The 461,373-nt window shown below is 61.7% G+C and carries 413 protein-coding genes, 8 tRNA genes, 1 other RNA gene, 4 pseudogenes and 3 riboswitches; of the genes and pseudogenes, 166 read left to right on the plus strand and 260 right to left on the minus strand.

The annotated features are described in order from the left end of the window. From CQ020_RS02420 to CQ020_RS02445, 6 genes and pseudogenes are all read left to right on the plus strand, one after another. A pseudogene (locus CQ020_RS02420) lies at positions 1-453 on the plus strand (pyruvate dehydrogenase (acetyl-transferring), homodimeric type); the annotation flags it as partial. 208 nt (positions 454-661) lie between these two features. Then, positions 662-1,906 (plus strand): CdaR family transcriptional regulator, encoded by a 1,245-nt coding sequence (locus tag CQ020_RS02425; protein WP_024817138.1) that lies wholly within the window; start codon positions 662-664, stop codon positions 1,904-1,906. Between the two features lie 88 nt (positions 1,907-1,994). After that, positions 1,995-2,924, plus strand: a complete 930-nt coding sequence (locus tag CQ020_RS02430; protein WP_181151731.1) for an ACP S-malonyltransferase — start codon at positions 1,995-1,997, stop codon at positions 2,922-2,924. Further along, positions 2,921-3,982 carry a beta-ketoacyl-ACP synthase III gene (locus tag CQ020_RS02435; protein WP_024817140.1) on the plus strand — a complete coding sequence of 354 codons (1,062 nt, stop codon included), beginning with the start codon at positions 2,921-2,923 and terminating at the stop codon, positions 3,980-3,982. The genes CQ020_RS02430 and CQ020_RS02435 overlap by 4 nt, the downstream gene beginning before the upstream one ends. 117 nt (positions 3,983-4,099) lie before the next feature. Next, positions 4,100-4,345 carry an acyl carrier protein gene (locus CQ020_RS02440; RefSeq protein ID WP_011692310.1) on the plus strand — a complete coding sequence of 82 codons (246 nt, stop codon included), beginning with the start codon at positions 4,100-4,102 and terminating at the stop codon, positions 4,343-4,345. Positions 4,346-4,477: 132 nt separating this feature from the next. Next, on the plus strand, positions 4,478-5,713 hold the full coding sequence (locus tag CQ020_RS02445) for a beta-ketoacyl synthase (protein WP_105690421.1): 1,236 nt from the start codon (positions 4,478-4,480) through the stop codon (positions 5,711-5,713). 138 nt (positions 5,714-5,851) lie between these two features. Here CQ020_RS02445 and CQ020_RS02450 read toward each other — a convergent pair whose 3' ends face one another. From CQ020_RS02450 to CQ020_RS02530, 17 genes are all read right to left on the minus strand, one after another. Continuing rightward, on the minus strand, positions 5,852-6,355 hold the full coding sequence (locus CQ020_RS02450; protein WP_018776197.1) for a DUF3145 domain-containing protein: 504 nt from the start codon (positions 6,353-6,355) through the stop codon (positions 5,852-5,854). A 274-nt stretch (positions 6,356-6,629) separates the two neighbouring features. Continuing rightward, the gene (locus CQ020_RS02455; RefSeq protein WP_105690422.1) at positions 6,630-7,565 is read right to left on the minus strand and encodes a tyrosine recombinase XerC; all 936 of its coding nucleotides are present in this window, start codon (positions 7,563-7,565) and stop codon (positions 6,630-6,632) included. Positions 7,566-7,617: 52 nt separating this feature from the next. Further along, entirely contained in the window at positions 7,618-8,850 is a 1,233-nt protein-coding gene (gene dprA / locus CQ020_RS02460; RefSeq protein WP_105690423.1) for a DNA-processing protein DprA, read from the minus strand. Continuing rightward, the gene (locus CQ020_RS02465) at positions 8,847-10,388 is read right to left on the minus strand and encodes a YifB family Mg chelatase-like AAA ATPase (RefSeq protein ID WP_105690424.1); all 1,542 of its coding nucleotides are present in this window, start codon (positions 10,386-10,388) and stop codon (positions 8,847-8,849) included. Before CQ020_RS02465 ends, dprA begins: the two co-directional genes overlap by 4 nt. Beyond that, positions 10,388-10,753 carry a YraN family protein gene (locus CQ020_RS02470; protein WP_105690770.1) on the minus strand — a complete coding sequence of 122 codons (366 nt, stop codon included), beginning with the start codon at positions 10,751-10,753 and terminating at the stop codon, positions 10,388-10,390. Before CQ020_RS02470 ends, CQ020_RS02465 begins: the two co-directional genes overlap by 1 nt. A 113-nt stretch (positions 10,754-10,866) precedes the next feature. After that, positions 10,867-11,211: a DUF2469 domain-containing protein gene (locus CQ020_RS02475; protein WP_018776202.1), complete on the minus strand. Its 345-nt coding sequence runs from the start codon at positions 11,209-11,211 to the stop codon at positions 10,867-10,869. A 67-nt stretch (positions 11,212-11,278) separates the two neighbouring features. Further along, the gene (locus CQ020_RS02480) at positions 11,279-12,061 is read right to left on the minus strand and encodes a ribonuclease HII (protein WP_105690425.1); all 783 of its coding nucleotides are present in this window, start codon (positions 12,059-12,061) and stop codon (positions 11,279-11,281) included. 17 nt (positions 12,062-12,078) lie between these two features. Continuing rightward, positions 12,079-12,948: a signal peptidase I gene (gene lepB / locus CQ020_RS02485; protein ID WP_105690426.1), complete on the minus strand. Its 870-nt coding sequence runs from the start codon at positions 12,946-12,948 to the stop codon at positions 12,079-12,081. Further along, positions 12,949-13,626: a signal peptidase I gene (gene lepB / locus CQ020_RS02490; RefSeq protein ID WP_105690427.1), complete on the minus strand. Its 678-nt coding sequence runs from the start codon at positions 13,624-13,626 to the stop codon at positions 12,949-12,951. An 80-nt stretch (positions 13,627-13,706) separates the two neighbouring features. Next, the gene (gene rplS, locus CQ020_RS02495; protein WP_014922079.1) at positions 13,707-14,060 is read right to left on the minus strand and encodes a 50S ribosomal protein L19; all 354 of its coding nucleotides are present in this window, start codon (positions 14,058-14,060) and stop codon (positions 13,707-13,709) included. A gap of 267 nt (positions 14,061-14,327) precedes the next feature. Next, positions 14,328-15,128, minus strand: a complete 801-nt coding sequence (gene trmD, locus CQ020_RS02500) for a tRNA (guanosine(37)-N1)-methyltransferase TrmD (protein ID WP_105690428.1) — start codon at positions 15,126-15,128, stop codon at positions 14,328-14,330. Further along, a complete protein-coding gene (rimM, locus tag CQ020_RS02505; RefSeq protein WP_105690429.1) occupies positions 15,129-15,683 on the minus strand; it encodes a ribosome maturation factor RimM in 555 nt (184 codons plus the stop codon). Between the two features lie 128 nt (positions 15,684-15,811). Then, complete coding sequence (locus CQ020_RS02510) at positions 15,812-16,054, minus strand: RNA-binding protein (RefSeq protein WP_011775119.1); 243 nt, start codon at positions 16,052-16,054, stop codon at positions 15,812-15,814. A gap of 1 nt (position 16,055) precedes the next feature. Then, entirely contained in the window at positions 16,056-16,478 is a 423-nt protein-coding gene (gene rpsP / locus CQ020_RS02515) for a 30S ribosomal protein S16 (RefSeq protein ID WP_024817151.1), read from the minus strand. Positions 16,479-16,712: 234 nt separating this feature from the next. Further along, a complete protein-coding gene (locus CQ020_RS02520; protein ID WP_258141688.1) occupies positions 16,713-17,150 on the minus strand; it encodes a hypothetical protein in 438 nt (145 codons plus the stop codon). Between the two features lie 122 nt (positions 17,151-17,272). Then, positions 17,273-18,145, minus strand: a complete 873-nt coding sequence (locus tag CQ020_RS02525; RefSeq protein ID WP_105690430.1) for a VOC family protein — start codon at positions 18,143-18,145, stop codon at positions 17,273-17,275. Between the two features lie 78 nt (positions 18,146-18,223). Next, on the minus strand, positions 18,224-19,306 hold the full coding sequence (locus tag CQ020_RS02530; RefSeq protein ID WP_105690772.1) for an amidohydrolase family protein: 1,083 nt from the start codon (positions 19,304-19,306) through the stop codon (positions 18,224-18,226). A gap of 83 nt (positions 19,307-19,389) precedes the next feature. Continuing rightward, positions 19,390-19,497: riboswitch (TPP riboswitch) on the plus strand. Between CQ020_RS02530 and thiC the strand changes: the two genes are divergently transcribed. Beyond that, positions 19,493-21,331 carry a phosphomethylpyrimidine synthase ThiC gene (gene thiC, locus CQ020_RS02535; RefSeq protein ID WP_105690431.1) on the plus strand — a complete coding sequence of 613 codons (1,839 nt, stop codon included), beginning with the start codon at positions 19,493-19,495 and terminating at the stop codon, positions 21,329-21,331. Its footprint overlaps the riboswitch before it by 5 nt. On the opposite strand, the gene CQ020_RS02540 is transcribed toward thiC, so the two are convergent. Together CQ020_RS02540 and ffh are read right to left on the minus strand one after the other, a co-directional pair. Continuing rightward, entirely contained in the window at positions 21,314-22,036 is a 723-nt protein-coding gene (locus tag CQ020_RS02540) for an alpha/beta fold hydrolase (protein WP_105690432.1), read from the minus strand. The two genes, thiC and CQ020_RS02540, sit on opposite strands and share 18 nt — an antisense overlap. 115 nt (positions 22,037-22,151) lie before the next feature. Then, positions 22,152-23,732: a signal recognition particle protein gene (gene ffh, locus CQ020_RS02545; protein ID WP_105690773.1), complete on the minus strand. Its 1,581-nt coding sequence runs from the start codon at positions 23,730-23,732 to the stop codon at positions 22,152-22,154. A gap of 30 nt (positions 23,733-23,762) precedes the next feature. Between ffh and CQ020_RS02550 the strand changes: the two genes are divergently transcribed. Then, positions 23,763-25,301: a glucose-6-phosphate dehydrogenase gene (locus tag CQ020_RS02550; protein WP_105690433.1), complete on the plus strand. Its 1,539-nt coding sequence runs from the start codon at positions 23,763-23,765 to the stop codon at positions 25,299-25,301. Between the two features lie 89 nt (positions 25,302-25,390). Here CQ020_RS02550 and CQ020_RS02555 read toward each other — a convergent pair whose 3' ends face one another. Both CQ020_RS02555 and CQ020_RS02560 read right to left on the minus strand, forming a co-directional pair. Then, positions 25,391-25,729: a P-II family nitrogen regulator gene (locus tag CQ020_RS02555; protein ID WP_011775128.1), complete on the minus strand. Its 339-nt coding sequence runs from the start codon at positions 25,727-25,729 to the stop codon at positions 25,391-25,393. After that, positions 25,726-27,057: an ammonium transporter gene (locus CQ020_RS02560; RefSeq protein ID WP_105690434.1), complete on the minus strand. Its 1,332-nt coding sequence runs from the start codon at positions 27,055-27,057 to the stop codon at positions 25,726-25,728. The genes CQ020_RS02555 and CQ020_RS02560 overlap by 4 nt, the downstream gene beginning before the upstream one ends. Before the next feature lie 276 nt (positions 27,058-27,333). Here CQ020_RS02560 and CQ020_RS02565 point away from each other — a divergent pair, with 276 nt between their 5' ends. Then, a complete protein-coding gene (locus tag CQ020_RS02565) occupies positions 27,334-28,554 on the plus strand; it encodes an MFS transporter (protein WP_105690435.1) in 1,221 nt (406 codons plus the stop codon). Positions 28,555-28,632: 78 nt separating this feature from the next. Here CQ020_RS02565 and ftsY read toward each other — a convergent pair whose 3' ends face one another. Continuing rightward, positions 28,633-29,838, minus strand: a complete 1,206-nt coding sequence (ftsY, locus tag CQ020_RS02570) for a signal recognition particle-docking protein FtsY (protein WP_105690436.1) — start codon at positions 29,836-29,838, stop codon at positions 28,633-28,635. Positions 29,839-29,858: 20 nt separating this feature from the next. Continuing rightward, the gene (gene smc, locus CQ020_RS02575; protein WP_181151749.1) at positions 29,859-33,437 is read right to left on the minus strand and encodes a chromosome segregation protein SMC; all 3,579 of its coding nucleotides are present in this window, start codon (positions 33,435-33,437) and stop codon (positions 29,859-29,861) included. Between the two features lie 349 nt (positions 33,438-33,786). Here smc and CQ020_RS02580 point away from each other — a divergent pair, with 349 nt between their 5' ends. Further along, the gene (locus CQ020_RS02580) at positions 33,787-38,691 is read left to right on the plus strand and encodes a DUF4082 domain-containing protein (protein WP_105690437.1); all 4,905 of its coding nucleotides are present in this window, start codon (positions 33,787-33,789) and stop codon (positions 38,689-38,691) included. A gap of 33 nt (positions 38,692-38,724) precedes the next feature. On the opposite strand, the gene CQ020_RS02585 is transcribed toward CQ020_RS02580, so the two are convergent. The 8 genes from CQ020_RS02585 to coaD all read right to left on the minus strand — a co-directional run bounded on the left by CQ020_RS02585 (position 38,725) and on the right by coaD (position 45,138). Continuing rightward, positions 38,725-39,753 (minus strand): PD40 domain-containing protein, encoded by a 1,029-nt coding sequence (locus CQ020_RS02585; protein WP_105690438.1) that lies wholly within the window; start codon positions 39,751-39,753, stop codon positions 38,725-38,727. Next, on the minus strand, positions 39,750-40,991 hold the full coding sequence (locus CQ020_RS02590) for an MFS transporter (protein ID WP_105690775.1): 1,242 nt from the start codon (positions 40,989-40,991) through the stop codon (positions 39,750-39,752). Before CQ020_RS02590 ends, CQ020_RS02585 begins: the two co-directional genes overlap by 4 nt. Before the next feature lie 80 nt (positions 40,992-41,071). Continuing rightward, positions 41,072-41,815, minus strand: a complete 744-nt coding sequence (locus tag CQ020_RS02595) for a hypothetical protein (protein WP_105690439.1) — start codon at positions 41,813-41,815, stop codon at positions 41,072-41,074. 180 nt (positions 41,816-41,995) lie between these two features. Next, complete coding sequence (gene mutM, locus CQ020_RS02600; protein ID WP_105690440.1) at positions 41,996-42,967, minus strand: bifunctional DNA-formamidopyrimidine glycosylase/DNA-(apurinic or apyrimidinic site) lyase; 972 nt, start codon at positions 42,965-42,967, stop codon at positions 41,996-41,998. 5 nt (positions 42,968-42,972) lie between these two features. Further along, positions 42,973-43,683, minus strand: a complete 711-nt coding sequence (rnc, locus tag CQ020_RS02605) for a ribonuclease III (protein ID WP_105690441.1) — start codon at positions 43,681-43,683, stop codon at positions 42,973-42,975. A gap of 23 nt (positions 43,684-43,706) precedes the next feature. Beyond that, positions 43,707-43,910, minus strand: coding sequence for a 50S ribosomal protein L32 (rpmF, locus tag CQ020_RS02610; protein ID WP_011775139.1), 204 nt, complete (start codon positions 43,908-43,910; stop codon positions 43,707-43,709). 33 nt (positions 43,911-43,943) lie between these two features. Further along, on the minus strand, positions 43,944-44,471 hold the full coding sequence (locus CQ020_RS02615; protein ID WP_017199628.1) for a DUF177 domain-containing protein: 528 nt from the start codon (positions 44,469-44,471) through the stop codon (positions 43,944-43,946). 166 nt (positions 44,472-44,637) lie between these two features. Next, entirely contained in the window at positions 44,638-45,138 is a 501-nt protein-coding gene (gene coaD / locus CQ020_RS02620) for a pantetheine-phosphate adenylyltransferase (RefSeq protein ID WP_062068952.1), read from the minus strand. A 35-nt stretch (positions 45,139-45,173) separates the two neighbouring features. On the opposite strand from coaD, the gene CQ020_RS02625 reads away from it, so the two are divergent. Next, a complete protein-coding gene (locus CQ020_RS02625; RefSeq protein WP_105690442.1) occupies positions 45,174-46,439 on the plus strand; it encodes an aminotransferase class I/II-fold pyridoxal phosphate-dependent enzyme in 1,266 nt (421 codons plus the stop codon). Positions 46,440-46,570: 131 nt separating this feature from the next. Beyond that, positions 46,571-47,230 carry a spermidine synthase gene (locus tag CQ020_RS02630; protein WP_105690443.1) on the plus strand — a complete coding sequence of 220 codons (660 nt, stop codon included), beginning with the start codon at positions 46,571-46,573 and terminating at the stop codon, positions 47,228-47,230. Between the two features lie 15 nt (positions 47,231-47,245). On the opposite strand, the gene rsmD is transcribed toward CQ020_RS02630, so the two are convergent. Genes rsmD through CQ020_RS02650 form a run of 4 tightly spaced genes read right to left on the minus strand, consistent with a single transcriptional unit; the run spans position 47,246 to position 52,203 of the window. Next, positions 47,246-47,812 (minus strand): 16S rRNA (guanine(966)-N(2))-methyltransferase RsmD, encoded by a 567-nt coding sequence (rsmD, locus tag CQ020_RS02635; RefSeq protein ID WP_105690444.1) that lies wholly within the window; start codon positions 47,810-47,812, stop codon positions 47,246-47,248. 33 nt (positions 47,813-47,845) lie between these two features. Continuing rightward, positions 47,846-50,101 carry an ATP-dependent DNA helicase RecG gene (locus CQ020_RS02640; protein WP_105690445.1) on the minus strand — a complete coding sequence of 752 codons (2,256 nt, stop codon included), beginning with the start codon at positions 50,099-50,101 and terminating at the stop codon, positions 47,846-47,848. Further along, positions 50,091-51,167, minus strand: a complete 1,077-nt coding sequence (locus tag CQ020_RS02645) for a DAK2 domain-containing protein (RefSeq protein WP_105690446.1) — start codon at positions 51,165-51,167, stop codon at positions 50,091-50,093. Before CQ020_RS02645 ends, CQ020_RS02640 begins: the two co-directional genes overlap by 11 nt. Before the next feature lie 22 nt (positions 51,168-51,189). After that, positions 51,190-52,203, minus strand: a complete 1,014-nt coding sequence (locus tag CQ020_RS02650; protein ID WP_258141689.1) for a thiamine-phosphate kinase — start codon at positions 52,201-52,203, stop codon at positions 51,190-51,192. Between the two features lie 227 nt (positions 52,204-52,430). Between CQ020_RS02650 and CQ020_RS02655 the strand changes: the two genes are divergently transcribed. Further along, entirely contained in the window at positions 52,431-52,940 is a 510-nt protein-coding gene (locus CQ020_RS02655; protein ID WP_105690448.1) for a DUF3515 family protein, read from the plus strand. A 14-nt stretch (positions 52,941-52,954) separates the two neighbouring features. On the opposite strand, the gene CQ020_RS02660 is transcribed toward CQ020_RS02655, so the two are convergent. From CQ020_RS02660 to leuC, 6 genes are all read right to left on the minus strand, one after another. Continuing rightward, complete coding sequence (locus tag CQ020_RS02660; RefSeq protein ID WP_105690449.1) at positions 52,955-54,091, minus strand: D-alanine--D-alanine ligase family protein; 1,137 nt, start codon at positions 54,089-54,091, stop codon at positions 52,955-52,957. Continuing rightward, positions 54,091-55,143: an NAD(P)H-dependent glycerol-3-phosphate dehydrogenase gene (locus CQ020_RS02665; protein WP_105690450.1), complete on the minus strand. Its 1,053-nt coding sequence runs from the start codon at positions 55,141-55,143 to the stop codon at positions 54,091-54,093. Before CQ020_RS02665 ends, CQ020_RS02660 begins: the two co-directional genes overlap by 1 nt. Next, positions 55,140-55,913, minus strand: a complete 774-nt coding sequence (locus CQ020_RS02670) for a 1-acyl-sn-glycerol-3-phosphate acyltransferase (protein WP_105690451.1) — start codon at positions 55,911-55,913, stop codon at positions 55,140-55,142. The genes CQ020_RS02665 and CQ020_RS02670 overlap by 4 nt, the downstream gene beginning before the upstream one ends. Before the next feature lie 11 nt (positions 55,914-55,924). Beyond that, positions 55,925-57,250, minus strand: coding sequence for a UDP-N-acetylglucosamine 1-carboxyvinyltransferase (gene murA / locus CQ020_RS02675; protein WP_024817180.1), 1,326 nt, complete (start codon positions 57,248-57,250; stop codon positions 55,925-55,927). 208 nt (positions 57,251-57,458) lie between these two features. Further along, a complete protein-coding gene (leuD, locus tag CQ020_RS02680; RefSeq protein ID WP_062068930.1) occupies positions 57,459-58,067 on the minus strand; it encodes a 3-isopropylmalate dehydratase small subunit in 609 nt (202 codons plus the stop codon). Between the two features lie 9 nt (positions 58,068-58,076). Then, complete coding sequence (gene leuC / locus CQ020_RS02685; protein WP_105690452.1) at positions 58,077-59,528, minus strand: 3-isopropylmalate dehydratase large subunit; 1,452 nt, start codon at positions 59,526-59,528, stop codon at positions 58,077-58,079. Between the two features lie 123 nt (positions 59,529-59,651). Between leuC and CQ020_RS02690 the strand changes: the two genes are divergently transcribed. Together CQ020_RS02690 and CQ020_RS02695 are read left to right on the plus strand one after the other, a co-directional pair. Next, on the plus strand, positions 59,652-60,371 hold the full coding sequence (locus CQ020_RS02690) for an IclR family transcriptional regulator (protein ID WP_024817183.1): 720 nt from the start codon (positions 59,652-59,654) through the stop codon (positions 60,369-60,371). 1 nt (position 60,372) lies between these two features. After that, a complete protein-coding gene (locus CQ020_RS02695) occupies positions 60,373-60,909 on the plus strand; it encodes a DUF1697 domain-containing protein (RefSeq protein ID WP_105690453.1) in 537 nt (178 codons plus the stop codon). A 25-nt stretch (positions 60,910-60,934) separates the two neighbouring features. On the opposite strand, the gene CQ020_RS02700 is transcribed toward CQ020_RS02695, so the two are convergent. The 10 genes from CQ020_RS02700 to CQ020_RS02745 all read right to left on the minus strand — a co-directional run bounded on the left by CQ020_RS02700 (position 60,935) and on the right by CQ020_RS02745 (position 71,366). Then, positions 60,935-62,554: a GTPase gene (locus tag CQ020_RS02700; RefSeq protein WP_105690454.1), complete on the minus strand. Its 1,620-nt coding sequence runs from the start codon at positions 62,552-62,554 to the stop codon at positions 60,935-60,937. Next, positions 62,551-64,332, minus strand: coding sequence for a dynamin family protein (locus tag CQ020_RS02705; RefSeq protein WP_105690455.1), 1,782 nt, complete (start codon positions 64,330-64,332; stop codon positions 62,551-62,553). Before CQ020_RS02705 ends, CQ020_RS02700 begins: the two co-directional genes overlap by 4 nt. A 107-nt stretch (positions 64,333-64,439) precedes the next feature. Next, positions 64,440-64,515, minus strand: a tRNA-Glu gene (locus CQ020_RS02710). A 128-nt stretch (positions 64,516-64,643) separates the two neighbouring features. Beyond that, positions 64,644-64,715: transfer RNA gene (locus CQ020_RS02715), tRNA-Gln, on the minus strand. Between the two features lie 137 nt (positions 64,716-64,852). Further along, positions 64,853-65,581 (minus strand): HAD family hydrolase, encoded by a 729-nt coding sequence (locus tag CQ020_RS02720; RefSeq protein ID WP_105690456.1) that lies wholly within the window; start codon positions 65,579-65,581, stop codon positions 64,853-64,855. A 13-nt stretch (positions 65,582-65,594) separates the two neighbouring features. Further along, positions 65,595-67,115, minus strand: a complete 1,521-nt coding sequence (gene gltX / locus CQ020_RS02725) for a glutamate--tRNA ligase (RefSeq protein ID WP_105690457.1) — start codon at positions 67,113-67,115, stop codon at positions 65,595-65,597. A 123-nt stretch (positions 67,116-67,238) separates the two neighbouring features. After that, positions 67,239-68,015 carry a fumarylacetoacetate hydrolase family protein gene (locus CQ020_RS02730; protein ID WP_105690458.1) on the minus strand — a complete coding sequence of 259 codons (777 nt, stop codon included), beginning with the start codon at positions 68,013-68,015 and terminating at the stop codon, positions 67,239-67,241. 23 nt (positions 68,016-68,038) lie between these two features. Continuing rightward, a complete protein-coding gene (locus tag CQ020_RS02735; RefSeq protein WP_105690459.1) occupies positions 68,039-68,839 on the minus strand; it encodes an MBL fold metallo-hydrolase in 801 nt (266 codons plus the stop codon). A gap of 245 nt (positions 68,840-69,084) precedes the next feature. Next, the gene (locus tag CQ020_RS02740) at positions 69,085-70,197 is read right to left on the minus strand and encodes a branched-chain amino acid aminotransferase (RefSeq protein WP_105690460.1); all 1,113 of its coding nucleotides are present in this window, start codon (positions 70,195-70,197) and stop codon (positions 69,085-69,087) included. A 116-nt stretch (positions 70,198-70,313) separates the two neighbouring features. Further along, positions 70,314-71,366, minus strand: coding sequence for a 3-isopropylmalate dehydrogenase (locus tag CQ020_RS02745; RefSeq protein ID WP_105690461.1), 1,053 nt, complete (start codon positions 71,364-71,366; stop codon positions 70,314-70,316). Between the two features lie 182 nt (positions 71,367-71,548). Between CQ020_RS02745 and CQ020_RS02750 the strand changes: the two genes are divergently transcribed. The 4 genes from CQ020_RS02750 to CQ020_RS02765 all read left to right on the plus strand — a co-directional run bounded on the left by CQ020_RS02750 (position 71,549) and on the right by CQ020_RS02765 (position 76,772). After that, positions 71,549-72,676 (plus strand): sensor histidine kinase, encoded by a 1,128-nt coding sequence (locus CQ020_RS02750; protein ID WP_105690776.1) that lies wholly within the window; start codon positions 71,549-71,551, stop codon positions 72,674-72,676. A gap of 4 nt (positions 72,677-72,680) precedes the next feature. After that, positions 72,681-73,394, plus strand: a complete 714-nt coding sequence (locus CQ020_RS02755; RefSeq protein ID WP_105690462.1) for a response regulator transcription factor — start codon at positions 72,681-72,683, stop codon at positions 73,392-73,394. 111 nt (positions 73,395-73,505) lie between these two features. Further along, positions 73,506-74,300, plus strand: a complete 795-nt coding sequence (locus CQ020_RS02760; RefSeq protein ID WP_024817195.1) for an ABC transporter ATP-binding protein — start codon at positions 73,506-73,508, stop codon at positions 74,298-74,300. A 3-nt stretch (positions 74,301-74,303) separates the two neighbouring features. Then, the gene (locus tag CQ020_RS02765; RefSeq protein WP_105690463.1) at positions 74,304-76,772 is read left to right on the plus strand and encodes an ABC transporter permease; all 2,469 of its coding nucleotides are present in this window, start codon (positions 74,304-74,306) and stop codon (positions 76,770-76,772) included. 116 nt (positions 76,773-76,888) lie between these two features. On the opposite strand, the gene metG is transcribed toward CQ020_RS02765, so the two are convergent. The 9 genes from metG to CQ020_RS02810 all read right to left on the minus strand — a co-directional run bounded on the left by metG (position 76,889) and on the right by CQ020_RS02810 (position 90,622). Then, a complete protein-coding gene (gene metG, locus CQ020_RS02770; protein WP_105690464.1) occupies positions 76,889-78,448 on the minus strand; it encodes a methionine--tRNA ligase in 1,560 nt (519 codons plus the stop codon). 35 nt (positions 78,449-78,483) lie between these two features. Further along, positions 78,484-79,239: an ABC transporter ATP-binding protein gene (locus tag CQ020_RS02775; protein ID WP_105690465.1), complete on the minus strand. Its 756-nt coding sequence runs from the start codon at positions 79,237-79,239 to the stop codon at positions 78,484-78,486. Next, positions 79,236-82,046, minus strand: a complete 2,811-nt coding sequence (locus tag CQ020_RS02780; RefSeq protein ID WP_105690466.1) for an FtsX-like permease family protein — start codon at positions 82,044-82,046, stop codon at positions 79,236-79,238. The genes CQ020_RS02775 and CQ020_RS02780 overlap by 4 nt, the downstream gene beginning before the upstream one ends. Positions 82,047-82,255: 209 nt before the next feature. Beyond that, positions 82,256-83,851, minus strand: coding sequence for a phosphoglycerate dehydrogenase (gene serA, locus CQ020_RS02785; RefSeq protein WP_024817200.1), 1,596 nt, complete (start codon positions 83,849-83,851; stop codon positions 82,256-82,258). A gap of 285 nt (positions 83,852-84,136) precedes the next feature. Then, positions 84,137-85,162 (minus strand): ketol-acid reductoisomerase, encoded by a 1,026-nt coding sequence (ilvC, locus tag CQ020_RS02790; RefSeq protein ID WP_024817201.1) that lies wholly within the window; start codon positions 85,160-85,162, stop codon positions 84,137-84,139. A gap of 67 nt (positions 85,163-85,229) precedes the next feature. Then, positions 85,230-85,742, minus strand: coding sequence for an acetolactate synthase small subunit (gene ilvN / locus CQ020_RS02795; RefSeq protein ID WP_011775174.1), 513 nt, complete (start codon positions 85,740-85,742; stop codon positions 85,230-85,232). Between the two features lie 2 nt (positions 85,743-85,744). Next, complete coding sequence (locus tag CQ020_RS02800) at positions 85,745-87,649, minus strand: acetolactate synthase large subunit (RefSeq protein WP_105690467.1); 1,905 nt, start codon at positions 87,647-87,649, stop codon at positions 85,745-85,747. Between the two features lie 292 nt (positions 87,650-87,941). After that, complete coding sequence (ilvD, locus tag CQ020_RS02805) at positions 87,942-89,663, minus strand: dihydroxy-acid dehydratase (RefSeq protein ID WP_105690468.1); 1,722 nt, start codon at positions 89,661-89,663, stop codon at positions 87,942-87,944. Between the two features lie 38 nt (positions 89,664-89,701). Further along, positions 89,702-90,622 carry a LysR family transcriptional regulator gene (locus CQ020_RS02810; protein ID WP_105690469.1) on the minus strand — a complete coding sequence of 307 codons (921 nt, stop codon included), beginning with the start codon at positions 90,620-90,622 and terminating at the stop codon, positions 89,702-89,704. Between the two features lie 179 nt (positions 90,623-90,801). Here CQ020_RS02810 and CQ020_RS02815 point away from each other — a divergent pair, with 179 nt between their 5' ends. From CQ020_RS02815 to CQ020_RS02830, 4 genes are all read left to right on the plus strand, one after another. Beyond that, the gene (locus CQ020_RS02815; protein ID WP_258141691.1) at positions 90,802-91,833 is read left to right on the plus strand and encodes a hypothetical protein; all 1,032 of its coding nucleotides are present in this window, start codon (positions 90,802-90,804) and stop codon (positions 91,831-91,833) included. 60 nt (positions 91,834-91,893) lie between these two features. Continuing rightward, positions 91,894-93,093, plus strand: coding sequence for a sorbosone dehydrogenase family protein (locus tag CQ020_RS02820; RefSeq protein ID WP_105690471.1), 1,200 nt, complete (start codon positions 91,894-91,896; stop codon positions 93,091-93,093). A 117-nt stretch (positions 93,094-93,210) separates the two neighbouring features. Then, positions 93,211-93,286 (plus strand) — tRNA-Lys (locus tag CQ020_RS02825). 194 nt (positions 93,287-93,480) lie between these two features. Continuing rightward, positions 93,481-93,556 (plus strand) — tRNA-Lys (locus CQ020_RS02830). 92 nt (positions 93,557-93,648) lie between these two features. On the opposite strand, the gene CQ020_RS23975 is transcribed toward CQ020_RS02830, so the two are convergent. Continuing rightward, positions 93,649-94,110, minus strand: a complete 462-nt coding sequence (locus tag CQ020_RS23975; RefSeq protein WP_146116664.1) for a MarR family winged helix-turn-helix transcriptional regulator — start codon at positions 94,108-94,110, stop codon at positions 93,649-93,651. 84 nt (positions 94,111-94,194) lie between these two features. On the opposite strand from CQ020_RS23975, the gene bcp reads away from it, so the two are divergent. The 7 genes from bcp to CQ020_RS02865 all read left to right on the plus strand — a co-directional run bounded on the left by bcp (position 94,195) and on the right by CQ020_RS02865 (position 103,260). Beyond that, the gene (gene bcp / locus CQ020_RS02835) at positions 94,195-94,668 is read left to right on the plus strand and encodes a thioredoxin-dependent thiol peroxidase (RefSeq protein WP_181151734.1); all 474 of its coding nucleotides are present in this window, start codon (positions 94,195-94,197) and stop codon (positions 94,666-94,668) included. 63 nt (positions 94,669-94,731) lie between these two features. Next, positions 94,732-94,813, plus strand: a tRNA-Leu gene (locus CQ020_RS02840). Between the two features lie 168 nt (positions 94,814-94,981). Next, positions 94,982-96,649, plus strand: a complete 1,668-nt coding sequence (locus tag CQ020_RS02845) for an ABC transporter substrate-binding protein (RefSeq protein ID WP_105690473.1) — start codon at positions 94,982-94,984, stop codon at positions 96,647-96,649. Between the two features lie 79 nt (positions 96,650-96,728). Further along, a complete protein-coding gene (locus CQ020_RS02850) occupies positions 96,729-98,234 on the plus strand; it encodes a malate:quinone oxidoreductase (protein WP_105690474.1) in 1,506 nt (501 codons plus the stop codon). 66 nt (positions 98,235-98,300) lie between these two features. Further along, positions 98,301-101,525, plus strand: a complete 3,225-nt coding sequence (locus CQ020_RS02855; RefSeq protein WP_105690475.1) for an efflux RND transporter permease subunit — start codon at positions 98,301-98,303, stop codon at positions 101,523-101,525. 149 nt (positions 101,526-101,674) lie between these two features. Then, positions 101,675-102,799, plus strand: a complete 1,125-nt coding sequence (locus CQ020_RS02860; RefSeq protein WP_105690476.1) for an LLM class flavin-dependent oxidoreductase — start codon at positions 101,675-101,677, stop codon at positions 102,797-102,799. Next, positions 102,799-103,260: a MarR family winged helix-turn-helix transcriptional regulator gene (locus tag CQ020_RS02865; protein ID WP_105568102.1), complete on the plus strand. Its 462-nt coding sequence runs from the start codon at positions 102,799-102,801 to the stop codon at positions 103,258-103,260. The genes CQ020_RS02860 and CQ020_RS02865 overlap by 1 nt, the downstream gene beginning before the upstream one ends. Positions 103,261-103,272: 12 nt before the next feature. On the opposite strand, the gene CQ020_RS02870 is transcribed toward CQ020_RS02865, so the two are convergent. Both CQ020_RS02870 and CQ020_RS02875 read right to left on the minus strand, forming a co-directional pair. Then, positions 103,273-104,079 carry a transglutaminase family protein gene (locus tag CQ020_RS02870; protein ID WP_105568103.1) on the minus strand — a complete coding sequence of 269 codons (807 nt, stop codon included), beginning with the start codon at positions 104,077-104,079 and terminating at the stop codon, positions 103,273-103,275. Positions 104,080-104,149: 70 nt separating this feature from the next. Then, positions 104,150-105,034 (minus strand): hypothetical protein, encoded by an 885-nt coding sequence (locus CQ020_RS02875; RefSeq protein ID WP_105690477.1) that lies wholly within the window; start codon positions 105,032-105,034, stop codon positions 104,150-104,152. A gap of 54 nt (positions 105,035-105,088) precedes the next feature. Between CQ020_RS02875 and CQ020_RS02880 the strand changes: the two genes are divergently transcribed. After that, complete coding sequence (locus tag CQ020_RS02880; protein WP_105690478.1) at positions 105,089-105,757, plus strand: DUF1684 domain-containing protein; 669 nt, start codon at positions 105,089-105,091, stop codon at positions 105,755-105,757. Here CQ020_RS02880 and CQ020_RS02885 read toward each other — a convergent pair. Further along, a complete protein-coding gene (locus CQ020_RS02885) occupies positions 105,754-106,950 on the minus strand; it encodes an SLC13 family permease (protein WP_105690479.1) in 1,197 nt (398 codons plus the stop codon). The genes CQ020_RS02880 and CQ020_RS02885 overlap by 4 nt on opposite strands. Positions 106,951-107,119: 169 nt before the next feature. Here CQ020_RS02885 and CQ020_RS02890 point away from each other — a divergent pair, with 169 nt between their 5' ends. The 3 genes from CQ020_RS02890 (at position 107,120) to CQ020_RS02900 (ending at position 109,242) form a co-directional block, all read left to right on the plus strand. Then, the gene (locus CQ020_RS02890) at positions 107,120-107,749 is read left to right on the plus strand and encodes a DM13 domain-containing protein (RefSeq protein WP_105690480.1); all 630 of its coding nucleotides are present in this window, start codon (positions 107,120-107,122) and stop codon (positions 107,747-107,749) included. 101 nt (positions 107,750-107,850) lie between these two features. Continuing rightward, complete coding sequence (locus CQ020_RS02895) at positions 107,851-108,729, plus strand: fumarylacetoacetate hydrolase family protein (RefSeq protein ID WP_105690481.1); 879 nt, start codon at positions 107,851-107,853, stop codon at positions 108,727-108,729. 18 nt (positions 108,730-108,747) lie between these two features. Next, complete coding sequence (locus tag CQ020_RS02900) at positions 108,748-109,242, plus strand: GtrA family protein (protein WP_105690482.1); 495 nt, start codon at positions 108,748-108,750, stop codon at positions 109,240-109,242. Between the two features lie 7 nt (positions 109,243-109,249). On the opposite strand, the gene CQ020_RS02905 is transcribed toward CQ020_RS02900, so the two are convergent. The 6 genes from CQ020_RS02905 to CQ020_RS02930 all read right to left on the minus strand — a co-directional run bounded on the left by CQ020_RS02905 (position 109,250) and on the right by CQ020_RS02930 (position 115,870). Further along, complete coding sequence (locus CQ020_RS02905) at positions 109,250-110,419, minus strand: cysteine desulfurase family protein (protein WP_105690483.1); 1,170 nt, start codon at positions 110,417-110,419, stop codon at positions 109,250-109,252. 7 nt (positions 110,420-110,426) lie between these two features. Continuing rightward, on the minus strand, positions 110,427-111,299 hold the full coding sequence (nadC, locus tag CQ020_RS02910) for a carboxylating nicotinate-nucleotide diphosphorylase (protein ID WP_105690484.1): 873 nt from the start codon (positions 111,297-111,299) through the stop codon (positions 110,427-110,429). Then, positions 111,292-113,193 carry an L-aspartate oxidase gene (locus tag CQ020_RS02915; protein WP_105690485.1) on the minus strand — a complete coding sequence of 634 codons (1,902 nt, stop codon included), beginning with the start codon at positions 113,191-113,193 and terminating at the stop codon, positions 111,292-111,294. Before CQ020_RS02915 ends, nadC begins: the two co-directional genes overlap by 8 nt. 69 nt (positions 113,194-113,262) lie before the next feature. Next, complete coding sequence (nadA, locus tag CQ020_RS02920; protein ID WP_105690486.1) at positions 113,263-114,570, minus strand: quinolinate synthase NadA; 1,308 nt, start codon at positions 114,568-114,570, stop codon at positions 113,263-113,265. Further along, positions 114,567-115,286, minus strand: a complete 720-nt coding sequence (locus CQ020_RS02925) for an NUDIX domain-containing protein (RefSeq protein WP_043456735.1) — start codon at positions 115,284-115,286, stop codon at positions 114,567-114,569. The genes nadA and CQ020_RS02925 overlap by 4 nt, the downstream gene beginning before the upstream one ends. Positions 115,287-115,396: 110 nt before the next feature. Further along, entirely contained in the window at positions 115,397-115,870 is a 474-nt protein-coding gene (locus tag CQ020_RS02930) for an Lrp/AsnC family transcriptional regulator (protein ID WP_014922130.1), read from the minus strand. Positions 115,871-116,044: 174 nt separating this feature from the next. Between CQ020_RS02930 and CQ020_RS02935 the strand changes: the two genes are divergently transcribed. The 5 genes from CQ020_RS02935 (at position 116,045) to CQ020_RS02955 (ending at position 120,841) form a co-directional block, all read left to right on the plus strand. After that, a complete protein-coding gene (locus CQ020_RS02935; protein WP_105690487.1) occupies positions 116,045-117,430 on the plus strand; it encodes an amino acid permease in 1,386 nt (461 codons plus the stop codon). A gap of 138 nt (positions 117,431-117,568) precedes the next feature. Next, positions 117,569-118,621, plus strand: coding sequence for a thiamine pyrophosphate-dependent enzyme (locus CQ020_RS02940; RefSeq protein WP_374955174.1), 1,053 nt, complete (start codon positions 117,569-117,571; stop codon positions 118,619-118,621). Continuing rightward, on the plus strand, positions 118,614-119,687 hold the full coding sequence (locus CQ020_RS02945; RefSeq protein WP_105690488.1) for an alpha-ketoacid dehydrogenase subunit beta: 1,074 nt from the start codon (positions 118,614-118,616) through the stop codon (positions 119,685-119,687). The genes CQ020_RS02940 and CQ020_RS02945 overlap by 8 nt, the downstream gene beginning before the upstream one ends. Beyond that, on the plus strand, positions 119,680-120,009 hold the full coding sequence (locus CQ020_RS02950) for a biotin/lipoyl-containing protein (protein ID WP_105690489.1): 330 nt from the start codon (positions 119,680-119,682) through the stop codon (positions 120,007-120,009). The genes CQ020_RS02945 and CQ020_RS02950 overlap by 8 nt, the downstream gene beginning before the upstream one ends. 1 nt (position 120,010) lies before the next feature. Next, positions 120,011-120,841: an alpha/beta fold hydrolase gene (locus CQ020_RS02955; RefSeq protein ID WP_105690490.1), complete on the plus strand. Its 831-nt coding sequence runs from the start codon at positions 120,011-120,013 to the stop codon at positions 120,839-120,841. 3 nt (positions 120,842-120,844) lie between these two features. Here CQ020_RS02955 and CQ020_RS02960 read toward each other — a convergent pair whose 3' ends face one another. Then, entirely contained in the window at positions 120,845-121,258 is a 414-nt protein-coding gene (locus tag CQ020_RS02960; RefSeq protein WP_105690491.1) for a MarR family transcriptional regulator, read from the minus strand. 86 nt (positions 121,259-121,344) lie between these two features. Between CQ020_RS02960 and CQ020_RS02965 the strand changes: the two genes are divergently transcribed. Then, entirely contained in the window at positions 121,345-122,013 is a 669-nt protein-coding gene (locus CQ020_RS02965; protein WP_258141711.1) for a phosphoribosyltransferase, read from the plus strand. A 98-nt stretch (positions 122,014-122,111) separates the two neighbouring features. On the opposite strand, the gene CQ020_RS02970 is transcribed toward CQ020_RS02965, so the two are convergent. Next, complete coding sequence (locus CQ020_RS02970; protein ID WP_024817231.1) at positions 122,112-123,446, minus strand: MFS transporter; 1,335 nt, start codon at positions 123,444-123,446, stop codon at positions 122,112-122,114. 129 nt (positions 123,447-123,575) lie between these two features. On the opposite strand from CQ020_RS02970, the gene CQ020_RS02975 reads away from it, so the two are divergent. Together CQ020_RS02975 and CQ020_RS02980 are read left to right on the plus strand one after the other, a co-directional pair. Then, on the plus strand, positions 123,576-124,322 hold the full coding sequence (locus CQ020_RS02975; RefSeq protein WP_105690493.1) for an IclR family transcriptional regulator: 747 nt from the start codon (positions 123,576-123,578) through the stop codon (positions 124,320-124,322). Between the two features lie 124 nt (positions 124,323-124,446). Continuing rightward, positions 124,447-125,247, plus strand: a complete 801-nt coding sequence (locus CQ020_RS02980) for a MoaF C-terminal domain-containing protein (RefSeq protein WP_181151735.1) — start codon at positions 124,447-124,449, stop codon at positions 125,245-125,247. A gap of 88 nt (positions 125,248-125,335) precedes the next feature. On the opposite strand, the gene CQ020_RS02985 is transcribed toward CQ020_RS02980, so the two are convergent. Beyond that, positions 125,336-126,811 (minus strand): APC family permease, encoded by a 1,476-nt coding sequence (locus tag CQ020_RS02985; RefSeq protein WP_105690494.1) that lies wholly within the window; start codon positions 126,809-126,811, stop codon positions 125,336-125,338. Positions 126,812-127,045: 234 nt separating this feature from the next. Here CQ020_RS02985 and CQ020_RS02990 point away from each other — a divergent pair, with 234 nt between their 5' ends. Continuing rightward, the gene (locus CQ020_RS02990; RefSeq protein ID WP_105690495.1) at positions 127,046-128,020 is read left to right on the plus strand and encodes a helix-turn-helix domain-containing protein; all 975 of its coding nucleotides are present in this window, start codon (positions 127,046-127,048) and stop codon (positions 128,018-128,020) included. A gap of 46 nt (positions 128,021-128,066) precedes the next feature. Here CQ020_RS02990 and CQ020_RS02995 read toward each other — a convergent pair whose 3' ends face one another. From CQ020_RS02995 to CQ020_RS03020, 6 genes are read right to left on the minus strand one after another with little or no spacing between them, the layout of a single operon-like run. Continuing rightward, entirely contained in the window at positions 128,067-129,677 is a 1,611-nt protein-coding gene (locus CQ020_RS02995) for a sulfatase (protein WP_105690496.1), read from the minus strand. Beyond that, complete coding sequence (locus tag CQ020_RS03000; protein WP_105690497.1) at positions 129,674-130,528, minus strand: ABC transporter ATP-binding protein; 855 nt, start codon at positions 130,526-130,528, stop codon at positions 129,674-129,676. The genes CQ020_RS02995 and CQ020_RS03000 overlap by 4 nt, the downstream gene beginning before the upstream one ends. Then, on the minus strand, positions 130,525-131,304 hold the full coding sequence (locus CQ020_RS03005) for an ABC transporter permease (protein ID WP_105690498.1): 780 nt from the start codon (positions 131,302-131,304) through the stop codon (positions 130,525-130,527). Before CQ020_RS03005 ends, CQ020_RS03000 begins: the two co-directional genes overlap by 4 nt. Further along, positions 131,304-132,077: an ABC transporter permease gene (locus CQ020_RS03010; RefSeq protein ID WP_105690499.1), complete on the minus strand. Its 774-nt coding sequence runs from the start codon at positions 132,075-132,077 to the stop codon at positions 131,304-131,306. The genes CQ020_RS03005 and CQ020_RS03010 overlap by 1 nt, the downstream gene beginning before the upstream one ends. A 26-nt stretch (positions 132,078-132,103) precedes the next feature. Then, entirely contained in the window at positions 132,104-133,096 is a 993-nt protein-coding gene (locus tag CQ020_RS03015) for an ABC transporter substrate-binding protein (protein WP_105690500.1), read from the minus strand. A gap of 59 nt (positions 133,097-133,155) precedes the next feature. Continuing rightward, entirely contained in the window at positions 133,156-134,853 is a 1,698-nt protein-coding gene (locus CQ020_RS03020; protein WP_105690501.1) for an amidohydrolase, read from the minus strand. 205 nt (positions 134,854-135,058) lie between these two features. Between CQ020_RS03020 and CQ020_RS03025 the strand changes: the two genes are divergently transcribed. Next, a complete protein-coding gene (locus CQ020_RS03025) occupies positions 135,059-135,664 on the plus strand; it encodes a TetR/AcrR family transcriptional regulator (RefSeq protein WP_024817242.1) in 606 nt (201 codons plus the stop codon). Here CQ020_RS03025 and CQ020_RS03030 read toward each other — a convergent pair. The 6 genes from CQ020_RS03030 to CQ020_RS03055 all read right to left on the minus strand — a co-directional run bounded on the left by CQ020_RS03030 (position 135,661) and on the right by CQ020_RS03055 (position 143,304). Further along, a complete protein-coding gene (locus tag CQ020_RS03030) occupies positions 135,661-137,076 on the minus strand; it encodes an MFS transporter (protein ID WP_105690502.1) in 1,416 nt (471 codons plus the stop codon). The genes CQ020_RS03025 and CQ020_RS03030 overlap by 4 nt on opposite strands. An 86-nt stretch (positions 137,077-137,162) precedes the next feature. Next, the gene (locus CQ020_RS03035) at positions 137,163-140,192 is read right to left on the minus strand and encodes an AAA family ATPase (protein WP_105690503.1); all 3,030 of its coding nucleotides are present in this window, start codon (positions 140,190-140,192) and stop codon (positions 137,163-137,165) included. Continuing rightward, complete coding sequence (locus tag CQ020_RS03040) at positions 140,189-141,379, minus strand: exonuclease SbcCD subunit D (protein WP_105690504.1); 1,191 nt, start codon at positions 141,377-141,379, stop codon at positions 140,189-140,191. Before CQ020_RS03040 ends, CQ020_RS03035 begins: the two co-directional genes overlap by 4 nt. A gap of 68 nt (positions 141,380-141,447) precedes the next feature. After that, entirely contained in the window at positions 141,448-142,395 is a 948-nt protein-coding gene (locus tag CQ020_RS03045) for an MIP/aquaporin family protein (protein ID WP_105690505.1), read from the minus strand. Positions 142,396-142,555: 160 nt separating this feature from the next. Further along, complete coding sequence (locus CQ020_RS03050; RefSeq protein ID WP_105690506.1) at positions 142,556-142,900, minus strand: DUF202 domain-containing protein; 345 nt, start codon at positions 142,898-142,900, stop codon at positions 142,556-142,558. Positions 142,901-142,902: 2 nt separating this feature from the next. Then, on the minus strand, positions 142,903-143,304 hold the full coding sequence (locus CQ020_RS03055; RefSeq protein WP_024817248.1) for a YidH family protein: 402 nt from the start codon (positions 143,302-143,304) through the stop codon (positions 142,903-142,905). 36 nt (positions 143,305-143,340) lie between these two features. Between CQ020_RS03055 and CQ020_RS03060 the strand changes: the two genes are divergently transcribed. Continuing rightward, positions 143,341-144,411, plus strand: coding sequence for an ADP-ribosylglycohydrolase family protein (locus tag CQ020_RS03060; protein WP_105690507.1), 1,071 nt, complete (start codon positions 143,341-143,343; stop codon positions 144,409-144,411). Positions 144,412-144,418: 7 nt separating this feature from the next. Here the strand turns inward: CQ020_RS03060 and CQ020_RS03065 are convergent, their stop codons facing one another. The 5 genes from CQ020_RS03065 to CQ020_RS03085 all read right to left on the minus strand — a co-directional run bounded on the left by CQ020_RS03065 (position 144,419) and on the right by CQ020_RS03085 (position 148,231). Further along, positions 144,419-145,006, minus strand: coding sequence for a DUF4395 domain-containing protein (locus tag CQ020_RS03065; protein ID WP_105690508.1), 588 nt, complete (start codon positions 145,004-145,006; stop codon positions 144,419-144,421). Between the two features lie 104 nt (positions 145,007-145,110). Continuing rightward, the gene (locus CQ020_RS03070) at positions 145,111-146,121 is read right to left on the minus strand and encodes an exonuclease domain-containing protein (protein WP_105690509.1); all 1,011 of its coding nucleotides are present in this window, start codon (positions 146,119-146,121) and stop codon (positions 145,111-145,113) included. A 96-nt stretch (positions 146,122-146,217) separates the two neighbouring features. Beyond that, positions 146,218-146,904 carry a hypothetical protein gene (locus tag CQ020_RS03075; protein ID WP_105690510.1) on the minus strand — a complete coding sequence of 229 codons (687 nt, stop codon included), beginning with the start codon at positions 146,902-146,904 and terminating at the stop codon, positions 146,218-146,220. Beyond that, positions 146,901-147,833 carry an ABC transporter ATP-binding protein gene (locus CQ020_RS03080; protein WP_105690511.1) on the minus strand — a complete coding sequence of 311 codons (933 nt, stop codon included), beginning with the start codon at positions 147,831-147,833 and terminating at the stop codon, positions 146,901-146,903. Before CQ020_RS03080 ends, CQ020_RS03075 begins: the two co-directional genes overlap by 4 nt. Next, positions 147,830-148,231, minus strand: coding sequence for a GntR family transcriptional regulator (locus CQ020_RS03085; RefSeq protein ID WP_219844472.1), 402 nt, complete (start codon positions 148,229-148,231; stop codon positions 147,830-147,832). Before CQ020_RS03085 ends, CQ020_RS03080 begins: the two co-directional genes overlap by 4 nt. A gap of 130 nt (positions 148,232-148,361) precedes the next feature. Between CQ020_RS03085 and CQ020_RS03090 the strand changes: the two genes are divergently transcribed. Then, positions 148,362-149,123, plus strand: coding sequence for a DedA family protein (locus CQ020_RS03090; RefSeq protein WP_181151754.1), 762 nt, complete (start codon positions 148,362-148,364; stop codon positions 149,121-149,123). 102 nt (positions 149,124-149,225) lie between these two features. Here the strand turns inward: CQ020_RS03090 and rdgB are convergent, their stop codons facing one another. From rdgB to clpS, 6 genes are all read right to left on the minus strand, one after another. After that, positions 149,226-149,888, minus strand: a complete 663-nt coding sequence (rdgB, locus tag CQ020_RS03095; RefSeq protein ID WP_105690514.1) for an RdgB/HAM1 family non-canonical purine NTP pyrophosphatase — start codon at positions 149,886-149,888, stop codon at positions 149,226-149,228. Then, a complete protein-coding gene (gene rph, locus CQ020_RS03100) occupies positions 149,885-150,643 on the minus strand; it encodes a ribonuclease PH (protein ID WP_011775233.1) in 759 nt (252 codons plus the stop codon). The genes rdgB and rph overlap by 4 nt, the downstream gene beginning before the upstream one ends. Before the next feature lie 46 nt (positions 150,644-150,689). Further along, on the minus strand, positions 150,690-151,487 hold the full coding sequence (locus tag CQ020_RS03105; RefSeq protein WP_024817258.1) for an MBL fold metallo-hydrolase: 798 nt from the start codon (positions 151,485-151,487) through the stop codon (positions 150,690-150,692). Beyond that, positions 151,484-152,515 (minus strand): glutamate racemase, encoded by a 1,032-nt coding sequence (murI, locus tag CQ020_RS03110; protein WP_374955175.1) that lies wholly within the window; start codon positions 152,513-152,515, stop codon positions 151,484-151,486. The genes CQ020_RS03105 and murI overlap by 4 nt, the downstream gene beginning before the upstream one ends. Before the next feature lie 123 nt (positions 152,516-152,638). Then, entirely contained in the window at positions 152,639-153,205 is a 567-nt protein-coding gene (locus CQ020_RS03115; RefSeq protein ID WP_024817260.1) for a DUF2017 domain-containing protein, read from the minus strand. Further along, a complete protein-coding gene (gene clpS, locus CQ020_RS03120; protein WP_024817261.1) occupies positions 153,198-153,560 on the minus strand; it encodes an ATP-dependent Clp protease adapter ClpS in 363 nt (120 codons plus the stop codon). The genes CQ020_RS03115 and clpS overlap by 8 nt, the downstream gene beginning before the upstream one ends. Before the next feature lie 37 nt (positions 153,561-153,597). Here clpS and CQ020_RS03125 point away from each other — a divergent pair, with 37 nt between their 5' ends. Both CQ020_RS03125 and CQ020_RS03130 read left to right on the plus strand, forming a co-directional pair. Next, positions 153,598-154,926, plus strand: a complete 1,329-nt coding sequence (locus CQ020_RS03125; RefSeq protein ID WP_024817262.1) for a nicotinate phosphoribosyltransferase — start codon at positions 153,598-153,600, stop codon at positions 154,924-154,926. Further along, positions 154,926-155,552 (plus strand): isochorismatase family protein, encoded by a 627-nt coding sequence (locus CQ020_RS03130; RefSeq protein ID WP_105690516.1) that lies wholly within the window; start codon positions 154,926-154,928, stop codon positions 155,550-155,552. Before CQ020_RS03125 ends, CQ020_RS03130 begins: the two co-directional genes overlap by 1 nt. Positions 155,553-155,621: 69 nt before the next feature. Here CQ020_RS03130 and CQ020_RS03135 read toward each other — a convergent pair whose 3' ends face one another. The 8 genes from CQ020_RS03135 to CQ020_RS03170 all read right to left on the minus strand — a co-directional run bounded on the left by CQ020_RS03135 (position 155,622) and on the right by CQ020_RS03170 (position 165,199). Continuing rightward, entirely contained in the window at positions 155,622-157,397 is a 1,776-nt protein-coding gene (locus CQ020_RS03135; RefSeq protein WP_105690517.1) for a DEAD/DEAH box helicase, read from the minus strand. Positions 157,398-157,509: 112 nt separating this feature from the next. Beyond that, the gene (locus CQ020_RS03140) at positions 157,510-157,848 is read right to left on the minus strand and encodes a DUF3039 domain-containing protein (RefSeq protein WP_062066438.1); all 339 of its coding nucleotides are present in this window, start codon (positions 157,846-157,848) and stop codon (positions 157,510-157,512) included. A gap of 8 nt (positions 157,849-157,856) precedes the next feature. After that, the gene (nagB, locus tag CQ020_RS03145; RefSeq protein ID WP_105690518.1) at positions 157,857-158,639 is read right to left on the minus strand and encodes a glucosamine-6-phosphate deaminase; all 783 of its coding nucleotides are present in this window, start codon (positions 158,637-158,639) and stop codon (positions 157,857-157,859) included. Positions 158,640-158,724: 85 nt separating this feature from the next. Then, positions 158,725-160,296: a transporter gene (locus tag CQ020_RS03150; RefSeq protein ID WP_105690519.1), complete on the minus strand. Its 1,572-nt coding sequence runs from the start codon at positions 160,294-160,296 to the stop codon at positions 158,725-158,727. Beyond that, positions 160,278-161,192 (minus strand): ABC transporter ATP-binding protein, encoded by a 915-nt coding sequence (locus CQ020_RS03155; RefSeq protein WP_105690520.1) that lies wholly within the window; start codon positions 161,190-161,192, stop codon positions 160,278-160,280. The genes CQ020_RS03150 and CQ020_RS03155 overlap by 19 nt, the downstream gene beginning before the upstream one ends. 40 nt (positions 161,193-161,232) lie before the next feature. Next, complete coding sequence (locus CQ020_RS03160) at positions 161,233-162,333, minus strand: NADH:flavin oxidoreductase/NADH oxidase (RefSeq protein WP_105690521.1); 1,101 nt, start codon at positions 162,331-162,333, stop codon at positions 161,233-161,235. Further along, entirely contained in the window at positions 162,333-163,334 is a 1,002-nt protein-coding gene (locus tag CQ020_RS03165) for a tetratricopeptide repeat protein (RefSeq protein WP_105690522.1), read from the minus strand. Before CQ020_RS03165 ends, CQ020_RS03160 begins: the two co-directional genes overlap by 1 nt. A 38-nt stretch (positions 163,335-163,372) precedes the next feature. Further along, positions 163,373-165,199, minus strand: coding sequence for a hypothetical protein (locus CQ020_RS03170; protein ID WP_105690523.1), 1,827 nt, complete (start codon positions 165,197-165,199; stop codon positions 163,373-163,375). Positions 165,200-165,401: 202 nt separating this feature from the next. On the opposite strand from CQ020_RS03170, the gene CQ020_RS03175 reads away from it, so the two are divergent. Further along, positions 165,402-166,712 carry an AI-2E family transporter gene (locus CQ020_RS03175; RefSeq protein WP_105690524.1) on the plus strand — a complete coding sequence of 437 codons (1,311 nt, stop codon included), beginning with the start codon at positions 165,402-165,404 and terminating at the stop codon, positions 166,710-166,712. Between the two features lie 173 nt (positions 166,713-166,885). On the opposite strand, the gene CQ020_RS03180 is transcribed toward CQ020_RS03175, so the two are convergent. Continuing rightward, on the minus strand, positions 166,886-167,680 hold the full coding sequence (locus CQ020_RS03180) for an alpha/beta hydrolase (RefSeq protein ID WP_105690525.1): 795 nt from the start codon (positions 167,678-167,680) through the stop codon (positions 166,886-166,888). 18 nt (positions 167,681-167,698) lie between these two features. Then, positions 167,699-168,043: a hypothetical protein gene (locus tag CQ020_RS03185; protein WP_062066410.1), complete on the minus strand. Its 345-nt coding sequence runs from the start codon at positions 168,041-168,043 to the stop codon at positions 167,699-167,701. A gap of 57 nt (positions 168,044-168,100) precedes the next feature. Here CQ020_RS03185 and nucS point away from each other — a divergent pair, with 57 nt between their 5' ends. The 3 genes from nucS to CQ020_RS03200 all read left to right on the plus strand — a co-directional run bounded on the left by nucS (position 168,101) and on the right by CQ020_RS03200 (position 170,611). Further along, positions 168,101-168,796, plus strand: a complete 696-nt coding sequence (gene nucS, locus CQ020_RS03190) for an endonuclease NucS (RefSeq protein WP_105690526.1) — start codon at positions 168,101-168,103, stop codon at positions 168,794-168,796. Between the two features lie 46 nt (positions 168,797-168,842). Beyond that, on the plus strand, positions 168,843-170,090 hold the full coding sequence (locus tag CQ020_RS03195) for an N-acetylglucosamine-6-phosphate deacetylase (RefSeq protein WP_105690527.1): 1,248 nt from the start codon (positions 168,843-168,845) through the stop codon (positions 170,088-170,090). 317 nt (positions 170,091-170,407) lie between these two features. Then, positions 170,408-170,611, plus strand: coding sequence for a cold-shock protein (locus tag CQ020_RS03200; protein WP_017199737.1), 204 nt, complete (start codon positions 170,408-170,410; stop codon positions 170,609-170,611). A gap of 177 nt (positions 170,612-170,788) precedes the next feature. Here the strand turns inward: CQ020_RS03200 and CQ020_RS03205 are convergent, their stop codons facing one another. From CQ020_RS03205 to argS, 25 genes are all read right to left on the minus strand, one after another. Continuing rightward, complete coding sequence (locus CQ020_RS03205) at positions 170,789-173,305, minus strand: DUF2156 domain-containing protein (protein WP_105690779.1); 2,517 nt, start codon at positions 173,303-173,305, stop codon at positions 170,789-170,791. After that, positions 173,287-174,585 carry an alpha/beta hydrolase family protein gene (locus tag CQ020_RS03210; RefSeq protein WP_105690528.1) on the minus strand — a complete coding sequence of 433 codons (1,299 nt, stop codon included), beginning with the start codon at positions 174,583-174,585 and terminating at the stop codon, positions 173,287-173,289. Before CQ020_RS03210 ends, CQ020_RS03205 begins: the two co-directional genes overlap by 19 nt. A 5-nt stretch (positions 174,586-174,590) precedes the next feature. Next, on the minus strand, positions 174,591-175,022 hold the full coding sequence (locus tag CQ020_RS03215; RefSeq protein ID WP_024817278.1) for a DUF2550 domain-containing protein: 432 nt from the start codon (positions 175,020-175,022) through the stop codon (positions 174,591-174,593). 10 nt (positions 175,023-175,032) lie between these two features. Beyond that, positions 175,033-175,317, minus strand: a complete 285-nt coding sequence (locus CQ020_RS03220; RefSeq protein WP_024817279.1) for a F0F1 ATP synthase subunit epsilon — start codon at positions 175,315-175,317, stop codon at positions 175,033-175,035. Between the two features lies 1 nt (position 175,318). Next, positions 175,319-176,770, minus strand: a complete 1,452-nt coding sequence (gene atpD, locus CQ020_RS03225; RefSeq protein WP_024817280.1) for a F0F1 ATP synthase subunit beta — start codon at positions 176,768-176,770, stop codon at positions 175,319-175,321. Positions 176,771-176,854: 84 nt separating this feature from the next. Next, positions 176,855-177,745 carry a F0F1 ATP synthase subunit gamma gene (locus CQ020_RS03230; protein ID WP_024817281.1) on the minus strand — a complete coding sequence of 297 codons (891 nt, stop codon included), beginning with the start codon at positions 177,743-177,745 and terminating at the stop codon, positions 176,855-176,857. 76 nt (positions 177,746-177,821) lie between these two features. Continuing rightward, positions 177,822-179,459 carry a F0F1 ATP synthase subunit alpha gene (gene atpA, locus CQ020_RS03235; RefSeq protein WP_011775259.1) on the minus strand — a complete coding sequence of 546 codons (1,638 nt, stop codon included), beginning with the start codon at positions 179,457-179,459 and terminating at the stop codon, positions 177,822-177,824. 85 nt (positions 179,460-179,544) lie between these two features. Next, positions 179,545-180,372, minus strand: a complete 828-nt coding sequence (locus CQ020_RS03240) for a F0F1 ATP synthase subunit delta (RefSeq protein WP_024817282.1) — start codon at positions 180,370-180,372, stop codon at positions 179,545-179,547. After that, positions 180,372-180,929 (minus strand): F0F1 ATP synthase subunit B, encoded by a 558-nt coding sequence (locus tag CQ020_RS03245; RefSeq protein ID WP_024817283.1) that lies wholly within the window; start codon positions 180,927-180,929, stop codon positions 180,372-180,374. The genes CQ020_RS03240 and CQ020_RS03245 overlap by 1 nt, the downstream gene beginning before the upstream one ends. A 51-nt stretch (positions 180,930-180,980) precedes the next feature. Then, positions 180,981-181,199: an ATP synthase F0 subunit C gene (atpE, locus tag CQ020_RS03250; RefSeq protein ID WP_011775261.1), complete on the minus strand. Its 219-nt coding sequence runs from the start codon at positions 181,197-181,199 to the stop codon at positions 180,981-180,983. 80 nt (positions 181,200-181,279) lie between these two features. Then, on the minus strand, positions 181,280-182,080 hold the full coding sequence (atpB, locus tag CQ020_RS03255) for a F0F1 ATP synthase subunit A (protein WP_105690529.1): 801 nt from the start codon (positions 182,078-182,080) through the stop codon (positions 181,280-181,282). 81 nt (positions 182,081-182,161) lie between these two features. Beyond that, positions 182,162-182,497, minus strand: coding sequence for a hypothetical protein (locus tag CQ020_RS03260; protein WP_024817285.1), 336 nt, complete (start codon positions 182,495-182,497; stop codon positions 182,162-182,164). Beyond that, positions 182,484-182,975 carry a hypothetical protein gene (locus tag CQ020_RS03265; RefSeq protein WP_105690530.1) on the minus strand — a complete coding sequence of 164 codons (492 nt, stop codon included), beginning with the start codon at positions 182,973-182,975 and terminating at the stop codon, positions 182,484-182,486. Before CQ020_RS03265 ends, CQ020_RS03260 begins: the two co-directional genes overlap by 14 nt. Before the next feature lie 119 nt (positions 182,976-183,094). After that, the gene (locus CQ020_RS03270; protein ID WP_105690531.1) at positions 183,095-184,207 is read right to left on the minus strand and encodes an MraY family glycosyltransferase; all 1,113 of its coding nucleotides are present in this window, start codon (positions 184,205-184,207) and stop codon (positions 183,095-183,097) included. A 280-nt stretch (positions 184,208-184,487) separates the two neighbouring features. Next, entirely contained in the window at positions 184,488-185,444 is a 957-nt protein-coding gene (locus tag CQ020_RS03275) for a glycosyltransferase (RefSeq protein ID WP_105690532.1), read from the minus strand. Continuing rightward, positions 185,445-186,230 carry a WecB/TagA/CpsF family glycosyltransferase gene (locus tag CQ020_RS03280; protein WP_105690533.1) on the minus strand — a complete coding sequence of 262 codons (786 nt, stop codon included), beginning with the start codon at positions 186,228-186,230 and terminating at the stop codon, positions 185,445-185,447. Next, positions 186,227-187,174, minus strand: a complete 948-nt coding sequence (locus CQ020_RS03285) for an L-threonylcarbamoyladenylate synthase (RefSeq protein WP_105690534.1) — start codon at positions 187,172-187,174, stop codon at positions 186,227-186,229. The genes CQ020_RS03280 and CQ020_RS03285 overlap by 4 nt, the downstream gene beginning before the upstream one ends. 12 nt (positions 187,175-187,186) lie before the next feature. Then, positions 187,187-188,059: a peptide chain release factor N(5)-glutamine methyltransferase gene (gene prmC / locus CQ020_RS03290; protein WP_105690535.1), complete on the minus strand. Its 873-nt coding sequence runs from the start codon at positions 188,057-188,059 to the stop codon at positions 187,187-187,189. Positions 188,060-188,104: 45 nt separating this feature from the next. Continuing rightward, positions 188,105-189,178, minus strand: coding sequence for a peptide chain release factor 1 (gene prfA, locus CQ020_RS03295; RefSeq protein ID WP_024817292.1), 1,074 nt, complete (start codon positions 189,176-189,178; stop codon positions 188,105-188,107). Positions 189,179-189,431: 253 nt separating this feature from the next. Next, complete coding sequence (gene rho / locus CQ020_RS03300) at positions 189,432-191,594, minus strand: transcription termination factor Rho (protein WP_105690536.1); 2,163 nt, start codon at positions 191,592-191,594, stop codon at positions 189,432-189,434. 305 nt (positions 191,595-191,899) lie between these two features. Then, positions 191,900-192,874, minus strand: coding sequence for a homoserine kinase (gene thrB / locus CQ020_RS03305; RefSeq protein WP_105690537.1), 975 nt, complete (start codon positions 192,872-192,874; stop codon positions 191,900-191,902). A 2-nt stretch (positions 192,875-192,876) separates the two neighbouring features. Continuing rightward, a complete protein-coding gene (thrC, locus tag CQ020_RS03310) occupies positions 192,877-193,980 on the minus strand; it encodes a threonine synthase (RefSeq protein ID WP_062066363.1) in 1,104 nt (367 codons plus the stop codon). Beyond that, positions 193,981-195,297, minus strand: coding sequence for a homoserine dehydrogenase (locus CQ020_RS03315; RefSeq protein WP_105690538.1), 1,317 nt, complete (start codon positions 195,295-195,297; stop codon positions 193,981-193,983). Beyond that, the gene (lysA, locus tag CQ020_RS03320) at positions 195,290-196,762 is read right to left on the minus strand and encodes a diaminopimelate decarboxylase (protein WP_105690539.1); all 1,473 of its coding nucleotides are present in this window, start codon (positions 196,760-196,762) and stop codon (positions 195,290-195,292) included. The genes CQ020_RS03315 and lysA overlap by 8 nt, the downstream gene beginning before the upstream one ends. A gap of 4 nt (positions 196,763-196,766) precedes the next feature. Beyond that, entirely contained in the window at positions 196,767-198,431 is a 1,665-nt protein-coding gene (argS, locus tag CQ020_RS03325) for an arginine--tRNA ligase (protein ID WP_105690540.1), read from the minus strand. 249 nt (positions 198,432-198,680) lie between these two features. On the opposite strand from argS, the gene CQ020_RS03330 reads away from it, so the two are divergent. The 6 genes from CQ020_RS03330 to CQ020_RS03355 all read left to right on the plus strand — a co-directional run bounded on the left by CQ020_RS03330 (position 198,681) and on the right by CQ020_RS03355 (position 203,314). Further along, on the plus strand, positions 198,681-199,175 hold the full coding sequence (locus CQ020_RS03330) for a hypothetical protein (RefSeq protein ID WP_105690541.1): 495 nt from the start codon (positions 198,681-198,683) through the stop codon (positions 199,173-199,175). A 5-nt stretch (positions 199,176-199,180) separates the two neighbouring features. Beyond that, positions 199,181-200,053 carry an FAD:protein FMN transferase gene (locus tag CQ020_RS03335; protein WP_105690542.1) on the plus strand — a complete coding sequence of 291 codons (873 nt, stop codon included), beginning with the start codon at positions 199,181-199,183 and terminating at the stop codon, positions 200,051-200,053. Further along, the gene (locus tag CQ020_RS03340; RefSeq protein WP_105690543.1) at positions 200,050-201,552 is read left to right on the plus strand and encodes an FAD-dependent oxidoreductase; all 1,503 of its coding nucleotides are present in this window, start codon (positions 200,050-200,052) and stop codon (positions 201,550-201,552) included. Before CQ020_RS03335 ends, CQ020_RS03340 begins: the two co-directional genes overlap by 4 nt. Before the next feature lie 108 nt (positions 201,553-201,660). Further along, positions 201,661-201,733 (plus strand) — tRNA-Arg (locus CQ020_RS03345). Positions 201,734-201,890: 157 nt separating this feature from the next. After that, positions 201,891-202,931, plus strand: a complete 1,041-nt coding sequence (locus CQ020_RS03350) for a M4 family metallopeptidase (protein ID WP_258141712.1) — start codon at positions 201,891-201,893, stop codon at positions 202,929-202,931. A gap of 80 nt (positions 202,932-203,011) precedes the next feature. Further along, positions 203,012-203,314 (plus strand): protealysin inhibitor emfourin, encoded by a 303-nt coding sequence (locus tag CQ020_RS03355; RefSeq protein WP_105690544.1) that lies wholly within the window; start codon positions 203,012-203,014, stop codon positions 203,312-203,314. Positions 203,315-203,385: 71 nt separating this feature from the next. Here the strand turns inward: CQ020_RS03355 and CQ020_RS03360 are convergent, their stop codons facing one another. Then, positions 203,386-204,354 (minus strand): GlxA family transcriptional regulator, encoded by a 969-nt coding sequence (locus tag CQ020_RS03360; RefSeq protein WP_105690545.1) that lies wholly within the window; start codon positions 204,352-204,354, stop codon positions 203,386-203,388. A gap of 81 nt (positions 204,355-204,435) precedes the next feature. On the opposite strand from CQ020_RS03360, the gene CQ020_RS24095 reads away from it, so the two are divergent. The 3 genes from CQ020_RS24095 (at position 204,436) to hrpA (ending at position 209,717) form a co-directional block, all read left to right on the plus strand. Further along, entirely contained in the window at positions 204,436-204,606 is a 171-nt protein-coding gene (locus CQ020_RS24095; RefSeq protein WP_175538583.1) for a hypothetical protein, read from the plus strand. A 157-nt stretch (positions 204,607-204,763) separates the two neighbouring features. After that, positions 204,764-205,756, plus strand: coding sequence for a YafY family protein (locus CQ020_RS03365; RefSeq protein ID WP_105690546.1), 993 nt, complete (start codon positions 204,764-204,766; stop codon positions 205,754-205,756). 13 nt (positions 205,757-205,769) lie between these two features. Next, on the plus strand, positions 205,770-209,717 hold the full coding sequence (gene hrpA, locus CQ020_RS03370) for an ATP-dependent RNA helicase HrpA (RefSeq protein WP_105690547.1): 3,948 nt from the start codon (positions 205,770-205,772) through the stop codon (positions 209,715-209,717). Positions 209,718-209,781: 64 nt separating this feature from the next. Here the strand turns inward: hrpA and CQ020_RS03375 are convergent, their stop codons facing one another. From CQ020_RS03375 to CQ020_RS03385, 3 genes are read right to left on the minus strand one after another with little or no spacing between them, the layout of a single operon-like run. Then, positions 209,782-210,210, minus strand: coding sequence for an HIT family protein (locus tag CQ020_RS03375; RefSeq protein WP_105690548.1), 429 nt, complete (start codon positions 210,208-210,210; stop codon positions 209,782-209,784). Beyond that, positions 210,207-211,361: an NAD(P)-dependent alcohol dehydrogenase gene (locus CQ020_RS03380; RefSeq protein WP_105690549.1), complete on the minus strand. Its 1,155-nt coding sequence runs from the start codon at positions 211,359-211,361 to the stop codon at positions 210,207-210,209. The genes CQ020_RS03375 and CQ020_RS03380 overlap by 4 nt, the downstream gene beginning before the upstream one ends. Beyond that, positions 211,358-212,275 (minus strand): sulfurtransferase, encoded by a 918-nt coding sequence (locus CQ020_RS03385; RefSeq protein WP_105690550.1) that lies wholly within the window; start codon positions 212,273-212,275, stop codon positions 211,358-211,360. The genes CQ020_RS03380 and CQ020_RS03385 overlap by 4 nt, the downstream gene beginning before the upstream one ends. A 71-nt stretch (positions 212,276-212,346) precedes the next feature. On the opposite strand from CQ020_RS03385, the gene CQ020_RS03390 reads away from it, so the two are divergent. Then, positions 212,347-213,429, plus strand: coding sequence for a PLP-dependent cysteine synthase family protein (locus CQ020_RS03390; RefSeq protein ID WP_105690551.1), 1,083 nt, complete (start codon positions 212,347-212,349; stop codon positions 213,427-213,429). Here CQ020_RS03390 and CQ020_RS03395 read toward each other — a convergent pair. Then, the gene (locus tag CQ020_RS03395) at positions 213,426-214,079 is read right to left on the minus strand and encodes an MBL fold metallo-hydrolase (protein ID WP_105690552.1); all 654 of its coding nucleotides are present in this window, start codon (positions 214,077-214,079) and stop codon (positions 213,426-213,428) included. The genes CQ020_RS03390 and CQ020_RS03395 overlap by 4 nt on opposite strands. 94 nt (positions 214,080-214,173) lie before the next feature. On the opposite strand from CQ020_RS03395, the gene CQ020_RS03400 reads away from it, so the two are divergent. Further along, positions 214,174-214,641 (plus strand): Fur family transcriptional regulator, encoded by a 468-nt coding sequence (locus tag CQ020_RS03400; RefSeq protein WP_105690553.1) that lies wholly within the window; start codon positions 214,174-214,176, stop codon positions 214,639-214,641. On the opposite strand, the gene CQ020_RS03405 is transcribed toward CQ020_RS03400, so the two are convergent. The 5 genes from CQ020_RS03405 to CQ020_RS03425 all read right to left on the minus strand — a co-directional run bounded on the left by CQ020_RS03405 (position 214,638) and on the right by CQ020_RS03425 (position 220,028). Then, positions 214,638-215,528, minus strand: a complete 891-nt coding sequence (locus tag CQ020_RS03405; protein WP_105690554.1) for a metal ABC transporter permease — start codon at positions 215,526-215,528, stop codon at positions 214,638-214,640. The genes CQ020_RS03400 and CQ020_RS03405 overlap by 4 nt on opposite strands. After that, positions 215,529-216,362: a metal ABC transporter ATP-binding protein gene (locus CQ020_RS03410; protein WP_181151736.1), complete on the minus strand. Its 834-nt coding sequence runs from the start codon at positions 216,360-216,362 to the stop codon at positions 215,529-215,531. Positions 216,363-216,498: 136 nt separating this feature from the next. Then, positions 216,499-217,500, minus strand: a complete 1,002-nt coding sequence (locus tag CQ020_RS03415) for a metal ABC transporter solute-binding protein, Zn/Mn family (RefSeq protein ID WP_105690556.1) — start codon at positions 217,498-217,500, stop codon at positions 216,499-216,501. Positions 217,501-217,608: 108 nt separating this feature from the next. After that, positions 217,609-218,679 carry a hemolysin family protein gene (locus tag CQ020_RS03420; protein ID WP_105690557.1) on the minus strand — a complete coding sequence of 357 codons (1,071 nt, stop codon included), beginning with the start codon at positions 218,677-218,679 and terminating at the stop codon, positions 217,609-217,611. Beyond that, positions 218,676-220,028 carry a hemolysin family protein gene (locus tag CQ020_RS03425; protein ID WP_105690558.1) on the minus strand — a complete coding sequence of 451 codons (1,353 nt, stop codon included), beginning with the start codon at positions 220,026-220,028 and terminating at the stop codon, positions 218,676-218,678. Before CQ020_RS03425 ends, CQ020_RS03420 begins: the two co-directional genes overlap by 4 nt. A 486-nt stretch (positions 220,029-220,514) precedes the next feature. Between CQ020_RS03425 and CQ020_RS03430 the strand changes: the two genes are divergently transcribed. The 6 genes and pseudogenes from CQ020_RS03430 to CQ020_RS24700 all read left to right on the plus strand — a co-directional run bounded on the left by CQ020_RS03430 (position 220,515) and on the right by CQ020_RS24700 (position 228,116). Then, the gene (locus tag CQ020_RS03430; RefSeq protein WP_105690559.1) at positions 220,515-224,309 is read left to right on the plus strand and encodes a multifunctional oxoglutarate decarboxylase/oxoglutarate dehydrogenase thiamine pyrophosphate-binding subunit/dihydrolipoyllysine-residue succinyltransferase subunit; all 3,795 of its coding nucleotides are present in this window, start codon (positions 220,515-220,517) and stop codon (positions 224,307-224,309) included. 90 nt (positions 224,310-224,399) lie between these two features. Then, entirely contained in the window at positions 224,400-225,047 is a 648-nt protein-coding gene (locus CQ020_RS03435; protein WP_062066298.1) for a GDSL-type esterase/lipase family protein, read from the plus strand. A gap of 296 nt (positions 225,048-225,343) precedes the next feature. Continuing rightward, positions 225,344-226,365: pseudogene (locus CQ020_RS03440) on the plus strand (serine hydrolase domain-containing protein). A 99-nt stretch (positions 226,366-226,464) separates the two neighbouring features. Then, a complete protein-coding gene (locus CQ020_RS03445) occupies positions 226,465-227,313 on the plus strand; it encodes a DUF4097 family beta strand repeat-containing protein (protein ID WP_105690560.1) in 849 nt (282 codons plus the stop codon). Next, entirely contained in the window at positions 227,313-227,927 is a 615-nt protein-coding gene (locus CQ020_RS03450; protein ID WP_105690561.1) for a PadR family transcriptional regulator, read from the plus strand. Before CQ020_RS03445 ends, CQ020_RS03450 begins: the two co-directional genes overlap by 1 nt. Positions 227,928-228,041: 114 nt before the next feature. Continuing rightward, the gene (locus CQ020_RS24700; RefSeq protein WP_369299106.1) at positions 228,042-228,116 is read left to right on the plus strand and encodes a 50S ribosomal protein bL37; all 75 of its coding nucleotides are present in this window, start codon (positions 228,042-228,044) and stop codon (positions 228,114-228,116) included. Between the two features lie 149 nt (positions 228,117-228,265). Here CQ020_RS24700 and rsrA read toward each other — a convergent pair whose 3' ends face one another. Beyond that, complete coding sequence (gene rsrA / locus CQ020_RS03455; protein ID WP_105690562.1) at positions 228,266-228,526, minus strand: mycothiol system anti-sigma-R factor; 261 nt, start codon at positions 228,524-228,526, stop codon at positions 228,266-228,268. Next, a complete protein-coding gene (locus CQ020_RS03460; protein ID WP_105690563.1) occupies positions 228,523-229,320 on the minus strand; it encodes a sigma-70 family RNA polymerase sigma factor in 798 nt (265 codons plus the stop codon). The genes rsrA and CQ020_RS03460 overlap by 4 nt, the downstream gene beginning before the upstream one ends. A 181-nt stretch (positions 229,321-229,501) precedes the next feature. On the opposite strand from CQ020_RS03460, the gene CQ020_RS03465 reads away from it, so the two are divergent. The 7 genes from CQ020_RS03465 to CQ020_RS03495 all read left to right on the plus strand — a co-directional run bounded on the left by CQ020_RS03465 (position 229,502) and on the right by CQ020_RS03495 (position 236,752). Further along, positions 229,502-230,017: a DoxX family membrane protein gene (locus tag CQ020_RS03465; protein ID WP_105690564.1), complete on the plus strand. Its 516-nt coding sequence runs from the start codon at positions 229,502-229,504 to the stop codon at positions 230,015-230,017. 6 nt (positions 230,018-230,023) lie between these two features. Further along, positions 230,024-231,406, plus strand: coding sequence for a 3-phosphoshikimate 1-carboxyvinyltransferase (aroA, locus tag CQ020_RS03470; RefSeq protein ID WP_105690565.1), 1,383 nt, complete (start codon positions 230,024-230,026; stop codon positions 231,404-231,406). 2 nt (positions 231,407-231,408) lie between these two features. After that, a complete protein-coding gene (locus CQ020_RS03475; RefSeq protein ID WP_024817327.1) occupies positions 231,409-232,524 on the plus strand; it encodes a ribosome small subunit-dependent GTPase A in 1,116 nt (371 codons plus the stop codon). Positions 232,525-232,579: 55 nt separating this feature from the next. Beyond that, positions 232,580-233,392 (plus strand): histidinol-phosphatase, encoded by an 813-nt coding sequence (gene hisN, locus CQ020_RS03480; RefSeq protein WP_105690566.1) that lies wholly within the window; start codon positions 232,580-232,582, stop codon positions 233,390-233,392. A 180-nt stretch (positions 233,393-233,572) separates the two neighbouring features. Next, positions 233,573-233,686: riboswitch (SAM riboswitch) on the plus strand. A 32-nt stretch (positions 233,687-233,718) separates the two neighbouring features. Beyond that, positions 233,719-235,128 (plus strand): aminotransferase class V-fold PLP-dependent enzyme, encoded by a 1,410-nt coding sequence (locus CQ020_RS03485; protein WP_105690567.1) that lies wholly within the window; start codon positions 233,719-233,721, stop codon positions 235,126-235,128. Positions 235,129-235,204: 76 nt separating this feature from the next. Beyond that, positions 235,205-236,029, plus strand: coding sequence for a class I SAM-dependent methyltransferase (locus CQ020_RS03490; RefSeq protein ID WP_258141713.1), 825 nt, complete (start codon positions 235,205-235,207; stop codon positions 236,027-236,029). Positions 236,030-236,038: 9 nt separating this feature from the next. After that, a complete protein-coding gene (locus CQ020_RS03495) occupies positions 236,039-236,752 on the plus strand; it encodes a metal-dependent transcriptional regulator (protein WP_105690569.1) in 714 nt (237 codons plus the stop codon). A gap of 18 nt (positions 236,753-236,770) precedes the next feature. On the opposite strand, the gene CQ020_RS03500 is transcribed toward CQ020_RS03495, so the two are convergent. After that, complete coding sequence (locus CQ020_RS03500; protein WP_105690570.1) at positions 236,771-238,231, minus strand: MFS transporter; 1,461 nt, start codon at positions 238,229-238,231, stop codon at positions 236,771-236,773. A 31-nt stretch (positions 238,232-238,262) separates the two neighbouring features. Between CQ020_RS03500 and CQ020_RS03505 the strand changes: the two genes are divergently transcribed. Beyond that, on the plus strand, positions 238,263-238,631 hold the full coding sequence (locus tag CQ020_RS03505; protein WP_257613859.1) for a hypothetical protein: 369 nt from the start codon (positions 238,263-238,265) through the stop codon (positions 238,629-238,631). Positions 238,632-238,652: 21 nt separating this feature from the next. Here CQ020_RS03505 and CQ020_RS03510 read toward each other — a convergent pair whose 3' ends face one another. The 14 genes and pseudogenes from CQ020_RS03510 to CQ020_RS03575 form a co-directional block, all read right to left on the minus strand. After that, positions 238,653-239,636, minus strand: a complete 984-nt coding sequence (locus tag CQ020_RS03510; protein WP_105690571.1) for a S1C family serine protease — start codon at positions 239,634-239,636, stop codon at positions 238,653-238,655. 163 nt (positions 239,637-239,799) lie between these two features. Next, positions 239,800-240,168, minus strand: a transfer-messenger RNA (tmRNA) gene (gene ssrA, locus CQ020_RS03515). A gap of 98 nt (positions 240,169-240,266) precedes the next feature. Further along, positions 240,267-240,737 (minus strand): SsrA-binding protein SmpB, encoded by a 471-nt coding sequence (smpB, locus tag CQ020_RS03520; RefSeq protein ID WP_017198498.1) that lies wholly within the window; start codon positions 240,735-240,737, stop codon positions 240,267-240,269. A gap of 76 nt (positions 240,738-240,813) precedes the next feature. Further along, positions 240,814-242,229, minus strand: coding sequence for a M23 family metallopeptidase (locus CQ020_RS03525; protein WP_105690572.1), 1,416 nt, complete (start codon positions 242,227-242,229; stop codon positions 240,814-240,816). Between the two features lie 55 nt (positions 242,230-242,284). Next, entirely contained in the window at positions 242,285-243,199 is a 915-nt protein-coding gene (gene ftsX / locus CQ020_RS03530; protein WP_024817336.1) for a permease-like cell division protein FtsX, read from the minus strand. After that, positions 243,196-243,960: a cell division ATP-binding protein FtsE gene (ftsE, locus tag CQ020_RS03535; protein WP_017198501.1), complete on the minus strand. Its 765-nt coding sequence runs from the start codon at positions 243,958-243,960 to the stop codon at positions 243,196-243,198. The genes ftsX and ftsE overlap by 4 nt, the downstream gene beginning before the upstream one ends. 188 nt (positions 243,961-244,148) lie before the next feature. Beyond that, the gene (prfB, locus tag CQ020_RS03540; protein WP_105690781.1) at positions 244,149-245,267 is read right to left on the minus strand and encodes a peptide chain release factor 2; all 1,119 of its coding nucleotides are present in this window, start codon (positions 245,265-245,267) and stop codon (positions 244,149-244,151) included. A gap of 82 nt (positions 245,268-245,349) precedes the next feature. Beyond that, on the minus strand, positions 245,350-245,808 hold the full coding sequence (locus CQ020_RS03545) for a pilus assembly protein TadG-related protein (protein WP_105690573.1): 459 nt from the start codon (positions 245,806-245,808) through the stop codon (positions 245,350-245,352). After that, positions 245,805-246,194, minus strand: a complete 390-nt coding sequence (locus tag CQ020_RS03550) for a hypothetical protein (RefSeq protein ID WP_308727305.1) — start codon at positions 246,192-246,194, stop codon at positions 245,805-245,807. The genes CQ020_RS03545 and CQ020_RS03550 overlap by 4 nt, the downstream gene beginning before the upstream one ends. Positions 246,195-246,321: 127 nt before the next feature. Further along, positions 246,322-246,747 (minus strand): TadE family protein, encoded by a 426-nt coding sequence (locus CQ020_RS03555; RefSeq protein WP_105690575.1) that lies wholly within the window; start codon positions 246,745-246,747, stop codon positions 246,322-246,324. A gap of 7 nt (positions 246,748-246,754) precedes the next feature. Further along, entirely contained in the window at positions 246,755-246,991 is a 237-nt protein-coding gene (locus tag CQ020_RS03560; RefSeq protein WP_105690576.1) for a hypothetical protein, read from the minus strand. An 81-nt stretch (positions 246,992-247,072) separates the two neighbouring features. Further along, positions 247,073-248,014, minus strand: coding sequence for a type II secretion system F family protein (locus CQ020_RS03565; protein WP_105690577.1), 942 nt, complete (start codon positions 248,012-248,014; stop codon positions 247,073-247,075). After that, positions 248,011-248,865: a type II secretion system F family protein gene (locus CQ020_RS03570; protein WP_105690578.1), complete on the minus strand. Its 855-nt coding sequence runs from the start codon at positions 248,863-248,865 to the stop codon at positions 248,011-248,013. Before CQ020_RS03570 ends, CQ020_RS03565 begins: the two co-directional genes overlap by 4 nt. Continuing rightward, a pseudogene (locus tag CQ020_RS03575) lies at positions 248,865-249,215 on the minus strand (CpaF family protein); the annotation flags it as partial. The pseudogene CQ020_RS03575 and the gene CQ020_RS03570, both read right to left, overlap by 1 nt. Before the next feature lie 182 nt (positions 249,216-249,397). Between CQ020_RS03575 and CQ020_RS03580 the strand changes: the two are divergent. Further along, complete coding sequence (locus tag CQ020_RS03580) at positions 249,398-250,210, plus strand: hypothetical protein (RefSeq protein WP_105690579.1); 813 nt, start codon at positions 249,398-249,400, stop codon at positions 250,208-250,210. 68 nt (positions 250,211-250,278) lie between these two features. On the opposite strand, the gene CQ020_RS03585 is transcribed toward CQ020_RS03580, so the two are convergent. Further along, on the minus strand, positions 250,279-251,406 hold the full coding sequence (locus CQ020_RS03585) for a GTP pyrophosphokinase family protein (RefSeq protein ID WP_181151737.1): 1,128 nt from the start codon (positions 251,404-251,406) through the stop codon (positions 250,279-250,281). A gap of 195 nt (positions 251,407-251,601) precedes the next feature. On the opposite strand from CQ020_RS03585, the gene CQ020_RS03590 reads away from it, so the two are divergent. Further along, positions 251,602-252,885 carry a hypothetical protein gene (locus tag CQ020_RS03590; protein WP_146116601.1) on the plus strand — a complete coding sequence of 428 codons (1,284 nt, stop codon included), beginning with the start codon at positions 251,602-251,604 and terminating at the stop codon, positions 252,883-252,885. A gap of 382 nt (positions 252,886-253,267) precedes the next feature. Here CQ020_RS03590 and CQ020_RS03595 read toward each other — a convergent pair whose 3' ends face one another. Further along, the gene (locus tag CQ020_RS03595; protein WP_146116602.1) at positions 253,268-254,593 is read right to left on the minus strand and encodes a HEPN domain-containing protein; all 1,326 of its coding nucleotides are present in this window, start codon (positions 254,591-254,593) and stop codon (positions 253,268-253,270) included. Between the two features lie 644 nt (positions 254,594-255,237). Between CQ020_RS03595 and CQ020_RS03600 the strand changes: the two genes are divergently transcribed. The 6 genes from CQ020_RS03600 (at position 255,238) to CQ020_RS03625 (ending at position 260,421) form a co-directional block, all read left to right on the plus strand. Further along, a complete protein-coding gene (locus tag CQ020_RS03600; RefSeq protein WP_105690583.1) occupies positions 255,238-256,263 on the plus strand; it encodes an acyltransferase in 1,026 nt (341 codons plus the stop codon). After that, entirely contained in the window at positions 256,226-257,065 is an 840-nt protein-coding gene (locus tag CQ020_RS03605; protein WP_105690584.1) for an SGNH hydrolase domain-containing protein, read from the plus strand. Before CQ020_RS03600 ends, CQ020_RS03605 begins: the two co-directional genes overlap by 38 nt. A gap of 79 nt (positions 257,066-257,144) precedes the next feature. Next, the gene (locus CQ020_RS03610; RefSeq protein ID WP_146116603.1) at positions 257,145-257,405 is read left to right on the plus strand and encodes an SGNH hydrolase domain-containing protein; all 261 of its coding nucleotides are present in this window, start codon (positions 257,145-257,147) and stop codon (positions 257,403-257,405) included. Between the two features lie 66 nt (positions 257,406-257,471). Continuing rightward, entirely contained in the window at positions 257,472-258,275 is an 804-nt protein-coding gene (locus CQ020_RS03615; RefSeq protein WP_105690586.1) for a hypothetical protein, read from the plus strand. A 244-nt stretch (positions 258,276-258,519) separates the two neighbouring features. Then, positions 258,520-259,614: a pentapeptide repeat-containing protein gene (locus tag CQ020_RS03620; RefSeq protein WP_146116604.1), complete on the plus strand. Its 1,095-nt coding sequence runs from the start codon at positions 258,520-258,522 to the stop codon at positions 259,612-259,614. Between the two features lie 138 nt (positions 259,615-259,752). Next, positions 259,753-260,421 (plus strand): hypothetical protein, encoded by a 669-nt coding sequence (locus tag CQ020_RS03625; RefSeq protein WP_105690588.1) that lies wholly within the window; start codon positions 259,753-259,755, stop codon positions 260,419-260,421. A gap of 133 nt (positions 260,422-260,554) precedes the next feature. On the opposite strand, the gene CQ020_RS03630 is transcribed toward CQ020_RS03625, so the two are convergent. From CQ020_RS03630 to CQ020_RS03660, 7 genes are all read right to left on the minus strand, one after another. Next, positions 260,555-261,100 carry a hypothetical protein gene (locus tag CQ020_RS03630; protein WP_105690589.1) on the minus strand — a complete coding sequence of 182 codons (546 nt, stop codon included), beginning with the start codon at positions 261,098-261,100 and terminating at the stop codon, positions 260,555-260,557. A 147-nt stretch (positions 261,101-261,247) separates the two neighbouring features. Beyond that, positions 261,248-261,823, minus strand: a complete 576-nt coding sequence (locus CQ020_RS03635; RefSeq protein WP_105690590.1) for a hypothetical protein — start codon at positions 261,821-261,823, stop codon at positions 261,248-261,250. 472 nt (positions 261,824-262,295) lie between these two features. Continuing rightward, a complete protein-coding gene (locus tag CQ020_RS03645; protein WP_105690592.1) occupies positions 262,296-262,622 on the minus strand; it encodes a hypothetical protein in 327 nt (108 codons plus the stop codon). 84 nt (positions 262,623-262,706) lie between these two features. Further along, positions 262,707-263,081, minus strand: coding sequence for a hypothetical protein (locus CQ020_RS03650; protein WP_105690593.1), 375 nt, complete (start codon positions 263,079-263,081; stop codon positions 262,707-262,709). A 234-nt stretch (positions 263,082-263,315) separates the two neighbouring features. After that, complete coding sequence (locus CQ020_RS03655) at positions 263,316-263,600, minus strand: hypothetical protein (protein WP_105690594.1); 285 nt, start codon at positions 263,598-263,600, stop codon at positions 263,316-263,318. 336 nt (positions 263,601-263,936) lie between these two features. Further along, positions 263,937-264,074, minus strand: coding sequence for a hypothetical protein (locus tag CQ020_RS24100; RefSeq protein WP_181151738.1), 138 nt, complete (start codon positions 264,072-264,074; stop codon positions 263,937-263,939). Between the two features lie 24 nt (positions 264,075-264,098). Further along, positions 264,099-264,344: a hypothetical protein gene (locus CQ020_RS03660; protein WP_105690595.1), complete on the minus strand. Its 246-nt coding sequence runs from the start codon at positions 264,342-264,344 to the stop codon at positions 264,099-264,101. Between the two features lie 437 nt (positions 264,345-264,781). On the opposite strand from CQ020_RS03660, the gene CQ020_RS24705 reads away from it, so the two are divergent. From CQ020_RS24705 to CQ020_RS03815, 30 genes are all read left to right on the plus strand, one after another. Continuing rightward, the gene (locus CQ020_RS24705) at positions 264,782-265,138 is read left to right on the plus strand and encodes a helix-turn-helix transcriptional regulator (RefSeq protein WP_105690596.1); all 357 of its coding nucleotides are present in this window, start codon (positions 264,782-264,784) and stop codon (positions 265,136-265,138) included. A gap of 2,597 nt (positions 265,139-267,735) precedes the next feature. Then, positions 267,736-268,119: an HNH endonuclease signature motif containing protein gene (locus tag CQ020_RS24710; protein WP_374955176.1), complete on the plus strand. Its 384-nt coding sequence runs from the start codon at positions 267,736-267,738 to the stop codon at positions 268,117-268,119. A gap of 713 nt (positions 268,120-268,832) precedes the next feature. Further along, complete coding sequence (locus tag CQ020_RS03680) at positions 268,833-269,333, plus strand: nucleoside triphosphate pyrophosphohydrolase family protein (protein WP_105690598.1); 501 nt, start codon at positions 268,833-268,835, stop codon at positions 269,331-269,333. After that, a complete protein-coding gene (locus CQ020_RS03685; RefSeq protein ID WP_105690599.1) occupies positions 269,330-269,512 on the plus strand; it encodes a hypothetical protein in 183 nt (60 codons plus the stop codon). The genes CQ020_RS03680 and CQ020_RS03685 overlap by 4 nt, the downstream gene beginning before the upstream one ends. Then, positions 269,509-269,748: a hypothetical protein gene (locus CQ020_RS03690; protein ID WP_219844473.1), complete on the plus strand. Its 240-nt coding sequence runs from the start codon at positions 269,509-269,511 to the stop codon at positions 269,746-269,748. The genes CQ020_RS03685 and CQ020_RS03690 overlap by 4 nt, the downstream gene beginning before the upstream one ends. After that, complete coding sequence (locus CQ020_RS03695) at positions 269,745-270,179, plus strand: hypothetical protein (RefSeq protein ID WP_105690600.1); 435 nt, start codon at positions 269,745-269,747, stop codon at positions 270,177-270,179. The genes CQ020_RS03690 and CQ020_RS03695 overlap by 4 nt, the downstream gene beginning before the upstream one ends. A gap of 42 nt (positions 270,180-270,221) precedes the next feature. Then, entirely contained in the window at positions 270,222-270,479 is a 258-nt protein-coding gene (locus CQ020_RS03700; protein WP_181151739.1) for a glutaredoxin domain-containing protein, read from the plus strand. Positions 270,480-270,488: 9 nt separating this feature from the next. Continuing rightward, the gene (locus CQ020_RS03705; RefSeq protein WP_105690602.1) at positions 270,489-270,683 is read left to right on the plus strand and encodes a hypothetical protein; all 195 of its coding nucleotides are present in this window, start codon (positions 270,489-270,491) and stop codon (positions 270,681-270,683) included. After that, positions 270,659-271,024: an HNH endonuclease gene (locus CQ020_RS03710; RefSeq protein WP_219844474.1), complete on the plus strand. Its 366-nt coding sequence runs from the start codon at positions 270,659-270,661 to the stop codon at positions 271,022-271,024. Before CQ020_RS03705 ends, CQ020_RS03710 begins: the two co-directional genes overlap by 25 nt. Positions 271,025-271,033: 9 nt before the next feature. Next, the gene (locus tag CQ020_RS03715; protein WP_105690604.1) at positions 271,034-271,474 is read left to right on the plus strand and encodes a hypothetical protein; all 441 of its coding nucleotides are present in this window, start codon (positions 271,034-271,036) and stop codon (positions 271,472-271,474) included. 200 nt (positions 271,475-271,674) lie between these two features. Next, a complete protein-coding gene (locus CQ020_RS03720; RefSeq protein ID WP_146116605.1) occupies positions 271,675-273,186 on the plus strand; it encodes a terminase in 1,512 nt (503 codons plus the stop codon). An 8-nt stretch (positions 273,187-273,194) separates the two neighbouring features. After that, positions 273,195-274,676, plus strand: a complete 1,482-nt coding sequence (locus tag CQ020_RS03725) for a phage portal protein (protein WP_105690606.1) — start codon at positions 273,195-273,197, stop codon at positions 274,674-274,676. 200 nt (positions 274,677-274,876) lie between these two features. Further along, positions 274,877-276,055, plus strand: coding sequence for a hypothetical protein (locus CQ020_RS03730; RefSeq protein WP_105690607.1), 1,179 nt, complete (start codon positions 274,877-274,879; stop codon positions 276,053-276,055). A gap of 14 nt (positions 276,056-276,069) precedes the next feature. After that, on the plus strand, positions 276,070-276,600 hold the full coding sequence (locus tag CQ020_RS03735; protein ID WP_105690608.1) for a hypothetical protein: 531 nt from the start codon (positions 276,070-276,072) through the stop codon (positions 276,598-276,600). Positions 276,601-276,662: 62 nt separating this feature from the next. Next, complete coding sequence (locus CQ020_RS03740; protein ID WP_105690609.1) at positions 276,663-277,829, plus strand: hypothetical protein; 1,167 nt, start codon at positions 276,663-276,665, stop codon at positions 277,827-277,829. A 48-nt stretch (positions 277,830-277,877) separates the two neighbouring features. Beyond that, positions 277,878-278,291, plus strand: a complete 414-nt coding sequence (locus CQ020_RS03745; RefSeq protein ID WP_146116606.1) for a hypothetical protein — start codon at positions 277,878-277,880, stop codon at positions 278,289-278,291. Positions 278,292-278,302: 11 nt separating this feature from the next. Further along, a complete protein-coding gene (locus CQ020_RS03750; protein ID WP_105690611.1) occupies positions 278,303-278,641 on the plus strand; it encodes a hypothetical protein in 339 nt (112 codons plus the stop codon). Continuing rightward, positions 278,634-279,032: a DUF5403 family protein gene (locus CQ020_RS03755; protein ID WP_105690612.1), complete on the plus strand. Its 399-nt coding sequence runs from the start codon at positions 278,634-278,636 to the stop codon at positions 279,030-279,032. Before CQ020_RS03750 ends, CQ020_RS03755 begins: the two co-directional genes overlap by 8 nt. Beyond that, positions 279,029-279,538 (plus strand): hypothetical protein, encoded by a 510-nt coding sequence (locus CQ020_RS03760; RefSeq protein WP_105690613.1) that lies wholly within the window; start codon positions 279,029-279,031, stop codon positions 279,536-279,538. The genes CQ020_RS03755 and CQ020_RS03760 overlap by 4 nt, the downstream gene beginning before the upstream one ends. Positions 279,539-279,581: 43 nt before the next feature. Next, entirely contained in the window at positions 279,582-280,358 is a 777-nt protein-coding gene (locus CQ020_RS03765; RefSeq protein ID WP_105690614.1) for a hypothetical protein, read from the plus strand. Positions 280,359-280,370: 12 nt separating this feature from the next. Next, positions 280,371-280,601, plus strand: coding sequence for a hypothetical protein (locus CQ020_RS03770; RefSeq protein ID WP_105690615.1), 231 nt, complete (start codon positions 280,371-280,373; stop codon positions 280,599-280,601). Between the two features lie 90 nt (positions 280,602-280,691). Then, complete coding sequence (locus CQ020_RS03775; RefSeq protein WP_105690616.1) at positions 280,692-281,033, plus strand: phage tail assembly protein; 342 nt, start codon at positions 280,692-280,694, stop codon at positions 281,031-281,033. Between the two features lie 125 nt (positions 281,034-281,158). Beyond that, positions 281,159-281,500, plus strand: coding sequence for a hypothetical protein (locus tag CQ020_RS03780; RefSeq protein ID WP_105690617.1), 342 nt, complete (start codon positions 281,159-281,161; stop codon positions 281,498-281,500). Beyond that, positions 281,493-285,725 carry a hypothetical protein gene (locus tag CQ020_RS03785; RefSeq protein WP_105690618.1) on the plus strand — a complete coding sequence of 1,411 codons (4,233 nt, stop codon included), beginning with the start codon at positions 281,493-281,495 and terminating at the stop codon, positions 285,723-285,725. Before CQ020_RS03780 ends, CQ020_RS03785 begins: the two co-directional genes overlap by 8 nt. 29 nt (positions 285,726-285,754) lie before the next feature. Next, entirely contained in the window at positions 285,755-286,720 is a 966-nt protein-coding gene (locus CQ020_RS03790) for a hypothetical protein (protein WP_105690619.1), read from the plus strand. Then, complete coding sequence (locus CQ020_RS03795) at positions 286,717-288,162, plus strand: hypothetical protein (protein WP_105690620.1); 1,446 nt, start codon at positions 286,717-286,719, stop codon at positions 288,160-288,162. The genes CQ020_RS03790 and CQ020_RS03795 overlap by 4 nt, the downstream gene beginning before the upstream one ends. 2 nt (positions 288,163-288,164) lie before the next feature. Then, entirely contained in the window at positions 288,165-289,121 is a 957-nt protein-coding gene (locus CQ020_RS03800; RefSeq protein WP_105690621.1) for a hypothetical protein, read from the plus strand. After that, positions 289,118-289,621, plus strand: a complete 504-nt coding sequence (locus tag CQ020_RS03805; RefSeq protein ID WP_146116607.1) for a hypothetical protein — start codon at positions 289,118-289,120, stop codon at positions 289,619-289,621. Before CQ020_RS03800 ends, CQ020_RS03805 begins: the two co-directional genes overlap by 4 nt. A 14-nt stretch (positions 289,622-289,635) precedes the next feature. Further along, complete coding sequence (locus CQ020_RS03810) at positions 289,636-289,845, plus strand: hypothetical protein (RefSeq protein ID WP_105690623.1); 210 nt, start codon at positions 289,636-289,638, stop codon at positions 289,843-289,845. Continuing rightward, the gene (locus tag CQ020_RS03815; RefSeq protein ID WP_105690624.1) at positions 289,845-291,617 is read left to right on the plus strand and encodes a BNR repeat-containing protein; all 1,773 of its coding nucleotides are present in this window, start codon (positions 289,845-289,847) and stop codon (positions 291,615-291,617) included. Before CQ020_RS03810 ends, CQ020_RS03815 begins: the two co-directional genes overlap by 1 nt. Positions 291,618-291,667: 50 nt before the next feature. On the opposite strand, the gene CQ020_RS03820 is transcribed toward CQ020_RS03815, so the two are convergent. From CQ020_RS03820 to CQ020_RS03840, 3 genes are all read right to left on the minus strand, one after another. Then, on the minus strand, positions 291,668-293,803 hold the full coding sequence (locus tag CQ020_RS03820; RefSeq protein ID WP_181151740.1) for an acyltransferase family protein: 2,136 nt from the start codon (positions 293,801-293,803) through the stop codon (positions 291,668-291,670). A 1,484-nt stretch (positions 293,804-295,287) separates the two neighbouring features. After that, positions 295,288-296,520 carry a PIN domain-containing protein gene (locus CQ020_RS03835; protein ID WP_105690628.1) on the minus strand — a complete coding sequence of 411 codons (1,233 nt, stop codon included), beginning with the start codon at positions 296,518-296,520 and terminating at the stop codon, positions 295,288-295,290. Positions 296,521-296,621: 101 nt separating this feature from the next. Beyond that, positions 296,622-296,870 carry a hypothetical protein gene (locus CQ020_RS03840; protein WP_146116609.1) on the minus strand — a complete coding sequence of 83 codons (249 nt, stop codon included), beginning with the start codon at positions 296,868-296,870 and terminating at the stop codon, positions 296,622-296,624. A 246-nt stretch (positions 296,871-297,116) separates the two neighbouring features. Between CQ020_RS03840 and CQ020_RS03845 the strand changes: the two genes are divergently transcribed. The 4 genes from CQ020_RS03845 (at position 297,117) to CQ020_RS03860 (ending at position 300,709) form a co-directional block, all read left to right on the plus strand. Then, positions 297,117-297,440, plus strand: coding sequence for a hypothetical protein (locus CQ020_RS03845; protein ID WP_105690630.1), 324 nt, complete (start codon positions 297,117-297,119; stop codon positions 297,438-297,440). A 33-nt stretch (positions 297,441-297,473) separates the two neighbouring features. Beyond that, entirely contained in the window at positions 297,474-298,310 is an 837-nt protein-coding gene (locus tag CQ020_RS03850) for a M23 family metallopeptidase (RefSeq protein WP_105690631.1), read from the plus strand. Between the two features lie 2 nt (positions 298,311-298,312). Then, entirely contained in the window at positions 298,313-298,585 is a 273-nt protein-coding gene (locus CQ020_RS03855; RefSeq protein ID WP_105690632.1) for a hypothetical protein, read from the plus strand. Positions 298,586-298,912: 327 nt separating this feature from the next. Further along, entirely contained in the window at positions 298,913-300,709 is a 1,797-nt protein-coding gene (locus tag CQ020_RS03860; RefSeq protein ID WP_105690633.1) for an ATP-dependent endonuclease, read from the plus strand. Between the two features lie 106 nt (positions 300,710-300,815). Here the strand turns inward: CQ020_RS03860 and CQ020_RS03865 are convergent, their stop codons facing one another. Then, positions 300,816-302,507: a recombinase family protein gene (locus CQ020_RS03865; protein ID WP_105690634.1), complete on the minus strand. Its 1,692-nt coding sequence runs from the start codon at positions 302,505-302,507 to the stop codon at positions 300,816-300,818. A 24-nt stretch (positions 302,508-302,531) separates the two neighbouring features. Further along, positions 302,532-303,428: pseudogene (locus CQ020_RS03870) on the minus strand (CpaF family protein); the annotation flags it as partial. A gap of 284 nt (positions 303,429-303,712) precedes the next feature. Here CQ020_RS03870 and CQ020_RS03875 point away from each other — a divergent pair. Beyond that, complete coding sequence (locus CQ020_RS03875) at positions 303,713-306,457, plus strand: GH25 family lysozyme (RefSeq protein WP_181151741.1); 2,745 nt, start codon at positions 303,713-303,715, stop codon at positions 306,455-306,457. A gap of 70 nt (positions 306,458-306,527) precedes the next feature. On the opposite strand, the gene CQ020_RS03880 is transcribed toward CQ020_RS03875, so the two are convergent. The 3 genes from CQ020_RS03880 to CQ020_RS03890 form a co-directional block, all read right to left on the minus strand. Then, positions 306,528-307,874: a neutral/alkaline non-lysosomal ceramidase N-terminal domain-containing protein gene (locus CQ020_RS03880; RefSeq protein WP_105690636.1), complete on the minus strand. Its 1,347-nt coding sequence runs from the start codon at positions 307,872-307,874 to the stop codon at positions 306,528-306,530. Between the two features lie 160 nt (positions 307,875-308,034). After that, on the minus strand, positions 308,035-308,442 hold the full coding sequence (locus CQ020_RS03885) for a hypothetical protein (RefSeq protein WP_146116610.1): 408 nt from the start codon (positions 308,440-308,442) through the stop codon (positions 308,035-308,037). Between the two features lie 309 nt (positions 308,443-308,751). Beyond that, on the minus strand, positions 308,752-309,270 hold the full coding sequence (locus CQ020_RS03890; protein ID WP_105690638.1) for a hypothetical protein: 519 nt from the start codon (positions 309,268-309,270) through the stop codon (positions 308,752-308,754). A 484-nt stretch (positions 309,271-309,754) separates the two neighbouring features. Between CQ020_RS03890 and CQ020_RS03895 the strand changes: the two genes are divergently transcribed. Further along, entirely contained in the window at positions 309,755-313,030 is a 3,276-nt protein-coding gene (locus CQ020_RS03895) for a chitobiase/beta-hexosaminidase C-terminal domain-containing protein (RefSeq protein ID WP_105690784.1), read from the plus strand. A 78-nt stretch (positions 313,031-313,108) separates the two neighbouring features. Here the strand turns inward: CQ020_RS03895 and CQ020_RS03900 are convergent, their stop codons facing one another. From CQ020_RS03900 to CQ020_RS03945, 10 genes are all read right to left on the minus strand, one after another. Next, on the minus strand, positions 313,109-314,065 hold the full coding sequence (locus tag CQ020_RS03900; RefSeq protein ID WP_105690639.1) for a glycosyltransferase family 2 protein: 957 nt from the start codon (positions 314,063-314,065) through the stop codon (positions 313,109-313,111). Positions 314,066-314,068: 3 nt separating this feature from the next. Next, positions 314,069-314,554 carry a GtrA family protein gene (locus CQ020_RS03905; protein ID WP_105690640.1) on the minus strand — a complete coding sequence of 162 codons (486 nt, stop codon included), beginning with the start codon at positions 314,552-314,554 and terminating at the stop codon, positions 314,069-314,071. A 2-nt stretch (positions 314,555-314,556) separates the two neighbouring features. After that, positions 314,557-316,659 (minus strand): DUF6541 family protein, encoded by a 2,103-nt coding sequence (locus tag CQ020_RS03910; protein ID WP_105690641.1) that lies wholly within the window; start codon positions 316,657-316,659, stop codon positions 314,557-314,559. Between the two features lie 71 nt (positions 316,660-316,730). After that, complete coding sequence (locus tag CQ020_RS03915; protein ID WP_105690642.1) at positions 316,731-317,462, minus strand: ABC transporter ATP-binding protein; 732 nt, start codon at positions 317,460-317,462, stop codon at positions 316,731-316,733. Then, positions 317,463-318,320, minus strand: coding sequence for an ABC transporter permease (locus CQ020_RS03920; protein ID WP_105690643.1), 858 nt, complete (start codon positions 318,318-318,320; stop codon positions 317,463-317,465). It lies immediately after the preceding gene. A gap of 2 nt (positions 318,321-318,322) precedes the next feature. Then, positions 318,323-320,317 carry a glycosyltransferase gene (locus CQ020_RS03925; protein WP_105690644.1) on the minus strand — a complete coding sequence of 665 codons (1,995 nt, stop codon included), beginning with the start codon at positions 320,315-320,317 and terminating at the stop codon, positions 318,323-318,325. Continuing rightward, entirely contained in the window at positions 320,314-321,498 is a 1,185-nt protein-coding gene (gene glf, locus CQ020_RS03930) for a UDP-galactopyranose mutase (RefSeq protein WP_105690645.1), read from the minus strand. The genes CQ020_RS03925 and glf overlap by 4 nt, the downstream gene beginning before the upstream one ends. Positions 321,499-321,684: 186 nt before the next feature. Continuing rightward, positions 321,685-322,671, minus strand: a complete 987-nt coding sequence (locus tag CQ020_RS03935) for a Gfo/Idh/MocA family protein (protein ID WP_105690646.1) — start codon at positions 322,669-322,671, stop codon at positions 321,685-321,687. After that, complete coding sequence (locus tag CQ020_RS03940; RefSeq protein ID WP_105690647.1) at positions 322,671-323,762, minus strand: DegT/DnrJ/EryC1/StrS aminotransferase family protein; 1,092 nt, start codon at positions 323,760-323,762, stop codon at positions 322,671-322,673. The genes CQ020_RS03935 and CQ020_RS03940 overlap by 1 nt, the downstream gene beginning before the upstream one ends. Continuing rightward, positions 323,759-324,376: an acyltransferase gene (locus tag CQ020_RS03945; protein ID WP_105690648.1), complete on the minus strand. Its 618-nt coding sequence runs from the start codon at positions 324,374-324,376 to the stop codon at positions 323,759-323,761. The genes CQ020_RS03940 and CQ020_RS03945 overlap by 4 nt, the downstream gene beginning before the upstream one ends. A gap of 181 nt (positions 324,377-324,557) precedes the next feature. Here CQ020_RS03945 and CQ020_RS03950 point away from each other — a divergent pair, with 181 nt between their 5' ends. After that, the gene (locus CQ020_RS03950) at positions 324,558-328,691 is read left to right on the plus strand and encodes an FtsK/SpoIIIE domain-containing protein (RefSeq protein ID WP_105690649.1); all 4,134 of its coding nucleotides are present in this window, start codon (positions 324,558-324,560) and stop codon (positions 328,689-328,691) included. 36 nt (positions 328,692-328,727) lie between these two features. Here CQ020_RS03950 and CQ020_RS03955 read toward each other — a convergent pair whose 3' ends face one another. Next, positions 328,728-329,228: a hypothetical protein gene (locus CQ020_RS03955; protein ID WP_105690650.1), complete on the minus strand. Its 501-nt coding sequence runs from the start codon at positions 329,226-329,228 to the stop codon at positions 328,728-328,730. Between the two features lie 238 nt (positions 329,229-329,466). Here CQ020_RS03955 and CQ020_RS03960 point away from each other — a divergent pair, with 238 nt between their 5' ends. Next, on the plus strand, positions 329,467-329,715 hold the full coding sequence (locus CQ020_RS03960; protein WP_003804966.1) for a WhiB family transcriptional regulator: 249 nt from the start codon (positions 329,467-329,469) through the stop codon (positions 329,713-329,715). Positions 329,716-329,826: 111 nt separating this feature from the next. On the opposite strand, the gene CQ020_RS03965 is transcribed toward CQ020_RS03960, so the two are convergent. Genes CQ020_RS03965 through CQ020_RS03980 form a run of 4 tightly spaced genes read right to left on the minus strand, consistent with a single transcriptional unit; the run spans position 329,827 to position 338,186 of the window. Further along, positions 329,827-331,296, minus strand: coding sequence for a sensor histidine kinase (locus CQ020_RS03965; RefSeq protein WP_024817361.1), 1,470 nt, complete (start codon positions 331,294-331,296; stop codon positions 329,827-329,829). A 31-nt stretch (positions 331,297-331,327) separates the two neighbouring features. After that, on the minus strand, positions 331,328-336,184 hold the full coding sequence (locus CQ020_RS03970; protein WP_105690651.1) for an NAD-glutamate dehydrogenase: 4,857 nt from the start codon (positions 336,182-336,184) through the stop codon (positions 331,328-331,330). A 56-nt stretch (positions 336,185-336,240) separates the two neighbouring features. Beyond that, entirely contained in the window at positions 336,241-337,545 is a 1,305-nt protein-coding gene (locus CQ020_RS03975) for a P-loop NTPase (RefSeq protein ID WP_105690652.1), read from the minus strand. Continuing rightward, the gene (locus tag CQ020_RS03980; RefSeq protein ID WP_105690653.1) at positions 337,542-338,186 is read right to left on the minus strand and encodes an SAF domain-containing protein; all 645 of its coding nucleotides are present in this window, start codon (positions 338,184-338,186) and stop codon (positions 337,542-337,544) included. The genes CQ020_RS03975 and CQ020_RS03980 overlap by 4 nt, the downstream gene beginning before the upstream one ends. 155 nt (positions 338,187-338,341) lie before the next feature. On the opposite strand from CQ020_RS03980, the gene CQ020_RS03985 reads away from it, so the two are divergent. Further along, on the plus strand, positions 338,342-338,563 hold the full coding sequence (locus CQ020_RS03985) for a helix-turn-helix domain-containing protein (protein WP_024817365.1): 222 nt from the start codon (positions 338,342-338,344) through the stop codon (positions 338,561-338,563). Here CQ020_RS03985 and CQ020_RS03990 read toward each other — a convergent pair. Further along, on the minus strand, positions 338,560-339,147 hold the full coding sequence (locus CQ020_RS03990; protein WP_105690654.1) for a hypothetical protein: 588 nt from the start codon (positions 339,145-339,147) through the stop codon (positions 338,560-338,562). The two genes, CQ020_RS03985 and CQ020_RS03990, sit on opposite strands and share 4 nt — an antisense overlap. A 149-nt stretch (positions 339,148-339,296) precedes the next feature. Between CQ020_RS03990 and CQ020_RS03995 the strand changes: the two genes are divergently transcribed. After that, complete coding sequence (locus CQ020_RS03995; RefSeq protein WP_105690655.1) at positions 339,297-340,073, plus strand: LysM peptidoglycan-binding domain-containing protein; 777 nt, start codon at positions 339,297-339,299, stop codon at positions 340,071-340,073. 155 nt (positions 340,074-340,228) lie between these two features. Continuing rightward, positions 340,229-340,651 carry an Rv3235 family protein gene (locus tag CQ020_RS04000; RefSeq protein ID WP_258141696.1) on the plus strand — a complete coding sequence of 141 codons (423 nt, stop codon included), beginning with the start codon at positions 340,229-340,231 and terminating at the stop codon, positions 340,649-340,651. 96 nt (positions 340,652-340,747) lie between these two features. On the opposite strand, the gene secA is transcribed toward CQ020_RS04000, so the two are convergent. The 7 genes from secA to mtrA form a co-directional block, all read right to left on the minus strand. After that, the gene (gene secA / locus CQ020_RS04005; protein WP_105690657.1) at positions 340,748-343,489 is read right to left on the minus strand and encodes a preprotein translocase subunit SecA; all 2,742 of its coding nucleotides are present in this window, start codon (positions 343,487-343,489) and stop codon (positions 340,748-340,750) included. A 42-nt stretch (positions 343,490-343,531) separates the two neighbouring features. Further along, the gene (locus CQ020_RS04010; protein WP_105690658.1) at positions 343,532-344,821 is read right to left on the minus strand and encodes a winged helix-turn-helix domain-containing protein; all 1,290 of its coding nucleotides are present in this window, start codon (positions 344,819-344,821) and stop codon (positions 343,532-343,534) included. A 28-nt stretch (positions 344,822-344,849) separates the two neighbouring features. Beyond that, the gene (gene hpf / locus CQ020_RS04015) at positions 344,850-345,578 is read right to left on the minus strand and encodes a ribosome hibernation-promoting factor, HPF/YfiA family (protein WP_105690659.1); all 729 of its coding nucleotides are present in this window, start codon (positions 345,576-345,578) and stop codon (positions 344,850-344,852) included. A 188-nt stretch (positions 345,579-345,766) separates the two neighbouring features. After that, a complete protein-coding gene (locus CQ020_RS04020) occupies positions 345,767-346,726 on the minus strand; it encodes a ComF family protein (protein WP_258141697.1) in 960 nt (319 codons plus the stop codon). Between the two features lie 84 nt (positions 346,727-346,810). Continuing rightward, entirely contained in the window at positions 346,811-348,520 is a 1,710-nt protein-coding gene (locus tag CQ020_RS04025; protein WP_258141715.1) for an LpqB family beta-propeller domain-containing protein, read from the minus strand. Between the two features lie 5 nt (positions 348,521-348,525). Next, entirely contained in the window at positions 348,526-350,514 is a 1,989-nt protein-coding gene (gene mtrB / locus CQ020_RS04030) for an MtrAB system histidine kinase MtrB (protein WP_105690660.1), read from the minus strand. Then, on the minus strand, positions 350,486-351,160 hold the full coding sequence (gene mtrA / locus CQ020_RS04035) for an MtrAB system response regulator MtrA (protein ID WP_105690661.1): 675 nt from the start codon (positions 351,158-351,160) through the stop codon (positions 350,486-350,488). The genes mtrB and mtrA overlap by 29 nt, the downstream gene beginning before the upstream one ends. Before the next feature lie 225 nt (positions 351,161-351,385). Between mtrA and CQ020_RS04040 the strand changes: the two genes are divergently transcribed. The 6 genes from CQ020_RS04040 to CQ020_RS04065 all read left to right on the plus strand — a co-directional run bounded on the left by CQ020_RS04040 (position 351,386) and on the right by CQ020_RS04065 (position 357,790). Then, the gene (locus tag CQ020_RS04040) at positions 351,386-352,681 is read left to right on the plus strand and encodes a glycerophosphoryl diester phosphodiesterase membrane domain-containing protein (RefSeq protein WP_258141698.1); all 1,296 of its coding nucleotides are present in this window, start codon (positions 351,386-351,388) and stop codon (positions 352,679-352,681) included. Then, positions 352,678-353,367, plus strand: a complete 690-nt coding sequence (locus CQ020_RS04045; RefSeq protein WP_105690787.1) for a DUF4129 domain-containing protein — start codon at positions 352,678-352,680, stop codon at positions 353,365-353,367. Before CQ020_RS04040 ends, CQ020_RS04045 begins: the two co-directional genes overlap by 4 nt. Continuing rightward, complete coding sequence (locus tag CQ020_RS04050) at positions 353,364-354,554, plus strand: DUF4350 domain-containing protein (RefSeq protein WP_105690662.1); 1,191 nt, start codon at positions 353,364-353,366, stop codon at positions 354,552-354,554. The genes CQ020_RS04045 and CQ020_RS04050 overlap by 4 nt, the downstream gene beginning before the upstream one ends. After that, positions 354,551-355,684: a MoxR family ATPase gene (locus CQ020_RS04055; protein ID WP_258141699.1), complete on the plus strand. Its 1,134-nt coding sequence runs from the start codon at positions 354,551-354,553 to the stop codon at positions 355,682-355,684. The genes CQ020_RS04050 and CQ020_RS04055 overlap by 4 nt, the downstream gene beginning before the upstream one ends. A gap of 32 nt (positions 355,685-355,716) precedes the next feature. After that, positions 355,717-357,009: a DUF58 domain-containing protein gene (locus tag CQ020_RS04060; protein ID WP_105690663.1), complete on the plus strand. Its 1,293-nt coding sequence runs from the start codon at positions 355,717-355,719 to the stop codon at positions 357,007-357,009. A gap of 67 nt (positions 357,010-357,076) precedes the next feature. Then, a complete protein-coding gene (locus CQ020_RS04065; RefSeq protein ID WP_105690664.1) occupies positions 357,077-357,790 on the plus strand; it encodes a DUF4166 domain-containing protein in 714 nt (237 codons plus the stop codon). A 10-nt stretch (positions 357,791-357,800) separates the two neighbouring features. Here CQ020_RS04065 and CQ020_RS04070 read toward each other — a convergent pair whose 3' ends face one another. Both CQ020_RS04070 and CQ020_RS04075 read right to left on the minus strand, forming a co-directional pair. Further along, on the minus strand, positions 357,801-358,835 hold the full coding sequence (locus CQ020_RS04070) for a hypothetical protein (RefSeq protein WP_105690665.1): 1,035 nt from the start codon (positions 358,833-358,835) through the stop codon (positions 357,801-357,803). 4 nt (positions 358,836-358,839) lie between these two features. Next, complete coding sequence (locus CQ020_RS04075; protein ID WP_105690666.1) at positions 358,840-359,229, minus strand: chorismate mutase; 390 nt, start codon at positions 359,227-359,229, stop codon at positions 358,840-358,842. A 147-nt stretch (positions 359,230-359,376) separates the two neighbouring features. Between CQ020_RS04075 and CQ020_RS04080 the strand changes: the two genes are divergently transcribed. Further along, positions 359,377-360,033: an NADPH-dependent F420 reductase gene (locus CQ020_RS04080; protein ID WP_105690667.1), complete on the plus strand. Its 657-nt coding sequence runs from the start codon at positions 359,377-359,379 to the stop codon at positions 360,031-360,033. A 78-nt stretch (positions 360,034-360,111) separates the two neighbouring features. On the opposite strand, the gene CQ020_RS04085 is transcribed toward CQ020_RS04080, so the two are convergent. The 8 genes from CQ020_RS04085 to CQ020_RS04120 all read right to left on the minus strand — a co-directional run bounded on the left by CQ020_RS04085 (position 360,112) and on the right by CQ020_RS04120 (position 370,163). Then, a complete protein-coding gene (locus CQ020_RS04085; RefSeq protein ID WP_105690668.1) occupies positions 360,112-361,818 on the minus strand; it encodes an ABC transporter ATP-binding protein in 1,707 nt (568 codons plus the stop codon). After that, complete coding sequence (locus CQ020_RS04090; RefSeq protein ID WP_105690669.1) at positions 361,815-362,828, minus strand: ABC transporter permease; 1,014 nt, start codon at positions 362,826-362,828, stop codon at positions 361,815-361,817. The genes CQ020_RS04085 and CQ020_RS04090 overlap by 4 nt, the downstream gene beginning before the upstream one ends. A 2-nt stretch (positions 362,829-362,830) precedes the next feature. Next, positions 362,831-363,922: an ABC transporter permease gene (locus tag CQ020_RS04095; RefSeq protein WP_105690670.1), complete on the minus strand. Its 1,092-nt coding sequence runs from the start codon at positions 363,920-363,922 to the stop codon at positions 362,831-362,833. 129 nt (positions 363,923-364,051) lie between these two features. Next, on the minus strand, positions 364,052-365,680 hold the full coding sequence (locus CQ020_RS04100) for an ABC transporter substrate-binding protein (protein WP_105690789.1): 1,629 nt from the start codon (positions 365,678-365,680) through the stop codon (positions 364,052-364,054). Positions 365,681-365,851: 171 nt separating this feature from the next. After that, positions 365,852-366,973: a tRNA 2-thiouridine(34) synthase MnmA gene (mnmA, locus tag CQ020_RS04105; RefSeq protein WP_258141716.1), complete on the minus strand. Its 1,122-nt coding sequence runs from the start codon at positions 366,971-366,973 to the stop codon at positions 365,852-365,854. A gap of 146 nt (positions 366,974-367,119) precedes the next feature. After that, positions 367,120-368,340, minus strand: a complete 1,221-nt coding sequence (locus CQ020_RS04110; protein WP_105690672.1) for a cysteine desulfurase family protein — start codon at positions 368,338-368,340, stop codon at positions 367,120-367,122. A gap of 105 nt (positions 368,341-368,445) precedes the next feature. Continuing rightward, a complete protein-coding gene (locus tag CQ020_RS04115) occupies positions 368,446-369,117 on the minus strand; it encodes a hypothetical protein (protein ID WP_181151743.1) in 672 nt (223 codons plus the stop codon). A 119-nt stretch (positions 369,118-369,236) separates the two neighbouring features. Then, complete coding sequence (locus CQ020_RS04120) at positions 369,237-370,163, minus strand: diacylglycerol kinase family protein (protein ID WP_258141700.1); 927 nt, start codon at positions 370,161-370,163, stop codon at positions 369,237-369,239. 123 nt (positions 370,164-370,286) lie between these two features. Here CQ020_RS04120 and CQ020_RS04125 point away from each other — a divergent pair, with 123 nt between their 5' ends. The 4 genes from CQ020_RS04125 (at position 370,287) to CQ020_RS04140 (ending at position 373,398) form a co-directional block, all read left to right on the plus strand. After that, complete coding sequence (locus CQ020_RS04125) at positions 370,287-371,231, plus strand: J domain-containing protein (protein ID WP_105690673.1); 945 nt, start codon at positions 370,287-370,289, stop codon at positions 371,229-371,231. 70 nt (positions 371,232-371,301) lie between these two features. Continuing rightward, entirely contained in the window at positions 371,302-371,769 is a 468-nt protein-coding gene (locus CQ020_RS04130; RefSeq protein WP_062066137.1) for a tRNA (cytidine(34)-2'-O)-methyltransferase, read from the plus strand. A 188-nt stretch (positions 371,770-371,957) separates the two neighbouring features. Then, positions 371,958-372,563, plus strand: coding sequence for an ECF RNA polymerase sigma factor SigK (sigK, locus tag CQ020_RS04135; RefSeq protein ID WP_181151757.1), 606 nt, complete (start codon positions 371,958-371,960; stop codon positions 372,561-372,563). Between the two features lies 1 nt (position 372,564). Beyond that, positions 372,565-373,398, plus strand: coding sequence for an anti-sigma factor domain-containing protein (locus CQ020_RS04140; RefSeq protein ID WP_105690675.1), 834 nt, complete (start codon positions 372,565-372,567; stop codon positions 373,396-373,398). A gap of 80 nt (positions 373,399-373,478) precedes the next feature. Here the strand turns inward: CQ020_RS04140 and CQ020_RS04145 are convergent, their stop codons facing one another. From CQ020_RS04145 to CQ020_RS04170, 6 genes are all read right to left on the minus strand, one after another. Next, complete coding sequence (locus CQ020_RS04145) at positions 373,479-374,882, minus strand: gluconate:H+ symporter (RefSeq protein WP_105690676.1); 1,404 nt, start codon at positions 374,880-374,882, stop codon at positions 373,479-373,481. Continuing rightward, positions 374,879-375,424 (minus strand): gluconokinase, encoded by a 546-nt coding sequence (locus CQ020_RS04150; protein WP_105690677.1) that lies wholly within the window; start codon positions 375,422-375,424, stop codon positions 374,879-374,881. The genes CQ020_RS04145 and CQ020_RS04150 overlap by 4 nt, the downstream gene beginning before the upstream one ends. Positions 375,425-375,498: 74 nt before the next feature. Continuing rightward, positions 375,499-376,278: a PIG-L deacetylase family protein gene (locus CQ020_RS04155; protein WP_105690678.1), complete on the minus strand. Its 780-nt coding sequence runs from the start codon at positions 376,276-376,278 to the stop codon at positions 375,499-375,501. A 5-nt stretch (positions 376,279-376,283) separates the two neighbouring features. After that, positions 376,284-377,237, minus strand: a complete 954-nt coding sequence (locus tag CQ020_RS04160; protein ID WP_105690679.1) for an electron transfer flavoprotein subunit alpha/FixB family protein — start codon at positions 377,235-377,237, stop codon at positions 376,284-376,286. 14 nt (positions 377,238-377,251) lie between these two features. Continuing rightward, complete coding sequence (locus CQ020_RS04165) at positions 377,252-378,055, minus strand: electron transfer flavoprotein subunit beta/FixA family protein (RefSeq protein ID WP_105690791.1); 804 nt, start codon at positions 378,053-378,055, stop codon at positions 377,252-377,254. Between the two features lie 260 nt (positions 378,056-378,315). Further along, positions 378,316-379,929: a S1C family serine protease gene (locus tag CQ020_RS04170; protein WP_105690680.1), complete on the minus strand. Its 1,614-nt coding sequence runs from the start codon at positions 379,927-379,929 to the stop codon at positions 378,316-378,318. Between the two features lie 320 nt (positions 379,930-380,249). Here CQ020_RS04170 and CQ020_RS04175 point away from each other — a divergent pair, with 320 nt between their 5' ends. Continuing rightward, positions 380,250-382,133, plus strand: coding sequence for a TPM domain-containing protein (locus tag CQ020_RS04175; protein WP_258141701.1), 1,884 nt, complete (start codon positions 380,250-380,252; stop codon positions 382,131-382,133). Positions 382,134-382,231: 98 nt separating this feature from the next. Beyond that, positions 382,232-383,020 (plus strand): PspA/IM30 family protein, encoded by a 789-nt coding sequence (locus CQ020_RS04180; RefSeq protein WP_024817403.1) that lies wholly within the window; start codon positions 382,232-382,234, stop codon positions 383,018-383,020. A gap of 110 nt (positions 383,021-383,130) precedes the next feature. Here CQ020_RS04180 and CQ020_RS04185 read toward each other — a convergent pair whose 3' ends face one another. The 5 genes from CQ020_RS04185 to CQ020_RS04205 all read right to left on the minus strand — a co-directional run bounded on the left by CQ020_RS04185 (position 383,131) and on the right by CQ020_RS04205 (position 388,854). Continuing rightward, a complete protein-coding gene (locus CQ020_RS04185; protein WP_105690681.1) occupies positions 383,131-383,928 on the minus strand; it encodes a GntR family transcriptional regulator in 798 nt (265 codons plus the stop codon). Positions 383,929-384,048: 120 nt separating this feature from the next. Beyond that, positions 384,049-384,122: transfer RNA gene (locus tag CQ020_RS04190), tRNA-Met, on the minus strand. Between the two features lie 264 nt (positions 384,123-384,386). Continuing rightward, a tRNA-Met gene (locus CQ020_RS04195) sits at positions 384,387-384,460 on the minus strand. A gap of 135 nt (positions 384,461-384,595) precedes the next feature. Next, the gene (locus CQ020_RS04200) at positions 384,596-387,592 is read right to left on the minus strand and encodes a UPF0182 family protein (RefSeq protein WP_105690682.1); all 2,997 of its coding nucleotides are present in this window, start codon (positions 387,590-387,592) and stop codon (positions 384,596-384,598) included. 125 nt (positions 387,593-387,717) lie between these two features. Continuing rightward, complete coding sequence (locus CQ020_RS04205) at positions 387,718-388,854, minus strand: PDZ domain-containing protein (protein ID WP_105690683.1); 1,137 nt, start codon at positions 388,852-388,854, stop codon at positions 387,718-387,720. Positions 388,855-389,064: 210 nt separating this feature from the next. On the opposite strand from CQ020_RS04205, the gene CQ020_RS04210 reads away from it, so the two are divergent. Continuing rightward, positions 389,065-390,522 carry a zinc-dependent metalloprotease gene (locus CQ020_RS04210; RefSeq protein ID WP_105690684.1) on the plus strand — a complete coding sequence of 486 codons (1,458 nt, stop codon included), beginning with the start codon at positions 389,065-389,067 and terminating at the stop codon, positions 390,520-390,522. Between the two features lie 156 nt (positions 390,523-390,678). Here the strand turns inward: CQ020_RS04210 and CQ020_RS04215 are convergent, their stop codons facing one another. From CQ020_RS04215 to nudC, 3 genes are read right to left on the minus strand one after another with little or no spacing between them, the layout of a single operon-like run. After that, positions 390,679-391,344: a M48 family metallopeptidase gene (locus CQ020_RS04215; protein ID WP_105690685.1), complete on the minus strand. Its 666-nt coding sequence runs from the start codon at positions 391,342-391,344 to the stop codon at positions 390,679-390,681. Continuing rightward, a complete protein-coding gene (locus tag CQ020_RS04220; RefSeq protein WP_105690686.1) occupies positions 391,344-393,476 on the minus strand; it encodes an ATP-dependent DNA helicase UvrD2 in 2,133 nt (710 codons plus the stop codon). The genes CQ020_RS04215 and CQ020_RS04220 overlap by 1 nt, the downstream gene beginning before the upstream one ends. Next, positions 393,473-394,462, minus strand: coding sequence for an NAD(+) diphosphatase (nudC, locus tag CQ020_RS04225; protein ID WP_105690687.1), 990 nt, complete (start codon positions 394,460-394,462; stop codon positions 393,473-393,475). Before nudC ends, CQ020_RS04220 begins: the two co-directional genes overlap by 4 nt. Positions 394,463-394,656: 194 nt before the next feature. On the opposite strand from nudC, the gene CQ020_RS04230 reads away from it, so the two are divergent. After that, on the plus strand, positions 394,657-395,802 hold the full coding sequence (locus CQ020_RS04230) for a macrolide 2'-phosphotransferase (protein WP_258141702.1): 1,146 nt from the start codon (positions 394,657-394,659) through the stop codon (positions 395,800-395,802). A 20-nt stretch (positions 395,803-395,822) separates the two neighbouring features. Here the strand turns inward: CQ020_RS04230 and CQ020_RS04235 are convergent, their stop codons facing one another. From CQ020_RS04235 to CQ020_RS04245, 3 genes are read right to left on the minus strand one after another with little or no spacing between them, the layout of a single operon-like run. After that, positions 395,823-399,344, minus strand: a complete 3,522-nt coding sequence (locus CQ020_RS04235; protein WP_105690689.1) for an ATP-dependent DNA helicase — start codon at positions 399,342-399,344, stop codon at positions 395,823-395,825. Then, positions 399,341-402,679 carry an ATP-dependent DNA helicase gene (locus CQ020_RS04240; protein ID WP_105690690.1) on the minus strand — a complete coding sequence of 1,113 codons (3,339 nt, stop codon included), beginning with the start codon at positions 402,677-402,679 and terminating at the stop codon, positions 399,341-399,343. The genes CQ020_RS04235 and CQ020_RS04240 overlap by 4 nt, the downstream gene beginning before the upstream one ends. Then, positions 402,676-403,092, minus strand: a complete 417-nt coding sequence (locus CQ020_RS04245) for an MGMT family protein (protein WP_105690691.1) — start codon at positions 403,090-403,092, stop codon at positions 402,676-402,678. Before CQ020_RS04245 ends, CQ020_RS04240 begins: the two co-directional genes overlap by 4 nt. Before the next feature lie 66 nt (positions 403,093-403,158). Between CQ020_RS04245 and CQ020_RS04250 the strand changes: the two genes are divergently transcribed. The 4 genes from CQ020_RS04250 (at position 403,159) to CQ020_RS04265 (ending at position 406,658) form a co-directional block, all read left to right on the plus strand. Beyond that, on the plus strand, positions 403,159-403,869 hold the full coding sequence (locus CQ020_RS04250) for a 3'-5' exonuclease (RefSeq protein WP_024817415.1): 711 nt from the start codon (positions 403,159-403,161) through the stop codon (positions 403,867-403,869). Between the two features lie 327 nt (positions 403,870-404,196). After that, on the plus strand, positions 404,197-405,147 hold the full coding sequence (locus tag CQ020_RS04255; protein ID WP_105690692.1) for an ABC transporter substrate-binding protein: 951 nt from the start codon (positions 404,197-404,199) through the stop codon (positions 405,145-405,147). A gap of 12 nt (positions 405,148-405,159) precedes the next feature. Continuing rightward, complete coding sequence (locus CQ020_RS04260; protein ID WP_105690693.1) at positions 405,160-405,924, plus strand: amino acid ABC transporter permease; 765 nt, start codon at positions 405,160-405,162, stop codon at positions 405,922-405,924. Next, the gene (locus CQ020_RS04265) at positions 405,921-406,658 is read left to right on the plus strand and encodes an amino acid ABC transporter ATP-binding protein (protein ID WP_024817418.1); all 738 of its coding nucleotides are present in this window, start codon (positions 405,921-405,923) and stop codon (positions 406,656-406,658) included. Before CQ020_RS04260 ends, CQ020_RS04265 begins: the two co-directional genes overlap by 4 nt. Before the next feature lie 94 nt (positions 406,659-406,752). Here the strand turns inward: CQ020_RS04265 and CQ020_RS04270 are convergent, their stop codons facing one another. From CQ020_RS04270 to hemE, 10 genes are all read right to left on the minus strand, one after another. After that, entirely contained in the window at positions 406,753-408,039 is a 1,287-nt protein-coding gene (locus CQ020_RS04270) for a glycoside hydrolase family 3 N-terminal domain-containing protein (RefSeq protein WP_105690694.1), read from the minus strand. 111 nt (positions 408,040-408,150) lie between these two features. Then, a complete protein-coding gene (gene hemL / locus CQ020_RS04275) occupies positions 408,151-409,470 on the minus strand; it encodes a glutamate-1-semialdehyde 2,1-aminomutase (RefSeq protein ID WP_105690695.1) in 1,320 nt (439 codons plus the stop codon). 43 nt (positions 409,471-409,513) lie between these two features. Continuing rightward, on the minus strand, positions 409,514-410,632 hold the full coding sequence (locus CQ020_RS04280) for an LLM class flavin-dependent oxidoreductase (RefSeq protein ID WP_024817422.1): 1,119 nt from the start codon (positions 410,630-410,632) through the stop codon (positions 409,514-409,516). Further along, complete coding sequence (hemB, locus tag CQ020_RS04285; RefSeq protein ID WP_011775403.1) at positions 410,632-411,612, minus strand: porphobilinogen synthase; 981 nt, start codon at positions 411,610-411,612, stop codon at positions 410,632-410,634. Before hemB ends, CQ020_RS04280 begins: the two co-directional genes overlap by 1 nt. Further along, positions 411,609-412,478 (minus strand): uroporphyrinogen-III synthase, encoded by an 870-nt coding sequence (locus tag CQ020_RS04290; RefSeq protein ID WP_258141703.1) that lies wholly within the window; start codon positions 412,476-412,478, stop codon positions 411,609-411,611. Before CQ020_RS04290 ends, hemB begins: the two co-directional genes overlap by 4 nt. Positions 412,479-412,488: 10 nt before the next feature. Then, the gene (gene hemC / locus CQ020_RS04295) at positions 412,489-413,487 is read right to left on the minus strand and encodes a hydroxymethylbilane synthase (RefSeq protein ID WP_105690697.1); all 999 of its coding nucleotides are present in this window, start codon (positions 413,485-413,487) and stop codon (positions 412,489-412,491) included. Further along, entirely contained in the window at positions 413,484-414,707 is a 1,224-nt protein-coding gene (locus CQ020_RS04300) for a ferrochelatase (protein WP_105690698.1), read from the minus strand. The genes hemC and CQ020_RS04300 overlap by 4 nt, the downstream gene beginning before the upstream one ends. Then, positions 414,704-415,405, minus strand: coding sequence for a hydrogen peroxide-dependent heme synthase (gene hemQ, locus CQ020_RS04305; RefSeq protein WP_105690699.1), 702 nt, complete (start codon positions 415,403-415,405; stop codon positions 414,704-414,706). The genes CQ020_RS04300 and hemQ overlap by 4 nt, the downstream gene beginning before the upstream one ends. A 72-nt stretch (positions 415,406-415,477) precedes the next feature. Beyond that, on the minus strand, positions 415,478-416,959 hold the full coding sequence (hemG, locus tag CQ020_RS04310) for a protoporphyrinogen oxidase (protein WP_105690700.1): 1,482 nt from the start codon (positions 416,957-416,959) through the stop codon (positions 415,478-415,480). A gap of 5 nt (positions 416,960-416,964) precedes the next feature. After that, a complete protein-coding gene (hemE, locus tag CQ020_RS04315; protein ID WP_105690701.1) occupies positions 416,965-418,080 on the minus strand; it encodes a uroporphyrinogen decarboxylase in 1,116 nt (371 codons plus the stop codon). 158 nt (positions 418,081-418,238) lie between these two features. Here hemE and CQ020_RS04320 point away from each other — a divergent pair, with 158 nt between their 5' ends. Next, positions 418,239-419,561, plus strand: coding sequence for a glutamyl-tRNA reductase (locus CQ020_RS04320; protein WP_105690702.1), 1,323 nt, complete (start codon positions 418,239-418,241; stop codon positions 419,559-419,561). A gap of 8 nt (positions 419,562-419,569) precedes the next feature. Here CQ020_RS04320 and CQ020_RS04325 read toward each other — a convergent pair whose 3' ends face one another. Both CQ020_RS04325 and moeB read right to left on the minus strand, forming a co-directional pair. Further along, on the minus strand, positions 419,570-420,559 hold the full coding sequence (locus CQ020_RS04325; RefSeq protein WP_105690703.1) for an SDR family NAD(P)-dependent oxidoreductase: 990 nt from the start codon (positions 420,557-420,559) through the stop codon (positions 419,570-419,572). Between the two features lie 38 nt (positions 420,560-420,597). Beyond that, positions 420,598-421,800 (minus strand): molybdopterin-synthase adenylyltransferase MoeB, encoded by a 1,203-nt coding sequence (gene moeB / locus CQ020_RS04330; protein ID WP_105690704.1) that lies wholly within the window; start codon positions 421,798-421,800, stop codon positions 420,598-420,600. An 85-nt stretch (positions 421,801-421,885) separates the two neighbouring features. Here moeB and CQ020_RS04335 point away from each other — a divergent pair, with 85 nt between their 5' ends. From CQ020_RS04335 to CQ020_RS04345, 3 genes are read left to right on the plus strand one after another with little or no spacing between them, the layout of a single operon-like run. Then, a complete protein-coding gene (locus tag CQ020_RS04335; RefSeq protein WP_105690705.1) occupies positions 421,886-422,542 on the plus strand; it encodes a TetR/AcrR family transcriptional regulator in 657 nt (218 codons plus the stop codon). 50 nt (positions 422,543-422,592) lie between these two features. Beyond that, complete coding sequence (locus tag CQ020_RS04340) at positions 422,593-422,817, plus strand: DUF3107 domain-containing protein (protein WP_024817432.1); 225 nt, start codon at positions 422,593-422,595, stop codon at positions 422,815-422,817. A gap of 37 nt (positions 422,818-422,854) precedes the next feature. Further along, entirely contained in the window at positions 422,855-423,157 is a 303-nt protein-coding gene (locus tag CQ020_RS04345; protein WP_105690706.1) for a hypothetical protein, read from the plus strand. A gap of 73 nt (positions 423,158-423,230) precedes the next feature. Here CQ020_RS04345 and CQ020_RS04350 read toward each other — a convergent pair whose 3' ends face one another. The 4 genes from CQ020_RS04350 to thiO all read right to left on the minus strand — a co-directional run bounded on the left by CQ020_RS04350 (position 423,231) and on the right by thiO (position 425,958). Further along, positions 423,231-423,566 (minus strand): 4a-hydroxytetrahydrobiopterin dehydratase, encoded by a 336-nt coding sequence (locus tag CQ020_RS04350; protein WP_105690707.1) that lies wholly within the window; start codon positions 423,564-423,566, stop codon positions 423,231-423,233. Between the two features lie 59 nt (positions 423,567-423,625). Continuing rightward, positions 423,626-424,438 (minus strand): thiazole synthase, encoded by an 813-nt coding sequence (locus tag CQ020_RS04355; RefSeq protein WP_105690708.1) that lies wholly within the window; start codon positions 424,436-424,438, stop codon positions 423,626-423,628. A gap of 3 nt (positions 424,439-424,441) precedes the next feature. After that, positions 424,442-424,678: a sulfur carrier protein ThiS gene (gene thiS / locus CQ020_RS04360; RefSeq protein WP_105690709.1), complete on the minus strand. Its 237-nt coding sequence runs from the start codon at positions 424,676-424,678 to the stop codon at positions 424,442-424,444. Beyond that, positions 424,675-425,958: a glycine oxidase ThiO gene (gene thiO, locus CQ020_RS04365; protein WP_105690710.1), complete on the minus strand. Its 1,284-nt coding sequence runs from the start codon at positions 425,956-425,958 to the stop codon at positions 424,675-424,677. The genes thiS and thiO overlap by 4 nt, the downstream gene beginning before the upstream one ends. Next, positions 425,951-426,069: riboswitch (TPP riboswitch) on the minus strand. Its footprint overlaps the gene before it by 8 nt. A 27-nt stretch (positions 426,070-426,096) precedes the next feature. On the opposite strand from thiO, the gene thiE reads away from it, so the two are divergent. Continuing rightward, a complete protein-coding gene (gene thiE, locus CQ020_RS04370) occupies positions 426,097-426,768 on the plus strand; it encodes a thiamine phosphate synthase (RefSeq protein WP_105690711.1) in 672 nt (223 codons plus the stop codon). A 29-nt stretch (positions 426,769-426,797) separates the two neighbouring features. Here thiE and CQ020_RS04375 read toward each other — a convergent pair whose 3' ends face one another. Then, the gene (locus CQ020_RS04375) at positions 426,798-427,466 is read right to left on the minus strand and encodes a ferritin-like fold-containing protein (protein ID WP_105690712.1); all 669 of its coding nucleotides are present in this window, start codon (positions 427,464-427,466) and stop codon (positions 426,798-426,800) included. 158 nt (positions 427,467-427,624) lie between these two features. Here CQ020_RS04375 and CQ020_RS04380 point away from each other — a divergent pair, with 158 nt between their 5' ends. The 4 genes from CQ020_RS04380 (at position 427,625) to CQ020_RS04395 (ending at position 433,100) form a co-directional block, all read left to right on the plus strand. After that, complete coding sequence (locus CQ020_RS04380; protein ID WP_105690713.1) at positions 427,625-428,572, plus strand: TM2 domain-containing protein; 948 nt, start codon at positions 427,625-427,627, stop codon at positions 428,570-428,572. A 112-nt stretch (positions 428,573-428,684) separates the two neighbouring features. Then, the gene (locus tag CQ020_RS04385; protein WP_105690792.1) at positions 428,685-430,187 is read left to right on the plus strand and encodes an RNB domain-containing ribonuclease; all 1,503 of its coding nucleotides are present in this window, start codon (positions 428,685-428,687) and stop codon (positions 430,185-430,187) included. Positions 430,188-430,464: 277 nt separating this feature from the next. Continuing rightward, the gene (locus tag CQ020_RS04390; protein ID WP_105690714.1) at positions 430,465-432,177 is read left to right on the plus strand and encodes a DEAD/DEAH box helicase; all 1,713 of its coding nucleotides are present in this window, start codon (positions 430,465-430,467) and stop codon (positions 432,175-432,177) included. Between the two features lie 8 nt (positions 432,178-432,185). Next, entirely contained in the window at positions 432,186-433,100 is a 915-nt protein-coding gene (locus tag CQ020_RS04395) for a site-specific DNA-methyltransferase (protein WP_105690715.1), read from the plus strand. Here CQ020_RS04395 and CQ020_RS04400 read toward each other — a convergent pair. Next, positions 433,073-433,681 (minus strand): MarC family protein, encoded by a 609-nt coding sequence (locus CQ020_RS04400; protein ID WP_105690716.1) that lies wholly within the window; start codon positions 433,679-433,681, stop codon positions 433,073-433,075. The two genes, CQ020_RS04395 and CQ020_RS04400, sit on opposite strands and share 28 nt — an antisense overlap. Beyond that, positions 433,681-434,526: a PHP domain-containing protein gene (locus tag CQ020_RS04405; RefSeq protein ID WP_105690717.1), complete on the minus strand. Its 846-nt coding sequence runs from the start codon at positions 434,524-434,526 to the stop codon at positions 433,681-433,683. Before CQ020_RS04405 ends, CQ020_RS04400 begins: the two co-directional genes overlap by 1 nt. A gap of 80 nt (positions 434,527-434,606) precedes the next feature. Between CQ020_RS04405 and CQ020_RS04410 the strand changes: the two genes are divergently transcribed. After that, positions 434,607-436,181 (plus strand): aminopeptidase P family protein, encoded by a 1,575-nt coding sequence (locus tag CQ020_RS04410; protein ID WP_105690793.1) that lies wholly within the window; start codon positions 434,607-434,609, stop codon positions 436,179-436,181. Positions 436,182-436,287: 106 nt separating this feature from the next. Here the strand turns inward: CQ020_RS04410 and CQ020_RS04415 are convergent, their stop codons facing one another. Then, entirely contained in the window at positions 436,288-437,112 is an 825-nt protein-coding gene (locus tag CQ020_RS04415; RefSeq protein WP_181151744.1) for a general stress protein, read from the minus strand. Between the two features lie 76 nt (positions 437,113-437,188). Between CQ020_RS04415 and CQ020_RS04420 the strand changes: the two genes are divergently transcribed. The 3 genes from CQ020_RS04420 to CQ020_RS04430 are packed head-to-tail and all read left to right on the plus strand — an operon-like array spanning position 437,189 to position 440,316. Beyond that, complete coding sequence (locus tag CQ020_RS04420) at positions 437,189-438,472, plus strand: magnesium transporter MgtE N-terminal domain-containing protein (RefSeq protein ID WP_011775428.1); 1,284 nt, start codon at positions 437,189-437,191, stop codon at positions 438,470-438,472. Then, positions 438,453-439,178, plus strand: a complete 726-nt coding sequence (locus tag CQ020_RS04425; protein WP_105690718.1) for a DUF1003 domain-containing protein — start codon at positions 438,453-438,455, stop codon at positions 439,176-439,178. Before CQ020_RS04420 ends, CQ020_RS04425 begins: the two co-directional genes overlap by 20 nt. A 10-nt stretch (positions 439,179-439,188) precedes the next feature. Further along, positions 439,189-440,316, plus strand: coding sequence for an Mrp/NBP35 family ATP-binding protein (locus CQ020_RS04430; RefSeq protein ID WP_105690719.1), 1,128 nt, complete (start codon positions 439,189-439,191; stop codon positions 440,314-440,316). A gap of 95 nt (positions 440,317-440,411) precedes the next feature. Here CQ020_RS04430 and CQ020_RS04435 read toward each other — a convergent pair whose 3' ends face one another. The 3 genes from CQ020_RS04435 to sigE are packed head-to-tail and all read right to left on the minus strand — an operon-like array spanning position 440,412 to position 442,384. Then, complete coding sequence (locus CQ020_RS04435) at positions 440,412-440,792, minus strand: Sec-independent protein translocase TatB (protein WP_105690720.1); 381 nt, start codon at positions 440,790-440,792, stop codon at positions 440,412-440,414. 10 nt (positions 440,793-440,802) lie between these two features. Further along, positions 440,803-441,753 carry a hypothetical protein gene (locus CQ020_RS04440; RefSeq protein WP_258141705.1) on the minus strand — a complete coding sequence of 317 codons (951 nt, stop codon included), beginning with the start codon at positions 441,751-441,753 and terminating at the stop codon, positions 440,803-440,805. A 7-nt stretch (positions 441,754-441,760) separates the two neighbouring features. Further along, positions 441,761-442,384, minus strand: coding sequence for an RNA polymerase sigma factor SigE (sigE, locus tag CQ020_RS04445; protein ID WP_024817449.1), 624 nt, complete (start codon positions 442,382-442,384; stop codon positions 441,761-441,763). 236 nt (positions 442,385-442,620) lie between these two features. Here sigE and CQ020_RS04450 point away from each other — a divergent pair, with 236 nt between their 5' ends. Then, positions 442,621-443,253, plus strand: a complete 633-nt coding sequence (locus CQ020_RS04450) for an O-methyltransferase (RefSeq protein WP_024817450.1) — start codon at positions 442,621-442,623, stop codon at positions 443,251-443,253. Positions 443,254-443,339: 86 nt separating this feature from the next. Here CQ020_RS04450 and CQ020_RS04455 read toward each other — a convergent pair whose 3' ends face one another. The 4 genes from CQ020_RS04455 to CQ020_RS04470 form a co-directional block, all read right to left on the minus strand. Then, entirely contained in the window at positions 443,340-443,507 is a 168-nt protein-coding gene (locus CQ020_RS04455; RefSeq protein WP_009357720.1) for a DUF3117 domain-containing protein, read from the minus strand. Positions 443,508-443,733: 226 nt separating this feature from the next. Then, positions 443,734-444,936: a hypothetical protein gene (locus CQ020_RS04460; RefSeq protein WP_181151760.1), complete on the minus strand. Its 1,203-nt coding sequence runs from the start codon at positions 444,934-444,936 to the stop codon at positions 443,734-443,736. Positions 444,937-445,037: 101 nt separating this feature from the next. Beyond that, positions 445,038-445,379, minus strand: a complete 342-nt coding sequence (locus tag CQ020_RS04465; protein ID WP_105690722.1) for a DivIVA domain-containing protein — start codon at positions 445,377-445,379, stop codon at positions 445,038-445,040. A gap of 18 nt (positions 445,380-445,397) precedes the next feature. Next, on the minus strand, positions 445,398-446,237 hold the full coding sequence (locus tag CQ020_RS04470) for a TIGR00730 family Rossman fold protein (protein WP_181151745.1): 840 nt from the start codon (positions 446,235-446,237) through the stop codon (positions 445,398-445,400). Between the two features lie 163 nt (positions 446,238-446,400). Here CQ020_RS04470 and CQ020_RS04475 point away from each other — a divergent pair, with 163 nt between their 5' ends. The 4 genes from CQ020_RS04475 to CQ020_RS04490 all read left to right on the plus strand — a co-directional run bounded on the left by CQ020_RS04475 (position 446,401) and on the right by CQ020_RS04490 (position 449,723). Further along, positions 446,401-447,156 (plus strand): amino acid ABC transporter ATP-binding protein, encoded by a 756-nt coding sequence (locus CQ020_RS04475; protein WP_011775438.1) that lies wholly within the window; start codon positions 446,401-446,403, stop codon positions 447,154-447,156. 55 nt (positions 447,157-447,211) lie between these two features. Next, a complete protein-coding gene (locus CQ020_RS04480; RefSeq protein WP_105690723.1) occupies positions 447,212-448,090 on the plus strand; it encodes a glutamate ABC transporter substrate-binding protein in 879 nt (292 codons plus the stop codon). Between the two features lie 92 nt (positions 448,091-448,182). Further along, positions 448,183-448,833 carry an amino acid ABC transporter permease gene (locus CQ020_RS04485; RefSeq protein WP_011775440.1) on the plus strand — a complete coding sequence of 217 codons (651 nt, stop codon included), beginning with the start codon at positions 448,183-448,185 and terminating at the stop codon, positions 448,831-448,833. Beyond that, a complete protein-coding gene (locus CQ020_RS04490; RefSeq protein ID WP_105690724.1) occupies positions 448,830-449,723 on the plus strand; it encodes an amino acid ABC transporter permease in 894 nt (297 codons plus the stop codon). The genes CQ020_RS04485 and CQ020_RS04490 overlap by 4 nt, the downstream gene beginning before the upstream one ends. 76 nt (positions 449,724-449,799) lie before the next feature. Here the strand turns inward: CQ020_RS04490 and dapE are convergent, their stop codons facing one another. Continuing rightward, a complete protein-coding gene (gene dapE, locus CQ020_RS04495) occupies positions 449,800-450,924 on the minus strand; it encodes a succinyl-diaminopimelate desuccinylase (RefSeq protein WP_105690725.1) in 1,125 nt (374 codons plus the stop codon). Positions 450,925-451,019: 95 nt separating this feature from the next. Between dapE and dapD the strand changes: the two genes are divergently transcribed. Together dapD and CQ020_RS04505 are read left to right on the plus strand one after the other, a co-directional pair. Further along, positions 451,020-452,045 (plus strand): 2,3,4,5-tetrahydropyridine-2,6-dicarboxylate N-succinyltransferase, encoded by a 1,026-nt coding sequence (dapD, locus tag CQ020_RS04500; protein ID WP_105690726.1) that lies wholly within the window; start codon positions 451,020-451,022, stop codon positions 452,043-452,045. A gap of 13 nt (positions 452,046-452,058) precedes the next feature. Next, positions 452,059-452,901 carry a hypothetical protein gene (locus tag CQ020_RS04505; RefSeq protein ID WP_105690727.1) on the plus strand — a complete coding sequence of 281 codons (843 nt, stop codon included), beginning with the start codon at positions 452,059-452,061 and terminating at the stop codon, positions 452,899-452,901. 3 nt (positions 452,902-452,904) lie between these two features. Here the strand turns inward: CQ020_RS04505 and CQ020_RS04510 are convergent, their stop codons facing one another. Both CQ020_RS04510 and CQ020_RS04515 read right to left on the minus strand, forming a co-directional pair. Next, positions 452,905-453,516, minus strand: coding sequence for a hypothetical protein (locus tag CQ020_RS04510; protein WP_105690728.1), 612 nt, complete (start codon positions 453,514-453,516; stop codon positions 452,905-452,907). Between the two features lie 109 nt (positions 453,517-453,625). After that, positions 453,626-454,252, minus strand: a complete 627-nt coding sequence (locus CQ020_RS04515) for a TetR/AcrR family transcriptional regulator (protein ID WP_105690729.1) — start codon at positions 454,250-454,252, stop codon at positions 453,626-453,628. 80 nt (positions 454,253-454,332) lie between these two features. Between CQ020_RS04515 and galE the strand changes: the two genes are divergently transcribed. Then, entirely contained in the window at positions 454,333-455,373 is a 1,041-nt protein-coding gene (gene galE / locus CQ020_RS04520) for a UDP-glucose 4-epimerase GalE (RefSeq protein WP_105690730.1), read from the plus strand. 105 nt (positions 455,374-455,478) lie between these two features. Here the strand turns inward: galE and CQ020_RS04525 are convergent, their stop codons facing one another. From CQ020_RS04525 to typA, 5 genes are all read right to left on the minus strand, one after another. Then, the gene (locus CQ020_RS04525; RefSeq protein ID WP_105690731.1) at positions 455,479-456,762 is read right to left on the minus strand and encodes a citrate synthase; all 1,284 of its coding nucleotides are present in this window, start codon (positions 456,760-456,762) and stop codon (positions 455,479-455,481) included. A gap of 232 nt (positions 456,763-456,994) precedes the next feature. Beyond that, positions 456,995-458,143, minus strand: coding sequence for a succinyldiaminopimelate transaminase (dapC, locus tag CQ020_RS04530; RefSeq protein ID WP_105690732.1), 1,149 nt, complete (start codon positions 458,141-458,143; stop codon positions 456,995-456,997). Between the two features lie 14 nt (positions 458,144-458,157). Then, positions 458,158-458,484, minus strand: coding sequence for a ferredoxin (gene fdxA / locus CQ020_RS04535; protein ID WP_024817464.1), 327 nt, complete (start codon positions 458,482-458,484; stop codon positions 458,158-458,160). Positions 458,485-458,803: 319 nt separating this feature from the next. Further along, a complete protein-coding gene (locus CQ020_RS04545) occupies positions 458,804-459,235 on the minus strand; it encodes a hypothetical protein (protein WP_105690733.1) in 432 nt (143 codons plus the stop codon). 34 nt (positions 459,236-459,269) lie between these two features. Continuing rightward, positions 459,270-461,186, minus strand: coding sequence for a translational GTPase TypA (typA, locus tag CQ020_RS04550; protein WP_024817466.1), 1,917 nt, complete (start codon positions 461,184-461,186; stop codon positions 459,270-459,272). Between the last annotated feature and the right edge of the window lie 187 nt (positions 461,187-461,373).

The following is a 461,373-nucleotide window of genomic DNA, read 5'->3' on the forward strand; positions in this document are numbered from 1 at the left end:
CGGATCCTGAACGAAGACTGGAACGTCGCCGCCACCGTGTGGTCCGTGACCTCCTGGAACGAACTCCGACGCGACGGACTCGCCGCCGAAGAACACGCCTTCCTCAACCCCGGCCAACCCGGACGCACCCCGTTCATCACCGAACAACTCGCCAACACCACCGGACCGGTCATCGCCGTGTCCGACTACATGAAAGCCGTCCCCGACCAAATCCGCCAATTCATCCCCAACGACTTCGCCTCCCTCGGAGCAGACGGCTTCGGCTTCTCCGACACCCGCCAAGCCGCACGCCGCTACTTCAAAAACGACACCCACTCCATCGTCGCCAAAACCCTCCAACTCCTCGCCGCCAAGGGAGAAGTTGAAGCAGGTGCGCTGGAAAAGGCGATCGAAAAGTACAGGCTCTTGGACGTGAACGCCGGCACCACCGGCGGAGCAGGCGGCGACGCCTAAACAGTTCGCCGGACAGTTTGTGGAATAACTCCAGCAAACAACAGCGACGCAAGCACTAACCGCGACGGCGGCTTTCACCACAAGGTGAGGGCCGCCGTCGGGCTTTAACCGGGTTGGAGCATGCCTGCCTAGGACGTGACCAGCAACAACTTCAGTTGTAGCCTTCTCACAAATGGAGCTTGTCAGGGATGGGCCGTATGCTCGTTCCATGGCAGAGCCGAGCAAAACCACCACCAAGCGCAAGGCAGCGCCCCAGGCATTGTCACCCGAAAAGGCCGAAACCCTGCGGCAACTCCGCGCCAATGTGGGCCAATTGTCCACCAGCACCATGCGGCAACTGGAGAAATCACTGCCGTGGTACGGCCGTCTGAGCTCCGATGAACGCTCCGCCTTGGGCCTGGTGGCCCAAAACGGCATTGCCGCCTTTGTGACGTGGTACGAGCGGCCAAGTTCGCCCTCGTGGATTCTTACCGACGTCTTCGGCAACGCCCCTACCGAACTGACCCGCTCCATCAGCCTGCAAAAGGCCCTTCAACTGATCCGGATCGTAGTGGAAGTGGTCGAGGACCAGGTTCCTGTTATAGCGCCGGAATCAGACCAGCCCTCGCTCCGCGAAGCAGTGCTGCGTTACTCGCGGGAAGTAGCCTTCGCGGCCGCCGATGTGTATGCGCGGGCTGCGGAATCCCGCGGTTCCTGGGATACACGCCTTGAGGCGTTGATCGTTGACGCTATTCTGCGGGGTGAAAACACGGATGCCTTGCGCTCCAGGATCGCAGCGCTCGGTTGGAAAGCACAGGAGCGATTCACTGTGATGGTGGGAAATTCGCCGTCGGAACCCAGCGCCAGTTACGTCAGCGAACTACGCCGAACCGCCGGACGTTTCGCGGAGGATGCCTTGGTAGGCATTCAAGGCGATCGCCTTATTCTGATCCTCGGTGGCGTCAATGACCGCGATACCGCCTACGTCAAGCTCAGTGAGCTCTTCGCCCCCGGCGCCGTGGTTTACGGTCCGGAGGCAAGCTCGTTGCTGGAGGCGAGCAGTTCAGCGCAGGCTGCGTTCGCTGGGCTCACAGCAGCCCGCGCATGGCCTTCCGCACCGCGCCCCGTAGCTGCAGACGACTTACTCCCGGAGCGTGTTGTTTCCGGTGACGACGCGGCCCGCAGATCACTGATCAAGAACATTTACAGGCCCTTGCTGGCTGCCTCGAATGGGCTCGTTGAGACCCTGGGGACGTACTTGGAGCTCGGTCACTCGCTGGAGGCCACGGCGCGTGAATTGTTCGTCCATGCCAACACTGTGCGCTACCGTTTGAAGCGTGTCTGCGACGTGACAGGCTGGGATCCGCTCCTCCCCCGGGAGGCGTTTGTGCTGCAAACGGCGTTGGTGGTGGGCCGTCTTTCAGCCCAACCGAAAGCCGCTCCCGAACGTCACACGTCACGTTCGCAGAACTGAACCGTTGTAGACTTCCTACAAACTGACCCAGTGAGCTTGGTGTACCAAAACACCAGTGGATCACGCGGCAATTTGGAAAGCTGGATACGTGCTTGCAATCGTCTGCCCTGGACAGGGCTCCCAGACCCCCGGATTTTTGGCCCCTTGGCTGGAACTCCCCTCCGTCGAAGGCCAATTGGCCGCACTAAGCGAAATCGCAGGCATTGACCTCAAGGCCCACGGAACCACGTCGAATGAGGAGACCATCAAGGACACTGCCGTGGCGCAGCCCCTGATCGTCGCTGCCGGCCTGGTTGCTGCCAAGTCCTTGTTCGATGTGGAACTCAGCACCCTTCCCGTCATCCTCGCCGGACATTCCGTTGGCGAAATCACGGCTTCAGCCCTCGCCGGTGTCCTCACCGAGCCGGAGGCCATGACCTTCGTTCGGGAGCGCGCCAACAGCATGGCCGCAGCAGCTGCCGTGACGCCCACGGGCATGAGCGCAGTTGTGGGCGGAGACCCCGCCGAGGTCCTGGCAGCCATTGAGGCCGCGGGCGCCACTCCGGCCAACGTCAACGGGGCCGGACAAACGGTAGCCGCGGGAACGTTCGAACAGCTCAAGGCTTTGGCGGACAACCCACCGGCGAAGGCACGCGTCATCCCCCTGAAGGTCGCCGGTGCCTTCCACACTTCACATATGGCACCAGCAGTCAGCGCCCTCGAAGCGCTGAAGCCATCCTTGTCGCCGCAGAACCCGGCTGTTCCGCTGTTGTCCAACTTCGACGGCAAGGAAGTGACCGCAGGTCCTGCAGCAGTGGAAAGCCTGATCGCGCAGGTCTCACGGCCCGTCCGTTGGGATCTGTGCATGGAAACGTTGGTTGAGCGTGGCGTCACCGGCGTCATTGAACTGGCACCTGCCGGCACACTCGCCGGGCTTGCAAAGCGCGGCATGCCGGGCGTCAAGACTGTGGCCGTCAAGACCCCGGATGACCTGTCCGCGGCTCTCGCGCTCTTCGCAGAACTGGAGGGACAGGCATGAGCACCCCCGTATTGAACAAGGCTGTTGTCAACGAGAATGCCCGCATCCTGGGCATCGGTGCGTACCGCCCGGACGTCATCGTCACCAACGACGACGTCTGCCAGTGGATCGACTCCTCGGACGAATGGATCCGCCAGCGCACCGGCATCATCACCCGCCACCGCGCTGCTGCTGACGTCAGCGTCATCGACATGGCAGAAGGCGCTGCCCGCGAAGCGCTCAAGCAAGCCGGAATCGAGGCCTCCCAACTGGGCGCCGTGATCGTGTCCACTGTGACGCACCCGTACGCGACGCCATCAGCTGCTGCTGCACTCACCGACCGTTTGGGCGCGACGCCGGCACCCGCCTTCGACATCTCGGCCGCCTGCGCAGGGTACTGCTACGGAGTGGCCCAGGCTGACGCCCTGGTCCGTTCCGGTGCGGCCCAGTACGTCCTGGTTGTCGGTGCGGAGAAGCTCTCCGACGTCATCGACAACCACGAGCGCACCATCTCCTTCCTGCTCGGCGACGGCGCAGGTGCCGTTGTGGTTGGCCCGTCCGACACTCCCGGCATCGGCCCCTCGGTCTGGGGCTCGGATGGCAGCAAGTGGGACGCGATCGGCATGACCCACTCCCTCGAGGACGTCAAGAAGCTGGGCGAATCCGCGCGGCACTCCGACGAAATCGACGATCCCGCCATTCTTTCGGCAACCCAGGATGTTTGGCCCACCCTGCGCCAGGACGGTCAGACAGTTTTCCGCTGGGCCGTCTGGGAAATGGCCAAGGTAGCCCAGCAGGCTCTGGATGCCGCGGGCATCGAAGCCAGCGACCTCGCTGCCTTCGTTCCCCACCAGGCAAACATGCGAATCATCGACGAGATGGTCAAGAAGCTCAAGCTTCCCGAATCTGTTGTCATCGGCCGCGACATCGCCCAAGCAGGAAACACGTCCGCGGCATCCATCCCGTTGGCAACACACCGCCTGCTTCAGGAGAACCCTGAGCTCAGCGGTGGCCTGGCTCTGCAGATCGGGTTCGGCGCCGGACTGGTCTTCGGCGCCCAGGTAGTGGTTCTGCCGTAGCCGGGCCTCCTCCCGGCTACCAACAGCCAAACTGAATACGACTTACAAACCCAAGCCGCAACCCGCGGTTTGCCCCCTTTCCGGCAGTAGCCGGTCCAACAAGAAAAGGAGCCAACAATGGCTAGCAACGAAGAGATCCTGGCCGGCCTGGCTGAAATCGTCAACGAAGAAACCGGCCTCGCCACCGAAGCCGTGGAGCTGGACAAGTCCTTCACCGAGGACCTGGACATCGACTCCATCTCCATGATGACCATCGTCGTGAACGCTGAAGAGAAGTTCGGCGTACGTATCCCGGACGAAGAGGTCAAGAACCTCAAGACCGTCGGCGACGCCGTCAGCTTCATCGCCAACGCACAGGCCTAGTCCTGACACAAGCTGTGCCGGGCCGGGATTCCTATCCTTGCGCCCGGCACAGCCGCAGTAACACCCATAGATTTTCTTGCCTCCCCCTGTGAACCGCGCATGCGGGACGGCTATCCGACAGAGAGTGATCGCATGGCACGCAAAGTAGTCATAACCGGTCTGGGGGCCACCACTCCCATCGGCGGCGACGTACCCACAATGTGGCAGAACGCGCTGAAAGGGGTCTCCGGCGCCCACACGCTCGGCGACGAGTGGGTGGCCAAGTACGACCTCCCCGTCCACTTTGCTGCCCGGGCCTCGACACCGGCACTTGAGGTCCTGAGCCGCGTAGAGGCCAAGCGCATGGACCCGTCAACCCAGTTCGGCGTTATCGCCGCCCGGGAAGCCTGGGCCGATTCCGGCATTGAAGAAATAGACCACGACCGTCTGGCCGTCGCATTCGCCACAGGAATCGGCGGCGTTTGGACGCTTCTGGACGCCTGGGACACCCTTCGCGACAAGGGCCCGCGGCGCGTGCTGCCCATGACAGTGCCCATGTTGATGCCCAACGGCGTAGCGGCGGCAGTGAGCCTTGACCTCGGCGCACGCGCCGGCGCTCACACACCTGTCTCTGCCTGCGCATCCGGTACCGAGGCAATGCACCTTGGGCTGGACCTGATCCGCTCCGGCAAGGCTGACGTTGTCATGTGTGGAGGCGCCGAAGCGGCCATCCACCCGATGCCGATGGCTGCTTTCTCCTCCATGCAGGCGCTGTCCCGCAGGAACGACGACCCCGAACGCGCCTCCCGGCCTTACGACATCGACCGTGACGGCTTTGTCATGGGCGAAGGCGCCGGTGCTCTGGTCCTCGAGGCCGAGGAACACGCGATTGCACGAGGCGCGCGCATTTACGCTGAACTCGCCGGAACATCCGTGACTGCCGACGCTTACCACATCACAGCACCGGACCCCGAGGGCCTGGGCGCCACCCGTGCCCTTAAGGCAGCAATGTTCGATGGCAGGATCCAGGCGGAGGACGTGGTGCACGTCAATGCGCACGCTACCTCGACGCCTGTTGGCGACAAGCCCGAGTACACAGCCCTGCGGGCCGCTCTGGGGACCCATGTGGACAACGTTGCGGTATCCGCTACGAAGTCGCAGATGGGCCACCTCCTGGGCGCTTCAGGGGCCGTTGAAGCCGTACTGACCGTGCTGGCCGTCTACGAACGCAAGGCGCCGGTCACCATCAACCTCGAGAACCAGGATCCGGAGATTCCCCTCGACGTCGTGACCTCCGTTCGCGATCTTCCCCAGGGAGACATCGTGGCCTTGAGCAACTCGTTCGGCTTCGGCGGCCACAACGCCGTCATCGCAGTCCGTAACGTCTAAGCCGGACTCCTGCCACCAAACATGGAGGCACGGGTGTTCAGACATGAGAAGGGCCCCACCTGCTGGTGGGGCCCTTCTCATTGCTATGGGGAATCGCTTTGAGTCAGCGCTGACGAGCAACACTGCTAGCCGGCAAGACTAACCAACTTGGTGCAACCAGCGCACGGGAGCACCTTCAGCTGCGTGGCGGAAGGGCTCCAGTTCCTCATCCCACGCTTCACCCAAGGCTAATGAAAGCTCATGGTAAACAGCTGAGGGGTCTCCCGCGCCGGACTCGTAGGCGTAGCGGATGCGGTCCTCGGTCACCATGATGTTGCCGTGCACATCAGTGACGGCATGAAAAATGCCCAACTCAGGGGTGTGTGACCAACGAGCACCGTCCACACCCTGGCTTGGTTCCTCGGTCACCTCGTAGCGCAAATGAGCCCAGCCCCTCAGAGCGGACGCCAATTGGGCCCCAGTACCGGGAGCGCCGGTCCACGACAACTCCGCCCGGAACATTCCCGGCGCGGCAGGTTGAGGGGTCCACTCAAGATCGGTTCGCTTATCCACGACCGATCCAATGGCCCACTCAACGTGCGGGCACAGTGCCGTAGGGGCCGAGTGCACGAACAGGACACCGCGGGTTGTTGCAACAGACATTCCATCCTCCATAGCTGTAGGTACGTCTTCCCCAACGACCTCTGCCTGGATGGTGCTGCTGCTGCCGGACGCCGTGGAACTCAAGCGGCCCTGACAGGCTATTTAGTTTTGGGAACACAACTGCGTTTTCTAGATACTTCTTTGTTTCACAGGTACTTACGGACGATACTGACACAGTTCTAACCCTCAACCGTGAATTGAAGGTTTCCCCCGTGGTGCTTTCATTTTGCCGTACCCTGCCCGTTTCCGCCAGTATGGCATGTGCTGGGCACAGTCAGGCCCTTGGATGCGCTTGCTGGTAGCTCTTACGGAGGCGGTCCACGGATACGTGGGTGTATATCTGCGTGGTTGCCAGGCTGCTGTGACCGAGTATTTCCTGTACAGCGCGCAAGTCCGCTCCCCCGTCCAGCAAGTGGGTAGCCGCGCTGTGCCTGAGCGCGTGCGGCCCTGTGGCTGATGTGTCACCCAACGCCTGCAAGAGTTCGCTGACCACAGCCCGGACTTGGCGCGGATCAACCCGGTTGCCGCGCACTCCCAGGAACAAAGCGGGACCGCTCGTGCCAGTCACCAGTACTGGCCTCCCCCGCCTGAGCCAATCATCCACGGCCAGAGCAGCCGGAACACCGAACGGAACAGTGCGCTCCTTGTTGCCCTTACCCAGCACGCGGAGCGTGCGTCGATCCGGGTCAAGGTCATCGATGTCCAGCCCCGCCAGTTCACCGACGCGGACTCCGGTGGCATATAAAAGCTCCACCATTGCCCTGTTGCGCAAGGCCATTGGACCACCGTCCGCTGCCGCATTTTTCAGATCATCCACCATCCGTGAGACCTGCTGTTGCTGAAGGACCCCCGGCAGGGACTTGTCCCGCTTGGGTGCCCGCAAACGGACTGCGGGGTCCGTCGCGATGAGTTCTTCCCGGAGCGCCCACCCCGTGAAGGACCTTGCCGTCGCGGCCCGGCGCGCCAGCGTGGCCCGCGCCATGCCGGACTCGCTCTGCGCTCCAAGCCAGCGCCGCAAGGAGCCCAACTCCAGTTGTCCAAGTTCCTGAACGCCCTCCAATGCGGCAAAGCCGAGGAGACTTTCAACATCGGCAAGGTACGCACGAACAGTGTGCGCAGATCTGGCGCGTTCGCCCTCCAAGTAGCGCCGAAAGCCTTCGACTGCATTTTGAAGAGATGCTGGCAATGTTGGATCGTTCACCCTTCCCACTGTGCCAGTCCTCGTCGCAAACAAGGAGTACCAACATGCTTCCCCTGCAGGACTAGGACGTTTTGGCCCGTTTCCATGCACCCCGTTCTGAACTGGCCAAACCCATCAGCCCCAGCCGGCCAAGACCCGCGCGCACAGCGTCCACGCTCAGTCCGGCCACCACAGTCAGCTTCTCCACCGAGCTGGTGGATCTGAGCGGCAGAGCATCCAGGAGTATGAGATCTTCCAGGGAAAGGCCGTCGTGCACGGCGGCGGCGCCGACCCTGTCCTCACTTGTGCCTTCACCTATGGCGCCGGCGAGCTCGGCTATCTCCCCCACGTCGGTGACACAGACGGCTCCCCCGTCACGGAGGAGACGGTGGCATCCTGCCGAGTTGGCGCTGTGAATGGATCCGGGGACAGCGGCAACAACCCTTCCGATGGTTTCAGCATGATGGGCCGTGTTGAGGGCTCCCGATCTCCATCGAGCCTCCACAACCACGGTTACAGACGCAAAGGCTGCGATGATCCGGTTCCGTTGCAGGAACCTGTACCGGGTGGGAGCGGAACCGGGCGGGACCTCTGACATCACAGCCCCCTGAGTGGACACTGCCCGAAGAAGGTCCTCGTTGCCAGAGGGGTAGAAACGATCCACGCCACCTGCCATGACGGCGATGGTGGGCATACTGGCCACTCCGCCGCTCAAGGCCCCGCGGTGGGCATGGGCGTCGATGCCATAGGCCCCGCCGGAGACCACGGTAAATCCGCGCTGCGCCAGGCCGTAGGCGAAGTCGCCAGTGACGGATGCTCCGTAGCTGGTGCTGTCCCTCGATCCAACCAAGGCAATGGTCTGCCCGACGGACGGCAGAGACTGTTCCCGTCCCCGCCACCACAGGCAAAGGGGCTCCTGGAGTCCCAAGGCTTCCAGTTGTGCGGGCCACAGCTCATCTCCCGGGATGATCAACCGCCCGCCCAGCCTGTTCATCGTCTCCAGGTCCCGGTCCGGCGCGAGATCAGCAATACGGGGCGCCCATCGTCGAAGGCTCGCCGGTAGCCCTGCCCAGGACGAAGGCCCACCTCCGTCCACCAACAGCGCTGAGATCTCCCGCTCCAGGTTTGGCCCTGCGCGCAGCTCACCGGTTGCGATACCCAGAGTATCTATTGCACCTACTGCCCGCACCAGTGCCAGGCCCACAGAGTCCTGGGGCTCCATGAGCCTGGCCAGTGCCGCTCTGGCAATTCGTTCTCTCTCTTGCTTCCCTACAACAGCCATGGCTGTGAATCCCTTCGCGTCGCTATTACTCATGTGGCAGCCGCAGCTTGGCGCAGGCCCAAAGCTTGACCAATGTGATCGATGTCCGGCGCATCGCTATGCCCCAGATCTGCCAAGGTCCATGCCAACCGAAGGACGCGGTCATAGCCGCGTGCAGTGAGGGTGCCACGTTCCAGCGCCGTGTCCAGAATCCGGGTGGTCCCTGGGGCCAGCCGCAGCTCACCCCGCAAGGTGCGCCCCGGCACCTGCGAATTGGTCTCAAGCCCCATCTCCAACAACCGCTCCAGCTGCCTCTCCCTGGCAGCCAGGACCCGTGCAGCGACAGCGCGGGTATCTTCTTCCTTGCCGCCATGGCCAAAGTCAGCCAGAGACACCCGTTCAACCTGCAACTGAATATCAACGCGATCCAACAGCGGCCCCGAAATACGACCAAAATACCTGCGGCGCATCATGGCAGTGCATGTACAGTCCAGGCCCTTCCCGGACGCTTTGCCGCACGGACATGGATTGGCGGCAAGTACGAGCTGAAACCGGGCCGGGTATGCAGCCGTCCCTGCCGAACGATGTATCACCAGCTCTCCGCTCTCCAGAGGCTGCCTGAGGGCATCCAGGACCCGGCGCTCATACTCCGGAGCTTCGTCAAGGAACAAGACGCCACGATGTGCACGCGATGCGGCCCCGGGCCTGGGAAGTCCCGAGCCTCCACCGATGATGGCCGCAGAGGTGGCGCTGTGGTGGGGATTTTCAAAGGGTGGCCTGCGAATGAGCCTCACAGCGCTTGACTGGACAGCGGCCAGCGAGTGGATGGCGGTCACCTCCATGGCCGCTGTGTCGGCCAAGTCCGGGAGCAGGCCCGGCAAACGCTCTGCCAGCATCGTCTTACCTGCCCCCGGCGGCCCTGTCAGCAACATGTGGTGGCCACCGGCAGCGGCTACCTCCAAGGCGCGGCGTGCCTCGCCTTGCCCCGACACGTCAGAGAGGTCCGGCATCAACGGTTCGATATCCGTGTCATCCTCAGGAACATCGACGTCACCAGGGTTGTAGTCGAGGGCGAGGTCTTTGGGGTCCGCGCCAAAGTCATAGGCAAGCCGGGCAAGGGTTTTGTAACCGCGAACCTTCGCTCCCGGGACCAGTGATGCTTCCGCAGCGTTGGCGTCAGCCACCACAACGTCCGGGTATCCCGCTTGAACAGCCGCCATGACTGCAGGGAGGATGCCACGTACCGGCCTCAAGCGTCCATCAAGCCCAAGCTCTGCCATAAACACGGTTCCACCAATTTCGCGGATGTCGCCGGCCGCACGGAGCACGGCCATGGTGATGGCCAGGTCAAATCCAGAGCCCCGCTTGGGAAGGGATGCCGGGATCAGATTGGCCGTGATCTTACGTCTGCTCAGGGGGATTCCGGAGTTTTGGGCGGCCGACCGAATGCGCTCTTTAGCTTCGTTCAAAGCAGCATCGGGTAACCCCAGGATGACGAAGTTTGGAAGCGTTTGGCCGATGTCAGCTTCTACCTCCACGATGTAACCGTTGAGCCCCACCAGGGCAACGCAGTAGCTGCGCCCGACCCCCATCAGCCGACACCGCGCAAGTGCTCCAGTTTTGGCTCACCGACGCCGCTGTCAATGACGGAAACAACATCGATCCGCGTGCGCAGCACCGCAAGATCATGCTCGCGGCACCACGACGACGAGAGCCGATGAAGACGCGCCAGCTTGGCGGCACCCACCGCCTCAAAAGGATGACCGTAGTCCAGGCTCTTCCGGGTCTTGACTTCGGCAATAACCAGGATGTCGCCTTCGACTGCCACGAGGTCGATCTCACCGTCCGGGCACCGCCAATTGCGATCGACGATCCGCATTCCCTGGTTCTCCAGAAAATCGGCCGCCAGTGCTTCACCGTTGCGGCCAAGCAGGTCTTTTGCTCTCATGACCACCACCTCCAAACACCAGTTTTCAGGCTGGCGGGGTGCGGCGGCAGGGGGTCACGGCGCTATGTGGGTAAAGGTGAAGAAGTCAGGGCTGTGGAGGAATACTGGCTCAGAGGGCCGGATTAGTTTCCGAGATCTCCCAGATCGCCAAGGCCGCCATCCTTCGGCAAAGCCAGGTCCTCGCTCCGCGGGAGTTCCTCTACGTTGACGTCCTTGAAGGTGATGACCCGGACATTCTTGACGAAACGTGCAGAACGGTAGACATCCCAGACCCAGGCATCCTGCAGGGTCAGGTCAAAATAGACTTCACCGTCGGCGCTGCGGGCCTGCAGGTCCACGTGGTTGGCCAGATAGAAACGCCGCTCGGTTTCCACTACATAGCTGAACAGACCGACAACATCCCGGTACTCGCGGTAGAGCTGAAGCTCCATATCGGTTTCATAGTTCTCAAGGTCCTCGGCGCTCATAGTTCCATCTTGCACTATCTGACGGGCAGCAAGCGCCACGCCAGTGGCAGCGCGGGTCAAGGACGCGTCAGTCCGGGTCGGGCCCCGTGAGGTTCCAGCTTGTCCGGTGATAAACGCTTGGGCCTTGCGAGCGGATGACATCCCGGTGGGCAGAAGTGGCGTAGCCCTTATTGACGTTCCAGCCATAGGAGGGGATTTCCGAATGCAGGTCCACCATGATCCGGTCCCGGGCAACTTTGGCCAGGACACTGGCAGCGGCCACACTAAGGCAGCTCATATCCGCTTTGATCCTGGTCTGCACAGGCGCCTCGCACCACGGGCCGGGCTCGGGACTGTCGAAGAGCGAGGCCTGAACGTCCGGAGAAAGCCAATTGTGGCTGCCGTCCAGCAGCACCATATCCGGCGTGATGCCGCCTTCAAGGATCTCAAACCAAGCACGGGTTCCGGCCAGCCGCAAAGCGGCGATGATGCCGATTTCATCAATCTCCCGCGATGAGGCATGCCCGACGGCGGAGGCCACAGCCCACTCACGAACCAGGGGTTCCAGTCTGTCCCGGTCCTCGGGCTTGAGCAGCTTGCTGTCCCTGACGTCAGCCAGCAGACCATGCTCTTCCAGGTTCACCACCGCGATGCCCACACTGACCGGGCCTGCCAGGGCTCCCCGCCCAACCTCATCTACTCCGGCAAGTAAACGCACGCCGGAGGACAAGTAGGACCGCTCGATGTCCAAGGTGGGGTATCCCAGCGGGCTCTTGGCCTTAGTGGTTGATTTAGCCTTTGACTTGGCCAGAGCTTTGCCAGGAGCTTTGCCAGGAGTCTTGCCCTTGGAACTGGTAGCCATTGATGCCATTTCTTGTCCCAGGTGCCTTACTTGGCCGGGGTACCTTCAGGGACGTCACGGAAAACGTCCTGATAGTTATCGAGGATGGTCCATCGGTTAATCGGCCAGGCAATGACGGTGGCTTTGCCTTCAACATCCTCGATGTTGATGAAGCCCCCGTTGACTTCCTGGTGCATCCGGGAATCTTCGGAGTGGTTGCGGTTGTCGCCCATCACCCACACCTTTCCTTCCGGAACAACAATATCGAAGGTCTTCGGCTGCGGAATCTCGGCCGGGTTGATGTAGGTTTCGTTCACCGGCACCCCATTGATGGAAAGACGGCCCTCCGCATCACAGCAGGAAACCCTGTCGCCCGGGAGGCCGATGATGCGCTTCACCAGGTGCTGATCATTGTTATCGGGAGCCAAACCAACGAACTCCAAGCCGTCTCCCACCCAGTCCATGGGGCCGGCCGGCTTCGTCGCAACGGGCGGCAACCAAGCCTGGGCATCCCTGAAGACCACAACATCCCCGCGTGCCAGATCGAAGGGACCAGGCACCAGGAGATTGATGAAGATACGGTCATTGACGTCCAAGGTGCTTTCCATGGACTCGGACGGTATGTAGAACGCCCTGAACAGGAAAGTCTTGAGAAGGAAGGACAACACCAGTGCAATCGCCACTACGGTGACGATCTCCTTGACCCACACGAGCACCGGGTTTTTACGCGGTTTCTCAGCTGCGTGGGATCCCCCTTCGGAGCCCCCGGCACGTGACTCGTCTGCCTCCACGCGTGAACCGGGCACGACGTCGTCAACCGGGCCAGCCTCAGCCATGCCCTCGGCCCTGGCCGTTCCATCCGAGAGCCGGGCGCCATCGTGGTACCGCTCGGGGTTCTCTGGAGCTTTGTCCGGCATTTACTGTCCGTTCTTCGGTGGTGTTTCGGCCTGCGCTGAGCGAGGCATTTCTGCAAATCTATCAAGTGGCCAGACGATCCGGACCGGTTGGCCTATAACGCGATCGACGGGCACCATGCCGCCGCCAGGGGCACCCAGGAGTCCACGCGAATCAGCAGAACGCGAACGGTGATCACCCATGAGCCAGAGGCGGCCTTCAGGAACCACGACGTTGAATTTCTGTTTGCTGGTTTCGTCCCCCGGATAAAGATAGGGTTCCTCAAGAACCTGACCATTCACCGTGAGATGACCTGCCGCGTCGCAGCACTGAACGTGGTCACCCCCCACACCAATCACCCGCTTCACGTACGTGGTGTCGCTGCCGGTGAGCCCGAACCACTGGCTTGCAGCCGACACCGCATCAACAAACGGCCCCTGCCCACTGCTCAGGGGGTCGAAGGAACCGCGGCCATCGAAAACAACAATGTCCCCGCGGCGTATCGGTTCGGAGGTGAAGGCCGTCCGCGAGACCAGGATCCTGTCCCCTTCTTCAAGAAGGGGTTCCATGGACTCTGAAGGAATGTAGTAAACATCCAGCCACAAGGACCGGACCAGGCCGCTGATCGCGACGGCAAGCAGCAGTGCGAGCAAAACAAAACGCCAGCCCTGTTTCCGGGGCTGGCGTTCTGATGTGTCCATGACTCGTATCCCTGTTGCGTTGCGGATTGCTCCGGAACAACCGGGCACGAATCCTGGACCCGTTATGTAAGTCGGAGGACTTACTTGGCGAAGTCGCGCTTTTCCTTGATCTTCGCAGCCTTACCGCGCAGTGCGCGCATGTAGTAAAGCTTGGCGCGGCGGACGTCACCCTTGGTGACGACCTCGATCTTGTCGATGATCGGGGAGTGTACCGGGAAGGTACGCTCTACGCCGACACCGAAGGAAACCTTACGCACGGTGAAGGTTTCGCGAACGCCGTCACCCTGGCGGCCCAGGACGAAGCCCTGGAATACCTGGACACGGGAGTTCTTGCCTTCGATGATGTTGACGTGAACCTTGAGGGTGTCGCCCGCGCGGAACTCCGGAACATCGTTACGCAGCGAGGCTGCATCTACGCTATCGAGGATATGCATTAATCCACTCCTGGTGAACGCCACAGGTCATTCACTTTGGGTTACGGCAGACAAGCCCGGGGCACGAAAGGCCTACCGGAAATCTCCGCCGAAGTTTCTTAGTGTCCAGCTCTGCCACTGATTGGCATCGCCGGGTTGTCCGACTGTTGGCTGAACTCCCCCTGTGGCAGGTGTCAGCCCAGCAGACACAAGGGTTAATTCTGCCATAGTCGCCACCATCCGGCCAACTGTCCGGTTCCCCGCAACTTTCGACGGCGGGAAGTGGCCTTAGTTTTCGGTCGCGCCGCCGGGCTTGGCACGTAGGCGACCATCAACGACGTCGTAGCCGAGGTCCGCGAGGGCCTGCCGGTCAGCGCGACTCAAGCGGCCGGCGTCGAACCCTTCCATAAGATCCGGCCTGCGTTCAGCCGTCCGTCGGAATTGCTCGTGGCGCCGCCACTGTGCAATCTTGCCGTGGTTGCCGCTGAGGAGGATCGGAGGGACGTCGTGGTCCCGCCACGCTGAAGGCTTGGTGTAGACGGGATACTCCAGGAGGCCATCGGAGTGGGACTCCTCAATCAGGGATTCCGGGTTGCCCACCACACCTGGAAGGAGTCGCCCGATTGCTTCGACCATGGCCAACACCGCCACCTCACCTCCATTGAGGACGTAGTCGCCGAGGCTGACGGGCCGGACCGTGAAATGATCCTGTGCCCAGTCGATGACGCGCTCGTCAATGCCTTCGTAGCGGCCGCAGGCGAAGACGAGCTGATCTTCTTCGGCCAGCTCATAGGCCAGGGCCTGGTTGAACTTCTCTCCTGCCGGTGACGGAACAATCAGCACCGGCTTGGAGCCTTCTCGGACCGCCGCAACCGATTCCAGGGCTTGCGCCCAGGGTTCGGGTTTCATGACCATTCCGGCGCCGCCACCATACGGGGTGTCATCCACCGTGCGGTGTTTGTCCGTGGTGAAGGTGCGCAGATCGTGGACGTTCAGCTCCAGCAATCCGTCCTGGCGGGCCTTGCCTATGAGTGATAGCTCCAGCGGCGCGAGGTACTCAGGAAAGATACTGACAACATCGATCCTCATTCAGGCATCATCCCCGGCGCCATCCTTGGGCTCCTTGGGGTTCTCGTCGTTGATCTCGAAGAGGCCCGTCGGCGGAGTGAGGAGGATGTAGCCGCCCTCTACGTTGACCTCCGGAACAATTTCGTCCACGAAGGGAATGAGGATTTCCTTGCCGTCCGCATCCTTGACCGTCAACAGATCCTGGACGGGCAAGGTGGTGAGCGCGGCAACTTTGCCCACTACCTGCGAACCAACCCGGGCTTCCAGGCCGACCAGCTCGTGCTCGTACCAGCCCTCGTCGTCGTCTTCGTCGTCGAGTTCCTCGGTTTCGATGAAGAGCTTGGCTCCCCGGATGACCTCGGCCGCGTTGCGGTCGGCAATTTCTTCGAAGCCAAGCAGGAGGATGTCCTTATTCCACCGCGCGCTGCGGATGGTCAAGGGGCCGGCGGAGGCGGGCTCCACGACGAACTCGGTTCCGGCGACGAAACGCTCGGAGGGGGCGTCGGTGAGTACTTGCACCGTAACCTCGCCACGGATGCCATGGGGTTTGCCGATCCGGGCCACCTGGAGCTGCATGGGTTCCTCTGAATTCTTGTAGTGCCCGCGCCGCAGGGCAACGGACAGTCAATGGTGGATAAAGCAATCCGGCCCCTCCACCATATTCGGTGAAGGGGCCGGATCTAAGACAAGTAGTGCTGAGCGCGTTACCGGCGACGGTCGGTGTCGACGACGTCGACCCTGACCTGCTCGCCACCAGCCAAAGCTGCAACCACTGTGCGCAATGCGCGTGCGGTGCGTCCTTGACGGCCGATCACCCGTCCGAGGTCCTCCTGGTGAACACGCACCTCGAGGGATTCCCCGCGGCGGTTGTTCTTGGCACTGACCTTGACATCCTCAGGGCTGTCAACGATCCCACGGACCAAGTGCTCGAGCGCTTCTGCCAGCAACTTACTCAGCCTCGGTGGTCTCTGCTTCAGCCTCGGCCGGAGCCTCGGCAGCTTCGTCCTTCTTGGCCTTCTTGGTGATGGCTTCCGGGATGATGACGGAACCCTTCTCCGGTGCTACGAAGGCTTCCTTCGGAGCTTTGGTCTTCAGGGTGCCTTCCTGGCCCGGGAGGCCCTTGAACTTCTGCCAGTCACCGGTGATCTTGAGGATCGCGGCAACCTGCTCGGTCGGCTGGGCGCCAACGGAAAGCCAGTACTGGGCGCGCTCGGAAGCGACCTCGATGTACGACGGCTCTTCGGTGGGGTGGTACTTGCCGATTTCTTCAATGGCACGGCCATCGCGCTTGGCGCGGGCATCCATGACGACGATGCGGTAGTACGGTGCGCGCATCTTACCGAAGCGCTTAAGGCGAATCTTTACGGCCACTTTTGTGGTCACTCCTGTTTCTGAAACGAGGTTGAACCCGACGTTCTGCACCCGTGGGGCGGGCCATACTTGACGGTTCGAAGGACAAGATACGAGCACGGAGAGAGGGGCCGCACCGATCGAGTACCTGTCTATTGTGCCAGATGCCCGGAATAAATACGACTTCGGCCACGCGGGTGGGCGTGATCTTCCCCACTCCCCCGCTCAATCCTGAGGCTTAGGCCAACCCAGCCATCATTCGGACCAAACGTACAGCCCGGTGCGCTCCGCCTTCTCAACGTCCGTTGCGAGGGCAGCCAGTTGTTGGACATACTGACGCGATTGAGCGGCATCGAAAGGCATATCGTCCTGCGCAGCCCAAGCAGCAGCGACGTCGTCGAGAACGTTGGCGTCGCCTTCGCTCTCATAGGTGAGAAGCTCGGCAAGAGCCCGCACCATGGCTTCAGGGACACCCAGGAGGGCATCACTGGTGACGTCCACCAGGGCAAGCTCATAATCAGCCCCGGCGGCGTGGACGGCTTGCCCGGCGAGATCGCCCAACTGTTCCACTTCGAAGTCGGTAAGGCCGTCAATCCGCACGGCCGGGCCGGTCACATCCGCCCCCTTGGCCAGGGCCGCTGCCCGCTTGAGTGCTTCATCGTGGGTGGCTACAAAGATTTCGGCAAAGCCCATGGAGAGTACTCTCATTCCTTCGTGCTGACGGGGCAGCGGCACGGAATCCGAGGGGCTCCGCGCCGTCTCCTTCCAGCCTAGTGCAGCGCAGCGGGCGTGCGGGCAACCCGCCGGGCACAGCTTTACCGGACCGCAACCCGCAGTTTGTTCCTCCATGGGTCCTCGAAGTGAAGCTCTGCTCCGGTGTGATGATGCTGCACCCCCGCAACCTTGAGGCGATCGCCCAGCGCTGCGACATGGTCATTACCGGGGACTTCGATCAGCACCTCTCCCAGGCCCAGGGTGTCCTTACGGGGTCCGGCTCCGCGACTATTCCAGACGTTCATGGCCATGTGATGGTGATATCCGCCTGCGGACACGAACAGTGCCTGGCCGTGCCACCCCGCAGTCCGCTCGAATCCGAGTGTGTCCACGTAAAACTTTTGCGCAGTCTCCACGTCCCCCACTTGCAGGTGAACATGCCCGATTCCGGCAGCGGCCTCGAGTTGCCCTGTCACGGCAGCTTCACTCAGGTGCTGCTGGAGGAAGCGTTGCGGGGGCAAGGCCACGTTGTCCATGACCACGTTCTTGCCATCCCATTGCCACAGTTCGCGGGGTTTGTCGTAGTAGAGCTCAATGCCGTTGCCCTCGGGGTCGGTGAAATAGAACGCCTCGCTGACGAGGTGGTCGGCGCTGCCCGCAAAAGCGCGGGGTTCATACTGGGCGGCGCTGGCAATGGTGGCTGCCAATGACGGCTGGTCCTCGAACAGGATGGCTGTGTGAAACAGGCCGGCCTCGCCGCGCCCCGGAATCTGCAGCCCCGCCGCCGGAGCAAGGTGAACCACCGGCTTGCCGACACGCCCCAGATACAGCCCGCCATCCTGCTCGGCAACCACCTTCAGGCCCAGGGCGCGCTGGTAGTAGTCGCTCATGACCTTCATGTCGCCAACCTTGAGCATGACGGTGCCCATGGTGAGTTCGGCAGGCAGAAGATCCTGACTGGATGAAATGGTCATGTGAAGCTCCCGGTTCTGAGGTGGCCGCGCATCGGCATCCTTCTACCTCTATAAATTACTTGAAGCTTCAATTTATTCCTAACGGATGACAATTCCCCCAAGGACAATGTGCTTGAGGTCAGTTACCGTCGCAAGGTGGCGCCGCGGATCCTCACTACACAGCACGACGTCGGCGCGGGCACTCTCGCTAATGCCCTCGGCTCCCAGCCACGTCCGGGCGCCCCACGCGGCGGCGTCCAGGACAGCGGCAGGCGGCAGGCCGGCGTCGTGCAGTTCCATCATTTCGTCCGCAATCCTGCCGTGTTTGATGACGCTTCCCGCATCGGTCCCGGCATAGATCGCGACGCCTGCCTCAAATGCTTCCAGCACCCGCTCCCTCCGGCGCTCCCACAGGCGCGTCATGTGGTGGGCGTAGTCGGGGAACTTTGGCCCTGCCTGTGCAGCGATATCCGGGAAAGTCGCGATATTGATCAAGGTGGGCACCATCGGCACGGACTGCTCCAGCAACCGTGGAATGTGCCGCGGCAACAGGCCAGTGGCGTGCTCGATGCAGTCGATGTTGGCATCGAGCATGTCGTCGATGGTGTCCTCGGCAAAGCAATGAGCCGTCACCCGGGCACCTTCGTCATGGGCGGCCGCGATGGCGTCCTTGACGAGCTTTGCCGGAAACGACGCGGCGAGGTCGCCGACGCCGCGATCGATCCAGTCGCCCACCAGTTTCACCCAGCCGTCGCCGTCCCGGGCTTCCTTTCGGACGGTCTCCACCAACTGCTCAGGCTCAATTTCATGGCCCAAACCACGGAGGTAGCGCCGGCTCCGGGCGATATGCCGACCAGAGCGGATCAGCCGGGGCATGTCCGATCTTTGCTGCATCCAGCGGGTGTCGCTGGGTGACCCGCAATCACGGATAAGCAGCGTTCCGGCGTCGCGGTCTGCCTGGGCCTGAGCCAGGGTGGTGACCTCGTCAACCGAGCCGCCGACACCCAGCCCGATGTGGCAATGGGCATCTACGAAACCAGGCAAAACCCAGCCCTCCAACACCACGTCCGGCATGACCGTGGGGCGCTGGAAGGTCAGAACTCCCTCCACAGACCACAGCCCGCGCCGCTCGTCGTCCGCCGAGACGAGCACAGGTCCACTGAATTCGATGATGTTGGCCATGGCAAAAGCGTAGCCGGGGAAGTCCCGCGCAGCCTGTCGCCTGCATGTGACTGGGCGGCCGTTAGGAGCTGTGGTAGCTTCGTCTACGACCACACGGGGGCCCCTGCAGGGGCTGAGATCGGACTGACGCAGTCTGCGACCGTTGAACCTGTCCGGGTAATGCCGGCGAAGGAAGTGAGTATTCCCTTGAGCACCACAGAAACACAGCACAGCCCTGTCGAAAATCAGTCCAACGCTGTCAAAAATCAGTCCGTTACGCAGTCCTTGACGTCCCACTCGTTGGCCTGGTTGGAAGATCCCCACCATGGCATACGGGTCCCCGTTACGGAGATCGCGCTGGAACCCTCCCCCAACGGTCAAGCCAACCCGCCTCTGCAGGTGTATCGGACCGCAGGCCCGGGCAGCGATCCCGTGGTGGGCCTTGAGCCGTTCCGTGCGCCATGGATTGAAGCCCGCGCAGACACTGAGGCGTATTCGGGGCGCGAACGGAACCTGCTCGATGACGGTAAATCGGCAGTCCGGAGAGGAGCAGCTACAGCGGAGTGGAAAGGCGCGCAGCCGGTGCCGCGCCGTGCCGTCACGGGTAGGACCGTCACTCAAATGCACTACGCGAAACGGGGCACTGTGACGCAGGAGATGCAGTTCGTGGCGTTGCGGGAAAACTGTGACGTTGAACTGGTCCGCAGCGAAGTCGCCGCGGGAAGGGCGATCATCCCCAACAACATCAACCACCCCGAATCCGAGCCGATGATCATCGGCAAGGCGTTCCTGGTCAAGATCAATGCCAACATCGGAAACTCGGCAGTCACCAGCTCCATTTCCGAGGAAGTGGACAAACTGCAGTGGGCAGCCCGGTGGGGCGCTGACACAGTGATGGACCTCTCCACGGGAGATGACATCCACACCACCCGCGAATGGATCATCCGCAACTCGCCCGTTCCCATTGGGACAGTCCCCATATATCAGGCGCTGGAAAAGGTGAACGGCGAGGCCAACAAGCTGACCTGGGAAATCTTCCGCGACACCGTGATCGAGCAGTGCGAGCAAGGCGTGGACTACATGACCATCCATGCAGGCGTGCTCCTGCGGTATGTGCCGCTCACAGCCAACAGGGTCACAGGCATTGTTTCCCGAGGCGGCTCCATCATGGCCGGATGGTGCCTGGCACACCACCAGGAGAACTTCCTCTACACGCACTTTGACGAGCTATGTGAAATCTTTGCCCAGTACGATGTCGCGTTCTCCTTGGGAGACGGGCTGCGTCCCGGTTCCATTGCGGACGCCAACGACGCCGCGCAGTTCGCCGAGTTGGATACGCTGGCAGAGCTGACACAGCGGGCGTGGGAGTTTGACGTCCAGGTGATGGTGGAAGGCCCCGGCCACATTCCCTTCCATCTGGTGCGCGAGAACGTTGAGCGCCAGCAGGAACTGTGCAAGGGTGCCCCGTTCTACACCCTGGGTCCGTTGGTGACTGACATCGCCCCCGGCTATGACCACATCACCTCGGCCATCGGGGCCACGGAAATTGCTCGCTACGGTACGGCAATGCTTTGCTATGTGACCCCGAAGGAGCACCTGGGGCTTCCCAACAAGGACGACGTCAAGACTGGCGTCATCACGTACAAGATCGCGGCACATGCGGCAGACCTCGCCAAGGGGCACCCAGGAGCACACGAACGTGATGATGCACTTTCCAAGGCGCGGTTCGAGTTCCGCTGGAGGGACCAGTTCGCTTTGTCCCTGGACCCGGTCACGGCGGAAGCGTTCCATGACGAGACACTGCCTGCAGAACCCGCCAAAACCGCCCATTTCTGCTCCATGTGCGGACCCAAATTCTGTTCGATGCGCATCAGCCAGGACATCCGGGACGAATACGGATCGGCAGAATCCCAGGCTGCAATCGCAGGAATGTATGACGGGATGCGCGAAAAGAGCGAGGAGTTCCTGGCTTCAGGAGGAAAGGTGTACCTGCCGGAGCTTCAGGTCCCCGCGAACCAAGGCAGCAGCTCAGGAGGCCTGAACTGACATAGCCCGGCCCACATCCGCGATGAACGAGCGGATAACCTGATCGCCGTCAATGGAATCCTGGGGCCGGTGTCCGCCCGCTGCTACGCGGCGGAGGGCACCGGTTTCCTGGAGGTAGCCCGCGATTTCCTCGTAGAGGGGTTCCCACCCGCCGGTGAGGACCAGGGTGGGGACCCCTGGAACAATCTGGAGCGGCGCCTCCCATGGCGGCGCCTGGAGCCTGAGCCTGCGGGCGGAACGCCGGGCTTCGGCAGTGTCCAGCCCACCCGTTTCAGCAGAGAAAGCCCGTCGGAAATACTCACGCTGATAATCGGCGTCATTGAGTTGCTTGCGGGCGTCGAACAGCGGTTCCATGAGGGCCCGGTGGGAGCCCGTGGCCGGAAGCTCAGCCGTCAGGGACAGACATGCGGGCTCAACCAGAGTGAGCGAATGCACCAGCTCGGGGCGTTCGATTGCTGCCAGCATGGAGGAGATGGCACCTTGCTCGTGAGCCACGATGTGTCCTCCGCCGGAATCGGCCAAGGCGTTGATCACTATTGCGACGTCTGCCGCGACGTCGGACTCCACGGGGTCGGCAAGGGCATCAAAGCCGTGCCGCCGGAGGAAGAGGGCGTCATAAGCGAGGGCCATGCCATGTTGCTTCGGCCATGCCGCAGCACCGAAACTGCCCAGACCGTGAACGAAGACTACGCGCTGCTTATGCATTGATTCAGCCTATTCCACGGCACCGACATCCCAACAGACTGGCAATTTTGCCGGGCCCGAGCCGCTCTCAGCGTCTTCAGCGCGGCCACTCATGCCAGCCTGTTGGATGCGACGTTTATTTGCCGAGGAACTTGTCAAAGCCCTTGGGAAGATTGAGCGACGACGGATCGAAGTCTGCTGCACCCTGGCCAAAAGCCGCTCCGGTAGGGGCCGCCGAGGCAGCGTTTGCCCGCTTGGCTTCTGCATCACGCAGCTCTTGGGCTGCCTTGGCAGGGTTGCCCGAGCGGGCCTTCTTCTTAGGTGCGTTCTTGCCGCCCTTGCGTCCACCTCCGGGACCTCCGAGGCCGGGCATCCCGGGCATCCCGGGCATACCGCCGCCCTGGGCCAGCTTCTTCATCATCTTCTGGGCTTGGGCGAAGCGCTCCAGCAGGCCATTGACCTCGGAGACATGCACACCGGAACCCTTGGCGATACGGGCACGGCGTGAGCCGTTGATGATCTTCGGAGCAACACGCTCGTGCGGAGTCATGGAGCGGACGATTGCCTCGACGCGGTCGATCTCTTTTTCGTCGAAGTTCTCAAGCTGCTGGCGGATGTTCTGCGCACCCGGCATCATCATGAGCATCTTTTTCATGGAGCCCATGTTGCGGATTTGCTGCATCTGGGCGAGGAAGTCGTCCAGGGTGAAGTCTTCCTGGTCGGCGAACTTCTTCGCCATCCGGGCAGCTTCGTCCTTGTCCCACGACCTCTCGGCCTGTTCGATCAGTGTGAGGACGTCACCCATGTCCAGGATGCGGGAAGCCATGCGGTCCGGGTGGAAGAGCTCGAAATCATCCAGGCCTTCACCCGTGGACGCAAACATCACCGGCTTGCCAGTCACGGACGCGACCGAAAGTGCGGCACCGCCGCGGGCATCGCCGTCGAGCTTGGACAGCACGATACCGGTGAAGTTGACGCCCTCATCGAACGCCATCGCCGTGTTGACAGCGTCCTGGCCGATCATGGAGTCAATGACGAAGAGGACTTCGTTGGGAATGATCGCCTGGCGGATGCGGCGGGCCTGATCCATCATCTCGGCGTCGACGCCAAGACGACCTGCAGTGTCAACAATGACGACGTCGTGCAGCTTCTGGCGCGCTTCCTCGACACCGGCCTTGGCTACGGCGACGGGGTCCCCGGCAGGGTGCTCGAGCTCGGAGGTGGCGCCGGGGTGCGGAGCGAAGACGGGGACGCCTGCGCGCTGTCCCACAACCTGAAGCTGCGTCACTGCGTTGGGGCGCTGAAGATCGCAAGCCACCAGCATGGGGCTGTGACCCTGGGACTTGAGCCACTTGGACAGCTTGCCGGCAAGAGTGGTTTTACCGGCACCTTGGAGGCCGGCAAGCATGATGATGGTGGGGCCGGTCTTGGCCAAACGGATACGACGGGTTTCGCCGCCGAGGATCTCTTTGAGTTCCTCGTTGACGATCTTGACGATCTGCTGGCTCGGGTTCAATGCTCCCGAGACTTCGGCGCCCAAGGCACGTTCACGGATACGGCCTGTGAACTCGCGGACCACGGATACTGCAACGTCCGCATCCAGCAAGGCACGGCGGATCTCACGAACGGTGGCATCGACGTCAGCCTCGGTGAGGCGGCCCTTGCCACGAAGGTTCTTGAAGGTTGCTGTCAACCGGTCAGAGAGTGAATTGAACACGCGCCGTGCACTTCTTTCGATGGTCTGCGAATGGCGGCCAATGCGGCACGCCATAGTCCTGATCATTCTTGCCCCGGCAAAGGTGCCTCAGCCAACAAAGCTGAATCGACTACGGGACTCGACTATCTAGGGTACCAAGTCGCACCTGCAAGATGGCATGCTGGCACAGTGACCAGCAAAACAACTGTAAAAACGTTGCTCATCCTCGGCGCGTCCGGGGACCTGACAGGCAGGCTGCTTCTGCCCGGACTGGCCGGGCTCCTGGCTTCCGGCAAGGCGCCCGGCCTTCGTTTGGTGGGGGCGGGTTCTGACCCGTGGTCCCCTGAACAGTGGCAGGAACGCGTCAATACGGCCTTCGCTGCGGCATCAAGTGCCGCTGACGAATCAGGCCGCGCAGACGTAGCTGCCGTTGCGGCAACCACCGAATACCATCAGGTGGATGTCACCGCTGACGGCCCGTTGGCCGATCTGCTGGCCCGGCTGGAGGGTCCGGTTGCCATCTACTTCGCCTTGCCGCCCCACGTCAGCCAGAAGGCCTGCGAGGTTCTCCACCGGGATCAACTGCCCCCGGGAACTCGCTTGGTGATGGAAAAACCGTTCGGCTCCGGAACGGAATCTGCGCATGAGCTCAACAAGACCCTCGCCGCGCTGGTCCCCGAGGACCACATCCACCGCGTGGACCATTTCCTGGGTAAAGCCACGGTACTGAACATCCTGGGGCTGCGTTTCGCCAACAGGTTCCTGGAGCCGGTATGGAACCGGGACCACATTGAGAAGGTGGAGGTCATCTTTGACGAGGACCTGGCACTTGAGGGCAGGGCCCGTTACTACGACACGGCCGGCGCCCTTCGCGACATGATTCAGAGCCATCTCCTGCACATCATGGCTTTCCTTGCGATCGATGCCCCGGCCACCATCGAGGAACGGGACCTGCGTGACGCCGTGGCTACGGTCCTGCGGGCCAGCAGCATCAAAGCCCCATACACCGGCTCCACTCGCCGCGCCCGATACACCGCGGGAACGCTCGGGGAACGGACGGTGCCGGACTACGCTGCCGAGGAAGGCGTGGACCCTTCCCGCAACACCGAAACCCTGGCCGAGGTCCGGGTGGAGATAGACAACTGGCGGTGGAAGGGCGTCCCGTTCATCCTTCGCTCCGGCAAGGCACTGGGACAGCGGCGCAAGGAAGCCGTGATCACCTTCCGGCCTGTCCCCCACCTGCCCAAGGGATTCTCCGGCGTGGACTCTCCCAACCAGCTGCGGATCGGATTCGGTCCGGATGTACTCCAACTCGACGTCGATGTGAACGGCCCCGGCGACATCTTCACGCTGGACCGCGCAAGTTTGGTGGCCCAGCTCAACGCGGCCGGAATGCTCCCCTACGGTGAAGTGCTGGAGGGCATCCTCAACGGCGATCCCTTGTTGTCCGTTCGCGGTGATACTGCCGAGGACTGCTGGCGGATCATCGAGCCGGTCCTCCGCGCCTGGGAGGCCGGCGACGTCCCCCTGGAAGAGTACGACGCCGGCAGCGCGGGGCCGGCGAGCTGGCCCACCGACGTCGTGGGCTAAAGACTGATGGCGCATCAAAGACAGCGTTAAGACCGAAAGCGGGCCGGGTACCTTGACTGGTACCCGGCCCGCTTCGCTGCGTCAGGGACTTAGATTGCGGCCGCGCCGCGCTCCCCGGTCCTGACCCGGACTGCTTCGTAAACATCCACTGTCCAGACCTTGCCGTCACCGGCGCGGCCCGTATTTGAGCTGGCGATGAGGACATCCAGGATGTCGTCTGCCTGCTCGTCTGTGGCGAGGACCTCGATCCGGATCTTCGGCAGCAGATCCACGTTGTACTCTGCTCCGCGGTACACCTCGGTGTAGCCGCGCTGCCGGCCGTAGCCGCTGGCCGCGCTGACCGTCAGGCCCTGGACCCCGTATGATTCGAGGCCTTCCCGGACTGCTTCAAGCTTTTCGGGACGGACGATCGCTGTGATGAGCTTCATGCCTGGACACTCTCCTTGCCTTCTGCGGGGGTCTTGGCTGCAGCGGGATCGGACTTTCCGGTCATGGCATTGTGCAGCGGCTGGAAGCTGCCACCGTGGCCGTTGACTCCGAACTCGTAGGCCGTCTCAGCGTGGAGGCTGAGGTCGACGCCCACGTTCTCCTGCTCGGTGGAGACCCTGAAGCCCATGGTCTTGTGGATGGCGAAGGCGATGATGGCCGTCATGATGGCCGAGAACGCAATTGCGATACCGGCCGCTGCGAGCTGTGCCCACATCTGGGTCCAGCCGCCGCCGTAGAAGAGACCGCCACCCACGCCGTCAGTGGACTTGGCGATGAAGCCAAGCGCTACGGTGCCGATGATGCCGGAGACGAGGTGAACGCCTACGACGTCCAAGGAGTCATCGAAGCCCCAGCGGAACTTCAGGCCGACCGCCAAGGCAGAGGCAACGCCGGCGACTACACCCAGGCCGAGGGCACCAGTGGGGTCCACGTTTGCGCAGGCCGGGGTAATGGCTACCAGGCCGGCTACAACACCGGATGCTGCGCCGAGCGAGGTCGGGTGGCCGTCACGAATTCGTTCGGTGATGAGCCAGCCGATCATGGCTGCCGCGGGGGCTGCCAGTGTGTTGATCCAGATCAAGCCCGCCTGCTCTGCGGTGGTAGCTGCGCCACCGTTGAAACCGAACCAGCCGAACCAGAGAATTGCAGCGCCCAGCATCACGAAGGGGATGTTGTGGGGACGGTGGTTCGGGTCCTTGCCGAAGCCGCGGCGGTTACCGATGATGAGGACCAGAACCAAGGCCGCAACACCTGCGTTGATGTGAACTACGGTGCCTCCGGCAAAGTCAATGGCCGGGCCGAGGGCCTTGCCGATTGCGCCTTCGGGGCCGAAGAGGCCGCCGCCCCAGACCATGTAAGCCAGCGGGCAGTAAACCAGGGTGACCCAGACCGGAACGAAGAGGCTCCAGGCGCCGAACTTGGCGCGGTCAGCGATGGCGCCGCTGATGAGGGCTACGGTGATGATGGCGAACGTTGCCGCATAGCCAATCTTGATCATCGCGTCCGGGGTGGTTTCAACTCCCATAAGACCGAAGGAAGCGAACGGGTTGCCCACGATCTCCAAGAAGCCTTCGCCGGAGCTCATTGATGCGCCCCACAGCACCCAGACAACTCCGACGATTCCGATGGAGATGAAGCTCATCATCATCATGTTCAGGGCTGCTTTGGCGCGTGTCATGCCGCCGTAGAAAAATGCCAGACCAGGTGTCATGAACAGCACAAGCGCCGCCGCCACCATGACCCATACGTGACCTGCGGTAAGTTCCATGGTGCACGTTCCTCTCTTGCTAGATCTGCGGTTCAACCGCTGTCCTGACGCCGTTTGCGTCCTGCTTAAGAGTTTTGTGCCGCCGTGTTTCACCTGCGCAGGTTTTACATTGCGGGCTCGTTACAACAACCTCCCCAACGTAAATGGTGCATATCCCCGGTGTTACGGATATGTTTCAGGCGTCGGACTTCACCGGAAATACCCGGTTTTGGACCACATGCACCTCGTTAGCCTCAGAAGCATCACCGTTAATCTCACCTGAAGGACCAGCACCGTATGACCGAGTCGCCCAGATCCGTCAAAGCCCCAAGGATCAGGCCGGAGAAGACTCCTCTTCCGCGCGATATCAAGGTGATGTTGGCTGCGGCGTTCCTCATCGCCTTGGGCTTTGGCCTGGTGGCCCCGGTCCTGCCGCAGTTCGCCACCACCTTCGACGTCGGCGCCACTGCTGCCGCCGTCATTGTGAGTATCTTCGCGTTCATGCGGTTGGTCTTCGCACCTGCAGGCGGCGCCTTGATCGGACGGTTCGGCGAGCGGAACGTCTACGTCAGCGGACTGCTGATTGTGGCAATCTCCACTGCCGCATGCGCCTTCGCACAGGATTATTGGCAGTTGCTGATCTTCCGTGGTCTCGGTGGAGCCGGCTCGGTGATGTTTACTGTTGCCGCCATGGGACTGCTCATTCGCCTGGCACCACCGGAACGACGGGGTCGCGTGTCCGGTGCCTATGCCTCGGCCTTCCTGATAGGAAGTGTGCTGGGTCCGGTGGTGGGCGGTCTGCTGGCAGGCTTCGGCCTCCGGGTGCCTTTCCTGGCCTACGCTGGAGCGCTGTTGGTGGCCGCCCTGGTAGTTCGCACCCTGCTCAGCGGGGAAGGCAACGCAGCAGAGGACACCGCACCCGCGCCGGCCATGACGCTCAAGGAAGCCTTGGCGGATTCTGCCTACCGCGCTGCCATCATTTCGAGTTTCGGCAACGGCTGGGTGACGTTCGGCGTCCGGATGGCCACCATCCCGCTGTTCGCCGTCGCCGTCCTGCAGTCAGCGCCTGAGACCGCCGCATGGGCGCTGGCCATCTTTGCCGTGGGCAATGCCCTTGCACTGACGTTCAGCGGGCGGCTCGCTGATGCTTGGGGACGTAAGCCACTGCTGATCCCCGGTTTGCTCATCACGGGCGCGGCCACCGGCGTCATCGGGCTCACCACTGACCTGACGGGATTCCTGATCGCTTCCGCGGTGGCGGGTTTCGGCTCCGGATTGCTGGGCCCGGCGCAGCAGGCCGCCGTCGCCGATGTCATTGGCCGCGGCCGCTCGGGAGGAAAAGTACTGGCTATCTTCCAAATGGCGGCTGATACGGGCGCGATCGTCGGTCCGATCGTGGCCGGGCTGCTCGCTGACCGCCTCGGCTACGGCTGGGCGTTCGGCATCACAGGAGGCGTGCTGCTCCTTACCGCTGTGGCTTGGCTGCCCGCCCGGGAACCCCTTAAACCCAAAAACTGACCGGCAGCAGTGGTTGATCTGAGTTTCAGAACAACAACTGCTGCCAGCCAGCTTTGTGCGATGCGTTTGTGCGGAGTGCTAGTTGAGCAGTGCGTCCACGAAGCTTTCGGCGTCGAACGGTGCGAGGTCGTCCGGGCCTTCGCCCAAGCCAATGAGCTTCACGGGGACACCCAGCGACTTCTGGATGGCCACAACAATGCCGCCCTTGGCAGTTCCGTCCAGCTTTGTCAGCACGATGCCGGTGATGTTCACCACCTCCGCGAAAACGCGGGCCTGGTTGAGGCCGTTCTGTCCGGTGGTGGCGTCCAGGACCAGCAGGACCTCGTCCACTTCGGCCAGCTTCTCAATGACCCGCTTGACCTTGCCGAGCTCATCCATCAGGCCGGTCTTGTTTTGCAGGCGTCCTGCGGTGTCAACCATGACGACGTCGACCTCCTGGTCGATGCCTGCTTTCACGGCTTCGTAGGCCACGGAAGCGGGATCGGCTCCGTCGATGTCGGACTTGACCGTGGGCACACCCACGCGCTGTCCCCACGTGGCCAGCTGCTCGGCAGCAGCAGCTCGGAAAGTATCAGCGGCGCCCAACAGGACGTCCTTATCTTCGGCTACCAGCACACGTGCCAGCTTGCCCACTGTGGTGGTCTTGCCAACGCCGTTCACCCCAACAACAAGCACGACGGCGGGTCGGTCGCCTTTGCGCTCGACGTTCAAGGAACGGTCCATCCCTGGATCAACCAGCTTGATGAGTTCCTCACGGAGCATCGCCTTGACGTCCTCGGGGCTTCGGGTGCCCAACACCTTGACGCGCTCACGCAGGGCGTCGACCAACTGCATGGTGGGTTCAGTGCCAAGGTCGGCCAGCAGGAGTGTCTCTTCCACCTCGTCCCAGACGTTTTCGTCGATCTTGTCGCCCGACAACAGAGCCAGGAGACCCTTGCCCAGGATGTTGTTGGACTTGATCAAGCGGGCGCGAAGGCGGGTGAGCCTGCCTTCCACCGGCGCCGGAGTGTCAATGGCGATTGTTTCGAGCCCGGCGGCGTCATCCGGGACATCAGTGTCCTCCACCGTCCCGTCGAAGGTGGGAGCTGGCGCCTTCACCGCATCCGGGCGGTCCTCCACAAGGGTTCCGCCGCCTGCTGCCGATGACTGGACGGGATCGTTCGCGTCGCGTGTTCCGGGGTACTTGGCGCCGGTCTTCCGGGCTTTCAAGAGTACCGGCACGAGTCCGCCGACCACTACGAGCGCAGCGAGAATGGACAGAATTATGGGTAGGAAATCGTTCACTCCCCTACCTTCTCATAAAGCTATGCCCCGGCACCGAGCCTCTGGCTGATGACGGTTGAGACGCCGTCGCCCCTCATCGTCACTCCGTAAAGCGCGTCCGCCACTTCCATGGTGCGCTTCTGGTGGGTAATCACAATCAACTGGCTGGACTCCCGCAGTTCCTCAAAGATGGTGATGAGCCGTCCCAGGTTGGTATCGTCCAACGCCGCCTCCACTTCGTCCATGACATAGAACGGCGAGGGACGTGCTTTGAAGATGGCCACCAACAGGGCCACTGCAGTGAGTGAGCGTTCACCGCCGGAGAGCAGCGAAAGCCTCTTGATTTTCTTGCCTGCCGGCCGCGCCTCCACTTCAATCCCGGTATTGAGCATGTCGTCAGGGTCAGTAAGGACCAACCTGCCTTCACCGCCGGGAAAGAGCCTGGCAAAGACGTGGTCGAACTGGGCTGACGTGTCAGCAAAGGCTTCCGTGAAAACCTGCTGGACCCGGTTGTCCACCTCTTTGATGATGTCCAACAAGTCTTTGCGGCTGGATTTGAGGTCCTCGAGCTGTGAGCTCAGGAACTGGTGCCGTTCTTCCAGTGCGGCGAACTCTTCCAACGCAAGCGGGTTGACTTTGCCAAGAGCCGCGAGCTCGCGCTCGGCCTTCTTCAGCCTCTTCTCCTGCTCCGCCCGGACGAAAGGAATACCCTCCATGATGGTCTCGCCGTTTTCATCAACGGGCGCCCGTAGTTCAGCCCACTTGTCCGTGACGGTTCCAGGTGGCAGGGGAACCGGTTGATCAGGACCATAATCGGCAATGAGTTGTTCGGCAGAGAGTCCCAGTTCTTCAATGGACCGCGCTTCCAAGGCCTCGATGCGTAGCCGCTGCTGCGTCCGCGCCATCTCATCCCGGTGCACCGAGTCTGTCAGTTCGGCAAGCTCCCGCGCCAAGGCGTCGTTACTGGAGCGGACCTCGGCGAGTTCCTTCTCCAGCTGCTCCCGCTTTTGCTCGGCAAGGTCACGATCGTAACCGGCCAAATCCACGGAGATGTCGATGAACCTGAGCGTCTGCTCCACCGCTGACGCGACCGCCGCCGCACGCTGAGCCTGGGCGCGTCGGCGTTGCGCGCGTCGAGCGGCCTCTTCACGGGCACGGCGTTCGGTCGCTGCTGCCCGCTCAAGCGATGCCGCCCTGTTGCTGATGGCGCCCAGCTGCTCCTCGGAAGTCCGGAGGGCAAGCCGGGCTTCGGTTTCCACAGCCCGGGCAGTCCTGGCTTGGGCAGCGAGTTCGTCCCGCTGATCCGTGGACGGTTCCTCGTCCGGTGCTTCCTGGGCTGCGGCGAGGCGTTCCGCGGCGACTTCCAGGTCGAGCTGCGCTTCTGCGATGTTGGCTTCAGCCTTGGCCATGGACGCAGCGAGCCTTTCACTTTCTCCAACGGCGCTGCGAAGAACGGAGTTCAGATGACCCAGGCGCTCAGCTACAGCTGCAAGGCGGGCATCCGATTCATGAAGGCGCTCCAGCGCGGCGTCTGCGCGGTCCTGGGCCTCGGCACGGCGTGCTTGAGCCCCGGCCAAGGTGAAGCGTCCACGTTCCAGGCGGGCCGTGACCTCCTGGAGCCGGGCAACGGCGTCGTCCACTGCCGCCTGAACTTCAAGCAGCGACGGCGCAGTGGCCGATCCACCGGTGATTGTCAGAGAGGTGAGGACGTCACCTTCACGTGTGACGGCACTGATGTCGGGTTGTTCGGCGATGAGAGCTGCCGCTGTGTCCACATCATCAACGACGGCGATACGGGCCAGGAGCCCCAGCGCGCCCTGGGCAGCTGGATCAGTAATACGGACGACGTCGGCTGCCCAACGGCTACCTGCGGGCAGCGCGGGGTTTGCACGAAGATCTTCGCCTGCGGCGGCACTTCCGGCAAGAATCAGTGCTGCCCGTCCGGCGTCGTCATCCTTCAGTCTGCGGATGGCTGCCAGGGCGCTGTGGGTATCGGCAACCACCAAGGCGTCCGAGGCGCTGCCCAAGGCGGCAGCCACTGCAGCCTCGTATCCCGGCTCGATGGTGACCAAAGCCGCCAAAGGTCCAAGGACACCTTCGGCTGTCAAGAGACTTCCGGACCCGTCCTTGCGGTTGAGCCCAAGTTGAAGGGCATCGCGTCGAGCCGTCAGGGAGTCCCGTTCACGGACAGCTTCCCGTTCAGCGGCCTTCAGCTCCTCAATTTCCTTGATGACTGCATCCAGGACGTCGTTGGCATTCTCGTAATCGGCGTCGAGGCTTTCCTCGCCGTCCTCGACGCCGGCCACTTGTGACTCCAGTGCAGTGAACTCGCTCTGGGCCTTGCGACGCCGGTCATCACCGGACGCCAGAGATTCCCTGAGGCGACCACGTTCGGCCTCGGCAGCTTCAGCCCGGGATCTGGCCGCCGCCACCTGGCCCGCCAATTTGGCCAGCCCCTCCCTCCGATCGGCTGCAGCCCGCAACATGGCCGTGAGGCGCTTGTCCTCCGCAGCTGCGAGCGCCTCGGCCGAGTCCTTCGCGACCGTTGCCTCCAGGAGAGCCGCCTGCTTGGCAAGGATGTCGTGTTCAAGGGTGGCCTGTTCCTCACGTACCCGGGCAGCCTGGCGCTCAAGGTGTTCGGGGTCGCGTCCAGTATCCGGGGAGGCTTCCGCGGAACCCAGAAGCCTCCTGCGTTCGGTGGCCAGGGATCCGAGGGAGCGCAGCCTTTCACGGCTTGCTGAGAGCTGGTACCAATCCTCGCGTGCGGCGTTGAGTCGCGGGGTGGCTTCGGCGGCCTGCTGTTCCAGTGCAGCTTGGCGTCGCCTGCCCGTGCCAAGTCCTGCCTCAACCACTTGGCGGCGCTCTTTGAGGGCGGCTTCGTCGGCAACGTCCTTTTCAAGGGTGGTTGTGAGGTGAACGAGGTCGTCCGCAAGGAGCCGGGCGCGGGCATCCCGGACGTCGAACTGGACTGTTTGGGCGCGGCGGGCTATCTCCGCCTGTTTGCCCAACGGAGTCAGTTGCCGCCGTATCTCAGCCGTGAGGTCTCCGAGCCGCGCGAGGTTGGCCTGCATGGCTTCGAGCTTGCGGACAGTCTTTTCCTTGCGGCGGCGGTGCTTGAGGATTCCCGCTGCTTCTTCGATGAAACCGCGGCGGTCCTCGGGGGTCGCGTGGAGCACGCGGTCCAGTTGGCCTTGTCCCACAATGACGTGCATTTCCCGGCCCAAGCCGGAATCGGAGAGGAGTTCCTGAATGTCCAAGAGCCTGCAGGGTGCGCCGTTAATGGCGTATTCGGACCCGCCCGTCCGGAAGAGGGTCCGGGAGATGGTCACTTCGCTGTACTCGATGGGGAGCGCGTTGTCTGCGTTGTCGATAGTCAAGGCGACATGTGCCCTGCCCAAAGGTGGCCGGCCCGAGGTACCTGCGAAGATGACGTCTTCCATCTTGCCGCCGCGGAGGGTTTTGGCGCCCTGCTCCCCCATAACCCAGGCCAAGGCATCCACGACGTTGGATTTGCCCGATCCGTTGGGGCCGACGACGGCGGTGACGCCGGGCTCAAAGTCGAAGGTCGTGGCCGACGCAAACGACTTGAATCCTCGGACAGTCAAACTTTTCAGGTGCAAGGCGCTTCGGTTCTCCTGGATGGCCCGGGTGTCTGTATCCACTAAATCTACTGCGGTTTGCACGAAATCTGCGGATCTGAAAGCGGAAGCCCTTGCGGGCGGCATGCCACACCCCTACACTCCTGCCAAGGGTTACTTGGCGGATTCGTTCCTGTGGTCCGGCTTCGGCTTGAACTTCTGTTCGGTCATTGCCGGGTCCGGTCCCGTTCTTGGGAACGTTCATCCGCGCCAACCCTGAGTTTCACAACTGAAGATCTTGGTTTGACCCTGGCTGGGGAGCGGCAAGCAGGGGCTGCGCTTAATTGCGTGGCCCTGTCTTAGCAATCGGCGTACCACTCCAGGAGTTCTCATGCCCGGTCCTTCAGCTACCCAACCGCAGCGGGTCTTCAAGGGTTTCCTTGTGCCTTTGGTGCTTGCCATGGTGGCGGCCCTGCTGCCGCTTTCAGCACCGGCAGCAGTTGCGGCAGGGCCGTGCGATCCCGTGGTGAACCTCGTGGCGTGCGAGAACTCCAAGGCTGGAAGTCCGCCTTCCGAATGGGATATCGGTGGCGCCGGTGATGACAGCATTCAGGGCTTCTCCACCGAGATCAGCGTGAACGCGGGGCAGCCCATCCGTTTCAAGGTGGATACGAGCGCACCCAGCTACACCATCGCGATTTATCGCACAGGCTGGTACGGCGGCCTGGGCGCGCGCAAAATCGCTGACGTGACGCCGTCGGTCCTGCGGCAGAACCAGCCCGCCTGCCGTAGTGACCTCACGACTGAACTCTATGACTGCGGCACGTGGGCGGTGTCCGCGACGTGGCAGGTACCGGCTACCGCCGTCTCAGGGGTCTATGTCGCTTTGCTGAAGCGGCCCGATACCGGGGCGAAGAGCCACATCACATTCATTGTCCGCAACGACGGCAACCGTTCTGCCGTGGTGTTCCAAACCGCGGACCAGACCTGGCAGGCCTACAACACCTATGGCGGCTCGGACTTCTATCAGGGGGCAGCCAACGGCAGGTCCTACAAAGTCAGTTACAACCGTCCCATCGCAACCCGTGGCGGGCCGGGAGGCAGGGACTTCTACTTCTCCAACGAGTACCCCATGGTGCGCTTTCTGGAGCAGAACGGATACGACGTCAGCTATATCAGCGGCCTTGATGCGAACAGCAATGGCGCCGAGCTGCTGAACCATAAAGTCTTCCTGTCCGTAGGCCACGACGAATACTGGTCAGGACCGCAGCGGGCCAATGTCACCGCTGCCCGGGACGCCGGCGTGAACCTGCAGTTCCTTTCCGGCAACGAAATGTACTGGCGCACCCGTTTTGAGCCTTCCACGGTTGACGGCGCAGCAAACCGTACCCTGACGTGCTACAAGGAAACCTGGGCGCATGCCAAGATCGACCCCAGCACGCAGTGGACAGGGACCTGGCGGGACCCGCGCTTCGCTTCACAAGCCAATGGGGGCGGACTACCGGAGAACGGACTGACCGGAACCCTCTACATGTCCAACCACTCGGACCTGCCGGTGACTGTGAATGCCGACGAAGGAAAAACCAGGCTATGGCGGAACACTTCCCTGGCCTCCTTGCCAGCTGGTTCATCAGCTGCCCTGGCCCCGCACACCGTGGGCTATGAATCCAATGAAGATCTGGATAACGGCTTCCGGCCAGCTGGCCTGGTCCGGCTCTCCACAACTGTGGGAAATGTTCCGGAATACCTTCAGGACTATGGCAACACGGTGGCCCCGGGAAGCACCACCCACAACGTGACGCTATACCGCGCAGCAAGCGGCGCCCTGGTCTTTTCCGCAGGCAGTGTCCAGTGGACCTGGGGCTTGGACCAGGAGCACGACGGCGATGGCGCACCGGCCGATGCCCGCATGAGGCAGGCTCAGGTCAATCTCCTCGCAGACATGGGTGCCCAGCCTGCCACGCGGGCTGCCGGCCTGGTTGCCGCGGCCCCCAGCACCGATACCACCAAGCCCACCACCACCATCTCTGCGCCGGCCAACGGCGCCACGGTACCTCACGGAAACAGCGTCACCGTGACGGGAACTGCCGCTGATGTTGGCGGCGTGGTGGCCGGCGTGGAGGTTTCAACAGATGGCGGCACCACCTGGCACCCAGCTCAAGGCAAGCAGAACTGGACCTACACGTACATCCAAAAGGGCCTCGCCACGGCAACAATCCAGGCCCGGGCCATTGACGATAGCGCCAATATCGGAGCAGCCACCGTCAGGAACCTCACCCTTAGCGGGCCCTACAGCGTCTTCGGCCAGGCAGTTCCCACTGTCAAGGACTCCGGGGACGGGGGCGCCTACGAGATGGGCCTCCGGTTTACGCCTTCCGTTGATGGATTCATCACGGGCGTCCGGTTCTACAAGAGCTCAGCCAACACCGGGACACACACCGGCTCCTTGTGGAGCTCCACAGGCGAGCGCCTGGCCACCGTCACCTTCACGAATGAGACGGCTTCGGGGTGGCAGTCCGCGCTCTTCACCCAAGCTGTGCCGGTAGCGGCCGGACAAAAGTACACCGTGTCCTACTGGGCACCGAATGGCCACTACTCCACCAAGGACTACCAGTGGGCGAGCTTCGGATCCACCGACGCCCCGCTGAAGGTGGCCGGTGGCTTCGGGGCTGAACCGGCAGGTGTCTACGGAACGTCCCAAGGCTTCCCCACCACGAGTTTCAACGGCGGTAACTACTTCGCCGACGCCCTGTTCAGCACGGTGGACAGCTCGCCGATGACCGTATCAGGCCACACACCGATTCCTTCGTCCTCCAGCGTTTCCGTCAATACCAAGGTGAGCGCAGTCTTCTCCAAGCCCGTCACTGCTGCCAGTGTCCAGCTGGCCCTGCAGTCGCCTTCCGGGCCGGTGGCAGGCACCACGGCGTACGACGCCGCCACGCGGCGGGCGACCTTCACGCCGTCGAACGCCCTTGCCTTCAGTACTCAATTCACCGCCACGTTGTCCGGCACTGATTCGGTGGGAGGGCCGGTCACTGCTGGAGGGACGTGGACGTTTACCACGGCAGCAACCTTGCCAGTCCCGGGTGCCTGCCCCTGCAGCCTCTTTGACGACTCGGTCACGCCCGGTATTGCCGAACTGCGGGAAGGGGTGCCCCTGACGCTCGGCGTAAGGTTCTCCAGCGTCTCTGCCGGTGAAGTGCTGGGCATCCGCTTCTACAAGTCGGCAGGCAACACAGGCACCCACAATGGCGCGCTCTATTCAGCCGCCGGCCAGCAACTGGCAACAGTCGCTTTCACGAATGAAAGCGCCTCCGGCTGGCAAACGGCGATGTTCAGCCAACCTGTTCAAATGGCTGCAAACACGGACTACATCGTGTCTTACAAATCGCTGACAGGCACCTATTCGGCCACGGCCAACGGGTTCGGTTCCGGGATGAGCGTGGGCCCGCTCCGGGCTGCCTCTGATGCCGGCGCCTATACCTATAGCGGTGATTTCGCCTCCGCACGCTCCACCACCAGCTATCTGGTGGACGTAGTGGTCAACGTCCCCAACGCGCCGTTCACTGTCGGCTCACACTCGCCGCTGCCCAACGCGGCCAGTGTCCCCCTGAGCTCTGCGGTCAGCGCAGTGCTTTCAGAGGCAGCGGTCGCCTCCAGCGTCACACTGGGGGTCAAGGTCACCGGCGGAGCTGCGGTGGCAGGATCCACCACCTACGACCAAGCCACCCGCAAGGTCACGTTCACCCCTGCTGCCCCGTTGACCGCAGGGACTTCGTACACGGCAACAGTTACTGCAACCGCTGTGTCAGGGCAGCCGATGTCAAGCGGGGGCACGTGGACTTTCACCACCGTTCCGGCTCCTCGGACGCCCGGAATTTGCCCCTGCACGCTCTTCCAGGACACGGTGACTCCAACGACTCCGGATGCGAATGATGGCGTCCCGTTGTCCCTGGGAGTCCGGTTTGCCAGTGACACCGCCGGGCAAGTCACCGGGGTGCGGTTCTACAAGGCGGCCGGCAACACCGGAACCCACACCGGCTCGCTGTACACAACCACCGGGCAGCTGCTGGCTACAGTTACCTTCGCCAATGAATCCAGCTCAGGCTGGCAGACGGCTACCTTCAGCCAGCCAGTGAGCATCGAGTCAGATACAGAGTACGTGGTTGCCTACAAGTCTCCCACCGGCAAGTACTCCTACAGCGCCGGTGGATTTGGTGCCGGCCTGACGAGTGGTCCGCTGCGTGCGGCCGCGGATTCCGGGGCCTTCGCCTACAACGGTGACTTCCCCAATGCTTCCTCCACGGCCAACTATCTGGTGGATCTGGTGTTCACGGTGACCACACCGCCACTGACCATTTCCGAGCAGGTTCCGGCGCCGGGCGCCACCGGTATACCGGTGGACGTCAAACCGTCCATTACCTTCTCATCGGCTATACGGCCAGGCGCTTCATTCACCCTCACGGCTAACGGCAGCCCTGTTGCCGGGACGGCGGCCCTTTCCACCGATAGCCGGAGCGTGACGTTCACTCCCACGGCGGCGCTGCCTGCCAGCACCGTGATTTCCGCAAGCGTGACAAACGTTGTGTCCCAGCAAGGGCAGGCTTTCCCCACCACGGCCTGGCAATTCACCACTGCGGCGCCGGCGGTGCAACTATCCACGATCTTTGGATCGCTGGTTCCACAGGTTGCCGCGAACGCCGACTTCCTGTCAGTGGAACTGGGTACCGCCTTCACGGTGTCCCAAGCCGGGAATGTGACAGGCATCCGCTTCTACAAGGGTTCGGGCAACACGGGGACCCACGTGGGATCGCTCTGGAACTCGGCCGGCACCCGCCTGGCGCAAGTGACCTTCACCAACGAGACAGCCACAGGGTGGCAAACCGCCACCTTGGCAACACCCGTGGCACTGGTAACCGGCCAAACCTATGTGGTGTCCTACCGGGCACCGAACGGCCGATACTCCTCGACAGCAGGGTTCTTCAACCAGACCTGGAACAGCGGGGTCTTCACCGCCACCGGCCCGAACAACGGACGGTACCGGTATGGCTCGGGAGGCGTGATGCCCACCAGTTCTTGGAACGCCACGAACTACTTTGTTGACGTGGTGTACTCCACCACCGCTCCTGCCCAGCAGCAAGCTGCGCCGACGGCCACAGCCACTCCAACTGCCACACCAACAGGGACGGCCGCACCGAGTCCAACTCCTACGGCCACGCCGACCGCAACGCCAAGTCCGTCACCAAGTCCCACTCAGTCCGGCGGATTGCTTTGCGGGTTGCTGAGGGTCTGCTGACGATTTGCTGTGGCAGGTTGCATGTGACGTCGTTCAGCGGACGACGCTGGGCGACCACGCATGGGCGATGAACAGGCTGGGTTGGGAACCGGGTACGGTTCCCAACTTCCAGATGTTGCTGTCTCCGTCGGTGGATTCGTCAGCCAAACCGTAGAGAAGGTTTTGGTTATCCAGCCATTCGATCTGGTCATCAACGCTGCGCTTCTCTGAAAGCACGGTTTCCTGTCCAGTAGCGAGGTCCAGCACAGCTACGTTCCAATGAGCTGCCAGCGCCCCGCCGTCGTTCTTCTTGTACGCAATCCGTTGACCGTCCGGCGAGATGGACGGACACTCCACATGATCGTGAATGGCGGTCAGGGTCTTTGCGGACAGGCTGCCCCGGACCAGCCAGATGCGTCCTGAGGAAGCGGCCGTGGCGTAGAAAACGTCACTCTGGCCCGGAGCGAACGTCACACCCCAAATGTTCCGGTCCGTGGTAACAAGCCGCTCACCGTTCACCATCAAGGCAAAGTCCTCGAGATTCCCGGAGGTGCCCTCCGGAAGCATGATCTCGGTGGCCGTGGAAAAGCCGGACGTGGCGTACGAGTGGCCCGAGACGAACACCGTGGTGGCAATCATGGAACCGTCGGCGCTGATGCGGGTCCTACTGGGTATCCCGGGAACCGGCCAGGCCCGTTGCTGATCCCAGTTGCGATCCAGGACAGCAGCTTCAAACGCCGTTACCAAGCCCCGGTTTGTTTTCAGGCACACTACTTTCTCCCGCGTCCCGTAGACGCGATCGCATTCCTGCCCACTCACCGCCCGGGGTCCGCCAGGGGACGCCAGCGGGACTGTGGCGGCGTTGCCATAGCCTTGGCCCGACGCTGTGTTCCGGAAGAGAATGAATGAGCCGGCCGGAAGCGGCTGGCTCGCTGTGACGCCCACCGACGACGCCGCATTTCTGCTCTCTTCGAATCGCTGGTAAGCCCCCACTGCGTAAATACCCGCCGCCACCAAGACCAGGGCCGTGACGGCAAGGAGGGCACCCCACCGCAGCTTACTTTCAGCGAGCGCACCGGTCATGCGCCATTACCCGCGTCATCCGGGTCACTCATGTCCACTGCCGGGGCAACCCGGGCGCCTCGAAGGATGAAGGCGACAGCCACAACAGCGCAAGCCAGCAATCCGCCCGCCACCACCATGGCCGTTGGTGCACCAACTGCGTACCACAGCACACCAAAACCAGCCGAAGCAACCATCCTGGTGAGGGCAACGACTGTCTGTGCGGAAGCGATGCCCGTGGCAAGTTTCCCCGGCGGTGTCAGTTGGCTGGCCAACGCCGCCAGGACGCCGTCAGTGGCTGCGTAGAACGCTCCCAAAAGGATCAAGCAGCCGATGGTTGCCCACAGGCCTCCGAACGGCGCCGCTGCGAGGAAGTAGGTTGCCAGCAGTGCAAGGTGCCCACCCACGAACACCGGGATTCTCCCCACCCTGTCCGCGAGCCGGCCCAGCGGAATGGCGAACGCCAGGAACACCACGTTGGTGCCTACGAACAACAGCGGAAACCACTGGACAGCGAAAGAGTCCCGTGCCTGGAGCACCAGGTAGATGAAGCCGTCGCCAATGGTCACCAAGCCCAGAAGTCCGGCGGCAATCAGCAGCTTGCCCAGTCCCGGTTCCTTCAGGTGGCTCCAGGAAAAAGCGAAGAGCCGCCGGCCCTCGCGGTCCTCCACGCCCTGGAGGCCACGTGCCTTAATGTCCGGCACCACCAAGGCGAGGACGGCGACGCCAATGACCGCAAAGGCCAGAGACACCACAAACACCGTACTGAAACCGTTGGGGATCATCAGCAACACGAAGAAGGCAATCAACGGCCCGGCCGCAGCGCCAATGTTGTCCAGCATCCTGTGCACGCCAAAAGAGCGGGCCAGATGTTCAGGCTGCGCAGACACCGAGATGAGGGCGTCCCGCGGAGCGGTGCGGATGCCTTTGCCGATTCTGTCGCCGGTGACTATCGCCGTAATGGCCCAAAACCCGCCGGCAAAGAGGAAACCTATCCTGGCGAGCATTGATAAGCCGTAACCGGCCAAAGCTATCCGTTTGGGGTGGCCGCTGCGGTCGGCAGCCCAGCCGGCAGCGATCCTGACGATCGCGCTGGCCCCTTGGTTGATGCCGTCGATGAAGCCGAACGCAATGGTGGACAGGCCCAGGAAACCGGTCACATATAAGGGCAAAATCGCTGTGACCGACTCAGAGGAAACATCGGTCACCATACTCACAACGCCCAACCACAGAATGACCGGAGACAAACGGAACGGCACTTCGCTCGATAGTGCCGTTCGTGTTCCCTCCGGCTTGTCCCGTTTCCCGCGGTCCGAGAGTGAAATGTACATCGCTGCCCCTAGTCCGCCGCCGCGCGCAGGCTGCCCAAAAGCTGGAATCGTGAGGTACCCGTACCTGTAGTCGATACCGAAACCGTCACAGTATCCGTACCCCGCACGAACCGTTCGGCCATCGCTCCGTCCGCAGCCGGCGCCGCCTCGGACCAGAATCCATGGGCCACCAAGGACTGGCGGAAGGACGCCAGGACCTCCGCTTGTGGCTTGGCAATGATGCCATCTGCGGCGACCTGGAGTACATCACCGGACGTCGAGACTGACGTGGAGCCGATTGTTGTACCTTCGGGCAAAGTCAGGACTCCGGCCGGCCACCCGTCCACCACTTCACCGGAGGCGCTTCCCGGCTGAGGCAAGGAGCCGGTAATCAATGGCGCCGGGGCGGAAGGCGCGGGCAAACCGGTGGGTGTTGCCGTTACCGGCGGCAGGACCTCAAGGGGTTTCGCCGCCGCGGGGCCGCCGTCACCGCTGTTTCCTTCGCTGCTGTTTCCGCTGCCGCTGCCTTCAGTGCCCGACGTCGGGCTGCCGGACGCCGGGCTGCCGCTTGCCGCGCTGCCGGACGGAGCATCTGCGCCTGGAGTGGCTCCGCCCGAAGCGGCGGCGCTCGAGTCCGCCCTCGGACTGGATGTCGATGTGGTTGGGGCAGCAGAGGGCCCTGGCCTCCCAGCCATCTGGTCCAGAATGATGGCGACGGCGGCGATCAGCACGGCGAGGCAAACGCCTGCCAGTACCAGCCGCCGCGCCATCATGGCATGTCCGGAGTGAATGAGTTGCGTCGGTGTTGCCAGGCCGTTTCAGTAAGGACGGCGGGTAGAACTGACGCCACCCGCATTGTGGTGGCGTTGACATATGCGATGGCGGTTCGGAACGCCAAGCTGTTCATGGGGACAGTCTGCCATTGCCATCCCGATTCCGGAACAGTTTTGGACCTACCAACGTCCATTCCGCGGCCGCGGTTGGCACACCGGACAGGTATAGGAAGAACGGTTCATGAATTGTTCACGTTTTATGATGCTCCGCAGGCCTCTTGCCTCGCAGCGTCCGCACGGTTCACCAGCACGTCCATAGGCGTTGAGAGACCGGGCGAAGTATCCGGAATCGCCATTGACGTTGACGTACAGGGAGTCGAAACTTGTCCCCCCGGCGTCAAGGGCGGCGTTCATGACATCCCGCGCAGCCTCAACCAGCCGTTCCGCATCCGCCCTGCGAAGTGTGTCGGTTGCCCTGGCGTAGTGGAGACGGGCGCGCCACAGGGCTTCGTCCGCATAGATGTTGCCGATGCCGGAAATTACCGATTGATCCAGCAGCGCACGCTTCAGGCCTGTCTTGCGGCCTTTGATTTTCCGATAGAACGCGTCGAACGAGAAAAAGGGGTCCAGCGGATCCCTGGCAATGTGGGAGGCTTCCTCGGCGATCTCCGGCAGCGGCGTCTCGCCCAGGCCGCCAGGTCCGCCGTCGACTGTTGGCACCAGGGACGTCACGAACAGGCCGCCGAATATTCTCTGGTCGACGAACCGAAGTTGTTCAGGCATATGGTCAACGGCGCTGAGCCTGATTCTGACTTTGAGGTGCTTTTCATCCGCAACATCCGGGTCCTGCATAAGTAGCTGGCCGCTCATTCCCAGATGCGCCATCAGCGCCACCTTCGGGAGGTCTTCCTGCTTGATTCCGGGTTCAGGATCTGGCGACCCTGGCATGGCGAGGGGCATCCACAGGAACTTCCCCCGGCGCACAACGTCCAGCACGGTGGCGTCTTCAAGGTTACCGATGAAGTCCTCGGTACCAAGGGTGTGCCGGCGGATGGACCGTGGATCCAGGACGTCGACGCCGGTGATGGTACGGCCACGAACCCAACGGGCCAGGCCGCGGCGGACTACCTCTACTTCGGGAAGTTCAGGCATGTGGTCTATGAGGTGGCAGGACCAGTGTTGGTGGCGTCCAGGGCGGTCAGCGCACGCCAGGCATCAGCGGCAGCTTCCTGTTCCGCTTCCTTCTTGGAATGACCCGAGCCGCGGCCGAACGGCGTACCGCCAATATTCAGCACTGCCTCGAACGTCCGGGCGTGATCCGGCCCCGAGCCTTCAACGGCATAGTGGATGGCGCCCAGTTGCCGGCTCGCCGTAAGCTCCTGAATGCTCGTTTTCCAGTCAGTTCCAGCTCCGAGGGCACCGGCATCCTTCAGGAGCGGGCCCACCAAGCGCATGACCAGTTGACGTGCTGTCTCGATGTCGTTCGAGAGATACGTGGCGCCGATCAGCGCCTCCATGGTGTCAGCCAGGATCGAGGCTTTGTTTTTGCCGTCGGTCAGCTTCTCGCCTTGCCCGAGGTAAATGAACTCACCAACGCCGATCTCCCGGCCAATTCCGGCCAGGGCACGCGTACTGACGACGGCGGAACGTCGCTTGGCAAGCTCGCCTTCGGGCAGCGAGGGGTTCTCACGGTAAAGAGAATCGGTGACGGAGAATCCCAGGATGGAGTCGCCCAGGAACTCGAGGCGCTCGTTGGTGGGAATCCCGCCGTTCTCATACGCATATGAGCGATGTGTCAGAGCAAGACGAAGCGTCTCGGTGTCAATCGAGACACCGAGACGCTTCAGAAGCTCTTCAGTTGAAGACATCCTTAGTCAGCCAGTACGGCAGATTAGGCGTCGGCGACCTTGCGGCCCTTGTATTCAAGGAACAGCGCGGTGCCGGCAGAGTCAGTAACGACCTTTGCCTGGTGCGGCAGGCTGTAGGTAACCTGACCGTTTTCGATGGTCTTGACCAAGTTGGGGGCAGTTGCCTTCCACTGGGCACGGCGGGCGCGTGTATTTGCGCGAGACATTTTCCGCTTGGGAACAGCCACGGCTATCTCATTTCTCTCTTAGACGAACACTTACTAATCGGTTTGCCGGTCAGTCTTAGCCAGATCAGCTAGGGCAGCCCAGCGAGGGTCAATGACCTCGTGGTGGTGCCCCGGCTCGTCTTCCAGGCGCGCTCCGCATTCGGAACACAGGCCCTGGCAGTCTTCCCGGCACACCGGCTGGAACGGCAGCATAGTGACAACTGCGTCCCGCAACACCGGCTCAAGATCGATCAGATCGTACTCGACTCGACGTTGCTCTTCATCGTCTTCTTCGCCTGAAAGCTCAACGCCTTCATAGAAGAAAAGTTCTTGCACATTGACCTCAAGGTCATACGCAAGGGGATCCAGGCATCGACCGCATTCGCCGGTTACTTCGACGACGACGGTTCCGGATACCAGAATTCCTTCGTGTACGGCCTCAAGACGAAGATCCAGCTCGATATCCGAGCCTTCCTTTACGCCAATGAGCGCCACACCAAGGTCACTTGGCGCAGGTACATGCTCGTTGAGTGTCCGCATGGTCCCTGGACTACGTCCAAGGTCCTTGACTACCAGCGCCAAGGGCGAACTTGCATCTCGCTTAATGAGAACTCCTGTAGAACATATGACCGACGTACCATCTTAGCCTGATCACGCTCGAGGACTCAAACCGACGCCGGGCGCACGTAAATACACAGTGGTTTCAGCTTGGGGAACTCGGCGCTAAGGCGCAAGGTACCAGTCAAGCCTACCCCTTACGGGGCTGTTCCGTTGGCGGCTCGCCAGCGAGAAGCCTTTTCAGCACCGATTTGGGGACGAAGTCGGAGATGTCTCCTCCGAGGACGTTGATTTCTTTGATCAAGGTGGAGGAAAGGTGCAGGTAGTGCGCTTCTGCAGGCAGGAACACCGTTTCGACGCCGGTCAGCTGGCGGTTCATGGTGGCCATGGGAAGCTCGTAATCGAAATCCGAGGATGAACGCAAGCCCTTGACTATGGCTGAAACCCCCCGGTGGCGGCAGTACTCAGCCAAAAGCCCCTCGCCCATGGGCTCAACGATGATGCCCCGTAAGGAGGCCAGAGTTTCACGGGCCATCTCCATGCGGTCCTCAAGGCTGAACCTGTACTTCTTGGCGTAATTTGTGGACACGGCCACAATGACTTCGTCGAACAGCCCGGCGGCCCGGGCGATGACTTCGAGATGTCCGTTGTGGATGGGGTCAAAGGATCCAGGGCATACCGCGCGTCTCATGAGACGAACCTACCCCATGACTTTGCCGGGATACCATGGCTGACATGGCATCCGCAGGCAGCAGCCCTTCCTTGAATTTGAGCGCAGTCACCACCGAAGACGCCCGGCCGGCACCGTGGCAGCGGGCCGCCACAGGAGCCAATTTGCTCTCCCCGGAGGGAAATCTGGGAGTAACGATCTTCGAGGAAATGACCACCTTGGCGTTGTCCACCGGTGCCATCAACCTCGGCCAGGGGTTTCCGGATGAAGACGGCCCGGCCGAGATCAAGGCCGCTGCCCGGGCCGCCATCGCGGCAGGCGCCAACCAATACGCTCCCGGCAAAGGCGTGCCCGCACTTCGTGAAGCCATTGCCTCACACCAACAACGTTTTTACGGGCTGACCCCGGATCCGGACACCGAAGTCCTTGTGACAACGGGGGCAACAGAGGCCATCGCAGCCACCCTCCTGGCCTTCATCCAACCCGGCGACGAAGTCCTGACCTTCGAACCCTTCTACGACTCTTACGGGGCCATCATCGGCATGGCCGGTGGCCAGCACGTCACGGCTCCCCTGCTTGCCCCGGACTTCCTTCCCGACCTCGAGGTTTTGGAAGATTCGTTCAGCAGCCGGACCAAAATTGTCCTTCTGAACAATCCGCACAACCCCACAGGCGCAGTGTTCCCGGAGCCCGTCCTGGCCAGGATTGTGGAATTGGCGGCAAAGTACGGCGCCATCATTGTCAGCGACGAAGTTTACGAGCACCTCACCTTCGGAGTAGCGCACATCCCGATCACGTCACTGCCTGGCGCCGGCGAACGCACTATCACCATTTCCTCTGCCGGTAAGACCTTCTCCTTCACCGGTTGGAAGATCGGCTGGCTCACCGGACCCGAACACCTGGTAGCTGCGGTGCGCACCGTCAAGCAGTTCCTGACCTATAGCTCGGGCACCCCCTTCCAGAGCGCCATTGCCGTGGGCCTGGGCCTTCCCGACGAGTTCTATACAGGCATCGCCGCTACCCTTGGACACAAACGCGACATCCTCGCCGAGGGCCTGCGCACTGCCGGATTTGGCGTGTACAACCCGAGCGGTACCTACTTCATCAACGTCGACACAGCGCCCCTGGGCATCCTCGACTCGGTTGACCTTGCCAGGCGCTTGCCGGGGCTCGTTGGCGTGGCAGCCATCCCGGTTCCGGTGTTTTGCCATCCGGAAGGAGCCGAGCGCACACGCAGCCTGCTCAGATTCGCTTTCTGCAAGAAGACCGACGTCCTGGAAGAGGCCGCCGAACGGCTGGCCACCCTGAAGGACAGGCTCTGAACGCGGCGGGCTCCGGAGAGCACCAGGCATCACGCTTCCTCCGGACCACGGGACAACACGCCACGATCGAGGCCGACACCCTCGTTGAGGGCGCCTTTATCCTCAGCATCGGGGGTGCCGAGCAATCACATGTGAACCTGGCCAATCCCTCGGACATCTTCTACGAATACCTGCGCAGGATCGGGCATGTGGTGGATGTGGCGGCCGAGCCTGGAAAACCCATCCATGCTCTCCACCTTGGCGCCGGCGCGCTCACTCTGGCGCGCTACATCCAAGCCACGCGCCCCGGCTCGGAACAGTACGCGGTTGAGCTTGAGCGCGAACTACTGGACTTCGTCCTTCAGAAGCTGCCTATGCCTGATGGCACTGCGCTGACCACTCACATCGGCGACGCCCGCGACTCGTTGGCTGAGCTTCCTGCCGAGGTGATGTTCGACGTCGTGATCCTGGACATCTTCTCCGGACCGGAGGCCCCTGCCCATATCGCCTGCCGCGAGTTCTATGAAGAAGCAGAGGCGCGGCTACGGCCCGACGGCGTGTTGATCGTCAACGTGGGCGACGAACCTGCGCTCACCCTGGTACGCAGCCAAGTGGCCGCACTGCGCCAGGCCATGCCCGACGTCGCCGCCTTCGCTGAAACAGGAATGTTCGCAGGCCGCTACCCGGGCAACATCGTTGTGGTGGGCACCCGCAAGCCGTGGTCTCCGGATTGGACAGCACAGTTACTGGCCCGCGGCCCCCACCCCGCCACCGTCCTCACAGGCGTTGAGCTGGACCGGATCACGGCCTAGCGTCATCCCCGGGAATTACGCCGGTTCAGCGAACCAAAGTTTGGTCTCGCCATACTTCTTGTCAGCAAAACACTCCAAAGCCCCGGGCCATGCCGGTTCCGGGCTCCTCGAACTCCGTTCCACCACCACGACGGCTCCGGTGTCCACATGCGGCGCCAACTTTGCGAGCACAGCACTCAACGCCGGCTCATCCAAGGGGTATGGCGGATCAAGAAAGACCAAGTCCCACATGTCGGCGTCGCTTGCACGTTCCAAGAATGACTCCACCTTGGAACGGTGGACGGAGACCCGCTTGCCGCCCAGCAGCTGGTTCACCAAGTCCGCATTGCGCTGGCAGACATCACTTGCCTTGGCATCGAACTCCACCAGATCCACCTTCCGGGCACCCCGGCTGGCGCTTTCGATGCCCAAGGCTCCAGAACCTGCGTAGAGGTCCAGGACCCGGGCGTCGTCAAGGACGTCAAAGGATTCCAAACGGGAAAACAATGCCTCCTTGACCCTGTCCGTGGTTGGACGCGTGGCCGTTCCGGGGACACTGGTCAGCGGGTTTCCACCACCAACTCCGGCGATGATCCGGCTCACAGGGATTCTCCACGTGTGCGCAACCGGGGATCTCTAACCGCGCTCAAGGAACGCCTCCTTCTCAGGGTTCAAATATTCATCGATCGCAGCGGCCAGAGCCGGCTGTTGGACCAGGGCCGTGTCCTCCGACACCAGGCTCTGGGCGTCAGTACGTGCACGGGCAATGATGTCCTCGTGGTCAAGTACACGGAGCAACTTCAACGTGGAGCGTCCGCCGGATTGCGAAGCGCCCAGGATGTCGCCTTCCCTGCGGAGCTTCAAGTCCTCCTGGGACAGCTCAAAGCCGTCCGTCGTTGAAGCAACGGCATCAAGCCGCCGGCGACTCGGATGCCCGGGTTCCAAGGTAGTGACCAGCAGGCAAGTACCCGGCAATCCTCCACGGCCAACCCGGCCACGCAACTGGTGGAGCTGCGAGATGCCAAAACGGTCGGCATCGAGGATCACCATGAGCGTCGCGTTGTGAACGTCCACGCCCACCTCAATGACAGTGGTGGACACCAGTACTTTGATGCTGTTGGAGGCGAACGACGCCATGGTCTCGGACTTCACCTGCGGATCCTGCCGCCCATGAAGCGGTGCCACGGGGACACCGGCCAGCGCGGGTTCCTGCACGAGGGCGTCGACGACGGCGGTCACCGATGCCAGTTCCCGTGCCGGGCCTTCGTCCGCGAGGTCCGCATCGCTGGGTTCCGCTTCGCCCGGGCTGAAGTCGCCGTCGTCATCCGAACCGATCTTGGGGCACACCACGTACACCTGATGACCTGAGTCCACTTCTTCACGTGAACGCTTCCATATGCGGTCCACCCAGCCCGGATTTTCCGCGAGCCCCACCACGTGCGTCGAAATCGGCGCCCGCCCCGCAGGAAGCTCGTCAAGGATGGACGTCTCAAGGTCGCCGAACACCGTCATCGCCACCGTGCGCGGAATAGGAGTGGCCGTCATGACCAGCAAATGCGGAGGCCGCTGCGCCTTGGCCCGGAGGGCATCACGCTGCTCCACGCCAAAACGGTGCTGCTCATCCACCACTATCAACCCGAGATCCTGGAAACTGGTTTTGTCGCTCAGCAGGGCATGGGTGCCAATAACGATGCCGGCATTTCCGGAGGCCGCATCCAGCATTGCCTGCTTGCGTGCAGCCGTGGGCATGGAACCAGTCAGGAGGGTCACCTGGACGGCCCCTTGAGCCGAGTCGCCGCCAAGCATACCCATGCCGCCAAAGATCTGGTCACGGGCCAGCGCTCCCAGGGTCTTCCGGATGGAGTGGAAATGCTGGGCCGCCAGGACCTCCGTGGGTGCCAGGAGGGCAGCTTGGCCGCCGGCATCCACCACCTGCAACATGGCGCGGAGGGCCACAATGGTCTTGCCCGAGCCCACCTCTCCCTGGAGCAGCCTGTTCATGGGAGTGTCGCGCCCGAGCTCTTCAGCCAGGGTCTTTCCGACGGCGGATTGTCCGGCGGTCAGCGTGAAGGGCAGATGCTGATCAAACGTGCTCAGCAACCCGTCCTTAAGTGGGCGGCGTGCTGTAGCTTCTTCTGCGGCAAGCTGGGCGCGACGGCGCGCCAAGGCCGTTTGCAGCACGAGGGCTTCCTGATACCGGAAGCGCTCCTGGGCGCGCTGCCAATCCTTGGCGATCTCTGGTGAATGGATCAACCGGTATGCCTCAGCCACGCTGAGCAACCCGTCCCTTCGGACGATGCCCGCCGGAAGTGGATCCTGCAGGGAATCAAGGTCCATGGTCTGGATCAAGGCAGTGATCACCTTGTGGATGGACCAACTGGTCAGCTTAGCCGTTGCAGGATAGACGGGAATGGGCATGGCAGCCAGCTTTTCGGGATCCACTGACCCCTCGGCCTCAGGGTCCTCGTCCAGCAGAAGGAAGTCCGGGTTGGTCAGACCAAGGGCACCGCCGTAACGGGATACCTTGCCCGAGAACATAGCCCGCCGACCAGCCAGAAGTTCTGCCTTCGCCCGGAACCCGTTGAAGAAGCTGACCTTCAACGTCCCTGGCACGCCGCTGCCGCCGGCCTCGTCAGTGACCACCACATCCGTGATGGAACCACGTCGGGCCCGCATCTGGCGCGAGCTGTTGGACAGCACCCGGGCGATTAGTGTGACTTCCTCATCCAGCGGAAGGTTACTGATGGGCGTCAGTTCTCCGCGGCTCAAGTACCTGCGAGGAAAGTAGTTCAGCAAAGATCCGGTGGTCTTAAGGCCCAAGTGCTTTTCAATGACAGCCGCGGAGCGCTTGCCGATCCTGCGTTCGAGGGGCAGTTCCAGCTCAGAATTCATGCCGTGACTGGCCTGGGACGTTGAAGGCTTCGTTGCTGCTGCCGGACTCGCTGCCGGAGGATTCCCAGGTGGCCGGCTCTTGCCCGTTGCCACGGGGAACCGCCAACTGGCTCACTGCGATATCCGTCGGTTCTCCCAGCGAGCGAATGAGTGCGACGGCCGGCTCCGGATCGGGAACATGCACGTGAACGCGCCACCTGTAGCTCACTTCGACGTTGGATTCGTCGTCGTCATCATCGCTTCCCTGCGCACCGCCAACCTGGCTCATAATCACAGATTCACCCATCTCGTCCAGGCGTTGCCGGAGGATGGCCGCATTCAAGGGCGAAAGATTGATGGTGCACATGACTTCCACGCCGTCATCGGCGGGCATGCGCTCATGGATGTGGGGGTCCTGCAGTTTGTAGCCGTGGAGGCCGTCGAGCAGTTCATCCTGGAGCTCCTCACCCAAGACTGCGGAGCGGAGGCAATCGAGCACCAGCAGCATGCCCACGCCCCCTGCATCCACAACACGTGCTTCATGCAGCTGTGCGAGCTCGTCCTCGGTCCGGACCACCGCTTGGTAGGCGGCATCCACCACGGCGTCGAGTGAGAGCCCCAACGCATGGTTGCTGTCATCGCCACTCTGGGTCGCGTCCACGTCCTGGGCAGCATGAGCGGCCGCCTCAAGGACCGAGAGCATAGTGCCGGCCACGGGTTCACTCAAGGCAGACCAGGCCCGGATCTGTGCTCTGTTCAACGCAGTGGCAAGCAGCGGTGCGCTGAGCCGGGATTTGCCAACCAGGGGCTCGGCAGCGGCACACAGGAAGACAGCAAAAAGTGTGCCTGAGTTGCCCCGTGCTTGTTCCATGGCTGCCTGCCCGGCGCGGGACAGCAATGCCCCGACGTCGTTGCCGGTTTCCGCAGCGTCAGTGACAGTTTCACCCAAGGCAGCCACAGCAGCCCGGACGGTGAGATAAAGGTTGGTTCCAGTATCGCCGTCGGCGACAGGAAAAATGTTGATCGCATTGAGGCGGTCGCTGTGGTTGCCGAGGACCACCTCCGCCTTGCCGAGCCAACGTTTCATGGCGTGCGCATTCGCGGCGATCTTAGTCTGCAAAGTGATCCCATCCAACAGTGTCAGCAGTTTGCCCGGAAATCCGGACGCCACTGCCTGGCGGCTCGACAACGGCTTGAACCGAGCCTATCGCAGTGAAGCCCTGCGGTAGCTGAATACTTGCCGGGAACGTAGCAAGCAAACCGTGGTCTTCTCCCCCGCCCAGCACCCATCGCATGGCATCTTCACCAAGCAACTTAGCCGCAGGTTCCAACGGGACTGCGTAGTTCTCCAAGGCAGCGGGATCGAAATCCAAAACCACACTGCTGGCGCCGGCCAAGCGGCTTCCATCGCACATCAGACCATCGGAAATATCCATCATGGCCGTGGCACCCGCACGCGCAGCCAGGGGGCCGGCGGCCAGCGGAGGCAGCGGCCTGCACTGGTTGTCTATCAGGCTCCGCAATTCAGCGGACAGGCTACCGAGGGGAATTTCACTTTCCAGCAGCGCCCAGCCGGCAGCCGCCCTCCCCAACGTTCCCGAAACCGCCACGATGTCCCCCGGGTTGGCACCGGACCTCAGGACCGGCGCCACACCGGAAAGCGTACCGACGACGGCGACAGTCACCGCCAGCTCGCGGCCCCGGCCGAGGTCTCCACCGGCCACGGAGCAGTCCGGGGCACCCAGGCCAACGATCGCCGCAGTGAGGCCATCGGCAAAGTCTTCCACCCATTCGACGGGCGTGGCCGGTGGCATGGTGAGGCTCACCACGAGACTCGTGGCGCTGCCGCCCATGGCGTTGATGTCGCTCAGGTTTTGCGCCGCGGCCTTCCAACCAACGTCGAATCCGGTGGTCCTGTAACCATTGGGCCACTCAAGCCTGAAGTCCTGATCCTGCGTCTGGGTGTCGATGGAGATGAGGGTCCGGCCGTCCGGCGCTGCAATCAGGGCAGCATCGTCTCCGGGTCCCAGAAGAACGCCGGGGCTACGGTGCAATCGCGGGAAGATTCTGGCAAGGAGGGCGGACTCCGAAAGGTCTTGGACGGTCAACTGTTGTAGTGGCACTGCACTCGATTCTTCTCTTGGCACGGCTCTCGACTCTTCTTCCCCAAGGCAATTGCTCTTCTCCAGGCACTGCACCCGGTTCGACCCGGCTCGTCTGCAGGTACTGACTTACGCTATCGCGATCCACCGACAGAATAATGTGGCCGTCCCCCAACGGCGTTCCGCCAGGTATGTGACCTGCGGCACCGTGAAACTTTCGGCCAGCGCGTGCGGGATAGGCTGGATGGATGCACCGAAAGACCCTCCGCCGGACTGCTCTGGCCATCGCCATGGCCTCCGCGTCCGCCACCGCTTTGTCGGCCTGCGCCCCCACTGTGGACGTCACGGCCGCCGCAGACGCCGCCAATCCTGCCTGCGCACCAATGATGGTGGCCCTTCCCGATCAGATCGGTGACGCTGCCCTTCGCAAGACGAACAGCCAGGCGACGGCAGCCTGGGGAGATCCCTCCCAAGTCATACTCCGCTGCGGCGTAAACGTCCCCGGCCCCACCACAGACCGTTGCGTCAGCGTCAATGACATCGACTGGGTCATCAAGGAAGGCGATCCCGTCTACACCTTGACCACCTTCGGTCGCGAACCTGCCACGGAAATCCTGATTGACCCGGTCAAACTTGAGGCAGCGAACATCAGCTCCGCTACCGTGCTGACCGAGCTGGCAGCCGCGGTTGGCAAGATCAAGGCAACCGGAAAGTGCGTCGGCCAGGAAGACCTTCAGAACCTGCCGTCCGCGCAGTAGGGTCCTCCGACGGGCTAGCGCAGTCCCGTCTTGCGGGTCAGCGCCAGATGGATCAATTCATCAATGAGGTCCCCGTAAGCCAGGCCTGATGCCGCCCACATCTGCGGGTACATGCTCTTAGGCGTAAAGCCGGGCATCGTATTGATCTCGTTGATGATCAGCTCACCGGCCGGAGTGTAGAAGAAGTCCACACGGCTGAGGCCTTCTGCTCCGACGGCGTCGAAAGCCACGGCGGCGAGTTCACGCACCCGTGCGATTGCCTCGTCCGGCATAACGGCCGGGCAGCTCAGGGCTGCGGCCCCGTCCTCAACGTATTTGGCGGCAAAGTCGTAGAACTGATGCTCTCCTTCTGCCACGGCAATTTCACCCGGCATGGAAGTGCGGGGAGCATCGGTGCCACGTCCTTGAAGGACCGCACACTCGATCTCGCGGCCCACAATGCCTGCTTCGATGACCAGCTTCAAGTCGTGGCGGCGGGCTTCCTCGATCGCGGCGTCCAGCCCTTCGATCGAGTCCACCTTGGAGATACCCATGGACGAGCCTGCCCGGGCGGGCTTGACGAACACGGGGAACCCCAGCCTATCCACCCGCTTACGAACAGACTCGGCGTCCGTGGTCCACTCACGGTCCGTGACAGCCACGTAGGGGCCCACGCTGAGTCCTGCGGATTCGAACACCACTTTCATGAAGTGCTTGTCCATTCCCACGGCCGAGGCCAGCACACCGGCTCCGACATAGCGGGTGTCCGAAAGCTCCAGGAGACCCTGGACGGTACCGTCCTCGCCCCATGGCCCGTGCAGCAAGGGAAAGACAACGTCCACAGCACCCAATTCCAGGGGTACGGCATTGGGCTCGGTCACGATGAGCTGATGCTCGCCACCTACCTCGGCCAAGGTGACGGTCTTGCCCGACGGCGCCACTTCGGGAAGGGCCGCCGAGCTCAAGGACCAGTCGCTGGTGTCGCCCGAGGCGAGAACCCACTGACCCGATTTGGCGATCCCGATTGGTATGACCTCGTACTTATTCTTGTCGATCGCGCCCATGACACCAGCGGCGGTGACGCAGCTGACGGCGTGTTCGCTGGAGCGGCCCCCAAAGAGAATCGCTACGCGGGGACGTCCCGTCACGGGGGTGGATTGCTCAGTCACCATCAGTAGTCGCCTTCGGACTTCAGTGCCCGGGCCAGCAGTCGCGGCCCCAGGTCATCAACGGACATTCTGCCTTCAAGCACCGCCACGACGGCGGCCGTAATAGGCATTTCAACATCTAATTTGCCGGCAAGCTCATGTACAGCAGGGCCGGACTTAATGCCCTCTGCTGTCTGTGTCATTTGTTCGGCAACTTGCTCAAGGCTAAGACCTTCGCCCAGCAACCTGCCGGCGGTGTGGTTGCGTGAAAGGGCTGAAGAGCACGTGGCAACGAGGTCCCCGAGTCCGGCCAGGCCGGCCATGGTGTGTGCTTCTCCGCCAAGGGCCAGCGCAAGCCGGGAGGTCTCCGCGAGTCCACGGGTGATCACCGAAGCCTTGGTGTTGTCGCCCATCTGCCGGCCTTCGCAAATGCCCACGGCAAGGGCAATCACGTTCTTGACGATCCCGCCGATTTCCACGCCCACAACATCAGTGCTGGTGTAGGGCCGGAAGTACGGTGCCGTGCAGCACAGGGCTATGGCAGCAGCGGTGTCTGCGTCACTGCAGGCAACCACGGACGCCGTTGGTTGCTCCCTGGCAATCTCCATGGCCAGGTTAGGGCCAGAGACCACTGCCACGCGAGACGCGGGAAGACCTAACTCCTGGGCAATTACTTCGCTCATCCGGGCGTCCGTGCCCAGTTCCAGGCCCTTCATCAAGGAGACCACCACGGCGTCGGGGGCAAGTAACGGCTTCCACTCGCCCAGTTGCGGACGCAAGGATTGTGCGGGCACAGCGAGTACCACCAGCGTGGCATCCTTGAGCACCTCCCCAACATCCGTAGAGGCCGTGACTGATGCCGGGAGTTCAATGTCTTTAAGGTATTGCTCGTTGCGGTGCGAAGAGTTGATCTGCTCCACCACTTCGGCCCGGCGTCCCCAGATCCGGATGCTGCGCTCAGATCCGGTAGCCGCAGCCGCGTCCGCCAGGACCTTGGCAAAAGTGGTTCCCCAGGATCCCGCACCCAAAACTGCCACAATGTCCGGCGTGTTGACGGTGCCGTGCTCTGTTGTCATTTGCCGCCATCCCCTTCTTGGGCATCAGGAGATTCACCCTGAGTAAAACGGCCGTGCCTGGACTGTTTGTGGACAGCCGGATCCCAGCGCTCCGCAGGAGCAACTTCGCCTCGAAGGGTCTCCAGAAGTTCCGTGATGGCGTCCATGATGACCTCAGTGGCCTCGGTCAGTGTTGCACGGTCCATCGGCCGGTCGCTGAACGCACTGAGATCAACAGGTTTGCCAATAAGCACGCGGACGGTTTTCCGCGGGAAGATATGGAACCGCTTGGCGTACCGCGGGAAGACTTCCTGTGCACCCCAGTGCGCCATGGGCACCACCGGCGCTCCGGTTTGCAGGGCAAGCCTGGCCGCGCCGGTGTGGCCCTTCATCGGCCACAGATCGGGGTCACGGGTGAGCGTTCCCTCGGGATAAATGATGATGGCACCTCCGGCGTCCACCACTTCTTTGGCCACTTGCAGGGAGCGGTTCGCTCCCGCCGTCGAGCGTTCAACCGGAATCTGCCGTGTTGCGTGAAGCAGGGACCCCAGAACCGGCACCTTGAAGAGGCCCGTCTTCGCAAGGAAGTGCGGGGGCCGTTTCTGGTTGTAGACCATGTGACCGATCACGATGGGGTCGATCTCGGTGCAATGGTTAGGTACTGCGATGAAGCCGTCGGGTGGAAGGTTCTCCATCCCTTCCCACTTCTTGGCCATCAGGAGGTTCATCAGCGGACGCGCGAGACCGGCCAGCAGCATGAATGTTGCACGGCTCTTAGCCGATTCCTTCAAAGGAGCCCCCGCTACTTGGTGGTGGTGATATCGAAATCGGCGCCCAGGCCGGCCAGCTTCTCGGTGAAGCGCTCGTAACCGCGGTTGATGATGTCGATGCCCGTAACCCGTGAGGTGCCCGTGGCAGCCAGCGCTGCGATGAGGTGGCTGAAGCCGCCCCGGAGATCGGGGATATCAATGTCCGTGCCCCTGAGCGGAGTAGGACCGGAAATCACTGCTGAGTGCAGGAAGTTCCGTTGCCCGAACCGGCAAGGAACACTGCCCAGGCATTCGCGGTGCACCTGGATGTTCGCACCCATGCGCGCAAGGGCCTCGGTAAATCCGAAGCGGTTTTCATAGACGGTCTCGTGGACTATGGAGACGCCTTCGGCCTGCGTGAGCGCAACCACCAACGGCTGCTGCCAGTCCGTCATGAAACCGGGGTGGACGTCTGTCTCCAGGACCAGCGGGGAGAGCTTGCCGCCCTGGTGGTAGAAGCGGATGCCGTCGTCGCCGATGTCCATGCCACCGCCCACTTTGCGGTAGGTGTTCAGGAACGTCATCATGTCCCGCTGGGAAGCTCCCTCTACAAAGATGTCACCGCGCGTCACCAGGGCAGCTGAGGCCCAGGACGCGGATTCATTGCGGTCCGGGAGCGCACGGTGGTTGTACCCACGCAAGTCCTTGACGCCTTCAATGCGGATGGTCCGGTCCGTCTGGACGCTGATGATGGCGCCCATTTTCTGCAGGACCGCAATGAGGTCAATGATCTCGGGTTCCGTGGCCGCACCAATGAGTTCGGTGATGCCTTCGGCACGCGTGGCGCTCAACAGCACCTGCTCGGTGGCACCCACTGAGGGGTACGGCAGCGAGATTTTAGCTCCGTGCAGTCCGTTCGGGGCAGAAATATGGATGCCGCCAGGGCGCTTTTCCACCACGGCGCCGAACTGCCGCAGGACGTTCAGGTGGTAGTCGATGGGCCTGTCGCCGATCTTGCAGCCACCCAGATCCGGAATGAAGGCCTCGCCGATCGCGTGGATCAGGGGTCCGCACAGCAGGATGGGAATCCGCGAATCACCGGCGTGGGCATCAATCGCCGTGCTGGAGGCCGTCTTTGCATCCTTGGGATCCAACGTGAGGTCTCCCGATTCGGGATCCTTCACCACGGTCACGCCGTGCAACTGCAGCAGGCTGGTGACAACCTCGACGTCCTTGATTTCCGGCACGTTCCTCAGCACCGATGGTTCGCTGCCCAGCAACGCCGCCACCATGGCCTTGGGCACCAGGTTCTTGGCACCGCGAACGGTCACTCGTCCGGTCAAAGGGACGCCACCGCGGATTGTCAGAACACTACTCATCTATACCGGTTTCCTCACGACTACTCGCCCCCCAAACTTACAAAGGCTCCAGCTAAGCATAGAAGCTCGCTTTACCGATCCGAAATGGAACCGCCCGATGCCCCGCTGATCAGCCCTCAAAGGTCCGCGGACGAAAAAGGACCGGCCGGCCCTTCCACAGGGGGCCTGCCGGTCCGTTTTCCGCAAGGTTTCGGCTTCACTTCAGAGGCTAGAGAGCATCAACTTTCGCTGGCAGCGTCTTCGGCTTGAAGGACGGGCGCGTAGCCTCGTACGCCGTGATGTCCTCTTCGTGCTGAAGAGTCAGCCCAATGTCGTCGAGGCCCTCCAGGAGGCGCCAGCGGGTGTAATCGTCAATCTCGAACGGCGCCACCACGTTGCCGCACTCCACCGTTTTGGAGACCAAGTCCACCTTGATCTCCGTACCGGGGTGGTTCTCCAGGACCTTCCAGATCAGTTCGATATCGTCCTGGGCCACCTGAGCGGCCAGCAATCCCTGTTTTCCGGAGTTTCCACGGAAGATGTCAGCGAAGCGTGAAGACAGAACGGCTTTGAAGCCATAGTCCTTCAATGCCCAGACGGCGTGTTCGCGGGATGACCCCGTGCCGAAATCGGGTCCTGCGACCAGCACCGAGCCGGCGTTGAACGGGGCCTGGTTCAGAATGAAGGACTCGTCCTTTCGCCAGGCAGCGAAGAGAGCATCTTCGAATCCGGTGCGGGTAATGCGCTTGAGGTACACAGCGGGGATGATCTGGTCCGTGTCCACGTTGCTCTGGCGCAGGGGAACGCCGATGCCGGTGTGGGTAGTGAAAGCTTCCATGGGATCCTCCTAGACTGCGGTTCCGGTCAGTGTGCCTGCGGCAGCGGACTCAAGGTCCGACGGCGAGCTCAGCGTGCCTCGGACAGCCGTGGCCGCAGCCACCACCGGCGAGACCAAGTGCGTGCGGCCGCCCTTGCCTTGGCGTCCCTCAAAGTTGCGGTTGGATGTGGAGGCGCAACGCTCCCCCGGTTCCAGCTGGTCCGGGTTCATGCCCAAGCACATGGAACACCCGGCGAAACGCCATTCAGCGCCAAAGTCCTTGAAGACCTTGTCCAGGCCTTCCGCTTCGGCTTCCAGCCGGACACGTGCAGAACCCGGAACCACCAGCATGCGGATGTTGGGGTCCTTTTCACGGCCGCGGATAATGTCTGCAGCCACGCGCAGGTCCTCAATACGGGAGTTGGTGCAGGATCCCAGGAAGACAGTATCCACACGGATGTCCTTCATGGGGGTGCCCGCTTCCAGGCCCATGTACTGCAGGGCGCGCTCGGCAGCTGCCTTGGCATTCTCATCACCGAAGTCCTCCGGCGACGGCACCTTGGCGGACAGTGAAACGCCCTGGCCCGGGTTGGTTCCCCAGGTCACGAACGGCTCCAGCGTGTCAGCGTCCAGGTCAACCTCGACGTCGAAGGTCGCGTCGACGTCGGTATTCAGCGTGTTCCAGTACTCGACGGCGGCATCCCAGTCAGCGCCTTCCGGCGCGTGGGGGCGTCCCCGCATGTAGTCGTACGTGGTCTGGTCCGGAGCCACCATTCCGGCGCGGGCGCCGGCTTCGATGGACATATTGCAGATGGTCATGCGGGCATCCATGGACAGCGCACGGATGGCCGAGCCACGGTATTCGAGCACGTAGCCCTGACCGCCACCGGTCCCGATCTTGGCAATGACCGCGAGGATGATGTCCTTGGCGGTGACGCCCGGACGCAAGGTGCCTTCAACGTTGATGGCCATGGTCTTGAACGGCTTCAGAGACAGGGTTTGGGTGGCCATGACGTGCTCCACCTCGGACGTGCCGATGCCCATGGCCAACGCGCCGAAGGCCCCGTGGGTTGAGGTGTGCGAGTCGCCACAGACCACGGTCATACCGGGCTGTGTGAGGCCCAGCTGCGGACCCACGACGTGCACGATTCCCTGTTCCTTGTCACCGAGGGAGTGAAGACGGACGCCGAATTCCTTGCAGTTGGCGCGCAGGGCCTCAATCTGCGTTCGGCTGGTCAGGTCCGCAATTGGTTTGTCGATGTCCAGCGTGGGAGTGTTGTGGTCCTCGGTGGCAATGGTGAGGTCCACGCGTCGCAACGGCCGGCCAGCCAGGCGCAGGCCCTCGAAGGCTTGCGGGGACGTTACTTCATGGACGAGGTGAAGGTCGATGAAGAGAAGATCGGGCTGGGCATTGGCTCCTTCGCCTTCGCCCTTGCGCACTACGTGCGCGTCCCAGACTTTCTCGGCCAGTGTCTTTCCCACGGCCTTGCTCCCTTCACTGCGATTGGCTTGTTGCGTTGTTCTTGTTCCACTGAAGCAGCCCGGCGTCAAAATAGGCCAGCGAAACAACTTGCATCTCAGATATTGAGACGGCAATATCATTACATGGACAATTCTAGTGGAGTCGGTGTCATTGATAAAGCGGCCCAAGTACTCGATGCCCTTGAGGCCGGACCCACCACTCTTGCGCAACTTGTGGCGGCCACAGGCCTTGCCCGGCCCACCGTTCACCGGCTCGCACTGGCCCTGGTTCACCACCGTTTGGTAAGCCGCGATATCCAAGGACGCTTCGTCCTGGGCAGCCGGCTGGTGGAACTCGCTTCAGCTGCCGGCGAAGACCGGCTCATCGCCTCCGCCGGCCCAGTTCTCATTCAACTCCGTGACGCTACGGGTGAAAGCGCGCAGATCTTCCGCCGCCAGGGAGACTGGCGTGTCTGCGTAGCCTCAGCCGAACGGCCCATTGGCCTGCGCGACACCATTCCCGTGGGCACCCAGCTCTCCATGAAGGCCGGCTCAGCCGCCCAGGTCTTACTGGCGTGGGAAGACCACGATCGACTCCTGGAGGGGCTGCAAAACGCCCGCTTTACGCCCACCGTCCTGGCAGGCGTACGACGCCGGGGCTGGGGTCAGAGCCTCGGCGAACGCGAACCGGGGGTCGCCTCGGTTTCAGCACCCGTTCGCGGTCCGTCAGGCAGGGTCATTGCGGCCGTGTCCATTTCAGGTCCGATTGAACGCCTCACCCGCCAGCCGGGGCGCCTTCACGCTGAAGTGGTCTGCAACGCCGCCCGGCTCCTGACCGAAGCCCTGCGCAAGAACAATGACTAGCGTGAACAGTTACGCCGTTTTCCTTCGCGGCATCAACGTGGGCGGCATCAACATCAAGATGGCCGATCTCACCTCTGCCCTGACGGACTACCCGTTTACCAAGGTCAAAACCCTGTTGGCCAGCGGGAACGTGGTGCTGCAGAGTGAACTCAGCGCCAAAGACGTCAAGACGCAGTTCGAGAAATGCCTCCGGGACACCTTTGGTTACGACGCCTGGGTGGTGGTCCTCACCGCCGCCAGAGTTGGAGAATTGGTGGACGCGTGCCCCTATCCGGCGGACGACAAATCCACGCACAGCTACATCACCCTTGCCTCCGATACTGCAATGCTTGATGAACTCTTCCAGGCTGGCGAAGCGCTTGGCGGCGTGGAACAGGTGCGGCTCGGGCAGGAGGCTTCCGCTTGGCTGGCCCCCGCCGGCGGAACACTGGACAGCCCGTTCAGCAAACTCTCCGCCAGGGCACGCTACAAAGCCAGCACTACTACCAGGAACCTGCGCACCCTTATTAAAGTCAGGGACGCAGCCTCTTCCCTCTAAGCGCTGACCTTCATAGTGGGGCCCTCTAACCCGGGCGTGCAGACTTAAGGGCCGCGTTGAACGCTTTCAAACGGGTGATTTCGACTTCGACGGGCTCCACAATCCGCTGCTCGGCAACCGCTGCCACGGCTGCCTTCAACCGCTTCGTTGCCCTCGAAGCCCTGGCACGGGCAGCCCAGCCTCCCAGAATCCTTCCGGCGATGGCAAGGGCGACTCCCAACACCACTCCCCCGGCAACCATCAGGGTGGGCCACGGCCACCCTTCCGTTCGGGGCACCTCGGGCACTGGCATTTGGAAGTAGCCGAGGGCGGCCAACACCCCCAGCCAGCCCAGGCCCCCTGCTGCGAGCAGAAGCGCGATCCATTGCAGGGTATTGAAAAGAAGCCACCACAGGGGACGTTTGCCCGCCAACAGGTCAGTGCCTGCAATGGCCTGATCCAAGGCGTCGGGCAGATCCTCCCGCCCGTCCCTTGCCGCGCTGCGGATGGCTGCACGCCAAGGGCCCGGGGCGCCCGCTGAAGCCTCGTCTGCGAACTCCCGAACGGCTGCGTCCGTCCTTGCCCTCTCCGGCGCACCGGCAGGTGGCAGGGATGTCCTGTTCAGCTCCGGCCGGGTGTCATCCCTGCCCAGGTTCAACCGCCGCAGCGGGTCGGGCCGGAAACGCAAAAGCCACCGAGTAACGGGCCACCCCGTCCTCTTGGCTGATTCCCTCTTGAAAGATCGGTGAACGGCGTCCACAACCACCGGAACATTTGCCGCCGTCGACAATTCAGAGGCGAGGCGGGCTTTCGTTCCGCTCTTGACGCCCCGGGCTTCGCCCTCTCCGGAGGCCCTGGCAAGTTCCCCGGCGGCCTTCGCAACGTCCGCTGCCAGGCGTTCTGTTGTTGCCTCCCGCTGAACCACGACCTTCCTGATCACCGCGCGGAGGGTTTGGACGCCGTCGCCCGTTAGCGCTGAGGCGCCAAAGACCCGTACCTTCCCCAGGCCGTCCCGTGCAAGGATCCCTTCCAAAGACTGCATCACGGCGGTTGCGTCGGCGGCGCTGAGTTTGTCCACCTGGTTCAGGACAACCAGCGTTACCGCACCATGGGAGGCCATGGGGCGAAGGAAATCATTATGCACCGCAGCATCGGCGTATTTTTGCGGGTCCAGAACCCACACCAGGACATCTACCATGCCCACCATCCGCTGAACGATCTCCCGATTTTCCAGCCGGGTGGAATCGAAGTCCGGCAAATCCAGCAGCACCAGGCCGGTATTCTCCTCCGCGAGCCCTGGAACCGGCGGCAGCGTGTGCCGCTCTTTGACGTCCAGCCAGTCAAGCAACGGCCCGCTGCCTTCCTCGCCCCAAATGCCCGCCAAAGGTGCCGACGTCGTGGGACGCCGCGCAGTGGCAGTTGCGAGACTGCTGCCTGAAACAGCATTGAACAAGGATGATTTTCCGCTGCCTGTGGCCCCGAAGAATCCCACCACTGTGTGATCGGCTGAAAGAGACCGCCGCGAGGTGGCGCGCTCCAAGACCTCGTAGACGGATTGCAGATCAGCGTCCGGGAGGACACCTTCGGCCAGTTCCCGTGCGGTATTGAGGGATTCAAGCCTGCGCTGCAGCAGGGACGACTCGCGAACCTGTCCGTGGCGGCTCATGCGGCACCTGCCAGGCGGCGCAATGCTTGGGCATACCGGGAGAGGTCATCTCCGGAGACCGGATCGGCTGCCTCAAGGCGGCCCAGGAACCGTTCTCTTTCATCGTCCAGGAGCCGTTGGCATTGAGTATGCAGATCATCCCTGGCCTGCTGGGCCAGACGACGTACGGCGTCCTCACCGAACACAGCTTCAAGCAGCTTCTGGCCAACAACGGCCGTTCCGCCTGCAATGCCGATCTCCAAGCCGCTTAGCCCGGCCGTCATGGAGAACACCACCACCATGAGCGCCGCGCCCAGCCCGTTGACTCCGAAGGACAACCAGCGGGCCTGGGTTCGTTTACCCTGGCCCTGGGTACGGATCATCTCCATCAGTCCCTCCTGCCAGGAACGGATAGCTGCCGCGGCCTTCGCATCGAAGCCCTCGCTGGTACCCGAAAGATCTTCCGAGCCAAGGAGATCCCGGCCGGCAGCATCCGAACGCCAGCGCCTGTCCACGTTTTCGGCTGCGTTCGCAGCTTCGTCCAGGATCACCGCCTGCAACCCGGTCTCAATGGCGGTTTCAACCTTCACAGCGGGAGCCGGCTCGCCACGGAAGAAGGCCCCAACACGGTCCCGCATCCGCCCGAGATTCTGCTCAAGCGCCCGGAAGAACTCACCTGTACCCACAAAATCCTGCCACCGTGCCAGCACTTCGCCGCGGAGCAAAGCACCGTCCTTGGTGGCCTCCAGAATGCGCGAGAGCGCTTGCTCATACTCAGTAACGCACGTCATCCGAAGATCGCGGGCAGCGGCATCCTGGGCAGCAGCTGCACCAGCGATGCCGTCCAACCGAACACTGACAGCCTTGACAGCGCCGTTGAGTGTTCGTCGGGCGACCTCCGCGCGTCCGGCCACATCAGCCGCCAAAGCACCCAGCCACTGACGCAGTGGAATCACGGACTCCTCCGGAAGCATCCCCAGGGCATTGAGGGCACTTTCGGGAACAACGAAGAGCTTCGCTTCGGCCAGCCCCTGCTGATCCAGCATTGCCTGGAGGTCAGTCCTGACTTCCTCCTCCGCAGCAGCCGGAACACGGTCCAGGACCACGGCTACGGTGATATCCCGTGACGCCGCATCCAAGAGAAGCCGCCAGGGCACGGCGTCGGCGTAGCGGTTTGCTGTAGTGACAAACACCCAAAGGTCGGCGGCGGCAAGCAGCTGACCGGCAAGCCTGCGGTTGTCATCGGAGATCGAGTCGACGTCGGGCGCATCCAGGAGCGCTATTCCGTGCGGAACAGCCTCGTGTCCCACCAGAACCAAGGACGTGATGGCCTGCGCGTCGGGGGTGGCACCTGCCTGATGCGCGGGCAAAGGGCTCTCTGAAACAGTGCCCCGGATCCTGTCCAGGCCCGGAAGTATCCGCTGGCCTGCAAACCACTCCGCGTCCAGGGGATGGTGGAGGAGGATGGGCTGGCGCGTGGTGGGCCTGATAGCGCCGGAACGGGTCACCGGGTAGCCAACCAGGGCGTTGACCAGGGTGGACTTCCCGGCACCTGTGGAACCGCCGACAACCGCCAGCAGCGGAGCATCCAGGCTCCGGTAGCGGGGAATCACGTAGTCGTCCAGCTGCGCCAGGGACTCTCGAATCCACTGACGGGCTTCCCGGACCTCCGGCACGGCGAGCGGAAGGGTTGTGGCCGCAAGTTCCGCGCGGGCCGCTTCCAAGGTCTCGACGGCGGCTGCCGCACCAAGGGCTGCTTGTGTTGCCCGGGGTGTTCTCTCATCATCATTAGCGGTCACAGCATCATCATGCCAGTCCAATCCCCCGTGACAGGGGCCGCCGCAAGTACTGTGGACAAATCCAGGAAAAAAGAAATCCCCCGGAACCGTGGTTCCGGGGGATTCGTTGGTGACCCCAGCGGGATTCGAACCCGCGTTACCGCCGTGAGAGGGCAGCGTACTAGGCCGCTATACGATGGGGCCTTGCACTTTTTTATCACCGTTTCCGGCGATCAAGCAGAAAGAGTATTTCATACTTTCAGCTTCGCTCCAAATCGACTGCGCGACTTGAAACTTCTGATTTTCCAGCGTATTGACGCGGATTTTCAGAGCTGGGATACCAGGACTCGAACCTAGAATGACGGTACCAGAAACCGTAGTGTTGCCAATTACACCATATCCCAAAGTGACTTTCGGACCGGAGTTCCACGCTTTGGTTTCCCTCAGCTTTTCCCTCCGTGCCCCTCAGCACGAGTAATGACTCTACCGGAGTCTCGCCACCTGCACAAATCGGAAAGCCGTTACCTGCATCACATGATTCTCAGGCTGCAGTAGGAGCCGTCACCAGCAGCCGCGACAAGGAGTCCACTTGGCGGCCGGTGAATTCTTCCACCACTTCCCCGGTCCTGTTCAGCCATACGCCAATCAGGCCAGCTGCCGTTGCGCCGTCAGCATCGAGCAGCCGGTTGTCGCCAACATACAAGGTCTCCGCCGGCCCGGTGCCCAGCAGGCGCACACCTTCGAGGTATATTGCCGGGTCTGGCTTTGCCACCCCTACCGTGTCCGTACCTACCAGGATCTTGATCCGCGACAGGCCTGCACCGTCCAGTTTGGCCCGCTGGTAATCATGCACATTGTTGCTCACGGCGCCGTAGGGAATGCCCGCGGCATCGAGGGAGTCGAGCACGCCTTCAACGTCGTCAAAAGCCCGCACATACGCCGTCTGGCGCTGGTGGTAATCGGCAACCCACGCTTGGGATTCCTCGCCGTCCTGAAGTTCCACGCCAAAGTGCCCCAAAGCAGCCCTGCCCCGTAGGAGCCGCTGCTCATTGAAGGTCAGCTCCCCTGCCAGATAGCGGTCATAGAAGTGCGTGGTCTCGTGTGTGAAGATGCGGCCGAACTTCACCCACCCGGCCTGGTCCAGGCCGGGCAGGAGATGCTCGCTGACATCGCGGAGTGCAGTGGTCATGGCGTACTCAAGGTCCACCAAGGTGTCGTCAATATCGAAGAGGACACCATGGACGGTGCCGAAGGAACGTGAGATAGCCATGACTGCTCTGCTGCTAGCCTCGGAAGGCGCGGACACGGGCGAGCGAGGAATCCTTGCCAAGGATCACCATCGACTCGAACAAGGGTGGAGAAATGCGGCGCCCAGAGATGGCCGTGCGCACAGGACCGAAGGCTGCCCGCGGCTTGATGCCAAGATCCTCAACCAGAGCCTGCTTGAGCGCGGCCTGGATATTCTCAGCCGTCCACTCACCGATCGGTTCCAGCGCCGCCAAGGCAGCGTCGAGCACTTCCTCCAGGTTCTGAGGAAGACCCTTTCGGGCATCGTCGGCAACGTCAATGGCGTCATCGGCCTTGAACAGGAAGGCCAGCATCTCCGGAGCTTCACCCAAGAGTGTGATGCGTTCCTGTACCAGAGGAGCAGCCTCGGCGAGGATCTCTTCCTGTCGCGGCGTCAGGATTTCCCCTACGAAACCAGCAGCTCGGAGGTAAGGAACCAAACGTTCCTTGAAGTCCTCCGGCGCGAGCATCCGCACGTGGGTTCCATTGATGGCTTCAGCCTTCTTGATGTCGAAACGGGCCGGGTTGCCCAGGACGTCGTGGATATCGAAGTTGGCTACGAGCTGCTCCACGGTGAAGATGTCCTCGTCCGCGCTCAGTGACCAGCCAAGCAGCGACAGGTAGTTGAGCAAGCCCTCGGGGATGAAGCCACGTTCACGGTGAAGGAACAGGCTGGACTCGGGATCACGCTTGGAAAGCTTCTTGTTACCCTGTCCCATGACATAGGGCAGGTGGCCGAATTCCGGCATGTACTCGGCCACGCCAATGGCGTAGAGGGCGCGGTACAGCGCAATCTGACGCGGAGTGGAACTCAGCAGATCCTCGCCGCGAAGGACGTGGGTGATGCCCATCAGGGCGTCGTCCACAGGGTTCACCAGCGTGTAGAGCGGAGCACCGTTGGCGCGGACAACAGCAAAGTCAGGAACCGAACCAGCCTTGAACGTAATCTCCCCGCGGACCAGGTCATTGAAGGTCAAATCCTCGTCCGGCATGCGGAGGCGGAGGACAGCTTCGCGGCCCTCGGCTTTGAACTGTTCCAACTGCTCATCCGTCAGGTGCCGGTCGAATCCGTCATAGCCCAGCTTGGGGTCGCGGCCGGCCGCCTTATGACGTGCTTCGATCTCATCGGGCGTGGAGTACGACTCGTAGACGTGTCCTCCGGCTTTGAGCTTGGCGATGACGTCCTGGTAGATGTCGCCACGCTGCGACTGCCGGTACGGCTCGTGCGGTCCCCCAACCTCTACGCCCTCATCCCAGTTGATGCCGAGCCATTTCAGGGCGTCCAGCAACTGGTGGTAGCTCTCTTCGCTGTCGCGGGCCGAGTCCGTGTCCTCGATGCGGAAGATCAGCTTGCCGCCGGTGTGGCGTGCATAGGCCCAGTTGAACAGGGCCGTGCGGATCAGGCCCACGTGCGGGGTTCCTGTGGGTGACGGGCAAAAACGCACGCGGACCGGAGTCTCGGCGTTGACGGCAGGGATGGCGCTGAAAGCAGCGTTCGACGCAGAAGCAGTAGTCATAGTGGTTCCAACTTTACCGCTTGGCGCCGCTTCGGTTTCCCGGCTGGAATCGCCCGACGGCGGTACTCGCCTTAACCGTGAGAGGCGAGTACCGCCGTCGGGGTTCAACGACTGACGTGGAGCTTAGCGGCGAACCACCGGGTTGGAGAGCCGGCCGATGCCTTCGATCTCCACTTCGAAACGGTCGCCCTCATTGACCAGGCCTACACCGGCGGGGGTGCCGGTCATGATGACGTCGCCAGGAAGCAGCGTGAAGGCGTGCGAAACGATCGAGACGAGCTCGCGTACGCCACGGATCATCTGGCTGGTGCTGCCGTCCTGGCGAAGTTCACCGTTGAGGCGGCCCTGGATAGTCAGGTCCTCGTGGTCCAGATCGGTTTCGATCCACGGACCAAGTGGCGCGGAGGTGTCGAACCCCTTGGCCCGCGCCCACTGGAGATCAGTCTTTTGGACGTCGCGGGCAGTGAGGTCGTTGCCGCAGGTGTAGCCGAAGATGACGTCGTCCGCACGGTCCTCGGGAACGTCCTTGCAGATCCGGCCGATCACTACGCACAGCTCAGCCTCGAAGGAGACTTCCTCTGAGAACGCGGGAAGGATGATGGGATCGTTCGGGCCGATCACCGACGTGTTGGGCTTCAGGAACAGCAGCGGCTGCTGGGGAACCTCGTTGCCGAGCTCGGCAGCGTGCTCGGCGAAGTTGCGGCCGACGCCAATGACCTTGCTTCGGGGAATGATCGGAGCGAGGAGCCGCACGTCCTCAAGCTTGTGCTTCACGTGGGTACGTTCCACGCCGTTAAAGAAGGGGTCGCCGTTGATGACAGTGATTTCCTCACTGCCGGGCTCGCCTTCAACAACGCCGTAAAGGGGATCAGAATCAACTACAAACCGGGCGATACGCATGGGCTCAAGCCTACAGTCCGGGTCTAGCTTCGGAGGTAATCCAACTGGGCTGCGACGGAAGTCTCTGCCGCCCAGCGGACGGAGGCGGCGACGTCGGGGTAAACGGCATCAGTGACGGCGGGTATCGATGCATCCTGTCCCATGTTTTTCAGCGCCTCCCTGATCTGATCGAGGCGAAGTTCGCGGTGTTCGCGGTACTCGCGGCACTTTGCGTCCAGAGCCGGAAGCACAGGTCCGTGGGCTGGAAGCAAGGTTGCGGCGCCCAGTGCTTCCAGCTTGTCCAAGCTCGCAAGGTAGTCCCCCAGCCTGCCATCCGGGTAGTCCAGCACAGTGGTTCCGCGGCCCAGGATGGTATCGCCGGTCAGAACGGATCCGGTGGGGCCGTCATGAGGGAGATGGAAGCAGAGGGAATCGGACGTATGCCCCGGGGTCCCCACCACACGGATCTCCACGCCACCGGCCATCAGTACTTCGCCGTCCATCAGGGGTTCGCCACCGTGGCAATGCTCCGGCAACGCAGCGCGGACCGGCGCCCCGGTGATCTGGTGGAAACGCGCTGACGCCTCGGTATGGTCCGCGTGCCGATGCGTAATGAGGACCACCTCCACAACACCAGCCGATGCCAGCACGGCCAAGTGGTGTTCGTCTTCAGGGCCCGGGTCCACCACCGCTACGTGGCCGGAGCCCTGCACACCGATGACATAGGAATTGGTGCCGTCCAGACTCATCGGGCCCGGGTTCGGAGCCAATCGGAAGTGGGTGAGCTCGCTGCTGCGCCGCAAGGAAGAGGAGTCGCCAGTGGGTGAGTTACCGGGAGTCGCCATTGATTCTGAAGTCACCGTCCCATCTTGGCACTGAATACACGCTCTCTCACATCCCTAGCCCTTCCGGCCAACCGTCTCTCACCCCCCGCCGGGAAGTGATAGAGCGTCCGGCCCAAGCCCGAGGGAAGTGATAGAGCGTCCGGCCCAAGCCCGAGGGAAGTGGAAGAGCGTCCGGGAAGCAGAACAGCGGCCCTTCCGCCTGTTGCCAGATGGAAGGACCGCCGTCGTGTTGTGAGTTGCGTGGTTTAGACCAGGCGGGTCAGCCAGCCGTGGGTGTCCTCCACGGTTCCGGTCTGGATGCCCAGGAGCTGCTCGCGGATGGCCATGGTGGTTTCGCCCGCCTTGGCGTCCTCGGCACCGATGAACTCGGTGGCATCCTTGAGCACGCCAATCGGCGTGATCACTGCTGCGGTGCCGCAAGCGAAGACCTCGGTGATCTCGCCGGAAGCGACGCCTTCACGCCACTCGTCCAGGGTGATCTTCCGCTCGGTGACTTCACGGCCCATGTCCTTGGCCACCTGGATGACGGACATGCGCGTCACGCCTTCCAGGATGGTGCCGCTGAGGGCGGGAGTGACCAGGGAACCGTCCTTCATGACGAAGAAGACGTTCATGCCGCCGAGTTCTTCCACGGCGTCGTCGTTGAAGTGGTCCAGGAAGAGCACCTGCTTGCAGCCGTTCGCTTCGGCTTCCTGCTGTGCGATCAGCGATGCTGCATAGTTGCCGCCACACTTGGCCGCACCGGTTCCGCCGCGGCCCGCACGGGCGTATTCACGGGAGATCCAGATGGAGACAGGCTTGAGCTCGCCACCGAAGTAGTTGCCGGCGGGCGAAGCAATAACGCGGAAGGAAACTTCGCGGGCGGCCCGGACTCCAAGGAATGCCTCGGTGGCAATCATGAACGGGCGCAGGTACAGGGCTTCGCCGTCGCCGGACGGAACCCATTCCTGGTCTGCCTGCACGAGTTCCCGGATGGCGCCCAGGAAGTACTCCTCGGGCAGCTCAGGAAGGGCCAGGCGGCGGGCGGACTTGTTCAGGCGTGCCGCGTTGGCTTCGGGCCTGAACGTCCAAACGGATCCGTCGGCGTGGCGGTAGGCCTTGAGTCCTTCGAAGATCTCCTGGCCGTAGTGCAGGACCGCGGCCGAGGGGTCCAGGGAAATGGGTCCGTAGGGCTCGATCCGGGCGTTCTGCCAACCGCCATTGCCATCGGCGTCAACTTTGTAGTCGACGACGGCGGTGTGGTCGGTGAAGTAGTCGCCAAATCCCGGGTTCGCCAGGACGGCTGCACGCTCCTCAGCAGATTTCGGTGTTTCCGAAAGCTGCTGGCTGAATTCGACGCCATGGGCAGTCTGAGTCATGTTTCCTCCACAGTCAGCTACCTGGCAGTGCGAACCGGCCCAAAAGGGTGTGGTTCAGCGATGGACCAGGGAAGCAGGTAAATAATTCAAGACAAGCTTACGCCTGAGTATTGGGCCTAAAGTGCGGCCGCAATAGCGTCGCCAATGGCAGCTGTGCTGCGTGGCTCGCCGGTGCGGCTCTCGACGTCGGCGACTACTGCCGCTTCGATCTTTCGGGCCGCCGTGGTGTAGCCAAGGTGGTCCAGGAGGAGCACTGCGGAGAGGATGGCCGCGGTGGGGTCGGCTTTCTGCTGACCGGCGATATCCGGAGCGGAGCCATGGACGGGCTCAAACATGGACGGTGCTGTGCGGTCCATGTTGATGTTGCCCGATGCCGCCAGGCCAATGCCACCGGTAACGGCAGCAGCGAGGTCGGTGAGAATGTCGCCGAAGAGGTTGTCGGTGACAATGACATCAAATCGGGAGGGCTCGGTCACCATGAAGATGGTGGCTGCGTCGATGTGCAGGTAGTCGTGGGTGACCTCGGGAAATTCCTGGGCCACGGCCTCGACAGTCCGCTTCCACAGGTGCCCGGCAAACACGAGCACGTTGTGCTTGTGGACAAGAGTGACGTGCTTGCGGGGACGTTCGCTGGCACGGCGGAAGGCGTCACGGACAACACGCTCCACGCCGTGGGCGGTATTGAGGGATACCTCGGTGGCAACCTCGTGCGGCGTACCGCCACGCAAGGTGCCGCCGTTGCCCACATAGGGACCTTCGGTACCTTCCCGGACCACGATGAAGTCGATGGTGCCGGGGTTGGCCAAGGGGCTGCCGACGGTGCCGTAGAGGCGGGACGGGCGGAGGTTCACAAAGTGGTCAAGGCTGAAACGGAGCTTGAGCAGCATCTCGCGTTCAATGATGCCGGACGGGATTCGGGTATCGCCGGGGGCAGCGCCCACTGCACCAAAGAGGATGGCATCGCGGGTACGCAGATCTGCCAGGACCTCGTCCGGGAGCGTCTCGCCAGTCTCAAGCCAGTGCTGGGCACCGAGCTTGTAGTTGGTCAGCTCAAGGGCGACGCCTTCGGCGGCGACGGCCTTTTCGAGGACCTTGACAGCTTCAGCGATGACCTCTGGGCCAATGCCGTCGCCAGGGATGACAGCGAGATTGATGGACGTTGCACTCATAGCTCTATCTAGCCAAGCAATCCACATGCTGGTCAAAATCGTCTCATTCTGCGAACACTCTACGTCGCACTGATTCAGACCACGGCATGATGCCCGTCCCCGGACCAAGAGCATAGAGTCGTAGCGTGGACAGAAGGCACGCAATATATGAATGGTTCCGGATCAACCGCTTCAAAGTGGATATGACGGCGACGTCCTTGCTGATCCTCCTTTTCGGTCCGGTCTATCTTCTTGCCTCACGGCCCTGGCTTTTTGTCCTTTCCTGCAGCCTGCTGCTTCCGCTGGCGTGGCGACGCACGCGCCCAGCCGTGGCGGCCGGCGTCGTAATCCTGGTGTGCCTGATCCAATGGGCGGTGGGTTCCGAGCCCGTGGCCGGCCAAATCGCAGTCCCCCTGATTATTTATGCCACCGCGGCCTACGGGCCGGCGTGGGCAAGCCGCACAGTCCTGGTGGCCGGAATGCTGGGCGGCATTATGCTGACCACGCGTGAGTACTCCAGCACTGCCGAGTCCGGCATTATGGGGCTCACTATCGGGGCCCTCTACACGGTGTTGATTTGGATGCTGGTGCTGGTGAGCTGGACCTTGGGCGACCTCACCCGGGTGCGCCGGCTCCAACTTCAGGCACTGGAGGACCGTACCCGAAGGCTCGAGGTGGAACAGCAGCAGGAGCGCCAGCTGGCCGCGGCCGACGAACGCTCGCACATTGCGAGGGAAATGCATGACATTGTTGCCCACTCGCTGTCCGTCATCATCACCCAGGCGGACGGCGCACGGTACGCGGCCGCGGCGAAACCGGAGCTCGCCACCGAAGCCCTGGCCACCATCGCGGCCACGGGCAGGGACTCGCTGGGTGAAATGCGGCGGCTGCTTGGCGTCCTCCGCTCCGACGACGACTCCCCTACCCGCCCGCAACCGCGGTTGTCGGACCTGGATGAACTCCTGCTCGGCTTCCGTGCAGCCACTCTCCAGGTCACCTTTGAGCAGATCGGAGCGGCCCGCCGGGCGCTTCCCGCCGGCGCCGAGCTGACGGCCTACCGCATCATTCAGGAAGCTCTCACCAACGTCATGAAGCACGCCGGCCCCAAAGCAGTGGCTGGTGTCACCCTGACCTGGCAGGCCCGCGGCCTGCAACTGGACATCGTCGACGACGGCCGCGGCGCCGCCGCTGATCCGCCGTCGGCCGGGGGCGGCAACGGCCTGCGGGGAATGGGCGAGCGGGTCTCCCTCTACGATGGTTCCTTGGCCGCAGGTCCTGAACAGGGCGGCGGTTTCCGTGTGTCCGCTTTCATCCCCTACTCGGAGGCCTAAAACCATGTCTGACGTTCCTGCACCCATCCGGGTGGCCCTGGTTGATGACCAGCATTTGGTCCGTTCGGGTTTTGGCATGCTGATCAATTCGCAGCCGGACCTTGAAGTGGTTGCCGAGGCTGGCAACGGGATGGAGGCTGTCCAAGCGCTCAGCGCCACCGCAGCCGACGTGGTCCTGATGGATGTCCGGATGCCCGGGATGGACGGCATCGAAGCAACCCGGCGCATTCTGGAGCAGGCAGCTGCACAGCCATCGGGTTCCCAGCGGGCCGAGATCAAGATTGTTGTGCTGACCACCTTCGACCTCGATGAGTACGCCTTGGCCGCAATCCAGGCAGGTGCCAGCGGGTTCCTCCTGAAGGATGCCCCACCCGAAGAGCTCCTTGAGGCCATCCGCACCGTCTACCGGGGAGACGCCGTGATTGCGCCGTCCACCACCCGCCGCTTGCTGGACCACGTGGCGCCGCTCCTGAGGACGCAGACTCCCGAGCAGAGTGAGCACGCTGCAGCAGTGGAACGCCTCACGGCCCGCGAGCGCGAGGTCTTCCAGCTGATCGCGCAGGGTCAGTCGAATCCTGAGATCGCGGCGGGACTGTTCCTTTCAGAGGCGACGGTGAAGACCCATGTGGGCCATATCCTGGCGAAGCTCGGCGCACGGGATCGGGTGCAAGTAGTGGTCATCGCCTACGAGACCGGCGTAGTGGCCCCCGGGACCTAGGCTGTTCATACCGGCCGGCCTCCAAACTCAGACCACGGTATGAGCAAGCTCCCGGGATAATGGGACCGCGGCCCGATCCCGCAGGCGTGCGCTGAAACATAGCGTGGAAACATGACAACTTTCACGTCCCTCCCCCACCCGTCAGGATCCGGCCGGCCGTCCGGTTCGAGCGGCGCCACGGCCCGCCCGGCCGTCGAGGCTTTCAAGCTCACCAAAAGTTACGGCCGTGCGGATACCACCGTGACTGCCCTGAACGAGGTGTCGGTGAGTTTCGACGCCGGCAAGTTCACTGCCATCATGGGGCCCTCCGGTTCGGGCAAGTCAACGCTCATGCATTGCCTGGCTGGCCTGGATACCGCGGATTCTGGAAGGATTGTGCTGGGCGGCACGGAACTCACGGGCCTCAACGACCGTCAACTGACAGCGCTTCGCCGCGAGCGGATCGGCTTCGTTTTCCAGGCGTTCAACCTGGTGCCCACCTTGACTGCCGAGCAGAACATCACGCTTCCGCTCGCATTGGCCGGAACCCAGGCCGACGCCGGATGGTTGGACACTGTTGTCAGCACCCTGGGACTGAAGGACCGGCTGAAGCACCGTCCCCACGAGCTTTCCGGGGGCCAGCAGCAGCGTGTGGCTGTTGCCCGGGCATTGCTGACCCGGCCCGACGTCGTGTTCGGAGACGAACCCACCGGCAACCTGGACTCGAAGGCCGGCGGAGAAGTCCTGGCCCTCCTGCGCAGGAGCAGCCAGGAGATGGGCCAAACCATCATCATGGTGACGCACGATCCCGTCGCTGCCAGCTATGCGGACCGCGTGGTGTTGATGAGCGACGGCGGTCTGGTAGGCGAGATCCACGATCCCACCGCCGACTCTGTTCTGACCGCCCTCGGCAAGCTGGGGGCCTGAGGCATGTTGCGTGTTGCCGTCTCCCAATTGACGACGCATTTCCGGCGGTTCGTTGCTATCGGCCTGGCCGTGATGCTGTCCGTCATGTTCCTCTCCTCCACCCTCATGGTGGGCGCGAGTACCAATGCATCGCTGGGTGCAAGCATTGGTGAGGCCTACCGGAACGCCGACCTCGTTGCCACGTCCAAGAACGGTGAAGCTTGTACCCAAGCTGCAGTGGATGCTGCCGCTTCGTCCCCCGCTGTGGAAGACAGCTATGCGGAGCGATCCACCTACGTGACGTTCGAGGCCGGCGGCGGGGAGCAGTACGGACGGCTCCGGAACCTGGCCCCCGCATCCTTGGAAGGCGCCGTCCTTTCTTCCGGTTCCCTGCCTTCGAAGGCGCTGGAGGCAGCGATTGACGTCAAGACGGCAGGGCACCTTGGCCTTTCCGTCGGCAGCACCTTGGAGTTGCACGGTGCCGGGCCGGTCAAGAACGCCAAGGTGACCATTACTGGCCTGATCCAATCCACCAACGATCCTTTCTCGTCCTCGGCGGCCCAGTTGCTTGCTTCCGAATCTGTGCTGAATGCGGCCCAGGATGCGGGGGCCGGGTTCGCTGGCCTCCAATTCGCGCTGAAGCCCGGAGAAGACGTGTCGGCGGCCAAGGACTACATCGTCCGCCGCATGGAAGCCGCGGGTGCCGTTGACCCCGTCGTGGAGACTGCCCAGGAAAAGGTCACCTCCACGGTGGCCATGCTGAGCGCCGGTCAGGACCAGCTGACGGTTGTGCTGCTTGCCTTCGCCGGCGTCGCGATCCTGGTTTCCACGCTGGTGGTTGCCAACACCTTCTCAGTCCTGGTTGCGCAACGGACCAGGGAGCTAGCGCTCCTGCGCTGTCTGGGTGCCGGTCGGTCGCAGATCCGTGGTTCTGTCATGCTCGAGGCGTTCGTGGTCGGATTCGTATCCTCGGTGCTGGGCGTCCTTGCGGCCACCGGCCTGATGACTGGATTGATTGCCTGGGCCAAGTCCCAACCCGAGCAAGCCTTCGCGACGCTGGCGGTGCCGCCGTCGGCCATCATTGCCGGCTTGGTTGCCGGAACTCTGCTGACCGTGGTGGCGGCTCTCGTGCCTGCGAAGGCAGCCACCGCCGTCGCGCCTCTTGCCGCCCTCCGGCCTGCTGATGACGCATCCGTGCGGAACCGGCGCGGCAAGGTCCGGCTGGTCCTGGGCCTGGCAGCCCTGGTGGGTGGCGCCGCCCTGCTGGTGTACGGCAGCCTCAACGTCTCCCTTCCCCTTGCGTTGCTGGGTGGTGCGGCTTCCTTCGTGGGCATCCTGCTCTGCTCCACGCTGTTCATCCCCACGGTGGTTGCCTTGGCCGGGCGCCTGGCCGCGCCGGCCGGCGTCCCGGGTAAGCTCGCTGCCGTCAACGCCACCCGCAACCCCGCCCGGACCTCGGCTACCGCGGCCGCGCTGTTGATTGGCGTCACTTTGGTGTCCCTGATGATGACCGGTGCGGCCACGTCCCGGCAGGCCTTCAACGACACCCTGGCCGAAAACTACCCGGTGGACCTTTCCGCACAGACCGCCGTGGATGGCGCACGCGATTCCGGCGATGCCCTCTCCCGAATCAAGGCGCTCGACGGCGTCAGCGCTGCTGTCCTGCTCAAACCGGTGGGAACACTGGTTGATGCCACCACACCCGACGGCGGCAGCACCATTTACAGCCTCACGGCCGCAGACGCAGCTTCGGTGCTCCGCGACAACCACGTCAAGCCGGTTCCGGGTACGGTCTACCTGCCTGAAGACTCCCCTGAGGGCCCCGCCACGATCACGACGGCGGCCGGCAGCGTTTCACTCGACGCCAAGGTTCTGCGGACCCGCCACGTCCCGGCCTTCGTGGAAAGTGCCACCATCTCCTCCGCCCCGCTGCCGGAAACACCGGCCATGGTGTGGGTGAAGCTGGACGACACCGTGTCAGCAGACCGCGTCCAGGCCATCCAGAAGGAGATGGCAAGCGCACTTGGCGTGCAGGAGCGCACCGTCAGCGGAGCTGCGATCGAGCGGGTGACGTTCAACAGCATCATCGACGTCCTGCTGCTGGTGGTTACAGGGCTGCTCGGCGTGGCAGTGGTTATTGCCCTGATCGGCGTGGCCAACACCCTGTCCCTCTCGGTCCTGGAACGGACACGGGAAAACTCGCTCCTCCGGGCGCTTGGCCTGACCAGAGGGCAACTGCGCGGGATGCTGGCCATCGAGGCTGTGCTCGTGGCAGGTGTGGCAGCGATCATGGGCGCAGGCATGGGCATCGTTTACGGATGGCTTGGAGCGCAGGCCACCCTTGGTGGTGTGGCAACCGTGGTGCCGTCGGTGCCATGGCTGCAACTGGCTGCGGTCTTTGGTGTGGCGGTGATCGCCGGGCTCCTGGCTTCGGTGATCCCTGCCCGGCGTGCGGCACGTTTGTCGCCCGTCGAGGGGCTCGCTACAGCCTAAGCCCCGACGCTCCATCAGCTAATCACCCTAAAACAGAAACGCTCTCTCACCTCCCCGGATAGACCGGAAGGAAGTGAGAGAGCGTTTCTTGTTTACGGCTGTGAGGTGAGGGAGGGTTATGCCTCGGCGGGTTCTTCGTACCGAGGGAAGACCGGGGCAGGTGCCGGCAGCGCCGTCCCTGCGACCAAGGGAGTCGCGATTGCGGCGAACTGGCGGGCCTCGCCCTCCGGCTGGCCGAGCACCTCAAGGAACTTGGCCGACGACGACGGCATGACCGGCTGTGCGAGGATCGCCACGATGCGGACAACTTCCAAAGTGACGTAAAGGACCGTGTTCATGCGGTCGATGTCCGTCTTGCGCAGCACCCACGGAGCCTGCTCTGCGAAGTACGCGTTGGTATCGCCGAGGACGGTCCAGATGGCTTCCAGGGCACGGCTGAATTCCTGTTTGTCGAACGCTGCACGGGCAGTTTCCAGCAACGCACCGGCCTGTGCCAGCAGAGCGTCATCCTCTCCTGTGAAAGCGCCGGGTACGGGAACCTTGCCCTCGCAGTTCTTCGCCACCATGGACAGCGAACGCTGGGCAAGATTTCCGAAGTTGTTGGCGAGATCCGAGTTCATCCGTCCCACGATGGCTTCGTGGTTGTAGTTGCCGTCCGCACCAAACGGAACTTCGCGGAGGAAGAAGTAGCGGCACTGGTCCAGGCCGTACTGCGCCACGAAGTCCTGCGGAGCCACCACGTTGCCCAAGGACTTGGACATCTTCACGCCGTTGTTGGTGAGGAATCCGTGGATCATGACGCGCTTGGGCAGTTCCAGGCCGGCGCTCATGAGGAAGGCGGGCCAGTAGATGGCGTGGAAGCGCGAGATGTCCTTGCCGATCACGTGGACGTCAGCGGGCCAGAACTTCTTGAAGGATTCGGACTCGATGTCCGGGTAGCCCACACCAGTCAGGTAATTGGTCAGGGCGTCAACCCAGACATACATGACGTGCTTCTCATCGCCCGGGACAGGCACGCCCCAGTCGAAGGTAGTGCGGCTGATGGACAGGTCTTCCAGACCACGCCGGACGAAGCTGATGACCTCATTGAAGCGGGATTGCGGCGCACCGAACTCGGGCTGCTCCTCATAGAGGGCAAGGAGCTTCTCCTGATAATTGGAGAGCCGGAAGAAGTAGCTCTCCTCGGCAGTCCAGGTGACCAGGGTGTCCGTCTCCTTGGAGTAGCGGAGCCCGTCCTCCTTCACCACGGTGTCGTCCTCGACGTAATAAGCTTCGTCGCGGACGGAGTACCAGCCCTCGTATTTGGACAGGTAGATATCGCCGTTGGCTTCCATCTTCTTCCAGATGGCCTGGGAAGCAGCGTAATGGTCCTGATCCGTGGTGCGGATGAAGCGGTCGTGGGAGATCCCCAAGTCCCGGCTCATCTGCTGGAAGGCTGCCGAGTTGCGGTCAGCCAGCTGCTTGGCAGTGATGCCTTCCTTCTCGGCTGACTGCTGCATCTTGAGCCCGTGCTCGTCCGTTCCTGTCATGAAGAACACTTCATGGCCATCGAGGCGCTTGAAGCGTGCCATGGCATCAGTCGCAATGACCTCGTAAGCGTGGCCGATGTGCGGCACGCCATTGGGGTAGCTGATTGCGGTGGTGATGTAGAACGGGGATTTCTCTGGAGACGTCACTCTAAGAAGTTACCTTTTTTTGGGATGAAATAGCTTTAGTTAAGTTCGGTCAGCGTATCGCTGAGCCGCACCAGCTCGTGGTCGTGGGAGGCAACCATAACGGCAATGCCATCGCTGGTGGTGTCCTTAAGAATGCCGATGATCCGGTTGGCTGCCGCACGGTCGAGGCTGGCAGTGGGCTCATCCACCACCAATACGCGGGTTCCCAGGATCAGGGCACGGGCAATGGCTACGCGCTGGCGTTCACCACCGGAAAGCTGCGCTGGACGGTGACGCATGCGGCGCCCGAGGCCCACCAGGTCCAGGAGGTCCTTGGCCATCTCGGTCCGCTGCTCCACTTCGCCATCGGGCACGGCGGGGAGCAGGACGTTTTCCAGCGCGCTCATGCCGTCGATCAAGGCGCCGCCCTGATCCACGTAACCGATCAATGCCCGGCGGCGGTCCGCGATCTCGTCATCGCCCATGGTGTCCAGGGGCTGGCCCTCCCAGAAGACCTTGCCCGACGTCGGGAGCGTCAGTCCGGCACTCACCGTCAGGATGCTGGTCTTACCGGAGCCGCTTCGGCCTGCAATACAGTGCATCTCACCGGCGTGCAGGGTGAGATTGAAGTCATCGACGACGTCGACTTCTTCGGCCCCGCCTTTATCGCCGCCGTAGTGGATGGTGACCCGGCTCAGTTCCAAGGGTGTTGCGTGATCCGTGGCCCTCACGATGGTGTTGGCGCGGGTCTGCAATGACTCGTCCGCGGATTCCGGGGTGGCCGTCAGCTCGGGGTTGAGGTTGTCAGTCATTTGACTACTTTCGTTGCAATCGGAATCCAGCAAATTACGGCCAGCAGACCGGCCAGCCCGGCCCAGAGAGCCGCGTAGGGAGCCAGGAGCAATCCCAGCCCCAGGGCACCGAGGACACCCAGCGGAAGTGCCACTGTGCCCACAAGTGCGTTTTCAAAGAAGCGGACCTGGCCCAGCATGTCCGGGTTCCATCCCATGGCACGCAAAGTACCGAGGTACTCCCGTTTGGCATGGAGTTCGAAACGGCCGGTGACCAACGTCAGGAGCAGACCAACCACCACACCGAAGACAGCGAGGATGACGCTTGGCAAGGCGATGCTTGCCGCGGCCAGACCACTCAAGGCACTGGCGCCGGCTGCCCGGGGAATGTCGATCAGGAGCGCAATGAGGGCACCCACCGCTGCCCCGAACACACCCACCGCCACTGCCAGGGAGATCGAGTTGAATCGGTTGGTGGTCAGCTGCCTGTTGGCGAACGTCAGAGGCGAGTCCACGGTCACCAGGCGCTCGTCGTGCTGCGGTTCCTGATCAATCACCACGCGGTGGCGCAACTGCTGAGCTGCCAGCAATGCAGCACCACTGTAGATGACAAGCATGGTCACAGAGACAATCACGGTGGCTATGTTCCAGCTCAGCAAGCTGAGCACAAGACCGGCAGCAGCGAGGGCTGCGGCCCCTACGGCGAACTCCTCCAGGACCCAGGACCGGATGCGTTTCTGAGTCCAACCCATGGCGCGGAGGATTCCGGCTTCACTCCTGCGCTGACGGATATAGCTCACGGTGGACGCACCTGTCAGGAGCGTGGCACCAAGAAGTGTCAGGAACAGCAGAGTGATGTTGGTTCCGGTGAGGGAGCCGGAGACGGCGTCTGCCGCGTCCTGGCGCACCCACGACTGCAGGACAGTGCCCAGCGGCGATTCCTTGCCGGCGTCGTCCTTGCTGTAGCCGGGGACAAAGATGTTGGCGTCTTCACGGGCGGATCCAGCCACGACAGTGGCTTCAAGGCCGAGCTCGCGGATCTGGGTGGCAAGTTTCTCCACCTCGGGCTGTGCCGTTTTCCAGTTGCCGCTTGCTGATGCCTTGACCCGGATGGCGTCAATGACGTCGGCGTTGCTGTCGTAACCACGCGCGGCTGCCAGGCCGTAGTAGTCGGTGATGGCGCCGGCGGACTGGCTGACCAGACCCGTAGCGCTCAGGGACGGCTTCAGTTCCGTGCCCGCCACCTCTTTGCCCTCAGCGTCCTTGCTGAGGGTCATGGGTGTGGGGTCGTAGCCGCCCAAGGGAAGCTTGTTGACATCACCGGCAGCAGACTTCACCGCGGCAGGGTCAAAGGTTCCATAAACCATGGGCAGCGGCGTAGCCGGCTTCTTGCCCGTTTCAAGGTCTTCACGATAGGAACGCTCGTCAACCGGCTTCCGTTGCGTCTGGTCCACGGCCGCTCCGAAGGAGGATTTCTCAGGCAGGCGGTTCACCGTTACCCAGTCCCCCGGCGTGGCACTCTTATCCGTTGCGCCGTTGGCGGCTTCATCGCCGTCCTGGTACTGCGGAGCGGCGGCAAATGCGGTGCTCCAAGTGGCCGGGTTGTACAGGCCCTGGCTGAAGGAAGCCGTACTGCCCAGCAATTGGCTGTGGTCAGTGGAACCCGGCCATTCAAGGGCGAACGGGGACTTGGACACGAACGGGAGGTAGTCCTTGTCCAAGGACCGCGTTACGGTGCCAACCTCGTTGACCACCTTGCCGCTTGCGTCAAGTTCCTCGATCTTCACCGAGTACTGAAGGTCAAGGGAAGTGCCGGAACGGACAATCAGCGGAATGGCTTGGGAATCATCAGTCAACAGGCCGTCACGCTTGGCTTGCTGGTACTGAGTCATCAACGGCGCCCAGTACTTGAGCTTGACGCCCAGGAAATCCGGCCCTTCTTCCAACTGGTCCATGCTGAGGCCGGTGGTGAAGAGACTTTCGAAGTGGCGTCCGATGGCGCCGGCGTCACGCGCGTCTGCCGGAGGAGCCTTCTCCAGCGGTGCAAGGAAATCCCCCGCAGAGCCCAGGAGCGCGCGCTCAGCGGCCGGGTCGACGGCGACGACGGATTCTGTCACCTCAGGCGCCAGGGGAAGCGCCACGGAGAGGTTGAACAGATTGTGCTCCGAGCCCAGTGCGGGGGCCGGGAACTTGACCCCGGTCTCGCCCTCGGGGCCGGCGATGCGGACGTTGGTGCCACCCGCTGTCTGTTCCTGAATCAGGCGGCCCTTGCCCAAGGTACCTTCGGCACTGGTCTTGAAAAGCGTCTGTTGGTTCACGCCGTCAGAGCTCGTGGCGGAGGCAGTAAGACGGTACTTCTTGGGGGAATCGGACAATACGGATTCCGCTGCAGGCCACTTGCTGGAATCCATGGCGGAGGGGTCCCCCGCAGTTACTGCACCGGCGAGTCCTGAGTTGTACCCCAGGTAGTCCATGGCATTGAGGCGTGGGGCCTCAAGGTTCTGCGAGACACGCGAGACCAGGCTGATGGGCGCAGCCACGGCCGTTTGGCCCATGGTCCGGATCTTCTCCAGCTGTTCAAAGCTGATGCCGCCCTGGCCGTTGGCGATTTCCGGCTGGATCAATGCACCGCCGTCGCCATCTTGTGACTGATCAGGCTTGGCCTGGACCAGGATGTCGTAGAGTCCCCGCGAGTTCTCATCCACTGTCCTGTTCAGAGCCGCCTGTGACTGGCTCTGGACGAGGACGGACAAGCACATGGCGACGATCAAAATGGCCGCGGTCAGCAGCAGCACACGGCTTCTGATGAACCTTTGGACGGCGTTCATTGGGCTCCCTGAGACCTTGATTGCGGGCGCGCACACATTCTCCGTGATTCCTCAAAAGACACAGAGGAATACCGGGCTGTGTGTGCAAAAAGTTGTGGCCGGCCTGCTGCCGGGTCCGAATCCCGGACCCAGCCATTGTAAGCAGACCGGCCACTCCTGCGTGCCAAGGTGTGTCGCCGGCACGCGAACCTAACTGATGGGAATCAGTGCTAGTCCTCCAGGTCCACTTCACGGACCATCTCTGCGCCGATACCTGCCTTGATGGCTTCCAGCACCTGCTGCGGAACGGAACTGTCGATGGTCAGGAGCGCCAGGACCTGGCCGCCTTCGGTCTGGCGTGCCACCTGCATCCCGCCGATGTTGATGTTGTTCATGCCCAGGATGTGGCCAATGGTGCCAATCACGCCCGGACGGTCGGCGTAGGCCACAACAACCAGGTGTTCACTGATGGGAATCTCGACGTCATACCCGTTGACTCCCACAAGCTTCTCAACCTGCTTGGGACCCGTCAGGGTTCCGGCAACGGAGATCTGGGAACCATCGCTGAGGGCACCACGGATGGTCAGGACGTTACGGTAGTCCTCTGCGTCCGGGGTGGTGATGAGACGGGTGTTGATGCCGCGCTGTTCGGCGATCACGGGGGCATTGACGTAGGAGACCTGCTCTGTGACAACGTCCGCAAAAACGCCCTTCAGTGCCGCAAGTTCGAGCACCTTGACGTCCAGTGCGGCAATTTCACCGGCCACCTCGACGTCGATCTGTGTCAACGAGGCGTGGGTGAGCGCAGTGAAGATGCGCCCCAGCTTCTCGATCAACGGGATACCCGGCCGCACGTCCGGAGCGATGACCCCGCCGGCGACGTTCACAGCATCGGGCACCAGTTCGCCGGCAAGTGCCAAGCGAACCGACTTGGCCACCGAAACACCGGCCTTCTCCTGTGCTTCGTCAGTGGAGGCACCCAGGTGCGGGGTCACAATGACGTTGTCGAACTCGAAGAACGGCAGGTCCGTGCTGGGCTCCTTGACGAAGACGTCAACGCCGGCTCCGGCGATCTGGCCCTCCTTCAACGCAATGTGAAGTGCTTCCTCGTCCACGAGACCACCGCGGGCCACGTTGACCACGTAAGCGGTTTCCTTCATCTTGCGGAAGGCATCGGCCCCGAGCATCCCCACCGTTTCCGGTGTCTTGGGCATGTGGATGGTGATGAAGTCTGAATTCTCCAGAAGTTCATCCAAGGTCACCAGCTGGACGCCCAGCTGGGCCGCGCGGGCAGAAGTGATGTAGGGGTCGTACGCCAGGATCTGGGTATCGAAGCCCTGCAGACGCGCCGCCACCAATGCGCCGATGCGACCCAATCCGATGATGCCGATCTTCTTTTCGAAGAGTTCGATTCCGGTGTACTTGGAGCGCTTCCACTCACCGTTCTTCAACGCAGAGCTGGCCTGCGGAATGTGGCGGGCGAGGCTGAGGATGTGGCCAACCGTGAGCTCTGCGGCGGAGACAATGTTGGACGTCGGGGCGTTGACCACCATGACGCCTGCCTGCGTGGCAGCCTTGATGTCCACGTTGTCCAGGCCCACGCCTGCACGGGCGATGACCTTGAGGTTCTTTGCCGCAGCGATCGCTTCAGCATCTACTTGGGTAGCCGAGCGGACCAGGATGGCGTCGACGTCGGCAATGGCGGACAGCAGCTGGGAACGGTCGGCGCCGTCGGTCTGTCGGATTTCAAAGTCCGGGCCCAATGCCTCGACTGTGGCGGGCGAAAGTTCCTCGGCGAGGAGGACGACGGGTTTGCTGGCTGACACGGGGAGGCACCTTACTTTGGACAACTTTGGACAGAACTGGACAAGGAGCGGATGCGTGGCCCGGGGCACGGCGCCGGGACCAGCCCAGAATATCGAATCCGGGCGGGGATTCCGGTGCCGGGGAGGGATGTTACGGCCGGACCTGCAGTGGTTGTGAAGAAGTTCACAGCCCACGAGCCTGTGCAATTCGGTGGAGAAACGGTGGAGCATACGCAGCGACGCCCGCCCGGCGGTGTTCGCCGGACGAGCGTCGCAGTGCGCAGCCGTTAGGCCGGCACGGAAGGATCAGCGGGCTGCGGAACCTTCAACGTAGTCAGCGTCCTGCTGCTGCCAGGAGAACAGGGAGCGCAGTTCGCGGCCCACCTCTTCGATGGGGTGCTGCTCTGCCTTGGCACGCAGTTCCTTGAACTCGGTGCCACCGTTGTCCTGATCGTCGATGAAGCGCTTGGCGAAGGCACCGCTCTGGATGTCCGCGAGGACAGCCTTCATGTTTTCCTTCACCTCGGGGGTGATGACGCGCGGGCCGGAGACGTAGTCGCCGTACTCTGCGGTGTCGGAAACGCTCCAGCGCTGCTTGGCAATGCCACCCTCCCACATGAGGTCAACAATGAGCTTGAGCTCGTGGAGAACCTCGAAGTAGGCGATCTGCGGCTGGTAGCCGGCTTCGGTCAGGGTCTCGAAGCCGTACTGGACCAGCTGGGAAACGCCGCCGCAAAGGACGGACTGCTCGCCGAAGAGGTCAGTTTCAGTCTCTTCGGTGAAGGTGGTCTTGATGACGCCGGCGCGGGTTCCACCGATTGCCTTGGCGTAGGACTTCGCGAGGTCCCAAGCGGAACCGGTTGCGTCCTGCTCTACAGCGATGATGTCCGGGATACCGCGTCCTGCTTCGAATTCGCGGCGCACAGTGTGGCCCGGAGCCTTCGGGGCGATCAGGATGACGTCAACGCCTGCCGGAGCTTCGATGTAGCCGAAGCGGATGTTGAAGCCGTGTGCGAAGGCAAGTGCCTTGCCTTCGGTCAGCTTGTCCTTGATGGAGTCGTTGTAGATCGAGCGCTGGTGCTGATCCGGTGCCAGGATCATGATGACGTCGGCCCATTCGGCGGCGTCAGCAACGTTCTTGACAGTGAAGCCTGCGTCCTCTGCCTTGGCGGCCGACTTTGAGCCGTCCTTCAGCGCGATAACAACCTCGACGCCGGAATCGCGGAGGTTCAGTGCGTGGGCGTGGCCCTGCGAGCCGTAGCCAACGATTGCTACCTTGCGGCCCTGGATGATCGACAGGTCTGCGTCGTCGTCATAGAACATTTCAGTCACTTGCGTAACTCCTCTTGAGTGGTTTCGTAGATGTTGATAGTGGTGCTGCGGTACTGGGACGCAACGCTCACGCGGAGCGCAGCGCCCTGTCACTCATGGAGCGGGATCCCCGTCCAACGGCCAAGGTGCCGGACTGCACGATTTCACGGATGCCGAACGGCTCGAGCACTGACAGCAGTGCCGCGAGCTTCTCGGGGGTACCGGTTGCCTCAATCACCAACGAGTCTGTGGACACATCGACGACAGCGGCACGGAACAGGTCTGCAGCTTGGGTAACCTGCAGACGTGTCGCGGCATCCGCACGTACTTTGACCAGGATGTGGTCACGTTGTACGGAAGATTCGGAAGTCAGCTCGACAATCTTGATCACGTTGACCAACTTGTTGAGCTGCTTGGTGACCTGCTCAATGAGGTCGCCGTCGGCATCGACGACAACCGTCATGCGGGACATGCCTGGAACCTCGGTGGGTCCCACAGCGAGGGAGTTGATGTTGAACGCGCGCCGGGCGAAGAGACTGGCCACGCGGGTCAGCACGCCGGGCTTGTCTTCGACCAGAACGGACAGTGTGTGACGGCTCATGCCTAGTCCTCCTCTTCCCATTCCGGGGTCATATTGCGGGCAACCTGGATCTGGTCATTGCTGACGCCCGACGGCACCATCGGCCACACCATCGAGTTGGGGCTCACAACGAAGTCGATGACCACCGGGCGGTCGTTGATTTCAAGCGCCTTCTGGATGGTGGCGTCGATGTCTTCGTCGCGCTCACAACGGAGTGCTGCGCAACCGTAGGCATCAGCCAGTTTCACGAAGTCCGGAATCCGGACGGTGTCGTGGCCTGTGTTCAGATCCGTGTTTGAGTAGCGGCCCTCGTAGAACAGCGTCTGCCATTGGCGGACCATGCCCAGCGAGGAGTTGTTGATGATGGCCACCTTGATGGGGATGTTGTTGATGGCGCAGGTGGCCAGTTCCTGATTGGTCATCTGGAAACAGCCGTCACCATCGATGGCCCACACCACGCGGTCCGGTTCACCCACCTTGGCGCCCATGGCTGCCGGAACCGAGTATCCCATGGTTCCTGCGCCACCGGAGTTCAGCCAGGCGTGAGGGCGCTCGTACTTGATGAACTGCGCGGCCCACATCTGGTGCTGGCCAACGCCGGCTACATAGATGCCTTCAGGACCTGTGAGCTCACCAATGCGCTTGATAACGCGCTGGGGAGCGGTCAGTCCGTCCTCAGGTTCGGTCCACCCCAAGGGGTAGGTGTCGCGGAGGTTGCCCAGGAAGGCCCACCAGGCGTCCAGGTCCGGGGTTCCGCTCAGTTCAAATTGCGTCTTCACGGCCTCGGTGAGTTCCGGAATGATTTCCTTGACCGAACCAACGATCGGGACATCGGCAGTGCGGTTCTTGGAGATTTCCGCGGGGTCGATGTCGGCGTGGATGACCTTGGCAAAGGGGGCGAAGGTCTTCAGCACACCAGTCACGCGGTCATCAAACCTGGCTCCAAGGGTGATCAGGAGATCGGCTTGCTGGAGGGCAGTGACGGCTGAAACCGAGCCATGCATGCCCGGCATTCCGACGTGCAGCGGATGCGAATCAGGGAAGGCGCCGCGTGCCATCAAGGTGGTGACCACGGGAGCTCCAGTGGCCAGCGCCAGTTCCATGAGTTCAGCCGAAGCGTGGCCCTTGACCACACCGCCACCAACGTAGAGGACCGGCTTGCTGGAGGCAGCGATCAGCTTGGCGGCTTCGCGGACCTGCTTGTTGTGCCCGCGGAGTACGGGACGGTAGCCAGGCAGGTCAACCTTCGGCGGCCAGGAGAAGGTCATCTGCCCCACCTGCGCGTCCTTGGCAATATCCACCAGCACAGGGCCGGGACGGCCCGTGGAGGCCAAGTGGAAGGCCTCTGCCATGACATGCGGGATGTCGTTGGGGTCGGTCACCAGGAACGAGTGCTTGGTGATGGGCATCGTGATACCCACGATGTCCGCTTCCTGGAAGGCATCGGTGCCGATGACTCCGCTGGAGACCTGTCCGGTGATGGCCACCATCGGCACGGAGTCCATGTGGGCATCCATGATGGCGGTAACGAGGTTGGTGGCACCGGGTCCCGAGGTGGCGATGCAAACGCCAACCCGTCCGGTCACCATGGCGTAGCCTTGCGCGGCGTGGCCGGCTCCCTGTTCGTGACGGACCAGGATGTGATTCATCCTGGAAGCCATCAAGGGGTCGTAGGTGGGCAGGATCGCGCCACCGGGCAAACCGAAAATATCGTCCACGCCGAGTTCTTCGAGCGAGCGGACAATTGCTTGCGAGCCGGACATCACCGTTGGGGGTACAACGGTGTTCGGCCCAAGTACAGGAGAGAGAGGTGCAGCAGCGTCGACGACGACGGCCTCAGCCGTACGGTCGATCTTTTCCGGAGCTTTGTGGGCTCCAGCGGACTTTGCAGCCATCAGCGAGGGGCTGATCGGCGATCCTTTGCTCATCGGACTCTTCCTTAGTGGATCTTCAATAGATGGGTCTTGCTTCGGGGAATAAAAAAACCCCTCAGCCTTTCGGCTCTTCGAGGGGTTTGCGCGTGACGGTTCGTTACCAGTCGGGCTAAGCCACGCGCTTGGTAAGGACGACGACGCCGACGGTAACGAATGTGATCATGCGTTCAGTGTTCCCTCTAAGTGAGATACGTGTCAATTGACCACAATCGTATCTCACTATTTGGACAGTGATGTCCGCCTACCGGACGCCGGCTGTCGCAAGACAGCCAGCGTCCGATAGGAATTATCCGCAGTAGGCGCCAGTGGAGGCACTGTGGACAAGCTTGGCGTACTTGGCCAACACGCCCTTGGTGAACTTGGCGGGCAGCGGCTCCCAGCCCACCTTGCGGGCTTCGAGTTCGGCCTCGTCCACCAGGAGGTCGAAGGAGCGGGCGGCGATGTCCACACGAATGCGGTCGCCGTCCTTCACGAAGGCAATAGGACCGCCGTCGACGGCTTCAGGCGCAACGTGGCCGATGCACAACCCTGTTGTGCCACCCGAGAAGCGGCCATCGGTCAGCAGCAGGACATCCTTGCCAAGGCCTGCGCCCTTAATGGCTCCGGTGATGGCCAGCATTTCACGCATGCCGGGGCCGCCTTTGGGGCCTTCGTAGCGGATCACCACGACGTCGCCCTTGCTGATTTCACCGTTATCCAACGCGCTGAGGGCGCCCTGCTCACGCTCGAAGACCCGGGCCGTTCCCTCGAAAACGTCCGCGTCAAAGCCGGCGCTCTTCACCACTGCGCCTTCGGGGGCCATGGAACCGTGGAGGATGGTGATGCCACCGGTCTTGTGGATCGGGTTGTCCAAGGCGCGGAGGATCTTGCCATCAAGGTCCGGCGGGTTGATCGAGGCGAGGTTTTCCGCGAGGGTCTTGCCGGTAACGGTGAGGCAGTCACCGTGCAGCAGTCCGGCGTCGAGCAGTGCCTTCATGATGACCGGCACTCCGCCAATCTTGTCGACGTCGGTCATCACGTAGCGGCCGAAAGGCTTGAGGTCCCCCAGGTGCGGGATTTTGTCGCCAATGCGGTTGAAGTCGTCCAGGGTCAGCTCAACTTCGGCTTCGCGGGCGATCGCCAGCAGGTGCAGCACGGCATTGGTGGAACCGCCGAACGCCATGGTGACGGCAATGGCGTTCTCGAAGGCCTTTTTGGTCATGATGTCGCGGGCCGTGATGCCCAGGCGCAGCAGGTTTACCACCGCTTCGCCGGACTTGCGGGCAAAATCATCACGACGTCGGTCTGCCGACGGCGGCGCGGCCGAACCCGGGAGGGACATGCCCAAGGCCTCACCGATGCAGGCCATGGTGTTGGCCGTGTACATCCCGCCACAGGCGCCTTCGCCGGGACAGATGGCCTTTTCGATGCGGGTAAGGTCTTCCATGCTCATTTTGCCAGCGGCACAGGCACCCACCGCCTCGAACGCATCAATGAGGGTGACTTCCTTCTCCGAGCCGTCTTCAAGCTTGACCCAGCCCGGCATGATGGAGCCTGCGTAAAGGAAGACCGAGGCGAGATCCAGGCGGGCAGCAGCCATGAGCATGCCCGGGAGGGACTTGTCACAGCCAGCCAGGAGCACCGAGCCATCGATGCGCTCGGCCTGCATCACGGTTTCCACAGAGTCGGCGATCACCTCACGCGATACCAAAGAGAAGTGCATGCCCTCGTGGCCCATGGAGATACCGTCTGAAACGGAGATGGTGCCGAACTGCATCGGGAAACCGCCGCCGGCATGAACGCCTTCTTTGGCACCCTGGGCGAGGCGGTTCAGGGAAAGGTTGCAGGGGGTGATCTCGTTCCACGAACTGGCCACACCAATTTGGGGTTTGGCAAAGTCGTCGTCGCCCATGCCCACCGCGCGGAACATGCCACGGGCCGGTGCGGCGTGAATGCCGTCGGTCACCACCCGGCTGCGGGGTTTGATGTCCGGCGTGTTGTCTGTCGCAATCTGGGTGGTGTCACTCATGGTCCAAAGTCTATGTGCACCGGGCAACTACCAACGCTCTATGACTCGTTGAGTTCCTTGGCGATGGCCGCAGCTTCACTCTTAAGCATGTCCAGGACCATGGCGATGGTGGCTCGCGCGGCGACCTCCTGCCGCGACAAAGCCACGATGCTTCTGCTGGCCTTCACCTCATCGAGGGGCCGGAGAACCAGCCCCCGCCGCGCACTGGCCCGGGCCGTATACCGGGGCAGGAGGCAAATACCGTGCCCTGCTCCCACCAAGGCCTCAAGCACCCTGAGGTCCGGGTAACGCTGCCCCCTCAAGGCTTGCCTGCCTGCATGGAGTTCGATCTGGCGAAGCACAGTGTCGAAGGGGAATCCCTCCGGGACGCCAATCCACGGGTAATCCACAACGTCCTGGGGGCTTAACCGGATCTTGGCGGCCAAGGGATGACCGACCGGCATGGCAACGTCCAGCGCTTCCTCCAGCAGCGGCACCACGGTAAGGCCCCGCCTGGCAAAAACTTCCGGTCCGTCCACGCTGTGCGCCAGCACGATGTCGTAATCCGCCACCAAAGGGGCGAAGTGCGCGGTTCCCGGGTCCTCGAAATGAGCATCGAAACTCAGTCCGTCCACGGCGGCAACCCGGTGCAGCACCCCCGGAAGCAGCATTTCCGCGGCACTGGGAAAGAAAGCTGCGGATACCCGCGTTTGCCAACCCCGCCGGTAAGTGTCGATGGTGGACTCCGCCCTGGCCATGGCCGTAGCGATATCCGAGGCTGCCGCTGCCATGGCCAACCCCGCTTCGGTCAGCTGAACTCCGCGCCCCACCTTCTCCACCAGGACAACGCCGATCTCCGCCTGCAGTGTTTTCAGTTGCTGCGAAACCGCCGAGGCCGTGACATTCAACGCCTCGGCGGTGGCACCAACACTTTGCCGGTCTGCCAATTCGCGCAGAATCTGCAGCCTTTTGAAGTCCATTGAGCCAGACTAGGCGACTCGAAGGAATTACCGGTCCAGGAATTATTCATGGCCCCCGTTAGACAGCAAGCTGATAATTTCGAGCGAAGCAGCAGGTCAAACGCTGGACAGCCCATAAGCAGGCACGTAACGTCGGGATTACCACGAGCTGCACCCCTGTGAGCAGAAGGGCCTCCACCATGGACTGGATAATTTGGGTCATTGTCATTGTTTTGGTTGTCGCGATTGTTTGGTGGCTAATGAACCGCAACAAGACGCGGAATACCGATTCCACCTCAAGCCAAACCACCACCGCTCAACGAACGGGCGGACTGTCCGGCACTACTCCCCCGGCAGCGACGGCGCCCGGCAATTCTGCCTCCTTGCCGGATGCCGGAGTGGTCGCAGCAGGCGTCGCAGGTTTGGCAGGTGTGACCAATCTCGGCAAGGCAGCCGCCGAGGGCAGCGGCCCGGCTGTGGAGGAACCTGTCGCCGACGAACCTCCTGTGGACGAACCTGACGCCGACCAACCCGCTCCTTCAGCACCTGCCGCTTCCGAAGGAACCCCTGAGGCCTCCCCCGCCACAGCCGACGTGGAGGCTGAGCCCCGTGCCGCCGTCGACGATGCACCGGCAGTTGACGCCTCTGACGTTCAGCCAGCTTCAACACCAGGATTGACCGTTGAGGAACCCGTTATCGCAGCACCCTCAGTGGCCGAGCCTGTGATCGACGAACCAGTGGTGGATGAGCCAAGAGTGGACACTGAAGCAAGGGTCCATGCAGCCGACGCCGGCGATGTTGACGACTGGGACGCGGGTTCGGCCACGGCAACCTCCGGGCCCACGTCCGATCCAGCATTGGCCAGCGAATCATCAGGCACAGATGCGGCAGCGGATAAGGCGGAGTGGGAATCTTCGTGGACCGATGCCAGCGGCACGCCGGTCCATCACCACGAGTACACCGACGCACATTCACCCACCCTTCCGGGCGCCGAGTCCGCCGCGGCCGAAGACTCGGCGGGCTCAGGTCATCTGGCCGTCGAGCACCCTTACGGCACGGGATCCTCCAGCGCACCAGGGGATGCCTATCCTGTCAAGGCCAGCGCATCTGCCATGACGTACCACGACGAAGACACTGCGGGCTATGACGACGCTGCTGCTGATGTGTGGTTCGAATCGTCTGCGCACGCCGAAGCTGCCGGTTTCCGGCCGCCCCGCCGCAACAGGCACTAAGTCCGCGCGAGCGGCAGGAAGCCATCAGTCAAGAAGACAGCGGTCAAGAAGGCAGCAGCCATGAACACAGGCAGGCACTCTTCGGAAAGGCGCGGGCACCTGGTTCCTGCCCGCGCAGTGACCCTGCTGCTCGCCCTGACGATTGTCCTGGCCGGATGCACCGGCAGTCCGTCGTCGCCCGGCACGGCGGCAACCCCTGAGACACCAACGAGTCAGGGAACCGCACCCGCGCAGGGAGGCCCACCTACGCCCGGGTCCCCTTCCACGGGAGTCGGGCAGGCAACGCCTGCGTCGCCACAGATTCCGGAAGTCGTCCGGAAGCTCGACGTCGGACTTCAATTGCCCTGGTCAGTGGTCTTTCTGCCGGACGGCACAGCTGTGGTCTCCGAGCGTGATTCCGCCCAGGTCAAGAGCATCCGAGACGGCCAAACCGCCACCGTAGGCGAGGTGCCCGGCGTCGACCCCGGCGGAGAAGGCGGACTTTTGGGCTTGGCCCTCTCGCCCGGCTTCGCAACCGACCGCTGGCTGTACGCCTACTTCACAGCCCCGGACGATAACCGGATTGCACGCATCAAAATTACCGGGGATCCGGCTGGCTCGTTGGCCTTGGGCGAGGCTGAGGTGATCTTCTCCGGAATGCCCAAAGCCTCCACGCACAACGGCGGCCGGATCCGGTTCGGCCCGGATGGGTTCCTCTATGTGGGCACGGGCGACTCCCAGCGCCGGGAACAGCCGCAGGATACAAACGCCCTGGGGGGCAAGATCCTTCGACTCACTGCGGAAGGGCGTCCGGCGCCGGGAAATCCGTTCGGCAACAATCCCGTGTACAGCTACGGGCATCGGAACGTGCAGGGCCTTGCCTGGGACAGTGACGGACGGCTCTGGGCCAGCGAGTTCGGGCCGGACGTCGATGACGAATTGAACCTGATCACCCCTGGGGGCAATTACGGTTGGCCCACAGTGACCGGTGCGCCGGGACGCAGCGGCTTGATCGACGCGAAGGTCGTCTGGCCTTCGACGTCGGACGCCTCACCCAGCGGGCTGGAAATTGTGGAAGGCGTTGCCTACACGGGGGCGCTTCGCGGCCAACGTCTGTGGGCGGTTCCGCTCGACGGAGAGACGGCGGGCTCCCCTGTGGCCTACTTCACAGGGCAATATGGGCGCCTGAGAGACGTGGCCCGCGCTCCAGACGGCACACTTTGGGTCATCAGCAACAACAGAAACCCTGATTTTGCGCTGATTCTGAGGGTTGCGCCGTGAAGCCAGAGGCGATGAGCTGCGGATTTCACACTTCGGCGGAAGTCGTGTAGAGTTACATGTCGTTGCGGAGATCGCCGAGGAAATAAAAGCTCCCGGGTAAGATCGAAATCAACAGCTGCACCTCTAGCTCAACTGGCAGAGCAATTGACTCTTAATCAATGGGTTCCGGGTTCGAGTCCCGGGGGGTGCACCAAGGAAAAGGCCTTGGAGTGAATATCACTCCAAGGCCTTTCTTGTTGTTAAAGGCCGCTTTAGAAGGCGCCAACATGGTGTTGATCACGCATGACCCTTTATGGTCCGCGACCACAAAAAAGTGGTGTAGAGTTATTTGTCGTTGCGGAGGTCAACGGGGAATGCGAATTCCTCGAATAAGCCGAAACAATAGCTGCACCTCTAGCTCAACTGGCAGAGCAATTGACTCTTAATCAATGGGTTCCGGGTTCGAGTCCCGGGGGGTGCACCACAAAGCTAAAGGCTCCTGATCGTATCTACGATCCGGAGCCTTTAGTGTTTCCAGGCCGGAGCTCCCGGAGGAACCCCGGCCGCGGGCTTAGGTCAGACTTGGGGCAAGTCGGTGTCGATCTGGTGGGCTTCCGGCTCCGGCAGCCCGGCCAGGCCGCGGACAACAATCCGAAGTTCCTCGCGCAGCCGTGCGGTATCCACGGCAACGGGAGACAAAACATCCTGTTCAAGCTTTACTGCTTCAGCAAGAGCTTCAATACCGGCGTCAGTAAGGGTCACCACGTGACTTCGGCGGTCCGAATCACTGCGTTGCCGGGTGACATGCCCGTGCAGCTCAAGCCTTGCGAGAGTGGTACCCATCGTCTGGGCCTTGACCCGCGCAACTTCGGCCAGAGCCGCCTGGGTGATGGCGCCCTTGGCAGCCAACACTTGCATGGCAATGACACCGGCGTGGGTAAGACCGATGGACTTCAATTTTTCGTTCCACGAGATTTCCACCAAGCGCGCGGCTGTCGAAAGCAAACGGGTGGTGGGCCATCTCTCCATATCTGGCATGCCGCCAGTATATGCGTCGAAGAGGTGCGGGCGCGGCTTCTCCCACTAAACTGGAAAACCGCGAACACTGGCAAGGAGAACATTTTGGCTGAACGACTTATCCCGGGAGACGTCGCCCCGGACTTCACACTTCAGGATGAAACCGGCAAAAGCGTGAGCTTGTCGGACCTCCGCGAACGTAAAACCATCCTCTATTTCTACCCCGCCGCTTCCACGCCAGGCTGCACCAAGGAAGCATGCGATTTCCGCGACACACTGGGATCCCTGCAGGCTGCAGGATATGACGTTGTGGGAGTCTCCCCGGATCCCGTCAAGGCACTTGCCAAGTTCACCGAAGAAGAACACCTGACCTTCCGGCTGCTCTCGGACGAGGACCACGCCGTAGCCGAGGCATATGGGGCCTGGGGCGAGAAGAAAAACTACGGGCGCAGCTACATGGGACTCATCAGATCCACCATTGTGGTTGATCCCGATGGAAAGGTTTCCCTGGCCCAATACAACGTGCGCGCCACCGGGCACGTTGCCAAGCTCCGGCGGGATCTCAAGCTGGACAAGTAGCGGGTACACTGGAGGCCGGTATATGGCAGTGGCTGTCCCTTCAGACGGTCGGATTGCCTGCCAGCGCGAGTGGTGAAATTGGCAGACACGCAGGATTTAGGTTCCTGTGCCTTCGGGCGTGGGGGTTCAAGTCCCCCCTTGCGCACAATTATGTGAATACCCCCGGCTGCAGGGCCGGGGGTATTTCTGTCCTCAAGCAGCCGGGGGCCTCCTGAAAGTGCGCTGGGAAGGGCACTCAGGACGTTCAACTAGACTGGAATGCGGTCTGGCCGAAGCCGGCCACAGCACTTCCAACCGGCTTGAGGGGACACGAGTGGCAAGCAGCAAAATGCGGCGCCTGGGCATGCAGTTCGGAGCAGCCGTACTGGCTTTGGGACTGGCAGGGTGCACCGGAACCCCGGGCCCGGCACCGTCGTCGTCCGCCGGCAGCTCCCCCGCCGTTGAACCGACAGCAACCTTCAATTTCGGCACAGCGTCCATGCCCTTGGGCCTGGATCCTGCCATGACCGCGGATTCCGAGTCCTACCGTGTCACCCGCCAGGTCCTTGAAGGACTCGTGGGCGTGGATGGCGAAACCGGGCAAACCACTCCCCTCCTCGCCACAGAGTGGAAAGACAGCAACAACGGGCTGAGCTACGACTTCACGCTCCGCTCCGGCGTGACCTTTCACGACGGCACTGACCTGGATGCCGCCGCAGTATGCGCCAACTTCAACCGCTGGTTCACGTTCCCCGAGGGCCTTCGGAATCAGGCACCCGGCATTTCGTTCCAAAGTGTCTTCAAGGCTTACGCGGACCAACCAGTGTTCTCCATCTTCAAAGACTGCAAAGTGGTCTCGGCCAGCGACGTCCAGATCAACCTGACGCGCCCGTTCACCGGATTCCTTCAGGCATTGACTCTGCCGGCCTTCGCAATATCTTCCCCGGCGGCCTTGGACGCACAGAAAGCCAACGTCCTCAACCAGGTACGCAACGGCCAGGCCATGTCCACCTACGCCGAACATCCGGTGGGCACGGGGCCGTACGAGTTCACCGGGTGGGACGAGACGAAGCTCACCCTGTCCAGCTACAAGGGCTACTGGGGCAACCGGGGCCAGATAGCAACCATCAACTTCATTCCCTACGATCGGGCGGAAACACGCCAGCAGGCCCTTCTGGACGGCAAGATCGACGCCTATGACCTGGTGACCTCGGGGACCTTTGACCAATTGGTCAAAAAGGGTGTCCAGATCATCCAGCGCGACCCCTTCTCGGTGATGTATTTGGGGATCAACCAGGCGGTTGCTCCACTGGAGAAGCCCGAAGTGCGCCAAGCAATCGAGATGGCGATCGACAAGGAAACGTTGATCCGCAAATTCTTCATCGACAACACGGCGCAGGCTTCACAGTTCGTGCCGCCCAAACTCAGCGGCTTCAACAACAATGCTCCCTCCCTGGGCTACAACCCGGAGAAAGCAAAGGACCTTTTGAAGAAGGCCGGCTACAAGGGTGAAGAGCTGAAGTTCTACTATCCGCTCAACGCCACGAGGGCCTACATGCCCACCCCGGAGAAGATCTACGCCGAGCTCAGCCGCCAGCTCGTCGCCGTCGGCTTCAACATCAAGCCGGTTCCCATTGACTGGGAAGACGGCTACCTCCAAAGAGTCCAGTCCGCCGGGGACCGGGGCCTGCACCTGCTCGGCTGGAACGGCTCCTACGCGGATGCAGACAACTTCCTGGGACCCCTCTTCGGCGAAACCCGCGCCGAGTTCGGATACGCCGATTCGGAAGTTTTCCACAAGATAGAACGCGCCCGGGCCATGCCCGACGGCGATGACCGCAATGCCCAGTACCAGGCCATCAACGCAGAGATCGCGGCATCGGTACCGGCTGTGCCCATCGCCTTCCCCATCTCGGCGCTGGCTCTGTCCAACAAGGTGGAAAGCTACCCGGCTTCCCCGGTCCTCAACGAAGTTTTCACAAACGTCCGCCTAAAGCCTTGACGATTCCCCGCAATTTCAGTATTGAGTCTGCGCGGGGATATTCTGTGACAGCCAGTGCCGCCGCTAACGGAGATTGATCGTGACCTTCATTTCCAAGACTCAACATGCCGACGTCGTCCTTATTGGCGGTGGAATCATGAGTGCCACCCTTGGTGCGTTCATCAAGCAACTTGAACCCACCTGGACCATCTCCCTGTTCGAACGACTCGACGAAGCAGGGCTCGAGAGTTCCGGACCCTGGAACAACGCCGGCACGGGCCATGCTGCGCTGTGTGAGCTTAACTACTCCCCCGCAGCCAAAGACGGTTCCGTAGACCCGTCCAAGGCCCTGCACATCAACGAACAGTTCCAGTTGTCCCGCCAGTTCTGGTCCCATCTTGTGGACAGCAAGGTCATTGGGTCCCCCAAAGGCTTTATCAACACAGTTCCGCACATGAGCTTCGTCATTGGCGATGACCACGCGAACTTCCTCAAGACCCGGTATGAGGCCCTTAAGCCCAACACGCTGTTCCGCAGCATGGAGTACACCGAGGACCAGGACCAGATCGCCAAGTGGGCCCCGTTGATCGTCAAGGGCCGTGACCGCAAGCAGCGCGTGGCAGCAACCCGCGCGGCTGAAGGCACCGACGTCGATTTCGGCGCCTTGACGCGTGAACTGACCGGCTACCTGCAGAGCAGCGGCGCCGAGGTCAACTATGGACACGATGTCACCAACATCCACCGCGCAGCAGGCGGTGGATGGGATCTCTCCCTTAAACACCCCAAGTCCGGCGAACACGGCCGCATCCACGCGAAGTTCGTCTTCGTCGGAGCTGGCGGCGGTGCCCTTCACCTGCTCCAGGCATCCGGCATTCCTGAAAGCAAGGGATACGGCGGCTTCCCCGTCTCCGGGCAGTTCTTCCGCTGCACAGACGACGCCGTCACCTCCCGGCACAGCGCAAAGGTTTACGGCCAGGCTTCGGTCGGCGCGCCGCCCATGTCCGTCCCGCACCTGGACACCCGCTATGTGGACGGCAAGCGCTCCCTGCTCTTCGGCCCTTACGCCGGTTTCTCCACCAACTTCCTGAAGACCTCCAGCTACCTGGACCTTCCGTTGTCCATCCGCCCGGGAAACATCATTCCCATGCTGGCCGTGGCCAAGGACAACATGGACCTCACCGCCTACCTCATCAAAGAGGTTGCCAAGCGGCACGAGGCAAAGGTTGAGGCCCTGCGCGAGTACTACCCGGAAGCATCCGGTGGCAATTGGGAACTGATCACTGCGGGCCAGCGTGTACAGATCATCAAGAAGCACCCGCAGAAGGGTGGCGTCCTGCAGTTCGGCACCGAAGTCATTGCCTCCCGCGATGGTTCAATCGGCGCGCTGCTGGGCGCTTCCCCGGGCGCGTCAACTGCAGTACCCATCATGATCGAACTGTTGCAGAAGTCCTTCCCCAAGAACTTCAAGGGTTGGCAGTCCAAGCTCAAGGACATGATGCCGGGCTACGGCGTCAAGCTCAATGAGAATGCTGACCTGGCCGCCGAGCTGGAAGCAAGCACCGCCAGCTCCCTGCAATTGGACGTGGCCAACGCCATCCAAAGCTAGGCCACACCCGGGGCTGCGGCCGGTTCCCTCAGCCGAATCGTTACGTAGACCGCAGGAGTCAATGCAATGTTCCGCTTGGCCAGACTGTCCCTGGGAAACCGGGCCCTGATCGCGCTGATCACCGTCTTTGCGGCGGTGTTCGGCGTGATCACTATGGGTTCACTCAAGCAGGAGCTCATTCCCTCCATCGAGTTCCCGCAGATCACCGTGGTGACCTCCATGCCGGGTGCTTCTCCGGAGGTCGTGGACAAGCAGTTGAGCCAGCCGCTCGAAACGGCCTTGAACAGCGTCGAGGGGCTTGAGTCCACCACATCAACGTCCCGCAACGGCGTTTCGCAGATCACCATGGTGTTCACGTATGGCTCCAACCTGGACCGGGCGCGCAACCAGATTGACCGGGCGATCTCGAACGCCAAGCGGGTGCTGCCGGCCGACGTCGAGCCCCAGTCCATCGCCGGCAACATCAGCGACTTCCCGATCGTTTATCTGGCGGTCTCCTCGGACAAACCGCTGAGCGAACTCAACGCTGACCTCCTGCGTCTCAGCGTTCCGCGTCTGCAGAAGATCGACGGCGTTCGTGGCGCCGATGTGACCGGCGGTTCCAAGCAACACATCCTGATCCAGCCCCGCCCCGCGGATCTGGCAACAACAGGCGCCTCTGTCCAGTCCATCAGCGCTGCCCTGAAGAACAACGGCACGTTGGTTCCTGTGGGCACCATCGAGGATCAGGGCAAGACCCTGTCCCTGCAGCTCGGCAGCCCGGTGGATTCGTTGGACATCATCAAGGGACTTCCCTTGGCCGGTGCTAAGAATGCCGCCACGATTGGGGCCGTTGCCGACGTCAGCATCGAGGACGACGCCGCCACGTCCATCACGCGCACCAACGGTAAGCCCACGTTGGCCCTTTCTGTCACCAAAAAGCCGGAGGGCGATACGGTGGCAATTTCGCACGCCGTCAGGGACGCCGTCGGACCCATGGAAGAGGAACTCGGCAACAACGCGACCTTCACGCCGGTCTTCGACCAAGCTCCGTTCATTGAGAAGTCCATCAAGGACCTCACCACCGAAGGGCTCCTGGGCCTGGGCTTCGCAGTTGCTGTGATCCTGGTTTTCCTGATGTCCGTACGCTCCACACTGGTCACGGCCGTCTCCATCCCGCTGTCCCTGCTGATCACGTTCATCGGCATCTCCGCCACGGGTTATTCGCTGAACATCCTGACCTTGGGTGCCCTCACCATTGCGATCGGGCGCGTGGTTGACGATTCCATCGTGGTGATCGAGAACATCAAGCGGCATCTGAGCTATGGCGAACACAAGCTGACGGCCATCCTGACCTCCATCAGGGAAGTTGCCGGGGCCATCACGGCTTCCACCTTGACCACTGTGGCCGTGTTCCTCCCCATCGCTTTCGTGGGCGACCTCGCTGGTGAGCTGTTCCGGCCCTTCGCGTTGACCGTGACCATCGCGCTGTTGTCATCACTGCTCGTTTCCCTGACAATCGTCCCGGTCCTGGCTTACTGGTTCCTCTCCTCACCCGGAAAGGGCGCTGAGGCACAGGCATCCGCCAAGGAAGCTGCAGAGAAGGCCCGGGAGGCCGAACAACGGAGTCGTCTTCAGCGCGGCTACCTTCCGATTCTTGCCAAGACCCAGAAGCATCCGGTCATCACCCTGTCAGCTGCAGCATTGATTCTGGTGGCCACCATTGCCGTCTCGCCTCTTCTGGCCACTGACCTTTTGGGCCGCTCCGGGGAGAACAGCATGACGGTGCGCCAAGTCCTTCCGGCCGGCACCAGCCTGCAGGCCACCAGCGATGAAGCCTCCAAGGTTGAGGAATCCCTCAAGGGCATTGGGGGCATCAAAGATGTGCAGGTCACTTCCGGTAATGCCCAGACCGGCTTTGCTGCCCTCACCTCCACCGGTTCGTCAAACTCGACGTTCACCATTGTCACCGATGAGAAAGTGAACCAAAGCAAACTCCAGGATGAGGTCCGCGCCAAGCTTGAAGGGGCTGCCGGGAAGGTGACGGTGGGATCGCAGCAGGGCGGATTCGGCACGTCCTCAACGGTGGACATCACCATCAGGGCCGCGAACTCCGCTGATCTGCAGACGGCAAGCGATGCCATGGTGAAGGCCATGGAAGGCGTTCCCGGCAGCACGGAAGTCGCCACCAACCTTGCCTCCAAGCAATCGGTGGTCCAGGTCCGCGTTGACCGCGCCAAGGCAGTGGCGGCAGGCCTGACCGAAGAGCAAGTAGGAGCCTTCCTTGCCTCCACGGTCAGCCCCGTTCCAGCCGGTACCGTCCGGATTGAGACCAACGACTACCCTGTACAGATCGGCGAGGGCACCCGCTTTACCAGCATCGCCGCCGTACGTGCGCTCCAGCTCCCCACAGCCCGCGGTGGAGTCGCACTGGAGTCGATTGCCGCCGTCGAGCAGGTTGACACCCCGGTGTCCATCACCAGCAGCAATGGGCAGCGTACGGCAAGGGTGACCGTAACGCCTTCCGGATCGAATCTGGGCAGCGTCAGCGCCGCGGTGCAGGAGCGGCTGGCTGGAGTGGAATTGCCCGCGGGGGTGACCGCCACCATCGGAGGTGCCACTACTCAGCAGGCCGAATCTTTCCGGCAACTTGGCCTGGCTCTGCTGGCAGCAGTGGCGATCGTCTATGTGATCATGGTGGCCGCCTTCAAGTCACTCATTCAGCCGCTTATCCTGTTGGTCTCTGTACCGTTCGCGGCTACGGGCGCGGTGGGTCTGCTGCTGGTGACCGGCGTTCCTTTGGGACTGCCGTCGCTGATCGGCATGTTGATGCTGGTGGGAATCGTGGTCACCAACGCCATTGTGCTGATCGACCTCATTAATCAATACCGCAAACCACATGACGGCAGTCCAGGCATGAACGTTGCCGACGCCATCACCCACGGTGCCCGCCAGCGGCTCCGTCCCATCCTCATGACGGCCCTGGCCACGGTGTTCGCCCTGACTCCCATGGCATTGGGCCTCACAGGTGGCGGCGGGTTCATTTCCCAACCTTTGGCAATTGTGGTGATCGGTGGTCTGGTTTCGTCCACCGCGCTGACGTTGGTCCTGGTTCCGGTTCTCTACAAACTTGTGGAGGGCCGCCGGGAGAAGAAGGATCTGCTGAAGGCGCTTCAGGACAAGCCTGCGGCTTCTCCGGGTGATGGACCTGGCGGCAGCGGCAGTTCCGGATCAGGCGAATTCCAAGACTGGACCACTGGCATGATTCCCCGCGTTACGGGCCGCCGGGCCGCCCATAATCCCGCAGAATAGCGGGCTTCCCCACAGAGTCACCCTGATGTACAGGCCCGGGAACAATTCCCGGGCCTGTTCTGTTACAGACAGCGATACATGCAAATGCATCTAGTTTGAGGTACACTGTTTACAGAGCCCGGGACCTCGGGCAGGGAGAAAGGCACACCATGCAGATCGGCGTATTCAGCGTCAGCGACATCACCACTGACCCCACCACGGGCCGCACACCCACGGAAAACGAACGCATCAAGGCCTCCGTTGCCATCGCCAAGAAGGTCGAAGAAATCGGCATGGACGTGTATGCCCTCGGCGAGCACCACAACCGGCCCTTCTTCTCCTCCTCCCCCACCACCACTCTGGCCTACATTGCAGCCCAGACCGAGCGCATCACGTTGTCCACTGCCACCACCCTGATCACCACCAATGATCCGGTCAAGATCGCCGAAGACTTCGCCATGCTCCAGCACCTCTCGGATGGCCGCGTGGATCTGGTCCTCGGCCGTGGCAACACCGCACCGGTGTACCCCTGGTTCGGAAAGAACATCCAGGACGGCATCGAGCTCGCCATCGAGAACTACAGCCTCCTCCGCAAGCTATGGGATGAGGACACCGTCAACTGGTCCGGCAAGTTCCGTACGCCGCTGCAGAACTTCACCTCCACGCCGCGCCCGCTCGACGGCGTCGCCCCGTTCGTATGGCACGGCTCCATCCGCACGCCGCAGATCGCGGAAGTCGCCGCTTACTACGGCGACGGTTTCTTCGCCAACAACATCTTCTGGCCCAAGGAGCACTACCAGCAGCTGATCGGCCTGTACCGGGAGCGCTACGCGCACTACGGGCACGGCACGGCAGACCAGGCAATAGTCGGCCTTGGCGGTCAGTTCTTCATGAGGAAGAACTCCCAGGATGCGGTGAAGGAATTCCGCCCGTACTTCGACAACGCACCCGTCTATGGACACGGACCGTCCTTGGAGGACTTCACCTCGCAGACTCCGCTGACCGTGGGCAGCCCGCAGGAAGTCATCGAGAAAACCCTGACATTCCGCGAGGCTTTCGGAGACTACCAGCGGCAGCTCTTCCTGATTGACCACGCCGGGCTGCCTCTGAAGACGGTCCTGGAGCAGTTGGACCTCTTCGGTGAAGAAGTCTTGCCGGTACTTCGCAAGGAATACGCCGCCATGAAGCCTGCGCACGTGCCGGACGCACCGACGCACGCCTCACGCGTTGCTGCCGCCTTGGAAGCCAAGGTCAACGAATCCGCCACCGCTGGTGCTGCGGGGCAGGACGCCTGATGTCCAGTCCCTCGGCGTCCTCCGCCGTTCGCCTCGCCGCCGAAACCTGGGAGTCACTGTTCCGCTCCCAGGTGGCGGTGATGCGGAAGCTTCAGTCGGGACCGGCGTTCAAGACACTTCCTGTCAAGGAGTACGACGTCCTCTTTACACTGTCCAAATGCCCGTCTGGCCAGCTTCGCTTGAACGAGATCAATGACAAGGTGCTGCTGAGCCAGTCCAGCCTGAGTCGCCTGGTGGACCGTTTGGAGAAGCGCGGTTTGGTGGAACGAACAACAGCTCCCGACGACGGCCGCGGAATCCTGCTCTCCCTCACCGAAGCCGGCAGTGATCTCCAAAAAACCATCGGCCGCGAGCATGTGCGGGACATCGCCAATTTGGTGGCCCCTGCGCTCACGTCCGAGGAGCAGCAGGAGCTCCTGCGGCTGACGGAGAAACTCCGCGCTTCGGTCGCCGGATACTAGGAAATCCCCGTACTAACGCAAGCTGATGAGCTCCCGGGGGTCCTCCACCGGGAGCTCTCCGTTAACCACCGCGCTGACCTTGAGAGTCTTCAGTGTCAAGCTGCCGCCCACGGTGGACAGGAACGCAGTATCCGAGGAGTCCCGGCCGGCAGTGATGCGGACCATGGACTCGCGGGGGGCGAGTCCGGTGGGGTCGATGATGTGCCAGGCGCCGTTGATGTGCGCCTCTGCAACGGCATGGAAATCCATGGGACTCAGCCCGGGGGCATACACTGCCGCCAGCCGCGCAGGAACATCCTTGGACCGCAAGAGGGCAATGGCAAGGTGGGCGAAGTCCCGGCACACACCTTTCCGGTGAAGCAGGGTTTCCACTGCGCCGTCAGTCCCCCGGGAGGACCCGCTGACGTAGCGCAGTTCCCCGTTGACCCAATTGCGGACTGCATGGAGCAGCTCGGCACCTTGGAGGCTTCCGAACTCCGCATAGGAGGTGGGAAGCAGCCTGTCCGACTCCGCGTACCGGCTGGGCCTGACGTACCTGATCAGTTCCATCGGACTGGACGTGTCTGGCTCTCCAAAACCACGGACCGTTGCCCGGTAATCCACTGTCACCTCGCTCGGCTCCGTGAACTCCAGGTAGTGAAAGCGTCCACCATGGTGGTCGCTGAGTTCGGCAAAAGGAACCTCGGCACCGTCACTGGTGATGGTCAGATTTTCCACCACAGACTCGTAACCGCGATTCCTGGCCACGGCTATGGCCAAGGCCACCTTGGTGTTGGCTGCGGTCTTGAAAGCGAGCGAGGCAGCAACATTGCGTTCCATTGATCTCCGGGGTGGGTTGCGGCGGGCAGCCCCCATCGCCGCCGTGTGGTTGAATCAGCCAATCGCAGGGCTACAGATTGACCTTCAGAGACAGTAGCATCCGCTGGACATTCGCGAATTCAGAACCATGAACCGCATACTTCGCGGCCAGGTCCAAGGTATCGAAAGCCTTGGCCGGGGCCACCTTCTCATCGGCGGCAAAGGCATGGATCGCAGGGACATCCCCAAAGGAGATATCGCCCTTTCCGGCGGGGCCCTGAACCCGGTTCCGCAGTTCACAGGACTGCCCGTCCACACCCGCCACCATGTTGGTGATGCCGTAGGAGCCGAAGAATTTATAGCCTTGGACCACGCGGAAAACCACCCGCGGATCAATGGTGTCCTGGCCATCCGAGTGCGGGAGGTCCAAGGGCACGCTGCTGATCACCACATAGGGGCGCGCCTGCCCGGCCGGGCAGGAAACAGGCGCCGCCGACGGCAAGCCGGTTTGGAGTGTGGCGATATACCGCCCCTCAGCGTCCTTGACCTCCACCTTCACAGCCTTGGCCAAAGCCCCTGCCTCCGGCGTCACCGATTGGGCTATCCACTCCTGCGGCAGCTCGAAACTGACGGTTTTGGCGGAGTCCGTGTACGTCTTCCAGGAAACCGCAGTCGCCACCGGGCCTGGCCCGGGGCTGGCCGAACTGCTGCCGCTGGTGCCCGGCGATTCGCCGGCGCCTGGTGTTTCGCCGGGTGCTGCGGACGGCGAGCCCGCTGCGGAGCCAGTTGCCGGCGTCGTGCTTTCCGGTGTTCCCGTTCCCGATTCCGAACTGTTGGGCTGGGAGCCGGCCGTAGGGGTGACTTGCGGTCCCTTGTATTCGGCGGAGCAGGCCGCGGTGCCGGCAAGGACGGTGACCGTCAGTGCCAGCGCGGTGAGCCGCATGGGACAGCTGCTCAGGTTCAGGATGCCCTTCATCACCACAGCCTATCGGCGGCAGTCCCGCGACACGCACAGGACTAGGCTGAGGGTATGGCTCCCGATCAGCAGGACTATTTCGAGGACGACATCCCCACCATGCCAGCGGTTGATATTGCCGACTGGCGCTTGCGGACGTTCGCTCTCTACGACAAGGTGCGTCAACTCGCAGCCACCAACCCGTTCGACGCCCATGTGTTCTGGCGGCAGGAACGGGACCTGATGTTCGCCACGCATCCCGCTTCAGCGCTGACCGCCGACATGAAGGCCTCATTTTCCGGGCTTCGAACTGCTGATTACGATCCCTCCTTCCGGAGGTACGCCGCGTTGTCGCCCGAAGGAAGCGGGCAGGAGATGAACGTCGAAACGGGGACTGACGGCGTGGTGCCCTTCACCAGGATCGGCACCTTTGAGTTGCCCGGGCTGGGTTCGTTGGCTGCATGGCGGCTACGGAGTTACGGCGGCGGCATCTTTGTGCCTTTCCGGGACGCCACCGCCGGTAAGGACGGCGGAAGCTACGGAGCAGGCCGGTATCTGCTGGACACGGTCAAGGGCTCATTTCACGGCACGCGAGGGGCCGGTGCCGAACAAGAGTTCGTCCTGGACTTCAACTTTGCCTACAACCCGTCCTGCGCCTACAACGAAGCTTGGGCGTGCCCGCTGGCCGGACCAGCCAACCGTCTGACTGCCGAGGTTCCCGTGGGCGAACTCTACCTGGGCTAACCAAACACCCCACCGGGGCCAAAAGCCACGAGGGCTCCGATGGCCGCCGCTATTGTCAGCGGAGCCACTATCAGGCCAAAGACTGCGTATCCCTTCCACGTGATCAGCACGTTCATCCGCACCAACCTGTCATGCCACAACAGGGTGGCCAGTGAGGCCCACGGCGTAATCAACGGTCCGGCGTTCACTCCTACCAACAGTGCTGCCATTCGCTCCGGGCTTCCGGCCAGCGGCTCGGCCAGGAGGTAGGCCGGCAGGTTGTTGACGACGTTGGAGCCGAGTGCGCCCGTCATGGCCAACCTCAGCAGTTCAACAAACCCGTTTCCTTCACCGGCCACCTGTCCAAGCAGAAGTGAAGCACCAAGGTATTGGGTTGCCTCAACCACCAGAAAAAGACCACAGGTGAACAGCAACAGAGACCACGGAATCAGTGTCACCTTGAGTACCTTGGGGCGTCGGATGGCGAATGCGGCCGCCAGGATCACGGCTGCCGCGGTGGCAGGAATCCAAATTGCCGCGCCGGATACGAGTGCCGGGATAAGCAACACCAGGACAACCGCGCTGACCGCCAGCAGCACCTTGTCAGCTGCTGCCGTGGATGAGGCTGCTTGAGCCGGACGGGCGGAATCGAGGGCGTAGGTCTTGCGCAGTTCGCGCCGGAAGACAATGGCTATGAATGCCAAAGGCACCAGGATGGCGGCCAACGACGGCGCCCACATCAACTGAGCAAACTGTGCGGGACTGATGCCGCCAAGATTGTGTTGAGCCAAGAGGTTGGTCAGGTTGGAGATAGGAAGCAACAAGCTGGCCGTATTGGCCAGCCAGACAGTGGTCAAGGCGAACGGCAGGACGGGGAGGCCCGCTTGGCGGGCGACCGTGACCACCACCGGGGTGAGGAGAACCGCCGTCGTATCCAGCGACAGGAAGATAGTGCTCAACGTGGCAAACAGGGCCAAAAGCAACCACAGCAGGACGCTGCGGCCACGCCCCCAACCGCGTACGTGCCGGGCAATCCACTGGAAAGCGCCGGCTTCACTGACGAGCTCAGTCACCACTGTCATGGCAACGACAAAGCCCAGGATGGGTGCCACCCGGTCCACGAGGACCGCCACTTCCTGCCAGGGCAGGACACCCGTGGCCACGGTGATCCCACCAGCCACAAGGAGGACCAACCCGATGATCGCCAGACGCATGGAACGGATTCTAAGCCCCGGCCCTGTGTTCTGCCTCCACGGTGGTTCTGCCTCCACGGTGGTTCTCACTCCACAGTGGTTCCGTCTCCACGGGGGGGCAAACGAAGGCGTCACCATCCTGTAAGCAATGGAACCCCCGTGAGCCTGCTGCGAAGCCTAGCCTTGGATCATGAATAAACCGCGGAGCGTCAACAGGCTGCGTAGTGTGAACCAACTGCGTGGCGTGATCCGGACCCATAAGACCCTTGCTGCAGTTGCGGGGGTGGTGGTCCTTTCCGTGGTGGTTGTGGGGGCCGCCCTGTTCCAGCCGTGGCGCATCTTTACCAGCAGCAGCGTTTACGAAGCCCTGCCGGCCGCGCCCGGTTCCGCGAGCGCACCGGCTCCCGCAACGCCGGCTCCCGCAACGCCCACAACGCCGCCTTCCGCAGCAGCAACTCCCCCACCAGCAGCTCCCGCGGCACCGGTGGTTCTCAGCTCGGGCGCCTTCCAATCCCAGGAGCATGAGACCACTGGAACTGCCCGGTTGGTGAAACTCCCTGATGGCAGCCATCTGCTGCGGCTCGAGGATCTGGCCAGCAGTGACGGCCCGGACGTCAAAGTCTGGTTGAGCAGCCTGGAAGCCGGTGGCGACTGGTTCAAGTACCGGTCTGGCCGATACTTGGACCTCGGGGCTGTCAAAGCCACGCACGGCAATCACAACTACCCCCTCCCGGCTGGGACGGACATCTCCGGGCTGACATCCGTGGTGCTGTGGTGTGACCGCTTCAGCGTCGCCTTCGGATCCGCGCCTCTCAGCTGATGGCGTTGTGAGGCCCGCACTGCGTGCCAAGGAGGTGTCGCGGGGCGTAGAGCGGGCATCACACCACAGACCATCGGCAAGGGAGGACGTAGGATGTCATCATGACTTCGTCTCTTTCCCATCGCATCGCCCGTGTCCGGCCCGTCGCAGCCGCCTCTCCCGCTGGCCAAACCCCGGCCCGCCAGTCTCCTGACGAGCATTTCTTTGTGGCCAACGACTCACCGGTTTTCGACTCAGTGGAAGGGAAACGGTGGACCGTGGTGGAGTCCCCCTTCCCGGCGTCGAGGGCCAATGCCAACAGCCCCGCCAGGGAGGGTTGGGAGCTCGGGGCGGTGGTCAGCCAGGACACTTTTACTTTCCTTGCGCCGTCGGTACCTGTGAACGTCTTCGGCATGGCGCACAACACCGGGCAGCCTGGCCGGGACCTGCCGCCACAGGCCTTCCACAAAGCAGCGTCCAGCGTGATCGGCCCGGGCGATGCTATTCAGCTGAGCACCACCGTGGGCTACGTGGACCCGGAAGCTGAACTGACGGTCGTCGTCGGCCGGGCCGCCCGCGGCTTGACCCTGGAAACGGCGAGGTCGGCAATCCTCGGATACACCATCGGCAACGACGTCTCCGCCCGCGACCTCCAGAAAAGCGACGAGTTGTGGATCAGCGCCAAAAGCCAGGACACCTTCACTCCCGCGGGCCCCTGGATGGTCACGGACCTGGACGATTCGAACCTTGAGATCGGCATAGTCCACAACGGCAGGGCCCTCAGGACAGCCAGTTCAGCGGACCTCGGCTGGAAAGTGGACGAGATCATGGTCTACCTGAGCTCTTTCATGACGCTCCAGCCCGGCGACCTTGTGCTCACAGGGTTTCCCGCAGAGTGCGCACGAATCCAACCAGGAGACACCGTGGTGTGCCGCGTGGAGGGGATCGGCGAACTTCACAACCCCGTCACCGGCGCTTCCTGGGAGCAGCAGCCCGCATGATGTGTCAGGCTTAACACCATGGAGATAGCTGCGGAGGCCACTGAGCTGCGCCCTTCTCCCTCACAAAAGCCCCCGCGGCCACAGCGCAAACGGCACCGCGGCGTCCTGAAGTACCCGGTGGTGCGGCAATTGATCCGCTTCACGGGCGTTGGAATAGTCTGCACGGCGAGTTCGCTCGCGATTTACGCTGTGCTGCGTCCTTGGATCGACCCCCAGCTGGCCAATGCAGTTGCCCTCATTGTGACGTCGTTGATGAACACGGCCTTGAACCGAAGGCTCACGTTCAAAATCACGGGCAAGAAGAAGCGTACCCAGGACCATTTGAGCGGGGTCCTCGTCATCGCCATTGCGCTGATCATTACCGGCGGGAGCTTGGGCGTGTTGCATCTCCTGCGGCCGGAAGCCACGGTCACCGAGGAGTTGTGGACCACCACACTGTCCGGCTTCGTGGCCACAGCCGTCCGGTTTACCCTGCTACGCCATTGGATTTTCCGGCGCGCACGCCACGTGTAGTGGGTAGTTAGTCCCGTTGTTGCGGGGCAGCCAGGCTCCGGACGCGTCCGACGGCGGTTTCCACAGCGGCGGCTGCCTGCTCCAGTTCGGCTTCGGTGACAGTTGACGTGAAGCTGAAACGTACCGCCGTCTGGGCCGTTTCAGGGGCAATGCCCAGGGCCACCAGCACCGGCGAAGGTGCGTCGGATCCGGCCGCGCAGGCCGAGCCACTGGAACACACCACGCCGAGCCGCTCCAGTTCAAGCAGTACAGACTCGCCGCTGGTTCCGGGGAAGCAGAAAGACGCCACCGAGGGCAGGCGATGGACGCGGTGTCCGGTGAGCATTGCGTCAGGTACGGTGGCGAGGATGCGCTGGATGAACTGATCCCTGAGATCCGAAACACGGGCTGCTTGATGGGGCTGTTCAGCGTCTGAGAGCGTGAGCGCCGTGGACAACGCCACAGCCCCGGCCACGTTCTCAGTGCCCGAGCGCTTTGCCCTCTCCTGGCCGCCACCGTGCACCAGGGGCTCCACCCGAAGACGGCCTTTGGTGAAAAGAACCCCTGATCCCTTGGGCGCACCAAGCTTGTGTCCGGAAATACTCAGGGCGTCCACACCCAGCGCCTTGACGTCCAGCGGCAACCATCCAGCGGCTTGCACCGCATCCGTGTGGAACGGCACTCCGTATTCCCGGGCCACTGCCGCCAAGGCTGCAATGGGCTGGACAGTTCCGACCTCGTTGTTCGCGTACATGATGCTCACCAAAGCGGTTTGGGGGCCTATCACCGCCCGCAAACCATCAAGGGAGACCAAGCCCTCCCCATCCACCGGGAGCACATCCACGGCGAATCCATGCACCCGCTCCAGGTAGCGGGCTGATTCCTCCACTGCCGGATGCTCAATCGCGCTGATAACTACCCGGTTCAGCGACGGATCCGAGGCCAGCCGGGCCAGCGCAATGCCTTTGACAGCCAGGTTGTCCGCTTCTGTGCCGCCGGAGGTGAACGTCACCTCGCCGGCACGGCACTTCAGGACCTTCGCTACGCCGGAACGGGCTTCCGCAAGCGCAGCCGCTGCCGTTTCGCCCAGGCTGTGGTGGCTGGAGGGGTTGCCGAACTCGCCACTCAGGTACGGCCACATGGCTTCGAGGGCCTCACGGCGTACCGGAGTGGTGGCGGCGGCGTCGAGGAAGATCACGGAATGCTCAGGCTGTCTCAAGAATGACGTCGAGCCCGAGGTCGAGGGCGCTCACGCTGTGGGTCAGGCCTCCTATGGAGATGACGTCCACACCCGCCGAAGCAATCTCGGTGACGGTGTTGATGTTCACATTGCCACTGGCTTCCACGATGGCTCGGCCGTCCACCTGCTTGACCCCGGCCCGGAGCTCGTCCATGGAGAAGTTATCCAGCATGATGGTGTCCACGCCTGCCGCCAGGACTGGTTCGATCTGCTCGGCCCGGTCCACTTCAACTTCGAAGTGCGTCGTGTGGCCAAGCTGGGCTTTGGCGGCAATCAGCAGCTCGGTCAGCTTGCTGGAGTCGCCCCCGGTCATGACGGCCAGGTGGTTGTCCTTGGCCAGGACGGCGTCGGAGAGGCTGTAGCGGTGGTTCGCTCCCCCACCGCAGCGAACCGCGTAGCGTTCCAGAACACGGAGGCCGGGCGTGGTTTTGCGGGTGTCGGTGATGCGCGCACGGGTGCCTTCGACCAGACCCACAAACTCTGCGGTCTTGGTGGCGATTGCACTCATCCGTTGCACCAGGTTCAGGCCCACCCTTTCGGCAAGCAGCACGGAGCGGGCACTGCCGCTGACCCGGGCGAGGCGGGTTCCGGCGTCGAACGCTTCACCGTCGGCGAGCAACAACTCAACCTCGGTGCCTGGGTCCACGAGCTTCATGGCATCTCGGAACACGGTACCGCCGCTGAAGACACCGGGTACGCGCGCGTTCAGCACCGCAGTTGCACGGGCGTCTGCGGGGATCAACAGTTGCGAGGTGATGTCGCCGCTGGGCGCATCCTCCGCGAACGCCCGTTCCAAAATCTCCCGGACGGGTGCTGCGGGGAGGGTCAGGTTAGTCATGGACGAGGCTCACTTTCCGGCTCATGGTGTAACGCTTGTCAAAATCTTCAACGACAGCCGGCTCTTTCATGCTGTCACTGCGGTAATGCGCCCCCAATGACTCCCGCCGTTCCCGGGCCGCATGTACCAGCAACTGCGCCGCCAACAGAAGGTTGGAGTCCTCATGCACCCGAACATCCAGGGAATCAGGAACATTCAAGGGCAGAACGTCCTCAGCCCACGCAGCCAGAGCCACCCCGGCCTCACGAATCAGGACGCCATCACGCAACACACCGGCCTTGGCAGTCATCAACCGCCGCAAAGCCCCCCGCGAAAACACCCCCGCCTCCGCAAAAGAAACCTCCCGAGCCCCCGGCCCCGGCAAAGACTCAAACTCCCAGGAAACCGGCTTTGGGACAACGTCGTGCCCCCGGGCGAGCGATGGCGCGAACAAGTCCCCATTGGACGGCACCGGGCTGAAGTCAACTACCGGTAGTTCCAGAGGTCCCGACAGCGCCGTTGTCGCGTGAGTGGTGCGTTCGCTCTGGTCGACTGGCGGGGTCCCGGCAGCGTGCGTAAAAGCGAGGCCGCCCGCGGCCGAGTTAGCACGCAGAGGGACTGCGTCTGGCGACCCGCCGCACAAGCCAAGGAAACCCTCAACGGCACGCCTGCCGAACACGAGGCCTTCGAGGAGGGAGTTGCTCGCCAAGCGGTTGGCACCTTGCACCCCGGTACACGCCACTTCGCCGGCAGCCAGGAGCCCGGGAACAGAGGTGCGCCCGTGGAGGTCGGTCACCACGCCGCCCATCCAGTAGTGGGCGGCGGGTGCCACGGGGACGAGCTCTGTTCTCCAGTCGACTCCGGCTTGGCGGGTGCGTTTGCTGAGGGTGGGGAAGCGCTTGGCAAGGAAGCCCTGGCCCCGCTGTTCTTCGATCACGGTGGCGTCGAGGAATACGTGGCCGTTAGGGTCCCCGAGTTTTGCCAGGTGCAGGGCGATGGTGCGGGAGACCACGTCCCTGGGTGCGAGTTCGGCATCGGGGTGGTAGTCGGGCATGAAGCGGTGACCGGTGGCATCTACCAGGATGGCGCCTTCGCCCCGCACTGCTTCGGAGATGAGCAGGGGGTCATTGTTGCCCTCGGCTTCGCGGGCTTCCGTGGGAAGCACCATGCAGGTGGGGTGGAATTGGAAGAACTCAAGGTCTGCGACGGCGGCACCAACCCGCCATGCGAGCGCCAAGCCATCTGCTGTTGCCACGGTGGGATTGGTGGTCTGCGCGAAGAGTTGTCCGGCTCCCCCGGTGGCGAGCAGGACGGAGTCACCGTGGACGCCGAGGTGGCGCCCGTCGTGAAGGAAGTTGGCTCCCACCACGCGGCCACCTCGTTCTCCGCCGAGGGAGAGCGATGTTACTTGGGCGTGTCCGATCACTTGGATCTTCCCTGCGGCTTGGAAGTCCAGAACGGTCCTGATCAGTGCGGCCGCGACACCGGCTCCGGTAGCGTCGCCGCCGGCGTGCAGGATGCGGGGAGCTGAGTGGGCGGCTTCTAGACCCAGTGCGGGATCGCCGTCGACGTCGAGGTCGAAGCGGACGCCGAAACGCCCCAGCCCTGCGATGTCCAGACGCGCCTCGGTGCACAACACCCGTACCGCTTCTTCATTGCAGTGGCCGGCCCCGGCCTTGAGCGTGTCCGCGATGTGGGCTGCCACAGTATCGCCGGGGGCGGGATCGTCCAACACAGCGGAGATCCCGCCTTGGGCGTAGTAGGTGTTGCTGTCCGCGAGTGCGCCTTTGGTCAAGAGCACCACTTCCGCGCCGGCTTCGGCGGCCAGCAGGGCTGAGTACAGTCCTGCGATGCCGCTTCCGACGACGACCAGCCGCTGGGGTGCAGGCCCGCCAGTAAGGCTCTCTGTAGTCATGTGGGGCTCGATTCGGCTAGTCGGGTGTCTTGGGCCCGGACAGTGATTTTGCTTGGTGGTGCCGGTTGCTTAGGCAGGCTTGGCTGCCAGCATGCGTTCCAGCGCAATCTTGGCGTTGTCCTGCACGGATTCGTCAACGGTGATGCGGTTGACGATGCGTCCTTCCACGAGTTCCTCCAGGACCCAGGCGAGGTAGCCGGGGTGGATGCGGTACATGGTGGAGCACGGGCAAATGACGGGATCGAGGCAGAAGATGGTGTGCTGCGGGTTCTCGGCAGCGAGCCGGTTCACCATGTTGATCTCGGTGCCGATGGCGAATGTGGTGGGTTCGGTGGCGGCGGCGATGGCCTTCTTGATGAAGTCGGTGGATCCTGCGGAGTCTGCGGCGTCCACTACTTCCATGGGGCATTCGGGGTGGACGATCACGTTGACGCCCGGGAAGTCTTGCCGGGCTTTCTCGATCTGGCCGACGTTGAAGCGCTTGTGGACCGAGCAGAAGCCGTGCCAGAGGATGACGCGGGAGTCCTGCAGTGTTTGTTCGTCGTTGCCGCCGAGTTCCTTGCGCGGGTTCCACATGGGCATCTGCTCGAGCGGGACGCCCAGTGCCTTGGCGGTGTTGCGGCCCAGGTGCTGATCGGGGAAGAACAGGACCCGCTGCCCGCGCTCGAAGGCCCATTCCAGCACCACTTTGGCATTCGAGGAGGTGCAGACGATCCCGCCGTTCCGTCCACAGAACGCCTTCAGTGCTGCAGAAGAGTTCATGTAGGTGACGGGGATGACAGGTGCCCGTCCGGAGGCGTCCGGTTCCGTGCCGAAGATCTCTTCGAGCTGCTCCCAGCATTCCTCCACGGAGTCTTCATCTGCCATGTCCGCCATGGAGCATCCCGCGGCAAGGTTCGGCAGGATGACGGCCTGCTCCGGCGTGGAGAGGATGTCCGCTGTCTCAGCCATGAAGTGCACGCCGCAGAAGATGATCGCTTCGGCGTCGGGCTTGGTCAGGGCAGCATTGGCGAGCTGGAAGGAGTCGCCCACGAAGTCCGCGTATTGGATGACTTCATCGCGCTGGTAGAAGTGGCCCAGAATGACGGCGCGGTCCCCCAGTGTCGCTTTGGCCGCCCGGATGCGGGTGTCCAGTTCGGCGTCGGAGGCTTTTTTGTACTCTTCGGGCAGCTGGCCCTGGCGCGGCGTGGCTTGGGGAGCGACGTCGTCGCTGGAGGCACCCGGGCCGTAGGCGGGCTCCCCGGCGAGGGATTCGGCAAGGTCGTATTCCCAGGGGCCCCTGGCCAGGGCCGGGCTGCACGTGGACCCGGCGCGGGAGAGGCCCTTCTCGGCTTCTTCGCGAGTGATCAGCTGGACCGCAGTGTTGACGCTGCTCATGGTGTACTCCTGTTATCTGGCCCGAGGCCGGGCGTGCCGGTGAAGCGGTAGAGGCGTGGGGGGCGGTGTTTTCCGCCTTGTAGGTATTCACCGGTTTCTTCGATTTCCGGTGTTGCCTTGACGTGCCTGCGGAAGTTGGCGGGATCGAGCTGGCGATCCAGCACGGCCTCGTAGACTTCGCGGACTTGGGCGAGGGTGAAGAATTCGCCCAGCAGGTGGTAAGCGATGGACCCGTAGGCCATCTTGTTGCGGAGCCGCCAGAGGGCGTAGTCCACGATTGCGTTGTGGTCGAAGGCCAGTTCGCCGAGCCTGTCCGCCCGGAACCAGCGCACATTCTCGGATTCGTCAGCGAGGGCAGCCTCGGTGGGTTGGACCAGGGCCCAATACACGATGGAGACGACCCGCTGGGTGGGTGACCTGTGGAGGCCACCGAAAGCGTAGAGCTGCTCGAGGTAGTGGGGCGCCAGGCCGGTGGTGTCGCGGAGGTTCCGTGAGGCCGCATCCTGGAGCGATTCGTCATGGGCCAAGGGTCCCCCGGGAAGCGCCCACATGTCCTTGAAGGGCTCCCGAATGCGGCGGACCAGCGGCAGCCACAGTGTGGGTCGCCCGGACGTCTCGCTGGGGCGGAGCGCGAAAATCACCGTTGAAATAGCCAACGACGGCGGTGCGAGCCGCCGCTCGGCCACATTGGCAGAGTTGGTGTTCACGGCGTTCACCTCGCTTCATCGCCGTCCGAAACGCTTCCCACGAGTGGGGGCGTTAGTTAAAGTCATATTGACTAGAACTAATGGTACGACTCACCAAGCACTTGGCAAAATGCTTTACGTCACACTGGCTTCGCAGCAGCTTCCATCAGCGGCAGCGTGCGGCCCTGGATGTGGCTGTTCAGAACTATGACTGATGAGCACCGGACCACCGACTTGGTGGCGATCATGGCATCCAGGACACGCTGCATATCCGGGTTGGACCGTGCTGCAATCCTCACCATCAAATCCGAATTTCCCGTGACTGTGTGGACCTCGATAATTTCCGGGATGGCACTCAGGCTTTCGATGATGGCGTCATGGCCAATTTCCTGGGTGATGGTGACGGAGCAGAACGCCACCACCGGAAAGCCGAAATTGGCGGGATCAGGTTGGGGAACCCACGAACCGATAACCCCGTTTTCAATCATTCTGTCGATCCTGGACTGCACAGTGGCCCTGGCCACCCTGAGCACGCGGGAGGCCTCCAGCACCGAGGATCGCGGTGAATCAGTGAAGAAACGTACAATTTTTGCATCAAGCGCATCGACCAGCATCAAAGTTCCTGTCCCCGGGGATCCTTACCCATCACATCGCCACAGCAAAAAGTGATGTATCTTACAATCTGCGAGAATTATTCCACGGCTCTTGCTGCGTCGTCGACGCCCGCGTGCAACGCCCATGAGGCCCACACGCCAAACCAGCATGTAATCCATAGAAGGTAGACACGTATGACAACGAAGTCCATCGCGGCTCCTGCCCCAACTTCCGGCCTCGGCCATTCACTCAAGCCGCGCCAGCTCACCATGATGGGGCTCGGCAGCGCGATCGGCGCCGGTCTCTTCCTCGGCTCGGGGGCGGGCGTTCAAGCAGCCGGTCCGGCAGCGCTCATTTCCTACCTCGTCGCCGGCACGCTGATCATCCTGGTCATGTGGGCCCTTGGCGAGATGGCAGCCGCCAACCCGAACAGCGGCGCTTTCTCCGTGTACGCAGAAAAAGCCATGGGCAAGACTGCCGGCGGAACCATCGGCTGGCTGTGGTGGTTGCAGCTGGTGGTGGTCATTGCCGCCGAAGCCATTGGAGCGGCCGGGCTGCTGTTTTCCATCTGGCCGGTCATCCCCGTGTGGGTCCTGGCACTGGTGTTCATGGTGGTGTTCACCGGTATCAACCTGGTGGGCGTGCGGAACTTCGGCGAGTTTGAGTTTTGGTTCGCCATCCTCAAGGTCGCTGCAATCGTGATCTTCCTGCTCATTGGCGCAGCCCTGCTCTTCGGCTGGCTGCCGAGTGTCCCCTCGCCCGGCTTCTCAGCGTTTGGCGATTTTGCTCCCAACGGCATCGGTGGCATCGCCGCCGCGCTGTTCGTCGTGATCTTCGCCTTCGGTGGAACAGAGATCGTCAGCGTTGCTGCCGCCGAAACCGAGAACCCCGCGCACAGCGTTGGCAAGGCCATCCGCACGGTGGTTTGGCGCATCCTGGTCTTCTACATCGGCTCGGTCTTCGTCATCGCAGCAGTTCTCCCCGTGGGCTCCGAGGGACTGAAGTCTCCGTTCGCCGGCGTCCTGGACCTCGCGGGTATCCCGGGTGCCGGTGCCGCCATCACGCTGGTAGCCGTGGTCGCCCTGCTGTCCGCCCTCAACGCCAACCTGTACGGCGCCTCCCGCATGATTTTCTCTCTCTCCGAGCGCGGCGAAGCGCCCCGCTTCCTTTCCCGATTGAGTGCCTCGAAGGTTCCCGTGGCCGCCGTCGGAATTTCGGTTGCCTTCGGCTTTATTGCCACAGTCCTTGAATTGCTGTTCCCGGAGAAAATCCTGCCGGCACTGTTGAACCTCGTAGGCTCCACCTGCCTGGTGGTCTGGGGCACGGCACTGGTGTCCCAGTTCATCCTTCGCCGCAGGGCAGACAGGGAGGGCACCGAACTGCCGCTTCGAATGAAGGGATTCCCCTTCCTCACCATCCTCGGCCTGGTTCTGCTTGGCCTCATCCTGGTGGTGGGCTTCGCCAACCCCGAAAGCGCCGGACAGCTGATCGGAACTTTCATTCTCATCCTCCTCATCGCTGCCGGCTGCTTCATCAATGCCAAGGCAAAAGCTACCAAGCATTCCGCCGGCGTCGAGTAACCGTCTGTTCATCACCAACCAAAAGCCCTGCACAGTTTGTACTGTGCAGGGTTTTTGTTTGTGGCCAAATTGTACAAAGTGTTCCGTTTGAATTGAGCTGATTGCGCACACCGCAACCCAGTGACTAGGGTCACAGCCATGACTACCAAATCCATGCTGGCCGCCGTCGATGATGACGCGGCCCCGCTCACCCACCATCAACTTCGTGAGCTATACACCCTGATGGCAGCCGTCCGGCACTTGGACACCTCAGCGGTCGCCTGGCAGCGCCAAGGCATCATTCCGGGATACGCGCCGGAGCTTGGCCAAGAGGCCGCCCAGGTAGGCAGCGGCTACGCCGTGGACAGGACCCGCGACTTCGTCTTCCCCACCTACCGTGAAATGGGCGTAGCCCGGGCCATGGGCTTGGACATGGTGGGATACATGTCCACCCACAAAGCCACCTGGCACGGCGGCATGTACAACCCCTTGGAATCCAGGTTTGCCCCCATCCAGGCAGTAGTGGCAGGTTCGGTCCTGCACGCTGTCGGCTGGGCCCACGGACAAACCCTGGCCGGCCATGCAGCGGGAGAAATTGGCGTAGCAATGACCTACTTCGGCGACGGCGCTTCCTCCCAGGGCGACGTCCACGAAGCCATGAATTTCGCCGCCGTCATGAAAGCCCCGGTGGTCTTTTTCATCCAGAACAACGGTTGGGCCATCTCGGTCCCCACAGAACGCCAGGTAGCCGGTGGCTCCGTCGCGGCGCGCGCCGCAGGCTACGGAATTCCTTCCCTGCAGGTGGACGGCAATGACGTGGTAGCTGTCTTCGAAGCCACCCGCTCTGCTTTCGCCCACTGCCGCGCGGGCAACGGACCTGTGGTGATCGAGGCAATGACCTACCGCCGTGGTCCGCACTCCACTGCCGACGATCCCGGCCGCTACCGCACGCTGGACGAAGAACGCCTTGACGCGGGTGATGATCCGCTGGAGCGTTTCAAACAGCGGCTCCTCACCGAAGGCGTGGCCGACGAGGCCTTCTTCGCTGAGGCACAGCGCTTGGCGGAAGCGGAGGAAGAAGCCGTCCGTGAGGGCATAGCAGAGTTGGGTCCCCGGCCCGGAGCTGAAATGTTCAGCATGGTCTTCCAGGAACCAACGCCCGCTCTTCAATCCCAGGCCACCTCGTGGCGCGAGGAGTCCGAACATGTCTGAGACCATTACTGCCGCGCCGGGTATTGAGACTGCCGCCGCCGGCGTTCGCCAGATGTCCATGCAGCAAGCACTCAACCGCGCACTGGACGAGATCCTGGCCGAAAACCCTAAAACTGTCATCTTCGGCGAAGACTGCGGCCGGCTGGGTGGGGTCTTCCGCATCACCGACGGACTCCAGGCGAAACATGGTGAGGACCGTGTCTTTGACACCCCGCTTGCCGAGTCCGGCATCCTCGGCATGTCCGTGGGCCTGGCCATGGCCGGCTTCCACCCCATCCCCGAGGTCCAGTTCGACGGTTTTGCCTACCCGGCCATCAATCAGATCGTCTGCCAGATCGCCCGGATGAATTACCGCAGCCGCGGCACGCTGCCCATGCCCATCACCTTGCGTGTCCCCAGCTTCGGCGGCATCCGTGCACCCGAGCACCACGGGGAGAGCCTGGAGTCGCTCTTCGCCCACGTCCCGGGACTCAAAGTGGTCTCACCCTCCACCCCGCACGATGCCTACCATCTGCTGAAATACGCCGCCACCCGCCCGGACCCGGTGATTTTCATGGAACCGAAGTCCCGTTACTGGCAAAAAGGACCGGTGGATCTCACCAACGCCCTTCCAAGCACAACAACGCACGACGGCGACCCATCCAACGGCGGCAGCCTCACCGGCGCCCGTGTGGCCAGGGAAGGCCGGCACCTCACCCTCGTGGCGTGGGGTGCCATGGTTGCCCGATGCCTGCAGGTTGCTGAACTGGCAGCCGAAGACGGCATCGACGTCGAGGTATTGGACCTGCGCTGGCTGAAGCCGATTGATGCTGAAGCGTTGGCAACCTCCGTGGGGAAGACGCGGCGCGCCGTCGTCGTCCATGAAGCGCCGCTGACCTCCGGCCTGGGCGCCGAAGTGGCCCAACTCATTACGCAGAGCTGTTTCGCAACCCTGAAGGCGCCGGTGGAGCGTGTCACCGGCTTCGACGTGCCTTATCCCTCTGGTGACCTGGAGGACGAATACATCCCCAACATTGACCGCATCCTCTTTGGGATCCAACGCGTACTGGAGTACCGCCGTGGCTGAAATTTCCTTCCCTCTCCCCGATCTGGGCGAAGGCCTTATTGAGGCAACCGTGCTGGAGTGGCTGGTGGAGCCCGGTCAGCAGGTGGAACGCAACCAAGCGATTGTGGAGCTCGAAACCACCAAGTCGGCCCTCGAGTTGCCCAGCCCGCAGGCAGGTAAAGTGGTGCGTATTCACGGTGCGCCCGGCGACACGATCAACGTTGGCGAACCGCTGATAGTGTTCGAGGTTCCGGACGACACCGCCGGGATCGTGGGCACTGTTCCGAAGGACGAAGCACCCAAGCGCCGGGTCCGCCTGAGCGCCGTACTCGATGAGGACTGACATGATGACCGGCAGGCACACCATGGAACAGCACAGGCACACAGTAGAGGGCACTGACCCCGGGCTGTTCGTGGAAGTCCATGAGCCGGCCACCGACGCCGGCCTGCGCCCTGTCCTGCTGATTCATGGCTTCTCTTCATCGACCAAACTGAACTGGGTGGACAGCGGCTGGATCACCACCTTGCAGGACGCAGGCCGCCGTGTGATCACCGTTGACCTGCCCGGCCATGGCCGGAGCCATTCCCCCGAGGACCTGGACTCGTATACGCCCAGCCGCATCCGTGCCGACCTGCTCCAAATTGCCACCGACGCCGGAGCCCGCCCTCTGCGCGACGGCGACCCGTCCACCGGGCTGGACGTCATCGGCTACTCTTTGGGTTCGCGGCTGGCGTGGGAATTTGGCGCCACGCAGCCAGATCTGGTGCACCGCATCGTCCTGGGCGGACCAAGCTCGGCGGATCCGCTGGCCGCTTTCGACCTCGCCGCTGCCCAGCGGCACCTGGCCGACGGCACACCCATTGAGGACGCGTCCACGGCCGGGCTGCTGAAGATGGCCCAAATGCTCCCCAGCAACAACCTGTTCGCCATGTTGTCACTCATCGAGGCCATCAAGGGCGAACCTTTCGATCCCGCCGAGGCTGCCCCTCAGACCCCCTTGTTGCTCGTAGCCGGCGAGAAGGACGAACGGGCAGCCACCATGCCGGAACTGGCCTCCATTGCCGGCAAACGTGGCGGGATGGTGGAGACCCTGGTGATCCCGGGGCGGACCCACACCAACGTGATAACAAGCCGGGCCTTCAAGGAAGCTGCCGTTCAATTCCTCGGGGTGTAGTTCTCAGCGGGCCAGCCGCTCAGCGTTAAGGCTCATGCGCTCCAGCACACTCAGTGCCATGGCGTACTCATCAATGCCTATACCCATGGACAAGTCCTGGCGCGCGTCTTCAACCAGCCGTTGGGCCTGGTGGTATGTTTCCCGTCCCCGATCGCTCAGTGCCAGCCTATGGTCGATCATGGTGATCAGGCCGCGCCCAACCAAGGCAGCAAGTTCCCGCTCACGCATCCGGGTATCGCCACCCCACAGCGGCTGGAGGATGTCCTCCAGCTGTTCGGGGAGCATGGCGCCCTCCGAAAGGGCGCCCAAGGTGTGCCACTGGCGCCGGGTGAGCTTGATCCGCGCCAGGGTGGCCTCCAGCTGGAGATCCAAGGCGGCGTCGAGCCTCTTGATCCAATATCCGATGGGCTTGTTCACAAGGCCATGCTTTCAGCGGGGGCGTCACCGGGCAAGATGTGGACGGTAGGCTTGGACATGCAACGAATTACGTGGAAGTGGAGCAGATGGGCATGCGTTTCAAGGACCGTGCGGAAGCCGGTCGACGCCTGGCTGAAGGACTCCCCCAGCTCAGGGAACGGCCTGACACCATAGTCTTGGGCCTGGCACGTGGCGGAGTCCCGGTGGCCGCCGCAGCAGCTGCAGAGTTATACCTGCCGTTCGGAGCCGTACTGGTCCGAAAACTGGGAATCCCCGGCCGTGACGAGACCGCTTTCGGGGCTCTGGCGTGGTCGCAGGGCGACGTCCTCCGAATGGTCAACAGGCCCCTGAAGGAACTCATTCTCGCCCACGGAATCTCACAGTCCGCTTTGGATGCCGTGGAAGCCCATGAACGTGCCGAACTGACCCGCCGCGCCAAAAGTTACCCTGGCATCGAGCACGATCTTCGCGGAAAGACAGTGGTGCTGGCTGACGATGGACTGGCCACGGGTGCCACCATGCGGGCAGCAGTAGAGGCGGTCCGGTCCGGCGGTGCCGCCACTGTGGTCGCTGCTGTGCCGGTGGCATCGCTGGAGGCCTCAACGTCCCTGGCCCGGGTCTGTGACTTCGTGATGGTCCTGCACACGCCGGGCAAGTTCCATGCTGTTGGCGCTTTCTACGAACGCTTCGAGCAGTTGACCGACACCGACGTCGTACGCCAGCTCGAAGGTGCCGGCGCTGGCGGACGCAAGTAGCGCCGTCACAAGTAAACACTCGTCGTTTCCACAACAAAGACGGGCGAGGTCCTGAAGGACCGCACCCGTCTTTTGTTTGCCCTCTTTAGTGGTGAACCTTAGTGGTGAACGCTGTATCCCAGCGGACGGCCACGGGTTTCCTTGGCTAGAATCACGCCAATTGCGGAGATCACGCAGAGAACCATGATGTAGATGCCCACAGAGCCGGACCACTTGGTGGTGTCCAGAAGAGCCTGGGCGATGAGCGGAGCGAAGGCGCCGCCGAGGATGGCACCCAGGGCGTACCCGATGGAGATGCCGGAATAGCGGACCTGTGCGGGGAACATCTCGGCGTACATGGCGGACATGGGACCGTACGACAAACCCAACCCGATGGTGAGGACGAACAATGCCGTGCCGTATAGCACGATGTCCTTGGAATCGATCAGCACGAACATGGGAATCATCCACGCAAAGACGAGACCGTAGCCGATCAGGAAGGTCTTCACTCGACCAATCTTGTCCGACAACCATCCACCCACCATGGTGAAGATCAGCCAACCGAATGAGGCGACGGTGGTGGCGAGCAGGACCTGCGGGGTGGGCATCTTCAGCGTACGTGTGGCGTAGGAGATGAAGAAGGCAATCAGCAGGTAGCCTGCAGCGTTGTTGGCGATGAAGATCATCGCAGCAAGGACAACTTCCTTCTTGTTCTTGCGGAAGAGATCACCGAGGGGCGCCTTGCTCTCAGCCTTGCGCTGGGCGATTTCCTTGAAGACCGGGCTCTCACCAACGGCACGACGGATAAGGTATCCCACCACAATGAGGACCACCGACAACAGGAACGGCACTCGCCAGCCCCATGATGCGAAATCTTCCTTGGACATTCCCGACTGCAGCAGGAACAGTAGCCCGGTGGCCAGGATCATGCCGATGGGAACACCGATCTGCGGGTAGGCGCCGAAGAGCCCGCGCTTTTTGAGCGGCGCATGCTCCACAGCCATGAGCGCAGCACCGCCCCACTCGCCACCGGCGGAGAACCCTTGGACCACGCGCAGGGTGATCAGCAGGACAGGCGCCCAAACGCCGATGGTTGCGTAGGTGGGCAGCAGGCCGATCAGTGCAGTGGCAGCACCCATCATGACCAATGTCATGACAAGCACAGCCTTACGGCCCATCCTGTCTCCGAGGTGTCCGGCCACGAAGGCTCCGAGTGGCCTGAACAGGAAGCTGATGCCGATCGTGGCGAAGGACAGAAGCTGGGCCACTCCCGGGTTGGACTTTTCCAACGGAGACAGGAACAAGGGGGCCAAGAGCGTAGCCGTCAGCTGGGCGAAGATGAAGAAGTCGTACCACTCAATGGTGGTGCCCACCAACGTCCCGGCCAGTACCCTGCGCTCCTCGCGCTTGCTGCTGGGTCCTGACGGAGAGTCGACAGTGGAAGTTGCGGTCATTGGAACTCCATGGGGTGAGAGTGACTGGTCGGCACGTGACTTGCATTAACCGACAGAACGGTCAGTTAGGAAAGAATACTACAATCTGTGAGCCAAAGCACAGACCCCTGAGGTACGGGCCACCATAGAATGGTTCGCATGAATCCCCGCAGCGACGTCAAGGGCCCACCTGAAGCTCCAACCCAGGCCCCGCCGTCGCAAACCCTCTCTCGCGGAATCCGCGCGCTGGAGATTCTCGCGGCCGCCGAGCGGCCCCTCAGCATCGCCGAACTCACCGAGGCCCTGGGGGTTCACCGCTCCGTTGCCTATCGAATCCTGCGGACACTCGAAGACCATTCGCTGCTGGTGCGTGACGACTCCGGCCGCGTTCAACCCGGCCCGGGACTCTCGGTCCTGGCCCGCGGCGTTTCAAGAAGCCTGCAAACGGCGGCCCTGCCCGAACTCACCCAACTTGCCAACACGCTGCACATGACCGCCTTCGTCGCCGTGTGGGACCACCAGGAATGCGTCAACCTTGTCACCGTTGAACCGCGGCACTCCGGCGCCGCCCTTGCCCAGCATCCCGGCAACCGCCACCCCATCGCCACCGGCGCCCCCGGGATCGCCATCCAATCAACCATGACCGAAGAGCGCTGGCAGCAAGTAGGAGCTCCGAACCCCTACCGCGCCGAAGCCCACGAGGCCCGCCGCCTCGGCTACGCCACCAGCCACGACGAAGTCATCGCCGGCCTGTCCTCCATCGCCGCCCCCATCAGGGTCCCGGGCGGGCGGCCGGCAGCGATCGCCGTCGTCTACATCCGTTTGGATCAGGACGCCGACGCCGTGGGTAAAGCGCTCGCTGCCAGTGCTGCCCGCATCGAAAGCCAACTGGCCTGAACCCTTCCTTCCAGGTCAAGTGACGTGCCCCACAGCACAAGACGATGGCCGCCGTGAAGCGAATACTCGAAGGGAGGACCGGACACCCCGTCCAGTCCTTCTTTCGAGCCCCGAGAAGGAACCCATGAGCCTGAATCTCCTCGACACCTCCAACTGGCTGCCGCTGGACGGCCTGGCCCCCGGCTTCGACGCCAACAGAGCCGCCACCGTGCAGGATCTGGCAGGAAAACAGTTCTCCCTCCGCAATGACGGCGGCCCCATGACGTTCAGCTTCGACGACGAAGAAGTCCAATGGGCTGCGGCCGGTCATTCAGGAACCGCCCCTTATGAGGCCTTCCTGGTGGCCGAGGACCTGTACTACGCCCAGTGGCAAAGCCAGCAGGACCACGAACTCGCCGTTTCCCTTGTCCTGGACCTGCTGCACGGCAGGGCGCTCTACATTGGCGCAGCACTCGGCAGGGCAACGGCCTCCAGCGTCGCCGTCCAGCACGATTTCCGCCCAGGGACGCTCGATGGTCACCTCAGCACGGGGGCGGCAATTTCAGGAAGCAACGCACTCATTGGCCGCCGCGTTGAATGGGTCTACAGCGAATCCCACGCCTACGAGCACATCTACCTCAGCCCCACCTGGTACACCTGGCAATGCCTCGCAGGCCCGGAGCGTGGATTGGCGGACACGGACTCCAACACCGTATTTCAGATCCGCCCAGGAATTTTCGTGTTCACCTGGCGCGAGAAAGTCATACCGTGCGGTTCAGTCACCATCGCCGACCACCGCGATCCGCGCGCCATCAGGTCCCACGGCAGCCTCTTCGGGTGGGACGAGGCAGGCACGGAACCCGTGCACTTCACTTTCGGTGCCCACGGCCGCCTGATCAGCATCAGCCGGCACAGCGCGGAACTCGACCCGGCCACAGGGATGTAGCCCCGACAGAAGAACTTCAAGGAAAGAAGACAAGGAAGCCCCGGCGAGCGGAATGCTCGCCGGGGCTTCCCTCAGGTTGAGATGGTTATCAGTCGTCCGCCCCATGGCCGATCCGGGCGTACAGTGCCGGCTGCGAGCGCCGCAGACGCAAACCCCAGATGACACCCACCACTCCGGGCAACAGGACCAGCATGGGCAGGACAAACGTGACAGCCGTCGACTCAGTCTGTCCCAGCAGGACATTGAAGTTGGTCATGATGAGCACAAAGACCACAGCCAGGAGCACGAATCCAAGGGCGGGTGCGATCACCCTGACCCACAGGCTCGCGCCATGTTTTTCGCGGCGGAAGAAGCCGATCACTGCCACGGAGACAACAGTCATCAGCAACACGAGGCCGATTGCACCGCTGTTGGTCAGCCAGGTGAACATGGTCAGGACGGGGTACAGCTCGCCTAGTTCAGAACCGGAGCCAGCAATGGCGAAGGCGACAGTTACGACGACGGCAATCACCGTCTGCGCCAGCGAACCGGCGAAGGGCGCACCGCTTTCGGTCCGCACCTTGGCCAGTGCTGACGGCAGGACGCGCTCGCGGCCGAGGGAGAAGAAATAGCGGGCTACTGCGTTGTGGAAGCTGACGAGCGCGGCGAAGAGGCTGGTGACAAAGAGGATCTGGGCGATGTCGCTGAGGAGTACGCCGCCGTGAGTGCCCAGGAAGGCGAAGATCATGTCCGGGCCGTTGGTGGTGGCCGCCTCGATCACGGCGGACGGTCCCGCTCCTACGGTCATGGCCCACGCAGAGACGGCGTAGAAGACAGCGATGATGGCTACGGCAGCGAAGGTGGCCCGGGCTACGGTGCGCTTGGGGTCCTTGGACTCTTCACCATAAATGGCGGCGGATTCGAAGCCCATGAAGGCGGCGATGCCGAAGGAGAGAACTGCTCCGATACCTGGAACGAACAGGCTTTCGGGGCTGAACGTTGCTGCGGTAACGCCTTCGGGAGCCACAGCAAGGCTGATGACGTCGTACACAATGACCACCAGGAACTCGAGGGCAACCAGAACGCCCAGCACCTTGGCGGACAGGTCCACCCTGTTCACCCCCAGCCACCCGACGATTGCGATGCACACCAGCACGGGAATCCACCACGGAACGCTCACGCCAAGCCGCGCTGACAGCAGTGAGGAGACGGTGAAGCCGAACAAACCGTAGATCCCCACCTGCATCAGGTTGTAGGCCATGAGGGCAATGAGTGATGCTCCCACGCCTGCCGGCCGTGAGATGCCCTGTGCGATGTATGCGTAGAACGCCCCTGCGTTGGTGACGTACCGGCTCATCGCGGCGTAACCCACGGCGAAAAGGGCCAGAATTGCACCCAGGATCAGAAAAGATAGCGGCACGCCGGTGACACCGGTGACCGCGAAGGTGGTGGTAACGCCGCCCGCGAGCACGGTCAGCGGCGCCGAGGCCGCGATAATCATGAAGGTTACTGCCGGTACGCCGAGCCGCCTTTTGGTGCCTACGGCTCCGGCGGCCCTGCCCTTGACGGGGTTGTCCACGCTCATAGTGTGCTCCTGCCTCGGTGCCGCGGGAGATTGCGCGGCACGGTGTCTGTCATTCCGCAATCTTCCACCGCAGGGCCCTTGCGTGACTTGTCTCACACGGCAGGGTGTTTGTCGCTGCACGCAAGCACGGACGCACGCGACCCCCGGTGTAGAATCGTGGGCAAGCTCACGTCCGCACAACCGGCATTCCCGCCCCAGTGGCAGCGGCGCCGCGGGCCATTGAAAGGGAGTTTGATGACCGTCGCGGCCGATACGGGCCCCGCAACCGTGGAAACCATCGTGGCGGAGTCGTTCCAGGAGTGGAGCAAAGCAATCTCCAGCTCCTTCGTGCCCCTTGTGGCAACGGGTCCCAAGAGTTCATCTTTTCAAGGCTCAACCTTCCACGGCATCATGCGTGCGCGCGTGCTGGGGCAGATTTCCGTGGTGGAGATTGCCGCCGGACCGCACACTGTCCTGCGCACACCGGAGCTGATTGCCAAGTCCACCGGGCGCTTCTTCAAACTCAGCATCCAGCTCGCAGGATCAGGCCGCCTGGTTCAGGACGATCGCGAGGCCGTGCTGCGCCCCGGTGATCTCTCCATCTACGACACCTCCCGCCCGTATCAACTAACGTTCGACGACGACTTCCGCACTTTGGTGCTCATGTTCCCGCACGTCCTGCTGGACTTGCCCGCCGAAGCCATGGGACATGTCACCGCCTTGCGGATTCCGGGCGATGAGGGCCTGGGCGAACTCATCAGCCCCTTCCTGGTGAAACTGGCGGACAACCTGGAGGCCCTTTCCGGCGCCAATGGGCTCCGCTTGGTCCACAACGCGTTGGACCTGGTCACCACACTTTTCAACGGAGAACTCGATCAGCTGATCGAGACGGGCCGGGATCCGCATCTGCTGCTGCTGGGGCGCATCCACGACTACATCGAGGCAAACCTCGGTGATCCCGAACTCTCCCCCGGAACCATTGCCGCTGCCCACTACATCTCAACGCGGCATCTGCACGACCTCTTCCAGGAAATCGGGACAACCGTGGCCTCCTCCATCCGGCAACGGCGACTCGAACGGTGCCGGCGGGACCTCAGGGATCCTGTGCTGGGCGACCGACCCGTGACGGCCATCGCGGCGCGGTGGGGGTTCACCGATGCCGCACACTTCAGCCGCATCTTCCGCGCGGCTTTCGGGAACTCCCCCACCGGCTACCGCAACAGCCACTGACGGCCGCTGGATCACCAAAGCCAGCGGGCCGCCGTCGAGCCGTTGGCTAAGCCGCAGCCGTCGGGGCCGTGCCCTGGTCCGCGAGTGCCGCCATCTCTTCGAGCATGGTTCGCAAAAGCCGGTCTTCCAATCCGGCATAGGCAGGATGGCCGGCACGGTTCACCAACTCCCCTGGGTCTTCGCCATGATCGTACAGTTCGGTAATCCCGGTGCCGAAGTACCGGGTCAGCCTGCCCTCAGCGGTGATGACAGTCCGCATACGGACTGGTCCGGGCAGTCCGTCCAAGCCAAAAGGTTGCTCTTCCTCCACCAGGAGCGAGTCCCGATGATGCTCGGTGTCCCCCTTCAGGAGGGGCACAAGTGAGCGCCCCTGAATCCCCCGATACCCTGTGGAGCCTGCGAGCTCAAGGAGCGTCGGGGCCAAATCCGCACTGGAAACCAAGGCTCCAGTTCGCCGCGGTGGCATCCCGGGAAGGTGCACCAGCAACGGGACGTTGGTCACGGCCCGGTAGTGGACAAAATGCTTGAGCATGAGGCCATGGTCACCAAACAAATCTCCGTGATCGCTGGTGAACACCACAATGGTGTCCTCGGCCAATCCTTGGCGGTCCAGCTCATCCAGGATCCGGCCAATGTGCTCGTCCATCATGGTGATCAGCCCGTACTGGGCGGCCGCCGCGAACCTGTACTGTTCCTCCGTGGCCGCCCATGTCATGGTCGGGTCCATGTTCGGCTCACCGCGGTGTTCCATCATGTTCCTGACATGCTCCGGCGAGGCAGCGTGGTCCTGCTCGAAGCCCAACGGGAGCGGCAACTCCCCCGGGTTGTAGAGGTCTGAATAGCCAGCCGGAGGTGAGAACGGATGATGTGGATCCGGGAAGGACACGAACATGAAGAACGGCTGATCCCGACCGGCGGCATCCTTGAGGTGCTCGATGGCTTTCTCACTCACATAGCTGGTGGGGTGCACATCAGCCGGGATAGCCGTCTGATACACCTGATCCCAGCCCCCGTACGTGCTGGACGAATTTCCCGGACCTCCCAGCATCTCGGGATCAACACCGCGTTCCCGGGCCCAATGCACGTAGTGACCGCCGGGGCGGTCCCCATGGCCGATCACGAGGTCCACGTGCTGGTAACCGTAGTAGTCGGCGGGAAGTGCAATGAAACGGGCATCGTGAGCGTCCCGGTTCTCCCACTGATCCCACCCCGGGGAAAAGCCGTGACGGCGGGCGTCGCTGACCACGGCGTCCAACATCATGGGGTCGGTGGCCTGGATCTCCTCGGCCTGGTGCGGCTCAAACTCCCACCCCATGTTTTGATGGTGCAGCTTCCCCACACCCACAGTGCGGTAACCAGCCGCCCCCAGGGATCCCGGAACTGTCCGGGTCTGCGGATCAAGGGTGATGCCGTTGCAGCGGGTCCCGTGAACAGAGGGCCATCTGCCGGTCATCAGGCTGGCACGGTTAGGCATGCACGTGGGGTTGGCCACCGTCGCATTCTCAAAAACAACGCTCTTGGCCGCGAGCGCGTCCAGGTTCGGCGTCTTGACAGTGGGATTGCCTGCAAAACCCAGGTGGTCGGCCCGGAGCTGGTCCGCGATGATGAACAGGACATTGGGCCGGCGATTGGCGGCTGCCCCTCGCTGCCCCGTCATGCGGGCCTCTTGATCAGGGACAGCACTTCGGTTCGCTGCCGGGCGAACTCCGGCAAGGAACGGGTAGTGATTTGATCGCGTGGTACCGGCAGGTCCACATCCACCACTTTGAGGACGCGGGCGGGCCGGGATCCGAGGACCACTACACGGTCGGCAAGGTACACAGCTTCGTCGATGTCGTGGGTGACCACCAAAATCGTCATGTTGAAGTCCTTCCGGATCTTCAAGCAGAGGTCCTCCAAATCAAACCGGGTCTGCGCGTCCACTGAAGCGAACGGCTCGTCCATGATGAGGATCTCGGGCCGGTACGCCAGCGCCCGGGCGATCGCCACGCGTTGCTGCATGCCTCCGGACAACTGCCAGGGATACTGGTTGTCCGCATGGGAGAGTGCGACGGCGGCCAGCGCACTATCGCAGCGCTCTTTCAGTTCCGCTGCGGGCAACTTGAGGTGCCGCAAGGGAAGCACCAGGTTCTTCCGGACGGTGAGCCAGGGCATCAGCGAGCGATTGTAGTCCTGGAAGACCAGTGCCATTTCCGGAGGCGGGCCACTGATGGTTCGCCCATCAATGGCTGCCCGTCCGCTGCTTGCCGGATGAAGCCCGGCCAGGCATTTCAGGAGTGTCGTCTTTCCAACCCCTGATGGACCGACGATGCAAACAACCTCGCCGGCGTCCACGGTGAAGGTGAGGTCTTCGATGACTGTGTGTGATTTTTCGCCGCTGCCATAGGTCTTGGCGAGGTGCGCCACGTCCAGCCGCGGTGTGGTCGCACTGATGCGGGTTTCTGGTTGCTGTGCCATGGTGGACTTTCTGTTTCGGGTGGGGAGAGCGGGGGCCTGCCGGGCGCTCATGCTGCACGCGCCATGCGACGGGATCCGATGTACCAGGACAAAACCTTGCGCTTGAGCAGGCTGAACAGGATGTTGACCAGGAATCCGATAACACCCAGGAGCAGGATGCCGGCCCACATGTCAGCGGTCATGAAGCTCTGTTGTGCCAGCAAGGTCATGGCTCCGATGCCCTGCGAACTGCCCAGCATTTCGCTGGCGATCATCACGATGAAGGCCACTTGGAGGCTCACCTGCAGTCCGGAGAAGATCTGGGGCATCGCCGCTGGCAGGAGGACGTTGAGTACCCTCTCCTTTCGGCTTAGCCGGTAAACCCGGGCGACGTCCATGAGATCGTTGCTGACACTCCGTATGCCGTCCACTGTGGCGATCATGGTGGGGAACAACGCCGCCAGGGCAATGCTGGTTACGCGCATTTGGGTACCAAATCCGATGAGGGAGATGAAGATCGGCACCAGCGCCACGGGAGGAATACCGCGGAGGAAATGAATCAACGGATCGATCATCCACCGGGCCGGAGGGACCAGTGCGGTGACGAACCCGAGCACGACCCCGGCAACCGCTGCAATGGCAAAGCCCAGGAACAGGTTTCCCAAGCTCAGAAGGACATCGGATTGAAAGTGGTCAAACAGCCACAGTTCCTGGAAACGGATGAGGATGGTTTCCAGCGGAGGGAAGAAAGGATCGGCGGAGTTGGCGGACAGGAACCACCAGGCCGCCAGCAGCAGCACCGGAGTGCCTGCACCGATCACCCAATTTCGTACGGCGACGTTTCTCATCAGGGCACCACTTCCCGGTAGGACTCATGCCAGTGCAGGACACGGCGCTCGGCCAGCCGCGTAGCACCTTGGAATAACAGACCCAGGACACCGAGGACAATGACCAATCCGTAAAGACTGGCGTAGTCACCTGCCGCTTGTGCCTGGTAAATGCTTTGGCCCAGGCCCGGGCCACCGCCCAGCAGGCCTGCCACCACCGTGACCACCAAGGCAGCAGGAGCTGCCACCCGCATGGCCGTACCGATGTAGGGCATGGCGCTGGGCAACACCACCCGTGCCAGAATCTCTCCCTCGCCCATGCCGTAGGAGCGGGCAGTATCGCGCGCCACAGGATCAGTCCCCTGAACCCCGTCCACGGTCTGCATGACGATGGGGAGCAGGCACCCGAATACCACAAGGAACAGCGCCATCTCAGCTGTCGGACCAAGCACCAGGACCGCGAGGGGAAGGATGACGATCGGCGGAACCGGCTTCAGGAATTCCAACACAGCCAACGTGGCGTATCGGACCGATTCAAAGCTGCCTATCAGCAAACCCAGAACCACTCCCGCCAAAGCCGCTATGGCCAACGCGAGCATTGCGATGCCAAGGGTGGCGCCAAGGGCTGACCAGAAAGTGCCTGTACCCAGAATGGTCGCAAGCGTAGCGAACACGGTGGTGGCCGACGGCAGGGCATTTCCTGCCACGTTCGCCGCCGCGAGAACCTGCCAGATGACAAGGGCCCCGGCGATGCCCAGTGCACTGAATGCAGAGGGGCGGATGGATTCTTTCATGATGAATCTCCCATGTAGCTTCCGGCCTACTTCCCGAAAATTACGTCAGCGGGCAGCTTCACCGGCGCACTCAGGAATCCGAGGTCGGCAAGATTCTTGTTGGCGCGCTCGATGTCTTCAACGCGAACCTCTTCGGGCCAGTAATTCACGGCACCGGATTTGACGACGTCCAGCGGCGTCTTGGTGATCTCTGCGCTGAGCTGCTGCGCTTCATCAATGTGGCCGTTGGCGTAAGCGTTCGCCTTGTAGATGGCAGCCTTGAACCCCGCCAGCGCCTTCTCCTTGGACTTCACTGTGTTCGCCCCCGCTACCCACAGGCCAATAGCGCCCTGTTCAAAAAACTCGACGCCGGGCGAGGCCAGGAGCCTGTTTCCTTCCGCGGCGGCCTTCGACGTAAACGGGGCGACGAGCGATGCTGCGTCCACGCGACCGGAGTTCAGTGATTGGAGTGCAGACGAGGGATCCAGGACCATCCAGTTCACTTTGGCGGGATCGCCGCCGTCGTCCTTGACCAGTTTGCTGACCGTGACCTCCAACTGTGCTTTACGCGCAGGGACGCTGACGCTCTTTCCTTCCAGGTCCTTGGGCCTGGTGATGGCCGAGGCCTGCTGCACCAGGAGTCCGGTGTCATCCACGCGGTTGAGGTCAGCGTCTTCGCTGGCACCGTCCTTGTAGCCGTCGGCCGCGGCGACGATCTTGAGCGGCACGTTCTGGCTCAGTGCATTCAACAGCGGGATGGAGGGAGTGTAGGTGAGATCAATCTGGCCGCTCTGGGCAGCTGCAATGCCGGCAGGCGGGTTTGCAATGACAGACGTCTCGACGGTGAGACCCTGCTCCTTGAAATACCCCTTGTCAGCTGCAAGGCGGATAGCTGCGTCCGAGCCGATGCCGATGGTGCCCACCTTCAGGGTGGTGGTGCCGTCAGCAGCGGGGGCGGCCGCCGGGCCGGAACCGCCACCGCAGGCGGCCAAAGTCATGGACAAAACTGCGGCCAGGGCCAAGGGAATAGTGCGTCGCATGGTGCTCCTTGAATCACGAATGGGTTGGAAGGGGAATGTTCTAGCTGGTTATGGGCGGACTACGTTGATTGGTGGACTACGCGGCCACCGCTCAGGGTGAGCCTGACCTCTGTGTCGAGGAGCTTTTCAATGTCCTCGTCCACCGGCCAGGGGTTGGTCAACAGGCACAAATCTGCTGTCATGCCAAATGTCAAAGCACCTTTGAAGTGCTCCGCGTGGTCCTGCCAGGCTGCGTTGGTGGTCATGGCAGCCAAAGCCTGCAAGCCGGTAATACGCTCAGGGTCCCGCGGATTGCCCGGCTGGGAACGAGTGGCTCGTCGGACGGCTGCCACCACGGTGCGCCGCCAATCGCTACTGGTGACGGGAGCATCCGAGGCAAGGTTGACATGAACTCCGGCTCCCGCTGCTGACTTCAGGGGCTGGTGCCGGGAGAAACGCTCCTCACCAAGAACCTGGCGCATGATGTCGCCAGCCTCTTGGCGGATGAGGGGGTTGGTGCTGTAACCAATGCCGTGGGAGGCCATGGTGTGCAGTGTCCCGTGATCACCGAAGGCGCCGTGGATGATGTAGTGGCGGTTCCCGGATGACGTCGGACGGCCCTCGGCACCGTCATCCGCTGCGATGATCGCTTCAACGGCTGCGGCGGTGGCCGCGTCCCCCGTGGCATGGACCCCTGCCTGCTGCCCGGCGTCGTTGATCAGCCCCAGGATTTTATGCAGCTCCGCAACCCGCTGGGCGTCGGTGGCCCCTTGGATCACCAAGCTGCCGTGCGTACAGGCCTTGCCATACGGCTCACTCATCCACGCGGTGCCGCTGCGCGGAATGCCATCGGCGAAGATCTTGACGCCCGCGATCCGCAACTGCTCCGGATTGATACCGCGGTTCAGGTAGGTAGCAGCCAGTCCGCTGCGCAGGCCTGCACTAACCGCATCGGCGTTGGCTCCCCCGGTTCCCGCGAAGAGCATCAGGACGTTGACCCTGAGCGTCAGTTCGTTCGCCTCGGCGAGGTCGCCCAGCAACTCCAGTGCCGCCGTCGAACCTGCACCATCCATGAGTCCCGCACTTGCCGGACCCAGGCCAGGATCGGTGAGGGAAGTGATACCCAGCCCATGGAGGTGCGCCTGCAAGGCAAGCAGAGCCGGCCGCAGAGTGGATCCCGGCACCGGCGGCATGGCCCGCGAAAGAAGTTCCATGGCCCCGTCCTGGAGCAGGCCTGTGGGGCTGCCGTCGGAAGTCCTCGCCACAACGCCCCCGTGCACGTCCGGTGTTGCGGCGTCAATTCCGGCCCTTCTCAGGGCTTCCCCGTTAGCCAACAACTGGTGCCCTGTGCTGTCGAACGCCACCACGGGCGTGTCCGGCCGGACTTCGTGCAGGAATCCCTGCGCCGGGCCCAGCAGGGCTTCGTCCCAGCCATGGGCACGCACCCAGCCGTCTTCCCCCGCCGGCGCTGACTCCACGACGTCGACGACGGCCGCCCAGTCAGGCGCCACGGCCGGTTCCAGGCGCACATAGCCAAAGGCGGCCATGGCAGCCGACACGAAATGCAGGTGGGCATCGTTGATGCCTGGAATGACAGCACCACCCGCGGCATCGATGACGTGCGTGGCGGTGCCGATCAATTGGCTTACGTCGTTGTAGCCCAGCGCGGCGACGCGGCCGCCCTTGACGGCGATGGCATCGCTCACGTGATGAGGTGCCGCCGGGTCCATGGTGTGGACCGAAGCATTCATGATCACCAGATCAGCGAAATCTTCCATCAGTTCTCCTCAGTTCACCGCATCTGAATGTGATGCAGACAACGTTCCTGAAAGAAGTATGTCGCTTGACTGGGTCACTTGACTAGGTTTTGGCGTAAAATTTCTTTCGGAGGACTTTTTCACCTCCCCGGCACGGCCAAAACGACGTCACGGCGGATACCGCCTACGATCGTTGAGACCGCCTGAAAGAGAAGAAGGTGCATGGATGGCCAGGGTTCCCGCTGAGGAAAGGCGGCTGCAGTTCGTTGAAGCCGCTGCAAGGGTGATCGCCCAGGACGGCCTCGCCTCTGCAACCACGCGACGAATCGCCAGTGAAGCCGAAGCCCCGCTTGCGGCACTGCACTACTGTTTCCGGAGCAAGGACGAACTCCTGGAAGAGGTCTACAACTTCCTCAGCAGGGACTACGCCAAGGCACTGGAGCCTGTGGCCGACCCTGGAATGGGATTGCGCCACATGGTGGGCGCCCATGCCAGACGCATCTGGAGCCGCATGCTGGAAAACCCGCATGAGCAGGTCACCACCTTCGAGCTGTTGCTTCGGCGCTTCCGCGTAGAGGCCGAGGACCAGCCACAGGCCTTGCTCATGAACCGTTCCATGTACGACGGCTGGGTTAACTCAACGCTGGAGCTGTTCCGTTCGGCCGCAGAAGCCGCCGGAGAACCTGTCCCCGCCAACCTGGAGGACATCACGCGCTTGTTCATTTCCGGGATCGACGGCATCAGCATGCAACATTTGGCCGACCCCGACGACGAACGGTCCCTCCGGCTGGTGGAACTCATGGCCTCATCCCTCGCCGGGGCGCTCCACTAAGCCTGAGGCTGGCGCTTCATCACCAACCACGTGAGAACACCCAGCAGCAGAAGGCCGGCTGCAGCGGCCACCGAAACGACGAAGGCCGCCCCCGGGCCCTGCGTTTGCGCCAATTGCCCGGCCAGGTAGGAGCCCAAAGCCGTTCCAGCCACGATTCCGCTGGCCAGCGCCGTCATCACTGTGGCCATGCGACCGGCCGGAGCCACCACGCCACCGATGCTGAAAACAGTGACCATGACCGGCCCCACAGGGACGCCCAGTATCAGCAAGACAAAGATCATGGGCCAAATACCTGCAGGGAGAAACAGCAGGAGGGACAAAACAGACATGGCCAGTGCCGCGACAACCCAACGGGAAGCCAAGCTGAACCGTTGAGGCCAAAACGCTACGGACAGCGCTGCAACAGCGGAACTGAGACCCATCACCGCATACAGAAGTCCGGCGATCTCAGCTGAGGCGTACTGCGCCGAGAAGGCACTCAACGCGTTCTGCGTCGCCCCGAAAAAGGTACCCATGCAAACCATGGCAACCACCGGAACAGCCACCACGGCGCCGGCCCATCGCTTGCGCTGCTGCGGAGCCACCTGGGTGGATTGCGCCCCGGGAGATTGCTGTCCCTGAGAAGTTTCCTGGCCTTGAGAAGTTTCCTGGCCCTTGGGAGGCACGACGCCGGCACGCGGCTTCCGGGGTGCCGGTACCACCGCATGCTGGCTGGGGTGGACCGCAAAGGCAGGAACCAGGGTGATGGTCATGACGGCTGCCAAAGCGAGAGGCAACCAGGGTGCCACCATGCTGGCCAAGACGCCCACCAACGCAGGGCCCAGCACGAAGGTGACCTCGTCTGCGGTGCCCTCATAGGACAGTGCGGTATCCAGGTCAGCCCGGTTGGCTGCGACACTTCTTCCACCGTTGGCTGCAGAAGGGGACAAATTGCGGGTGGTCAGCGCCATCCACCGCACACGGGCCATGGGACCCACCTGCGGACAACTGGCTCCCGCGAGGAAAGCTGCAATGAGGACACCCACCGCGTCGCCCACGGAACCATAGCCGGACGTGAGGTAGGCCGCGGCGAGGAGCCCGGCTACGGCAAGGGTATTGATGACCGCTGCCACAAGGAGCACAATCCGTTGCCCGGCCCTGTCGGCCAAAGAGCCCAGTACCGGAGCACCCAACGCCGAGCCGATGCCCACCGCTCCGGCCGCCATGCCGCCGATTGCGTACGACTGGCTGACGGCTGTAATGAGGGTCAGGGTCCCCACGGTCAGCATGGCCAAGGGAAGCCTGGCAAAGAGCCCCAAGGGCAGGAAACCAGGTCCCGCCAATTCAGGAAGCCGCGCGAATCGGCCCGGCAGGCGTGAGGGGCGTGCGGGAGCCGATGATAAAGACTGTGAAGCTACAGAGGTTTTTTCCATTAATCCGGGTTCGCTAAAGAATGCGCATCGTCCCTCCTCCCGATGCGCGCGACCCGGTGTAACGGGTTAAGTCTATCGGATGCGACTTAGACCGGAAGAGCTTCGGCAATCCGCACGCTGGATCCGTTTCTGCCCTTAACCACCTGAAGCTGGCTGGTGATCCGTTGCTTCATTTCCGCGACGTGACTGACAAGGCCAACCACCCGGCCGCCGTCACGAAGTCCTTCCAGTGCGTCCATCACTTGCTCCAGTGATTGCTCATCCAGGCTGCCGAAGCCTTCGTCAACAAACAGTGTCTCGATATCCACGCCGCCGGCCTCCTGCTGGACCACGTCGGCGAGGCCCAGTGCCAAGGACAACGAGGCCATGAAGGATTCACCGCCAGATAGCGTGGACGTATCCCGCCGCTGGCCGGTCCACTCGTCCACGACTTCGAGACCAAGGCCCGACTTTGCACCTCTGGCAGCCTTGGCGTCCGTATGTTGCAAGGTGTACCTGCCATCGCTCATGGCCACGAGCCGCTCGGAGGCGGCAAGGGCCACCTGTTCCAGCCTTGCTGCCAGGACGTAGGTGTTCAGGCTCATCCGGTAGTTGTTATCGCCCGATCCCCGCACGGTATCGGCCAGTTCAGCCAGCATATGTGCCCGGCTCAGAGGTTCCCTTCCCTCTTGCGCCAGAGTCCGGTACTCCTTCCCCAGCCGGGCAACAGCATCCGCCGACTTTCCAGCCAGGCCGGCTGACAATGCCTTCGCCCGCGCATCATCCGCGGCGGTGGAAGCAAGAAGCCTCGATTCGGCAAGTTCGGCCTCGGTCAAGGGTAGTTCGCCAATGCTGGCTTCCTTTGCCGCAAGGACCAGGTCCTCAGCGGCAAACAGTTCATCCACGCGGGACGATTCGGCGTCGAAATCAGCGAGGTCTTTCTCAAGGCCCACAACATCGGCCGGCGGCAGGATTTCCCGGCGGGCTTCGTCGCCCGATGCGAAACCGGATTCCGAAAGGGCCTTTTCCAGTGAGGCGGCGGCGTCCACGCCGGCCTGTTTTGCCTGGTCCAGTTCCCGGTCTGCATCAACGGCCGCTTGCAGAAGCCCGCGCTCAGCCATGAGGGCTTCCAACTTCCCGCGAAGGCTGGGGAAGCCTTCCCTCAAGCCAGCGAGTTCTGCTTCCAAGGCAGCACATTGCTCCTGCAGCAGGTGCACAGCCGATGACGCTTGGGCCGCTGCGCTGACGGACTCAGCGTGCTCTTGCTGCACCAGGGCAATCTGCTTGCTGAGGGCCCCGTGCCGAGCACGAAGCTTTTCCAGCTCCACTGCCGCCTGACGGGCCGCCGAGGCAGCATCCCGGGCGGATGCCCGCTTTGACTCTGCTTCAGCAGCATCAACTGAGCCACCCCGGGCAACCAGTCCGGCGAGCACCTGCGCCGCAGAGGAAACCTGCTCGGCGAGGAGCCCCAAGACTTTTTCACTGGCCTCAAACCGTTCCTTTGTGTCTTCCTCTTCCTGGGCGAGGGACAGTGCTGTTTGCACGGCTTCGGCGGGGTTGGGATGCTCTTCGCTTCCGCACACGGCGCACGGCTTTCCGCTCTCCAACGCCGCTGCCAGCTCCCCTGCTGCGTTGGCCAGACGCAGCTCACGGACATCAAGCCACTTCTGCCGCAGGTCTTGGGACGAGGTCCTGGCCTGGAGATGTCTCCGGGTAATCTCGTCCAACTCATGGGTGGCAGTTGCGTGAAGGGCCACAATCCCCACCAACTCGTCAGCATCAGCAGCCGCCCGTTCCAGTTCTGCGAGTTGATCAGCCACAGGCACATGCGGCAGGATCTCTGACTCCACAGTGGACACGTCAAGGCGCAGCTGTTCCAATACGGCGGCCGAAGCCTGGGCAGCTGCCTGATGTTCAGCGACTTCACCGTTTACGGTTGCCAGCCGTGCCGTGATCACCTCCAAGCGCTGCTCATCGGACAGCCGGGCCTCAAGGACTGCGCAGCCGGCCTTGACGGTTTCCAGCGCGACATCCGCAGTGGCAGCATCCAAGCCCACAGCCTCAAGCTTCCCGCGGATCACGGAAGCCCGGGCTATGGCGGTTTGGAGTTTGCGTGCTGCCGAATCGACTGCTTCCAGTTGGCCGCTGAGAACGGCGGCCCGCCAGTGCTTTCCGAGCATCTCCTTGTTCTCCAGTGCCCGCGGCGCTGCCAGTTCAAGGAGCACCCGCCGCTGCATCGCGGCGCCGAGCCGCCCGTGCCTGAGCGACCTCTCCTGGGCCTCTTGGAACTCTTCCAGAAGTCGGGTGGACAGAGACGCTGCCTCAGCTGCCTCGTCCTCCCGGCGCTTCCCTTCAGCCCGGACCTCTGCCTCTACAGCGGCCAGCCAGGCCTCTGGGTCCTGTCCCGGTTCCGTCCTGGCGGCCGGAGTGGCATCGGCTGAGGTGTCAGCCGTGTGAAGATCCACTGCGTCACGCTCCGAGGCAACCCGGTCCAGCAGCAGTTTGAGCTCTGAGGTGTTCTCCTGCACAGCACGGGTAGCTTCAGCGGATTGTTGAAGAAGCTGGCGTTCCACCGTTTCAAATCGTTGGGTCCCGAACAATTTCTGGAGGAGATCCAGGCGTTCATTGGCCTTGGACCTCAAGAACGCCGCGAAGTCGCCCTGGGGCAGCATCACCACACGGGTAAACTGCTCGCGGTCCATTCCAAGGATGTCCGAGAGCTCCGCACCTACCTCATCATTCCTGGAAGACTTCTCCTCCCAGCTCCCGGCCACGCGTTCCCTGAGGAGCGTCTTGGCCTGCTGGGTGGTGAATCCATGGCGACCGCGGGCGCTCGGCCGGTCCCACGCCGGGGATCGCGTCACTTCAAAACGGCGGCCACGCGCGGAAAACTCGCAGACCACGCGCGGCTCCGCGCCGGGCGCGGCATGATCGCTTCGTAGCCGTTTCCCCTCTTGGCGGGTGCCGGGAACGGACCCGTACAGGGCAAAACAGATGGCGTCCAGAATGCTGGTCTTGCCGGCTCCCGTGGCGCCGTTGAGGAGGAAAAGGCCCTGGGCGCTTAAATGGTCGAAGTCAATGTGCTGTGGTGCTGCAAACGGGCCGAAAGCCTCAATGTCCAAACGATGAATTCTCACAGCCCGGCCTCCTGCACCCGGACTGCTTCAAGTGCGTCGCGCAGTGCGGCTTCTTCAGCATCATTGGCGCTTCGGTCCCTGACATGTTCCAGGAAACCGCAGCAGACGCCCAGGTCATCTTGTGCCGCCGCGAGGCGGTTGCTGTAACTGGTGGACGTCCGCACTTCCCCACCTTGGGGATCAAAGGAGAGAACCAGGGTGTCCGGGAACCGGGCCCGGACCCTTTCCATGGCCTGAGCAGGACGTTGCGCGTCAGTGAGGGTTACCTGGCAATAGGCGTTCTCTGCCCACGCGTGCTCTTCGCCGCCCAGCAATTCCTCCAGCGTCCCGCGCAATGTGGCCAACGCTTTGGGGGCATCCCACAGAACTTCCTCAACTGCGACCACGCCGTCGGCGTCAAGATCCACCAGCCAGGCACCCTTATGATGTTTGGCTTCCGAGAATGAATAAGCCAAGGGAGAACCGGAATAGCGGACATTGGGTGCCAGCTCCTGCCGCCCGTGGAGGTGACCCAGTGCGGTGTAGGAGAAGTCTTCGAAGAGATCCAGTGGAACCGCACCCAGGCCACCGATGCTCAGATCCCGCTCGCTCTCTGAAGTAATGCCGCCACTGGCGAAGGTATGCGCAAGGACTACCGGATACACGGGTCCTGATGCGCGGCGCTTCTCAACATCACTCCGGATCCGCTCCACCGCTGCCAAGGTGACATCAAAATGGTTGGCGTTCTCAGCGCCCAACCGTTCCGCGACGAGCCGGGGTTCAAGATAGGGGATGCCGTAGATAGCCACCTGGCCGTTCCCTGCGCGGTCCCCGCCGTGTCCGTCGGTTTCCAGGGGAAACAGCACTGGTACGTCAAGTTCCTCCACCTGCGTCCTGAGGTGGACTCCCCCGCGCTCCAGCAAACGGGAAGCAAAGCCCAACCTGATCGCGGAGTCGTGGTTGCCACTGGTCAAGACCACGCCAGCCCCTGCCTGCGTGATCCGCACCAGAGCGTCATCGAGGAGCTTGACCACATCCAGTCCCGGCAAAGCGCGATCGTAGACGTCTCCGGCTATCAGCACGACATCAACGGATTTCGATTCCACCAGCGCTACCAGCTGGTCCACGAAGTCTCGTTGGGCATCAAGCATGCCAACGCCGTGGAATGACCGGCCAAGATGCCAATCGGAAGTGTGAAGTAACCGCATATTTCCAAGTTAACCGGGGGCACCGACAATAAAGCGCAGGCGAGCCGCCCGCCGTCGAGCCCGTAAGGTTATTTGCCCTTTTTACCGTCGAAGAAGTCCCGGGCATCATCATTGACCGGCGCAGCCGGCACGGCCCGGGGTGAGGCGATGTCCGGCTTCACAGCGGCTTCCTTAACCTCGGAGTCGCTGACATCAGCGTCCTCAACCGGCTCGTCGTTGGCATCGAAGGAGTCGTTCACCCCATCGCTGCCCACCTTGAAGTCCTCAGGCCCGGCGACCGCAGCAGATGACAGGCCCTGGAAACCACGGAAGGCAAGGCCGGCAAGAGCGGCACCCATCAGCGGGGCCACCCAGAAGAGCCACAGGCCCTCAAGTGCCCAGGACGAGCTGAAGAATGCTTGGGCTGTTGCCCGCGCTGGGTTGAAGGGAAGATTTCCCAGTACCTGGCCGAGCTGAAGCAGAACAGCCATTGACAGGCCCACGGCGAAGGGCGCCATGGCAGGTACGGCCCGGCGGCCTGCTGTCGCGCCAAGGAACACAGCCACAATGAGGGCTGCACCCAGGACTTCGACCAACAGAACTCCGGCCAGCTGTGTTTGGGCGGCAGCGTGTTCGCCAAAGCCCGGCGCCACGACGTCGAACGCGGCCCTGGCGTCCTTAAGGACCGGCACCGTGCTCAACACAAAGTAGATCAACGCAGCACCAACCACGCTGCCGATGATTTGCGCCGCCAGGTAGCCCAACGCAGCCACAGCCCGGATGCGGCCGGCGATCAGATTGCCCAGGGTGATCACCGGGTTGAAGTGACCTCCCGACACATGGCCAAAGGCCAGCATGGCTGCTGTTACCGCAAGGCCGGTCGCAAGAGCTACCGGCAAGGGGGCGGCACCAGGATTTGAAAAAATCCCGACTCCCACCGCGACAACAGCGACGAACATCGATCCCAAAGCTTCAGCCGACAGCCGGGCAACAAGTCCCGGCTGGGGTTCGGGTGTGGCCTGTACAGGTGAGGTCATGTGGAATGAGTCCTTACGGTTGGTGTGGATGCCGTATGACCGGCTTCGTCGCTGCGGACGCTGGTGTTTGGCGCTGGCTTTGCAGGGAGTGATGCAAGCTCAAAGCCACTGTGCATTGTGCCAGCCGAGTCTGGGCGCTGGCTGAATCCCGCCTCCGAGCCTATCCACCCAGGGCGATGGCGGCGATGGCCGTGGCACCGAGTCCCACCACAGCCACCGTGCTGACCAGCACGAGCCGGGCCGATGCTGCCTCGTTGCCGGCGTGGAGTTGGCGTGAGCGAACCCACACCACCGAAGCCAGCACGATGGTGGCCGCGGCTGCCATGAGAGCGCAAATCCCTTCGTAATCGAGCCCTGGCAGGCCTGCCACGAGGCTGCCGGTGGAGGGTTCGGACGTCAGCCAACTCCGCCAAATGAAGAGGTCCACCACTACCAGGGAGATCAGCGTCCGGCGCCATGCCAAGGTGGTGCGCTCAGGTTGCAACCCGGGATCGCGGACTTCCATCCCTACCGCGCCACCAATATCAGCACCGCAAAAGCGAACGCCGCTACGGCAACCACAATGGTCATGAACAACATGACCCTGGAGAACGGCAGCGCCTGATCGTTGCGCATCGCGGCTTCCATCTGCCCCCAACGGCGGTATGAAAGGACAGCCAGCCCCGCCCCCACCAAAGCAAGCAGGACACAGAGGACCAGGCGGACTGGCGTGGGCGCTATGTTGGGAGCCAGCTGGTCAACAGCGACCGCGCCGGCAAGCAAGGCCAGGGACGTGCGGATCCAGGCAAGGAAGGTACGTTCGTTGGCGAGAGAAAACCTGTAATCGGGGGTCTTGCCTGTCCGTCGCCAAGCAGGTTCACGCAAAATGTCTCTCCAAGTTTTGTCAGTGCCGGGCAGCTTCCCCACCATATCAGCGGAGGTTCCCGGGCACGGTAAGTTACTGGCATGAGTGTTGAGCCTAAGTCCCCCGCCGTTCCTTCCTTCGAGTCCCGCGTCCATGGCTCACTTTTGGGCGGCGCACTGGGTGATTCCCTTGGTTATGCAGTGGAGTTCGAGTCTCTTGCCGCGATTCGCGCGCGCTATGGTTCCGCGGGCCTGACTTCCTTCGGTCAACTTGAGGCCGGCAGCCACTTCTCGGACGACACGCAAATGACGTTGTACACCGTCGACGGCCTGGTGGAAGCTCTCGAATGGGCGAACGACGGCGTAGCAGCGGACGAGATCGCCTGCCTGTGGCTGGCCTACCTGCGCTGGCTCGCCACGCAGGACGTTGCTGTTGCCTCGTCCGCACCTGTTCCGCAACCGCGCTGGATCGACGCCCAGGATGTCCTGCATCACCGCCGTGCACCTGGTAACGCCTGCCTCAGCGGTTTGGCTACGGGCCAGATGGGAACAGTTGCCCGTCCGGTCAATGCCGACTCCAAGGGTTGCGGCACGGTGATGCGTTCAGCCCCGTTTGGACTCATCCCCCACATTTCCCGCGAAGCGGTCTACAAACTCAGCTCGGACGCCGCTTCGTTGACACACGGACACCCTTCAGCGCGGCTCTGCGCGGCAGCCTTCAGCCTGCTGATCCACAACATCGTGGCAGGAAGCGACGTCCGCAACGCCGCCACCGAGGCCCTCATCTACGTCAACGGCGTCCCCACCAAAGCACCCGAACTGTCGGAGCGGCTGGATGCTTGCCTGCAGTTGTCCCTGCAGGGCGCCCCCTTGGACCCGGAAGAACTGACCACAGCCCTTGGCGAGGGGTGGGTCGCAGAGGAAGCACTCGCCGTCGGGCTTTACGCAGTGCTGGCAACCAGTGGCAGCACGCCGGCAGAGCATTTCCGCAAAGCGATAACCGTGGCCATCAATCACAGTGGCGACAGCGACTCCACCGGGTCCATTGCCGGAAACATCGTGGGCGCTTACTACGGTGAGGACTGCCTTCCGGCCGACTGGTTGGAGGCCTTGGAAGCCCCGGAGGTGGTTCGCGGCATGGCCGACCGCTTGCTTGCTGTCACCACCGGCTAAACAAGAGTTACGTTCTGCGGAGCGTCACGTTGTTGCAGGCCTCGCACACGTCCTCGGGAATGAGGCCGCGGCGCTGCAGGAAGCCAAAGATGGAGCAGCCGAGGCAGAAACCCACAAAGGATTCCAACGAAGCCGCCACGATCAGCATTGCCAGCAGGATCCAGGCGGCGGGCTGGAAGCCGGTGAAAAACAGCACGACAGCGGCGGTCGTCAAGGCGGCACCGATGCCTTGAGCGAAACGCTTGGGTGGACCGGCAGCCAGCTTGGCGTGTCCGATCCTGGGCGCCAAGACCTTCACTGACAGCAGTGCGAGCGGGGAGATCCGTGGCCCGAACAGCACCCGAAGCCAGAAGCCGATTGCCAGTGCCACCAGGCCCAAGGCCCAGCCGGTCAACAAGGTGGCGACTGCCAGCACCACCACCAGTCCGGCCGTGATCCGTGCGGCGTACTCGTTGACGGGGTTCGGGAAAGCGAACACCTTCCGCCAATCCACCCCGCCGCGTACAGCAGCGCCGGCAGGAGAAGCAGCACCGGCAGGAGCGGAGCCGCTGGCTGGCAGGCGCACAGGAGCGTGGGGAAGAGCTGGCTTGGTCATGCCCCAAGGCTAGGAGTCCGGCTCCACCAGCGGGAAGGATTGTTGCGCAGTATGACCGGACACGTACAGCATGACTGGATATGGGCAGGTCCGATGCGTGGAGGCTACGCGCCGCCCACCATCTGCAGGAACTCCCCCTCGGACACAACCTCGATTTGCTGGCCCTTGGCATGGAGTTCCAGGACCCTCTTTGCCTTGCCTGTGAGCCGGCCGGCGCGAAGGTCACCTGCCACAAAGCCGTCACCCACGATCAGCACAGTAGTCCGTGCAGTTACCCGGCTTTCGGGACGTGCGCCCATGTCCGCGGCCCGTGATTTTGCCTCCGGCCTGGTGATGGCGAGGTCGCCAGTGAACACCACGGTCTGACCGAAGAGCGGGTGCCCGGGTTCCGCGGACGGGTTCGGCAACGGGTTGGGCCCTTCCTCAGGCCAGGCCTGGAAGCCACCCGGCACGCCCAATGCTCGTTCAAGCGTGCGTTCAGCGGCGCTTCCGGTCCTCGCCGCGAGCGCGGACATGGTGGCTTTGGAGAGACCTTGTGCGGGATCGAATGCCGGTTGCTTTGGCAGGTTCAGGCCGAGGGAAAGGTAGAGCTCGGCGATGCTGTTGGTGTTGTTCCGTCTGGCGATGTCCACCAGGATGCCGGCGCAGGCGCGGGCATCTTCCGCGGCGTCGTGGTGATTGACCAGGGGAACGCCGGCTTCCTCTGCGGCATAGGGCAAAGAATTGGAAACCAGCGAATAGCAGCGTCGGGACAGCATCACGGTGCACACGTAGTCATAGGCCGGCCCGGCCAGGCCTGAGACTTCCAGGCCTGAGCGGATAACGCCGAGGTCGAAGGCTGCGTTGTGGGCAGCGAGTACGTCGTCGCCAATGAACGCGCCGATTTCAGGGAAGAGCTCTCCGAACCGTGGGCGGCCGGCGACGTCCTCGGCACGGATGCCGTGGATGCGGGTGTTGTGGAATTCGAAGTGATCGTGGTTCTCCGGAGGGCGCATCAACCAGGAGGCTTCCTCCACCACAACTCCGTTGCGGACTTTACTCAGGCCCACCGAACACGGAGACCCCCTGAAGCCGTTGGCTGTTTCAAAGTCGATCGCCGTAAAGTCCAATGCCACTGGACAAGATTACAGCCGGAAAAGGCCGCCCCTGCCGATTTGTGCGGCGGGGCGGCCCTTCCGGCCAGTATTGTGGCGAACGCTACATCTCGTTGCCTAGGGAGTGGCCCGGCGCAGAGTTGTGTAGGAACCTGCTGCGAGGATGACGCACAGGAGCGCGGCCCACCCGCTGATGCTGAGCGGGGTCTGCTGGGCCATCCAGTTTCCAAAGTGTCCCCATCCATCAAACACGGTGGTGAGGGCGGCTATGCCGATCAGGGCTATCGCCGTTCCCAGGGTGGAGACCAGGGTTCCGGTGGTGCCCCAGCGCTTGAAGATGGTGGCGAACCAGAATCCGATGATGAACATGAACATCATCAGCACAAAGAAGAATGCGGCGGTGGAGTACCAGGGACCGTCGGTGACCCACGGGATATTGAAGAAGTACCCGTAAACGCCCCAGCCGTTGGTGGCCCGTTCCAGGACACCGCCCAGCATGTACAGCACGGTCATCCCCAGTGCGATAAGCGAGAAGAGGCCCAGGGTTCCCAAGTAGAACGCACGCCGGCTGATGCTCAGGCCTTGGGAGAACGGGAACACCAGGGTCATGCTTTGGATTCCAAGGACCAGGAAGTACCAGAGTGGCGCCTGGCTGCCGCCGCCATTTTTCCCCTCGGTGACGGGAATGAGGGCAAAAATGGCGAGTGACATCAGGAAGGATGCCGCCAGGATAGTCAGAGGCCATCCGATGTACGTCCACTTGTTGATCAGCTGCATTCGGGCAACTGCCAGGGTCCTGCTCATCGCCTTGCCTCCATCGTGTCATCGGCGAATTCTCCACTGCCTGCACCTGTTGCGCCTGCCCCGGCCATGGTCTTCCGTACCACCAACTGCTGCAATGAAACCGGTGATAGTTCGAGGCCAAGCTCCTGGGCTTCGGTGCGTTCGCGGCTGCTGAGAGCTTCGTCTACCGTCACGGAGGCCAGGGATCCCAGCGTTTCCCGGTGCAGGATCCGGCGGCCTGCCAGGAAGGCGTCCACCTTTTCCGCGGAACCTGAAACGGTGACAGCCGAACCTCGGATCTCTTCAGCATCGGCGTCCATGATGATCCGCCCCCGATCGATGACAACGACGTGTTCAAGGAGATTGGCTACCTCGTCGATCAGGTGTGAGGAGAGGATGATGGTCCGCGGGTGCTCTGCATAGTCCTCCACCAGGCGGTCGTAGAACAATTGCCGGGCTACGGCGTCGAGCCCCAAATATGGCTCATCGAAGAAGGTCAGTTCTGCCCGGGAGGCCAGGCCAATAATGACTCCGACAGCGGACAGTTGCCCGCGTGAGAGTTTCTTGATCCTCCGTTTGACGGGAAGCTGGAAGTCCTCGGCCAGGCGGTCGGCGAACTCCTGGTCCCAGTTCTTGTAGAACAGCGCAGCAGAACGGAACGCGTGCTGCGGTTGGAAGTCATCCGGGTACTTTTGCGATTCGCGGATAAAGCAGATCCGGGACAGCACCGCCTCGTTCTCGTAGGCGTTGGCTCCGAAGACGAGTGCTTCACCGGACGTGGCGAAGGCCTGGGCTGTCAGGATGGACATCAGGGTGGTCTTGCCTGCTCCATTGCGCCCCAGCAATCCGCAGATGCGGTTGGCTGAGAGGCTCAGGTTCACCTGGTCCAGAGCATTCAGGTCTTTGTAGTGCTTGATCAGGTTACGGGCCTCGACGATGGTCTCGTTCACAGGGCCGCGCTCCTTTCCTTGTCAGTTCCGGGTTCCGGGTTGAGCCCGGAGCTGCGTTCAATCATGGTGTTGAGCTGCTCCGCTGAGATGCCCAGCTTCCGGGCCTCCAGCGCCAGCGGCTTGACGTACTGCTCGAAGAACTCCTCGGTGCGGCGTGCTACCAGCTGGGCGCGTGCCCCCGTAGCTACGAACATCCCTATCCCCCTGCGTTTGTAGAGAATTCCTGAATCCACCAGCAGATTGACGCCCTTGGCAGCTGTTGCCGGGTTGATGCGGTGGAAAGCTGCGAACTCATTGGTGGAAGGCACTTGGGATTCCTCGGCCATACTGCCGTCCACAATTCCGTTCTCTATGAGTTCGGCGATCTGCATGAAGATCGGCTTGCTGTCATCGATCATGAGCATCACCGCCTCACTGGTTCATTACTCATGTAACTAACCATACAACCGGTACGCCACGAGTCAAGAGAGCACCCGGAAAAATACGACGACGGCCGTCAAGTAGGCTTGATGGGTGATCTTTTCTGCGATAAGCGACCTTGCCGTATCCACATTCGGGGGCGCGGGCCCGGTTTCGCCGCCTATGGCTTCCTTCCTGCCGGACTGGCTGAACCCTGACGTCTTCCTCCGCGATTCACCGTTGGGACCATGGGTGGTCCTCCTGGTCTGCGCCATTGTGTTCGCAGAAACAGGACTCCTGGTGGGGTTCTTCCTGCCCGGTGACTCCATGCTGTTCACGGCCGGACTTCTGGTTTCCACGGGAGCCATCGAGTTCAACCTGTGGGCCATGTGCGCCATGATCATCGTGGCTGCCATCATCGGCAACCAAACCGGCTACCTCATTGGATCCAAGGCCGGCCCAGCGATCTTCAATAAGCCCGATTCACGGCTTTTCAAGAAGGAAAACGTGGAGAGCGCCCACGCGTTCTTCGAAAAGCACGGCGGCAAGGCCTTGATCCTGGCGCGGTTCGTTCCCATCATCCGCACTTTCGTGCCAGTGATAGTGGGTGTTGCGCAGATGGACAAGCGCAAGTTCTTCCTCTTCAACGTCATTGGAGCAGTCCTCTGGGGCGGCGGCGTAACCCTGCTCGGCGCTTGGCTTGGCCAGTTCGAATGGGTCGGCAACAACATCGACATCATCTTCATCGTCATCGTTCTGATCTCGGTCATCCCGATCTTCATTGAGATCGGCCGTGGATTCATGGCAAAGCGCAGGGCAGCGGCCGAAGGCACCGACCCCGTTGAAGAGTTCATCGAAGAGCACGACGGCGGCAAGCACCCCGAGCACTGAGGCTCCGCAAACCATCCCAAGGACAAAAGAGCCGCAACAACAAAAAGGCACCCCGCATTCGCGGGGTGCCTTTTCTGTCACGGAGGACAGCCAGGGGGAAAGCTACCTGGCGTCGGCCTCGGACAGGGCAGACACAATCGCGGGCAGCAAAGCACGGAACGCCTGTCCGCGGTGGCTGATGGCGTTCTTCTCCTCGGAGCTAAGCTCGGCACAGCTGCGGTCCATCCCGGCCGGTTGCAGCACGGGATCGTATCCAAAGCCACCTTCGCCACGAGGCTCGCGCAAGAGCGTCCCCTCCAGCTGGCCGTACTCCACGGTCTCGTGGGCAATGCCGTCCGGACCTGGCACCGCCAAAGCTGCGGCGCAAACGAACGCTGCTCCGCGGAACGCATCAGGAACATCGGAAAGCTGCGCAAGAAGCAGGTTCAGGTTGGCGGTGTCGTTCCCATGCACTCCGGACCATCGGGCCGAGAAGATGCCCGGGGCTCCACCCAGAACATCCACAGCAAGGCCCGAGTCGTCGGCGATGGCTACCAAGCCTGTCGCTTCCGCAACAGCCCGGGCTTTAAGGAGGGAATTCTCAGCAAACGTGACACCGGTTTCGGCAACATCCGGGGCACCTGCCGCGGCGGCGTCCACCACCTGGGTGTCGACGTCGAGCCCTGGAACCTGGCCACGAAGAAGTTCGCGGAGTTCCTTCAGCTTGCCCTTGTTGTGAGTTGCCAGGACGAGCCGCTGGTCCCTGGGAGCCGGCGTTCCGCTCACGGGGCTTCCGCCAGCGTCTCGCGCTGGATGGCGGACAGCTGAGTGGTCCCGAGGAGGGCGAGATCAAGCAGGGCGTTGAGCTCGTCGCGATCGAACGGAGCCCCTTCGGCCGTGCCCTGAACTTCAACGAACTTGCCTGAACCGGTCACCACAACGTTCATGTCCGTCTCGGCACGAACATCTTCCACATACGGGAGGTCCAGCATCGGGACGCCATCAATGATGCCTACCGAAACAGCCGCGATGGTGTCCACCAGGGGCTCCGCATTACGGGCGATGAGCTTGTTCTCACGGGCAAAACGGATGGCTTCGGCGAGCGCAACGTAGGCGCCGGTGATCGCTGCGGTGCGTGTGCCTCCGTCGGCCTGCAGGACGTCACAGTCCAGGACGATCGTGTTTTCGCCCAGGGCCTTGGTGTCGATGATGGACCGGAGCGAGCGGCCAATGAGGCGCGAGATCTCGTGCGTGCGTCCACCGATCTTGCCCTTGACGGACTCGCGGTCCGAACGGGTGTTCGTGGCACGCGGAAGCATTGCGTACTCTGCCGTGACCCAACCACGGCCTTCGCCCTTGAGCCAGCGGGGCACGCCCTCGGTCAGTGAAGCCGTGCAGAGAACCCTGGTGTTGCCGAACTCGATCAGCGCCGAGCCCTCGGCCTGCTTCGACCAGCCGCGGGTGATGCTGATGGGGCGCAGTTGGTCCGGGGTCCGGCCGTCAGCGCGGATAACGGGTGTGGCTGTAGCTTCAGAAGTCATGGTTCCAGCTTAGCCAAGCTGAAGGCACCCCTCCGACCCGGGGAAACTAAATCGTGTAGTGGACTCCGGCGACGGCAACAGCGACGTCACCGGCGAAGACCGGCTTGGCCTCGGACAACACTTTGGTCTGCGAAGTCCACACAGGGATGTGCGTCAGCAGAAGTCGCTTGGCACCGGCGTTCATGGCAGCCTCACCTGCACGCTTTCCAGTGAGGTGGACGTCCTTGATGCCGTCATCCCGGCCTTCCTCAAACGCCGCCTCGCAGAGGAACAGGTCCGAGCCCTTCGCTGCGTCTTCGAGTCCCTGGCAGGAATCGGTATCCCCCGAATATGTCAGGATCTTGGTCACCGGAACTCCGTCCTTGCCCGGCTCCGTGGCGGTGACACGCAAGGCATAGGCCTCTTCGACGGGGTGATTAACCGCGAAGGGGGTCACCGTGAACGGGCCCACCGTCACCGGCTTGAGTTCGGTCCAGTTGGTGAAGTCGAATTCCTCGTGCATTCCGGGATCGAGGTCCAGCCCATATGCCGTGGCCATCCTGTCCGCGGTAGCTGCAGGACCCCAGACCGGCAGGCGGTCCCGGCCCCATCCGCCGGGCTTCCAGCGGACCGCGACGTGCAGGCCGCAAAGGTCCATGCAGTGATCGGGATGAAGGTGGGTGAGGAAGATCGCGTCAATGTCTTCCAGGTCCGTATAGCGCTGAATGGCGCCCAAGGCTCCGCTGCCCAGGTCCATCACGATCTTCCACTCGCGCTCACCGTCGTGGGCTGTCACCAGGTAGCACGACGCCGGCGAACCAGGACCGGGGAAAGAGCCCGTGCAGCCCACGATGGTCAGCTTCACAGGTCACGTCCCATGGTTGTGCCGGTGCCGCGACTGAGCGTGCCCTCGGGCTGGACGAAATAGGAGCGCCGGGACAGCCCGGATCCGGACCGTGCTGCTTCCAGCATCTCGGGAGTTATTCGAGCCAGGCTGCCCGTGGGGTATTGGGCCGCAACGTGGTCCACATGCTTCACAGAGAGGACTTCCGGCCCCAGGAAGCGGCGGGCCAAGGTCTCAAACTGGGTGGCATCACCGGTCGCTATGAATTCGTGGCTCGGCGCCCAGGTCTCAGTCCGTTGGATGCCGTGGTTGGCCAAGGCGCGGTAGACGTCTTTGGCAGTCTCCTCGGCACTGGAAACCAGGGTGACGTCCTCGCCCATGACGAAGGAAATGACACCGGTCAACAGCGGGTAGTGGGTGCATCCCAGGACAACAGTGTCCACTCCGGCAACCTTGAGGGGCTCGAGGTACTCATTGGCAGCAGCCAGGAGCTCGGGGCCCGTGGTGATTCCAGCTTCCACAAACTCCACGAACGCCGGACAGGCCACGGACGTAATGCTGAGGTCCGGGGCGGCGGCAAAAGTGTCCTCATAGGCTCTCGACCCCACAGTGGCGGAGGTTCCGATGACGCCGATCCTGCCGGAGCGGGTAGCCGAGACGGCGCGCCTCACCGCCGGCTGGATCACTTCGATGACCGGGATGCCGTAACGGGCTGTGTAGCGTTCCCTGGCGTCCCGGAGCACCGCGGCGGAGGCCGAGTTGCAGGCAATGGTCAACAACTTCACGCCGGAATCCACCAGTTCGTCCATGACACCCAGCGCGTTGGCACGAACTTCGGCAATAGGCAGCGGACCGTAGGGGCCGTGTGCGGTGTCGCCAACGTAGAGGATTGATTCGTTGGGGAGCTGGTCAATGATGGATCGCGCCACAGTCAACCCACCCACACCTGAATCAAAAATCCCGATTGGACGTGGCCCTAAGAGTTCCCCGTTACCGGTGGGGGCGTCGCTGCCCAAGACGCCGCTTGGTGAACCCGAATCTGAAGTCATAATTATTCGAGAATAAGGCTTCCCGTGGTGTGCGGCCATTACCTGTGCTCTCCGCCTCGTGTCTGATGTGTCACAAGGCAGCCGGATCTGTTGCAGGGCAGTAGCGGCAACACGCCGCCAGGATCAGGATTTCCCCTGCCTTGCGGCCATCATCGCCTGTACCAAGGACTCCTGGAGCCACGTAGTGAAGTTGTAGACGAGGGCCAGGTAACTCTCCACGTCCTCCGCCTGGCTCCAGTCCTGCATGCTGTGGATGTGCTCGGCGTCGGCTTCATCGCGAATATCCAGGCGTTCGGCCAGGACAAGCCGGACATCGTTCAGTGCCATTGACCAACGAGTGGCATCCTCGGGCGAGAGAACGAGCTCATCCTTGTCCAAGCCCAGAGCGGCGGCCCTCAAAGCGCCTATCTTGCTTTCCCGGACAGAGCGTTCAGTGAGCTGGCGGAACTCCAGCGAGCCGTCGTCGTCGTCCTTCATGACGTTGGGCAACAGGCGCAGCAGGGCGCGGTCGCTGGGCTGCTTGACGTCCATGTCCAAGCCGATCAGCGCCGCGAGGGGGTCTTCGTTCTCCCGGACGTCCGACTCCAGCATGGAGATGACGTCGTCCAGCAATCCGCGCAGGAGGTCGCGCTCTGCCGGCTCCAGGTATCCGCTGATGCCTTTGAGGCCGTACTTGAATGCCTTAGCCACGCTGGCGGCCGCCCTTCCCGGGTGTTTCGTTGCCGCTTGCGGCCTTCTCAACTGTGGCCCACAGACCAAAACCGTGCATGGCCACGGCATGCTGTTCCACTTGTTCCTTGCTGCCGTGGGCAACGATTGACCGGCCCTTCTTGTGGACCTCCATCATGAGCTTGTGGGCTTTGGATTCGGAGTAGCCGAAGTAACTCTGGAACACAAAGCTCACGTAGCTCATCAGATTCACGGGATCATTCCAGATCACAAGGTTCCACGGGATATCAGGGGCTGTCAGGACATCGGTGGAGGACTGCTCTGCAGCTTTGGTCCGCTCATCGATGTCCGTGCCGTACGCAACGCTAGGGCTCATCTGTCCATTCTATGGCGGCTCGCACTAGAGTGAATTCGTGAGTAGAGCCACGTCGTGGGACCACCCCGCAACTTCCTTGTACACAGACCACTACGAACTGACCATGCTTCAGGCAGCCTTGCACTCCGGCGCCGCGCACCGCCGCTCGGTGTTCGAAGCATTCGCCCGGCGGCTGCCGGACGGCCGCCGCTATGGCGTGGTAGGCGGCACGGGACGCCTTCTGGAGGGGATAGCGGACTTCCGGTTCGGCGAGGAGGAGCTTGCCTTCCTGGAGCAGAACAAGGTGGTCAACCAGGAAACCCTGGACTACCTGGCGGACTACAAGTTCAGCGGCGACATCTGGGGCTATGCCGAAGGTGACGCCTACTTCCCCAACTCCCCCATCCTCATTGTCGAATCCACCTTCGCCGAGGCCTGCATCCTGGAAACATTCATCCTGTCCGTCCTCAATCACGACAGCGCCATCGCTTCCGCGGCCTCCAGAATGACCTCAGCGGCCGGTACGCGCCCCTGCATCGAGATGGGCTCCCGGCGCACCCAAGAGGAATCGGCGACGGCGGCAGCCCGCGCCGCCGTCATTGCCGGCTTCGCCAGCACCTCGAACCTCGAAGCCGGCCGACGCTATGGCATAAAAACGGTGGGCACAGCCGCGCACTCCTTCACGCTCCTTCATGACACTGAGCGCGAAGCCTTCGAGGCACAGATCGCAACGTTCGGCCCCGGCACATCGCTGTTGGTGGATACTTACGACGTCGAGACGGCGGTGCGCACCGCCGTCGAGCTGGCCGGCGACAAACTCGGCGCTGTCCGGCTGGATTCCGGAGACCTCATTGCACAGGCTCAGTGGGTCCGGCAATTGCTTGATGAACTCGGCAACGTCAACACCCGCATTGTGGTCACCTCCGACCTCGACGAATTCGCCATCGCGGCCCTCCAGTCAGCCCCCGTGGACTCTTACGGAGTCGGTACGTCGCTGGTCACCGGATCCGGCGCTCCCACGGCCAGCATGGTCTACAAGCTGGTCAGCCGCACCAACGACGCCGGCGAGTTCATCTCGGTTGCCAAAGCCGCCAAGAACAAGGCAAGCGTCGGTGGACGAAAATACGCCCTCCGGAAGCTCAACGAGCGTGGCCGGGCCACCCAGGAAATGGTGGGAATCGGCCACCGCCCCGAAGATGACGGCAACGACCGCGAGCTGCTTCACCAGTTCGTCAAGAACGGCGAGGTGCTGCCAGGGTGGACCGGACCGGAAGGCGTCATCCGTGCCCGCGAACGGCACACGGCCACCATGGCCGAGCTGCCCGCCGTCGTGAACCGTCTCCAGCGGGGCGAAGCTGCCATCCCCACCATCTACGAGGAGAACTGATGTCCAGGGCCTTGATCATCGTCGATGTTCAAAATGACTTCTGCGAGGGCGGAACGCTCGCCGTTCAAGGCGGCGCCGCTGTGGCAGGTGCCATCACGGAGTACGTGGATGCCAACCAGCAACACTTCGATCACATCGTGGCCACTCAAGACTGGCACATAGAGCCCGGAGACCACTTCTCAGAGGACCCGGACATGGTGGATTCCTGGCCTCCGCACTGCAGGGCCCGAAGCAAAGGTGCCGAACTCCACGAAGACCTGGATCCCGAGTACATCCATGCCTACTTCCGGAAAGGGCAGTTCACCGCGGCCTACTCCGGCTTCGAAGGCGTTTTGGCTCCCGAAGACGACGTTCCCACCGGCGACCTCAAAGCCGGCACGGCCACTGCCGAGGTCATCGATGAAGACGCGATCGGGCTCGACGATTGGCTGCAAAGCCATGACGTCGAGGAAGTGGTGGTGGTGGGACTTGCCACGGACTACTGCGTGAAGGCTACAGCGCTGGATGCCGTCCAGGCCGGATACACCACCACGGTGATCGCTGAGCTCACGGCCGGAATCGCCGAGGACCTTAGCGATGCCTATGACGAAATGGAAGCCGCCGGCGTCGACGTCGAACGCGACTGAGGCCAAAGACACACGCAGGGGCGCCGCAACCGCGGGGCCCCTGCGTGTTTCTGCTGATTCTTGAGCCAGTTACTTCCGGCCGATGAACCAGTCCTGAAGCTTGCGCAGGCGGGCCTGCAACTGCTCCTCGTTCGCTTGGGCCACGGCCGGGCCACCACACACTTCGCGCAGTTTCGTATGAACAACTCCGTGCGGTGTACCGGTCCTGGCGGACCAGGCAGCCACGTTCTTAGCCAGTTCATTGCGAAGATCCATGAGCATCCTGTGGTCAGGGATGGTGGGCGAAGCGGCTTCTGCCAAAGGGGACTGCCGCTTCTTGCGCGACTGTTGGTCGTGCTGGCGTTGACGCAGCAGCGTTCCTACCTGTTCGGCGTCGAGAAGTCCTGGTATGCCGAGGAAGTCCAGTTCCTCATCAGAGCCGATATCGGCTCCGGTACCAAACTCACCGCCGTCGAAGAGCACGCGGTCAAAGGAGGCCTGCGAATCCAAGGCTTCGAATTTACCCTTGGTGAGCTCGTCCGAGGCCTTGTCCTCGCGGTTGGCCTCCGCCATGAGGTTCTCTTCAGGGTTGAAGAGACCGTCGTCGTCCTTCTCGGGGCGGTCCAGGGCGTGGTCGCGCTCTGCTTCCATGGTGTTGGCGAGGATCATCAGGGGCGGAACCGAGGGCAGGAAGACCGACGCCGTCTCGCCCCTCTTGCGGGCACGCACAAAGCGCCCCACGGCTTGGGCGAAGAACAGCGGTGTGGAGGTTGACGTGGCATAGACGCCCACTGACAGGCGGGGAACGTCCACGCCTTCGGACACCATGCGGACAGCCACCATCCAGCGCTGGTCCCCCGCGGAGAATTCCTCGATTTTGCTGGATGCCTTGGAGTCATCCGAGAGAATCACCGTGGGCGACTGGCCCGTGATTCTTTTCAGCTGGCCGGCATACGCACGTGCGTCTTCATGATCCGTGGCGATCACCAGTCCACCGGCGTCCGGCACGGTCCGCCTGACCTCGCTGAGACGTTTGTCCGCAGCGGCCAGGACTGCAGGGATCCACTCACCGGTGGGGTTCAAGGCCGTCCGCCATGCCTGCGAGGTGATGTCCTTGGTGACAGCAGCCTCCCCAAGGGACGCCGCCATTTCGTCGCCGGCGCTGGTCCGCCAGCGCATCTGGCCCGAGTAGGCCATGAACAGAACGGGACGCACCACGTGGTCCCGCAGTGCGTTGCCGTAGCCGTAGGTGTAGTCAGCCTTGGAACGGCGAATGCCGTCGCGGTCCTCGGCGTATTCAACAAAGGGAATCGGCGACGTGTCCGAACGGAACGGAGTACCTGTCAAGGACAGGCGCCGCGCGGCAGGATCAAAGGCCTCACGCAGGCCGTCTCCCCACGACAACGCTTCGCCGCCGTGGTGGATTTCGTCCAGGATCACCAAGGTGCGGGCTGCTTCGGTCTTCGCCCGATGCAGCATGGGCTTGCTGGCTACCTGCGCGTACGTGACGGCAACCCCAACAAAACCGCGGCCGTGTTGGCCATCTGAGTTCTTGAAGTTGGGATCAATGGCAATGCCCACTTTTGCGGCGGCGTCAGCCCACTGCCGCTTCAGGTGGTCGGTAGGCGCAACGATGGTGATCCTGTTGACCACTCCGCTATCCAGCAGGGTGGTGGCAATGCGCAGCGCAAACGTGGTCTTACCAGCGCCGGGGGTAGCCACAGCGAGGAAGTCCTTGGGATTGCGGGTCATGTAAAGGTCAAGCGCGTCCTGCTGCCAGGCACGGAGCTTGGGCGCCGTACCCCAGGCGGCGCGTTCGGGGTACGCCGGTGGCAGGGACGGTCCACCAAAAAGTGTTTCTGTCATGCTGACTCCCCCGGCCTGATGGCAGCGACGATGATCTCCGGCTTTACGGGCACACCAAAGGGCGCCGTGAGCCGTTGATGATCAGATAGGGCCGGTGTTCTCTTCCCACCCACTACTTGGAATTGCCCGGGCCGCCGTTGTTTCCACCGTCATTGCCGGGGCGGAGGCCTTCGTAAATCTCCTTGCACTCCGGGCAGACCGGGAACTTCTTGGGATCGCGTCCCGGCGTCCAGACCTTGCCGCACAGGGCAATGACGGGCTCGCCGGACAGGGCCGACTCCATGATCTTTTCCTTGCGGACGTAGTGCGAAAACCGCTCGCGGTCGCCGGGTTCCACTTCCTGGCGCGTTTCCTCGCGCTCAATGGTGGCAGTGGACGTTCCGGCTCCGGAAAGCTCTCGCATGGGGTCGTTTTCGAATGGATCCGGAGGAAGCGTAGTCATGCCAAACATCTTACCGTCTACAGTCCCTGCCACTCAGGCTTGTTGTCATAGGTGTGCCGATAATAATCGGCCAGTTTCAGCGATGACGCGGCCGCCTCATCCACCAAAATCGTGGCGTGCGGGTGCATCTGAAGGATGGATGCAGCACAAATGGCCGCTACCGGTCCCTCAACGAAATCCCGGACAGCCTGGGCTTTCTGGGCACCTGTTGCGACCAACACCACATGGCGGGCGTCCATGATGGTTCCCAATCCTTGGGTGACCACATGATGAGGAACGTCATCGATGCTGTCGAAGAAGCGGGCGTTGTCCTTCCGGGTCTGCTCGATCAGCGTCTTGATGCGCGTCCGGGATGCCAGGGAGGACCCGGGCTCATTGAAACCGATATGCCCGTCTGTCCCCACGCCCAGGATCTGGAGATCCACTCCGCCCACAGCCTTGATGGCGTCCTCATAGCCCTGACATGCGGCCTCAAGGTCTTCGGCTGCCCCGTCGGGTCCGTGGACGTTCTCCGGCTTGATATTCACCCGGTTGGTGAACTCGCGCCGGATGACCTCGCGGTAGGACTCGGGATGTCCTGCTTCAAGCCCAACGTATTCATCCAAGGCGAAACCATGCGCCTGGCTGAAGTCCAGCCCCCCGGCCTCGTAGCGGCTGGCCAATTCGTCGTAGATGGGCAAAGGGGAAGAGCCCGTTGCCAGGCCCAGCACCGCATTGGGCTTACGGCGGACCAACGATTCGATGGCATCGGCTGCGAGTGCACCGATCTGCTTGGTGCCAGGGAGAATGACAACTTCCATCGTCACGGCCTTTCTAGTTGTGGTCGTCGAGCTATCTGACAAGAGGTTATCCCATGTCCCACCTACGGGCACGGTTGTTACACAGTTATCGGTTCACGCTGAGCTGGGCGAACATCTCAGGACCCCGGGCGTCCAACCATTTCCCACCGAGACGGATGCCCACCACGAACAGGATGACGCCCAGCACAGGACCAACTGCCAGGTTGATCCATCCGGCTTCGGGACCGCCGCTGAAAGCTTGGACTGCCACCAGGGCAAGCTCAGGAATGAGCAGCAGAGCCAAGACTCCCATACCAATGGCCTGGACTGCCAGCGTCTGGGCGACATTTCCCGGGGGCTTCTTGAAAGGGCTGTCCCCCGGCAAAGGCACGGCGATGTTGTATCGGGCCGAGATCACCGATGAGAGTCCCAGGCCAGTAAAGAGTGTGCCCAGTGACAAACCCAGAAGGTTCGGGAGCCATTGCCACTCGCCCGTGACGAAAAGCGGCCCTATGGTGAACAGCAGCACCACCGGGAGTGAGATTGCCAAGCAAGCCAACGCCCGGCCAAGGCGGTCGTCGAGGCCCCGGACCCCCGCCGAGAGATGAAGAGCAAAAGCTGTGTTGTCATACGAGACATCAGCGCAGATGGACCAGGCCATCACAAAGGCGGTCAACGGCCCCAGGATCATGAGCAGCCCGTAGCTGCCGCTTTGTGATCCGCTGAAGAAAAAGAGGACAGGGAACAGCGGAACAATGACCAGGGATGCCGCGTACCGTGGATCCTTCATCCAATAGATCAGAGCCCGGGCAGCAACTGCACCTGCCGGAGTTCCGGGGAGAAGTCCAAACAGCCCAAGTTTCCCGCCCTTCTTCGCTGACCCTCCGGAGTATGGGGGCGTCACCAACGCCCGCTGCAGCAGAACATGCCAGCACAGGAGCAGGCCGGCAATGGTTGCTGCGGAAATCAGGAACTTGAGCCCTGCTGCGGCCACATTGCCGGATTCCAGATCTCCACCCAGAGACCACGCCGCACCCAATGGCGTCCAGGAAACAGCCCGGGCCAGCACGGGCAGGTAATCAGCGCTTCCGCGGACACCATCAATAATTCCCAGCATGATGGGCCCCAGCAGCACCAGCGGGATGAACACAATAATGCTGCTGACGTCTTTGAAGCGCCGCGACGCCGCAAGCCCGGCCGTCGCCGTGGTGACCACCTTGGACAGGATGACGCAGGTTACGGCACCCATAACGGCACCCAACAAAGCGCCTGCCACTGCAGGGAAACTACGCCACCAGGTGCCTACCGTGCCCAGCGCAGCAAGCAAAGTGGCCAGACCGGGAATGCCGATGAAACCTGCGATGGCGAGCCCCGTCAGAAGCTGCCTCGGCGGAATGGCGAACGTGGTGAAACGCGCTGGGTCAAGGGTCATGTCCGCCGCCGAAGCAACCAGCGGGATGATGGCCCAACCCAGGACAGCGGCCGCTCCACCCAATACCACTACAGTGTGGGCGATCTCCGGATCAGCCCACCGCAGTGCTATGAGGCCTCCAACAAGGAGGACCAGCAATCCCAACGCATAAAGGAGCCCCAGGACCATGCCCACCAGCTGCCACGGACTGCGCTTGAACCCGTTGAGGAGCAAGCGCCACTTGAGGTTTAGAAGGTGCGCAACCATTCCAATCCCTCCGTCCGGTGTCCGCCGCCCACCAACTGCACGAAGCGTTCCTCCAACGTGGAGCCGTCACGGACTTCGTCCACGGACCCGGCCGCCAAAACACGTCCGCCAGCCACCACTGCGACGTGGCTGCACATACGCTGCACAAGATCCATGACGTGACTGGACACAATGACCGTACCGCCGGAGGCCACGTACCCCTCCAGGATTCCGCGGATATTGGCGGCAGAGACAGGATCCACAGACTCGAAGGGCTCGTCGAGGACAAGCAGGCGGGGTGCGTGAATCAGTGCGGAGGCCAAGGCGATTTTCTTGGTCATACCCGCTGAGTAGTCAACAACCAACGTGCCGGCGTCCGCCTGGAGATCAAGGGCAGCCAGCACTTCGGGGACCCGGGCGCCCACCACGTCACGGTCCATGCCGCGGAGCAGTCCCGAGTACGTGACCAACTGTTCGCCGGTCAGCCGGTCAAAAAGACGCACGCCATCAGGCAGGACGCCCATGAGCTTCTTGGCCTCCAGCGGCTGCGCCCAGACGTCCACCCCATGGACCAAGGCCGTGCCAAAGTCGGGCCGCAGCAGGCCGGTGGCCATGGACAATGTGGTGGTTTTGCCCGCACCGTTGGGACCGACCATCCCATAGAAGGAGCCCGCGGGCACCTCCAGGCTCACGCCGTCGACGGCAATTTTCTCGCCGAATCGTTTGGCCAGGCCGCGAATGGACAGGGCAGCCAACGGCGCGACCCCGGCAGAGGCCTCCGGGGGCGTCGGCAGGGCGGCCTCCTGTGGCGGGGCAGAGTCTTGTGGCGGTGCAGCCTGTGGCGGAGCAGCCTGTGGTGGAGCGGAAGCTTGTGGCGGCTCGGGCGTGGACGTGGGTTCATGGCGTGGTTCCGTCATGAACCCAGCCTAACCGTGCCAGCAGAAACCTGAGGAGGTCCTAGAAGCCGTGGCGGGGAAGGGCCCGCTGGTACTGCGGAACCCACGGAATTTCATGGCCTAATTCGTAGGCAGCCCTGAGCCACCAGTGCGGATCCCGTAGTGCGGCACGGGCCATGAAAACGGCGTCGGCCCTTCCGTTGGCCACAATGTCCTCGGCCTGAGTGGGGCTCGTCAGCAAACCCACCGCTCCGGTGAGGACGCCGGCGTCGTTCTTTACCTGCTGGGCGAACCCTGCCTGGTAGCCGGGCACCGCCCTGATCTGTTGATGCGCCACGGCGCCGCCACTGGAGACGTCCACCAAGTCAACCCCACGTTCAGCAGCAGCGCGGGCAAGTCCCACAGAGGCCTCCACGTCAACGCCGCCTTCGGCCCAGTCCGAGGCCGAGATACGCAGCAGAAGCGGCATGGAGTCAGGAATGACTTCCCTGACCGCATCCACCACTGTGAGCATCAGCCGGTTGCGCCCTTCCTCGCTGCCACCCCAGGCGTCCGTCCGTTTGTTGATGAGCGGGCTCTGGAATTGGTGCAGCAGATACCCATGGGCGCCGTGGATCTCCACGGTGTCGAAACCCGCAGCCACAGCGCGGCTGGCAGCGACGGCAAAGTCTCCAACCACACCCTGGATATCCTCTTCGCTCATTACTTCCGGCGAAGCATAGCCGTCAAAAGGATCGCTGCTTGGCCCAACGGTGACCCATCCCCCGTCGCCTTCCGGAACAGAGCCCGAGCGATCGGAAAACGGCCAATACGTGGATGCCTTGCGTCCCGCGTGGGCCAGCTGGACACCTATCTTGGCGTCGACGGCGCCATGCCGGTGGACAAAGGCCACCATCCGTTCCCATCCAGCAGCCTGTTCATCGGAGTACAGGCCGGCGTCCAGCGGGCTGATCCTGCCTGCCGCGTTCACCGCAGCTGCCTCAGTCAGGATCAACGCGGCACCGCCGGCTGCAAAAGAGCCCAAGTGCATCAAGTGCCAGTCGTTCGGGACGCCTTCTCCGGTCTCCGGGTGACAGCTGTACTGGCACATGGGCGATACCCAACCACGGTGTGGAACGGTGAGGGAGCGCAGCTGGAGCGGCGTGAACAGCGCGGACGGCACTAGAAGAGGACCCTCGCGAGCCCCTGGCGGGCCTTGGCCACACGCTCGTCCTGCGTCCCGACGACCTCGAAAAGCTCAAGGAGGCGGACGCGCGCCGTCTCCCGCTCGGGACCGAAGTTCCTGCCGATGAACGTGATGATGCGTTTGAAGGCGTCGTCGATGTGGCCGCCGGAGATATCGAGGTCAGCAACGGTCAACTGGGCTTGGAGGTTGTCGGATTCTTTGGCGGCGAGGTCGCGGAGGCTCTCAGCCTCGGGTGCGGAAAGCTTGTCCAACCGCGCCATGAGTTCGACCTGCGCCAAGCCGGCTTTGGCATCAGCGTCTGCTGGCTGTTCGAGAAGAGCCTGCTTGTAGGCCGCTACTGCAGCGGCGTAGTCGCCGGCCTCGATCGCGTCAATGGCTGCCTGGTGAAGTGGTGGAAGGGGTGCGGGCTCCGCGTCCTCCCCATCTGCCGCAGCGTCACCCATGCTGCCGGTGACCCCGTTGGCTGCAGCAACCTTGAGAAGTTCCTCCACCAGGTTACGGATCTGCTCGTCATCAGCAGGTCCTTGGAAAAGCGGTACGGGTTGTCCCTTAACCACGGCAACCGCTGTGGGAACGGCCTGAACCTGGAAGGCCTGCGCCAACTGCGGGAAGGTGTCAACGTCGGCGGCCGCAAGCACCAGGCGGCCACCGTAACTCTCAACCACGCGTTCGGCTGCATCGAGTACGGCGGGTGACTCCGGTGCGTAGCTCGACCAAAGGATGAAGAGCACGGGGATCTGTGCAGACAATTGCACCAGATCCTGGAAATTTGATTCGGTGGCATCCACTCGAAGTGGCGCTTTACCGGTTTCGCCACCTTGCGGGGTGCCACCGGCCGGCGATGCACCGTCCGCCGAAGCAGAGGGGGCGGGCGCGGGCGGAGCGGCCGGGCGGCGCAATGACGACAAGTCAACTGCACCGCGAAGATTGAGCTGGCTGGCAGCGGCTGGAGTGGGTCGGTATCCGGGCGAACTCATACCGTCCACTCTAGCCGCTGCCCTGCCATGGGTATGTCCTACTTGAAGCTGGCTCCGACCAGCCCGCGGGTAGCTGCCACGAGCTTCATGGGGTCTGCGGAACCTGCCGGCGGAATGTACACGGCCACGGATTCCGCGAAGTTCAGAACCATGCCCGTGGTGGTTTCCTTCCCGCCGGCGAAGACCGCGGAATCGTCCTCAAGAAGAAGCTTGTCGCCTGCGGCCTTGGGCGTGCCCTCGAAAGCGAAGTCCAGGCGCCCCACCACCACGGCACCGCCGTCGGCCGTCCGCAGCACCACCGTCTGGTTGGTGACCGGCGTGTGCGTGAACTTGAAGTTGGCGCTGGTTCCATTCTTCACGGTGTCCGCCTGGTAGGCCAGTGCCCCTGCGATGTACGGGGAAGACTGCCCATCGGCCAGCTTGCTGCGGTTGGGCGACTCCGGGTTGGTGAGCATTTCACTCAGGATTTCCAGAGCCTCATTACCGCTATAGGCCAGGCCCGTACTGTCACTCGCCGGTACGGGCTCTGTTCCCTTGCGCGGAACCGGGAAGGACGGGAAATTGGTGCCGGGCTGAAGCGGCGCACTGGCCCACAGCTTGTAGTTTTCACGGGGCGAGAGCTGCACGAGTGTCAGAACCTGCGGCACAACATTCCCCTCGCCCTGGGTAAGGGCGAAAACCGTCCGGGGCCAGTCGCGTTTGGTGCTGATGACGCTGCTCTGAAGCTTGGTGGCGCGGACCGGCATACGCGGTTCATAGGCGGACACAGTGGACCGGATCTTGTAATTCTGCGACCGGATCTGAAGTTCCATCTTGTCTACGCGCGGAGCCAGCTTTGCCGCGTCCTTGGCCGCATCCGCTGCGTCCACGGTGCTGGCAACCTGCTCAAGAATCCTCTGCAGCTGGGATTCCAGCATGACCGGCGTTCCGCCGTCGGCAGTCGCTGCGGCAGAGGACGTCGGCGTGGCCTCGGGGGTTGTAGTGGCTTGGGCAGCGATGGCTGTCCCTCCCACCATGACCGCTGCCAGCGTGGCGGCCAGAGCAGTGATCCGGAGGGCCGGCCCTTCTGTTCCGGCAGTTCCGGCACCACGACGCCGGCCTTCGTCACCCGTGGGCGACTTGATCTCGGGCGTCTGCGTTGTTGACGGCTGCGTTGTTGACGGCTGGATGGGCAGGGTGGTGGTTTCTCCACCATCGCGCGGCTCATCGTCACCATCGCGCGGCTCATCGTCACCGCCGTCCCTCCGGCGATTGCCCAGGGCTTTGGCGATGAACGGCAATGCCGCTCCAACCAGAATGATGATGATGCCCAGAACAATCAGCGGCACTGCCCAGGGGGTGGTGGCGTTGTTCGGGAACGTCATGGAAATCGACGACGGCGCGGGCTGGGTACCGTCGCCGGCTACCAGCAGGGACCACTCGCCGTCAGCGGGAGGATTCCAGGTGTAGTCCAGATCCCCGCTGGCGTCCTCGGTGCTGACCCACAGATCGGATCCAGCCGGGGAAGGCGCCGTGGCCTCGCCGTCTGCCGAGGAAACTTCCAGGGCCTTCTGGTCAGCAGAGACGCCTGTCAGCGTGTTGTGGGCGGTCTTGCCGACCCACGCTTCGACGTCGTCCGGGCGTCCGGTGGCCACAATGAAGTTGCCCTCACCCTGGATCTTGATTTTCACCGGCCCATCATGGAGTGCGATCAACTTTTGGTCGATCACGGTCAGCGGGGCAGCTTTGGTATCGCTCGGAACCGAAGCCGTCACGGTTTCAGCGGGGGCCCAAAAAGTCAGCTGGCCAATACCGGCCAGCATCGTCAGCAGGCCCAGCAGCACCAGCAAGGCTGCAGTCTTCAAACGCACAGGATCACCTATCATCAGCGGTCGTTGAACTTCAAGGGTAACCGTTTTGTTATCAGAGAGTCAGATCGAGGTGATGTCCCCAACATCCCGAAAAGCCCGCCACCGCGCCGCTCGGGCGCCATTACGCGCTCCTGATAGTGTGGCGATGATCATGATCTCCGGGCCTTCCAACGCCTAAGTCCACCCTGTACCACCACTGAAAAGGCAGCTAAACCGCGTGAAAGACCACATGGAGCCCCGTCCCGTCGAAGAGCCCGGGTCAGGTGCGGTGGATTCCCCTACCGGGGGCACTGCCGCTTCCGAAGGCAGTGCTGCGACCGTTCCGGTCCGCACCGGGCGCCTGGCTGCCATCGGCCGAAGGCTTCGTCAGCCCATCCCCGGCGCCCGGAACCGGGTGCGCTTCGAGATGCCCCCGGAAACTGAATCCGACGAGGGCAGCGACGGCTTCCGGCCCGAAGACGACCACGGCTTCGGCGCCCCCGGCCCGCGGATATCATCCCAGCATCCTGTATATGTCGGATTCATGGGTACCGCCGGCGTCGGCATTGCCCTGGCAGTGTTCTACATTGCCAGCAACACCACCCAACTCATTTTGTGGATCGTGGCGGCCCTGTTCATCGCACTGGGACTTGATCCCGTGGTCCGTTGGCTTGAAAGCCGCAAAGTCCCCCGACCCGCCGGCATCCTCATCTCCGTCTCAGCGCTTGTCCTCGCGGTGGCTGGATTCTTCGCAACCCTGATCCCCACCATCGTCGAACAGGTATCGGAGATCGTCCGCCAAGCCCCCGAATGGATCCGGACCTTCCTCGACTCGGACTTCTTCCGCAACGCAGACAGCCAATTTGGAGTACGGGACCGCATCACCACTGAGCTGGACAAATTTGTCAAGGACCCTGAAGCGATGGGCGGCATCTTCGGCGGGGTGGTCGGTTTTGGTTCCACCGTGGCCAATGGCCTGTTCGGTTCGCTGATCGTCCTGGTTCTGAGCCTCTACTTCCTGGCCGCCCTGCCTTCCATGAAGAAGTGGGCTTACCGCCTGGCTCCCCGGTCCCGCCGCCCACGTGTTGAGGCGCTGTCAGAGGCGATCACGGATTCTGTGGGCAACTACGTCATTGGCCAGGTCTGCGTCGCGCTCCTGAACGCGATTTTCGCCTTCATTCTGATGACCATCCTGGGCATCCCCTTCAGCGTCCTGCTTGCGTTCGTCGTTGCCCTGCTTGCCTTCATTCCGTTGGTGGGCGGCATGATCGCCGCTGTGGTGGTCATCCTGGTAGCACTCACCGCAGGCTGGCAGACAGCCGTGATTTACGCGATCGCCTACTTCGCCTACCTTCAGTTCGAGGCCTACTTCATCTCGCCGCGCATCATGCAACGGGCAGTGGCGGTACCGGGCGCGGTGGCAGTGATCTCGGTCATCGCCGGCGGAAGCCTTCTCGGGGTGCTTGGCGCGCTGATCGCCATTCCCACCGCGGCAGCGATCATGCTGCTGATCAAGGAAGTCTTCATCGTCCGCCAAGACCGGCACTAACCCCCGATCCTCCGGGCAGCTTCTTACTACAGATACAGCGTTTTAGGACAGATAATGCCCCCAAACATCACGTTTGGGGGCATTATCTGTCCTAAAGCCGAGGGGCTCACCCCGGGCTAAGCACCCGCAACCGGGCTAGGCACCCGCAACCGGGCTAAGCACCTGCAACCGGGCTAAGCACCTGCAACCGGCCCCGCCCACTCCCGAGGAAGACCGTCCGCTCCGGCACCCGCCGGAGTGACGTCGTCGACGATTTCATTTAAGACGCGCGCAGCGTACTTCTCACCCACCCAGAGGTGCTTGGCGCCGTCGACGCCGACAAGCCGGGCCTGCGGCACCAAACCGAACCGCTGGGCTGCTTCAACCGGCTGCAGATAATCGTCGTGCTCCGGCACCAGCACCGTGAGCGGTTTCCCCGATGCGGCCCACTCCTTGAGGTGCACGTCCGTGGCCCGGTGCAACGGTGGCGACAGCAACACTGCACCTTCGATCTCCGAGGCTACCGGCTCCACCGCCCCGTACATCAGGGCCAGTTCAGTACCGAAGGACCACCCCACCAGCCAGCGGTGAGGCAAGCCGCGTTCCACGGCGAACCGCACAGCGGCCTCGACGTCGTAGCGCTCACCAATACCTTCTTCGAATTCCCCATCGCTGGTACCGCGCGGTGATTGCGTGCCACGCGTATTGAACCTCAGCACGGCGACTCCGGCCAGCGCTGGAAGCCTGTACGAGGCCTTCCGGTAAACGTGCGAATCCATGAACCCGCCGTGCGTAGGCAGAGGGTGCAGAGTGATCAACGTGGCAGTAATCTCCCCCGATTCCGGGAGCGCAAGTTCACCCCTCAACACCTTGCCGTCTTCGGTGGTGAACTCCACATTCTCGCGGCGGGCGGGGAGGACCGTGGAAGCACGGATCTCCGAGGGCGCATCCTGCGGGCTGAACACGAACGAGGCGGGATCGAAAGTCATGGCTCCAAGCCTAGCGAATCAGCGGTATCGGTACGTCCGGCCCGTCCAGCAGTTGGTGTGCCAGTGCCTGCGTTCGGCCAGCCCCGCGGCCTGTCCAAACAAATGGCTGTCAGACCACACCACCAGGTGGGCAATGCCCGGGACGATGGCGGTGGAGCAGCCAGGACAGATGTACTGTTTTTCCGCTTTCTTGGCCGTCATGGTCCGCACCATCCAGTCGCCGTCCGGCGCGCTCTCGCGCCGGGCAATCCCGCCGCGCGCCCGCTCGAGGTCCAGCTCCGGCGTCGGTTCCGCCCACTTGCCGCCGGCGTTGCCGGAGCGTGTGCTGGACGCGTTGCGACGAGGACGGTTGGAGCGGGGCATACTTCCATTCTGCCCCAGCCGCGCTGTTGTAGATGGTGAGACGGTAATGTGGAGCGGGTGCGACTCGTCATAGCCCGTTGTTCTGTTGATTACGTTGGCCGCCTCAAGGCCCATCTCCCCCTCGCCACCCGGCTGCTGCTGGTCAAGGCCGATGGCTCGGTGCTGGTGCATTCGGACGGTGGCTCCTACAAGCCGCTGAACTGGATGAGCCCTCCGGCCACGCTTCGGGTCACCACACCGGAGGAGACGGAAGTGGAGGAAGGCGTGGTGGAACAGTGGATTGTCCAGTCCGCCAAGACCGATGACCGCCTCATCATCAACATCTACGAGCAACTGCATGACACCTCACACGATCTCGGTACCGATCCCGGCCTGATAAAGGATGGCGTCGAAGCGGACCTCCAGCGGCTCCTTGCAGAGCAGATCGAGCTGCTCGGATCCGGCTACTCCCTGATACGGCGCGAGTACTTCACCGCAATCGGCCCTGTGGACATCCTGGCCAGGGACGCAAAGGGTGCCACAGTGGCCGTTGAGCTGAAACGCCGGGGCGACATTGACGGCGTCGAACAGCTCACGCGCTACCTCGAACTGCTCAACCGAGATCCCCTGCTGGCACCGGTTCGTGGAATTTTCGCAGCACAGCAGATCAAGCCACAGGCGAAGGTGCTGGCAAACGATCGCGGTATTGACTGCGTCACGTTGGATTATGACGCCATGCGCGGCGTGGATGACAGCGAGTCGCGGCTCTTCTAGGCGGCTCCCCTCAGGCCGGTGTGCCGCAGGCCACTAGAATCAAAACATGACTGTCGCATCCCCCTTTCCCACTTCCTCCGCGCCAAGCCACCAAATCATCAAAGGAACGCTGGTCAGCGACGGCGAGGTGGTGGAAGACGGCCTGGTTGCGGTCGACGGCGACAGGATCGCCTATGCAGGGCCGGCCAGTGGTTTCAATCCCGAAGAGTTCGACGGTTTTCAAAGTGCCGTCCGCTTGGGTATCCCCAGCGGGAGTTATCTCTTCCCCGGCCTCGTTGACGTGCACTGTCACGGCGGCAATGGCGGCGACTTCCCTGGCGGCGAAGAAGCCTCGGCGCGCAAGGCCGTGGATTTCCTCCATCGATCAGGAACTACGACGTTCCTTGCAAGCATGGTTACCGCTCCCCGGGAAGACCTCCTCCGGGGCATCGAGCTCTACGTGAAGCTCGCGGATGAGGGGCTCGTGGCCGGCATTCACCTTGAAGGCCCGTTCCTTTCCCACGCCCGCTGTGGAGCACAGAACCCGGACTACTTGTTGGAACCGGACCTGGAGCTCATGGACGAGCTGGTGGGTGCCGCGGCCGGCAAGCTGTCCACCATGACCTATGCCCCGGAGCTTCCGGGCGCAGCTGCGTTGGTGGACCTGATGACTTCCCATGGCGTCACCCCCTCCTTGGGCCACACAGACTGCGACGACGCTACGGCCGCGGCGTCGCTGGCTGCAGCGCGGGAGGGACTCGAGTCAGCAGGGTTCGACGGCGTCAGCTCGCTGCCCACCGTGACGCACCTCTTCAATGGGATGCCGCCCATGCATCATCGCGCTCCGGGTCCCGTTGCAGCGTGCTTGCGCATGGCCCAGGAGGGAAAGGCAGTGGTTGAACTCATTGCGGACGGAACCCACCTGGCCCCGAGCACGGTGGCCACTGTCTTCCAGTTGGTGGGAGCCGCAAACATCGTCCTGGTAACGGATTCCATGGCCGCCGCAGGATTGTCCGATGGCAGCTACATGCTCGGCCCGTCCCCCGTCACCGTCAGCGACGGAGTGGCCACACTGGATGCCACAGGATCCATCGCCGGGGGAACCGCCACTCTTCTGGAAGTCGTCAGCAAGACCGTGGCTGCCGGCGTCGGACTTCCCGATGCGATGTGTTCCGCCACTGCGGTACCCGCGGCTGTTCTTGGTCTTTCGGACGAAATAGGCGGGCTCCGCCGGGGGCTGCGCGCCGACGTCGTTGTGACAAACCAGGATCTGGAACTGACAGGCGTAATGCGCAATGGGCAGTGGTTGTCTTAGTTCTCCAGTTCTCTGTCCGCCGGGGTGTCTCATGCACCCCGGAAAAGGATCCTGATGAATTGCGGAAGCTGACGTTACCTTCTTTTTACCGAAAATTTTCCTGAATTGGCCAAAAGACCGTTGACCTCCGGGAGAGCACATGAAAGTGTTGTAGCAGTCTTTGTGTAGGTGGTTTTCATGCTCGCAAGACCAGTTGCGAGCGTGAAGCTCCTGCGAATCAATCAGGCTCCGGTCTGGTTGGTATTCGGGTCTTCTCGCGGAGTAACAAAACCGGTACGAGGTGTATCGGACTGAAGTTCCACAATGAGGAGATATACATGGCACTGGGAACCGTCAAGTGGTTCAACGCCGAAAAGGGTTTCGGCTTCATCACCCCGGATGACGCGGATGGCGACGTTTTCGTTCACTACTCCGAGATCCAGACCGGTGGCTTCAAGACCCTCGATGAGAACCAGCGCGTTCAGTTCGAGATCGGTCAGGGAGCCAAGGGCCCCCAGGCAACCGGCGTTACGGTCGTCTAGTCTTACCCGTTGATCCCTGCTTAATGCAGAGACAACAAAATGTTGACCCCGGCTTTCGAGCCGGGGTCAACATGTCTTAATGCCAGGAATCCCAGTCGCCATCTGCGGCTTCTCAACAACGACTATTACTAACCTTGAAGAAATACCAAAAGGGTCCGTCGAATATGCGTTGACAATTCAACCAACCAGAGTCCGGAGAAGCCGCGCGGAATGCCGGACTGACAATCCTGGAAGGTACGCCCTGCTGAGCGCGCGTCCTATTGCGGGAAGATGCAGCGGGTCTTGGTAATACATGTATAGCGTTCTGTACTCGGGTTGGAACCTCGACTTAAAGGACGCCAGGGACCTGAATCCGTAAACGGGTTCCAAGGCTTGGCCCACCACCTGAAGTATTCCAGCCAAGCCTTTGGACCGTTGGTCTATTTCGCCCTCTTCCCGGGCCAGAGGCGAGCCGGACAGGGAAATCAGTTCCACGGAGTCCCGCAAGTGCAGAACCGCGGAGGCGATCAGGAACTCCATGACTCCCGGGAAAGCGTCACCTCGCCGCCTCATAAAGTCCAGCGTCCAACTGACTACCGCCCCATCTTCATAAACGGGTAGCCAACTGGTCACGCCATAGACAAAGCCCGAGCCATCCACAGCAACGCAGCACAGGACGTCCTCATCATCCAGCTCGTCCAGTCCGCCCATGGTGAAGCCCATCTCCGGAATCTTCTTTTGGGCTGCCCACTCTTCCGAGACTTCACTCACTTGGGCACGCACCCCGTGGGGAAGTTCGGCGTAACGGCCCCAGTTCGCCGTGATCCCCATCTTGGCGGCGCGGTTAAGGGACGTTCTGACGTTCTGCCACTCCTTGCCCCTGAATTCCAAACCCCTGATCCGAAGCCTGGTTTCCTGGGCCACCGAGACGCGGCGGAATCCGCGGGCATGAAGCATGGGCCAAAGCTCGTCCGTGCAGGAGTAGAGGCACGGTGTCAACGCCTGCTGGGAGCAGTAGTCCAGGAACCCTTTGGCAGTGAGCTCATGATGCTGCCGCGCTCCCAAGGGACCGGCCAGCGTCAATGCCACGTGACTATGCTGTTGGTAGGCCACTCCCCCGCTGCCATCCGGAGTGAACCAATACTTGTTCGGTTCCCAGAGCGCCATCCAGGAGAGTGAGTCTCCGCCTCTTTTCACCAGGGCACGGGCCGCCTGACGCGACTGGCCGTCCAGTCCGCCCGTGTGATGTCCGCGGATCAGCAGCACCCACACACCAATCAACGCTACGAGCCAAAACAAGGTGCCCGAATAGGAAAAGAGGAAAACTTCCAGGACGTCGCGCTCAGCGAAGACCTTCCGGTAGACACCGGGAAGGGGAACCGGGAGATACTGCCTGGCAAGTTCAGCCGCCAAACCCAGCAGGCCGCCGTCGCGGACCAATCCACCGGAGGCCAACCACACCACTGTGTAGGTCAGGCCGAGGCCTCCTCCGGTCAGCCCTACCAGCCAGAAAACCTTCCGGCGCAGGCGATCAGAAGTCTCAACCCGGAAGTGGCCCCGGTACGCAAACAGCAGCAGCGCCAGGGCCAACGGAACCAAGACGAGCGGAATGATATGAACCACGGGCGAATTGAGCATGCCCACATGTGGTCGTCCTGCCGGCCGCGGAATACCGGCAAAGAGACCAAGGTAGACCGTGGACAACACCACCACCACCAACTGCACGCCAATGGCGATTCCCAACGCCAACCGGCGCCCCCGCCTCATTCCGTCGGCACAAATGAGGAGCAGGACAACCGGGACCACAGCCAGCGCCAATCCGAACGGCCCAGTGTAGCCTTGACGGGCAATCTCCAGGCAGGCAACGTCGATGGTGCCCCCGCAGTTGCTCTCCAATTGACTCAGGGTGGGCAGCGGATTGAGGATGACGTCCCGCAATAGAGCCAAGGGTCCGGACGGACTTTTTGCCGCAGCAGTCACGATGGGACCCACGGCGAAAATGGCCATGGTCAGTGAAAGAAGGTTGCGGATTTCCCGGCTGGTTGATCTGTGTAGGTGGAGATGGCCTTGGCTGCTCTGCATCCACCACCCGGCGAGCAAGCCAATCAGCGCGCCCAGGAAACCCACCACCGTCTCTGCGTGCCCTACATAAAGCACCAACAGCAAGGAAATGGCGAGAACTACGGTGCGAAGGCGCCGCTGCCACAAGGTGGGCATCAGCGCACTGGCGGCCAAAACGCTGGCGAGGACGGCACCGTAGGGTCCGATCAGGCGGATGTCAGCCATCCCTGAAAGCCAGCCGTCACCGAGGTACTGCGCCACCTGGGTCACCAGGAGGAACGCCGATACGCAGGCGAACTGACCGCCGAAGAACACCACTGCCGCCTTGAGGGAGCCCAGGTGTCGCTCTGCCAAGCCAAGGAGGAACAGAATCATCAAAACGGCCGTGACATATGCCAAGGGGTTCGTGGTGAAGAACAGTGATGTCCAGATTGACCACCATTCACCGGACCGCAGCCCCTCCAGCGACACACTCGCAAAGGCAAGCCACGGCTGTGCCGGACCGGTCAGGAAGCTGCCAGACGCTAAGGAAAGACCCACAAAAAGGGCGAGGACAACCATAGTGAACGGCGTCGATCGCAGATGCCGGACCGCTTGCCCCAACGCTGGCTGAATTACACCTTTGAGATCAAGGCTCACCGCGGCAACTCCCAGCGGGCGGCCAGGAAGTCCAGTCCCCCGGGCATGCCACGTATCACGGCGTCCCACGAATGTCCGGCCTGAGGAATGGAGTGCTCTTCGGTGTCAAAGCCGGCATTTCTAGCAGCGTCAGCAAGTTCATGCATGTAATCGGTGAACTCATGATCGGCCTCACCTGACACCAAATACACGCCACTTCCGGAAAAATCGCGTTGTTGCATCAGCACCAAAGGCGTCCTGGACTCGAAGGCCTCAACATCACCATCAAATGAATCGGCGATCGTCTTGCTTCTGTCTTTGGCCAAAGCAGGCTCCCTCTCGGCAGCGAAGGGAAGAATGGACGCGAACAGGTCCGGGTGGGAGGTTCCCATCTGCATGGCGCACGTGCCGCCAAACGAGAATCCTCCAACGGCCCACTGCTTGTGATCACTCGAGACACTCAACGTCTCAGTGATCCAGGCCGGTACGTCCTTTGAGAGATAGGTATCCACCGAAGCTATGTTGCTGTCCATGCACATGGTGTTGGCATTGGCTGAGCCATTGGGATCCACAACTACTGTGACAGGGGCAATCCCGTGGTGCGTCTCAGCGAACTGGTCCAGCAGGGAACGGAGCTGGCCACCTGTCAGCCAATCCGCAGGACCACCTGGTTGGCCGGCGAAGAGTACCAGTACGGGCAAGGTGGGCCGCTCTGCCGTCTGATAGGCGGGCGGCAAGTAGATGTATGCCTCGCGTGCACCGAACCCGGACTGTTTACCGGGAATCTCAGCCTTGCGCAAAATGCCGCTGCGTGGCATGGAATCCGGTGCTTTCCATGCGGAGAGGGCTGGGCCGGGCTTTGCATCCGGAGTGCGTTTGAGGCTTGCTTCCAAGGGTTGTATGCGCGCCACCGCAGTACCCAGCAGGTCCGAGACCGTGTTATTGAGTCCGAAATACAGATTGATCTGGACCACGCTTAGCAGCAGAACGCCGAGCATCGCCGCTACGCTGAGCGAGCGGCCTCGCCAGGAGTTTCGGGGGAAGCGTGCAGCGCACAGGAGAAGGGCGGCGACAGCCGGGACCGCCCAGGCTACAGTCTGAAACGGCAGGTTCTCCGAGAATGTGGCCATAAGATCCACAAGGATCCAGTGGACCAGCGCCACTACACCTATCGCCAGCAGCAGGCTGGCAGGGACGAGCAGAAGCCAGGAACGTCGTCGCCGCCATAGGAGGTAGGCCCCGCCGGCCGCACCACAGGCGATGCTGAACCAGAGGAATGGCCCATCCACGAGGCTGACGTCCGAGAGAAAATCCATGGCGCCTAACGCCAGGTTCCGACGCCGATGACCGGCCCTGCTTCGAGCCAGGACGACAAACCAGCGTAGGCATCGAAGTTCATGGCGAGCATGAACTTCTTGCCTTCATACTGCAGTTCAACCACTACGACGCCTGGCTGAATCCGGACGAGCTCATCCTCCGTGGGCTGGCGGCGCCCCAGCAATTCAAGGGAACTGCGCGTGAACTTGTGCTTGGGGATGACGCTCAGGGACATCAGGCGGAACCACTCGAGCTCGTTGTCCTGATAACGACAAACCCCCATCTGCCAGCTGTTTCCAGCCATGCAAATGGAGGCGTCGACCGTGCCCAGGGCGCGCCGCAGATTGAAGCGGCGCACCCCGAAAAGGCACAGTGAAATGATCAGCAACGTAAACGCTGTTGCCAGGGCGATGAACGGAATAAGGGAATCGTCCATCAAGGTCGTGCTATCGGATCCCCGCTGTAGCCGCTTCGCCCAATTTGGCGTTGTCAGCAACAATCACCACGCGGTCGTTGTCGACGGAGAAGAATCCGCCGTCAACAACTACTGCAATGCGATCACCGGAAACCGGCTGGATTGCCAGCTCGCCAGCGGCCATGATGGCCAGAAGGGGCGCGTGGCCCGGCAGGATTCCGATTTCACCATCGCTGGTGCGGGCCTTCACCATCTTGGCCGCACCGGACCACACGAAGTGGTCCGCTGCGACAATCTCAACCTCGAGCTCAGCCATACTACTTCGTCTGTTCCTGGATCTTGGCCCACTGACGCTCGACGTCATCCAGGCCGCCGACGTTGAAGAACGCCTGCTCTGCGATGTGGTCCAGCTCGCCGTCACAGATTGCCGTGAAGCCCTCAACGGTGTCCTTGATGGACACGGTGGAGCCCTCGACGCCGGTGAACTGCTTGGCGGTGTAGGTGTTCTGGGAGAGGAACTGCTGGATACGACGTGCACGCGACACGACGATCTTGTCCTCTTCAGACAGTTCGTCAACACCGAGGATGGCGATGATGTCCTGGAGTTCCTTGTTCTTCTGCAGGATCTGCTTGACACGGACAGCCGTGTTGTAGTGATCCTTGCCGATGTACTGGGGATCCAGAATACGGGACGTGGACGTCAGCGGGTCAACGGCCGGGTACAAACCACGGGAGGCGATTTCACGGGAAAGTTCCGTGGTCGCGTCGAGGTGTGCGAAGGTCGTTGCCGGAGCCGGGTCAGTGTAGTCATCAGCCGGTACGTAGATGGCCTGCATCGACGTAATGGAGTGACCCTTTGTGGAAGTGATGCGCTCCTGGAGGAGACCCATCTCGTCCGCAAGGTTAGGCTGGTAGCCCACAGCAGACGGCATGCGGCCGAGCAGTGTGGAAACTTCCGAACCTGCCTGCGTGAAGCGGAAGATGTTGTCGATGAAGAGCAACACGTCCTGGTTCTGGACATCGCGGAAGTACTCCGCCATGGTCAGGGCGGACAGGGCCACGCGAAGACGCGTTCCCGGCGGCTCATCCATCTGGCCGAACACAAGGGCGGTGTCCTTAAGAACGCCTGCCTCTTCCATTTCAACCCAGAGGTCGTTACCTTCACGGGTACGCTCGCCAACACCGGCGAATACGGAAGTACCACCGAAGTTGCGGGCAACACGGGTGATCATTTCCTGGATCAGAACGGTCTTGCCAACGCCGGCGCCGCCGAACAGGCCGATCTTTCCACCCTTGATGTACGGGGTGAGAAGGTCGATGACCTTGATGCCGGTCTCGAGCATCTCCGTGGAGCCCTCGAGGGAAGCGAAGGACGGAGCCTTGCGGTGGATCGGCCAGTAGGCGTCTGCCTTGATCTCAGACTCGTCGACGTCCAGCGGCTTGCCGAGGACGTTGAAGATGTGGCCCTTGACGCCGTCGCCGACGGGCACGGAGATAGGAGCACCGGAGTCCCGCACGGTGGTGCCGCGGACGAGGCCGTCGGTTGCCTGCAGGGAGATGGCGCGAACGAGGTTGTCACCCAGGTGCTGGGAGGTCTCGAACGTGATGGTCTTCGTCTGGCCGTTGAGAGTAATCTCAGTGGTCAGAGCGTTGTAAATCGAGGGGATTGCGTCAGCCGGGAATTCGACGTCGACAACCGGACCAATAACACGGGCAATGCGGCCGGTGGCACCGGCCGTAGCTACGTGTTCGGTAGCAGTGGCAGTCATCTCTCTCACTTCACTCAGTAGATGGCGTGGGGTTAAGTTTATCTGTTTGGTGCAGGTGCGGCTTCGAGCCGAATCCGTTGCAGGCTAGGACGCGAGGGCGTCTGCGCCGGCCACGATTTCGGAAAGCTCCTGCGTAATTTCGGCCTGGCGGGCCGTGTTGCGAAGGCGCGTGTACTTCTTGATCAAATCGGTAGCGTTGTCACCGGCCGACTTCATAGCGCGCTGGCGGGCTGCGAGCTCGGAAGCTGCGGCCTGCAGCATGGCTGCGAAGATGCGGGACTCGATGTAACGCGGAAGCAGTGCGTCGAGCACCTGCTCTGTTTCCGGTTCAAACTCGTACAACGGCAACAGCTCGGATTCCGAGGCTGCTTCCTCTTCGACGACCTCCAGCGGGAGCAAACGGATAACCGTGGGCTCCTGCGTCACCATGGACTTGAAGCGGGTGTAAACAACGTGGATTTCGTCCACGCCGCCCTCTTCGAAGTCAGTGGAGAAGTCTTCAAGAAGTGCAGCTCCGACTTCCTGCGCGGTTTCGAATTCCGGTGCGTCCGTGCCACCGGTCCATACGCGGGCGTAAGACCGGTTGCGGAAATCGAAGTACGCCTGCGCCTTGCGGCCAACCAGGTACGCCTTGACTTCCTTGCCTTCTGCGTGAAGAAGCTCGGTGAGACCTTCAGCCTGCTTGAGCACGCTCGCGGAGTAGGATCCTGCAAGGCCGCGGTCCGATGTAATAACAAGGACTGCGGCGCGGCGGATCTGCTCCGGCTCGGTGGTCAGCGGGTGGTCGATTTCGCTCTGAGTTGCGACAGCAGAAACGGCGCGGGTAATCGCGTTCGCGTAAGGCAGTGAAGCTGCTACGCGGGCGCGGGCCTTACCGATGCGCGAGGTAGCGATCAGTTCCATCGCCTTGAAGATCTTGCGCATCGACGTCGTCGAGCTGATCTTCTGACGGTAGACCCGAATCTGGGCTCCCATACTTATCCTTTCCTAAGTTTCCGATGTGCTGCCCTGCCGGGGCCCTTGCGGACCCCGGCAGAGCAGGTGATCGGAACTAGCGCTTCTGCTTGACGATCTTTTCCTGGTCGACGTCGCCGCCGGAGATCGCTGCGTGCTCCTCGTGGCCAGCGCCAACCAAGTGGTTGTCGCCTTCGCCGAAGAAGCCCTTCTTGAAGGAAACAATGGCTTCCTTCAAAGCTGCAGCGGTGTCGTCATCCAGGACGTTGGTCTGAGCCAGCGTGGTCAGGATGGAGGACTTGTGCGTGAGGTGCTCGAGGAACTCGGACTCGAAGCGGCTGATGTCCTCAACCGGAACGTCGTCCAGGTAACCGTTGGTGCCGGCCCAAATGGAAACAACCTGGTTCTCAACGGGGAACGGTGAGTACTGGCCCTGCTTCAGCAGTTCCATCAGGCGTGCACCACGGGTCAGCTGCTGACGTGATGCAGCATCGAGGTCAGAGGCGAACATGGCGAATGCCTGCATGTCGCGGTACTGAGCCAAGTCCAGCTTCAAGGTACCGGAGACCTTCTTCATGGACTTGACCTGTGCAGCGCCACCAACGCGGGAGACGGACACACCAACGTCAACAGCGGGACGCTGGTTGGCGTTGAAGAGATCCGACTGGAGGAAGATCTGACCATCGGTAATGGAGATCACGTTGGTGGGGATGTATGCGGAGACGTCGTTTGCCTTGGTTTCGACGATCGGAAGACCGGTCATCGAACCAGCACCGAGCTCGTCGGAGAGCTTGGCACAACGCTCCAGCAGGCGGGAGTGCAAGTAGAAAACGTCACCCGGGTATGCTTCGCGTCCCGGCGGACGACGCAGCAGCAGGGAAACGGCGCGGTAGGCTTCGGCCTGCTTGGACAGGTCATCGAAGATCACCAGAACGTGCTTGCCGCCGTACATCCAGTGCTGGCCGATGGCCGAGCCTGCATACGGTGCCAAGTACTTGAAGCCAGCGGGGTCAGATGCCGGGGACGCCACGATGGTGGTGTACTCCAGTGCGCCGTGGTCCTCGAGGGTCTGGCGGACGGCTGCAATGGTGGAAGCCTTCTGGCCAACACCAACGTAGACGCAGCGAACCTGCTTGGTGACATCTCCCGAAGCCCAGTTGGCCTTCTGGTTGATGATGGTGTCCACAGCGATGGCGGTCTTGCCGGTCTGGCGGTCACCGATGATCAGCTGACGCTGGCCACGGCCGATCGGGATCATGGCGTCGATAGCCTTGAGGCCGGTCTGCATCGGTTCGTGAACCGACTTGCGTTCGGTAACGCCCGGAGCCTGAAGTTCCAGTGCACGGGTGGCTTCGGCCTTGATCTCGCCGAGGTCATCGATGGGCTGGCCCAGGGGGTCGACGACGCGACCCAGGAAGGCGTCGCCAACCGGAACGGACAGGATCTCACCGGTACGGTGAACTTCCTGGCCTTCTTCAATACCGGTGAAGTCACCGAGGATAATGACACCGATCTCGCGGACGTCAAGGTTCTGGGCCAGGCCCAGCGTGCCATCTTCGAAGCGAAGCAGCTCGTTCGCCATGACCGAGGGAAGACCCTCAACACGGGCGATGCCGTCACTTGCGGTGGTCACACGACCAACCTCTACGCGCTCTGCGTTACCGGGTTCGTAGGACGCCGCGAACTCGTTCAACGCATTACGGACGTCGTCGGCGTTGATGGTCAATTCGGCCATCTGCAGTCCCTGCTCTCCTGTTTTCGTGATCATCGTTGCTCACGATGACCGGGTTTTATATCAGTTAAGTTGTGCTTAGTCTTCGCTAGCCAGCGAGCTGGCGGCGGAGTTCGGTCAGGCGGGCGATAACCGAAGCGTCAAGCACTTCGTCACCTACCTGGACCCTGATTCCACCGATCAGTGCAGGGTCAACATTGACGTTGACCTTCAGTTCGCGGCCGTACAGGGCATCCAGCCCGGCCTGCAGACGACTGGCCTGCGTTTCCGTCAACGGACGGGTAACGCTGACAGTTGCAATCCAGCGCTGCTGACGCTTGGCTGCAAGCTTGGCGAATGAATCGACGAGCTTGCTCGGCTTGACACCGCGCGGCTGCGTAACTGCCTGGCTGATGAGAACTTTTGCTTCCTCGCTGCTGCCAGGAACAAGTTTCTCAGCCAGTGCAATCTTCGCCGCGGGAGATGCCTGCGGCTCAGACAGAGCACGTTGTACTTCGTGGCTGGAGGCGACGGTCTGGTTGAAGGCAAACAGATCGTTTTCCAGCTCTTCCAGCCCCGTGATACCGGAGGCAGAAACGGCCGACTTGTTTTCAGCTACGGCAATGACAACCGTGGCGGCAAGCGTCTCGAGTGCATCGCCGATATCGCGTGCCGATGCCCAGCGCGAGCTGGCCAATCCGCCTGCAATTTCAGCAGCATCAGCGGAGACTTTTCCGCCAACCAGCTGCTTGACCAGCGCCGACTTCTCGTCACCGGAACGGGACGGGTCAGTCAGGGCGCGGCGCAAGCCAGCCGAGCTGTCCACCGTTCCCAGGATTCCGAAGAGGTCCTTAGCCAACTGCAGCGAGGCGAAGGGAAGCTTGGCTTCCAACTGCGCCAGCGCTGTGGTCAGCGATTCGCTCGATATTCCTGCCATTACTTAGCTGCACCTGCGCTCTGGGTCTCCAGATCTGCCAGGAAACGGTCCACTACGCGTGCGGCGCGCTGGTCGTCGGTGAGTGCTTCCCCAACGATGCGGCCTGCCAGCGTGGTAGCCAAGGTGCCAACCTCGGAACGAAGCGAGACAACAGCTGCCTGGCGCTCCGATTCGATGGCAGCGTGTGCCTGCTCGGTGATGCGTGCAGACTCTGCTGCAGCCTTTGCCTTCAGGTCCGCGAGGATCTGAGCGCCTTCGGCGCGTGCTTCTTCGCGGATGCGGTTGGCTTCGGCACGGGCATCGGTGAGCTGCTGCTTGTACTCTTCAAGAGCTGCAGAAGCTTCTGCCTGGGCCGCTTCGGCCTTTGCAATGCCACCTTCAATTGCTTCGGCGCGCTCTGCGAACGTCTTCTCGAACATCGGGACAACAAACTTGACCACGATGTACATGAGGACCGCAAAGCCGACGAGGACTACGCCCATTTCCCAGACGTTGGGAACGAGCGGGTTGCTCTTCGCTTCGCCTTCAGTGGCGGCTGAGATGATCAGCTGATTCATATTTCACCCGTCCTATCTACTCGTGCGTCGAATTCGCTTGGGTTCTTATTATTAGGAAAGAACGAAAGCGAAGACGAGGCCGAGGATGGCAAGAGCTTCAGTCAGTGCCAGGCCAAGGAACGCGATCGGCTGCAGCACTCGCTGAGCTTCCGGCTGACGTGCAACACCGTTGATGTACGCGGCGAACACGAGACCCACACCGATACCACCGCCGATGGCCGAGAGACCGTAGCCGATGAGGTTGAGGGAGCCGTTGATGGTGCCTTCCATTTTTTCTTCCTTTCAAGATGCCGCCCGTGCGGCAGGTTGTTTGGGTTGCTTCATCCCCGCGAGGGGAAGTTTTTGGGAGCCTAGTGGCTGTCGGCGTGCAGGGCGCCTTCGATGTAGATCGCGGTCAACAGAGTGAACACGTAAGCCTGCAGGGCCATGATCAGTGCTTCAAGCATGTACATGGCCACGGCGCCTACCAGGACCAGTACCGACGCACCCTTGAGCAGGACGTTCTCCTGCATGACAAGGAACTCGATGCCGGAACCGGCGAGCATGACGATCAAGTGACCGGCCAGCATGGTCGCAAACAGACGGAGGCTGTGCGTGACCGGGCGGACCAGGAAGTTGGAGATGATTTCGATCGGTACCACGATGGGCAGGATGTACCACGGGACGCCGGAAGGAACGGTGGCGAGCTTGAAGTACCTCAGGCCGTTCTTCTTGATGCCGATGACGATCCAGGTGAAGTACACGATGCCGGCCATGACGTAGGCTCCGCCTACGTGCGAGAAGCTCGGAAGCTGGATCACCGGGATGGCGCCGTAGATGTTGTTCACCAGAATGAAGAAGAACAAGCTGAACAGCAGCGGCACGTACTTGATAAAGTCCTTGCCGCCGATGATGTCCTTGGCGATGCTGTTACGGACGAAGCCGTAGGCCATCTCGCCTGCGAACTGCAGCTTGCCGGGAACCAGCTGCTGCTTACGTGCAGCGAGGATGAAGAATGTAGCGATAATGACGACCGAAAGGATCACCAGCAACATCTGCTTGGAGAAGCCATCGTGCGCACCCCAAGGCAGGATTGCCGGCAGGTGCATTTCGTCGATTCCGGGTGGGGTGAATGACCCCGAATCCTGGGCGGGGAGCGCAAGCGCGATCAACGCGTTTCCTCTCTGCTGTGTCCATCATTGGGCATTGGTTGGAATCCGGATGCGTTGGACGCATCTGCATTCCTTGTGAAATTATTTGGCATTACTGTCCCCGTCCGTGGACGGACCGCTGTCTGCTTTGCTCTCGCCAGAAGAAGAGCTTTGCCTGGTGAGGCCGTGCATATGGGAAAGATAGAACCCTCCTGCGGCTCCCAGCAGAGCGCCAAGGAGCACAATCCAGCGGGTCCCCCACAGATTATCCAGACCCCAGCCTATCAAACTCCAGACAATGATCCCGCCAATGATGTAGCTGAAGACGGCAATGCCGGCGTTGTATCCGCCGTCGTTTCCGGCTTCTGCAGATTCACCGCGGTTGACAGCTTGCTGAGCATCGACGGCCGGGCGTGAGTAACGCTTACGCGGAGACATCCGGGCCACCCTTCTGCTCATCAGGATCGTTGTAGATCTGCAGGCGGGCCTTGCTGAAGGCGTAGATTTCGGCGGCTTGCCAGAAGACAACCGTGACCACGGCGCCAATGAGGAACCACCGGCCGTGGAGCCATTCCGGAGCGCCGAGCACAAACAGCACAACGGCAAACCCGACCACCTTGATGAAATATGTTGCAACAAAGATGCCGACTGCGCCGGAGGGGTTGTTACGGCCAACGAAGTGACCGATCAGAAGGCTGATACCAAAGAAGAGCATGACCAGCACGGCACCGAACGCTGCTGAAAGCGCGCCCAGCCCGCCGTTCATGAAGGCCGCAATCACGCAAGTGATGGCAGTGGCTGCCACTGCTGCTGCGGCGCTGATAAGAAGCAGCCGGAGCCACAACGAGGTCGGTTTACCAACGGATCCAACACCACGTTTACCGGACGGGCGTCCGGTTTCGGCGTTGGATGTCATGGGGATACCAATCCTCGTGGCACAGGTGCCATATTCTCAAAGTGGGGTTACGGGCGAGTGACTGTCCGCAGAAAGAATTCTACATGAGATAGAACTGTGACCATAACCGGCCGTCACAACTACTCCCCCGGCCGCGTCGAGTTCCGGGTGAAGTAAGGCCACGCCGTTACGGCAGCCATGACAAGCGCTGCCGCTATGAGGACAATGAGCACCACTTGCCAGGGGAACACCGCAAAGGCAACGCCGCCAAAGGCGAGAATGCACGTCCAAACGTAAAGCATGACGACGGCGCTGCGGTGCGAGTATCCAAGGTCCACCAACTTGTGGTGGAGGTGCCCGCGGTCAGCGGACCAGGGCGACTGACCCCTGGCTGTTCTTCGCACAACGGCCATCCCCAAATCAAGCAGGGGAAGAGACAACACGGCGAAGGGCAGCAGGATGGGGACGATGGTGGGAATACCGTTGGCGCGGTCGTAGAGGCCGGAGCCGATCTGCCCCGTTGCCACCACACCGGCGGAAGCCATGAGCAAACCAATAAGCATGGCCCCCGAGTCGCCCATGAAGATCTTGGCCGGGAACCAATTGTGCGGCAGGAACCCGATGCAACTGCCCACGAGGATCGCCATCAAGAGAGTTGCGAGGTCTGAGTTGTCGGTGGACGGGTTGTTCCGGTGAACCCAGTACGCCGTGAGGAAGAAGGCTCCACCACCAATGATGGCGACTCCCGCCGCCAACCCGTCCAGTCCATCAATGAAGTTGACCGCATTCATGGTGGTGACAATGAGCCCGGCGGTCAGAACAATCTGGACGACTTCGGACTCAAGAAAAATCGGTTCCGGGATGAAGGGCACAACAGACATCCGCACACCCCAGATGGCCACTATGAAGGCAGCAGCGGCCTGGCCCAGCAGCTTGATCCACCAGCGGATATCGAGGATGTCGTCTGCGACCCCCACAGCGACGATCACCACGGCACCGGCCAGAATCCCCCAAGGGGCGTCGTTGTGCCTGAAGATGTCCTTGACGAAGAAGGAATTGCTCGCCACCACCAACGCGGCAAAGAAGCCCACAAAGATGCCCAGTCCGCCAAGCTTGGAGATCAGGGCCGAGTGCATGTCACGGCTGCGGATGGGCTGGTATAAGCGCAGCTTGTTTCCCACCACGCGGGCGCCCCACGTCCCGGCGTACGCCACAACGGCCGCAGTGAGGGCCATCAGCATGTACATGATCATGACGCGGCCCCGGAGAGCAGCCTGCACACCAAACGGTTGGATTGGACCACCGAATGCAGCCGACGGGATCGAATGCCGTCGACTTGTGGGCAGCTCAAGGTGTGGAAATCTGTCTTTGGATAAATGGAACTACTCCGTCGCCATGCCTGCACCGGCTGTGCCGAATGTTGCGGGATTTCTGTGGACTCTAGTCACGATACTAATGCCAATGGCCGTGACCCCCCTGTGACGCAGCCGCCAAGCCCCAGCGTGTTTGGCTGGGATTCAAGCAGCGTAACTGCTACCTGACAGGCTCTTGGACGTTACGCAGCGCGTAGATCCCGTTCAGTACCTGAGCGTTGGATCGCGGGGCTTTCAGGCTGTGGCGCAGACCCTTGAGCAGCCCCGCCAAGAGTACTTTGCGGTTCGGCGAGGCGGCAATCGTGCGGGTCCAGTTGCGCAGTGATGCGCCTGTAAACAAGATCTTTTCCCACGGCGCCAATGCGTTCGAGCGGGTGTAAACCCAGAGCTTGTTTCGCACTTCGTAGTAGAAGCGCGGGCCCGGATCCGCTCCGGCGTCGCCAAAGACCTTCGTGTGGTGATTGGCCACCGACGCATTGGTAGTCAGGGCGGTCCCCCGACGGGAAATCCTGGCGGTGTACTCCAAATCGTCGTTCCAGATGAAGTAGTCCGCAATGGGGAGGCCGTGTTGTCTGATTTCCTCGGCGCGAATCAGCACCGACACGAACGAAGCACTCCTGATTTGAGTTGCACCCAGCCGGGCAGCAGCGATGCGCTGGTTCTCACTGGCTCCCATCCGCGGCCGCATACGGTTCATCGGGTGGTCGCGGCCATCAGTCCACACCACACGGCTCGCGATGAACGCCGGGGCGTCCCCGGTTTCGGTGAGGTAGGACTCGGAGGCATCCAACGCTTCGCGCAGGGCATTCGGCTGCGGTTCCGTGTCATCGTCCATGATCCACACGTGGTCCGCCCCGTGGTCGAGTACGGCCCGTTCCATGCCGACGACGAAACCGCCGGCACCGCCCACGTTGGTGTTCAATGTGACCACATCAGTGGTCATCGGACTTTGATACTGCTGGAGGAATTCCGCGGTTCCATCGGTGGAGGCGTTATCCACGATGACGACGGCGTCAGGTACCTGGGTACCTGAGGCAATGCCGTCCAGAGTGGTCTGGAGGAGTTCACGCCGGTTATATGTCACTACAACAGCGACCACGACAGGGTGGGAGGTCATTTACTTGCCTTTGGTCTTGGATAGTTGGAATCGGCGCCCGATCAGCAGGCTTGCCAGCTTCCAAGGTTCAACGAAAACTCTGTAGGCCACGCGGCCCGGGTGGAGGACCAACCGCCAGGCCCACTCGAGTCCCAGGCGCCCGAGCCAGCGCGGCGCCAGCTTTTGGATCCCCGCAACCTGCTCAATGGCACCGCCGACGGCGCAATAAACGGCAGGTGGCAGATCTGCGAGCCTGCGGTGAAGCACCGTCTCCTGAAGCGGCATACCCAGTCCCAACAGGACCACTTGCGGACGGAACTCCGTCAGCCAGTTCACCACCGCGTCTTCCAGGGTGCTGTCCCACCCCTCACCGGGCATCCCGTCCACTGTTGCACCGGGAATAATGGAGCGAAGCCTGGCAACGGCCTTCGTATTAGCAGCCCGTCCGGCGCCGACTACAGCGATACGCTCCAGACCGTTGACCTTTCCCAGCTCCGGGATCCAATCCATGGAACCGAGCCGGTAGGCCATGGTTCCCTCACCCAGCGTTTGGAGTTGACGCTTGTGCGCGAGCCCCCAAAGCATGGCAACCGGAGCGCCATCCAGGAGCACGATCGAGCTGTTCCCGTACAAAGAACTGACATCCGGACGGGAGTGAAGAAGCGTGATGCTGTGAAGATTGTGTCCAAGAACGGTGGCGGTTGCTTCGGCTTTGATGAGACCGCCCATGGCATCAATGACCTCATGGACGCGCATCGGAGTGGCGTCAACGTCAAGGACGGGGACGCGTTGGCGCTCCGGAATCATTCGGACTTGGCTTCGCTGGAGGCCTCCGGTTTAACCGTGTCTTGCTTTGAATCCCCGACGACGGCGGCTTCGGTCACTTCGGCCGGCGCGTCGTCCGCTGGTGTGGCCTCATCGCTGGGACCCACGGCGTCAACGGCAGGCACAGATACATCTTCGGCAACAGCATTTTCTGTGGCGTCTTCGAGTGCAGCTTCTTCAGCTTGGGTATCGTCAGCTTGGGTATCGTCAGCTTGGGCGTCTTCGGCTGCCGCGTCGTCCGCAGCCGGGGCCTCTGCAGGAATGGCTTCGCCAACACCGAGGATGGAGGGAACAATTTCACGGAGCCGCTCAAGCTCAATGGCTCCTTGGCGCACCACCCGGAACGGAGTGGACGTGGCGTCAACGATCGTCGAGGGCAAGGCAGCGGTCCCCTTGACCGGACGGAAGCCGCCTTCAAGGTAGACCTCAACGGACTCCGCCAATTGAAGTCGGGCTTCCGACGCCGTCTGAGCCGCCTCCTGGCCCGTCCGGTTGGCGGAAGAAACAGCTAAAGGACCTGTGAGTCCGAGGAGTTCCAAGGCGATCTGGTCATCGGGCATCCTGAGGGCCACAGTGCCCTTGGTTTCGCCGAGGTCCCAGTCCAAGGATGGCTGCGCGTGCAGGATCAGTGTCAGACCACCTGGCCAAAAGGCCTGAGCCAGAGCGCGGGCATCGGCAGGTACGTCGGTGGCAAGTCCGTCCAGGGCATTGACCCGGGGAATCAGGACCGGAGGAGGCATTTGCCGGCTGCGCCCTTTGGAAGCCAACAACATGGTCACGGCCAACGGAGAGAAGGCATCTGCGGCAATGCCGTAGACGGTGTCCGTTGGCAGCACGACGCACTTCTTCTCGCTGATGGCGCGTTGGGCATGCTGAAGCCCTTCAGTCCGCTGGTCATCGGAAGTGCAGTTATAGGTTGTGGTCACAGCGCTATTCTTTCACTCATCAGGAGACAGGGTTGCCAGGATCGCGCTGGTTGCACGTTCCTTGCCGTTCAGGTCGTAGTGCGTGGTGACGTTGTTCCAACGTCCGGTTCGCTGAAGCATCCCGGCGATCCAAGCAGCTTGGACTTCCGCGTGCTCCATCACGAAATAACCACCGGGCTTAAGGAGGCGGGCCGCGGACGCCGCTGCCGCCGTCGGAAGTACCATGCCGTCCGCTCCCCCGCCATACAGTGCCTCCGGTGGATCGTGGAGAGCAACTTCAGGCTCTGTGGGGATCGCTTCGGCCGGAATATACGGCGGATTGGATACCACGACGTCGAATGTTCCGTTGTGCTCAGGAAGGGCATCCCGGAGATCGCCTTCAACGAGAATGACGCCGAGAGGTTCGAGGTTCCTGGCAGCCCAGGCATGCGCAAGCATGCTGTATTCAACCGCGTGAACTTCGGCACCCGGAACCTCGAAGGCGATGGAGCCGGCTATTGCGCCGGATCCCGTGCCAAGATCCACTACCTTGGGGTTGGGCAATCCTGAGACGTGATCGATGACCAACTGCACCACCGACTCCGTTTCGGGACGAGGAATGAAGACGCCGGGTCCTACGCGCAACTCCAGATGCCGGAAATATGCAACACCCGTGATGTGCTGCAAGGGCACGCGCCCGGCCCGTTCCTCCACCAGTTCCCGGTAGCCATCGGGAGCAGGGGCATCGCCGAGCACCATGGCGCGCAGCCGTCCGAGGCCGACGCCAAGCAGGTGATCGGCAAGCAACTCCGCGTCAACCCGCGGGCTGGGCACGCCGGCGTCGGTTAATACGGCTGTAGCCTCGCGAACAGCGTCCGCGAGGCTCTGGCCTTGGTAAAACGTCATATATGCACTCTGCTGTGTTGGTCCGCTGCCGCTGTTAGCAGGCAGCTATTCGCCGATGGCGTCCAGCCGCGCCTGCTCGTCCGCTTCAATGGCAGACTGGATCACCGGCTCCAAATCACCGTTCATCACGGCGTCAAGGTTGTAGGCCTTGTAACCGGTGCGGTGATCGGCGATACGGTTTTCCGGGAAGTTGTACGTGCGGATGCGCTCCGAACGGTCCATGGTGCGGATCTGTGACTTGCGCTGTTCCGAGTTGGCGGCGTCGATCTGTTCCTGCTGATGGGCCAGGAGACGGGCACGGAGAACACGCATACCGGCTTCGCGGTTCTGCAGTTGGGATTTCTCGTTTTGCATAGCCACGACGATGCCCGTGGGCAGGTGGGTGATGCGGACAGCAGAGTCAGTGGTGTTCACGGACTGTCCACCCGGACCGGACGAACGGTAAACGTCGATCTTGAGGTCGTTCTGGTTGATCTCAAGTTCTTCAGGCTCGTCGACTTCGGGGAGCACCAGCACACCGGCTGCTGACGTGTGGATGCGGCCCTGGGATTCAGTCACAGGAACACGCTGCACACGGTGAACGCCACCTTCAAACTTCAAACGCGCGAAAACGCCCTGCGCGGGGTCGTTGGAGTTGCCCTTGATGGCAACGGCAACATCCTTGTAGCCACCCAGATCGGATTCAGTGGCCGAAATCATTTCGGTCTTCCATCCGCGCGACTCCGCATAACGCATGTACATGCGCAGAAGGTCGCCGGCGAACAAGGCAGCTTCGTCGCCACCTTCGCCGCCCTTCACTTCAAGGATGACGTTGCGGGCGTCGTCCGGATCACGCGGGATCAGCAGACGACGCAGCCGCTCCTGCGCCGCGGGAATCTGCTCTTCCAACTGCACAACTTCGGCAGCAAACTCGGGATCCTCGTCCGCCATTTCCTTGGCAGCTTCCATATCGTCATTGAGCCCGCGCCATTTGTTGTACGCCTCCACAATGCCCTGAAGCTGCGCAGACCGACGCCCCAGCTTCCTGGCTGCAGACTGATCAGCATAAACAGCAGGATCACTGAGCTGGGCCTGAATGGCAGCATGCTCATCAAGCAATCCCTGTACGGACTCAAACATTTTCAAACCTCTTTCGACTCGCAGACAAGTCTAGTTGCGACGATTGGTGTCTTGACGACCAACCGCTCAAATAAGCCGGCCAGCGAAGGTGACGCCGGACGTAAAGGTGACGAGTCCGCCGTCGAGTAATTTTGCCGGCCCGGGAGTGGCATCGGGCCTGTCGTAGCGTTGCTGCTGACGTACGCAGTACGTCAGCAGCAACGCGAAGGGGCGGGGCCGGCAAAATTACTTGACGGCCCCACCCCACGTAACGCTATTTGTCGTTGTCCGACTTCGCTCCGAGCGTGGTCTTCTGGACCTGCATGAGGAACTCGACGTTGCTCTGCGTCTCCCGGATCTTGTTGGTCAGCAGTTCGAGGCTCTGCTGCTGCTCCAGTCCGGAAAGGACGCGGCGCAGCTTCCACATGATCTTGACTTCTTCCGGCGAGAGCAGGTTCTCTTCGCGGCGGGTGCCGGACGCGTTGACGTCCACGGCCGGGAAGATGCGCTTGTCTGCCAGCTGGCGGGACAGGCGGAGCTCCATGTTGCCGGTGCCCTTGAACTCTTCGAAGATGACTTCATCCATCTTGGAGCCGGTCTCGACGAGGGCCGTTGCCAGGATGGTCAGCGAGCCGCCGTTTTCGATGTTGCGGGCTGCACCAAAGAATCGCTTGGGCGGGTACAGAGCTGCGGAGTCCACACCACCGGACAGGATGCGGCCTGAGGCCGGTGCTGCCAGGTTGTAGGCACGGCCCAGACGTGTCATGGAGTCCAGCAGGACCACCACGTCCATGCCCATTTCCACAAGACGCTTGGCGCGTTCGATGGAGAGCTCGGCCACGGTGGTGTGGTCGTCGGCGGGACGATCGAAGGTGGAGGCAATGACCTCGCCCTTGACGGTGCGCTGCATGTCCGTGACTTCTTCAGGACGTTCGTCAACCAGCACCATCATGAGGTGGACCTCAGGGTTGTTGGTGGTGATTGCGTTCGCAATGGACTGCAGGATGAGCGTCTTACCGGCCTTCGGCGGGGAGACGATCAGGCCACGCTGGCCCTTGCCGATCGGGGCCACGAGGTCGATGACACGGGGACCGATCTTCTTGGGGTCGGTCTCGAGGCGCAGGCGCTCGGACGGGTACAGCGGAACCAGCTTGGCGAACTCGACGCGGTCCTTGAGCTCTTCAGGCGTCTTGCCGTTGACGGAAGTGACGCGGACAAGCGCGTTGAACTTCTGGCGGGCGGACTGCTGGCTGCGGTCCTCACCATCACGCGGTGCGCGGATGGCACCGACGACGGCGTCGCCCTTGCGAAGGTTGTACTTCTTGACCTGTGCCAAGGAGACGTAGACGTCGTTGGCGCCGGGAAGGTAGCCGGACGTGCGGATGAACGCGTAGTTCTCCAGAACGTCCAGGATGCCTGCTACGGGAAGCAGGACGTCGTCGTCAGTGACCTCGACGTCGTCAACGTCAGGTCCCTGGGCGCGGCCACGGCGGCGCTCGTTGCGGTCGCGGAAGCGATCGCTGCGGGTGTTTCCGTCGCGGCTGTCCTGACCGCCCCGACGATCGTTCCGGTCGTTCCGGTCAGTCTGCTCGTTGCGGTCACGGCGGTTGCGACGGTTGCGGCGGTTGCCGGTGTCGTCGCCGTCGTTGTCGTCACGGCGGCCGCGGGTGTTGTCGCGACGCTCGCGCTGCTGCTCGCCCGAATCGGACTGCTCACGCTGTTCCGTGCGTTCAGCACGCTGCTCGCGCTGTTCGGTGCGGTCAGCACGCTGCTCGCGCTGTTCGGTGCGGTCAGCACGCTGCTCGCGCTGTTCGGTGCGGTCAGCACGCTGTTCACGCTGTTCGGTGCGGTCAGCACGCTGTTCTGCGGCAGGTGCTTCTGCTGATTCGGCGGGCGCTGCGGCAGCTTCGCCACGGCGCCGGTTACGGGTGCGGGGCTGGCGACGCTCCGAAGAGGCCTCGCTGGTCTCGACGACCGGTGCTTCAGCAACCGGTGCGGCTGCAGGCTCGGCAGGTGCAGCAGCGGCCTCAACAGCTGCCACAACTCCGTCGCTGGTGGCACGGCGGCTGCGGCCACGACCGCGGCCCCGCGGTGCTTCCTGGGCAGGGGCCTCGGCGGCTGTGTCAGCCGGTGCGCTGCTTTCCTTGGAGGCCTTCGGCGCTGCCGCCGGAGCTTCCTTGGCCGCAGTTGCCTTGGCCGTGGCCTTGGCAGGCGCCTTGGTGGTGGACGTTCCGGCACGATGTGCAGAAATGGCCGTTACCAAGTCCCCCTTGCGCATCCGGGATCCCCCGGAAATGCCCAGCTGGCTGGCAAGAGCCTGAAGCTGGGCGAGCTTAAGGCCTGCAAGGCCGCTGCTCTTAGTGGTTGCTGCAGTTGACGAATCAGCAGCAGAAGATGTTGTGTCCACAGCTGAAGCCAGCTCAGTGGTTTCTGTCACGAAGGATCCTTCCCCCTCGACGGCGTCCAGAGCGAGAGCTGGACGCGATGATTTGTTCTGGGCTGCAGTTCAGATCTGCAGCCGGTGATTTGGGCCGTGCCTGATGGATTGTGGCCAACAGGGCCGGATACTGATCGTCATCACTGGATCCAGTTGCCCGGACAGCCGGCGTAGCGTTCAGGGAACAGAGAGATTTCTGCGGCACCTGAGACAGGCCGGAAAGAGACGACACCACCAACGTTGGCACAGTTGACGAAAGGTACGGCAAAACACCGAGATCCAAAATCAGGGAACTGCCCGCGGCTTTACCGGCGGTGCACTTCCACTCTAGCACCTTGAACGTCCACAGCCAGCGTCATCACGCGCCAACTGACGTCGGGTGTGTTGACGGCCGTGAACGCCTCTATGAATTCAACAACCGCGGCGGCTTGGTCAGGACCGTTTGCCAGCACCATCACCGTAGGACCTGCGCCGGATACAACGGCCGCGTGGCCCGCACTCCGGAGAGCTCCGAGGAGGTCGGCGCTGGGGCGCATGGCCTGCGCGCGGTAGCTCTGGTGGAGGTAGTCCTCCGTTCCGGGAAGCAGCAAAGCTGGATCCGCAGTGAGCGCATGGATCAACAGTGCTGCTCGTCCGGAATTCATGGCTGCCGCGTGGTGACCCACCGATGCGGGGAGCAGTCCACGCGCAGTTTCCGTAGCAAGTTCATAGTCCGGGACTGCCACAACGGGAATGACCGACGATGTGACGTCAGCGCGCGTGCTGCTGTACTGCTCGCTGTCCTGCCATGACAGCGCCAGTCCGCCGAAAATTGCGGGTGCGACGTTGTCCGGGTGCCCTTCCAACTCGCTGGTCAGCTGCAGGATCCAGTCACGGTCCTTACGGGATTCTGCGGGAACCAGAGCATTGGCGGCAGTAACGGCGGCCACCACAGCCGAGGCTGACGACCCAAGTCCCCGACCATGCGGGTTGACGTTATCAGCAATGATTTTCAGGCCGGACCGCTGGTAGCCAAGGCGATCCAGGGCAAGATCAATGGCGCGCACCACCAAGTGACTGGCATCCCGCGGAAGAGAGTCAGCGCCCTCACCGGAGAGCTCGAACTCGAGCTCTCCGGTGTTGTGCGTTTCCACCGTCAAGGTGTCGTAAATAGACAGGGCCAAGCCGAGGCTGTCGTAACCGGGGCCCAGGTTGGCACTCGTGCCGGGGACCTTGACGGTCAGCCGCTGGCCTGCCGCGACGAAAGCACGATCGGTCGCGGTGGGCTGCGTTGATTCCACTCTTAGTTTTCTTCCAGTCCCAGTTCTGCGGCAACGGTGACGACGTCGTTCGGCACTTTGACGGGCTGGACATCGCTGCCGTCTTCGGTACGGAGGGCCCACTGCGGGTCCTTGAGTCCATGCCCCGTAACGGTGATGACGATGGTTTTGCCGGACGGAACTTCGCCTGCGGCGTGCTTCTTGATCAAGCCCGCAACACCGGCAGCGGAGCCGGGTTCGACGAAAACGCCTTCCTTGGCGGACAACCAGCGGTGGGCGGCCAGAATCTCATCATCGGTGACAGCCTCAATCAGTCCGCCCGATTCGTCACGGGCCGCAACTGCGGTCTCCCACGATGCCGGGTTACCGATGCGGATGGCGGTGGCGATCGTGTCTGGTTCAGTGATCGGGTGCCCCGCAACGAACGGCGCGGCTCCAGCGGCCTGGAAGCCCCACATGACCGGCGTCTTTGTGGATACAGCCGGAAGCGTTCCGTTGGCGGTCTCGAAAGGCGCGGAGTATTCCTTGTAGCCCTTCCAGTAGGCAGTGATATTGCCGGCATTGCCAACGGGCAGCACGTGGATGTCGGGGGCATCGCCCAGGCTGTCCACAACTTCAAAGGCCCCGGTCTTCTGGCCCTGGATGCGCGCCGGGTTCACGGAGTTCACCAGGAACACGGGATAGGCTTCCCCGAGTTTCCGGGCGATGTCCAAACAGTTGTCAAAGTTGCCGTCAACCTGGAGCAGGGTGGCACCATGGGCGATGGCCTGGCTCAGCTTGCCCATGGAGATCTTGCCTTCCGGTACCAGAACGGCACACTTGAGGCCGGCGGCAGTGGCATAGGCCGCTGCTGAAGCGGACGTGTTGCCTGTGGAGGCGCAAACCACAGCCTTGGCACCGGCCTCCACGGCTGCCGTCATGGCCATGGTCATGCCGCGGTCTTTGAACGAACCCGTGGGGTTCATGCCTTCGACCTTCAGGTATACCTCGGAGCCGGTGAGCTCGGAAAGCTTCTGCGCGTGGACGAGCGGCGTGCCGCCCTCGCCGAGGGTGATGACCTTGGTGGCTTCCGTTACAGGCAAACGATCAGCGTATTCGCGGATTACTCCGCGCCATTGGTGAGCCACTTAGACCCCTTCTACCCGCAGTACGGATGTTACAGAATTGATGACGTCCAGGCCTTTGACGGCCTCAACGGTTGCCGCAAGTGCAGCTTCGGACGCACGGTGCGTCACGATTTTCAGTTCGGCTGACTCAACGTTGGAGGAAGAGTCACGGTGGATCGTTTGGCGCATGGTTTCGATCGAAACGCCATTTTCGGCAAAGATGTGAGCAATCCGGGCCAGCACGCCGGCTTGGTCAGCGACATCGAGGCCGATGTAGTAGCTCGTGGTGGATGCATCGATGGCCAGGGCCGGGACGTGACCCGTGGTGGTTTCCGTGCGCCCGGGACCGCCGAGGACCAAGCGCCGCGCAGCGGAGACGAGGTCACCCAGCACGGCAGATGCGGTGGGGGTTCCGCCTGCGCCCTGGCCATAGAACATCAGTTCGCCGGCGTTCTCCGCCTCGATGAAGACGGCGTTGAAAGCGCCACGGACAGCGGCCAGCGGGTGTTCACGCGGCAGGAGGGTGGGGTGGACGCGCACGGAAATGCCGCCGCCGTTGTCCGATGAGTCGATCTTCTCAACAATTGCGAGCAGCTTGATCACAAAGCCGGCCTCCTTGGCGGAGGCGATGTCTGCTGCGCTGACCTTGGTGATGCCTTCGCAATAGACATCGTCCAGCGAGAAGCGCGTGTGGAAGGACAATGACGCAAGGATTGCTGCTTTGGCTGCAGCGTCGTGGCCTTCGACGTCGGCAGTGGGGTCCGCTTCCGCGTATCCCAGACGCTGGGCCTCGGCCAGGGCATCGGAGAACTGCGCACCAGTGGTGTCCATCTGGTCCAGGATGAAGTTTGTGGTGCCGTTGACGATGCCCAGCACGCGGGTGATGCGATCTCCGGACAGGCTGTCGCGGATGGGGCGCAGGATAGGGATGGCTCCGGCGACGGCGGCTTCGTAAGACAGCTGGACTCCGGCCTTGTCAGCCTCTTCGTACAGAGTGGGGCCATCCTGTGCAAGCAGGGCCTTGTTGCCGGTGACGACGCACGCGCCGTTTTGGATAGCCGTCAGGATCAGCGAACGGGCGGGCTCGATGCCGCCCATGAGTTCGATGACCAGGTCTGCTTCCTTGACCAAAGTATCGGCATCGGTGGTGAACAGTTCGCGCGGCAGTTCGACGTCACGCGGAGAGTCGATATTACGCACGGCGATGCCGGAAAGTTCCAGACGTGCACCGCTGCGGGCAGCGAGGGCCTCGGCGTCGTCAATCAGAATCCGCGCAACCTGGGCCCCAACGTTGCCACAGCCCAGCAGGGCCACCTTCAAGGTTCGCACTTCAGACATTCGCCACTCCCATGTCGCGGTTCAAGAGATCTTCTTCGGTTTCCCCGCGGACAATCAGCCGGGCGGCTCCGTCGCGTACAGCGACAACGCCAGGCCGGGCCAGGTAGTTGTAGTTGCTGGAGAGGGCCCAGCAGTAGGCGCCGGTACCCGGTACTGCGAGCAAATCACCGGCTGCCACATCCGCGGGCAGATATACATCTCTAACAACTATGTCGCCGCTCTCGCAATGTTTGCCCACTACTCGGGACAACTGCGGAGCCGCATCCGAGTCCCGGGACGCCAAAATTGCCGAATAATCCGCGTCGTAAAGCACCGGGCGGGCGTTGTCGCTCATTCCGCCGTCCACCGACACATAGCGCCGTGGATACGTAACGTTCTTTTGTACTTCTTCACCCTCAGGGGCGTCAACGCGGACGGTTTTGAGCGTGCCGACTTCGTACAGCGTGAAGGTTGTGCTGCCCACGATCGCCCGTCCGGGTTCAATGGAGATGCGCGGCGGCGTGATGTTCACCTCAGCACACTTGGAGCGTACGACGGCAGCCATGGCCTGCGCGATCTCTGCGGGCGGACGCGGAGTATCCACCGGCGTGTAGGCGATTCCGTAGCCTCCGCCCAGGTCCAGCTCGGGCATGACGATGGAGTACTTGGACTGCATGGCGGCAAGGAAGCCCAGGAGTTTCTCCGCTGCTACGGCAAAGCCGTCGGGCTCGAAGATCTGCGAGCCGATGTGGCAGTGAAGTCCCAGGAGCTCGACGCTGTCGTAGGAGGTTGCTGCAGCCACTGCTTCCTCGGCCGCGGACAGGCCCGCTTCCTCAGTGGAGTCCCCGGCCATGGAAAGGCCAAACTTCTGGTCCTCGTGTGCGGTGGCGATGAACTCGTGGGTGTGCGCGTGCACACCAGGAGTCAGGCGCAGCATGACCTTGGCAACCTCGCCGCGGCTGGAAGCTATCTTGGCCACCCGCTCCAGTTCATCGAGGCTGTCCACCACGATCCTGCCAAGCTTCATGTCCAGGGCGCGGTTGATCTCGGCGTAAGACTTGTTATTGCCGTGTAAGCCGAGGTTGGAGCCGTCGATTCCTGCGCGGGCGGCGACAGCGAGTTCGCCACCGGAACACGTATCCAGGCGCAGGCCCTCTTCTGCCACCCAACTGGCCACCGCGGTGCACAGGAAGGACTTGCCTGCATAGTAGACGTCCACTCCCCCGCAAATGTCAGCGAAGGCGGCGTCGAAGGCGTCCTTGAAGGCCCGGGCCCGGGCGCGGAAGTCCGATTCGCTCATGACAAACAGCGGAGTTCCGAACTGTTCCTTGAGCTCACTGACGGAGAGACCATCAACGGTGACCTCACCGGCGTCGTTCTTCTCAACGCCGGCAGCCCACATGGGCGCCTGCAGTGCGTTGAGGTCCCCGGGAACGGCCAACCACTCGGGAGCAAGCGGAGATGCGTGATCAGCAGCTTGGTTCATTGCCCTACATCCGTTCCGGCGCCGAAACGCCCAGCAGTTCGAGTCCATTGGCAAGCACCTGGCTGGTGGCGTCATTGAGCCACAGGCGGGTGCGGTTGACATCCAGAACGGGATCGTCGCCCTGCGGCGACACCCGGCAGGCGTCATACCAGCGGTGGTAGGCGCCGGCAATGACCTCAAGGTGGCGGGCCACGCGGTGCGGCTCGCGCAGTTCGGCGGCCTTGGCCACGATGGAAGGATAACTGCCCAGGTAGGACAGCAACTCGTTTTCCGTGGCGTGGTCCAGGAGAGAGGCGTCGAAGGCATCCACTCCATCAACCTGGCGCTCCACCCCGGCCTCGGCAGCGTTGCGTGCCGTGCCACGGGACCGGGCGTGGGCATACTGCACGTAGAACACCGGGTTCTCGTTGCTGTGCTTCTTCAGCAGTTCCGGATCCAGCGTCAGAGGCGAATCGGCCGGGAAACGGGCCAGGGAGTACCTGACGGCGTCCTTGCCAAGCCAGGAGATGAGGTCCTTGAGCTCAATGATGTTGCCGGCACGCTTGGACAACTTGGCACCGTTGACGGACACAAGTTGTCCGATCAGGACCTCGATGTTGACCTCGGGATCATCGCCCGCACAGGCCGCAATGGCCTTAAGGCGGTTGATGTACCCATGGTGGTCTGCGCCGAGCAGGTAGATCTTTTCGGTAAAGCCGCGGTCCTTCTTGGAGAGGTAGTACGCGGCGTCCGCAGCAAAATAGGTGGGTTCGCCATTGGCACGGATCATGACACGGTCTTTGTCGTCGCCGAAGTCTGTGGTGCGCAACCAAACAGCACCGCCGTCGTCGAACACGTGGCCTTGCTCGCGAAGGCGGGCGACGGCGGATTCGATGGCACCGGCGTCGTGCAGTTCCTTCTCCGAGAAGAAGACATCAAACTCCACCCCGAACTCCGCCAAGGTGGTCTTGATGTCCGCCATCTGGGCCTCGTACGCAGCGGCACGAATGACGGGCAAAGCTGCCTCGTCGGTCAGCTCGCGGATGCCGGGGTGCGCCTTGAGGACTTCGTCGCCAAGTTCACGGATGTATTCGCCCGGGTAACCACCCTCCGGAACGCCGCGGCCGTGAAGCCGGGAGAGGACGGAGTTGGCAAAGACGTTCATCTGCGAGCCGGCGTCGTTGATGTAATACTCGGCGGTGACGTCGGCACCGGAGGCGCGCAGGACCCGGGCAACCGCATCGCCCAAGGCCGCCCAGCGGGTGTGCCCGATGTGGAGCGGACCCGTGGGATTCGCCGAAACGAACTCCATATTCACCACGCGGCCCGCGAGCGCCTGGTTGGTGCCGTAACTGGTTCCGGCCTCAACAATGGCCTTGGCAAGGACACCGGCAGTGGCGGCATCCACAGTGATGTTGAGGAAGCCGGGACCGGCAATTTCCACGCCCGTGACACCGGGAATGCCCTGCAGATGGCTGCTGAGAATTCCCGCGAATTCGCGTGGATTCATGCCGGCCTGCTTGGAGAGCTGCAGGGCGATGTTGGTGGCCCAGTCTCCATGATCCCGGTTCTTAGGTCGCTCCACTCGCACGGAATCGGGCACAGCAGATTCCGTCAAGGTAATTTCGCCGGTAGAGACGGCGTCCTTAAGGCAGGCGGATATGGCAGCAGAGAGTTCTTCGGGAGTCACGCTTCTAGCCTACCGGGGGCCCGCAAAGTCGCGGAATTGAGGGTCCCGTATGTGGATACCGTGGACACAGACCAATCACAGGAATGGCTGTCGGAGGGCACAGACTGAACCATTACGCTGAATTCAACGTTGTGAACACGTAGGAGGTGGCCTCGGATCCGGAAACCCGTTGGTCATCCCGGTAAACGCAGCAACCCTGACGAAAATGACCATTGACGAATTTCTTGTCCAGTTGAAACGAGCAGAATCATGACTACGCCACTCCGCAAGAGCCTCTACGTTGGTTTCGCGGGCCTCTCCATCATCGGAACAGCCGCGGCATGCGCCCCCACCACCACAGCGCCCACAACCCAGACCCCGGCTACCCAGGATGGTGGTCAGGCCGCAACCGGCACCCCGACATCTGCAGCCACGTCATCATCTACGGCTGTCGCTTCAACAGGCGGGTCCACTTATAAGGACGGAACCTACAGCTCTGACGGCACGTACACCTCGCCCAATGGCCAGGAAACTGTGGGTGTTGAACTAACACTGGCGGCCGATAAGGTTTCTGCGGTCAACATCACGGTCCACCCTTCCAACCCCAATACCAAGAAGTTCCAGGGTGAATTCGCCGGTGGCATCGCCGCGCAGATTGTGGGCAAGGACATCGACGACCTCAACGTCTCCAAGGTGGCTGGCTCTTCGCTGACCTCCGGTGGCTTCAACGAAGCCGTGGAACAGATCAAGTCCAAGGCCAAGTAACGGCCATGCCGCACCCTGGCTGGAGGACCTTCAGTTTCGAAGGGATCGGTACGCAGTGGGAGATTTCGACGCCGGTCGAGATTGCTCCCGCAGTCCGGGGCGAATTGCATAAGACAGTTGCAGAGTACGACCAGACGTGGTCGCGGTTCAGGCCCGACTCTTTGGTCTCCGGAGTGTCCCGCGGACCAGGCCGGATAACGCTGCCGGAGCATGCCACCGCCCTCCAGGAGGTGTACTCCGCGCTGTATCGCCTCAGCGATGGCGCCATGACCCCGCTCATCGGCAGCAGCCTGGAGCGGCTGGGGTATGACTCCGCTTACACGCTTACTCCTGCCGGAAATCCCCTGGCCCCACCCCGGTGGGAAGACGTCCTTGACTGGAACGGCACGGAGCTGGCCGCACAAGCGCCGGTGGTCTTGGACGTGGGGGCCGCCGGCAAGGGCCAACTTGTAGACCTTCTGGGCGAAGTCCTGCACCAGAGCGGCCATGCCGATTTCCTGGTGGACGGAAGCGGCGACATGCTGCACGCCGGCAATCATCCGGTCACCGTTGCCCTGGAGCATCCCTATAACCCGCGGCAGGCCATAGGCACTGTGGTGCTGGACAACGCGGCCCTCTGCGCTTCGGCTTCCAACCGCCGTACATGGGGCGATGGTCTCCATCATGTCCTGGATGGGACCACTGGCACACCAATTGACACCACGGTGGCTACCTGGACCATTGCGGCGAGCGCCCTGGAAGCGGACGCACTGGCCACCGCATTGTTCATGCTTGAGCCTCCTCGGGTGGAGGAGGAATTTGAATTCTCCTGGCTTAAGGTGTCCTCCAGCGGTGCCGCCACGTTTTCGACCCGTTTTGAGGGGAGACTGTTCACATGATTGCCGCTAAGTCCCGAGTGGACACCTGGTTGGGCCGCTTCACCATGTACCGCTTGATTCTCTGGGTGTTGGGCGTGCTTGCGGCCTACAGCATGATCCTGAACATCCTGGGGTGGTTGACCTTCGGCCTGCCAGAGATGCTGGTTCATTTGGTTCTTTGCCTGGCCGTGACCTATGCGTCCAGCCGGCTGCTTGCCCTGCTCTTCGGGGTCAAACCCCATACGGAGTCCTCGCTGATCACCGGGCTGCTGCTGTACTTCCTGTTCTGGCCTGCCTTCGGAGTGATGGATATGGCGGGCGTTGCCTTGGCTTGCGTGCTGGCCAGCGTCTCCAAGTATGCCCTGGCCTTCCGAGGGCGCCATATTTTCAACCCGGCCGCGGTGGGCGCGTTCATCACGGGGCTGACCGGATTGAACATCGCCACATGGTGGGCGGCAACGCCTGCCATGCTCTGGATACTGGTTCCTGGAGTAGTGATGGTCCTTTACCGGACCCGGAAGATGCTGATGGCCACCGTTTTTTTGGTGGCTGCCACCAGCATCATCACGGTGGAGCTGCTGGGCCGCAATATGACGTTGGGCCAGGCCCTGTGGCAGTCCCTGGCGCAACGGCCGCTGCTGTTTTTCGTAGGCTTCATGCTCTCGGAGCCCCTCACGCTGCCGCCCCGTCGCTGGCAGCAGCTGGGACTGGCCGCCGTCGTGGGTGTTGTCTTCGCGGTGCCCTACAACTTCGGCTTCATTGCCAACTCCCCGGAACTGGCACTGTTGCTGGGCAACCTCATTGCCTTCTTCCTGGGACAGCGCGGTGGCGTCCATCTGACGTTCAAGGGTTCACGCCCCCTCACCTCTGACAGTACTGAATTCAGGTTCGAACCGCAGAGGCCGGTGCGTTTCGCAGCGGGGCAGTTCATGGAACTGAACCTTCCCCATGCAGGCTCTGACGGCAAAGGGCGTCGTCGCGTCTTCAGCATTACCAGCGCGCCCGGTGCGGAGGACATCACGTTCGGCGTGGGTACGGCCGAGCCCCTCTCCACAGCCAAGAAGGCACTGCTTGCGCTTCGACCCGGGGACAGCATTTCGGCAACAGCCGTGGGTGGGGACTTTGTCCTTCCGAACGACGCCGGGAAGCCAGTCCTGCTCATCGCCGCGGGAATCGGCATCACACCCTTCCTGTCGCAGCTGGCGGCCAAGGGCGCCGCACGCGACGCCGTGGTGCTTTACCTCGCGAAGAGCCGGGATGAGTTGGCCTGTGTGGAGCAACTGGAAGCGTCCGGTGCCAAGGTAATAGCCCGGCTCGCGGACGGGTCCGCTCCCCCGGACTTCATGCTCGACGCCGGCGCCACCCGGATCGAGGCCCCGCGCCTGAAGGAGCTGGTTCCGGACATTGGGGATCGGGAAGTGTTTGTCTCCGGTTCCCCGGCAAGCGTGGATTCGCTGCGTGCGGCAGCACGCGGTGCAGGAGCCCGCCGGGTCCATGTGGACTCGTTTGCGGGCTACTGATTGGCAGGGCCAGGGCCGGGCTCGCCGCGGTGGCGCCGGGTTTTCATTTGCGGCGCAGTGGCTGCTAAGCTCTAGGACGTCCCACCGGCAACGGAGGGAACCCTGGATGCCCTCGTAGCTCAGGGGATAGAGCGTCTGCCTCCGGAGCAGAAGGCCGTAGGTTCGAATCCTATCGAGGGCACATTGAATACCCCGCCAGCATTGCTGGCGGGGTATTTTTGTGTGCCGGATACTCACTATCAGTTCGGGGCTTGCCGGTCCTGAACCGCAATAATGTCCGCCCCTGCTCCTAGGCTGAATTCAGTTGGTCATACCGATAGCCAAAGGGGTTTGCCGTGATGTGCTCGATCGTTCCGCCGTACATGCTTCGCAAGATAGCCGCCCAAAACGAGCCCCGGCTGCGGGCCGTTGCCAGGGCAGCCAAAGAGTCACTGCTGCACATCAAAGACTTGCAAGCCATCCGCACAGCTCCCATCCCGCCTGCGCCACCCAGTGCCCGCCAGGCCAAGCCCGGCCCGCCGAAGCGGACCATTTATGATGCTGAGTCTTCAGAATCGCTGCCGGGACGTGTGATCCGAAAAGAAGGGGCGGCACCTGTTGGGGACGTGGCCGCCGACGAGGCCTATGACGGCCTCGGGAGCACGCATCGCCTGTATGGCGAGGTTTTCGGCAGGGACTCGATTGACGATGCCGGCCTCGTTCTGGATGCAACTGTCCATTACGGGAAGCTCTATGACAACGCCTTTTGGGATGGCTCCCAAATGGTTTTCGGCGATGGCGATGGGCAGATCTTCCAGCGCTTCACCAAGTCCCTCAGCGTCATCGGGCACGAACTCGCTCACGGGGTGACCCAATACACTGCCAACCTGGCCTACCGGAACCAGGCCGGTGCGCTGAACGAGTCCATGTCTGACGTGTTCGGCGTCCTTGTGGAGCAGTATCTGAAGAAGGATTCTGCGGAGCAAGCCAGTTGGCTCATCGGTGAGGGACTCTTCACCGACCAGGTCCAAGGCGCCGCCTTACGCTCCATGAAGGCTCCGGGCACTGCTTACGACGACGACGTCCTCGGCAAGGATCCCCAGCCGGACTCCATGGATACGTACGTGCGGACCAGTGCTGACAATGGCGGAGTGCATATCAACTCCGGAATCCCCAACAAGGCTTTCTATGTGGTGGCCACAGAACTTGGTGGCAATGCGTGGGAGGCGCCGGGCCAGATCTGGTACGGCACACTGACCAGCGGTAGCCTCCCCGCGACGTGCACGTTTGGAAAATTTGCCAAGACCACCGTGGCCACCGCCGAAGAACTCTTCGGTTCCGGTTCAGCGGAGCATGACGCCGTCCTGAAGGCGTGGGAGACTGTGAAGGTCAAGGTTTAGTCAGCTGGCAGGGCCGGACTGTTCGCTTCCGTCCCTGCCGTTGGCTGGCTACGGAGCAAAAGAACGAGAAGCAGCCGGTCATGAAGATCACGGTCCAACGCAGTGGGGGAATCGCAGCGATGACTCGCGTCTGGAGCGTGGACGCAGTGTCCCCCGATGACAAAGACCGATGGGTTCCCATCGTGGAGGCTTGCCCTTGGGATGAAGCCAAGAGCCAAGCCCGGTTAGCCAACGAGCCGGACCGGTTCATGTACTCCATCAGGGCGGGCCAACGCCGTGCCACGCTCCCGGACCGCGCCGTCACGGGCCCTTGGCAGGAACTGGTGGAATGCGCCAAAGCTGAAGGATCAGAATCACAAGGCCAGCTGGGTAGCCGCCGCTAAAGCCAAAGCGCTGCAGCTCGGGCTGGCAGCCACCCTGCAATGCCTGCAGCGAACGCTCCCCCGCAGCTGCCTCAGATGGCTTCTGCCAACTGCCCCCGGAAGGCCCGCCTGTAGCTTTGTGGGCTGGTATCCAGCACCTTGGTGAAGTGGTGGCGCAGCAGCACCGAATGGCCGAATCCTGCTTCCCTGGCAATTTCGTCGATGTTCAACTCAGTGGTTTCCAACAGTTCCTGCGCCCTCAGCACACGTTGCGAGTTCAGCCAAGCGGCTGGCGTCGCCCCGGTTTCCGCCCGGAATCGGCGTGCGAACGTTCTGGGAGACATGTGGAGCCGTGCCGCCAGATCGTTCACGCTGTGCTCTTCGTCGAGGTGCTCAACCATCCAGCGCAGCAACGCCTCCATGGGCGCTGAACCGCAGCGGGGCATGGGGCGGTCAATGAACTGGGCCTGGCCACCGTCGCGATGTGGCGGGACCACCATGTCGCGTGCGATCGCGGCAGCAACGTTCGCCCCCAACTCCTCACGGACCAGATGGAGGCAAGCGTCGATTCCGGCGGCCGTACCGGCACTGGTGATGATGGTCCCGTCCTGTACATAGAGGACGTTCTCATCCACGATCGCGGCAGGGTACCGGCTGGCCAGGTCCTGGGAATAGTGCCAGTGCGTGGTGCACCGACGTCCGTCGAGGAGACCTGCACGGGCCAGGGCGTAGGCACCGGAGCAGATGGACATCACCCATGCACCGCGCGCGTGCGCGGCCCGCAAGGCATCCATGACCGACTCAGGCACGTCCTGGTCATGCCCAAAGGGGGCCATGATGACAAGGTCCGCGTCGGCCGCTGCCTCGAGTCCCAGGTTCACGTGCAAGGACAGCCCGGACTTCATGCGAATATCGCCCGGTTCCGGGGCTACCACTCGGAAATCGAACGCCGGCACCCCGGCACCACGGTCCGATCGGTCGATGCCGAAGACTTCGAAAGCCGTGCCGAATTCGAAGATCGAGAAGTTGGGTACAACGATCACCGCCACTGATTTCAACATATCTCCAGTGTGGCAGAAAATCGTCCATATGGGGCATTTCTGCCACTGTTTCTTGATGCGCCACAGGAGCAGGCTTGAGACATGGAAATCTTCGGAATCATCCTCTTCATCGTCCTCATCACCGCCGTCGCAGCTACCATTTCTGCCCTGTTGAAGGATGGACGCGGACACAACCCGCCCATCAACTCCAAGGAACCCTGGAGCGCCTTCGACGCTCCGAGCAGCCCGTACTGGAACCCCCGCATCTACTAGGGGCATGCCAGCCCACTGCGAGGTCCACCACGCCACAACCAACCGACGCCCGCCCGTTCATGGAATTCTGCAGGATTTCTCGAACGGCGGGCGTCCCTGTGTCGTCCCATGCCAACCCAGGGTCCCTGCGGATGTCCCATGAGCTAGATTCACTTGCATGATCCAAACGTCTGCCCGGCTCCTCCAGTTGTTATCGCTATTGCAGGTGCGTCGGGAATGGACGGGCCCGGCACTCGCTGATCGAATGGGCGTGACCGAGCGGACCGTCCGCCGCGACATCGACAAACTGCGGAATCTGGGATATCCCATTCACGCATCACCGGGAATCGCGGGCGGCTATCAACTTGGTGCAGGTGCGCAGCTACCGCCACTGCTCCTCGATGACAATGAAGCCCTGGCGGTGGCCCTGGGATTGAACTCTGTGGCTGCCGGGCCCGTAGCCGGCATAGGCGAGGCTTCAGTCCGGGCGTTGGCGAAGCTGGAGCAGGTCCTGCCGTCCAGGCTGCGTCCCAAGTTCGCCATGCTGAAGGCCGCCGTCACTACCCTTCCGAGCAATGCAGGAACTGTTGATCCTCAACAGCTGACAGTCGTCTCCGCCGCGATATCGGACAGGCGGCAAATCTCATTCGAGTACGTCAAGTCCGACGGCGAATCAGCACGCAGGCTGGTGGAGCCCTACAGGTTGGTGGACACTGGCCGGCGCTGGTATCTGGTGGCGTGGGACGTTGAGCGGGAGGACTGGAGAACCTTCCGGGCGGACCGTCTTGCCTCGCTGCCATCGGAACGCAAGCGATACACTCCACGCCTCCTGCCCGCGGAGGACCTCGCCGCCTACGTGCAGCAGTCCATCACCCGCTCGCCGTACAGGTTCGACGTCGTGGTGCGGCTCCGCGCGCCCCTGGCCGAGGTGGCCGCCGTCGTGAATTCCCAGTACGCCACGCTGGCTGCTGATGGTGCGGCGAACACGATACTAAGGTCCGGTTGGGACAACCTGGCCGCCCCGGCGGCGTATCTGGCCGCACTGGACATGGACTTCGAGATCCTCGAGCCTGGTGAATTCAAGTCCTACGCCATGGAGCTTTCGCAGCGGCTGAGTGCTGCAGCCGGCACTGTGACGGACGCAGCGGACGCGGGACCCAAGCCACAGTAGACTGGCTGCAGCCATGACACTTCATATTTCCTACCCCGCAGAGCTGCCCGTCTCCGAGCGCCGCGAGGATCTGATGGCGGCCATCGCCGCAAACCAGGTAACCATCATTGCCGGCGAGACCGGCTCGGGTAAGACCACACAGATCCCCAAAATGTGCCTCGAACTTGGCCTTGGAGACAAGGGCCTGATCGGGCACACCCAGCCACGCCGGCTGGCGGCCCGTACTGTAGCCGAGCGAATCGCCTCTGAACTGGACGTGGAGATTGGCCAGGAAGTGGGTTTCCAGGTTCGGTTCACCGGCGAGGTCAGCGCGTCTACCAAGATCAAGCTGATGACGGACGGCATCCTCCTCGCGGAGATCCAGCGGGACAAACTGCTGCGGAAGTACAGCACCATCATCATCGACGAGGCTCATGAGCGCAGCCTCAACATCGATTTCATTCTGGGCTACCTCAAGCGCATCCTTCCCCAGCGCCCGGACCTCAAGGTCATCATCACCTCGGCCACCATCGATCCCCAACGTTTCGCCGAGCACTTCGGCAGCGAAGAGAACCCGGCACCGATCATCGAGGTCTCCGGACGGACGTATCCGGTGGAGATCCGGTACAGGCCCTTGTCCCAGCCGGCCGGCGGGGATGACGATACCTCAGACGACGAACTCGAAGAGGACCGCGATCCTCTGGACGCCGTGTGCGATGCAGTGGACGAGCTCGCCAAGGAAGCGCCCGGCGACATCCTCATCTTCTTCTCCGGTGAGCGCGAGATCCGGGATGCCGCAGAGGCGATCAACGGCCGCATCCAAACCAACAAGCGCCTTGCGGGAACGGAAGTCCTGCCCCTCTTCGCCCGTTTGAGCCTGCAGGAACAGCACAGGGTGTTCAACCCCGGCGGAAAACGTCGCATCATCCTGGCCACCAACGTGGCAGAGACGTCTCTGACCGTACCCGGCATCAAGTACGTGATCGACACCGGCACCGCCCGCATTTCCCGGTACTCACACCGGACCAAAGTCCAGCGGCTTCCCATTGAGCGCGTTTCCCAGGCCTCGGCCAACCAGCGCTCGGGCCGCTGTGGGCGCGTGTCCGAGGGCATTGCCATCCGCCTGTACTCCGAAGAGGACTTCGAGTCGCGTCCGCTGTTCACGGACCCGGAGATTCTCCGGACCAACCTCGCTGCCGTCATCCTGCAGATGACCGCCATGGGAGTGGCCCGCGGGCCCAAGGATGTAGAGAACTTTCCCTTCGTGGAACCACCGGACTCACGGGCCATCAACGACGGCGTCACCCTCCTGCGCGAACTCGGCGCCTTGACCACGCCCAAGTCCGGTGACGCGGCCGGCAGTGGTCGCAGCGGCAGTGGCCTGACCGCCGTCGGGCAGAAACTTGCCCAGCTGCCCGTGGACCCACGGCTGGGCCGGATGATCGTGGAGGCGGGCAAGCGTGGCTGTGTCCGCGAGGTCATGATCCTGGCGGCTGCCCTCACCATCCAGGACCCCCGGGAACGGCCAACAGACAAGCAACAGCTGGCCGCGGAAAAGCATGCACGTTTCCGCGATGAGCTCTCGGACTTCACCGGCTTCCTCAATCTGTGGAACTACCTCCAGGAAAAGCAGCGCGAGCTCTCCTCCACCCAGTTCCGCAAGCTGTGCCGGAATGAGTTCATCAATTACCTGCGTGTCCGTGAGTGGCAGGACCTCTTCACCCAGCTCCGTCAAATGGCCAAACCCCTCGGCATCGCGCTGGACAATAAACGGGAAGCAGATCCTGTAGGCAACTACGAGGGCATCCACATCAGCTTGCTCTCCGGATTACTGAGCCACATCGGCCTCTTGGATGAGCGCAAGCGTGAGTACGCCGGTGCCCGCGGTAGCCGATTCGCCATCTTCCCCGGTTCAGCGCTGTTCAAGAAATCGCCCACGTTCGTCATGGCGGCGGAACTGGTGGAAACAAGCCGCCTCTGGGCTCGAGTTGCCGCCAAGTTCGATCCCCTATGGGCCGAGCAAGTAGCGCCGGACCTGGTGAAGCGGTCCTACAGTGAACCGCATTGGTCTTCGCGGCAGGGCGCCGTCATGGCCCACGAGAAAGTGACGCTGTACGGCGTACCCATCATCCCCAACCGCCGCGTCAACTACGGGCGCGTCGATCCGGAGCTGTCACGCGAATTGTTCATCCGCCATGCCCTGGTGGAGGGCGAGTGGAAAACGCACCATAAATTCTTCCACCGGAACCGCGCCCTGCTCCAGGAGATCGAAGAACTCGAAACCCGCATGCGGCGCCGGGACATCCTGGTGGACGATCAGACGCTCTTCGAGTTCTACGACGCCCGGGTGGGCAAGGAAGTGGTCTCCGAGAGGCACTTTGACAAGTGGTGGAAGGACGCCCGGCAGTCAGACCCCGATCTCCTGGACTTCGATCAATCATTACTGATGAGCGAAGACGCCGAGTCACTGGATGACTCCGCCTATCCGAAGAGTTGGCTGCACAAGGGCTTCGAGCTTCCCTTGAGCTACGAGTTCCATCCCGTGGCGCCCGGCTCGGCCCCCAATCCCTCCGATGGCGTCACCGCTGAGGTTCCGGTGCTGTTCCTCAATCAGTTGGACGATGCCCCGTTCCGCTGGCAGATCCCCGGCCAGCGGGTAGAGCTGGTCACAGCCCTTATTAAGTCGTTGCCCAAGCAGGTGCGGAAGAACTTCGTGCCTGCCCCTGACGTTGCGAGGCAGGCAACTGCGGCGCTTGAAGCAGACTTCGATCCCGCCACTGACGAGCTCGAGCCCTCCTTGGAACTGGTTCTTCGCCGGCTCCGCGGCCACGTCATCCCACCCGGATCCTGGAACTGGGATGCCGTACCGCCGCACCTGCGGGTGAGCTTCAAGGTGGTGGACAGCAGGGGCAAGGTGTTTGACGAAGGAAAGGACCTTGCCGAACTCCAGGAAAAGCTGGCGCCGGCCACTCGTCGTGCCATCGCAGAATCACTCGGTGCCACACCCGCGACGACGTCACGCGCCAAGGGAGCCAAGGGAGCAGCGGCTTCTAGCGCGCCCAATGGCCGGACCCCGGCGTCCGGGGAAGCTCCCGCCGCGGAGGGGGTGCTTGCCGAACGAAGCGGTATCACAACGTGGGACTTCGGCACCGTGGAGCGTCAGGTGACCAGAACCGTCAAGGGTCACGCAGTCACGGGATTCCCTGCTGTCGTCGATGAAGGAAAGTCCGTTGCCTTCAGGGTTTTCCAGAGCCGGCCGGAACAGGAAGCCGCCATGCGTGGCGGTGTCATCAGGCTGCTCGCCTTGCGTATCCCCCCACCCGACCGTTACGTGCTGGAGCACCTCAGCAACACCGAGAAACTGACGTTCAGCCAGAATCCGCACGGGTCCGTGAGCGCACTCATCGCGGACTGCGCTCTGGCAGCAATCGACAAACTGGTCCCCCAGGATCTGCCATGGGACATGCAATCCTTCGATGCTTTGTATGAGGTTGTCCGGGCAGAACTGATCGACACCGTCTTCACGGTGACTGCGATAGTCGAACGCATCCTGGCCAGTACCCGGCGCATCCAGAAGCAGCTGAAGTCCAACGCCAGTCTGCATCTGATCAGCGCCCTCAATGACATGAAGAGTCAACTGGAGCAACTGGTGTTCCCGGGCTTTGTGGCACAGACGGGCTACGGTCAACTCAGCCAACTGCCTCGGTACCTTCAGGGGATCGAGAAGAGGCTGGAAAAACTTCCAGGGAACGTCCAACGTGACAGCCTGAATATGGCAGTCGTTCAGGCGTTGGAGGATGACTATGACGACGCCGTGTCCGCGCTGCTGCCCGGTCGCCGCGCCGGCGCTGAGTTAACCCGTGTGCGCTGGATGATCGAAGAACTGCGGGTCAGCCTGTTCGCCGTGGAGTTGGGCACCGCTTACTCCGTCTCAGAGAAGCGCATCCGCACTGTCCTGAACCAGGCGCTTGCCCCGGCCTAGCAGCCAGCACAGAAAAACCCGGCAGTGCTGATTCAGCACTGCCGGGTTAACTCATGGGCGAGACTCAGTCCGCTGGGACCGCATCCCCGTGGCCAGCCGTCCGGAGAGCGGCACGAAGCTTAACCGCAGTGGCGTCCATGACGGCGGGATCCGGGTTGTGATCCACGTTGTGTACTTCGAAGTCCGCGGTGGAGTACGCCGGCCACACGTGCACATGCAAGTGCTCCACCTCGAACCCTTCCATCAGGACGCCCACGCGCTTGGCGTCAAACAGCTTCTCCTGCACCTTGCCGATGCTCTGTGCAACGTCCATGACCTTGGCCAGCAATTCAGGGCTGGCATGCGTCCATGAGTCCACCTCTTCACGCGGCACCACCAGTGTGTGCCCGTGCGTAAGCGGCGCGATGGTCAGGAACGCCACCACGTCCTCGTCCTTCCAGACAAAGCGGCCCGGGATCTCCCCATTGATGATCTTGGTGAACAGCGTGCTCATGCGTCTGCCCTTTCGGATGGTTCTTGAAGTGTTGAGGTGTCCAGTACGAAACGGTACTTCACGTCTCCGGCCACCATGCGGTCATAAGCTTCGTTGAGTTGCCCGGCTGTCACCATCTCAATGTCGCTCACAACTCCGTGTTCGGCACAGAAATCCAACATTTCCTGCGTTTCCTCGATGCCTCCGATCAACGAACCCGCGTAGGCGAGCCGGCGGCGGATGAGCAGTCCGGGGCTGACCGGTGGCATGTCATCGGCAGGGAGTCCCAGCTGGAAGAGGGCGCCATCCAGGCGAAGGGTCCGGAAATACGGGTTGAGATCATGTGGCGCTGCGACGGTGTCGATGATGACGTCGATGCTCCGGTTGGCAGCGTCCATGGCGTCGGCATCCTTGGACAGGACCACATGGTCTGCGCCCAGCTCGCGGGCAGCTTCGAATTTGGATTCGGACGTGGTGAAAACGGTGACCTCGGCCCCCATGGCTTTGGCGATCTTCACGGCCATATGGCCCAGTCCTCCCAAGCCCACAACACCTACAGAGTCGCCTTCTTCTACATCGAAATACCGCAGTGGAGAGTAGGTGGTAATTCCGGCGCACAGCAAGGGAGCTGCCGCTGCTGCGTCCAGGGCTTCGGGAACCCGCAGCACAAAGCGCTTGTCAACCACTACCGACGTCGAATAGCCACCCTGGGTGATCTCGTCGCCATGGCGGGGGTCGGCAGCGCCGTACGTCCCGATGTTGCCCCGTTCGCAATACTGTTCCAGGCCATCAAGGCAGCTTTCACATTCACGGCAGGAGTCCACCATGCAGCCGACGCCCACGCGGTCGCCCGGAGCAAAGTCCTGTACCGCGGATCCGACGCGGGTTACCTTGCCTACGATTTCATGGCCGGGCACCAGCGGGTAGGGCGGGACCCGCCATTCTCCACGCGTGGCATGGACGTCTGAATGGCACAGACCGCAGAATTCGATCGCGATCTCGATGTCGTCCGCGGTGGGGACCCGGCGCGCAACAGTCAGTGGCACCAAGCCGCTATCGGGCGAGGTTGCGCCGTACGCTGCAGCGAGCGTCCTGGTTTCAGCATCGGACCCATCCGCGTCAAGAGTGATGGGTTTGGCCAGGGGCGGGGGTACGGGGCGTCCGGGAGTCATGCTCCGACGCTACTCCCGGCAGACGTGCTGGTGCCACTTGGGCCGGCGTGATCACCGGCACCATCAGCGCCTTCATCAAAGGGATCCACCCCAAGGGCCACTGGATTCGCGGCGTTGTTGGACCACTGCGAGAACGAGCCCGGATACAGCGCAGCCTGGTATCCGGCGATCTCCAAGGCAGCGATCTCATGGGAAGCCGTCACCCCGGATCCGCAATAGACAGCCACGTTGGTGGAACGGTCCAGGCCCAGCTCCTCAAAACGCCGCTGCAACTCCTCGGCTGGAAGGAACGTGCCATCAGCTGCGACATTCCCCGTTGTGGGCGCGCTCACTGCGCCGGGGATGTGCCCTGCCCTGGGATCGATGGGTTCCACCTCACCCCGGTACCGTTCCCCTGCCCGGGCGTCCAGCAACACGCCGTTACGGTGCCACTGCCCCGCCTCTTGCTCCGTGAGGGCAGGCATGCGGCCCGCACTCAGCATGACATTTCCGACGGCGGGACTCGCCTCACCGGATTCCACCGGGTAGCCAGCCGCACGCCATGCGGCCAGGCCGCCGTCGAGCAGGTACACAGAGTCAAAGCCAGCATTCCGCAGCATCCACCAAACGCGTGCCGCAGCCATACTGCCGCTGTTGTCGTACGCCACCACGGTGTCGCCGTCGTTGATCCCCCACTTTCGCGCGGATTCCTGAAAGCGCTCACTGCTTGGCAGAGGATGGCGGCCTTGCCGGGGCTGTGCGTGGTCAGCCAGCTCTGTGGGGAGATCCACGAACACCGCGCCCGGAAGGTGGGCGTTTTGGTATTCAACGTGTCCATCAGTACGGCCCAGGACCCAGCGGACGTCCAGAAGTACAGTGCGTTTCCCGGATTCGAGGCGCGCGTGCAGTTCCGACGCGCTTATCAGCGTGGCCATAAGTTCTCCTTCGTTCCGGCGGCTTTGGCTCCGTTGCTGCCGGTGCCTGAATTCCAGCCTAGGCTTATCCGGTGAGCAATTCGTGTATTCAGGACAGGGCATGGGCCAACGAGGCCATCCGGAAGATCGAAGCTGAGAATAACCGCTCGGCCGACACCCACCTTTATGCGGTTCCACTCCCGGACCACTGGGGAGTCCATCTGTACCTTAAGGACGAATCGACCCACAGATCGGGAAGCCTCAAGCACCGTTTGGCCAGGTCCTTGTTCCTCTACGGCCTGGTCAACGGCTGGATTACCGAAGGCACCACCATCGTGGAAGCCTCAAGCGGGAGCACCGCTGTGTCCGAGGCCTACTTTGCCCGGCTCATCGGGTTGCCCTTCATTGCGGTCATGACCAAGACCACCAGCCCGGAGAAGATCGCACTGATTGAGGACTTCGGGGGCGCATGCCTGCTGGTTGACCATGCTTCAGAGGTTTACGCCGTTGCGGAAGAGACCGCAAAGACGTCGGGTGGCTACTACATGGATCAATTCACCTACGCCGAACGGGCCACGGATTGGCGCGGCAACAACAATATCGCGGAATCGATCTTCGACCAGCTCTCTTTGGAAGAACACCCTATTCCGGAATGGATTGTGGTTGGTGCGGGCACCGGCGGTACCAGCGCCACCATTGGCCGCTACCTTCGATACAACCGATATGACACCCGGCTTGCCGTCGTGGACCCCGAGAACTCCGCTTTCTACCCGGCGTGGCGCGACGGAGACGCGGCAGCTGCCACGGGCCTGCCGTCCAGGATCGAGGGGATCGGCCGGCCGCGGTCTGAGCCCAGCTTCGTCCCGGCAGTCATCGACCACATGATCCAAGTGCCCGACGCCGCCTCGGTCGCCGCCATGCGGCACTTGCGGAAACTCACTGGCCTGCACGCAGGGCCATCCACCGGAACCAATCTTTGGGGCGTCTGGCAGCTGGTGGCCGCGATGGTGGCGGAGGGCCGCCGGGGCAGCATCGTTTCGCTCATGTGCGACGCCGGCGATCGTTACGCGGGCAGCTACAACGACGCCGGATGGTTGGCCGCGCACGGCTTGGACTCGGCACCCCACGAAGCAGTGCTGGAACGGTTTCACAGCGAAGGGGTGTGGACGGGTTAGAGCTCCACGGACTCCTTCGGAGCCAGACGGCTGTAGGTGGTTCCGTAACGGGCGCCGATCCGGGTGACATGTCCCTCGACGAGCCCACGGCCCAGTTCGTTGAGCAGTCCGTCGTGGACCGGAAATGCCTTGGGGGCACGGACCGAGATCACGAAGTCCACCACTTCGCCCACTTTGGACCAGGGAGCATGGAGGGGAACCAGGAGGGTTTGGACGTCGATGCCGTCGGGTACAACGAACGAATCTCCGGGGTGAAAGACGTTCCCGTCCACCAAGTAGCCGATATTCGCCACCACGGGGATCTGTGCGTGGATGACGGCATGTTGTCCACCGAAAGTCCGGATGCTGAACCCTGCCGCTTCAAAGCTGGAGCCGGGCTCCACGGCATGCACGCGATCGGCGACATCGGTGTTTTCCTTCAGAGCAGCGGCCACCCCGGCTGGCGCGTGAACCTCCAGCGCACTGTTGCTCCGCAGGGCTGCAGTCACCGCCGGATGATCGATGTGGTCATTGTGCTCGTGGGTAACAAGTACGGCGTGGGCTCCACTCAACGCTTCCTCGGACTCGGAGAAAGTCCCGGGGTCGATCACCAGAACCTTTCCCTCCTTCTCCAACCGGACACAGGCGTGGGTGTACTTGGTGAGCTTCATGGACACAGCCTAGGGGCGCACCCTGACAGTTTCCAAGCCTCCCCTACTGGTAAAATTGGGGTTTGCCAGCATCCCCAGGGAAGTGAGTCTTTCAATGCCACAGGGCACCAATTCCGCCACGACCGGCAACGCAGCGCCGGCCACCAGCGGCGTCAAGGAGCAGCGGGTCACCAAGCAACGCTTGGCTGTCAGCGCCGCCCTGGACGAATTGGATGACTTTGTCAGCACCCAGGAGCTCTACCGGCTGCTGCAGAACAAAGGCATCTCCGTGTCGCTGGCCACGGCATATCGGATCCTGCAGTCCTTGGCTGACGACGGCCTCATTGATGTCCTTCGGAACGGCGACGGCGAGGCCGTTTACCGGCGCTGCGCGGTCACAGGACATCACCACCACTTGCTGTGCCGCAACTGTGGCAAGGCCGAAGAGGTGGAAGCGCCCGCCGTCGAGACCTGGGCGGCCCGTACCGCAGCTGAACATGGCTTCACCGAAGTGGCTCACACTGTGGAAATCTTTGGGCTATGCCCTGAGTGCACGGCCAGGAAAGCCGCCGGAAAGCTCTAGAGGGCACCCGCGGGCTGGTCCCGTGACACCCGTCCGTTGAGGCCCCTCTTGGTGCGGACACGTCCGATCACCCGGCACACCACGTAGATCAAGAACGACAACGTGGTGACGTAGGGGCTGATGGGAATGCGGCTGCCAAGGGCCAGGAGGATTCCGCCCACAGTTGCCGTCATTGCGAACACCACGCTCAACAGCACTACCAGCCGGGGTGACGTCGTTACCCTCAACGCGGCAGCCGCCGGCGTGATCAGCAGGGCGAGGACCAACAACGCGCCAACAATCTGGATGGACAGGGCCACACTGACACCCAGCAGCACCATGAAGCCGATGGCCAGGCCACGGACGGGAACGCCCCGGGCCTCGGCCATCTCAGGGTCCACACTGGCGAAGCTCAGAGGACGCCAGATTGCCGCCAACGCGATCATCACCACCACAGCCGTGCCGGCAAGTACCTGCAGCTGCACCGTGTCAACGGAAACTATCTGACCGGTCAGAAGACCGAATTTATTTGCCGCGCGGCCCTCATAGAGGGCCAGAAACAGGATGCCCAGGCCCAAGCCGAACGGCATGATCACACCAATGATCGAGTTCTTGTCCCGTGCCCTGACTCCCATAAAACCCAGAAGCACAGCCGCGGCCACGGAGCCAATGAGGGAACCGAAGATGATGTCGGCACCGATCAGCAGGGCAAAGGCCGCCCCGGCGAAGGAGAGCTCGGAGATGCCGTGGACCGCGAAAGCGAGATCCCGCTTCATCACGAACGTACCAACAAGCCCACCCAGGAGCCCCAGTACGGCACCTGCCCAGATGGAATTCTGGACGAGGACCAGCAATTCACCGTAGTTCTCGAAGTTGAAAATGGTCGCCAGGATGCTCTCGAGGTCCATCTAGAACTCCTCCGCGGTGTTTGCGTGGGCTTCGTCATGGAAGTGGGTGGTTGCGTCGGGTAGACCCACCACCACAATCCTTCCATTGGCGTGGATGACTTCCACATGGCTGTCGTACAACTCGGAGAGAACTTCCGTGGTCATGACTTCCTTCGGCGTTCCCACACGGAATTTTCCACCGGCCAGGTAGAGCACCCGGTCCACGTAGTCGATCACAGGATTGATTTCATGGGTCACGAACACCACTGCGCTGTTCCGCTCGTGGCATTGCTGGTTGATCAGTGAGCTGACCCCCTGCTGATGATGGAGGTCCAGGGACAGCAACGGCTCGTCGCACAGGAGAACCTGTGGTTCTGTAGCCAATGCTTGCGCCACCCGGAGACGTTGTTGCTCGCCACCGGACAACTGTCCCACCGGCACCTTGGCGTAGTCTGACGCGCCCACTTGCTCCAGCAGCTGGTCGATCCGCTGGTTGACGTTGCCGGACGCGAACCGCATCCCCCAGCGGTGACCATCGATCCCCAGCCCCACCAGGTCGCGGGCGCGCAGCGGGGTGTCAGGGGCAAACGATTTCTGCTGAGGGATATAGCCGATTTTTTTGCTTCCGCGTTCCACCGGGTGACCACCCAGCGAAACCGTCCCCGAATGCAATTCCTGCAGCCCAAGGAGAACCTTGAGGAAGCTGGTCTTGCCGCTGCCGTTGGGCCCCAGGACGGCGAAGAACTCTCCAGGATTGATATCGAGGTCGAGATCCCGCCAGAGCGTCCTCTTACCAAACTGAAGGCTCGCTCCACGGAGGCTCACTACCGGTGTCAAAAGTTGTCCTCGATCCATGCGCTGCTGGGAACGCAGTCAGTTGTGCCGCTGGTATTCGCGGCCGTGCAGGTGGCAGGCAAAAGGCCCCGCAGCCATCCTGAATATCTTAGGACGTTGGCAGGGCCCTTCACCGCATACGGGGTCTCAGGAAAGGCTACTTCTTGAGTGCGGAGGAGACTGCTTCCACATTGTCGGCCATCCACTGGACGTAATCTTTGCCTTCAGGCAGCGTCTCCGTGAAGTTCACCACCGGAACGCCGGCGGCTTCTGCGGCCCGTTTGACACTTTCAGTCTGAGGCCCCTCCGTCTGCTCGTTATAGGCAAGGAACCTCACTGACTTGGCACTGACCAGGTCAGTGGTTTCCTTCAGCACAGCGGCCGGGACATCTGTTTCCTCTTCAATGGCGGCACTGTAAGCCTCGGGGGTCTTGTTTTCCAGACCGGCCGCCTCCAGGAGGTACAACGGTACGGGTTCGGTCACAGCTACCGGCGCGTGCTCGTTGGCGGCCTTGACGGCGTCGAGCTTTCCGGTGAGGTCAGCAAGCTTGGCTTTGAAGGCTTCGGCATTCGAAGTGAAGGTGGCAGCCGATCCCGCATCCAGGCTGCCAAGCTTGGTGGCAACAGCATCGGCGAGCTTGCCCATGGTGTCCAGGCTGTACCAGACGTGCTCGTTGAACTCTCCGTGGTTATGGGTATGGCCCTCTTCGCTGTGGGCTTCTTCGCTGTGGCCTTCCTCTTCCGGAGCAAGTCCTGAAACCTCGACGGCGCTGATCATGTTCTCGTGGCCGACCTTTGTCTCATCGGCAATCTTGTGGAGGAACTCGTCATAGCCACCACCGTTCTCCACCACGAGCTTGGCTTTGGAGATCACCAGCTTGTCCTGGGCGCTTGCCTCATAGGAGTGCGGGTCCTGGCTTGTCTTGGTGATGATGGAGCTCACGTTGACCTTGTCCCCTCCGATCGCCTTCACAACATCCCCGTAGACGTTTGTAGAAGTGACAACCTCAATGGCGCCTGCTGACGACTCATTGTTGGCCCCGGCGGTACCGGCACAAGAGGACAGCAGCAGGGCGGAAAGAGCTGCTGTAGCGGCCACGGACAGGCGGGTGGCGGAACGACGCACGAAGACCTCGGATCTACTCAAAATGAGAATCAAACACAATTACTGGCAGATCTCAGTGTAGCCCTAAATGGGAATGATTCCTATTTAGGCAGGTCTGGCGTCACCCGAAACCCGGGCAACGCCAGACTGGTCCATCACGCTCTACTGCACCTGCTGGCCACCGTAGCGGCGTATACCGGTTGCCTGGGTAGCATCGCGGATCTCACCGACCAACTGCTCAATGACGTCCTCCAGGAACAACACACCCTGAGTCTCTCCGCCCGTACCCACCACGCGGGCCAAGTGCGAACCAGTGCGCTGCATGACGGACATGGCCTGTTCGATTTCGTCGTCCGGGGCAAGGTTGGCCAATGACCGGATCCGGCCCTCGGCAATCGGGTGCTTCCTGCCCTCCTCCGGAATGGACAGGATGTCCTTCACGTGCAGGTATCCGGCGAGTTCGCCGTCGTCGTCAATCATCGGGAACCTCGAGAATCCGGTGCGGCTCACCGCCTTCTCCAAATCGACGGGGGTGGATGCAGTCTTCAGCACCACCAGCTTGTCCAGGGGAACCATAATGTGTGACGCCGTGTGCTCCGAGAATTCCAGAGCACCACTCAACAGCCCGGCGTCGTCGTCCACCAACCCATGGCGTGTGGACTCCTGAACAATCGACTGCACTTCCTCAAGCGTGAATGACGAAGACACTTCATCCTTGGGCTCAATCTTCATCAGCCGCAGGATGTGGTTGGCCAGCCAGTTCAGTGACCAGATAATCGGGTTCACCACACGGGCGATGAACATCAGCGGCGGCGCCAACAAGAGAGCCGCCTTGTCCGCGACGGAAACCGAGATGTTCTTGGGCACCATTTCGCCAAAGGTGACGTGAAGGAACGTGACAAACAGCAAGGCGATGGCAAACGCGATGATGTCTGCCAGCTCAACAGGGACGCCCACCAGTTCAAGGGGCTCAGCCAACAGATGATGGATGGCAGGCTCCGCAACCTGAAGGATCAGCAGTGAACAGACGGTGATGCCCAGTTGCGCACAGGCGAGCATCAGCGACACATTTTCCATGGCTCGCAGCGTTGTTTGCGCACGCTTGGAGCCAGCTTCCGCCAAGGGCTCAATCTGGCTCCGACGCGCGGACATGACCGCGAACTCAGCACCCACAAAGAAGGCGTTGCCGATCAGAAGCACCACGAGCCAGACAATTCCTACCCAGTCGCTCATAGTGCACCTGCTTCATGACGCGAATTCCCGGCGTCCTCAGGCGTCGACGGCTCAGTCTCCACGTGATGAAAACAAATCCTGTCGATCCTTCGGCCGTCCATCCTTGTAACTGTCAGCGTCCCGCCGACGGTTTCAACGACGTCGCCCGTCCTCGCTATGCGTCCCAGCTGGCTCATAACGTAGCCACCCACGGTTTCGTAGGCAGATTCGTCGGGGACAGTGAGGTTGGGAATTTGCTCGGAAACTTCATCCGGCCTCAACAAGCCCGGGAAGTACCAGTCTCCGGATGCACTCTGCAGCACTCCCGGCCGAACCTTGTCGTGCTCGTCAGCAACCTCACCGACGATTTCCTCCACAAGGTCCTCAAGGGTGGTGATGCCGGCGGTTCCGCCGTATTCGTCCAGCACCACGGCAAGTTGGAGGTTGCCTTCCCGCAATTCAGCGAGGAGGGCGTCCAAGTGGATCGTCTCCGGGACCTGCAGCACGTCTGTCATGATGGCACCGGCCTCAAGCTTGCCCCGACGCTCAGCGGGCACAGCTACCGCCTTCTTGACGTGGACAACACCCCGGATGTCGTCGGTGGAATCACCAATGACAGGGAATCGGGAGTATCCGGTTCGCCGCGCGGCGTCCAGGACATCGGAGACCGGCTGGTCGGCGTCGATCGTTTCCATGCGGATACGCGGCGTCATGACATCCGCCGCAGTGCGTCCGGAAAAGTTCAAGGTCCGGGCAACGAAGTTTGCCGTGCCTGCATCCAATGTCCCCAACTCGGCGGAGCGCCGCACCAACGAAGCGAGTTCCGCAGGGGTCCTTGCCCCCGAGATCTCTTCCTTGGCTTCAAGGCCGAACAGGTTCAACACCTTGTTCGAGAAACCATTGAGCACCACGATTGCCGGTTTGAAAACCGCGGTGAACATCAGCTGGGGTCGCGCAAGGCGCTTACCCAAAGGGAAAGCGAGGGCAATGGCCATGTTCTTGGGGACCAGCTCGCCCAGAAGCATCGACAGGAGGGTGGCGAAAGCCATGGCTACAATCAGCGCCACCGAATGAGCCACTTCCGGAGCCAAGCCCATCAGGCCGAGGGGTCCCACCAACAGCTGGCCAACAGAAGGCTCCATGACGAAACCCGTCAACAGGGTGGTCAGGGTAATACCCAGCTGGCAACTGGAAAGCTGTGTTGAGAGGGACTTAAGGCACTTCAGCAGCGGAGCAGCAGCGTGATCGCCGTTATCCACTGCGCGCTGAACGCTGGCTTGGTCCAAAGCAACCAGGGAAAACTCAACTGCTACAAAGAAGCCGGTGCCAAGAATCAAGGCAAACCCGGCAAGGAGAAGAATCCATTCCACTTAGCGCATCACTCCAAGAGTGGTCACGAGCAGCGGAGATAATGCCTGCGGCGCGGGGATTCGCCCCGGCGGAGGCTGGTCGGGTCCCGCGGACGCACGGTCCGCGGCACCACCGGCGAGGAGCGCCGGCGCGTGATGGGCATGTGAACGGGTGTTGCCGGCTCGACGGGCACGCTGTACGGAGTAGCCAGAATGACTCCCCCGACAGTTCCCAGGCCGGCACCTAGATTTACTGTCCATAAGGATTTCAGTCTACAGTCCGCAGGCCAGTGACGCCTCGCCGGCGTCACGTACGCTTCCAAGAAGAAGGACATGCCCATTAAGTCAGCCGCAACATGATTTAGGTCACCACTATTGGCAGTTAACCAACGATGCTAACTAGACTGACATGGGTCTGAGTTCGCGGGACCCGGACCCTGGCCCGTCATGGTGGAGAGCATCTGTGGCCAGCGGGAAAACAACACTCATGGAAGAGGCGTATTTCAAGTGCCAGAGCAGCCCAGCCACCGTCTACCAGAGGAATTTGGCGGAAACGAGTGGCTCGTTGACGAACTGTACGAGCGGTACCAACAGGACAAGAATTCGGTCGACGCCAAGTGGTGGCCGCTGTTCGAGTCCTTTGCTTCCGGTGACGGCACTTCTTCCAACGGATCCTCCGCAGCCGCTTCGGCTGCCAATCCCCCTACACAAGTACTTCCTGTCGTAGCTCCGGCCGCAGCGGCACCGGCACCGACGCCGGCCGCTCCCGCAGCTGCCCCTGAGTCTGCACCGGCGGCACCCGCCCCGGCGAAGAAGGCACCCGCCACGGTTGCCCGGGACGGAGCAAAGAAGCCCGTCGCCGGAGCCACGGCCCAGCCCATCCCGGCACAGCTGCCCAAGAGCACCAAAGCTCCCACAGCACCCGAGGAAGACGTCGTTTCCGTCCTCCGCGGCCCGGCCAAGGCCATTGCCACCAACATGGTGACCAGCCTGGAAGTGCCCACCGCCACGAGCGTCCGGGCAGTTCCTGCCAAGCTGCTCATTGACAACCGTGTGGTCATCAACTCCAACCTTGCCCGCGCCCGCGGTGGCAAGGTGTCCTTCACGCACCTCATCGGCTATGCCGTTGTCCGTGCGCTCTCCCAGTTCCCCTCGATGAACGTCTACTACGACGAAATCGACGGCAAGCCGAGCGCTGTGCAGCCTGCACACGTCAACTTCGGCATCGCCATTGATATGCCCAAGCCCGATGGCACCCGCCTCCTGATGGTTCCCAACATCAAGAAGGCCGAGACCATGGACTTCGCCGAGTTCTGGCACACCTACGAGGACCTCATCAAGCGCGCCCGCAATGGCAAGCTGACTGCTGATGACCACGCAGGAACAACGGTTTCCCTGACCAACCCCGGCGGCATCGGCACAGTCCACTCCGTGCCGCGCCTCTCCAAGGGGCAGGCTGCCATCATCGGCGTCGGAGCCCTTGACTATCCGGCCGAGTTCCAGGGTGCCAGCGAGAAGATCATCGCCCAGAACGCCATCAGCAAGATCCTCACCCTGACCTCCACCTATGACCACCGCGTCATTCAGGGCGCAGGCAGCGGCGAGTTCCTCAAGCTGGTCCACCAGCTCCTCCTCGGCGCACAGAACTTCTACGATGAAATCTTCGAAGCCCTGCGCATCCCGTACGAGCCCGTGCGCTGGAGCCCGGACCTCCAGGTGGACCCGGCCGACGAGATCAACAAGGTTGCCCGCATCCAGCAGCTGATCCACTCCTACCGTGTGCGCGGCCACCTCATGGCTGACACCGATCCTTTGGAGTACGTGCAGCGCAAGCACCCGGACCTTGACGTCCTGACCTACGGGCTGACCCTGTGGGACCTGGACCGCGAGTGGCCTACCGGCGGATTTGGCGGCAAGCCTCAGCTCAAATTCCGCGACATCCTCGGCGTTCTCCGCGACGCCTACTGCCGCACCACGGGCATCGAATACATGCACATCCAGGAGCCTGCCGAACGCAAGTGGTTCCAGGATCAGCTGGAGCACCCGTATTCCAAGCCGAGCCGCGAAGAGCAGTTGCGCATCGTCTCCAAGCTCAACGCCGCAGAAGCTTTCGAGACCTTCCTGCAGACCAAGTTCGTTGGCCAGAAGCGCTTCTCCCTCGAAGGTGGCGAGTCGCTGATTCCGCTGCTGGACGCCGTTATCTCGGACGCAGCCGACGACGGACTGGACGAAGTTGCCATTGGCATGGCCCACCGTGGCCGCCTCAACGTGCTGACCAACATCGCTGGCAAGACCTACGCACAGGTCTTCCGCGAATTTGAGGGCACCCAGGACCCCCGCTCCGTCCAGGGTTCCGGTGACGTCAAGTACCACCTCGGCACCGAAGGCACATTCACCTCGGACAACGGCAAGCAGACCAAGGTCTACCTGGCCGCCAACCCGTCGCACCTGGAAGCCGTGGACTCCGTCCTTGAGGGCATCGTCCGGGCAAAGCAGGACCGTCTGGACCAGGGTGAGTCTTTCCCTGTTCTGCCCATCATGGTCCACGGTGACGCCGCTTTCGCCGGCCAGGGTGTTGTGGCTGAAACCCTCAACCTCTCGCAGCTGCGCGGCTACCGCACCGGCGGCACCATCCACGTGATCGTCAACAACCAGGTTGGCTTCACCACGGCGCCGTCGTCATCGCGTTCGTCCACGTACTCCACGGACGTTGCCAAGATGATCCAGGCACCGGTGTTCCACGTGAACGGCGACGACCCCGAGGCCGTGGTGCGCGTTGCGCAGCTTGCCTACGAGTTCCGTCAGCGTTTCCACAAGGATGTCGTCATCGACATGGTCTGCTACCGCCGTCGTGGTCACAACGAAGGCGACGATCCCTCGATGACCCAGCCGCTCATGTACAACCTGATCGAAGCCAAGCGCTCCGTCCGCAAGCTGTACACCGAGTCGCTCATCGGCCGCGGGGATATCACCGAGGAAGAAGCAGAGCAGCTGCTCCGCGACTACCAGGAGCGCCTTGAGCGCGTCTTCGCCGAGACGCACGCCGCACAGACGTCGCCCATCCCGATCATCACTGCGGACTCCGCTGCCGTCTCGGACATCGAGCGTCCCATTGCACAGCAGGCTGACTTCGGGACCAACTCCCCGGCGTCCACCGCAATTTCCGTGGAAACCCTTGCCCGCATCGGCAAGGCGCACCTGGAAATCCCGGAGGGCTTCACCGTTCACTCCAAGCTCAAGCAGCTTCTGGAGAAGCGTGAGCAGATGTCCCGTGAAGGCGGCATCGACTGGGGCTTCGGCGAAATCGCAGCTTTCGGCTCACTGATCATGGAAGGCGTACCCGTGCGCCTTGCGGGCCAGGACTCGCGCCGTGGCACGTTCGTCCAGCGCCATGCCGTGTTCCACGACCGCGCCAACGGTAACGAATGGCTGCCTCTGGGCAACCTTTCCGATGACCAGGCGAAGCTGTGGATCTACGACTCCCTGTTGTCCGAATACGCTGCCATGGGCTTCGAATACGGCTACTCGGTGGAGCGTCCGGATGCTTTGGTTCTTTGGGAAGCCCAGTTCGGTGACTTCGTCAATGGCGCCCAAACCATCATTGACGAGTTCATTTCCTCTGCTGAACAGAAGTGGGGCCAGCGCTCCTCGCTGGTGCTCATGCTCCCGCACGGCTACGAAGGCCAGGGGCCTGACCACTCGTCGGCACGTATTGAGCGCTTCCTTCAGATGTGCGCCGAGGACAACATGATCGTGGCCAACCCCACGACTGCTGCCTCGCACTTCCACCTATTGCGCCGCCAGGCCTACAGCCGTCCGCGGAAGCCGCTGATCATCTTCACACCCAAGCAGCTGCTCCGCCTCAAGGGTGCAGCTTCGGCTGTTGAGGACTTCACCACCGGCGGCTTCAAGACGGTTATTGGTGACCCGGACGTGCAGCCGGCCAATGTGGACCGCGTCATCCTGGTCTCCGGCCGGTTGTACTACGACCTCCTGTCCAACCGTCAAAAGTCCGGCGATACCTCGACTGCGATCATCCGCGTAGAGCAGCTGTACCCGCTGCCCAAGGCTGAGATTGACGCCGAGCTCGCCAAGTACCCGAACGCTGACATCGTGTGGGCACAGGACGAGCCTGCCAACCAGGGTCCCTGGCCGTTCATGGGCCTGAACCTGGCGCCGGAACTTGACCGCAAGCTCCGCCTCGTGTCGCGTCCGGCTTCGGCATCCACCGCTGCCGGATCCATGAAGCGCCACGCCGCTGAACAGGATGCCCTGATAAAGCAGGCGTTCGAACGCAAGTAAGCAAAACTGCCCGGCCTGAGGAGCGATGTGCGCGCCTTAGGCCGGGCAGTTCTGTTTAATGGGACAGGTACCCGGTTTCCAAACCGGCGCATGATCCGGAAACTGTGCAAGGACCGCAACGAGTGTGAAGAGGTAACCGTGGAAGACAGGAAGCTGCGCATCGCAGCTGTAGGAGATGAACTACTCGCGGGCCTGGGGGATCCCCGCGCCTTGGGTTGGCTCGGAAGAGTGCTGGCCCGCACACCCCAGGACTCCGTTGTGGTGGAAAGTTTCCCGCTCCCCTGCCCCATGGAAGGTACCGAGGGCCTTGCCTCGCGCTGGCAGGATGAAGCCGGAAGGCGCTTCAGCGATCAGCATGAGAATAGACTCGTGATCGGCCTTTCGGGGCGCGACCTTGAGTTTGGCCTGTCCACGGCACGCAGCCGGCTGAATCTTGCCAACATCCTCGACGGTGCCTCGCACAGCAGTGTGGAGGTCTTTGTGGTGGGCCCGCCGCCCACCTTGGATCCCGCCCGCAACAAACGGCTGGCCGAACTGAACACCGCCTTTGCCGACGTCACCACCAGGCGGAACCATCATTACGTTGACACGTTCTCTCCCTTGCTCAATCATGAGCAGTGGAGGACGGACCTCGCAGCCAATGGGGGAACACCGGGCCAGGCAGGCTACGGATTGATCGCGTGGCTCGTCCTGCACCGCGGCTGGTTCCAATGGCTTAATATCGCTCAACCGGAGTAGCCATGACGCGGAACATGCAGGTTTCTGTCAGAGCAACAGTCACAGCGGCCATCGTCGCCGCTGTCACGGCCACAGTTTCCTGCAGTTCCGGTCCTCCCGCCCCCTCAGCGACGTCGTCTACGGCCACGCCCGCGGCGTCGTCATCAACATCCTCGCCATCAACGGCTCCGGCGACGGCATCGACGTCAACGGCCTCGGCGTCAACGGCCTCGGCTGCGTTGCAGCCCTTCGACGCCGGAACCCTGCGCGCCGACTTCGAGCGGACCGCGAAGGAAGTCCTTGTCCCGGGGGCGGTGATGTTATTGGTGACCCCCGAGGGAACCCTCACGGCTTCGTACGGCACTGGTGTCCGCGACGCTCAGCGCGCAGTATCCACCGAGGACCATATCCGGGTGGGTTCCGTTACCAAGACCTGGACCACAACTGCCATTCTGCAGATGGTTCAGGAGGGCAAGTTGTCCTTGGATGATCCGGTGTCAAGGCACCGGCCCGACGTTCCCAACGGGGACAACATCACCATCGATCAGCTACTGACCATGCGCAGCGGCCTGTTCAACTACACCGAGACTCTCGAGCTCAATTCGGCCATGGACACGGACCCGCAACGGGCCTGGCAACCGGACGAACTTCTTGCTCTGGCCTACAAACACCCACCGTACTTTGCACCTGGACAGGGTTTCCACTACTCCAACACCAACACAGTCCTGCTCGGCCTCATCGCCGAGAAAATCGACGGCAAACCGTTGGGACAACTGTTCAAGGAACGCATCTTTGAGCCGCTGGGCATGAAAGGAACAGTGTTCCCCGACGTCTCTTCCAACAGCATTCCCGAACCTCATCCGCAGGGCTACTTCTACGGGGACAACGTCCTGACCATGACGAACCCCGCGCTCCCGGAGGCCATGCAGCAGGAAGCCATCGCCGGCACGCTCGCGCCCAACGACGTCACCGACGTCAACCCATCGTGGGCTTGGGCAGCTGGTGCGGGGATCTCCACGGCCACTGACCTGTTGACTCTTGGTGAGGCCCTCGTCAACGGAAAGCTCCTGAAGGCTGAACTGCAACAAAAAAGGCTTGAGACCGTCACGCCGACTAATCCGGACACGCCGGGCGGCGCCTCCTATGGTTTAGGAATTGCGAAGTCGGCAACCTCTATGGCCACACCGGAGAACTTCCGGGCTTCAACACGTTCATGGGCAGCGACCCGGTGAATTCCGTCTCGCTTGTGGTGTGGACCAACCTGGCACCCACCGCCGATGGAAAGGACCCGGCCGTGACCATCGCCCGCTCGCTCATCGGGAAGATTTACCGGCCGTAGGCCAACTGCCATCAATCAGCAGCCAACAACCATTGCCTCCTGGCTGAACGCGATATATCGTGTCTTACATAACGCGATATATCGCAACTTGGAGGGATCATGTCTGAGGAACTATGGACCGTGACGGGCCCGCAAACCATCAATGTCGAGAATGTCCACTCTCTCAAGCTGGGCATAGTCAAAGGCCGTTTTGACGTCGTTACACACCACGAACCGTTTGTCCGGATTGAAATCAGCGAGATAACGGGCGACCCCCTGACAGTCACCCTTGTTGACGGAAGACTGGAAGTACGTCACCAATTGCAGGGACCGCAGGGCTGGTTCCGCAACCTGATGGGCACGGTCAACAACACCAGCACCAACTCGGTGATCGTTGGCATAGCGCTGCCAAACGGCGTCGATGTTGAGGCCGGTACCGTCAGCGGTGACGGCATGGTCTCGGGCATCAGGGGACGCACCCGGCTGAACACGGTTTCCGGCTCGGTCCTTGCGGACGGCACAAGCGGCGAATTGCACGTCAATACGGTCAGCGGCGAGGTCATCGCCAGAAACCACGACGGCGTCCTGACCGCCAAGAGCGTCTCAGGGGAAGTTACCGCTTCCGGAAAGTTCAAGAATATCCGCGCGAGCACTATAAGCGGCGACCTCAGCTTCGACCTCCATGACTACACCAGCGACCTTGGTGCCAACTCCGTCTCCGGAGACTTGACCATCCGGCTGCCGCACGACGTCGGCCTGGATATCGTGGCGAAGTCGGCCAGCGGAACTGTGGTGATAGATGACCAAATGTATGCCCAACCCGGCAGCAATGTTCATACTATTGTCGGCCCCGACGAAAGGCTGATGCTGGTCAGGACCAACACCGTCTCCGGCAAGACGTACATCATGCACGGATCGGCGCCCACACCGGAAAACGGCCACCCCGTCCCCGGGGAAGCGGGCCTCTGATGCCTCCCGTCTTCGCGCACGGGGCGCTGCGGCTGTACCTGCTTGCATTGCTCGAGACAGGCCCGAAGCACGGCTACGAGTTGATCAAGGCGTTGGGCGACCGCTTCGGGGGTACCTACTCCCCCAGCGCCGGCACCATCTACCCGCGCTTGGGCAAGCTGGAGGAGGAAGGCCTCGTTGCCACGGAGACTGAAGGGCGCCGCACCAAGTACCTCATTACCGACGCCGGTCGGGCTGAACTGGACAGCAGACGGCAGGAGCTGGCCGATGTCGAAGACACCATATCCGCCTCCGTCAGACGGCTCGCCGACAACCTGCGGGAGGACATCCGCTCCAATATGCGCGGCTTGCGGGCAGATCTCGCGGCCACTGCTGAGGCTGCGCGAAGCAGCGCTTCTTCATCTACTTTCAGAAGCAGGACGGCGGGTTACACTCCCGAGAGCCAGCGCATCCTCAAGGAAGCGGAATTATTGGTTCAGTCCTTCAGGGACGACATCCGTGTGGAGTTACGCCAACACGGCGCCTCGCAGCCACTAACTCCCTTGGCGCTTGAAACCGTACGCACCGTACTGGACCAAGCCCGCATATCAATCAGGAATTCGCTGCAGAACTGACCAGCCGGGCGGCATTCCAGCACCACAAAACCGGCCCGGTTCGCGGCGCAGCACCCGGATGTGCGAAACTGGAGGGCAGCTTTATTGAGTATCAATCCTTGAAGGAGGCCAGCTATGAGCAAGCGTGCACGTAAGCGTCGTGACCGTAAGCGCGGCGGCGCGAACCACGGCAAGCGTCCCAACACCTAAGCCACCGGCTTAGCGTTACAGGCTTAAAAGCGAAGGCCCCGGAAACCATGCGGTTTCCGGGGCCTTCGACGTTAGGGGTGGATACGTTGACCCAGCTCAGCAATGTACAACCACTGAGAAGTCATCAACCCTGCAGGATCAGGACAGAATCAGGCCTCTACAGGCTTGATGGCGTGGATCCGGTCGAGTATTGAGTTCTTCAGGTTCTCCGGGGCGGATTCAGTGCACGAACGCTTCACCATGGTGCGGATGAGGCACTCAAGGTCATACTGCTCGGCACACTCCCCGCAGGTGTCCAGGTGCCGCTTGATCTCAGTGAGATCCTCGCGGGTCAGTGCACCGTCGAGGTACTCGTAGATCCGCTGCATTCGCGTATCGTCGCAATCGCCCAATCCCTGGCAGTCGCTCATTTCTCTTTCTCCTGATTGTTGCTTCCGGCCGCGGCCTGGTCATCGGTTTGGGCCCTGAAGCCCCGTTCGGCGGCATAGTCCGCCAACATGTCCCGCAGCATCTTCCTGCCGCGGTGCAACCGTGACATGACCGTGCCGATCGGGGTGTTCATAATCTCTGAAATCTGCTTGTACGCGTACCCTTCAACATCCGCGAAGTAAACCGCCAGGCGGAATTCTTCAGGGATCGACTGCAAGGCGTTCTTCACGTCGGAGTCCGGGAGGTGATCCAGGGCCTCGGTCTCCGCTGACCGCAGGCCGGCCGAGGTATGCGACTCTGCCTTGGCCAACTGCCAATCCTCGATCGTGTCCGAGTTGGACTGCAGCGGCTCCCGCTGCCGCTTCCGATAGAGGTTGATGTAGGTGTTGGTGAGGATTCGGTACAGCCAGGCCTTGAGGTTGGTCCCCGGCTTGTACTGATGGAAAGCCGAAAACGCCTTGGTGTAGGCCTCTTGGACCAGATCTTCAGCATCGGATGGGTTTCGCGCCATCCGCATTGCGGCCGAATACAGCTGGTCCACGTACTGCATGGCGTCACGCTCGAAGCGCGCCCGCCGCTGTTCGGGAGTCTCCGAAGCAGGATCGACGTCGTTTACCTCCACCGCGTCGTCATCCGCGCCGGCTGTCTGGTACGTGGCCGCTGCGGCCGGTTCAGTGGTGCTCATCGTTGCCAAGTCTACTGTCAGCTGCCGGGATTCCGGCTGCATTCCATATCCAGGCTCCGGAAGCATCAACCGGTCCTTAACCAAAGTCAAAAAACCAACTCCGTTCAACTGGCGGCATACACCATGCCGCGGTCCGGTCTCCGCCGCACCTGTGGTTCACAACGGTTGCTGCCGGGTAAATATTCCGCAAAAGTGCAAGACTAGAGCAGACTGCACCCCTTGAACACAACACTCATCGAACTAATGTGGCAAGCCATCCAGGAGGCAAGACATGTCTGTTATCCGTTTTCTCGCACGTCCCATGCTCGCGTCCAGCTTCGTCGTCGCAGGGCTGGACAAGCTCAGGAATGCGGACGACACTGCGAAACAACTCTCGCCAGTCCTTCGTCGCGCCTCCGAATCCCTGCCTTTCAAAGCTGACGAAAAGACACTTGCACGCTTGATCGGCGGAGCGCAGCTGGGAGCCGGAGCCCTCCTCGGGCTCGGCAAACTTTCCCGCTTCGCTGCAACGGTCCTCACCATAACGTCGGCGTTGAACTCCTACGTCGAGTGGCGTTCTGCAGACATCAGCACCAAGGAAGGCCGCAGCGCCCGCAAAGCCCGGCTGTTGAAGAACATTTCCCTCACGGGCGGGGTTCTTCTGGCCTCTGTTGATACAGCGGGCCGTCCGAGCATCGCTTGGCGGGCAGAGCACTTGGCCGCCGATGCCAAGAAGGTCACAGGCAAGCAGATCAAGCGTGCAGACAAAGCAGTTCGCCAGGCCGTTGACAACGCAGTTGGAGCATAAGGAAGCATGACCGGTACCACCGCCGCAAACACCGAATCAAATAAAACCGCCACCACATTGCCGCTATGGCCTGCCCCTCACGCCAAGGGGCCTGTGGACGCAACAGTGGCGGTCCCCGGTTCAAAGTCGCTCACCAATCGGTTCCTGGTGTTGGCGGCTTTGGCGGATGGTCCCTCACGGTTGCGGGCCCCGCTTCATTCCCGCGACTCTGCCCTGATGATCCAAGCCCTCCAGCAGCTGGGCGCCACCGTCACTGAGGTACCCGGCGACGGCCACTTCGGCCCGGACCTGCAAATTACGCCACTGGACCCGGTCGCGACCGGCCCTGAGACGGCAATCGACTGCGGGCTCGCGGGCACCGTCATGCGGTTCGTTCCGCCCTTGGCTGCGCTGCGGAACGGCGTCACAGTCTTCGACGGCGACCCTCATGCCCGCAACCGGCCCATGGGGACCATCATCGAAGCCCTGATCGCCCTCGGCGTCCCGGTGGCAGCAGATGGCGGCAGGACGCCGTCGTCCCTTCCCTTCGCGGTAGAAGGTACCGGGGAGGTTCGGGGCGGTCACTTGGTAATCGACGCCAGCGCTTCATCGCAGTTCGTTTCCGCGTTGCTGCTGGTCGGCGCCCGGTTCGCGGAGGGTTTGCATCTGGAGCACGTGGGCAAGCCAGTTCCCAGCTTGGACCACATCACCATGACTGTGGAAGTCCTCCGCAGCGTCGGCGTCGTCGTGGACGATTCTGTGCCCAACCACTGGCGGGTCTCCCCCGGTCCCATCCGGGCTTTCGACCAGAGGATCGAACAAGACCTCTCCAACGCAGGACCTTTCCTCGCCGCGGCGCTGGCCACCCGTGGCACTGTCCGCATTCCCAATTGGCCTGCCGGCACCACGCAAGTAGGCGATCAGTGGCGCACCATCCTGGCTGCCATGGGAGCAGAGGTAACGTTCAAGGACGGAATCCTGACAGTGACCGGAGGGGCCGAGATCAAGGGTGCCGACTTCGATGAAACCAGCGAACTGGCACCCACTGTCGCCGCCTTGTGCGCCTTGGCCACCGGGCCCTCGCGACTCACCGGCATTGCCCACCTCCGGGGCCACGAAACCGACCGGCTTGCCGCGCTGGTGGCCGAGATCAATGGACTTGGAGGAGACGCTGAAGAAACCGCCGATGGCTTGGTGATCCGCCCGGCTGCCCTTCACGGTGGAGTGGTCCACAGCTACGCCGACCACCGCATGGCCACTGCCGGCGCCATCCTTGGGCTCGCGGTCGAAGGCGTACAAGTTGAAGACATCGCCACGACGTCCAAGACCATGCCTGAGTTCCCACAAATGTGGGGGGCCATGCTGCAGCGAACCGAAAACACTGACGATCTTGATGAGGCCAGCAACTGACCATGGGCCGTGACGCAAGCTCCTGGGACGAATCCGATGTCCGGATCCGTCCCAGTAAAAAAGGATCCAGGCCCCGCACCAAGGACCGCCCCAGCCACGATGACGCCGTGATTGGCCGGATCATCACCGTTGACCGCGGACGATACCGTGCAATTGTTGGCGAAGATTCTGCCGAAGAACGCATTGTTATCGCAGCCCGTGCCCGTGAACTGCGGCGCAATCCCGTTGTCCCTGGCGACTTTGTGGCCTTGGTCGGGGACGTCTCAGGCTCGCCCGACACGCTGGCGCGCCTGGTCCGGGTGGAAGAGCGGAAGACGCTGCTCCGCCGTAGCGCTGACGATACCGACCCCATCGAACGCGTTGTCGTGGCCAATGCCGATCAACTAGTTGTGGTTGTTGCCGCAGCCAACCCGGAACCGCGCACCGGATTCATTGATCGTGCCCTGGTGGCAGCTTACGACGCCGGCATCGAGCCGCTGCTGCTCATCACCAAGGCGGATGTCAAGGACCCGGCCGAACTCCTGGCCAATTACCTGAGCCTGGACTTTCCAGTGATCATCAGCCGCACAGCGGACTCCGAAGCCGGTGGCATCGATGCCCGCTCGGATGATGGGCTCTCAGCCCGCCTGGACAAGGACGCGGTATCCCAGCTGCGCTCACACCTCGGCGGAAAAGTCACCGTCATGCTCGGTCACTCCGGCGTGGGTAAATCCACCATGGTTAACGCCCTGACAGGTGCAGAGCGCGCCACGGGCGGTGTCAACGCGGTAACTGGCCGGGGCAGGCACACCTCTTCCTCGGCTTTGGCGCTCAAACTCGACGATGCTCCCTCCGGCAGCTGGATTATCGACACTCCCGGCATTCGATCCTTCGGCTTGGCGCACGTGGACCCGGACCGGATTCTGCATTCATTCCCGGATCTTGAGCCCGGCACGGAGACCTGCGACCGCGGCTGCAAGCATGGCGCCAACGCCACGAACTGCGGTTTGGATGCATGGGTGAACGATGGCCATGCCGGCCCATCAGGGGTGGCACGGCTGGCCTCCCTGCGCCGACTGCTGGGCGCGGACCCAAGGCTCGAGGCGAAAGAGACCAAGGAGCTGGGAACCGTCAACTAATCGTTGCCGGCTTCACCTCCCCACTGCATCGAACGTTTCAGGATAGTTTGGTGGCATGACCCAACCCGTTTCCACGTACAACGATGACTTGCGCCTTGCCCATGTCCTCGCCGATTCAGTCGACGCCCAGACCATGGATCGCTTCAAGGCACTGGACCTGCAGATCGAAACCAAGCCCGACCTCACGCCGGTTACTGACGCGGACAAAGCTGCTGAGGAAGCAATCCGCGGCCAATTGTCCCGCTCACGTCCTCGGGACGCGGTCCTCGGCGAGGAGTTCGGCAGCAGTGGACACGGTTCGCGACGTTGGATCATCGACCCCATTGACGGAACCAAGAACTTCGTCCGCGGCGTCCCGGTGTGGGCAACGCTGATCGCCCTCGTAGACGAAGGGGAACCCGTGGTAGGGGTAGTCAGCGCGCCGGCCTTGGGCAAGCGATGGTGGGCTGCCAAGGACATGGGCGCATACATGGGCCGCTCCCTCGCCTCGGCAACGCGGCTCAAGGTGTCAAATGTCTCCCGCCTGTCCGATGCCTCAATGTCATATTCCAGCCTTTCGGGGTGGAAGGAACGCGGCAACCTGGATGAATTCATGGGACTCACCGAGGACATCTGGCGCACGCGCGCCTACGGTGACTTCTGGTCATACTGCCTCGTGGCCGAGGGCGCGGTTGATATCGCCTGCGAGCCAGAGTTGAACCTCTACGACATGGCAGCCCTTGTCCCCATCGTCACTGAGGCCGGCGGCCGTTTCACGTCCTTGGAGGGCGAAGACGGCCCCTTTGGCGGCAATGCCCTGGCCACGAACTCGATCCTGCACTCGGAGGTCCTCAAGCGGCTGAACCCCGGGCTGGACGACCTTCTTTAGACTTTCCCCGTCTCGCTCATCAGACGGGCAACGGAATTTTCGACGGCGGAGGCCCTCTTTGAGGCGCCTCCGCCGTTTTTTATTCGGCCAAGCGGGCAATTGCCATTCCACGTAACAAAGGGCTTAACAAAGGGCGGCGGCTTTGGAGGGGCGCCCGGACGTGCCTTAGCCTTTTTTACAGGTCACGAGTGCCAGCGCTAAACCCCGGTTTGCTGGCCGGCAACCCTCCATTCGCGGTGGGGTGCCCCGGGTGACGACCCGGCCGGTCCGGAACGGATACGGCAAGCGCGGATCCCCCTACGGGGGTCCCTCTTGAGTGAGGTCCCATGAGCACTGTCACGTTCAACTCAAACACCCTTCCGTCTTTCGTTGAGGATTCCATTGCAGAGGCTGCTGCGGCGGCACGTCCACTCGCCGCGGTCACAGGCGCTGAGCTGCAGGCTCCCCTGATTCAGGGTGGGCACGTCCGCTACGCCAACCTCGACTACGGCGCATCGGCTCCTGCCCTGACCATTGTCTCGGCCTACCTCAACGAGGTCCTTCCTTATTACGCCAGCGTTCACCGGGGAGCCGGGTACGCCTCCCAAATCAGCACCTCGGTGTACGAGAATTCGCGGAACATCGTCCGGGATTTCGTCGGCGGGCGGCCTGATGATTCCGTGATCTTCACACGCAACACCACGGATTCCTTGAACCTCCTGGCCGGATGCCTCCCGCAGGTGGACGGCGATTTTACCGGTGAGGTCCTCTACCTGGACATCGAGCACCACGCGAATCTTCTTCCCTGGCAAGGCGTTCCCCACCGCAGCGTGGTGGCGGCACCCACCTTGGCCGAAACGCTGGACAAACTCCGCAGTGAACTTGCCCAAGGCGGGGTCAGCCTGTTGGCCGTGACCGGCGCGTCGAACGTCACCGGGGAAATCCTTCCCATCGCGCGGCTCGCTTCCCTTGCCCACGAATACGGCGCAAGAATCGTGGTGGACGCCGCCCAGCTCGCACCGCACCGCCGGTTCAACATCACTGAGGCTGACGTCGACTATGTGGTTTTCTCCGGACACAAGCTCTACGCCCCCTTTGGCGCCGGCGTCGTGGTGGGCCGTCCGGACTGGCTCGACGCCGGGACTCCGCACCTGGCCGGGGGCGGCGCGGTTCGTGAAGCCCGCTTGGACTCGGTCAGCTGGGCCGCTGGACCTGCGCGACACGAGGGCGGCTCCCCCAACGTCCTGGGTGCCGCGACACTAGCACGGGCCACCCAGGTGCTGGCAGGGCTGGATCAGGACGCCTGGCACGCCCATGAGGCCGCCATCCGCACTTACCTGGTGACGGGCCTGGAGGCGATCGACGGCGTGACCGTGCACAAGATCTTCAATGACTCGCTGGACACCATCGGTGTGGTGAATTTCTCTGTAGAAGGATTCGACGCCGGTTTGGTTGCCGCTTATCTCGCGGCAGAGCACGGGGTGGGCCTGCGTGACGGCCGCTTCTGCGCGCACCCGCTCCTCAAGCGCCTCGGCCTTCCCTCGGGATCCTTGCGTGCCAGCTTCGGCGTCGGCTCCCGGTTGGAGGATGCCACCAGACTGCTCGCAGGCATCGAAGGACTCAAACGCGACGGACTTGGCTGGGACTACGTGGTGGACGAGGGCCGCTGGGTTCCGGCCAACGACCACCGCAGCTACCCCGAGTGGGCACCGAACACCCCGGGCACTGCGGGCGCAGCTCCTTGCACTGTCGACTAGAGCAGTGGCGGCCAAAGGCAATGCGGTAAATTCGTAGGGTACTTTTAGCCACCCTCTGAAGGAGTTCTGCGTGTCCCTGCCTTTCCAGGGCGCCGCGAGCGATGCTGCCGGCATCCCCGGACCAGCTGGACCGCGTGGCCCCAAGCTGCATGCCACCCGCAGGCTCGAACTTGGCCAGAGCTTTCAGGACGGCGGAGAACACTACCACCGCGTGCGCCCGGGGTATCCCACGGATTCAGTGGACTGGCTCGTTCCGGCGGGGGCACAATCTGCGGCTGACCTCGGAGCAGGCACAGGTAAGTTCACGGCACTCCTCATGGAACGCGGACTCGAAGTTGCCGCCGTTGATCCTTCCACGGACATGCTGGAGCAACTGCACAAGGCCTACCCCCACGTCATTGCCCAGGAGGGAACGGCAGAGGCAACTGGACTGGCGGACTCAGCATTCGACGTCGTCAGTGTTGCCCAAGCCTGGCATTGGTGCGAACCCTTCGCAGCGAGCACGGAGATCGCCCGTATCCTGCGGCCACACGGAGTCCTGGGGCTGATCTGGAATCAGCTGGACACTTCAATCCCCTGGGTACACCGGCTTTCGCGCATCATGCATGCGGGCGATGTCCATAAGCCCGGATTCAGGCCAGTCATCGGCCCTGAGTTCAGCGGCCTGGAATGCCACCTGACCACGTGGGAGGATGCAGTCACGCCGGAGGACATCATGGAACTCACCAAATCCCGCAGCTACTATCTCCGCGCTAACGACGCCACCCGCGCCAAAGTCATGGGGAACCTGACGTGGTACCTGTATGACCACCTCGGTCACGCCTCCGGCGAAGCCATCGGTTTGCCCTACATGACGCAAACCTGGCGGGCATTCAAGGTTCAAGGTTCAGCTCCACGGTAGGCTTGGGGTGTGAAGACCAGTACGCCCTCCTCCTCAATTGAGGACTACGTCAAGGTCATCTACTCCTACACGGAGTGGCAGGACAAGCCAATTACGTCGTCCCAGCTCGCCCAGCGCCTGGGAGTGGCCAATTCATCAGTGTCCGAGATGGTGCGCAAACTGAAGGACCAAGGCTTGGTTGACCACCAACCCTACAGCGCCATCCGGCTCACCTCAGATGGCATGCGCCTCGCGCTGTCCATGGTGCGCCGGCACCGCCTCATAGAGACGTACCTGGTGGAGGAACTTGGCTATAGCTGGGACGAAGTCCACGACGAAGCCGAGATGTTGGAACATGCGGTGTCCGATACTTTCATCGAACGCATGTCGGCCAAACTTGGCCATCCTGTCCGGGACCCGCATGGGGACCCGATTCCTTCGGCCGACGGTTCAGTTGAGTTGCCGCACGCCTACCGAATGATCGAGTTGGATCAGGGCCACTCGGGCCGTATCACGCGGATCAGCGACGAGAATCCTGACCTCCTCCGGTACCTGGCCTCGGAAGAGATCGCCTTGGACGCGCCGGTTGAAGTGGTGGGGCGTAAACCGTTCGGTGGTGCCCTGGTGGTGCGCATCGGCAGCGGAGCCCAAGGGCGCGAGTTCGACCTCGCGGACGAAATCACCTCGGCTTTGTGGGTCCAGAGCGCCGAAACACACGAAGGCTGTGTTCTTCCGGCCCGCTAAGCCTACTCATGACACCGGTCAGCCGCGCTGCCCGGCCGCACCGCCGTCGTCGTCTTCGGACGCTGCAGCAGGTTCGCCGACAGCTGGCGTGGTGCCTTCCTGCACAGGATTCCGGATCCCTACCGCCGACGCCAAGGCGCCGAAGAGGAACAGTCCCGCCGTCACCAGCAAGGCGTTGTAGAGGCCATCCCGGCTAAAGACCGGCCCCACAATGACCCCGGCGAAGGCTATGGAGATCAGACCCGCAATACGCGCTACGGCGTTGTTCACTGCCGAACCAATCCCTGCCTCCTCCGACGGGACAGCACCGAGGATGGCAGCGGTAAGAGGTGCCACCAAGGTCGCCAGGCCCAGGCCGAAGACTATTTGGCCCGGCAGCACCTGCGTCCAGTAGTTGAGCGGCTCCTGGACAGTCAACGACATCAGGAAACCCACCCCGCACAGCAGCGGCCCGAGTGTCATGAACCATCGTGGGCCGTATTTCCCCGCAAGGCCGCCAAAGTAGGAGGCACCCAGCATCAGGATGATGGTGCCGGGAAGCAGTGCCATACCCGCCACCGTGGCTCCCATGCCGCCCACCTGCTGCAGGTAGATACCCAACACGAAGAAGCCAAGGGAAATGGCGGCGTAGATGGCCAGGGTGGCGAGATTACCCCACGCAAAGTTGCGGATACCGAAGAGCCTGAGCGGCAACATGGGCTCAGCAGCCCGGGACTCGTGGATGAGGAACAGCACCATAGCTGCTATGCCTACCAAGAGCGGAACCCACACTTGAGGGCTGCTCCACCCCATCCTTCCCTGTTCAATAAACGCATACACCGCACCGCCCAAGCCCACCATGGCCAGGAAAGCTCCCAGGTAATCGATGCTTTTGCTCTTGTCCCTCGCAGCGTCGGACGCCCGGAGCCCGGCAAGCATGGGCCAAATGGCCACTGCGGGAATGACGTTGATGAAGAAGATGAACCGCCAGGAAAGCAAGTCCACAGCGACACCACCGATGAGCGGACCCACAATGGCCGCGGCGCTTGTCCAGCCGGACCACTGCCCAATGGCCTTCGACTGCGCCGGGCCTGAGAACGACGAGATGATCATGGCGAGCGAACTCGGAACCAGGAGGGCGCCCGCGATTCCCTGCAGTGCCCGGGAAACCACCAGCACTTCGCCGGTCCACGCCAAACCACACATCACCGAAGTCAGGGCGAAACCGGCCAGTCCCCACTCAAGGATCCTTGCTCTGCCAAAATGATCGGACAACGAGCCCGCTACCAGTATCAACGCCCCCAGCGTCAGCAGATACGCATCCACCACCCACTGTTGGATGACCAAGCCACCACCCAGTTCACGCCCGATGGCCGGGAGTGCGAGATTCACCACAAATCCATCAAGGATGGCAATGAATGAAGCCACTATTGCCACCACGAGGACGCGCCGTTGGAGCGGGGTACTCGGCAGCAGGGCCGCTGCGTCAGTCATGTGCACAGCCTACGCCGCGAAAGTCCCGTATCGTTGAATGGTGATTAGCAGACGTGATGCCGCATTGGCCCTGGATATTTCGATGGAAATGGCCCAGCGCCACGGCATTCCGTCCCGCCTCTCCGAGGCCGATCTCAGGGACATGCAGGACAACCCCCCGGCGTGGCTGGTACAGTCCCGGGCCAACCGCACCGGCAAGCGACCCGTCTGGGTTCACCTGACGTGTGCTGTGTGTGGATACACCGAGGCCGTTCGCCCCAAGAAGTGGTGGCCGGACTTTTCCTTCGTCTTCTGTGGCACCCACCGGAACAGCGAGCTCCCCGAACTCTTCCTCGGTGACGTCCGCAGCGAATATGAAGGCGTTGGCAGCAGATTTGTCGGCGTGGTGGACGTTCGCAAGGACTAGCCTGGACGAAACGGGCCAGGCCTAAGCTGGTGGACCCATTTCGGAGGGGACGGCAGTGAGCTTGAGCGTTTTCCCCTCTCGTAGTGCCGTCAGTGGGAAAGGCTGGCCGATAGCCTCGGCAAACAGCAGTTTCTGCAAGCTTTCAGCGCTCGATACCGCGCGGTCCAGCGCACGCAGCACCACATCTCCCGGTTGGAGTCCGGACAGCTCAGCCGGCGAGCCCGGGATAACCTCCACCACACGCAAGCCCTCCTTTTGGCCCGTCCGCACCACCGCACTGGCATCCAATGGTATGGGTGTGCTGACCAGGCCCAGATAAGCACGTCGCACCCGGCCGTATTTCAGCAGCGAGGCGATGATGCGTTGCGTTGTGGTGTTAACAGGTATTGCCAGTCCCAGCCCAAGACCAGCAACAGCCGTGTTGATACCAACGATGCGTCCCCTCGTATCAGCCAGCGCACCACCGGAGTTTCCTGGATTGAGTGCCGCATCGGTCTGAATGACGTCCTCGATCACACGCCTGTGCTCGCCCGCTCTGACGGGAATGGACCGCCCCAACCCGCTCACCACTCCAGCGGTTACTGACCCCGCCAGACCCAGCGGATTCCCCACGGCAATCACTAGCTGCCCCACCCTCAGCGTCTCTGCGTTGCCTAACAGAGCCGGCGGCGGGGCGGACTTCACTCCACGGACAATGGCGAGGTCGGAGAGCGGATCTGCGCCTACCAGCTCCACCTCCGTGTGCTTGCCGTCAGCGAACACAGCCCGGCCGGACCGGATGCCAGCCACCACGTGGGCATTGGTCAGCATGTACCCATCGCCGGTGAAGACCACAGCTGAACCGCTCCCTCCGCGAACCCGGCCTCGGCGGTCCGTACTCATCATCTCGACGGCGGCAACGTGGGGCGTCACTGACTCAGCAACGCGAATGACGATCTGCGAGTACGTGTCCAGTACTTCATCGTCACCCGCCCTCGGTTCTTCGAATGACGGATTCGTCGTCATGACGTGCCTCCTACCGCTGCTCGCTTCCAACGTCCGCAGGGCGTCTATCCACTACAACTGTCAAGCCCGCGCCGGTAGTCCGGAAGTCGCTACGCCGTAGGTGAACGTCGCTGCAGTCGGCAAAAAGAAAGCCCTCGGATCACAAGGATCCGAGGGCTTTCCGGGGTGGAGATGGGGGGAATTGAACCCCCGTCCGATGTCGTTTTGTCAGGGCTTCTCCGGGCGCAGTTCGCGTCGGAATTTCTCGGCCCCAGCCATCCTGCGAACAAGTGGCTGATCCGGGCCCAGTCATCTAAGAGTCCCGTTTACCTCAATGACGAAGGCAAACAGCAGTGGCTATCTAAATGACGCCAGGAACCGGGGCGATAGCAACCCCGGGCTGACGGACTGTCTTACTGCTTAGGCAGCGAGAGCGAAGTCAGTGCGCTTAGATTCGGCACTTATTGGTTTGCAGACAGCGTTTACGAGATAATTCTGCATCCTCGGCCCGCTTCACCTGTCGCGACTAACATCGTCGAAACCGATCATCCCCGTATTTTGTTACCAAACCCGGCAGGAGTTTTTAAGCTCCCATCGGACTACTCATCATAACGCATTCATCGGGTGGAACATTCCCCCGACACGTGCAGCCTAGCGTCGGTTGCGTTCCCGCAACTCTCGCAGCGATTCACGCTTGTCCTGCTGCTCACGCAGGGTCTGGCGCTTGTCGTAGTCTTTCTTGCCTCGCGCGATGGCGATTTCCACCTTGGCCCGGCCGTCAAGGAAGTAGAGCTGGAGAGGTACAACCGTGAATCCGGACTCCCGGATTTTCTGTGAGATCTTGTCCAGTTCGTCACGGTGCAGCAAGAGCTTGCGACGTCGGCGGGCGGCATGGTTGGTCCAGCTCCCCTGGTGATACTCGGGGATGTGGATGCCCTCCATCCACAGTTCGTCGTTGTAGAAGGTGCAGAAGCCATCAACCATAGAGGCATGACCTTCACGGAGGGACTTCACCTCTGTTCCCATGAGGGCAATGCCTGCCTCATAGGTATCCAGGACATGGTAGTTATGCCGGGCCTTCCGATTGGTGGCCACTACCTTACGGCCACTTTCCTTGGGCACGGTAGAACTCCTTGTTAGATGCGGATTTCAACTAGTGTACGCCAGCGCGGCGGAGCCTCCGCGCGCTATCCACACGCTAGAGGAGGGTCATAGGGTCCACTGCGGCACTGTTAAGCCAGGTTTCGAAGTGTGCGTGGCACCCTGTCGAGTTACCCGTGCTCCCCGAGTAGGCGATGAGTTGCCCCGCCGATACCTGCTGGCCATTCGCTACTACAATGCTGCTGTTGTGGTAGTAGATGGTGGTCAGTGAGTTGCCTTGCACCACGCCATGGGAGATTTTCACTCGCCATCCACCACCATCGGCCGAGTTCCAGCCCGAATTGAAGACTTCGCCTGCCGCTGCCGCATAGACAGGCGTGCCGCACGCCGCCCCGAAGTCGATCCCCGTGTGCATGTAGCCGCCGGTGCCATAGAAATCAATGGTGCCTGGTGGAGTTGCCCGCCAGCCGAATCCGGAGGTGATGGGAACAGCGCTTGCAAAGGGGTGACGAAGACCGAATGCTGACGGCGAACCGGCGGGCGGAGGAGAATACGGAGGCTCAGGAGGCGCAGGGCGTCCCTGGGCGGCTGCCGCAGCAGCGGCCGCAGCTGCAGCTGCTTCCGCAATCCGACGTTGTTCGGCTTCCCAAGCTTCCCGCAGCTTCCGGTCGCGCTCCACGATTTCGGCGGCGATCGTATTTTGTTCCGCCTTCACCTTGGCAAGGTTGGCTTCGATGCCGGGCTTGGCAGCTTGAAGCTGTCCGTTCAGGCGGGTGGTGTCCTCGATCAGCTTGTCGACTTCAGCTTTCTTGCTCGCAGCTTCATCCCTTGCCGACTTTTCCCGGTCCAGCGCGGCATCCGCCTTGCTCTTCAGATCCTGGATTTCCTCCTCGACAGCAACAAGCCTCGCCTGCGAGTTCACGTTGGTGGCGTTCTGCTGAGTGAGCTTAGTCATCGCCGCGTTTTGGCTTCGCATGGCCTGATCAGCCAAGTCCATGGACTCAGTCAGACTGCCGGTCTCGCTGGACCCGAACAGAAGCGCAATATTAGTGGGCACACCACCGGACTTGTAGGCCTGGGAAGCGATCTGGCCGATCAGCTTCTTGGTGTCAGTGATCTTCTGCTTATCGCTCTCCAGCTGCTCCGTAATCTTGGCCTTGTTCTGCTGGGCGAGCTCCACCCTCGCGGCAAGTGCCTCCACTTCCTTGACCGCACTTGCCACCCGTCCCTGTGCCTCGAGCAGGGCCTGCTGCGCGCCGGGAAGCCGCCCCTGGTAGATCACCAGGTCACCGGCGGCCTTTGCGATGTTTGAGTCAACGAACTCCAGTGAAGCCTGGACCCGGGCCGCTTCTGCTTCCAAGGCAGCTTGCTGGTCCTCCAAGCTGTCAGCTTGGGCAGTTGGAGCGCCGGACAGCAGACTGACCGCCAGGCCCACGGCAAGAACCGCCCCCAGAAACCGGGCATGGCCTGACGCAAAGCGCCGGCGCAGGGGGTTCGGGTCCAACGTGGTCATCAGGAGTCCTTTTCGCTTGTCAGCATGGCAGTTATTTCAGTCGGGGCGTGCACAGCTACACCTTCAGGTAACGCCGAAGGGTCAACAGTGAAGATATACCAGCCAGACCGGCGCCGAGAGCAACCAGCACCGGCGCGATCACCAGGACTTGGGTGGAAGAGATAAACGGCGTATTCAGGAACTGCCGGGACAAATCACCGTTGAGCCAGAAGTGCGCCATGAGCCAGAGCGTGACGGAGGCAAGGAGCGCCCCCACAACGGCGGCAATGACACCTTCAAGGATGAACGGCAATTGGATCACCATCTTTGACGCTCCCACCAGACGCATGATTCCCGTCTCCCGCCGTCGGCTGAACGCCGACAGCCTGATGGTTGTGGTGATCAGCAGGACCGCGCAGAAGATCATCACCGCCGCTACGCCTATGGCCGCAACTGATGCCCCATTCATCCACGAAAAGATGCGTTCCAGCACCTGCCGTTGGTCGCTGACCGTCTCAACACCGGGCTGCGAGGAAAAAGTCTCGCTGATGATTTCGTACTTTTCGGGGTTCTTCATGTTGATCCGGAAGGAAGCCGGCAGCTGGTCTTCAGAGACGGAGTCCACAATTGGCGAATTGGAGAACTGCTCTTTGAAATGCTTGTACGCCTCGGCTTGGGACTCAAACTGGAAATCGTTGATGTAAGGCTTGACTGCCGGGGATTCAAGCATCGCCTGAAGGTTCGCCTGCTGTTCCTTGGTGGCCGAACCCGAAGCGCAGCCGACCGCCGTCGAACCGTCATTGCAGAGGAAGACCGCCACCTGGACTTTGTCGTACCAGAAGCCCTTCATCTGGTTGATCTGCATCTGCAGCATTCCTGCCGCACCGACGAACGTCAGGGACACAAAAGTTACCAGGACCACGGAAATTACCATGGAGAGGTTCCGGCGCAAGCCACTGCCGATTTCCCCCAGGATGAACAAGAGCCTCACAGCTGTGCCCCCTGCGCGCGATTGAGTTCCTCGCCGCTGGCATCCCTCAATCGGCGCGACTCGCCAACCACCGGAATCATCGAGGTGTACAGTGCCTTGGCTTCGTCGCGAATGACCTTGCCGTTCTTGAGTTCCACCACGCGGCGGCGCATCTCGTTGACGATGTCGTCGTCGTGGGTTGCCATGACGACGGTGGTGCCGTTCTGGTTGATTTTGTCCAGGACTCCCATGATTCCCATCGAGGTAATGGGGTCCAGGTTTCCGGTCGGTTCGTCCGCCAGCAAAATGCCGGGGCGGTTTACGACGGCGCGCGCGATCGCCACGCGCTGCTGCTCGCCACCGGAGAGTTCATGGGGCATACGACGTTCTTTGCCCTCCAAGCCAACGGTCTTCAAGACCTCCGGCACCGTCTCCCGAATAATGGAGCGACTCTTACCGATCACCTGCATGGCAAAAGCCACATTCGCGAAGACGTTCTTCTGCGGGAGCAACCGGAAGTCCTGGAAGACAACGCCGATTCCGCGTCGGAGCTTCGGCACGCGCCAGCTCGATATGTTTGCAACGTTCTGCCCAGCCACGTACACGGAGCCGGACGAGGCTTTGTCCTCTTTCAGGATCAACCGAAGGAAGGTGGACTTGCCTGAGCCTGAGGCGCCCACCAGGAAGGTGAATTCGCCGCGGTTGATCTCAAGGCTCACAGAGTCGAGCGCCGGTCGGGCATTCTGCTCGTAGACCTTGGTGACATTCTCAAATCTGATCATGGCCCTTTAGAACCCCGCCGGACATGACGTAGCCGCCCAGTCCAACAGCCGGAGCACGGGCTTTCGATGGGGGAAGTGAGAGCACCGGCCACTCGACTATACGCACGAGTGAGCCGTGATTCCGCGGCTTTCAAAGGCGTGTCGCAGAATCCGAAGCATCACGTGGCCCAAGTCACGCCGCGCGTCTCCTAGTTGGCTGCCGCGTTTCGGTTGCCCGTACGCCAGCGAATGCCGGCGTCGATGAAGTCATCAATTTCCCCGTCAAGAACCGCCGAGGTGTTGCCCACCTCGTGTTCCGTCCGCAGGTCCTTGACCATTTGGTAGGGGTTGAGAACGTAGGAGCGCATTTGATCGCCCCATGACGCCTTGACGTCTCCGGCCAGTGCCTTCTTTTCCGCGTCCTGCTGTTCCTTTTTAACCAGCAGCAACCGCGATTGGAGGACACGCATGGCCGCTGCCCGGTTTTGAAGCTGCGATTTCTCATTCTGCATGGAGACCACAATGCCCGTAGGGATGTGCGTCAGCCTTACGGCGGAGTCGGTGGTGTTGACGGACTGACCACCAGGACCCGAGGAACGGAAGACGTCAACGCGGATCTCGTTATCCGGGATTTCGATCGAGTCTGTCTGCTCGATCAAGGGGATGACTTCAACTGCGGCGAAGGATGTTTGCCGGCGCCCCTGATTATCGAAGGGACTGATGCGGACCAGTCGGTGCGTGCCGGCTTCGACGCTCAAGGTACCGAAGGCGTATGGTGCCTTCACCTCGAAGGTGGCGGATTTCAAGCCTGCTTCTTCAGCGTAGGACGTGTCCATAACGGTGGTCGGATAGCCGTGGCGTTCCGCCCACCGCAAGTACATTCTCATCAGCATCTCGGCGAAATCGGCAGCATCGACGCCACCGGCCCCTGCCCTGATGGTGACTACAGCCTCACGCTCGTCATACTCCCCTGACAACAGGGTGGTTATTTCAAGCTCTGCAAGAGCCTTGCGGATGGACGAAAGTTCCTTGGCGGCTTCCGCCATGGAGTCCTCGTCGCCCTCGTCCTGGCCAAGTTCAACCAGGACTTCGAGGTCGTCAATCCGCGAATCAAGCCTGGACAGGCGCTCAACTTCAGACTGCCTGTGCGACAAACGTGAGGTGATGACTTGGGCGGAAGCAGGATCGTCCCAAAGGTCCGGAGCCCCGGCCTGCTCGCTCAGCTCAGCGATCTCAGCCTTGAGGGCATCAACATCGGTGACGTTCTCGATTGAGCTGTACGTTGCTCGAAGTGCGCGGATTTCCGCGGGAAAATCAATTTCAGCCATGATCATCCCAGCGTACGCTATCCGCTGCACTCCCTGACGGCTCCCCCAGCTATGCCGGCTGGTTGGCTCCCTGCCGTGCGGGTCACTCCTGGGTCAGTCGGGATCGGGCCGTTGCCTTCGCCTCGATCAAGATCCCTTCGGGCAGCAGAAAACTGATCAGGGGAGGGTGTACCACGGCGGTGAGGACTACTACCGCTGTGCCGCCGGGCTCGCTTCCGGTGCCTCCCGCGACTGCCAGGTCCTGTTGCCGCGAAGAGGCCCTGCTGGCTTCGAGGTACGAGTATGTTGCGGCCAGCACTCTCTCGTCCACCAAGGAAGTGGCAGGGATGGTGCTTCCCCCGATATCCCCCACCCTGTAGGAATCCGCAGCCGCGAGGGCCGCTCCGTCCGCCAAGGACAGCAGCTTCTTGTGCTCCAAGTACACCGCTGAGGCAGCCATCACCACGGAGGCAAGGAGAAGGGACAAGAGCACGAAGCCCACGACGAGAACGGTAATTTGGCCCTCTTCCCGTGGCCCACTTCTTGATGCGACCACCGTCACTGGTATCGCCCCACAACCTGCGATGCGGACGCACTGACTCGGCTTGCCTTCAACTGCAGCGAGTCCCCGAACGGCATCAGAGGCAACGAAACATCAAGATTCACCGTTACAGTCACCGTTGTCCCGGCCGACGAACAACCGGCACGGTCACACTCAATGGATACGGTGGCAGATTCGGGTGAATGGCCATAGTCCTTGAGGGCAACAAGCACGCTGCGCTCCGCAGCAATTCTCGCGCTGTCCGGGTCCGCTTGAGCCACGAAAACCTTGGCTGCCTGATCCGCAGCACCCACCACCGCAAACGAACCGCTTTGGATCTGGCCTACGGTCACCACGAAATAGACCACAGGAACCATGAGCAACAAGGCGAGAAACGTGAATTCCACTACGGCGCTACCCTGTTGCGCTTCAGAGTTCGGAGAGCTTTCAGCCGTGCTGCCGGAAGACCTGGCAGGCAAGCACAAGGCCTCCCTCACCCTGTGCCGAAAAGCTGTCACCCGCTCCTTCGATGACTCACCCCGGAAGATCAGCATGCCCTTTGACCTCCAATACTTCACTGGGTCCAATCAGGCCAACAACCGGCAGCGGGGCCCTGACCGTCACTTCCAAGGTTCGGATCCCATTAATAGTGATTTCAGTCGACGTGATGTCGCGGGCAAAGTCGCTGTTCAAGGCACCGCCGATCAACTCAGCAGTCCTGGCCCGGGCATCCATGAGCGAACGGTCCGATAACGCTCCGTACCGCGCTCCGGAAGCGGCTGCATCGATGAGTGTGTTCCGAACATGCAGGACCAACATGAGTTGAACAATCGACATAAAGAACAAGGTCAGCAATGCACCGACCAACACGAAGTCGACAACCGCTGATCCGCGCTCGTTCACGGTTGTGACCGGCACTAAGCGAGCTCGGTAGTGGTAGATCCATGCACGGATCTTCATCCCGCGTCTACTTGCCCACCTTGCTCATGGCCTGATTGAAGAGGTCGCTCAGCGCCGGAGTTGCGATGGCAAGAAGTCCTGCCACGAGAATCGCGGACATGAGGGTGATCATCACCCAGCCAGGTACATCACCACGCTCGGGATCATCCTGTGCGGGCAGCGCTCTCCGGGCCACAACGAACAACCAGGTAGAACAGAAGAGCAGGATGGAAACAACAGACAGTTTGATAGAAATTCGTTTCATGATTTTCCCCAAGGTATTTTGAGTAGTTGCTGACTTGGCGTGGCTTGTGAAAGTGCCGCAGGGCGGATCGGGGCTGGGGCGTTAAAGGCTCATTTCCAAAGCGGCGATGGCAGGGAAAGCGGCAAAGACAACAGTCAGCGGGAGCACGCCGAAGACGAGCGGAACCATCATGGCAATCTCTTTTCGCCCCGCGGACTCCATGAGGTCCCGCTGTGCGGCATCGCGAACGTCCGCTGCCTGCGACCGCAGGACGTCTGCCAAGGGAGTCCCGCGCTCCACAGCCACCACCAGGCCGTCGATGAACCTGACCAGAGGTGGCAGCTCCGCCCTTGATGAGAAAGCCTGGAGCGCTTCCGTCAGCGGCTTACCGGATCGGGTATCCGCCAGGATCGTGGCGAACTCCCCGGAGAGCTCACCGTGGGAGCTCCGGCTCACCCTGTCCATCGCGCCCATTGCGCTCTCCCCTGCTGCGACAGCGAGCGCCATCAGCTCCGCGAGGCTGGGAAACTCAGATAGCATCCTTGACTCCCGCCGTTTGATCGACTGCCCCAAGAGATAGTCGCGAAGCAAGTAGCCGCCCAATGCGCTGCCGATGACGGAGATGCATGACACGGCCGGGCTGAAGCGGCCGGCCGTGGCGCCCGCGACAACCACGAGCACAGCAAGCACAAAAGCGACACCGGCCCAAAGGAGCTGCTCGGCCCGAAAGTCCAGTGTTGATTTAGTTGAACCGGCTCGGACAAGCCGCTTCGCCAGGGCCGTGGACCCCACATTGAAGCGGGACATGGAGGTGATGACATCGCGGATGATCGGTCGGAGTATTCGTTCCAACGGCCCAAACGGCGTGAGGTTGTGCGTGGGCCTGCGGAGAAGGCGCGATTCGAGATTCTGCGACTTCAACTGAGGTTCGATCCGATCGGAGAATCTCCGGCCCCGCAGAAACGGGAGCCGCACCAGGATCAACCAGCATCCGGCACCCAGAAGCAGGCCGCACAGCACGGCCAAAGCGGTTGACGTGTTCACCCGAAAACCCGCTCATCCTCTGGCAAGGCGCCGACGCGAAGCATCACGGAGTAGCAGAAAACAGAAACCAGGAGGCCTCCAAGCAACACCATGGCACCAAGGCCGGAGTTGAAAGCCAGCATGGCTTCAGGCCGGCTGGCCATGACCACTAAAACGATCCAGGGCGCAGCTACAGCAAGCCGAGCTGCATTGATGGTCCACGACTGACGGGCTTCAAGCTCGCTGCGTGTCCGCGCGCTATCACGCAGGAAGCCCGACAAAGTTCCCAACATTCGCCCGAGGTCGGAGCCACCAACTTCGCGGGTCATTCGCAAGGCCTCAATGATGCGGTCGGCCACGGGATCTGCAAGGCGTTCTTTGAGTTTGTTCACTGCGGCCTCAAAATTACCGGCGGCTCTGTAGTCGGCCCCGAAATCCAGGAACAACTCCCTTAATTCCTCAGGCCCGTTGTGTCCCAGCTGGATCAGCGCCTCCGGCAGTGCGAGGCCGGCACGGATCGCGGAGCGCAAGTGGTCCACTACGTCCGGCCACAGCTGCCGTAGCGCATTCCTGCGCTTTCGCGCCCGCCAACGCACCGTTGCAAAAGGAGTCCATGAACCGAAAAGTGCAAAACACAGGGCAACTGGCGGGGATCCTGTCAGGACATAGAACACAAGCAGCGCAAAGAGGCCAATTCCGGCGCAGGTGAGTAGGAGTCCGCCACCGGAGACTTTCTCGATTCCTGCTGACATCAGAAGAAGGTCCAAGCGTCGGGGCCTCTTTCTTTTTGGCTCAGAAGGTGGTTGGACCCACGCGGACCACCACACGAGGAATACTCCTAGACCACCGACGACCCCGAGGAGCGGCGCCATCAGTTCGACTCCAGGAGGGCAGCGACGTCGAAGCCTGCCCGGGCAAACTTTTCCGCTGCCGGCATGGAGTTGGCCCGCGGCTGTAGTTGCCCCGCAACCATTCCGAAGACACCAGAGGACTCGATGATCCCGTTCTCCACCCTGCTTCCCAGGGACAGGATTTCGGTCACTTGCCTGCGCCCGGTGGCATGGCGCCCGCAGTGCACCACGAGGTCGATGCAGGACGCGACAGTGGGCACTACGAAAGAACTCGAAATGTTCGCCCCGGCCAGGAGCGGGAGGGTGCAGATCTTAGTGACGGCGTCATGCGCGGAGTTTGCGTGCACGGTACACATCCCGGGCAAGCCGGAAATCGTTGAGTAACTACAAAGCCGCCGGTTCCTCTACGTCATTCTCGGCGCCTACACCGCAGCATGAGCCCGCGATGAACGCAAAACGATATATTGGCAGAATGAGCACACATTCGACTGGGACCGGCCCCAGTTCACCCTCTTGGCCCAGTGCCGATGAAGTCGGAAAGCAAGTCGTCCGAATGGAGCGGGAGGAAACATTTCTTGCATGGGTGGGTCGACGCGAGAAATTGATACGGATCGCAACAGAGGTGGATAAAGCACTTGTCGCTGCGTATAAGGATTTGCTCACCGAACGGGATCTGCACCCAGAGACGGTTGTGGAGGATCGAGAAGAGGCCGACAAGCTGGCGCGATTGCTTCAGCCCTCGGTTACCGTCATAGCTGGGAAGGGGCGCATCAAAAGGAGTGGCAATCTCGAGGCGATTCTAAATGATATGGACGCACGTGAAATCGAATGCATAACCATCGGCAACGGTGACCGTCACAGGTCACCAGGAACCCTCCCGGGGATCTTCATTCAATTTGGCGAAGAGGGCCCACGATTTCTCCTATTTGACCGCGATGTCGTGCAACTTAAGGTCAGTGGCCCTGACCGCCAGTGGATAGGCGGGGTCTTCGATAATCTCGCAACGGAGCTTCGCAAAGATGTGCCCTGGTGGGCACCGTTGCGGTCCACGTTTGCCGCCATTCTGATCGGATTGTTTGTTTTCGGCAGCGCGACTCAGTTGCTCTACACAATGACGCCGGAGCCGCCGCAGTCTGAGGACATAAACGCTGGCACTTTGATCATTTTGCGACTCATGACAGTTCTAATAATGGCCTTCGTGGGGTACATGATCGCGCGCCCCGCACTACGCCGCATATTTCCAGCAGTCGAAGTTCTGGAAGCCGGTGCAAGCCCACGTGGTCGTCAGGTGCTGGCAGTAACGGTCGGCATTCTATCCTTTGCGCTGGGCGTCGCCGGTGTAGTGCTGGGCGTCTTGGCCCTCTAGCCGTCATAAGCAGAGACGCCTTCCAAAGTCGTGCACGCCCGAACTACGTTGAAACGCAGCTCAGATTCCTAGGACCCCGACAGGTGCGGCGGGGGTCCGAACTCGCCAATCACCCTTTCCCACATCTCCCCTGGGTTGAAGGCCATGAGATTGTCGGGCAACTCCGCCTCCTGTCCCTGACGCATAGTTTCAAGGGAGATCACGAAGTAGAGGTAGAAGATGCCCACTCCCCGAGGAAAAGCTGTTGCACGAGTAGCGGCCCTCGCGAGAGGCGTCTCTGAGTCCTGGTCCGTGCGCTTCAGCCAAAGGGCGACGAAAGCGTGGATGTGTCTCGCCCATTGATAAATAGCGATCCGAACATCGTCGATGGTGCGCAACCGCAGTTGTCGTAGTTGTCGAACCCGATGCTCAACGGTCAAATTGTCCGCGAAGGTGTCAAGGAGGACTACATTCGCAATGTCTGCAAGCGCTTTATCCAGACCTTCAATTGTTGAATCTTTTCTAATGATCGACGACAACGTAGCGACATCCAGATCCATATCCTTATCCGCCGACCTACTTTCAGCGGCCCTGTCGGCCCGCTCCTCGTAGGTGTTCAGCTCTTTGCGCAGAGACTGGAACTCATAGTCCACAAGTTCCAACACTCCGGCCAGCATCGAGAATCTGCGCCGCATTGGCTCTGGTATTGTCTCCGCCTTGTACCCGATATCGTGCTCGATCTCAGCCCATGCATGCTGCAGCACGGTGCGAATCTGCACTTCAAACCGCAAGTTCTTGAACCGTGCGTACTCCGCCAGAGTCGCCCGCTCGTCGCCTAGCCACGCAACACGGTGAACAGAGCGGTAGCCAAACTCTTTAGGCCCCAGTTTGTCCTTCTTGTCTTCAGACTTGTTTGGGTCAGGGCGGAACTCCTCATCGATGATCCCCGCCACTCGCTCAACTTCTTCGGCGAAGTAGCAGGTGATTCTCAGTCCCAACAAATCGTGGAGGTCTTCGTATCCTCCATAGGTCCCATCCGAAGTATCGACCTTCAGCCTGGCGCTTCTCTCTGCCTTCACCCGATGATCGATGGTGTGAACGTCAACACCATGGTGCTTGAGCGTCTCCCTTAGCAACCCCTTAAGAGCGGAGCCAAATTCCTCCATCCCCGCCACGGCATCCGCATAACTGCTCAACTTTGCCCCCTGTTTTCCCATGGAATTGAGGATAGCCCGCATTAGCACGCCAACGTGATCACGACTGAGCTGGACGGGTTGTCGGGCGCCAACCCGGGGTAGCTTAAAGCACAGTGCGAGTCCGGCACCTTAGGATGCTTCTTCAACCGAATGGGCACTATGCCGATAATGTAGCAACCGCACGGCGTCATCCTGGCTCGTGACAACTCATAGGTAATGCACAAGGGAGCCTCGCTGGTGAAGGGGCAGATCGAGGATATGAAAACGAACCAAGCGCCCGTGTCTGTCGATAACCCCACGGCAGTGGTAGTGGACACCAATGCCTTTCACCAGGGAAAGCTAACTCAAGGGGCCATAAGGTCACTTGAGACGCTCACGGACCTGGGCCTACATGTAATCGTTCCAGACATCGTTTGTCGAGAACTGGCTAGCCACGCCTGGCAGGACTATCAGCAGGCAAAGGAACTCCTCCATTTGTCCGACATAGGTGTGGAGGGAATTGAAACTGCGGAGAAGATATACAACAACTTCGTCAGCAAGATCAGAGGGACGGGGGCTTCGGTGGGCGAATCCCCCCACGACTTCTATCGGAACAGCATTCATGCGCAGATACTAAGGACCCCTCCCGCGTCGGCCAAAGGTGACGTCACCACGGGGGCGGTGGACTTCATGGTCTACTGCCACGCCTTCGAAGCGACGGGTCGTTTCGCTACAGTCGCTGTCGTCACTTCTGACAAGGTGCTCCGAAACTCTCTGGCAGGGAAGCCGGGCATTCAAGTGTTCGCTGACTTCGCAACCGTGCGGAAGGGCGGTGTGTCTCACATGCGTCTGGGCATCCAGGAGGTCTTAGAGCCGCTGAGCTATCTTCTATCCAAAGACTTCCAAGAAAATATTTCGAAGGAAGTCCTCTCAAGTGAACCCACGCCTCTGAGTGTTGTTGGCGTTGGGGACATCTTGCGCCTAAATGAGACCGACCTCATCGCCTATGTGGATCTTGAAGTACCCACCTACCTGAGTAGCACGGGTGAATTTCTCGGTAGAAACGTAGAGCGCTGGCAGGTCACGCTGGCCGGTGCAAGCTATGCAATCGGCAACACTAGCCGAATCAGCACTGATGCAGTGTCGCTATGGAGTCCCGACATCATCCACATTGACGATTACCTCTCCACGGAGCTGAGCATGATTCCCTCAGTGCTCAGGCCAGTGCCTCACTCTGACTTCGTGAATGACCAAAAGACCCCCGTCACATACTCAGATAACACCGGTTCCAATGTGGAGTTTTTCCTGGGCGAAAACTGTCTCGCTTCAGTCCAACACTCTCAGTTCACTGTGGCGCACGAGTACGAGCATGACGGTGACAAGTACATCGAAAATAGGCTGTATACCGACATCTCAGTAACGGATGATGGGCTGAAAGCAACGCGCCTGTCCAAAGGTATGCTCGCGCGCCTCGTTACGACAAAGGCCTTGGAGCTTTTACGCCAGTGCTACGAAGACTGACGTCCTTTTCAGGGGGTTACTGAGACTGGGCGCTCACCACGCGAGAGGCGCACTTATCGTGCGCAGCTCCCGCAATGAGTGCTCTCATGCGCTCCCACCTCGGACGTGTCAAGTGTACAAATCACGGCCCACGCAGGGGGCTCCTACGAAGCCGGCCTTCGGATTGCTCTACCCACAACGGGTGGCCGGCAGGGAGCCAATGGTCGTCATGGGCGGCAGATGCGCCGATGCCCATGCTGAGGTCAACCGCCAAACGCACCCGCCTTCTACGGTTTTCGGACTGGTGCAAAGAACCCGCATATAGAGCAGCTGGATCGGGCTGAGATCATCGATACGATAGCTTGAACCGTAAGGGCACGGTCGGCACGGCAACTTTGGCACTCTAACTATCCGGAATCCCCCTAATTAGAATCTCGGCGCCACGAGACGCCGAATCCTTATGGTTTCGGAGCGACTCGGATTCCAGCACTCGCCGCCATGCTGCAATCGAGTACTGAACTGAGTCCTTCCAATATTCGAAAGCAAGTGCGTATGGGAACGTGTCGGCCCCACCATGCACGAGTCTGCTTCGCTTTTCATACATCTTCTTTGCTCTCTTGAAGAACCCGACTCTTTCGTCGGGATCATTGGGGTGCAGGACGTGCGCAAGAGAACCGCACACTCGTAGCATGGTCTCGCCGGCTGCGCCGAAGAGGTTCTCCCAAACTATGACCGCGTCAATAAAGCCGTCATACGGGTGGTGCCTCTCGTTCACGGCAGAGATGAGCCGCTCTTGGCCCGTATAGAGGGCCTCGGGCGCCTTTGCGACCAGCTCGTACCAATGGTCAATTGGAGCCTCGTCTATCTCCTCAAGCGCACGGGAGAAGTACAGCGTAGGTCGCCACGGCGACGTCGCCTGGCTTTGGACGTGTCCAGATTGGCCGGGATTCGACCAAGTGAGGAATGATTGGCCTACGGCCAACGTTTCGCCTTCTTTAGAACTCAAGAGCACAGCCATGCGTGCATGGCTTATCTTGCGCAGTAGTGCTTCCTGGAACTCAGTACTCGTGGAGAGCATAGATTCAACAGGCTCCGTAATGCCATCACTGCTCGCCGCAATTTCCATCATGCGGACTTGAATAGGCACTTCGAGAACAACTGAGTCGCTGGCCCAATGCCCGACGAGCGTACTCTCGGGGCAAGTCTGCCGTCTTAGCGTGCACTCTCCCAGCTTTATCTCATGCACCCCCTCGCCGAGAGTGACACCCGGACAGCCCGCGATCGCTTGTAGGGTTGCTTCTTTCCTCTGAGCCAAGTTCCGAGTCGTGGCTAGAGTGTCGCGGACTGACTCGACATACGACTCTAGCTCCGTTTTTTCGGGCCTCAGGGCACCATTCGCCTTCCTCAGAATTGTTGCTACCAGTGTGGCAAATTCGATTGAACCGCGGCTTCCGTCACTCCAGCGCATATATGACTGGAGGCCGTTCGGATCTGCTGGGTTCGGATTCGGGTCGCTGGTGAACTTTGCTTGCGGAAAAAGCCCCATGAGTGGCTCGTTGGGCTGAAAAATCAGATCGTTCGCTTTTTGCCTGAGCGGATGAGAATAGACCTGGCCAGCAAGCACCATGGTCGACTCAGGTCCGGAGCCGAGCAGGTGCAAAGGGAACGCATCAATGGCCAGTCCCGAGACGACTTCTTCCAGCGGGTCAGTTGCCTCAGTGATTGGCACCGGCCCTCCAGACTTTAGATGAAGTTCCGTAGCCCAACTGTGACCCAACTCGGGGTCGTAACTACAGAATCTCGTTGCAAGGTCTTGCGTGCGAAGGACTCCTGATCGTCCCTGACGGTGCCCATCGCCGGCTCGGTCAATAACGACGGCCGCCAACTCGAGTTGCTTCGGCGAAAACTCAGAGGCAGACCAAACGTTGTCAACGCCGAGAAGGAATCTCACCAGCGGCTCGCCGAGGTACACAACCAATTGCTGCCAGGCAGCAACGTTCAATATCGATGGGCTCAAGTGCTATCCAATCCAGAGGAAACTGTGGCCCCCGCCTGCATGCGTCAAGGAAGCCGGCAACTCGGAGAGACCCTCACACATGATATGCACTAAGTCGACAAGCAACCGTTGAAAACACCTAGGGACGTGCTGGCGTATCCCATCCGAGAGTTAGCTCAATTCCGTCGCACTGTTTCCCACTCAGACCCGACTATCCGCCAGGGCCGTCGATGACGCTAAAGAAGGGCCATGTTTCGGTTGTAGCTGCCCCGAAATCCACGCGGTTTCGTCGCAAACAAGGGTTTTGTTGCCCGGCGGCTAACCCCACGTCCTTGGTGCCCTTATGATTGGTGCGGCTTTGCGTCTAATGGGGAATCATGACAACAATGAAGATCGGTTCGCGTGCGCCCAAAAGTGCCCGAGCAAAAACTGGAAAGGGGCCGGGGCGGACCCGCCTCCGTCCAGACATCCAGGGCCTGCGGGCATTTGCCGTCATTGTCGTCATCTCCGATCACTTGCTTCGGTGGCCCTCTGGCGGCTTCATTGGCGTTGACATCTTTCTCGTCACTTCAGGATTCGTCATCACGGCCAGCCTGCTGCGTGAGCACGACAAAACAGGCCATATCTCCTTCACAGGCTTTTGCAAGCGACGCATCAAGCGAATAATGCCAGCATCAACATTGACGCTGACTGCCACCGTGATCGCCGCATATTTCCTCTTTGGACCGGGAAGGTTCCTGTCCACAGTCAGCGATTCCCTCTGGGCGCTGTTCTTCTCAGCCAACTGGCATTTCGCGGCCGCTGGCACAGACTACTTCCAAGCCGCTGGCCCAGTCTCGCCAGTCCAGCACTTCTGGTCTCTGTCCGTTGAAGAGCAGTTCTACTTCGTTTGGCCGTGGCTTCTTCTGGGTATCTTCGCTTTAATGGCCAAGGCCGGCAGGGCGGGCAGCAGCAAAACAGTCGCCGGAGTCTGCGTGTTCCTAGTATGCGCGGCCAGCTTTAGCTGGGCCATGCACGAGTCAGCCACAGCTCCAACAACCGCGTACTTCTCGACGTTCACACGCACGTGGGAGCTAGGCGTTGGAGCGCTCCTGGCTGTACTCGCGCCGCTGGCCCTTCGCATCCCGTCCGGAATTCGACCTTTCCTCGCGTGGGTCGGAATCGCCGGAATGGTGGCCTCCCTCTTCCTCATCTCTAACAGTTCCGTCTTCCCTGCCCCGTCCGGGGTGCTTCCGGTCATCTCTGCAGCCCTGTTCATCCTTGCCGGGACCGGCGCGTCAGAACACCGAGGCATTACCCCCTTCACCAATCCGGCCAGCAGATACCTGGGAGACATCTCGTACTCTGTACCTCTGGCATTTCCCTGTGATTATCTTCGCGGAATCCCTGTTTCCGGAGCATGACGCCAGCTTCTTCTTGGGCGTCACCGTGGTCATTTTCGCCGTGTCCGCTTATGCGCACCACCCCGTAGAGGACCCGATCAGGAAGTCAGGCTGGCTTGGCGGAGCAAGACGAAAGAAGGATCGTCAGCCACTCAAGGCGTCCTACAAACTGACGGCCCTAAGCCTTCTGGCTGTAGTCTCGCTGACTACAGCGGCCTCAGTTCTAGTCCGCCCTGCAGGTCAAGTGGATTACGTGGCAACGCCGAAAATCACAGCATCCGGATCGGCGGCCGCTTCAAACACTGACGCCAGCACTGCTGCTGGCCAACTCTCGCTCAAGATCCAATCCGCTCTTACCACCCCGGAATGGCCAACTTTTGATCCCGGGATCGAGAACATGGCCGATCAGCGAGTGCCGCAGTGGACAGAAAACGGATGCCTAGACGTCTCCGACGAGAACATCGACAAGTGCGTTTACGGCGCCGTCGATTCCCAGAAGATAGCCGTCGTTGCGGGAGACTCAATCGCCACCAGCTGGCTGCCGGCAATCATCGGCGCGCTCGAGCCCAGCGGCTACCGCATCCAAGCGATAACGAAGCAAGGCTGCCCGATCGCGCTTACAAAGGTCTACCCCAGCCAGACGAGCACAGTACCCTATGACGCATGCACCGACCACCAGGCATGGGCCACACAAAAGATTAATGAGATCAGCCCGGAGCTCATAATCCTTTCCGACTCTGCACTGTCCCTGGAGCGGCTCGTCAGCAAGGCCTCAGGAACAGCTCGCAGGACGAATGGGCCGCCGCCTATGGAAGCGCCCTAGACTCCCTGCCAAAGGCTTCAAAGATCGTTTCGCTTATGCCGCCCCCGGCGCCAGAAACATGCAGGAGTGCTACACCCCTGTGTCACGGCCCTCGGACTGCACTGCCGTCGTCAGCCCCGAATGGGAGATGCTCAAAGCTGCCGAGTCTACGGTTGCGGCGACCAAAGCGGCTGTGTTCGTGGACACGAAACCTTGGTTCTGCGTCCAAGACGCCTGCCCGTCCTTCGCAGGAAACCGCGCGATCTTTGCAGACCCCGGTCACCTAACCGGGGCTTTCAGCGCAGAGCTGGCGCCGGTCATGGCGGAGGCTCTCAATAAGGCTCAAATGCCGGGCAATTAGGGCGGCCTGAGGTGCTGCGAACCAGGAGCGTAACCTGAAACTTCGTGCCCAAAGGATAATGTTTGAATGAGTGATGAGCGAAGGAGAATCTCTGCCCTCGGGCTGAACCCGGATCTCGAACATCTGCAGTTGCCTGCGAGCACTCTCTGCTGGTGGTGCGGAGACGCTGCGACCACCGAAGAGCATCGAATCAAGGCTTCAACCCTTCGTCGGGTGGCTAGGCTGGACGATGGCACCCACGCGCCAAGGAACGTCTACAAAAAGAGTTCTGACTACGCTGGTCCGCTCCGCAGCCTCAATAAGGGCACCCAGGTGCGATGGCGCAAGAATCTATGCGGCGACTGCAATAGCTCAAAGAGTCAGCCATTCGATCGCTCCCATGACGCTTTTGAAACTTTTCTTGTGGATCACATCAATGTGCTTTCCAGTTGGGAGCACCTTGATTGGCAGCTGGTTTACGGGGCAGATTGGCAGGAGCAGTCGCGGAATCTGGCTCGCTACTTTGGTAAACAGCTTGGCTGCATGCTGGCATCTCATCAGCTACGAGTACCTACCGAGTTGATCCAGTTCCTCGATGGCAGCGATCGCTGCCCCTCTGTGAGCTTCATGCTGTGCATCAATCCCCGTGCCATAGCGCTACACGAGCGCATGCTTGCTGACGGGGATGAGCACGGCCTGTCTGGCTTCGTTGGGTTGCTCGATTCAAGCGCCTATCAAACTGACGGCATTTTTACGGGTATAGATTACGGCTACCACATCGGGTATTTGTGGTTCGTCGCGCGGTGGCGCGCAGGGTCCGACATCTCGTCATGGTTTGAATACCAGGTGATAGACCTGCCCCGACTCTCCAGTGAAGAGACACCGAATTAATTTCTGCACCCCGGGTGGCGGTTGAATCGCTGCGCAAACGCGATAACAGAAGGGCACGGGGCTACTGAAGGGACCGCGACTACCGGCGGAAGGAATCTCGCTGTGGGCAATTCTGACGTCATACAAGCGATGGGAGGGGTGAAATGGACACGCTGCAAATTCAGCGCGTGGCAGTGACGACGGAGCAAAATGAGGTGGGAGTCATCCTCAGTCGAAGCCCGCTGCGGTCAATCAGAAGGACGCTATGACAACTTCCTCGCGCATGTCTTCACCCGAACTCGCCCGCCCCGACCCGAGCGACCGCCCTGATCCCGCGCCGGCCAAGCTCTGGACCCTCATCTTAGGTGTGGCGCTAGCGGTCGTCCTAGCCGTAGGCGTTGGGCTTGTGGTTTTCATCCTTGTTTTAGAACACCTGCAACTACCGAGAGCAGATGCGGCCAGAACTGCCATAACGCTGGTGGGTATCCCCACCGCAGCGGGAGCGGTCTTCGTTGCGTTACGAAGTTTGCATCTAAAAGAGCGGCAACTGCATACGGACCAGCAGCGCGTGGCAGACGCATATAGAACTTATGCTTTGGCTTTCGACGCCGAGCACACTCGGCGGCAAAGTGATCAAGAACGGGAACTCCGAGCCCGATACGTGTCAGCGGCTGAGCAAATGGGGCATGACTCCGCTGCGGTCCGCTTGGCTGGAGTCAATGCCATGGCTCAGCTCGCAACGGATTGGAGTGACCAACGCCAGTCGTGCGTTGACGTCCTGTGCGCATATTTGCGGCTACCACAACTAACGACATCCAGCGGCGACCTCGACCCCTCTGACGGTGAAGTGCGGCGTACTACACAGCGGCTAATTAGCCAGGGTTTCACGAAAGCCGGCGACAAGGACTCGCAGCCCGCGTGGCCCGCTACCGACCTTGACCTGGATGGGGCTGTCCTTGATCAATTCCAACTGGTCGACGGAGTTGCCCGGAAGGCCACATTCAAGAAGACACACTTCATGGGCTACACCTCCATCGACGCCGGAATTTCTAACGCAACATTTGATGACTCGATATTTTTCGGTGCAGCCAGGCTTGCTGGAATGATGGGTCAATCAAACTTCAGGCGAGTCACCTTTCATGAGAACGCATCGCTCACCATATTTAGCATTTACAGCCCAAACTTCTTCCGCATGATATTCAAAGGCAGGCTCACGCTAAGCCGGGCCGTCCTTTCGACCAACCCATACACTTTTCATGAAGCGTCATTTGCCTTCCAGCCTCCGGTCAATGATCTTGTCTCCTATATCGGCTGCACGCTCAACGGCACGCCCCTAAAAGACTCTGTCATCAGGGATTGAGGCCCCGCCTCGGCTCGGCGCATCCGGCACCGAGCGAAACTGACCGTCTCTACTGCACTACCTAATGCCAACGTCCACAAATCCGGCCACTCGAGCGGGGAGCCGCAATCACATTGCGGTTGGAGGGATAATTGCCCCATGACCCCCGGGCAGTGGCTGCTGGACTTCTTCTGGACGAACGACGACCTCCTTGAGGCTAGTAATAAATGGGGTGGGGTACTCATGGCAATCACTGGTGCGATGATCGTTGCCCCACAGGCATGCAAGCATGCCCTCGGTGCAACTGTTGGGGTGGCAATCACAAAGATCTCCATGGGCATCAGAAGCGCCTTGGCCCGCCGTCATGGCGGGACTCTTAGCCAGGTAACCGCCGTGCGATCAATTTCGTTCGATTCCCATTTCGGAGCGGCGACAGCGACCCAGTCTCTCCGGTTTGAAGAAAAGGCGACTGTTGCAGAGAAGGTGACGTGGCTCAAGAACCAACTCGAGTTCATCGATGCCCGGTGGCAAAACGCCGCAGCCAGGCTCGATGAAATAGACCAAATGACAAGACGTCAACTGCAAGAGCTGGATACCGGCGTGCACGCAGAGTTGAAAGAGTTGCGGGACCAAGTCGGGAGGATCGAACGCGATTCGGTGCAAATCGATGCCACAGGGCTGCCGCCTATCCTGGCAGGCATCATCCTAACGGGCGTTCCGGAGGAGCTGGCAGGCTGGGGCGTGTTCGGCTGGATGATATTCCTGATCTTCGCTGGCGGAACTATCGCTGCTGCAAGCAGGAGCTATAGCAGCGGCAATTGGCGGTAGGGCCGACTACAAGTCGTTGTGATCACTTCAGCGCTCAGCCTCGCTGAAGTGAAGGCGAGGATCGGTGGAGCTGCAGGGACTTGAACAGGGCGCAGAAGCTCCGTGTCCAGTGCAGCGGCTTTCTTGCCGAGACCTAGGCAGGAAAGGCTGCTTGCACCTTTAGGTCTTTCCGCATCAGGCCAACAGCCACGTTAACGCGCTTTATGGAGTCCGTTGCAAAGTCTGACAACTTACCTTGGAGCTCACGATGTATCTCGGAGGTCATAGCTTCATTGGCCGCTTTTGCATCTGCCGCCGAGAGGTTGCCGCTCATGTGTTTCGCGTACATGACGGTCGGCAGATCATTGACCCACCCCTGCAGGTCTGCTAGGGCTATAGTCATCTTGTTTATTTCCTCCGCGATGGCTGTAGGAGCAAGGAACTGTGCGTTCAGGCAAACTTTGTACATTTCCTCGTAGGCAGCAATCATTTCCGCCGCCTCGCGGTCATCATGACCGATGATGTTAAAAGCATTGCTCAAGGGAGCCCCGGCGAACGTCTCAACAAACTTCTGATACGCCTTGAGTTTCTCGTTTCTTTGCCACTGGCGATGCTCATTCGTGCGGGACAGCAAGGCGCCAATCATTGCACCGAGGACCACAAAAACGCCGGCGACGACCGGAACCCAAAGATTAGTCATACTCCAATTTTGCCGCATTGGGGCGTGGCTGCCCCAGTGGCGCAGCCTGCTACGGTCGCTCCACCATGGAAGCACGTGCGGCGCGTTGGTCTATTGCTGCCGACGCTGGCGTGTGGCCAGACCTGTGCAAGTGTAAGTTTGTTTGCCTTATCGCTCCTCGCCAACCACGACATCAACGGGTTCTGCGTGAAGACGCAAGCCACTGTTTAGTCTGTCCATCAGGCTCTTTACACCCCTGGAGCAGTTACTGCGCTCATTCGAGGATAGGCTGTCGGGAGTTGGCGCATATCGCTTGTGTACGGCCTTCGCCTGGGTGGGCGCGCTTTTGCGCAGCCTCTCGAACGCTTCAGCCAGGTCGGCGCGGACATCGACACCAAGAGCCCCCGCCGTTACGCCCCATGCGTGGGACTCCAGAAACGACATAACTTGTTTCGGCGTGTAGATGAACGCACCACTGGCGTACATATGCGCCAAGCGTTCAGCGCTGGCGAAGTCTCGCGCCGTCCTAGTCATGTAGATCTCCACAAACTTTGCGTCTGCCTTACTGTAGGACTTCCAGTCCACAATGACGCGCTCCCAGATGGCTTGTTCGACGTCAGCTACCTCGTAAATGGTGGAACCGCCATGCTCACGGAATGCAATGCGGCCGGCGGTCTTCACGTATGCCGCGTGGAAACTATCGAAGTCAAGGGTGGGCAAAGCATTTGCTACTGCAGCTTTCATGCTGCTCCTCTCAGCGGAAGCACAGCCCTAATGTTGGTGGGGCTGCATTTTGAACTTTCGAATGTCTGGCACTCGCATGAGTCGCAGGCGGCCCTAGTAACGCCCACGAGCCCTTCGACGGAAACCGTCATGGCTACCGACTGGGTGACGCCTGGGTGACAGCGGGGCGCACTGCTCGACAGCATGCGCGTGCAGTCGCTAGCCCTCGTGCACCGCTGTTACTGCTTTCGCCGCGCATGCGCCTTAGTCGCTGGACGGGGGTCCGGCAGGCCTGCCGAGCGCAGCTCATAAAGAGCTGCGCCAACTGTTCGGCGGTCATGCCGCTGACCGCTCTGCCTGAATGAGTTCCACCAGTCGCACGTCCCATGCGTCTTGGTTGCTGAAATCTCAGTGCCGGCGGGAAAGCTTCGACCCTCGTTCACGAAGATGCCGGCCAGCGTGCGCTGCTCCTTGAGGATTGCTCGATAGAACTTCACCTGGTGACCCCCATTGCACTCAGGAAGGCCTCGGCATCTGCCAGTGACTCATGGGTGCCGATGTAGTAGAACTTGAGCCACTCGTCGCTAGCCTCGAACCTGTAGAGCGTGAAGCTGTGGACTGGAGCCTCGGCGCCTGACGGCTCGAATACCGCCTCTGCAATGACGTAGCCCTCGAAGGTCTCGAATTGGCTGCCGCGATATATGCCGTAGTACCGGCCTTGGCCGAAGTATCGCTTATTGCCGATGCCAAAGAAGTCGTTGCCCACCCGCTTAGCGTGCCGCTTGAGATCCTGCAAGGTGCTGATTCTAAAGTCACTCATGGTCTTGCCTTTCGTTGAAATTGGCCGGGATGCCATGCCTTGTAGTGAGCGCAGGCGCTCACCACGAAGCAAAGAACACCCGGTCTATGCTGCGAATGCTGCGGTTGACTGGAATACGTGCGTCACGCCTGGGAACTCGGCGGACGGCACCTTGTAGTAATCGGCGGGGAACTCGGGAATCATGGTCAGCGGTGCCGGCATGTCCGGCGCTGGCAACAAGGCGTGGACTGCATGCGCGTCCCGCAACAACTCGGCGACCGACAGTCCGCGAACGTCGCTTGGCGCATTCTCCAGGTCGGCAGGCTCCTCGCTGGGAAGCGTTACTACCGTTGCTGTCTGCTCTTGTGCGGCGACTGCGGGGGGCGTGAGGAACCAACTACCGACGAGCAACAACAAGACCGCTACGATCACCGCGAACGCGATAAGGTCGCTCTTCTCCTGGCGGTTGAGCTTTTGCATCGGGGCTTCTTTCAACAAGGTTGCGGGGGGATCGATTGCTACCGTGACTACTCGGCTCGTGCCGCGAGTCGCAGGCTCTGCTTGCTGGGGTTGCATGTCTGCGGCCTTTCGTTAGTTGTTTGGTTGCGCCTTAGTTCGCCGGCTATGTAGCGCACTGCTCAGCCGGCAATCGGGGCCACTGGGCTACCGTCCTGACGGCGTGCGAGTTGATCCGCTGAGGGGCTTGGTGTGCAGTCACTTCCGGCCCGCCACGTCCAGCCGCTTAATGGTGGCGGTGGCGGTACGAAGAGCCATGAGAACCTCACCCAACCGGGTAAGGTGGCTGAAGCGCGGCAGTAAGTCCAGCCGCCTGAATCCGGCCGGGGTCATTACTTCGACGCGGGGCGCGATGTCATGAGTGCGGCTCCCCCGCGTGAATTTGAGCTCGTCCTCTGGGTTCATGGCGCCACATTTGATGGCGGTAGCCCGCATTATCCGCAGTTCGCGCTTTATGAGTGAAAGCGTTGATGACGTTGACATAGACACTCCTATTGCGCAAGTAGCGCTACTTGATAGGTGAAAAACTGGCGGGCTGTAGCACTACAGCCCGCCTAATCGAATGGATTTACCTGCACTTCGCTCCGTCCAACAAATGCGATCGGGGCTTGTGTTCGTGTTTCATTGGTTCCTTGCTATTCAGTTGTCTATTCGGTTGTGGGCAATGCCAGCGGACTAGCCGCCGTGCCACATCCCGACCAATTGAGGCCGGCTAAGCTCAAGCCTGAGACCAGGGCGAGCGAAGAATTCTGAGTTGATGGGCTACCAATTATGAAGTTGCTTACGAGACTGGCGCGCTGGCCCAGATTGCCAGCCTCGCTACTTGGCGGATTGGGGCGGGACGTTCGCCCGCTCCCCTCGCAGGACGCCGGCTACCATGCGGCACACCTCTGCGGGCAGCGGCGGCCACTCCACCACAATCGCCCGAGCGTGGGCCTGTATCTCTTCCTTTGTCATTGCCACTCCTCTATTGATTTTGATCTAAACCGCAGCCAGAACAGCTTGCGGCACACGCCCAGCGCTGGCCATAGCGGAGTTATTACGCCGCCAATCTTCAATGATTCGCATCACGTCTGCCGCAGATCCTTCGAAACCAGCGCGAGCGCCGTTCGGGCCATACTCAATGAAGACATTGCCAGTCTCCTCCTGGTCCTCCATCTCGTTCACTACAGCATGAATGCTGCTCAAGGAGATGTATGTGCCGCCGAAGTCTACAAGATCAATCATGGCTCTACCTCTTTCCGTGACCGATTCTATCGGTCTTCACAATTCACCTAGTTCATATTTTCCTGCTATTCAATTGTTATTTAGTTGCACTCTCAGCGCGCTATTTTGCGGGCTGATGAGGTAATCCTTCTGCCAATCAGTCCCGTTACCTAGCCCTGTAATATGTCCGCTTCTTGGCGACTATTTGCATATCCTTGGGGCCGTGCAACTCGCACCTTTATCCGCTCTTCAGCGTAGGCACTCGTCATATGTCCGACTGTTCCAGGTTTATTCAATTCTCAAGCTTCTTGGGGATTCAGGTGTCCGGCCTTTCAGCCTTTCTCCCTGCCCGATGTATCGAGTATTGCATGAGTTGCGCAACTAGCGCAACTCTTGAATCGAAGTTGTCGCCGCCTGAAGGTGTGAAGTTGCGCAACTTCCGCGTAAAGTAGCGGCTTATGGAGGCAAAAAAAGTTTCAGAACTGATTGACAAGACCGGGCTTACGCGACAGAAAGTCGCCGACGCCCTGGGTGTATCAACTGCTCAGCTCCGTAAGTATGAGCACGGGTACGCCCCAATCCCACAGGCGCGGCTAGCCATCCTTGATCAGCTAGCCGGCGGATCTAGAAGCGCACTGCGCCTCCTTGGTTCACCGCGACCAAGTGCGGCTCAGCTTGCACAAGTGCCGGCGAGTGAACTCATAGAAGAACTCGCACGTCGGGCCAGGGCTGGGCAGCTACGCGACGTAGAAGGCGAGGGCGGCAAAGGCAGGACACTAAGGGCGGTGGCGTTCACTGATGTTGCCGACGACTAGACAAGGGCGGCATAGGGTCGCTGATCCACTGCACCACTGAAGGCCAAGCAAAGTGCATCACATTGCTTGGCCTTCTCTATGCCCAGATACAGGCGCACAGACGCGTGATACCCCCATCATGGCATCCAGTACCAGGGCTGCCCAGCGAGGCGCTGAGAGGTGGCATAGAAGGCTACTGAGAGGCATTCAGTACAAGGGGGTGGGGGTAGCCCCCGGATCGCGCAGCCGGCCTCCCCGGGGGTAATAGCTCTCGACTGAATGTACGGGTTCTAGAGTCCATGAGAGCCTCGAGAAGCCCTCGCCGAAGAGCGAGGGCAGGAGCTTTGGCCAGCCGTAGCGCTGGCCCTATACCTTCGCCGGCCGAAGATGACCCGTCAGAAAGCGGGCCTCGATCGGCGATGGCAAGGTCTCTGGCAGGGCGACGAGAAGTCCTGCCGCCTGCGCCGCAAGCCGCGCTGCGGTCCTGACGTTGTGCTCCGACTGGGAAACTTCAGCAAGGTGGCCTGGCCGCACGCAGTGCCTGACATTGCACTCATGGTCCAGCTGAATGAAACGCGGAAGCTCGCAACCAGTCAGCGTCTGATAGAACCAGCGATGAGCCCGCACCTCACGCCGCCCATCACCCAGATAAAAACGGCCATAGCCCTCCCCGTTCGTCCTCCCGGTCCACAACCAACATCCGTTTTCATTCCGCGCGTCTACACGTCGCGCAAAGCGCTCTAACGGCGCGCCGCCGCGAGGCTTCGGGTGGACAGGCACTCCATGACGATGAAGGTTGGAGTAGTGGCCGCTGCAATAGCCAGCTTTTGTGCTGATCTTGGCGCACTGGTCCACCAAGCAATGCGGCTTCGGCACCTTCGCCACTTTCGGCTTATTCGGTCGGGCAGCCCGAAGAGCTCGGACGCGATGAGTAGTGCACACGCCCTTCGCGCTGTGTGGGTTCGAGCAGCCCTCAACTTCGCATAGTCGGACTTCTCCCCGGTCTGCGCGCTCCTGCCGCCGCCGCCTCAGGCCGCGCTCGTAATGGGGGCGGCAAAGACTGTGATAAACGCCGTGCCTCGGCTTGTGGCAATCGTCGACCGAGCAAGTACTTGAATCCATTGGACCCCTTAGCGTCTGAATATCTGGACGCGTTTGCGTCCCTAAACATAAGTGGATGCAACAAAGCCTGTCCTCACCTTCGCGAGAGGACGCGGTGACTTTTAATGCCCATGCGCTAAGAGCCGCTTACTCCCAATAAGGATTGACGCATTTATGAAGCTGGCGACGCGGGAGGGCTAGACAACTCTGGGCAGACGGTCTCTTGGGCAAAAATGAAGATGGCTTGGCGATCATAATGAGCCGCATCCCGCCAAAGGTTATCGATGGCCCCCTCGGGACCGAGGGGGCCGATGTCTCCACAAAACTTGGCGGTTAGAGCGCGGGCTTCGCGGACGGTCAACTCGGTCACCCTCGGCCCAGCTTTTGTGTTAGCCAACTCCTGAAACTTTGCAGCCGGGTTGCTTGTAGCCGTCGGAGACTGCCTAGGGGCCGGCGGTCTGGGCTGGATCGGCGGCACTGCAGGCACTGAGGCAGAGACCTAGTGCGAAGACCGTGGCGGCCTTTCTGAGGGCTGGATTCATGACGAAATGGTAGCGGACCAAATGACTTCTCGGGATCTGATCCAAGAGGAAGCGGCGCGACCTGGGTTGTTGCATCCACTTATTAGTAGAGGCAGAGCGGGAACCATTTAAGGAGGGCAGCACGTAGCTGCGAACCACCAATAGCTAGCTTCCCAACTGGAAACACGAAGTGTTTTCCAGTTGCACAAAGTCACCTCACTAACCACAACCTAATGACTTTCACGAAAACCTCTCGCACTTCGTGCTTCGGTTTTCGTGCATCAGGGAGGCCAACCGCTTCCGGGTCCAACATCAGGGACCGAGCGGGTTACACGTCACCTCATTGTTACCGACAAAGATGTCCAGATTTAGTGCAGCGGACATCCGCTCATTTATTGAGAAAAGTTGCGAAACCTTCGAAGGGGCGGCGCCTACCTGCGAATCGCCGATCGTTAGCCGCTCAACTGGCAACACGAAGCCTTCCCGGCCGGACGGAGCTACCCAACCATTAGCCACCGCTGGCTGCCCCGCATTCGTGCTTTCGGCACACACGGCGACCGTTACATGATCGTTACCCGGTTTCGTGTCCGGAATCGGGCCGTCGGACATCCACTCATTATTGGAGGCAGTTACGGGAACCATTTAAGGAGGGGGCAGTGCGTAGATGCGAACTACCTACTGCTAGCCACGCAACTGGAAACACGAAGTGTTTTCCAGTTGTACGAAGCAAGCTAACTACCAGTACGAAATGACTGCAACCGAAAACCTCTCGCACTCCGTGCTTCGGTTTTCGTACGCTGCGGGTTGATCCAATCCCCGCTCATCACACTGCTCGATTTGTCGGAGTCGAGAGTCCACGGAAGCCTCTCGGCTTCGCGGTGGACTTTTTCATACCTACCGACATAGGGAACCGTGGAACTTGCGTTGTTTGATCGTCGCTTGCCGGACGCAGTCTGGACCAAAATGGCACTTGCACCCGGCGGCTGCTGGCAAATGATGGGTGGCCTCAATGGCCACGGTTATGGCCAAGCTTGGCACGGAGGCGGGACTCGCTACGCCCACCGCCTTGCCTACGAGCTTCACTACGGATCGATACCTGAGGGGCTCTTCATTGACCACCTCTGCCGCAATAGGGCCTGCTTCAACCCCTTGCACCTTGAAGCCGTAACCAATGCCGAGAACGTCATGCGAGGTCAGGGCGTCGGCGCCAAAGCGGCACGGCAAACTCACTGCAAGCATGGCCATGAATTCACTCCCGACAACCTCTTGAAGTCAAAGCTTCCCCATCGGGTGTGCCTCGAATGTTCGAAGAGGTGGCAGGCGACGAGCAACGCACGCCGCCGCCAGCTAAGGCGCGGCAACCTCGCTCTAGCCGCTTGAAACCTACGCCAGCCGCCCTTCTTCGCCGCTGGCTTTCTAGACCACCGGCAGTCGAACTCCCTGCTCTGTCCTCGCTGGACGCGGCCCTCTCACGCGGACCCGAGCTTGCAGGTTCTGAGTTCCTGCCGGTGTTTACCTGCCAGGCCACATGGGCGGCTAACATGCCGCGTCCTTAGCCTGGCAACCCCCGTCCTGCAGGCAAGCTGCAGAGTAGCGCAATGGAGCGTGCTCTCAGCCCCTGCAGGCGCAGACTTCCGGCTCAGCGAGTTGCTCGCTACCGGGTGGCGCTCAGTCATGAGTGGATAGCTCACCCCGCAGGGTGAGCAAATGGCAATCAACGGCTGATAGTTCAATCTGGCACGGCCCCACATATCGACTGCCACTGTGCGCACAGGATGGGCAGAGAATTTCTGGACGGGTCTAGAACACTTCCCAGAGGGGATGAGATACGGGTTCAAATCCCGCAAGCCGACTCTGACAGCAGCGGGCCATTTGATCGCCCGCTGTTTTACTGTCCCGCGCGACGGCGGGCTTGTGACCGTCGCAACGCTGGTCGCCGATCGGCATGCACAGTCGGCGGCTGGCACCAATTCCTTTTGAGGGGGAATATCAAATGCTATCACTAAAATTCGCTTGGGCTTTTGCCCAAGCTTATTGCCAATTGTTTATTGATTGGCTGTTTCGCAAGAAGTAATTATGCCGGAGAGGGCAGCATGACAACTGAGCAACGAGTTATCGAATTTCACCAAGCTTTCAAGCACCCTGTGCGCGATACGCCACAGATACTTTGCCGCACTGAGGCAATCCTCGCGCTGAAGCTGATCGAAGAAGAGTTCATCGAACTCTGCGACGCGCTATTCCCTGGCGGATGGGACCGCTGGATCACCGAGCTGCGGGTCGACGGCGTCTCGGGCGGCCTGACGGAGAGCCGCTTCACGGACGAGCTGGTCGAGTATGAGGATTCGAATGCGTACGAGCCGAATCTCATCGAAGCTGCTGATGCAATCGCCGACCTCGACGTCGTTGTGAATGGCGCCGGAATCCGGCACGGATTTGACATGCAAGCGCTGAGCCGCGAGGTGTTCGCCTCGAACATGAGCAAGCTCGATGCCGACGGCAAGCCGCTGTACCACCCCAACGGCAAGATCGCCAAGTCGGAGCTCTTCAAGGAGCCCGACATCGCCGGCGCCCTCGGCATCAAGGTGGCCGCATGAGCCGCGTACCCGAAGCCATCGCTCGCACCATCGCCTATGCGCTTGACGCTGAGTTCTTCGATAGCGAGGGACTCTTCTTCAGCGCCTCGCCCGACGGGGCCAACGTTCGCCTGATCGTAGAGGACGCCGAGACCGACGAGCAGACCAAATTCACCTTGAAGATTGAGGTGGCTGCTTGATCGCGGGGCTCATTTGGTCCGTGGCGCTGGCCGCCATCGGCATTCTCGGTCTCGTGCTCGCGGGCAAGAAGCGCTCGATCGGCTGGGCAATCGGCCTGTCGGCCCAAGTTTTGTGGATCACCTACGCGCTGGTCACAGCGCAGTACGGCTTCATTCTTTCAGCCCTCGCCTACGGCTTCGTGTACGCCAAGAACTTCATCGCCTGGCGCAAAGAAGAGCGGGTCACTTCCGAGTGACCGCACCTGAGATCCTTCACCGCTTCTCAGTCTCGTCCAGCGCCACCGGCAACCGCCGCTCAGTCCTCGTTCACGTCTACAAGGACAAGGCGGACGTAGTCCGCTCTGCCCGGAACTATGGCATGAGCGTGGACAGCGCGGGCGCCATCACCAACAGCTTCGGCTACCGCCACCCAGCGCCCGAGCACATGCGCCACATGGCCATCATCCGTCTCGCTGAGAGCCAGCTCGACAGCAACACACTGGCCCACGAGGTCACCCATGCCGCGCTGCACATCTACTTCGCCGACTGCTGCAAGTGGGACTCCCGCGCTCGGGTGCATATCGACGGCGCCAACGAGGAGCTTGCCTACCTGGTGGGCGATCTGACCGGCGCCCTGCATTACGAGCTGCGTGATCGCGGCTACCTCATCCCCGCAAACAGTTACTGAGCAATGCCCCTCTGGGCTTCTACAGCCCGAGGAGGGCCACTCTTGCCGTCAATCACCATCTACTCCACCGGACCAGCCTGCCAGCCCTGCAAGGCCGTCTACCGCTGGCTGGACAAGCATGGCTTCAAGGGTGCGTACAGCATCGTCATCTCGCCGGATAACCCCGAGTTAGCCGCTGAGCTGAAAGCTCAGGGCTTCCTGCAGTCGCCTGTGGTCGAGATTGACGGCCTCCGCTTCGGCGGATTCGACACCAAAGAGCTGCTCCGCATCCTGGGCGTCGAGCCCAACTTCATTCCGTGAGAGGAACGCATGCCTAAGCTCGCGCACGACATTGTGATTGACCACAAGAACAAACACATCAGCCTCGATGGCGAAGAGTTCCCCTGGCACACGCCACTGGAGGACATCGAAGCCACGATCAGCCCTGACGGCATTCACCGAATCACCATCTCGATCCTTTTCGACGGCAGCTTCCGTGCATGGGGCGACCCGCTGAAGCGATGAGCGGCGGCTGGACTGGCAGCGATCGAAAATCACGGCTCCCCGACGATTGGCCACTACTCCGGCAAATCGTCTTTGAGCGCGCAGGTGGTCGCTGCGAAACCATCAAGAAGAGCGGCAAGCGCTGCTGGGACAAGGGCACTGACGTCGACCATAAGCGCGCCGGTGACGATCACTCACTGGCCAACCTTCAACTCCTCTGCACTTGGCATCACGCACGCAAGAGCAGCCGCGAGGGCAACGAAGCCCAAGCGGCGCTACGCGCCATGCTCCGGCACCCCGTAGAGCAGCATCCAGGCGTAATCACAGGGCCACCACGGCCACCCAAGAACAAGGGCTTCTAAGGAGGCGACATGGCCGGCACTGGACCTTTACCCAAAAGGAGCGCTGAGCGCACTCGCCGAAACAAGGAGCCCGAGGGTGGTGTTGGACTCGCGAAGGGCACCGCACGTGGTGGTGACCCATTCCCGGTCAAGGATCACTGGCACGAGATGGCCAAGGACTGGTACAGCTCGCTGTCGGATTCCGGCATTGCCGCGTTCTACGAACGCTCCGACTGGGCCACGGCGATGATCGTCGCCGAAGAGCTCACCCATTACTTCAACACCTCCACATCTCGCCGCAGCGCGCAGATGCTCACGGCACTCTTCGCCATGATGACGTCGTTGGGCGCCACCGAAGGTGATAGGCGCCGCATGCGCATCGAGCTGGAGAAGCCCAAACCAACAGTCGCCTCCGCATCAGTCACCGCTATCGGTGACTACAAATCCAAGCTGGGCGTCGCCAAAAAGTAGAAGACCACGCATCCAAGGGGTGAAGAACAATAGCTGAGATTAACCTCGAAGGGGTTGAGCCCTCACTCGAGGCGGCTCTTGAGCTATTCCCCCCGACCGACATTGGCCCGCTATGGCAGAAGGATGCCGACGGCAACTGGCTTCTCCCCGAGAGGACTCTCGGGTGGGAGGTTATGGGCTGGTGTGCCGAATGGCTGCAAATGCCAGACGGCTCGCCGTGGGTGTTCACCGACGAGCAGGCCAGGCTGACCCTATGGCTGTTTGGCCTGTCTAATGACGGTGAGTTCACCTATCGCCAAGCGGTCTATCAGGCGCTGAAAGGCGCCGGCAAAGACCCTTACGCAGCCGTCCTGTCGATCGTGCACTTGATCGGCCCCTGCAAGTTTTCCCACTGGGATGACAATGGCGATCCTGTCGCCACAGACGACCCGGCTGCTTGGGTTCAGATTGCCGCCGTCAGTCGCGATCAGACGAAGAACACCATGGCGCTGATTCCATCGCTCCTGCCGGAGCGAACGCGGAAGGCGTTTGGAAACGTCGACGTCCAGAAAGAGGTCGTCTACGCCTACGCTGGCAATCGCCGGCTGGAAGTCATCTCATCCTCCAGCCGCTCGCTCGAAGGCAACCGACCAACATTCCTTGTGGCCGGAGAAACGCAGCACTGGATTCCGAGTCGCGGCGGGATCGACCTCTACGAAACCGCCACCTATAACGTCCTGAAAACGGGCGGCCGGTTCATCTGCATCACCAATGCCTACGAGCCCGGCGAGGACAGCGTTGCCCAACGTATTCGCGAAGCCCAAGAGAAGGTGTGGGCCGGGCAGCACGAGGCTTCTGGCTGGCTCTACTGCAGCCGCGAAGCTCACCCATCCAGCCCGCTGACAAGCGACTGGGCTCCATTCATTCTCGAGATCATCCGAGGCGACGCGGTATGGCTTCCAATCGCCAACATCGTGAAGTCAATGCAGGATGGCTCCATCCCAGCCACTCGTGTGCGTCGGATGTTCTACAACCAGATCACGGCAGCCTCTGACTCACTGCTTGGACCCGACGAGTGGAGCGACGCTGAATGCGAGACTCCCACCTACGGCACCAAGGCTGACCTATCCCCCGGCGACGAGATCACACTCGGCTTCGACGGTGGCAAGACAGACGACGCAACAGCCCTTGTGGCCATGCGATTGCGCGACAAGCTCCTGGTTCCACTGGCCATCTGGCAGCGCCCTGACGGCGCCGCAGGCGACGGCTGGCACATCAATGAGGCTGAGGTTGACTCCGAGGTTCACCTCGCGTTCTCCAGCTACAAGGTGCGGGCGTTCTACGCCGACGTCGCCCTCTGGGAAAGCTACATCGCCAACTGGTCTGAGGCCTACCGAGAGATCCTGCTCATCAAGGCCAGCCCGCAGTCTGCGACTGCGTTCGACATGCGTGGCAATCAGCAGAAGATTGCTCGCGGCGTTGAGGCCTTCGTGCAGGCGATCATCGACAAGCGAATCCGGCATAACCGTGACAAGACGCTGCGAATCCACGTGCTCAACGCCAAGCGCCGGCGCAACCGCTTTGGCCTCACCTTCGCCAAGGAGAACGCCGAGAGCCCCCGCAAGGTGGATGGCTTGGCCGCCGCGCTCCTCGCCTTCATGGCCATGAACGACCTTATCGAGTCCGGCAAGCAGCCTGCCCGCCAGTACCGCCGGCAACTCACCCAAATCTAGGAGACACATTGCCACAGGGCACGAGCATTCAAGGCGTCCAGCAGGTCGCCGTCGATGTGGCAGCGAGCCTCAAAGACCGCATCGACCAGATGCATGGGACGATCACCGCCGACCGCGAGGCACACCTCGCAAATCAGGCGTATCTAAACGGCATCCACACGCTGCCGAAGATTCCCACGTTTGCCACCACCGAGATCGTAGAGCTGCGCAGGCGCGCAGTCCTCAACCTCATCGGCCTTTTGGTCAGCATCCCGGCGCAGGTGTCTTTCGTTGACGGCTTCCGTCGTGAGGGTGAGCCATTCCCGAAGGAATGGAGCGCCTGGCTGCGCAACAACATGGCCGCCAAGCAGACCTCCATCTACCGGGCCGCGCTGACTTACGGCGCCGCTTACGTGGCTCTCGAGGAGCTTGGCAAGAAGAAGCCGAAGATTGCGCTGCTCTCCACCAAGGACACGGTCGCCTACTACACCGACCCGGTCAATGACCAGTACCCGGTGTACGCGCTGACGATCCGCTCTCACGCGACATCCACGACCGAAGGTCGAATGGTCTACTACGATGCCGAGCGCATCGTCCACTTTAAGATCCCCAAGGGCGGCGGCGACCGCGTCGTCATTTCCGACCTCCCCCACAACCTCGGCCACTGCCCGGTTGTGCGCTACGTCTGCTCGCTGGACGACGAGGGCACGGTACGCGGTGTCATTGAGCCTGCAATCCCGGTTCAGGACCGTGTCAACCAGACTACCTTCGACCTGCTGGTCACGCAGACGTTCTCAAGTTTCAAGGTGCGCTGGGCAGCAGGCCTGCTTGGCGAGCCTGTACTCAACGAGGACGGCAGCTTCCAGCTGGACGGCGAAGGCCGTCAGGTCTACAAGCCAATCCCCGTCAGCCAAGCTCGCATGCTTACGACCGACGATCCGACTGCCAAGTTTGGAACATTGGACGAGACGCCGCTGGATGGCTTCATCTCAGCTCTCGAGGCCTCCATCAAGCAGTTCGCTGTCATCGGCCAGCTTCCTCCCCACGCGCTACTCGGCAACATGAGCAACCTTTCGGCCGAGACTTTGGTCGCAGCCATGGCTCAGACAATGCGCTTCGCGCATGTCATGAAGACCACTTGGGGCGCCTCGCACCAAAGCTTGCTGCGTCTCACGGCCATCGACATGGAGCTTGGCGAGAAGGCTGAGGACGACTACACGTCCGAGGTTCGCTGGCGCGACATGAGCGACAACACGTTCGCTGGCGTCATCGACGGACTCGGCAAGGCAGCCACCATGCTCGGCATCCCGGGCCGCGCGCTCTGGGCGCGAGTGCCTAACACCACCACTCAGGAAATCAAGGAGTGGGAGACGATGGCCGACGATCAGGCCCATGAAGCCGCATTCAACGCACCGGACCCTGCAGCGGCCTCGCGCCGACAGGCACCGGCGGCGCGTCCCCAAGTCCCCACCCCACTAGAAGCGTTCGGCGCACCGAGTGGCAACGCTTAGTGAGAGCGCCGACACCTGTCGGCATCTATTCTCCCGACGGCCCGGCTGGTGGCGACATCGCGTCCTGTGGCATCGCTGGAAATGTGTGCGCTGTGGCGAGACCAGCCGCTCCTACGACTCCAGTGACCAGTGGGCTGGCCGCCCAATTCATCCACACATGAGCGTCGCCTTCCCCGGCTACAACACGACAAGGGGCATGAGTGGCAACACTTAGCGAGATAGAGGCCATCGAGACCGCCCACCAAGCCGCTCAAGCTCGACTGGGCATCGTAGGCGCTTACCTCGCGTTGGCCGACTGGAACACCGTAAGCGCCGTAGCTGCCGCTGAGACAGCCTCCGGCTGGCTCTCCCGGTCATTGCGCATGATCGTGGGCATTAGGCGCTACAGCAGGCGTCTAGCCCAGTCCTACTACCAGCTGGCACGAGCCCTTGAAACGGGCCGCTCGCTGGGCATGCCGGAATACTCCGACGATCCAGATGACGTCACCATGAGCGGACTTCGAGAGCAGTACCTCAACCTTTTGCTCGAGGTGGCGACCCTCGACGCCGAGAAGCCTGCGGACGTCGAAGGAGCCTGGCTGCATGAGCGGCTGGTCGAAGAGACTGCCACCACAGAGCACGACGGCAACCGTCGCAAGGTTCGGCTCGAAGCCTCCACCCTTGATCCCGTCATCCAAGACTTGCTAGACGCAACGGACGACGAGGACTCGAAGGTTGAGGTCGACGAGTTCGATTGGCTGGATGACCTCACCGACGAAGAGGTTGACGAGGCGTTCCGCCAGTTGCTGCTCAAAGGCGCCGTAGAGCTCCAGACGGGCGCTGTGACAGCGCTCCGCAGGAGCGATGACCTGACTGCCGATGACGTCCTCAACAAGGCGACAGAAGCCCACGGAAACAGCGGCTCGATGGGCGCTGGCAAGGTCGACAAGTATGGCATCAGCGCAGGACGCGATGCCCTCAACGACGCCATTCGCCATGACGGCCGGGCAGAGAAGTTCGCCCGCAAGCTCGGGCCGAATCCCTGCCACTTCTGCGCGATGCTCGCGTCACGCGGCTGGGTCTACTCAAAGGGCGCCGTTACCACCAAACGAACCACGACCGTCGCTGGTAACGCAGGCAACTTCGAGGAAGGCCTAGACGGCCGACCTCTGGATGTTCGCAAGTACCACGACAACTGCCACTGCACGATCATCTCCCGCTGGGAGCTGCAGTCGAAACTTCCCGCAGACAACGAGTTCTACAAGGCCCAGTGGCCAATTGTGACTGACGGACTCTCGGGCAACGCCGCGATGAATGCGTGGCGCCGCTGGATGTATGCACGCCAGCGGGACGCTCTGGCCGCTTCCCGCGACCAAGCAAATCAGCAATCCACACCATAGTCCCAGGAGGACATGTGCCTAACGGCGAGAACAACGGGGCGCCCCAGGAGGGCGCCACTGAGCAGACACCCGCAGCCCCTTCCGCAGAAGCCCTCGCAGGGCTTCCTGAGGAGTTCAAGTGGCTGGCCAGGGAAGTCACCACAGCACGCGCAGAAGCGGCTCGCTACCGCACTGAGCGCAACACGCTGCGCGAGAGCCTAGAAGGCGCCGTGACAGCAGAAGACTTCGAGGCCGCCAAGACCGAGTGGGATGGCAAGGTGCGCACTCTAGTGCGCGACCAGATCGTCAAGGATCACAAGCTGCCCCCTGAACTGGCTGAGCTGCTCAAGGGCGATGACGAGGCCTCCCTCGCGGAGCACGCCGCTACGCTCGCCAAGTTTGTGCCGAAGGAACCCGAAGCTCCCGTCGTGGAGCCTGCAGTGAAACCCGAGGCGCCGACGCCACCGCCCCTGCCGCCGAGCGGCGGGCGCACCCCGGCAACCCCTGTCGAGGATGTCGACCCTGCGGACCTGGTGAAGCAAGCCCGGTCGCAGAGCTTCCACTAGCCCATAACAAAGCTTGCCCCGCACCTGTTGGTGTGGGGCTTCTCTATTTCTAGGAGACATGCATGGCCGTTGGTCAGCACGCAGTAGTAAAGGCCGAGAAGATTGCAGCAGCTGCTGTAGTCGCGCTTGGCGAAGAGACCGTCCTCGCCAAGACCGTTGAGCGCCGCTCGTTCGACGAGTTCAAGGGCGCAGCCGGCGACAAGATCACCTTCCGCGTTGAAGGAACCCTCCCCGTTCGCACGTATGAATGGCGCAATGACCGCGCCGAGCAGATCGTGACGGACACCTACGTCGAACAGACTGTGGACCTTACGGTCGAGCCGAACAACGACTACTCTGCAGTTGCTCTCATCGACGAAGCTCTGGAGTTCGACTTCGCAGGCGCATGGGGCAAGCTCTTCACCGCTCAGATCAAGGCAGTGACCGGCGGCCTCGAGCGACGCGTTCGCAAGCAGGTCATCGACGCTCCTTACGAGCGCGTCATGGCACTCGTTGCCTCCTCGGCCGCTAAGGCCGCAGCACACGCTGACGGTGAAGACCTCGTCTTCAACTTCTTCAGCGACGTGCAGGCAGAGCTCAAGGCTCTGCGCAACCCTGACACTAACGTCGTTGCGGTTGTTGGCTCCGGCTGGGCGAACCTGCTTCGCAAGGCCTCCAAGTCCACGAAGAACGAAGGCCGTGGTGACGGAGCTTTCGCTTCCAACGTGATCGACACCTTCGCCGGCATTACTGCCGTCGAAGACCCGACGCTTGGCAAGAACGAAGGCTACGTCTACGCAGCTTCCGCAGTCCTCCTGTTCACCGCCGCACCCCGCGTGCCGCTCGGTGCAGTGAAGGGTGCCATTTCCAACCAGAATGGCTTCTCCCTCCGCTGGATCCAGGACTACGACGCATCCCGCCAGATCGACCGCTCCACGTTCAACTCGTGGATCGCGACCGGCGTCACCAAGGACAACCTCCGCCAGATCAACTCTGACGGCACCAAGGAAATTGTTGACACGGTGCAGTACTTCGTGCGCGGCATCAAGATCGTCCTCGCCGCTGACTCCACGGCCGCAACCGCAGCCGAGATCAAGCCCGGTGACGGCAAGACCCGCACCAACGGTTCGCTCGGCTCCTCTGCCACGTCCACCCTGGCCAAGGTCTACAACGACCAGCCGTTCGCCGGCACGCTGCCCGCTGGTGACCCGTTCACCATCGGCCATGACGTAGAGCCCGTCGTACCGTAAGGACTTTGAATGGAGCCTCTAGGCACTGTAGCTAGGGTGGCGGCTCGCGTGGGCGAGCCAATCACCGATCCGCTGGACGTAGCGCTGGCGGTAGAGATGCTCGAAGAGGCCTCCGCTCAAGTTCGGCTTTACGGCCTGCCATGGGTTGACCCCGAGACCGCCCCTGCGATTGCTGTTACGACGGCGATTGCAGCGGCGGCCCGGGGTTACCAAAACCCCAGCGGCCTAAAGCTGGAACGCGGCGACGCGGTCTCACTCGACATCGACGTCGACTACCGGAAGGGCGCAGCCCTTACCGCCGGCGAGATCAAGATGATTCAGATGGCAGCGAACACTCGCGGCCGAGTCACCTCGATCCCCCTCACTAACCCCGACCGCTTCATTGCGACGTCGGACTACCGACGCTACCCGGGCGGCTCGCCTGAGTACCTGTTCCTAGATGCGGACCCTCGCCCATGGTGAGGAGCCGACTGTTGGATCGAGGCAGCGAGTCGCTGATCGTGTACGTCGAGGAGACTGCGACAGACTCCTTCGGCAACGTCGTCAAGCGGCCGTCGGGCGACGGCATTACCATCCGCGTCACAAGCTCTGAGGATCGCTCCTCAGACGCTGAGCTGGCCGGGCAGGTAAGCAACAAGGTCGTCCGCATCATGGCCCGCCAGGTGCCCGCAGGCAGCTGGTCCCGCGTCGTCTTCAATGGCGAAGAGTGGGACTTGGCAAGCCCTCCGCGAATGACGCCAGGCGCGACTAAGCGACTGCGACACATCGAGTTCACCCTCCGATCACGGAACAGGCTGCTGGCCGATGGCTGAGTGGCTTGGCTTCAACGGCCCCCTGAAGGGGCCTGGAAGCGTCGAGGACATCGTCTCCCACCTCCCGGCAGTCCGCAGCGAATTGAAGGCTCAGGGCAGCGCCATAGCGGCTCGTGCCCGGTCCAACCTCTCGCTGCATCGGGACAACGGAGACGCCCGCATCGCAGTCATCTCGCCACCCAAGACCAAGCTCGACTGGCATGTCGCCCTCTACGACGAAGGTGCTCAGGACAACGTGCCTGACCGCACGGACAACGCCAATAAGAGCGCACTGTCCATCGAGCTCGGCCACTGGCAGAAGACCAAGAAGGGTCGCGTCTGGGTTGACGGCATCCACGCTCTCGGCAATGCGGTCGAGGACCGCGTCCGCAAGTACGGAAAGACCTCATGACAATCGACATTCCAGTTTTCGGGTCAACCGATGGCCTGCTGATGGCTCTGTTCAGAGACTTCTTCGCTGGGCAGCAGATTCAGATCGGCACGCTCTATACCGAGGGCATGAATACGCCGGCGCTCATCGCTTCACGCGAGAGGCGCTCCGGCAACGGTGAAGGTCGCGCTGGCGACGACAGGTTCCTTGAGCCTGTCGTCATCTCGGTCAACACGCTTACCTCTGGCCTTGAGGCCATGAGGGACGGAGCCGACCTGCAGGAGATGTGCCGCGTCGCACTGCGTCAGGCGCAGCTCACCCAGAAGGTATTCCCCGGCCTCGGCCACATCTCAGTCATCGAGAACTCAACAGCCCCCTCCCGCGTCTCCGACTGGGCAACCAGTACGGGCGTCGTGCAGTACGCCACCCTCCCGAAGGGCGTCGTGCGCTTCGAGTCGGTCTACCGACTACTCATCCGCCCGCCCGCTCTGGGCAGCGTAAACAACCGCTTCAGGCCGCTCCACTAGGGGCGGCCTTTTCTGTGGGCAACAAGCCCACGAGGAGACTTACATGGCACTTGATAACACTGCCGTACTGAAGGTTGGCACCGGCCACTTCTACACGGCACCCATCGGCACGGCGGTTCCCGCCGACCTGCGCAACCCGGGTGTTGCGTGGACCGAGATGGGCCACACCTCCATGCAGGACATCCTGGCCTCGGCCTCTGAGGGCGGCGACGTCACCACGCTGGGCTCGCTGCAGGCGAAGACCCTGCGCCAGTCTGTGGCCTCGCGTACCGAGTCCTTCAACATGAACCTCCTGCAGTTCGATAAGGACAGCCTGAAGCTCTACTACGGCGCCAACGCCGTCATTACGGGCACCGGCCACGTGCAGGTTCCTCAGGACGCGACCCCGACCGAAGTTGCTTGGCTGGTCGTCTTCTATGACGGCACCACGACTGCCGGTATCTACGCCCCGAAGGCGTCGATCTTCCGCAGCGATGATCTCGCAATCTCCGACACCGAGAACCTGGCTCAGCTGCCGCTGAAGGTCACCCCGCTGACCTACCTGTCGAATGCATTCGCCATCGAGTTCATTCCCCCGGTTGCCGTGAAGATTCAGGCAACTGCGACTGCCTCTCGCTCGGCTCAGGTCGTCTCCGCAGTCACCGTGACCAACGCTGGCTCCGGCTACGCAAGCGTCCCGTCTGTCACCTTCACCGGTGGCGCGGGCTCTGGCGCTGCAGCTACCGCCGTTCTGACGAACGGCGCCGTTACCTCCATCACCGTAACGAATGGCGGCTCGGGCTACACGTCCGACCCCACCGTCGTAATCGCCGCACCGTAAGGAAGTCCGCACATGTCTTTGAAAGAACAGCTCCCCTCGTTTGAAAAGGGCTCCGCCGATCTCGGTGGCCAGCTCCGTGACTTGCTCGCAGTTGTAGTCAAGCTCTGCGAATCCGTTGAGGGCACCCCTCCGGCCGACAAGCCTGACGAAGCTCCTGCAGCCGAGCAGCCTGCTGATGAGGCCCCTGCGGAGCCTGTAAAGCCCGCCACCAAGCCTGTCGCCAAAGCGGCTGCAGCTAAGTAGCGAATGACCCTGAGTGGGCGGGAGCGGACACCCGCCCACTCAGCTTTTCCATTTGTCCGCGACACAGTCTTACAACAAGCAGGAGTTGCAATGTCCGCAATCAAGCTTTCCGATCTGCAGAAGGGTGCAGACGAGAAGTACCCAGACTTTGAGATTGAAATCGAGAGCGGCAAGGTCGTAGCGTTCCAGCCGATCCTGCGCCTCGACAAGGAAGGCCGCAAGGCCGTAGTCGCAGCACTCGACATCGCCAAGCGCTTTGGCACAGAAGAGACCGACGAGGACTGGACTGACGTCTACGCAGACGCCTTCCGCCTGACAGCTCGCAGCAAGGAGGCATTCAATGTGGTCAAGCGCTGGGCGGGTGAAGACCTGACTCGCTGGTCCTACTTGTTCGACGAGTACCAGGAGAAGACGAACGCGGGGGAAGCCTAACCCTCGCGGTTGAGCTGGACGCATACGGCGAGGAAATCTGGCTTGATCTGAAGGAGTTCTGGAACTTCGATCTGATCGAGTTCATTGGCGGGCGTTGCTACGGCAGCGTCCGCCTCATCTTTGCCATGATGCGCCAACTCCCCGAGGGTTCCCGCTACGCCGCCATCATGTCCGCCCCCATGGATGACGACGAGGCAACGCCCCTGCCAGAACCGGACCCCGAAGCGCTCGACCTCTATAACCGACGCTTCTGGACTCAGGACCGGCGCCTAGCTGCCATGCAGCTCAATGCGCTCCGTGACCTGACTTTGGTCACCGGCAACTGGCCCAAGGACAAGCAGCCCAAATTCCCGGTCATCGGACCTGCCGAATGGCGTGGAGAAACTCCCGCCAAGAAGGCGGCGCCGGTCACCAACAACGACGTACTGAAAGCCCTGGGGTGGAACGGAGTGAACAGCTTTGGCTGATCTCAAACTAATCGGCGCGGTCGCCGTCAAGGTACGACCTGACGCCAAGGGCTTCCGTGGCGACGCTAAGCGACAGATCCTCAAGGAACTCGCTGGCCAAGAGTACGAAGTGGTCGTTGACCTCGACCTTGACGCCACCGGCGTCAGGGAGAAGGCAAAGCGGGCCGTCAGAGACGTCCGCGAGGAAGTCGACAAGACGCTCAACGTCAAGGTCGGAGTCGATCCTGACGCGCTGCGTAAGGCGTCGAGCGACATTGGCCGAATGCTCAAGGACTTCAAGGTCAGTGACGTCAAGGTCAACATGGACCAGGACTACCTGCGACGTGCTGGAGCCAAGCTGAATGCCGCTCTCAACGCTGCGTCAGCCGCTGGCATCAACGTGGACGTCAACACCAGCGACGGCCTTGAGAAGGCCAAACGCGACATCGACGAGTTCCTCAAAAAGGAAGACGGCAAGGGCGTCAAGTTCAAGTCGGACATGACTGGCCTCGAGGTCGCAGCAGCCCAGCTGAAGTATGCGACGCGAGACCGCAAGGTCAACTTCTTCGTCGACGTAAACAAGAAGTCGCTGATCGTGGCCGAGGGGCTCATCAAGAGCCTCGCTGGCCTCGGTGTCCTGACGTCCGTCGGCCGCAACCTTGAGTCGCTGATCGTCAACTTCGACAAGTTCAGCCTCAAGTCGGCTGGCTGGGCAACTGCCATCGGCAACGTCGTGAATGCGCTGGCCTTCATCGGCACGTCAGCGTTCACCGTCGGCGAGGGAATGGTGCAGTCCATTGGGCTGCTTGCCACCTTGCCGACTGCGCTGGCAGCCGTAGCCTCTGCCGTGACGATCAACGTCGCGGCCTTCAAGAACTTCAAGAGCGCGATCGACGGAGACGCCGACGCGCTTGCGGCGCTTCCAGATGAAGCGCGTGCCGCAGCCATTGCGCTGCGTGGCACATGGGACTCCATTCAGAAGCCCGTTCAGAAAGCCTTCTGGGTGGGCATGGGCGAGTCAATACAGCGGTTCGCCGCCAACGTTATCCCCGTCCTTCGGGACGGGCTTACAGGCGCAGCAGACGACGTTGGACGCTTCAATGCTGGCATCCTCGACTCGTTCGAGGAGATCGCCAAAAACGGCGACATGAAGAAGATGTTCGGCAACCTCGAGGGATTCTTCCGTCAGGCTTCCGCCGCATCCAAGCCGTTCTTCGACGCACTCAACACTCTCGGCCTTCGCGGCTCCGACTACCTGCCCCGCTTCGGCGGCTTCCTGGCGGACATCGCACAAGGATTCGACGACTGGATCACCAAGGCCGATGAGGCCGGGAAGATCAACGTCTGGATCGAGAAGGGTGTTCAGAGCCTCAAGGACATGGGCTCTGTCGGCAAGTCAGTGGTCGACATGTTCAAGGGCATCACCCGCGCAGTCAACGACGCGGGAGGCGGGGGCCTCCCCGAGTTCCGCGACAACATGCGGGACATTGCCGACGTCATGCTGGCCGAGCCATTCCGCAGCCGCATGGCCACCATCTTCGCCGGAGCCCGACAGGGCGCCACGGAGCTGAACAAAGGCGTCAAGGATCTTGGCGAGACGATCGGCAATTCCGCTGGCTATGTCAACGAGCTCCTCAAGGGACTCGGCAAGCTAGGCGGCGGGCTGCTCTCTGGCATCGCAAAGACGCTGGGCCAACTGCAGTTCCAGACCGGAACGCTCGAAGGCATCCGCGACATGCAGAGCGCGCTGGCAGATCTAGGCCCAAGCTTCGAAGGCCTCGGCAGGATCATCGGCAACATGAGCCGGGTAGCTGGCGAGATCTTCAAGGGCGTCGCTCCGGTTATCAACACCATCGTCGGCTTCCTTGACCGCTCAGTCGGCAAGCTCTCCGGCAATCTGGAGAAGTTCGCGCCGTCCATCACAGGCCTCGTAAACGCCCTCGTAACAGCGGCCTCCGGCCCGCTGGCTGTGGTCGTCGATCTGCTCGATGCCTCGCTGGGTGCGTTCAACGACCTGCCCGGGCCAATCAAGCTGGCAACAGGCGCCTTCGCTGTGTTCCTGGCTCTACGAGGCCCACTGGGCAGCTTCCTTGGCACAGTCCAAAGTGGCTGGTCCAAGTTTGCGGACAGCGCACGAGTCGGCGCCAAGAGCGCCGAGACCTCCACCAAGCGCATTGGTGACTTCATCTACGCAGCAGACGGTTCCGTCCGCAAGTTCGATGGCTCGCCGATGGTCAAGCAGCTGCAGACGATCGGCGACAAGGCGGCCGCAGTCGGCAAGCGCATCGGCAGCAGCCTTCTGTCCTTTGCCGGCGGCCCTTGGGGCGTAGCTCTTGCAGTCGCTGGCACGGCAATTGCCATGGTCGGTGACGCGGCGGCAAAGCAGAAGGCAAAGGTTGATGACCTCGTCACCGCTCTCGATGGCCAAAAGGGCATCAACGCTGCAGCCGAACGAGTCATCGCCAGTCAGCTTCGCACTAAGGAGGCCTTCCTCTTCTGGGAGAAGGACTCAATTGCGACCAACGCCCAGAACATCGGGATCAGTCTGCGAGACCTTCAGAAGGCCGCTGAGGGCGTCCCGGAGTCCATTGAGGCCGTCAACGCAGCCATCAAAAAGGCAGCCGACTCGGCGACACCGTTGCAGAAGACAGTCGACGTCATCAAGGCGCTGGGCGACAACGAGGCTCTCGGCCCACTGACGGGCCTCAGCCAGATCCTCGGCAACCTCTTCGGCTCCGACGCAGCCAAAACCGGCGCAGGTCTGCAGAAGATTCGAGCTGACCTGGAAGCCGCTCGCAAGGAAGTTGAGGAGACCGCCAAGCAGCTCGGCGTTCCCACGGACACCTCGGCGGGCATTATCGCAGCGATCGAGGTACTGGCCGAAAAGTCCTCCACCGCCGAGGACAAGCTTCGCGCAGTGAACGACGTCATTCGCATGATGAATGGCAAGACTTCGGTCGATGATGCGATCCAGAAGTCCAATGACTCGGCGCGTGACTTCGTGGCCAACCTCCAAGAAATCGTCAGGATCGGCGAAGGCGAGGGCTTGGCACTGCCGGCTCTATTCAACGCAGACGGAACGATCAATACCGTGTCCAAATCGGGTTCTGATCTGCGCACGGAACTTCGCAAAATCGCTGACGATGGTCGCAATTCTGCGCTGGCGCTGGCGCTGGCACAGAAAGACCCGCAGGTCGCAATCGACACTCTCCGCACGGAGATGCAGAAGACCCGCGACCTCATTGCCCAGCAGCTGACTATCGGCGGTGTGCCGCCGGAGCAGATCGACGCCATCCTCGCCCAGCTTGATCTGGACCCCGCGAAGATCGACATGACGCTCAACCCCGAGTCCAAGGACAAGGCACTGGCCGACCTCAAGGCGGCGAACGGTGAAGCGCAGGCAACTGTCGCTGAGCCCGCAACCATCGGTCTGGACGTTGACGCAAGCTCCAAGTTTGCTCCGAAGCTGAACCAAGCTCAGTACGAGATTGGCGCATTCAACAACCTCAAGCCCACCCCGCAGCTTGATGCCGATCCCTCCCGTTTCAACGGGGTGATCGCGCAGGCCAAGGGCCAGGGGGCAGGTCTGGATGCGACAACCTTCAGGCCTGACCTGGACGCCAACAAGAGTCCTTTCGATACTGCGATCTCAACCGTACGCAGCGCCGGAAACGTGCTGTCCTCGTCAACCTTCTCGCCGACTGTGAATGTTGTCGGCAACGCCCTGTCAGTCCTTGGCAGTGTCATTGGCGGCTTGCAGTCCATCGCAGGCAAGGTCTTTACGGCCACCGTCGACATCGCCAAGAACATCCTCGGAGGCGCCGGCGAAGACGGCATGGTCTACGAAGGCCTAGGCAAGTTCAGCAAGAAGTTCCAGCCGAAGTTCTTTGCTGACGGCGGACTGCAATTCGAGACCCCGGGGCAGGCCAAGATCTACCCCGGCTCCAGCACGTGGCGCGTCTTCGCTGAAGAGACCACTGGCGGCGAGGCCTACATCCCACTCTCTGCCAGCAAGCGTGCGCGCTCCACCGCAATTCTCGATGACGTCGCCGGCCGCTTCGGCTACGAGCTCTACGAGCGAGGCGGCACGCGCGGCGGCAGCACAGCAGGCTCCTCAACATCCGGTGACGGTCTTCACATCCACGTGGACGCGGCCCCGGGCGTGGCCTACCTCTATGCAGCCGAAGTCGGGCAGGCAGCGGCTACACGTGCTCGCGACATGCAGACGGTCTACGACGTCGCCTAATTCACCATTCAATCCCAGTAAGGAATCACATGGCTTCGATTGTCTACGCCGCTCCCCCGGTGGACATGCTGGCAACAGCCCGCCTGCCGCAGGGAATGGGCATGACCTGGGAGTCGTGGGACGGGGAACTGTGGGACATTGCTACGGGCGCTGAGGGCGTAGCCCTCATGCCCGGTGTGCGAGGTCTGAATATGCCGCCGATCAGGCGTCACACTCAGACCTCGCCAGCAGTGCACGGCTCGCGCCGCACCGGCTGGATCGCCAGTGAGCGCGAAGTATTCTGGCCGCTACTCGTTTACCGCGAGAGCGGCCAGTTTGACTGGGCCGATCTGGATGGCGACTTCTGGCGCTCCATGCACCCTGATCGGCCGGGCAAGTGGAGCGTCACGGACCCTAGCGGCCGGACCCGCACACTGACCTGCACCTTCGACAACGATGGTGGCCATACCACCGACATCCTCCCCTCTATCCGAGGGTGGGAGAAGTACGGCATTTACCTGGCGGCCGAGCAGCCCTTCTGGATTGGCGAGAGCATCCGTCGCGGCTGGTCCGGCGCCGGCGGCCTGAGCTTCTTGGGCTCAGGCGCCCCCAACTTCACCATCTCCACAGCATCCAGCGCGTCAACCGCGACCGTGAGCAACCCTGGAGACCTCGACGCTTGGCCCAAGTGGACGGTTGTAGGACCGTCGACCGCCACGACAATCGGCCTCCCGGGTCACCTAATCCAAGTCCCCTTTGATATTCCCACCGGCAAGGCGCTGGAGATCGACACCGACCCCCAGCGGCAAACAGTCACCTTCGGCGACTGGACGCCTAATCCGCTATCAGGCTTCGGCAGCATCACTTCGCCCGTTGACAAGTTCAGCGACATGGGCTCAATCGCCTTTAGGTCGGTCCCGGCCGGTGATTCCATCCCGCTGTCAATTGTCATCAACGGCTCCGGCGTCGTGCTCATGGAACTCGTGCCCCGGCACTTCAGGGCGTGGGGCAAATGACGGCCTCCGAACTCCCCTTCAAGATCACGGTCTACGACAAGAACCTTGTGCGCAAGGCCATTGTTTCGACGCCAGTTGAGTTGCGAATGGTGCCCCGCTTCAACCTCAAGGGCACAGCGACGTTCTCGCTGGCGCTCGACCACCCAGCACTCCCGCACCTGATTGCCGCAGGCAGCCGCGTAATCATCGACTACAACGGCAAGCAGACAATGTCAGGGCCGGTCACGGCCCGCAGTATCAATGGGCCAACCATCACCGGCTCTGCGACATTCGTTGTCGAAGATGACTTCCGCATGCTGGCCTCAGTCCTCGGCTGGCCGGTTCCTACGGCCGCAATCACCGCACAAGGGGCCAAGGAGCACTATGTGCTCACCGGCCCCGCAGAGACCGTCCTAAAGACCGTCGTGCGCAAGAATGCGATCGACCGACTCGGCATGAATCTGACGATCGCGCCAGACCTCGGGCGAGGCTCCAGCATCACGCTTGAAATCCGCATGGAACCGATCTTCGACAAGATGATCGAAGCCGTAGAGGCGGCAGGACTCGGCATCACCATCAAGCAGGCAGCGACCAGCTTCGTGCTGGACGTCTTCGTTCCGAAGACCTACGGACTTCTGCTCAGTGAAGAGTCGGGCGTCGTGCAGGACTGGTCATGGACCAACAATGCACCAGTAGTCACAAACGTCATCGTTGGCGGCCGAGGCGAGGGCGTAGACCGCGAGTTTCGCGAGTTCAAAGACCCTGCAGCCTCCGCCCTCTGGGGCGTCACGGCTGAGAAGTTCATTGACGCGCGGGACGTCGGTAGCGATCTGAATAGCTGGTACAGCCGCAGGGACACTACATGGGAAGCCCGCGACCGAACGGCTGCTAACTACGCCGAAGACGTCCGCGAGCTAAACACGCTCACGACGGCGGTAGCAAACGCAGCGAACGCCAAGGTAGCGGTGGACGGTTCATACCCTTCCGGCTCCTCAGAACGCAGCCAGGCGCTCTCTGACTACAACTCAGCGACCAACCGCAGGACTTCTCAGGCAGCGGCAACCGCCAACTCGCTTACAGCGGCCAACGAGGCCCAGGCCGAACTGACTGCGATCGACGCAGAGTATCCCGCCATCCGCGCAGCCTACGAGGCTCTCATTGCCAAGCGGGCAAGCGAAGCGCTGACCGAGGGCGGCGAGAAGACCGGCATTCGCATGGTGCTCTCTGAGACCGACAGCTTCCGCTACGGGGTCTCCGTGGCCGTCGGAGACAAGGTCTCGATGGTCGTCGGACCAAACCTCTCCATCACCGACACGCTCCGCGAGGCGGAGCTCGTGTGGACATTCGATGGCGGCGTTACCGCCACTCCCTCAGTCGGAGAGATCACCGACAACCCAGACCGCGCATGGGCGAAAGCGCTCCGCAACTCCGTATCACGACTTCGAAAAATAGAGGTGAAGTAACCATGGCCTTTACGAGCATTGGCTATGACGGCACCGTCAACGAGAGCCAGTGGGCCGCTCTTATTCCCAGCGCAGGCTCTTCTGAGTACGGCGTCAAGGGAGCTGGTGACCTCAAGGTCACCGCAGTCCCAGGGCAGCCGCTGATGGTCTCGGTCGCAGCAGGCACCGGCTGGGGCCATGGCGTACTCGACACGCAGACGACAAACGTCACAATCACCTGCGATGCCATTAGTTCCGGCACCCGCTGGGACTTGATCGCACTCCGGCGCAACTGGCAGCCCCTCGCCGGCGGGCCGACGGCGGCAGTCAAGGTTACCGGCGCCACCGAGAAGACCATCCCGGCGGCTCGCAAGAGCACGCCCGGTGTTGAGGATGACCAGCCGCTGGCGCTTGTGCAATGGAAGGCCGGACAGACACAGCCGCAGGAGATCATCGACCTCCGCTGCTGGGCAGGCAACGGCGGCCTCATCGCCAAGGATTCGCTTGCCCTCTCCTACCTCACGCGCCTCGGGGCTACGGTCACGATCGACAAGTCCATTTGGACCTACGCGCCAGGCGCCAATGACATGCCCGGCTGGGTATCCAGCTCTTCGCTTGAATCGGGCCTGATCAACACCACCAGCTTCTATACCGCGCTTGGCGCAGGCTATGAGGCTCCCGGCTTCGAGAAGAGTGCCGACGGTGTTGTCATCTCGCGTGGCGCAATCGGCGTGAACATCGCTGAGATCAACATGCTGGCAGACAATCCGTACACCATCGGGACAATCTCAGCCAGCGCAAAGCCGAGGGGCAACAAGATGCTCATCGTGCCCACCGGCGCCGCCATGGGCGGCTGGGGCCGCATCTACATCCGGCCCGACCTGTCCGTCACCTTCGAGACGCCTCAAGCGTTCTCGAGGGTTCTGCGAAAAGACTTCTTCATCAACCTTGATGGATTCAGTTGGGTGGCCGCCGCGTGACAACTTACCCCTATGACATGCAGCTGGTCGTTGACCCGTTCAACACTTCGAATGTTGTGGCCAACGGCCAGATTTACATCTACGACCCGGCAGACTCTGGCAACACTTCGCCCCTGATCCTGACGGACCCAAACGGGCTGACGATCACCAACCCGCTGATGTCCAATTCCAACGGCTTCCTGCCGCCGTTCATCGCAACGCTGCCGCAGGTCAAGTGGGTGGGCGCAGGATTCGTCGGCTTCTTCGATTCGTACCACGGCCTGCGCAACGAGGCGATCGACGCCAAGGCGGCGGCGCAAGACGCGGCCATTGGATCAACCACGAGCGCTGGAGCGGCTGTCGCCGCTCAGGCCGCTGCCGAACTGGCCGCGCAAGCGGCCGTGGGTGGAGGCGTGGCCATTGACCCAACTGACGAGGACGCCCTCGTCTTCACCACTAAGTCCGACGGCTCCATTGCCGTTGACCCATCCGATTCCGACGCCCTGCTCATCACGGCCTAACAGGAGCCCACTACATGGCTATCAAGAAAGTGCCGTCCCTCGATGGGTCAGGCAAAATCTTCAACAAGCACATCCCAGAACGCCTGCAAGATACGGCACTGAATGCCACTTATGTCACCTTTGTTGATTCGGTGACTGGCCTCCCTCTGGTGGACAAGCACGTCATCATCAAGGTTGATCAGACCACGGACGAAATCGCAGACATCGTTGTGGAGGACATCTAATGGCGTACATGAAAGACGCGAAGGGCCGGCGCCTCGATACCTTCGAAGTGGAGGCCAAGGCGTTCACCCCGCCGATGGCGTTCTCCCACCTTCCCGGCGGGCTGTCAGGCAAGAGCCAGTACAACGGCGTCTCGTACAATCAGGACTCCATCTCAACAGGGGACGGTAAGCAGTATGCAGGCTGGTACAACGAAGCCGGAGCGCTGATCATCGGCAAGCGGAAACTGCCCACCGGCGCGTGGTCCACGTTCGATCTGTCCGGCGTGGCCGGGAACCCTCTCGTCCTGCCAGTAGACAATGACCCCCACAATAACGTCTCCCTGATTGTTGACGCCCAAGGCTATATCCATGTGGCCGCGAACATGCACGGCGACGTTTTGCGCTACGTCAGGTCTACAAACCCGCACGACATCACCGCTTGGACCGCGCCTGGCATGACCGGGCTCAACGAGGCCCAGGTGACGTACCCACGGTGGGCGCTGCACCCGGACGGCACATTGTTCTTCATGTACCGTGACGGCGCCTCTGGCAACGGTGACATCTACCTGAATCGCCGAAACGTTGGCGGCGCGTGGACGCAATTGGGGATGCTCGCTGCTGGCAAGGCCACCAACGAGAACCCATACGAATCCCGGTTTGTCATCAGCGCCGCAGGGACGTTGGCCGTAGCCCTCACGTGGCGCCCCAACGGTGGAGACGCGAACACCAACGCGGACGTGCACTTCATTAAGTCAACCGACAAAGGCGCGACATGGAAGAACGCAGCCGGGGCCGCCGTGACAATCCCGCTCGTGCACTCCAATACGAACGCGAAGGCACTGGCAACCGCTGCGACCAATTCCGGAATCATCAACCAGTTTGGTCTTGACCTTGACGTTAGCGACCACCCCCACATCGCGCTCATGCTGGCGTCAGACGCAGGACCCGACCGCAACATCCATCACCTTTGGTGGAACGGAACCGCATGGGTCAACGAGCAGGTCACCGACCTGAAGAACGGCATGGGCATTACCAACTGGACTACCCGCCCGGCCATCGTCTGCACTGCCGAGGGCCGAACCCTTATCGCCTACTCGGTGCCGCGATTCGGATCTTTGCGCGGAGTTCCCCGGCTCGTGGACGTGACCGGCGGTAAGTCCACGGAAGTTCCGTTGGTGGACGTCGATCTCCGCGATCTTGAGATCACCTTCGACGGCCGGGCAATGCGAGAACGCAACGAACTCTATTTCATGGTTTCGCATGCGAACGCTGACGTGGGCAACCCCGGGGCAGAGTACTGGGACGTGAACAACTTCTCCCGCCAATGGGGAGCTATTGTCAGCGTGGATCTTTCGCAGATCGGCGTGCTGCTGCGACGAGAGGCGAGGGTTCCCCGCATCCGAACGATACAGACGATGTCAGTTCCCCTCACGACAGTGACTTCTACGACCGACGTCGCCCTTCCTGGCTCCGGTGGTCTTATCACTACTCCAGATCTACGAGGCAAGCAGGTGTTCGCCCGATTGACTGGCAGGGCGTCAACCACTGGCGGAACCTGCCTGCTGTCGGTGTTCGAGGTGCAGCAAGGCGGAACGTCGCGACTGTTCGGCTCAATCCCCTTCACCGCGTCAACAACTGTCATGCGGTCAACGCCATGGATTCCGTTGCAGTATGGCCCGACAAACAACACTGAGGCCTTGCTTCAAATTCTCGGCCGAGTGAGCGCCACATTCACAGGATCAGTCTCTACGGCAGTGTTGGAGCTCGGCGTAATGGATGGTCCTGTCTACTGATGCAAAGAAGATGGCCCCCGAACAGTGATGCTCGGGGGCCATCTTCTCGTCTAGAGCAGCTTGAGACTTACCAGTTGCTCGCGAAGAGCAGGAGCGATCTTCGTTTGGTAAGCAATGGACATATGCATTCGGTCATGTTTCGTCGGAGTGGTGCCAACAAAGCTTGGGCAAGAGCGGGCCGAGCAGAAGAAAGCTTCTGTATCCACGTAGGCGGCGCCGATTCGAGCGGCCAATTGGCGCTCAAGATTACGCACAGCATCGAATTGTGGAATAACCGTTCCGACGCAATCTGCGGGTTTGCTGAGCTTGGAGCACTCCTCAATCTTCACGTCCTGGGGCGGGGGCGCGAGGAGAACGACTTTCCCCACGTTGAGCTTGGCCTTGTCCAGGGCGGATGCAACCGCTTCAGTTCGCTCGCTGTCCGTGATCTTGCCAATGCCAGCAGGTGATCGCGCTTCGTAGTGGTTGGAGACGAACAGCAGGTCAGGCTTGATCCGCTGGATCGCCTCCATCGCGTCAGCTCGTCGTGCAGCACACTTTGTGTCAGCGTCTACCTTTGGGCCTTCAGCACAGAAGCAACCGAAGGTCGCGTAGGAGACAAATTTCCAACTGGCGTCCGACCCAAGTGTCTCGCGGAGGGTGGCAGCGTAGGTTGCGGAGATCGAGTCTCCCACGAGCAACGCAGTTTTCGAAGCGTTCGCATTGCCCCAAGTGCAGGAAGGCTCGTCAACTAGGTTGTCCGGGCTGGCGCACTTGCCGACATCGCCCGGCGCTTGGCCACCAGCGATGGTTTCATCCATTGAGGGGGTAAGGGCCGGCCATGATGCTGCAGTCAAGGCTGTAGAGATCTCCGCTTGCAATTTGTCCAGCTCTGGCGTTTGCGAGGGAGCTGCCGCTGTTGTCGTCGGTTTTGCGACCGCGACCGGGGACACTGCCTGCGGCGTCTGGGCCGGCGGCGCAAGAAGAGCTGCAACTGTCAGCGCCGTAATGAGCATGAGCGCACTAAGGGCGGTGAGCTTATATGACTGAGAGAGTGGCTGCCGCTGCTTTCGGCGGTGCTTTGTCTTGGCGTCTAGCCATGACGACCTGCGGATGGGGTCCTCAACGAGGTGGAAAGCATAGATCGAGATCACGAAGATTCCGGCCAGCAGCAGGATTGCAGTTACCGGTTGGGTGATGTCCATGACCGAGCTCAGCAGAATGATCGCCGGGAAATGCCAGAGATACAGCGAATACGAGATGTCACCGACATATCCGCTGACTCGGTTTGTGAGAGGCGCCAAGAATCGCTGAGGCCCACCGGTGCCCGCAAGTATAACCAGACCTGTGGCTAGCACAGGCAAAGCCGCAGTGGGGGCAGGGAAGATCGATGTGCTGTTGATGATAAACAGTGAGGCGATGATTCCAAGGAATCCTACCCAGCCCAATACAGGCCTCAGCGCGTTTGGAAGGCGCACTAGCACGGGCGCGAGAATCGCCAGTCCGGCACCAACGCCGAGTTCCCAAGCGCGTGAGAACGTCGAGAAGTAAGCCAGCGTTGGAGTTGTTGTCGTTTCGTGCATCGCCCAAGCGAAAGATGCAACGCTGATCAAGGTGATGGCTATCCCGACTGCCAGGCGTACCGCCGTCCCGTTGCTGGACCGCTTTGCCATCATGGCAATGATCAGCAGCATGACCCATGGCCATACAAAGTAGAACTGTTCCTCTACGCCGAGGGACCAGAAGTGCTGGATCGGAGAAACTGGACCGTCTGCTTGGAAGTAGTCGGTGCCGGCAAGGGCGAAACGCCAGTTGCCTGCAAAGAAGAACGCCCAGATAACATCCCAGGTGACCATGTCGAAACGGCTCTTACTGAACACGAAGTAGGAGACGGCAAGGGTGACAGCGAGAGCCAGTACTGACGCTGGAAGGATTCGCTTGATGCGTCGCCTATAGAAGTCAACGAAGGAGATCCTGCCGGTCTTCTCGTATTCGCGAACGAGCACGCCGGTGATGAGGAATCCGGAGATCACGAAGAACACGTCCACGCCGACGAATCCACCGCTGGGCCAGTGGAATAGGTGATCTGCGATGACAGCCAAAACGGCCAGTGCTCGGAGGCCTTGGATGTCCGGCCGCAACGCCCGTTTGGTCTTCGAAGGCTTTTTCTTTGTGGCACTACGAGTGCCGAGCGTGGATAGCACCACTTTCCCCCATATTTTGTGTTGTAAGACTGGAACGAATTCTACCGGCCGAAAAGGGCAACATAAGACCGGTTATGTTCCCTCGCGTAACAGCGTCCTAGTTGGTGCGGATAACGATGGCTTTGTATCCGTCAAGTTGAGTGCGGTCGCTTTACCGTAGGAGCCGACACCTACAGCGGACACGTGCCAAGGTTCGCCGGCCCGTAAATCCTTCATCCGACTTCGGCGCAAACACTGCTTGGGTGCCTACTAGAGGCATCAGCAGACTTTAGAGCGGCCAGAGTTCCCGGACTCGAGTCCTAAGGTTTCGAGGTGGGTTCCGCTTATCTGCCGCTTCTTTCACCTTCTTGTAGGAGCTGACGAGCACCTCCATCGCCTCTTTGTCCCATTTGCCCGGGTAGTGTTTGCGTCCGGTAGTAACGATTGGCTTCGTATGCTGCGGCTTGCGGCCTTGACTGACTAGATGCTCCGCTAGCTCCTTGGTTACAAGAACGAAGTCCATGGATTCCCATGGGCCGAGTGTCTTGGGCGGCTTCTGCCCGTCAATGTGGCCTGCAGGCCGAAAAGGGTCCTTCCTCCCAATACGAATGTGCACTCCGTCCACGACGGTTGTCCCCGTAAAGCCGGAATTGGTAGCGATCACAGCTAGGTTTTCTTGTAGAGATCCACGATGTGTTTCGCGCTTGGAGCCTTTGACTTTCAAGCTTGCGCGATCAGATCTCCTTGCCCACCACGTGTACAGCAATGACGCCACCGATATGAGGATTGCGAGGATAGGTAGAGGGGCATCCCACCAGGGCTTACTGACTAGCTCAACTTGAATCGGGTCTGCGCACATAAGGAGACACTTTAACGCACTTCTCTGCCCACCGTTGAGCCAAATGCCGGTTAAAAGCTGGCTGGTCGACCGCCAGACCGGCCACTATGCCCTCAGCTATATCTGCTACACCTTCAGTATTCCCGTGCACCTACCTCGAAGGCAGTTGGAAGGTAATTTCATCCGCCCAGGGACTGTTCGCAGCCTGACTTGCAGAATGACGGCCCCATGGGATCCATCTCAGTGGCTCCTCCGAGGCTTGTTCTCCACCGCCGGACATACCTCTGGAACAAGGGCAGTCCACATTCCGAGTAGGTTCTATCCAAACGCTTGATCACATTGCTCCTCCTCAGGAACTAGACAGAGTGGCGAGAGCTAGTCGTCCAGCCACTCAAGAAAGTCGCCGTCGAAGAAGCGCATTTCACCGGTGTCTGAAAAGTAAATTGGGTAGATCGCTGTGTTCAATTTTTCTTTCGTTTCATAGTACTGAAACGAAGTAGAACGGTGAGCAACTGTCCCCACGAGGTCAGTTCCCTTAATTTGCACCCTAGCGTGCTTCATTTTCAATGTCGTTCCCTTCTAAAGCCACGGGCCGTAGTTCTGTGCATTAAGCCGTCGCGAAGTGGAGTGCCTGCCATTCCACAGTCAGGCCAAGATCTAGATGGGCGCCCTACTCATCATCGAAGCGCCCGAGTTCGGCTTCGATCTCCTTAAGCTCTTCGAGCGTTTTCTCACGCTGAATCCACAACTTCCCTCGCTGGTCGATACTTTCCCGGTTTCCCTTCAGCTCCCGCATCTGACGGTCAAGTTCAGCAACGCTCCTCGTGAGACGCTCGTAGTCAAGCCTTTTCCAGGCCAGTTTCATTGATTGCGAGCCTGCTGACTGACGCCTTCGTCCGTTCTGGTCAGACCCGAATACGTATCTTCTGAGCTCAGGGCTTAAGTCATCCCAGCCGATGACGTATTGCCCAGACGCTTGTAATTGTGCGACCGCCTCAAGTAGTTGCGATTCCATGGGGCTGAGCTGTTGGGCTTCTGACACCGCTGCTTCCATATCTTCTTGCGCGGCAGCGATAACTGCCGCGTCCTCCTTGGGGCCTTCGCCGTCGGAGACCAGCACGTGATAGAACTGCGAGCTATTAAGTATTAGAACTTCCTGGCCCGTCTCTTCACGGAACTCCTGTATAAGTTCCGGACGAGGAGCAACCGACGTCTTTTCGACCTTCAGCCACCAGTCTTCCTTATCATCGTCAGTTACAAATATCAGGTCGCACTTTTGCTCTATTGCGTGGTCCATGAGTTGGCGCCAAAGAACGTAGTCGCCGTACTTGTTGTCGCCGCTCTTGGTCTTCGCGTCTTCGTATCCCGGAGGGACACTCTCTATAAACCTCTTCTCACCATCAGCGAACATCTCATTAAGGGCATCCGCGTCCGGTTCGGAACCGACCCTCCCGTCAAACAGGAAGGAGATCCGGTCCAACAGGGTGTCCTGCGCATGGTGGTGGGTCTGCTTGGCAATGGCGTGCTTCTCTTCATCAAGTTCAGTCCTCAAAGCCAACAGACTCTCCTCTGCTTTCTTCTGCAGTTTGGATGGCTGTAGTCGTGACTTCTTCGCTGTCGAGCGGAAGTCGTTCAGGAGAGAGTCGATGTTCTTGATTCGGCTGTGGTGGGCGGCTGTCTGTTTCGAGCGCTCAGTGTGAACGTGCCGATGAAATTCCAAGGCGACCTGATACGGGATCCACATCTGGCCTTCGCGCTTCTTCATGGAACTTAGGTACAAGTCAGACGTACTTGTCTGTACGTTATAAAGCGAAAGCAACACATTTGCGTCGAGGGCAATCTGGCCTTCCGCCCAAATGGCTTGGACTTCCTCGGCGGTTGGTTGGTAATAACCCTTGAACATATTGCGCAAATCTGGCCTCCGTCATCCTCATGTCAGATTCACATTCAACCAGAGGCAAGGTGCCATCGAACGCTCTCAGCCTTTCGTGGGATGCGAGTCTGCTAGGACTGCAGGTCATCCCTGGGACTAACTGCCCACTCGATAGCGTCATGCACCTGCGTTTGGAGCTGAGCTTCTTGGTGTTCATCGGTTGTCTCGATGATTTCCGCGTCGCCGGGCTCAACGGGTACCGGCTCGGCGGAAGAGTCGATCCCGAGCTGGTCGCCCTTCTCCTTCAAGAGAGAGTCCAGATGGTCTTTCGAGTCCTTCTCGGCAGCAAACAAACGATCATGCACGGGGTCACTAGTCATGCCACAGATGCTAACCCAGTTGGCCTAAGTACTCGCATAGATGCGGCTAGGTACCTGGAGCAGGCTGCGGCGGATCACACCTCCATCGCGCATCAATGGCCGGAAGTCTCTTTCGCTGGCCGCCAAGCAACTTCTTCCTAGAAACGACAAAAGGGCCACCCGGCCACTGGAATCTCCAGCAACCGGGTGGCCTTTGTCATATCCGAAAGGAGGCCTGATGGCCTCTCACTACCGAGGGATCGGCTGATGCCAGAGTGGGCAACCGCGATCCTCGCCCTATTGACCGCGACAGGAGTTGGCGGCGTTATTGCCGCCCTCATCAACAAGCGACCCACCAAGCTTGACCCCTTCTCGCAGATGCAGGTCATGGTCAGTGGCTTCCAGAAAGAACGCGAACTCGACCAGCGAGAGCGGGAAGCTGACCGCGCGCGAATGGCTGCGCAAGACGCTCGCATTGACGAGCTGTGGACGCAGATCGGCCTCTGGCGCCCCTACGAGATCGAGCTCCTGGCATGGGGCGCGGCCGGAGGCCCGCCGCCTCCCCCCAAACGACCCGACGGCCTCAAGTAGGAAGTCGTCGGGTGACATCAACCAGGAGCTCTCATGATTCATCCCGTTGATTACGCGCCGTCGCAAGACTTCGGCGACAACCCAACCAAGGACTTGCCAGCCAGCCACTGGATTATCAAGCAGTTTGGTAACTACCAGCCTGACGGTCACACCGGCGTCGACTACCCATGCCCCAGTGGCACGCCCGTCAGGGCGGTGACCTCCGGCACTGTTATCCACGTCGGCTGGTATGGCGGCACCTACGCCAGCAACCCGTTCTGGATTAGCCCGTCGTTCGCTGGCTACTGCTACGTCGTGGACCATGGCTGGTTCTTTGGCATCTACGGCCACTGCATGGACGGTGGCGCGCGAGTCAAGGTTGGTCAGCAAGTGGCCGAAGGACAAGTCCTTGGCACCTCCGGCAATACCGGAGCATCCACTGGCGACCATCTCCACTTCGAGGCGCTGCTCGATGGCTACCTGCTCAACGGCTACATGTATGGCCGCACCAACCCTGATGTCCTGTTCAGCAGCATTGCGCCTGCAGGCACCACCACTACCCCGATTGAGGAAGACGATATGTTCACAGACTTGGATCGCGAGCGGCTCAACTGGCTCTGGGAGACAGTGTCCGCCGGCAAGAGTGGCTACAAGGCCGCAGGCAGCGTAGCGCTCGACATTGCAGCTGCACGCGCAGCCTCCGAAGCCACGCTCGCTCAGGTACTGCCCGGCGAGTCCGGCGTCCGCAGCGCTGGCCCCATTGCACTTGCATTGGCCCAGCTCGCAGCTGCGCCTGCTGAGAACGTGGAGGTCGATGCGCAGGAGATTGCCAAGGCCATCACACCCGACCTCGCAAAGGCGTTGCTGGTAGAACTCTCGAAGGGAGCCTAGTTATGGGTGCTCACGAAGCGCCGCGTCCCACGCAGTCGAAGTATCCCTGGAAGAGCACACTGCGCAGCATCATCCAGTTCGGCTCCGGCCTCGCTGTGGCTGCTCCGACGCTCTATACGGCCGTGACCAATCAGAGTCCCGAGCAGGCGACGGGAGCGGGCCTGACGGCCCTCCTCGTGTCTGCTGCAGTGACACGCCTGATGGCCAACCCGTTCATCAACGAATGGCTGACAAAGGTCGGCCTTGGCGCCGAACCAAAGACGCCTGCTGCCTGATTCTGGGCACAAAAAAATGCGGCACCAGTTACTCATTGCGAGTAACTGGTGCCGCATTTTTTGCGTTGCGGGACTATTTGTCGTCAGGGTGCTTCGAGGTGTGAGTTTGTCGCCGAAGCGAAGCAGGTCGCTGGGACGGCCGCGCAGACAATCAGCGTGAAGAGCGGAAACCTCATGAGGCGCAACGTCAATGTCTTCGGCAGCTGAGTCTGCGCGAAGGGGCGGGAAATCGACATTGAGGCGGAGCGCCCTCACTTACGGACGCGCAAAGGCCGGGCCAAGACTTCATGTCGATCTTTCCACCTCACGGGCCGCTAAGATCGGCCTGTGAGCGTGCGAAATCAGAACATATGGCAGGAAGGCCTCTCCGAGGACCTCGTGGGCGGTGCGGCAGAAAACTTTGCGTTTTACATTTCGAACATCGCTCTAAAGTCCGGCTCGTCGTTCGCCCTTGAGCGGTCTGGGGTTACGGCCATCGTTGGTGGAAATAATGTCGGTAAATCCACCTTGCTTCGAGAGATAATCGGCAGTCTTACGACTGAGCGCAGCGACAGATCCACAAATGTCTTGCAGTCGGCGGTAGTCGACTGGCAGGGCAGTGACGCCGACTTTCTCGCCTGGGCATCGACGGTTGCTCCATACATGGTTCTGTCCCTCAGCTCAAAGGGCTTCTCTGCGAATGGACAACTGCTCCCAGCCGAAACTTTGCTTATGTACCGCAGTCATTTCAACCAGCAAGAGGTACTAGGCCCCCTCTTCCAGCTGTTGGTTCACTTTGCCACGGCCCGGGACAGATTCCACTACGTCCAGCCCACCCCTCGACGGGGAAGCTGGAATGAGCCGCCCTCCCATCCGCTGCACCGCGTTGAACAGGACCCTGAACTACTTCGAGGATTTCAAGCCGCCGCCAAGGACATTTTCAACGCTGAGCTGACCCTGGACCGACTTGGCGGTAACCTCTTCTTTCGAGTCGGCAAACCTGAATTGCCTGCCCCGCCGATAGACGACGTGGACATTGAATACATAGGGCAACTTTTGGCATTGCCCGGGCTGGAGGGTCAAGGGGACGGTATGCAGTCGGCTCTCTCGCTCCTGCTCCCGGTGGTGACTTCGACTTTCCCCCTTGTTCTAGTAGACGAGCCAGAAGCCTTCTTACACCCCCCTCAAGCAAGGAAGCTGGGGGCAACACTCGCCAAACTTGCCCACTCGCGAAGTGTTCAGCTGATTGTGGCCACGCATGATCGGCATTTCCTGACTGGCCTGCTTGACGCTGACGAAGCATCTGTGTCGGTGATTCGCTTGAGTAGAGACGGCGATTCCTCTGTGGCGAAGCACTTGGACTCGGCGAAGCTCCGCCAGGCATGGGGCAAGGCATCTATACGCCATTCCAATCTCTTGGACGGCCTTTTCCACAAATTGGTAGTCATTGCTGAGAATGAGCGGGACTGCCAGTTCTTCGCGGCTGCCCTAGAGGAACTTAATAAGCACGAAACACTCCCCCTCCGCCCGCACGACGTGCTGTTCGTCCCATCGGCTGGCAAGGGAAATATTCCAGGACTAGCAGAGGTCCTGATCGCGTCAGGCGTTCCGGTCGTCGCATCTCCCGACCTCGACATACTCAATTCGGAGCCGAACGTCGAGCGACTCTACAGGGCTTTCGGAGGCGACTGGTCGGGTATCAGTGATATTTACAAGGCAGCGACGGCAGAGTTCAAGGTCTCCCGGACTCCACGCACTAACCGCCAGGTTGAAGCCATTGTCTCAGGCATTCTTAGCATTGAGCCGGGCGCCCGTTATTCCGGTCAAACGAAGTCTGACGTCTCCGCCGCACTCGGCGTGGAGAGTGAGTGGAAGCGACTTAAGGACTATGGGATGGCCGCTTTCAAGTCAGAACACGCTAAGGCTCAGCAACTGATGGGCGAGCTGGCCGCGCACGGAATAGTGCCCGTGCATGTCGGGGAGTTAGAGCGATTCGCTCCTCAGGTCCAAGTAGGAAAAGGAGACGCATGGCTGGAAGCGGCCCTCGCAGCCCATGCGCATCGGGGAGCACCCGCTCAGGATCACCTGCGACGGATATTGGCGGCAGGAGGCTTCACGGTGTCAAACGGTCCCTCTAGTCCATGAATCATTTAATCGCCATATCCGGGTGGGCCGCCCCAGCCGGGTCCACCCTGGAGCTACAGACTCTAATCGAGGTGGTCAGGCGCTGGATCTGACACCCCCCCTCTTCCTACTTGGATGACTTGCGGTTGAGAATGTCTTCCCTGATCCTGGCAAACACGGGGTTCTCTTCGGCCAACTTGGCGAACCTCTCGTTATTCTTCCGGGAGCGATCGTATGTATTGCCGAAACGATTCTCCCTGAAGCCCTGAAGCCATTTGCCGGGTTCTTCCCCGAGGGACTGGCGTTCCAGGATTGCGATCTCGTCGTAGTCCAACAACCGACGAGCCTCCCCCGGCTTCTTCGGATGGACGCTAACCGTATTCGGATCAAAGATGCGTGCCGATCCGTCATTGTGAGGGTGAAGGATTACGTGGAACCTCGAACGTATGTAATCCCGGCGATCGTCGATCGGCAGGGCCAGCCACTCATTGAACCGCTGCTCCGTCGTGACCCATTCGTGGTCGAATTTCGCCAGCGGGTCAAGGCCTTCACTTTGGTGAAAGCCGAGCGCGGCCAAACGCTGCTCGAGACCTTCTCGCTTTCGACGGATTGCATCGTTGAACTCCCGCATCTGACCAACCGTCATGTCACCGGATGCCAGCGCACTTCCGGCCCCCCGCTCTCGCGCGCCCAACGCTTCCAGTTCGAGTGTGATTGCTTCCCGCTCCTCCTTGTCCTCTGGCCTCTCGGGCTGAGCTCGAACCGCCTGTCCTATGTACCGCATCACCCAGAGCTCCACCGTAGAGTCAACATACTCCTCGCGCTTGCCAACATGCCCTTTCCCTCTGGATGGGCAGCGATACACGGTGAACTTCTTTCTTGTGCCGGTCCCAACATCTGGGCGCCCGTAGACGGTGCCCGAAAGTAGGGCCTTGCCGCAGTAGCACTGGGCAATGCCAGAAAGTAGATGCACGGCCTTATTGCTCTGCGAGCGCCGACGATCCGGAGCTTCCAAAGTCCGGACTACAGCGCGCCAGACGGCTTCAGAGACGATGGGCGGGATCTGGTTCCGGCTGAGTACTTCACCACGGAACTCATACAGCCCTGCGTTCCGGGGGCGCAGCAGCGCTTGACGGAGTTGAGCAAAGCCCCAAGGCTTGGATGCCGTGGTCAACAAAGGCTCTCCATCCCAGCCGTCTTCGTTCCACTGCCTGATGATGGAGCCAAGCGATCTGCCAGCGAGTACATCCGAGTGCGCCGCCGCAAGCGCCGCTGCTTCGCGGCCGTTGAGGACAAGACGCCCGTTATTGATATCCCACCCGAACGGACGCCGGCCACCAGTCCAGCGTCCCTCGGACGCAAGTTGCTCCGCCTTGGCTCTGGCCCGGTCACGCTTTGTTGCTGATTCAAATCTCGCCACCTGCCCCATGATGCCGGCCCTTAGCAGTCCGTCAGCGGTAGAGAGATCAATCTCTCCTCCGGCGGTCACAGAGTACGTGAGGATGGGGCTGTCCGATCGCCTGCCTTGACATATGTCTGCGTACTCTTCAAGTTCTATTGGCCGGCGGTGGAGCCTATCCATCCGCCAGCAGATGACAGCGTCCGCATCTCGGGAGCTCAGCCGGTTCAGCATCGCCGTGTAGGCCGGGCGAGCCCGGCCACTGAATGCAGAGGTAGCGTTGTCAGTGAACACCTCAAGAACCTGAATGCCGTGGCGGGCAGCATACTCCCGGCACGCTTCTTCCTGGCGTTGCACGCCGAGCCCCTCCGCGCCTCTATCTTGGGAGATGCGGGTGTATATAAAAGCGCGCTTGGTCACGAGTCAATTCTAGTGCACTGCGCATGAACACATCCCGGGCAACCCGGAGTTCAGTGCAATGAGCATGTCGAGGCTTTCCGCTTCGCGAACCTCTCCCACAATCAGACGATCCGGACGCATCCGGAGCGCTTCCTTGACAAGGCGCCGCAGAGGAATTTCGCCTTCACCCTCAAGGTTGGGTTGGCGGCATTGCAATCCCACCACGTCCCGCAGGGGCAGCTGCAGCTCAAAGATCTCTTCAACCGTGATGACGCGTTCACGGGAACCGATACTGGAAGCCAGGCAATTCAACATGGTGGTCTTCCCGGCTTGGGTTGCCCCCGACACGAGAATGTTGAGTCCGCTGGCTACCGATGCACCAAGGAACCTGGCCGCCTGGGGCGTCAGGCTCCCAAGCTCCACCAAATGTTCGAGCCGGCTTGCCCTCGCGATGAATTTCCTGATGTTGACAGCCCAGTGCTTCCTGGTGATATCCGGAATAGCTACGTGCAGCCGTGACCCGTCCGGCAGGGCAGCGTCCACGAAAGGGGACGAGACATCCACGCGGCGCCCGGAGCTCTTGAGCATCCTTTCCACAAGATCGCGCACTTGCTGCTCAGTGAGACTTACGGCCGTCAGCTCGGATTCCCCGTTGCGGGCCACATAGATCTCGTGCGGGGCATTGATCCATACCTCTTCGATAGTGGGATCATCCAAGAGTGGCTGCAGGGGGCCAAATCCCGCCACTGCATCAAAAATGTGTTGCCGGGCAGCCTCAAGGTGTCCTAGCGATGGCAGCGGGCCCAGCAGTGCCCGTTCGTCGTAATCGTTGACGGCAGCGTCCACGAGTAGCCGCACATCTTTGGCTTGTTCCAACGGATCCAATCCGCGGCGTCGGATGAGTTCGCGGACTTCACCCTCGACGATTTTTACAGCATCCACATCTCTCCCCCATGATCCCGAGCACGTAAACGAGAGGCGCATCTCGAGTTGTTCACGCTAGGCGAGGGAATTCAACGCCTCAAGTCGCCGTGAAGCACGTGTGGATAACTCTCACCATCTGTCACCTCAGCATCGTCAATCCCACTAGTCACTCCAGTTTCGGAGTGTTAGGGTAAAGCCCGTTAGGAGCTGGCCTTTGGTCTCATGCGCAAGCGCCCGCCCCGGAGCTTGTCCGCAAGCCACACCATGCGCCGCTGAGCCGCGGTACAGGGCCTGATGTGAAAATGAAAACTAGTTCGATGGACCCGTTCCGCCGCATCCCGCTGGCACGTGCAGCTCTAGCGCTGACTATCGCGTTGGTGGGGGGCAGTTGCCTCGGAGTACCGGCATGGGCACAGTCCTCCGGCCCCCAACCGGCTCCGACGTCCGACATTCAGGAAGCGTCACCTTCACAGGGGCCCCGCCCGGCCGGAGATGGCTACGGTTCAGCGACCCCTGGCAGCGAGTTGCCGAGTAACACGTCGGTGCCCAAGCAGCAAGAGCCGTTTCCCGCCGTCGGACCTTCACCAGCACTTGCTCCAGCGCCAACATCAGACGCCTCCGGGCAGTCGGCGACGCAGCGCCCAACGGCCCAGGCATCGCCTGGCACCGCACCCGATGCCGACGCCATGAAAGCGGCAATGCGGGCGGCTATTCCGGCCGGTGGCGCTGAAATGGGCCAGAGATCACCAAGAGTGTTGTCGGCAAAGCAAGAGAACGCCACTGCACCCCCATCAGGAGCCAGAGCAGTGGGCGGTTCAGTGAATTCCGTCGTCCCCATGGCTGCTGACACAGGTCACTGGCGCCCCACCATCGGCATCGCTGGACAGGACGTCAGCGCCCACCAAGGCAACGTCAACTGGCAGAGCCAATGGAACCAGGGTTCCCGGTGGGCGTACGTCAAAGCGTCCGAGGGCAACTACTACCTCAATGAAAACTACACTCAGCAGTACAACGGCTCCCGTGACGTAGGCATGGTCAGGGGCGCCTACCACTTCGCGATCCCCAACTGGTCCTCGGGTGCGGATCAAGCCAGATACTTCGTGGCCAACGGGGGTGGATGGACTGCCGACGGTTACACCCTCCCACCCGTCCTGGACATCGAATACAACCCCTACGCCGGACGCACCATCAACGGCTTCTACTTCGGCAACACCTGCTACGACATGTCCAAGGCCCAGCTCGGACAATGGGCAGCCGATTTTGGTAACACGGTCAAGGCCCTCACCGGCCGCTTCCCGGTCATCTACAGCACCACCGATTGGTGGAACACCTGCGTGGGGAACTCCACGTTCGGAAACTATCCGCTGTGGATTGCGTCGTACTGGAACAACCCCACAAACTCTCCCGGGAACCTGCCCTCCAGTTGGGGCAACTACACCATGTGGCAATACAGCAGCACCGGCCCGTTTGAGGGCGATTCGAACATCTTCAATGGCAGCTATGACCAACTCAGGACTTTTGCGCGCGGCGTTTCGTCCCCATCCAATCCCTCCATCCGCTCAGGAGCCGACCTCCTCGCCACCAACGCGGGAGGGAGCTTGGATGCTTTCCCTGCCAACGGCGCGGGCCGGATCACCGGACCGGTTGGGATCGGCTCAGGATGGTCCGGGGCTACTGCGATATACGTGGTGGACTGGAACCAGGACGGCGTGCAGGACATCCTCTCCCAATGGTCAGATGGCACTTTGAAAGTGTTCAGGGGCGCTCCGGGCGGAGGCTTCTACGCCCCCATCCAAGTAGGTTCCGGATGGCGGGAAATGTCGCTCACTGTTGGGTGGTGGAACCTCAAGGACGGATACCCTGGCGTCGTAGGCCAGGATTACCAAGGAAACCTGTACCGCTACCCGAACACCGGAGGTGGAGGCCTTGGAAATGGTACCCTCATCGGCACAGGTTTCAGCGGGCACCAGCTGAATCAGATCGATTTTGATGGTGACGGCAACCAAGACATGGTCACAAGGACTGCCGACGGAACCCTCAGGATGTATAGATCCAACGGCGTCGGAAGCTTCCTTGGCGAACCCGCTTCTGTGATCGGGTCAGGCTGGGGTGGAATGACTGCGGTGAGTTCTTCGACGAACTTTTCAGGAGCTGACTCCCAGGGATTGCACGCCCGGGCCGCCAATGGGGACCTGTACTACTACCCCGCGTACTCAGGAAACTGGGGCGACCGCAGTCTTGTTGGTTTGGGGTGGAACGACGCTTCCCTCATCAGTGGGGCCGCCTTGGATGTCGATTCGACCCTCGGCATCGATTCGGAAGACCTTCTGGCGGTCCGACCCGATGCCAACCTGTACCGCTACCCGGGCACCGGCACCACCGCCCTGTTGCCCCAGGACTTGGTGGGAACCGGCTGGGGCGGACTCTCGGCAGGATTCGTGACCGATTGGAACGGGGATGGGAATCTGGACATCGTGGCCCAATGGTCCGATGGCCGGCTAAACGTGTACCCCGGCAAGAACGGCAAGGGCTTTGGCACACCCTTCTCCCTGGGCAGCAACTGGAAGGGCTGGACACTGACTGTAGGTACATGGAAGAAAGCCGATGCCCACCCGGGGATCGTGGGCTACGATTCGACGGGCCGGATCTACTACTTTAACAACCCATCGGGAAAGACAGTCTCCAACGGGGTATCCATCGGTACTGGCTGGACTGGGATGGACATTGTCCAGATGGACTTCGACAAGGATTCCAATCCTGACCTGCTGGCCAAAACCAGCACCGGCGACTTGAAGTTGTACCGCTCCAACGGCACCGGCAATTTCCTGGCCGGCGCTGCGACCTTGGAAGGCACAGGCTGGAATATCATTTCCAGCTTCAACGCAGTCCGCGGATTCGACGGAGCAGGCTCCACCGGCATCATTGCCCGGACCACCATCGGCGAGCTCAGGTACTACCCTATCGGGGCGAACAAGACATGGGGAACGGCAACCCGGATCGGCTCAGGCTGGAACGGGCTCACCATCCTGGCTCCTGCCGCTCCATAGGAAGAACGTTTGGAAGTACAACAAAAGGGTCAGCCAACGGGAGTTGGCTGACCCTTTTGTTGTACGGGAATTACGCCAGCAATGAATTCATGGCATTGATCAGAGTGGTTTCCACACCATTGCTCCCCGCCTTAAAATGCGCAATGTGGCCGTAGACCGTCATTGAGCCGCCGGCAATTCCGGGGAAGTCAGGTTCCCAACCACCCTCGTAACTGCCCAGAGGCATGGAAGCCCCAAAAAATTCGTTGCTGGGAATGTAGCAGCAGGATTCATTTGCATAGCCACCGACAATAATTCCATTGGTGCCTCCATTGAGATTCCTGAAGTAGGCAGCATAGCCGCTGACCAATTCTCCACCGATCATGGCGATCTTCAACTGCGGGCTGCCGTTGAACTTCCACACTTGGAACGGTGACGGAACGGACGTGGCCACAGTGTTACTGTCAATGCGCCCGATCATCACCTGGGCGTGCCGCTGGTACCACTGCGGTTGGCCGCTGGGGTTCGCCAGCCGGGCAACGTAGGCAGCGCGCACCGAGGCCAGGTTTCCTGCTGTCGGAGTGATGTCCAGCGGAAGCTGGACTTCCTGGTAACGGGTCACCAACGGACCGCTGAGCGCACGGCCTGCGGACTGCATGTTGTTATTGACGGTGGCTCCCAGGGCATCGCCGTGCTGGTCGCGGAGTTCCCAGCTCCTGACACCTCCGGGGTCTTGGTCACCGGCGGGCCCTTGGATAAACATCGCAAAGCAATCAGCGTTGCGATTCTCGATGTAATTGCAGGCGCCGGCCGCGAAATCGCCGTCGAACAGCGTCCGCAGGCCTGCACTGATGGGGTGGCAACCGTAACTGAAAATCACCGCGGCGGGCGTACCGTTTGACCGCCGCGCCACCAGGATGGGTACTGCGGTCTCCGTGTACGGAAGACCCACCCTGTTAGCCGCGAAGTTCTGGCTGGAGACTTTGTAGTCGAACGTCACCGCGGTTTCGTCCGCATCCAGAGCGGACTGGGCCAGATCCACGATGGTGTCTTCCAGGTCGGCGCTGTAGGAGCGAACCAGCCCCAGATCAGCCAGTCCATAGGCCATGAACGGGTGCAAAGTATCGATCAAAGCGGGTCCATTGTGGGTGTGTGTTGCCTGGATCAGGATGTCGCTGCTGGACCATCCGGCCAGAGCTATGATCCGGTCCCGGATCCGTTGGTGCATGGCCCGCGGCAACGCCAGGACATCCAGGCTGATGATGATGTGGGGGTTGGCATCTTCCCAAATCACAATGGCCCGGGCGTACAGGGGTTCGAACGGTGAACTGCTGGTGGCCTCGCGTCCACCGTCCGTGGAACCGTATCCGGCCATATACGGATTGGTGCTTAGCGACGGCGTTATATCAGCGCTTGCCGTTCCAATTCGAAACGCCATTAGAGATCACTCCTCGATTGTGCGCAACGGGTGATCGTCCTTTGCTCCAGCAAAGTCAGCTTCCCGAAAACGTTGAAATACCAAGACGCGGGACCATCTTCATTACACCATGTGGACCCGCAAGGATGTGTGGATAAAAGACCGTTTAGTGGACGGGCGTTCACTGGGGCGAAGATGTCTTTAGCCAGCGCGTGAAAAGCGCGGCTTGCGGGGCCAAAGGCGCCAGGGTCAGGGCCCCTTTCACCACGGGAACTCCGTAGGCAGCCAAGGAAGCAGCAAGCGTTCTGTGATCTGTGCGCGTGCATGCCCTCACGATCCGGAGGCACAGCTCGTCGGCCTGTCCGGGAGGAGCGCCCGCTGCGACTGCGGCGTTGACGGCAGCAGCCTCTTCGGGAGTCAAGACCAGCGGTCCAGGGCCCACGTAGGCCACTTGGCAGTCGGCAATGTGCATGTAGCGCGTTGACGCCCATACCTCGTCAAGGCTGGAGAACTTGCCGATCAAGCTGCCGTCGGCAGCGGTGCACGTGAATTGGTACCGAATTTTGGGCTCAGGCTTCTCAACAGCCACTTTGTTGTCTGTATCGACAACAGGGGCCATCTGCAAAGCCGAGATTTGGGACGTATATGTTTTGGTTCCTGAACAGCCGGCCAAGGCAATAGATGCCACACCGAGTTGAAGAACACTGCGCCTGCGCATGTTCACCGAGGGATCCCCACTTCATTCGGATGCTCCCCAGCTCCGCATGCATTGGTTATTCGCCCCAAGCCGTTTCCGGCTGCGTCTTAGTACATCTTCCCCTAAATCCTGAATTTGTCACTACATTTCTTTTTCAGGCGCCGGATGACCGCCATGGAACCCGCCGCAGGGACGGAATCGCTACTGCGCGGCACCAGTCCTGGTGCCGTCCGCCCATTCAGCAATGATCTTGGCCTGTGGCGCCTCGGGACAGAAGGCCGCCGCAGCAGTCAAGGTTTCACGCCCGGCGTCCTTGAAGCCTCCAGGTCCGGTTTCATCGCTGATCCTGGTGCAGAGTCGCATGACGTCCAGCATCACCGCGAGGTCTTCCTCCGGAGAAGCGGCGTCGGGTGCCGCCGTCGCAATCGCCTGCTGTTCGGCAGGAGTCGATTCGAAAGGCTGTTCGCCCTGGAAGCTGACCTCACAGGAGGCCATGCGGGTGTAGTTGGTGGCGGCCCATACTTCGGCCAGGCTGGACAGCTGCACTTCCGGTGATGCATCGAGGCTGGTGCAGCGGTAGGCGTACCGGCCGGGTTCGTCAGCACCGGGCAGCTCCCGGTCCGCAGCCGGGCCCTGAGTGGGCACTGCCGGCTCACCCGGTTGCGCCGGTTGGGACGCGATGTCCGACGGCGGCCGGCTGGCTGGCGCTGTGTTGCTCACGCCAGGTTGCGGGGTGGGGCCTCCTGTTGTGGGCTGCGGAGAAGGTGCTGTGCACCCGACCAAAAGCATCACCAGCGGTACTGCCATTGCCCACGATTTGCGCATTCGAACCTCCACCACCATCGTGCGGGGCGAGCACACAACGGTCAAGCATTGGCCTCGTCAAAATAGCCTTTCGGGCGGTTTTTATGAGATCCCCTAGTGACAAATGGGAAAATTGGTGGAAGATGTACTAAGACGCAGCCGGAAACGGCGTGGGGCGAATAACCAATGCATGCGGAGCTGGGGAGCATCCGAATGAAGTGGGGATCCCTCGGTGGACACGCGCAATCGCAGTGTTCTTCAGCTTGGTTTGGCATGTCTTGCCTTCGCCGGTCGCTCAAGAACCTCTCAACCAACCGCCCGAAAAACCGTCCGCTATTTAGCGGGTGACGGGCGGCAACGCCACAAGGTCACAGCGGTTCTTGCCACCGCCAGCCTGGCCATGGCGGCTCTGACCGGTGTACTCACCGCAGGGCCGGCCTTCGCCGATCAAGCGCGCCAAACAGTGACCACGGGCCTGACCAAGGCATCCGGAACCGTCCAGGACCCTGATGGTCGACTGTGGGTATCGGATGCCCGCGCGGGTTTCTGCCGTGTCACCGAAACCAGCGGAGCAACCACGGGAGTCATCGAGACGGGCACCTGTCTCGGGGGAACACTCCCGGGACACGGTGACGGCCCCGCACTGGCCGGCACACCCGCCATGATCGATCCGTCACCCGCCTCTGCCGGCAGTGGTGACGAAATCGCATTCATTCCGGATGCTGCCGTCGGAAGTTCCGATGTTGTGCGCGCACGCTGGAATCCTGATGAGTCGGCCTTCGACTACGACGGTTCGTTGACCATTTTTGACAGCGATCTTCGGCCCAATGCAGTAAGCGACGGTCCGGACGGGAACATCTACCTGTCGTTTGCGAACGCGCGCTCCATCATCAAGATCGTGGACCCCACAGCCCTCCACCCCAGCATTGAATCGATCGCCTCGGTGAACACGAAGTCCCTGAGCCTGGCCGCCACGCACCGGAACAGCTCCGGCAACGTGGTGGTCTACGTGGCTGAGACGTCAGGCCTGACGGTCTTCACCGCTCCCGACGACGGCGTGCTGACCAACTTCGTGCCGGTGCCGCTTTACAACGTCGGCAAGCCGACGGCTCTCTACTACGACTGGCAGTCACCCCTGGTTCTCTACACCGGTACCGGCGGCGGAACCACAACGGCCGACGCCGGTAAGGACACCATCTCCCGCATTGACCTGAGCACGGACACTGTGGACAACCAGTGGGCTCTTGGTTTCAGCAAGATCGGTGGCCTGTCCATGCGGAACGGCAAGGTACTGGTCATGGAGGATCCGGGGCAGTTGGATCCGGCCAAGCCCACTGAACGCGGCAGGTTGCTGACCTTGGGAGGCGTGGTCCCCTCCATCATCAGTGGTCCGACGGCGGCCAACGGAACCCAGGCCGCAAACCCGGCATTCACCAATGATTCAACCCCCACCTTCACTGTCACGTCCACCCCGGCGGGCGGAGCACTGGAGTGCAGCCTGCAACTGAGCACCGCGACGCCGGTGTGGCAGGTCTGCACTGGCGGTACCTTCACGCCAGCCGCAGCGTTGGCCAACGGCGCCTACACGTTCTCGGTCCGGGCAGCACCGTCAGGCCTCCCGGTATCGCGCTCCTTCACCGTTGATCTGACGGCACCTGCGGCACCCGTGATCACCGCACCGCTTGCCGGGTCAACAGTCAACGGGAAGCCAGTCCTGGGGGTAACCTCCGATCCCGACTCCACGCTGAGCTGCTCGGTCGATTCCACCACCACGTTCACGGCCTGCAGCAACGGCTACGTTTATAACCTCACGACGGCGGGACAGCACGTCCTCGGAGTGAGGGCCACGGACATGGCAGGCAACATCAGCCCCGTGGCTACGGTGACGGTCACGGCTGACTTGACGGCTCCGCAGGTTGCCATCAGCAATCCGGCGGAGGGCGCAACGGTAGGCATCTCGCCTTCCTTCACTTTCGCCTCGTCGTCACCGGATATAGCCGGTTTCAGGTGCAAGCTTGGCTCCAACGCCTTTACTGAATGCACCTCTCCCAAGGTGTACACGGACGTTCCCAGTGGTCCCGCAGCCTTCACCGTGGAGGCCAGGGACAATGCAGGAAACACGGCCACGGCCTCGCGGAATGTGACGGTATTCGCTCCCGACACCACCGCGCCGGTGGTTACTGCTGATCCCGTCGGCGGAACCTACGGGCCCAACAAGACCGTTGCCCTTTCGGTCAATGAAGCGGCCACCGTGTTCGTCACAACCGACGGTTCACCTCCCACAACGGCCAGCCCCGTCTATGCCGGGCCGATCCCGTTGACGTCAATGACACTGAAATACTTTGCCCGGGACACAGCAGGAAACACCTCCTCCGTGACCAGCCAAAGCTACGTCGTGGACAACGTGGCCCCCACCCTCACGGTGTCCCCCGCAGCCGGCGGCTATGCTTCCGGGCAGCAGGTCACCATGTCATCAAGTGAGGCCGGGAGCATCTTCTACACCACCGACGGCACCACGCCGGCAACATCCGCTACCGGCCCCACCAAGGCCTACACCGCCGCGTTCGCCCTGACCGCGAACACCACGGTCAAGGCAGTGGCTGTGGATGCTTTCGGCAACGCCTCGGCAGTGGTAACCCGCGCCTACACGGTGCTGGACACCACACCTCCAGTGGTCACTGCAACCCCACCAGGTGGCAGCTACCCTGTGAATCAACTAATCACGCTGGCATCCAACGAGCCGGGCTCCAGTATCTACTTCACCACCAACGGTGCAAATCCCACGGCTACGGCCGGCAACAAGTACACGGCACCGATCACCCTCTCGGCAGCCATGACGCTGAAGTATTTCGCCGTTGACACCTCCAACAACAGTTCCGCAATCGTGACGCAGAACTACACAGTGGCTGCACCTCCGGCCAACACCTGGAAGGACTACACAGGAGACGCCAAGAACGATGTGGTGGCACGGGACAACAGCGGCACCTTGTGGCTGTACCCGGGCAATGGAACCGGCGGATGGCTGACCCAGCGATCCCTGGGGACCGGATGGAACTCGCTGAATGCGATCATCCCCGCCAAGGACTTCAACGGTGACGGTCGCAGCGACATCCTGGCACGCGACACCAGCGGGGTCCTGTGGCTCTATCCGGGCAACGGCAACGGCGGATTGCAGACCAGGGTCCAGGCAGGAACGGCGTGGCAGGGCATGACGCTCATCCTCGCTCCGGGCGACTTCAACGGTGACGGAAAAGCCGACGTCCTGGCCCGGGACTCCGCCGGCACCTTGTGGCTCTACCGTGGCAACGGCACCGGCGGCTTCGCATCAAGCGTGCAGGTGGGCGCCGGGTGGAATGCCATGAATGCCATCCTCAGCACCGGTGACTTCAATGGTGACGGGAAATCCGATGTTCTTGCCCGCGACACCTCAGGCATCCTCTGGCTGTACCCCGGCAATGGAACCGGTGGGTGGCTCAGCAGGGCCCAAGTGGGAAGTGGTTGGAGCGGAATGACCGCCATCCTGGGCCCGGGTGACTTCAACGGCGACGGCAAGAACGATGTCCTCGCCCGGGACTCGGGTGGCAACCTCTTCCTCTACCCGGGCAACGGAAACTCCGGCTGGCTGTCCCGCAGCCAGGTGGGTTGGGGCTGGGGAGGATTCACCTCCCTCCCCTAGCTGAATGGGTTGCACAAAGGGAGAGCCCGGACGCTTGATGCGTCCGGGCTTTCCCCTTGTCTTCTTGAATCCGGCCTTCTAGGTACGTTCCTTCATGGGATGCATGGAAGGCCTGTTGGGACTGGCTTGAATGTCCAGTTGCAGTGAGACCAACAGCATCTGCACACCCAGTACAAACGGCACCACAGCAAGCATCACCGACCCCGCCGTGGGTGAACCCACGCTGGCTGCCAGAACCCAGATTCCGGCCACCAGGCCCATGACGATCAGTGCGATTCCGGCAATGAGCAGGAGGGCCACGGCGGAGAAGGACCACACCATATACTTCCACCACACCCGGCGCCAGAAACCACCGAAGAGCATCGCCAGCAGTTCAGGGATGACCTTCCGGAGCTTGATGCTGGACACCTCATTGCCGTACACGGCCGGAATGGGAACGTCCACAATCGGAACATCCAGGATGTTCAGGTGGATGAGGAGGTCATTCTCGAAGCTGTATCGGGCCGCTACCTTGTTCATGGGCAGACGGCGTAGCACCTCGGTCCGGATGGCGGTGTAGCCATTCTGGGGATCAAAGATGTGCCAGTAGCCCGAAGCCAGCTTGGTCATGAAGGACAACACGATGTTGCCGAAGATGCGGTAACCGGGCATGCCTGCGAACGATTCGCCGGAGAAGAACCTGTTGGCCTTGGCGAAACCGTAGCCGTCAACCACAGGGTCCAGCAGCTGCGGAAGGTATTCAGGATCCATCTGTGCGTCGCCGGCCATGACGACGTTGATGTCGGAGCCCAGTTCCATTGCAGCCTTGTGGGCTGTCAGGACAGCGCCACCCACGCCTTGGTTGACCTCGTGGCGGATCAAGGTGACCCGGCCGTCGTCGGCCCGGCGGGCAGCACCAGAGGTGTCGTCCGGGCTGCAGTCATCAACAATGACAATGTCATCAACAAAGTCGGGCATCGTTTCAATGACCCGTGCGATGTGGTTTTCTTCTTTATAGGCCGGTACTACCGCGGCAATTCGAACGCCTCGATACATCGATTATCCTTCGCTGCTGTTAGGTGTGAGGTTTTGGGCCGGCAAGCCGGAGTCAGGCTGGCCATTTACAGGTTCAGTGGCGTTCTTCACTTGCTTTTGCTGCGGGAAGATCCAGTGCTTGTAGATGAAGTAGTTCCACCCCATGGTGACAATCGTCGCAACTACTTTACCCACCACATATCCGGCCCCCAGGAACTGGAAGAGCTCCACAATCCCCATGACGGCCACAGTGTTGAATGCCAGAAGCACCGAGTACCTGAGAACGCCACCCAGTGCAGTGCCTCCGCCGTTGAAGGCGAAATGGCGCTGCAGGAAGTAGTTGAAGAAGAAGCTGCCCCAGAATCCGGCACCCGTCGCAAGCCACAGGGGCCAGCCGAAGACCTGGAAACAAAGGGCCAACAGGCCGAGGTCAACCAGGAAGCTCAAGCCACCCACCACAAGGAACTTGAACAGGCTCGAGGCCATGAACTTTCCGATGAAAGCCTTCATGATCAGCAGATCCTTCCTAGCGGGGCTATGCCATCAGGCTTGGTGTTCTCAAGGATTCCGGAAACACCGTCGAGCTGAAGGCGGTCCTTGGAAGCGGCGTCGAACGCTTGCTTGCCGCCAGGCAGCTGGCTCCAGTCGATCTTGTACAGAGCCGCGTTCCCTTCACGCACCACGAGCTTAAGGTAAGGGATGGAATCCGGCTGGGTCAGGCCCGGCTTGGGCTCATCCCACGCGCGGATCCGCCCGTCGGCGATGTACACCCATTCGATGCCAAGCTCGGAAGCAGCGGCACGGGCGGCGTCGTCGGAGGCGAGGTCACCCAGCTTCTGAAGGACCAGCAGCTGCCGGTTTGTGGGAAGGATCTCGAAGTGCCGGATCATGGGCATTCGGTTCCCTAGCGCATACATCCACACGGAACCATCGCAGGAATCGTTCAGCACGGTGGCGTCCTGCGGAACATAACGGTCCATGGTGCTGAGCAGATCCACCTCGGATTTGCTGAGCGTTGCACCGTCCACCTTGGTGTTGATGTTGATTCGCTCCGCGTTTTGCTTGAAGTACGGGATGGCCGCAATGCCGCTCACCAGGAGCACAGCGGCGGCCACGGCAGCTGTCAACACGGTGCTGCCCCTGCTCGACGAGCCCACCTCCCGGTTGGTGGAGCGGGAAGCGCGAACCCTGCCAACGAGCCAGACAACTGCCTCTGCTGCCTGGGCAACACCCAGGCCCGCCAGCGGTATGAGGAGCATGACGAGGATGCCGAAGATCCGCCACTGGTCATCATAGAAAGGCGCCGTCAACGACATGAAGCGGGGGTTGTCCGTACCCATGGTGTAAACCGACAGGAAGGCGAACGCGAGGACGGGTCCGAAATACCACCACATGCGGATCCGGAAGACCAATGCAATGCAGCCCAATGCCACCATGGCTGTCAGGATCGGCATGGCCATGGAACCGTGATTCAGGAAAATAACATTCTGAATGGCGCCGTTGCGGTCCGTGTCGGCTGCCCAGACCTGCTTGGAAACCCGCTCGGATTCCTTCAACATCTGGGTAATGATGGGCAGTCCCAAGAGGACGGCCAGCACACCCGATACGGCCAGGTAGACGGTAATTCCCAGAATTCTCCCCTTACGGCGTACCAGCGCCGAGAGCATCCAGAAAACCAGGACCGGCAAGACCACGAAGGCCAAGGAGGGGTGAACGGCGATCAGGCCCACTGCTCCGAAGGCGATTCCTGGAATCCAGAATTTCCGGCGGTCCACTGCACCTTTGACAGCAAGGTATACAAAAGGACCCACCAGCAGCATCCCGGCAAAGAAGGGTATCAGCGGACCACGCCACAGCAAGTCGTAGGGGTACACGGTGAACCAGCCCGACACGGCACCCGCGGCTGCCACTGCAATGGGGCGGCGGGTAACCACCATGGTCAGCGCCATGGTGCTCAAGGGCAACTGAACGCCCATCATCACCAGGACAAAGGCGTTCAGGAACACGGGGATGCTGACGCCGCTCATCGGCCAGAAAAGCGAGAGCACGGCGTGGAAGGCGATCGGGTAACTCCGGATCGGGGCTTCGGCAATATTGGTGTCGTAGTAGGCAAAGTTGCCTGCGATGCTGGGATCCCACTCGTGATTGACTGAGATCAACCGGATCATGTTGGCGTGCCATGGGATGTCCCAGTCCTGGTTTATCCCCAGAAGACCCTCAGTACCAACAGTCCACGACACCGCGGCGACGGCGCCGCCTGCCACCAGGCCAGCGCCGACGACCCACCAGGTCCCCTTGAAATGGTGCTTCCCAAAAATGCTCTTTGCGGGCGGGTTATCGAACTTATCCGGGAAACGACGTTGGAGAGCCAGCCGCGCGACGAAAAGAACTGCGGACAAAAGCACCAGAATCAACATGACTGGGAGCAACTGCCAGCTCAAGCCCAAGGCATTGCCCATGACGCCAATAACGGTTAGAACGCCCATTCCCAGCAACGGTGCCACCACAGGCAGCAGAATCCGACGCACGCCCAAGGCCTCGCCCAGGAGCCAGCCTGGCCCCCACCACAACACAACGATCAGGAGTACACACAACAGCAGCGGGCCGATACCCATCCCTACGATCGCCTTTCTTAGATGCTTCTACTAGCCATCCGTTGACAGACGACTCTTGCAATTGATGCCGGTTAGTTGCGTTCCCGGAGCCAGGCCACAGCCTGGTCAGCAGGGCCCTCGAACTGCACTGTCCCCGAGGACAGTACGACTCCGCGGTCACAGATACGCGCGATCATGTCCAGGTCATGGCTTACCACCACCAAGGTTCTCCCCTCATCGGAAAGCTGCTTGATCTTGGCCAAACACTTCCGCTGGAAAGGTTCGTCGCCCACCGCCAGGATCTCATCCACCAGGAAAATGTCCGGCTGTGTATGGACCGCAACGGCGAAGGCGAGGCGAAGGAACATACCCGAGGAGTAGAACTTCACTTCAGTGTCGATGAACTGCTCGATCTCCGAGAAAGCCACAATGTCATCGAACTTGTCCTGGATTTCCTGCTCGGACATTCCAAGGATGGCAGCGTTGAGGTACACATTTTCCCGGCCGGAAAGATCCGGGTGGAAACCTGCGCCAACTTCAATCAGGCCTGCCACACGCCCCTTGGTACGGACGGTCCCTTGATCCGGCAGGATCACACCGGAGATGAGCTTCAACAGGGTCGACTTGCCGGAGCCATTGAAGCCCAGCAAAGCCACCGTCTCTCCCGGCTGGATTTCGAAGCTCACATCATGCAGGGCATCAAACTTCTTAGTCAGCTCACCCTTGCGTCCCTTGACGAGCCACACAAGTGTTTCCTTCAGGGAATGCGAATGGCGGAGGTTGAAGGTTTTCTTCAGCCCCTTGACGATTACTGCGGCGCCCAACTAAACCTCCTGCGCAAAATGGCCTTCGAGGCGTCGGAAGACGATCTGGCCTATAACTAGGAACAATGCAGCCATGCCAAGACCAATGAAGCCGGTAATCAGCAGGTGTGGTGGCAACTCGACAGGCTGGTTGACTGTCGGGTACCAGAAGGCCCAGTGGAACAGCTCCACAGCAACCGTGATGGGATTGAGTTGGTAAATGGTCAGCACCCAAGGTGCGGCCAGGCGCCGGATCATGGTCCAGTCGTAGAGTACCGGGGATGTCCAGGTCACGATCATCATGAGCATGTCCACGATGTTCTCGGCGTCCCGGAAGAACACATTGATGGCACCGGCCAGCAGCCCCAACCCTGTGGCCGTGACCGCGACGATGACGAACCCAAGCAACGCTCCGAAAAGCTGCGAAATATCAGGATGCCAACCGCTGAGCAATGCTGCTGCCAGCAAGACGATCAGTTGAGGCAGAAAATGTACGGCCGCAACCCACACCGAGGCCACGGGAAAAAGCTCGCGCGGCAAGTAGATCTTTTTAACCAACGCCGCGTTGGAGACGATCGACCGTGTGGCATTCGAGAACGCTTCAGAGAAGAAGTTGATGACAATAACGCCGGAGAACATGTACAGCGCGTAGTTGGGAATTTGGTCCCCCACACGCAATACGATGCCCAAGGCGAAGAACAGCACCACGTACTGAACCAACGGCTTGACGTACGACCACGCCAAACCCAGCACCGAGCCACGGTAGCGGACCCGGAGTTCCTTACGCACGATCAGCTTGAGCAGATACCTGCGACGGTAGACGTCAAGAAGCCCGGCGCCTACTCCGGGAACGGCATATGTATCAGTGGAGTTCGACATCGCTACTTGGTGGGCTCCGAAGCTTCAAAAGTCTTCCGCCAGGATTCCATGGACGTGATCTCCGGCAGGGCTTCGCGGTACTGGGTCCTCAGGGTCCCCCAGTTCGAGAACAACTGTGCGTGAAGCTTGGCCGACTCAACCACCAGCTGACGTGCCAGCTGAGGATCACGCAGGTGCCATGAGGCACCCGTACCATCGGCATTGGAAACCACGGCGCTGTCCAGGTGTGCCAGGCTCCACCACTTGCCATCCTGGTGCGCAACGTGCGCTTCAGGATTGACTTTGGCAGAATCGCGGACCGGAGCCACCGTCTGCTTGAGGACGGTTTTCACTGCCCAAGGAAGCAGTCCGAGTGCACCCGGCTGCTTGTAGGATTGAGGCTTCTTCGGGGGCCGCTTACGGAAAACTTCCGGGAAGGCAGACGGATCGGTCTTGATCTGGGAATCCTGGAACTCATCACGCATGGCGCGGAGCTTGGGCATCATGGTGGGAAGTTGATCGTGAAGATTGCCCGGGCCCGCCAAGACATCGCGAAGAGCCATGATGCGCGCCTGCTCCGGATAGTACTGCATGGATACCAAGTGCTTGACGTCCGCGTTCAGGCTTTCGCGCAGGATACGTCCGCCCTTGGGGAACGGCGAGTGCAGCAGCGTGGCAATGAGCCTGTTGCGTTCGTGATAGTACGCCTGCCAGTCCACAGAATCGTCTTTGTCGGCCCAGGAGACGTGCCAGACTGCGGCACCCGGGAGCGTGACGGTAGGGAATCCTGCCGCGCGGGCGCGGAGCGAATACTCCGCATCGTCCCACTTGATGAAGACGGGAAGCGAAAGCCCAATGGTCTCCACCACGGTCTTGGGGATAAGGCACATCCACCAACCGTTGTAGTCCGCGTCCCAACGCCGGTGAAGCTGCGGGGTAGACCGGAGTCCGGCTGCAGAGAAGTCGTGGTTGCCGAGTCCTTCCACCGGGCCCCAGAGGAAGCGGTAGAAGTTCACTACCTCCGAGTAGGCGTGGAGAACCGACTTGTTGTACATGTCAAACATGTGGCCGCCCACGATGGTGGGCTTGCGGCAGAGGTCAGCGAACGCAACAGCGCGCATGACACCCTCTGTCTCGAGCTCAATGTCGTCGTCCAGAAGCATGACGTAATCGCTCTTGTCGGACACAAGCATCTCGTACATGTTGCGGGCGAACCCACCGGAACCGCCCAGGTTGCCCTGATTGATCACGCGCAGCTGCTCGCCCATGGACTCTGCCACGGAGTCAAAGCCTGCCTCATCGGCAACCTTCTTGTTGCCTTGGTCCACGATGATGAGCTCGGCAAGGATCTCACGGAGACCTGCGTCCGCATCAATGGCTTTGATGGTCTCAAGGCAGTAGTCGGCGCGGTTGAACGTAGTGACACCCAAAGTGACCTTGCCCTGCGGGCGGCCCTCGTCGGGAACGGCCCAGTGCGCGCTCTTCAGCGTCATGCCGTCGCCGCCGGCAATAAGGTCAAACCAGTACCAGCCGCCATCACCGAAGGGAGCTAGCGACAACTCGAAATCGTTGCTGGACGCTCCCTCTATAAGGATCGAGTCCACACGCTGGGCAGCGCCCCGGGCGTTGGAACGGTACACGATAACCGTGCCTTCGCCCTCGGTTTCAATGTGGAGGACGGTCTTCGTAGCGATAGTCCACTTACGCCAGTAGCTGGCAGGGAATGCGTTGAAGTAGGAACCGAACGACAGGCGCTCACCACGGCGAACCTGGACGGAGCCGCGCCCCAGGATGTCTTCCGGGTGGAGTTTACGTGCCATGCCGATTGCTTGCACATCGGCGCTCCCGCCGCTCCTTTGGACCTTGTTGGTGTCGGGATCCACGTACAGCGGCAGTGTGTCGAGGTCGCGGTTGGCGGGAAAAATCACGCGCTGGACAATCCGCAGGTTTTGTTGCGTGGATGCCGGGGTAGCAGCCGTCATGGCGATCTCCTGGCTTTCGTTTGTTGTAGCGGTCATGCGTCCACTCCCCCGCTTTCAAGCTTGGCGCCGCCGGTGAAGTGCGGCTTGATCTTGTTGTCGTACATGGACAAAGCCGATCCGATGGCCATGTGCATATCGAGGTATTTGTAAGTTCCCAGCCGGCCGCCAAAGAGGACCGACTTCTCGTCTTTGGCAAGATCGCGGTAGGCCAGCAGCTTCTGACGGTCATCAGAAGTATTGACGGGGTAGTACGGTTCGTCGCCCTTTTCGGCAAAGCGGGAGAACTCCCGCATGATCACCGTGGCGTCTTTGGTGTAGTCGCGCTCGGGGTGGAAGTGGCGGAACTCGTGGATACGCGTGAATGCGGCATCAGCGTCCGGGTAGTTCATGACCGCGCAACCTTGGAAGTCCTCAATCGGCAGGACTTCCTCTTCGAGATCGATGGTGCGCCACGAAAGATCGCCTTCGGCGTAGTCGAAATAGCGGTCAACCGGCCCCGTGTAGATAACCGGCACCTGACCGATGACTGAGGACCGGCCATATTCGCCGTCGTCGAAGAAGTCCGTGTTCAGGACCACCTCAATATTTGGGTGATCCGCCATGCGTTCGATCCAGGCGGTGTAGCCGTCTACCGGGAGACCCTCATAGGCGTCGTTGAAGTACCGGTTGTCATAGTTGTAACGCACGGGAAGCCGCGAGATGATCTCAGCCGGCAGGTCCTTCGGGTCCGTCTGCCACTGCTTTCCCGTGTAGTGCTTAATGAAGGCTTCGTACAGGGGACGGCCAATAAGCTGGATGCCCTTGTCATTGAGGTTCTGGGGATCGGTACCCGCCAGCTCGCCAGCCTGCTCGGCAATGAGAGCCTTTGCTTCCGTGGGGCTCATGGCCGAGCGGAAGAACTGGTTGATGGTGCCCAGGTTAATGGGCATGGGGTACACCTCACCCTTGTGGCTGGTGTAAACCTTGTGCTGGTAGTTCGTGAACTTGGTAAACCTATTCACGTATTCCCACACACGTTCATTGGAGGTGTGGAAGAGGTGGGCGCCGTAGCGGTGTACTTCAATTCCGGTCTTCGCCTCATTTTCGCTGTAGGCGTTTCCACCAATATGGTGGCGGCGATCGAGCACCGCAACCTTCAGCCCCAACTCGGTAGCGGCGCGTTCTGCAATGGTCAGGCCAAAGAAACCCGAGCCGACGACGACGAGATCAGCGTTCACAAACTCTCCTGTGTATTGGCGTGCGGGCACAGAGATGCCCACGTCTACTGGTCAAGGCTACCCGACTTGGCACGGGTTCCCCGTATCCGGGGTGACGCCCGGCAGGGACGGGGCGCATCGGCAAAGGGCAAAGGGAGACTGGCCCACGGCCAGCCTCCCTTCGGTTCACTACTTGAAACTGCCAGCTTAGAGCATAATGACTGAGCCCGATTTTGCCGAATCCAATACGGCCTCGGCGACCCTCAGGGTCTCCAGTCCCTCTGCCATAGTGACGATGTTAAGCGACTTGCCGAGGACGGCATCACGGAAGGCCTCGTGTTCCATCTTGAGGGGCTCACGCTTCGCCAAGGCGAATCGCGTCGAGGAACCCTCGGAAACTCCACGGAATGCCGCGACTGAATCCCAGTCGGTCTGGAACGTTCCGTTCTCGACGAATGTGAGGTCAGCGGAAATGGTGTCCGCAATGAACGCTCCACGTTCACCGAGAACCACCGTAGTTCTTTCCTTCATAGGCGAGAGCCAATTGACAATGTGGTTCGTCACTACACCGCTCTTGAGATGGCCGATCGCGGTGACCATGTCTTCGTGCTCGCGGCCGCTGCGGGAGGTGGTGTGGGCAACTACATTGATGAAGTTGCTCTGGGCCAGCCACGCAGTGAGATCAATGTCATGGGTTGCCAGATCCTTGACCACCCCTACGTCGGCAATGCGCGCGGGGAACGGGCCCTGCCGCCTCGTGCTTATCTGGTAGACCTCGCCCAAGTCGCCATTCTCCAGCCGGTCCCGAAGGCTCTGCAGGGAAGGGTTGAACCGTTCGATGTGCCCGACGGCACCGATGAGACCCCTGGATTCAAAGGCTTCGGCGATACGCCTGCCAGACTCGGAATCGTTGGCGATCGGTTTCTCGACGAGGCAGTGCACACCTGCCTCAGCGAGCTGCAGCGCTACTTCCTCGTGCAGGATGGTCGGCACGGCCGCCACGGCCATATCTATGCCCTGCGCGATCAGTTCTTCGACCGAGTTAAAGACGGTCAGTCCATCGGCAACGTTGTGAGGATCCCCGAAGGAGTCAGCGACGGCAACGAGGTCGACGCCGTCAAGCTCGCGGATAACGCGGGCGTGGTGGCGGCCCATCATCCCCAGTCCGATGAGGCCTGCACGCAAATTAGCCACTAGCTTCCTGCCTTCGCAATGGCGTTGACCGCGGAAACGATGCGGTCAAGGTCGCCCTGGCTCAGCGACGGGTGTACCGGGAGTGACAATACGCTGGCCGCGGCTTCCTCCGTGACGGGCAGGTCATCCGAGGTCTGGAAAGGAGCGAGGCGGTGGTTGGGGATGGGGTAGTACACGCCACAGCCCACGTTGTATTCCTCACGCAGTGCCTTCGCGAAACCGTCACGGTCCTCAGCAATGCGGATGGTGTACTGGTGGTACACGTGCTCGTAGCCCTCAGACACCTTGGGAGTGACAACACCCTCGATGTTGGCGTCGAAGAAGGCCGCATTCTCCTGACGGGTCTTGGTCCAGGCATTGATTTTGGTCAACTGCACGCGGCCAATTGCAGCGTGGATGTTGGTCATGCGGGCGTTGAAGCCAACAAGCTCGTTCTCGTATTGGCGCTCCATGCCTTGGTTACGAAGCAAGCGGAGGCGACGCTCGACGTCGGACAGGCCGGTGCTGACCATGCCACCTTCGCCGGAGGTCATGTTCTTGGTGGGGTACAGGCTGAACATGGCGAAGTCGCCGAAAGTACCCACTTTTCGGCCGTTGACCGCCGCGCCGTGCGCTTGGGCTGCGTCTTCGAAGACCTTCACGCCGTGCTTGGAAGCGACAGCGCCGATACCGTCCACGTCGAAGGGGTGTCCGTAAAGGTGAACGGGCATGATGGCGGCCGTGCGGTCCGTGATTTTAGATTCGACGGACGCAGGATCAAGGGTGTAGTGGTCCAGGTCCACGTCAGCGAAGACAGGAGTCGCGCCTGTCAAAGCCACGGAGTTGGCCGTGGCAGCGAAAGTGAACGACGGCACAATAACTTCGTCGCCGGGGCCGATGCCCGCAGCCAACAGACCAAGGTGCAGACCGGACGTACCGGAGTTAACGGCTACCGCAGCCCTGCCATCGAGGAGGACCTGCGAGAATTCCTGCTCAAAGGACGCAACCTCCGAGCCCTGTGCGAGTTGGCCGGAGGCAAGGACGGCCTCTACTGCCTTGCGCTCGTCATCACCAATGATGGGTTTAGCGGGGGGAATGAATTCGGGGCTCATGCCTCTACCTCTCGAAGGGTCTCGTTCTGTTCAACATATGTGGCGCCGGTTTCCGGGCAAACCCAGTTCTCACCTGTGCGCTGCAGCGGGAAACCAGCTTTTCCGACCCAACCGTGGCGTTTGGCCGGAACTCCGACCATCAGGGCAAAATCAGGGACGTCCTTGGCGACAACAGCACCAGCAGCAACCGTGGCCCACCGTCCTATTGTCACTGGTGCGACGCAAACGGCGCGGGCGCCGATTGAAGCACCTTCACGAATGGTTACACCCACGGGTTCCCAGTCGTGAGCGCTCTTCAAGCCGCCATCCGGGCTAACCGCCCGGGGGTAAGTATCGTTTGTGAGTACTACAGCCGGGCCGATGAAGACACCGGCCTCCAGCACCGCGGGCTCGTAGACAAGTGCATAATTCTGAACTTTGCAGTTGTCCCCCATCTTGACCCCGGTGCCGATGTAGGCCCCGCGTCCTACGATGCAATTGACGCCCAATTCGGCCTGCTCGCGGACTTGGGCCAGATGCCAAATCTTTGATCCATCACCAATTACCGCCTTGTCTGAAACATCGGCGCTCTCCGCAACCACTATCACCGGTGAAGGTCCTTCCTCATTGAGCACACGCGACAACGAGATTCATCTTAGCTGAGACACCATGCCACGGTGTCAAAGCGGCGTCTCAGCGGGCTCTGGCAGAAGTTGTCCACATAGGGCACAACGGCCCCAGTGCTTGAGTTCGCGGGGCCGTAGCGTGATCTGAGTCAGCCCGAGAAATATCCGCCAAGTCGTAGAGGATGAGCCCATGGCCTTGGAGTGCACGTTGGTACGCGCCCCTGGTGCCGCTGAAACGACGGAACCGGAGGAACTCAGCATCGCTGTCCCGGACGGCACCTCCGGCACACAAGTGCAGCAGCTTCTCACGGACGCGCGTGGAACAGGGCTCCTCTCCGTCGGCGGACAACCTCTGACCACTCTTACGGTGGGAGAAGCGCCTCTCCTTCCCGGCGCCGTCCTTGTTGATAATGCTCCGCATCATCCTCGCGGGAATGACATTTCCTCGCCCCTGATGCTGCTCACCCAGTCGGGCCCCGGAGCAGGCTCAGTCTTCAGGATTCAGCGGGGCCGATACCGGATCGGAAGGGCTTCCACCGAAATCATTGTGCCGGATCCCGGCATGTCCAGGGAACACGCTATTTTGGAGGTTTCCAGTACAGCCCTCGTGATAAGGGCGGTACGCGGCGCGAACCCGGTGTTCGTGGACAAACGGTCCGTCCGGCGAACTTTGTTGACGTCCGCGTCCAATATGCGATGTGGGAACTCCACTTTCACCGTCGTCACGGACAGCAGTCCCTACCCGCAGATTTCCGGGGAAGCAGGCCTGTCGATTGAAGAACCGCTGGAAGTACCTCATAGTCGTCGCCACTCCAACCGTTCGGCGATGGTACTGGCGGCCGTACTGCCGTTGGTAGCCGGAATCGGGCTCGCCCTGGCAACAGGAATGTGGATGTATTTGGGCTTCACTGCAATCTCTGCGATCAGCCTTCTCGTCCCGTTGATCGCAGGGCGGAAAGGCCGGTTGCAGGGCCGGCTGGCCATAGCGCGGGCCGTCCAGGATGACCTCGAACGCAGGCGCCGATGCTCACCATCGGCAGCTGAGCTGCTTCTAGCGGTTGGCTGCCCGTCTTCAGTGGAACTGCTGACGAAGAAACCTGCCATGAGAGTTTCAACAGACACCCCGCCGGCGGCACTGGCGGCAAATTCCCGCACTCAGGGGCCCGGTATATGGCTCCGCCTCGGAATCACGCAAACCGTGGCAAACATTCGGCTGGTTCCTGAGGATCCACATTTTCGGCAACCACCTATTGGGGCGGTTGCGATGACGTTGGATCCCGGGTATCCCGAAGTGACGCTTTGCGGACAGCCCCACCACACAGATGCTTTGCTTCGTTTCTTCTTGATGCAGCTAGCCGGTTTCCCGGGTGCCGCGGAGACGCCGGTCATTGTTTTGGGGCGGGCCGGAAGGTTGCCGTTGAGCGCACGGTTCCTCCCCGGAGTCACGGTGACAAGCAACCTACAAACTGCCCTTGCCGCCCTGCAGCGAGCGAATGAGAGGGTGAGCGGCAAACTCTTCATGGTCGATGCTCTTTCACCGGACGACTCGGAATTCCTCTTGTCCCTCATGAATGCCGCACGATCCGCCGGGTGGCAAGTGCTCAGATGCCGTGTGTCGTCCCAACGTTCCGCGGTGGTTATCGAAATTTCGCCATCAGGAACTGCCGGCCACCTGGAGACAGCTGGCCAGCGCCGGCAGTTCGTACCGGACCTTGTTTCAGTCGAAGTTTTCGACAGGTTCTGCCGTAAGGCACGTGCCACCCCGTTCTCTGACGGTCCTGGCACAGTGATTCCGGAGACATGTTTTCTGCCTGAGTTGCTTCCCCGCGGGCAGCGCAGAGTACTCCGTAGGTGGAAGACCGAAGCGGCCGGGCAGAACGGTCCCATCGCTGTGTTGGGCGCGGGCCAGGGCGGTCAGGTGACCTTCGACTTCAAGCTCGACGGCCCTCATCTATTAGTTGCCGGAACCACAGGCTCCGGGAAATCCGAACTCCTGAGGACGCTTGTGGCTTCCATCGCGTTGAGTCATTCTCCGGATCACACAACGTTCCTGTTCTTTGATTTCAAGGGCGGGTCAGGTTTGCAGCCACTTGCACGCCTTCCGCACTGCGTCGGACTTCTGACAGACCTCAGCAAGCACCATTTGGAGCGCGCTCTTGTTTCTCTGCGTGGTGAGATCCGATACCGCGAAGAAACATTTGCTGCTGCCAACGTGTCTGATCTTGCGCAGTACCGGCGCGAGGCCTCCCCCACAGACCCAAATGTGCCGTATCTGGTCCTGGTGATCGATGAGTTCCGCATGCTTGTTGACGAAGCTCCAAACACTCTCCGTGAGCTCATGCGCATCGCGACCATCGGGCGCTCCCTGGGCATTCATTTGGTCATGGCTACGCAGCGACCCCAGGGGGCACTGACCGCAGACATCCGGGCAAACGTGACCTCCAGCATTGCCATGCGGGTGCAGACGGAAGCAGAATCCATGGACATCATCAACACCAAGGTGGCGGCCTCCATCAGCGTTGAGGCTCCGGGGCGGGCTTACCTTGCCAAAGCTTCGCGTATCCCCGAAGAATTCCAAACAGCCTCACTCTCGATCTCCCCCGGCCATGCAGTATCTGGTTATGGGCTTGGCAGTTCCCTGGAGTCCGTGCAGTCGGCCTCGCAGGCTTTGCAGCAACGTTGCGTCGTCCGCAGTGCGTCCAGTCAGGAAAGCGCACTCGCGGATGCTGGTCCCGAGTGGGTCGTTTCAACAGTCCAGGAGGCTTGGCTGTCGCTTGGCAAACCTCTCCCCAGGCGTCCGATAGCAACGCCACTGCCCACATCGATTCTCTGGCACGAACCGGTTGCTGCTGAGGCAGGAAATGCGTCCGGAGTGAACGACCGTTGGATAGTGGGACCGTTGGCGATCATCGACCGGCCGACACACCAAATTGTGGAACCGCTGCTGTGGTCGCCGTCCGAGGACGGCCATCTGGCAATGATCGGCAGCGACTCCAGCGGCATGAGGGAATGCTTCAGGGCTTCGTCGGCGATGCTTGCTACCCGGAAACCCCAACCCCATCTGTATATCCTCGACGCGATGGGCACGCTTGGGCACCTCGGACACGAGGGTCGGATCGGCGCCGCAGTGGGCCTGCACCAACTTCATCTGGCAACGCGGGTCTTGAAACGCCTCGCCGGAGAAATGGAACGTCGACGAAGCACTGGTGTATTCGGGGTAGGTGACTCACCCTTGGTTTTGATCGTGGCGGGATGGTGCTCATGGGCTACTGCGCTCCGGACGGGCCCTTTCGCTTATGCAGAAGGAATCCTGCAGGACATCGTCAGGGACGGTTCTTCCTTTGGTGTCACCGTACTCATTTCAGGGGAAAGGGAACTTGTCAGCTCGCGCTTTTTTGGTGCAATACAGAATCGCGCATATTTCCCTTCGGGATCCACCGAAGAGTCCCGGTTTCACTGGCCGCGACTCCCGGACATGGAATCACTTCCAGGGCGTGCCGTCGTCTTGGGGAATTTTGCTGGGGAAGACGGTACCGTGGCTCAGTTTCGCGGGGCTCCGGTAAACGGTCTGTGGCCGTTCGATGACCTCGAGCCATCCGAAGCGCCGTTCCGGGTACGCCCACTACCCGACCATCTCCATGCTGACGACTTTCAGGCCCGGCTGGCCGCGTTCCGATCCAAATTGCCGGGCGGATCCGGTGGCGGGACGATGATCCAGCATACTAGCGCCCAACCCGAATACGCCCATGGACAGGCGCCGCTCTGGATCGGCGTCGGCGGAGATGAGGCCGACCCCGTAGCCATGTCTCTCCGGGAAAACGGCGTCAGCACTATCCTCGGTGGCCCACGTTCTGGAAAGAGCTCCGTTCTGGCGTCACTTCGTGCCCTAAGCCCTTTGGTTCCATGGGTTTTTCCGCCGGAAGCGTCGAAGTCCGGTGCCTTTTGGATATCACTCGCCTGCGAGGCCGAAGCGGGAAGTGTAGACCCCAACAGCATCCTGCTCGTGGACGACGCCGATTCACTGGAGCCCAAAGGCCGTCAAGCCTTGGCTGGCTTGATCGGAAGAGTCCGCGGCATCATCCTCACGGCAACACCAGGTCCGTCCCTGCTTCTACATCTCCCACTTGCAAAGGAAGCGCAAGCTTCCAGCATGGGTTTGGTGTTGTCGCCCGGGACACCCCATGACGGCGACCTTCTTGGCGTGAGACTTGAAGCCGACCGGGACAGGCGCCCGGGTCGCGGCTTTCTCATCGACGGGGCGGCGATAAAGCCCGTTCAATGCGTGTTCACCGCAGGTTTTCCGCGACCTGCCGAAACCCATTGAGGCACAGCCACGGAAGCTCCGGAAGCCCTCTGATGTTCAGAGTGCCGCGGACGTTCCCCCAGCTCGTGAGGCGTAGGCCACGACGTCCTTCTGAAAGAGGAAAACGATGGCAGCCAACGCCGGAAGCAGCATCGCCAGCCCCTGCCACACCAGGCCGCCGGTCATCGTGGGAAAGCCAATAGTGAGGACAAACAACTGGGCTACCAACGCTGCTGCACGAGTCCATCCATAGCCGCGGAACAAGAAGTGGCCGACGGCGAATAACCATACAGAGAAGGCCATCAGCAGGCCAAGGGTGAAAACGGCTCCCCAGAAAGTCAACACTGGAGCACCGCTAAGCAGTTCATATGCGTACCAGGCCGCGGCACCGAGGAGGGCGAGAGCTTCAAGCAGAACAACCAGTGAAATAATCACAATTCCCAAGGGCCGGCGAGCTGCGCCGGGTCTGTTCGGAGCGAGGTTCCCCGCCGCATCGGAATCATCACTTCCGTCCGGGCCGGAGACGGGCTGGGCTGGGTTCACGGGAGGTCTTGACACACTGGCACACTACCGGACATAGTCATCTAGCAGTGAGGGCACTGGCGGCTGATGTGATGCATCGCTCACGGATTCCGAGCATTTCGACCACTAACACCCCTTGTTTACAAGGCGTTAACATGAAACGCTTGACTCAGACGACCAAGGGGGCCCATGCGGGCCCCTTTCCTTTGGAGCCTCTCGTGAATGTTTTCACAAAAGGCCCTTCTAGTTCTCACGAATGGAGTGACTGATCAGCATGGATTGGCGTAATCGCGCAGCCTGCCTCGACAAGGACCCGGAGCTCTTTTTCCCAGTAGGCAACACGGGACCAGCACTTCTGCAAATCGAGGAAGCCAAAAGCGTCTGCCGCCGCTGCCCCGTTGTGGACACCTGCCTTCAGTGGGCCTTGGAGTCCGGACAGGACGCCGGCGTTTGGGGCGGCATGAGTGAAGACGAACGACGCGCACTCAAGCGCCGCGCCGCACGCGCACGTCGCGCTTCCTAACCCAAGGACCGAAAAGGCCGCGGACCGTTTGGTCCGCGGCCTTTTTCGTTGGCTTCTGCTCGCTCTTTTCGTGACTTCAGTTCGCTGAATCCGTCGCCCGGCCTTGGGAGGCTAGGCCCTTGCGAGGTTGAGGACGATCTCGACGGCGGTTCCGCCTCCTTCACGTGGGATCCACTGAATAGACCCACCCAGCTCACTCGTCACGAGTGTACGTACAATCTGCAGGCCCAGCCCCTCGGTGTACTGGCCGTCCGGTAGACCAACACCGTCGTCTGCAATTGTCACAGTGAGGAATTCGTCGTCGCCATCGCCCTCCGCCCGGTCGGCCAGCAGCCACACCGTTCCTGTGCGTCCCTCAAGTCCGTGCTCAACAGCATTGGTCACCAGTTCGTTGATGACCAAAGCCAATGGAGTGGCAAAATCGCTGGGCAATTCTCCGAACATGCCTGAACGTTCCGTCCGGACTTGTTGGGACGGGGAGGCTACTTCCGCAGACAACCGGAATTGACGCCCGATCAGTTCGTCGAAGTCGACGCTCTGAGTCAGCCCTTGCGAGAGTGTCTCATGGACCAGCGCGATGGTGGCCACGCGCCGCATCGCTTGCTCCAGTCCCTGTTTGGCCTCGTCACTGACCATTCGCCGCGATTGCATTCGCAGAAGAGCCGCCACCGTCTGAAGGTTGTTCTTGACCCGGTGATGGATTTCCCGAATCGTGGCGTCCTTGGTTACGAGCTCCATTTCCCTGCGACGTAATTCCGAAACATCGCGGCAAAGGACGAGGGCTCCGAAACGGTGCTGCTCGTCGCGCAAAGGGATGGCCCGAAGTGAAAGGCTGACCCCCCTGGACTCGATCTCGCTGCGCCAAGGCATGCGTCCTGTCACCACCAGGGGCAGCGTCTCATCCACCATCCGCCGGTCCTTCAAGAGGCCTGCTGTCACCTCCGCCAACGAACGACCTTCCAGGGACTCCACTTCGCCAAGTCGACGGAAGGCGGAGACACCATTGGGGCTGGCATATTGCACGATGCCGTCGGCGTCGAGTCTGATGAGCCCGTCGCCGACTCGCGGCGCTCCTCGACGGGAGCCCGTTGGGGAGGCGAAATCGGGCCACAGACCCAACGTTCCCATCCGCAGGAGGTCATAGGCGCACTGGCGATACGTGAGTTCCAGCCTCGATGGCATGCGCGAGCTGGACAAGTCCATATGCGACGTCACAACCGCCAGGGTCCTGCCGTTGCGAACCATCGGCACAGCCTCTACCCGGAGCGCCATCTCGCTGCTCCAGCTCGTTTCACTGGAGCGCTCGATGGATCGGCTGTTCCACGCCTTATCTACCAGAGGGCGCAAATCCGAGCGGATACCCTCGCCCACGAAGTCCGCGTGGAACACCGTATGCGATGTCGACGGACGGACGTGGGCGAGGGCAATGTAACCGAATTCCGGATGCGGAAACCACAGAGCAAGGTCCGCGAAAGCCAAGTCAGCGACCATTTGCCAGTCACCGACGAGGAGGTGCAGCCATTCGGCATCTCCAGGCCCGAAATCAGCGTGTTCCCTGATGGGGTCTGTAAAGATTGCCACTACACCTCCATTTGCGACGCCGGGACTGACCCTAGCGTCGAACGATTGACCTCAAGAGCCTTAATGCTACCGACAGTGAAGCCATGTCGTCGGCTTCCAGCGCGTTGACCTCGTCGAACATGGTCTTAGCGCGCCCCAGCTGCTCGGCATTTTGCCCTTCCCAGGCTTTGAGGCGATCCTCAGCTACGGTGCCGGACTCTGTCGATTCAAGGACCGACGTCGTCATATCCGCCACTGTGGAGTACAAGTCATCCCGAAGGGCTGCTCGTGCCAAAGCCTGCCAGCGGTCATCGCGGGGCAGGGAACTGATGCGTTCCAGGAGCGAATCCACGTGGAAACGGTTGAACACCGTGTAATAAACGTGTGCGACGTCCTCCACGCCTTCGCTTCCGGTCTGGGCAATGCGCGCGATATCCAACAGTGCGTAGCTCTCGAACAGCTCCGCCCATCTGTGCGCAAGGTGGTCCGGCAGTTCCCATCCACGGGCTTTGTCCAACCAGCCTGAGATGCGTACTTTGTCCTCACCCCGCAGGTAGTCCAGAAGCTTGGCCCTTAGCGGGGCCAACATGGGCTTGAAGGATTCCACTACTTCGGAAATAGGCTGCGAAGCCATCCCCTGCCCCAGCACCCAACGCACTGCCCGGTCAAGCAAGCGCCGGATGTCCAGATGGACTTCACTCCAGTGTTCAGTCGGGAATGATGCCGGAAGTGCGTTCAGCTCAGCCACCATCGGATCGAGATCGTAGATTTCACGCAGCGCAACGAAGGCCTTGGCGACAGCTACCTCATTGGCCGACGTTTCTTCGATGGCCCGGAAGGCGAAAGTAATGCCGCCCAGGTTGATGATGTCGTTGGCAACCACTGTGGCAATAATCTCGCGCCGCAGCGGGTGAGTGTCCAGCTCAGCATCAAACTTCTCCCGCAGTTGCTTTGGGAAGTAGTCACGGATGGTGTCCGCAAACCAGGGATCATCGGCGAGGTTGCTGTCCCGCAGAGCTGCAGCGAGCTCGATCTTTGCGTAGGCGGCCAGGACCGCCAGTTCGGGCGAGGTGAGTCCCTGCCCCTGCTCCAGCCTTGACCGGAGAGTCTCCGTGGTGGGAAGAGCCTCGAGCTCACGCTTGAGGTCGGCGGACTTCTCCAGCCAATCCATCAGCCGCTCGTAGCTTGGGCTCCAGTCCGCGACCCGCGTGCGGTCGTTAAGAAGCAGAATGTTCTGGTCGATGTTGTCCTGCAGGACAAGCCGTCCCACCTCATCGGTCATATCGGCCAGGAAGCCGGCCCTTTCCGCGGAGTCAAGCTTGCCTGCCGCTACCATCCGGTCAACAAAGATCTTGATGTTGACCTCATGGTCGGAGCAGTCCACACCGGCGGAGTTATCGATGGCATCTGTATTCAGGATGACACCTTGCAACGCGGCTTCGATGCGGCCCCGTTGCGTCAGGCCCAGGTTTCCGCCTTCGCCCACCACTTTGACCCGCAGGTCACGGCCATCCACGCGGATAGCGTCATTGGCTTTGTCACCAACGGCAGCATGAGTCTCCGTACTGGCCTTGACGTACGTACCAATACCGCCGTTGTAGAGAAGGTCAGCCGGCGCCAGCAGAATCGCACGGAGAAGTTCCGGCGGACTCAGCTGCGTTGTTCCGTCAGGCAGTCCCAAAGCCTTGCGTACCTGCTCCGAAACCGGGATGGTCTTAGCCTGACGCGGGTAAACGCCACCGCCTTCGCTAATAAGGGTACGGTCGTAGTCGTCCCAGGAAGACCGGGGCAGTTCAAAGAGTCTTTGCCGCTCGTCAAACGATGCGGCGGCTTCGGGTGAGGGATCAAGGAAAATGTGACGGTGATCAAACGCTGCCAGCAGCCGGATGTGGCGGGATAGCAGCATGCCATTGCCGAACACGTCACCGGACATATCACCAACGCCAACTACCGTGAATTCCTCGGTCTGGGTATCGAGGTCAAGCTCACTGAAATGCCTCTTGACTGATTCCCAGGCGCCGCGTGCAGTGATGCCCATGGCCTTGTGGTCGTAACCCACCGATCCGCCCGAGGCAAACGCGTCACCGAGCCAGAAGCCATAGTCGGCGGCCAGGCCGTTGGCGGTGTCGGAGAACGTAGCCGTACCTTTATCGGCTGCCACCACCAGGTATGAGTCGTCACCGTCATGCCGGACAACGTCCGACGGAGGCACGAGCTGTTCGCCGTCTGCTGAAGTAACAAGATTGTCTGTGATGTCCAGCAGGCCGCGAATGAAAGTCTTATAGCTTTCGATTCCTTCAGCCATCCAAGCGGCCCGGTCCGCGGCCGGGTTGGGAAGCTTCTTGGCGAAGAATCCTCCCTTTGCACCAGTTGGGACGATGACCGCATTCTTGACGGTCTGCGCCTTGACGAGGCCCAGAATCTCGGTACGGAAATCCTCCCGACGGTCGGACCAGCGCAGGCCACCGCGGGCTACCTTTCCGAACCGCAAATGCACGCCTTCAACTCTCGGGGAGTAAACCCAGATCTCGTACATTGGACGTGGGAAAGGAAGGCCATCAATCGATGTGGGGTCCAGCTTGAAGCTGAGGTATTCCTTGTTCTGGTAGTAATTGGTTCGCAGAGTGGACTCAATGAGGTTCACGAAGGTGCGCAGGACACGATCAGCATCCAACGTGGCCACCTGCTCAATCGACTCCGCGAGAGCTACCCGCGCTGATGCTTGGCGTTCGGGGCGCTGATCTTCAGCAACAGTGGGATCGAAACGCGCGGAGAAGAGCTCGTTGAGCCCCCGCGCCACATCCGGGTTGCCCAGGAGCGTGTCGGCGATGAATCCGAAGGAGTTGGTGTTGCCCATCTGCCGCATGTACTTGGCGTAGGCGCGGAGCACCACCACTTGACGCCAGTGGATTCCTTCTCGGAGCACCAAACGGTCAAAGTTGTCCGACTCGACAGCGCCCGTGATGGCGGCGCCGAAGGAATCGCTCAGAAGGTCGCCTGTGGCCAAGGGGTCGACGCCCGCAGGGTACTTGAGTCCGAGATCGTACAGGAAGAAGTCGCGATGATCTGAAGTCTCGATCTCAAAGGGCCGCTCATCCAAGACCTCAAGGCCAAGATTATGGAAGTAAGGAAGGATCTGGCTGAGGCTCTTGGGCTCCATCAAGTAGAGCTTGACCCGGGCGTCCTCTTCCAAAGCCTCTCCGGCACCGTCGGGAAGATACACATGGACGCCGGGCTTGGTTTGCTTGGTGACCCGTCCTGCCCGCTCTGCCTCCGCCCCGTATTTCTCGAAGCGTTCAATATCTTCAAGAGCGTCTTCCACTTCGTAGTCGACGCGGTACCCGGCAGGGAATGCCTCGGCCCACAGCGCAGAGAGAACGTCAGCGTCTGCGGAAGACCGATGCTCGCGGAGAACTTCTGAGATCCCTTCGCTCCAGGACCGGGACGCACGCATCAGCCGTTGTTCCAGCTCTTGTACGTCGACTTCAGCCAGTTCAGCAGTGCGGGGCAACCTGATCCTGAAGAAAACACGAGCCAGTGCAGACTCAGTGATCCGGGCCTCGTAGTCGATGGTCTCGGCGTGGAACGTTTCGCGAAGTTCCTGCTCTATGCGGAGGCGAACACTGGTGGTGTACCGATCACGGGGCAGGTAGACCACCGCGGACATGAACCGGCCGTAGATGTCCGGGCGCAGGAACAGCTTGGTCCGCCTGCGCTCTTGGAGTCGCTGGATCCCGGTGGCTGTAGCCGCAAGATCCGGGATCTCGATCTGGAAGAGTTCGTCGCGGGGATACGTTTCAAGGATTCCCAAAAGATCCTTGCCCGAGTGGGAGTCAATGGGGAAGCCGGCGTTACGAAGGACAGCGTCCACCTTGTCACGCACGATCGGGATGCTGCGCACTGAGCCGGTGTAAGCACTTGTGGCGAACAAGCCGATGAAGCGGCGTTCCCCGTTAACGTTGCCCAACGCATCAAAGCTCTTAACGCCGATGTAATCGAGGTAGGCGGGCCGGTGCACGGTTGACCGCGAATTTGCCTTGGTAATTACCAAGGCACGCTTCTCCCTTGCGCGCTTTCGGCCCGCATCCGTGAGGTGCTGAACTTGACGGGTGGTGTCACCCGCACGCAGTAGGCCCAGCCCACTGTCTTCACGGAGCTGAAGAACATCCTCGCCATCCTCATCTACGAGGTCGTATTCGCGGTAACCGAGGAAAGTAAAGTTTCCGTTGTCCAGCCAACGCAAAAGGTCCTGTGCTTGCCTGAGCTCGGCCACTTGCTCAGGGTGTGTGACACCGCCCAAGGCCTCGGCCAGCTCAAGCGCCTTGCTGCGCATCTTTGGCCAGTCCTCCACCGCCGCCCTGACATCGCCCAGGACGCGTTGGAGCCCTGCGATCAGTTCTTCCCGTGCATCATCACTCACGCGGTCAATTTCGACCGCAATCCATGACTCCATGTGGGAGGTGTTATCGCCATCGCCCAGGAGATGGGCGACGCTTGGCAATGCTGCGGTATCGCCACTGGAAATGCCCACATTGGAGGGGACCCGGGAAATACGGCTAAGCTCGCCGGATTCCCGATCACGGTTGACCACGAACAAGGGGTGCATGACCAGCCGGATGGCACAGTTCTGGCGAACTAGTTCTGCATTCACGGAGTCGACGAGGAACGGCATGTCGTCGGTGACGATGTAGACGACGCTCCGCTCCGGTTCGCCGGCGATTTGGACGACGGCGTTTCCGGGTCGACGGGACTGGGCGACATCCCTGTGCTTAGTTGCCCGCGCAATCAAGAGTTCAGGCGAATACGCTCGTGAATCCTCCTCTGCGAGGTGTTCATAGTAGTCACCGAAGAACCCTTCACGGACTACTGCTGCATCGGACCGATCCTCCACGCTGGATCCTGACGACATCGACAAACGCCTCCATCACAATTGATTGCTGCGACTCTGCAGCCCACATGGCGAGCCTAGCGCTTTAGCAGGTGCAAAGCTCTGATAGTTCGACCAAAGGAATGACGATTTTGCTGGACAGGTGCACAGACAAGGGCTGCTATGGCAGCGCGAAGGGCGGAGTCGGGAGCTATCTCCAGCAGAACCGAACCTGCTAGCAAAGCGGCATCACATGCCGCAGCGTCAGCCGGCAGGTAGGCATCCACACCCACGCCCGGGCCGTAACGGCCCCAGGCATCATCCAGTTGCTGCCTGGGAGAATGGCCCACTGCCGACCGCTTTACCTTATTCAGCACGACACGGGGAGCTACATCAGGAAGTGCAGCCTCGAGCTCCGCCAGCCCCCGCACCAGACGCGGCACGCCAATCGCGTCAGCGGCCCCTACTGCAAACACGACATCAGCCATTTCCAAGCTGCGCAGGGTGGCGGCATTCCGACGCGGAGCCAAGGTGTCGAAGCTCAACTCTTCATCTGATTCCAGGCAGAAGCCTGCGTCCACCACAACGAGGTCTGCCAATTGCCGGGCCGCTTCCAGGACCATCGATACGGCCCCCGCCCTGAGTTCAATCCATCGATCCGCCCTCGTAGTACCCGTGAGAACTCTAAGAACCCCACCGTTGGTGAAGACTGGAATCGCAACCTCCCTGAGGGCTTCAACATCAAGCAGGCCTTGGTCTGCCAGTCGGCAAGCCTGGGCAAGGCCCGCCGACTCATCCAAGAGACCCAGCATCGCCGAAACACTTGCGCCGTAAGTGTCTGCATCCACGAGAATGACCGATTTGCCTTCCGCAGCCAATTCCGCAGCAATGTTAACTGCAAGGACAGTCCTCCCGGGGGCGCCGATCGGCCCCCACACGGCGATGACCTGCCCCTCTCCCTTCGGCACCTCCTCATCTGCAGAGTCCGTCACAGGCATGAGCCGCAGGTCCGCCCCAGGATCTGAAAATCCGGTGTCCCGAGCGAAAGTAGTCCGGCTCCCGCGACCAACCGCCTCCGATATTTTGGCCGCCAAGTCAGTAGCCTCGATACCCGTCACAGCCGGCATGGCACCTATGGCTAAGAGCCGTTTAGCCTCCGCTGGATCATCCGTGAGGGCAATAATCGAGACACCCACCGCCCCGAGACGGTCAACCATTGTGGTGGTGAGTTCCTCGCAACCTTCCGAGATAACAGCGGCTACCGCGAGGCCGCTTTGGCAAGCAGCAATAAGTTCAGCCAGCTCCGAACAACGGCGAACCACGGTTACGGGGCCATGCAGGCGCTCCAACCCACCCACCACGGCCTCCTGCGCCGAGCCTACGGTAACAACTGGAATGCTCATCGGACCACGCCTGCTGGGTTCCATACGACTGAGATCTTGGCCTTGTTCGCCTGGGCACCCAGCAGTTTTGGCATCTGTTCGTCCGTCACCAATACCATCACCACGGATGTTTTGGCGGAACCCAGGGTGGTATTTCCGGTAGTCATGCCGGCTATTTCGGCGCTCGGCAGAAGCATTTGCGGTTCTTCAAAAGCGCTGCTGGAACCCGGCAGTGAGATCCATACGTCAACCCTGGCGCCTGGAACGGCCTGTGCGGGAAGTTCTTCCTCCATTGCAATAGCCACGGGTTTGCGATCCAACGCATCGGCGACCCCCAGGCTTTCCCGGGGGATCAACTGATTCTTTGCCACCCGCTGCAGTGCAACTCTGCTCTCAGTGAGCCCATTCTCCACGGTGACATAACCGGCCTCGACGTCATCCAGCCGGACCTTGACAATGGCAAGGTCCGCCTCCGTGACCACCTGGCCCACCGCGATGTCTTCCCGCGCTGCGAAGACCTGCGTTGTCCTGTCTGCAGTACCTACCAATGAAATGACGCCTGCGACAGACCCCAGAACCAGCAGGAGGCCGATAAGAAGCCTGGGATCTTTCCATGACGGCTTCTTTAGCCGCGCGGCGGCGACACTGACACTTTTAACCATTTTCCTGCTCCCCCGCTAGGAGTTACGGCATGGTGGACGCACCTGCCCCCTCATTCTTACCGGCGCATTTTCGCTGAACCAAAGCCAACGGCCTCAATGAGGCCGAAACTGTGGATAACTACACCAAACGGAAGCAACGGTGGCAAAATGAAGCCATGCCCCGATTCCTGACTCTTGCGGACGTCGCAGAACAACTACAAATCAATTCGCCTCAGGCTTACGCCTTGGTTCGCAGTGGCGAACTGAAGGCCATCCAAGTTGGCGGCCGGGGACAGTGGCGCATCGAAGAAAAGATGCTGGAGCAATATATTGAGGACCGCTATGCAGAAGCGGGCCGCATGATCGAGGAGACCAAGGCCAAAACCAGCCGGCCTTAGTCGCCGCCACTCCTGAAGTCCTGGTTACCCGCCGAGCAAAGCGCTGCCAGTGAACTGAAAGGGATGGTCATTACCGCCGCCACGTTGCTGGCCCGCCGCACCTCGCCATGGTGGACGACCGCAAGGTCAAAGTAGTCCCGACCAACCCGGTCTATGACTCCTTGCAGCTTGTATCCGTCGACTGACGCCACCTTCAGATGAACGACCAATTCAGAGCGATCCTTCGCAAGTGCCCTTAGTGCAGAGGCGATACCCAACGACTGCCGTATCCGCGACTCGGATTTCAGCGCTATCCTACCCAGCCCCCGGTAGGACACTACGGAGGCGTAAGGCACCAACCACTGCCTCCCGCGCTCCGTCAGTACCAGCCACTCGCCTCCCACATGGCTCAGCCGCCCGCGAACGACACGTCCGTCAATCAGTCCCACTTTGATCTCCGATCCGAAGGCTCCACGGAGACGGTCGCCCAATTCGATGCCTGCAAGCTCAACCCTTGCCCGCTCCGTTATCTCAAATTCGGCCTCCAAGGCGCGCCCGGCCGAGAATTGTCCTTCCAAATCGCTGAAGAGAGAGTCCCATCTCATGTGGTCAGACTAGGCTGCAAGAAGGATGCGCGGCCATTCCAGGAGGTACATCTGGGTTGCAGCTGGACAAGGCAAAGCAAATGCGTTCAGAATGGGTGAACTACATCAAACCGCATCAAAGTTCATCAAATGAAGCATTGGGGCTTTAAATGGTAAAAGCATCGCGCAGTGACTACGCCCTTGCAGCGTTTGTTCTTTGTCTGGGACTGTCCCTGGTACTTGTGGGCAATTCGCTCCTTGCGCAGTGGCAGGCTGCAGAACGACACCGTCAGCACTTCACCTTCGAACATCTGCTCGGTTTTTTCGCCAGCGCCCTAGGACTCTCGGTGGTGAGCTGGTGGGCTCTGACCTTCCTCATCGCCTTCCTGGCGTCGTTGTTGCATCGGGTCGGACACAGGAAAAGTGCTGATCTTCTGTCAAAGTTCAGCCCCGCCTTTATGTTGCGGCTCGCGGTTGCTGTCATGAGCTTGAATATCATGGGGGCGGGGGTCGCCCAAGCAGATACCGCACCACCGGAACCAGGCTGGCATAGCACCTCCCCTCACACTGTTGCGCCCGTCCAAGCGGCGTGGAAGCCCACTTCTTTGGATCGTGCGAGTTCTGTCCCGCCATCTGCTCCGGACGTCCACGCATCAGAGCTCCGGCCGAATGATCCGCGCTGGCAACCCAAGGCCCCCATGATTGATCCGGGGCTCCTTAGCCGCCAGACCACACGTTCAAGCACCCCACCTGGAGAAGCAGCCGTGGTGGTCAAGGATGGCGACTCGCTCTGGTCCATTGCGGCCTCCAGACTGGGACCCTTTGCAACAGACGTGGACGTCGCACTGACGTGGCCCAGGTGGTACTCCGCGAATAGGACAGTCATCGGAAGTGACCCGGCCGTTCTGCTTCCGGGCCAGGTTCTTCAGCCGCCCGCACCAAGTTAGTAATTCAGGGGCCGTCAGCGCCCGTATGCTCCAAAACCGTCCGCTCAGGGACGCCTCCACATGTCAAAGCCAATTCCTAGTGTCATCCCAGCAGAAGCCATCGAGTAAAGCGTCCCCACGCTGCAGCTCATGTAGTGAATGCCAGAGGTATGACCATGACCCTTACAACAACCAGCCGACCAATTAACCGTCGGAGCGCACAACGCACAACGCCTGCGGCAGGCCAGAGCGGCTCGGACATCGACGTCCGGCTCGTCGCCCGGAGCATCGCGCAGGCAGCTCTTGAAGTTCTGGCGGGTACCCGTCCCGTGCATCAGCTCTCCCGCTCGTTGGATTCCGAGTGCTACCTTTCCCTCCAGCATCGGGCGGCATTGACGCGAAAGCACGCGGCCAGGAGCCGAGGTACTGCCCAACCGCATCGAAGTCCCATGGTCCGCTCGGTTCGGGTCTGTTCCATTTCTGAATCCATCTGTGAAGCGAGCATCGTAGTGGCGGAAGAGCAGCGTTGCCGCGCCGTCGCCATGAGGCTGGAACGGCTGGATGGAGTCTGGCAGGTTACTGAGCTGGAAATTGGATAGACCCAACAGACCGACCCACTGCGGGTAGACAAAAAGGGTGAAGCCTGGACGTTCAGTCCGGACTTCACCCTTCTTGGCGACCGTTACGGGAGCGGGCTAGCGACGCTTCTTCTTTGCCTGTTTCCGCTGGTCCTGGCTTGCTGCCTTAGCAGGATTGCCGGAGCGGCCTGATGCCCTGCCCTCAATGCGTGTCTGAGTCGCTCCGTCTTCTCCGGGAGCGGTGTACTGCAGCTGCGCGGGCTTTTCCGGCGCTTGCAGGCCCGCCGCACGGATTTGAGGATCGTGGTGCTCTGTGTGTGCGCCAGAGGCAGAATCGTCAGCCACCACCACGTCTTCGGCCGGTGTTACTTCCACTTCCAAGTTGTAGAGGAAGCCAATACTTTCTTCGCGGATGGCCTCCATCATGCTCTGGAACATGACAAAGCCTTCCCGCTGGTATTCCACCAGGGGATCACGCTGGGCCATTGCACGAAGCCCGATACCCTCTTTGAGGTAATCCATCTCGTACAGGTGTTCCTGCCATTTGCGTCCAAGGACCGAAAGCACAACCCGCCGCTCAAGTTCGCGCATGCTCTCGGAGCCGATGGATTCTTCCCGTGCCTGGTAAACGAGCCTGGCGTCAGAGAGGATCTCCTCCCTCAGGAATTCTGCGGTAACCCTGGACTTACCGCCCGCTTCCTCAATGATTTCCTCTGCAGTAACGGTTGCCGGGTACAGAGTCTTCAGGTTTGCCCATAGCTGGTTGTAGTCCCAGTCATCGCCTGATCCCTCGGCCGTGGCGGCATCAATGAGCGAGTTGATGGTGTCTTCCAGGAAGAACTGGACCTTTTCGTGAAGGTCATCGCCTTCAAGGATCCGACGACGGTCACCATAGATTGCTTCGCGCTGGCGGTTAAGGACATCATCATATTTGAGGACGTTCTTGCGCTGCTCGGCGTTGCGACCCTCTACCTGGCCTTGCGCCGATGCGATGGCACGGGATACGAGCTTCGACTCCAGTGCGACGTCGTCAGGCACGGAGCTGTTCATCAGCCGTTCGGCCGCACCCGAGTTGAACAACCTCATCAGGTCGTCTGTCAGTGAGAGGTAGAACCGGGATTCACCGGGATCGCCTTGACGTCCGGAACGTCCCCGCAACTGGTTGTCGATCCGGCGTGATTCGTGGCGCTCGGTACCAAGTACATATAGTCCACCGAGGTCCAGCACTTCTTCGTGCTCGTCCTTGACCGCCTGTTTGGCTGCAGCCAACGCCTCCGGCCATGCCGCCTCGTACTCTTCTGAGTTTTCTTCAGGATCCAGGCCTCGCTTGGCGAGTTCGGCAATGGCAGTGAACTCGGCGTTGCCGCCGAGCATAATGTCCGTACCTCGACCAGCCATATTGGTTGCTACAGTGACTGCGCCCTTTCGCCCGGCTTGGGCAACGATGGACGCTTCCCTTGCATGGTTCTTGGCGTTCAAGACTTCATGCCGGATGCCTTCTTTGGCCAAGAGCTTCGAGAGGTATTCACTCTTTTCAACGCTGGTGGTACCCACAAGAACAGGCTGGCCACTCTCGTGCCGTTCAGCGATGTCCTGAACGACAGCATCGAACTTCACCACCTCGTTCTTGTAGACGAGGTCCGACTGGTCGATGCGCTGCATGTCGCGGTTGGTGGGGATCGGAACGACGCCGAGCTTGTAAGTGCTCATGAACTCTGCGGCTTCAGTCTCGGCAGTACCGGTCATGCCGGCCAGCTTGGAATACATGCGGAAGTAGTTCTGCAGCGTCACTGTGGCAAGAGTCTGGTTCTCTGCCTTGATCTCTACATTTTCCTTGGCCTCAATGGCCTGGTGCATGCCTTCGTTGTAGCGACGGCCGGCCAGGATACGGCCGGTGTGCTCGTCAACGATCAACACCTCGCCGTCGAGGATGACGTAGTCCTTGTCCCTCTTGAACAGTTCTTTGGCTTTGATCGCATTGTTAAGGAAGCCGATCAGCGGCGTGTTGGCAGACTCGTAGAGGTTCTGAATTCCAAGGTAGTCCTCCACCTTTTCAATACCGGCTTCCAGCACGCCCACGGTGCGCTTCTTCTCGTCGACCTCGTAGTCGACGTCAGGCTGCAAACGAAGGACCACTTTGGCAAATTCGCTGTACCACCGGTTGGTGTCACCTTGAGCGGGACCCGAAATGATCAACGGTGTACGTGCTTCGTCAATCAGGATGGAGTCGACCTCATCCACGATCGCAAAGTTGTGCCCGCGCTGGACCAGTTCAGTGGCATCCCAGGCCATGTTGTCGCGCAGGTAATCGAAACCGAATTCGTTGTTGGTTCCGTAGGTGATATCAGCGGTGTACTGCTCCCGGCGAACGGTGGGATCCTGGTTGGACAGGATGCAACCACTGGTAAGACCAAGGAACCGGTAGACCCTGCCCATGAGTTCGGACTGGTATTCGGCGAGGTAGTCGTTCACGGTGACAACGTGGACACCCTTGCCAGAAAGGGCGTTGAGGTAGGCAGGAGCTGTAGCAACGAGGGTCTTGCCTTCACCGGTTTTCATTTCGGCGATGTTGCCCAGGTGAAGCGCGGCGCCGCCCATGAGCTGGACATCGAAATGCCTCATGCCCAAGGTTCTGGAGGAAGCTTCACGGACAGCGGCGAAGGCCTCCGGGAGGAGGGCTTCCAAGGTTTCGCCGTCTTGGTGGCGGGTCCTTAGACGGTCCGTTTCCTCGCGGATTTCAGCATCCGTGAAGGACTTGAAAGTGTCTTCCAGGGCATTGATGGAATCGGCATAGTTCCGCAGTGTCTTGAGTGTCTTTTTGTCACCCGTGCGGAGAAGTTTTTCGATTAGTGATGCCACGTGAAATTGCTCCCAGTCTCATGCTGCCGAATTCTGGCTGTTTCAGTCTACGGGAGAGACCATCGCCACGTTGCCGGGTTCACCTCTGAGCGGACTGTCCGGCCGGAGGAGTTCTCCCGGGGCAACGCCATCGTTAGCCACGGCCGCGGACAACGCTTCGGCCAGGTCCCCCACCGGCCAGACAACCACGTCCTGCAGGCCGAGCCACGCAGCCATGAGCCTGAGTTCCGCGGCAAGTTCGACGGCGGTGTCCGCCGGTGCGTTCATCTCGCCAAATGCGGAACGCACCAGAAGCTGACGGGACGCCCGGTCCGCTTTCAAATCCACTCGGGCAACGATGGCTTCCCTGAGCAGGAACGGCAGGACGTAATAGCCGAAACGCCTCTTGGCGGCGGGAGTATAGATCTCAATCCTGTAGTGGAAGCCGAACAACTCCTCCAGTCTCCGCCTTTCGAAAACCAGGGAATCGAATGGACTCAGCAGCGCCCTGCCCACCGCCTTTCTCGGCAACTTGGCATCGACGTGTTGAAAAGTTTCCCGGTCCCATCCGCGAACCACAACACGTTGGAGGCGGCCTGCGCGGACCAAGCGTTGTACTGAGTCTGCACCCGCTTTCAGCGGTGTCCGGAAGTAGTCGGAGAAGCACCTTACCGTGCCAATGCCGTGGGCTTGCGCGGCTGCATCCATCAGACGGTCAAGGGATGCTTCAGCATCGGCGTCGAACGGCTTGGCGTCTGCCACGACCCGTGATGTGAGGGTGTATTTTCGCTCGAACTGCGACGTCCTCGATGCAGCAGAAACTCGGCCTTGCTCGAAGAGGTGCTCCAGTACCCGCTTGACAATGTTCCAGTTCCAGCCCCAATTGTCCCGGTCCGGGTCTTCGTCATGGCCGAGTTCTGCAGTCAGCTCCGATGCTGTCATGGGAGGTCCTGTTGTCAGCGCCAACAGGATACGGTCTTCCATATCCTGCCGAACGGCTGGATCAAGACGATGTGCACCCACCCACGCCCGCTTTTGCCAGACGAGCAGGTCCTGGAAGTGCTCCGGGCGGATGAAGCTTGCTTCGTGTGCCCAATACTCCATCATTTTGCGGGGCTTGCGGCCGGCCATCGCTTGGAGGATGAGCGGATCGTAGCTGCCCAGCCGGGAAAAGAACGGAAGGTAGTGGCTTCGTGCCACAACGTTCACTGAATCGATCTGGACAAGCTGAAGCCGGGCAAAGGTACGGCCCACCGCCCGTGAAGTTACGGGGCCGGCGGGCCGTACCTTTGCCAATCCTTGAGCTGCCAATGCGATCCGCCGTGCCTGCGAAAGGCTCAGCGAAACGGTCATTGAAGTCCCTTCGTACTAAGGCCAGGCGTTACTTGGCTGTGGCGGCCTGATCATCGGAGCGGTAAGCGTGGATCTTCTCCTCCACGGCTTCCTCGCCGGGCTCGCAGGTGGAGTCAAGGGTGATCACGCCATAGGTCCAGCCGCTGCGCCGATACACAACCGACGGTGCGTTGGTTTCCTTGTCCAGGAACAAGTAAAAGTTGTGTCCGACAAGCTCCATATTGTCCACAGCGTCATCGAGGGTCAGGGATGCTGCGGGGAAAACCTTCCGGCGGATCAAGACGGGTGAGTCGCCTGCCGGAATGTCGTTCTCAATGTCGTACGGTGACCGCTCGTCAGCCGCTGGCGCGGACTCGCTGTGATTACTTGCCTCGACGTAAAGCGGCTCACTGGCACTGGCTGGCTCGAGTGTGGCCGTAGCTTCCCGCACAGCCTTGGGCGTGTGGCGGCCGTGGTGTACCTTCTTGCGGTCCTTCGCCCGACGAAGCCTCTCAAGCAGCTTGTTGTACGCAAGATCGAAGGCCGCAAACTTGTCAGCGGCTGTGGCCTCGGCACGGATAACGGGGCCCCGGCCCAGGACGGTTACTTCCACGGTGAGCTCGCCAGGCGTCTGCCTGGGATTGGTTTCCTTGGAAACCTTTGCGTCAACCCGCTGGACCTTATCCCCCAGCGATTCAATCTTTGAGATTTTTTCGCCGGCATATTCGCGAAAGCGGTCAGAAACTGTCAGATTTCGTCCGCTGATCATGAACTCCATGGTGCCCTCCAAATAACTCAGGTGACACGACAACGGCGCTGTTGGGGGCTTGTCTGACGGACAGTCGAGCCCCTTTCCGAGCCGCTATCGACAGGTACATCTATTCTTGGTACCCACAACCGACGTTAGTTCATCGCCACCGGTTATTCATCCTTTATCCACTTATTTTTTGATTGAGTCGTCATGACTTAACCGGGGTCGCCCATGCCAGCTGCGAAAGCGTAGGCTGGTGGCCTCGTGGCTGCCAGCACAACAGCACCGCAGACCAAGCCGCCAGCAGCCGTGACCGCCCTTGCTGCCTCAGCGAGCGTCGCGCCGGTGGTCAGGACATCGTCAACGAGAATGCATTTCCGGCCTTTCAGCGCTTCGGTTCGTCCGCGCCGTACGCTCATCGATTCCCGGACCCGGCGGGCGCGGTCACCTCTTCCCAGTCCCTTTTGGCCTCCTCCATGGTCCACACGGGCACGTCCGAAAACCTCGTCAACAAGCCGGGCAGCCATCTCCCGGACAGCGTCCGGGCCTGCCCTGAATGGCCGCGACGGCCCCGATTTCGAAAGCACGTCAACAATGGGGCATACGGGCAGCATCCGACGCACGCGGATAAAGAAGAGCAGGAGATGTACCGGGCTGAATCCTCGCCTGCGGTAAGCCTTGCCGCTGCTTGGAACAGGGACCAGGCAGTAACCGGAGCCGCCACCGATGGCAGTATTCACGGCTTTGCTGAGGCAGGGAGCCAGGACGTCGGCAAGGCGCCATTGGCCGTAGCGTTTGAAGGAGAGCAGGCACCGGGCCAGTTCATCCCGGTACGGCCCCGCCGCCACTACCCCGATCTTCGCCGTCCCATCGACATCAACCAACGCTGGCGATTCCAGTTCGGCCCGGAACGGCTGCCTGCACAGCTGACGTACTCTTCGTGCGCAACTGCCGCAAAGCACCGCGTCTTCCTTCTCACAGCAGACGCAGTCGACGGGAATGAGCACTCCCAGCAGATCAACCAGGGTGCCCTGAAGCGCGGTGATGATCCGCCCCGTTCTTCGTTGGTCCGGGCCACGACGACGCGCCCCCATGGATTCGGGAATGTTGAGGTCGGGATCGAAGCGGCTGAGCTGCCGGGTTCCGAACCACGGGCCAAGAAAGGAGAAAGTCACTCTGGCAGTCTGAACGGGTAGTGCGCCTGGCAGGGAAAAGTTTCGGGCTATGTGGATAAAACCAGGAAACAAAACCCCGGGAGGTCAGCCCGGGAAAGCAGGCTCGGTAGGACCTTTCAACTGGAGCTCCCACCCGTTTCCGACTCGTTGGAAGATCCCGGCGGCCGACTGTCCGAAAATTTGCTCGGCGCCGTTTCCGACGCTGAGGCTGGTGAGTCCATCCCATGGTGCCAGCTGCTGCGGTTCACCCGATGCCAGCGACAGGAGTTCCGGAACCACCGTTGAAGTAGCCGAGCCGGACATTACCGCCACTGTGGACCCGTTGACCCAGGCCCCCTGATTGGCGGCACTATTGCTGAGCAGTGTGATGGGCAGGGTGAGATCCTTTGGAACGCCGTCCGGGTTGCGGACGATGCCCGTAATCTGCACGGCGGACTTACCGTTTGCCTCGGAAATGACCAAGGCCCTGGTTCCCTCGCGGGAGACCCTGAAATCCTTGATTGTTCGTCCCGTGAGCCAGGCTGGCGTCATGGTGACACTGGGAACCGCGGCCCCAGGAGCTATACCAGTGGGTTTGTATGCCACAACCTCGGCAGCACCGGTTGCACCGGGACCCGCTGTCCATACCCAATCGTTCGGACTGAACGAGGGACCAGTAAGGGTGCTCCTGGTGGTCAACTGTCGCGCTGCCTGCCCCGGTTCGATGGAATAGAGGGTGGTTTTGTCGCCATTGAGGAAAGCCGCGGTCTGGGAGACTGGCGATTCAGCGGGCGAATGGGGGCCAAGGCCGGCCACCGACTGTATGTCCGGCAGCGGGGTGATCCTGTTGTTTTCGTAACGCACCAAGTCGCCGTTGTTCACGGCGATCTGGCGGGCAGGAACACTCTTATCCAGCACTGGAGGCAGAACCGTACCGTTGTCTTCAACACGTACCAGGTCCTGATCGGCCCGAAGCTGAACGTTGATGACATCAGGCTGACTACGGAACGTCAGCGCCAACTGGTTTTGCATCCTCTGCCGGTCCTCAGCCGAAGCGTCGAACAGCTCCTTGGCTGAGAGATCCACCTGGGCTGCGCCGGAAACAACCGGCACGGATTCCCGGGCGAGCTTCATCCCCGAGGGGAAGGCACTTACCACTGCCCCCCTCAGGTAAGGGGCCGGGCCGGCAAGCAAAGCGCTGGTCATGGACTTCACGGTGTTCTTCTTGATGAACCATCGGTAGTCCGGCACCGCGTAGGTAAACGTCGGGTCATAGAAGTAGATGGGATTGGCCCCGTAGATCACCTTGAACGTCTCTTCGGGGATGGCGGTGCCATCGGGCACCTTGGAAATCCGCCATTCACCCTCCACCTGCTCGAGCGTCAGGGGGATGGTTTCCTTGGTGCCGGGAGGGAACTGTGTTGCAACACCGTCAGCATCCACTGAATATGCGACGTCGAGTTCGTAGAGGTATTCGTTCTCCCCCGCTGCCTTGACTACCCGTTGCTCGCGAAACACCAGGGCGCGCTTGTCCGGCTTCCACGTTACGGACTGCGCCTGCGTCAGGAACTGGCGTGCCACGGGGTAGTCATCCTCATATCCGCTACCTGCCATGTAGAAATCTTCGATCACAGTCTCCGGACTGGAACCGGCACGCGGAGCGGCGGGGAAAAAGACCGGGGCGTTGGGATTGCCGGCGCCTTCGTCCTTACTCTTGCCTACAGGTCCGGAGCGGGGAATTTGCGCGCAGGAAGCCAACAGGATCATCAGCACGGCAAACAGTGCGACGAATGCCCTGCTGCGTTGTGACCTCACCGTTCTCACGAGTTCTCCCCTGTTCTTCCCTCGCTGGGAGTGGGCTTCCCCCCGACGGATTGGGGCCGCGGCATAGTGTTGCCGGATTCCGGGTCCAGTACCAGCATCTGCCGTTCATTTGCTGATCCAGGAAATTCGATGTCCGCGGGTTCCAGCTGGAGCGGAGACTTCACAATAGTGCCGCCTTGCCGCAGTGGAAGTGTCAACCGGAAGTTGGAACCGGCACCCTTCCGACCCCAGGCTTGGAGCCAACCGTTGTGGAGTTTGGTGTCCTCGGCAGCGATGGAAAGGCCCAAGCCGCTTCCTCCGGTGGTGCGGGCCCGAGCAGGATCTGCCCGCCAGAAACGGTCAAATACTCTGGCGGCCTCAGTCTGAGTCATGCCGATGCCGTGGTCCCTTACCGACACTGCTACAGCATCATGGTTCGCGGCAACGGAAATATGGATCGGCTTTCCCTCGCCGTGTTCCAAGGCGTTGAGCAACAGGTTACGGAGAATTCGGTCAATCCTGCGGGAGTCCATCTCCACAATGATGCTCTTCTGTCGGGCGTTCAGCCGAACGTCAGACCCATACTCCGCGGCCACCGGTGCCGCTCCTTCCATAACGTGTGTGATCACTTGGAAGATGTCCTGTGGTTCTGCATCAAGGGTGGCGGCGCCGGCATCAAACCGCGAAATCTCCAGCAGGTCCGAAAGCAAGGACTGGAATCGCTCAACCTGGTGGTAGAGCAACTCTGCCGACCTCTTGTTCATGGGATCGAAATCTTCCCGCGCATCGAACAGGACTTCGGCCGCCATCCGTACCGTAGTCAACGGGGTACGGAGTTCGTGGGAAACATCGGACACAAAGCGTTGTTGCATCTGCGACAGAGTGGCCAACTGGGTGATTTGTTCCTGGAGGCTTGCGGCCATGTGATTGAAGGACGCGCCCAATCTCGCTACTTCGTCTTCTCCCTTGACCACCATGCGTTCCTGCAATTGGCCGGCAGCGAGCTTTTCCGACACCACCGCGGCATGGCTTACCGGGCTGACAACGTTGCGGGTCACGTACCACGCAATGGCACCAATCATGATGACAAGTGCCGCACCGCCCGCCCACAAAACGTTCTGGATCTCGTCCAGAGTCTGTTGAGCCGTGTTGAGGTCGTAGATCAGATACAGCTCGTAGGCCGTTCCGTTGAAGGTGACCATGTTTCCCACGGCGATGCCTGGCCTGTCCTCGTTTCCCACCGGGAACTGGGTAGAAGCCCAGAACTGTTGCTTCCCGCCGCTTTGCACGGCCTTCCGCAAGTCGGGGGGAATGACGCGAACCGTCAGTTGGTCCGATGCCCGTGACTCAACCCAGCGGTTACGGGGTTTTGTTTGTTCCGGAGCCGCTTCGAAGACATATCTACGCTGGATGACCGAACCACGGCCTTCCACGGCCGTCAACGTGTCATAAACCAAGGTGATCACACTTGACTGATCGGTGACCTGCGCGCCGTCGAACGTGTCCTGGACTTGCTTGACGTTGAAGCGTGACTCGGATTCCGCCTGCGCCAACCGCTCTTGGAAGAGGTTGTTGGCGATCTGGTTGGACAGGTATGCGCCGACAATCGCGAACGATGTCACTGCAAGCAGCAATGTGGTGAGAACAGTCCGGAACTCCAAGGACCGGCGCCAGCGCCGTAACAATGAACGCCAAAGCCAGCGGAGTCCTGGCCTGATCTGCCGCACGCCAAGGGACACAAGCCGCGAAACACGCAGGACCAGGATCAGGCCTCGGCGTGTCCAGATGCGTGTCCGGGACAGGAGCCAGGAAAGACTCCTGGCATCCTTGGCGGGCCGCTCGGGGAGCGATTTCCGCTGCTCAGGGGAAGCTTCCGGGGACTCTGACTGTGCCGGGGTCAGCTGCTGGCCACCGGCCGGACCGGGATTTCCTGGTCCCGGGTTTCCTCCCTCCGCGCCGGTCTTGCCGACCGGGGACTCAGGAACCTGCTTTATATCCGACACCACGCACCGTCAAAACGACCTCGGGCGCTTCGGGATCACGTTCAATCTTGGAACGCAGCCGTTGGACGTGGACGTTGACCAGCCGCGTGTCAGCGGCGTGGCGGTATCCCCACACCTGCTCGAGCAGTAGTTCGCGGGTGAAGACCTGCCACGGCTTCCGTGCCAAGGCAACCAGGAGATCAAATTCAAGGGGCGTCAAGGAGATCCGTTCCCCGCCCCGGGTTACCATGTGCCCTGCGACGTCGATAGTGACGTCTGCGATACGCAGGGTTTCAGGGGCCTTCTGGTCACCGGGCCGCAACCGCGCACGCACTCGCGCTACCAGCTCAGCGGGCTTGAAAGGCTTGGGCACATAATCATCGGCGCCGGATTCAAGACCACGAACGACATCAGACGTGTCAGACTTCGCTGTGAGCATGACGATGGGAACGTCCGATTCGCCGCGGATTTGCCGGCATACCTCGATCCCGTCCGAGCCCGGGAGCATCAGGTCCAGCAGCACGAGGTCCGGCTTCGAGGAGCGGAAGACCTCCAGAGCCTGGCCGCCGTCTGCGCAGAACACCGGCTCGAAGCCATCATTGCGCAGGACGATACCTATCATCTCTGCAAGTGCTTCGTCGTCGTCAACTACCAGAATGCGTGCCTTCATAGTTATATATTCCCTTATCGCCAAGTCTTTGTCCCGTTGGGCGCGGCGCACGGCATGGCGCCCCGGGAGCACTTCCACCGTACTGCACTCCTCATTCACCACGCCCCGGGATAGCTGTCCGGGCGGCAGGCTATGAGTGACGACGGCGGGACTATAGGCTGGGTGCGAAGGTCCGTGTTGGGGGACGTCGGGAGTCGGCGGGCCGGATCTTATGGGGAGGGAATCGTGTCACAGCCAGAGCACGGCCAGAATCCGCCGCCGGGCGGTCAGCCGGCGTGGGGCGGCCAACCACAGTGGGGCGGCCAACCACAGTGGGGTAACCAACCACAGTGGGGTAACCAACCACAGTGGGGCGGCACCCAGGGATGGGCTGCGCCGCAGAGCGGCGGGCAAAACCACCCGGGTCAACCTCCTGCGGGATGGCCTGCAGGGCCACCCTACGGGCAACCTTTCTACGTCGCTCCCCCCAAGCCCGGAGTCATTCCCCTGCGGCCGCTGCAGTTCGGCGAGATTCTTGATGGCTCTTTCCAGACGATCCGCCGCAATGCTGCCTCCATGTTTGGCTCCGCGCTGATCGTACAAGCCCTCGGAGCAGTCCTGATAGGCATTGTCACGGTGGGCATGGTCCAGTTATCGACGTCCTTTGAATCCGTCAGCTCGGAAGCGGAGTTCGCCGATGCGATGGGCCCGTTCTTCGCGTTCATGGCCGGCACCCTGGGAGTTTCGGTGCTGATCGGGTTCCTGGGATCCGTCCTCCAAGGTGTCTTGGTTGTGCCAGTCTCACGTTCGGTGCTCAACCGGCGGACAGGCTTCAAGCAGATGTGGAAGCTTGCCGGCCCCAGGATTATGCCGTTGCTCGGCGTTGCCGCGCTGTTGACCCTGGGCGGCCTCCTCGCAGCTGCCGCGGTGATCGGGATTGCGATCTTGTTGTTCACCGCCATGGGACCTGCCGCGTTGCTGTTCGTCCTCCCTCTGGGGCTGGGTGCCGTGGTGGTCTTTGTCTGGATTGGCCTGAAGCTGATGCTGGCCCCTGCCGTCATAGTGGTGGAACGGACCGGCGTTTACGACGGATTGCTCCGGTCCTGGCAGTTAACCAAGAACAACTGGTGGCGCATCTTCGGCATCACGCTGGTGGTAGCCATCATGGTGGGAGTTATCGCCCAAATTGTCCAAATTCCGGTGTCCTTGGTGTCCGCAGCCATCGGTGGTGTAGTCGCTCCCCACGCGGACCCCGAGTCGATGACCTCCACTCTGGTTCTGACCACCGTGATTTCCACGGCGATCGGGGCCGTGGTGGGGTCCGTGACGTTCGCCTTTCAAGCGTCCGTTTCCAGCCTGATCTATATGGACCTTCGTATGCGTCGGGACGGACTGGACGTTGAACTGATGAGGCTGATGGAAACAGGCTCCGATCCTGATGGGATCCCCGGCGGACCTTCCACTGTGCCAGGAAACACCGCTTGGCCACCGAGCGGGGGACAGTTTCCGTCCGCTCCCCCCGGGCAGCAACCTCAGGCATGAGAGCAGCCGCGATCGATGCTTTACCGTCGCTGGCCTTGATGGAACCGCCCGTGACCCCGGACCGCGACGAAGCGCGGCGCTGGGCCGTGGAGGAACTCTCCAACCCCAGGTACCCGGACGCAACGCCCGGCTGGCTCGAACAGCTGTGGCGGGATTTCCTGGATTGGCTTTCATCCTTGGAAGGTGGATCAGGGACCGGACCCAATCTTGCTGTTCCGTTGATAGTGGTTCTGGCTTTGGTGCTCATCGTCGCTGCCATCGTTTTCGTGCGGCCGAGACTGAACGCGCGGAGGGCAAAAGAGTCCGGAGACCTTTACGGAGACGACAACACGGTCGACGCCGAGGGTTACCGCGCGAGGGCGGCGTCGGCAGCCGACGGCGGCAACTGGCCGGCCGCCGTCGTCGATCAGTTCCGGGCTCTTGTCCGCTCCGCTGAAGAGCGGGACATCATTGATGCTCGAGCCGGCAGGACCGCAGACGAAGCCGCCGCTCAACTGGGCGGGGTCTTTGGAGCGGCACAAACCAAACTGACCGCCGCTGCCGGTATCTTCGACGCTGTGCGGTACGGCGACCACCCCGCAACACGTGCGGACTACGAGTCGGTCCGCCAGCTGGATACTGAACTTCTTGCCCTCAAGCCTGATTTCGCCGGACAGGCCCATGCCGGATTCGCGGTACCCCGATGACAACAAAAGAACACCTGGGCCAGGACGCCGCCGCCGCAGGACTTTCGGCCCGGCGGGGCTTCAAGGCCTGGTTCCGGAAGCACCTCGTGTGGATTGCCCTCGCGGCCCTGCTTGCTGGTTTGGTGATTTTCCTGGCCATTGACAGCGTCGCCGGTGCCACCGACTCCCGGCGCCTGTCCGCGCGGAACCCGGCACCGGATGGCGCCATGGCGGTGGCCGAAATCCTGGGGCGCCACGGTGTATCCGTCACCCCGACAGAGACATTCGAAGACACGATGCACGCGCTGGCAAACAGGGATGACGCCACGGTCTTCCTCTTCGACGCGCAGGGCTTTCTTGACCGATCCCAGCTCGAAGAGATCACCGCAGCAGCAGACCGTGTTGTAGTGGTGACACCGCGCCTCAGGACACTCAATGGCCTGACGGAAGGGATCCGCCCTGGCGGTGTGGTTCCGGAAGGAACACAGGTGATTGAACCCGGCTGCAACCAGGACGATGCCCTGGAAGCTGGCCCGGTATCTGCACAGGGCTCCGTCTTTTCGGGGCCGCTGGTGTGCTACGCCCCGCGTGGGAACGGACCAGGGTTATATGCGGCATCGGACGATGGCAGGGTCATTGTTTTGGGCAGCAGGGAACTCGTGGACAATCAACACCTTGCCTTGGAGGGCAACGCCGCCCTGGCCCTGCGCACGTTGGGGAACAACGCGGACCTCGTATGGTACATCCCCGGCGTCGGAGACATCCCGGCGTCCTCGTCGAGCCCCACGCTCAACGAACTCGCGCCGCGATGGCTTGCCTTCGCTGGCCCATGGCTGGGCTTCGTAGCCCTGCTGGCAATCGCGTGGCGGGGCAGACGCATGGGCCCCCTGGTTTTCGAACCGCTGCCCGTGGTGGTCAAAGCCGCCGAAACAGCAGAAGGCCGCGCGCGCCTTTACCAGGACTCACGTGCTGTGGAGCGGGCCGCACGGAACTTGAGAGCGGGAACGCTGTCACGGCTGGCCCGGCATTTCAACCTTGGAGCTGACGCCACCACCGACGCAATTCTGGACACGACAGCCCGTCATGTAGAGCTGCCGGCCACGGAAGTCCGGTCCGTCCTGATCGACTTCACGCCGCAAAGCGAAGGACAACTGGTGCAGTGGGCACAACAGATTGAACGAATCGAAAAGGAAGCGATCGCCCGATGAGCAGCCACACGGACAGCAACAGCCACTACGCGGACACGACGCCCCAGCAGGAGGCCCTGCAGCAGGAGGCGTCGCTGCACGGCACGAGCCAGCAAGGTGTTCCCCAAGACGATTCAGCCCTGGGAAGCGGGCCTGCAGACAGAAACGGGCCTGCAGATAACGGGCAGAGTCACCCCCTCGAGGATCCGGCACGGCAGTCGCTGCTCAACGTCAGGAGCGAGGTTGGAAAAGCAGTAGTCGGTCAGGATTCCACGGTAACCGGCATGCTGATCGCCCTGCTCTGCGGCGGACACGTTCTCCTTGAGGGCGTTCCCGGCGTAGCAAAAACCCTTTTGGTGAGGGCTTTGTCCACTGCGCTGAGCTTGGACACCAAACGTGTTCAGTTCACTCCGGACCTCATGCCCGGTGACGTCACGGGCTCGTTGGTTTATGACTCACACACGTCTGAGTTCACCTTCCGTGAGGGCCCGGTGTTCACCAACATCATGTTGGCCGATGAAATCAACCGGACCCCGCCGAAAACCCAGGCTTCGCTCCTGGAAGCAATGGAAGAACGGCAGGTTTCCGTTGATGGCGTATCGCGTCCGCTCCCGAGTCCGTTCATTGTTGCGGCAACCCAGAACCCTGTGGAGTACGAGGGCACCTATCCCCTTCCAGAGGCACAACTGGACCGCTTTCTCCTCAAGCTGACCATGCCGCTGCCAGGACGGGCTGAGGAAATTGAGGTCATCCGCCGCCACGCCAGCGGATTTGATCCCCGAAACCTCTCCGCAGCCGGCGTGCGGCCGGTGGCTGGCGCCGTCGAGCTTTCCAACGCCCAAGCGGCGGTTGCGCAAGTGGCCGTTGCCCCGGAGATCCTTGCCTACATCGTTGACGTCGTGCGCGCCACGAGGTCTGCGCCTTCATTCCAACTCGGCGTTTCGCCCCGTGGGGCCACCGCGTTGCTGAAGACGTCCAAAGCTTGGGCATGGTTATCAGGCAGGTCCTTCGTCACCCCGGATGACGTCAAAGCGTTGTCCTTGCCGTGCCTGCGGCACAGGGTAGGCCTGCGGCCGGAAGCCCAGATGGATGGCATCGTGGTGGACGACGTCCTGGGTAGTATCCTCGCGTCCGTCCCGGTACCCCGGTGATCACCGGACCGACGTTGGCCGAGGGGGCTTGAGTGGCCATTACGGGTCGTTTCGTATTGCTGGCCCTTCTGGGGCTGGTGCCTTTGGTGGTTTTTCCCGCGTGGAGCACCATCCTGTTCGTTGGCGCGGGACTACTGCTTGTGCTGGTCTCGGATCTGGTGCTGGCGGCATCGCCCGCTCAGCTTGCCCTGGATCGCGTCCTGCCTGGAAACGTGACACTTGAGGGCAAAGCGGACTCCGTAGTAACAATCACCAACCCCACCCGGCGCAAGCTGCGGGCCGAGGTAAGGGACACCTGGCAGCCATCGGCGGGGGCCCTGAACCCATCCCAGTCCATGGTGGTGCCGCCCGGTGAGCGGCGCCGCATGACGGTGACCTTGGTCCCGCATCGTCGCGGCGATCTCAAAAGCCCCCACGTGACCATCCGCTCCATGGGTCCTTTGGGCATGGCGGCAAGGCAGCGAACACGCCTCCTGCCCGGCCAGCTGCGGGTCCTCCCGCCGTTCCACTCGAAGCGTCATCTCCCGTCAAAACTCCGGAAGCTCCGGGAACTGGACGGCAGGGCCGCCGTGCAGATCCGCGGGGCAGGTACCGAGTTCGATTCGTTGCGCGACTACGTCCGGGGTGACGATGTCCGTTCCATCGACTGGCGCGCCACGGCACGCCGCACCTCTGTTGTGGTGCGGACGTGGCGCCCGGAGCGCGACCGGCGAGTGGTGATCGTTCTTGATACTTCCCGGACAGCTGCCGCAAGAATCGATGATGAACCACGGCTGGATACCGGAATTGAGGCGGCCCTGCTGTTGTCCGTGCTGGCCGAGCGCGGGGGTGACCGTGTGGACTTCCTGGCCTACGACCGCAGGCTCCGCGCACGGGTTGAGTCGGCGTCAAAAGGGAACTTGTTGGGTCAGCTCGTCCAGACCATGGCTCCTTTGGAGGCTGAACTGATCGAACTCGATTGGCAGCAGGTTCCAGCTCAGGTGCGTGCCGTCTCGGCGCACAGGTCAATGGTGGTGCTTTTGACGGCGCTCGACGGCGGTGCCCCCGAAGAAGGGCTCCTCCCCACGGTGGCTCAACTGTCCCGCCAACACGTTGTGGTGGTGGCATCAGTGAGGGATCCCCTGCTTTCTGCCATGAAGGAAGAGAGGACCACAGCCAGCCAGGTCTTCCGGGCAGCTGCTGCCGAGCGCGCGCTGTTGGAACGCTCAGCGGTGATGGCTCAACTTCGGCAACTCGGCGCCGAAGTGGTGGATGCCGAACCCCACGATGTTCCTCCGATGCTCGCTGACACGTATATACGGTTGAAAGCAGCCGGACGGCTCTAACGCGGCCTCCAGCTCCAGGCTCCCGTTTTCAGGTTCGGCGTCAATGTTGTCTTCAGGAAGGACTGCCATGAATACCCCTATCTACCAGCTGGCACTGGGCGAGGAATTCGCCCGGCTTACCCCGGAACTCCAGGAGTACTTCTCGTTGGCGGCCGGATCCGGTTCGTATGGAATTGGCGAAGGCGTCTTTGACGTGGTGGGGTGCCGTCAAAAGTGGCTGCGGCCTCTCCTTGGCCTGACAGGCGGCGAGGAGGCGTTCTTTCCGGAATACGGAGAGGGTATCCCGTTCCGGATCGAAAACCATGCCCATGTGGATCCCTTCGGACGCCCGGCCCTCACGGCCCGAAGGGAGATCTACTTCCCTTCGGGGACGCGGCTCTTCCACGACACGACCAGCGCCATCCTGAATGCCGGGAACGATCGAAACGCCCGATTAGTCGACCATATAGGCCGTTACCGCCGATTAGTCACGGACCTGGACGTCAGCGTGACCGCCCAAGGCCGCCTCCGGGGTGTGTCCGAAGCGAGCAGGCTCTTCTTGGGCCCCCTGCGCATTCCACTGCCGGCAGCCTTTGACGCACGCGCGTATGCCGAACAGTGGTGGGACAACGAAGAGGGCAAGCACCGCATTCAAGTCAAGGTTATCCAGCCACAGATCGGTGTGGTGCTTGTCTATGCAGGGCGCTTTGACTACCGGCTTGTGCCGTACCTGCCGGGAGCAGCCCCCGGCACTTCGTTGCCCCGGTACGCAGAACCAGACCGCTGGGAAAAGAGACTCTGAAACATTCCCGTCAGCCCTGAGCCAGTTGGTCCAGTCCGTCAGCGACTTGGGTGAGTTTCTTCAGGACATCTTTGGCCGTTGAAGGACTGAAGTCCGCCAACCCCGTCGAGGGTGTGACCCGGAGTCCCGCCAATCCTGAAGCAGGCAGGCCCAGCTGGCGCCATGGTTTCCAGATGCTTTCAATGATCTGGGCCGTACGAGGCAGTTGCGCCTGAGGGTCGTTGGTGGAAAGCGCTCCTGCCCACACGCGTTTTCCGTCTTCGACGGCTGCGGCAAGGTGCTCCCATTGGCGCGACGTCAGGGCTTTCAAGGGCACTGCGACCCCGTCCGCTCCGGCGGCGAGTATCCGCTCGATGGGGGCTTCGATTTCCGGTACGGAGACCACGGTCTCGACGACGCCCGCAGATTTCAGGGCATCGATGACCACCCGCCAGGCCCCTGTGACTTCTTCCCCGGATATGGACCGCAACGTGCGGTAACCACTGGCCGTTGGGATGGTCCCTGCCATGACGGAGGCAATGTCCGGTTCATCGATCTGGACCACCAAGCGGGCGCCCGGGACAGCTGCGGCGATGCGTCTGAGGTGCCCTCCGACGCCGGCGGCCAAGGATTCCGCAATGTCCCTGCGGGCGCCGTAGTCCAAGAGGGCCCGTTCTCCGCTGTGCAGGTGAAGATTGGCGGCGAGGCTCATGGGGCCCAGCAACTGGATCTTGAATTCGGTTGCTGAAACATCCTCGGAACCGGCGATGTCGGCCAGGATGTTGATGTCCGTCGATAATGCCGAGCTGGCGCGCCGGGCATCTTTCCCGGGCCTGTCCACCAAGCGCCAACCGTGCGGCTGGACGTCCAATGCCAGGTCAACCAGCAGGGAGCCTGTCCTGCCGACACTATCCGAGCCCACCCCTCGATCCGGCAGTTCGGGCAGGAAAGGAAGGTGGGGGTCTCCCAACTCGCCCCGGATGATCCTGTTGGCTTCCGATGGATCGGTGCCGGGCCACGGCCCCAGTGCTGTGGCGCTGGCGCGTACGCTTTCCACATCTGTCACGGGGCTACGCCTGCTGGCTGGAGATCTGGTGATCCTCGGCGATGGCCTCGTGGTGGCGGATCACTTCACTGATGATGAAGTTAAGGAATTTCTCTGCAAAAGCCGGATCAAGGTGCGCATCCTCGGCGAGCCTGCGCAGGCGGGCGATCTGGGCGGATTCGCGGCCCGGATCTCCGGCGGGAAGCTTGTGGGTGGCCTTCAGGACGCCAACTTTTTGGGTCGCTTTGAAGCGTTCCGCAAGCAGGAAGACAAGTGTTGCGTCAATGTTGTCGATGCTGGACCGGATGGACAGCAGCTCATCCATGACGGCACGGTCCACGTGGCCGGCTAAGGAGCTCGCTGCCGGGTTGAAGGAATCGGCGTCATGGGGAAGGGCGTTGTTCTGCTCGGTCATGCACCCCAGTCTATGGTGTGAGGTTGTACCTCCGTGGGTGTTACCTCCTGGCCAGCGGAGGCAGAGTCGGGCAGCGACGGCGGTATCGTCGCCGCCTTTATCGGAGCAGAATGGCGGCATCACTTCTGATTCGGCGAAGGAGACTCCATGAAGATCGCGGTTATGGGCACTGGAATGGTGGGACACGCTCTCGCCGGGAAGTTCGTGGCCCTGGGGCACGAGGTCATGATGGGCTCGCGTGAGTCCGGCAACCCGAAAGGCTTGGAGTGGGCCCGCATTTCAGGTCCACTTGCCCATGCGGGCTCCTTTGCGGAAGCGGCTGCACGTTCGGAGCTGTTGGTTAATGCCACCCCGGGTACGGTGAGCTTGGCTGCCTTGGCAGAAGCAGGCGAGGCGAATCTCAAGGGCAAGATCCTCGTGGATGTCTCCAATGCCTTGGATCCAACAAGTGGTTTTCCGCCCTCCCTGACCGTGTGCAATACCGATAGCATCGCGGAGTCCATCCAACGGGCCTTCCCTGAGGTACGAGTGGTCAAGACCTTGAACACGGTCAGCGCTCCGGTGATGGTGAACCCTGGGATGCTCCCCGGACCACACGACATTTTCATGGCGGGAAACGATGAGACGGCTAAGACAACTGTGTCCGGGCTCCTGCAGGCATTTGGCTGGGCGCCCCATCACATCAGGGATCTGGGTGGACTCGATGCCGCCCGCGGCCTGGAGATGTGGCTACCACTGTGGCTTCGTATTTTCATGCAACAGCCTCACGGAAAGATGTTCAACATTGGCATCGTCTCCGAATAATGTCGTCTAAAACGGCGAAGACACGCCCTCCGCTTATGAGGGACGTGCCTTCGCATTTTCTGACTTTACTGGAACGCTTTAGCCACCTAACAGGGAGCGGTGCGCTTCCCGCCGTCGTGCTTGTTCATCAGGGTCCGGCACCGGCAGCGAGGCGATGAGCCGCTTGGTGTAGTCGTGTTGAGGTGAGCCCATCACCTGGTTACCAATCCCCTGCTCCACCAGCCGTCCCTTGTACAGCACGCCAACCCAGTGGGACAACATGTCCACTACTGCGAGGTCGTGGCTGATGAAGAGCGCCGCGAAACCGTACTGCTCCTGGATGTCCTTGAACAGGTCCAGGACTTTCGCCTGCACCGAAACGTCAAGGGCGGATGTGGGTTCGTCGGCGATCAACAGGCGCGGGTTGAGCGCAAGCGATCTCGCCAGGGAGGCGCGCTGCCGCTGCCCACCGGACAGCTCGTGCGGGTACCGTTCCGCGTACGACGCCGGCAGCTGGACTGATTCGAGCAGCTCACCTACCTTCTTCCTCGCCTCAGCGGCGCTTGGCCGGGTGTGGATCAGCAGCGGTTCGGCGACGCACTCGCCGATGGTGAGGTGCGGATTGAAGGAGGCCGCCGGATCTTGGAACACGAAGCCGATGTCCTTGCGAAGCGGACGGAAGGTGCGCTCCTTGAAGTCCAACATCTCGTACCCGAGGACCTTAAGACTGCCCCCTGTGGTCCGTGTCAGGCCGGCAATGGCCCGGCCGATGGTTGATTTTCCGGAACCGGATTCACCCACCAACCCAAAGACCTCATTCTCGGACACCGTAAAGCTGACATCATCCACGGCCTTGAATCCGTGCCTGCCGAATCGCCCGGGGTATTCGATGGTGAGGTTCTTCGCCTCCACCAGGATTTTGCCTTCCTGATGGAGCCGGCCCCGGGCGCCCTCGGAGGCAGAGTTTCGTCCGAGGTGCGGCACAGCGGCCAGCAACTTCTTTGTGTACTCCTGCCGGGGTTCGGCAAAAAGGATCTTTGCGGGGGCCTCCTCCACAACATCGCCCTGGTACATGACCACAACCCGGTCGGCCAGATCCGCCACAACACCCATGTTGTGGGTGATGAGCACGATCGAGGTGCCGTAGTTGTCCCTCAAATCGCGCAGGAGCTGGAGGATCTCGGCCTGGACTGTGACGTCCAAGGCCGTGGTGGGCTCATCGGCAACGATCAGTCCGGGGTTGAGCGCCAACGCCGCGGCTATGACCACGCGTTGCTTCTGGCCACCGGAGAACTGGTGTGGATAGTAGTTGACCCGCGTTTCAGGGTCAGGGATGCCCACCTTGCGAAGTGCCTCGGTTGCCCTTTCCTTGGCTTCCTTGGCGGAGACGCGCCGTCCGTCCGTGGAGTGTGCCCGGATGCCTTCGGCAATCTGCCAGCCCACGGTGAAGACCGGATTCAGCGCCGTGGAGGGCTCCTGGAACACCATGGCCACATCGCGGCCACGGATTTTGCGGAGGGTGGATTGGCTGACGCTAATGATGTTGTTGCCATTGATCACCACGGCTCCGGAGCTGATGGCTGTTTCCGGAAGCAGGCCCAGGATGGTCTTGGCCGTCACCGTTTTGCCGGAACCCGATTCACCCACGATGGCCACAACTTCACCGGCTCCAACGTTCAGGCTGACATCTTTGACAGCATGAACGTCCCCGCCGTCAGTGGCGAAGGTGACTTGGAGCCGGTCAATAGTGAGTACCGGCTGTTCGGTGCCTGTCCGGTCTGCGACGTTTCCCAGGTTGGTGGTCATGACTTCCCTGCCTCTGCCGGGTTTGCCGGCGATTCTGGTCCTGCCTGTGTAGCCCGTACTGGTGTTCGGCCCGCGCGTTTGCGGCCACGGATCCGGGGGTCGTTGAGGTCGTTGATGCTTTCGCCCACCAAGGTCAGCCCCAAGACGGTCAGAACAATGGCAATTCCGGGGAAGACCCCGGTCCACCAAATGCCGGATGAGGTATCAGCCAGTGCTTTGTTGAGGTCGAAACCCCATTCAGCCGCTGACGTCGGCTCGATCCCGAAGCCAAGGAACCCCAGTCCTGCAAGTGTCAGGATCGCTTCGGAGGCGTTGAGGGTGAACATGAGCGGCAGGGTCCGGGTGGCGTTCTTGAAAATGTGCCGCCCGATGATGCGCGCACTGGACGCCCCCAGGACCTTGGCTGATTCCACGAACGGCTCGGCCTTGAGCCGGATGGTCTCTGCACGGATGACCCGGAAGTATTGAGGCACAAAAACCACGGTGATGGAGAAAGCACAGGAGAAGATGCCGCCCCAGAAGCTGGATTGCCCGCGGCTGATCACGATGGAAATCACGATTGCCAGGAGCAGGGTTGGAAATGCGTAGATGGCGTCTGCCACGACCACCAGGATCCGGTCCAGCCAACCTCCGAAGTATCCGCTGAGAAGCCCAAGGACCACACCGAGGAACAGGGACATGGCCACGGAGACGATGATGACTGTCACGGCGGTTTGGGAACCCCAAACCACCCGCGACAGGACGTCGTAACCGCCAACGGTTGTTCCCAGAAGGTGCTTGGCGCCCGGAGCTTCCTGGGTGGGAAACGAGCCGGAGTCATCGCTGAGCTGGGAGTATCCACAGGGAGCAAGGAGGGGGGCGAAGATGCTGGTCAGCAGGAAGATTCCGCTGAGGACTACACCCACAATGAGCATGCCCCGCTGAAGGCCGACGCTCTTTTTCAGGTGGCTGATCACAGGAAGCCGGGAAAACAAGGGCTGCTTAGGCCGGGTCAATTGAGGAGTGCTCATGGTCAGTACCTCACTCGGGGGTCGATGAGCGCGGCAATGATATCCACGATGAAGTTGGTGACGGCGACGATGATGGCCAGCAGCACCACGATGCCTTGGACGGCCACGAAGTCACGGGCGTTCAAGTACTGCACCAATTGGTAGCCCAGGCCCTTCCACTCAAAGGTGGTTTCGGTGAGGATGGCGCCGCCAAGCATCAGGGCAATTTGCAGGCCCATGACGGTAATGATGGGAATCAGTGCCGGTTTGTACGCGTGCTTGGTCACCAGCCGGAACTCGCTGACGCCCCTTGAGCGCCCTGCCTCGATGTAGTCCTTTCCCAAAGTTCCGATCACATTGGTGCGGACCAGGCGAAGGAAAACACCTGCGGTGAGTAAGCCGAGTGCGATTGCCGGGAGGACTGCGTGGGAAGCAATGTCACCAAGTGCCGTGAAATTTCCACTGCGCAGCGCATCCAGCCAGTAGATACCGGAGGGCGCTGCCAGAGCACTCATGGTGAGTTCCGTACGCGTGGAGGCACGGCCAGCTACCGGGAACCAGCCGAGCCAGACGGAAAACGTCAGTTTGAGGAGCAGTCCCGAGAAGAAAACCGGGGTTGCGTAGCAAAGGATGGCGAAAAACCTCAACAGGGCATCGGGGGTCTTGTCCCGGTGCTGGGCGGCGATAAGCCCGAACGGGATACCGACTGCAAGAGCCACGATCAGTGCGTTGATGGAGAGTTCGAGGGTGGCTGCGCCGAAGGTGGTCAGCACCTCCAGTACAGGGCGCCGGTCAGTGATGGTGGTTCCGAAATTCCCGGTGATCAGCTGGCGAAGATACTCGAAGTATTGAACCAGCACCGGACGGTCATACCCGGCGTCGTGGATGCGTTGGGCCAGGACGTCCGGGGGCAGGCGTCCGCCTTGGGATGCGGTGATGGGATCTCCAATGACCCTCATCAGGAAGAAGACCAGTGTTACCAAAATAAAGACGGTGGGAATGATCAGGAAGAACCTGATCACGATGTACCTTCCCAGCCCTCCCCCGGCTTTGGACTTGCTCTTGGGAGCAACGATGCCGGGCTCCGCCTCGGGAACCTCAATAAGTGTTGTCATGTGTTACCTGCATTTCCTGCCCGTGGATTGCGCGGGGTTGTCTCATGCGTGCCGGCCACGTTGGTGGTCAGCAAAGGAGGCGGGACACCGGATCAGTGTCCCGCCTCCCTACTCATCACGAAGGTGCGGTTACTTGGAAATTACGCCCAGGCGGAACTTGAAGGACGGATCCAGGGTCTTCTCGACTCCGTTGACGCCGCTTCCGGCTACCGCCACCTGCGCACCCTGAAGCAGGGGCAGTGTGGAGATGTCCTTGGCGAGGGCGGTCTGAACTTCCTTGATGGCCGCTTCACGCTTGGTCTTGTCCGCTTCGGTGAGTTGCTTGCCGATGAGATCGTTGACCGTTGCGTTGTTGTAGTGGTTCTTCAGGAAGCCGCCCTCGGGGAAGAACGGGGTGAGGTAGTTGTCGGCATCGCTGAAGTCCGGGAACCAGCCAAACTGGAACAACGGGTATTCGTCAGCACGGCTGGCCTTGCTGTATGTGACCCATTCAGTGGACTGCAGGTTCACCGTGAAGAGCCCGGACTTTTCCAGCTGCTCTTTGACCATGGCGTACTCATCTCCGGAGGATCCACCGTAGTGGTCCGGGTTGTACTGCAGGTTCAGGGCCACGGGTTCAGTAATGCCAGCGTCCGTCAGGACCTTCTTGGCCTTGTCCAGGCTGGGCTTTCCGTCATCTCCATAAGCATCCTTGAAGGACTCGCTGGCACCGAGGAATCCGCTGGGAACATTTGAGTACAGGGGCAGGTAGGTGCCCTTGTAGACCTGGTCAGCGATCGCTTGCCGGTCAACCAAGTTGGCAATGGCCTGGCGAACGGCCAGTGCCTTCGCTGCGTCCGCGCCGGCCGCTTTGGTTCCATAGGGCATGGTGTCGAAGTTGAAGGTGACGTAACGGATCTCGCCACCCGGACCGGTGAGGACCTTGACCTTGGAATCTTTACGGAGATCATCGATGTCCGTGGCACTGAGGCTGCGGAAAGCAACGTCAATGGCTCCTTGCTGGATTTCCAGCTTCAGGTTGGTGGGGCTGGCGTAGTACTTGATGGTGGCTGCATCGTTGGCCGGTTTGCCAAGAGCACCTTGGTAATCGGCGAAGGCCTTGAAACTGACGAGCTCGTTCTTCTTATAGCTGTCAATCGTGTACTGGCCGTAGAACGCGTTTTCCTTGATGATCTCGTCGTCTGCAAGGATCTTGTCGGCCGGGAAGACTTCATCGTCCACGATCGGCGCGGCGGGGCTGCTGAGGATCTGGCTGAACGTCTGATCATTGGCGTTCTTCAACTTGAAGACCACTGTGGTGGCGTCCGGTGTGCTGACGCTCTCGATGTTGGTCAGCAGCGAAGCCGGCCCAGCGGGGTCGTTGATTGCCACCTGCCGATCGAAGGAATGCTTCACGTCCTTGGAATCCAAGGTGTGCCCGTTGGCCCACTTGAGCCCGGACTTGAGCTTGACTGTGTACTCCGACGGCGCCGTGAACGACGACGATTCGGCGAGGTCCGGAACGGGTTCCGCACCTCCGGGCTTGGAATTGAGCAGGAATGAGTAGACCTGGTTCATCACCATAAATGAACCGTTGTCATAGGATCCTGCGGGGTCCAGCGACGTGACTTTGTCAGTAGTGCCGTAGGCGATGGGGCCCGCGGCCGCCGGAGCGGAGGATGAGCCGCCGCCGGAGGGTCCCGTGCATGCCGTCAAGGCGAGCGCGGAGATGCCCGCCAGCGCGATAACGCCGTGCAGGGCCTTCTTGTTCAGTGCCATCTGGTGAACCTTCTGTTCGATGGATTCGGCACGCCGCCGTGGGATATTTGTGACGGAGCGCACTCTTGATTCCACGATTCAACCAGATTTCGAAGGCCGCGAACCCCTTATCTTGTGATTTGAGACACAAAATTTACTTTCCAGTAGGTTCCGCTGCAGGGCCCCTGGCTCTTAGAGGACTTCCCGCTGAAGGGACCGGGCAGCATCAATGGTTGCCTGTCCCAGGACACGGCTGCCCTGGTAGAGAACAACGGTCTGCCCCGGGGCCACGCCGCGCAAGGGATCCGTCAACGTGACCACGAGCTGGGCCCGCTCAACACCGGAATCATCAGCGACGGCCTCCACCCGGGCGACCGCTGGAACGGGATCGCCATGAGCCCTGACTTGGGCATGGCAGTCGAACTCAGCGCCGCTGGCAACCTCGGAAATGGGCAAACCGGCCCACGAAACCTTGATGCCTCGGATCTCGTCGATTGCCAGCAAGGCTTCCGGCCCCACAACCACTTTGTTTTCCTTGGGACGGATCTCCAGGACGAACCGCGGCTTGCCATCTGCCGCAGGGGTACCCAGCTTGAGGCCGCGTCGCTGCCCCACGGTGAAGGCGTTGGCGCCTGGGTGTTCGCCAACCTTGGCACCGGTTTCGTCAACGATGTCCCCGGTGGTCATGTCGATCTTTTCGGCCAGCCAACCGCGGGTATCACCGTCGGAGATAAAGCAGATGTCGTGGCTGTCCGGCTTGTTGGCCACGGACAGACCCCGGCGTTCCGCCTCGGCACGTACTTCAGCCTTGGAAGGAGTGTCCGCCAGCGGGAACATGGAGTGCTTCAGTTGCTCGTGGGTCAGGACACCCAGGACGTAGCTCTGGTCCTTGGCCCAATCTGCGGCGCGGTGGAGTTCCCGGTTCCCGTCGGCGTCTTCGATGACCTTGGCGTAGTGTCCGGTGCACACGGCATCGAAACCCAGCGCGATGGCCTTCTCCAGAAGGGCGGCGAACTTGATCCGCTCGTTGCATCGCATGCAGGGGTTGGGCGTCCTGCCCGCGGCGTACTCGTCAATGAAGTCCTGGACGACGTCTTCCTTGAAGCGCTCGGAGAAGTCCCACACGTAATACGGAATTCCCAGGACATCGCAGGCACGCCAAGCATCGCGCGAATCTTCGATGGTGCAGCAGCCCCGGCTTCCCGTGCGCAGTGTGCCGGGCATGCGCGATAACGCAAGGTGGACTCCGACGACGTCGTGTCCGGCCTCCACGGCCCGGGCTGCGGCCACGGCGGAGTCAACCCCGCCGCTCATTGCTGCAAGTACTCGCATGCTGGCTTTCTGTCTGTGGGATTTGGAGCAACCGATCCGGCTGGGAACAGCCGGCGTGCCCGTCTATTCTAGCCTGCTTTACCATCCGCCCTAAAACCCCGTCAACCAGAATCGGGTTCAGAAAGCAATCAAAGTGTTTGCCGGGCTACAGTCGCCGCTGTCTGAATGCTTGATTCGTGACCAGCCATTCCTGCCTGCTGCGCCCTCAGGCACGCCTCGGGAAGTGCCGTGAGGAGCACCTCCACATCCGCATCGGTGGATTCATGGCCCAAGGTGAAACGCTGGGCGCCACGGGCTGTGTCCTCATCCAGGCCCATGGCCAGGAGGACATGCGAAGGCCGGGGCACGCCGGCCGTGCAGGCCGAACCGGTAGAGGATTCGACGCCGGCCAGGTCCAAGAGGAAGAGCAGTGAGTCTCCCTCGCAACCAGGGAAGGTGAAATGAGCGTTTCCGGGCAGCCTCCCGTCACCGGGGGCACCTCTGAGCACTGCGTCAGGAACCGACTCGCGAACACCGCTGATAAGACGCTCGCGCAACAAGCTCAGGCGCTCCCGCTCAGCCGCGAGGTTTGCCGTGACAGCTTGCGCCGCAGCGGCGAAGGCAGCGATCGCGGGGGTATCCAGCGTTCCCGAGCGAACGTCACGCTCTTGGCCGCCTCCGTGCTGTACAGGAGTCAGTTTCACTGCCCTGCCCAGGAAAAGGGCACCAACCCCCACAGGCCCACCAAGCTTGTGCCCGGAGACGGACATCGCAGAGAGTCCGGAACCACGGAAATCCACAGGGATCGATCCGAAAGCCTGGACGGCGTCGGAGTGAACCGGGATTCCGTGCGGCTTCGCGAGCTCCACGATCTCCGTAACGGGCTGGATGGTGCCGACTTCATTATTGGCCCACATCACGGTGACCAATGCTACTGATCCGGGGTCGCGTTCAATTTCCTGCTTGACTGCCTCGAGCCGGACCTTCCCGTCGCTATCCACGGGAAGCCAGACAACATCTGCGCCTTCATGCTTTTCAAGCCATTCGACGGTATCCATGACCGCATGATGCTCGACGGCGGAGCACAGGATGCGGGTCCGCCGAGCATCTTCGTCCCGTCTGGCCCAAAAAAGTCCCTTGACTGCCAGGTTGTCAGCTTCGGTACCACCGGAGGTGAAAATGACTTCGGAGGGATGCGCCCCGGCTGCAGCCGCAAGCGTCTCCCTGGCGTCCTCTACTGCCCGCCTGGCGCGGCGACCTGCGCCGTGCAGCGACGAAGGGTTGCCGGTACGCGCCAACTCGCGCGTCATGACAGCGAGCGCTTCGGCCGACAGGGGCGTGGTTGCAGCATGGTCAAGGTATACAGGCACCCTCTAATTCTACCGACGCAGTCATTCAGGCAGCGCCGGGTACTCAGGAGTCGTGGTGCAGGCGGTGATGCGTGCGCATCCATGCCCCCGCATACCGGGGCATGATCAGGACGGCGGGACCACGACGAGCTGCGCCAAGGTCTCTGCACGCGCGGCCGCCAAGGTGGTGTCATCCGGGCACGACAGGGAAACATACACCGAGGACGCGGGAGCGCTGAATAACCTGGCCAGGACAAGGGCCGGCTTGCCACCGGATGCTGCCGACGATTCCAAGCTAAGGAACTCCACGCTGTGTTGCGGTTTATCGGAGCCTTCTCCCCAACGCAAGGACGCCGGTTTCAGACCATCCAGCTCACCTGCATTGAGGTACGTAAACAGTTCCTTGGTTGAAGCAGCATCGTCGCCTGCAACCACCAGTGGGCCCTGATTCACGCTGACCCGGACAGCGAGTGTGCACCCGTCCGTCTTCTTGTATCTGTTTTCACCCTGCATTGCGGAGTGAACCACCGACCATCCTGGAACCTCCTCCAACCGCGTGGAAACTGTCACGGGGTCCCCCGGGGCCAAAGTGCCTCCGGCCGTCAGCGGCAAGTCCTTCGCAGCCACCGCGGCCGCGTCGTGTCCAGGAGTGATGGTGGGGGTTGCCAGCGTGGATACCGACGGCGACGGTTTAGGTGCTGCGGGGTCGGGAACATTGACGCTGCAGCCAGCCAGCAGAACACCAGCGGCTCCGATGGCAACCAGACCGGCCAGTCGTCGTCGAACGTTGCTCGCCACTATGTCTCCTTGCCGTGCGGTCTGAAATATGGTGTCGGAACCGTGCCGACCGACTCGCCGCACACTTCCCGCGGCCTGTCACCGCGATCGAGTCTAGCTGCCCGCCGCAGCGGGGCTCACTATGCGAGAACCCACAAACCCGCAGGAACCACATCGACGTCCACAGGCAATTCAGCGATGCGCTCGCCGTCCGCGTAGGCCACCACTCCTGCGGCCTCCAAGCGCACCTTGCGGACGCGCCTGATTTCCACGGCGGGATGGCTGGTGTGCTTTCCGGCGAAAACCTTGGGAAACACAGCCAGGAAACGGAGCCTGGACAGGGGTTTGACCACAAACATGTCCAGCCAGCCGTCATCGGGCACCGCCTCAGGGGTGATCTTCATGCCCCCGCCAATGAACTGTCCGTTGGCCACCGAAATGAGCAGGGCGGGCTGAAACCAGGTCACGTCATCGGCAGTGACGGTGTAGGTAATCCGGCGGAAAGAGCCCAACTCCCTGAGCATCGCAAGGTTGTAGCGGCTCTTCCCCCGGGGCCAGCTCCACGAATTGGCCCGCTCGTTGACCGCTGCATCAAACCCGGCGGAGAGGACGCCAGCGAAGTACGTCGTCCGGTTGCCTGCGGTAATCCTGCCGGCATCAATCCTGCGCCCCCCGGTTTCCAACGCATCCAGCAATCGGCGGCACGCGGCCTTGGTGTCCTTTAGAGGCAAAGCCAACAGCCGCGCCACATCATTGCCCGTCCCGCCGGGAACGATGCCCAGGGGGATGTCCAGCCCGGCGAGCGCATTGACGCCCAGATGAACCATGCCATCGCCACCCACCACTACCAACGCCTTCAGCCCGGTTGCCAGCGTCCGGTCCACTGATCTCCGCAGGGCGTCATAGTTTTCAGCTTCAAGCACGACGACGTCCCACCCGGCGGCGCGGATGAATTCTGCGGCCTGGTGCCCGACATTGCGCGTCCGGCCAAAAGAGGCCGCGGGATTAACGGCAACAGCGATTTTCATCGGCCCGATGTAGGGTTTCTCGGCCGCCGGAGGTTTCACAGCCTGAATTATGCCAGCGGGAACCACAGGCCCCGTTACCGACGTTCACATAGTGGCTGGATAAACTTGCCAGTACCGCATCTCTTCAGAGACGCGACCATCACCCTAGAGAAGGGCCCGTGCTTGGCCGAGGGCAGCAGTTCGCACTATCAGGTTCTCCGAGTTTCCGTCACCGCTACGGACAAGGAGATCAAAGTGGCCTACCGCAAGGCTGCCCGGAAAGCCCACCCCGATCACGGCGGAGAGGCGGAGATGTTCCGGCGCGTGACCCTTGCGTACGAAACTCTCATTGATCCCCAACGCAGGGCCGACTACGACCGCAGGTACGCCCGAGGCGCCTCCGAGGTGAGCCAGCCTCGACCCGGCGATTACACAGGCACTGCCGCGCCAGGTCCCTCCGCCACGACAAACGTCAAACGACCCCAGGCCCAGCGCAACACTGCCGGGGATCCCGCCGTCTATGTTCCCCCGTTTGACGATCCCAACGAGGTTCCTCTCATCTCAGCGGCGGAAGCGGCCCAACAGGTCCACGGACTCCCCCGCAAGAGGGGTATTTTTGGGGCCGAGGCCCGCATCCAGCGCGAAATGCGCACGGTGCAGCTCATCAGCCGCCAAGTCCTGCCCGCCATACCCGCAGCCCGGCTCATCAATGGGCTGCGCTCACCGTCGGACAACAATCACATAGACCATGCCGTCCTGTCCGGCTATCGGCTGGCATTGGTCGGTTCCATGCTGCTGCCCAAAGGCGCCTACGCATGGGACGGCCAGTCGCTGCGCCACGGCGGCCGCTCGGTGGCTCCTCCACAGCTGGCCCACATCGTGCGGCACATGCAGGACCTCTTTCCGGAACTCAATGTCACCGGCTGGGTGGTCCTTCACAGTCCGGACGGAAATCTTCACGAACCTGTCATTGACCAGTACGGCAAGGGGCAGTCGAGCAACAAGGCAGTGGAGGTAGTCAACGCTGCAGGGCTGGTGAGGGGACTGAAGCAATTCCTTAGTTCAGGTCCCGCGCCAAACACCGTTGTAGTGCCTGTTTTGGCCCGCCTTCTTCGAGGAATGCACTAAGCGCGGCTACGCTGCGTTTGCCTTCACCCGGGGATCGGCGGCCGGTCCAAGGGCTGACTAAGATGGGACAGTGTTCCGCATCCTCTTCCACACCCCAGAAATCCCGGGCAATACGGGCAACGCCATCCGCTTGGCCGCCATCACAGGGGCTGAGCTCCACTTGGTGGAGCCCCTCGGCTTCGATTTTTCCGATGCCAAGCTGCGTCGGGCCGGTCTTGACTACCACGATCTCGCGGTAGTCACTGTGCACAAGGACATCGACGCCGCCTGGACTGCCCTTAAGCCCGAGCGCGTTTTCGCCTACACCTCGGACGGCGAGACCTCATACACGGACATCAGCTACCGCGAGGGGGACGTCCTCATGTTCGGCCCGGAATCCGTGGGCCTTCCGGACTGGCTCAAACAGGACCCGCACGTCACCGCCCGCGTTCGCCTTCCCATGAAGCCTTCCCTGCGCTCACTGAACCTCGCCAATGCTGCATCGATCGCTGTCTTTGAAGCCTGGCGGCAGAACGGATTTGCCGGCGCCAAGGTGTAGCCCATCCAACGGCGTCGCAGCACCGAATACCTTATGCAGGACAACTCCTGCCTTGGACATTCGTTGAGGGAGCCTACGTGAGCGCGCTGCAGACCAGGGTGATGGCACCAAGCCGATACACCGCCGCGCCCGCAACGCAATGCGGTTGTGCTGCAGGTTTCAAACGGGAAGACATATGCTGGACGGTGATGGACACCCCCAACAACCCAGGCCCCCCGGTTTTCGAGGCCACCGGCAGCGCGACAGACTTGAACTCGCAGCTGACTGCTCTGCTTGACCTCATGGCAGCAGGCGATCAGCAGGCTTTTGCTGAGTTCTACCGCCTGACCTCGCGGCGCGTCTTCGGCATGGCCAGGCGCGTCCTGATCGATTCTGACCTCAGCGAAGACGCCACCCAGGAAGTGTTTATCCAGGTATGGCAAGGCGCTGCAAAGTTTGACCGCGCCGCAGGAACCCCGCTTGCTTGGCTCATGACCATCGCTCATCGACGGGCCATTGACCGGGTCCGCGCCGTACAAGCGGCAACAGACCGGGAAGCCAAATACGGCGCGGCGAGCCAAGACCCGGACCGCGATGTCGTCGCGGAAGAGGCCGACACGAACTTTGAGGCGGAGGCGGTCAGCAGATGCCTCGGCACGCTGACGGACACCCAGCGTGAATCAGTCCGGCTCGCTTACTACGGCGGACTGACGTACCGGGAGGTCGCCGAGCACCTCGGCGCAGCCGTCCCGACCATCAAGTCCCGCATCCGTGATGGACTCCTGCGACTGAAGACCTGCCTGGGGGTGGGTTGATATGAGCGAAAACACCGGTGGAGGCTTTATCCGCAGAATGTTTGCCAACGACATCGCTACCGACCTCGCCGAGGGCAGAGTCCTCGAGCTGGCGGAAATCTACGCCCTGGACGCCCTAAGCGACCACGAGCGGGCCATGATCGACGACTACATCAAGGACGCCCCGGAACGTACTGAGTTCCTGGACCGGGTCCGCGAAGCCCGCGAAACTTTGGCCGTCAGCTTTACCCCCGAGGAAGAACCGCCCGCAGGACTCTTCGACAACATCCTGGAGCGCATCACCAAGGATGCCGCTGCCCAGCCCGTCGCAGAGCCGGTGGCGCCCACGGTGGCATGCCCCGCCGTCGACGACCTCGCTGCCGCCAGGATGAGGCGCGAGAAACGTACACGCGCCGGTGGCGCGCGCCGATGGATCATCGGCGCCGCGGCTGCAGCCGTGATTGCCCTCGGTGGGATCGGAGTCGGCACCTACGTCACGGCACAAAACGACCCCGTCAACCAGGTGCTGCAGGCCCAGGATGTCCAGAAGAAGTCTGCGCCCGTTCCCGGCGGTGGTACAGCAACCATCTCAGCATCATCGGCGAAGGATTCCTTCGTGGTTCTGATGGATGGCGTTGCGCCAGCTCCGGAAGGCAAGGTCTACCAGTTGTGGACCCTTCCCAAGGACGGCTCTGCCCCGGTGCCGCAGGGCACCATGGATGCCCAGACACTGTCCAAACCGGCCGTCGTGAAGGGCCTGGCGTCAGCTTCGTCCGTAGCCATCACCGTGGAACCCGCGGGCGGATCGAGCGCCCCCACCACGGACCCCGTTTTGGTGGTCGGGCTCAGCGCCTGACGCTTGACGCTCCAACGTACGACGGCGGCCGCCCCCTCAAGGGACGGCCGCCGTCGTACGTTCTTCGGTTGCTTCCGCAGCTAGACCACAAGCGAAAGAAGCATCACAAAGCCGAAGCCCACCACGGAGATCAGCGTCTCCATCACGGACCAGGTTTTGAAGGTCTGCCCAACGGTTAGCCCGAACAACTCTTTGACCAACCAGAATCCGGCGTCGTTGACGTGGGACAGGAACAAGGAACCTGCGCCAATAGCCAAAGCCAACAGAGCTGCGTGCGTCGGGCTCAGGCTGCTGGCAAGGGGTGCAACAATGCCGGCCGCCGTCACAGTGGCCACTGTTGCTGAACCCGTAGCCAGGCGCAGTGCCACTGCCACGAGGAAACCGAGCACCAGGACTGACATGTTGGCACCCTCGGCCCACTTCTTGACGGCATCACCCACTCCAGCACCGATCAAGGTCTGCTTGAAACCGCCGCCGGCACCCACGATCAGGAGGATGGCGGCAATGGGACCCAGGCTTTCACCCAGTTTGGCCGTGATCTTGCTGCCCGTGAAGCCCACCGCATATCCGAACGTTCCGATCGCCAGAAGGACTGCCAGTGTCATGGCCACCAGAGGCTGGCCCACGAAGTCGAAGAAGATCCTGATCGCCGGCGCCGTCTCGGGGTTCGGCCAGATGATGCCGCCCAAGGCCTTCAACAGCATGAGAACCACCGGGAAGATGATGGTCAAAAGGGTCACCATGAAGGACGGCTGGCGTTTAACTTCGCTCATATCAACCGCGTGTTGGGTGTCGATGCCACCGGCTACGGCAGGAGCGTCGACGGGGACCCACCGGGCAGCCAACCTCGAGAAAAGCGGACCACAGATGATGACAGTGGGGATCGCCACCAGGATGCCCAAGCCGAGCGTTGTTCCCAATTCGGCTTTGACAGCACTGATCGCGATCAGTGGTCCCGGGTGCGGCGGCACCAGCCCGTGGAGGACCGACAGTCCAGCCAGCGCCGGGATGGCGATGCGCATCAGCTTCATCTTGGATCGCTGGGTCACCAGGACGATCACCGGAAGCAGCAGGACGAGCCCGATTTCGAAGAACATCGGCAAGCCGATGATCACAGCCACGAGAGTGATCATCCACACCAGCTTGTTTCCGTTGGCCTTCGCCAGCAGGGTGTCCACCACACGGTTGGCCCCGCCGGAGTCAGCCAGCAGCTTCCCCAGCATGGCTCCCAGCGCAATGAGCAGGCCGACTTCCTTGAGGACTCCCCCAACACCATCCTCGAAGTTGGTGATGACCTTGCCCAGCTCCACTCCTGACGCCAGGCCAACAAAAGCCGAGCCCAGAACCAGTGCAAGGAACGGATGCAGTTTGAGTTTGGCGATCAGCACCACAATCACGGCAATGCCGAGGGCGGCCACCACCAGCAACTGGGTGTCATGCGCCGTCCATTCCTGTACCTCTGTGGCGGCCTCCAGGAACCTCACGATGCGTTCGTTTCGGAACCGGCAACTACAGGGTGCAGGCCGAGGCGTTCAATGACCTCGTCCGCTTCTTCGGCGGGCGACGCCGAAACACACAGGGAGATGTAGCTCTCGTCCTCCGTTGGTTCTTCGAGTGCGTCGAACTGCGATTCCAGGAGCGACGGCGGCATGAAGTGGCCATGCCTGGAGGCGAGCCGATCCGAGATCTTGTCCTTGCTCCCCTGCAGGAAGACGAAAACAACGTTTTCGCCGCGGAGCACATCGCGATACTTCTTCTTGAGTGCCGAGCACGTAATGATTGCCGGAGTTCCGGCATCCGCGCGCTCACGGATCCAGTCCGAGATGATGCCCAGCCAAGGCCAGCGGTCGTCATCGCTGAGAGCCAGCCCCGACTGCATCTTGGCCACGTTGGCCTCTGGGTGCAGGTCGTCGCCTTCGGCAAGATCCCATCCAAGTTTCCCGGCGAGAACGCCGGCCACAGTCGACTTGCCGGAACCGGAGACTCCCATAATCACCAGTACGGGTTGTTGCGCAGTCTTCGCCATCAAAGTCTGCCTTCCTCGAATAAATATGATTTAACCGAGATCAAGCATATGACACGGGTTACACCACGGCAACGTTAGAAGCCTGCGATGGTGGTGGATCCGTTGACGGCAACTACGTGGAAGAACTCAGCGCTCGCTCCGTCAGGCAGGCCGGCCCGCTCACCATTGCCCAGCATCATGGCCCTGACCACGCGTTCCATTCCCTCGATATCGGGGTGCTGGCTCGCATGGACCCTGATGGCATCAAGCTTCGCGTCGACATGATCCGAAACATCCACAGCGTGGTTCTCCCTGGACTCCGGGCTCGAGATAAACCACAGCCACGGCAGCTTGTAGGCCTGAAGTCCGGCCTCAGCCAGCTCCGGGTAGGCGAAAGGATTCTCCACTGCCGGATAGACCGCCCGGGTCACGGCTTCCCCCGCTGCAAGGTGGTCGGGGTGGCTCTTCTGCAGGCGGTCCCAGTTCCGTTCCGGGTGCATGGTCAGCACGATGTCCGGACGGACTTCGCGAATCAGCTTCACTATCTGCTTGATGACGCCATGTGTCGGTTCCAGGTACCCGTCCCGCTCGTGAAGGTAGCGGATATCCGTGACACCCACCAGAGCAGCTGCACGCTTTTGCTCCTCAGCCCGCAATTCGATGATCCGTTCGCGGTCCAGGGGGTCGAACCCGCCGGCATCGCCGTCGGTCATGATGCAATAGCTGACCTCGACGCCGGCAGCCGTCCAGGCCGCGATGGTCCCTGCTGCACCAAAATCGATGTCGTCGGGATGGGCAGTAAAACAAAGCACCCGCTCAACGCGCTCCGTGGAGGCGTCGAACGGGCTCTTTGCTGACGTGACGTCAGTAGGCAAAGGGATCAGCCTTTCCGCTTCTGGATTTCGGCAGTGGCCTGCGGGAGCACCTTGAAAAGATCCCCGATGATGCCGTAGTCCGCAATCTCGAATACAGGAGACTCAGCGTCCTTGTTGATGGCCACGATGACCTTGGCGGTCTGCATGCCCGCCTTCTGCTGGATGGCTCCCGAAATGCCGGCCGAGATGTACAACTGCGGGGACACCGTGACGCCGGTCTGGCCAACCTGTGCATCATGGCCAATCCACCCTGCATCGGTGGCAGCGCGGGATGCACCCACAGCTGCACCCAAGGCGTCCGCGAGCTCCTCAACAGGCCCGAAGTCGCCATCCACGCCGCGGCCGCCGGCCACGACGATCCTGGCCTCGCTGAGGTCCGGCCGTCCGCTGACAGGCTTCTCGGTGCGGGCCGCGATGCGTGCGGAGTTCGCCAGGCCCTCGGCAGGAACCTCAACCGTGGCCACTGCTGGCGCCGATGCAGCACCCGCGGGCGCAGGTTCCACGTTGTTGGCCTTGACAGAAAGAACGGTCACCGGAGTAGTGGCTTTCGCGGTGGTGTTGTAGGAGCCCGCCAGCACCGACTTATGCGCAGTGCCGTCAGCTTCAACGCCCACCACGTCTGTAATGACGCCGGCGTTGAGCTTGATGCCAAGCCTGCCCGCGATTTCCTTGCCCTCCGGTGAATTGTCCACCAGGACGGCCGTAGCTCCGGACGCTGCCACCGCAGCTGCCAGGTAGGCGGCCTTCGGCCCCACCAAGTAGTTGTCGAGGTCCTCCACTGACGGCTGGTAAACCGCCGTGGCGCCATACGCACCCAAGGTGGCGGCGACGTCGTCGTTCAACTCGCCGGTGAAGGCGACGGCGGTCTCCCCCAGCGAGCGGGCGATGGTCAGGAGCTCCAGGCTGCTCTTCTTAAGAGCCGCTCCCGGGTTGTCAATGAAAACAAGTGCATTTGCCATGGTTGGAGTCCCCTTTAGAGCAGCTTCTGTGCGGCGAGGAAGTCGACCAGCTTGATGCCGGCGTCGCCGTCGTCGGTGATGATGGTTCCTGCTGTCCGCGGTGGGCGGGCCTCCGCAGACTCAACCACTGTCCATGAGCCGGCCAAGCCCACCTGTGAGGCGTCCACACCAATGTCAGCCAATGACAGGGCGGCGATCTTCTTCTTCTTTGCCGCAAGGATGCCCTTGAAGTTGGGATAGCGCGGCTCGTTGATCTGGTCCGTGACAGACACAACTGCAGGGATCTGGGCTTCCACAGTTTCCGAGAAGGCTCCAGCGTCGCGGCGGGCGCTGACCTGTCCGCCCGATACCTCAAGACTGGAAGCGAACGTGACCTGCGGGAACTGCAAGCGCTCGGCAAGCTGGGCCGGGATGAGCGAAGTCTCGCCATCGGTGGAAGCCATGCCCGTCAGGACCAAGTCCACAGGGCGGCCATCGGCCGAGATGTGGCGGATGGCAGCGGCAAGCGCCAGCGACGTTGCGGCAGCATCCGAACCAGCCAGAGCGTCGTCGCTGAGGTGGACACCGGAATACGCGCCGATTTGTAGTGACTTCTTCACGGCATTGACCGCACCGGACGGGCCCATGCTCAAGGCAATGACCTCATTCCCGGCCTTCGGTCCGCCGCGCTCCTCCGCCAGCTGGAGGGCTGCCTCGAGGGCGTACTCGTCCAATTCAGACAAGATGCTCTCGTCACGGTCGGTGGTGTTGCCAGGGCCGGTGATATGCCGATCGAACTGGGCGTCCGGGACGTGCTTGACCAGAACGACAATCTTCAATGTCTCTTCCACTGTCTTCGAAGCAGCCTTCCATGCTTGTGGACGGCCAAACGCAGCAGCGTGGCCGTGGATTGCCCAGCGCGTGGGCTCGTCCTAGCTAAGCATATTGCCCTAAGAAAACCACTCCCAGCGTTAAGCCCTGTTTCAGCTACGCGCGATGCTTTTTGCGTTGGCACCTTTCAGGCCTGGGCATCGCAAACGACGGACGGCACCTGTGTGAGGTGCCGCCCGCCGTCGAGTGCTATGGAGCAGTTTGGACCTTACTGTTGTGCGGCGTCGAGGGTGACCTCAACCTCTTGAGTCTGGCCACCTCGCTGAATGGTGACCTTGACCTTGGCCCCGGCCGGCTGCTCCCGGACGGCCGCAGTCAGCTGGTTGGGGTCACTCACTGCATAGTCGCCGAACTTGGTCACCACGTCACCAACTTTGAGTCCAGCCTTGGCTGCAGCCGAACCCGAGGTCACTGAGGCAACCTCCGCACCCACCGAGAAGCCTGAATCGCTGCCCGTGGAAGACTTCGACCGAACAGACACACCAAACTGTCCGTGGCTGGCCTTACCGGTTTCGATGATCTCTTGCGCCACGCGCTTTGCATGGTTGATGGGAACACTGAAACCGACGCCGATGTTGCCGCTGGACGATTCGGACGTTCCGCTGCCTGCCGACGCGATGGCCACATTGACGCCGATCACTTCGCCCTTGCTGTTCACCAGTGCGCCACCGGAGTTACCGGGGTTGATGGCGGCATCAGTCTGGATGACGTTGATGGCAATTGAGCCTTCGTTGGCAGTGCTCTGGCTCTGGCCACCATTAGGCGGTGCGAACTGGAAGCCTTCGTCGCCGCCCTGGCTCTCATCCGGAGTACCCTCCGGCACAGCAGAAGACGCAACACTGATAGTGCGATTAAGCGTGGACACGATGCCATCAGTCACAGTGCCGGTGAGGCCCAAAGGCGAACCGATGGCGACGGCGGTGTCCCCCACGTTGATCTTGGACGAATCACCGAGCGTAGCCGGGACCAGGCCCGAGGCATCGCTCACCTTGATGACTGCAAGGTCTGACAAAGGATCCGTGCCAACCACGGTGGCTTTGAGGACCTTGCCGTCGCTGGTACGGACCTCGATGGCGGCGTTTGCGGTGGCACCATCCAGCGTGACCACGTGGGTATTGGTGAGGATGTGGCCTTGGTCGTCCAGGATGATGCCGGAACCCGTGCCACCCTCGTTTCCGCTGGTTGCCTTGATGGTCACGACGCTGGGCGAGGCTTTGGCAGCCGCAGCGGTAATGACGTTGACGTCGTCTTTGTTGTTCACGATCACAGTGCTGGACTGTCCGCTTGTTGAAGCGGCCGGGGCGGGGTTGTCCCACAGTGCGTTGCTGCCGGCCACTACGCCGCCACCGATCAGACCCGCCGCAAGCATGCTTGCCACGAGGGTGCCCACTCCGAAGGCCGGCTTGCGTTTGGTGCTGACGGCAGAAGAATGACCGGGGGCTTGGTGTAGCCCGGGGCCGTTATGACCCTGCGGGTTTTGGAATCCTTGCTGGTGATGGAACTGGGAGGCAGCATTGCCGTTGTCTCCCGGGTTCGAGCCACCGTAGAACGGCTGGTGCTGCGGGTAGCTCGGGCGGTGAGCCGGGTCATGCTGCTGGGGAGCGCCGTAGTACTGCGGCTGCGGCGGCTGGGCTGCGGGAGGCTGGAAGGCAGGCAGCGGAGTAGTGGGCTGAGCCGGGTTTTCCGTCCCGGCTCCCTGTCCGGAAGTCCAGGCAGGCTGCTGTGGGGTGGCGCCGGCGTCGCCCTGCTCCGCCGTGGTATCCCGCGGCTCTGATGGCTCGCGGTTCTCTGGTGCATTGCCCTGCGCTGGGTTCTCCGTCATGGGTCTTCCTTTCGTCCTCGTCTTCAACAACTATGTACCCAATAACTGGAACAAAAGCGGACGTTCGCTGGGAGCTTCCTGAAAGAGACAGCCACCACGTCCCCACAGGTCAAAAGGACACTCAACGCCTCAACAATCCAGCTCTCTCCTATATTTCGCTGGTGGCATATTCACCCCTGTGGACGGGTTGGGGGGTGCACCATAGAATCAAGAGGAATTGCCACAGCGACCTGCGGCTTTACACCATGCGTGGGGGCGCTGAGCATTCTGTGACGATTGGTACGCCTTGTTCCAGTCGCAGACGTGCTGAAGGGTTGCACATGCGGTCAATAGTAAAACGCGTACTCGCCGTGATCGGCCTGGCAGGAATGTTGGCCCTCCCGGCCACCTCCGCTTGGGCTGAAAGTCCGGTAACACTGGATCCCACCACCAAGATCGTGGACTCCGCGGGCGTGCTCGGCGGCGACAAAGCCAAGGTCCAGGAAGCCATTCAGAAGCTTGGCACCGACCACGCAATGACATTGCACGCTGTGTTCGTCAAACGGTTCGAGAACCCCACCGACCGTGTCCAGTGGGCTGAAGAAGTGGCGAAGAAGGCGCAGCTCGGGCCGAACGCTCTAGTTCTCGCCGTAGCAACGGACACACGGCAGTACCAGCTGAGCAAACCCAACAACAGCAAAATCACCAACGCGCAACGGGACACGATCACCAGCAAGGCCATCGATCCTCAGCTGCGTGCAGGTAACTACGCCCAGGCTGTCATAGACGCCGCTGCCGCCATCGGGGACGCCGCAGGCGGAGGAAGCGGAACCGTACCCAGCGGCAACGCCGGTGTTGGCGTCCTCGTTGGAGTCGGTGTAGTAGCGGCAGGTGGCGCAGGGACGTATCTCTACTTGCGGAACCGTCGCAAGAAAGGCAACACCAAGGCCGTCAGCGCGAGTTACGGACCCCAGGGTGAACAGCTTGACCCCTTGGCCGGCCTGACCATCCCAGAGCTGCGGCAGAAGAGCGGTTCGCTGTTAATCGAGGCGGACGACGCCATCAAGTCCAGCGAGCAGGAACTCGGCTTCGCCCAAGCCCAGTATGGTGACTCCGCGATTGGCAACTTCACCAAGGCCTTGGAAGAGGCGAAGGGCCACATGACGGAGTCCTTCAAGCTACAGCAGCAGCTGGATGACCACATTCCCGACACCGAGGAGCAGCAGCGTAGTTGGCTCGGCGAAATCATTCGCCGCTCCGAGGCCGCTCTGGCATCTCTGCGGGATCAGAAGGCTGACTTCGACTCCTTGCGCGAGCTTGAGAAGAACGCCCCCCAAGCCTTGGCAGCCGTGACTGCGGGAGCCAGGGAAGCCGATGCAAAGATCGCCAGCGCGGAGCAATCACTTGAGGGTTTGCGCGCCAAGTACGCCGATTCTGCGTTGACTCAGGTCTCCGACAACATCCTGCAGGCCAAGGAGCGGCTCGCATTCGTTCAGAACGCCGCCGCCGCGGCCCAGGAGAAGTTGGCTGCGGGAGAGAACAGCCTGGCTGCAGTTGCGGTCCGCGCCGCCGAGGAAAGCCTGCACCAAACCAACGTACTGATCGATGCCATCTCCAAAACGGCCGGCAGTTTGGATGAGGCCCGCGCGTCCTTGGAAGGCGCCGTGGCGGAGACCAGCCAGGACCTCGCTCAGGCCAGGGCCATGATCCAATCGGGCGAGCACCCCGAACTTGCCGGCCCCGTAGCCGGCGTGGAAGCAGCCTTGGCACAGGTGAAGACCGAAATCCAGGGTGGGAAGATCGACCCCATCGCTACGCTCAGCCGTGTGGAGTCGGCCCACCAGGCCCTGGACCAGTCCTTGTCCGGTATTCGCGACCAGCAGGAGCAGGCCCGCCGGGCACAGGCATCGCTGCAGCAGACCATCATGGCTGCGCAGGCCCAAATCAGCGCGACGTCCGACTACATCACCGCCCGCCGCGGTGGCGTGGGCACAGAGGCCCGAACGAGGTTGGCCGAAGCTCAGCGCAATCTCGATTACGCGCTGTCCATCTCCCGCAATGATCCCGTCACGGCGCTAACCTACGCCCAGCAGGCGCATTCACTTGCTGCCCAGGCGGCGCAGCTTGCACAGTCCGACGTCGACCAGTTCGGCTATGCCGACCAGGGCCAAGGCTACGGACGCGGCGGCTGGGGTGGCGACGGCGGCGGCGGAGGCGACTTCTAGCCCGACAGACTAAGTGGGGTCCATGCCCCGCATAGAAGCGGTACAACAACTGATCACTGATTTCAGTGTCACCACTGAGCAGGACGAAAGGCAACACCATGGTTAAGCAGTCCATTTTCGGTCGGATCTCACAGCTCGCCAAGGCGAACATCAACGCCTTGCTGGACCAGGCTGAGGATCCGCAGAAGATGCTGGACCAGATGGTCCGCGACTACACGAACAACATTGCCGAGGCCGAATCAGCCGTGGCCCAGACCATCGGCAATCTTCGGATGCTGCAGGCGGACTACAACGAAGACGTCAAGAACGCGCAGGACTGGGGCAACAAGGCCCTGGCAGCTTCCCGTAAGGCCGATGAGTACCGCACGGCCGGCGACTCCGTTGATGCCCAGAAGTTCGACAACCTTGCCAAGGTAGCCATCCAGCGTCAAATGACTGCTGAGTCCGAGGCAAAGGCCGCGGAACCGAGCATCGCTTCGCAGACCGAGGTAGTGGACAAGCTCAAGACCGGGCTTGACCAGATGAAGAACAAGCTCAACCAGCTCACCGCCAAGCGCAACGAACTGGTGGCGCGCTCAAAGACTGCTGCGGCGCAGACCCAGGTGCACGATGCCCTCAAGAGCATCGACATCATGGATCCCACCAGCGAGGTGGGCCGCTTCGAAGAGAAGATCCGCCGTGAAGAGGCCAAGGTCCTGGGCCAGCAAGAGCTCGCAAGCTCCAGCCTGGACGCCCAGTTCAACCAGCTTGAAGACCTCGGCGAGCAGACAGAAATCGAAGCTCGCCTTGCAGCACTCAAGTCGGGTGGCTCCAAACCCGCCATTGGAGCTGGCGCTCCTGCCTCGACTGGCGCAACCATCGAAGAAGCCGACTTCGACAAGCTCTAAGAATCGCTTGGACAGACTGTCCTGACGTACTGCTGAATCACGAAACGGGCCGGATCCTGAAGGGGATCCGGCCCGTTTCTTTAAAGATCGTTTATTAGTCGTCGTTACCGCTATACCGCGCCAGGGCCTGCGGACTCCTGCGCTGGGCTCGCGTCCGTGGCCACTTCGGCCCGGATCTCAAATCCCTTGGGATGGAAGTACGTTACGGTGCACTCCAGCACCTCTCCGTGGTCACCGAGCGTGGTGCGCTCCAGACGCGGCACCATGGCGAACCCACGGACGTTCAGGGCGTCTGCCAGGTGTTCGGGTGGGGCATGCATGGTGACCGTGATTTCCGCCCGCTGCAGTGGCTTCAGCGTACGGTCCTGGATGACCTGGTAAATGGAGTTGCGTTCGGCATCCGCCAAACTGATGTGGCGCCCAATGTGAGAGGGGATGAAGATCTCCGCAATCGCATAGGGCCAGCCGGCACTCGAATAGGAGCGGCGTATCACCAGGACAAGGTTGTCCTCGGAAACCAGCTTTGCCGGCACCGAGCCATCCTTTTCCATCCATTTGTATTCAATGAGGCCCTTGACGGTCTTCATCCCTGCAGCAGTGAATGTCTCCATGAAGGGCGCCAGGCGGTTCAGCATCTTCACCGGACGCTGGGCCATCACGAAAGTACCCTTGCCCTGTCGCCGGACCAAGAGACCTTTCGCTACGAGCCTTTCGATCGCCTTCCGGACCGTGGTGCGGCTGATGCCGTAGGAATCCATCAGGGTCTCCTCGGTGGGTATCCGGGACCCCGGCTCCAGCCGGCTGACTTGATCTGTCAGTACGTCAGCCACCTGTTGGTACACGGCAACCGGACCGTCCCTCTGAAGGTCTTCACGCTTGAGGCCAAATCCATAGTCTTCGTTGACCATTGAGCTTCCCATCTATTTCTTGCCTCAGCGAATCCGGGTTTGATGCTAGCACCGGGATGACCGTGATGACTTAAACAAAAGATCCGGATCAGTAATTACTGATCCGGATCTTTTCTCCAGTTGCGGGGACAGGATTTGAACCTGTGACCTCTGGGTTATGAGCCCAGCGAGCTACCGAACTGCTCCACCCCGCGTCGCAAGAACAACTCTACCGCACCCACCCGGGTGCTTCTGACCAAATGGCAGCTAAGGTGCCGCAGATCACTCCGCACCCCAAGCCTCGCCTTAGCCGCGTCCGCGGGCCAGAATGTGATTCCACATCGGGCCACCGACGTGGCCGCCACATCCGTACGCTGAACCTGCGGCATGGTGAGCCTAGGTCTTGAGGGCATCCCAGATGTTGAGGGCAAAACAAAAGGTCCGGATCAGTAGTAACTGATCCGGACCTTCTTCTCCAGTTGCGGGGACAGGATTTGAACCTGTGACCTCTGGGTTATGAGCCCAGCGAGCTACCGAACTGCTCCACCCCGCGTCGCAAGAACAACACTACCGTGCGGTGAATGGCAGACCAAATCCAGGCGACGTGATGTGCATCTCTCCGTAAGCAAAAGGCCGGCACCCCGTCCCCGAAGGGAAGCAGGTGCCGGCCTTTCAGCCACCTGGAGAACTAGCTGCTTGGCGTAGGCGAGGGTGTCGCACTGGGAGTGGCCTCCGGTGTTGCCGAAGGAGTCGCCGTGGCGCCCAGACGCGTTTCCGCATCCAGAGCCTTCTTCAAGGCCTCGGACAGCTTGGTCTGCTGGGCACCGTAAGCGGCAAAGTCGCCCTTGGCCAACGCAGCTTGGCCATCCACGATCGCCTTGTTGGCCTCGTCCAGTGCTGCCTTGAGGTCCGCCTTGGCGTCGGTGGGGCCAGTAGGCGGTGTAGTGGTGCCCGGAGGCGCAGTGGGCGTTTGGCCGTTGTTGTCTGCATCTCCGGCTGTAGCACCGGAGTTGCCACCGAACAGTTGGTCAAGTGCCTCGTCCAAAGTGGGCGCAAAGCCGATCTTGTCACCGAAGGCCACCAGCACACGCTGCAAAGTGGGGTACGACGTCTCTCCCGTGGACTTCAGGTACACGGGCTGCACATAGAGCAGGCCGCCACCCACAGGAAGAGTCAACAGGTTGCCGTTGAGCACATCTGATGCGCCCTGTCGCAAAAGGTTCAACGCCTGGGACACCGTGGGATCGGAGTTGAACTTGTTTTGCGCCTGGCCGGGACCAGGGACCTGGGTGTCGGTGGGCAGCTCCAGAAGCCGCAGCTTTCCGTAGCTGTCCCCCTTGACGCCCTTGACGTTTCCGGCGTCCGAGTCAGCAGCAAGGAACCCGTACAGGATGTTCCTGGCGCTGCCGTTGACCGTTTGCGGAATAAAGGAGGACGTCAGCTGGAATGCCGGCTTCTCTTGGTCGGGCATCTGCAGCGACATGTAGAACGGCGGCTGCTTGACGGCTTCCGAAACGGTGGGATCGTTCGGAACGCTCCAAGCATCGTTGTTCTGGTAGAAGCTGTCCGGATCCGTCACGTGGTAACGGCCGAGCAGTTCTCGCTGGACCTTGAAAAGGTCTTCGGGATAGCGAACGTGGCTCATGAGATCGCCGGACATTTCCGAGTACGGCTTGATGACGGTCGGGAAGACCTTCTGCCATGCCTTCAGAATGGGATCCTGGTCATCCCAAGCGTAGAGATTTACGGAGCCGTCATAGGCGTCCACAGTGGCCTTGACCGAGTTACGGATGTAATTCACCGAGCTGTTCGGAAGAGCCACGGTGCGTCCGGCACTGGTCTGCGAGTCAACAGTGGCATTCTGCAGCTGTTGGGGCTGGGAGTACGGGAAGTACTGGCTGGTCGTGTAGCCGTCAACAATCCACTTGACGCGGCCGTCCACCACTGCCGGGTACGCATTACCGTCGACGGTCAGGTACGGGGCAAGCTTCTCAACGCGTTCGCGCGGATTGCGTTCGTAGAGAATTTGGGATTCCGCGTTGACGCCGTCTGAGAGCAGGAGATCAGAAGACTGGAACTTGATGGAGTAGAGAATTCTGTTGAGCCAGTTGCCAACGTTTGGTCCACCGTTACCGCTGAAGGTGTACTGCGTTTCTCCGCCGCCTTCACGGCCAGCCGGGCGGTCCTGCTCGCGGTTCGGGGCGCCGTCCGGCGCTCCCACGATGGAGTATTCAGGTGAATTCTCGCCGAAGTAGATGCGCGGCTCATAGGAAGTGTCGTTACCGAGGACGCCGTTGGACGGAATGCCTGACTGCAGGAACTCCGGTTTGCCGTCGGCAGTGAACTTGTTGCCCTTGGCTGCAACGACGCCGTACCCGTGGGTGTAGACGATGTGCCTGTTGACCCAGGTTTGCTGGTTGGCGCTTAGGCCGTCCGGGTTCAGTTCACGAACTGCAATGACGGTGTCCTGGACTTTGCCGTCCACCATGTAACGGTCAACATTCAGGGTCTGCGGGAACTGGTAGTACGGACGGTACTGCTCCAACTGGGCAAACGCCGAAGAAATAAGGTTCGGGTCAAGGAGGCGGATGTTGGCAGTGGTCTGTGCGTCCGCGGCCAAGGCACCTGTTGTGGCGGTGGTGGTGGCGTTGTAGGCGGATACATCAATCTTGTCCAGACCGTAGGCAGCCCGCGTCATCTTGATATTTCGATCGATGAAGTCCTTTTCCAAGGTGTTCTCGGACGGACGTACCTGGAACTGCTGAATGACCCACGGGTAGACGCCACCGGCAAGGATGGCCGTGATGACCAACATGGCGGTACCGATCACCGGAAGGCGCCAGCGGCCAATAACCGCTGCAATGATGAACAGGATGGCAACAAGGCCCGCGGCAACAGCAAGGATCGCCTTGGTGGGCACCACGGCATTAACATCCGTGTACAGTGCGCCGGCCCAGCGGCCCGAGTTGCTCTGAACAGTGGTGTACCTGTCCAGCCAGAAGTTGATGCCCAGCAGGACCAGGAAGAGAGCGCCCGTGACGGCGATATGGATCTGCGCGGCACGGCTCGTAAAGATCCCGCGTTCCATGAGGCGGATGCTGCCGTAGAGGTAGTGAGTCAAGATGCCGGCAATACCGGCAACTACCGCGATGCTGATCAGGAAACCCGTGACGAAACCGAGGAACGGCAGCGTCATCAGGTAGAAGCTGATGTCCATGTTGAAGAGCGGATCGTTCTGCCCGAAGGGCTCCTGGTTGAAGAACAACAGGGCCTTCTGCCACTGGCTGGCGGCTGCACTGCCGGCGAAAAGCCCGAACAGGATGGGGAGCCCGATCATGACAACGCGGCGAACAGGCTCAAGCTGTGCCTGGTAACGGTTGAGGTTGTCCCGGGCCTCAGCATCCGGAGCATAGACGGGCCGGGAGCGGTAGGCGATCCTGATGGCGAAGAAAACAGCGGCAAACATCATGGCGAAACCGATGAGGAACGTGATGATCCTGGCGAGGTTTTCGCGGATATAAACTTCGAAGAAGCCAAGCTGCTGGTACCACAGGACGTCAGTCCACACATTGGCGAAGAAAATGAACCCGACGACGGCCACTGCCACGACAATGAGCGTCGGAGTCAGGGCACCTCGTCTCAGCGGTGATCTTCCGGGCGGGTTGGAGCTGGCGGGACGGGACAAACTCTGTACCTCATTGGTGTCAGTGAACAGTCGGTGTGCGCGTGTTGACAATCTCTACCGCTGGGAGGTGGCAGAGGCCGTCATCTATGCCACGAGTGGCAGTGAAGCTAAGTTCCACCGTCAGTCTAGTTGTTTGTGCAGGTGGGAAGGCTCCCCGTGTCCTGGCCGGCTCCGAGGCGCTCCACGGCGGAGGTGGCGTCGGCAAGGGTTTCCACTTTTACTACCTGGAGCCCGTCCGGTACGTGGCCTACGACATCGGCACAATTGGATGCCGGCGCGAGGAACATTGTGGCGCCCTTTTGGCGGGCGCCGATCATCTTTTGGGCAATACCGCCGATTGGTCCCACAGCACCATCGGCCGTGATGGTTCCCGTGCCCGCGACGTGTTTGCCGCCCGTGAGATCCCCCGGAGTGAGGTTGTCCACAATCCCCAGGGCAAACATCATGCCTGCGCTGGGTCCGCCAACATTGTCCAAGGAGATGCTGACGTCGAACGGGAACGTAAAGTCACTAGCCAGCAACACACCCAGAACGTACCTGTCGGCCTGGTTCTTAGTGGGGGTAATCGTCTCGGACACCGCAGTGCCTTTCCTGTCCAAGCCCACAACGACCGGCGATCCAGCACCCGCGGCCAGTTCTGCCTGGACCACGCTCATGGAGGTGATCGCCTTGCCATTGATGGAGACCAGCCGGTCACCTTCCTGGATCTTGCCGACGGATGGAGAAGGGTCCGACAGACCTGCGACGTTGAGCCGCTGCTCAAACGGAATCTCAAGCTCACGCAATGCTGCCGCTACGGCGTTCTCCTGCGATGTTTCCATGGCGATTTCGCCTTGCTGCACAGTCTGCTCGGCCGTGGTGCCCTTGGGATAGATAAGTTCCTCCGGATAAATGGCTTTGGAGGGATCCAACCACGCCCGGAACACGTCGAAGATGGTTGCCGGGGTCTTCGGACCGCCCGTCATGACCACAGTGGTCAGGTCAAGGTTGCCATTCGCTGGAAAAGACTCACGACCAGTAATACTGATGACGGGCTTGTCGCCGTCCTTACCCAAGGTATTGAAGGTAGGGCCCGCCGACTCAATGACATACGGAACCGGCAACGCTGCCGCCCCGATGCCGAGGCCCAGGGCGAGGAGACCGGAGATCACCATGATCATGTACCGGCCGTCACGGGGCGGCGACGGAGGCGCGGAGGTGGAATCGGCGTCGGGCGTCTGACGCGGGTCCAATGAGCCCTCGGGGCTGGGCGAAGTAAGCATTGAGGCCTCTCTATGCCGGCATTGCGTGACCGGATCCATGGCTCCTGCCGCCGAAAGCGGCGGCGGCACATACCAAACATCAACACTACGCGGTCTGTCGTTGCAGGACTGCTTTGCCTACAGCGAACGGGAGCTCCTCCGGGCAGACAGCCTTCCGGCTGCGCGGTACGGTGAAAGAGATCACCAGCCAGTTCGACGATCGGCGGCACCATGACTTCCAACCCCAACAATCCGTCCAACGACGACGAGACCCCCAAGGATCCGCTGGCAGAAATGCTCCAGAACCTGATGGGCGGCCAGGGCATGGGCAACATCGATCCCGCCGAGCTGGCCAAGGCCGCGGGACTGCCCAACGATCCCCAGCTCCTCCAGCAGATGTTCGCCCAGGTCCAGGCAATGATGAGCTCCACCTCTGATGGTCCTGTGAACTGGCAACTCGCCCATGAGAATGCACGGCGTGTCGCTGCCGCTGGCAGCGACCCTTCAGTCAACGCCCATCAGGCAAAGGAAATCGACGAAGCGCTGAGGCTTGCAGAACTGTGGCTGGACCCGGTGACTGATCTCTCGGCCACCGGCCTGATCGGCCGGGCATGGTCGAGGGCCGAGTGGGTTGAAGCGACCCTGGGCACGTGGAAGCGCCTGACCGAACCGGTGGCCAATAGCATCGCCAATGCCCTGTCCAACGCTCTCACCCAGCAAATGCCTGAAGAAATGAAGTCCATGATGGGCGGTGCCTCGTCCATGCTGCAAAACATGGGCGGAGCAATCTTCGGCATGCAACTGGGGCAAGCCATAGGCGCACTCTCCGCCGAGGTGGTCAGCTCCACAGACATCGGCGTCCCCCTGGCGGACCTGGAAATGGCGCTGCTGCCGGCCAACGTCGCTAAATTCGGTGAAGGTCTCAGCCTCCCGGAGAACGACGTTCGACTCTTCCTTGCCGTACGCGAAGCCGCACACGCACGTTTGTTCGTCCAGGTTCCTTGGTTGCGCGGTCACCTGCTGGGAGCCATTGAGGCCTACGCCCGCGGTATTCACATCGATATGTCCCGCATTGAAGACCTCGCCCGGGACCTTGACCCGAGCAACCCCGAAGGAATTCAGGAAGCACTGTCCCAAGGCGTCTTCACACCCGAACGCACGCCGGTCCAGACAGCCGCCCTGGAGAAGCTCGAAACAGCGCTTGCACTGGTGGAAGGCTGGGTGGACGAACTCACAGCCGAGGCCACTGACAAGGTGTTGCCGTCAGCGACTGCCCTGCGCGAAACCGTCCGGCGTCGCCGCGCCACGGGCGGACCGGCCGAGCACGCGTTCTCGTCCCTTGTTGGCCTGGAACTGCGCCCCCGCAGGCTCCGGGAAGCGGCAACGCTGTGGGCCACGCTGAAGGAAGAACGGGGCATCGCCGGCCGTGACGCGATCTGGCATCACCCGGATCTCCTTCCCACAGGTGAGGACCTGGATGATCCCAAGGGCTTCTCCGAACGCCGCCGACTTGCCGAGGCAAGCGACAGCGAAGTTGATGACGCCCTGCAGAAGCTTCTGAGCGGCGGCTACGAAACCACCGACGCCAACTCGACTGAAGTTTCCGATTCCCCCGACGATACCGCGGTGAACGGATCCGGCAACGAAGGGGAAACAGGCGATAGCGACCCCGAGGCGCCAGCCAAGTAACGAGGCACCCACCACGTAAGCAGCGCTCCCGGGTGTGACACTCGCGGATAAAACGCTGGTGCAACATGAACGCCGTGCAACGGCCGCCATCTCCATGGCGGCCGTTGTCGGTTTATGCGCCAATGTTCACAGGGGCCGTGGTCCGTTAAAAGGCCCCTATTCCCGGAGCCGTTGTTTGCCATAAGGATTGGCGTCCTGGTCTGCAGCGTTCCACGCGGGATCGCCGGAAACTTCCGCATCAGGTTCCGCAGGGATACCCCGCGAAGTAGCAAAGGCAACACCTTCAAGGAAGGCTTTTGCCCGATGGGTCTCAGGGTAGGCCTCAACCAATTTCCAGAACTCGGCGTTGTGACGCACCACCAGCAGGTGGGCCAGCTCGTGGACCAGAACGTAGTCAATGACCCATTGCGGCATGCGCTGCAGCTTGTTCGACAATCGGATGGTGCCGTCCGCAGGAGTAGCCGAACCCCACCGGGAATTCTGGTTGGACACCCAGCGGACCGACGTCGGGACGGGCCTCCCGCCGAGGTAGGTTCGCGAGAGGTACTCGGCATGCATGGCGAGTGCTTGGTCCGTGGCCGGACGGCGCCTGCCAGCACCTGCCTGCCGCTCTCCCTGCTTCTGCAGTTTGGCCAGCATTCGCCGTACCCATTCCCGCTCCTGGGACTTGGTGAAGCTGGCAGGGATGGCGATCACGGCATTGCCGTCTTCCCAGAAAGCGGCCACGGTTCGGCGTCGCCTTGCAGACCGGCGCACAACGACTGGTGCGCCGTCGTCCGTGATGTGCGGAAAGTCGGCGTTGGAGGCGGACGGGCGGGTCATCAGAGTTCGCTGCTCTCAGCGAGTACAGCCAGGACGGCTTCGCCATAGCGTTCGAGCTTGGATGGGCCGATCCCGGCCAAACCAGCCAGTTCTTCCAGCGATGAAGGCTTGGCCTCGGCAATGGCCGTCAGTGTAGCGTCCGTGAAGACAACATAAGCTGGAACGTCGGCCGATTGGGCCTCGTCCAGTCTCCACTGCCTCAGGGCATCGAACGTTTGCTCCTCATACGTGGGCGGGCACTGGTTACAGCGCCCCACCTTGCGTTCGGCTCCACTGGCAAGCATGCTTCCGCAGACCTTGCACGACGCCGGGGCGGCGGCTTTCCGTCGGGTGGGACCGGTCTTGCTGCGCGCATTGGCCGATGCCACGGAATTGGGGCGAAGTCCGTCCAGGAAACGGGACGGCTTGCGGTTGGCCCGGCCGCCCGGTGTTCGGGCTGTGGACCAAGAGAGATTCAAGTGCTCGCGTGCCCGCGTGATCCCGACGTACAGCAACCTGCGTTCTTCGTCCAAATCCTCGGGGGTGTCGGCAAAGGAAATGGGCATGAGGCCTTCGCTGAGGCCCACAAGGAACACTGCATCCCATTCCAGGCCCTTTGCTGCGTGAAGGGAGGCAAGAGTGACACCTTGAACAGTGGGGGCGTGTTGCGCGACAGAGCGCTCCTGCAGTTCGTTGACGAACTCAGCCAAAGTGAAGGACTCCCCACGGCTGACTGCAAGCTCATCAGCCAAGGCGACCAAAGCTGCCAAGGATTCCCACCGCTCACGCAGGGCTCCCCCGCTGTGCGGGGCGGCATCCGTGTAACCGAGTGACGCAACGATGTCCCGGACGATCTGCCCTAGTGATTCCTGAGATCCCTCAGCAACGGCGCGGGTTGCCGCCCGCAGTTGGAGGATGGCATCGCGGACTTCCTTGCGCGCAAAGAACCGCTCGCCTCCCCGGAGCTGGTAGCCAATGCCCGCGGAAGCCAGCGCTTGCTCGTACGCTTCAGACTGGCCGTTGGTTCTGAACAGGATGGCGATCTCGCTGGCCTTGACGCCGGCGTTGAGAAGTTCCTGAATTCTGCCGGCCACAACGGCTGCCTCCGCCTCGTCATCCGGGCACTCCATGAAGCGTGGCTCCGGACCTGAAGGCCGTTGGGCGACGAGCTTGAGTGGCGATGCCCACGCCGCATCTGCCACCGGGCCGCCGCTTCGGCGGGAGCCCAGGAGGTCGTTGGCCAACTTCACCACTTGCGGAGTAGACCGGTAATCGCGAATGAGCTTGACGACTGTGGCTTCAGGGAACTGTGCTTTGAACCCCAGAAGATGCTTGGGTGAAGCTCCAGTAAAGGAGTAGATGGTCTGGCTGGCATCGCCCACCACGCACAACTCGTTCCGCCCCCCGAGCCACAAATCCAGCAGCCGTTGTTGCAGTGGCGAAACGTCCTGGTACTCGTCCACCACGAAGTGGCGGTATTGTTCCCTGACTGTTGCCGCAACCTTAGGATCCTCTTGAAGGATCCCGACGGTGATGAGCAGGACGTCTTCAAAGTCGATGACGTTGCGGTCGGTTTTGATGTCTTCATATGCCTGGAACACCCTGGAAACCGCAGTGAGATCGAACCCTCCGGGGGTTCCACGGCCTTGGGCATTCTCCAGGTAATTGGCTGGGGTCAGCATGGACACCTTGGCCCACTCGATCTCCGCCGCCAGATCCCTGATGGATGCACGGTCAGTGCTAAGGCGGAGCCTGCGCGAAGCTTCGGCGATCATGTTGGCTTTATGGTCCAGCAGGCTGGGCAAAGTGCCCCCGATTGCCTGCGGCCAAAAGAATTGCAACTGCCTCAAGGCCGCGGCATGGAAGGTGCGTGCTTGCACACTGGCAACGCCAAGATCGCGGAGCCGGCTTCGCATCTCGGCGGCGGCCCGGGACGTAAATGTCACGGCCAGCAGCCTCTGGGGACTGTATACGCCGGAATGAACTCCATAAGCGATGCGATGAGTGATGGCACGTGTCTTTCCCGTGCCTGCCCCTGCGAGGACACACATGGGCCCCGTTAGGGTACTTGCAACTTCCCGCTGTTCTTCATCCAGGCCACCGAGGATACGCTCCTCAAGTGAGACGCCGGCGTCGAACATCTCTTCGGTCACGGCTGGAGGTCTTCGATGACGCCGCCGTACCAATGCTCAATCAATGAACGCGCAATGGACAAGCGCGTTGAAATGGTGATCTCGCCGCTCAGGACGGCATCCTGCAGTTCCTCGCGACTGAACCACCGTGCACGGGTAACCTCCACGCCGTCGGGCCGCGCCACGGCGTCGTCCGTCTTGGCGGTGAATCCCAACATGAGAGAAGCAGGGAAGGGCCAGGACTGGGATCCGAGGTACTGGCAGGCAGTCACACGAACGCCCACTTCTTCCCCAATTTCCCTCACCACGGCCTGTTCCAGAGACTCGCCGGGCTCAACGAATCCTGCGAGCGTGGAATAATTTTTGGCGTCGAGGGGCCCGCCGCCGCCGAGCAAGAGCCGGCCATCGGGGCCTACTACCGTGACAATGATGGCCGGATCCGTCCGCGGATAATGTTCTGAGTTGTCCTTTGGACAACGACGAACCCATCCCCCGGCCTCGATGTCCGTGGGCGTGCCGCATTGCGGGCAATGCGTGTGGGTGGAGTGCCAATTGGAGATTGCACTGGCCTCGATAAACAAAGCCGTGTCCTTGGCGTCAAGACGCGCCGCGACGTCCCGGAAGCCTGCCCACTCAGCATCCATCGGCACCGTGGCCGTGCCGGGAGCCGGCTGCTCCGGAACCGTGAACAACACAATGGGCGTGCCCTCCGGCAACGAAGACGATGTCAAGGTGGTGCCCAGGTAGATGGCGGCAACAGCACCGGCACCTGACCCGTCAAGAGCGTTCCAGAGCGGAGCGGCGTCCCCGAACCACAAACCGTCAGCGGTCACCAGTGCTTTGCGCTGCGAAATGACCATGGCCTTGGCCGAACCGGAGGCGATAAGCTCCTCAACCATTCCGGGCTTCATGCGGATGCCCGAGCCGCGATCCACCATGGCAGGGCGAACGGGAAGAACAGTCTCCATCAGGTGGTTGGCAAGCGCCGGCGACTCCGTATAACTCATGTCTCTACCGTACTGACTCGTACCGACAAAAAACATTTGGAAAGGTCCCCTGCTGTGGACACCTTCCCAGGACGTTCCCAGTTTTAGCATCAATGCCGGGTTTTGCTCCATATTTCCTGCGCATTTGCTGCGGATCTGAAGACTCGCCGCACTGCATCATGGCCACAGGCCGCAGTCAATCTACCGTGGAGAAGGTGAGAAGAACACCGCTCGAACTGGCCGCCATAGCAACCGCGGCGGTGCCCGGCCTGGCGCCGACGGCCGCAGCCTATTCCCCCGACGACGACGCCGACTTCGACTCAGCGTTGCTGCTGGATGCGGAAGGCAAACGCTGGCGGGTCCGTTCACCGCGCCATCCGGAAGCCAGCACCCGGCTTGAAACCGAGTTCATGGTGTTGCGGGCTTTTGCGCCGGCAATCCGTGCCGAGCTGCCTTTCCATGTGCCCACCATCGCCGGTACAGTGCGGCAAGGTGCACTGACGACGTTCGTCTACGCGCATCTGCAGGGCTCCACGCTCTCCATCGAAGAACTGTCCGCCGGAAGTTCCGCCTTGGCCCGGGAAGTGGGCACAGCTTTGGCAGCCATTCATGACCTGCCACTGCCCCTGGTCATTAATGCAGATCTTCCCAGCTACTCGGCCAACGAATTCCGGCAACGTAAACTCAACGAGCTGGACCAAGCAGCTACCACTGGCAAGATTCCGGCCACCCTCCTGCGTCGCTGGGAGCACGCCCTGGAAGACGTCGCCCTGTGGCGCTTCAACCCCTCAGTGGTCCACGGCGACCTTCACGAAGACAACCTGATGGTGCAGGACGACACTGTGACAGCCCTGACAGGCTGGACGGACCTGCGGATCGGTGATCCTGCGGACGACTTCGCCTGGCTGGTGGCGTCCAACGAAGCATCATTCGTTGAGGCCGTGCTAAGCCACTACACCCAGACGCGCCGCGATGCCCCTGACGCCCACCTCCTCCGCCGGGCGGCGCTGCTGGCCGAGTTTGCCCTTGCCCAATATTTGGTCAAGGCCATGGCGGCAGGGCACCAGAGCATGACCGCAGAAGCAGAAGCCATGCTCCAGACACTCGCCGACGACATCGACGAGCAGCTACGCCGCGATGAAGAAGCCGCGCACACCGCTGAGCAAGAGGCAGCCTCGCTGGCGGTTTCGGCTTCACCGGCCGACATTCCCGCCGTCAGTGTCGTTGCGATTCCCCTTCCGGATGAGCCTGAGAGCTCCGTGGAGACGGACGCCGGCGAAACCTCAGGCTATGACGACACCTCCACTGCCGCTATCAGCGTGGTCAGCGTGACGCCGCTTCGCCCGGCCGAACGTTCCTGAGTTTCCGGGACGTCGCTTCTTCAGCTGCTGCTCTTCAAGGCCCTCTCAATAATCAGTTCCAACTCCTCGGCGCTGCCAAGATCGTGCGGGCGCACGAAGGCGTCATCTGCCACGTAGTAAAAGGCTGCACTGACATCCTCAAGGGGAACGTCCTTGAGTCGGGCCCACGCAAGCCGGTAGACAGCCAGCTGAACCGCGCGGGTTGCCAGTTGTCGACCTGCAGGGCGGCGGCCGGTCTTCCAGTCGATGAGTTGCCAGCGTCCGTCGGCATCACGGAATACGGCATCAATGCGCCCACGGACCACGACGTCGCCAATCCGGGTTTCCACAGGCACCTCGACAAATGCGGGAGCACGGTGGGCCCACTCGGACTCCTTGAAGGCGGCCACCATGTCCTCCAGGCCGTACGCCTCGTCGATGTGGGAGTCCGAACCCGGCGCTTCATCAAGGTCCAACATGCCTGTTGTGCCGAAGTACTCCTCCACCCATGCATGGAAGGCCGTACCTTTTCGGGCAGAAATGCCCGGTTCACGGGGAACGGGCCTGCGCAGCTGGGACAGTACGGCCCCGGGGTCAGCGCCCAGGTCCACGAAAAGTGACGCGGAGATATGGCTGGGCAGGTGGACATCCTGAACGGTCTTGAGTTGGCGCTGCCGATCCAGCAGAAGTTCTGCCTCCTGGGTCCATTTCGCTGCCGCACCTGTCAGGTCAGGTGAGGGTTCTGCGTTGGATTCCTCGATATATCCGCGGACAATGGCCGCAGCCTGATCCATGGCCAGCCTTCTGCCGGGAGTCAGCCTCAGGCGGGCACCGGTCCGTGGGTCCGAAGGCCCCTCCAGTGGGTCGTAAGGAAATTGAGCAAACTCGAGCACCGCGGTCAACGGACTTTCCTCGGGCAAGACCTCCTCTGCCACCGATTCAGCGTGCACCTCCGCAGCTCCGCCTGACGGCGTATTGCCGGCCGGCTGCGTCCGGCCGGCGTCTTCTGCTGATGGAGCAACGCCGGCAAGCGGAGCAAGCTCGGAGAGGAAGGAAGACATGCCGGCCATTCCCGATCGCGAGCCATTCCAAGCAGCGCTGGAAGCCCACAGAACAAACTTCGCCCGGGTATAGGCAACATAGGCGAGCCTCCTTTCCTCAGCCTCGCCGTGATGCTGGACCTCGGATTTGAAATTCTTCTCGGCATCCAGCCATCCCTTTTGGTCCGGCTGATCGAGGTCCCACTGGGGAAGATCGGCACGATCTCCCCGCAAAGGCCATGGCAAGGCTGCAGCGCCCGTGCTCCACCTCGAATCCCTGCTGCTGGGGAATGAACCGGCGTTGAGTCCGGGGACAAAGACGACATCCCATTCCAAACCTTTGGAAGCGTGGACAGTCAGCAATTGCACCGCCTCCCGGTTGGTCTCAACGGGGGCCACATCCAAGCCGCCTTCCTCGGAGGCCGCAGCTTCCAGCCACGACAAAAACGCCAGCAGATCAATGCGCTGTGATGTCTGCAGGAACCCTGCCGCCGCATCCTGGAAGGCATCCAGGTTGCGGCGGGCTTGGTGAATGCTGATTCCCGGTTTGGCGGCGACCTCAATGTCCAGGAGCATGGCACGTTCCACCTCGCCAAGAAGTGTGGTGAGGTCGTCCCCGATGTAGCTCCTGAGCGAGCGAAGCTCCGAGGCAAGGCTGGTCAGCCGTTGCAGGGCGGCAGCACTCAGACTCCTCCCATGGCCGGAAGTCCAGCCAGGCCGGGGAAGGAAGTCCAGGGCCTCCACGAGGCTTGCGGCATCCGTGATGTCACTTTCAACCACGGCCTTTGCGGGTTCCTCGTTGTCTTCGAAGGACTCATGGGGCCCTTCCGGGGCCGAACGGCGACGCGCCAGGAAGCGGGACCAGTCGCTGAAAGCCATCAAGTCCGCCGGACCAATCCGCCACCGCGCACCCGCCAACAACCTCATCAGCGCATCAGAACGTCCTGGATCAGAAAGAACCCGCAACGTGGCCACCAGATCCACGATCTCAGGCGTGTCCAGCAATCCGCCCAGTCCAACGATCTCGTAAGGAATACCCTGGAGCTCGAACTCGCGGCGGAGGCATTCCATCTGCGCCCGGCGCCGGCACAGGACAGCCATGGTGGGTTGGACAGCGGTGCCATCGTTCTCTTCCTCAAAAACCGTCTTCTGGTACCGGCGGACATCGCGGGCTATGACGGCGGCCTCGTCTTCATCGGTACCGAACCGGGCGATCACCACACGTCCGTCCACGGCAGCTGGGCTGGGAACCAACGCGGGAACGGAGACACTACTGGCTGTCTCCCTCTCCCCTGCAGGCCCATCCAATGCCGCCGCCCGGTTCAAGGGCGCCGCAATGGTGTTGGCTGCTTGGAGGATGTTCCTGCCATTCCGCCAGGCAGTGGTCAGGTAGGAAGTGGGGGCTACGGAATAGGACATATCGTCAGTGGAGGCGTCCGCGTGCCGCACGGGAAACTCCTGCACAAAGTTGAAGAGTTGGCCTGCTGAAGCGCCACGGAACCCATAAATCGACTGGTTGGGGTCACCCACAGCAGTAACGGCGTGGCCCTGGCCGAAAAGACGTGAGAACAGGACGAGCTGTGCGTGGGACGTGTCCTGGAATTCATCCAGGAGTACCACCTTGTAGCGGGCGCGTTCAGTAGTGGCAGCAAGGGGGATGTCACTGGCAATGCGTGCCGCCAATGCCACGAGGTCGCCGAAATCCAGGACACCGCGTTGACGTTTCGCCTCTTGGTAGCGAACCACCATGTCGGCCACGCTGGCGCGGGTCCGGAGCATGGCCGCGAGGTCTCCCGCAGCCTGGCTGGGATTCTTCTTGGCCCCGGCTACGTAGGGAAGCTGGTCAAAGGTCTCAACGCGTTCCAGAATCCACTCCCGTACCTCCCCCGGATCCTGAAGGTGCTCGGCGCACTCCCCTGCCAGCTGAATGACCGCATTGACAAGCGTGGATTTGGCGGCTGTGAAGTGTTCGTAGTCGCCGTCGTAGGCCTCCACCACTTCGCTGGCCAACTGCCAGGACTGTGCACCACCGAGCAAGACGACGTCCCGTTCGATGCCCAGCCGCAGGCCGTAGTCGGACACGATGCCGCTTGCATAGGAATGGTACGTGGACACCTTGGGTTCGAGGTCGTCGGCACCAAGGAGCCCCTCAGGGAAGCCGATGCTGCCATCGTCCTCCGCCGCGATCCGCTGGAGCGTGGCCAGCTTGGACCGAATCCTGCTCGCCAGCTCGCCGGCAGCCTTCCGGGTGAATGTCACGCCGAGAACTTCCTCCGGACGCACCCAGCCATTAGCCACCAGCCACACCACACGGTCCGCCATGGTGGCCGTCTTGCCCGAACCGGCCCCTGCAATCACCAAGCGAGGTGAGAGGGGCGAGGAAATAATGGCCGCCTGCTCAGGCGTGGGATGGTTCTTTTCGCCAAGGATACGGGCCAGTTCGGAGGGCGAAAATCTGGGCTCGGGGACGCCAGCGAAGTCCGGGGCACCGGAGGCGAGGCCTTCCAGGAGCTCGGTTGTCATTCGGTGACCTGCTTTCCTCTGGCGCACAACGGGCAGATATCCGGCAGACGGCATCCATGACCGCCATGCCCTCCCTTGCCGGGGTCGTGCCGTGCTTCGAACGTTGCCCCTGCCATGAGTGCGGCTGCCTCGTTGACCAGGCTCTCTGCCCAGTTTTCTGCCGGATCCAAGGGGTCCTGCTGCTGTATGCCCGGGCTCTTCGTCTTGGTCCCAAGCTGGGCCAACACTGCGCCGCCGGGAACGAATCCGGTTGCTGCCCCGGCGTCGGAGGGTTCTTGTCCCGTTCCAGCGTCCTGAAAGGCACCCTTGAGGACCGCGGCTTGATAGGCACCCAGTTGCGGGTGCCGGGCTACCTCGGCCTTGCCGGGTTGCCGTTTGCCGGTCTTGAGGTCCACAATCACAAGCCTGCCCTCCGAATCTATTTCGAGCCGGTCCACTTGGCCGCGAAGTACCGCGTGACGCACGGCCGCCTCTTCAAGAGCTTCAGGACCACCACCGTCAACGGCATCCACAGTGACATCAGGAAGTTGAACTTCAAAGTCGTGCTCTACCGCGAGCAAACTTCTTGAATCGTTGCGCATGATGAGCACGTACTGGGCCAACTTCCGGACCATGAGTTCCGCCCGCTGGAAATCAAGCTTTCCCTCCCAGTTATCCTTCATGCCCAAGGTGGGCCAACGGCGCACGAGTTCAGCAATGTATTCGGCTCCCGAAGCCTCGGGAAGCTCCTGCGCAATGCTGTGGACCAAGGTGCCCAGGCTCCGTGCGAAGTCGGTGGCAGCTTCCCCACCGGCTGCTTGGACGAACCAGTCCAACGGGGACTTATGAACGGCCTCCACCTTCGAAGGCGAAACAGAAACGGTACCTCCGGGCGGCACCACGGCTTCCTGGGAACTGGGCGGCGCCAGGCCCCACCAAGTGTCCGGGTGTGCCCCCGGCACCGGTGGGTCCGTGCTGGCGAGCCTGGCCAGTATCCGGGCCGCTTCATGCGCGGTACGGGTATCTCCGGGGCCGTCGTCTTCCGACTGGGCATGCTGCCTCAGCTCCGCGACGAGGGCCCTCAAGGTCATGGGCCGGTCAACCGGGGTGTAACCACGTTTGTACTCGCCCGAACCCAACGGGGCCACGTAATCCAGGAACGCCGAAGGTTGCTCATCTTCAGAGGACACCGCCGTGCAAATCAAGACCTCGCGGGCTCGCGATACGGCTGTTGAAAAGCTCCTGAGTTCGTCGTAACGAATGTCCCGGAGCCTGCTCAGCGGCCCACGCCGGAGGGCGTATTCCACTCCATGCTCGACGGCGTCAGCGTAGACGGTGCTGCCCAGCAGCTCTCCACGGAGCCGGGTGTTAGGCCACACGCCTTCCTGGAGGCCCGCGACGATCACTACCGGCCATTCCCGACCCGCAGCACTTGCGGGAGTCATGATCTCAACGCACGCCTCCAGCTGCGCCCGTGCGGCGAGGGTGTCCATGGGCAGTTCCTGGTTCAACAGGTAGTCCAGGAACTGCTCAGGACCGGAACCGGGCAGTTGGTCAACGAAGCGCTCAGCCGTATGGAACAGGGCCATCATGGCGTCAAGGTCCCGATCGGCGCGTGCCCCGGCATTGCCGCCTTCAAGCGCCATCTCTGCCCACCGCGAAGAGAGCCCGGTTGCGTGCCACAAAGCCCACAGAACAGATTCCGCGTTGGCGCCTGGCTCGGCGGCGGCAGCGGTACCGGCAGCGATCATGCGGGCGAGCCTGCGGGCAGAACTACCCTCAATTCCCAGCGAGGCCAGCGCCCCCGGCTGGAGGAGGGCCTCGACCAACAGGGCGTCGCTGGAGCGGCCGCCACCTCCCAGGAGTTCCTCGCGGCGCAAGGATTGCCGCAGCCTTCGCAACTCGATGGCAGTGGCACCTCCGATGCGTGATGTCAGAAGAGACACTGCGGTTTCCGGTGCGAGCTTTGACGGGTCCAGAACAATGGCAAAGGCCTCCAGCAGTGGACGGACGGCGACTTCGTCCCGGACAGCTGAGTCCGCTACGGGAACACGCACTGGGATCCCCTGGCCGCTTAGGTACCGCTGCAACTGGGAAATCTGCCCGCCATTCCGAACGATCACGGCGATGTCACTGAACTCCCGGGATTCCCGCAGCTGTGCTTCGAGGATCCGCTGCGCGACGTACCGGAGCTCGTGGACGGCGGACGGCAGCACATGCCCCTCTACGCGACCATCCCGGGGAGCCGGATGTGGGGCTTGCGGACGGTCCGGCTGTTCCAACTGCCTGGCCAACTGACCACCGGAACGCTGCGAGATGCGCGCCGCGACCCGGGACCAGGCCTCAGCCACTTCCGGCGTGTGCCTGTGGGTCACGGACAACGGACGTTCGAGAACAGCATGCTGCTGACCGCCCAGAAGTGTTGGCAACTCTGAGACCAAGTCCGGACGTGCGCCCCGGAAACCTTGCACGACGGTATCCGGAGAGTACGTCACCACAAGGTCCTTTCCTTCCCCGATGTCGGCAAGGAGCTCGAACACCGCCGGATTCGATTCCTGGGCGTCGTCCACAAGGATGAGTTGGAGACGTTCCCTTTCAGTGGCCAGGAACTCCGGCGAATCCTGGAATATCTGACGGGCCGTAGTGATGATTCCGGCCGGGTCAAAGGCCTCGGGCATGCGGAGGTCCAGGACGTCCCGGTACTCGCTGTACAGCTGGGCCGCCGCCATCCAATCAGGCCGTCCGCACTCGTAGGCAAGCCCGACCAAGTCCTCTGCGGTGCGTCCCGATTCGATGATGCGGTCAAACAACTGCCGGATCTCGTGACGGAAGCCGCGGGTAGGCAGAGCTGCTGCGAGGTCCTCCGGCCAAGGCAGTTGGAACTCCGGACGGGAGTGGCCTTCCAGCAATTCCTTGATGATGAGGTCCTGTTCAGGGCCCGACAGAAGCTTCGGTGGCCGCGTTAACGGCAAGATGCCTTCAGCCTTCGCCCGCCGGATAACGTCGAAGGCGTACGACGCCCAGGTGCGTGCCGGCGTCGTACTGAGACTGCGGTCCAGCCGTCCCGTGAAGGTGTCCCGCAAAGCCGCCGCGGCGTGGCGCCCGGGAGCAAGAATGAGGATTTGTTCTGGATTCAGTCCATCTTCGCGGACCCGGCGTACTGCGGATTCCACGAGCACCGTTGACTTGCCCGTGCCCGGACCTCCGGGCACCAGGACGGGGCCGTTCCCCTGCCGGAGGGAAACGACTGCATGTTGGTCCGGGGACAGAACGGGTGCCGCGTAGTGGGTCTCTCGCGGCGGGAGCAGGCGGAGGACTGCTGATGCTTGGCGGGTTTTGGCAGGAGTCGCGGTCACACAGTCATTTCATCATCGGGTACTGACAATTTATGGAGTTGACGCTCCAACAGGTCAGAGATCACATCAAGTTGATCGAAGTCAGTGTCGGTAGGCGCCCATCGGGCGTTGGTCAGATCGACGCGCCACCGGCCTTCACCCGTCCTCAGGAAGGCCTCATATGCGCCGTGCAGCGGAGTGGATTCGTCCACGTAGTGCCGCAAAGCCTCGACTTCGTGACCGGGAGGCGCCTCCCCGCTGGCCCTGAGCACGCGCCACCAGGCCACGGAGCTTCCGTAGTGGCTCATGACTGCGCCGACCTGCCGCGGCCCGCCGGCTCCCAGAAGCTCCGCGACGTCGCCATAGGAGACCGCCGAGCCCGATGGAACAAGGTCTACAACGGCCAGGACCGCCGTCACATACTCCATCTGCATGTGTTCAGCGTAACGGCAGGAGTGTCGTGCCCAAAGAGTGTCGGACCCAGCCGGTAGCTTGAAGACATGAGCTCCTGGAACACCCTCTCCCGTGCCGCATTCGATCTCGAGACCACCGGGAAGAACTCCCGGTCAGCGCGGATCGTCACCGCTTCCATCACCGTTGTGGATGCCCACGGCGAGCTCATCGCAGAGCACGAGTGGTTGGCAGATCCCGGTGTGGAAATCCCGCTCGAAGCAAGTGAGGTGCACGGAATATCCACAGAGAAGGCGCGTGCGGAAGGCCGCCCGGCAGCAGACGTAACGCGGGAGGTCGCCGGGGTACTTCAAGGGCTGTTCGACGACGGCACTCCGGTCATTGCTTTCAACGCCAGCTACGATTTCACAGTCCTGGCGGCCGAGTCCGCCCGCTACGGCGTTCCTCAATTGAGCCGCTTTCCCGTGCTGGACCCCTACGTGATGAACAAGCAGGTGGACCGCTACCGCAAGGGAAAGCGAACCCTGACCGCCCTGTGCGAGGAGTACGGGGTTGATCTGAGCAACGCGCATACCTCTGCCGCGGATGCCCTGGCCACGCTCCGGGTGTTGGATGCCATGGCCGGCAAATTCCCCAAGCTGCAGATGCCGGCCTCCACGCTCCACGAGCTGCAAGTAGACTGGGCGGCATCCCAAGCTGCTGACTTCCAGCAGTACTTGCGTCGGAGCAAGCCCACCGCCGTGATCGAAGGCGAGTGGCCGGTTCTTCCTCCTGAGGATGCGAGCCGGGGCGGTTTCTAAGCCGGGACAGGCACCACCATGGGTTACGTTCTGCGACGCAAGTCACAGGAATTTCGGGAACCCCCAACTGTGGTTCTTTAGCGCGCGGATTCCACGCTTGCTCTCACTGCCGGAATAGTCCGCAGTTCTTCGAGCCTGCTACGGGGAATTTATTCGGAAAAATTGAGTGCAAGCAACCATTTGTTCGATTCTCCATGCGCTGGTGGGCTGGTGACATAATTAAGTTTGGCGGGTTGAAGTCTGCTAGGGCAGCCAACCTCCTTTTCGGTTGCCACATTCCCCGCCCACCGTGAAGCGTCTCCGTGACCCGATGAAAGTGATTTCTTTATGAAATTCAAAGCCCCTAAATGGCTGTCTGTTGCCCCAGTGGCCGCAGCCTTGGTGATTTCCCTGGCAGCCTGCGGCGGAGGAACCTCCGAGCCCAGCGGCTCGCCCACCGATGCACTGGCCGGCAGCGACCAGAAATCGCTCGATACGTTCACCACCGCCGAAGTGACGCCGCTGGACAAGATCGACAAGACCAAGCTGGGCCTGATCACTGAGGGCACCCTGCGGGTGGGCACCCTTTCAGACGCTCCGCCGAACATCTTCATCGATCCTTCCGGTAAGTTCACTGGCTACGACAATGAGCTCCTGCGCGCCATCGGCGACAAGCTGGGCCTCAAGGTCGAGTTTGCATCCACCGACTTCTCGGCCCTTCTCTCCCAGGTGGGCAACAAGCAGTTCGACGCCGGATCCTCCTCCATCTCCACTACCGACGCCCGCCGCAAGACGGTCGGTTTCACCAACGGCTACGACTTCGGCTACATGGCAATCGTGACCAAGAACGACTCCAAGGTCACCGGGTTCGCCGACGTCAAGGAGGGCCTCCGCATCGGCGTCGTCCAGGGCACCGTCCAGGATGACTACATGACGAACACGCTCAAGATCGAGCCCGTCCGTTTCCCTGACTACAACACGGTCTACGGCAACGTGAAGAACGGCCAGATCGATGCTTGGGTTGCTCCTTCCCAGCAGGCCGAAGGCCAGGTCAAGGAAGGCGACAACACCAAGATCGCCGAGAAGGTTGTCAACACCCAGAACTTCACCGCGTATGCCGTGAACAAAGACAACCAGCCGCTGATCGACGCCCTGAACTCCGGCTTGGACGCTGTCATTGCTGACGGCACCTGGGCCAAGCTCACGGCCGAGTGGTACAAGGACCGTCCGACTGCCGCCGAGCAGACCCCCCAAGGCTGGAAGCCGGGCAGCAAGGCCGTCCAGCTCCCCGCCAAGTAACCAAGGCGTTCCATGGATATCCTCAATCAACTAGCCGAGTCCTTCTTTGACTGGGAGGCGATAGGCGAAGTTCTCCCCAAGATGTTCGCCGTCGGCCTGCCCAATACCATCGTTCTGGCTGTCGTCTCGGGCATCATTGGGACTGCACTTGGGATGCTGCTCGCCCTGATGGGGATTTCCCGGAACGCAGCGGCCCGGTGGGTAGCCCGCATTTACACGGACATTCTCCGCGGGCTTCCACCGGTGCTGACCATCTTGGTGATCGGCTTCGGTTTCGGCCCCATCATTCGCGAGCTGACGGGCTCCACGAGCCCGTACCCCATGGCCATCGCGGCCCTGTCCTTGATGTCAGGCGCGTACATTGGCGAGATTTTCCGTTCAGGCATCCAGAGCGTAGATAAGGGACAACTCGAAGCGACCCGTGCGCTCGGGTTCAGCTACGGCTCGTCCATGCGCCTCGTGGTGGTGCCCCAGGGCATCCGGCGGGTTCTTCCCGCCCTGGTGAACCAGTTCATCGCGCTGATCAAGGAATCCTCGCTGGTGTTCATGCTTGGCCTGCTGGCCACAGAACGTGAAATCTTCCAGATTGGCAAGGACGCTGCAGCCAACAGCGGCAACCTGTCCCCGTACGTGGCCGCTGCCATCTTCTATCTGGCGCTGACCATCCCGCTCACGCACTTTGTGAACTGGATTGATGCCCGCATGCGCTCCGGCCGGCCGGAGAAGAAGGAACCGGACGAGGCAGCAGCCGTCGTAGGAAAGGGAGCCCAGGCATGAGCGAATTTGCATCAGGCACACTGACGGCCAAGAACATCCATTTGTCCTTCGGCAGCAACCACGTATTGCGCGGCATCGACCTGCACGTTGAGAAGGGCACCACGGCCTCCGTGATCGGCCCTTCTGGCTCGGGCAAGTCCACGCTCCTGCGCGTCATGAACCGGCTCATCGAGCCGGACCAAGGCGACATCCTCCTGGATGGACGTTCGGTGCTCAAGGACAATCCGGACGAACTGCGCCGCCGTATTGGCATGGTCTTCCAGCAGTTCAACCTGTTTCCCCATAAGACCGTGGCCGAGAACATCTCGCTGGCCTTGCGCAAGCTCCGCGGCATGTCCAAAGAGCAGGCGCGCGACGAAGCCCTGGCCCAGCTGGACTTGGTCGGATTGAAGCACAAGGCTGACTCGCGTCCGGCCAACCTCTCAGGTGGACAGCAGCAGCGTGTTGCGATTGCCCGCGCGCTGGCCATGAAGCCTGAGGTCATGTTCTTTGACGAAGCCACCTCCGCTCTGGACCCGGAACTGGTCAAGGGTGTTCTTGCCCTCATGACGGACTTGGCCCAGGGAGGCATGACCATGGTGGTGGTGACCCACGAAATGGGCTTCTCCCGCAATGTCTCCGACGTCGTGACCTTTATGGACGCCGGTGTGGTGGTTGAATCCGGTCCTCCGGAGCAGCTGTTCACCAACCCGCAAACGGAACGCCTTCAGGGTTTCCTTTCGGACGTTCTCTAAGGACCTCTTCACAGCTGGATATGCACCGTTGACAAAAGAACCCCGCCTTCCCATCGAAGGCGGGGTTCTTTGCTGTCCTTTTGATGTGGAGCCGTTATTGACCTGCTTTAACCCGCAACACTGTGAGCGCTGCGGCATCCACCTTGGCCCGGAAGGCAGGATCTGCCGTAGCCTTCTGCACCACCGCTTGGTGCATGGCCGGAATGCTCGTGGGATCGGCGCAGACCAGCATGGTTCCGCCTGCGCCGAAGAAGTTCAGGGCACGATCAGCATCTGACCAGGCTTCCAACTGCGCGGCACTGCAGAGGTCATCAGACAGAACGATCCCTGTGAAGCCGGCATCAGCACGCAGCATGGTGTCCATGATCGTCGCTGAGAACGGGGCGATGTTTGCGGGGTCGATCTTGTCGTAGTAGGCGTTCGAGACCATCACCCACCGGGTGCCCGCCTTGATGGCAGTGTGGAACGGCTCAAGCGCGGGATCGTTCCGTGAGGTGGCCGTGTCGCGGACATTGCTGCTGACGTCCGTGTTGGGAACCACCCTGCCCAAGCCCGGGAAGTGTTTGACCACCGGAGCGACCCCGGCGTCTTTCATGCCGTCGGCAAAAGCGTTTCCCAGCAGCGAGACGTTGCCGGGGTCATAGCCGTACTCCCGCTGAAAATGGCCAATGGGGGCATTTGAAGGGGCAAACTCCGGACTGGTCACCGTATCCAGGACCGGCGCGAGGTTCACGTTGACGCCTACGCTACGAAGTTCCTTCCCCCACGTTGCAGCATCCGTACGGAGCTTTGCCGCCCCGGAAGACGCCTGGACCAGGGCAGTGGGAATCGTGGAGAAACCCGGGCCGGAGAGCACCTGGACGTACCCGCCTTCTTGGTCAGTAGCAACAAAAAGGGGCAGCCCGCCGGTTGTGGCAGCAGAGACTGTGCCCGTCAACGAAGACACTACTGCCGCCGTCGGAGCAGTTCCGGCCTTGCTGCGTCCGCTGAGATAAACGTTTCCGGCGTGATACTTGGTCAGTGCCTCCATGGTTCCGGGTTCGGCACCGGTGGCCTTGGCAGCCACCATGAACAGTTGTCCCACGCGCTGCTCAAGGCTGAGCGCGGCCAGTTGCTTCTCTACAGCTGACGGCGTACCCGGCGCCGGTGCAGGCGCGGCGGAAGGAGGCGGCGAAGGAGCACCGGCCGGCGTGGTTGTCGCCGGCGGGGATGTAGGTGCCGGTGTGCCTGACGCCGAAGAAGGGGCCACCGACGGTGTCCCCTCCGCCGAAGCCTGGCCGGAGTTGGATGGGCCACTGGAACATGCGGCAGCCGTGGCCAGAAGCACTCCTGCAGTGGCAACGCTGACACTTATCGATGCAATGGACGGGGAATTGCGCATGGTAAACCGTGAATTCGTTGGGGGTGGGTTTCCACCTACGAGCCTACCCCGGGACAAGCAACGATGCCCCGGCCAAGTGCTTCGAGCAGTTGGCCGGGGCATCAGCAAAGACTAGGCTGCAGCGCCCGCTGCGGCCCTCGCTGCTGCCGGAAGGGCCTCAATAATCCGGTTCATGGCTGCATCGTCGTGGGCGGCGGAGAGGAACCAGGCTTCGAAGACGGAGGGCGGAAGGTAAACGCCGGAGTCCAGCATGGAGTGGAAGAACGGTGCGTAGCGGAAGCTTTCCTGCCGCTGGGCGTCGTCGTAGTTGTGCACTCCGTGGGCAGAGGTGCCAAACGCGACGGAGAACAGATTGCCGGCCCGCTGGATGGAGTGATCAACCCCTGCGTTATCAAGGGCTGCGGAGAGTGCGGCGGAGAGCTCCAGCGAACGGGCATCAACGTAGGCGTAAACCTCAGGGGTTGCGTTGGTCAGCGTTGCAACGCCTGCGGCCATGGCCACAGGGTTTCCGGACAGCGTACCGGCCTGGTACACGGGCCCGACGGGAGCAAGGTAGTCCATGACGTCGGCGCGGCCGCCCAGTGCCGCCGTCGGCATTCCGCCGCCGATGACCTTGCCGAACGTGAGCAGGTCCGGAGCCCAGCCTTCCTGGCGGCCGGTCAGGCCCCAGTAGCCGGCGTAACCGGTGCGGAAGCCGGTGAGGACTTCGTCCAGGATGAGGAGCGCACCATGCTCCCTGGTGATGCGGGACAGGCCTGCGTTGAAGCCCTCACCCGGCGTCACGACGCCCATGTTGGCCGGTGCCGCTTCGGCGATGACGGCAGCGATGTTCTTGCCGTGCGCTGCGAACGCGGCCTCGACGGCGGCAAGATCGTTGTAGGGCAGGACCAAGGTTTCAGCGGCGGTGGCCTCGGTAACGCCGGCTGAGCCGGGCAAAGCCAAGGTTGCCACGCCGGATCCGGCCGCTGCCAGCAATCCGTCCAGGTGGCCGTGGTAGCACCCGGCAAATTTGATGATCAAGTTGCGGCCGGTAAAACCACGGGCCAGGCGAACGGCCGTCATGGTGGCTTCGGTTCCGGTGGACACCATCCGCAGGCGTTCCACAGCGGACACACGGTCTTTGACGATGGCGGCCAGGTTGGCTTCATCCGGCGTGGAAGCTCCGAAGGAAAGGCCACGATCCACAGCTGCGTGAACGGCATCCAGCACGGCGGGGTGGGCGTGTCCCAACAACGCGGGCCCCCACGAGCAGACGAGGTCTACGTATTCCTTACCGTCCGCGTCTGTCAGGTAGGCGCCCTTGGCCGAAACCATGAACTTCGGGGTACCGCCCACTGAACCGAAGGCCCGCACCGGCGAGTTAACGCCGCCGGGCATCAGAGACCGGGCACGGTCGAACAGTTGATCGGACACGGGGGTATTTGAGGTCATGGTTCCTATTCTTTCAGTGATTCAAGAGCAGTTAGGCTGCGGTCTACGTTGCAGCCAGCAGCTCGGTAACCCGCGGGGCCACCTCGGTGCCGTAGAGCTCAATGCAGCGCATCATGGACTGATGCGGCAGTGTTCCATTGCTGTATTTGAGGTCGAATCGGTCCACACCGAGGTTCCTCTTGAGCAGGGCGATTTTCTGCGCCACGGTTTCCGGGGAACCAACGTAAAGGGCACCTTCCGGGCCGCACATGGCATCGAATTCGCCACGGTTCCCTGGACCCCACCCACGCTCGGCGCCGATCCTGTTGCGCTGCTCCAGCCAATGCGGGAACAGCTCCTCGCGGGCAGCCTCGTCCGTGTCAGCGATGAATCCGGGTGAGTGCGTTGCGATCTGCCGCATCGGATGGCCGTACTTGGCCATCGCCTCACGGTACAGATTGACCAGCGGCGCGAAGCGGCGGGGCTCTCCCCCAATAATGGCGAAAATAATGGGGTAGCCGTACTCGGCGCAACGCAACACTGACTCCGGGGTGCCGCCAACACCAATCCAGGCGGGCAGCAGGTGGTGCTGCAGTTTGGGATATACCTGCAGTCCATTGACGTTGGGCCGCGTGCGGCCCTCCCAATGAACCGGCTTCTGCGCCCGGACCTTATCAAAAAGCTCGAGCTTCTCCTCGAAGAGGACTTCGTAGTCCGCCAAGTCCAGGCCAAACAGCGGGAACGACTCCACGAACGAACCCCTGCCGAGCATGACCTCTGCCCTGCCATTGGACAAGGCATCCACCGTGGCAAAGCGCTGAAATACGCGGATGGGATCGTCGGAGCTGAGCACGGTAACGGCCGACCCCAAGCGAATCCTTGAAGTCACGGCGGCGGCCGCTGCAAGGAAAACCTCTGGCGCGGACACAGCGAAATCGCGGCGGTGGTGCTCCCCCACACCAAAGGCATGGATACCGACGGCGTCAGCCAGTTTCGCTTCCTGCAGCAACTCGCGCAGGACACGCGCATGCTCCTTGGGGGTTCCGTCGGCATCCACCCCGGCGTCGCCGAAGGTGTTCAGGCCGAGCAGGATCTCGTTGGCCGCCACGGGCGCGGCAGGATCGGACGGCGCGGCAGGATCGGACGGGACCGTGGGTTCGGATTCAGAAGGGAGAGAAGACATCAGGACTCCTTCAGCCAGCCAGCCAATTCGGAGGCCCAGTAGGTCAGGACGGTATCGGCTCCGGCGCGCTTGATGCCGAGGACGGATTCAGTGATGGCACCGCGCCTGTCGATCCAGCCGTTGGCGGCTGCCGCTTCGATCATGGCGTACTCGCCTGAAATTTGGTAGGCCGAGACCGGGACGGGACTCATGGCGGCGACGTCGGCCAGGATGTCGAGGTAGCTCATGGCAGGCTTGACCATCACCATGTCGGCGCCTTCTTCGAGGTCCAGTTCGACTTCCAGGATGGCTTCCCGTCGGTTTGCCGCATCCATTTGGTAGGTGCGGCGGTCACCCTTGAGCTGGGAATCGACAGCCTCGCGGAAGGGGCCGTAGAACGCTGAGGCGTACTTCGCGGCGTAGGCAAGAACCGCTGTGTTCTTGTGTCCGGATTCCTCCAGTGCTTGACGGATGACCGCGATCTGGCCGTCCATCATGCCCGAGGGCCCCAGCACATGGGCTCCGGCGTCGGCCTGGGCAACTGCCATCCGGCCATAAATCTCCAGCGTGGCGTCGTTGTCCACGTAGCCCTCGGAATCGAGGACTCCGCAGTGGCCGTGGTCTGTGAATTCATCGAGGCAAACGTCGCCCATGATCACCAGGTCATCGCCAACCTCGGCCTTGACGTCGCGGATGGCCTTGTTCAGGACGCCGTCCGGGTCCAGCGAAGCGGTGCCTTGGGCGTCGCGGACTGCAGGCACGCCGAACAGCATGATGCCGCCCACGCCCAGCTCCACGGCTTCGGCTGCAGCACGTTTCAAGGACTCGGTGGTGTGTTGGACAACCCCCGGCATGGAGCTGATGGGGCTCGGCTCGGTGAGGCCTTCCCGGATGAACGCCGGGAGGATCAGGTCCGCGGGCGCCAAGCGGTTTTCGGCGGTGAGCCTGCGCATGGCCGGAGTTGTGCGCAAGCGGCGGGGACGATGGTTCGGAAAGCTCATTGCGAATTCCCTTCGTTGGCGAAAACAGATTCCAGGGCGGCCACAATGCCGTCCGGGGTGGGTACTTTGGCGGTGCCTGCCACGGTGAGGCCAATCCGGGAGGCCTCTGCCGCCGTCGGCCGTCCAATGGCGATCAACCGGCAAGTGCCCAAGGGCAACAACGTTGCAGCAATCCGGCGCGCAGCGCTGGGAGAAGCAGCCACCACGGCGTCTACAGTCCCGGCATCCAGTGCTGCCCGCGCATCCTCGGGACTAAGCGTCACCGGTGCGTCGGTGGGGGAAACGACGCCGGACGGAAGTTCCGCTGTCAGGCGGAGTTCCGCAGGGGCAGGGTAATCGACCGTGCGGTAGGCGACAACGGACGTCACCTCCGCACCGCTGGCCGCCAGGCCATCGCGCAGGCCGGCCGCCGCAATATCGGCTTGAGGCAGGAAGACCCGTTCTTGGGACGCCTCCCATTCTTGGGACGACTCCCACACAGCAAGGAGCCCCTCAGCTGACTGGACATCGGCAGGTGCCAAAGCAACGGTGAGGCCGACGGACTCAATAACTTTCCGGGACGAAGGGCCAATGGTAGCCACCTTTGTTCCCGACGGGACAAGATCCGCGAGGGCCATTCCGCGCTGGGCAGCCTTCTCCAACAGAACCCGGACGGTGGTGATGCTGCTGATCACCAGCCAGTCGAAGCCGCCGGCCATCAGCTGGTCCAAGGCCGCGTCAAGGGGAGCTTGGTCCCCTGCCCTCTCAAAATCGATGAGCGGAAGCAGCAACGGCTCCGCCCCCAGCTCACTCAGGAGCGACGCCAGGGGGCGCGCACGGTCGGCGTTCCTGGTGATCAGGACGCGCCGACCGGTCAACCCGTTCACTTCATGGGGCTCAGGACGCGGCAAGGTCCGCGATCTCCGCGGCGCCGGCAGCGAGCAGAAGTTCTGCCACTTCGATGCCGAGCAACGTGGCCCCGACCTCCGTGAGTCCGTCTGTGGCCTTCTTCTCGCGGACGGTCTTGGTGCCATCCACAGCACAGACCACTGCTTCGAGGTGCAGCATGCTGCCCTTCCGGAAGGCGTAAGCACCCACAGGAGCTGCGCAACCGGCTTCAAGCCGAGCCAGGACGGCGCGCTCGGCTGTGACAGCGAGGCGCGTATCGTCGTCGTTCAGAGCGGCAAGAGCCTGAGCCAGCACCCCGTTGGAGCCCTCGGTGGAACCCGAAAGCCGCGGAGCGTCATCAGTCCGGCATTCGATGGCCAACGCCCCCTGACCGGGGGCGGGCAGCATGACGGCGGATTCGAAGAACTCGCTGACGGTGTCCAGCCGGTCCATGCGCTCCAACCCGGCGGCGGCCAACACCACGGCGTCAAGATCGCAGGATTTCCCCGGGACGACATCATCGGTCACGTTTCCCGGCAGACCCGGGACGCGGCCGAGGCGAGTGTCCACGTTGCCGCGGATATCAAGTACCTCAATGTCCGGACGTGCAGCCCGAAGTTGAGCGGCGCGCCGGGGCGAGCCTGTCCCGACCTTGGCACCACCCGGCAGCTCAGCGAGGGTCATACCGTCGCGTGCACAGAGAACGTCACGGACATCCACCCGCTTGGGTGTTGCGGCGATGCTCAGGCCAAGTGCTGCTCCTGTTGGCAGGTCCTTCAGGGAGTGCACGGCAACATCACAGCTCTCAGCGAGAAGGGCATCCCGAAGGGCCGCGACGAACACACCTGTACCGCCCATCTGGGACAGCGACCCGGTCTTGACGTCGCCCTCGGTCTTGATATGCACGAGCTCCACAGGGAAACCGCCAACCGCAGCCAACTGGTCCGCGGTCTGCTGCGTCTGCGTCAGGGCAAGTTTGCTGGCCCTGGTACCGATGCGTACCGTCACTTGGCAGCCTCCGGAGCGGGATAGGCATCGTGGCCGACACCGATGCCGACGCCAACTTCGGAAATGACGGGCTTCGCCCCGCGGAAGTTCTCGCAGCAGTTGGGGCGGCAAACGTCATACCAAGGGCCCAGGTCCGTCACGTGGGGACGTTCTGCGATGTTGTTTTCCACCGTACGTTCACAGATGAGGTCCACCAGGCCGGAAACGAAAGCCGCGTGCGTCCCCGGGGTGGGAACTCGGGTGGCCTCGATGTTGAGGTTCTTGCAGGTTTCCAGTGCCTCGGTGTCCAGGTCCCAGGCAACTTCCATATGGTCGCTGACGAACCCTAGCGGAACGATCACCACACCGCGGACGCCTTCGGGGGCGATCTCTTCAAGGTGGTCATTAATGTCCGGTTCAAGCCAGGGAATGTGCGGCGCACCGGAGCGGGACTGGTAAACCAGGTCCCAGGCAACATTGGGTGCAACGGTGTCCATGATGGCCTGCGCATTGGCAAGGTGCTGCGCGGCGTAGGCGGATCCTTCAGCAAATTCGCGCGGCTCGTCCTCGGACCTGCCGGCGGCCTCTGCATCCCGGGTAGGAATAGAGTGCGTGGCGAACAGCACCCGGATCTTAGAATCCGGATCAGCAACGCCGGCAGCGGCCAGCTTGCCTCGGATTTCTTCGAGACCGGCGGCAGTACCTTCCAGGAAGGGCTGAACCACACCGGGGTGGTCGAAGTACTGGCGGATCTTGTCCACCTCAAGCTTGCCGTCCAAGCCCGTCTCCGTGAGGGCAATGCCGATGTCTTCCCGGTACTGGCGGCAGCTGGAGTAACAGGAGTAGATGCTGGTGGTGAGCATCAGGATCCGGCGGTGTCCGGCGTCGTAAGCGTCCTGCAGGACGGGCGCAATGTAGGGGTCCCAGTTGCGGTTGCCCCAGAGTACGGGAAGCTCGATGTCCCGTTTGGCCAGCTCAGCCTCAATGGCGGCCTTCAGCTCACGGTTCTGCTGGTTAATGGGGCTGATGCCACCGAAAGCGCGGTAGTGGTGCGAGACCTCTTCCAGGCGCTCGTCCGGGATGCCCCGGCCCCGGGTGACGTTGCGGAGGAACGGGATGACGTCGTCCTGTCCTTCGGGGCCACCGAAGGACGCGAGCAGCACGGCGTCGTAGTGCTTGGGTTCCTGGCGGCCGCGCTCGGTGACTTCATTGACGGCCGTGGAAACGGCTGGAGTGCTCATGCAAGGACCTCGGCAATCTCGGCGGCGGACACGCGGCGGCCGGTGTAGAACGGGATTTCTTCACGGACGTGGTTGCGGGCCTCACTGTCCCGCAGGTGGCGCATCAGGTCAACAAGGTCCACCAGTTCCGGCGCCTCGAGTCCGAGGATCCATTCCCAGTCCCCCAGCGCGAAGGAGGAGACGGTGTTGGAGATGACCTGCGGGAATTCCCGGCCCAGCAAGCCGTGTTCGCGGAGCATGGCGCCGCGTTCCTCGGCCGGGAGGATGTACCACTCGTAAGAGCGGACGAAGGGGTATACGCACAGCCAGGTGCTGGGTTCGACGCCCCGCGCATAGGCCGGCACGTGACTCTTGGAGAATTCAGCCTCGCGGTGCACGCCCATTGCGGACCAAACGATGTCGGTTCCTGCGAAGAGCTTGCTGCGGCGGATGGACCGGACAGCTGCCTGCAGGTCCTCGGGCTTGGCGCCGTGGAGCCACACCATGATGTCCGCGTCCGAGCGCATGGCGGAGACGTCGTAGCTGCCCCGGAGAGTCACGCCGCCCTCCGCGAGCTTCTCCGTGAGGGCTTCGAATTCCTGGGCAGCATCGCCGCTGCGCAGGACGTCGGCCGAGCGCTTGAAGACAGTCCAGAGCGTGAAGAACTGCTCTTCGGTTTCAGCAGTTTTAGTGACAGATTCGGCAGAAGTGTGGCTCATGGTTCAAGTTTGCCCCGTGCCAGCCGCGAAGTCGAAACGGATCACTTCTACAAGGCGTAGAAGTGATGCAAATCACAAATCCGAGGTTCCGTCCGCACGTACCCCGGCCAGTTGTGCACGCGTATCGGCCACTACGGCAGCCAGGCCATTTCCGGCCAACCAACCGCCCACTACGGAAAGACGGTCGGCAGCGGCGCACACCTGACGCACCTCTGCTACGCGCTGTTTATGACCGACGGCGGCGAACGGCAAGGCTCCGGCCCAGCGCACAACATCCCAGTCCACGATGTCCGCCCTGGTCACTGGCACGGTCAGCAGCGCGGATGCATCTTCCAGGGCGGCGGCCAGGAGCGACTCATCATCCATGACGATGTCCGCTCCGCCGCCCGCCTCTTCACGCCGACCATAAGACAGGCGCAAGACGTGCGTGCCCGGACCAGCTTGGTCAGCCAACCAATCCCATTTCGCCGTTGCGTGCGTCAGGGCTTTGGCCTTGATCCCCGGGGTTTCAGGTGCCACCAGGATTCCAGTCCCGCGGGGCCTGCCATCGAGCTGCGGCAAGTCCACCACCAGGGTCACCAGGCTCACCAGCGGCCCGGGGGCCGGGCGCAGGCCGGCCAGCTCTGGCACGGACTTCTCCAGCAACCCGACGGCGGCCGGGCCGTCGAGCGCTACCACCAGGCGGTCGGCGTCGAACGTGGATTCTCCAGTGGTGACCCGCCAACCCTCCCGCGTCCTCGCGACGTCGTCGGCGTGGTGAGCGGCCAGCAGTTGAACACCGCGAGCCCGCAGGTCAGCCACGAGTGCGTCCACCAGGGTGTTCATTCCGCCCTTCAACCCCGCAACGGCGGAACCCGCTTTTGTGGGACGGGATGAAGCACCCTTTGCGGCCATGCGTTGAGCTGCAACGGCAGCGGCGAGTGAGCCATGGGTGCGGATTCCGGCGCGCAGGCCTGGGGCCACCATGTCCACGTCCAGCAGGGCGGGGTCAGCCGAGTGAACGCCGCCCACCACCGGCGAAACCAGCCGTTCCAGAACCCTTTTGCCCATACGGGTGCGCACCAGGGCGGAAACGCTGGTGACCTCTGAGGACGTTCCGGCAGAGGCCGGGAGCCACCGGTCAAAGGAAGCCCTGATAGCTCCAAGGAGCCCAAGGGATCGTCGAACCTCGGGGTCCCAGGGATTCGCGGGAATACCGAGCACTCCTGTTTTGGGGAGCTCCTGCGGACCGTTAGGAAGCTGTACCCAGGCACCTCCGGGATGAGGAGCTACGATCCGGTCGGCCAGTCCCAGCTCACGCGCGAGATCGGCTACGGCCGTGGAACGCGTGGCAAACGACTCGGCCCCACTGTCCAGATGCAGCCCGGCAACAACGTGGCTTCCCACGCAGCCTCCCCATGCAGCGCCCGCCTCGAGGACGGTAACCGCTGAACCAGCCGCAGCCAGTTCCCGCGCGGCGATCAGGCCCGAGATGCCGCCTCCCACTACCAGGGCAGTGGGCCGTGCAGCTGGTGCTTTGGGGTCTGACGTGGGCGTTGAGTGCCCCCCGCGCATGACGCCTACTCCGCTGAGATGGAGTGGATGAGCTGCACCACGCGCGTTAGGACTGTGGGATCCGTTTCGGGCGGAACTCCATGGCCAAGGTTCAGGACATGGCCAGGGGCGTGGGAACCGGCAGCGATGACCTCGCGGACATGGGCCTCAAGGACCTCCCACGGAGCGGACAGAAGAGCAGGGTCAATGTTGCCCTGGAGCGGCACAGTGCCACCCAGGCGTCGGTTTGCCTCGTCCAAGGGCAGTCGGTAATCGACGCCCACAACGTCCACGCCGACGTCCCGCATGGCAACAAGCAGTTCGGAGGTGCCGGTTCCAAAGTGAATCAACGGCGCCCCGAGTCCGCGGACATGATCCAGCGCTCGGGTGGATGCCGGCGCCACGTACTTGGTGTAGTCAGCCAGGCCCAGGGACCCTGCCCAGGAATCAAAGAGCTGCGCGGCCGAAGCCCCTGCCTCAAGTTGCGCCTGAAGGAACATCCCGGAAGTATCTGCAGCCCAGTTGGCCAGCGCGGCCCAGGTCTCGGGGTCGGCGTGCATCATGGTCCGCGGCCCGAGGTGGTCCCGCGACGGCTTCCCCTCAACCATGTAGGCGGCAAGGGTGAAAGGCGCGCCGGCAAAGCCGATCAGCGGCGTCTTTCCGAGTTCGGCAACCGTCAGGCGGACGGCTTCGCGGATCGGCTCAAGGGCTTCCCAGGTCAGGGTGGGCAGGGCGGCAACATCAGCTGCTGTCCGGACCGGCTTGTCCAAAACGGGCCCTACGCCCGGGACGATGTCCACGCCCACGCCGGCGAGCTTCAACGGAATAACGATGTCCGAGAAGAAGATGGCAGCATCCACATCGTGGCGGCGGACAGGCTGGAGGGTAATCTCCGCGGCGAGTTCAGGCCGGAGGCAAGAGTCCAGCATGGCAACGCCTTCGCGCACCTTCAGGTACTCGGGCAGGGAACGGCCGGCCTGGCGCATGAACCAGACTGGCCTCCGGGACGGTGTGCCACCACGGTATGCAGTGATCAACGGCGAGTCCGACGTACGGCCGTCTTTCAGCGGGTGGTCGGCGCCGAGGGTTCCCGCCGGGGCGTTCGAAGCCGTACTGTTGGATGCTGCCGCGCTAGAAGTCATGCCTTCGATTGTGCCGAAAATCCGGGACAAAAGATAACGACAAGCTGTCACGTCGCGCCCCGCCCGGGCCGTTGTGACGGGGATCACTCACCCGCGTGGGGATCACCACGGCGCCGCATTGTTCTACCGGGCTACGAAAAAGCTATGATTGGGGTGCTGTGGTTCTTTTCTCATTGGTGGCTACACACGCCGACATCGACCTCGAAACTGTCGCTCAGTTGAGCAACGGTTCCTCTGAGCTTGCCTCGGCAGCCCTGACACACTCCTCCGTGGTTTCCGGCGCCGTGGTTCTGGCCACGTGCAACCGCTACGAAATCTACGGAGAAACAGCCAACGGGGCTGATCTTGAGGCAGCACGCTCCGCTTTGGTTTCGCAGATCAGCGAATTCAGCGGCCTCAACGAGCAACTCGTCTCACGCTCCTTTGCCACGAACACCGGCCCGGATGTCACACGGCACCTCTTCGCTGTGAGTGCCGGCCTGGATTCAGCCGTGGTGGGTGAGCGCGAAATCGCAGGCCAGGTCCGCCGGGCACTGATCACCGCCCAGCAGGAAGGCACCGCCAGTTCCGGCCTCGTGCGTCTCTTCCAGGCGGCCTCCAAAACGGCCAAGGATGTGGGTGCACAGACGGCTCTCGGCTCCCGCGGGCTTTCGATCGTTTCCGTCGCTTTGGACCTCGCCACCGACCTCGCCGAGAACGACGATTGGTCCACCAAGAAAGTTGTGGTCTTCGGAACCGGAGCCTATGCCGGCGCTACCATGTCGCTGCTGCGTGAGCGCGGCTGCACGGATGTTTCCGTTTATTCTTCTTCCGGCCGCGCCGAGGGCTTTGTAGCCACCCGCGGCGGAACAGCACTCGACGCCGACACTCTTCCCACTGCCGTTGCCGCAGCTGACGTCATGATTGGCTGCAGCGGCTCGGACAACCGGGTGGAAGCCGCAGATCTTGCCCGCGTCCGCGCCCATTCCGGCAAACCTTTGATCGCGATCGACCTCGCACTTACCCATGATTTTGACCCCGCCGTGGGCGAACTCGACGGCGTTGAACTCCTCACGCTTGAATCCGTCCGGCTCGCTGCACCACAGGAACAGGCAGAGTCGCTCTCGCAGGCCAGCGCAATAGTCAACGGCGCCGCCAGCTCCTTTGAGTCCGAACGTGAAGCCCGCTCCGTGGATACTGCCATCGTGGCACTCCGCCGACACACCATGAACGTCCTTGACGCGGAAATGGAAAAGGTCCGTGCCCGTCACGGTTGTACAGCCGCTGCCGAAGAGGTGGAGTTCGCCCTGCGCCGGATGGTCAAGCAGCTCCTGCACATTCCCACTGTCCGGGCCCGTGAACTGGCGGCCAACGGCCAGCAAGATGATTATGTAGCAGCCCTTGAGGCCCTCTACGGCATCCAGGTGGAACAGCCCTCAGCCGCTGCTCCCGCGGCGGAGTGCCCGGTGGATCACCAGCAACTCCGCTCCGAAAGCGCCTGACGCCAGGCTTACCCGAACGCGTTCACGCCAGTCAGTTCAGCGGACAGGTTCCAAAGTTTCTTCGCTGCCTCCTTGTCGACAGCATGGGCATCCACTCCCTGATAGCGGGCGAGTGGCGAATCCTTGTCCGTGGGCCGCGCAACATCGCAGTCCTCACAGTAGACGCCGCCCTTGCCGGCCAGCGCAGGGGACGTGGCAGCCCACACTGAGGTCGCCGCACCCTGCTCCGGCGTCTTGAACCCTTCCCGCACGGTCCCTTCAGCATCCATCCACCCTGCGGCAACCATCTCTTCCTTGGGCAGATGCCGTTGCAGTTCAGTCATGATGCCGCCTGGATGCACTGCGAACGCCCGCACCCCGAAGCCCCTGCCCTGCCGATCCAACTCCACGGCAAAAAGGGAATTGGCCGTCTTGGCTTGGCCGTAAGCCCGCCACTTCTCGTACCCGGTGTCAAAGTTGATGTCGTCGAAACGGATCGGAGAAAGCTTATGTCCGGTTGAAGACAGTGAAACAACCCTGGCATCAGAGGCGGCTGCCAACGCCGGCCACAACGCATTCACCAGCGTGTAATGCCCCAGATGGTTGGTGGCGAACTGCGCTTCCCAACCGGGCCCTACCCGCTGTTCCGGGCTTGCCATAATGGCGGCGTTGTTGATGAGGATTTCCACGGTGGGATGCCTCTCCAGATACCCGGACGCAAACTGCTTGACGTTGTCTTGATCGGCCAAGTCCATCTGTTCCACCTGAACCCCGCTTCCAAGGCCGGCTTCTGCCAGCACCGCTTGGGCGTGTTCGAGCCTGCGGGCCGGCACTGTGACGTCCGCGCCGGCCGAAACCAAGGCCCTCACCGTTTCCAAGCCAAGCCCCGAATATCCCCCGGTGACGATCGCACGTTTGCCAGTGAGGTCAATGCCGTCAATAACTTCCGCGGCAGTTGAACCGTGCCCGAATCCGGAGTCGATGGGCCGTTGCGGGGTGTCTGTCCAGTCTTCGCTCATGGTTGAGCTTCCCAGACGGGGCCGGGAACAGGCAACGACTAATAGACAGGCTTCTCGGGCTCGACGTCGCGCACCCAGGCGAGAATACCGCCGTCGAGATGGCTGACGCGGGTGTAGCCGGCTTTTTGCGCTGCCTCGAGGACAGCCGCCGAGCGGGTCCCGGCTTTGCAGTGGAACACAATGTCTTTGTTCTGAGGCAGCTCCACCCACGCCTCGCCGGAGAGAATGCGGCCTTGCGGAATGAGGACGGAGCCGTCGATGCGTACGATGCTGTGCTCGCCGGACTCCCGGACGTCCACGAGTTCGAAGTCCCTCTCCCCCAGCTCCCGTTCGGCAAGCATTGCGGCGAGGCCCTTGGCGGAAACAGTGTGATCCTGGTCCGTGGCCACCGGTGGCGTCACGCCGCAGAAGGCCTCATAATCGGTCAGTTCCGTGATGGGCTCGCCTTCCGGATCCTTGGAGACCTTGATCTCGCGCCAGCTTCCGCCCAAAGCATCAAAGAGCGCTACCCGGCCCAGCAATGAACGTCCGACGCCGGTGATCAGCTTCACTGCCTCGGTGACCATGAGCGATCCAACCGCTGCGCAGAGCATGCCAAACACCCCGCCCTCGCCGCAGGACGGCACGGAGCCGGCAGGAGGCGCTTCAGGGTAGAGATCCCTGTACGTTGGACCGTGCTCGGCCCAGAAGACGCTCACTTGGCCGTCAAAGCGGAAGATGGATCCCCAGACGTAGGGCTTGCCGAGGATGGCAGCGGCGTCGTTCACCAGATACCGGGTGGCGAAGTTGTCCGCGCCGTCCAGGATGAGGTCGTACTGCGCGAACAACTCCAGCGCGTTGGAAGAGTCGAGCCGGACGTCATGCAGGACAACTTTGACCAGCGGGTTGAGTTCAGCGATGGCGTTGCGCGCAGATTCGATCTTGGGCGTACCCACGTCCTTCACACCATGGATGACCTGGCGCTGCAGGTTGCTAAGGTCCACCGCGTCATCGTCAACGATGCCCAGCGTGCCCACTCCGGCAGCGGCCAGGTACAGCAGTGCCGGGGAACCCAGGCCACCGGCGCCTATGACGAGGACTTTGGCATTCTTAAGCCTGCGTTGGCCCAGGGCGCCAATTTCGGGAATGATGAGATGCCGGGAGTACCGCTCCACCTCGGTCGGCGTGAGTTCGGCAGCCGGTTCAACAAGGGGCGGGAGGACAGCGGGCGCAGCAGTGTGGGCAGCAACAATTGAGGCCATACCCCAATGTATGCCTGCAGATGCCGCCCGGTCATATTACCCCCCCGGTAGAGTAGTCATAACTGCAAAGGAAAGGCGGCAGACTGTGGCTGACGGCACACGGGCAAGCGATGAGGCACCGGCCAAGCAGGAACGGGCAGGTACAACGCGTTCACCAAGGTTGCCGCGGGACGAGCGCCGCGCACAGTTGCTGAACGCGGCCTTGGAAGTATTCGTCTCCAACGGCTTCCATGGGGCGGCCATGGATGAAATCGCAGAGGCCGCTCATGTGAGCAAACCAGTGCTTTATCAGCACTTCCCGTCCAAGCGCGAACTCTATATGGCTCTCTTGGACAGCCACCTGGCAACCCTGACGCAGCTGATGCTCAATGCCTTGAACTCCACCACGGACAACAAGGAACGCGTCAAAGCCGTCATGCGCGCCTATTACCGGTTCATTGCCGATGACGACCAAGCCCACCGCCTGGTGTTCGAGTCGGACCTGATCAACGATCCCGATGTCAGCTCGCGTTTGGAGACCTTCAACAAAACGTTCGCGGATGCCGTGGCCCACGTCATCGCCGAGGACACCAAGCTGCCCCCTCTTGAAGCCCAGCTTCTTGGGCGTGGCCTGGCTGGAATGGCGCAGGTCAGCGCCAGATATTGGCTTGAAACGGATGGAAACCTGGACCTCGATGTGGCCAGTGATCTGATCTATCGTTTAGCTTGGCGCGGAATCAGTCGATTCCCCAAAGAGTCCTAGGCTACAAATAGAGGACAGACTTACAACTTGATTGGCTTGGAGGCCTTGCTGTGGAAGTAAAGATCGGCATTCAGAACGTTGGCCGTGAGATCGTGCTCGAATCCTCCTTGGATGCCGACGCCGTCGCCAAGATTGTGGCCGAGGCCGTGACTAAAGGCTCCGAGCTTCGCCTCACTGATGAAAAGGGCCGCCAAATCATCGTTCCCGGCAACGTGCTGGGCTATGTGGAGATCGGTGCCGAGGAAACCCGCCGCGTAGGCTTCGGCGCCCTCTAGGGCTTTCCCACTTCTCGTCGTCCGCTAAGGAGTTTTCATGCTTTCTCTCGTCGTGGTGGTTCTGGCCACCATTGCCACCGGTTTCATTGTGTGGGCCAACGACAAGCGGCACGGCAAATACGGAATCGCGTTGCCGGCCGGTGTCTCCGCAGCTGTGGGTACCCTGAGCTGGATCGCGTTCATCAGTGCCGGATTGGGTTACCAGCCTGGCGCAACGTGGATTCCGTGGGTGTTGCCGATTGTGCTGGGAACCGCTGCTGCCGCGGGCGCAGTGGTCTTCCTCGGCAGGACGCGCACCCGGCACGATACTGCGGCCCTGACCAAGGCACTTCGCCTTTAGTGCCCCTGGCAGCAACACGACACAACAGTAGTGACCGTCACCAACAGGTGACGGTCACTACTGTTTTTAAGCTTCACGACGCCGGATACCGCTCCGGTTGCGCTACGGCGCCAAGTTCTTCCGCTGCTTCGCTCACTGCCGTGGCAGCAGCGACATCTCGTTGCGTTACCTGTCCGCCAGCATCATGGGAGACGTAGCGAAGGAAAACCCTGTTGTAGCGCCACTCCAGATCCGGATGATGATTTTGCTCCTCGGCGATCTGCCCCACCGCGGCAATGAGTGCAAGGGCGTTCGCCGCCGTCGAGGTTTTATAGACAGTCACCAGGCCTTCATGGTGCCTCCAGTCCGGCAGGAGTCCGAGGGCAGCGTTGATGGCTTGCTCGGTCAATTGCCCGTCCTGGCTGGCCATGACTGCTCCTCCTCTTCCGGACTATTCCGGAGAATCCAGGCAATGTCCGAAGCGCTGGATCAGAGGAATTCCGCCCGGCCTTCCATTGCCGAAGAAGCCAGGGCGTGCTCCCTGCGCGGAATCCGGCCAGCCTGTTTTGCCAGCCTACCGGCGATGACGGCGTGTTTGAAGGCCTCGCCCATCTGGATGGGATTCTGCGCCCGGGTCACAGCGGTTGCAAGCAGGACGGCGTCGCAGCCCAGCTCCATGGCAAGGGCGGCGTCGGATGCGGTCCCGATTCCGGCATCGAGCACCACAGGGACGGAAGCCCGGGACACAATCAGCTCAATGTTGTGCGGGTTCAGAATGCCAAGGCCGGTCCCGATAGGAGATCCCAGCGGCATGACGGCGGTGGCACCCAGGTTCTCGAGCCTAAGCGCCAGAACGGGATCATCATTGGTGTAGGCGAATACCTTGAAGCCGCGGTTAACCAGTTGTTCCGTCGCATCCACCAATTCCACGGCGTCAGGAAGGAGCGTGTGTTCGTCGGCGATGACTTCCAGCTTCACCCAATCGGTCTCCAGGGCTTCCCGGGCCAGTTCAGCGGTCATCACGGCATCCTTGGCCGTAAAACAACCGGCAGTGTTGGGCAGCACGCGGATGTTGTGGTCAACCAGGAGCTGGAACAGCGATCCCGTTTCAGCCGGCGAATAGCGGCGCATCGCCACTGTGGTGAGCTCCGTTCCCGAACTCAGCAGCGCAGCCCCCAGGCCATCGAGGCTCGGCGCCCCGCCGGTACCCATAATGAGCCGGGAGCCGAGCTCCACGCCGTCGATCACCAGGGCGTCGGTGGCGGCCTCAGTAGTGCGAACGTCAACGTTTGCTGTTGTCATGCTTCAGCCTCCTTGGACTGCTGTTACGAGTTCGAGTTCGTCTCCGTCGGCGAGCGCCGTCACGGCCCATTGGCTGCGCGGCACCACCTCGGAATTACGTGCGACGGCGACGCCTAGCTTTCCGCCGTCGGCCGCCTGTCCGCGGGGATCCAGGACGCGGCCGGTCATGGCAGTGACGAGGGTACTGACGGATGCGTCGGCCGGCACGGCGTGATCGTTTCCGTTGAGTTTGATGTTCATGCGGTTTCCTCGGTAAGGGTTTTCGCCGGTGGCACGAGTACGGCTGGTGTGAGTAAAACGGGAACAGATGTGTTGCCCGCGAATCGATCGGGCAGGAAGGGCGCCCACCGGGGGTCCGCGGAGCCGTTGATGAGTTCTCCCACGATCTTGGCGGCCACGGGAGTCAAGAGAACTCCGTGGCGGAAGAACCCTGTGGCGATCACCAGGCCCTCAACGTCGCCGTTGGGACCGTTGACTCGTCCAAGCAGGGGTGCATTATCCGGAGTTCCGGGGCGGGCGCGGGCCGTTGCCTCCAGGAGTTCCAGCTCCGCAACCGCGGGCACCAGCACTTGCGCGTCCCGCAGCAACTGGTACACCCCGCCGGCGGAGACAGCGTCGGAAGTGGCGGACAACCCATCCTCGCGTTGTGTCGCTCCAATCACCACGGTGCCATCGTCCCGGGGCACGATGTAAACCGGCACGCCACGAACCATCCCGCGAACCGTGGAGGAGATCAAGGGCCGCAGGTGGTGGGGGACGCGGAGCCGGAGGATGTCGCCATAGACCGGCCTCACTGGAAGATTCAGGCCCTCAGGAAGACCAGACAGGTGAGGGGCTCCCAGTCCGTTGGCCACCACCGTCTCCCGGGCGTGGACGGTGCCGCCGGACTCCAGCTGAACACCAGTGACCCGCCCGCCGTCCCACAGGATGCGGCGTGCCGGCGATGACACGGCGTATCCCTCCTCGGCTCCCTGCACCCAGGATTGCTCGTCCGGCGCATGGGATGACAATCCTGCCAAGAGGCATGCCGCCAGTTTTCTCGGATCCACCTGGTGGTCGGCAGGAATATCGAAGGCGCAGGAAATCTGTGGGCTGAGGAGCGGCTCGCGTTGCCTTGCTTCCCGCAAGGCCAGGGGCTCAACTCCCAAACCGGCCGCAAGCTGCACTGACCTCAGATCTGCGAGCGCCCTGCGATCGGCGGCATCGGCGCCTACCGCGAGGGTCGGCGTCGTGCGGTATCCGCTGTCCCTTCCCTTCTGGTGGAGGCCTTCCACAAAGGAGGGCCAGTGTTGGGAAGACTCAAGCATCAATTCCAGGAGGTCTTCCTCCTGGTAATGCAGTTCGCTGACGGGTGCAAGCATTCCGGCTGCGGCAAACGTTGCGCCTGCAGCCGGGTGCGGATCGATCAGCACCACTGAACGGCCAAGCCGCCTGGCTTCGTGAGCAATGCCGAGGCCTATGATGCCGGCGCCAATAACGGCCACATCTGCCTGGAAGTGGGTGTGGCGGGGATCTGCCATTCGTTTCCTTCCCTACGCCGGTACTAGCCGGATCAGGTCAAGCGGTCGGCTCTGAAGCCCTCTCAGCCGGACAGTCATATGACGATCGTCGCGGCTCCCGCAGTACGTGCCCAGTTTAGAGGAACTACTCTGGTTTCCATGACCCAGCCTGACACTCTCTCCTCCGCCCGCCTCTACCTGTGCACCGATGCCCGTAAACGGCAGGGCGATTTTGAAGACTTTGTGGACGCCGCTTTCGAGGGCGGCGTGGACATCATCCAACTCCGGGACAAGACGCTGGAAGCTGCGGAGGAACTTGACATGCTGGCCGTGCTGCGGAGCGTCGCGCAACGGCACGGACGGCTTTGGGCCGTCAACGACAGGGCAGATGTTGCCAGTATTTCCGGGGCTCCCGTGTTCCACATCGGGCAAAAGGACCTGCCACTGACAGCTGCCCGAACCCTCTTGCCGAACGTCACCGGCATCGGCCTGTCCACCCACACACCCGAACAGATTGACGCAGCTATGGCCACCTCGCAAGGCCCCCTGGGACTGGATTACTTCTGCGTTGGTCCGGTCTGGGCTACACCCACCAAACCCGGTCGCGCTGCTGTTGGGCTGGGTTTGGTCACATATGCCGCAGAAGCGGAGAAGCGTGCAGGCGACGGGGTGACACTCCCGTGGTTCGCCATTGGCGGCATCGACCACAGCAACGTTGAACAGGTGGTTGCCGCGGGGGCCAGCCGTATCGTCGTCGTCCGTGCCATTACCGAGGCAACGGACCCGACGGCGGCGGCGAAGTCGCTGCTGCAGGCGCTGGACACCGTCTAGCGCCTGGGGGCCCTGATGCGGTGGGGCGTCTACGCCGTCAGGCCAAGGCCGGACATCCGGCGTGCGTGCTTTCCGGCGAGTTCCGTTGTCAGCGTTTTTACCGCTGCACGCGCGTCCCCGCCGCTTTTCAGCGTTGGGCCCAGCACAGGGTGCTCCATACCTACGCGTTGCGCTTGCGTCAGGGCCTCTCCCACCAAGCGGCGGCCCTGGAGTGCAAGGCGCGAGGCCAGCCGCGGGTCATCGGCCAGGGACCTCCTGAGCAGGACGCGAAGGACTTCAGTGGCTTGGTCGGGGGAAGCCACGCGCTCAACAAAGTGTTGTGTTGTTGGGTCGAGGAACATCGAGACAGCCCTGTAGAAGTCCGATGAGACGGTGTCTATCACGTAGGCCTTCATGAGCGATTCGAACCAGTCCCCCGGCTTGGTGCGCTCATGGAAATGATCGAAGGAACGCTGGAACGGCAGCATCGCATGTTCGGGGTCGACGCCCATCTCTGATAACCGATCGCTGAGCAGGGCGAAGTTGCCGTAGGCGCCCACCGCGATCTTCGCCAGCACTGACCTGTCATGAAGGGTGGGTGCATAGCGTGAATCCAGTGAGAGCCGCCCAAAAGCGGACAACTCCCCATACGCCATGGCGCCAAGCAACTCCGTGGAGAGTTGCCCGGCAGTGGCTGCAGTGTCCGGGGAAATGCCCATGGACCCAGCCTATCCCTGGCCGGCCATCACGTTCCCGGGGAGTGCGTTCCTGCTTCCAGCGCCATTCCCACTAGGCTGACTCGAAGTGAGTTGACTGCCCTCTTGCACTGCATACCGCATGTCCTCCACCTCGCACCCACATCACTGAAGGATTTTCAATGAGTCACCCCAGCTACCCACCCGCGCCCCAAAACGACGCAGGGTCAGGAGTTCCGCAGGTCCCCACCGCGCCCTACGCCTATGGCAGCCAATTCCAGGGTGGAGCACAGCCGGGCTACCAACCCGGACCCGATTCCGGTCCCTATGGGACACCGGTGGGAGCACCGGCGAAGTCCTTCATGACCACGTGGATCCTGGCCCTGCTCCTGGGTAGCTTCGGTGTGGACCGCTTCTATCTGGGCAAGATCGGTACCGGAATCGCGAAGCTGCTCACTGGCGGCGGCTTCGGCATTTGGTCCATCGTTGACCTCATCATCACGCTGACAGGAAACGCCCGGGACAAGCAAGGCCGTCCGCTTGCGGGTTACCCGGAGAACAAGAAGAAGGCATGGATCATCACCATCGTCGTCTGGTTCGCCGGCCTGATTGTCGGAATCGTGTCCACAGTGTTGTCTCTGACCCTTGTTGCTGCTGCAGTCCAGGGTGCAAGCACAACTGCCCCGGTCCTGCCATCGGCCTCCCAAGAGGCCCCGGTACCGTCGTCGGGCACGGCCTCAGATGACGGCTCGTTCACCGTAACCATGTCCGAGGGAAACACCGTGAAGGTCAGCCTCCTGAACTCCGGTTACACCACCGAAATTCCCGGGATGTCTTACATGAAACCGACCCAGGGAGGCTTCCTCCTCATGGAAGTTTCCTGGGAGGCCACGGCTGGAACCAGCTACGCGTCACCCTCGAACTTTGAGGTCTTCGACGCGGATGGCACCAAGGGCGAGGCGATCTACCTGGAGGATGGCCTGGGAGGACTGCCTTCCGGGGATGTCGCCGCCGGAGCCATGCAGCAGGGAGTCATTGCCTTCGACATCAAGAACGGCCCCACCACTGTGGTCATCAACGACGACTTTGGCGACAAGGCAGCTACCTTTACCCTGACACCGGCAAACTAGACAGCCGATCCGGTCAGTACCACTGCACGGAGAGCCCGTTGCCCCTTTGGGGCAGCGGGCTTTTGCGTGGGCATCCGAGACTATCGCCCTCTTTCGGGCTACCCTGATTTTCGTGTCACATCATCGGATAGCACCCAACGTCGACGACTCCTCGGACCAGCTCGCCGCGGCACTTGCCGCTCTGAGGACAGAGCTGGAACTCCCTGGCGAATACCCGGCCGAAGCTGTGGAAGAAGCACGGCAAGCCGTCGCGGACCTTGAGTTGCCGGGTCAGGACCTGCGGCACGTACCATTTGTGACCATTGACCCGGCTACTTCCACGGACTTGGACCAGGCCCTGTTCATTGACCGTGCCGGCGACGGCTACAAGGTCCTTTACGCAATCGCCGATGTTCCGTCCTTCGTGGCACCGGGTGGGGCGCTGGACACCGAAACGCGTCATCGCGGGCAGACCTTCTACGCTCCAGACGGGCGGATCCCGCTGCATCCGGAGGTCATCAGCGAGAACGCCGGCAGCCTTTTGGCCGATCAGGATTGCAGTGCGTTCGTGTGGGACTTCGACTTGGACGCGGACGCTGAAGTGTTGGCTGTCACCGTTGCCCGCGCCGCCGTTCGCAGCAGGGCCAAGCTCAGCTACAAGGGCGCTCAGCAGCAGATCGACGACCGTACGGCCCCGCCCGTACTTCAGCTCCTTAAAGAAGTGGGACTCAAGCGCGTTGACCTGGAACGGCGGCGCGGCGGCGCAAGCCTCAACATGCCGGAGCAGGAAATCGTCCAAGCGACCGACGGCGGCGGATACAGGATCGCTGCCGCCCCGTCCCTCCCGGTTGAGGACTGGAACGCGCAGATCTCCCTCATGACCGGCATGGCCGCCGCGCAGATAATGCTCGACGGAAAAGTGGGCATCCTGCGCACCATGCCCGCACCTGATGACCGGTCACTGCGTCATTTCAAGCGCCAGACCTCGGCTCTGGGCAAGCCTTGGGACGGCCAAGTGACCTACGGCGAGTACCTGAGAACCTTGGACGCCTCCGATCCCCAACAGCTGGCCATACTGCACTCTGCCGGCATGTTGTTCCGGGGCGCCGGTTACACCCCCTTTGACGGTGAGGTGCCGGCCAACGTGATCCAGGCAGCCATCGGCGCCCCGTATGCGCACACCACGGCACCCTTGCGCCGCCTCATCGATCGCTTTGTCCTGGTGATCTGCGAGGCGCTCAGCAATGACCACGAGATCCCGCAGTGGGCGCGGGAGGCCCTCCCCTCATTGCCGGAGATCATCGCGTCCTCAGACCAGTTGGCCGGACGCCTCGAACGTGCGGCGCTGGACACTGTGGAAGCAGCCCTCGTGGCCAACCACATCGGCCAGGAGTTCGACGCTGTAGTCATTTCGGGCTCCAAACCCTCCAATGGAGCCGGCTCCAAAGCTGCCAACGGCAACGGCAGTGGGAACGGCAACGGGAACGGCAGTGGGCCCTTTGGGGTCATACAAATATCGGACCCTGCTGTAACAGCCCGGTGCGACGGAGAAATGGAGTCCGGAACCAAAGTCCGGGTGCGGCTGCTGAAGGCCGATATCGCCAGCCGGGAGATCAGGTTCGAGCTGCTGCCCTGAGGCCGTTCATGCGGCGATCCGGGCTTTCCGGCCCCCAGAGGATAGACTGAGCTTGTAGTAATGGATGCCCGGTCGTTGATTCAGTTAATTTTTGAACTCAACAAGCCCGCCCCTACGCGATCTTGAGATGTACCAACTGGTCACCAGTGCCAGTACTTAGATAGCCCGCGATCGGCTTCCACTGGACTTGCTTGCGCGCCCGTTCGTGCTCCGGTACGGCTCCGCCGCCGCCGTTGAGCATGCAGCGCCAATGCCCAAATGAATAAGGAAACTCCCTGTGAGTGAATTGCATACCCACGAAGTCCTGACGGACTCCACCGGAACCGAATCCATCGAACCCGAAGAAACGATCATCTCGGATGAGACGCCCCACGAGATCGAAGAGAAGTCGTTCGCTGACTTCAACGTCCGTGCGGACATCGTTGAGTCCTTGGCTGACGCCGGAATCACGCACCCCTTCCCCATCCAGGCCATGACCCTGCCGGTTGCCTTGAGCGGCCACGACATCATTGGCCAGGCGAAAACGGGTACGGGCAAGACGCTGGGCTTCGGCATTCCCGCCCTTCAGCGCGTTGCCGGCCGGGATGACGCAGGCTACGCAAAGCTTGCCGTCCCGGGCGCCCCGCAGGCCTTGGTCATCGTGCCCACACGTGAGCTTGCCGTGCAGGTTGCCAACGATCTCCAGACCGCTTCACGCAAGCGCAATGCCCGCATCGCCACCATCTATGGCGGCCGCGCCTATGAGCCCCAGATTGATGCCCTGCAAAAGGGTGTTGAAATCGTCGTGGGAACGCCCGGCCGGCTGATCGATCTCTACAAGCAAAAGCACCTGAGCCTCAAGAACGTCAAGATGGTCATCCTTGACGAGGCTGACGAAATGCTGGATCTCGGCTTCCTCCCTGATGTGGAGACGCTGATCGCCGGCACCCCCGCCGTTCGGCAGACGCTGCTCTTCTCGGCAACCATGCCCGGCCCGGTCATCGCCATGGCGCGTCGCTACATGACGCAGCCCACCCACATCCGGGCAGCTGATCCGAACGATGAAGGCCTCACCAAGCGCGACATCCGCCAGCTCATCTACCGTGCGCACAGCATGGACAAGACCGAGGTTGTGGCCCGCATCCTGCAGTCACGCGGACGTGGCCGGACCATCATCTTCACCAAGACCAAGCGAACGGCAGCCAAGGTTGCCGAGGAACTGGTCGACCGCGGCTTCGCAGCCGCAGCCATTCACGGCGACCTCGGCCAGGGTGCCCGCGAGCAGGCGCTCCGCGCGTTCCGCAACAACAAGGTTGACGTCCTGGTGGCTACCGACGTCGCAGCCCGCGGCATCGACGTCGACGACGTCACCCACGTCATCAACTACCAGTGCGTGGAAGATGAAAAGATCTACCTGCACCGTGTTGGCCGTACCGGCCGCGCAGGCAACAAGGGCACTGCGGTCACCTTTGTTGACTGGGACGACATGCCACGCTGGGGCCTGATCAACAAGGCCCTGGGACTCAGCGTTCCCGAGCCCGTGGAAACCTACTCCTCCTCACCGCACCTGTACTCCGATCTCGACATCCCCGAGGGCACCAAAGGCCGCCTGCCGCGCAACAAGCGCGTCCTGGCAGGCGTCGACGCCGAGGTCCTTGAGGATCTGGGCGAGACCGGAAAGAAGAACGCACGCTCCGGCGGTTCAGGCCGCGATGGCGGACGTGACAGCAAGCGCGACGGCGGCCGCGATGGCGGCCGTGGCCGCTCCGGCAGGTCCGGTGACTCAGAGTCCAGTGAATCCAAGGGCGAGGGCGGCCGCAACCGTACGCGCCGCCGTCGTACTTCTGATGGCGAGGCAGCACCCGCTGCCGGCACCCCGGAAACCCGCACAGCCAGCGCCGACACTGCAGAGAAGCCGGCCCGCACGCGTCGGACCCGCACACGTCGCCGCAACGGCGAAGTGGTTTCCGGTGAGACCGCAGCTGCCCAGTCCGGCAGCACCGAGGCCTAAAAACCTCAATGACTGAATCTGTTTGGGCGCCGGACGGCGGCAACTTGGTGGTGCACGCGGACAACGCGGAGTTCCTCCCTACGCTGCCGGACGGCGCCTTCACACTCATCTACGTGGACCCGCCCTTCAACACGGGCCGGGTCCAACGCCGCCAGGAAACCCGCATGGTCCGCAATGCGGACGGCGACGGCGACCGCGTCGGCTTCAAGGGCCGCTCTTACGACACCATCAAGGGCGCCCTGCACAGCTACGACGACGCCTTCAGCGATTACTGGTCCTTCCTGGAGCCCAAGCTCGTGGAGGCCTGGCGACTGCTGGCCGACGACGGCACCCTCTACCTGCACTTGGACTACCGGGAAGTCCACTACGCCAAGGTGATGCTGGACTCGATCTTCGGCAGAGAATGCTTCCTCAACGAGATCATCTGGGCCTATGACTACGGCGCACGCGCCAAGAACCGCTGGCCCACCAAGCACGACAACATTCTGGTGTACGTCAAAAACCCCACCAAGTATCACTTCAACAACGCCGAAGTGGACCGGGAACCTTATATGGCTCCCGGCCTGGTGACGCCCGCCAAGCGCGAGCTCGGCAAGCTGCCCACAGACGTCTGGTGGCACACCATCGTCTCGCCCACGGGCCGCGAAAAGACCGGCTACCCCACCCAAAAACCCGAAGGCCTGGTACGCAGGATAGTCTCCGCGTCCAGCCGTGAGGGCGACTGGTGTCTTGATTTCTTCGCCGGCTCAGGGACCCTGGGTGCCGTTGCAGCCAAACTGGGCCGCAACTTCGTGTGCGTCGACCAGAACGAACAGGCCATCGACGTCATGCGGAAACGGCTTGGCACCACGGCAGATTTCCGACAAAGCGGGTCCTTGCCGGACACGGGCATGGATCAGGAAGCACCCTTCACGAAGGCCTGAACGGCGTCCGCGATCATCTGAACGGCGATTGCTGACAGCAGCAAGCCGGCGATCCGGGTGACGAGCTCCACCCCGTTTTCACCGAGGACGCGCTGCACCACTCCTGCGAAACGCATCGCCAGGTACAGCGAGCCCAGCACCACGGCGATGCCGAGGCCCACGGCCAGATATTCCGCGAGCTGGCTGGACTGCTGCACGAACACCATGACGGCAACGATCGCACCCGGCCCGGCCATGAGCGGGGTTCCCAGCGGCACGAACGCCACGTTCTTGTACTTGGCCGCATTCTCTTCGCCGCTGGTGGAGCCAGTCAGCAGCTGCAGTGCGATGAGCACCAGAAGCAGCCCTCCGGCGCCCTGCAAGGCCGCCAGGGAGATGTGCATGTAGTTCAGGATGGACTGCCCAAAGATCGCGAACACCACAATCACACCGGTGGCCACCAGAAGGGCTTGGAACGCTGAGCGGTTCCGATCCTTGGCCGACATCTGCGCCGTCAAGGACATGAAAATCGGCACAGTGCCCGGCGGGTCCATGATGACGAAGAGCGTGACGATCACGGAGGCCAGCAGCTGCAGATCCATCAGCGGATGACCGTGCTGCCCGTGGCCAGCTCCTCGATCCGGGCCAAGACCTCGGGCGAGGTAGTGTTCTCGCCCAACAGATTGGGTTTGCCTGCCCCGTGGTAATCCGAAGATCCTGTCATGAGCAACCCGTGTTCGGCGGCCAGGCCACGGAGGAAGGTGCGGCCCTCCTCCGGGTTGTCCCGGTGCTCAACCTCAAGTCCCAACAGTCCGGCATCAATCATGTCCCGGTAGGTACGCTCCCCCACGATCCGTCCCCTCGATGAGGCCACCGGATGGGCGAAGACGGGAACGCCACCGGCCGCGCGGACAAGCTCGACGGCGAAAGCCGGGTTGGGCGCATAGTGCTGCACGAAGTACCGCGAGTGCGAGGTGAGGATGGAGGTGAAAGCCTCCGTTCGATCTGCCACCACGCCAGCGGCCACCAAAGCATCGGCGATGTGCGGGCGGCCTACCGTGGCGCCGGGGGCAACATGGTGGATCACGTCGTCCCAGGTCAACGGGTAATCCTCGGACAGCAAAGTGACCATATGCTCGGCACGGGTAAGCCTTGCATCCTTGGACTTGGTGATTTCCTCCAGCAGGCCCGCATGGGAGGGGTCATGGAGGTAACTCAGCAAATGGACACTGATTCCCTGCTCCGTCCGGCAGGAGATCTCCATTCCGGGGATGAACGCAATGCCATGTTCCCGGGCAGTCGTGGCGGCAGGCTCCCAGCCATCCGTGGAATCGTGGTCAGTCAAAGCCACGGCGTCAAGACCGGCCGAAACGGCTGAGATGATCACGCCGGCCGGTGTCTCGGTTCCGTCGGAAACATTTGAGTGCGCATGCAGGTCTATCCTCACTTTCCCAGCCTATGGGATGCAGGCCCGCTTGGAGTGTTGCGGCGTTGGCCTCCTCACGTAACTGGTGGGACGATGTAACGGTGAACGATGCCGAAAACACCCAAAACTCGTCCTCCCAGCCACTGCAGGAGCGTGTCAACAACCGCTCGCAAAGGCCCACATCAGATGCCTTCAAGGCATTCATGGCCAGCAATTGGGCGCCCGCCCCGCAGGTGACCCCTGCGCGTGACGCCGTTGCAGACCACGCCGCACGCCGACGTCGTGCTATTTCCGAACAGTTCAAAGGCGAACGCCTCGTCATCCCGGCCGGTCCGCTGAAGGTCCGGTCCAACGACTGCGACTACCGCTTCCGCCCCCACTCCGGCTTCGCCCACCTCACCGGATTGGGCTTGGACCACGAGCCTGACGCCGTGCTGATCCTGGAACCGGCCGCAGAAGGAAAGGGCGACGACGGCGGTCACCACACTGCCACCCTCTACTTCCGTCCGTTGGCCGGCCGGGACACCGAGCAGTTCTACGCTGACTCGCGTGCAGGCGAGTTCTGGATCGGTGCGCGGCCCACACTGGCCGAATTCGAAGCCCGTCTCGGCCTCCCCACCGCGCACATCTCCGAGCTTGAGATGGCTATCACCAAGAATGTTGGCGCCCCGGAAATCGGCGGCATCTCCATTCGGCTGGTCCGCAAGACGGACGAGAACATTGACGCGCTGGTGGACACCGCCCGCTACAACACTGCCAAGGACCCTGAGAACCTGGACCTCGGCGAACTCGACGCCCTGGATGAGAAGCTCAGCGAGGCTTTGTCCGAAGTGCGCCTCCTCAAGGACGAGTGGGAAATCGAGCAGATGAAGATCGCCGTCGCGGCGACGGTGGAAGGCTTCGCCGACGTCGTCCGTGCCCTGCCCCGCGCCCTGACGCACCAGCGCGGCGAGCGTGTTGTTGAAGGTGCCTTCTTTGCCCGCGCCCGCGAGGAAGGCAACGAACTCGGTTACGACACCATTGCCGCGTCCGGCAACAACGCCACGGTCCTACACTGGAACCGCAACTCCGGAACCGTCAACGCCGGCGAACTCCTGCTCCTGGACGCCGGAGTGGAGGCCGACTCCCTCTACACGGCAGATATCACCCGTACGCTTCCGGCCACGGGCACCTTCACGGAAGTGCAGCGGAAGGTATATGAGGCCGTCCTCGACGCCGCAGATGCAGGCTTCGCAGCCGCTCAGCCGGGCGTGAAGTTCCGGGACATCCACACCGCAGCAACCACCGTCCTGGCCGAACGCCTCGCCGAATGGGGCTTGCTGCCTGTGTCCGTCGAGGAAGCCGTCAGCCCGGAGGGCCAGCAGCACCGCCGCTGGATGCCGCACGGCACCAGCCACCACCTGGGCCTCGACGTCCACGACTGCGCGCAGGCGAAGCGTGAACTCTACCTCGATGGAGTCCTGACCGAGGGAATGGTCTTCACGATCGAACCTGGCCTGTACTTCAAGAACGAAGACCTCGCCATTCCGGAGGAATACCGCGGAATCGGCGTTCGCATCGAAGACGACATCCTCATGACCGCAGACGGCCCCGTCAACCTCAGCGCCGCGTTGCCGCGCAAGGCTGACGACGTCGAATCCTGGATGGCCGGCATCTACCAGGAAGCCCAGGGCTAAGCCCCTGCCGTTGGAGTAACGCAGTAACTTAAGAAGGCAGAAAGGGAAGGCCACCGGGATCTGAACTGATCCCCGGTGGCCTTCCCTTTCTGCTGCGCGGAAGCGTCTACTGCTTGGAGGAATCCTCGGAGCCGGACTGCTGTCCATCTTCCTGCGGTGCGTTCTGTGCCGGGTTCTGTCCTTCGGTTACCCGGACACCGTACTGCGGACGGCCGTCCGGGAGGTCGGGGTACCGGACAGCTGCCGGTGTGGGGGCCTGCGCGGGCTGGTTCGCCGGTGCCTCGTTCTGTCCCTGCGGAGTGCTTGGGGCGCTGGACTCGGGACCGCGTTGGCCATAAGGATCATTCCACGTGGTAGGCCGCTCAGGTGCCTGGCCAGGCTGCTGGAACGGTGCATTCGGCTGGTTGTAGTTGCTGGTCTGCGGTGTGGCAGCCTGCGACGGATTCATGGGCAGCTGGTGGAGCAGGCGGCGGGCCTCCTGGGCTGCCTCCACGGCGACGATCACATCGTAATTGGTGGCCACCACCTGGCTGGTGGAGGTGAAGTCACGCTTTCCGCGTTGCGTGGCATAGGTGACGATCCCGAACAGCATGAAGAACGCCGCCCCCATCAGCACTGAGGTGATGATGGAGAACGGACCCCCTGCGGGCGTAAAGAAGGACAGCATGACGCCGACGAAGAGGCCGAACCACATGCCACTCAGGGCACCGGACAAGGCCACCCTGGGGTAGCTCAGCCGGCCGGTCACCCGCTCCACCATTTTGAGGTCGTTACCCACGATCGACACCAACTGAACAGGGAACTGCTGATCTGCGAGGTAGTCCACCGCCTTCTGGGCATCCAAATACGAGGTGTATGAACCTACGGTGTCCCCCTGGGGAACACTGCGGGACTCCTCAACGGCTTTGGGACCACCAAAAATGTTTGACATAGCCCCATTGTGTCTCATGGACATGTGTAGAGGCTGGAATTCAGCTAAAAGAGAGCAGACTCGGTAGCCTGTAAATATGAGCACACATCCTTCACGCGTCTTCGTCGCGCGCTTGCTCGGCTTGGACGTCTTCGACCCCCTGGGCGATCGTCTTGGCCGATTGCGCGACGTCGTGGTGCTCTCCCGCGGCACCCGTGGTGCTCCCCATGTGGTGGGCATCGTGGTTGAAGTTCCGGGCAAGAAGCGGGTGTTTGTTCCCATGACGCGTATTACGTCCATCGATCAGACCCAAATCATTTGCACCGGCCTGGTGAACTTGCGGCGTTTCGAGCAGCGCGGTGCCGAAACTCTGGTGGTCGCTGAGATGTTCGACCGCCGCGTGACGCTGGCCGATGGCAGTGGAGACGCCACGATCGAGGACATCGCCATGGACCAACACAGGTCCAAGGACTGGTTTGTCAGCAAGCTGTTCGTCCGCCGCGGCCATTCCCTGTCGCCCTTCGGCAGGCTCCGCCGTAACGAGACGCTGATCATCGATTGGGCCGATGCCCAGACCGGCGCCCACAACGAACCCCAGGCCGCCACGCAGTTCGTTGCCACTCACGAAGACCTTAAACCTGCCGACTTCGCCGAAGCCCTTCAGGAAATGAGCGACAAACGGCGCTTTGAAGTGGCAAGTGAGCTTCAGGATGAACGCCTCGCCGATGTCCTCCAGGAACTCCCGGAAGATGACCAGGTGGAGATCCTCTCCGCACTTGATGTGGAACGCGCCGCTGACGTCCTCGAAGAGATGGATCCTGACGACGCCGCCGACCTCCTGGCCGAGCTTCCCTCCGCCCAGGCTGAAGAACTGCTTCAGCTCATGGAACCCCAGGAAGCCGAGGACGTCCGCCGCCTCCTCGAGTACGACGAAGACACCGCCGGTGGCCTGATGACTCCGGTCCCGGTCATCCTCCCGCCTGAGGCCACTGTGGCGGAAGCCCTTGCCCACGTCCGCCGCGAAGAGCTCTCGCCTGCGCTGGCCTCCTCCATCTTCATCGCCCGTCCACCGTTGGAGACCCCCACCGGACGTTTCCTGGGCGTGGTGCATATACAGCAGCTTCTGCGCTTCCCTCCGCCGGAACCGTTGGGCAACCTCGTCGATAAGAACCTTGAACCGCTCTCGGATCAAGCCCACATCTCCGAAGTTGCCCGGACCTTGGCGACGTACAACCTGAATTCACTTCCAGTCGTGGACGACGACGGCCGCCTTGTGGGGGCGGTGACTGTTGATGACGTGCTGGATCACCTGTTGCCGGATGACTGGCGCGCCCACGAGGACGACGCCCCTATAAGGAAACTTGGAGGCCGCATTGGCTGATAACAACGCCACCCGATCCGCCAAGTCCACAGGACGCACCGGCAGCAGCCTCGACACTCCCCTGAGCGGACGCCAACGCATCCTGCCCAAGTTCTCACCGAACCCGGACGCTTTCGGGAACGCTACGGAGGGCTTCGCCCGGTTCATGGGTACGCCCACGTTCCTGGTTTACATGACGGTGTTCTGTGTGTTCTGGCTTGCCTGGAATTCATTCGCTCCCACGGACTGGCAGTTCGACCGCATGGAGCTGGGCTTCACCCTGCTGACGCTCATGTTGTCGCTGCAGGCCTCCTATGCGGCTCCCCTTCTGCTGCTGGCCCAAAACAGGCAGGATGACCGCGACCGTGTCTCGCTCCAGCAGGACCGCCAGCGTGCGGAACGCAATCTCTCTGACACCGAGTACCTCACGCGGGAACTGGCTTCGCTCCGCATTGCCCTGCGCGAAGTAGCCACCCGTGACTACGTCCGGACCGAACTCCGAAGTCTGCTTGAAGACATCATTGATGCCCAGGAGGAACTCCGTGAGAACGAAGCCGCCTCGGATGGCACGGAATCACCGGGTGAGAAGGTCAAGGAGAAACTGAAGGAAAAGCGCGATAAATCGCGCGGCCCCCGCACCCAGCAGATTCCGAAGGTCCGCCCGCCGCGAGCCGCAGGTCCACAGCATTCAACGGCCAAAACATCACCCGAAAACCCCGAAAGCTGAGCCTGACCATATGAGCACCGCATCGGCCGAGGCGCTGCATGCTGCCTTGGCAACCGTCATTGATCCCGAACTCCGGCGCCCCATTACGGAACTTGGGATGGTGGAGTCGATCTCTGCGAACGATGACGGCACTGTGCAGGTGGCTGTTCTGCTGACCATTGCCGGATGCCCCCTGCGCGAAACAATTACGAAGGACGCCAGCGACGCCCTCCTCGGAGTGGAAGGCGTCACCGGCGTGGACGTGGAACTGAAAGTCATGTCCCCCGCCCAGCGGGAAGCCCTCAAGGAACAGCTCCGCGGACCCGGTGGACAACGCGGCATCCCCTTTACCAAACCTGATTCGCTGACCAAGGTGTACGCCGTGGCCAGCGGTAAAGGCGGTGTAGGAAAGTCATCGGTCACGGTCAATCTGGCCTGCGCGCTGGCCGCCCAAGGCCTCCGTGTGGGGATAGTGGACGCCGACGTGCACGGCTTTTCCGTACCGGCGCTGATGGGGATCACCCAGAAGCCCACTCAGGTGGACGACATGATCCTTCCACCCGTGGCCTACGGCGTGAAGGTCATCTCCATCGGCATGTTCGTTGACGGCAACCAACCCGTGGCATGGCGCGGTCCCATGCTGCACCGGGCCCTTGAACAATTCCTCACCGACGTTTACTTCGGTGATCTCGATGCCCTCTTCCTGGACCTGCCTCCCGGCACGGGGGACATCGCCATCTCCGTGGCGCAGCTTCTGCCCAATGCGGAAATCCTGGTGGTCACCACTCCGCAGGCAGCTGCCGCTGATGTGGCCGAACGAGCCGGCACCATCGCCACACAGACCGGACAGAAGGTGGCCGGCATCATCGAGAACATGTCCTACCTGGAAATGCCCGACGGCGGCCGCATGGAATTGTTCGGAAGCGGCGGCGGCGCCATCCTGGCTGAGCGGTTGAGCACTGCCGTGGGCACCGACGTTCCGCTCCTCGGCCAGATTCCGCTGGACATCCGCTTGCGGGAGGGCGGCGACGCCGGGAAACCCGTGGTTCTGGCAGCACCTGAGACGGCCTCCGCGAAAGCACTGGAAGGCATTGCTGGTTCCTTGGCCACGCGGCCCCGTGGGCTGTCCGGCAAGCCTTTGGGCATCCAGCCCCGCTAGGCCCAGGCCACGAGGCCTGGGCTGGCGGGTCTTTTGCTGACCTGACGGCGAACTGGCTGATCCAACGCCCTCAAGGGGCCGTCAGCTACTTGAGCTCAGGTCGCCTCGGTGTCGAAGGGTGCGGCTTCGCCCTCGGCCAGCCGCTCAATGACCCGCACCGGGGTCTTGGGTTTTACATCTACGGCCGCGGCAGCAGCAGGGGCTCCTGCACTGACAGGCTTCTCGTCATCAAGAAGCGCATCCTTGATGATGCGCCGGGGATCATATTGACGAGGATCGTACTTCTTCCAGTCGACCTCATCGATGTCAATGCCGACTTCTTCTTTAATCTGCTCGCGGGCGCCGGAAGCCATACGACGCACTTCCTTGACCAGGTTGGCGAGCTTTTGAGTGTATTCGGGCAAACGGCTGGGACCGATGACGAGTACGCCGATAATCAGAAGGAGTATGAACTCCGGGCCGTTGATTCCAAGCACGTTACGAAGATTACCTTGTCTCTGGTGCCGCTCCTAAACCGGCAGGACGGAGGATGGTCTGGAGGCCTCGCAGCACCCTTTTGTACCATGCCTCCTGATCCTCATGGCCAGGAGTCCTCAACATGGACTCCCCCGCACGGACGATTTCAGGGACAGCATCGTCTGCGCTGTCCGCCGGGAGGTCCGATGCGTAGCTGATAACGGCTGCAGGCATGGTGTAGACGGCCTTCCACGGGGTTCCCTGCGTGACGGAGAGCCGCGCGGAAGAAGAACGCATCTGGGCCGATCCGTCCGCAGGCAGGTGTTCCTCCACGATGGTGGCATAGTGGCCGTTGCTCTCGAGCCTGATCTCCACGGCCGGGTTGCCGTTATGGCTGGTGGCTTGGGCGGATACCACGCGGAAGCCCATGCCGGACAACTCGGGGCAGGCCCACCCTTCGGCCCGCAGCGACTCCAACTGTTCGGGGGTCAAACTGACCGCGCTCCCGGCTCGAAACGCCGGTCCCACCATGGTCTCAGCGGGGCTTCCCGTCCAGGCACCGGCCAGGGAGCTGGCGGTGCTTGGTCCCGCGAAGGCTTGCGGCTCGGCATCGCCGGCGATCACGTAGGCGGACGCAGCCAGAGCCCCTGCACTGACCATCAGGGCGCCCACAGCGATGCCCGCGACACGAAGACCCCGCAACCGCCGGTCGGGATACTGCAGTGGTGAATGTTGAGGCGTTGAGCCGGAATGCCCCGGCTCTTTGGCCAGGCGTTCTGTGTGCTGGATCAAGCGGGCGGCAAGATCCTGGCTGGCTTCAGGGACGGCCGAGCCACGGAGGCGCTCAAGGTACTGCCGTTCGCGGCGGAGAGCCATCCGGCATTCGTCGCAGCGCTGCAGGTGCTCCGGGCTGCGCGTATGGCGCAGGGCAGCCATTCTGCGCCGGGAGAAGACTCCCGGCCGAAGGGGACGTCGAGGCATCGACACCCTAAAGGATGCTGGCGATGCGGGGCATCTTCAACCGCGGCTTGCGCGCCTCTGCAGGGCGCGGATCGCGGTGGGCAAGTTTCTCGCGGAGCATGGTCCGTCCGCGGTGGATACGGGACCTGACAGTCCCCAGTTTCACACCGAGCGCCTCGGCTACTTCGTCATAGGAAAGACCTTCGAGATCGCACAGCACGACGGCGGCGCGGAAGTCCGGCGGGAGTTCTTCCAACGCCCGCTGGACATCGAGGTCAAGGTTGTTGTGCTCGAAGCTCTGCTCAGGTCCCGGCTCACGGCCGGGCAATCGGGATTCGGCATCTTCTGCGAGCGCATCGAAGCGGATGCGGCTCCTGCGCCGTGCCCCGTCCAGGAACAGGTTGGTGGTGATACGGTGCAACCAGCCATCCAGGGTTCCCGGTTTGAAGTTTTCGAGGGACCGGAAAACTCTGACGAAAACCTCCTGGGTGAGGTCCTCGGCGTCGAACTTGTTGCCGGTCAGGCGATAGGCGAGGCGATATACCTTGGCGGAGTGATTTGAAACCACTTCCTCCCAGCTGGGCATGACCCAATCAGTAACGGCCTCAAGGCTTTCCGATGTTTGGACTGGCGCAGCATGCGATGCCGGCATCGTCCACTCCCCTCAAACTGTGGTTCACCGAATATTCGGTGCCGCCCACCTCATGGATGACCGGAGCATTATCATCCCAAGTTTGTCTGGGAATTTCCTGACTGGCAGGCGTTTTCTCCGCAAGGCTGAAAACGGTGGTGGACACACCCCCGGAGAGCTGCCCCGCAGCGGGTTTGCGGGTGCGGACACAGTAGTCTTGGTACAAACACCCCTCCCCGCGGAAAGCGAACCCCTTCATGAGTGCCGACAAGTCAAGCAGCTGGTCCTACGCAGAAGATCTGCCGGCTGAGGATGACGTGTTGTTGCGCGCCCGTGAGCGCTCCTTTGAACTGGGTGTTACCCCCATCAGCCCCGGTGTAGGTGCCGTCCTGACGGTACTCGCTGCCGCTTCCAAAGCGCAGACCGTGGTGGAAGTGGGCTCCGGCGCAGGAGTGTCCGGGGTTTGCCTGCTGCGTGGTCTCAGCCCCCATGCTGTGCTGACCACCATTGATGTGGACGTCGAACATCTGAAGGCCGCGAGGGAAGCATTCCTGGAGTCCGGTAGCCCGGCCAACCGTACCCGCACCATTTCAGGCCGTGCAGCTGATGTCTTGCCACGACTGACGGACTCGGCCTATGACCTCGTGTTCATCGACGCCGACAAGCCGAACTTCCCCAAGTATGTGGAACAGGCAATCCGCCTCCTGAAGTCAGGCGGCACCCTGGTGATCAACGATGCTTTGGACAAGGACCGCGTCGCCAACCCGGCAGCGCGTGAGGCAACCACCGTGGTTTTGCGTCAGATTGTGAAGGCCATCCGCGACGACGAACGGTTGGCGTCGGCGATGCTGCCTACGGGCGATGGGCTTCTGGTTGCCGTCAAGAAGTAGGGTTCCTGCCAGCAGGATGAAAACAGCTTAAACAAAAGCAGGGCCCCGGCTTGCCGGGGCCCTGCTTTTAAAATCTATCCAAACGCCTATTCAGTAACGCCTACGAGGCATTCCTTGAGGTTGGCCGCTTCCGCAGCGTTGAGTTCGACAACGAGTCGTCCTCCGCCTTCGAGCGGCACACGCATAATCAAGCTGCGTCCCTCTTTGGTAACTTCCATAGGGCCGTCGCCGGTACGTGGTTTCATAGCCGCCATTAGGAAAATCCCCTCCATTTGTCCCAAGTCACGCCAACCCGGCCGGGCTGGTTCCGCGTCGCAATTGCAGCCGGCGGCACCGCTTGGGAGGCCGCCTTGGCCGGGCACTTTTCGGTGCTCTGTCCTTGCTCTTGGTCCATTATCCCGTAATTACCTGTCCGTAGCTAATCAAACGCGCATTTGTCCGGACTTTGTACATACTCCGCTTGCGCGGCATACGTCCACGTCAGGGCGGATAGTCCCCGCCGCCGGGGAGCTGCGCCCACGCCCACAGCCACACCACCCAGACGATCTGGAGGAGGACGAACATCACCACGACGGTCCCCCGGTACGCTTTGGATTTGGAGAGCAACGCCACCGCCAATGCCAGCGGAAAGAGTGGCAGCAGCATTCTGAAGGTGCTGGTCTGGGGATGAAGGAAGACCAGCAGATAGCCCATGTAGCAAGCGCACCAAAGCCGCAACTCAGTTCCCAACGCCCTGACCGGCCTGGACATCATGACCAGAACGAAAAGTGCCGTGAAGACGAACGGGGCCAGCACGCCCAACACAGGACCGAACAGCATCCGGCCCGTGTCGAACCACGGTTTGAAAGGCACAAGATCGTGCCCCCGCCACGCAGTTTCGGTGCGTGTGTAGGCAGTGAGTTCACCGGTGGTTGCCCAGGCAATGGCTGGCCACGCGAGAGCTCCAATACCCGCCACGAGCACCAGTGCCCCCAGCGAGAGTAAGCTGCGCAACGACGTCGGGTCGTCGTCACCGCCTGAAACGGGGGCTGGCCGTGTCCCTGACGGCCAGAAGCGCTGCCACAGACGCCAGAGCAACAGCAATCCCACCATGGCTGCAAAGGGGACTCCCGTGGGCCTGGAAAGACACATGAGAAGCACTACCGGAATGGCGGCCAGATACCGGCGCCGCACCACCAGTAACAGCGCACCGGACAACAGCAAGAGGTTTAAGGACTCGGCGTACGGGACCTGAAGGATCGGGGACACCGGAAAAGTGGAGACGAAGACGACGCCCCACAGCGCCGCGCGCTTGCCTGCGAACTCGCGGAAGAGTTGGTAAATCACCAGTGCCGCACCCACACCAGCCAGCGTCGCTATGAGGGTGAGGGCAGGCAGGGTTCCCATCCCGGTGGCTGCAGCGAGGCCTCGGGCCAGGAAGGGGAAGAGCGCATAGAACGCCCAGGCGTTTTGCTGGACCACGCCATTCGCGTCCACGGGTAGAACCGAGGGATAGCCGTTGTCAGCAGCTTCCTGATACCAGCGTCCATCCCAGATAGTGATGAAGTTCCAATAATCCGGCGCGGGTGGGAACCAGGGGTTCGTTCCTTGGTGGATGGCTGCCGCCATGAAGACACAGGCGCTGACGAGCCGGGCTGCGACAAAAATCAAGGTTACCTGCAGCCACCATGGCCAACCGCCCATTCGTGCGGCCGCGCTTGATAGCCCCAGGGAAAGCCGGTCCGCGGGTCCCCGCTGCGGCTGCGTCTCTGAGGAGGGCGTCTGCGAGGCAGGGATCTGCGAACTCACTGCCGGGCCCGGCCGGTTTCGCCATCCTCAAGACGAGGCTGAACCAAGGCACCGAGGCGTTCAATCTCGCGGTCCTTGGCCTTCAATTGGTCCCTCAGCTCCTCCAGGACCTGGTCAACCTGATCCATCCGGTAACCACGAAGGCCCAAGGCAAAACGCAGGGAATCCACATCCCCGGGTTTGGCATCCTCCGGCAGCAGGACAGCCGGCAGATTGGGGACGGGTTGTTCAAGCCCCGCTCCAATGGAGCGCCCCTTGACGATTCCGGCACCGAGATACAGCGCCGCACCAACGAGGACGATCGCGAGAAACACCAGGAAAAAGCTCACAGTGTCCATGGTGCCAGAAACAGCCGGCTACTCCGGGCGCTGGTTTCCATTTGTGGTGGGTGGAAGAGGTGCACCGTGCAAAACACGGTGCACGGCATCTGCGGGGTCATCCACCAGCTGGATCAGATCAAGGTCCTTCTCCGAAACCATGCCTTCGGCCACCAGGGTCTCCCGGATCCACTCGATCATGGGTCCCCAAAAGCGAACTCCGAGCAGAACGATGGGGAACGAGGTCACCTTGCGGGTTTGGACCAGGACCATTGCCTCGAACAACTCATCGAGAGTGCCGAGCCCACCGGGAAGCACCACGAAGCCCTGCGCGTACTTGACGAACATGGTTTTGCGGGCGAAGAAATACCGGAAGTTGATGCCCAAATCCACCCATTGATTGAGTCCCTGCTCGAACGGCAGTTCGATGCCCAGGCCCACAGAAACACCGTTGCCTTCCACGGCGCCCTTGTTGGCAGCTTCCATGGAACCGGGTCCGCCGCCGGTGATCACTGCCACGCCGGCTTCTGCAAGCTTGCGCCCCACATCCACGGCCATCTCGTAATACTCGGTTCCGGGTTTGGTTCGGGCTGAACCGAAGACGCTGACGGCAGGCCCCAGATCCGCCAGGGCACCGAAGCCCTCCACGAACTCACTCTGGATCCTCAGGACACGCCACGGATCGGTGTGGATGAACTGCCCGGCACCGCTGGTATCCAACAAATGCTGGTCCGACATTCCCGTGTCCGCTTGTTTGCGTCGGAGCTCAAGGGAGCCCTTGTGCTTGGCGGGTGCGATCTCCGATGGGAGCGGCACATGGGTGCCCGTGACGCGACCGTTGGCATCCGGGCGGGGAATGGGGTGCTGGCTCATGCTCATTGCCCAAGGCTAACGCGGATGACGGCGTGCTCCGCGGCAGCGACCCGCTCTTTGCATTGCAGTCTGGTATATCGCTGTGGGGCAGGTTTCTGTTCAGTCACGATCTTCAGGAAGTTGCCGTGACCGTGGTCATATTTGCTTCTTTGTTCGCTAGATTCGTCGTATGACTACTCAAGCGTCCGGCGATGCCCTCGTCTCCCTGAACGGCGTCAATAAGCACTACGGTCAATTGCATGTCCTCAAAGACATCAACCTCCAGGTTCAGAAGGGTGAAGTCGTGGTGGTTATCGGTCCTTCCGGATCCGGTAAATCCACTCTCTGCCGTGCGATCAACCGTTTGGAAACGATCGACGACGGCGACATCGCCATCGACGGGAAGAAGCTTCCCGAAGAAGGCAAGGACCTCGCTCACTTGCGTGCCGACGTCGGCATGGTGTTCCAGTCCTTCAACCTGTTCGCCCACAAGACGATTCTTGAGAACGTCACGCTGGGTCCCATCAAGGTCAAGAAGGTAGCCAAGGGCACGGCGGACAAGGAAGCCATGGCTCTCCTTGAGCGTGTAGGCGTGGGGCACCAAGCCCCGAAGCTTCCCGCCCAGCTCTCCGGCGGCCAGCAGCAGCGTGTGGCTATCGCCCGCGCTCTTGCCATGAAGCCGAAGGTGATGCTGTTCGACGAGCCAACGTCCGCGTTGGACCCCGAGATGATCAACGAAGTGTTGGACGTCATGATCCAGTTGGCCAAGGAAGGCATGACCATGATCGTGGTCACCCACGAGATGGGCTTTGCCCGCAAGGCCGCTGACCGCGTGGTGTTCATGGCCGACGGTCAGATCGTGGAGGACGCGACCCCCGAGGAATTCTTCACCAACCCGAAGAGCACCCGTGCCAAGGACTTCTTGTCCAAGCTCTTGACCCACTAGCTCCTTACTGCCCGCACCCCCGGCCGTAAGGCGGCCACCCAATGAAAGGAACACCATGAAGTCTCTTATTACCCGGAGGAAGTCACTCCTGGTGGCCGCATCGGCTGCACTTGCCCTCTCGCTGAGCGCTTGCGGCGGCAGCAGCGGAACCACCACTCCCCCGGTTGCCTCGGCGAGCTTCGAAGCCGGCACCACCATGGAGAAGCTCAACAAGGCCGGGACCATCAAGATCGGTACCAAGTTCGATCAGCCTTTGTTCGGCCAGAAGGGCCTGGACGGCAAGCCAGTCGGTTTCGATGTTGAAATGGGCAAGGCAATCGCCGCCAAGCTGGGAATCGCTCCGGACAAGATCGAATGGGTGGAGACCGTCTCCCAGAACCGTGAGTCGTTCATCGAGCAGGGACGCGTCGATCTTGTCATCGCCACGTACACCATCAATGATGCCCGTAAGGAAAAGGTCGCCTTCGCCGGACCGTACTACGAAGCAGGCCAGGCTCTGCTGGTGAACAAGGATGACACCTCCATCACCAAGCCCGAAGATGTCGCCGGCAAGAAGGTCTGCTCCGTGACGGGTTCCACCCCGGCCAAGACCATCGCCGAAAAGTACGGTGCTGAGGTAGTCCCAGCCGCCACCTACACCGCCTGCCTGGAGCCGCTGCGCAACAAGCAGGTTGTCGCGGTCACCACTGACAACGTCATCCTCGCCGGCTACGTCGACAAGGAGCCGGACGCCTTCAAGCTCGCCTCGGATGAAACCTTCACCAAGGAGCCTTATGGCATCGGCCTGAAGAAGGATGACACCGTCTTCCGCGCCTGGATCAACGATCAGCTTGAGGGATTCGCCAAGGACGATACCTACAAGAAGGCTTGGGAAGCCACTGCAGGCAAGGTCATCAAGACCGCCCCTGAACTTCCTACGATCAACCGCTACTAGTCGGGACCCGTCAACTGCCGCCGCCCCCTCGGGTGGCGGCAGTTGACGAATCCAGGACCCTGTTCCCTGATTAGCTGCAGCCAAAGGAAGCCATGGACGCCGTCATAGCAAGCCTCCCCGAATATTGGGACGGATTTCTCCGAACCCTCTATCTTTCCGTAATTTCAGGAATCATTGCCCTCATTGTCGGCACACTCCTGGCGGCCATGAGGGTTTCCCCCGTGGCAGCACTTCGCGGTTTCAGCATGTTCTATGTTGAAGTGGCACGTAACACCCCGTTGACCATCATTTTCTTTTTCGCCGCCATTGTTCTGCCCAGGTTGGGCGTTAAGTTTGAACAATTCGAAGTTGCCGCCATCATCGCGTTGAGCAGTTACACGGCCGCCTTCATTGCCGAAGCCGTCCGTTCCGGCGTCAACAGCGTGCCTGTGGGCCAAGCAGAAGCTGCCCGCAGCGTCGGCATGACCTTCACACAGGTTTTGGGCTTCATCGTCCTCCCCCAAGCCGTACGCACGGTGATACCCCCGCTGATCAACATCCTGATTGCACTGGTCAAGAACTCCTCGGTGGCCGGCGCGTTCTTCGTCCTGGAGCTTTTCGGCTACGGCCGCCAGCTCTCCAACGACTACGGCAACCAAGTCCTCTGGATCCTCCTCGGGGTGGCTTTCTTCTACCTCTTGATCACAGTTCCCCTGGGACTCCTGGCGCACTTTGTTGAACGAAAGGTGGCGATTGCCCGATGACATCGGTCCTTTACGACGTCCCCGGGCCCAAGGCCCGCCTCTATTCGCTCATCGGCTCCGCCGCCGGCGTTCTGATCATCCTTGGCATCCTGGCCATCGCCGTCACAACCCTGGCACAACAGGGCATTTTCGACGCCGACCGCTGGGCCATCTTCTACGGCCCCATGGCACCGGATGTATGGAACCTGATCGGCCAAGGCATCCTCTCCACCCTGGCCGCTGCTGCTGTGGCTGCCGTGATCGCGTTCCCTCTGGGCATCGCGCTCTGCCTCCTGCGTATTTCCTTGATTCCCTGGATCCGGATTCCCACCCAGGTGGTACTCGAGTTCCTCCGCGGCATGCCCGTGGTTCTCATGATGTTGTTCGTCCTGCTGGTCTTCGCAACCGGTCAGTTCCAGGCTGTTGTGGTGGGTCTGACCCTTTACAACGCCGCCATCTTCGCTGAAATCCTGCGTGCAGGAATCCAGTCCCTCCCCAAGGGACAACGCGAGGCTGGCTTGGCCATCGGCCTCCGAAGCTTCCAGTCGCGGATGTCCATCGAGTTCCCTCAGGCCGTGCGACGCATGCTTCCGTCCTTGGTTGCCCAGTTGGTGGTTCTGCTCAAGGACACCTCGCTCGGCTACATCGTGGGCTACGAGGAATTGCTGCGGAAGATCCAGATCATGGCGGACTTCCTGGGCCCGGACTTCCTGTTCCCGGCGTTCTTCGTGGGCGCTGCAATCTACATCCTGATCAACCTGACGGTGTCACGGATTGCGATCATGATTGAGCGCCGCGGTTCCAAGAAGGCCGCCGGCGGGGTGGCTCCCCCCAGTCTCCGGACAGGGCTTGTGGTGGGCGGTAACGACCCCGTTGCGAAGGACTCGGTGGAGGGTCCGAACAAGGCATAACCAGTAATAAAGATGAGGGTCCGCAGCCACCAGGCTGCGGACCCTCTTCTTTTGCTGCGGGGATGCCCTTGACGGACTACGGTGTCAGCCAGGTCCTCAGTGCACGGAGGCATTCACGGATGGCGTCGGCGTCGACGTGCTCGTTGTCCTTGTGCGCCAACAGAGGGTCACCGGGACCGAAGTTCACCGCCGGGATGCCCAGTTCACTGAAACGCGCGACGTCGGTCCACCCGTATTTGGGTTTGGGCTCGGCGCCCACTGCGGCAACGAAGGACGCGGCGGCGGGGTGGTTCAGTCCGGGCCTCGCGCCGGCAGCAGCGTCCGTGCGGACGACGTCGAATCCTTCCAGAAGGTCCCTGACGTGGGCCTCGGCCTGGTCCGGGGTCTTGTCCGGGGCGAAGCGGTAGTTGATTTCCACCACGCATCGATCCGGGATGACGTTGCCCGCAGTTCCACCGTTGATCTTTACCGCGTTGAGGCTCTCGCGGTAATCGAGGCCGTCCACGTTGATGGTCTGCGGCTCGTAAGCGGCGAGCCGCGCAAGGATGGGTGCTGCGGCGTGGATCGCGTTGACGCCCATCCAGGCACGCGCAGAGTGGGCTGTTTCGCCGATGGTGGTGGCTTCGAAACGGCTGGTTCCGTTGCAACCGCCTTCCACCGTGCCGTGCGTGGGCTCCAAAAGAATCGCAAAATCACCCTTCAGCAGATCTCCGTGGTTCCGCACCAACCTGCCGAGGCCGCTCTTGACCGCTTCCACCTCTTCATGGTCATAAAAGACGAAGGTGACGTCTTTATCCGGCTGCCGACCGTCGTCGAAAAGTGTTGCCGCAAGTGCCAGCTGGACCGCCACGCCGCCCTTCATATCCGTGGTGCCGCGGCCATACAGCACGCCTTCACCGGGAACACCGGATTCCCAGGTGGCCGGAACGGTGCCCAGCGAACCTTCAACAGTAGGCAGGGGCACGGTGTCCAGATGTCCCGCCAGGATGACGCGCTCCGAGCGGCCAAGTTCCGTACGCGCAATGATGGCGTCGCCGTCACGGGTCACGGTGTAGGCGGGAATGGCGCGCAGGGCGGACTCGACGGCGTCGGCGAGCTCGGTCTCGTTGCCCGAAACGCTGTTGAAGTCGATGATCGCGGCCGTCAGCAAGGCAACATCCTGGCGAAGGTCAAGGAGGGCGGGAGCAGAGTTCAAGGTCACCCGTCCAGCCTAATCCCCGGAAACAACCACAAATGCGACTTCTACGGCATGAGACGGGTTTTAACCGACCTCTGCCTGCTGGATAGACTTGGCCCATGACTGAAACTGCTTCCTCTGCTGTGCCCGCAACCGCGCCCACCAACCCCCGGTCGGCTTATGGCTTCGGCCTCGCCACCATCGCCACCTCGGCTTCCGGGGAAGCAACCGTGCTGGACGTCTGGTACCCCGCACCCGCACTTGGTGTTGCGGCCGATACCCTGCGCGACGTTGAGAACGCCGATCCCGCACTCACTGCGCTGGCCAACGACGGCAAGGATGCCGATCGTGGCACGGAGCAGAAAGTGGTCTTCGCGCAGATTGACCTCGACGCCGCCCCCGCAGACACTGCCGATGCGTACCTGCGTTTGCACCTCCTCTCCCACCGGCTGGTCAAGCCGAACAGCATCAACCTGGACGGCGTCTTTGGCAAGCTGCCCAACGTGGTGTGGACCAACTTCGGCCCCGCCGCGGTTGACGGCTTCGAACTGACCCGAGCGCGCCTGCGCAAGCGCGGCAACGTGGTGGTTTACGGCGTGGACAAGTTCCCGCGGATGGTCGACTACGTGGTGCCCGCCGGTGTGCGCATTGCCGACGCCGACCGCGTCCGGTTGGGTGCCCACCTCGCCGAAGGCACCACTGTCATGCACGAAGGCTTCGTGAACTTCAACGCCGGCACCTTGGGTACCTCCATGGTGGAAGGCCGCATCTCGGCAGGCGTGGTGGCCGGCGACGGCACGGACGTCGGCGGTGGAGCGTCCATCATGGGCACTCTCTCTGGTGGCGGCAAGGAAAAGATCTCCCTGGGCGAGCGTGTCCTGCTCGGAGCCAACTCCGGTGTGGGCATCAGCATCGGCGATGACTCCGTTGTGGAAGCCGGCCTGTACGTCACCGCTGGTACCCGGGTACGGGTTCCGGGCCCCAAGGACGAGAACGGCGAGGACACCAGCCAGATCATCAAGGCCGTGGAGCTCTCCGGCGTCCCCAACCTCCTGTTCCGCCGCAACTCCACCACAGGCGGCGTGGAAGTACTTCCGCGCAAGGGCCAGACGGTGGAGCTGAACGAGGCTCTCCACGCCAACTAGCAGGAGACACTCAATGCGCCGGTTCCGCCGCGCCATCGTTGCGGTGCTGGCCTTGGCCCTCGTAGCAGGTGCCATTTACGCAATAGTTGCAGTGCTGCAGCGCTCCGAGACACTGGTCACGGAGCGCTGCTTCGCCGTAGCCGGCCCTGAAAGCCACGAGCTCGCCACGGACCAGGCTGCGAACGCTTCGCTCATCACTGCAATTTCCGTTCAGCGGGGACTTCCACCGCGCGCGGCAACTATTGCCTTGGCCACGGCCATGCAGGAGTCCAGGCTGCGCAACATCAATTACGGCGACGACGCCGGCCCCGACTCCCGGGGACTGTTCCAACAGAGGCCCTCGCAGGGCTGGGGAACCGAGGAACAGGTCATGGACCCTGTCTACGCCGCGAATGCGTTCTTTAATGGCCTCATCAAGGTTCCAGGCTACGAATCCATGGAGATCACCCAGGCCGCCCAAGCAGTCCAACGTTCCGCTTTCCCCCGCGCCTATGCCCAGCATGAAGGCATGGGCAGGGCCTTCGCTTCTGCTCTCACCGGGCACTCCGAGGCCGCGCTGAACTGCGAACTGCGCATGCCCGAAGCGGCTGGTGACCCTGCCGTCGTCGTCGATGAACTCACGACGGCGTTCGGCACCCAGGCGGCCACGGTTCAGGGCCGCTCGGTTCAGCTGGAGATGGGTGGAACACAGGCTTGGGCGGTGGCTCATTGGGCAGTGGCAAACGCCAAGACGTTGTCCATTACGCAGGTGGATGTGGCTGGCCAGACGTGGAACCGGGAGAAGCGGGACGGCTGGCAGCCCTCCGCCGCGCCCGCTGGGACGGTAACCATCACTGTTTCAGCGCCGGCCACCTGACTTTTAGGCGAGAATCTCCACCACGGGTTGGACATAGCTGCGGAACACCTCGGGCTCGGAGAGCAGCTGGTGGCTCATGATCATGGTGCTTGGTTCCAGATACCAGGCCCGGGGCTCATTGAGTGGCAGTTCAATGATGGTGAGTTCGAAGTCCCGGGAACTGCGTCCGACCTCCAGGAGCCTGTCCTCCACCATTTCGTTCAGAACCTGCGTCACCCCGTTGGCTGCACGGGCGGCCTCCAGGTTGGCATACTCGTCGATCCTGTCGGTGGCCCATCCCAGCGCTGAGCCAAAATGTGCCTGCAGGACGCGCTGGAGTGCAGGTGAGTTACCAAACGCCTTGAAGCTGGGCGGGGACAACTCAGGAGCCGGATGGGGATAGGACTTCACCAGGCTCTCCCACCACGCCTCCCACTCGGTCTTCAGCGCCGGGATACCTCCAACATCAGAGGTGAGGTGTTTGTGGTCCGCATGCCGTACTTTTGGAGCGGCGTGCGAGAGGGCGGGTTTTCCGGCACCATCCAGTCCCGCTACGTCGCGCAAGTACAGGGCTATGAGCATAGGTCCGGATGTATCCATGGTGATGCGCCATCCCGGGCCACCTGACTCGTGCATGCGAATTCCTCCCTTTGGCAGGTCCCCGACATGTTCCAGTCTATTCCCCATGACCCCGGACGGTCATGGCGCGATCCGGCTCCTACGGGCCCGCAAGCCTCATCAACCCTTAGCCGCTGGCAGGGACGGCCCTGAGAGACCGCAGGTGAGCCGTGAGGACGTCGCTGCACATCTCTGCTGTCATCCACTCGGGCTGCAGCAATGCGTGCATGCACAAGCCGTCCATGGTGGCCAGGAGCCTTTCCGCTTCAGTCACGAGCGATTGCTGTGCGTCAGCTTCAGCCGGGTTCAGGATCATGATGAGGCGACCAACGACGGCGGCCACGGCGCGGTGGCTGCGTTCGGCTTCGGCGGCCAGGACGGGCTTGATCCGGGCAGCATGCCGGAACGCCATCCACACGCAAGCGTCCACCGCGAGCTCTTCGTCCAGGGGCAGGAACTGACCGAGGAGGTTCAGCACCGCATGGTGTTGCTCGGGGCTTTCCGGCTCCGCATCCTCGACTGACGCAAGTGCAGCCTCAAGACGCCCTGCTATGCGATCGATGACTGCCCCGAAGGAAAACACCAGAAGCTCATCGCTGCTGGCGAAGTAGTGCCGCACCGAGCCAACAGCCAATTCTGCTTCGTCAGCCACTTCCCTGAGGGATGCGCGTTCCAAGCCGTCGCTGGCTATGATCCGGAAGACTGCTTGGACAACTTCATGGCGCCGGGCTTCGGCATCAACAATTTTGGGCACTAATTGTTTTTAGCACGAACGTGCTTCAACACCGCTCAACACAGAGCGGCGTGGCTCCGATTTCCGATAGCGTAGGGACCATGAAAATTCTTGTCACGGGTGGCACCGGCTACATCGGTTCCCACACCGTTTTGTCCCTTCAGGAAGCCGGCCACGACGTCGTTGTGCTTGATAACCTCGTGAACTCCAGCGAGGAATCCCTCCGCCGGGTTTCGGAGCTCACCGGCAAAACCGCCGCCTTCCACAAAGTGGACCTGGTGGACGAGCCTGCGGTCGAGGCCGTCTTCGACCAGCACCAGATTGACGCTGTGATCCACTTCGCCGGACTGAAGGCCGTCGGCGAGTCCGTGCAGGAGCCCTTGGCCTACTACTACAACAACATCGTAGGCACCCTGAACCTTCTCCGTGCCATGGACAAGCACAACGTGCGCTCCATCGTCTTCAGCTCCTCCGCCACGGTGTACGGCGAGCACAACCCCATCCCCTACATCGAGAAAATGGAAATCGGGGCCAACAACCCGTACGGCCGCACCAAGGAGCAGATTGAGGACATCCTCTCTGACTTGGGCAACGCGGACGACCGCTGGCATATCGCACTGCTGCGCTATTTCAACCCCGTGGGTGCACACCCGTCCGGCCGCATCGGCGAGGACCCCCAGGGCATCCCCAACAACCTCGTCCCCTTCATCGCGCAGGTAGCCGTTGGACGCCGCGAGAAGCTCATGGTCTTCGGCGGCGACTACGACACCCCCGACGGCACGGCCCAGCGCGACTACATCCACGTGGTTGACCTGGCTGATGGGCACGTAGCAGCTCTGAACTACATCGCTGAGCGCGCCGGCGTCCGCCGTTGGAACCTCGGCTCCGGCCGCGGATCCTCCGTCCTGGAGGTCCTGCGGTCCTTCGAGAAGGCCGTGGGCCAGTCGATTCCTTACGAGATCACGGGCCGCCGCGCAGGCGACCTTCCCGCCTTCTGGGCGGACGCTTCCTCCGCCCTCGCGGACCTTGGATGGTCCACCACCAAGACCGTGGACCAGATGTGCGAGGACCACTGGCGCTGGCAGAAGAACAACCCTTACGGGTACAACGCCTCTCAGCCCGCCGCGGCGAACAACGCCTAGCCAGCCGCAGGCACTGGGGCGAGAAACGCCTTAGCAACCAACGACGGCGGCCGCCCACCTCGCGCGAGGTGGGCGGCCGCCGTCGTGATTGACGCTCTTGACGTATCAGTTGGCCGGGTAGTTGCGCTCCGGCTCCCCTGTGTAGAGCTGCCGCGGACGGCCGATCTTCGTCTGGGGATCGTTGATCATTTCGCGCCACTGGGCAATCCAGCCCGGCAGGCGTCCAATGGCAAAGAGGACAGTGAACATCTTCTCCGGGAAGCCCATGGCCTTGTAAATGAGGCCGGTGTAGAAGTCGACGTTCGGGTACAGCTTGCGCTGGATGAAGTAGTCGTCAGCCAGTGCCTTCTCTTCGAGGCGCATGGCGATGTCCAGCAGTTCGTCGTTGCCGCCGAGCTTGCCCAGAACTTCGTGTGCCGTTGCCTTGATGATCTTGGCGCGGGGATCGTAATTCTTGTAGACACGGTGTCCGAAGCCCATGAGGCGGACGCCGTCTTCCTTGTTCTTCACCTTCTCCATGTAGTCCTCCGGCTTGATGCCGTCGGACTGGATCTGGCGAAGCATCTTCAACACGGCCTCGTTGGCGCCACCGTGTGCGGGGCCGAAGAGGGCGTTGATACCGGCGGACACCGACGCGAAGAGGTTGGCGTTGGACGAGCCAACAAGACGCACGGTGGACGTGGAACAGTTCTGCTCGTGGTCCGCGTGCAGGATGAGCAGAAGGTCCAAAGCCTTGACGACTACCGGATCCATTTCGTACTGCTCGGCGGGAAGACCGAAGCTCAGGCGCAGGAAGTTCTCCACCAGGTTCATGGAGTTATCCGGGTAGAGCATCGGCTGGCCGATGGACTTCTTGTGCGCGTAGGCCGCGATGACCGGCAGCTTGGCCATCAGCCGGATGGTGGAAACTTCCACGTGCTCCGCGTTGAAGGGATCCAGCGAGTCCTGGTAGAACGTGGACAGCGCGGAAACAGCCGAGGAGAGCACCGGCATGGGGTGGGCGTCACGCGGGAACCCGCCGAAGAAGCCCTTGAGCTCTTCGTGCAGGAGCGTGTGGCGGCGGATCTTCTGATCGAACTCTTCCAACTCCGTGGGGGTGGGAAGGTTGCCGTAGATCAGCAGGTAGGAAACTTCGAGGAAGCTCGAGTGCTGCGCGAGCTGCTCAATGGGGTAACCGCGGTAGCGCAGGATACCTGCGTCGCCGTCGATGTAGGTGATGGCCGAGGTAGTGGCCGCTGTGTTCATGAAGCCGGGGTCATAGGCAACGGCGCCCGTCTGCTTCAGCAGCTTGGAAACGTCGTAGCCTTCGTTTCCTTCTACAACCTTGATGCGCGGCAGTTCGAGTTCGCCGCCGGCATGGCGCAGTGTCGCGCTGGTGGTCTCAGTCATGGAGTCCCCTTCATGAGGCCTCAGGGCCTCTATCGAACGCTTGTCCAACCACCTTCTGGTGCCGCCGCCTTCGGCCCTACTGTTGCAGGGCTCCAACGGCCGAAGTGCTTTCTTAGAGAAGGCCACCATTGATAGTCAGTTAAAAAGCTACCGCCAGTAACCCTACGGAACTAATCCGTACCGTCCGGTTACTGGCGGAATGACGCTATTAGTGGTGCAAGTCACAGCATTGTTATGACGCTGTGGCAAGCCGCTCCACGGCGGCATCAATTCGTTCATCGCTGCCGGTGAGGGCTACCCGGATGAATCCGTTGCCGGCATCTCCATAGAAAACGCCCGGACCTACTACGATGCCGAGTTCAGCGAATCGCGCCACTGTGTCCCACGTGGCTTCTCCGCCCGTGGACCACAGGTAGAGCCCGGCCCTGGATTCGTGGATCGTCAGCCCAAACTTCTCCAGTGCCGGAACAATCCTTTCGCGGCGTCCGCGGTACAGGTCCTTCTGGGCCAGCACGTGGCCGGCGTCGCCCAGGGCAACGCGCATGGCTTCCTGCACAGGGTAGGGAACGATCATGCCCGCGTGCTTGCGGCTGTTGACCAGATTGGCCATGATCGCGGAATCGCCCGCAACGAACGCGGCACGGTATCCCGCAAGGTTGGACTGTTTGCTGAGCGAGTAAACACACAGCAAGCCATCGGTGGATCCACCACTCACCCGCGGATCCAGGATGCTGGGGACAGCTTTCCCACCACGCTGGGCATCCCACTCGCCCCATCCCAGCTCGGCGTAGCACTCGTCCGAGGCCACCACCGCACCGAGCTCGCGGGCCTGGCCCACGATCCGCTGCAGCGACTCAACATCGCGGACGCTGCCAGTAGGATTCCCCGGTGAATTGATCCAGATCAACCGGACCTTCGCACGGGTGGCTGCATCAAGTTCATCGAGGTCATCGGCAGCAACCGCCGTGGCGCCAGCCAGGGACGCGCCAATATCGTACGTCGGGTAAGCAACGGTGGGCCGGACAACAACATCGCCGGCGCTCAGGCCAAGCAGGAACGGCAACCAGGCCACGAGCTCCTTCGAACCCACGGTCGGCATGACATCTCTGGGATCGAGTCCGGGGACTCCACGGCGGCTGGCGAACCAGTCCACCACGGCTTGGCGCAGGGCCTCGGTTCCGTGAACCGTGGGGTAGCCATGGGCGTCCGAAGCTGCGGCCAGGGCCTCACGGATGAGTCCGGGAGTGGGGTCCACCGGCGTGCCAATGGAAAGATTCACTACGCCACCGGGGTGTTTACCGGCCGTGGCAAGATACGGCGCCATGGCCTCCCACGGGTAGTCAGGCAGGTTCAGGCCAAAAGCCGGTGCCGCGGAAATCAACGAAACAACCGCCCTTAGTGGTCTTGGTTCTGCGGGGGCAGTGCGGAGATGAACGGGTGGTCCTTACCCGTATTACCGATCTTGGCCGCTCCACCCGGGGAACCGAGGTCGTCGAAGAACTCAACGTTGGCCTTGTAGTAGTCGGCCCACTCTTCCGGGGTGTCATCCTCGTAGTAAATGGCCTCAACAGGGCACACAGGTTCACAGGCACCACAGTCGACACATTCATCGGGGTGGATATAGAGGGAACGCTCACCTTCGTAAATGCAGTCGACAGGGCACTCTTCAATACATGCCTTGTCCTTGACATCCACACACGGCTGCGCGATTACGTACGTCACGTCCCAGACCTCTCCACGGTTTGTCCCGGCGATGGCCGGGGTAACACTGCCGGCATCATGCCGGGCACTCAACTTCCGAGCCTATTATCCAACAGTGCGCTAACGCCAACCTAGCCCGCGTCTTAGTATGAAACGGTGACTCCCCCGAATGTGCCGCCCCAACAATTCCTCCTCAACGCAGAACCGGGAATCCGGGTGGTGGTCCGGTACAGGATCGAAGACGGCCTGACGGACGCGCTGGGCTATCTCGTGGGAACCACTGAAGGTTCCTGCACAGTCCGGACCCGCACGTCCGACGTCGACATTCCGCTGGCAATGGTTATCGCGGCGAAAGAGGTTCCACCTCCACCGCCGCGCCGGCAGTCCGTACGCGCCTCGTCCGACTGAATGGCAGCCGGCCGATGACCACAAGCATGATTAACGTCACTCCGCCGATGCCAAAAACCCACACGTTCCCCACGGCGTCGCCCGGAATCAACTGCTTGGCAGGACCGGCTGAAGACAAAATCCCGACGACGGCGTAACTCACCACGCCTGCCACCGCCGCTGGCACCACCGAGCGGGACCAGGCAGCGAGCCACAGCTGCACTGACCCCAGCAGCAGCAACGCTGCGGCCACGCCCCAGGGGAGCTCGACGCCGGCCCAGAGTATGGTCTGACGGTGCAGCCCAGTACCGGCCAAGGCAACGAAAAGAGCCGCCAGTACGGCCGTGGCAATTCCACGGACCGCACCGGCGGCTCTTCTCATCATTCAGCTGTTCCGGACTGGTTCAGACCAGGACGGGCTAGGACTTGGCCCGGGCGCGGTTTGCCTTGGCACGCTCGTTGGAGTCCAGGATGAGCTTGCGGATACGGATATCTTCCGGCGTCACCTCAACGCACTCGTCTTCACGGGCGAATTCGAGGGACTCTTCGAGGGTCAGATCGCGCGGCGGCGTCAGGTTTTCGAAGGAGTCGGAGGAAGCTGCACGCATGTTGGTGAGCTTCTTCTCCTTGGTGATGTTGACGTCCATGTCGTCCGCGCGGGAGTTCTCGCCCACGATCATGCCTTCGTAAACCTCGGAGGTGGGCTTCACGAAGAAGGAACCGCGCTCCTGCAGGTTGATCATGGCGAACGGCGTCACAACACCGGCGCGGTCGGCGATCATCGAACCGTTGGTGCGGTACTCGATGGGGCCGGCCCACGGCTCGTAGCCTTCAGAGATGGAGGCAGCGATACCGGCACCGCGGGTGTCCGTGAGGAACTTGGTGCGGAAGCCGATCAGACCACGGGCAGGAACGATGAATTCCATACGGCACCAGCCGGTGCCGTGGTTGGCCATGTTGGTCATGCGGCCCTTGCGGGCGGCCATGAGCTGCGTAACGGAACCGAGGTACTCTTCCGGCACGTCAATGGTCATGTGTTCCATGGGCTCGTGGATCTTGCCATCGACGGTCTTGGTGACAACCTGGGGCTTGCCCACGGTCAACTCGAAGCCTTCGCGACGCATCTGCTCAACCAGGATGGCCAGCGCGAGCTCGCCACGGCCCTGGACTTCCCAGGCGTCGGGACGCTCGGTGGGGAGAACCTTGATGGAGACGTTACCGATCAGTTCCTTGTCCAGGCGATCCTTCACCTGGCGGGCCGTAACCTTGGCGCCCTTGACCTTGCCGGCCAGCGGCGAGGTGTTGATACCGATGGTCATGGAGATCGCGGGATCGTCCACGGTGATCAACGGCAGCGGCTGCGGGTTCTCGGCATCCGTCAGGGTTTCACCAATGGTGATCTCCTCGATGCCGGCAACAGCAACGATTTCACCCGGGCCGGCGGACTCGGCCGGGACACGGGTCAGGGCCTTGGTGGCCAGCAGTTCGGTGATCTTGACGTTCTTGAGCTCACCGTTGGCGCGTGCCCAAGCAACGGTCTGGCCCTTGCGGAGGGTGCCGTTGTAGATGCGGAGCAGGGCGAGGCGGCCAAGGAACGGCGATGCGTCCAGGTTGGTCACGTGTGCTTGCAGCACGCCGTCCGGGTTGTACGTCGGAGCGGGGATGTGCTCGATGATCGTCTTGAAGAGGGGCTCAAGGTCCTCGTTCTCCGGAGCCGAGCCGTTGGCAGGCTGCTCCAGGGATGCGCGGCCAACCTTGGCAGCGGCGTAGACAACGGGAACTTCGAGGACCTTATCCAGGTCCAGGTCCGGAACTTCGTCGGCGAGGTCCGAGGCGAGACCGAGGAGCAGGTCCATGGACTCGTGGACAACTTCGTCGATGCGGGCGTCAGGACGGTCAGTCTTGTTGACCAGGAGGATGACCGGGAGGTGCGCGGCAAGAGCCTTACGGAGCACGAACCGGGTCTGGGGCAGGGGGCCCTCGGAGGAGTCGACCAGAAGGACGACGCCGTCAACCATGGACAGACCGCGCTCTACCTCGCCACCGAAGTCGGCGTGGCCGGGGGTGTCGATGACGTTGATGGTGATGGTCTCGCCGTTGGACGACGGGCCGTTGTAGGCAACCGTGGTGTTCTTCGCGAGGATGGTAATGCCCTTTTCGCGTTCCAGGTCACCGGAGTCCATGACACGGTCCTCAACCTCACCATGGGAAGCGAAGGAGTTGGTCTGCTTGAGCATGGCGTCGACCAAAGTGGTCTTGCCGTGGTCAACGTGTGCGACGATCGCGACGTTGCGCAGATCGCTCCGCGACGCAGTGTTGGTGATGGTTTCAGACATGCGTTAATGACTCGTTTCAGTGGTGAAGTCAGCTGTTTGTATCCGCGCGCATACCTGATCGACTTGATCGGAACACACAGCGAAAAGACCCCGGGAGACAGGGCACCTGCATCCAGTCTAAACGCAGTTGCATTTCTGAGCCTAAAAAGCAAGCTATTCAACCCCCGGATGTGGCACTGCTCACACT

Source organism: Arthrobacter sp. MYb23, from assembly GCF_002979775.1.
GTDB lineage: Bacteria > Actinomycetota > Actinomycetes > Actinomycetales > Micrococcaceae > Arthrobacter.

What these genes read in the sequence shown, in the direction of transcription:
- CQ020_RS02425 (WP_024817138.1), top strand. Translation starts at nt 662, where the DNA reads ATGGCAGAGCCGAGCAAAACCACCACCAAGCGCAAGGCAGCGCCCCAG.
- CQ020_RS02435 (WP_024817140.1), top strand. Translation starts at nt 2,921, where the DNA reads ATGAGCACCCCCGTATTGAACAAGGCTGTTGTCAACGAGAATGCCCGC.
- CQ020_RS02440 (WP_011692310.1), top strand. Translation starts at nt 4,100, where the DNA reads ATGGCTAGCAACGAAGAGATCCTGGCCGGCCTGGCTGAAATCGTCAAC.
- CQ020_RS02445 (WP_105690421.1), top strand. Translation starts at nt 4,478, where the DNA reads ATGGCACGCAAAGTAGTCATAACCGGTCTGGGGGCCACCACTCCCATC.
- CQ020_RS02450 (WP_018776197.1), bottom strand. Translation starts at nt 6,355, where the DNA reads ATGTCTGTTGCAACAACCCGCGGTGTCCTGTTCGTGCACTCGGCCCCT.
- dprA (WP_105690423.1), bottom strand. Translation starts at nt 8,850, where the DNA reads ATGAGTAATAGCGACGCGAAGGGATTCACAGCCATGGCTGTTGTAGGG.
- CQ020_RS02465 (WP_105690424.1), bottom strand. Translation starts at nt 10,388, where the DNA reads ATGGGGGTCGGGCGCAGCTACTGCGTTGCCCTGGTGGGGCTCAACGGT.
- CQ020_RS02475 (WP_018776202.1), bottom strand. Translation starts at nt 11,211, where the DNA reads ATGAGCGCCGAGGACCTTGAGAACTATGAAACCGATATGGAGCTTCAG.
- CQ020_RS02480 (WP_105690425.1), bottom strand. Translation starts at nt 12,061, where the DNA reads ATGGCATCAATGGCTACCAGTTCCAAGGGCAAGACTCCTGGCAAAGCT.
- lepB (WP_105690426.1), bottom strand. Translation starts at nt 12,948, where the DNA reads ATGCCGGACAAAGCTCCAGAGAACCCCGAGCGGTACCACGATGGCGCC.
- lepB (WP_105690427.1), bottom strand. Translation starts at nt 13,626, where the DNA reads ATGGACACATCAGAACGCCAGCCCCGGAAACAGGGCTGGCGTTTTGTT.
- rplS (WP_014922079.1), bottom strand. Translation starts at nt 14,060, where the DNA reads ATGCATATCCTCGATAGCGTAGATGCAGCCTCGCTGCGTAACGATGTT.
- trmD (WP_105690428.1), bottom strand. Translation starts at nt 15,128, where the DNA reads ATGAGGATCGATGTTGTCAGTATCTTTCCTGAGTACCTCGCGCCGCTG.
- rimM (WP_105690429.1), bottom strand. Translation starts at nt 15,683, where the DNA reads ATGCAGCTCCAGGTGGCCCGGATCGGCAAACCCCATGGCATCCGTGGC.
- CQ020_RS02520 (WP_258141688.1), bottom strand. Translation starts at nt 17,150, where the DNA reads ATGGGCTTTGCCGAAATCTTTGTAGCCACCCACGATGAAGCACTCAAG.
- CQ020_RS02525 (WP_105690430.1), bottom strand. Translation starts at nt 18,145, where the DNA reads ATGACCATTTCATCCAGTCAGGATCTTCTGCCTGCCGAACTCACCATG.
- CQ020_RS02530 (WP_105690772.1), bottom strand. Translation starts at nt 19,306, where the DNA reads ATGGCCAACATCATCGAATTCAGTGGACCTGTGCTCGTCTCGGCGGAC.
- CQ020_RS02540 (WP_105690432.1), bottom strand. Translation starts at nt 22,036, where the DNA reads ATGCATAAGCAGCGCGTAGTCTTCGTTCACGGTCTGGGCAGTTTCGGT.
- CQ020_RS02550 (WP_105690433.1), top strand. Translation starts at nt 23,763, where the DNA reads ATGGCGGCCAATGCGGCACGCCATAGTCCTGATCATTCTTGCCCCGGC.
- CQ020_RS02555 (WP_011775128.1), bottom strand. Translation starts at nt 25,729, where the DNA reads ATGAAGCTCATCACAGCGATCGTCCGTCCCGAAAAGCTTGAAGCAGTC.
- CQ020_RS02560 (WP_105690434.1), bottom strand. Translation starts at nt 27,057, where the DNA reads ATGGAACTTACCGCAGGTCACGTATGGGTCATGGTGGCGGCGGCGCTT.
- CQ020_RS02565 (WP_105690435.1), top strand. Translation starts at nt 27,334, where the DNA reads ATGACCGAGTCGCCCAGATCCGTCAAAGCCCCAAGGATCAGGCCGGAG.
- CQ020_RS02580 (WP_105690437.1), top strand. Translation starts at nt 33,787, where the DNA reads ATGCCCGGTCCTTCAGCTACCCAACCGCAGCGGGTCTTCAAGGGTTTC.
- CQ020_RS02585 (WP_105690438.1), bottom strand. Translation starts at nt 39,753, where the DNA reads ATGACCGGTGCGCTCGCTGAAAGTAAGCTGCGGTGGGGTGCCCTCCTT.
- CQ020_RS02595 (WP_105690439.1), bottom strand. Translation starts at nt 41,815, where the DNA reads ATGATGGCGCGGCGGCTGGTACTGGCAGGCGTTTGCCTCGCCGTGCTG.
- mutM (WP_105690440.1), bottom strand. Translation starts at nt 42,967, where the DNA reads ATGCCTGAACTTCCCGAAGTAGAGGTAGTCCGCCGCGGCCTGGCCCGT.
- rnc (WP_105690441.1), bottom strand. Translation starts at nt 43,683, where the DNA reads ATGTCTTCAACTGAAGAGCTTCTGAAGCGTCTCGGTGTCTCGATTGAC.
- coaD (WP_062068952.1), bottom strand. Translation starts at nt 45,138, where the DNA reads ATGAGACGCGCGGTATGCCCTGGATCCTTTGACCCCATCCACAACGGA.
- CQ020_RS02625 (WP_105690442.1), top strand. Translation starts at nt 45,174, where the DNA reads ATGGCTGACATGGCATCCGCAGGCAGCAGCCCTTCCTTGAATTTGAGC.
- CQ020_RS02640 (WP_105690445.1), bottom strand. Translation starts at nt 50,101, where the DNA reads ATGAATTCTGAGCTGGAACTGCCCCTCGAACGCAGGATCGGCAAGCGC.
- CQ020_RS02645 (WP_105690446.1), bottom strand. Translation starts at nt 51,167, where the DNA reads ATGAAACGTTGGCTCGGCAAGGCGGAGGTGGTCCTCGGCAACCACAGC.
- CQ020_RS02655 (WP_105690448.1), top strand. Translation starts at nt 52,431, where the DNA reads ATGCACCGAAAGACCCTCCGCCGGACTGCTCTGGCCATCGCCATGGCC.
- CQ020_RS02660 (WP_105690449.1), bottom strand. Translation starts at nt 54,091, where the DNA reads ATGGTGACTGAGCAATCCACCCCCGTGACGGGACGTCCCCGCGTAGCG.
- CQ020_RS02665 (WP_105690450.1), bottom strand. Translation starts at nt 55,143, where the DNA reads ATGACAACAGAGCACGGCACCGTCAACACGCCGGACATTGTGGCAGTT.
- murA (WP_024817180.1), bottom strand. Translation starts at nt 57,250, where the DNA reads ATGAGTAGTGTTCTGACAATCCGCGGTGGCGTCCCTTTGACCGGACGA.
- leuD (WP_062068930.1), bottom strand. Translation starts at nt 58,067, where the DNA reads ATGGAAGCTTTCACTACCCACACCGGCATCGGCGTTCCCCTGCGCCAG.
- CQ020_RS02690 (WP_024817183.1), top strand. Translation starts at nt 59,652, where the DNA reads ATGGACAATTCTAGTGGAGTCGGTGTCATTGATAAAGCGGCCCAAGTA.
- CQ020_RS02700 (WP_105690454.1), bottom strand. Translation starts at nt 62,554, where the DNA reads ATGAGCCGCCACGGACAGGTTCGCGAGTCGTCCCTGCTGCAGCGCAGG.
- CQ020_RS02720 (WP_105690456.1), bottom strand. Translation starts at nt 65,581, where the DNA reads ATGGCTATCTCACGTTCCTTCGGCACCGTCCATGGTGTCCTCTTCGAT.
- gltX (WP_105690457.1), bottom strand. Translation starts at nt 67,115, where the DNA reads ATGACTACTGCTTCTGCGTCGAACGCTGCTTTCAGCGCCATCCCTGCC.
- CQ020_RS02730 (WP_105690458.1), bottom strand. Translation starts at nt 68,015, where the DNA reads ATGCGTATCGCCCGGTTTGTAGTTGATTCTGATCCCCTTTACGGCGTT.
- CQ020_RS02735 (WP_105690459.1), bottom strand. Translation starts at nt 68,839, where the DNA reads ATGGCGACTCCCGGTAACTCACCCACTGGCGACTCCTCTTCCTTGCGG.
- CQ020_RS02740 (WP_105690460.1), bottom strand. Translation starts at nt 70,197, where the DNA reads ATGACTCAGACTGCCCATGGCGTCGAATTCAGCCAGCAGCTTTCGGAA.
- CQ020_RS02745 (WP_105690461.1), bottom strand. Translation starts at nt 71,366, where the DNA reads ATGAGTGCAACGTCCATCAATCTCGCTGTCATCCCTGGCGACGGCATT.
- CQ020_RS02750 (WP_105690776.1), top strand. Translation starts at nt 71,549, where the DNA reads ATGACGGCGACGTCCTTGCTGATCCTCCTTTTCGGTCCGGTCTATCTT.
- CQ020_RS02755 (WP_105690462.1), top strand. Translation starts at nt 72,681, where the DNA reads ATGTCTGACGTTCCTGCACCCATCCGGGTGGCCCTGGTTGATGACCAG.
- CQ020_RS02760 (WP_024817195.1), top strand. Translation starts at nt 73,506, where the DNA reads ATGACAACTTTCACGTCCCTCCCCCACCCGTCAGGATCCGGCCGGCCG.
- CQ020_RS02765 (WP_105690463.1), top strand. Translation starts at nt 74,304, where the DNA reads ATGTTGCGTGTTGCCGTCTCCCAATTGACGACGCATTTCCGGCGGTTC.
- CQ020_RS02775 (WP_105690465.1), bottom strand. Translation starts at nt 79,239, where the DNA reads ATGACTGACAACCTCAACCCCGAGCTGACGGCCACCCCGGAATCCGCG.
- CQ020_RS02780 (WP_105690466.1), bottom strand. Translation starts at nt 82,046, where the DNA reads ATGAACGCCGTCCAAAGGTTCATCAGAAGCCGTGTGCTGCTGCTGACC.
- ilvN (WP_011775174.1), bottom strand. Translation starts at nt 85,742, where the DNA reads ATGAGCCGTCACACACTGTCCGTTCTGGTCGAAGACAAGCCCGGCGTG.
- CQ020_RS02800 (WP_105690467.1), bottom strand. Translation starts at nt 87,649, where the DNA reads ATGAGCAAAGGATCGCCGATCAGCCCCTCGCTGATGGCTGCAAAGTCC.
- ilvD (WP_105690468.1), bottom strand. Translation starts at nt 89,663, where the DNA reads ATGAGTGACACCACCCAGATTGCGACAGACAACACGCCGGACATCAAA.
- CQ020_RS02810 (WP_105690469.1), bottom strand. Translation starts at nt 90,622, where the DNA reads ATGGACTTCAAAAGGCTGCAGATTCTGCGCGAATTGGCAGACCGGCAA.
- CQ020_RS02815 (WP_258141691.1), top strand. Translation starts at nt 90,802, where the DNA reads ATGGACTGGATAATTTGGGTCATTGTCATTGTTTTGGTTGTCGCGATT.
- CQ020_RS02820 (WP_105690471.1), top strand. Translation starts at nt 91,894, where the DNA reads ATGAACACAGGCAGGCACTCTTCGGAAAGGCGCGGGCACCTGGTTCCT.
- CQ020_RS23975 (WP_146116664.1), bottom strand. Translation starts at nt 94,110, where the DNA reads ATGCCAGATATGGAGAGATGGCCCACCACCCGTTTGCTTTCGACAGCC.
- CQ020_RS02855 (WP_105690475.1), top strand. Translation starts at nt 98,301, where the DNA reads ATGTTCCGCTTGGCCAGACTGTCCCTGGGAAACCGGGCCCTGATCGCG.
- CQ020_RS02860 (WP_105690476.1), top strand. Translation starts at nt 101,675, where the DNA reads ATGCAGATCGGCGTATTCAGCGTCAGCGACATCACCACTGACCCCACC.
- CQ020_RS02865 (WP_105568102.1), top strand. Translation starts at nt 102,799, where the DNA reads ATGTCCAGTCCCTCGGCGTCCTCCGCCGTTCGCCTCGCCGCCGAAACC.
- CQ020_RS02870 (WP_105568103.1), bottom strand. Translation starts at nt 104,079, where the DNA reads ATGGAACGCAATGTTGCTGCCTCGCTCGCTTTCAAGACCGCAGCCAAC.
- CQ020_RS02875 (WP_105690477.1), bottom strand. Translation starts at nt 105,034, where the DNA reads ATGAAGGGCATCCTGAACCTGAGCAGCTGTCCCATGCGGCTCACCGCG.
- CQ020_RS02880 (WP_105690478.1), top strand. Translation starts at nt 105,089, where the DNA reads ATGGCTCCCGATCAGCAGGACTATTTCGAGGACGACATCCCCACCATG.
- CQ020_RS02885 (WP_105690479.1), bottom strand. Translation starts at nt 106,950, where the DNA reads ATGCGTCTGGCGATCATCGGGTTGGTCCTCCTTGTGGCTGGTGGGATC.
- CQ020_RS02890 (WP_105690480.1), top strand. Translation starts at nt 107,120, where the DNA reads ATGAATAAACCGCGGAGCGTCAACAGGCTGCGTAGTGTGAACCAACTG.
- CQ020_RS02895 (WP_105690481.1), top strand. Translation starts at nt 107,851, where the DNA reads ATGACTTCGTCTCTTTCCCATCGCATCGCCCGTGTCCGGCCCGTCGCA.
- CQ020_RS02900 (WP_105690482.1), top strand. Translation starts at nt 108,748, where the DNA reads ATGGAGATAGCTGCGGAGGCCACTGAGCTGCGCCCTTCTCCCTCACAA.
- nadC (WP_105690484.1), bottom strand. Translation starts at nt 111,299, where the DNA reads ATGACTAACCTGACCCTCCCCGCAGCACCCGTCCGGGAGATTTTGGAA.
- CQ020_RS02915 (WP_105690485.1), bottom strand. Translation starts at nt 113,193, where the DNA reads ATGACTACAGAGAGCCTTACTGGCGGGCCTGCACCCCAGCGGCTGGTC.
- nadA (WP_105690486.1), bottom strand. Translation starts at nt 114,570, where the DNA reads ATGAGCAGCGTCAACACTGCGGTCCAGCTGATCACTCGCGAAGAAGCC.
- CQ020_RS02930 (WP_014922130.1), bottom strand. Translation starts at nt 115,870, where the DNA reads ATGCTGGTCGATGCGCTTGATGCAAAAATTGTACGTTTCTTCACTGAT.
- CQ020_RS02935 (WP_105690487.1), top strand. Translation starts at nt 116,045, where the DNA reads ATGACAACGAAGTCCATCGCGGCTCCTGCCCCAACTTCCGGCCTCGGC.
- CQ020_RS02940 (WP_374955174.1), top strand. Translation starts at nt 117,569, where the DNA reads ATGACTACCAAATCCATGCTGGCCGCCGTCGATGATGACGCGGCCCCG.
- CQ020_RS02945 (WP_105690488.1), top strand. Translation starts at nt 118,614, where the DNA reads ATGTCTGAGACCATTACTGCCGCGCCGGGTATTGAGACTGCCGCCGCC.
- CQ020_RS02955 (WP_105690490.1), top strand. Translation starts at nt 120,011, where the DNA reads ATGATGACCGGCAGGCACACCATGGAACAGCACAGGCACACAGTAGAG.
- CQ020_RS02965 (WP_258141711.1), top strand. Translation starts at nt 121,345, where the DNA reads ATGGGCATGCGTTTCAAGGACCGTGCGGAAGCCGGTCGACGCCTGGCT.
- CQ020_RS02970 (WP_024817231.1), bottom strand. Translation starts at nt 123,446, where the DNA reads ATGACCGCAACTTCCACTGTCGACTCTCCGTCAGGACCCAGCAGCAAG.
- CQ020_RS02975 (WP_105690493.1), top strand. Translation starts at nt 123,576, where the DNA reads ATGGTTCGCATGAATCCCCGCAGCGACGTCAAGGGCCCACCTGAAGCT.
- CQ020_RS02980 (WP_181151735.1), top strand. Translation starts at nt 124,447, where the DNA reads ATGAGCCTGAATCTCCTCGACACCTCCAACTGGCTGCCGCTGGACGGC.
- CQ020_RS02985 (WP_105690494.1), bottom strand. Translation starts at nt 126,811, where the DNA reads ATGAGCGTGGACAACCCCGTCAAGGGCAGGGCCGCCGGAGCCGTAGGC.
- CQ020_RS02990 (WP_105690495.1), top strand. Translation starts at nt 127,046, where the DNA reads ATGACCGTCGCGGCCGATACGGGCCCCGCAACCGTGGAAACCATCGTG.
- CQ020_RS02995 (WP_105690496.1), bottom strand. Translation starts at nt 129,677, where the DNA reads ATGACGGGGCAGCGAGGGGCAGCCGCCAATCGCCGGCCCAATGTCCTG.
- CQ020_RS03000 (WP_105690497.1), bottom strand. Translation starts at nt 130,528, where the DNA reads ATGAGCGCCCGGCAGGCCCCCGCTCTCCCCACCCGAAACAGAAAGTCC.
- CQ020_RS03005 (WP_105690498.1), bottom strand. Translation starts at nt 131,304, where the DNA reads ATGAGAAACGTCGCCGTACGAAATTGGGTGATCGGTGCAGGCACTCCG.
- CQ020_RS03010 (WP_105690499.1), bottom strand. Translation starts at nt 132,077, where the DNA reads ATGAAAGAATCCATCCGCCCCTCTGCATTCAGTGCACTGGGCATCGCC.
- CQ020_RS03015 (WP_105690500.1), bottom strand. Translation starts at nt 133,096, where the DNA reads ATGCGACGCACTATTCCCTTGGCCCTGGCCGCAGTTTTGTCCATGACT.
- CQ020_RS03020 (WP_105690501.1), bottom strand. Translation starts at nt 134,853, where the DNA reads ATGGAAGATTTCGCTGATCTGGTGATCATGAATGCTTCGGTCCACACC.
- CQ020_RS03025 (WP_024817242.1), top strand. Translation starts at nt 135,059, where the DNA reads ATGGCCAGGGTTCCCGCTGAGGAAAGGCGGCTGCAGTTCGTTGAAGCC.
- CQ020_RS03030 (WP_105690502.1), bottom strand. Translation starts at nt 137,076, where the DNA reads ATGGAAAAAACCTCTGTAGCTTCACAGTCTTTATCATCGGCTCCCGCA.
- CQ020_RS03040 (WP_105690504.1), bottom strand. Translation starts at nt 141,379, where the DNA reads ATGCGGTTACTTCACACTTCCGATTGGCATCTTGGCCGGTCATTCCAC.
- CQ020_RS03045 (WP_105690505.1), bottom strand. Translation starts at nt 142,395, where the DNA reads ATGACCTCACCTGTACAGGCCACACCCGAACCCCAGCCGGGACTTGTT.
- CQ020_RS03050 (WP_105690506.1), bottom strand. Translation starts at nt 142,900, where the DNA reads ATGGAAGTCCGCGATCCCGGGTTGCAACCTGAGCGCACCACCTTGGCA.
- CQ020_RS03055 (WP_024817248.1), bottom strand. Translation starts at nt 143,304, where the DNA reads ATGGTGGGGAAGCTGCCCGGCACTGACAAAACTTGGAGAGACATTTTG.
- CQ020_RS03060 (WP_105690507.1), top strand. Translation starts at nt 143,341, where the DNA reads ATGAGTGTTGAGCCTAAGTCCCCCGCCGTTCCTTCCTTCGAGTCCCGC.
- CQ020_RS03065 (WP_105690508.1), bottom strand. Translation starts at nt 145,006, where the DNA reads ATGACCAAGCCAGCTCTTCCCCACGCTCCTGTGCGCCTGCCAGCCAGC.
- CQ020_RS03075 (WP_105690510.1), bottom strand. Translation starts at nt 146,904, where the DNA reads ATGAGCAGGACCCTGGCAGTTGCCCGAATGCAGCTGATCAACAAGTGG.
- CQ020_RS03085 (WP_219844472.1), bottom strand. Translation starts at nt 148,231, where the DNA reads ATGATCGATGACAGCAAGCCGATCTTCATGCAGATCGCCGAACTCATA.
- rph (WP_011775233.1), bottom strand. Translation starts at nt 150,643, where the DNA reads ATGACTTCTGAAGCTACAGCCACACCCGTTATCCGCGCTGACGGCCGG.
- murI (WP_374955175.1), bottom strand. Translation starts at nt 152,515, where the DNA reads ATGACTTCAGATTCGGGTTCACCAAGCGGCGTCTTGGGCAGCGACGCC.
- clpS (WP_024817261.1), bottom strand. Translation starts at nt 153,560, where the DNA reads ATGAGCCCTAGCGTTGCGTACGGCACGGACATCGATGAGCGGACCAAA.
- CQ020_RS03130 (WP_105690516.1), top strand. Translation starts at nt 154,926, where the DNA reads ATGTCCAGGGCCTTGATCATCGTCGATGTTCAAAATGACTTCTGCGAG.
- CQ020_RS03135 (WP_105690517.1), bottom strand. Translation starts at nt 157,397, where the DNA reads ATGACAGAAACACTTTTTGGTGGACCGTCCCTGCCACCGGCGTACCCC.
- CQ020_RS03140 (WP_062066438.1), bottom strand. Translation starts at nt 157,848, where the DNA reads ATGTTTGGCATGACTACGCTTCCTCCGGATCCATTCGAAAACGACCCC.
- nagB (WP_105690518.1), bottom strand. Translation starts at nt 158,639, where the DNA reads ATGGAAGTTGTCATTCTCCCTGGCACCAAGCAGATCGGTGCACTCGCA.
- CQ020_RS03150 (WP_105690519.1), bottom strand. Translation starts at nt 160,296, where the DNA reads ATGGTTGCGCACCTTCTAAACCTCAAGTGGCGCTTGCTCCTCAACGGG.
- CQ020_RS03155 (WP_105690520.1), bottom strand. Translation starts at nt 161,192, where the DNA reads ATGACGGAACCACGCCATGAACCCACGTCCACGCCCGAGCCGCCACAA.
- CQ020_RS03165 (WP_105690522.1), bottom strand. Translation starts at nt 163,334, where the DNA reads ATGAGTTCGCCCGGATACCGACCCACTCCAGCCGCTGCCAGCCAGCTC.
- CQ020_RS03170 (WP_105690523.1), bottom strand. Translation starts at nt 165,199, where the DNA reads ATGATAGGTGATCCTGTGCGTTTGAAGACTGCAGCCTTGCTGGTGCTG.
- CQ020_RS03180 (WP_105690525.1), bottom strand. Translation starts at nt 167,680, where the DNA reads ATGACTTTCGATCCCGCCTCGTTCGTGTTCAGCCCGCAGGATGCGCCC.
- CQ020_RS03185 (WP_062066410.1), bottom strand. Translation starts at nt 168,043, where the DNA reads ATGCCCCGCTCCAACCGTCCTCGTCGCAACGCGTCCAGCACACGCTCC.
- CQ020_RS03195 (WP_105690527.1), top strand. Translation starts at nt 168,843, where the DNA reads ATGACTGTCGCATCCCCCTTTCCCACTTCCTCCGCGCCAAGCCACCAA.
- CQ020_RS03200 (WP_017199737.1), top strand. Translation starts at nt 170,408, where the DNA reads ATGGCACTGGGAACCGTCAAGTGGTTCAACGCCGAAAAGGGTTTCGGC.
- CQ020_RS03210 (WP_105690528.1), bottom strand. Translation starts at nt 174,585, where the DNA reads ATGGATTTTCTCTCGGACGTCAGCCTCGTGGATGGGCCATTCCTCTGG.
- CQ020_RS03215 (WP_024817278.1), bottom strand. Translation starts at nt 175,022, where the DNA reads ATGGACGATTCCCTTATTCCGTTCATCGCCCTGGCAACAGCGTTTACG.
- CQ020_RS03220 (WP_024817279.1), bottom strand. Translation starts at nt 175,317, where the DNA reads ATGGCTGAGCTCGAGGTTGAGATTGTCGCAGCGGACCACTTCGTGTGG.
- atpD (WP_024817280.1), bottom strand. Translation starts at nt 176,770, where the DNA reads ATGACTGCCACTGCTACCGAACACGTAGCTACGGCCGGTGCCACCGGC.
- CQ020_RS03230 (WP_024817281.1), bottom strand. Translation starts at nt 177,745, where the DNA reads ATGGGAGCCCAGATTCGGGTCTACCGTCAGAAGATCAGCTCGACGACG.
- atpA (WP_011775259.1), bottom strand. Translation starts at nt 179,459, where the DNA reads ATGGCCGAATTGACCATCAACGCCGACGACGTCCGTAATGCGTTGAAC.
- CQ020_RS03240 (WP_024817282.1), bottom strand. Translation starts at nt 180,372, where the DNA reads ATGGCAGGAATATCGAGCGAATCGCTGACCACAGCGCTGGCGCAGTTG.
- CQ020_RS03245 (WP_024817283.1), bottom strand. Translation starts at nt 180,929, where the DNA reads ATGAATCAGCTGATCATCTCAGCCGCCACTGAAGGCGAAGCGAAGAGC.
- atpE (WP_011775261.1), bottom strand. Translation starts at nt 181,199, where the DNA reads ATGGAAGGCACCATCAACGGCTCCCTCAACCTCATCGGCTACGGTCTC.
- CQ020_RS03260 (WP_024817285.1), bottom strand. Translation starts at nt 182,497, where the DNA reads ATGTCTCCGCGTAAGCGTTACTCACGCCCGGCCGTCGATGCTCAGCAA.
- CQ020_RS03265 (WP_105690530.1), bottom strand. Translation starts at nt 182,975, where the DNA reads ATGACATCCAACGCCGAAACCGGACGCCCGTCCGGTAAACGTGGTGTT.
- CQ020_RS03270 (WP_105690531.1), bottom strand. Translation starts at nt 184,207, where the DNA reads ATGATCATGTACATGCTGATGGCCCTCACTGCGGCCGTTGTGGCGTAC.
- CQ020_RS03275 (WP_105690532.1), bottom strand. Translation starts at nt 185,444, where the DNA reads ATGACCTCCCACCCTGTCGTGGTCGCTGTTGTAGTGACATATAACCGG.
- CQ020_RS03280 (WP_105690533.1), bottom strand. Translation starts at nt 186,230, where the DNA reads ATGATTCCGGAGCGCCAACGCGTCCCCGTCCTTGACGTTGACGCCACT.
- prmC (WP_105690535.1), bottom strand. Translation starts at nt 188,059, where the DNA reads ATGACGTTTTACCAAGGCCAGAGCCTCGCGGACGCTGTTCGCGAGGCT.
- prfA (WP_024817292.1), bottom strand. Translation starts at nt 189,178, where the DNA reads ATGTTTGAGTCCGTACAGGGATTGCTTGATGAGCATGCTGCCATTCAG.
- CQ020_RS03315 (WP_105690538.1), bottom strand. Translation starts at nt 195,297, where the DNA reads ATGTCTGAAGTGCGAACCTTGAAGGTGGCCCTGCTGGGCTGTGGCAAC.
- lysA (WP_105690539.1), bottom strand. Translation starts at nt 196,762, where the DNA reads ATGAACCAAGCTGCTGATCACGCATCTCCGCTTGCTCCCGAGTGGTTG.
- CQ020_RS03330 (WP_105690541.1), top strand. Translation starts at nt 198,681, where the DNA reads ATGACTACGCCACTCCGCAAGAGCCTCTACGTTGGTTTCGCGGGCCTC.
- CQ020_RS03335 (WP_105690542.1), top strand. Translation starts at nt 199,181, where the DNA reads ATGCCGCACCCTGGCTGGAGGACCTTCAGTTTCGAAGGGATCGGTACG.
- CQ020_RS03340 (WP_105690543.1), top strand. Translation starts at nt 200,050, where the DNA reads ATGATTGCCGCTAAGTCCCGAGTGGACACCTGGTTGGGCCGCTTCACC.
- CQ020_RS03350 (WP_258141712.1), top strand. Translation starts at nt 201,891, where the DNA reads ATGTGCTCGATCGTTCCGCCGTACATGCTTCGCAAGATAGCCGCCCAA.
- CQ020_RS03355 (WP_105690544.1), top strand. Translation starts at nt 203,012, where the DNA reads ATGAAGATCACGGTCCAACGCAGTGGGGGAATCGCAGCGATGACTCGC.
- CQ020_RS03360 (WP_105690545.1), bottom strand. Translation starts at nt 204,354, where the DNA reads ATGTTGAAATCAGTGGCGGTGATCGTTGTACCCAACTTCTCGATCTTC.
- CQ020_RS24095 (WP_175538583.1), top strand. Translation starts at nt 204,436, where the DNA reads ATGGAAATCTTCGGAATCATCCTCTTCATCGTCCTCATCACCGCCGTC.
- CQ020_RS03365 (WP_105690546.1), top strand. Translation starts at nt 204,764, where the DNA reads ATGATCCAAACGTCTGCCCGGCTCCTCCAGTTGTTATCGCTATTGCAG.
- hrpA (WP_105690547.1), top strand. Translation starts at nt 205,770, where the DNA reads ATGACACTTCATATTTCCTACCCCGCAGAGCTGCCCGTCTCCGAGCGC.
- CQ020_RS03375 (WP_105690548.1), bottom strand. Translation starts at nt 210,210, where the DNA reads ATGAGCACGCTGTTCACCAAGATCATCAATGGGGAGATCCCGGGCCGC.
- CQ020_RS03380 (WP_105690549.1), bottom strand. Translation starts at nt 211,361, where the DNA reads ATGACTCCCGGACGCCCCGTACCCCCGCCCCTGGCCAAACCCATCACT.
- CQ020_RS03385 (WP_105690550.1), bottom strand. Translation starts at nt 212,275, where the DNA reads ATGGCCACGCTGATAAGCGCGTCGGAACTGCACGCGCGCCTCGAATCC.
- CQ020_RS03395 (WP_105690552.1), bottom strand. Translation starts at nt 214,079, where the DNA reads ATGAAGCTCACCAAGTACACCCACGCCTGTGTCCGGTTGGAGAAGGAG.
- CQ020_RS03400 (WP_105690553.1), top strand. Translation starts at nt 214,174, where the DNA reads ATGCCACAGGGCACCAATTCCGCCACGACCGGCAACGCAGCGCCGGCC.
- CQ020_RS03405 (WP_105690554.1), bottom strand. Translation starts at nt 215,528, where the DNA reads ATGGACCTCGAGAGCATCCTGGCGACCATTTTCAACTTCGAGAACTAC.
- CQ020_RS03410 (WP_181151736.1), bottom strand. Translation starts at nt 216,362, where the DNA reads ATGGATCGAGGACAACTTTTGACACCGGTAGTGAGCCTCCGTGGAGCG.
- CQ020_RS03420 (WP_105690557.1), bottom strand. Translation starts at nt 218,679, where the DNA reads ATGAGCGACTGGGTAGGAATTGTCTGGCTCGTGGTGCTTCTGATCGGC.
- CQ020_RS03435 (WP_062066298.1), top strand. Translation starts at nt 224,400, where the DNA reads ATGATCCGGAAACTGTGCAAGGACCGCAACGAGTGTGAAGAGGTAACC.
- CQ020_RS03445 (WP_105690560.1), top strand. Translation starts at nt 226,465, where the DNA reads ATGTCTGAGGAACTATGGACCGTGACGGGCCCGCAAACCATCAATGTC.
- CQ020_RS03450 (WP_105690561.1), top strand. Translation starts at nt 227,313, where the DNA reads ATGCCTCCCGTCTTCGCGCACGGGGCGCTGCGGCTGTACCTGCTTGCA.
- rsrA (WP_105690562.1), bottom strand. Translation starts at nt 228,526, where the DNA reads ATGAGCGACTGCCAGGGATTGGGCGATTGCGACGATACGCGAATGCAG.
- CQ020_RS03465 (WP_105690564.1), top strand. Translation starts at nt 229,502, where the DNA reads ATGTCTGTTATCCGTTTTCTCGCACGTCCCATGCTCGCGTCCAGCTTC.
- aroA (WP_105690565.1), top strand. Translation starts at nt 230,024, where the DNA reads ATGACCGGTACCACCGCCGCAAACACCGAATCAAATAAAACCGCCACC.
- CQ020_RS03475 (WP_024817327.1), top strand. Translation starts at nt 231,409, where the DNA reads ATGGGCCGTGACGCAAGCTCCTGGGACGAATCCGATGTCCGGATCCGT.
- hisN (WP_105690566.1), top strand. Translation starts at nt 232,580, where the DNA reads ATGACCCAACCCGTTTCCACGTACAACGATGACTTGCGCCTTGCCCAT.
- CQ020_RS03485 (WP_105690567.1), top strand. Translation starts at nt 233,719, where the DNA reads ATGAGCACTGTCACGTTCAACTCAAACACCCTTCCGTCTTTCGTTGAG.
- CQ020_RS03505 (WP_257613859.1), top strand. Translation starts at nt 238,263, where the DNA reads ATGGTGATTAGCAGACGTGATGCCGCATTGGCCCTGGATATTTCGATG.
- CQ020_RS03510 (WP_105690571.1), bottom strand. Translation starts at nt 239,636, where the DNA reads ATGACGACGAATCCGTCATTCGAAGAACCGAGGGCGGGTGACGATGAA.
- CQ020_RS03525 (WP_105690572.1), bottom strand. Translation starts at nt 242,229, where the DNA reads ATGACCACGTTGGACCCGAACCCCCTGCGCCGGCGCTTTGCGTCAGGC.
- ftsE (WP_017198501.1), bottom strand. Translation starts at nt 243,960, where the DNA reads ATGATCAGATTTGAGAATGTCACCAAGGTCTACGAGCAGAATGCCCGA.
- prfB (WP_105690781.1), bottom strand. Translation starts at nt 245,267, where the DNA reads ATGGCTGAAATTGATTTTCCCGCGGAAATCCGCGCACTTCGAGCAACG.
- CQ020_RS03555 (WP_105690575.1), bottom strand. Translation starts at nt 246,747, where the DNA reads ATGAAGATCCGTGCATGGATCTACCACTACCGAGCTCGCTTAGTGCCG.
- CQ020_RS03560 (WP_105690576.1), bottom strand. Translation starts at nt 246,991, where the DNA reads ATGAAACGAATTTCTATCAAACTGTCTGTTGTTTCCATCCTGCTCTTC.
- CQ020_RS03570 (WP_105690578.1), bottom strand. Translation starts at nt 248,865, where the DNA reads ATGGCGCCGCTCCTCGGGGTCGTCGGTGGTCTAGGAGTATTCCTCGTG.
- CQ020_RS03580 (WP_105690579.1), top strand. Translation starts at nt 249,398, where the DNA reads ATGGAGCGGGAGGAAACATTTCTTGCATGGGTGGGTCGACGCGAGAAA.
- CQ020_RS03585 (WP_181151737.1), bottom strand. Translation starts at nt 251,406, where the DNA reads ATGGGAAAACAGGGGGCAAAGTTGAGCAGTTATGCGGATGCCGTGGCG.
- CQ020_RS03590 (WP_146116601.1), top strand. Translation starts at nt 251,602, where the DNA reads ATGCACAAGGGAGCCTCGCTGGTGAAGGGGCAGATCGAGGATATGAAA.
- CQ020_RS03600 (WP_105690583.1), top strand. Translation starts at nt 255,238, where the DNA reads ATGACAACAATGAAGATCGGTTCGCGTGCGCCCAAAAGTGCCCGAGCA.
- CQ020_RS03615 (WP_105690586.1), top strand. Translation starts at nt 257,472, where the DNA reads ATGAGTGATGAGCGAAGGAGAATCTCTGCCCTCGGGCTGAACCCGGAT.
- CQ020_RS03620 (WP_146116604.1), top strand. Translation starts at nt 258,520, where the DNA reads ATGACAACTTCCTCGCGCATGTCTTCACCCGAACTCGCCCGCCCCGAC.
- CQ020_RS03625 (WP_105690588.1), top strand. Translation starts at nt 259,753, where the DNA reads ATGACCCCCGGGCAGTGGCTGCTGGACTTCTTCTGGACGAACGACGAC.
- CQ020_RS03630 (WP_105690589.1), bottom strand. Translation starts at nt 261,100, where the DNA reads ATGACTAATCTTTGGGTTCCGGTCGTCGCCGGCGTTTTTGTGGTCCTC.
- CQ020_RS03635 (WP_105690590.1), bottom strand. Translation starts at nt 261,823, where the DNA reads ATGAAAGCTGCAGTAGCAAATGCTTTGCCCACCCTTGACTTCGATAGT.
- CQ020_RS03645 (WP_105690592.1), bottom strand. Translation starts at nt 262,622, where the DNA reads ATGAGTGACTTTAGAATCAGCACCTTGCAGGATCTCAAGCGGCACGCT.
- CQ020_RS03650 (WP_105690593.1), bottom strand. Translation starts at nt 263,081, where the DNA reads ATGCAAAAGCTCAACCGCCAGGAGAAGAGCGACCTTATCGCGTTCGCG.
- CQ020_RS03655 (WP_105690594.1), bottom strand. Translation starts at nt 263,600, where the DNA reads ATGTCAACGTCATCAACGCTTTCACTCATAAAGCGCGAACTGCGGATA.
- CQ020_RS24100 (WP_181151738.1), bottom strand. Translation starts at nt 264,074, where the DNA reads ATGACAAAGGAAGAGATACAGGCCCACGCTCGGGCGATTGTGGTGGAG.
- CQ020_RS03660 (WP_105690595.1), bottom strand. Translation starts at nt 264,344, where the DNA reads ATGATTGATCTTGTAGACTTCGGCGGCACATACATCTCCTTGAGCAGC.
- CQ020_RS24705 (WP_105690596.1), top strand. Translation starts at nt 264,782, where the DNA reads ATGGAGGCAAAAAAAGTTTCAGAACTGATTGACAAGACCGGGCTTACG.
- CQ020_RS24710 (WP_374955176.1), top strand. Translation starts at nt 267,736, where the DNA reads ATGGGTGGCCTCAATGGCCACGGTTATGGCCAAGCTTGGCACGGAGGC.
- CQ020_RS03680 (WP_105690598.1), top strand. Translation starts at nt 268,833, where the DNA reads ATGACAACTGAGCAACGAGTTATCGAATTTCACCAAGCTTTCAAGCAC.
- CQ020_RS03685 (WP_105690599.1), top strand. Translation starts at nt 269,330, where the DNA reads ATGAGCCGCGTACCCGAAGCCATCGCTCGCACCATCGCCTATGCGCTT.
- CQ020_RS03705 (WP_105690602.1), top strand. Translation starts at nt 270,489, where the DNA reads ATGCCTAAGCTCGCGCACGACATTGTGATTGACCACAAGAACAAACAC.
- CQ020_RS03710 (WP_219844474.1), top strand. Translation starts at nt 270,659, where the DNA reads ATGGGGCGACCCGCTGAAGCGATGAGCGGCGGCTGGACTGGCAGCGAT.
- CQ020_RS03715 (WP_105690604.1), top strand. Translation starts at nt 271,034, where the DNA reads ATGGCCGGCACTGGACCTTTACCCAAAAGGAGCGCTGAGCGCACTCGC.
- CQ020_RS03720 (WP_146116605.1), top strand. Translation starts at nt 271,675, where the DNA reads ATGCCAGACGGCTCGCCGTGGGTGTTCACCGACGAGCAGGCCAGGCTG.
- CQ020_RS03740 (WP_105690609.1), top strand. Translation starts at nt 276,663, where the DNA reads ATGGCCGTTGGTCAGCACGCAGTAGTAAAGGCCGAGAAGATTGCAGCA.
- CQ020_RS03755 (WP_105690612.1), top strand. Translation starts at nt 278,634, where the DNA reads ATGGCTGAGTGGCTTGGCTTCAACGGCCCCCTGAAGGGGCCTGGAAGC.
- CQ020_RS03760 (WP_105690613.1), top strand. Translation starts at nt 279,029, where the DNA reads ATGACAATCGACATTCCAGTTTTCGGGTCAACCGATGGCCTGCTGATG.
- CQ020_RS03765 (WP_105690614.1), top strand. Translation starts at nt 279,582, where the DNA reads ATGGCACTTGATAACACTGCCGTACTGAAGGTTGGCACCGGCCACTTC.
- CQ020_RS03770 (WP_105690615.1), top strand. Translation starts at nt 280,371, where the DNA reads ATGTCTTTGAAAGAACAGCTCCCCTCGTTTGAAAAGGGCTCCGCCGAT.
- CQ020_RS03775 (WP_105690616.1), top strand. Translation starts at nt 280,692, where the DNA reads ATGTCCGCAATCAAGCTTTCCGATCTGCAGAAGGGTGCAGACGAGAAG.
- CQ020_RS03780 (WP_105690617.1), top strand. Translation starts at nt 281,159, where the DNA reads ATGATGCGCCAACTCCCCGAGGGTTCCCGCTACGCCGCCATCATGTCC.
- CQ020_RS03790 (WP_105690619.1), top strand. Translation starts at nt 285,755, where the DNA reads ATGGCTTCGATTGTCTACGCCGCTCCCCCGGTGGACATGCTGGCAACA.
- CQ020_RS03795 (WP_105690620.1), top strand. Translation starts at nt 286,717, where the DNA reads ATGACGGCCTCCGAACTCCCCTTCAAGATCACGGTCTACGACAAGAAC.
- CQ020_RS03800 (WP_105690621.1), top strand. Translation starts at nt 288,165, where the DNA reads ATGGCCTTTACGAGCATTGGCTATGACGGCACCGTCAACGAGAGCCAG.
- CQ020_RS03810 (WP_105690623.1), top strand. Translation starts at nt 289,636, where the DNA reads ATGGCTATCAAGAAAGTGCCGTCCCTCGATGGGTCAGGCAAAATCTTC.
- CQ020_RS03815 (WP_105690624.1), top strand. Translation starts at nt 289,845, where the DNA reads ATGGCGTACATGAAAGACGCGAAGGGCCGGCGCCTCGATACCTTCGAA.
- CQ020_RS03835 (WP_105690628.1), bottom strand. Translation starts at nt 296,520, where the DNA reads ATGTTCAAGGGTTATTACCAACCAACCGCCGAGGAAGTCCAAGCCATT.
- CQ020_RS03840 (WP_146116609.1), bottom strand. Translation starts at nt 296,870, where the DNA reads ATGACTAGTGACCCCGTGCATGATCGTTTGTTTGCTGCCGAGAAGGAC.
- CQ020_RS03845 (WP_105690630.1), top strand. Translation starts at nt 297,117, where the DNA reads ATGCCAGAGTGGGCAACCGCGATCCTCGCCCTATTGACCGCGACAGGA.
- CQ020_RS03850 (WP_105690631.1), top strand. Translation starts at nt 297,474, where the DNA reads ATGATTCATCCCGTTGATTACGCGCCGTCGCAAGACTTCGGCGACAAC.
- CQ020_RS03855 (WP_105690632.1), top strand. Translation starts at nt 298,313, where the DNA reads ATGGGTGCTCACGAAGCGCCGCGTCCCACGCAGTCGAAGTATCCCTGG.
- CQ020_RS03875 (WP_181151741.1), top strand. Translation starts at nt 303,713, where the DNA reads ATGAAAACTAGTTCGATGGACCCGTTCCGCCGCATCCCGCTGGCACGT.
- CQ020_RS03880 (WP_105690636.1), bottom strand. Translation starts at nt 307,874, where the DNA reads ATGGCGTTTCGAATTGGAACGGCAAGCGCTGATATAACGCCGTCGCTA.
- CQ020_RS03895 (WP_105690784.1), top strand. Translation starts at nt 309,755, where the DNA reads ATGGCGGCTCTGACCGGTGTACTCACCGCAGGGCCGGCCTTCGCCGAT.
- CQ020_RS03900 (WP_105690639.1), bottom strand. Translation starts at nt 314,065, where the DNA reads ATGTATCGAGGCGTTCGAATTGCCGCGGTAGTACCGGCCTATAAAGAA.
- CQ020_RS03905 (WP_105690640.1), bottom strand. Translation starts at nt 314,554, where the DNA reads ATGAAGGCTTTCATCGGAAAGTTCATGGCCTCGAGCCTGTTCAAGTTC.
- CQ020_RS03910 (WP_105690641.1), bottom strand. Translation starts at nt 316,659, where the DNA reads ATGGGTATCGGCCCGCTGCTGTTGTGTGTACTCCTGATCGTTGTGTTG.
- CQ020_RS03920 (WP_105690643.1), bottom strand. Translation starts at nt 318,320, where the DNA reads ATGTCGAACTCCACTGATACATATGCCGTTCCCGGAGTAGGCGCCGGG.
- CQ020_RS03925 (WP_105690644.1), bottom strand. Translation starts at nt 320,317, where the DNA reads ATGACCGCTACAACAAACGAAAGCCAGGAGATCGCCATGACGGCTGCT.
- CQ020_RS03940 (WP_105690647.1), bottom strand. Translation starts at nt 323,762, where the DNA reads ATGAGCCCCGAATTCATTCCCCCCGCTAAACCCATCATTGGTGATGAC.
- CQ020_RS03950 (WP_105690649.1), top strand. Translation starts at nt 324,558, where the DNA reads ATGGCCTTGGAGTGCACGTTGGTACGCGCCCCTGGTGCCGCTGAAACG.
- CQ020_RS03960 (WP_003804966.1), top strand. Translation starts at nt 329,467, where the DNA reads ATGGATTGGCGTAATCGCGCAGCCTGCCTCGACAAGGACCCGGAGCTC.
- CQ020_RS03970 (WP_105690651.1), bottom strand. Translation starts at nt 336,184, where the DNA reads ATGTCGTCAGGATCCAGCGTGGAGGATCGGTCCGATGCAGCAGTAGTC.
- CQ020_RS03975 (WP_105690652.1), bottom strand. Translation starts at nt 337,545, where the DNA reads ATGAGCATTCCAGTTGTTACCGTAGGCTCGGCGCAGGAGGCCGTGGTG.
- CQ020_RS03980 (WP_105690653.1), bottom strand. Translation starts at nt 338,186, where the DNA reads ATGGTTAAAAGTGTCAGTGTCGCCGCCGCGCGGCTAAAGAAGCCGTCA.
- CQ020_RS03985 (WP_024817365.1), top strand. Translation starts at nt 338,342, where the DNA reads ATGCCCCGATTCCTGACTCTTGCGGACGTCGCAGAACAACTACAAATC.
- CQ020_RS03990 (WP_105690654.1), bottom strand. Translation starts at nt 339,147, where the DNA reads ATGAGATGGGACTCTCTCTTCAGCGATTTGGAAGGACAATTCTCGGCC.
- CQ020_RS03995 (WP_105690655.1), top strand. Translation starts at nt 339,297, where the DNA reads ATGGTAAAAGCATCGCGCAGTGACTACGCCCTTGCAGCGTTTGTTCTT.
- CQ020_RS04000 (WP_258141696.1), top strand. Translation starts at nt 340,229, where the DNA reads ATGACCCTTACAACAACCAGCCGACCAATTAACCGTCGGAGCGCACAA.
- CQ020_RS04010 (WP_105690658.1), bottom strand. Translation starts at nt 344,821, where the DNA reads ATGACCGTTTCGCTGAGCCTTTCGCAGGCACGGCGGATCGCATTGGCA.
- hpf (WP_105690659.1), bottom strand. Translation starts at nt 345,578, where the DNA reads ATGGAGTTCATGATCAGCGGACGAAATCTGACAGTTTCTGACCGCTTT.
- mtrA (WP_105690661.1), bottom strand. Translation starts at nt 351,160, where the DNA reads ATGAAGGCACGCATTCTGGTAGTTGACGACGACGAAGCACTTGCAGAG.
- CQ020_RS04045 (WP_105690787.1), top strand. Translation starts at nt 352,678, where the DNA reads ATGAGAGCAGCCGCGATCGATGCTTTACCGTCGCTGGCCTTGATGGAA.
- CQ020_RS04050 (WP_105690662.1), top strand. Translation starts at nt 353,364, where the DNA reads ATGACAACAAAAGAACACCTGGGCCAGGACGCCGCCGCCGCAGGACTT.
- CQ020_RS04055 (WP_258141699.1), top strand. Translation starts at nt 354,551, where the DNA reads ATGAGCAGCCACACGGACAGCAACAGCCACTACGCGGACACGACGCCC.
- CQ020_RS04065 (WP_105690664.1), top strand. Translation starts at nt 357,077, where the DNA reads ATGAATACCCCTATCTACCAGCTGGCACTGGGCGAGGAATTCGCCCGG.
- CQ020_RS04075 (WP_105690666.1), bottom strand. Translation starts at nt 359,229, where the DNA reads ATGACCGAGCAGAACAACGCCCTTCCCCATGACGCCGATTCCTTCAAC.
- CQ020_RS04080 (WP_105690667.1), top strand. Translation starts at nt 359,377, where the DNA reads ATGAAGATCGCGGTTATGGGCACTGGAATGGTGGGACACGCTCTCGCC.
- CQ020_RS04085 (WP_105690668.1), bottom strand. Translation starts at nt 361,818, where the DNA reads ATGACCACCAACCTGGGAAACGTCGCAGACCGGACAGGCACCGAACAG.
- CQ020_RS04090 (WP_105690669.1), bottom strand. Translation starts at nt 362,828, where the DNA reads ATGAGCACTCCTCAATTGACCCGGCCTAAGCAGCCCTTGTTTTCCCGG.
- CQ020_RS04095 (WP_105690670.1), bottom strand. Translation starts at nt 363,922, where the DNA reads ATGACAACACTTATTGAGGTTCCCGAGGCGGAGCCCGGCATCGTTGCT.
- CQ020_RS04100 (WP_105690789.1), bottom strand. Translation starts at nt 365,680, where the DNA reads ATGGCACTGAACAAGAAGGCCCTGCACGGCGTTATCGCGCTGGCGGGC.
- mnmA (WP_258141716.1), bottom strand. Translation starts at nt 366,973, where the DNA reads ATGAGCGGCGGGGTTGACTCCGCCGTGGCCGCAGCCCGGGCCGTGGAG.
- sigK (WP_181151757.1), top strand. Translation starts at nt 371,958, where the DNA reads ATGGACACCCCCAACAACCCAGGCCCCCCGGTTTTCGAGGCCACCGGC.
- CQ020_RS04140 (WP_105690675.1), top strand. Translation starts at nt 372,565, where the DNA reads ATGAGCGAAAACACCGGTGGAGGCTTTATCCGCAGAATGTTTGCCAAC.
- CQ020_RS04150 (WP_105690677.1), bottom strand. Translation starts at nt 375,424, where the DNA reads ATGGCGAAGACTGCGCAACAACCCGTACTGGTGATTATGGGAGTCTCC.
- CQ020_RS04160 (WP_105690679.1), bottom strand. Translation starts at nt 377,237, where the DNA reads ATGGCAAATGCACTTGTTTTCATTGACAACCCGGGAGCGGCTCTTAAG.
- CQ020_RS04170 (WP_105690680.1), bottom strand. Translation starts at nt 379,929, where the DNA reads ATGACGGAGAACCCAGCGCAGGGCAATGCACCAGAGAACCGCGAGCCA.
- CQ020_RS04175 (WP_258141701.1), top strand. Translation starts at nt 380,250, where the DNA reads ATGCGGTCAATAGTAAAACGCGTACTCGCCGTGATCGGCCTGGCAGGA.
- CQ020_RS04180 (WP_024817403.1), top strand. Translation starts at nt 382,232, where the DNA reads ATGGTTAAGCAGTCCATTTTCGGTCGGATCTCACAGCTCGCCAAGGCG.
- CQ020_RS04185 (WP_105690681.1), bottom strand. Translation starts at nt 383,928, where the DNA reads ATGGTCAACGAAGACTATGGATTTGGCCTCAAGCGTGAAGACCTTCAG.
- CQ020_RS04205 (WP_105690683.1), bottom strand. Translation starts at nt 388,854, where the DNA reads ATGCTTACTTCGCCCAGCCCCGAGGGCTCATTGGACCCGCGTCAGACG.
- CQ020_RS04210 (WP_105690684.1), top strand. Translation starts at nt 389,065, where the DNA reads ATGACTTCCAACCCCAACAATCCGTCCAACGACGACGAGACCCCCAAG.
- CQ020_RS04215 (WP_105690685.1), bottom strand. Translation starts at nt 391,344, where the DNA reads ATGACCCGCCCGTCCGCCTCCAACGCCGACTTTCCGCACATCACGGAC.
- nudC (WP_105690687.1), bottom strand. Translation starts at nt 394,462, where the DNA reads ATGAGTTATACGGAGTCGCCGGCGCTTGCCAACCACCTGATGGAGACT.
- CQ020_RS04235 (WP_105690689.1), bottom strand. Translation starts at nt 399,344, where the DNA reads ATGACAACCGAGCTCCTGGAAGGCCTCGCCTCCGGTGCCCCGGACTTC.
- CQ020_RS04245 (WP_105690691.1), bottom strand. Translation starts at nt 403,092, where the DNA reads ATGCAGATGGAGTATGTGACGGCGGTCCTGGCCGTTGTAGACCTTGTT.
- CQ020_RS04250 (WP_024817415.1), top strand. Translation starts at nt 403,159, where the DNA reads ATGAGCTCCTGGAACACCCTCTCCCGTGCCGCATTCGATCTCGAGACC.
- CQ020_RS04255 (WP_105690692.1), top strand. Translation starts at nt 404,197, where the DNA reads ATGAAATTCAAAGCCCCTAAATGGCTGTCTGTTGCCCCAGTGGCCGCA.
- CQ020_RS04260 (WP_105690693.1), top strand. Translation starts at nt 405,160, where the DNA reads ATGGATATCCTCAATCAACTAGCCGAGTCCTTCTTTGACTGGGAGGCG.
- CQ020_RS04265 (WP_024817418.1), top strand. Translation starts at nt 405,921, where the DNA reads ATGAGCGAATTTGCATCAGGCACACTGACGGCCAAGAACATCCATTTG.
- CQ020_RS04270 (WP_105690694.1), bottom strand. Translation starts at nt 408,039, where the DNA reads ATGCGCAATTCCCCGTCCATTGCATCGATAAGTGTCAGCGTTGCCACT.
- hemL (WP_105690695.1), bottom strand. Translation starts at nt 409,470, where the DNA reads ATGACCTCAAATACCCCCGTGTCCGATCAACTGTTCGACCGTGCCCGG.
- CQ020_RS04280 (WP_024817422.1), bottom strand. Translation starts at nt 410,632, where the DNA reads ATGTCTTCTCTCCCTTCTGAATCCGAACCCACGGTCCCGTCCGATCCT.
- hemB (WP_011775403.1), bottom strand. Translation starts at nt 411,612, where the DNA reads ATGAGCTTTCCGAACCATCGTCCCCGCCGCTTGCGCACAACTCCGGCC.
- CQ020_RS04300 (WP_105690698.1), bottom strand. Translation starts at nt 414,707, where the DNA reads ATGAGCACTCCAGCCGTTTCCACGGCCGTCAATGAAGTCACCGAGCGC.
- hemQ (WP_105690699.1), bottom strand. Translation starts at nt 415,405, where the DNA reads ATGAGCCACACTTCTGCCGAATCTGTCACTAAAACTGCTGAAACCGAA.
- hemG (WP_105690700.1), bottom strand. Translation starts at nt 416,959, where the DNA reads ATGCGCGGGGGGCACTCAACGCCCACGTCAGACCCCAAAGCACCAGCT.
- hemE (WP_105690701.1), bottom strand. Translation starts at nt 418,080, where the DNA reads ATGACTTCTAGCGCGGCAGCATCCAACAGTACGGCTTCGAACGCCCCG.
- CQ020_RS04325 (WP_105690703.1), bottom strand. Translation starts at nt 420,559, where the DNA reads ATGAGCGAAGACTGGACAGACACCCCGCAACGGCCCATCGACTCCGGA.
- moeB (WP_105690704.1), bottom strand. Translation starts at nt 421,800, where the DNA reads ATGGCCTCAATTGTTGCTGCCCACACTGCTGCGCCCGCTGTCCTCCCG.
- CQ020_RS04345 (WP_105690706.1), top strand. Translation starts at nt 422,855, where the DNA reads ATGCTTTCTCTCGTCGTGGTGGTTCTGGCCACCATTGCCACCGGTTTC.
- CQ020_RS04350 (WP_105690707.1), bottom strand. Translation starts at nt 423,566, where the DNA reads ATGGCCAGCCAGGACGGGCAATTGACCGAGCAAGCCATCAACGCTGCC.
- CQ020_RS04355 (WP_105690708.1), bottom strand. Translation starts at nt 424,438, where the DNA reads ATGACAACAGCAAACGTTGACGTTCGCACTACTGAGGCCGCCACCGAC.
- thiS (WP_105690709.1), bottom strand. Translation starts at nt 424,678, where the DNA reads ATGAACATCAAACTCAACGGAAACGATCACGCCGTGCCGGCCGACGCA.
- thiO (WP_105690710.1), bottom strand. Translation starts at nt 425,958, where the DNA reads ATGGCAGATCCCCGCCACACCCACTTCCAGGCAGATGTGGCCGTTATT.
- thiE (WP_105690711.1), top strand. Translation starts at nt 426,097, where the DNA reads ATGACCCAGCCTGACACTCTCTCCTCCGCCCGCCTCTACCTGTGCACC.
- CQ020_RS04375 (WP_105690712.1), bottom strand. Translation starts at nt 427,466, where the DNA reads ATGGGCATTTCCCCGGACACTGCAGCCACTGCCGGGCAACTCTCCACG.
- CQ020_RS04380 (WP_105690713.1), top strand. Translation starts at nt 427,625, where the DNA reads ATGAGTCACCCCAGCTACCCACCCGCGCCCCAAAACGACGCAGGGTCA.
- CQ020_RS04395 (WP_105690715.1), top strand. Translation starts at nt 432,186, where the DNA reads ATGACTGAATCTGTTTGGGCGCCGGACGGCGGCAACTTGGTGGTGCAC.
- CQ020_RS04400 (WP_105690716.1), bottom strand. Translation starts at nt 433,681, where the DNA reads ATGGATCTGCAGCTGCTGGCCTCCGTGATCGTCACGCTCTTCGTCATC.
- CQ020_RS04415 (WP_181151744.1), bottom strand. Translation starts at nt 437,112, where the DNA reads ATGTCAAACATTTTTGGTGGTCCCAAAGCCGTTGAGGAGTCCCGCAGT.
- CQ020_RS04420 (WP_011775428.1), top strand. Translation starts at nt 437,189, where the DNA reads ATGAGCACACATCCTTCACGCGTCTTCGTCGCGCGCTTGCTCGGCTTG.
- CQ020_RS04430 (WP_105690719.1), top strand. Translation starts at nt 439,189, where the DNA reads ATGAGCACCGCATCGGCCGAGGCGCTGCATGCTGCCTTGGCAACCGTC.
- CQ020_RS04440 (WP_258141705.1), bottom strand. Translation starts at nt 441,753, where the DNA reads ATGCCTCGACGTCCCCTTCGGCCGGGAGTCTTCTCCCGGCGCAGAATG.
- sigE (WP_024817449.1), bottom strand. Translation starts at nt 442,384, where the DNA reads ATGCCGGCATCGCATGCTGCGCCAGTCCAAACATCGGAAAGCCTTGAG.
- CQ020_RS04450 (WP_024817450.1), top strand. Translation starts at nt 442,621, where the DNA reads ATGAGTGCCGACAAGTCAAGCAGCTGGTCCTACGCAGAAGATCTGCCG.
- CQ020_RS04455 (WP_009357720.1), bottom strand. Translation starts at nt 443,507, where the DNA reads ATGGCGGCTATGAAACCACGTACCGGCGACGGCCCTATGGAAGTTACC.
- CQ020_RS04460 (WP_181151760.1), bottom strand. Translation starts at nt 444,936, where the DNA reads ATGGGCGGTTGGCCATGGTGGCTGCAGGTAACCTTGATTTTTGTCGCA.
- CQ020_RS04465 (WP_105690722.1), bottom strand. Translation starts at nt 445,379, where the DNA reads ATGGACACTGTGAGCTTTTTCCTGGTGTTTCTCGCGATCGTCCTCGTT.
- CQ020_RS04470 (WP_181151745.1), bottom strand. Translation starts at nt 446,237, where the DNA reads ATGAGCATGAGCCAGCACCCCATTCCCCGCCCGGATGCCAACGGTCGC.
- CQ020_RS04475 (WP_011775438.1), top strand. Translation starts at nt 446,401, where the DNA reads ATGACTACTCAAGCGTCCGGCGATGCCCTCGTCTCCCTGAACGGCGTC.
- CQ020_RS04480 (WP_105690723.1), top strand. Translation starts at nt 447,212, where the DNA reads ATGAAGTCTCTTATTACCCGGAGGAAGTCACTCCTGGTGGCCGCATCG.
- CQ020_RS04485 (WP_011775440.1), top strand. Translation starts at nt 448,183, where the DNA reads ATGGACGCCGTCATAGCAAGCCTCCCCGAATATTGGGACGGATTTCTC.
- CQ020_RS04490 (WP_105690724.1), top strand. Translation starts at nt 448,830, where the DNA reads ATGACATCGGTCCTTTACGACGTCCCCGGGCCCAAGGCCCGCCTCTAT.
- dapD (WP_105690726.1), top strand. Translation starts at nt 451,020, where the DNA reads ATGACTGAAACTGCTTCCTCTGCTGTGCCCGCAACCGCGCCCACCAAC.
- CQ020_RS04505 (WP_105690727.1), top strand. Translation starts at nt 452,059, where the DNA reads ATGCGCCGGTTCCGCCGCGCCATCGTTGCGGTGCTGGCCTTGGCCCTC.
- CQ020_RS04510 (WP_105690728.1), bottom strand. Translation starts at nt 453,516, where the DNA reads ATGCACGAGTCAGGTGGCCCGGGATGGCGCATCACCATGGATACATCC.
- galE (WP_105690730.1), top strand. Translation starts at nt 454,333, where the DNA reads ATGAAAATTCTTGTCACGGGTGGCACCGGCTACATCGGTTCCCACACC.
- CQ020_RS04525 (WP_105690731.1), bottom strand. Translation starts at nt 456,762, where the DNA reads ATGACTGAGACCACCAGCGCGACACTGCGCCATGCCGGCGGCGAACTC.
- CQ020_RS04545 (WP_105690733.1), bottom strand. Translation starts at nt 459,235, where the DNA reads ATGATGAGAAGAGCCGCCGGTGCGGTCCGTGGAATTGCCACGGCCGTA.
- typA (WP_024817466.1), bottom strand. Translation starts at nt 461,186, where the DNA reads ATGTCTGAAACCATCACCAACACTGCGTCGCGGAGCGATCTGCGCAAC.